At 64.9% G+C, this 456206-nt stretch carries 432 protein-coding genes, 12 tRNA genes, 1 other RNA gene, 1 pseudogene and 4 riboswitches (2 of these 450 only partly in view); of the genes and pseudogenes, 166 read left to right on the forward strand and 280 right to left on the reverse strand.

What is annotated here, in order from left to right:
- From C3E77_RS08970 to nirD, 4 genes are all read right to left on the reverse strand, one after another.
- Positions 1 to 323: the 5' portion of a hypothetical protein gene (locus tag C3E77_RS08970; RefSeq protein ID WP_146188058.1), read on the reverse strand. The gene continues 178 nt to the left of window position 1, outside the view; 323 of the gene's 501 nt are visible here — the first part of the coding sequence; its start codon is at positions 321 to 323; its stop codon lies beyond the left edge, outside the window.
- 56 nt (positions 324 to 379) lie between these two features.
- On the reverse strand, positions 380 to 1087 hold the full coding sequence (gene trmD, locus C3E77_RS08975) for a tRNA (guanosine(37)-N1)-methyltransferase TrmD (RefSeq protein ID WP_108391326.1): 708 nt from the start codon (positions 1085 to 1087) through the stop codon (positions 380 to 382).
- 93 nt (positions 1088 to 1180) lie between these two features.
- The gene (locus tag C3E77_RS08980; protein WP_108391327.1) at positions 1181 to 1930 is read right to left on the reverse strand and encodes a sirohydrochlorin chelatase; all 750 of its coding nucleotides are present in this window, start codon (positions 1928 to 1930) and stop codon (positions 1181 to 1183) included.
- Complete coding sequence (gene nirD, locus C3E77_RS08985; RefSeq protein ID WP_108391328.1) at positions 1927 to 2349, reverse strand: nitrite reductase small subunit NirD; 423 nt, start codon at positions 2347 to 2349, stop codon at positions 1927 to 1929. Before nirD ends, C3E77_RS08980 begins: the two co-directional genes overlap by 4 nt.
- 256 nt (positions 2350 to 2605) lie before the next feature.
- Between nirD and nirB the strand changes: the two genes are divergently transcribed.
- The 3 genes from nirB to C3E77_RS09000 are packed head-to-tail and all read left to right on the forward strand — an operon-like array spanning position 2606 to position 7121.
- Complete coding sequence (gene nirB / locus C3E77_RS08990) at positions 2606 to 5206, forward strand: nitrite reductase large subunit NirB (protein WP_418288076.1); 2601 nt, start codon at positions 2606 to 2608, stop codon at positions 5204 to 5206.
- Entirely contained in the window at positions 5206 to 5991 is a 786-nt protein-coding gene (gene cobA / locus C3E77_RS08995) for a uroporphyrinogen-III C-methyltransferase (protein WP_108391330.1), read from the forward strand. The genes nirB and cobA overlap by 1 nt, the downstream gene beginning before the upstream one ends.
- Positions 5988 to 7121 carry a uroporphyrinogen-III synthase gene (locus tag C3E77_RS09000; RefSeq protein ID WP_108391331.1) on the forward strand — a complete coding sequence of 378 codons (1134 nt, stop codon included), beginning with the start codon at positions 5988 to 5990 and terminating at the stop codon, positions 7119 to 7121. Before cobA ends, C3E77_RS09000 begins: the two co-directional genes overlap by 4 nt.
- 23 nt (positions 7122 to 7144) lie before the next feature.
- On the opposite strand, the gene rimM is transcribed toward C3E77_RS09000, so the two are convergent.
- The 4 genes from rimM to C3E77_RS09020 all read right to left on the reverse strand — a co-directional run bounded on the left by rimM (position 7145) and on the right by C3E77_RS09020 (position 9485).
- Positions 7145 to 7846, reverse strand: coding sequence for a ribosome maturation factor RimM (rimM, locus tag C3E77_RS09005; protein ID WP_234031170.1), 702 nt, complete (start codon positions 7844 to 7846; stop codon positions 7145 to 7147).
- A 16-nt stretch (positions 7847 to 7862) separates the two neighbouring features.
- Positions 7863 to 8099 (reverse strand): RNA-binding protein, encoded by a 237-nt coding sequence (locus tag C3E77_RS09010; RefSeq protein ID WP_090709355.1) that lies wholly within the window; start codon positions 8097 to 8099, stop codon positions 7863 to 7865.
- Between the two features lie 3 nt (positions 8100 to 8102).
- Positions 8103 to 8519, reverse strand: a complete 417-nt coding sequence (gene rpsP / locus C3E77_RS09015; protein ID WP_108391333.1) for a 30S ribosomal protein S16 — start codon at positions 8517 to 8519, stop codon at positions 8103 to 8105.
- 177 nt (positions 8520 to 8696) lie between these two features.
- Positions 8697 to 9485 (reverse strand): LLM class F420-dependent oxidoreductase, encoded by a 789-nt coding sequence (locus tag C3E77_RS09020; protein ID WP_108393208.1) that lies wholly within the window; start codon positions 9483 to 9485, stop codon positions 8697 to 8699.
- Between the two features lie 87 nt (positions 9486 to 9572).
- Here C3E77_RS09020 and C3E77_RS09025 point away from each other — a divergent pair, with 87 nt between their 5' ends.
- Positions 9573 to 10712 (forward strand): glutamate--cysteine ligase, encoded by a 1140-nt coding sequence (locus C3E77_RS09025; protein ID WP_108393210.1) that lies wholly within the window; start codon positions 9573 to 9575, stop codon positions 10710 to 10712.
- A 133-nt stretch (positions 10713 to 10845) separates the two neighbouring features.
- Here C3E77_RS09025 and ffh read toward each other — a convergent pair whose 3' ends face one another.
- From ffh to smc, 4 genes are read right to left on the reverse strand one after another with little or no spacing between them, the layout of a single operon-like run.
- Entirely contained in the window at positions 10846 to 12417 is a 1572-nt protein-coding gene (gene ffh / locus C3E77_RS09030; RefSeq protein WP_108391334.1) for a signal recognition particle protein, read from the reverse strand.
- Between the two features lie 57 nt (positions 12418 to 12474).
- Positions 12475 to 12975, reverse strand: a complete 501-nt coding sequence (locus C3E77_RS09035) for a DUF2004 domain-containing protein (RefSeq protein WP_108391335.1) — start codon at positions 12973 to 12975, stop codon at positions 12475 to 12477.
- A gap of 1 nt (position 12976) precedes the next feature.
- The gene (gene ftsY / locus C3E77_RS09040; RefSeq protein WP_108391336.1) at positions 12977 to 13852 is read right to left on the reverse strand and encodes a signal recognition particle-docking protein FtsY; all 876 of its coding nucleotides are present in this window, start codon (positions 13850 to 13852) and stop codon (positions 12977 to 12979) included.
- A gap of 20 nt (positions 13853 to 13872) precedes the next feature.
- A complete protein-coding gene (gene smc, locus C3E77_RS09045) occupies positions 13873 to 17409 on the reverse strand; it encodes a chromosome segregation protein SMC (protein WP_108391337.1) in 3537 nt (1178 codons plus the stop codon).
- A 187-nt stretch (positions 17410 to 17596) separates the two neighbouring features.
- Between smc and C3E77_RS09050 the strand changes: the two genes are divergently transcribed.
- A complete protein-coding gene (locus C3E77_RS09050; protein ID WP_108391338.1) occupies positions 17597 to 18685 on the forward strand; it encodes a GNAT family N-acetyltransferase in 1089 nt (362 codons plus the stop codon).
- A gap of 63 nt (positions 18686 to 18748) precedes the next feature.
- Here the strand turns inward: C3E77_RS09050 and C3E77_RS09055 are convergent, their stop codons facing one another.
- The 12 genes and pseudogenes from C3E77_RS09055 to C3E77_RS09110 form a co-directional block, all read right to left on the reverse strand.
- Positions 18749 to 19318, reverse strand: coding sequence for a histidine phosphatase family protein (locus tag C3E77_RS09055; protein ID WP_108391339.1), 570 nt, complete (start codon positions 19316 to 19318; stop codon positions 18749 to 18751).
- Positions 19319 to 19750: 432 nt separating this feature from the next.
- Positions 19751 to 19927, reverse strand: a pseudogene (locus C3E77_RS09060) (zinc finger domain-containing protein); the annotation flags it as partial.
- Between the two features lie 166 nt (positions 19928 to 20093).
- Positions 20094 to 21092: an HNH endonuclease gene (locus tag C3E77_RS09065; RefSeq protein WP_108391340.1), complete on the reverse strand. Its 999-nt coding sequence runs from the start codon at positions 21090 to 21092 to the stop codon at positions 20094 to 20096.
- Positions 21093 to 21204: 112 nt separating this feature from the next.
- Complete coding sequence (gene mutM, locus C3E77_RS09070) at positions 21205 to 22101, reverse strand: bifunctional DNA-formamidopyrimidine glycosylase/DNA-(apurinic or apyrimidinic site) lyase (RefSeq protein WP_108391341.1); 897 nt, start codon at positions 22099 to 22101, stop codon at positions 21205 to 21207.
- Positions 22085 to 22750 (reverse strand): ribonuclease III, encoded by a 666-nt coding sequence (gene rnc / locus C3E77_RS09075; RefSeq protein ID WP_416046383.1) that lies wholly within the window; start codon positions 22748 to 22750, stop codon positions 22085 to 22087. The genes mutM and rnc overlap by 17 nt, the downstream gene beginning before the upstream one ends.
- Before the next feature lie 74 nt (positions 22751 to 22824).
- Entirely contained in the window at positions 22825 to 23028 is a 204-nt protein-coding gene (gene rpmF / locus C3E77_RS09080) for a 50S ribosomal protein L32 (RefSeq protein WP_108391343.1), read from the reverse strand.
- Between the two features lie 3 nt (positions 23029 to 23031).
- Positions 23032 to 23592, reverse strand: a complete 561-nt coding sequence (locus C3E77_RS09085) for a YceD family protein (protein ID WP_416046374.1) — start codon at positions 23590 to 23592, stop codon at positions 23032 to 23034.
- 9 nt (positions 23593 to 23601) lie between these two features.
- Positions 23602 to 25920, reverse strand: coding sequence for a transglutaminase TgpA family protein (locus tag C3E77_RS09090; RefSeq protein WP_162924961.1), 2319 nt, complete (start codon positions 25918 to 25920; stop codon positions 23602 to 23604).
- A complete protein-coding gene (locus C3E77_RS09095; protein ID WP_162924962.1) occupies positions 25907 to 27187 on the reverse strand; it encodes a DUF58 domain-containing protein in 1281 nt (426 codons plus the stop codon). Before C3E77_RS09095 ends, C3E77_RS09090 begins: the two co-directional genes overlap by 14 nt.
- A 61-nt stretch (positions 27188 to 27248) precedes the next feature.
- The gene (locus C3E77_RS09100) at positions 27249 to 28283 is read right to left on the reverse strand and encodes an AAA family ATPase (RefSeq protein WP_108391346.1); all 1035 of its coding nucleotides are present in this window, start codon (positions 28281 to 28283) and stop codon (positions 27249 to 27251) included.
- Entirely contained in the window at positions 28280 to 28762 is a 483-nt protein-coding gene (gene coaD / locus C3E77_RS09105; RefSeq protein WP_108391347.1) for a pantetheine-phosphate adenylyltransferase, read from the reverse strand. The genes C3E77_RS09100 and coaD overlap by 4 nt, the downstream gene beginning before the upstream one ends.
- A gap of 86 nt (positions 28763 to 28848) precedes the next feature.
- Entirely contained in the window at positions 28849 to 31044 is a 2196-nt protein-coding gene (locus C3E77_RS09110) for an ATP-dependent DNA helicase RecG (protein ID WP_108391348.1), read from the reverse strand.
- Positions 31045 to 31097: 53 nt separating this feature from the next.
- Here C3E77_RS09110 and rsmD point away from each other — a divergent pair, with 53 nt between their 5' ends.
- A complete protein-coding gene (gene rsmD, locus C3E77_RS09115) occupies positions 31098 to 31658 on the forward strand; it encodes a 16S rRNA (guanine(966)-N(2))-methyltransferase RsmD (RefSeq protein WP_108391349.1) in 561 nt (186 codons plus the stop codon).
- Between the two features lie 3 nt (positions 31659 to 31661).
- Here rsmD and thiL read toward each other — a convergent pair whose 3' ends face one another.
- Entirely contained in the window at positions 31662 to 32672 is a 1011-nt protein-coding gene (gene thiL, locus C3E77_RS09120; protein ID WP_108391350.1) for a thiamine-phosphate kinase, read from the reverse strand.
- Between the two features lie 24 nt (positions 32673 to 32696).
- On the opposite strand from thiL, the gene C3E77_RS09125 reads away from it, so the two are divergent.
- Positions 32697 to 33197: a DUF3515 domain-containing protein gene (locus C3E77_RS09125; RefSeq protein WP_108391351.1), complete on the forward strand. Its 501-nt coding sequence runs from the start codon at positions 32697 to 32699 to the stop codon at positions 33195 to 33197.
- Here C3E77_RS09125 and C3E77_RS09130 read toward each other — a convergent pair.
- From C3E77_RS09130 to C3E77_RS09160, 7 genes are all read right to left on the reverse strand, one after another.
- Positions 33194 to 34300, reverse strand: coding sequence for a D-alanine--D-alanine ligase family protein (locus C3E77_RS09130; protein WP_108391352.1), 1107 nt, complete (start codon positions 34298 to 34300; stop codon positions 33194 to 33196). The genes C3E77_RS09125 and C3E77_RS09130 overlap by 4 nt on opposite strands.
- Positions 34203 to 35324, reverse strand: coding sequence for an NAD(P)H-dependent glycerol-3-phosphate dehydrogenase (locus tag C3E77_RS09135; RefSeq protein WP_232528810.1), 1122 nt, complete (start codon positions 35322 to 35324; stop codon positions 34203 to 34205). Before C3E77_RS09135 ends, C3E77_RS09130 begins: the two co-directional genes overlap by 98 nt.
- A complete protein-coding gene (locus C3E77_RS09140) occupies positions 35321 to 36085 on the reverse strand; it encodes a lysophospholipid acyltransferase family protein (RefSeq protein WP_232528811.1) in 765 nt (254 codons plus the stop codon). Before C3E77_RS09140 ends, C3E77_RS09135 begins: the two co-directional genes overlap by 4 nt.
- Positions 36086 to 36092: 7 nt before the next feature.
- Positions 36093 to 37418 (reverse strand): UDP-N-acetylglucosamine 1-carboxyvinyltransferase, encoded by a 1326-nt coding sequence (gene murA / locus C3E77_RS09145; protein WP_108391353.1) that lies wholly within the window; start codon positions 37416 to 37418, stop codon positions 36093 to 36095.
- A 64-nt stretch (positions 37419 to 37482) separates the two neighbouring features.
- Entirely contained in the window at positions 37483 to 38079 is a 597-nt protein-coding gene (gene leuD, locus C3E77_RS09150; RefSeq protein WP_108391354.1) for a 3-isopropylmalate dehydratase small subunit, read from the reverse strand.
- Positions 38080 to 38081: 2 nt separating this feature from the next.
- On the reverse strand, positions 38082 to 39572 hold the full coding sequence (leuC, locus tag C3E77_RS09155; protein WP_108391355.1) for a 3-isopropylmalate dehydratase large subunit: 1491 nt from the start codon (positions 39570 to 39572) through the stop codon (positions 38082 to 38084).
- Between the two features lie 120 nt (positions 39573 to 39692).
- Positions 39693 to 40703, reverse strand: coding sequence for a TerC family protein (locus tag C3E77_RS09160; protein ID WP_108391356.1), 1011 nt, complete (start codon positions 40701 to 40703; stop codon positions 39693 to 39695).
- Positions 40704 to 40983: 280 nt separating this feature from the next.
- Between C3E77_RS09160 and C3E77_RS09165 the strand changes: the two genes are divergently transcribed.
- The gene (locus C3E77_RS09165; protein ID WP_108391357.1) at positions 40984 to 41709 is read left to right on the forward strand and encodes a TIGR00645 family protein; all 726 of its coding nucleotides are present in this window, start codon (positions 40984 to 40986) and stop codon (positions 41707 to 41709) included.
- 78 nt (positions 41710 to 41787) lie between these two features.
- Positions 41788 to 43575, forward strand: a complete 1788-nt coding sequence (locus C3E77_RS09170) for a glycoside hydrolase family 15 protein (protein ID WP_108391358.1) — start codon at positions 41788 to 41790, stop codon at positions 43573 to 43575.
- A gap of 9 nt (positions 43576 to 43584) precedes the next feature.
- On the opposite strand, the gene C3E77_RS09175 is transcribed toward C3E77_RS09170, so the two are convergent.
- From C3E77_RS09175 to C3E77_RS09200, 6 genes are all read right to left on the reverse strand, one after another.
- On the reverse strand, positions 43585 to 44610 hold the full coding sequence (locus C3E77_RS09175) for a heparan-alpha-glucosaminide N-acetyltransferase domain-containing protein (protein ID WP_108391359.1): 1026 nt from the start codon (positions 44608 to 44610) through the stop codon (positions 43585 to 43587).
- 8 nt (positions 44611 to 44618) lie between these two features.
- Positions 44619 to 46304, reverse strand: a complete 1686-nt coding sequence (locus C3E77_RS09180; protein ID WP_108391360.1) for an ABC transporter ATP-binding protein — start codon at positions 46302 to 46304, stop codon at positions 44619 to 44621.
- Entirely contained in the window at positions 46301 to 47341 is a 1041-nt protein-coding gene (locus C3E77_RS09185; RefSeq protein ID WP_108391361.1) for an ABC transporter permease, read from the reverse strand. The genes C3E77_RS09180 and C3E77_RS09185 overlap by 4 nt, the downstream gene beginning before the upstream one ends.
- Before the next feature lies 1 nt (position 47342).
- Positions 47343 to 48434 carry an ABC transporter permease gene (locus C3E77_RS09190; protein WP_108393218.1) on the reverse strand — a complete coding sequence of 364 codons (1092 nt, stop codon included), beginning with the start codon at positions 48432 to 48434 and terminating at the stop codon, positions 47343 to 47345.
- A 104-nt stretch (positions 48435 to 48538) separates the two neighbouring features.
- Positions 48539 to 50167: an ABC transporter substrate-binding protein gene (locus C3E77_RS09195; RefSeq protein WP_108391362.1), complete on the reverse strand. Its 1629-nt coding sequence runs from the start codon at positions 50165 to 50167 to the stop codon at positions 48539 to 48541.
- Positions 50168 to 50449: 282 nt separating this feature from the next.
- A tRNA-Glu gene (locus C3E77_RS09200) sits at positions 50450 to 50522 on the reverse strand.
- Positions 50523 to 50676: 154 nt separating this feature from the next.
- Between C3E77_RS09200 and C3E77_RS09205 the strand changes: the two genes are divergently transcribed.
- Both C3E77_RS09205 and treS read left to right on the forward strand, forming a co-directional pair.
- Positions 50677 to 51315: an MBL fold metallo-hydrolase gene (locus C3E77_RS09205; RefSeq protein ID WP_108391363.1), complete on the forward strand. Its 639-nt coding sequence runs from the start codon at positions 50677 to 50679 to the stop codon at positions 51313 to 51315.
- 157 nt (positions 51316 to 51472) lie between these two features.
- A complete protein-coding gene (treS, locus tag C3E77_RS09210) occupies positions 51473 to 53722 on the forward strand; it encodes a maltose alpha-D-glucosyltransferase (protein WP_108391364.1) in 2250 nt (749 codons plus the stop codon).
- Between the two features lie 266 nt (positions 53723 to 53988).
- On the opposite strand, the gene C3E77_RS09215 is transcribed toward treS, so the two are convergent.
- The 6 genes from C3E77_RS09215 to C3E77_RS09235 form a co-directional block, all read right to left on the reverse strand.
- Positions 53989 to 54438, reverse strand: a complete 450-nt coding sequence (locus C3E77_RS09215) for an SRPBCC family protein (protein ID WP_108391365.1) — start codon at positions 54436 to 54438, stop codon at positions 53989 to 53991.
- Positions 54439 to 54522: 84 nt separating this feature from the next.
- Positions 54523 to 55923, reverse strand: coding sequence for an APC family permease (locus C3E77_RS09220; RefSeq protein WP_108391366.1), 1401 nt, complete (start codon positions 55921 to 55923; stop codon positions 54523 to 54525).
- Between the two features lie 147 nt (positions 55924 to 56070).
- The gene (locus C3E77_RS15415; RefSeq protein ID WP_162924964.1) at positions 56071 to 56247 is read right to left on the reverse strand and encodes a hypothetical protein; all 177 of its coding nucleotides are present in this window, start codon (positions 56245 to 56247) and stop codon (positions 56071 to 56073) included.
- A gap of 138 nt (positions 56248 to 56385) precedes the next feature.
- Complete coding sequence (locus tag C3E77_RS09225) at positions 56386 to 60141, reverse strand: SCO7613 C-terminal domain-containing membrane protein (protein WP_108391367.1); 3756 nt, start codon at positions 60139 to 60141, stop codon at positions 56386 to 56388.
- A complete protein-coding gene (locus tag C3E77_RS09230; RefSeq protein WP_108391368.1) occupies positions 60138 to 60398 on the reverse strand; it encodes a helix-turn-helix domain-containing protein in 261 nt (86 codons plus the stop codon). The genes C3E77_RS09225 and C3E77_RS09230 overlap by 4 nt, the downstream gene beginning before the upstream one ends.
- Complete coding sequence (locus C3E77_RS09235; protein WP_108391369.1) at positions 60398 to 60874, reverse strand: DUF2975 domain-containing protein; 477 nt, start codon at positions 60872 to 60874, stop codon at positions 60398 to 60400. The genes C3E77_RS09230 and C3E77_RS09235 overlap by 1 nt, the downstream gene beginning before the upstream one ends.
- Before the next feature lie 233 nt (positions 60875 to 61107).
- Here C3E77_RS09235 and C3E77_RS09240 point away from each other — a divergent pair, with 233 nt between their 5' ends.
- Entirely contained in the window at positions 61108 to 61836 is a 729-nt protein-coding gene (locus tag C3E77_RS09240; protein WP_418288077.1) for an NADPH-dependent F420 reductase, read from the forward strand.
- Positions 61837 to 61881: 45 nt separating this feature from the next.
- Here the strand turns inward: C3E77_RS09240 and C3E77_RS09245 are convergent, their stop codons facing one another.
- Both C3E77_RS09245 and C3E77_RS09250 read right to left on the reverse strand, forming a co-directional pair.
- Positions 61882 to 62361: a PPOX class F420-dependent oxidoreductase gene (locus C3E77_RS09245; protein ID WP_108391371.1), complete on the reverse strand. Its 480-nt coding sequence runs from the start codon at positions 62359 to 62361 to the stop codon at positions 61882 to 61884.
- Positions 62362 to 62368: 7 nt separating this feature from the next.
- Positions 62369 to 63247: a helix-turn-helix transcriptional regulator gene (locus tag C3E77_RS09250; RefSeq protein ID WP_108391372.1), complete on the reverse strand. Its 879-nt coding sequence runs from the start codon at positions 63245 to 63247 to the stop codon at positions 62369 to 62371.
- 101 nt (positions 63248 to 63348) lie between these two features.
- Between C3E77_RS09250 and C3E77_RS15420 the strand changes: the two genes are divergently transcribed.
- Together C3E77_RS15420 and C3E77_RS09255 are read left to right on the forward strand one after the other, a co-directional pair.
- A complete protein-coding gene (locus tag C3E77_RS15420; protein ID WP_162924965.1) occupies positions 63349 to 63495 on the forward strand; it encodes a hypothetical protein in 147 nt (48 codons plus the stop codon).
- 33 nt (positions 63496 to 63528) lie between these two features.
- The gene (locus C3E77_RS09255) at positions 63529 to 64770 is read left to right on the forward strand and encodes a multidrug effflux MFS transporter (protein WP_108391373.1); all 1242 of its coding nucleotides are present in this window, start codon (positions 63529 to 63531) and stop codon (positions 64768 to 64770) included.
- A gap of 109 nt (positions 64771 to 64879) precedes the next feature.
- Here the strand turns inward: C3E77_RS09255 and C3E77_RS09260 are convergent, their stop codons facing one another.
- The 3 genes from C3E77_RS09260 to C3E77_RS09270 all read right to left on the reverse strand — a co-directional run bounded on the left by C3E77_RS09260 (position 64880) and on the right by C3E77_RS09270 (position 66998).
- Positions 64880 to 65653: a carboxymuconolactone decarboxylase family protein gene (locus tag C3E77_RS09260; RefSeq protein ID WP_108391374.1), complete on the reverse strand. Its 774-nt coding sequence runs from the start codon at positions 65651 to 65653 to the stop codon at positions 64880 to 64882.
- 185 nt (positions 65654 to 65838) lie between these two features.
- The gene (locus C3E77_RS09265; protein ID WP_108393220.1) at positions 65839 to 66324 is read right to left on the reverse strand and encodes an NUDIX hydrolase; all 486 of its coding nucleotides are present in this window, start codon (positions 66322 to 66324) and stop codon (positions 65839 to 65841) included.
- 110 nt (positions 66325 to 66434) lie between these two features.
- On the reverse strand, positions 66435 to 66998 hold the full coding sequence (locus tag C3E77_RS09270) for a TetR/AcrR family transcriptional regulator (RefSeq protein ID WP_108391375.1): 564 nt from the start codon (positions 66996 to 66998) through the stop codon (positions 66435 to 66437).
- A gap of 57 nt (positions 66999 to 67055) precedes the next feature.
- Here C3E77_RS09270 and C3E77_RS09275 point away from each other — a divergent pair, with 57 nt between their 5' ends.
- Positions 67056 to 67697: an NAD(P)-dependent oxidoreductase gene (locus C3E77_RS09275; protein ID WP_108391376.1), complete on the forward strand. Its 642-nt coding sequence runs from the start codon at positions 67056 to 67058 to the stop codon at positions 67695 to 67697.
- A complete protein-coding gene (locus C3E77_RS09280) occupies positions 67694 to 68605 on the forward strand; it encodes an SDR family NAD(P)-dependent oxidoreductase (RefSeq protein WP_108391377.1) in 912 nt (303 codons plus the stop codon). The genes C3E77_RS09275 and C3E77_RS09280 overlap by 4 nt, the downstream gene beginning before the upstream one ends.
- Before the next feature lie 75 nt (positions 68606 to 68680).
- Here the strand turns inward: C3E77_RS09280 and C3E77_RS09285 are convergent, their stop codons facing one another.
- Both C3E77_RS09285 and C3E77_RS09290 read right to left on the reverse strand, forming a co-directional pair.
- A complete protein-coding gene (locus C3E77_RS09285) occupies positions 68681 to 68959 on the reverse strand; it encodes a peptide methionine sulfoxide reductase (RefSeq protein WP_108391378.1) in 279 nt (92 codons plus the stop codon).
- Positions 68960 to 69421: 462 nt separating this feature from the next.
- Entirely contained in the window at positions 69422 to 69898 is a 477-nt protein-coding gene (locus C3E77_RS09290; protein ID WP_162924966.1) for a hypothetical protein, read from the reverse strand.
- Between the two features lie 197 nt (positions 69899 to 70095).
- On the opposite strand from C3E77_RS09290, the gene C3E77_RS09295 reads away from it, so the two are divergent.
- The 3 genes from C3E77_RS09295 (at position 70096) to C3E77_RS09305 (ending at position 71366) form a co-directional block, all read left to right on the forward strand.
- Positions 70096 to 70572: a Rossmann-fold NAD(P)-binding domain-containing protein gene (locus C3E77_RS09295; protein WP_108391380.1), complete on the forward strand. Its 477-nt coding sequence runs from the start codon at positions 70096 to 70098 to the stop codon at positions 70570 to 70572.
- Positions 70573 to 70881: 309 nt separating this feature from the next.
- Positions 70882 to 71145: a hypothetical protein gene (locus C3E77_RS09300; RefSeq protein WP_234031171.1), complete on the forward strand. Its 264-nt coding sequence runs from the start codon at positions 70882 to 70884 to the stop codon at positions 71143 to 71145.
- Positions 71142 to 71366, forward strand: coding sequence for a CPBP family glutamic-type intramembrane protease (locus C3E77_RS09305; RefSeq protein ID WP_108391382.1), 225 nt, complete (start codon positions 71142 to 71144; stop codon positions 71364 to 71366). Before C3E77_RS09300 ends, C3E77_RS09305 begins: the two co-directional genes overlap by 4 nt.
- Before the next feature lie 206 nt (positions 71367 to 71572).
- Here C3E77_RS09305 and C3E77_RS09310 read toward each other — a convergent pair whose 3' ends face one another.
- The 8 genes from C3E77_RS09310 to C3E77_RS09345 form a co-directional block, all read right to left on the reverse strand.
- A complete protein-coding gene (locus tag C3E77_RS09310; RefSeq protein WP_162924967.1) occupies positions 71573 to 72268 on the reverse strand; it encodes a DUF1345 domain-containing protein in 696 nt (231 codons plus the stop codon).
- A 220-nt stretch (positions 72269 to 72488) separates the two neighbouring features.
- Positions 72489 to 72560: transfer RNA gene (locus C3E77_RS09315), tRNA-Gln, on the reverse strand.
- A 58-nt stretch (positions 72561 to 72618) separates the two neighbouring features.
- Positions 72619 to 73527 carry an NAD(P)/FAD-dependent oxidoreductase gene (locus tag C3E77_RS09320; protein ID WP_108391384.1) on the reverse strand — a complete coding sequence of 303 codons (909 nt, stop codon included), beginning with the start codon at positions 73525 to 73527 and terminating at the stop codon, positions 72619 to 72621.
- Positions 73524 to 75044, reverse strand: coding sequence for a glutamate--tRNA ligase (gene gltX, locus C3E77_RS09325; protein WP_108391385.1), 1521 nt, complete (start codon positions 75042 to 75044; stop codon positions 73524 to 73526). The genes C3E77_RS09320 and gltX overlap by 4 nt, the downstream gene beginning before the upstream one ends.
- A 44-nt stretch (positions 75045 to 75088) precedes the next feature.
- Complete coding sequence (locus tag C3E77_RS09330; RefSeq protein ID WP_108391386.1) at positions 75089 to 75847, reverse strand: fumarylacetoacetate hydrolase family protein; 759 nt, start codon at positions 75845 to 75847, stop codon at positions 75089 to 75091.
- A gap of 18 nt (positions 75848 to 75865) precedes the next feature.
- The gene (locus C3E77_RS09335; RefSeq protein WP_108391387.1) at positions 75866 to 76987 is read right to left on the reverse strand and encodes a branched-chain amino acid aminotransferase; all 1122 of its coding nucleotides are present in this window, start codon (positions 76985 to 76987) and stop codon (positions 75866 to 75868) included.
- 44 nt (positions 76988 to 77031) lie between these two features.
- Positions 77032 to 78087, reverse strand: coding sequence for a 3-isopropylmalate dehydrogenase (locus C3E77_RS09340; RefSeq protein ID WP_108391388.1), 1056 nt, complete (start codon positions 78085 to 78087; stop codon positions 77032 to 77034).
- A 45-nt stretch (positions 78088 to 78132) separates the two neighbouring features.
- On the reverse strand, positions 78133 to 79680 hold the full coding sequence (locus tag C3E77_RS09345; protein ID WP_108391389.1) for an MFS transporter: 1548 nt from the start codon (positions 79678 to 79680) through the stop codon (positions 78133 to 78135).
- 69 nt (positions 79681 to 79749) lie between these two features.
- On the opposite strand from C3E77_RS09345, the gene C3E77_RS09350 reads away from it, so the two are divergent.
- Both C3E77_RS09350 and C3E77_RS09355 read left to right on the forward strand, forming a co-directional pair.
- Complete coding sequence (locus C3E77_RS09350) at positions 79750 to 80334, forward strand: TetR/AcrR family transcriptional regulator (RefSeq protein WP_234031172.1); 585 nt, start codon at positions 79750 to 79752, stop codon at positions 80332 to 80334.
- A 72-nt stretch (positions 80335 to 80406) separates the two neighbouring features.
- Positions 80407 to 80655: a DUF6458 family protein gene (locus tag C3E77_RS09355; RefSeq protein ID WP_108391391.1), complete on the forward strand. Its 249-nt coding sequence runs from the start codon at positions 80407 to 80409 to the stop codon at positions 80653 to 80655.
- 89 nt (positions 80656 to 80744) lie between these two features.
- Here C3E77_RS09355 and serA read toward each other — a convergent pair whose 3' ends face one another.
- The 9 genes from serA to C3E77_RS09400 all read right to left on the reverse strand — a co-directional run bounded on the left by serA (position 80745) and on the right by C3E77_RS09400 (position 90884).
- The gene (serA, locus tag C3E77_RS09360) at positions 80745 to 82334 is read right to left on the reverse strand and encodes a phosphoglycerate dehydrogenase (protein ID WP_108391392.1); all 1590 of its coding nucleotides are present in this window, start codon (positions 82332 to 82334) and stop codon (positions 80745 to 80747) included.
- A gap of 112 nt (positions 82335 to 82446) precedes the next feature.
- On the reverse strand, positions 82447 to 82806 hold the full coding sequence (locus C3E77_RS09365) for a hypothetical protein (RefSeq protein ID WP_108391393.1): 360 nt from the start codon (positions 82804 to 82806) through the stop codon (positions 82447 to 82449).
- On the reverse strand, positions 82803 to 83291 hold the full coding sequence (locus tag C3E77_RS09370) for a hypothetical protein (protein WP_108391394.1): 489 nt from the start codon (positions 83289 to 83291) through the stop codon (positions 82803 to 82805). Before C3E77_RS09370 ends, C3E77_RS09365 begins: the two co-directional genes overlap by 4 nt.
- 98 nt (positions 83292 to 83389) lie before the next feature.
- Entirely contained in the window at positions 83390 to 84418 is a 1029-nt protein-coding gene (gene ilvC, locus C3E77_RS09375; protein ID WP_108391395.1) for a ketol-acid reductoisomerase, read from the reverse strand.
- A gap of 66 nt (positions 84419 to 84484) precedes the next feature.
- Positions 84485 to 84994, reverse strand: coding sequence for an acetolactate synthase small subunit (gene ilvN, locus C3E77_RS09380; protein WP_108391396.1), 510 nt, complete (start codon positions 84992 to 84994; stop codon positions 84485 to 84487).
- A 2-nt stretch (positions 84995 to 84996) separates the two neighbouring features.
- Positions 84997 to 86817 carry an acetolactate synthase large subunit gene (locus tag C3E77_RS09385; RefSeq protein ID WP_108391397.1) on the reverse strand — a complete coding sequence of 607 codons (1821 nt, stop codon included), beginning with the start codon at positions 86815 to 86817 and terminating at the stop codon, positions 84997 to 84999.
- Between the two features lie 46 nt (positions 86818 to 86863).
- Positions 86864 to 88558: a dihydroxy-acid dehydratase gene (gene ilvD / locus C3E77_RS09390; RefSeq protein WP_108391398.1), complete on the reverse strand. Its 1695-nt coding sequence runs from the start codon at positions 88556 to 88558 to the stop codon at positions 86864 to 86866.
- 35 nt (positions 88559 to 88593) lie between these two features.
- Positions 88594 to 89376 (reverse strand): trehalose-phosphatase, encoded by a 783-nt coding sequence (gene otsB / locus C3E77_RS09395; RefSeq protein WP_108391399.1) that lies wholly within the window; start codon positions 89374 to 89376, stop codon positions 88594 to 88596.
- A complete protein-coding gene (locus C3E77_RS09400; RefSeq protein WP_232528815.1) occupies positions 89373 to 90884 on the reverse strand; it encodes an alpha,alpha-trehalose-phosphate synthase (UDP-forming) in 1512 nt (503 codons plus the stop codon). Before C3E77_RS09400 ends, otsB begins: the two co-directional genes overlap by 4 nt.
- 198 nt (positions 90885 to 91082) lie before the next feature.
- Between C3E77_RS09400 and C3E77_RS09405 the strand changes: the two genes are divergently transcribed.
- Both C3E77_RS09405 and C3E77_RS09410 read left to right on the forward strand, forming a co-directional pair.
- The gene (locus C3E77_RS09405; protein WP_108391400.1) at positions 91083 to 91271 is read left to right on the forward strand and encodes a hypothetical protein; all 189 of its coding nucleotides are present in this window, start codon (positions 91083 to 91085) and stop codon (positions 91269 to 91271) included.
- 116 nt (positions 91272 to 91387) lie between these two features.
- Complete coding sequence (locus C3E77_RS09410; RefSeq protein ID WP_108391401.1) at positions 91388 to 91924, forward strand: hypothetical protein; 537 nt, start codon at positions 91388 to 91390, stop codon at positions 91922 to 91924.
- Positions 91925 to 91986: 62 nt separating this feature from the next.
- Here the strand turns inward: C3E77_RS09410 and C3E77_RS09415 are convergent, their stop codons facing one another.
- Together C3E77_RS09415 and C3E77_RS09420 are read right to left on the reverse strand one after the other, a co-directional pair.
- Positions 91987 to 92211, reverse strand: a complete 225-nt coding sequence (locus C3E77_RS09415) for a PLDc N-terminal domain-containing protein (RefSeq protein ID WP_108391402.1) — start codon at positions 92209 to 92211, stop codon at positions 91987 to 91989.
- 117 nt (positions 92212 to 92328) lie between these two features.
- Positions 92329 to 92404: transfer RNA gene (locus C3E77_RS09420), tRNA-Lys, on the reverse strand.
- Between the two features lie 111 nt (positions 92405 to 92515).
- On the opposite strand from C3E77_RS09420, the gene C3E77_RS09425 reads away from it, so the two are divergent.
- Genes C3E77_RS09425 through C3E77_RS09435 form a run of 3 tightly spaced genes read left to right on the forward strand, consistent with a single transcriptional unit; the run spans position 92516 to position 94859 of the window.
- Positions 92516 to 93310 (forward strand): inositol monophosphatase family protein, encoded by a 795-nt coding sequence (locus tag C3E77_RS09425; RefSeq protein ID WP_108391403.1) that lies wholly within the window; start codon positions 92516 to 92518, stop codon positions 93308 to 93310.
- Between the two features lie 38 nt (positions 93311 to 93348).
- The gene (locus C3E77_RS09430) at positions 93349 to 94122 is read left to right on the forward strand and encodes a lysophospholipid acyltransferase family protein (RefSeq protein WP_108391404.1); all 774 of its coding nucleotides are present in this window, start codon (positions 93349 to 93351) and stop codon (positions 94120 to 94122) included.
- 23 nt (positions 94123 to 94145) lie between these two features.
- Positions 94146 to 94859 carry an alpha/beta hydrolase gene (locus tag C3E77_RS09435; protein ID WP_232528816.1) on the forward strand — a complete coding sequence of 238 codons (714 nt, stop codon included), beginning with the start codon at positions 94146 to 94148 and terminating at the stop codon, positions 94857 to 94859.
- Positions 94860 to 94877: 18 nt separating this feature from the next.
- Here the strand turns inward: C3E77_RS09435 and C3E77_RS09440 are convergent, their stop codons facing one another.
- Both C3E77_RS09440 and ssrA read right to left on the reverse strand, forming a co-directional pair.
- A complete protein-coding gene (locus tag C3E77_RS09440) occupies positions 94878 to 95165 on the reverse strand; it encodes a hypothetical protein (RefSeq protein WP_108391406.1) in 288 nt (95 codons plus the stop codon).
- 103 nt (positions 95166 to 95268) lie between these two features.
- Positions 95269 to 95644: a transfer-messenger RNA gene (gene ssrA / locus C3E77_RS09445) on the reverse strand.
- A 176-nt stretch (positions 95645 to 95820) separates the two neighbouring features.
- On the opposite strand from ssrA, the gene C3E77_RS09450 reads away from it, so the two are divergent.
- Positions 95821 to 96510, forward strand: coding sequence for an SIMPL domain-containing protein (locus tag C3E77_RS09450; RefSeq protein WP_108391407.1), 690 nt, complete (start codon positions 95821 to 95823; stop codon positions 96508 to 96510).
- Here the strand turns inward: C3E77_RS09450 and C3E77_RS09455 are convergent.
- The 5 genes from C3E77_RS09455 to prfB all read right to left on the reverse strand — a co-directional run bounded on the left by C3E77_RS09455 (position 96507) and on the right by prfB (position 100972).
- A complete protein-coding gene (locus C3E77_RS09455) occupies positions 96507 to 97244 on the reverse strand; it encodes a tyrosine-protein phosphatase (RefSeq protein ID WP_108391408.1) in 738 nt (245 codons plus the stop codon). The two genes, C3E77_RS09450 and C3E77_RS09455, sit on opposite strands and share 4 nt — an antisense overlap.
- Positions 97244 to 97720, reverse strand: coding sequence for an SsrA-binding protein SmpB (gene smpB, locus C3E77_RS09460; protein ID WP_108391409.1), 477 nt, complete (start codon positions 97718 to 97720; stop codon positions 97244 to 97246). Before smpB ends, C3E77_RS09455 begins: the two co-directional genes overlap by 1 nt.
- A gap of 106 nt (positions 97721 to 97826) precedes the next feature.
- Positions 97827 to 98741: a permease-like cell division protein FtsX gene (ftsX, locus tag C3E77_RS09465; RefSeq protein WP_108391410.1), complete on the reverse strand. Its 915-nt coding sequence runs from the start codon at positions 98739 to 98741 to the stop codon at positions 97827 to 97829.
- A complete protein-coding gene (gene ftsE / locus C3E77_RS09470; protein ID WP_108391411.1) occupies positions 98738 to 99778 on the reverse strand; it encodes a cell division ATP-binding protein FtsE in 1041 nt (346 codons plus the stop codon). The genes ftsX and ftsE overlap by 4 nt, the downstream gene beginning before the upstream one ends.
- 84 nt (positions 99779 to 99862) lie before the next feature.
- Positions 99863 to 100972 (reverse strand): peptide chain release factor 2, encoded by a 1110-nt coding sequence (gene prfB, locus C3E77_RS09475; protein ID WP_108391412.1) that lies wholly within the window; start codon positions 100970 to 100972, stop codon positions 99863 to 99865.
- Positions 100973 to 101029: 57 nt separating this feature from the next.
- Between prfB and C3E77_RS09480 the strand changes: the two genes are divergently transcribed.
- Complete coding sequence (locus C3E77_RS09480) at positions 101030 to 102304, forward strand: MFS transporter (RefSeq protein WP_108391413.1); 1275 nt, start codon at positions 101030 to 101032, stop codon at positions 102302 to 102304.
- Positions 102305 to 102306: 2 nt separating this feature from the next.
- On the opposite strand, the gene C3E77_RS09485 is transcribed toward C3E77_RS09480, so the two are convergent.
- The 9 genes from C3E77_RS09485 to C3E77_RS09525 all read right to left on the reverse strand — a co-directional run bounded on the left by C3E77_RS09485 (position 102307) and on the right by C3E77_RS09525 (position 108143).
- Positions 102307 to 102648 (reverse strand): hypothetical protein, encoded by a 342-nt coding sequence (locus C3E77_RS09485; RefSeq protein ID WP_108391414.1) that lies wholly within the window; start codon positions 102646 to 102648, stop codon positions 102307 to 102309.
- Positions 102645 to 103451 (reverse strand): SDR family oxidoreductase, encoded by an 807-nt coding sequence (locus tag C3E77_RS09490; protein WP_108391415.1) that lies wholly within the window; start codon positions 103449 to 103451, stop codon positions 102645 to 102647. The genes C3E77_RS09485 and C3E77_RS09490 overlap by 4 nt, the downstream gene beginning before the upstream one ends.
- A gap of 135 nt (positions 103452 to 103586) precedes the next feature.
- The gene (locus tag C3E77_RS09495; RefSeq protein ID WP_108391416.1) at positions 103587 to 104033 is read right to left on the reverse strand and encodes a pilus assembly protein TadG-related protein; all 447 of its coding nucleotides are present in this window, start codon (positions 104031 to 104033) and stop codon (positions 103587 to 103589) included.
- Positions 104030 to 104464: a hypothetical protein gene (locus C3E77_RS09500; RefSeq protein WP_108391417.1), complete on the reverse strand. Its 435-nt coding sequence runs from the start codon at positions 104462 to 104464 to the stop codon at positions 104030 to 104032. Before C3E77_RS09500 ends, C3E77_RS09495 begins: the two co-directional genes overlap by 4 nt.
- Positions 104465 to 104489: 25 nt before the next feature.
- Complete coding sequence (locus C3E77_RS09505) at positions 104490 to 104894, reverse strand: TadE/TadG family type IV pilus assembly protein (protein ID WP_232528817.1); 405 nt, start codon at positions 104892 to 104894, stop codon at positions 104490 to 104492.
- A gap of 1 nt (position 104895) precedes the next feature.
- The gene (locus C3E77_RS09510) at positions 104896 to 105081 is read right to left on the reverse strand and encodes a hypothetical protein (protein ID WP_108391418.1); all 186 of its coding nucleotides are present in this window, start codon (positions 105079 to 105081) and stop codon (positions 104896 to 104898) included.
- A 34-nt stretch (positions 105082 to 105115) separates the two neighbouring features.
- Positions 105116 to 106054: a type II secretion system F family protein gene (locus tag C3E77_RS09515; RefSeq protein ID WP_198412134.1), complete on the reverse strand. Its 939-nt coding sequence runs from the start codon at positions 106052 to 106054 to the stop codon at positions 105116 to 105118.
- Positions 106051 to 106914, reverse strand: coding sequence for a type II secretion system F family protein (locus tag C3E77_RS09520; protein WP_108391419.1), 864 nt, complete (start codon positions 106912 to 106914; stop codon positions 106051 to 106053). The genes C3E77_RS09515 and C3E77_RS09520 overlap by 4 nt, the downstream gene beginning before the upstream one ends.
- Positions 106911 to 108143, reverse strand: coding sequence for a TadA family conjugal transfer-associated ATPase (locus tag C3E77_RS09525; protein WP_108391420.1), 1233 nt, complete (start codon positions 108141 to 108143; stop codon positions 106911 to 106913). The genes C3E77_RS09520 and C3E77_RS09525 overlap by 4 nt, the downstream gene beginning before the upstream one ends.
- Positions 108144 to 108279: 136 nt before the next feature.
- Between C3E77_RS09525 and C3E77_RS09530 the strand changes: the two genes are divergently transcribed.
- Together C3E77_RS09530 and C3E77_RS09535 are read left to right on the forward strand one after the other, a co-directional pair.
- Positions 108280 to 108361 (forward strand) — tRNA-Leu (locus C3E77_RS09530).
- Between the two features lie 63 nt (positions 108362 to 108424).
- On the forward strand, positions 108425 to 109186 hold the full coding sequence (locus tag C3E77_RS09535; RefSeq protein ID WP_108391421.1) for a DedA family protein: 762 nt from the start codon (positions 108425 to 108427) through the stop codon (positions 109184 to 109186).
- On the opposite strand, the gene C3E77_RS09540 is transcribed toward C3E77_RS09535, so the two are convergent.
- From C3E77_RS09540 to murI, 4 genes are all read right to left on the reverse strand, one after another.
- Positions 109183 to 110091 (reverse strand): cation diffusion facilitator family transporter, encoded by a 909-nt coding sequence (locus C3E77_RS09540; RefSeq protein WP_108391422.1) that lies wholly within the window; start codon positions 110089 to 110091, stop codon positions 109183 to 109185. The two genes, C3E77_RS09535 and C3E77_RS09540, sit on opposite strands and share 4 nt — an antisense overlap.
- A gap of 139 nt (positions 110092 to 110230) precedes the next feature.
- The gene (rdgB, locus tag C3E77_RS09545; protein ID WP_108391423.1) at positions 110231 to 110842 is read right to left on the reverse strand and encodes an RdgB/HAM1 family non-canonical purine NTP pyrophosphatase; all 612 of its coding nucleotides are present in this window, start codon (positions 110840 to 110842) and stop codon (positions 110231 to 110233) included.
- Positions 110839 to 111582: a ribonuclease PH gene (rph, locus tag C3E77_RS09550; RefSeq protein WP_108391424.1), complete on the reverse strand. Its 744-nt coding sequence runs from the start codon at positions 111580 to 111582 to the stop codon at positions 110839 to 110841. The genes rdgB and rph overlap by 4 nt, the downstream gene beginning before the upstream one ends.
- A 51-nt stretch (positions 111583 to 111633) precedes the next feature.
- Positions 111634 to 112470, reverse strand: a complete 837-nt coding sequence (murI, locus tag C3E77_RS09555) for a glutamate racemase (protein WP_108391425.1) — start codon at positions 112468 to 112470, stop codon at positions 111634 to 111636.
- An 87-nt stretch (positions 112471 to 112557) separates the two neighbouring features.
- Between murI and C3E77_RS09560 the strand changes: the two genes are divergently transcribed.
- A complete protein-coding gene (locus tag C3E77_RS09560) occupies positions 112558 to 113892 on the forward strand; it encodes a nicotinate phosphoribosyltransferase (protein WP_108391426.1) in 1335 nt (444 codons plus the stop codon).
- Between the two features lie 11 nt (positions 113893 to 113903).
- Here the strand turns inward: C3E77_RS09560 and C3E77_RS09565 are convergent, their stop codons facing one another.
- From C3E77_RS09565 to C3E77_RS15650, 3 genes are read right to left on the reverse strand one after another with little or no spacing between them, the layout of a single operon-like run.
- Positions 113904 to 114194, reverse strand: coding sequence for a DUF3039 domain-containing protein (locus tag C3E77_RS09565; RefSeq protein ID WP_108391427.1), 291 nt, complete (start codon positions 114192 to 114194; stop codon positions 113904 to 113906).
- A 27-nt stretch (positions 114195 to 114221) separates the two neighbouring features.
- Positions 114222 to 115805, reverse strand: coding sequence for a hypothetical protein (locus tag C3E77_RS09570; protein WP_108391428.1), 1584 nt, complete (start codon positions 115803 to 115805; stop codon positions 114222 to 114224).
- Positions 115781 to 118615 carry an ATP-binding cassette domain-containing protein gene (locus C3E77_RS15650; protein ID WP_234031173.1) on the reverse strand — a complete coding sequence of 945 codons (2835 nt, stop codon included), beginning with the start codon at positions 118613 to 118615 and terminating at the stop codon, positions 115781 to 115783. The genes C3E77_RS09570 and C3E77_RS15650 overlap by 25 nt, the downstream gene beginning before the upstream one ends.
- 259 nt (positions 118616 to 118874) lie before the next feature.
- Between C3E77_RS15650 and C3E77_RS09585 the strand changes: the two genes are divergently transcribed.
- From C3E77_RS09585 to C3E77_RS09600, 4 genes are all read left to right on the forward strand, one after another.
- Positions 118875 to 119567, forward strand: coding sequence for a phosphocholine cytidylyltransferase family protein (locus C3E77_RS09585; RefSeq protein ID WP_108391430.1), 693 nt, complete (start codon positions 118875 to 118877; stop codon positions 119565 to 119567).
- A gap of 71 nt (positions 119568 to 119638) precedes the next feature.
- Positions 119639 to 120445 carry an ABC transporter permease gene (locus C3E77_RS09590; protein ID WP_234031174.1) on the forward strand — a complete coding sequence of 269 codons (807 nt, stop codon included), beginning with the start codon at positions 119639 to 119641 and terminating at the stop codon, positions 120443 to 120445.
- Complete coding sequence (locus C3E77_RS09595; protein WP_108391432.1) at positions 120445 to 121188, forward strand: ABC transporter ATP-binding protein; 744 nt, start codon at positions 120445 to 120447, stop codon at positions 121186 to 121188. Before C3E77_RS09590 ends, C3E77_RS09595 begins: the two co-directional genes overlap by 1 nt.
- A gap of 83 nt (positions 121189 to 121271) precedes the next feature.
- Positions 121272 to 122126, forward strand: coding sequence for a hypothetical protein (locus C3E77_RS09600; RefSeq protein WP_108391433.1), 855 nt, complete (start codon positions 121272 to 121274; stop codon positions 122124 to 122126).
- A gap of 14 nt (positions 122127 to 122140) precedes the next feature.
- On the opposite strand, the gene C3E77_RS09605 is transcribed toward C3E77_RS09600, so the two are convergent.
- From C3E77_RS09605 to C3E77_RS09635, 7 genes are all read right to left on the reverse strand, one after another.
- Positions 122141 to 123475: a CDP-glycerol glycerophosphotransferase family protein gene (locus C3E77_RS09605; RefSeq protein WP_108391434.1), complete on the reverse strand. Its 1335-nt coding sequence runs from the start codon at positions 123473 to 123475 to the stop codon at positions 122141 to 122143.
- 18 nt (positions 123476 to 123493) lie between these two features.
- Positions 123494 to 124372, reverse strand: a complete 879-nt coding sequence (locus C3E77_RS09610) for a glycosyltransferase family 2 protein (protein ID WP_108391435.1) — start codon at positions 124370 to 124372, stop codon at positions 123494 to 123496.
- Entirely contained in the window at positions 124365 to 125180 is an 816-nt protein-coding gene (locus tag C3E77_RS09615) for a CDP-alcohol phosphatidyltransferase family protein (RefSeq protein ID WP_108391436.1), read from the reverse strand. The genes C3E77_RS09610 and C3E77_RS09615 overlap by 8 nt, the downstream gene beginning before the upstream one ends.
- Positions 125161 to 126249: a glycosyltransferase family 2 protein gene (locus C3E77_RS09620; protein ID WP_232528821.1), complete on the reverse strand. Its 1089-nt coding sequence runs from the start codon at positions 126247 to 126249 to the stop codon at positions 125161 to 125163. Before C3E77_RS09620 ends, C3E77_RS09615 begins: the two co-directional genes overlap by 20 nt.
- Before the next feature lie 143 nt (positions 126250 to 126392).
- Complete coding sequence (locus tag C3E77_RS09625) at positions 126393 to 128090, reverse strand: S1C family serine protease (protein ID WP_108391437.1); 1698 nt, start codon at positions 128088 to 128090, stop codon at positions 126393 to 126395.
- Between the two features lie 223 nt (positions 128091 to 128313).
- Complete coding sequence (locus C3E77_RS09630) at positions 128314 to 129033, reverse strand: PKD domain-containing protein (protein WP_162924968.1); 720 nt, start codon at positions 129031 to 129033, stop codon at positions 128314 to 128316.
- Between the two features lie 71 nt (positions 129034 to 129104).
- Positions 129105 to 129677 (reverse strand): hypothetical protein, encoded by a 573-nt coding sequence (locus C3E77_RS09635; RefSeq protein WP_162924969.1) that lies wholly within the window; start codon positions 129675 to 129677, stop codon positions 129105 to 129107.
- A gap of 143 nt (positions 129678 to 129820) precedes the next feature.
- On the opposite strand from C3E77_RS09635, the gene C3E77_RS09640 reads away from it, so the two are divergent.
- The gene (locus C3E77_RS09640; RefSeq protein ID WP_108391440.1) at positions 129821 to 131017 is read left to right on the forward strand and encodes an aminotransferase class I/II-fold pyridoxal phosphate-dependent enzyme; all 1197 of its coding nucleotides are present in this window, start codon (positions 129821 to 129823) and stop codon (positions 131015 to 131017) included.
- A 13-nt stretch (positions 131018 to 131030) separates the two neighbouring features.
- Here the strand turns inward: C3E77_RS09640 and C3E77_RS09645 are convergent, their stop codons facing one another.
- Positions 131031 to 131846, reverse strand: coding sequence for a carbon-nitrogen hydrolase family protein (locus C3E77_RS09645; protein ID WP_108391441.1), 816 nt, complete (start codon positions 131844 to 131846; stop codon positions 131031 to 131033).
- Positions 131847 to 131921: 75 nt separating this feature from the next.
- On the opposite strand from C3E77_RS09645, the gene C3E77_RS09650 reads away from it, so the two are divergent.
- Both C3E77_RS09650 and C3E77_RS09655 read left to right on the forward strand, forming a co-directional pair.
- Positions 131922 to 132254 (forward strand): DUF7882 family protein, encoded by a 333-nt coding sequence (locus C3E77_RS09650; protein ID WP_108391442.1) that lies wholly within the window; start codon positions 131922 to 131924, stop codon positions 132252 to 132254.
- 337 nt (positions 132255 to 132591) lie between these two features.
- Positions 132592 to 133965: a M23 family metallopeptidase gene (locus C3E77_RS09655; RefSeq protein ID WP_146188062.1), complete on the forward strand. Its 1374-nt coding sequence runs from the start codon at positions 132592 to 132594 to the stop codon at positions 133963 to 133965.
- 547 nt (positions 133966 to 134512) lie between these two features.
- On the opposite strand, the gene C3E77_RS09660 is transcribed toward C3E77_RS09655, so the two are convergent.
- The 4 genes from C3E77_RS09660 to C3E77_RS09675 all read right to left on the reverse strand — a co-directional run bounded on the left by C3E77_RS09660 (position 134513) and on the right by C3E77_RS09675 (position 139053).
- A tRNA-Met gene (locus tag C3E77_RS09660) sits at positions 134513 to 134586 on the reverse strand.
- A gap of 135 nt (positions 134587 to 134721) precedes the next feature.
- Positions 134722 to 134795, reverse strand: a tRNA-Met gene (locus C3E77_RS09665).
- Between the two features lie 133 nt (positions 134796 to 134928).
- On the reverse strand, positions 134929 to 137862 hold the full coding sequence (locus tag C3E77_RS09670) for a UPF0182 family membrane protein (protein ID WP_108391444.1): 2934 nt from the start codon (positions 137860 to 137862) through the stop codon (positions 134929 to 134931).
- Positions 137863 to 137946: 84 nt separating this feature from the next.
- Positions 137947 to 139053 carry a YlbL family protein gene (locus tag C3E77_RS09675; protein ID WP_108393232.1) on the reverse strand — a complete coding sequence of 369 codons (1107 nt, stop codon included), beginning with the start codon at positions 139051 to 139053 and terminating at the stop codon, positions 137947 to 137949.
- A 209-nt stretch (positions 139054 to 139262) separates the two neighbouring features.
- Here C3E77_RS09675 and C3E77_RS09680 point away from each other — a divergent pair, with 209 nt between their 5' ends.
- Entirely contained in the window at positions 139263 to 140591 is a 1329-nt protein-coding gene (locus C3E77_RS09680; RefSeq protein ID WP_108393234.1) for a zinc-dependent metalloprotease, read from the forward strand.
- A gap of 778 nt (positions 140592 to 141369) precedes the next feature.
- On the opposite strand, the gene C3E77_RS09685 is transcribed toward C3E77_RS09680, so the two are convergent.
- Together C3E77_RS09685 and nudC are read right to left on the reverse strand one after the other, a co-directional pair.
- Positions 141370 to 143118: an ATP-dependent helicase gene (locus tag C3E77_RS09685; RefSeq protein ID WP_108391445.1), complete on the reverse strand. Its 1749-nt coding sequence runs from the start codon at positions 143116 to 143118 to the stop codon at positions 141370 to 141372.
- The gene (gene nudC / locus C3E77_RS09690) at positions 143115 to 144083 is read right to left on the reverse strand and encodes an NAD(+) diphosphatase (protein ID WP_108391446.1); all 969 of its coding nucleotides are present in this window, start codon (positions 144081 to 144083) and stop codon (positions 143115 to 143117) included. The genes C3E77_RS09685 and nudC overlap by 4 nt, the downstream gene beginning before the upstream one ends.
- Positions 144084 to 144178: 95 nt before the next feature.
- On the opposite strand from nudC, the gene C3E77_RS09695 reads away from it, so the two are divergent.
- A complete protein-coding gene (locus tag C3E77_RS09695) occupies positions 144179 to 145540 on the forward strand; it encodes a phosphotransferase (RefSeq protein ID WP_234031175.1) in 1362 nt (453 codons plus the stop codon).
- On the opposite strand, the gene C3E77_RS09700 is transcribed toward C3E77_RS09695, so the two are convergent.
- Positions 145444 to 148752, reverse strand: a complete 3309-nt coding sequence (locus C3E77_RS09700) for an ATP-dependent helicase (RefSeq protein WP_234031176.1) — start codon at positions 148750 to 148752, stop codon at positions 145444 to 145446. The two genes, C3E77_RS09695 and C3E77_RS09700, sit on opposite strands and share 97 nt — an antisense overlap.
- Positions 148749 to 151904 (reverse strand): UrvD/REP family ATP-dependent DNA helicase, encoded by a 3156-nt coding sequence (locus C3E77_RS09705; protein ID WP_234031177.1) that lies wholly within the window; start codon positions 151902 to 151904, stop codon positions 148749 to 148751. The genes C3E77_RS09700 and C3E77_RS09705 overlap by 4 nt, the downstream gene beginning before the upstream one ends.
- 137 nt (positions 151905 to 152041) lie before the next feature.
- Between C3E77_RS09705 and C3E77_RS09710 the strand changes: the two genes are divergently transcribed.
- Together C3E77_RS09710 and C3E77_RS09715 are read left to right on the forward strand one after the other, a co-directional pair.
- Positions 152042 to 152266 (forward strand): DUF3107 domain-containing protein, encoded by a 225-nt coding sequence (locus C3E77_RS09710; protein ID WP_108391449.1) that lies wholly within the window; start codon positions 152042 to 152044, stop codon positions 152264 to 152266.
- Between the two features lie 6 nt (positions 152267 to 152272).
- On the forward strand, positions 152273 to 152560 hold the full coding sequence (locus C3E77_RS09715; RefSeq protein WP_108391450.1) for a hypothetical protein: 288 nt from the start codon (positions 152273 to 152275) through the stop codon (positions 152558 to 152560).
- A 132-nt stretch (positions 152561 to 152692) separates the two neighbouring features.
- On the opposite strand, the gene C3E77_RS09720 is transcribed toward C3E77_RS09715, so the two are convergent.
- A complete protein-coding gene (locus C3E77_RS09720) occupies positions 152693 to 153406 on the reverse strand; it encodes a ferritin-like fold-containing protein (protein ID WP_232528829.1) in 714 nt (237 codons plus the stop codon).
- 151 nt (positions 153407 to 153557) lie between these two features.
- Here C3E77_RS09720 and C3E77_RS09725 point away from each other — a divergent pair, with 151 nt between their 5' ends.
- Entirely contained in the window at positions 153558 to 154970 is a 1413-nt protein-coding gene (locus tag C3E77_RS09725) for a DEAD/DEAH box helicase (RefSeq protein WP_416046384.1), read from the forward strand.
- A 56-nt stretch (positions 154971 to 155026) separates the two neighbouring features.
- On the opposite strand, the gene C3E77_RS09730 is transcribed toward C3E77_RS09725, so the two are convergent.
- Positions 155027 to 155923, reverse strand: coding sequence for a PHP domain-containing protein (locus C3E77_RS09730; protein ID WP_108391452.1), 897 nt, complete (start codon positions 155921 to 155923; stop codon positions 155027 to 155029).
- 79 nt (positions 155924 to 156002) lie between these two features.
- Here C3E77_RS09730 and C3E77_RS09735 point away from each other — a divergent pair, with 79 nt between their 5' ends.
- On the forward strand, positions 156003 to 157022 hold the full coding sequence (locus C3E77_RS09735; RefSeq protein ID WP_108393240.1) for an endonuclease/exonuclease/phosphatase family protein: 1020 nt from the start codon (positions 156003 to 156005) through the stop codon (positions 157020 to 157022).
- 53 nt (positions 157023 to 157075) lie between these two features.
- Entirely contained in the window at positions 157076 to 158518 is a 1443-nt protein-coding gene (locus tag C3E77_RS09740; RefSeq protein ID WP_108391453.1) for an aminopeptidase P family protein, read from the forward strand.
- 115 nt (positions 158519 to 158633) lie between these two features.
- Here C3E77_RS09740 and C3E77_RS09745 read toward each other — a convergent pair whose 3' ends face one another.
- The gene (locus tag C3E77_RS09745; RefSeq protein WP_232528830.1) at positions 158634 to 159134 is read right to left on the reverse strand and encodes a YflT domain-containing protein; all 501 of its coding nucleotides are present in this window, start codon (positions 159132 to 159134) and stop codon (positions 158634 to 158636) included.
- 88 nt (positions 159135 to 159222) lie between these two features.
- Here C3E77_RS09745 and C3E77_RS09750 point away from each other — a divergent pair, with 88 nt between their 5' ends.
- Genes C3E77_RS09750 through C3E77_RS09765 form a run of 4 tightly spaced genes read left to right on the forward strand, consistent with a single transcriptional unit; the run spans position 159223 to position 163013 of the window.
- Positions 159223 to 160506: a magnesium transporter MgtE N-terminal domain-containing protein gene (locus C3E77_RS09750; RefSeq protein WP_108391454.1), complete on the forward strand. Its 1284-nt coding sequence runs from the start codon at positions 159223 to 159225 to the stop codon at positions 160504 to 160506.
- Complete coding sequence (locus C3E77_RS09755; RefSeq protein WP_108391455.1) at positions 160499 to 161011, forward strand: DUF1003 domain-containing protein; 513 nt, start codon at positions 160499 to 160501, stop codon at positions 161009 to 161011. The genes C3E77_RS09750 and C3E77_RS09755 overlap by 8 nt, the downstream gene beginning before the upstream one ends.
- Positions 160998 to 162170 (forward strand): Mrp/NBP35 family ATP-binding protein, encoded by a 1173-nt coding sequence (locus C3E77_RS09760; protein WP_108391456.1) that lies wholly within the window; start codon positions 160998 to 161000, stop codon positions 162168 to 162170. Before C3E77_RS09755 ends, C3E77_RS09760 begins: the two co-directional genes overlap by 14 nt.
- A 12-nt stretch (positions 162171 to 162182) precedes the next feature.
- On the forward strand, positions 162183 to 163013 hold the full coding sequence (locus tag C3E77_RS09765; protein WP_108391457.1) for a hypothetical protein: 831 nt from the start codon (positions 162183 to 162185) through the stop codon (positions 163011 to 163013).
- A 17-nt stretch (positions 163014 to 163030) separates the two neighbouring features.
- Here the strand turns inward: C3E77_RS09765 and C3E77_RS15655 are convergent, their stop codons facing one another.
- Positions 163031 to 163462 (reverse strand): twin-arginine translocase TatA/TatE family subunit, encoded by a 432-nt coding sequence (locus C3E77_RS15655; RefSeq protein ID WP_234031178.1) that lies wholly within the window; start codon positions 163460 to 163462, stop codon positions 163031 to 163033.
- An 82-nt stretch (positions 163463 to 163544) separates the two neighbouring features.
- On the opposite strand from C3E77_RS15655, the gene C3E77_RS09775 reads away from it, so the two are divergent.
- Positions 163545 to 164174 carry an O-methyltransferase gene (locus tag C3E77_RS09775; RefSeq protein ID WP_108391458.1) on the forward strand — a complete coding sequence of 210 codons (630 nt, stop codon included), beginning with the start codon at positions 163545 to 163547 and terminating at the stop codon, positions 164172 to 164174.
- Positions 164175 to 164303: 129 nt separating this feature from the next.
- On the opposite strand, the gene C3E77_RS09780 is transcribed toward C3E77_RS09775, so the two are convergent.
- The 3 genes from C3E77_RS09780 to dapE all read right to left on the reverse strand — a co-directional run bounded on the left by C3E77_RS09780 (position 164304) and on the right by dapE (position 166870).
- Entirely contained in the window at positions 164304 to 164477 is a 174-nt protein-coding gene (locus C3E77_RS09780) for a DUF3117 domain-containing protein (RefSeq protein WP_108391459.1), read from the reverse strand.
- Positions 164478 to 164574: 97 nt separating this feature from the next.
- Entirely contained in the window at positions 164575 to 165780 is a 1206-nt protein-coding gene (locus tag C3E77_RS09785; protein ID WP_234031179.1) for a putative hexosyltransferase, read from the reverse strand.
- Complete coding sequence (dapE, locus tag C3E77_RS09790) at positions 165767 to 166870, reverse strand: succinyl-diaminopimelate desuccinylase (RefSeq protein ID WP_108391460.1); 1104 nt, start codon at positions 166868 to 166870, stop codon at positions 165767 to 165769. Before dapE ends, C3E77_RS09785 begins: the two co-directional genes overlap by 14 nt.
- Positions 166871 to 166933: 63 nt before the next feature.
- Between dapE and dapD the strand changes: the two genes are divergently transcribed.
- Both dapD and C3E77_RS09800 read left to right on the forward strand, forming a co-directional pair.
- Entirely contained in the window at positions 166934 to 167899 is a 966-nt protein-coding gene (dapD, locus tag C3E77_RS09795) for a 2,3,4,5-tetrahydropyridine-2,6-dicarboxylate N-succinyltransferase (protein ID WP_108391461.1), read from the forward strand.
- Positions 167900 to 167990: 91 nt separating this feature from the next.
- A complete protein-coding gene (locus C3E77_RS09800) occupies positions 167991 to 170474 on the forward strand; it encodes a penicillin acylase family protein (RefSeq protein ID WP_108391462.1) in 2484 nt (827 codons plus the stop codon).
- 106 nt (positions 170475 to 170580) lie between these two features.
- Here C3E77_RS09800 and C3E77_RS09805 read toward each other — a convergent pair whose 3' ends face one another.
- From C3E77_RS09805 to C3E77_RS09855, 11 genes are all read right to left on the reverse strand, one after another.
- Positions 170581 to 171888 (reverse strand): citrate synthase, encoded by a 1308-nt coding sequence (locus C3E77_RS09805; RefSeq protein ID WP_416046377.1) that lies wholly within the window; start codon positions 171886 to 171888, stop codon positions 170581 to 170583.
- A 146-nt stretch (positions 171889 to 172034) separates the two neighbouring features.
- On the reverse strand, positions 172035 to 173153 hold the full coding sequence (gene dapC / locus C3E77_RS09810) for a succinyldiaminopimelate transaminase (RefSeq protein ID WP_108391463.1): 1119 nt from the start codon (positions 173151 to 173153) through the stop codon (positions 172035 to 172037).
- A 3-nt stretch (positions 173154 to 173156) separates the two neighbouring features.
- On the reverse strand, positions 173157 to 173480 hold the full coding sequence (gene fdxA / locus C3E77_RS09815) for a ferredoxin (RefSeq protein ID WP_108391464.1): 324 nt from the start codon (positions 173478 to 173480) through the stop codon (positions 173157 to 173159).
- A gap of 37 nt (positions 173481 to 173517) precedes the next feature.
- On the reverse strand, positions 173518 to 174069 hold the full coding sequence (locus C3E77_RS09820; RefSeq protein ID WP_198412135.1) for a DUF6113 family protein: 552 nt from the start codon (positions 174067 to 174069) through the stop codon (positions 173518 to 173520).
- A gap of 97 nt (positions 174070 to 174166) precedes the next feature.
- Positions 174167 to 174481: an AzlD domain-containing protein gene (locus tag C3E77_RS09825; protein WP_108391465.1), complete on the reverse strand. Its 315-nt coding sequence runs from the start codon at positions 174479 to 174481 to the stop codon at positions 174167 to 174169.
- On the reverse strand, positions 174478 to 175197 hold the full coding sequence (locus C3E77_RS09830) for an AzlC family ABC transporter permease (protein ID WP_108391466.1): 720 nt from the start codon (positions 175195 to 175197) through the stop codon (positions 174478 to 174480). The genes C3E77_RS09825 and C3E77_RS09830 overlap by 4 nt, the downstream gene beginning before the upstream one ends.
- Positions 175198 to 175342: 145 nt before the next feature.
- Positions 175343 to 177250, reverse strand: a complete 1908-nt coding sequence (gene typA, locus C3E77_RS09835; RefSeq protein ID WP_108391467.1) for a translational GTPase TypA — start codon at positions 177248 to 177250, stop codon at positions 175343 to 175345.
- Positions 177251 to 177469: 219 nt separating this feature from the next.
- Complete coding sequence (locus tag C3E77_RS09840) at positions 177470 to 179218, reverse strand: dipeptide ABC transporter ATP-binding protein (RefSeq protein WP_108391468.1); 1749 nt, start codon at positions 179216 to 179218, stop codon at positions 177470 to 177472.
- Positions 179215 to 180165, reverse strand: coding sequence for an ABC transporter permease (locus tag C3E77_RS09845; RefSeq protein ID WP_108391469.1), 951 nt, complete (start codon positions 180163 to 180165; stop codon positions 179215 to 179217). The genes C3E77_RS09840 and C3E77_RS09845 overlap by 4 nt, the downstream gene beginning before the upstream one ends.
- Positions 180155 to 181084, reverse strand: coding sequence for an ABC transporter permease (locus tag C3E77_RS09850; protein ID WP_108391470.1), 930 nt, complete (start codon positions 181082 to 181084; stop codon positions 180155 to 180157). The genes C3E77_RS09845 and C3E77_RS09850 overlap by 11 nt, the downstream gene beginning before the upstream one ends.
- A gap of 122 nt (positions 181085 to 181206) precedes the next feature.
- The gene (locus tag C3E77_RS09855; RefSeq protein WP_108391471.1) at positions 181207 to 182898 is read right to left on the reverse strand and encodes a peptide ABC transporter substrate-binding protein; all 1692 of its coding nucleotides are present in this window, start codon (positions 182896 to 182898) and stop codon (positions 181207 to 181209) included.
- 230 nt (positions 182899 to 183128) lie between these two features.
- On the opposite strand from C3E77_RS09855, the gene C3E77_RS09860 reads away from it, so the two are divergent.
- The 3 genes from C3E77_RS09860 (at position 183129) to C3E77_RS09870 (ending at position 185926) form a co-directional block, all read left to right on the forward strand.
- Positions 183129 to 183896 carry a CPBP family intramembrane glutamic endopeptidase gene (locus C3E77_RS09860; protein WP_108391472.1) on the forward strand — a complete coding sequence of 256 codons (768 nt, stop codon included), beginning with the start codon at positions 183129 to 183131 and terminating at the stop codon, positions 183894 to 183896.
- A 99-nt stretch (positions 183897 to 183995) separates the two neighbouring features.
- The gene (locus C3E77_RS09865) at positions 183996 to 184346 is read left to right on the forward strand and encodes a DUF485 domain-containing protein (RefSeq protein WP_108391473.1); all 351 of its coding nucleotides are present in this window, start codon (positions 183996 to 183998) and stop codon (positions 184344 to 184346) included.
- Positions 184343 to 185926: a monocarboxylic acid transporter gene (locus tag C3E77_RS09870; protein ID WP_108391474.1), complete on the forward strand. Its 1584-nt coding sequence runs from the start codon at positions 184343 to 184345 to the stop codon at positions 185924 to 185926. The genes C3E77_RS09865 and C3E77_RS09870 overlap by 4 nt, the downstream gene beginning before the upstream one ends.
- Positions 185927 to 186615: 689 nt before the next feature.
- Here the strand turns inward: C3E77_RS09870 and gcvP are convergent.
- From gcvP to gcvT, 3 genes are read right to left on the reverse strand one after another with little or no spacing between them, the layout of a single operon-like run.
- Positions 186616 to 189471 (reverse strand): aminomethyl-transferring glycine dehydrogenase, encoded by a 2856-nt coding sequence (gene gcvP, locus C3E77_RS09875; protein WP_108391475.1) that lies wholly within the window; start codon positions 189469 to 189471, stop codon positions 186616 to 186618.
- A complete protein-coding gene (gene gcvH / locus C3E77_RS09880; protein WP_108391476.1) occupies positions 189471 to 189845 on the reverse strand; it encodes a glycine cleavage system protein GcvH in 375 nt (124 codons plus the stop codon). The genes gcvP and gcvH overlap by 1 nt, the downstream gene beginning before the upstream one ends.
- 3 nt (positions 189846 to 189848) lie before the next feature.
- Positions 189849 to 190970 (reverse strand): glycine cleavage system aminomethyltransferase GcvT, encoded by a 1122-nt coding sequence (gene gcvT, locus C3E77_RS09885; protein ID WP_108391477.1) that lies wholly within the window; start codon positions 190968 to 190970, stop codon positions 189849 to 189851.
- A gap of 71 nt (positions 190971 to 191041) precedes the next feature.
- Positions 191042 to 191144: riboswitch (glycine riboswitch) on the reverse strand.
- A gap of 1 nt (position 191145) precedes the next feature.
- A riboswitch (glycine riboswitch) is annotated at positions 191146 to 191234 on the reverse strand.
- Between the two features lie 161 nt (positions 191235 to 191395).
- On the opposite strand from gcvT, the gene C3E77_RS09890 reads away from it, so the two are divergent.
- The 12 genes from C3E77_RS09890 to C3E77_RS09945 all read left to right on the forward strand — a co-directional run bounded on the left by C3E77_RS09890 (position 191396) and on the right by C3E77_RS09945 (position 200434).
- Entirely contained in the window at positions 191396 to 192091 is a 696-nt protein-coding gene (locus tag C3E77_RS09890) for an NUDIX hydrolase (RefSeq protein ID WP_108391478.1), read from the forward strand.
- On the forward strand, positions 192088 to 193386 hold the full coding sequence (gene nadA / locus C3E77_RS09895) for a quinolinate synthase NadA (protein WP_108391479.1): 1299 nt from the start codon (positions 192088 to 192090) through the stop codon (positions 193384 to 193386). The genes C3E77_RS09890 and nadA overlap by 4 nt, the downstream gene beginning before the upstream one ends.
- Positions 193387 to 193388: 2 nt before the next feature.
- Positions 193389 to 194963 carry an L-aspartate oxidase gene (gene nadB, locus C3E77_RS09900; RefSeq protein ID WP_108391480.1) on the forward strand — a complete coding sequence of 525 codons (1575 nt, stop codon included), beginning with the start codon at positions 193389 to 193391 and terminating at the stop codon, positions 194961 to 194963.
- A complete protein-coding gene (gene nadC / locus C3E77_RS09905) occupies positions 194957 to 195832 on the forward strand; it encodes a carboxylating nicotinate-nucleotide diphosphorylase (protein WP_108391481.1) in 876 nt (291 codons plus the stop codon). Before nadB ends, nadC begins: the two co-directional genes overlap by 7 nt.
- Positions 195816 to 196994, forward strand: coding sequence for a cysteine desulfurase family protein (locus tag C3E77_RS09910; RefSeq protein WP_108391482.1), 1179 nt, complete (start codon positions 195816 to 195818; stop codon positions 196992 to 196994). The genes nadC and C3E77_RS09910 overlap by 17 nt, the downstream gene beginning before the upstream one ends.
- 30 nt (positions 196995 to 197024) lie before the next feature.
- Positions 197025 to 197273: a hypothetical protein gene (locus tag C3E77_RS09915; RefSeq protein ID WP_108391483.1), complete on the forward strand. Its 249-nt coding sequence runs from the start codon at positions 197025 to 197027 to the stop codon at positions 197271 to 197273.
- A 72-nt stretch (positions 197274 to 197345) separates the two neighbouring features.
- Positions 197346 to 197855, forward strand: a complete 510-nt coding sequence (locus tag C3E77_RS09920) for a GNAT family N-acetyltransferase (protein ID WP_108391484.1) — start codon at positions 197346 to 197348, stop codon at positions 197853 to 197855.
- A 91-nt stretch (positions 197856 to 197946) separates the two neighbouring features.
- Positions 197947 to 198150, forward strand: a complete 204-nt coding sequence (locus tag C3E77_RS09925) for a hypothetical protein (protein ID WP_146188063.1) — start codon at positions 197947 to 197949, stop codon at positions 198148 to 198150.
- Between the two features lie 117 nt (positions 198151 to 198267).
- Positions 198268 to 198615: a LysR family transcriptional regulator gene (locus tag C3E77_RS09930; protein ID WP_108391486.1), complete on the forward strand. Its 348-nt coding sequence runs from the start codon at positions 198268 to 198270 to the stop codon at positions 198613 to 198615.
- A 120-nt stretch (positions 198616 to 198735) separates the two neighbouring features.
- Positions 198736 to 199206, forward strand: coding sequence for a DoxX family protein (locus C3E77_RS09935; RefSeq protein ID WP_108391487.1), 471 nt, complete (start codon positions 198736 to 198738; stop codon positions 199204 to 199206).
- A gap of 17 nt (positions 199207 to 199223) precedes the next feature.
- Entirely contained in the window at positions 199224 to 199874 is a 651-nt protein-coding gene (locus C3E77_RS09940; protein ID WP_108391488.1) for an alpha/beta hydrolase family protein, read from the forward strand.
- On the forward strand, positions 199871 to 200434 hold the full coding sequence (locus tag C3E77_RS09945) for a hypothetical protein (RefSeq protein WP_108391489.1): 564 nt from the start codon (positions 199871 to 199873) through the stop codon (positions 200432 to 200434). The genes C3E77_RS09940 and C3E77_RS09945 overlap by 4 nt, the downstream gene beginning before the upstream one ends.
- Positions 200435 to 200446: 12 nt before the next feature.
- Here the strand turns inward: C3E77_RS09945 and C3E77_RS09950 are convergent, their stop codons facing one another.
- Positions 200447 to 201022 (reverse strand): HhH-GPD-type base excision DNA repair protein, encoded by a 576-nt coding sequence (locus C3E77_RS09950; protein WP_108391490.1) that lies wholly within the window; start codon positions 201020 to 201022, stop codon positions 200447 to 200449.
- Between the two features lie 123 nt (positions 201023 to 201145).
- The gene (locus C3E77_RS09955; RefSeq protein WP_162924970.1) at positions 201146 to 201481 is read right to left on the reverse strand and encodes a hypothetical protein; all 336 of its coding nucleotides are present in this window, start codon (positions 201479 to 201481) and stop codon (positions 201146 to 201148) included.
- A 253-nt stretch (positions 201482 to 201734) separates the two neighbouring features.
- Between C3E77_RS09955 and C3E77_RS09960 the strand changes: the two genes are divergently transcribed.
- Entirely contained in the window at positions 201735 to 203147 is a 1413-nt protein-coding gene (locus C3E77_RS09960) for an HNH endonuclease signature motif containing protein (protein ID WP_162924971.1), read from the forward strand.
- A gap of 154 nt (positions 203148 to 203301) precedes the next feature.
- Here C3E77_RS09960 and C3E77_RS09965 read toward each other — a convergent pair whose 3' ends face one another.
- A complete protein-coding gene (locus C3E77_RS09965) occupies positions 203302 to 203817 on the reverse strand; it encodes a MarR family winged helix-turn-helix transcriptional regulator (protein ID WP_108391493.1) in 516 nt (171 codons plus the stop codon).
- Between the two features lie 39 nt (positions 203818 to 203856).
- Here C3E77_RS09965 and C3E77_RS09970 point away from each other — a divergent pair, with 39 nt between their 5' ends.
- Entirely contained in the window at positions 203857 to 204747 is an 891-nt protein-coding gene (locus C3E77_RS09970) for an EamA family transporter (protein WP_108391494.1), read from the forward strand.
- Positions 204748 to 204808: 61 nt separating this feature from the next.
- Here the strand turns inward: C3E77_RS09970 and C3E77_RS09975 are convergent, their stop codons facing one another.
- The 3 genes from C3E77_RS09975 to C3E77_RS09985 all read right to left on the reverse strand — a co-directional run bounded on the left by C3E77_RS09975 (position 204809) and on the right by C3E77_RS09985 (position 207478).
- On the reverse strand, positions 204809 to 205300 hold the full coding sequence (locus tag C3E77_RS09975; RefSeq protein WP_234031180.1) for a GIY-YIG nuclease family protein: 492 nt from the start codon (positions 205298 to 205300) through the stop codon (positions 204809 to 204811).
- Positions 205301 to 205474: 174 nt separating this feature from the next.
- A complete protein-coding gene (locus C3E77_RS09980; RefSeq protein WP_108391496.1) occupies positions 205475 to 207064 on the reverse strand; it encodes an ABC-F family ATP-binding cassette domain-containing protein in 1590 nt (529 codons plus the stop codon).
- Positions 207065 to 207154: 90 nt separating this feature from the next.
- Positions 207155 to 207478 (reverse strand): DMT family transporter, encoded by a 324-nt coding sequence (locus tag C3E77_RS09985; protein WP_108391497.1) that lies wholly within the window; start codon positions 207476 to 207478, stop codon positions 207155 to 207157.
- 11 nt (positions 207479 to 207489) lie between these two features.
- Positions 207490 to 207554, reverse strand: a riboswitch (guanidine-III (ykkC-III) riboswitch).
- Between the two features lie 196 nt (positions 207555 to 207750).
- On the opposite strand from C3E77_RS09985, the gene C3E77_RS09990 reads away from it, so the two are divergent.
- Together C3E77_RS09990 and C3E77_RS09995 are read left to right on the forward strand one after the other, a co-directional pair.
- A complete protein-coding gene (locus C3E77_RS09990) occupies positions 207751 to 208287 on the forward strand; it encodes a GNAT family N-acetyltransferase (RefSeq protein WP_234031354.1) in 537 nt (178 codons plus the stop codon).
- A gap of 253 nt (positions 208288 to 208540) precedes the next feature.
- Complete coding sequence (locus C3E77_RS09995; protein ID WP_108391499.1) at positions 208541 to 209080, forward strand: CarD family transcriptional regulator; 540 nt, start codon at positions 208541 to 208543, stop codon at positions 209078 to 209080.
- A 64-nt stretch (positions 209081 to 209144) separates the two neighbouring features.
- Here the strand turns inward: C3E77_RS09995 and C3E77_RS10000 are convergent, their stop codons facing one another.
- Together C3E77_RS10000 and C3E77_RS10005 are read right to left on the reverse strand one after the other, a co-directional pair.
- Positions 209145 to 210398 (reverse strand): endo-1,4-beta-xylanase, encoded by a 1254-nt coding sequence (locus tag C3E77_RS10000; protein WP_108391500.1) that lies wholly within the window; start codon positions 210396 to 210398, stop codon positions 209145 to 209147.
- Between the two features lie 122 nt (positions 210399 to 210520).
- A complete protein-coding gene (locus tag C3E77_RS10005; RefSeq protein WP_108391501.1) occupies positions 210521 to 210934 on the reverse strand; it encodes a PLD nuclease N-terminal domain-containing protein in 414 nt (137 codons plus the stop codon).
- A gap of 224 nt (positions 210935 to 211158) precedes the next feature.
- Between C3E77_RS10005 and C3E77_RS10010 the strand changes: the two genes are divergently transcribed.
- On the forward strand, positions 211159 to 211911 hold the full coding sequence (locus C3E77_RS10010) for a hypothetical protein (RefSeq protein WP_108391502.1): 753 nt from the start codon (positions 211159 to 211161) through the stop codon (positions 211909 to 211911).
- A gap of 54 nt (positions 211912 to 211965) precedes the next feature.
- Here the strand turns inward: C3E77_RS10010 and C3E77_RS10015 are convergent, their stop codons facing one another.
- Positions 211966 to 212346: a DoxX family protein gene (locus C3E77_RS10015; RefSeq protein ID WP_108391503.1), complete on the reverse strand. Its 381-nt coding sequence runs from the start codon at positions 212344 to 212346 to the stop codon at positions 211966 to 211968.
- 80 nt (positions 212347 to 212426) lie between these two features.
- On the opposite strand from C3E77_RS10015, the gene C3E77_RS10020 reads away from it, so the two are divergent.
- From C3E77_RS10020 to C3E77_RS10040, 5 genes are all read left to right on the forward strand, one after another.
- Positions 212427 to 213308, forward strand: a complete 882-nt coding sequence (locus C3E77_RS10020) for a sigma-70 family RNA polymerase sigma factor (protein WP_108391504.1) — start codon at positions 212427 to 212429, stop codon at positions 213306 to 213308.
- A 103-nt stretch (positions 213309 to 213411) separates the two neighbouring features.
- Entirely contained in the window at positions 213412 to 214902 is a 1491-nt protein-coding gene (locus C3E77_RS10025) for a peptidase M16 family protein (RefSeq protein WP_108391505.1), read from the forward strand.
- A 388-nt stretch (positions 214903 to 215290) separates the two neighbouring features.
- Entirely contained in the window at positions 215291 to 216520 is a 1230-nt protein-coding gene (gene ligD / locus C3E77_RS10030) for a non-homologous end-joining DNA ligase (RefSeq protein ID WP_108393248.1), read from the forward strand.
- A gap of 44 nt (positions 216521 to 216564) precedes the next feature.
- The gene (locus C3E77_RS10035) at positions 216565 to 217125 is read left to right on the forward strand and encodes a PadR family transcriptional regulator (RefSeq protein WP_234031181.1); all 561 of its coding nucleotides are present in this window, start codon (positions 216565 to 216567) and stop codon (positions 217123 to 217125) included.
- Entirely contained in the window at positions 217118 to 217921 is an 804-nt protein-coding gene (locus C3E77_RS10040; protein ID WP_108391507.1) for an alpha/beta fold hydrolase, read from the forward strand. The genes C3E77_RS10035 and C3E77_RS10040 overlap by 8 nt, the downstream gene beginning before the upstream one ends.
- Positions 217922 to 218308: 387 nt before the next feature.
- Here the strand turns inward: C3E77_RS10040 and C3E77_RS10045 are convergent, their stop codons facing one another.
- Entirely contained in the window at positions 218309 to 218740 is a 432-nt protein-coding gene (locus C3E77_RS10045; protein ID WP_108391508.1) for a hypothetical protein, read from the reverse strand.
- Positions 218741 to 218969: 229 nt separating this feature from the next.
- Here C3E77_RS10045 and C3E77_RS10050 point away from each other — a divergent pair, with 229 nt between their 5' ends.
- Positions 218970 to 219449: a mycothiol transferase gene (locus C3E77_RS10050; protein WP_108391509.1), complete on the forward strand. Its 480-nt coding sequence runs from the start codon at positions 218970 to 218972 to the stop codon at positions 219447 to 219449.
- A gap of 15 nt (positions 219450 to 219464) precedes the next feature.
- Here C3E77_RS10050 and C3E77_RS10055 read toward each other — a convergent pair whose 3' ends face one another.
- The 7 genes from C3E77_RS10055 to C3E77_RS10085 all read right to left on the reverse strand — a co-directional run bounded on the left by C3E77_RS10055 (position 219465) and on the right by C3E77_RS10085 (position 224833).
- On the reverse strand, positions 219465 to 220001 hold the full coding sequence (locus C3E77_RS10055; protein WP_162924972.1) for a leucine-rich repeat domain-containing protein: 537 nt from the start codon (positions 219999 to 220001) through the stop codon (positions 219465 to 219467).
- 289 nt (positions 220002 to 220290) lie between these two features.
- Positions 220291 to 220695 carry a VOC family protein gene (locus tag C3E77_RS10060; RefSeq protein WP_108391511.1) on the reverse strand — a complete coding sequence of 135 codons (405 nt, stop codon included), beginning with the start codon at positions 220693 to 220695 and terminating at the stop codon, positions 220291 to 220293.
- A gap of 8 nt (positions 220696 to 220703) precedes the next feature.
- The gene (locus C3E77_RS10065; RefSeq protein ID WP_108391512.1) at positions 220704 to 221312 is read right to left on the reverse strand and encodes a hypothetical protein; all 609 of its coding nucleotides are present in this window, start codon (positions 221310 to 221312) and stop codon (positions 220704 to 220706) included.
- Between the two features lie 183 nt (positions 221313 to 221495).
- Positions 221496 to 222113, reverse strand: a complete 618-nt coding sequence (locus C3E77_RS10070; protein ID WP_162924973.1) for a hypothetical protein — start codon at positions 222111 to 222113, stop codon at positions 221496 to 221498.
- Positions 222114 to 222218: 105 nt separating this feature from the next.
- Positions 222219 to 222674 (reverse strand): hypothetical protein, encoded by a 456-nt coding sequence (locus C3E77_RS10075; RefSeq protein WP_162924974.1) that lies wholly within the window; start codon positions 222672 to 222674, stop codon positions 222219 to 222221.
- 143 nt (positions 222675 to 222817) lie between these two features.
- The gene (gene ychF, locus C3E77_RS10080) at positions 222818 to 223891 is read right to left on the reverse strand and encodes a redox-regulated ATPase YchF (RefSeq protein ID WP_108391515.1); all 1074 of its coding nucleotides are present in this window, start codon (positions 223889 to 223891) and stop codon (positions 222818 to 222820) included.
- A 6-nt stretch (positions 223892 to 223897) separates the two neighbouring features.
- The gene (locus tag C3E77_RS10085; protein ID WP_108391516.1) at positions 223898 to 224833 is read right to left on the reverse strand and encodes a DMT family transporter; all 936 of its coding nucleotides are present in this window, start codon (positions 224831 to 224833) and stop codon (positions 223898 to 223900) included.
- A 68-nt stretch (positions 224834 to 224901) separates the two neighbouring features.
- Here C3E77_RS10085 and C3E77_RS10090 point away from each other — a divergent pair, with 68 nt between their 5' ends.
- Positions 224902 to 226260 (forward strand): DNA recombination protein RmuC, encoded by a 1359-nt coding sequence (locus C3E77_RS10090; RefSeq protein ID WP_108391517.1) that lies wholly within the window; start codon positions 224902 to 224904, stop codon positions 226258 to 226260.
- Positions 226261 to 226506: 246 nt separating this feature from the next.
- Here the strand turns inward: C3E77_RS10090 and glpX are convergent, their stop codons facing one another.
- Positions 226507 to 227499, reverse strand: coding sequence for a class II fructose-bisphosphatase (gene glpX, locus C3E77_RS10095; protein ID WP_108391518.1), 993 nt, complete (start codon positions 227497 to 227499; stop codon positions 226507 to 226509).
- A gap of 324 nt (positions 227500 to 227823) precedes the next feature.
- Between glpX and fbaA the strand changes: the two genes are divergently transcribed.
- Positions 227824 to 228849, forward strand: coding sequence for a class II fructose-bisphosphate aldolase (fbaA, locus tag C3E77_RS10100; RefSeq protein WP_108391519.1), 1026 nt, complete (start codon positions 227824 to 227826; stop codon positions 228847 to 228849).
- Between the two features lie 68 nt (positions 228850 to 228917).
- Here the strand turns inward: fbaA and C3E77_RS10105 are convergent, their stop codons facing one another.
- Both C3E77_RS10105 and C3E77_RS10110 read right to left on the reverse strand, forming a co-directional pair.
- Entirely contained in the window at positions 228918 to 229547 is a 630-nt protein-coding gene (locus C3E77_RS10105; RefSeq protein ID WP_108391520.1) for a DUF6264 family protein, read from the reverse strand.
- Positions 229544 to 230578 (reverse strand): 4-hydroxy-3-methylbut-2-enyl diphosphate reductase, encoded by a 1035-nt coding sequence (locus tag C3E77_RS10110; protein WP_108391521.1) that lies wholly within the window; start codon positions 230576 to 230578, stop codon positions 229544 to 229546. The genes C3E77_RS10105 and C3E77_RS10110 overlap by 4 nt, the downstream gene beginning before the upstream one ends.
- An 86-nt stretch (positions 230579 to 230664) precedes the next feature.
- Between C3E77_RS10110 and xseA the strand changes: the two genes are divergently transcribed.
- The 5 genes from xseA to C3E77_RS10135 are packed head-to-tail and all read left to right on the forward strand — an operon-like array spanning position 230665 to position 234866.
- Positions 230665 to 231900, forward strand: a complete 1236-nt coding sequence (gene xseA / locus C3E77_RS10115) for an exodeoxyribonuclease VII large subunit (RefSeq protein WP_108391522.1) — start codon at positions 230665 to 230667, stop codon at positions 231898 to 231900.
- 9 nt (positions 231901 to 231909) lie between these two features.
- Positions 231910 to 232140 carry an exodeoxyribonuclease VII small subunit gene (locus tag C3E77_RS10120; RefSeq protein ID WP_108391523.1) on the forward strand — a complete coding sequence of 77 codons (231 nt, stop codon included), beginning with the start codon at positions 231910 to 231912 and terminating at the stop codon, positions 232138 to 232140.
- Positions 232137 to 232790 carry a DUF4245 domain-containing protein gene (locus C3E77_RS10125; RefSeq protein ID WP_108391524.1) on the forward strand — a complete coding sequence of 218 codons (654 nt, stop codon included), beginning with the start codon at positions 232137 to 232139 and terminating at the stop codon, positions 232788 to 232790. Before C3E77_RS10120 ends, C3E77_RS10125 begins: the two co-directional genes overlap by 4 nt.
- Positions 232790 to 233443, forward strand: a complete 654-nt coding sequence (locus tag C3E77_RS10130) for a carbonic anhydrase (RefSeq protein WP_108391525.1) — start codon at positions 232790 to 232792, stop codon at positions 233441 to 233443. Before C3E77_RS10125 ends, C3E77_RS10130 begins: the two co-directional genes overlap by 1 nt.
- Before the next feature lie 25 nt (positions 233444 to 233468).
- Positions 233469 to 234866, forward strand: a complete 1398-nt coding sequence (locus C3E77_RS10135; RefSeq protein WP_108391526.1) for a class II fumarate hydratase — start codon at positions 233469 to 233471, stop codon at positions 234864 to 234866.
- Between the two features lie 87 nt (positions 234867 to 234953).
- Here the strand turns inward: C3E77_RS10135 and C3E77_RS10140 are convergent, their stop codons facing one another.
- The 5 genes from C3E77_RS10140 to C3E77_RS10160 all read right to left on the reverse strand — a co-directional run bounded on the left by C3E77_RS10140 (position 234954) and on the right by C3E77_RS10160 (position 240133).
- Positions 234954 to 235937 carry an aldo/keto reductase gene (locus C3E77_RS10140; protein ID WP_108391527.1) on the reverse strand — a complete coding sequence of 328 codons (984 nt, stop codon included), beginning with the start codon at positions 235935 to 235937 and terminating at the stop codon, positions 234954 to 234956.
- 43 nt (positions 235938 to 235980) lie between these two features.
- A complete protein-coding gene (locus C3E77_RS10145; RefSeq protein WP_108391528.1) occupies positions 235981 to 236574 on the reverse strand; it encodes a prepilin peptidase in 594 nt (197 codons plus the stop codon).
- 63 nt (positions 236575 to 236637) lie between these two features.
- A complete protein-coding gene (gene phoH2, locus C3E77_RS10150) occupies positions 236638 to 238011 on the reverse strand; it encodes an RNA 5'-3' helicase PhoH2 (protein ID WP_108391529.1) in 1374 nt (457 codons plus the stop codon).
- 205 nt (positions 238012 to 238216) lie between these two features.
- Positions 238217 to 239338, reverse strand: a complete 1122-nt coding sequence (locus C3E77_RS10155; protein ID WP_108391530.1) for an aminotransferase class V-fold PLP-dependent enzyme — start codon at positions 239336 to 239338, stop codon at positions 238217 to 238219.
- Between the two features lie 9 nt (positions 239339 to 239347).
- Complete coding sequence (locus C3E77_RS10160; RefSeq protein WP_108391531.1) at positions 239348 to 240133, reverse strand: isoprenyl transferase; 786 nt, start codon at positions 240131 to 240133, stop codon at positions 239348 to 239350.
- 61 nt (positions 240134 to 240194) lie between these two features.
- Here C3E77_RS10160 and trhA point away from each other — a divergent pair, with 61 nt between their 5' ends.
- Positions 240195 to 241001: a PAQR family membrane homeostasis protein TrhA gene (gene trhA / locus C3E77_RS10165; RefSeq protein ID WP_108391532.1), complete on the forward strand. Its 807-nt coding sequence runs from the start codon at positions 240195 to 240197 to the stop codon at positions 240999 to 241001.
- A 45-nt stretch (positions 241002 to 241046) separates the two neighbouring features.
- Here trhA and C3E77_RS15425 read toward each other — a convergent pair whose 3' ends face one another.
- The 3 genes from C3E77_RS15425 to mca all read right to left on the reverse strand — a co-directional run bounded on the left by C3E77_RS15425 (position 241047) and on the right by mca (position 242811).
- Positions 241047 to 241499, reverse strand: a complete 453-nt coding sequence (locus C3E77_RS15425; RefSeq protein WP_158270254.1) for a nitroreductase family deazaflavin-dependent oxidoreductase — start codon at positions 241497 to 241499, stop codon at positions 241047 to 241049.
- A gap of 113 nt (positions 241500 to 241612) precedes the next feature.
- The gene (locus tag C3E77_RS15530) at positions 241613 to 241948 is read right to left on the reverse strand and encodes a hypothetical protein (protein WP_198410413.1); all 336 of its coding nucleotides are present in this window, start codon (positions 241946 to 241948) and stop codon (positions 241613 to 241615) included.
- On the reverse strand, positions 241945 to 242811 hold the full coding sequence (mca, locus tag C3E77_RS10175) for a mycothiol conjugate amidase Mca (protein ID WP_108391534.1): 867 nt from the start codon (positions 242809 to 242811) through the stop codon (positions 241945 to 241947). Before mca ends, C3E77_RS15530 begins: the two co-directional genes overlap by 4 nt.
- Positions 242812 to 242950: 139 nt before the next feature.
- Here mca and C3E77_RS10180 point away from each other — a divergent pair, with 139 nt between their 5' ends.
- Positions 242951 to 243346: a DUF4307 domain-containing protein gene (locus tag C3E77_RS10180; RefSeq protein WP_158270255.1), complete on the forward strand. Its 396-nt coding sequence runs from the start codon at positions 242951 to 242953 to the stop codon at positions 243344 to 243346.
- 82 nt (positions 243347 to 243428) lie between these two features.
- A complete protein-coding gene (gene greA, locus C3E77_RS10185; protein WP_108391536.1) occupies positions 243429 to 243920 on the forward strand; it encodes a transcription elongation factor GreA in 492 nt (163 codons plus the stop codon).
- Between the two features lie 62 nt (positions 243921 to 243982).
- Here the strand turns inward: greA and ilvA are convergent, their stop codons facing one another.
- A complete protein-coding gene (gene ilvA, locus C3E77_RS10190) occupies positions 243983 to 245224 on the reverse strand; it encodes a threonine ammonia-lyase (RefSeq protein ID WP_108391537.1) in 1242 nt (413 codons plus the stop codon).
- Positions 245217 to 246608, reverse strand: coding sequence for an AI-2E family transporter (locus tag C3E77_RS10195; protein WP_234031183.1), 1392 nt, complete (start codon positions 246606 to 246608; stop codon positions 245217 to 245219). Before C3E77_RS10195 ends, ilvA begins: the two co-directional genes overlap by 8 nt.
- Positions 246609 to 246684: 76 nt before the next feature.
- Here C3E77_RS10195 and C3E77_RS10200 point away from each other — a divergent pair, with 76 nt between their 5' ends.
- The gene (locus C3E77_RS10200; protein ID WP_108393250.1) at positions 246685 to 247920 is read left to right on the forward strand and encodes a winged helix-turn-helix domain-containing protein; all 1236 of its coding nucleotides are present in this window, start codon (positions 246685 to 246687) and stop codon (positions 247918 to 247920) included.
- A 102-nt stretch (positions 247921 to 248022) separates the two neighbouring features.
- Positions 248023 to 249348 (forward strand): zinc ribbon domain-containing protein, encoded by a 1326-nt coding sequence (locus C3E77_RS10205; RefSeq protein ID WP_146188067.1) that lies wholly within the window; start codon positions 248023 to 248025, stop codon positions 249346 to 249348.
- Positions 249349 to 249414: 66 nt separating this feature from the next.
- On the opposite strand, the gene C3E77_RS10210 is transcribed toward C3E77_RS10205, so the two are convergent.
- The 4 genes from C3E77_RS10210 to C3E77_RS10225 form a co-directional block, all read right to left on the reverse strand.
- Positions 249415 to 250299 (reverse strand): M48 family metallopeptidase, encoded by an 885-nt coding sequence (locus C3E77_RS10210; protein WP_108391540.1) that lies wholly within the window; start codon positions 250297 to 250299, stop codon positions 249415 to 249417.
- A gap of 87 nt (positions 250300 to 250386) precedes the next feature.
- Complete coding sequence (locus C3E77_RS10215) at positions 250387 to 250953, reverse strand: LemA family protein (RefSeq protein WP_108391541.1); 567 nt, start codon at positions 250951 to 250953, stop codon at positions 250387 to 250389.
- Positions 250954 to 251076: 123 nt separating this feature from the next.
- Entirely contained in the window at positions 251077 to 252390 is a 1314-nt protein-coding gene (locus C3E77_RS10220; protein WP_108391542.1) for an FAD-linked oxidoreductase, L-gulonolactone oxidase family, read from the reverse strand.
- Complete coding sequence (locus C3E77_RS10225; RefSeq protein ID WP_108391543.1) at positions 252387 to 253637, reverse strand: amino acid deaminase/aldolase; 1251 nt, start codon at positions 253635 to 253637, stop codon at positions 252387 to 252389. Before C3E77_RS10225 ends, C3E77_RS10220 begins: the two co-directional genes overlap by 4 nt.
- Before the next feature lie 225 nt (positions 253638 to 253862).
- Between C3E77_RS10225 and C3E77_RS10230 the strand changes: the two genes are divergently transcribed.
- Together C3E77_RS10230 and C3E77_RS10235 are read left to right on the forward strand one after the other, a co-directional pair.
- Positions 253863 to 255917, forward strand: a complete 2055-nt coding sequence (locus tag C3E77_RS10230) for an Ig-like domain-containing protein (protein WP_108391544.1) — start codon at positions 253863 to 253865, stop codon at positions 255915 to 255917.
- A 65-nt stretch (positions 255918 to 255982) separates the two neighbouring features.
- Positions 255983 to 257680, forward strand: coding sequence for a bifunctional 3'-5' exonuclease/DNA polymerase (locus C3E77_RS10235; RefSeq protein WP_108391545.1), 1698 nt, complete (start codon positions 255983 to 255985; stop codon positions 257678 to 257680).
- A 7-nt stretch (positions 257681 to 257687) separates the two neighbouring features.
- Here C3E77_RS10235 and C3E77_RS10240 read toward each other — a convergent pair whose 3' ends face one another.
- Together C3E77_RS10240 and nhaA are read right to left on the reverse strand one after the other, a co-directional pair.
- Positions 257688 to 258527: a class I SAM-dependent methyltransferase gene (locus tag C3E77_RS10240; protein WP_162924975.1), complete on the reverse strand. Its 840-nt coding sequence runs from the start codon at positions 258525 to 258527 to the stop codon at positions 257688 to 257690.
- 97 nt (positions 258528 to 258624) lie between these two features.
- Positions 258625 to 260508, reverse strand: coding sequence for a Na+/H+ antiporter NhaA (gene nhaA / locus C3E77_RS10245; RefSeq protein ID WP_108393252.1), 1884 nt, complete (start codon positions 260506 to 260508; stop codon positions 258625 to 258627).
- 189 nt (positions 260509 to 260697) lie between these two features.
- On the opposite strand from nhaA, the gene C3E77_RS10250 reads away from it, so the two are divergent.
- Positions 260698 to 261603 carry a CPBP family intramembrane glutamic endopeptidase gene (locus C3E77_RS10250; protein ID WP_108391547.1) on the forward strand — a complete coding sequence of 302 codons (906 nt, stop codon included), beginning with the start codon at positions 260698 to 260700 and terminating at the stop codon, positions 261601 to 261603.
- On the opposite strand, the gene C3E77_RS15435 is transcribed toward C3E77_RS10250, so the two are convergent.
- Entirely contained in the window at positions 261591 to 261746 is a 156-nt protein-coding gene (locus C3E77_RS15435) for a hypothetical protein (protein ID WP_162924976.1), read from the reverse strand. The genes C3E77_RS10250 and C3E77_RS15435 overlap by 13 nt on opposite strands.
- A 39-nt stretch (positions 261747 to 261785) precedes the next feature.
- Positions 261786 to 262265, reverse strand: a complete 480-nt coding sequence (locus C3E77_RS10255; RefSeq protein WP_162924977.1) for a nucleotidyltransferase domain-containing protein — start codon at positions 262263 to 262265, stop codon at positions 261786 to 261788.
- A gap of 201 nt (positions 262266 to 262466) precedes the next feature.
- Between C3E77_RS10255 and C3E77_RS10260 the strand changes: the two genes are divergently transcribed.
- Positions 262467 to 263492: a zinc-dependent alcohol dehydrogenase family protein gene (locus C3E77_RS10260; protein ID WP_108391549.1), complete on the forward strand. Its 1026-nt coding sequence runs from the start codon at positions 262467 to 262469 to the stop codon at positions 263490 to 263492.
- On the opposite strand, the gene C3E77_RS10265 is transcribed toward C3E77_RS10260, so the two are convergent.
- The 11 genes from C3E77_RS10265 to eno all read right to left on the reverse strand — a co-directional run bounded on the left by C3E77_RS10265 (position 263482) and on the right by eno (position 271667).
- Positions 263482 to 263934 (reverse strand): hypothetical protein, encoded by a 453-nt coding sequence (locus C3E77_RS10265; RefSeq protein ID WP_162924978.1) that lies wholly within the window; start codon positions 263932 to 263934, stop codon positions 263482 to 263484. The two genes, C3E77_RS10260 and C3E77_RS10265, sit on opposite strands and share 11 nt — an antisense overlap.
- Positions 263935 to 263942: 8 nt before the next feature.
- Entirely contained in the window at positions 263943 to 264536 is a 594-nt protein-coding gene (locus C3E77_RS10270) for a dihydrofolate reductase family protein (protein WP_108391551.1), read from the reverse strand.
- A 155-nt stretch (positions 264537 to 264691) separates the two neighbouring features.
- Positions 264692 to 265054, reverse strand: coding sequence for a WDGH domain-containing protein (locus C3E77_RS10275; RefSeq protein WP_108391552.1), 363 nt, complete (start codon positions 265052 to 265054; stop codon positions 264692 to 264694).
- Positions 265055 to 265080: 26 nt separating this feature from the next.
- Complete coding sequence (locus C3E77_RS10280; RefSeq protein WP_108391553.1) at positions 265081 to 265644, reverse strand: GrpB family protein; 564 nt, start codon at positions 265642 to 265644, stop codon at positions 265081 to 265083.
- Positions 265645 to 265729: 85 nt separating this feature from the next.
- Positions 265730 to 266272, reverse strand: coding sequence for a GNAT family N-acetyltransferase (locus C3E77_RS10285; protein ID WP_108391554.1), 543 nt, complete (start codon positions 266270 to 266272; stop codon positions 265730 to 265732).
- Between the two features lie 71 nt (positions 266273 to 266343).
- Positions 266344 to 266416: transfer RNA gene (locus C3E77_RS10290), tRNA-Leu, on the reverse strand.
- Between the two features lie 98 nt (positions 266417 to 266514).
- A complete protein-coding gene (locus C3E77_RS10295; RefSeq protein WP_108391555.1) occupies positions 266515 to 267927 on the reverse strand; it encodes an NAD(P)/FAD-dependent oxidoreductase in 1413 nt (470 codons plus the stop codon).
- 45 nt (positions 267928 to 267972) lie between these two features.
- Positions 267973 to 269235, reverse strand: coding sequence for a S8 family serine peptidase (locus tag C3E77_RS10300; RefSeq protein ID WP_108391556.1), 1263 nt, complete (start codon positions 269233 to 269235; stop codon positions 267973 to 267975).
- A 4-nt stretch (positions 269236 to 269239) separates the two neighbouring features.
- Positions 269240 to 269770 carry a DUF501 domain-containing protein gene (locus C3E77_RS10305; RefSeq protein ID WP_108391557.1) on the reverse strand — a complete coding sequence of 177 codons (531 nt, stop codon included), beginning with the start codon at positions 269768 to 269770 and terminating at the stop codon, positions 269240 to 269242.
- A 7-nt stretch (positions 269771 to 269777) separates the two neighbouring features.
- Complete coding sequence (locus C3E77_RS10310) at positions 269778 to 270293, reverse strand: FtsB family cell division protein (protein WP_158270258.1); 516 nt, start codon at positions 270291 to 270293, stop codon at positions 269778 to 269780.
- A gap of 93 nt (positions 270294 to 270386) precedes the next feature.
- Positions 270387 to 271667 (reverse strand): phosphopyruvate hydratase, encoded by a 1281-nt coding sequence (gene eno / locus C3E77_RS10315; protein WP_108391559.1) that lies wholly within the window; start codon positions 271665 to 271667, stop codon positions 270387 to 270389.
- A gap of 464 nt (positions 271668 to 272131) precedes the next feature.
- Between eno and C3E77_RS10320 the strand changes: the two genes are divergently transcribed.
- Positions 272132 to 274084 (forward strand): YhgE/Pip domain-containing protein, encoded by a 1953-nt coding sequence (locus C3E77_RS10320; RefSeq protein WP_162924979.1) that lies wholly within the window; start codon positions 272132 to 272134, stop codon positions 274082 to 274084.
- A gap of 73 nt (positions 274085 to 274157) precedes the next feature.
- Here C3E77_RS10320 and hisS read toward each other — a convergent pair whose 3' ends face one another.
- From hisS to manD, 9 genes are all read right to left on the reverse strand, one after another.
- A complete protein-coding gene (gene hisS / locus C3E77_RS10325) occupies positions 274158 to 275474 on the reverse strand; it encodes a histidine--tRNA ligase (RefSeq protein WP_108391561.1) in 1317 nt (438 codons plus the stop codon).
- Positions 275475 to 275549: 75 nt separating this feature from the next.
- A complete protein-coding gene (locus C3E77_RS10330) occupies positions 275550 to 276311 on the reverse strand; it encodes a nucleoside triphosphate pyrophosphohydrolase (RefSeq protein ID WP_234031184.1) in 762 nt (253 codons plus the stop codon).
- Positions 276308 to 277732 carry an aldehyde dehydrogenase family protein gene (locus C3E77_RS10335; protein ID WP_234031357.1) on the reverse strand — a complete coding sequence of 475 codons (1425 nt, stop codon included), beginning with the start codon at positions 277730 to 277732 and terminating at the stop codon, positions 276308 to 276310. The genes C3E77_RS10330 and C3E77_RS10335 overlap by 4 nt, the downstream gene beginning before the upstream one ends.
- A 2-nt stretch (positions 277733 to 277734) precedes the next feature.
- Complete coding sequence (locus tag C3E77_RS10340; protein ID WP_108391563.1) at positions 277735 to 278610, reverse strand: SDR family NAD(P)-dependent oxidoreductase; 876 nt, start codon at positions 278608 to 278610, stop codon at positions 277735 to 277737.
- Between the two features lie 111 nt (positions 278611 to 278721).
- A complete protein-coding gene (gene mfd / locus C3E77_RS10345; protein WP_108391564.1) occupies positions 278722 to 282360 on the reverse strand; it encodes a transcription-repair coupling factor in 3639 nt (1212 codons plus the stop codon).
- A 50-nt stretch (positions 282361 to 282410) separates the two neighbouring features.
- Positions 282411 to 283025: an aminoacyl-tRNA hydrolase gene (pth, locus tag C3E77_RS10350; RefSeq protein WP_108391565.1), complete on the reverse strand. Its 615-nt coding sequence runs from the start codon at positions 283023 to 283025 to the stop codon at positions 282411 to 282413.
- 111 nt (positions 283026 to 283136) lie between these two features.
- Complete coding sequence (locus C3E77_RS10355) at positions 283137 to 283739, reverse strand: 50S ribosomal protein L25/general stress protein Ctc (protein WP_108391566.1); 603 nt, start codon at positions 283737 to 283739, stop codon at positions 283137 to 283139.
- A 257-nt stretch (positions 283740 to 283996) separates the two neighbouring features.
- Entirely contained in the window at positions 283997 to 284569 is a 573-nt protein-coding gene (locus C3E77_RS10360; RefSeq protein ID WP_108391567.1) for a gluconokinase, read from the reverse strand.
- 16 nt (positions 284570 to 284585) lie between these two features.
- Positions 284586 to 285824, reverse strand: coding sequence for a D-mannonate dehydratase ManD (gene manD / locus C3E77_RS10365; RefSeq protein WP_108391568.1), 1239 nt, complete (start codon positions 285822 to 285824; stop codon positions 284586 to 284588).
- Positions 285825 to 285994: 170 nt separating this feature from the next.
- Between manD and gnd the strand changes: the two genes are divergently transcribed.
- The 3 genes from gnd to C3E77_RS10380 all read left to right on the forward strand — a co-directional run bounded on the left by gnd (position 285995) and on the right by C3E77_RS10380 (position 288724).
- On the forward strand, positions 285995 to 287443 hold the full coding sequence (gene gnd / locus C3E77_RS10370; RefSeq protein ID WP_108391569.1) for an NADP-dependent phosphogluconate dehydrogenase: 1449 nt from the start codon (positions 285995 to 285997) through the stop codon (positions 287441 to 287443).
- A 141-nt stretch (positions 287444 to 287584) separates the two neighbouring features.
- On the forward strand, positions 287585 to 288412 hold the full coding sequence (locus tag C3E77_RS10375; RefSeq protein WP_108391570.1) for a CPBP family glutamic-type intramembrane protease: 828 nt from the start codon (positions 287585 to 287587) through the stop codon (positions 288410 to 288412).
- A gap of 63 nt (positions 288413 to 288475) precedes the next feature.
- A complete protein-coding gene (locus tag C3E77_RS10380) occupies positions 288476 to 288724 on the forward strand; it encodes a hypothetical protein (RefSeq protein WP_108391571.1) in 249 nt (82 codons plus the stop codon).
- Between the two features lie 300 nt (positions 288725 to 289024).
- On the opposite strand, the gene C3E77_RS10385 is transcribed toward C3E77_RS10380, so the two are convergent.
- The 3 genes from C3E77_RS10385 to C3E77_RS10395 all read right to left on the reverse strand — a co-directional run bounded on the left by C3E77_RS10385 (position 289025) and on the right by C3E77_RS10395 (position 291646).
- Positions 289025 to 290002, reverse strand: coding sequence for a ribose-phosphate diphosphokinase (locus tag C3E77_RS10385; protein WP_108391572.1), 978 nt, complete (start codon positions 290000 to 290002; stop codon positions 289025 to 289027).
- A 39-nt stretch (positions 290003 to 290041) separates the two neighbouring features.
- Positions 290042 to 291493, reverse strand: coding sequence for a bifunctional UDP-N-acetylglucosamine diphosphorylase/glucosamine-1-phosphate N-acetyltransferase GlmU (gene glmU, locus C3E77_RS10390; RefSeq protein ID WP_108391573.1), 1452 nt, complete (start codon positions 291491 to 291493; stop codon positions 290042 to 290044).
- Positions 291494 to 291574: 81 nt separating this feature from the next.
- Positions 291575 to 291646: transfer RNA gene (locus C3E77_RS10395), tRNA-Gln, on the reverse strand.
- Positions 291647 to 291731: 85 nt separating this feature from the next.
- Between C3E77_RS10395 and C3E77_RS10400 the strand changes: the two genes are divergently transcribed.
- Positions 291732 to 292250, forward strand: a complete 519-nt coding sequence (locus C3E77_RS10400; RefSeq protein WP_108391574.1) for a MarR family winged helix-turn-helix transcriptional regulator — start codon at positions 291732 to 291734, stop codon at positions 292248 to 292250.
- Here C3E77_RS10400 and C3E77_RS10405 read toward each other — a convergent pair.
- The 8 genes from C3E77_RS10405 to C3E77_RS10440 all read right to left on the reverse strand — a co-directional run bounded on the left by C3E77_RS10405 (position 292237) and on the right by C3E77_RS10440 (position 301238).
- A complete protein-coding gene (locus C3E77_RS10405) occupies positions 292237 to 292896 on the reverse strand; it encodes a methionine ABC transporter permease (RefSeq protein WP_108391575.1) in 660 nt (219 codons plus the stop codon). The genes C3E77_RS10400 and C3E77_RS10405 overlap by 14 nt on opposite strands.
- Before the next feature lie 2 nt (positions 292897 to 292898).
- On the reverse strand, positions 292899 to 293927 hold the full coding sequence (locus C3E77_RS10410; protein WP_198412136.1) for a methionine ABC transporter ATP-binding protein: 1029 nt from the start codon (positions 293925 to 293927) through the stop codon (positions 292899 to 292901).
- Between the two features lie 74 nt (positions 293928 to 294001).
- Positions 294002 to 294898, reverse strand: coding sequence for a MetQ/NlpA family ABC transporter substrate-binding protein (locus C3E77_RS10415; protein WP_234031185.1), 897 nt, complete (start codon positions 294896 to 294898; stop codon positions 294002 to 294004).
- Between the two features lie 285 nt (positions 294899 to 295183).
- On the reverse strand, positions 295184 to 296719 hold the full coding sequence (gene arfA / locus C3E77_RS10420; protein ID WP_108391576.1) for an arabinosylfuranosidase ArfA: 1536 nt from the start codon (positions 296717 to 296719) through the stop codon (positions 295184 to 295186).
- Between the two features lie 119 nt (positions 296720 to 296838).
- The gene (locus C3E77_RS10425; protein WP_108391577.1) at positions 296839 to 297741 is read right to left on the reverse strand and encodes a carbohydrate ABC transporter permease; all 903 of its coding nucleotides are present in this window, start codon (positions 297739 to 297741) and stop codon (positions 296839 to 296841) included.
- Positions 297738 to 298631: a carbohydrate ABC transporter permease gene (locus C3E77_RS10430; RefSeq protein ID WP_418288078.1), complete on the reverse strand. Its 894-nt coding sequence runs from the start codon at positions 298629 to 298631 to the stop codon at positions 297738 to 297740. The genes C3E77_RS10425 and C3E77_RS10430 overlap by 4 nt, the downstream gene beginning before the upstream one ends.
- Before the next feature lie 62 nt (positions 298632 to 298693).
- On the reverse strand, positions 298694 to 300037 hold the full coding sequence (locus C3E77_RS10435; RefSeq protein ID WP_108391578.1) for an extracellular solute-binding protein: 1344 nt from the start codon (positions 300035 to 300037) through the stop codon (positions 298694 to 298696).
- A 106-nt stretch (positions 300038 to 300143) separates the two neighbouring features.
- Entirely contained in the window at positions 300144 to 301238 is a 1095-nt protein-coding gene (locus C3E77_RS10440; protein WP_108391579.1) for a fatty acid desaturase family protein, read from the reverse strand.
- A gap of 331 nt (positions 301239 to 301569) precedes the next feature.
- Between C3E77_RS10440 and C3E77_RS10445 the strand changes: the two genes are divergently transcribed.
- Positions 301570 to 301773: a cold-shock protein gene (locus tag C3E77_RS10445; protein ID WP_090712708.1), complete on the forward strand. Its 204-nt coding sequence runs from the start codon at positions 301570 to 301572 to the stop codon at positions 301771 to 301773.
- A 180-nt stretch (positions 301774 to 301953) separates the two neighbouring features.
- On the opposite strand, the gene C3E77_RS10450 is transcribed toward C3E77_RS10445, so the two are convergent.
- From C3E77_RS10450 to rsmI, 6 genes are all read right to left on the reverse strand, one after another.
- Positions 301954 to 303768, reverse strand: coding sequence for an ABC-F family ATP-binding cassette domain-containing protein (locus tag C3E77_RS10450; RefSeq protein WP_108391580.1), 1815 nt, complete (start codon positions 303766 to 303768; stop codon positions 301954 to 301956).
- 32 nt (positions 303769 to 303800) lie between these two features.
- On the reverse strand, positions 303801 to 304739 hold the full coding sequence (locus tag C3E77_RS10455) for a 4-(cytidine 5'-diphospho)-2-C-methyl-D-erythritol kinase (protein ID WP_108391581.1): 939 nt from the start codon (positions 304737 to 304739) through the stop codon (positions 303801 to 303803).
- Between the two features lie 48 nt (positions 304740 to 304787).
- On the reverse strand, positions 304788 to 305648 hold the full coding sequence (rsmA, locus tag C3E77_RS10460; RefSeq protein ID WP_108391582.1) for a 16S rRNA (adenine(1518)-N(6)/adenine(1519)-N(6))-dimethyltransferase RsmA: 861 nt from the start codon (positions 305646 to 305648) through the stop codon (positions 304788 to 304790).
- Positions 305645 to 306571: a TatD family hydrolase gene (locus C3E77_RS10465; RefSeq protein ID WP_108391583.1), complete on the reverse strand. Its 927-nt coding sequence runs from the start codon at positions 306569 to 306571 to the stop codon at positions 305645 to 305647. Before C3E77_RS10465 ends, rsmA begins: the two co-directional genes overlap by 4 nt.
- A gap of 39 nt (positions 306572 to 306610) precedes the next feature.
- Positions 306611 to 308191: a methionine--tRNA ligase gene (metG, locus tag C3E77_RS10470; protein WP_108391584.1), complete on the reverse strand. Its 1581-nt coding sequence runs from the start codon at positions 308189 to 308191 to the stop codon at positions 306611 to 306613.
- Between the two features lie 109 nt (positions 308192 to 308300).
- Positions 308301 to 309119, reverse strand: a complete 819-nt coding sequence (rsmI, locus tag C3E77_RS10475) for a 16S rRNA (cytidine(1402)-2'-O)-methyltransferase (protein WP_108391585.1) — start codon at positions 309117 to 309119, stop codon at positions 308301 to 308303.
- Between the two features lie 168 nt (positions 309120 to 309287).
- On the opposite strand from rsmI, the gene C3E77_RS10480 reads away from it, so the two are divergent.
- From C3E77_RS10480 to C3E77_RS10500, 5 genes are all read left to right on the forward strand, one after another.
- The gene (locus tag C3E77_RS10480; protein ID WP_108391586.1) at positions 309288 to 310928 is read left to right on the forward strand and encodes a dolichyl-phosphate-mannose--protein mannosyltransferase; all 1641 of its coding nucleotides are present in this window, start codon (positions 309288 to 309290) and stop codon (positions 310926 to 310928) included.
- Between the two features lie 56 nt (positions 310929 to 310984).
- Positions 310985 to 311995, forward strand: coding sequence for a YeiH family protein (locus C3E77_RS10485; protein WP_418288041.1), 1011 nt, complete (start codon positions 310985 to 310987; stop codon positions 311993 to 311995).
- A 70-nt stretch (positions 311996 to 312065) separates the two neighbouring features.
- A complete protein-coding gene (locus C3E77_RS10490; RefSeq protein WP_108391587.1) occupies positions 312066 to 313355 on the forward strand; it encodes an O-acetylhomoserine aminocarboxypropyltransferase/cysteine synthase family protein in 1290 nt (429 codons plus the stop codon).
- Between the two features lie 3 nt (positions 313356 to 313358).
- Positions 313359 to 313925, forward strand: coding sequence for a CoA-binding protein (locus C3E77_RS10495; RefSeq protein ID WP_108391588.1), 567 nt, complete (start codon positions 313359 to 313361; stop codon positions 313923 to 313925).
- Between the two features lie 139 nt (positions 313926 to 314064).
- Positions 314065 to 315435, forward strand: a complete 1371-nt coding sequence (locus tag C3E77_RS10500; RefSeq protein WP_108391589.1) for an L-serine ammonia-lyase — start codon at positions 314065 to 314067, stop codon at positions 315433 to 315435.
- A 9-nt stretch (positions 315436 to 315444) separates the two neighbouring features.
- On the opposite strand, the gene C3E77_RS10505 is transcribed toward C3E77_RS10500, so the two are convergent.
- The 4 genes from C3E77_RS10505 to C3E77_RS10520 all read right to left on the reverse strand — a co-directional run bounded on the left by C3E77_RS10505 (position 315445) and on the right by C3E77_RS10520 (position 319626).
- Positions 315445 to 317271, reverse strand: coding sequence for a thioredoxin domain-containing protein (locus C3E77_RS10505; RefSeq protein WP_108391590.1), 1827 nt, complete (start codon positions 317269 to 317271; stop codon positions 315445 to 315447).
- A 25-nt stretch (positions 317272 to 317296) separates the two neighbouring features.
- On the reverse strand, positions 317297 to 317893 hold the full coding sequence (gene msuE, locus C3E77_RS10510) for an FMN reductase (RefSeq protein ID WP_108391591.1): 597 nt from the start codon (positions 317891 to 317893) through the stop codon (positions 317297 to 317299).
- A 63-nt stretch (positions 317894 to 317956) separates the two neighbouring features.
- Positions 317957 to 318772 carry a DUF1684 domain-containing protein gene (locus C3E77_RS10515; protein ID WP_108391592.1) on the reverse strand — a complete coding sequence of 272 codons (816 nt, stop codon included), beginning with the start codon at positions 318770 to 318772 and terminating at the stop codon, positions 317957 to 317959.
- A gap of 14 nt (positions 318773 to 318786) precedes the next feature.
- Positions 318787 to 319626 (reverse strand): aldo/keto reductase, encoded by an 840-nt coding sequence (locus C3E77_RS10520; protein WP_108391593.1) that lies wholly within the window; start codon positions 319624 to 319626, stop codon positions 318787 to 318789.
- 134 nt (positions 319627 to 319760) lie between these two features.
- Here C3E77_RS10520 and hrpA point away from each other — a divergent pair, with 134 nt between their 5' ends.
- Entirely contained in the window at positions 319761 to 323597 is a 3837-nt protein-coding gene (gene hrpA / locus C3E77_RS10525; RefSeq protein ID WP_108391594.1) for an ATP-dependent RNA helicase HrpA, read from the forward strand.
- Between the two features lie 37 nt (positions 323598 to 323634).
- Here the strand turns inward: hrpA and C3E77_RS10530 are convergent, their stop codons facing one another.
- Genes C3E77_RS10530 through C3E77_RS10540 form a run of 3 tightly spaced genes read right to left on the reverse strand, consistent with a single transcriptional unit; the run spans position 323635 to position 326251 of the window.
- Positions 323635 to 324402, reverse strand: a complete 768-nt coding sequence (locus C3E77_RS10530) for an amino acid ABC transporter ATP-binding protein (protein ID WP_108391595.1) — start codon at positions 324400 to 324402, stop codon at positions 323635 to 323637.
- Entirely contained in the window at positions 324399 to 325364 is a 966-nt protein-coding gene (locus tag C3E77_RS10535) for an amino acid ABC transporter permease (RefSeq protein WP_108391596.1), read from the reverse strand. Before C3E77_RS10535 ends, C3E77_RS10530 begins: the two co-directional genes overlap by 4 nt.
- A 5-nt stretch (positions 325365 to 325369) precedes the next feature.
- The gene (locus C3E77_RS10540; RefSeq protein ID WP_108391597.1) at positions 325370 to 326251 is read right to left on the reverse strand and encodes an ABC transporter substrate-binding protein; all 882 of its coding nucleotides are present in this window, start codon (positions 326249 to 326251) and stop codon (positions 325370 to 325372) included.
- A gap of 204 nt (positions 326252 to 326455) precedes the next feature.
- On the opposite strand from C3E77_RS10540, the gene C3E77_RS10545 reads away from it, so the two are divergent.
- Positions 326456 to 326833, forward strand: a complete 378-nt coding sequence (locus C3E77_RS10545) for a DUF2255 family protein (RefSeq protein ID WP_108391598.1) — start codon at positions 326456 to 326458, stop codon at positions 326831 to 326833.
- Between the two features lie 19 nt (positions 326834 to 326852).
- On the opposite strand, the gene C3E77_RS10550 is transcribed toward C3E77_RS10545, so the two are convergent.
- Positions 326853 to 328010, reverse strand: a complete 1158-nt coding sequence (locus C3E77_RS10550) for a M23 family metallopeptidase (protein ID WP_162924980.1) — start codon at positions 328008 to 328010, stop codon at positions 326853 to 326855.
- 331 nt (positions 328011 to 328341) lie between these two features.
- On the opposite strand from C3E77_RS10550, the gene C3E77_RS10555 reads away from it, so the two are divergent.
- Both C3E77_RS10555 and C3E77_RS10560 read left to right on the forward strand, forming a co-directional pair.
- Entirely contained in the window at positions 328342 to 329343 is a 1002-nt protein-coding gene (locus C3E77_RS10555) for a serine hydrolase domain-containing protein (RefSeq protein WP_234031186.1), read from the forward strand.
- Between the two features lie 86 nt (positions 329344 to 329429).
- The gene (locus tag C3E77_RS10560; protein ID WP_108391600.1) at positions 329430 to 329645 is read left to right on the forward strand and encodes a transcriptional regulator; all 216 of its coding nucleotides are present in this window, start codon (positions 329430 to 329432) and stop codon (positions 329643 to 329645) included.
- 164 nt (positions 329646 to 329809) lie between these two features.
- Here C3E77_RS10560 and nrdF read toward each other — a convergent pair whose 3' ends face one another.
- The 4 genes from nrdF to nrdH are packed head-to-tail and all read right to left on the reverse strand — an operon-like array spanning position 329810 to position 333619.
- The gene (gene nrdF / locus C3E77_RS10565) at positions 329810 to 330784 is read right to left on the reverse strand and encodes a class 1b ribonucleoside-diphosphate reductase subunit beta (RefSeq protein ID WP_108391601.1); all 975 of its coding nucleotides are present in this window, start codon (positions 330782 to 330784) and stop codon (positions 329810 to 329812) included.
- A gap of 29 nt (positions 330785 to 330813) precedes the next feature.
- Positions 330814 to 332919, reverse strand: a complete 2106-nt coding sequence (gene nrdE, locus C3E77_RS10570; RefSeq protein ID WP_234031187.1) for a class 1b ribonucleoside-diphosphate reductase subunit alpha — start codon at positions 332917 to 332919, stop codon at positions 330814 to 330816.
- A gap of 26 nt (positions 332920 to 332945) precedes the next feature.
- Positions 332946 to 333347 carry a class Ib ribonucleoside-diphosphate reductase assembly flavoprotein NrdI gene (nrdI, locus tag C3E77_RS10575; protein WP_108391603.1) on the reverse strand — a complete coding sequence of 134 codons (402 nt, stop codon included), beginning with the start codon at positions 333345 to 333347 and terminating at the stop codon, positions 332946 to 332948.
- A 38-nt stretch (positions 333348 to 333385) separates the two neighbouring features.
- On the reverse strand, positions 333386 to 333619 hold the full coding sequence (nrdH, locus tag C3E77_RS10580) for a glutaredoxin-like protein NrdH (protein ID WP_108391604.1): 234 nt from the start codon (positions 333617 to 333619) through the stop codon (positions 333386 to 333388).
- Positions 333620 to 334004: 385 nt separating this feature from the next.
- On the opposite strand from nrdH, the gene C3E77_RS10585 reads away from it, so the two are divergent.
- On the forward strand, positions 334005 to 335213 hold the full coding sequence (locus tag C3E77_RS10585; protein WP_108391605.1) for an MFS transporter: 1209 nt from the start codon (positions 334005 to 334007) through the stop codon (positions 335211 to 335213).
- 13 nt (positions 335214 to 335226) lie between these two features.
- Here the strand turns inward: C3E77_RS10585 and C3E77_RS10590 are convergent, their stop codons facing one another.
- Positions 335227 to 335817 carry an NADPH-dependent FMN reductase gene (locus C3E77_RS10590; protein ID WP_198412138.1) on the reverse strand — a complete coding sequence of 197 codons (591 nt, stop codon included), beginning with the start codon at positions 335815 to 335817 and terminating at the stop codon, positions 335227 to 335229.
- Between the two features lie 281 nt (positions 335818 to 336098).
- Between C3E77_RS10590 and C3E77_RS10595 the strand changes: the two genes are divergently transcribed.
- The 5 genes from C3E77_RS10595 (at position 336099) to C3E77_RS10615 (ending at position 342616) form a co-directional block, all read left to right on the forward strand.
- On the forward strand, positions 336099 to 337364 hold the full coding sequence (locus tag C3E77_RS10595; RefSeq protein ID WP_108391607.1) for a DUF445 domain-containing protein: 1266 nt from the start codon (positions 336099 to 336101) through the stop codon (positions 337362 to 337364).
- 195 nt (positions 337365 to 337559) lie between these two features.
- On the forward strand, positions 337560 to 337985 hold the full coding sequence (locus C3E77_RS10600) for a DUF1801 domain-containing protein (protein WP_108393266.1): 426 nt from the start codon (positions 337560 to 337562) through the stop codon (positions 337983 to 337985).
- 188 nt (positions 337986 to 338173) lie between these two features.
- Positions 338174 to 339862, forward strand: a complete 1689-nt coding sequence (locus C3E77_RS10605) for a glycosyltransferase family 2 protein (protein WP_108391608.1) — start codon at positions 338174 to 338176, stop codon at positions 339860 to 339862.
- Positions 339859 to 340590, forward strand: a complete 732-nt coding sequence (locus C3E77_RS10610) for an HlyD family secretion protein (RefSeq protein ID WP_158270260.1) — start codon at positions 339859 to 339861, stop codon at positions 340588 to 340590. Before C3E77_RS10605 ends, C3E77_RS10610 begins: the two co-directional genes overlap by 4 nt.
- A 1-nt stretch (position 340591) precedes the next feature.
- The gene (locus tag C3E77_RS10615) at positions 340592 to 342616 is read left to right on the forward strand and encodes a glycosyl hydrolase (RefSeq protein ID WP_108391610.1); all 2025 of its coding nucleotides are present in this window, start codon (positions 340592 to 340594) and stop codon (positions 342614 to 342616) included.
- Positions 342617 to 342675: 59 nt separating this feature from the next.
- On the opposite strand, the gene C3E77_RS10620 is transcribed toward C3E77_RS10615, so the two are convergent.
- The 5 genes from C3E77_RS10620 to galU all read right to left on the reverse strand — a co-directional run bounded on the left by C3E77_RS10620 (position 342676) and on the right by galU (position 345904).
- Complete coding sequence (locus tag C3E77_RS10620; protein ID WP_108391611.1) at positions 342676 to 343116, reverse strand: hypothetical protein; 441 nt, start codon at positions 343114 to 343116, stop codon at positions 342676 to 342678.
- A 58-nt stretch (positions 343117 to 343174) separates the two neighbouring features.
- Positions 343175 to 343247, reverse strand: a tRNA-Ala gene (locus C3E77_RS10625).
- Between the two features lie 42 nt (positions 343248 to 343289).
- Positions 343290 to 344237, reverse strand: a complete 948-nt coding sequence (locus tag C3E77_RS10630; RefSeq protein WP_108391612.1) for a large exoprotein — start codon at positions 344235 to 344237, stop codon at positions 343290 to 343292.
- A gap of 77 nt (positions 344238 to 344314) precedes the next feature.
- Positions 344315 to 344980, reverse strand: coding sequence for a GNAT family N-acetyltransferase (locus tag C3E77_RS10635; RefSeq protein WP_108391613.1), 666 nt, complete (start codon positions 344978 to 344980; stop codon positions 344315 to 344317).
- Between the two features lie 30 nt (positions 344981 to 345010).
- Positions 345011 to 345904: a UTP--glucose-1-phosphate uridylyltransferase GalU gene (galU, locus tag C3E77_RS10640; RefSeq protein ID WP_108390371.1), complete on the reverse strand. Its 894-nt coding sequence runs from the start codon at positions 345902 to 345904 to the stop codon at positions 345011 to 345013.
- 125 nt (positions 345905 to 346029) lie between these two features.
- On the opposite strand from galU, the gene C3E77_RS10645 reads away from it, so the two are divergent.
- The 3 genes from C3E77_RS10645 (at position 346030) to mscL (ending at position 347428) form a co-directional block, all read left to right on the forward strand.
- Positions 346030 to 346608 (forward strand): 5-formyltetrahydrofolate cyclo-ligase, encoded by a 579-nt coding sequence (locus C3E77_RS10645; protein WP_108391614.1) that lies wholly within the window; start codon positions 346030 to 346032, stop codon positions 346606 to 346608.
- 62 nt (positions 346609 to 346670) lie between these two features.
- Positions 346671 to 347009, forward strand: a complete 339-nt coding sequence (locus tag C3E77_RS10650) for an FmdB family zinc ribbon protein (RefSeq protein ID WP_108391615.1) — start codon at positions 346671 to 346673, stop codon at positions 347007 to 347009.
- Between the two features lie 2 nt (positions 347010 to 347011).
- The gene (mscL, locus tag C3E77_RS10655) at positions 347012 to 347428 is read left to right on the forward strand and encodes a large conductance mechanosensitive channel protein MscL (protein WP_234031188.1); all 417 of its coding nucleotides are present in this window, start codon (positions 347012 to 347014) and stop codon (positions 347426 to 347428) included.
- 120 nt (positions 347429 to 347548) lie between these two features.
- On the opposite strand, the gene C3E77_RS10660 is transcribed toward mscL, so the two are convergent.
- Together C3E77_RS10660 and C3E77_RS10665 are read right to left on the reverse strand one after the other, a co-directional pair.
- Entirely contained in the window at positions 347549 to 347824 is a 276-nt protein-coding gene (locus C3E77_RS10660) for a hypothetical protein (protein WP_108391616.1), read from the reverse strand.
- Positions 347825 to 347829: 5 nt separating this feature from the next.
- Positions 347830 to 351624, reverse strand: a complete 3795-nt coding sequence (locus tag C3E77_RS10665) for an AAA family ATPase (protein ID WP_234031189.1) — start codon at positions 351622 to 351624, stop codon at positions 347830 to 347832.
- 510 nt (positions 351625 to 352134) lie between these two features.
- Between C3E77_RS10665 and C3E77_RS15440 the strand changes: the two genes are divergently transcribed.
- Together C3E77_RS15440 and C3E77_RS10675 are read left to right on the forward strand one after the other, a co-directional pair.
- Positions 352135 to 352425 (forward strand): hypothetical protein, encoded by a 291-nt coding sequence (locus tag C3E77_RS15440; protein ID WP_162924981.1) that lies wholly within the window; start codon positions 352135 to 352137, stop codon positions 352423 to 352425.
- Between the two features lie 164 nt (positions 352426 to 352589).
- Positions 352590 to 353435, forward strand: a complete 846-nt coding sequence (locus C3E77_RS10675; protein ID WP_108391618.1) for a DUF1295 domain-containing protein — start codon at positions 352590 to 352592, stop codon at positions 353433 to 353435.
- Positions 353436 to 353480: 45 nt separating this feature from the next.
- Here C3E77_RS10675 and C3E77_RS10680 read toward each other — a convergent pair.
- The 4 genes from C3E77_RS10680 to C3E77_RS10700 form a co-directional block, all read right to left on the reverse strand.
- A tRNA-Arg gene (locus tag C3E77_RS10680) sits at positions 353481 to 353552 on the reverse strand.
- A gap of 71 nt (positions 353553 to 353623) precedes the next feature.
- Positions 353624 to 354124 (reverse strand): HNH endonuclease, encoded by a 501-nt coding sequence (locus tag C3E77_RS10685; RefSeq protein ID WP_108391619.1) that lies wholly within the window; start codon positions 354122 to 354124, stop codon positions 353624 to 353626.
- Between the two features lie 328 nt (positions 354125 to 354452).
- A complete protein-coding gene (locus tag C3E77_RS10690) occupies positions 354453 to 355319 on the reverse strand; it encodes a C40 family peptidase (RefSeq protein ID WP_146188099.1) in 867 nt (288 codons plus the stop codon).
- 274 nt (positions 355320 to 355593) lie between these two features.
- Positions 355594 to 356289: an iron-dependent transcriptional repressor DtxR gene (locus C3E77_RS10700; protein ID WP_108391622.1), complete on the reverse strand. Its 696-nt coding sequence runs from the start codon at positions 356287 to 356289 to the stop codon at positions 355594 to 355596.
- Between the two features lie 118 nt (positions 356290 to 356407).
- On the opposite strand from C3E77_RS10700, the gene serC reads away from it, so the two are divergent.
- Positions 356408 to 357520 carry a phosphoserine transaminase gene (gene serC, locus C3E77_RS10705; RefSeq protein WP_108391623.1) on the forward strand — a complete coding sequence of 371 codons (1113 nt, stop codon included), beginning with the start codon at positions 356408 to 356410 and terminating at the stop codon, positions 357518 to 357520.
- 76 nt (positions 357521 to 357596) lie between these two features.
- Here the strand turns inward: serC and C3E77_RS10710 are convergent, their stop codons facing one another.
- Both C3E77_RS10710 and C3E77_RS10715 read right to left on the reverse strand, forming a co-directional pair.
- The gene (locus tag C3E77_RS10710; protein WP_234031190.1) at positions 357597 to 358595 is read right to left on the reverse strand and encodes a DUF3027 domain-containing protein; all 999 of its coding nucleotides are present in this window, start codon (positions 358593 to 358595) and stop codon (positions 357597 to 357599) included.
- A 47-nt stretch (positions 358596 to 358642) separates the two neighbouring features.
- On the reverse strand, positions 358643 to 359026 hold the full coding sequence (locus C3E77_RS10715; RefSeq protein ID WP_108391624.1) for a cold-shock protein: 384 nt from the start codon (positions 359024 to 359026) through the stop codon (positions 358643 to 358645).
- Between the two features lie 166 nt (positions 359027 to 359192).
- Between C3E77_RS10715 and C3E77_RS10720 the strand changes: the two genes are divergently transcribed.
- Genes C3E77_RS10720 through C3E77_RS10730 form a run of 3 tightly spaced genes read left to right on the forward strand, consistent with a single transcriptional unit; the run spans position 359193 to position 363021 of the window.
- Complete coding sequence (locus tag C3E77_RS10720; protein WP_108391625.1) at positions 359193 to 359471, forward strand: multidrug ABC transporter ATPase; 279 nt, start codon at positions 359193 to 359195, stop codon at positions 359469 to 359471.
- A 15-nt stretch (positions 359472 to 359486) separates the two neighbouring features.
- A complete protein-coding gene (locus C3E77_RS10725; RefSeq protein ID WP_108391626.1) occupies positions 359487 to 361337 on the forward strand; it encodes a helicase-associated domain-containing protein in 1851 nt (616 codons plus the stop codon).
- A 43-nt stretch (positions 361338 to 361380) separates the two neighbouring features.
- On the forward strand, positions 361381 to 363021 hold the full coding sequence (locus C3E77_RS10730) for a DNA repair helicase XPB (RefSeq protein ID WP_108391627.1): 1641 nt from the start codon (positions 361381 to 361383) through the stop codon (positions 363019 to 363021).
- Between the two features lie 3 nt (positions 363022 to 363024).
- Here C3E77_RS10730 and C3E77_RS10735 read toward each other — a convergent pair whose 3' ends face one another.
- Both C3E77_RS10735 and folP read right to left on the reverse strand, forming a co-directional pair.
- On the reverse strand, positions 363025 to 363804 hold the full coding sequence (locus tag C3E77_RS10735) for a pyrimidine reductase family protein (protein WP_108391628.1): 780 nt from the start codon (positions 363802 to 363804) through the stop codon (positions 363025 to 363027).
- Positions 363797 to 364711 (reverse strand): dihydropteroate synthase, encoded by a 915-nt coding sequence (gene folP / locus C3E77_RS10740; RefSeq protein ID WP_108391629.1) that lies wholly within the window; start codon positions 364709 to 364711, stop codon positions 363797 to 363799. Before folP ends, C3E77_RS10735 begins: the two co-directional genes overlap by 8 nt.
- Before the next feature lie 113 nt (positions 364712 to 364824).
- Here folP and C3E77_RS10745 point away from each other — a divergent pair, with 113 nt between their 5' ends.
- The 3 genes from C3E77_RS10745 to C3E77_RS10755 all read left to right on the forward strand — a co-directional run bounded on the left by C3E77_RS10745 (position 364825) and on the right by C3E77_RS10755 (position 367690).
- Positions 364825 to 365514 carry a response regulator transcription factor gene (locus tag C3E77_RS10745; protein ID WP_108391630.1) on the forward strand — a complete coding sequence of 230 codons (690 nt, stop codon included), beginning with the start codon at positions 364825 to 364827 and terminating at the stop codon, positions 365512 to 365514.
- 12 nt (positions 365515 to 365526) lie between these two features.
- A complete protein-coding gene (locus C3E77_RS10750; RefSeq protein WP_108391631.1) occupies positions 365527 to 367257 on the forward strand; it encodes a sensor histidine kinase in 1731 nt (576 codons plus the stop codon).
- 139 nt (positions 367258 to 367396) lie between these two features.
- Positions 367397 to 367690 carry a WXG100 family type VII secretion target gene (locus C3E77_RS10755; RefSeq protein ID WP_108393272.1) on the forward strand — a complete coding sequence of 98 codons (294 nt, stop codon included), beginning with the start codon at positions 367397 to 367399 and terminating at the stop codon, positions 367688 to 367690.
- Positions 367691 to 367814: 124 nt separating this feature from the next.
- Here the strand turns inward: C3E77_RS10755 and groL are convergent, their stop codons facing one another.
- From groL to C3E77_RS10775, 4 genes are all read right to left on the reverse strand, one after another.
- Complete coding sequence (groL, locus tag C3E77_RS10760; protein ID WP_108391632.1) at positions 367815 to 369434, reverse strand: chaperonin GroEL; 1620 nt, start codon at positions 369432 to 369434, stop codon at positions 367815 to 367817.
- 224 nt (positions 369435 to 369658) lie between these two features.
- Positions 369659 to 369862, reverse strand: a complete 204-nt coding sequence (locus C3E77_RS10765; protein WP_108391633.1) for a cold-shock protein — start codon at positions 369860 to 369862, stop codon at positions 369659 to 369661.
- A gap of 252 nt (positions 369863 to 370114) precedes the next feature.
- Positions 370115 to 370684 (reverse strand): LytR C-terminal domain-containing protein, encoded by a 570-nt coding sequence (locus C3E77_RS10770; RefSeq protein WP_108391634.1) that lies wholly within the window; start codon positions 370682 to 370684, stop codon positions 370115 to 370117.
- A gap of 69 nt (positions 370685 to 370753) precedes the next feature.
- A complete protein-coding gene (locus tag C3E77_RS10775) occupies positions 370754 to 371032 on the reverse strand; it encodes a DUF3263 domain-containing protein (RefSeq protein ID WP_234031359.1) in 279 nt (92 codons plus the stop codon).
- 228 nt (positions 371033 to 371260) lie between these two features.
- Between C3E77_RS10775 and msrB the strand changes: the two genes are divergently transcribed.
- Both msrB and C3E77_RS10785 read left to right on the forward strand, forming a co-directional pair.
- The gene (gene msrB / locus C3E77_RS10780) at positions 371261 to 371662 is read left to right on the forward strand and encodes a peptide-methionine (R)-S-oxide reductase MsrB (protein WP_108393274.1); all 402 of its coding nucleotides are present in this window, start codon (positions 371261 to 371263) and stop codon (positions 371660 to 371662) included.
- A 2-nt stretch (positions 371663 to 371664) separates the two neighbouring features.
- Complete coding sequence (locus C3E77_RS10785) at positions 371665 to 372201, forward strand: nitroreductase family protein (protein WP_108391636.1); 537 nt, start codon at positions 371665 to 371667, stop codon at positions 372199 to 372201.
- On the opposite strand, the gene C3E77_RS10790 is transcribed toward C3E77_RS10785, so the two are convergent.
- Positions 372185 to 373156 carry a DMT family transporter gene (locus tag C3E77_RS10790; protein WP_234031191.1) on the reverse strand — a complete coding sequence of 324 codons (972 nt, stop codon included), beginning with the start codon at positions 373154 to 373156 and terminating at the stop codon, positions 372185 to 372187. The two genes, C3E77_RS10785 and C3E77_RS10790, sit on opposite strands and share 17 nt — an antisense overlap.
- 93 nt (positions 373157 to 373249) lie before the next feature.
- A tRNA-Thr gene (locus C3E77_RS10795) sits at positions 373250 to 373323 on the reverse strand.
- 146 nt (positions 373324 to 373469) lie between these two features.
- On the opposite strand from C3E77_RS10795, the gene C3E77_RS10800 reads away from it, so the two are divergent.
- Positions 373470 to 374810, forward strand: a complete 1341-nt coding sequence (locus C3E77_RS10800; RefSeq protein WP_108391637.1) for a threonine/serine exporter family protein — start codon at positions 373470 to 373472, stop codon at positions 374808 to 374810.
- On the opposite strand, the gene C3E77_RS10805 is transcribed toward C3E77_RS10800, so the two are convergent.
- Entirely contained in the window at positions 374807 to 375793 is a 987-nt protein-coding gene (locus C3E77_RS10805; RefSeq protein WP_108391638.1) for a DsbA family protein, read from the reverse strand. The genes C3E77_RS10800 and C3E77_RS10805 overlap by 4 nt on opposite strands.
- A gap of 282 nt (positions 375794 to 376075) precedes the next feature.
- Between C3E77_RS10805 and C3E77_RS10810 the strand changes: the two genes are divergently transcribed.
- Both C3E77_RS10810 and C3E77_RS10815 read left to right on the forward strand, forming a co-directional pair.
- Complete coding sequence (locus C3E77_RS10810) at positions 376076 to 377179, forward strand: ABC transporter ATP-binding protein (RefSeq protein ID WP_108391639.1); 1104 nt, start codon at positions 376076 to 376078, stop codon at positions 377177 to 377179.
- 60 nt (positions 377180 to 377239) lie between these two features.
- Complete coding sequence (locus C3E77_RS10815; RefSeq protein ID WP_108391640.1) at positions 377240 to 378547, forward strand: DUF4032 domain-containing protein; 1308 nt, start codon at positions 377240 to 377242, stop codon at positions 378545 to 378547.
- A 46-nt stretch (positions 378548 to 378593) separates the two neighbouring features.
- On the opposite strand, the gene rlmB is transcribed toward C3E77_RS10815, so the two are convergent.
- From rlmB to C3E77_RS10835, 4 genes are all read right to left on the reverse strand, one after another.
- Positions 378594 to 379622, reverse strand: coding sequence for a 23S rRNA (guanosine(2251)-2'-O)-methyltransferase RlmB (gene rlmB, locus C3E77_RS10820; RefSeq protein ID WP_108391641.1), 1029 nt, complete (start codon positions 379620 to 379622; stop codon positions 378594 to 378596).
- Positions 379609 to 381030: a cysteine--tRNA ligase gene (cysS, locus tag C3E77_RS10825; protein ID WP_108391642.1), complete on the reverse strand. Its 1422-nt coding sequence runs from the start codon at positions 381028 to 381030 to the stop codon at positions 379609 to 379611. The genes rlmB and cysS overlap by 14 nt, the downstream gene beginning before the upstream one ends.
- A 3-nt stretch (positions 381031 to 381033) precedes the next feature.
- On the reverse strand, positions 381034 to 382242 hold the full coding sequence (gene ispD, locus C3E77_RS10830) for a 2-C-methyl-D-erythritol 4-phosphate cytidylyltransferase (RefSeq protein WP_108391643.1): 1209 nt from the start codon (positions 382240 to 382242) through the stop codon (positions 381034 to 381036).
- A 70-nt stretch (positions 382243 to 382312) separates the two neighbouring features.
- Positions 382313 to 382795: a CarD family transcriptional regulator gene (locus C3E77_RS10835; RefSeq protein ID WP_108391644.1), complete on the reverse strand. Its 483-nt coding sequence runs from the start codon at positions 382793 to 382795 to the stop codon at positions 382313 to 382315.
- 164 nt (positions 382796 to 382959) lie between these two features.
- On the opposite strand from C3E77_RS10835, the gene C3E77_RS10840 reads away from it, so the two are divergent.
- Positions 382960 to 383433, forward strand: coding sequence for a hypothetical protein (locus tag C3E77_RS10840; protein ID WP_108391645.1), 474 nt, complete (start codon positions 382960 to 382962; stop codon positions 383431 to 383433).
- A gap of 9 nt (positions 383434 to 383442) precedes the next feature.
- Here C3E77_RS10840 and C3E77_RS10845 read toward each other — a convergent pair whose 3' ends face one another.
- Both C3E77_RS10845 and C3E77_RS10850 read right to left on the reverse strand, forming a co-directional pair.
- Complete coding sequence (locus C3E77_RS10845) at positions 383443 to 384126, reverse strand: response regulator (protein WP_108391646.1); 684 nt, start codon at positions 384124 to 384126, stop codon at positions 383443 to 383445.
- Entirely contained in the window at positions 384104 to 385321 is a 1218-nt protein-coding gene (locus C3E77_RS10850; protein ID WP_108391647.1) for a sensor histidine kinase, read from the reverse strand. Before C3E77_RS10850 ends, C3E77_RS10845 begins: the two co-directional genes overlap by 23 nt.
- A 198-nt stretch (positions 385322 to 385519) precedes the next feature.
- Here C3E77_RS10850 and phoU point away from each other — a divergent pair, with 198 nt between their 5' ends.
- Positions 385520 to 386179: a phosphate signaling complex protein PhoU gene (gene phoU / locus C3E77_RS10855; RefSeq protein WP_108393278.1), complete on the forward strand. Its 660-nt coding sequence runs from the start codon at positions 385520 to 385522 to the stop codon at positions 386177 to 386179.
- Between the two features lie 82 nt (positions 386180 to 386261).
- Here the strand turns inward: phoU and C3E77_RS10860 are convergent, their stop codons facing one another.
- A complete protein-coding gene (locus C3E77_RS10860) occupies positions 386262 to 387011 on the reverse strand; it encodes a phosphoglyceromutase (protein ID WP_108391648.1) in 750 nt (249 codons plus the stop codon).
- A gap of 110 nt (positions 387012 to 387121) precedes the next feature.
- Between C3E77_RS10860 and C3E77_RS10865 the strand changes: the two genes are divergently transcribed.
- Complete coding sequence (locus tag C3E77_RS10865; protein ID WP_108391649.1) at positions 387122 to 387931, forward strand: SAM-dependent methyltransferase; 810 nt, start codon at positions 387122 to 387124, stop codon at positions 387929 to 387931.
- Between the two features lie 17 nt (positions 387932 to 387948).
- Here C3E77_RS10865 and ygfZ read toward each other — a convergent pair whose 3' ends face one another.
- From ygfZ to C3E77_RS10880, 3 genes are all read right to left on the reverse strand, one after another.
- The gene (gene ygfZ / locus C3E77_RS10870) at positions 387949 to 389067 is read right to left on the reverse strand and encodes a CAF17-like 4Fe-4S cluster assembly/insertion protein YgfZ (RefSeq protein WP_108391650.1); all 1119 of its coding nucleotides are present in this window, start codon (positions 389065 to 389067) and stop codon (positions 387949 to 387951) included.
- Positions 389064 to 389663, reverse strand: coding sequence for a nitrobindin family protein (locus C3E77_RS10875; protein WP_108391651.1), 600 nt, complete (start codon positions 389661 to 389663; stop codon positions 389064 to 389066). Before C3E77_RS10875 ends, ygfZ begins: the two co-directional genes overlap by 4 nt.
- Positions 389664 to 389801: 138 nt before the next feature.
- Positions 389802 to 390092 carry a hypothetical protein gene (locus C3E77_RS10880; RefSeq protein WP_232528958.1) on the reverse strand — a complete coding sequence of 97 codons (291 nt, stop codon included), beginning with the start codon at positions 390090 to 390092 and terminating at the stop codon, positions 389802 to 389804.
- A gap of 107 nt (positions 390093 to 390199) precedes the next feature.
- On the opposite strand from C3E77_RS10880, the gene C3E77_RS10885 reads away from it, so the two are divergent.
- From C3E77_RS10885 to pstB, 8 genes are all read left to right on the forward strand, one after another.
- Positions 390200 to 390889, forward strand: coding sequence for a response regulator transcription factor (locus C3E77_RS10885; RefSeq protein ID WP_108391653.1), 690 nt, complete (start codon positions 390200 to 390202; stop codon positions 390887 to 390889).
- A complete protein-coding gene (gene mshD, locus C3E77_RS10890) occupies positions 390861 to 391754 on the forward strand; it encodes a mycothiol synthase (RefSeq protein WP_162924982.1) in 894 nt (297 codons plus the stop codon). Before C3E77_RS10885 ends, mshD begins: the two co-directional genes overlap by 29 nt.
- 74 nt (positions 391755 to 391828) lie before the next feature.
- On the forward strand, positions 391829 to 394003 hold the full coding sequence (locus C3E77_RS10895) for an RNA degradosome polyphosphate kinase (RefSeq protein WP_198410462.1): 2175 nt from the start codon (positions 391829 to 391831) through the stop codon (positions 394001 to 394003).
- Complete coding sequence (locus C3E77_RS10900) at positions 394000 to 394935, forward strand: NUDIX hydrolase (protein ID WP_108391655.1); 936 nt, start codon at positions 394000 to 394002, stop codon at positions 394933 to 394935. Before C3E77_RS10895 ends, C3E77_RS10900 begins: the two co-directional genes overlap by 4 nt.
- 129 nt (positions 394936 to 395064) lie before the next feature.
- Positions 395065 to 396153, forward strand: a complete 1089-nt coding sequence (gene pstS, locus C3E77_RS10905) for a phosphate ABC transporter substrate-binding protein PstS (protein WP_108391656.1) — start codon at positions 395065 to 395067, stop codon at positions 396151 to 396153.
- A gap of 77 nt (positions 396154 to 396230) precedes the next feature.
- Positions 396231 to 397226 carry a phosphate ABC transporter permease subunit PstC gene (gene pstC, locus C3E77_RS10910; RefSeq protein ID WP_108391657.1) on the forward strand — a complete coding sequence of 332 codons (996 nt, stop codon included), beginning with the start codon at positions 396231 to 396233 and terminating at the stop codon, positions 397224 to 397226.
- Entirely contained in the window at positions 397226 to 398284 is a 1059-nt protein-coding gene (pstA, locus tag C3E77_RS10915; RefSeq protein WP_108391658.1) for a phosphate ABC transporter permease PstA, read from the forward strand. Before pstC ends, pstA begins: the two co-directional genes overlap by 1 nt.
- 20 nt (positions 398285 to 398304) lie before the next feature.
- Positions 398305 to 399084 (forward strand): phosphate ABC transporter ATP-binding protein PstB, encoded by a 780-nt coding sequence (gene pstB / locus C3E77_RS10920; RefSeq protein ID WP_108391659.1) that lies wholly within the window; start codon positions 398305 to 398307, stop codon positions 399082 to 399084.
- 219 nt (positions 399085 to 399303) lie between these two features.
- Here the strand turns inward: pstB and C3E77_RS10925 are convergent, their stop codons facing one another.
- From C3E77_RS10925 to C3E77_RS10935, 3 genes are all read right to left on the reverse strand, one after another.
- Positions 399304 to 400200, reverse strand: coding sequence for an anti-sigma factor (locus C3E77_RS10925; RefSeq protein WP_108391660.1), 897 nt, complete (start codon positions 400198 to 400200; stop codon positions 399304 to 399306).
- On the reverse strand, positions 400197 to 400784 hold the full coding sequence (gene sigK / locus C3E77_RS10930; protein WP_234031192.1) for an ECF RNA polymerase sigma factor SigK: 588 nt from the start codon (positions 400782 to 400784) through the stop codon (positions 400197 to 400199). The genes C3E77_RS10925 and sigK overlap by 4 nt, the downstream gene beginning before the upstream one ends.
- A 127-nt stretch (positions 400785 to 400911) precedes the next feature.
- Positions 400912 to 402636 (reverse strand): cytochrome c biogenesis protein DipZ, encoded by a 1725-nt coding sequence (locus C3E77_RS10935; protein WP_108391662.1) that lies wholly within the window; start codon positions 402634 to 402636, stop codon positions 400912 to 400914.
- Positions 402637 to 402855: 219 nt separating this feature from the next.
- Between C3E77_RS10935 and C3E77_RS10940 the strand changes: the two genes are divergently transcribed.
- A complete protein-coding gene (locus C3E77_RS10940; protein WP_108391663.1) occupies positions 402856 to 403512 on the forward strand; it encodes a fasciclin domain-containing protein in 657 nt (218 codons plus the stop codon).
- A 122-nt stretch (positions 403513 to 403634) separates the two neighbouring features.
- On the opposite strand, the gene C3E77_RS10945 is transcribed toward C3E77_RS10940, so the two are convergent.
- Both C3E77_RS10945 and C3E77_RS10950 read right to left on the reverse strand, forming a co-directional pair.
- Complete coding sequence (locus C3E77_RS10945) at positions 403635 to 405197, reverse strand: bifunctional phosphatase PAP2/diacylglycerol kinase family protein (RefSeq protein ID WP_234031193.1); 1563 nt, start codon at positions 405195 to 405197, stop codon at positions 403635 to 403637.
- Positions 405198 to 405257: 60 nt separating this feature from the next.
- Positions 405258 to 405887, reverse strand: a complete 630-nt coding sequence (locus C3E77_RS10950; RefSeq protein ID WP_108393284.1) for a DNA-directed RNA polymerase subunit beta — start codon at positions 405885 to 405887, stop codon at positions 405258 to 405260.
- Positions 405888 to 405990: 103 nt separating this feature from the next.
- On the opposite strand from C3E77_RS10950, the gene C3E77_RS10955 reads away from it, so the two are divergent.
- Positions 405991 to 406063: transfer RNA gene (locus C3E77_RS10955), tRNA-Lys, on the forward strand.
- A gap of 291 nt (positions 406064 to 406354) precedes the next feature.
- On the opposite strand, the gene C3E77_RS15445 is transcribed toward C3E77_RS10955, so the two are convergent.
- Together C3E77_RS15445 and C3E77_RS10960 are read right to left on the reverse strand one after the other, a co-directional pair.
- Positions 406355 to 406513, reverse strand: a complete 159-nt coding sequence (locus C3E77_RS15445) for a hypothetical protein (RefSeq protein WP_162924983.1) — start codon at positions 406511 to 406513, stop codon at positions 406355 to 406357.
- A gap of 21 nt (positions 406514 to 406534) precedes the next feature.
- Entirely contained in the window at positions 406535 to 407467 is a 933-nt protein-coding gene (locus C3E77_RS10960; RefSeq protein ID WP_108391664.1) for a LysR family transcriptional regulator, read from the reverse strand.
- 73 nt (positions 407468 to 407540) lie between these two features.
- Here C3E77_RS10960 and C3E77_RS10965 point away from each other — a divergent pair, with 73 nt between their 5' ends.
- Positions 407541 to 408491 carry an EamA family transporter gene (locus tag C3E77_RS10965; RefSeq protein WP_198412139.1) on the forward strand — a complete coding sequence of 317 codons (951 nt, stop codon included), beginning with the start codon at positions 407541 to 407543 and terminating at the stop codon, positions 408489 to 408491.
- On the opposite strand, the gene C3E77_RS10970 is transcribed toward C3E77_RS10965, so the two are convergent.
- From C3E77_RS10970 to imuA', 3 genes are read right to left on the reverse strand one after another with little or no spacing between them, the layout of a single operon-like run.
- Positions 408405 to 411830, reverse strand: a complete 3426-nt coding sequence (locus C3E77_RS10970; protein ID WP_108391666.1) for an error-prone DNA polymerase — start codon at positions 411828 to 411830, stop codon at positions 408405 to 408407. The two genes, C3E77_RS10965 and C3E77_RS10970, sit on opposite strands and share 87 nt — an antisense overlap.
- Before the next feature lie 23 nt (positions 411831 to 411853).
- Positions 411854 to 413422, reverse strand: coding sequence for a DNA polymerase Y family protein (locus tag C3E77_RS10975; protein ID WP_108391667.1), 1569 nt, complete (start codon positions 413420 to 413422; stop codon positions 411854 to 411856).
- A complete protein-coding gene (gene imuA', locus C3E77_RS10980) occupies positions 413419 to 414156 on the reverse strand; it encodes a DnaE2-dependent mutagenesis accessory factor ImuA' (RefSeq protein ID WP_232528961.1) in 738 nt (245 codons plus the stop codon). Before imuA' ends, C3E77_RS10975 begins: the two co-directional genes overlap by 4 nt.
- Before the next feature lie 240 nt (positions 414157 to 414396).
- Between imuA' and C3E77_RS10985 the strand changes: the two genes are divergently transcribed.
- The 3 genes from C3E77_RS10985 (at position 414397) to map (ending at position 416943) form a co-directional block, all read left to right on the forward strand.
- Entirely contained in the window at positions 414397 to 415563 is a 1167-nt protein-coding gene (locus C3E77_RS10985; protein WP_234031194.1) for a methyltransferase, read from the forward strand.
- A 41-nt stretch (positions 415564 to 415604) separates the two neighbouring features.
- The gene (locus C3E77_RS10990; RefSeq protein WP_108391668.1) at positions 415605 to 416096 is read left to right on the forward strand and encodes an FBP domain-containing protein; all 492 of its coding nucleotides are present in this window, start codon (positions 415605 to 415607) and stop codon (positions 416094 to 416096) included.
- Between the two features lie 67 nt (positions 416097 to 416163).
- Positions 416164 to 416943, forward strand: coding sequence for a type I methionyl aminopeptidase (map, locus tag C3E77_RS10995; protein ID WP_108391669.1), 780 nt, complete (start codon positions 416164 to 416166; stop codon positions 416941 to 416943).
- Between the two features lie 19 nt (positions 416944 to 416962).
- Here map and C3E77_RS11000 read toward each other — a convergent pair whose 3' ends face one another.
- Positions 416963 to 417892: an aldose 1-epimerase family protein gene (locus tag C3E77_RS11000; RefSeq protein WP_108391670.1), complete on the reverse strand. Its 930-nt coding sequence runs from the start codon at positions 417890 to 417892 to the stop codon at positions 416963 to 416965.
- 56 nt (positions 417893 to 417948) lie between these two features.
- On the reverse strand, positions 417949 to 418758 hold the full coding sequence (locus C3E77_RS11005) for a DeoR/GlpR family DNA-binding transcription regulator (RefSeq protein ID WP_108391671.1): 810 nt from the start codon (positions 418756 to 418758) through the stop codon (positions 417949 to 417951).
- A gap of 102 nt (positions 418759 to 418860) precedes the next feature.
- On the opposite strand from C3E77_RS11005, the gene galT reads away from it, so the two are divergent.
- Both galT and galK read left to right on the forward strand, forming a co-directional pair.
- Positions 418861 to 419982, forward strand: a complete 1122-nt coding sequence (gene galT / locus C3E77_RS11010; RefSeq protein WP_108391672.1) for a galactose-1-phosphate uridylyltransferase — start codon at positions 418861 to 418863, stop codon at positions 419980 to 419982.
- A complete protein-coding gene (gene galK / locus C3E77_RS11015; protein ID WP_108391673.1) occupies positions 419979 to 421151 on the forward strand; it encodes a galactokinase in 1173 nt (390 codons plus the stop codon). The genes galT and galK overlap by 4 nt, the downstream gene beginning before the upstream one ends.
- A 137-nt stretch (positions 421152 to 421288) precedes the next feature.
- Here the strand turns inward: galK and C3E77_RS11020 are convergent, their stop codons facing one another.
- Both C3E77_RS11020 and glyA read right to left on the reverse strand, forming a co-directional pair.
- On the reverse strand, positions 421289 to 422170 hold the full coding sequence (locus C3E77_RS11020) for a bifunctional methylenetetrahydrofolate dehydrogenase/methenyltetrahydrofolate cyclohydrolase (protein WP_108391674.1): 882 nt from the start codon (positions 422168 to 422170) through the stop codon (positions 421289 to 421291).
- A 3-nt stretch (positions 422171 to 422173) separates the two neighbouring features.
- Positions 422174 to 423445 (reverse strand): serine hydroxymethyltransferase, encoded by a 1272-nt coding sequence (gene glyA / locus C3E77_RS11025; protein ID WP_108391675.1) that lies wholly within the window; start codon positions 423443 to 423445, stop codon positions 422174 to 422176.
- A 40-nt stretch (positions 423446 to 423485) separates the two neighbouring features.
- A riboswitch (ZMP/ZTP riboswitch) is annotated at positions 423486 to 423611 on the reverse strand.
- 133 nt (positions 423612 to 423744) lie between these two features.
- On the opposite strand from glyA, the gene C3E77_RS11030 reads away from it, so the two are divergent.
- The 9 genes from C3E77_RS11030 to C3E77_RS11070 all read left to right on the forward strand — a co-directional run bounded on the left by C3E77_RS11030 (position 423745) and on the right by C3E77_RS11070 (position 432573).
- Positions 423745 to 425295 (forward strand): beta-N-acetylhexosaminidase, encoded by a 1551-nt coding sequence (locus C3E77_RS11030; protein WP_162924984.1) that lies wholly within the window; start codon positions 423745 to 423747, stop codon positions 425293 to 425295.
- A gap of 102 nt (positions 425296 to 425397) precedes the next feature.
- Positions 425398 to 426294 carry an SIS domain-containing protein gene (locus tag C3E77_RS11035; protein ID WP_234031195.1) on the forward strand — a complete coding sequence of 299 codons (897 nt, stop codon included), beginning with the start codon at positions 425398 to 425400 and terminating at the stop codon, positions 426292 to 426294.
- Complete coding sequence (locus C3E77_RS11040) at positions 426291 to 427268, forward strand: ROK family protein (RefSeq protein ID WP_108391677.1); 978 nt, start codon at positions 426291 to 426293, stop codon at positions 427266 to 427268. The genes C3E77_RS11035 and C3E77_RS11040 overlap by 4 nt, the downstream gene beginning before the upstream one ends.
- Positions 427265 to 428227 (forward strand): 1-phosphofructokinase family hexose kinase, encoded by a 963-nt coding sequence (locus C3E77_RS11045; protein ID WP_108391678.1) that lies wholly within the window; start codon positions 427265 to 427267, stop codon positions 428225 to 428227. The genes C3E77_RS11040 and C3E77_RS11045 overlap by 4 nt, the downstream gene beginning before the upstream one ends.
- Positions 428224 to 429093: a class II fructose-bisphosphate aldolase gene (locus C3E77_RS11050; RefSeq protein ID WP_108391679.1), complete on the forward strand. Its 870-nt coding sequence runs from the start codon at positions 428224 to 428226 to the stop codon at positions 429091 to 429093. Before C3E77_RS11045 ends, C3E77_RS11050 begins: the two co-directional genes overlap by 4 nt.
- Positions 429080 to 429868: a DeoR/GlpR family DNA-binding transcription regulator gene (locus C3E77_RS11055; RefSeq protein ID WP_108391680.1), complete on the forward strand. Its 789-nt coding sequence runs from the start codon at positions 429080 to 429082 to the stop codon at positions 429866 to 429868. Before C3E77_RS11050 ends, C3E77_RS11055 begins: the two co-directional genes overlap by 14 nt.
- The gene (nagA, locus tag C3E77_RS11060; protein WP_418288079.1) at positions 429862 to 431031 is read left to right on the forward strand and encodes an N-acetylglucosamine-6-phosphate deacetylase; all 1170 of its coding nucleotides are present in this window, start codon (positions 429862 to 429864) and stop codon (positions 431029 to 431031) included. Before C3E77_RS11055 ends, nagA begins: the two co-directional genes overlap by 7 nt.
- Before the next feature lie 126 nt (positions 431032 to 431157).
- Positions 431158 to 431757, forward strand: coding sequence for a DinB family protein (locus tag C3E77_RS11065; protein ID WP_108391681.1), 600 nt, complete (start codon positions 431158 to 431160; stop codon positions 431755 to 431757).
- Between the two features lie 84 nt (positions 431758 to 431841).
- Entirely contained in the window at positions 431842 to 432573 is a 732-nt protein-coding gene (locus C3E77_RS11070) for a hypothetical protein (RefSeq protein WP_108391682.1), read from the forward strand.
- Between the two features lie 40 nt (positions 432574 to 432613).
- Here the strand turns inward: C3E77_RS11070 and mnhG are convergent, their stop codons facing one another.
- The 7 genes from mnhG to C3E77_RS11105 form a co-directional block, all read right to left on the reverse strand.
- A complete protein-coding gene (gene mnhG, locus C3E77_RS11075) occupies positions 432614 to 433042 on the reverse strand; it encodes a monovalent cation/H(+) antiporter subunit G (protein WP_108391683.1) in 429 nt (142 codons plus the stop codon).
- A complete protein-coding gene (locus tag C3E77_RS11080; RefSeq protein ID WP_108391684.1) occupies positions 433039 to 433302 on the reverse strand; it encodes an MrpF/PhaF family protein in 264 nt (87 codons plus the stop codon). The genes mnhG and C3E77_RS11080 overlap by 4 nt, the downstream gene beginning before the upstream one ends.
- Entirely contained in the window at positions 433302 to 433883 is a 582-nt protein-coding gene (locus C3E77_RS11085) for a Na+/H+ antiporter subunit E (protein ID WP_108391685.1), read from the reverse strand. Before C3E77_RS11085 ends, C3E77_RS11080 begins: the two co-directional genes overlap by 1 nt.
- A complete protein-coding gene (locus C3E77_RS11090; RefSeq protein WP_108391686.1) occupies positions 433880 to 435442 on the reverse strand; it encodes a Na+/H+ antiporter subunit D in 1563 nt (520 codons plus the stop codon). Before C3E77_RS11090 ends, C3E77_RS11085 begins: the two co-directional genes overlap by 4 nt.
- Positions 435439 to 435963: an NADH-quinone oxidoreductase subunit K gene (locus C3E77_RS11095; RefSeq protein WP_108391687.1), complete on the reverse strand. Its 525-nt coding sequence runs from the start codon at positions 435961 to 435963 to the stop codon at positions 435439 to 435441. Before C3E77_RS11095 ends, C3E77_RS11090 begins: the two co-directional genes overlap by 4 nt.
- Complete coding sequence (locus C3E77_RS11100) at positions 435960 to 438707, reverse strand: Na+/H+ antiporter subunit A (protein WP_335583244.1); 2748 nt, start codon at positions 438705 to 438707, stop codon at positions 435960 to 435962. The genes C3E77_RS11095 and C3E77_RS11100 overlap by 4 nt, the downstream gene beginning before the upstream one ends.
- Before the next feature lie 208 nt (positions 438708 to 438915).
- Complete coding sequence (locus tag C3E77_RS11105; RefSeq protein ID WP_108391688.1) at positions 438916 to 440172, reverse strand: MFS transporter; 1257 nt, start codon at positions 440170 to 440172, stop codon at positions 438916 to 438918.
- 226 nt (positions 440173 to 440398) lie between these two features.
- On the opposite strand from C3E77_RS11105, the gene purU reads away from it, so the two are divergent.
- The 3 genes from purU to C3E77_RS11125 are packed head-to-tail and all read left to right on the forward strand — an operon-like array spanning position 440399 to position 443025.
- Positions 440399 to 441271 (forward strand): formyltetrahydrofolate deformylase, encoded by an 873-nt coding sequence (gene purU / locus C3E77_RS11115; RefSeq protein WP_108393294.1) that lies wholly within the window; start codon positions 440399 to 440401, stop codon positions 441269 to 441271.
- A 51-nt stretch (positions 441272 to 441322) separates the two neighbouring features.
- On the forward strand, positions 441323 to 441676 hold the full coding sequence (locus C3E77_RS11120) for a YrdB family protein (protein ID WP_108391690.1): 354 nt from the start codon (positions 441323 to 441325) through the stop codon (positions 441674 to 441676).
- Positions 441673 to 443025: an FAD-binding oxidoreductase gene (locus tag C3E77_RS11125; protein WP_108391691.1), complete on the forward strand. Its 1353-nt coding sequence runs from the start codon at positions 441673 to 441675 to the stop codon at positions 443023 to 443025. Before C3E77_RS11120 ends, C3E77_RS11125 begins: the two co-directional genes overlap by 4 nt.
- 154 nt (positions 443026 to 443179) lie before the next feature.
- On the opposite strand, the gene C3E77_RS11130 is transcribed toward C3E77_RS11125, so the two are convergent.
- Together C3E77_RS11130 and nagB are read right to left on the reverse strand one after the other, a co-directional pair.
- Positions 443180 to 443986 (reverse strand): hypothetical protein, encoded by an 807-nt coding sequence (locus C3E77_RS11130; protein ID WP_162924985.1) that lies wholly within the window; start codon positions 443984 to 443986, stop codon positions 443180 to 443182.
- On the reverse strand, positions 443971 to 444750 hold the full coding sequence (gene nagB, locus C3E77_RS11135; RefSeq protein ID WP_108391693.1) for a glucosamine-6-phosphate deaminase: 780 nt from the start codon (positions 444748 to 444750) through the stop codon (positions 443971 to 443973). The genes C3E77_RS11130 and nagB overlap by 16 nt, the downstream gene beginning before the upstream one ends.
- Before the next feature lie 172 nt (positions 444751 to 444922).
- On the opposite strand from nagB, the gene C3E77_RS11140 reads away from it, so the two are divergent.
- A complete protein-coding gene (locus C3E77_RS11140; protein WP_108391694.1) occupies positions 444923 to 445342 on the forward strand; it encodes a hypothetical protein in 420 nt (139 codons plus the stop codon).
- Between the two features lie 65 nt (positions 445343 to 445407).
- Here the strand turns inward: C3E77_RS11140 and C3E77_RS11145 are convergent, their stop codons facing one another.
- Together C3E77_RS11145 and C3E77_RS11150 are read right to left on the reverse strand one after the other, a co-directional pair.
- Entirely contained in the window at positions 445408 to 446622 is a 1215-nt protein-coding gene (locus tag C3E77_RS11145) for an NADP-dependent isocitrate dehydrogenase (protein WP_108391695.1), read from the reverse strand.
- A gap of 97 nt (positions 446623 to 446719) precedes the next feature.
- Positions 446720 to 447904: a PucR family transcriptional regulator gene (locus C3E77_RS11150; protein ID WP_108391696.1), complete on the reverse strand. Its 1185-nt coding sequence runs from the start codon at positions 447902 to 447904 to the stop codon at positions 446720 to 446722.
- Positions 447905 to 448077: 173 nt separating this feature from the next.
- Here C3E77_RS11150 and C3E77_RS11155 point away from each other — a divergent pair, with 173 nt between their 5' ends.
- Positions 448078 to 448527, forward strand: coding sequence for a GNAT family N-acetyltransferase (locus C3E77_RS11155; protein ID WP_108391697.1), 450 nt, complete (start codon positions 448078 to 448080; stop codon positions 448525 to 448527).
- 3 nt (positions 448528 to 448530) lie between these two features.
- The gene (locus tag C3E77_RS11160) at positions 448531 to 448842 is read left to right on the forward strand and encodes an MGMT family protein (protein ID WP_108391698.1); all 312 of its coding nucleotides are present in this window, start codon (positions 448531 to 448533) and stop codon (positions 448840 to 448842) included.
- 73 nt (positions 448843 to 448915) lie between these two features.
- Here the strand turns inward: C3E77_RS11160 and C3E77_RS11165 are convergent, their stop codons facing one another.
- The 5 genes from C3E77_RS11165 to purN all read right to left on the reverse strand — a co-directional run.
- A complete protein-coding gene (locus C3E77_RS11165; protein WP_108391699.1) occupies positions 448916 to 450733 on the reverse strand; it encodes an ABC transporter ATP-binding protein in 1818 nt (605 codons plus the stop codon).
- On the reverse strand, positions 450730 to 452619 hold the full coding sequence (locus C3E77_RS11170; RefSeq protein ID WP_108391700.1) for an ABC transporter ATP-binding protein: 1890 nt from the start codon (positions 452617 to 452619) through the stop codon (positions 450730 to 450732). The genes C3E77_RS11165 and C3E77_RS11170 overlap by 4 nt, the downstream gene beginning before the upstream one ends.
- Before the next feature lie 352 nt (positions 452620 to 452971).
- Entirely contained in the window at positions 452972 to 454183 is a 1212-nt protein-coding gene (ddaH, locus tag C3E77_RS15765) for a dimethylargininase (protein WP_108391701.1), read from the reverse strand.
- A gap of 57 nt (positions 454184 to 454240) precedes the next feature.
- Complete coding sequence (purH, locus tag C3E77_RS11180; RefSeq protein ID WP_108391702.1) at positions 454241 to 455833, reverse strand: bifunctional phosphoribosylaminoimidazolecarboxamide formyltransferase/IMP cyclohydrolase; 1593 nt, start codon at positions 455831 to 455833, stop codon at positions 454241 to 454243.
- 51 nt (positions 455834 to 455884) lie between these two features.
- A protein-coding gene (gene purN, locus C3E77_RS11185; RefSeq protein WP_108391703.1) for a phosphoribosylglycinamide formyltransferase crosses the window boundary here: on the reverse strand, positions 455885 to 456206 show its 3' portion. The gene runs 260 nt beyond the window's last position; the window shows 322 of its 582 coding nt (coding positions 261-582); its start codon lies off the right edge, out of view; it ends in the stop codon at positions 455885 to 455887.

The raw sequence follows: 456206 nt of genomic DNA on the forward strand, positions 1-456206 counted from the left end.
GCGGCGATCCCCGCGAGTACTCCCAGCACGGCGAACGTGGTGGTGTTCTCACCGAACAGACCGAATCCGATAATGAACACGTGCCAGAGAGTGAGGACGAGGACGTCCCACCAGTTCACGGCTTTCTCGCGGCGCACCGTCGGGCGGGCGTAGATCAGCAGGGATACCGCGGCGAGGGCCAGGAAGAGAATCGGCATGGCGATGACGAGGCCGACGAACTCCCAGCCGCCACCGCCGAAGATCCCCCAGCCGATAAGCGGCCAGATGGGAAGGGCGACGGATGCGATGAGCATCCAGGTCCGATATACCCGGCGTACGATCATGCGCCAAGCCTAGGCCCGTGTGCTGGGAATGTCCCCCCGCGTGCCGGAACGATCGCTCAGGGCTGAAGCAGGTCGGGACGCACGCGTCTGGTGCGTTCGAGTTGCTGTTCGCGGCGCCACGCGGCGATCGCTGCGTGATTGCCGCTGAGCAGCACCGGAGGAACGTCGAGGCCGCGCCACGACGCCGGCTTGGTGTAGCTCGGTGCCTCGAGGAGTCCGTCTTCGTGTGACTCTTCGACGAGGGAATGCGGGTTGCCGACGACACCGGGAATCAGCCGCCCGATTGCTTCGATCATTGCCATCACAGCGACCTCTCCCCCGTTCAGGACATAGTCGCCGAGGCTGACGAGCCGAACCCGCGCCCGGGTTGCCGTGTCGTCGAACACGCGCTGGTCGATGCCCTCATAGCGACCACACCCGAAAACCAGGTGTTCCTCGGTGGAGAGCTCGCGGGCCATCGACTGCGTGAAGACCTCACCGGCCGGCGAGGGGAAGATGACGAGGGGCCCCTTCTCGTGGTCGGCGTCAGAACCGTCGGCGGAGAGGATGCCGTCGAGGGTTTTGCCCCACGGCTCAGGCTTCATCACCATTCCGGCACCGCCGCCATAGGGGGTGTCGTCGACGGTGCGGTGGCGGTCCGTTGTGGCATCACGGAGGTTGTGCACGCCCAGGTCGATGATTCCGGCCTGCCGCGCCTTGCCGAGGAGGGAGATATCGAGCACGTCGAAGAACTCGGGAAAGATCGTGACGATGTCGATACGCATATAAGAAGTTTAAGCGGCCGAGGCGATGCCCCGTGACCGTCACGTCCCGTCTCACCCGTCCCGAGGCAACGGGCAACGACGTGCGCGGAGGCGCTAAGAGGTTGCTGGCTCAGCCACGAGACCGTGGAACCGGTCGCACACCGTCTCTACCAGTTCAACCGGAACGGGCCCGACCGCGGTGAGCAGCGGCTCGGTCACGACGTCGGCGCCGCTCGCACGGGCGAGGTCGTAGAAGTAGCCGGGTGCGAGCAGGTACGTGCTGACCACAACGCGTCCCGAGCCGTGCGCGGCCCGAGCGGCCGAAACAGCACGGCTCAACGGTGGCGTCGCCGCCGAGATGAACCCAACGGTGACCGTCCGACCGAGGCGGGCAGACATCCGCCTCGCCATGTCGTGGCAGTCTTCCACGGCCCGCGCGTCGCTCGACCCTGCCGCACCGAGCACCACGCTGTCCATCGCGGCCAGGCCCGCCTCGGCGAGCCGTCTGATGAGCAGGTCGACGAGCCGATCGTCGGGGCCGAGTGCACCCGAGATGGCGGTCACCCGTCCGGAGTCCGCCGCCTCATTCACGAGATCGACGTGCACGTGGTACCCGGCCGAGAGCAGCAGGGGCACGATCGCGGCGGGCTGGTCAGGTGCAAGGGAATTGAGCGTCGCGGGAACATCGGGCTGCTGGACGTCGACGAAGCCCGCTTCGACGGTGATGAGTGGCAGGCGCGACGAGACCGCGTCGACGAGGCGGCCGACGGCGGCCTGCCCGGTGGGCGACGATGTGCCGTGTGAGATCGCGACGAGTGCCGTCCGTGTCGCCGTGCGCTCCGACGCTCGGACGCCTGTTGTCACGACAGCACCTCGACCTCGATCATCCCCCCGACGATGCGGGTCCTGAATGTCTCGAGCAGCAGGGAGGGATCGGTGAAGCACTCGCCGCTCCCGAGGTCATAGATCTCCTTGTGCAGCGGCGATGCGATCGTCGGCCGGTCTCCCCGTGACCCGACGATCCCCCTCGCCATCACGTTGGCATCGGTGTGAGGGTCCCTGTGACTCACGGCGTATACCTCAGAGGGCGAGAGCAGGAAGAGGGCGATCTGCCTCGCTTTGATCAGGGCAGCTTCGCCCCAGGACGGTTCGAGATCTGTGACGGGGCACGCGGGCACCCATTCGGCGGCGCTCTCGGAGCCGACGGCGCTTTCGGACGTACCGACGCTCCCCGACACGTCCCGGTCATCGGTGAGGGTCTTGTTGTCCAGAAGGAGTGTCATCGGTCTTCCCTTCGTCAGGCTCACGCGAACCGATAGGCCCGCCCGAGTCGATCTCCAGCACTGACGCTATGCGGGTCATGTTTCGACGGTGGTGGACATTGTGTTTCACCCGTGTGAAACCGACCTCACAGAGCAGGCTTCGGCCTGTGTGGGAACTGTGATCGGGGGTTACGTCGGCGACACGGCGGAGTAACCGGCGTTTCATACGCTCGGTATCGGGCAGCCGCACCAGCGCTGTACGGAAGGACCACGCATGATCCAGAATTCTGCCGAATCACGCCGCTCACGGCGGGAGGTCATCGTCCTCGGCGGCGGCCCGGCCGCACACCGCCTCGCCGACGCGCTCCATGCGCGCGACACCAACCGTGCGCTGCATGTCAGCGTCCTGTCCGAGGAGGCACACCTGCCGTATGACCGCGTCGCACTGAGCACGAGGCTGACCGGTGCCGTCGACCTCACGCTGAATCCGTCAGGTATCTGGGGCTCCGACCACGTCGTGCTGCACAGGAAGACGAGGGCGGATGCCGTCGACACCGTCGCGAAAACCGTCACGACGGCATCCGGAACCATCCACGCCTACGACGAACTCGTCTTCGCCACCGGCTCTTCGGCCCCGGTGCCTGACATCCCCGGTTCAGCACTCGCCCGGGTCTACCGCACGATCGACGATGTCGACTTCCTCGCCGCCGAGGTCGCGCGCCTGGCGGACGCTCACGGTCGCCCGGCGCGCGTCCTCGTTGCCGGGGGCGGCCTCCTCGGTCTTGAGGCTGCGGGCGGGCTGGCCAGGCTCGGCGCAGACGCGGCCATCGTGCACTCCGGCTCCTGGTTGATGTCGGCGCAACTCGACGAGGGTGCCGGCCAGGCGCTCGGCCGCATCATCGCCGGCCAGGGCATCACCCTCCATCTGGGCACGAGACCGCGGGCCATCCTCACGACGGACGACGGGGCATCCGTCACCGGGGTGAAGTTCAGCAACGGACAGTCGGTCGCCTCAGACCTCGTGGTCTTTGCTATCGGCATCCGCCCTCGAGACGAACTGGCGGCGGCAGCGGGGATCGCTCTCGGCCCGCGAGGCGGGATCGCGATCGGAACGGATTGCGCCAGCTCTGTCGAGTCTGTGTGGGCTATCGGCGAGGTGGCGTCATTCCAGGGCATGTGCACCGGCCTTGTGGCACCGGCGAACGCGATGGCCGAGGTCGTCGCCGACCGGTTGCTCGGCGGTGGCGCCGAATTCACCTCGATCGACGACGCGACAAAGCTCAAGCTGTCGGGGGTCGACGTCGCGAGCTTCGGCGACGCACTCGCCACAACGGAGAACGCGCTGGAGATCGTGTACGCCGACCCGGCACGCGGGCTGTACCAAAAGATCGTCACGACGAACGATGCGAAGATACTGCTCGGCGGAATCTTTGTCGGCGACGCCAGTCCGTATGCGTCGCTCCGGCCCCTGCTCGGCTCCGCCCTGTCGAGCGAGCCGGCGGCGTACCTCAGCGCAGCGGGTGCGGAGGCCCCCGGCGACGAGCTGCCGGACACGGCGCTGGTTTGCTCGTGCAACAACGTGAGTGTCGGTGCGGTGCGGGATGCCGTGCATGGCGTCGGCGGGGATGAGCCGTGCTCGACGCTGCCCGCTCTCAAGACCTGCTCGCGCGCCGGAACGCAGTGTGGGTCGTGCGTGCCGCTCGTGAAGAAGATCCTCGAGACGGAGCTTACGAAGACCGGGGCGACCATCTCCCGCGCACTCTGTGAACACTTCGCGTTGTCCCGACAGGAGCTGTTCGAGTCGGTCCGTGTCCTCGAGCTCCGGTCGTTCGACGACATCCTGTCGCGGTTCGGCACCGGGCGCGGCTGCGACGTCTGCAAGCCCGTGGTCGCCTCCATTCTCGCCAGCCAGACGGATGCCTACATCCTGGACGCAGGGCGAGGCGGGTTGCAGGACACCAACGACCGCGCCCTCGCGAACATGCAGAAGGACGGCACCTACTCGGTCGTCCCGCGCATTCCCGGGGGTGAAATCACCCCGCAGAAACTGGCGGTGATCGCACAGGTGGCCACTGACTTCGGGCTGTACACGAAGATCACCGGCGGGCAACGCATTGACATGTTCGGCGCGAGGCTCGACCAGCTGCCCGACATCTGGAGGATCCTCGTCGACGCCGGCTTTGAGTCGGGCCAGGCCTACGGAAAGGCCCTCCGCAACGTGAAGAGCTGCGTCGGCTCCACGTGGTGTCGGTTCGGTGTCCAGGACTCGGTGAGCATGGCGATCCGACTCGAACTGCGGTTCCGCGGACTTCGCGCTCCCCACAAGTTCAAGTTCGGCGTCTCGGGCTGCGCCCGCGAGTGCGCCGAGGCGCGGGGAAAGGACATCGGGGTCATCGCCACCGATATGGGCTGGAACCTCTATGTCGGTGGGAACGGCGGATTCCAGCCCACCCACGGACAGCTGCTCGCGACCGACCTCGACGACGAGACGCTCATCCGCTATATCGACAGGTACATGATGTACTACATCCGCACCGCCGACCGGCTCCAGCGCACCGCACGGTGGATGGAGGACCTTGACGGCGGTATCGATCACGTCCGCGCCGTCGTTGTGGAGGATTCACTCGGCCTCGCCGATGAACTTGAGCTGGCCATGGCCGCGCACGTCGACAACTACGAGGACGAGTGGGCGGCGACTCTCGCCGACCCGGAACGCCTGAAGCGGTTCCGCTCGTTCGTCAACGCACCGGACGCCGCCGACCCGAGTCTCGCCCGGGTTTCGGAACGCGGGCAGTTACGTCCCGCAACAATCGAGGAGCGAGCGAGCGGAAAGGCTATCCTGCTGTCGGGCACAACCATCCCGGTTCGGAGCGACTGATGAGCACAGCCAGCGAAGGATCCGTCACGCTTGTCGGCGGAGGACCCGGCGATGAGCGGCTCCTTACGGTCGCGGCGATCGATGCCCTCCTGACCGCGGACGTCGTGCTGTTCGATCGGCTGGCTCCCCACAGCAGACTTAGTGAGCTCGCACCGTCTGCCCGGCTCATCGATGTCGGCAAGACCCCTGGCCACCACCCGACCTCGCAGTCAGACATCGAGGCTCTGCTCGTTGAGCATGCGCTGGCAGGCTCCAGCGTGGTGAGGCTCAAAGGCGGTGACCCGTACGTGTTTGGCCGCGGTGCGGAAGAGGTGGCAGCGTGCCGCGCCGCCGGCGTACCCGTCACCGTCATCCCCGGAGTGACGAGCGCGATCGCGGTTCCCGCTGCTGCTGGCATCCCCGTAACTGCGCGCGGCGTGACCCACCTGTTCACCGTTGTCTCCGGCCATGCTCCCCTCTCCGACGACGAGCATCGCCACCTGGCCGGTCTCGGCGGAACCCTCATTGTCCTGATGGGCGTTGGGACGCTGCCGATGCTCACCGCTGGGCTGATGGCACACGGAGCGCCCGCGGATCTTCCTGTCGCCATGATCGAACGCGGCTACACGCCGACGCAGCGTACGACGATCGCCACACTGGCAACGTCAGTACAGGTCGCCTCATCGGCGGCGGTGCGCTCCCCCGCCGTGCTCGTCATCGGTGAGGTGGTCCGCTTTGCCGCCGACGGCGACGAGAGCGCCGCCAGGATCTTCGACACGGCTTCGGCACTCGCGGCGGCGGAATGACCGACCTGCAACCGACGACGGTCCCCGGTTTCCGTGCCGACCAACTCGAGGGGTTCCGTATCGGCGTGACGAGCGACAGGCGCGCGGAGGACCTCATCGACGCCCTCGAGCGCCGCGGCGCGACGGTCGTGCACGCCCCGACGCTCCGGATCGCACACTCGCAACACGACGACCAGTTGATCACCGATACGCGCGAGGTGATCGCCCGTCGACCCGACGTTCTGCTCGCAACGACGTCGTACGGCATCCGTCGCTGGTTCGAAGTGTCGGATGCCGCCGGGCTCGGTGAAGCCCTCGTCGATGCGCTCGGTGAGACGGCGATTCTCGTTCGCGGGCCCAAGGCGAGGGGCGCCATCCGAGCCGCCGGCCTCAATGATGTCGGGATGAGCGACGAAGAGACCACGGCATCGCTCGTTACCCGGGCGATCGCCCTTTTCCCTGAACCGAAGACCGTCGCGGTCCAGCTTCACGGCTATACGGACGAAAAACAGCTGCAGCGCCTTCGCCGTGCCGGACACACGGTGCTCACCGTCGCTCCATACCGATGGCTGAAGCCCGATGAGAACGACGAGCGCGTCCACCGGCTCCTCGATTTAATCGTCACGTCACAGCTCGACGCGGTGACATTCACGAGCGCACCGGCCGTCGACGCTCTCTTCGGTGCAGCGCAGTTCCTCGGGTGCTACGACGAGGTCATCGACGCGTTTCGGCACGAGGTTCTCGCTGCGGCGGTCGGACCGGTCACAGCGGCCCCACTGATCGCCGTCGGCATCGAACCGATCCAACCCGACCGGTACCGGATGGGTGCGTTGATCCGGCTGGTCTGCGAGCATCTCGAGACCCACGCGATCAGCACCGTCGACACCAGGCACGGGCGGGTCTCGCTTCGCGGCTGCGTCGTCGAACGTGACGGGTCACGAACGGCGCTCCCTCCGGCAGCGCTGGCACTCTTCCGCACGCTGATGGCCGCGAAGGGAGCCGTCGTTCCGCGCGCGAACCTCGCAGCAGGGCTGCCGGGGGCCGTCGACGACCACGCGCTCGAGGTAGCGCTCAGCCGGCTCCGCCAGTTGCTTGGGGTGCCCGGCCTGGTTCAGACGGTCATCAAACGCGGGTACCGCATCGACGTGTGATCGTCGGTCCCCGAAGGAGCGGGTCAGCGGTCCGAGTCGTCTGAATCTGAATCGGCGACGTCCGTAGCGGACTCGGCAGAGGCATCAGCTTCAACAGCGTCCGTTTCAGCAACGTCAGCTTCAGCAGCGTCAGCTTCAACAGCGTCAGCGGCATCCGCGTCGACCGGTGCGTCGGTCTCGTCATCGGGCTCGTCCGGCAACTCTTCGAAGAGGCCAGGCGGTGGCGTGATGGTGACGATCCCCGCGGCGATGTCGACGGCGGGAACGAGTGCCTTCACGAACGGAACCATGACCTCGCCCTGAGGCGTCTTCACGATGAGAAGGTCCTGGGCCGGGAAGTGCTCGACCCGGGCAACGGAGCCAATGGTCTGGCCATCACGAGAGACAGCGAGCCCGACCAGCTGGTGGTCGTACCACGCGTCTTCCTCCTGGGAAGGCTCAGCGGAGTCCTGTTCGATCCAGAGGATCGCTTTCACGAGGGTTTCCGCCTCGGAGCGATCGCTGACACCCTCAAAGAACCCGACGGCGTGGCCGTTGTACCAGCGCAGCTCGCTCAGAGTGAGCGTCTTGCCGTGCCAGGGCGATCCTGTCGGAACCTGGAGGGTGAAGACGGCGCCGGGGACAAAACGTCTGCCGGGGTCGTCGGTGAAGAGTTCGAGCTTGATGGCTCCCTTGAGCCCGTGGGCCTTCGTGAGCCGACCCACCCGGAGTTGGGTCTTCGGCATTTTGTCTGTGCTCACCTTAGGAATCGGTGTCGACGACGTCGACGCGGACGCGTCGGCCATCGGCGAGGGCTGAAACCAGTGTGCGCAGTGCCTTTGCCGTACGGCCTGATCGGCCGATCACACGGCCGAGGTCCTCGGGGTTCACGCGAACCTCGAGGACCTCACCGCGTGGTGAGCTCTGCGCTACGACGGTCACGTCGTCCGGATTGTCAACAATCCCCTTGACGAGGTGTTCGAGAGCAGGTGCGAGCAATTGTTACGCCTTGTCTTCTTCTGCAGCGGTCTCGTCAGCGGCGGGAGCCTCTTCCTTGACGGCCGGCTTCTCTGCCTTTGGCTTGAGGACCGGCTTCTTCTTCTCGTCAGCGACGAAGGGAACCTTGGGCTCCTTCACCTTGACGGTGGAGACGGCATCCTTGTCACCCTTGAACTTGCCCCAGTCGCCTGTGAGCTTGAGGAGGGCGGCAACCTGCTCGGTCGGCTGTGCGCCAACGGAGAGCCAGTACTGTGCGCGGTCGGACTTGACCTCGATGAACGAGGGGTTCTCGGTCGGGTGGTACTTGCCGATTTCCTCGATGACGCGGCCGTCGCGCTTGGTGCGCGAGTCAGCAACGACGATGCGGTAGTACGGTGCACGGATCTTACCCATGCGCTTCAAACGAATCTTGACAGACACAATTCTCCTGAATTAATTGTTGTGTGATTGTGCTCGTCACCGGGAGCGTGGGGGCACACTCGGTCCGAAAGCCTTCTAATGCTGTAGCGCCTGATTAGAGGGTCGGGCGAGTACAGACTCGACTAACCATTCTGTCAGATATTTCGGCATAGTGTGACCACGTTCCGTTGCCGGTCCTCAGCCGTTCATGCGGTCGCGCCAGCCCAGCCAGCGCTTGACCTTCGCGATGTCATAGTCAGGCCCGCTGAGACCGATCGTGAACATTGTGGTTCCGAGCTCAAACAGCTTCTCGGCGTTCTCCTCACTTGATCCCCGCACCTCGGTCGAGATTTCGATCTCGCTCACGTCACGCCCAACCGCTTCCCCGTGAGTGCGGAGAATCTCGAGCTTCTCGGCGAGCACCTCCGGCGAGCTGAAGCTGTGCCAGATGTCGGCGTGCTCTGCGACGATGCGCAGCGTCTTCTTTACGCCGCCTCCCCCGATCATGATGGGGATCTTCCGCACCGGCGGCGGGTTGAGTTTCGACCAGCGGTCCTCGATGACGGGCAGGTCCCTGGCCAGTGCGGCGATCCGGGAGCCCGGGGTGCCGAATTCATACCCGTACTCGTCGTAGTCACGCTCGAACCAGCCTGCACCGGTTCCGAAAATGAAACGACCGCCTGAGATGTGGTCGAGGGTTCTGGCCATGTCGGCCTGGAGGTTGGCATTCCGGTAGCTGTTGCAGTTCACGAGCGTGCCGAACTCGACCCGGCTCGTCTGCTCTGCCCAGGCGCCGAGCATCGTCCACGCCTCGAAGTGGAGTCCGTCAGGCTCGCCAGACAGCGGGAAGAAGTGATCCCAGTTGAACAGGATGTGGACGCCAGCGTCTTCGAGTTCGGATACTGCGTCACGGATGGTTCGGTACTGGGCGTGCTGTGGCGCCAGTTGCACACCGATGCGAACGGGTCGTTGTTCGTGAGTTGTCATCATGCATAGAGCCTAAGTCCGCAGCACCGCGGAGCGTGGAATGATGAAAGGGTGCTGCGCTCCCGCGCGGCGGATTCGGACAACGGTATGGGCATTGAGTTCACACGATCTGAACGGTCGACCGTCGGGATCGAGTGGGAACTCGCCCTCGTCGATCGCGACACCGGTGAACTCGTTTCCGCGGCAGACGAGGTTCTCCAGGACCTCGAGAGCCCGAAAGGCCAGCCCCACCCCCGCATCACCGGTGAGCTGCTCCTCAACACCATCGAGCTCGTGAGCTCCGTGCACCACCGGGTCTCCGATGCCGTCGCCGACCTCGACGCCCAGCTCACCGAGGTCCGACGAGTGACGGATCCCCGCGGCATCGAACTGATCGGAAGCGGCTCACACCCGTTCGGGCAGTGGTTCGATCAGCCCGTTGCGAACAAGGCGAGGTACCACAAGCTCATCGAGCGCACCCAGTGGTGGGGCCGCAACATGCTCATCTGGGGCATGCACGTGCACGTCGGTATTGAAGACCGCGACAAGGTCATTCCGATCCTCAACAGCATGCTCAGGTTCTTCCCGCACCTGCAGGGCCTGAGCGCGTCGAGCCCGTACTGGGGCGGAATCGACACCGGGTACGCGTCGAACCGTTCGCTGATGTTCCAGCAGCTTCCGACGGCCGGGCTGCCGTACCAGGTCGCGGACTGGGCCGAGTTCGAATCGTACGTCGAAGACATGACGGCGACCGGCACGATTGACGACTACACCGAGGTGCGCTGGGACATCCGCCCGTCGCCGCACTGGGGCACCATCGAGGTCAGGTTCTGCGACGGCGCCTCGACACACGCGGAGCTCGCCGCGGTCGCCTCCCTCATCCACTGCCTTGTTGAGCACCTTTCGACGCTCCTCGACGAGGGACACGAGTTGCCCACCCTGCCGCCGTGGTACGTGCGCGAGAACAAGTGGCGATCCGCCCGTTACGGCCTCGAAGCGACCATCATCACCGACAGGCACGGCACCGAACGGCCGGTGACGGACGACATCCGTGACCTCGTCGATTCTCTCGCCCCGATCGCCGAGCGGCTGGGCTGCGCGGACGAACTCGCCTCGATTCCCGATATCGTCGCGTCCGGCGGGAGCTACACCCGCCAGCAGGCGACGGCGGCCGAGAACGACGGCGACCTTACCGCCGTGGTGAAGGCGCTGATCGGCGAACTCAGGGCCGGCTCAGTCAGCCACTGATCCGGCAGCCCCCGATCGGTCGGCCCTGATCCGGCAGCCCTGGAACGAGAACACCCGTTCCGGTCGAGAACATCCGTTGTAACGGGTGTTCTCGACCGGAACGGGTGTGTTCGAATCGCGGAGTGACCGAGGGTCAGTTCCCGAGGAACTTCTGCAGTGTCGCGAGTTCTTCCTCGGTGGGAGCGGCCTGGCCCTGACCGGTCGCGCCGCCGAGGCCGAACCCGGTTCCACCGGGCGTCAGGGCAGCACCGGGCTTGGTTCCCGACGCGAGTGCCGCATTTTCCGTCGCCCGCTTGGCCGGGTTACCGCTCTTCGAGCCCTTTTTCTTGGGCTGCTGCTTCTTCGAACCGCCGCTGCGCGCGCCGGGGATCGGTCCCATGCCAGGGATCTGCGGCACGCCACCCTTGGCGACGGTCTTCATCATCTTCGCGGCCTGCTCGAACCGGTTCACGAGGGCGTTGACCTCGGTCACCGTCGAACCCGAACCGCGCGCGATGCGCAGGCGGCGCGAGCCGTTGAGCAGCTTCGAGTTCTGGCGTTCGGCGAGGGTCATCGACTGGATGATGGCCTCGGTGCGAACGATCTCGCGTTCGTCGAATGAGTCAAGCTGCTGCTTCATCTGGCCCATGCCGGGGAGCATGCCCATCATCTTCTTGATGGAGCCCATGTTGCGCAGCTGCTGCATCTGCTTGAGGAAGTCGTCGAGCGTGAAGGTCTCCGTGGAGAACTTCTCGGCCATGGCGAGAGCTTCTTCTTCATCGAACGCCGACTGCGCCTGCTCGATGAGGGTGAGGATGTCACCGAGGTCGAGGATCCGGCTCGCCATCCGGTCGGGGTGGAACGGCTCGAAGTCGTCGAGTCCTTCACCCGTTGACGCGAAGATGATTGGACGACCGGTGATGGATGCCACGCTCAGCGCGGCACCACCGCGGGCGTCGCCATCGAGCTTCGACAGCACGACGCCGGTGAAGTCGACGCCTTCCTGGAACGCCTGGGCCGTCTTGACGGCATCCTGACCGATCATGGCGTCGATGACGAAGAGCACCTCGTCGGGGTCGATGGCCTTGCGGATGTTCGATGCCTGCTTCATCAGCTCGGCGTCGACGCCGAGGCGACCGGCGGTGTCGACGATGACCGTGTCGAACTGCTTGGTTTTGGCGTAGGCGATGGAGTCCTTCGCGACCCGAACGGGGTCACCGACACCGTTGCCCGGCTCGGGAGCGTAGATCGCAACGCCAGCCTGCTCGGCGACCACAGTCAGCTGCGTCACAGCGTTGGGGCGCTGGAGGTCGGCGGCGACGAGGAGCGGCGTGTGGCCGTCCTTCGCGAGCCACTTGGCGAGCTTGCCCGCGAGTGTGGTCTTACCCGCACCCTGGAGACCGGCAAGCATGATGACCGTCGGCGGGTTCTTCGCGAACTCGAGGCGACGCTGCTGCCCACCGAGGATGGCGACGAGCTCGTCGTTGACGATCTGGACGACCTGCTGCGCCGGGTTGAGCGCCTTGTTGACCTCATCGCTGAGGGCGCGTTCACGAACCTTGCCGGTGAATTCCTTGACGACGTCGAGGGCGACGTCGGCGTCGAGCAGGGCGCGACGGATCTCGCGGACTGTGCCGTCGACATCCGATGCCGACAGCGAACCCTTCTTGCGGAGGTTCTTAAAAGTCTCGGAGAGCCGGTCTGAGAGGTTTCCAAAAGTAGCCATTTGAGATCCAGTTTACCGAGCCTCGGCGGTACCGCGTGACGTTCTGGCTGAGAGTGTCTACTCGAGCAGTTCGATGCCGACCGACTCGCCCCTGTTCGACAGCGAGACGACGAGCGCGAGGTCGGAGTTGTCTGGGTCGAATGCGAACTCGAAGGCCGCGAACGGCGCGCCCTCACCGGTCTGGTGGGGGTGGATCGCGACGCGGATGAGCTGGAGCGAACGGATGATGTCGACGTCGTTATCACCTGACCGGTCGACGAGCATCTCGGGCAGGTCCTCCCCCACCTCTTCGACCGTTGCTTCGATGAAGCTCGTCACGTCAGAGCTGCGGTTATCGACGTCGCTGAGCATCGCCTCACGGGCACGCAGGTCGAGCCCGTCGAGGGAGCTGACGAAGCCGGCAGCGGTGTCGAGGCCTTCAACGGTGACGGTCCGGTCGCCGGGAGAACTCACCGAGACGTCGACGGGCTGGTCGCCGACCTCGACGGTCTCCGACCAGTAGATTCCGCCGTGTTCGTCGCTTTCGAGCGCGCCGAAGAAGTCGTGTTCCGTTGTCATGTCAGCCAACCAGTTTCTGTGCGAAGACGTGTGGAGTAAAGCCGGTGAGATCGTGGATGCCCTCGCCCTGGCCAACGAGCTTGATCGGAATACCGGTCTTCTCCTGGACCGCGAGCACGAAGCCGCCCTTCGCGGATCCGTCCAGCTTGGTGAGGACGAGCCCTGTCACACCGGCGTGCTCAATGAACGCCTCCGCCTGCGCGAGCCCGTTCTGACCCGTCGTCGCGTCGAGCACGAGCAGCACCTCAGAGATCGGCGCCTGCTTCTCGACGACGCGGCGGATCTTGGAGAGTTCGTCCATCAGGCCGCCCTTGGTCTGCAGCCGTCCAGCGGTGTCGATGAGGACGATCTCGATGCCGTTCCTCTTGGCGAAGTCGACGGTCTGGAAAGCGACGGATGCCGGGTCCTGAGCGTGCTGCTGCGGGCGCACGATCTGCGCTCCCCCGCGTTCAGCCCAGGTGGCGAGCTGCTCGACGGCGGCGGCGCGGAAGGTGTCAGCCGCTCCGACGACGACAGTGCGTCCGTACGTGCCGAGGAACTTCGAGAACTTGCCGATCGTCGTGGTCTTGCCGACGCCGTTCACGCCGACGACGAGCACAACGGCGGGCCGTTCGGTGAGCTTCAACGTTGTGTCGTATTTCGAGAGACGCTCTTCGATCGATTCGCGGAGCATCCGCTGGAGGTCACGCGGGTCGGTGGTGCGGTACCTGTCGACCTTGGCGTGCAGGTCATCGATGACCGCCTCGGTGACATCCGGGCCGAAGTCAGCGGTGAGCAGCGCGTACTCGAGGTCTTCCCACGTGGTCTCGTCGATGGTGGGCTTGGAGAACATGCCCTTGAGTGCGCCCGACAGGGACCAGGACGAAGTTTGTGCCATGTACTAAGACTAACGAGTCGTCAGCTCGCCTTCTCCTCGTTTGCCACCCGCTGACCGACGACGGCAGACACTCCGTCCTGCCGCATGGAGACGCCGTAGAGGGCATCCGCGATCTCCATCGTGCGCTTCTGGTGCGTGATCACGATGAGCTGACTCGACCGCCGAAGGTCTTCGAAGATCGTGAGCAGTCGGCCGAGGTTCGCGTCATCGAGGGCTGCCTCGACCTCGTCCATGATGTAGAACGGGCTCGGCCTCGCCTTGAAAATAGCGATGAGCAGGGCGACTGCCGCCAGCGAGCGCTCCCCACCGGAGAGGAGCGACAGCCGTTCGATCTTTTTGCCCGCCGGCTTCACGGTGACCTCGATGCCCGTCGTGAGCAGGTCGTCGGGGTTGGTCAGCGAGATGCTGCCGGTACCGCCGGGGAACAGGACGGGGAAGACCTCACCGAACGCGGTGAGAGTGTCGTCGAAGGCGCTGGCGAAGATCGCCTGCATCTTGTCGTCGAGCTCCTCGATGATCGTCAGCAGGTCCTTGCGCGTGTTGGTGAGGTCGGTGAGCTGCTCGGTGAGGAACTTGTGTCGCTGTTCGAGCGCGGCGAACTCCTCGAGGGCGAGCGGGTTCACGCGCCCGAGCTGAGCGAGTTTGCGCTCCGCTTTCTCGAGCCGCTTCTGCTGTTGGGGACGAGAGAACGGCATGCCGTCGCTCTCGTTCTCGCCGTCGCCTTCGTTTGTCGCCTGCTCGGTGGGGATGAGCACATCGGGCCCGTACTCGGCAACGAGCACGTCCTCGACCAGTCCCAGCTCCGAAGCCGCCCGTTCGAGCAGGCTGGAGAGGTGCAGCTTCTTCTCATAGATCTGAAGTTCGAGTGCGTGCACGTTTTCGGTGATGACCTGAAGCCGTTCACGCAGGCCCTGCTCCTCGCGGCGCAAGCCGGTGAGCTCGGCATTCTGGCTCGCTCGTTCCTCCTCCGCCCTGGCCAGTACGAGCTTTGCCTCGGCAACGGACCCGTCCACCGAGTCGAGCACCGAGGGAAGGATGTTCGCGACGGCGGTTGCGGCGTCGATCTGGCGCCCACGGATCACGGCGCGACGCGCGGCTGCTTCCGCGGCGACGCGGTCGGATTCCATTTGAGTGAGCAGGTTCTTGACCCGCTGCTCCTCTGACCTGACGCGTTCCCTCGCCGTCTCGAGCTGCAGCCGGGACTCGATCTCACGTTCCCTGGCCTGCTCGAGTTCGACAAGCAGGGCTTCGCGTCCCGAAACGTCGAGAATTGGCCGGGGCCTTGAGCGCGCGGCATCCAGTTCGGCCCTGGCCTTGTTGGCTGCGGACTCCGCCTCGGCCACCGCACCAGCAGACTCCGCGAAAGCGGTCTGAAGCCTGTCGCTCTCCGCGGTCGACGCCTCGACCTGGACCCGTGCCCGGTTGAGTTTCTCCGCCTGCGCCGCCAGCTGCGCGTCGAACTCGCGCAGTGCGCCGAGTGCGGCACGCGAGAGTTCCTTCGCTCCGGCGAGCGCGGTCCGCTGCTCGTCGAGTTCGAACCTGACGTCCTCGAGCGCCGAGGTCACCTCGGTCAGCCGCTCAGCCGCGGCGTCGCGCTCGGCGATGAGTTCGATGCGGCCCTGCTTGGCGCCCGATCCTCCCCGGAGGACGAAGTCGGTGAGCACGTCTCCGGTGCGGGTGATCAGGGTGACGGGTCCACCGAGCGTGCCGAGTTGCGGTGCGGCGAGGCGTGCAGCGTCGACATCGTCGGCGATTCCAATGAAACTCAGGATGCCGAGCACACCGGCCGGAGCTGTGACCACACTCGTTGCGGGAACCACGCCCGCGATCGCCGGCCATTCGATCCGCCGCGCCGTGGCATCCGCCATCACGATTTCGACCCGGCCGAGGTCGTGATCCTTCGCGTGCGCGATGGCGCGCTCGGCGGCAGCCCTGTCGTCGGCGAGGAGCCCGTCCGCGAGCGTCCCGAGGGCCGATGCGACGGCGGCCTCGAATCCGGGCTTCACTGAGACCGCATCGGCGACAACGCCGCGGATGCCGTCGAGGCCGGCGGCGATGAGGTCGGCAGAGGCGTCCTTGATGTTGAGTGCCCGGGAAAGGGCGCTGGTCTGTGCGGCGAGCGCGTCACGCTCACGCTCGTGGCCGTGGAGCAGTTCGCGGAGGCGTTCGATCTCGGCCTCGGTCTCGAAGACCCTCCCCTGGGCGAGTTCGTACGCTTCGTCGAGCCCGTTCTCCCCCGCATCCACGTCTGCCGCGCTTTCCTCCACCTCGGCGAAGTGCTGCACGGCAGCATCCCTGCGTTCCGTCGCTGCCGCAAGGGCGTTCTCCTGACGGAGACGCTCACCACGCACCGCGGCCAGTCTCGACGACGCGGCGTCCGCCTGTCCGGTGAGCTTCGTGATCTCCAGGTCGTGCCGGGAGACGAGAGCGCTCTGGGCGGCAATTTCCATGTCGACGGCGTCGAGTCGCTCGCGGGAGGCGATGGTCGCCTGCTGTGCTGATCGCCAGGCGTCTTCCGCGGTGAGGATGGCCTGCTTCAACGCATCGACCTCGGCCCGCGCATCGTCGACCATGCTCCGCGTGACACTCGAGGATGCGTCGAATGACTCTGACTGCGCTCCGAGAAGAGCGAGCCGCTGGTTGGCAAGGGTGAAGAGGTTGCGGAGCCGCTCCTGCACGGACTCGAGCGCGAAGCTCGTGCGCCGTGCCGCATCGACGGCGTCGCCGACCTGAGCCTGCTCGATCCGCGCGATGCGCAGCTGTTTCTGCTCGAGCTGTTCCTGCAGCACGATGCGTTCGGTGTGCCGCTCGCTTTCGGTTCGGCCGTAACCGTCGAGCAGGGTCCTGAGTGTGACGACCTCGTCGGCGAGCAGCCTCGCCTTGGCATCACGAACGATGGAAGCGATGGTCTGCGCTTCCCGTGCGATCTCGGCCTGGTGTCCGAGCGGCTTGAGCTGCCTGCGGATCTCCCCCGCGAGGTCGCTCAGCCGCGTGAGATTGGTCTGCATGGCCTCGAGCTTGCGAAGCGTCTTCTCTTTGCGGCGGCGGTGTTTCAGGATGCCTGCGGCCTCCTCAATGAAGCCGCGGCGTTCCTCCGGGCTCGCCCTGAGCACCGCATCGAGCTGGCCCTGCCCCACGATGACGTGCATCTCGCGCCCAAGCCCCGAGTCGCTCAAGAGTTCCTGTACGTCGAGCAGCCTGCAGGTGTCGCCGTTGATCGCGTACTCGCTGCCCCCGTTCCTGAACAGCGTGCGGCTGATTGTCACCTCGGTGTATTCGATCGGGAGCGCACCGTCCGAGTTGTCGATGGTGAGGATCACCTGGGCGCGGCCGAGCGGCCCGCGCGTCGACGTGCCGGCAAAGATGACGTCGTCCATCTTGCCGCCGCGAAGTGTCTTCGCGCCCTGCTCGCCCATCACCCAGGCGAGAGCGTCCACGACGTTGGACTTCCCGGATCCGTTGGGGCCGACCACACAGGTCACACCGGGCTCGAATGCGAAGGTCGTCGGTTGCGCGAACGATTTGAAGCCCTTGAGGGTAAGGCTCTTCAAATACACGCTGTCTCCGGTCTCTTCGCGCTTATGCCACGCGAATTCTCAGCACTACCGTACCCAACGAACCGTCGTAAACCCCGACAGACCCGGGCATTCGCGCGAAATAGCCACCCTTTACAGCCTGATCGGCCGTGGCTAGGCTGATCCGCTGCCTGGCGGCACGCCGGCACAAGACAGGGAGGAACCGAACATGTTTACGCACCCGCTGATTGACGCGGTGTCGATCGACGAACTCGCCATTCCCGCCACCCTCGATTCGCCCGACGGCCGATCATTCATCGAGATGGTGGACCTGCGCAACAGGGTCGAGGAGGAAACGCTCGGCACAGACGACCTGACGCGGACGCCGAAGGAGTACTTTCCGGGCTGGCACGACCGCTTCGCTCCCAAGCGGCTCTTCCTCGCCCGTCTGGATGGCCGCATCGTCGGGTACGGAGTGTATGAGTGGCAACCGGAGGAGGGTGCTACTGCCGCGTTTCTCGAAATCGAGGTGGACCGAGACTTTCGCCGGAGAGGTATTGGTACAGCCCTGCTTCGAGTGCTCGAGGCTCTCGCCGACGGCAACGGCCTGCGGGTGCTCCAGCCGTTCAGCATGCACCGTCCGTCGGAGAGCAACGATGTCGTCGTGCCGCCCACCGGCTTTGGTGCCGTTGACCGTGACTCAACCGCCGCCCGGTTCGCCGAGGTCAACGGTTACCGCCTGGAGCAGGTGGCGCGGGTGTCACGAATCGACCTCCCTGTCGATCCGGAGGTTATCGCCGACAACCGACGTGTCGCCGAATCGCACGCGACGGGTTACCGGGTCGTTCAGTGGGTGGGCCGGTGCCCTGAGCAGTGGCTCGCCGACATCGCACGGTTGCACCAGAGAATGTCGACGGATGCCCCCGCCGCCGGTCTGGAATTCGCTGAAGAGCAGTGGGACGAAGCTCGCGTGGCCAATCTCGACGATCGCAACGAGGCCGGAGGGCGGACGAACCTGACCTCAGCGGCGCTGGACATCGCGTCGGGCCGGCTCGTCGGCTATACCGACATCGCGATTCCCGAAGCGGAGGGCAAGACGGCTATTCAGGAGGACACGCTCGTACTCCGGGAGCACCGTGGACACCGGCTGGGGATGCTGCTGAAGCTCGCAAACCTCGAGCAGCTCATGCGCGTCTCGCCCGGGACACCCGCCATCATCACGTTCAACGCCGAGGAGAACCGTCCGATGCTGAGCGTGAACGAAGCCGTCGGCTTTATCCCTGTGGCTTACGAAGCGTCATGGAAGAAGGTGGTGTGACCGGAACTACCGGTTGCAGCGTCACCTCAGTCACGAGTCGTGCCGGGGCTCCGGTACGGCCGCTCAGCCGACGGGCACCTCTTCGACCGGTTCGTCGTTGACGCTGAGCACCCGCCACCCTTCGCCCAGCCTGTCGAATGTCGCGACAGACGCGTTGCGAATCTGGTCGAACCGACGTCCGGCGAGCGACGACAGCGTGTACCGAATGATCGTGCCGTGGCACACGATGAGTGTGTTGCGGTCGCCGTAGTCGGCGTGTACCCGCTCGATTGCTGCCGTGCCGCGTGCGACGACTGACTCGAGTGATTCGAGACCAGGGAAGTCCCTGTCCGGCCAGCGCTCAGCGATGATCTCCGCGGTTGCACCCTCGGCTTCGCCGTAATTCCGCTCGACGAGCTCGTCGTATGCGGGGCCGAGTTCGATGCCGAGGCCCTCGGCGATGATCGACGCGGTCTCCCTGGCGCGGCGGAGAGGTGAGCTGACGATGACCTCCCAGTTGACTCCATCCAGCGTCGCGATCGCGTCACGCGCCTGCTGCCGACCCGTGTCGTTGAGGGGAATATCGGTGGAACCCTGGAGCCGGTTCTCAAAGTTCCATTCGGTCTGGCCGTGGCGGATGAAGGCGAGTGTCATACATCCATCTTCCCCTGCCCCGACGGTTCGGTGGTCGCGAACGCACGTCACGGAGCGTTATGGCGTGCGTTTGCGACAGTTGAACCCGACGGCGGCGCCGCCCCGGCGGTTCGGTGGTCGCAAACGCACGTAACGAAGCGGCATGGCGTGCGTTTGCGACAGTTGAAGCCGACGGCACCGGATGCCGGGACGCGGTGGTGTGCGGGCGGAGTCACGGTTCGGTGGTCGCAAATGCACGGAACGGAGCGTTATGACGTGCGTTTGCGACAGTTGAAGCCGGCGGCGCACGGATGCCGGGCGGTTTGGCGGTCGCAAATGCACGGGACGGATCGTATTAGCGTGCATCTGCGACAGTTGAAGCCGGCGGCGCACGGATGCCCTAGCGGGGTGGTGCGGGCGGGGGTGGCGGTTTCGGTTGTCGCGAACGCCTGCTCAGCGCCGACGCTGGCAGCGCGGACAGAAGTGCGATGACCGGTTCATGAATTCCTCCCGCCGCAGCGGTGTTCCACAGCGGGGATACGGCTGGCCCTGTCTCCCGTAAGCGTTGAGGCTGTGCGCGAAGTACCCGCTCCCCCCGTTCACGTTGACGTATTGCGCGTCGACGCTGGAGCGCAGGCAGACGTTCGATGACCCGTTCATGAACTTCTCACAGCGAACCGGAATCCGCTTGACTCGCAGACTCTGCCAATGAGCGCGGGCGTTGTGCTTAACGCAATGTTGCCCAAGCAAGGCGTGTCCAGCGCCTCGCCGCGCGTTAGAACCTGGGCAAATCCCTCTACGAGACTATCCTCGCGCCCTTCGAGCGGTTGCAACGCCAGCACAGCGTCTGAAGGTTTTCGGGCGTACTGAGGCCGCCCCTAGAAACGGGCATGATGTGGTCGACCTCGAGTAACAGGTGCGGCTCATCGACCAGCGAGACTCCGCACTGCAAACACGCGTACCGGTCGCGTTCCTTGATCTGTCCGCGAAGCCTCGCTGTCATGAGCGCGCGCTGGCCAGCAGCGGACTTCGCCCAGCGGATTCTCTCCACCAAAACCTCGGACAGCGCCTCCAACGTCGGAGTGTTCAGCTGAATGTTGGTCGCCTGCCCCGTATTGCCCCCCGCGGACGTGTACTGAAACTTGTAATGCGGGTATGGCACTTCGATGGGTGATAGGTGAACCCCCACCTGCTTCCAAAACTCCTCGCGGTAGTGTTTCAGAATGAACCCAGGCGGGTCGATTCGTGCCGTGATATCAGCTTCGCGTTCTCGGACGTTGGCCACAGCCTGTTCGAGCCGAGAGACGTCATCAGCGACCCGCTGAACATCGGAGAGGGTCGCCGGATCAGCCTTGATGCCGAAGTACTTCATTAGGTATTTGATTGGGTCGGCGCTCGCGTTGCGCACGACCTGCAGTGATGCGTTGTGGACGTGGGGTGCGTACTCAGCTACGTTTCGGTCGCGACGGTTGTTCCACGCAGACGTATTCTCGAACGACGCAAGGTGGGCATGCTGACCGGTTGAGGAGGCTCCCAGGTCGAACGCACCGTGCGATCGGATCTCCTGGACGTAATTCACCACGTCGTTGTGCTCGGCCACGACCGTCGCAATCTCAGTTTTCAGAGCCTGAAAGTGTTCGGATCCGAAATATCGGTTTTTGCGGATGGTGCGGATAACCGGGTTCGCGATGAGAACCAACGAGAGGGTGAGCACGAAGAAGAGACCGTCGCCTGTCGCTCCCCCAATGATGAACGGAAGCACGATTAGTAGCGTGATGAACAGCGGCTTAGGCATTCTCTGGTCCTTCAAATGGAGCGAGCGAAGTCAACATCGAGATTCTGGCACAAGCACGACATTTATCCCTTGCAAGCATGCTGAGCGGTCGCCCAGTGTCGCGAACGCGTACTCAGCGCCGTCGCTGGCAGCGCGGACAGAAGTGCGATGACCGGTTCATGAACTTCTCCCGCCGCAGTGGTGTTCCACAGCGGGGACACGGCTGGCCCTGTCGCCCGTAGGCATTGAGGCTGTGGGCGAAGTACCCGCTCGCCCCGTTCACGTTGACGTATTGCGCGTCGAAGCTGGTCCCGCCCTCGGCCAGTGCCTTCTCGAGCACGGCGCGAACCTCAGCGAGCAGGAGCCCGGCTCTCCGCTTCGACAGGGAAGACGCCGGCTGCTCGTAGTGGATCTTCGCAGCCCACAGCGCCTCGTCGGCGTAGATGTTGCCGATGCCAGAGATCAGGGTCTGGTCGAGAAGCGCGCGCTTGACCCCTGTGCCCTTGCGGCCAAGGCGTTCCAGGAACCCCGCGTCGTCGAAGGCCTCATCGAGCGGATCCCGTGCGATATGGGCCACCTGGCTTGGTACGCGCGCCGGCCCTTGGGCAGCACCGGAGAAACCACCGGGACGACCGTCCGGCGTAGGCAGCAGGGTGTCGACAGCCATCCCGCCGAAGATGCGCTGGTCGACGAAATTGACGAGGAGTTCACCGTGGTCTGGCGACTCGATGCCGATGCGAATACGTGTCAGCCGGTCGTCGGTCCCCGGCGAACGCAGCAGCATCTGCCCGCTCATGCCGAGATGGGTGACGAGCGCGGTGTCGTCATCGAGCGGAAACCACAGGAACTTGCCACGACGCGTCGCGGCGAGGATCCGCCGTCCCTCGAGCAGGTCGACGAAGACCCCGGATGCCGCCGGGTGGCGTTTGAGGCTCCTCGCGTCGAGAACGTCGACGCTCGTGATCAGCGCACGGGTGACGGCGGGCTCGAGGCCGGCTCGCACCACCTCGACCTCAGGAAGCTCGGGCACTCAGCTCGGTCCATGCGCTCAACGCTGCCGCCATTTCGGCGTGTTTCTTGCTCGAGCCCTCACCGACCGCGGTCGCGAGAGTGCCCACGGTCACCGTGGCGACGAACATCCGGTTGTGATCCGGCCCGGACGCTTCGATCTCGTAGACAGGGGCCGGAGCGTTGAGGCGTGCAGCGACTTCCTGCAGGCTCGTCTTCGGGTCCATCGCCGCGCCGAACCGTGCCGGGTCCTCCAGGAGCGGCTCGACCAGTCGCAGCACAAGTGCGGAGGCGGTCTCGAGGCCCTGGTCAAGGTACACGGCGCCGATGAGCGCTTCCATCGTGTCGGCCAGGATCGAGGCCTTGTCGCGGCCGCCCGTAAGTTCTTCGCCCCTGCCGAGCCGGAGATGGGGGCCGAGGCCGATGGTTCTCGCGATCTCAGCGAGCGCAACGGTGGAGACGACGCTCGCGCGCATCTTTGCGAGTGCGCCCTCGGGCAGCTCCGGGTTCTCCCGGTACAGCTTCTGGGTGACGCTCAGTCCGAGCACCGAATCGCCGAGGAACTCGAGGCGTTCGTTGTGCGGGATGCCGCCGTTTTCGTACGCAAAAGAGCGGTGTGTGAGCGCATGCTCCAACACCGCTTCGTTAAGCGACACACCGAGGGCCGCCAGTAGCGACCCTCGGTCTGTCGTGCTGTCTGTTACCGACACTTCTCAGCCTTCGGTCTCAGCGAGCGAAGGGCTGACTAAACGTCGGCGACCTTGCGGCCCTTGTATTCCATGAAGAGCGCGGTGCCGGCGGAGTCTTCGACGACCTTGGCACGGTGCGGAAGGCTGTACGTAACCTTGCCGTTCTCGACCGTCTTCACCAGGGTGGGGGCTTCAGCCTTCCACTGCGCACGGCGTGCACGGGTGGAGGCTCGTGACATTTTCCGCTTCGGAACAGCCATGACTTATCTCTCTTCTTTGCTTGGAGCATCCGAGTTGTCGGAGCTTGGGTCTTGGGAGAACCCGGCGAGCGCGGACCAGCGAGGATCCAGATGCTCTTGGGGTTTTCTATCCGGGTTATCTGCCAGTCGCTCGCCGGTCTCTGGGTCGAGTCCGGGGCAATCTGGCCGGCATACCGGCTGAAACGGCAGTGATAAAACCACTGCGTCTCTGATCAGAGGTTCAAGATCCACATGGTCATTGTGAACCTCTAGGTCAGAAGCTTCTTCACCAGAGTACGCGAAAAGCTCCTGAAACTCGACTTGGACGCTCTGGGAGATGTCAATCAGGCATCTTCCGCACTCTCCGGTCGCAACAGTTTCGGCTTCGGCAGTAACGAGGATCCCCTCGTGAACCGACTCAAGGCGGACTCGTTCGTAAACCGGGGTTCCCTGAGTGACGGCGATGAGGCCGGCGCCCCAGGTCTCCGGAGCGTCGACCGTGATGTCGCGTTCCTGCATTTCACCCGGTCGCCGTATGAGGTCGCGGACGTTCACCGCGAATGGCAGTTTGGTGTATTTGGTCACCGAGAAATTCTACAGTGACCTTGGCACGCCCGCTGAGCGTCTGCTGGGTGTTGGGTGCAGAACGGATGCCGGCGCAAGCGTCGCGCGTAACCGTACGGGCAGCGTCGACGCCGTGGCCATCGCCCTCGTGATCCGTTCGACATCGGCCGCGAGCGCCTCGCCCGCGCTCGGGTCGGCGCGAGCCGAGAATCTGAGCCGCTCGACGCTGCCGAGCAGGCGATCGAGCGCCTCGGCGTCTGATCCGGTGAGCGCGACTGACCGGGTGAGCTGCGCCGCGAATCCGCGTGGGGTCTCGGTGACATTCGCTCCGATGCCGAAATCGAGCGCCGTCTCGCTCACCTCCTGCCAGGCGTCGATGGGGCCGGCGCGTCCCGCTCTGAGCGCGCGGAACCGGCGGCGACGTCGCAGGCCTCTGGCCACGCCGGGGAACCCGACGATGGCGAGAATGACGGCGCCGAGGGCGGCGATGATTCCCACCGGCGGTGCGGAATCGGCCTGTGCCGAACCGGCGGGTGTTGTCGGCGCCTGCTCGACCGGGGCGCGCTCCTGCGCATTCCGGTTGCCGGAGTCGAGGTCATTGGGATTTGCCGTTGGGCTGCCCGTCGCCACCGACACTGCATAGTCCGGAACGAAACCCCGCCCCGGCGTCGGTTCGAACGGAACCCAGCCGATGCCGGTGAAATACAACTCTGGCCAGGAGTGCAGGTCATCGGTCGCGACTGCGTAGTTGCGCCGCTCCCCCACACTCCCCACCCTGTCGCCGGGCAGGTACCCGAGCGACACCCGTGCCGGAATGCCGAGCACCCGCGCCATGATGGCCATGGCAGAGGCGTAATGGACGCAATACCCGCTTTTCTTCTCGAGGAACCGGGCGATGACGTCGAAGCCGTCGCCGTCATAGCCATCGTCGACGGGGGCCTCAATGGAGTAGGTGAAGTCGGTACTCCGCAGGTATTGCTGGAGCGCAAACGCCCGGTCGAACCCGTTTGTCGACTGCCCTGCAATCTGGGCAGCGGTATCCGTAATGATCGGGGGGATGTCGTCAGGCAGTTCGAGGAACCGGCTGACGTTATCCGGGTAGTCACCGGGTGCGGCGATCAGTTGCTCCCGCGTCGGCTTGATCAGCACGCTCTCGGCGATGTAGGTCTGCCCGCTCGCACTCGACAGGCGGCTGGAGAGCGTGAGCCCATCCACGTCCCACGACCACCGCCCCGAGAGACCGGCGACGCGAACGCTGGGGAACGGAACGGGAACCCACGGCGCAACCATGGCGGCGACATCGACCGTCGTGGTCGTCGGCTCCGTCGCCACGTCACTGGACAGCCCTGGCACCTCGACCATGAGGTCTGGTTCGTTGACCACCCGTTCGCTCGAACGGCTCGACGACCACGTGGTCCCGTCGAACTGGTCGAGAGTGAGCAAGCGGAAGTACAGGGATTCATCTGTCGTCGTCGTGTAGGTGAACTGACGGGCGCCACCCGGGCGCCGGAGGTCTTTGCCGAGATCGACGAGCGGACTCACACCGCGACCGAATGTCGAACCCCCCGTCGCCTGGAAGAGGCTCTCACCGTTGTAGCCGGGGGCGACCGCTGCCGCGAGCAGTGCGCCGATGACCGCGAACGCTCCGATGCCGAGCATGCCTTTCGGATGCCGCGCTGCCGACTGGCGCACCCGCGTATCCGCCGCGAGGAGAACAAGATAGGCGGCGGCACACAGGGCGAGCGCGACAAGGTTGACCTCGCCGATAACGAAACCGGGAACCAGTGCAATGGCCACGACCGGAATTCCGACGAGCGCCGGCATCCGGCTGACGATCGCGAGCAGGTCGCTGAGTAAAGCGAATGCACCGGCTCCCACCGCGAGGACGAAGAGGATTCCGACGTCGGCGTTTGCCGGGGTGCCCTGTCGACTGATCGAGCGGAAGCCATCCGACGTCAGTTCACGGAAGGTCTCGACGGTGTCCCAGGTGGGGACCACGAGGGCGAGCGCGGTATCCGGAGCGAAAAAGAGGACCAGCATGGCGAGCCAGACCACAACGCCGACGAGCCACCCGATGCCCGTCCTGGCACCGAGCGCGCGAGCCGTTGCTGCTGAGCAGAGAATGACGACTCCGAGCATGGCGATACTCAGCCACCACGAAGCGCCGCTGAGGAGCGGGGACAGTGTGGAAATGGCGACGGTGTAGACCAGCAGGGTCGCAAGGCTCATCGGCCAGAGGTCGCCGCCCGTCCTCCGCCTGGCCGCCTGGCCGCGGCCCGGCTGGCGTCCGGTCGCCGTCGCCGGCTGCGGCGCCGCCGGACGCCGGGGCGCTGTCTTAGTTCCCGACACGGTCGCGACCCCCCTTGCCCGTCTGCCCTCCGGCCGCTCCGAACGCCACGAGAGACCAGGCCTCGACGACCGGAGTGCGCTCGGTCAACTGTGCGGTTCGCCACCCGGCGTCGCCGAGCACCTGGGCCTCGGTCGAGTCGGCGTTTCGCAGCTGGCGCTCGTCCTGAGTGATGAAAGCGACGGCTGGCGCTGCGTTGATCTTCATCGCGGCCAGCCGCCTGGCACCGGTGGGCGATACGTGCCCGAGAACCGCGAAGACGGGCATCACCTTTCCGGTTCTCCTGATCACCGTGCCGAGGCCGGCTGTGGCGTCGTAACCGTCCCGAACGGGATGGCGCTGTGTTTCAGCGAGGGTATCCAGCAGGGCGGGCGCAGCGCCTGGTTCGAACCGTGAGATCCGGTATGGCGAGGCCCCGTCGGCGTTCGAGACAGCATCCGTCGCCGATTCGATGAGCGAGAGCTGGTAGCCCGCATCGAGGAGATGTACGCCGAGCGATGCAGCCAGCTCGACCATGCGTTCGAAGTGGGCGTCGGAGGTGGCACCGTTCGCCTCTCCCCTGCCGGCGAGTGCGGTGTCGAGCACAATGGCCGCCTCCGGGTCCCCCTGGCGCTCCTCCTGCCTCACCATGAGTTCGCCCCTGCGGGCCGTTTGGCTCCAGTGCACGCGACGCAGCGAATCGCCCGTGCGGTACTCACGCGCGATGAGTTCGTCCGCGCGGTGGGCCGCGAAGTGATTCAGCTCGTGACGGACGCCATCACCGCTCGCGTTCGCGAGCCCCGCGTTGGCGAGGACACTGACGCGGGGAGTGATCGAAATCTCCCTCGAACCGGCGATCGCCCGTTCGGCCACAACGAGGCCGAACGGATCACCGTGGGTCACCCACAGTGGCCCGATCGGGTACCGTCCACGGCGCGACGACCTGAGTTCGTATTCGAGGTCGGCGGAATACCCTCGCCCGGGTTGCCACCTGCCGCGCGGCAGTTCGCCGGTCGGGGTGCGTCCGAACGCCGCTGGTACCTGCTCCGTCCAGACGGTCACAGTCTCCAGGTCCGTCTTCGATGTCACTCTCGTGTGCACCAGGGCCGGCTCGCCGACCATCACGCTCGGTGGCGAGAACGAGCGAACAGCGGTGAGCCTTGGCCTGTGACCGTGGACGTAAACAACGCTGCCCGCAAACAGCAGCACCAGGAACGCTGAAAGGTAGAGGCCTTCCCTCCTGTCGATGAGGGTCGCACCGACGAGGACAGCACCAGCGGTGAGAAGCACACTCCAGCCGCGCCTCGTGGGCCTGACGGCCCGCGAACTCCCACGGCTGGGCGTCGGCATGTCAGGTCCCGGTGTTGCGTGACGGTGGCACGGCCGTCTCGTCGACGATGCCGTCGATGATGTCGCGGATGAGTTCGTCGGTGTGCTGGTGGTTGCCGAGAGCCCTGCTCGTTGGCATCAGGCGATGGCCGAGCACAGCGTTCGCGAGCGCGTCGATGTCGTCGGGAAGAACGAAATCCCTGCCCTCGACGAGCGCGAAGCTCTTCGCGGCCCGCACGAGCTGGAGCGTGGCGCGCGGGCTCCCCCCGAGTCTGATGTCGGGGTGCTCACGGGTCGCCCGCAGGATCCGGACCGCGTACTCCTTGACGGCATCCGAGACATAGACCTCCCGAACGCTCGCCATCAGGCGCTGAACAGCGGCCGCCGAGACGACGGGTTCGAGATCGGCGAGCGGATTCGTGACGTTCCGCGAAGCGAGCATGCTGAGCTCGGCGGACTCGTCGGGGTAGCCCATGGAAATACGCGCCATGAACCTGTCCCGCTGGGCCTCCGGGAGTGCGTACGTTCCTTCCATCTCGATCGGGTTCTGTGTCGCGATCACGGTAAACGGCGTGGCCAGATGGTAGGTCGTCCCGTCCACGGTGACCTGGCGCTCCTCCATGCACTCGAGCAGGGCCGACTGTGTTTTTGGCGACGCCCTGTTGATCTCGTCGCCGATCACGATGTTCGCGAAGACCGCTCCCGGCTTGAACTCAAACCGCCGCTCGGCCTGGTTGTACACGGAGATTCCGGTCACGTCACTCGGCAGGAGATCCGGCGTGAACTGGATGCGGCTCACCGTCGCCGTGATCGACCTGGCGAGCGCTTTCGCCAGCATCGTCTTGCCGACGCCAGGTACATCCTCGATGAGCAGGTGCCCTTCGGCGAGGAGAACGGTGAGCGCTGTCCGCACTACCTGGTGCTTCCCATCGATGACCGACTCGACGTTGCGGATGATGTCGGAGGCGACGCGATGCGCCTCACCGATGTCGAAACCCGGGGTCTCTTCGACGGCCGTGGCCTGGCCGTCGGTCGCCGACGTCGGGAACGAAGTCATGATCGCTGGAGGAACCGTGTGACTGCCGCCGGCACGTACGGGCTGACATCCCCGCCGAGGGAGGACACCTGTCGAACGAGCGAGCTCGACACGTGGGCGTGGGCCGGGTCAGGCAGCATGAACACTGTCTCAACGCCGGCGAGGTGACGGTTGACGATGGCCATCGGCGTTTCGTAGGCCACGTCGACCTGTGAACGGATGCCTTTCACCAGGACCGAAGCGCCGACGTCCGTCGCGTAGTCCACGAGAAGGCCGACGCTCCACGACGCCACCACGATCTTTCCCGCTATCCCGGCGTCACGAATGGACTCCTCGAGGAGAGCGACGCGCTCCGAGATCGGGAGGAGGGCCACCTTCGACGGGTTGTGCACGACGAGCACGTGGAGTTCGTCGAACAGGCCGGCTGCCCTCTCGATCACATCGAGATGCCCCAGGGTGACGGGGTCAAACGAGCCTGGAACGACGGCGATCCTCTGCATGGGCTCAGCCTACCGGCACACACAAGAGTCACGGCCAGTCCCCCAGACAATCCGCAGTGACGAGCCCCGATTCGCCGCGACGGTTCTTAGTTCTTTGACAACGCCGCGCGCGCCGACGCGTCAACGCGCTGTTCAAGTGCGTGACGCAGCTCGACGTGCTCGTCGAGCCCCGGGTCGAGCTCGAGGACATGCTGCGCGTCTTCCCTGGCCATGGCAATGAGGTCGCCGTCTGAGGCCACACGCAGCAGCTTGAGCGAGGACCGTCCGCCGGACTGGGCGCTGCCGAGGACGTCACCCTCCTGGCGCAGCTCGAGGTCGGCCTGGGCGAGTTCGAAACCGTCGAGGGTGCCGGCAACCGCGTCGACGCGGGTCCTGGCGAGAGTGCCGGGAGCGGCGTTCGTCACGAGCAGGCACAACCCTGCCCACTCCCCCCTGCCGACCCGACCACGGAGCTGATGCAACTGGGAGACCCCGAACCGGTCTGCGTCGAGCACGACCATCGTCGATGCGTTCGGAACGTCCACACCGACCTCGATCACCGTTGTAGCGACGAGCACGTCGATCTCGTGGGCAGCGAAAGCACGCATGATGCGGTCTTTCTCATCGCCGGGCATGCGACCGTGGAGCGCCTCGATGCGAAGATTCTTTGTCGCGGGCAACTGGCGAAGTTCGGCGAGCGTCCCGACCACTGTTGAACGCGGCGGTCCCTGGTCCTTCTCGTCCTTCAGGTCCGGCAGCTGCGCATCGGGGTCGGTGGGGTCGAAATCAACGTCGTCGGGCTCGTTGACGTCGATCGCTGAGCAGACCACGAATGCCTGGCGGCCCGCAGCCACTTCCTCGCTGACCCGTTCCCAGACCCGGTGAATCCATCCCGGATGTTCGGCAAGACCGGCGACGAACGATTCGATTCCTGCCCGGCCCGCCGGAAGCTCACGAATCGTGCTGACCTCGAGGTCGCCGAAGACGGTCATGGCGACGGTGCGCGGGATGGGAGTCGCGGTCAGCACAAGCACGTGGGGCGGCTGATGCCCCTTCTGCCGAAGCGCTTCGCGCTGCTCGACCCCGAATCGGTGCTGTTCGTCGACGACGACGAGTCCGAGGTCGTAGAAGGTCACGCTCTCTCCGAGCAGGGCGTGGGTTCCGACGACGATTCGCGCCTGGCCGCTCACGATTCGCAGCAGCGCCTTGCGCCTCTCAGCGGTCGGCATCGTTCCGGTGAGCAGCGTCGGGAACAGTTGCGCGGACAGGTCAGGGCCGAGCGACTTCGCCAGCGACCTGAGGTGCTGGCCCGCGAGCACCTCGGTTGGCGCCAGCAACGCGGACTGTCCGCCCGAGTCGGCGGCAGCGAGCATTGCCCTGAGGGCGACGAGGGTCTTGCCGGAGCCCACCTCGCCCTGCACGAGCCGGTTCATCGGCACCGGCTCCGCCATGTCCCTGGCGATTTCAGCACCCACCCGGGTCTGATCGCCAGTGAGGGTGAAGCTCAGCTGCTTGTCGAACTGTTCGAGCAGGCCGCCCGGCACGGCCACGCGGGGGGTCGTTTCTTCCAGCCGGGCGATCTGCCGCTGCTGAAGCAGGGCCGCCTGGAGCAGGAACGCCTCACGGTACCGCAGGGTGTCCTGCGCGACGTGCCAATCGGCATCCGACGTCGGCCGGTGGATTTTCTCGATCGCCTGGCCGTAGGTCAGCAGGTTCTCGCGGGCCCTGACGTCAGCCGGAACCGGGTCCGGCAGTTCCGGCAGCGAGTCAAGGACAAGCGCCATCGCCTTGTGTACCTGCCAGCTCGCCACGGTGCTCGTCGCCGGGTAGATCGGGATGGGGGTCTCTGCCCACTTCCTGGCAGCATCCGGGCTGGTGTCCGCGTCGCTCGACTCGAAGAGTTCATAGTCGGGGTGGGCCAGCTGGAGTGCGCCCTTGTAGTCGCCGACCTTGCCGGCGAAGATCCCGCGCGCTCCGGGGCGAAGCTCTCGCGTCCGCCACGCCTGGTTGAAGAACGTGAGGCTCAGGATGCCTTTTCCGTCGGTGATGCGAACCTCGAGGATCGACCCCCTGCGGGCCTTCATGGTGCGCTCACGCACCTCGATCACCTCGGCGACGATCGTCACCGGTTCACCAACCGGCAGCTCACTCAGGGCCGTGAGCTCGCCCCTCCGCGCGTATCGTCTCGGGTAGTGCTCCAGCAGGTCGCCGACGGTGACGACGCCAAAGGCACGCTTGAACGCTGACGCCGTGCGACCACCGATGACGCTGTCAAGCTTGGCGGCCAGAGGCTGGGCGTTCATGCTCCGAGTCTATTCGGCCGCACCGACGTCGCGGCTCAGCGTACTGTGGGCTGGTGACAAGAATCGTTTCCGGATTTGCCGGTTCCCTGCCCCTGAAGGTCCCCAAATCCGGCACGCGGCCGACGAGCGACCAGGTTCGCGAGGCCATGTTCTCGGCACTCGACGCTCGCGATATTCTCGATGGTGCACAGGTGCTCGACCTCTATGCCGGATCCGGTGCCCTCGGCCTTGAAGCGGCGAGTCGTGGCGCGAGCGAGGTGGTTCTCGTTGAACGCTCGTCGCAGGCGGCAGCGGTGTGCCGGCTCAACGCAAAGGCCGTATCGAACGCAGCGCCGGGCACGGTGAAGATCGACGTGGCGTCACGGCCGGTGCAGAGCTACCTCGAGTCAGCGGTCGGTCCGTTCGACCTCGTGTTCCTCGACCCGCCGTACGACCTGCCCGAGGCGGAGCTGGCGTCGAACCTCGCGGCAGTCCTGAGGATCCTCGGCCCAGACTCGCTCGTCGTGGTCGAACGGAGCTCACGCTCCCCCGAGCCGGTCTGGCCAGCGGGTCTCGTGCAGGCGCGACGCAAGAAGTACGGCGAGACCACTGTGTGGTGGGCCGTCCCGGAATAGGCCCTAACCCGTGCCGCCGTTCCAGCCCTCGTATGGATCCCAGCCGAGCACACCGGCGACCGGTTCACCGTCGACGGTCACACCGTCGCCATCGGTCACACTGCCGATAACACGGAAGCCCTCCGGCAGCGCTCTGCCGGGTGGGAACGTCGCGAGCAGGGCGTGGTCCTCGCCTCCACGCAGTGCCGTGTCCGGGTCGTCGCCCAGGCTGGCTCGGTTCAGAGCGATTGCGACACCGGATGCTGAAGCAATCCTTCGCGCGTCGAGGGCAAGGCCGTCGGACACGTCGAGCATCGCTGTCGCGCCGGCGAGTGCTGCGGCGACGCCGGACGCGATGGGCGGACGCGGTGCCAGCTGGGCCCCGACGGCGCGGGGATGATCCTGTCTCAGCCGTTGAGCCCTCACGTGATCCGGCCTCCCGTCGTGCGTCACGGCATCCGAGAAGAGCAGTTTCAGGCCGGTCGCTGAGACGCCGGCATCGCCGCACAGCGCGAGGGTATCGCCGGGTCGCGCTCCCGAGCGCAGAACCGGCGCACGCCCCTCGAGGTCGCCGAATGCCGTGATGGCGAGGGTGAAGGTGTCTGACACCGAGAGGTCACCGCCAACGACGCCACAGCCAGGCGCGAGTTCAGCGCAGGCATCCCGAAGCCCTCTCGCGATGTCCTCGAGCAGCGTTACCGGGGTGTCGCGGGTCGCGGCGATGGCCACGACGAGTCCCGTCGGCCGTGCACCCATTGCGGCAACATCGGCGAGGTTTGATGCCGCTGCCTTCCAGCCGAGGTCGTGCCCGGTCGACCAGGCGAAGCGGAAATCGGGTCCGTGCACCATCATGTCAGTGGTCACGACGAACCTGCCGTCCGGCGCCGCCATCACCGCTGCGTCATCGCCTGGGCCGACCGTTGCCGCTGTGGCCGCAGGCAGAAGCGGGAAGATGCGTGACAGTACGGCAAGCTCGTGCACGCTGCCGACCGTGTCTGACCCGGCATCCGGGTGGGAGTTGTCAGGCTGCGTCATGCGTTCAACGGTAGCCTGAACCTGATGTCTCCTCGCGCTCTCCCCCTCCGTTCCCTCGCCGGCGGCGTACTCCTCGCCGCGCTCATCGGGCTCACCGGTTGCTCGTCTGCCGTGACCCTCGAACCGGCGGAAGACGCCAACAACCCGGCGTGCGCCGACGTGATCGTCCGGCTTCCAGACACGGTTGCCGACAAACCGAAGCGCGAGACGAACGCCCAGTCGACGGCCGCGTGGGGATCACCGGCCGCTGTCATCCTTCGCTGCGGAGTCGCTGTTCCCGGCCCGACGACCGATCCCTGCATCGCCCTCAACGGCATCGACTGGATCGCCGACGAGAGCGAGGCGGCGAACGACACCTACCGTTACACCACCTACGGGCGTGAGCCCGCCGTCGAGGTCATCATCAACGCGGATGCTGCAACCGGCGGCGTCTCGGGAACCACGGCGCTCATCGACCTCGGGAGCGCCGTGTCGGCGCTCCCGGCGACGACGGCCTGTGTCGGCCCCGAAGACGTCCTCGACTAGCTGTAGAGCGCCCCTGCGCGGCGCGCGTGGGCCACGTCGATGAGCTCGGTGATGAGGTCCGCGTAGCTGAGGCCGCTCGCGATCCAGCAGCTCGGGAACATCGAGATGGGCGTGAATCCCGGCATCGTGTTGACCTCATTGACGACGATGCCGTCTTCGGTGAGGAAGAAGTCGACGCGCGCGAGTCCCTCGGCGCCGATGGCGTCGAACGCACGGAGTGCGATCGACTGCAGCGCCGCGAGCGTGTCCGCGTCGATGTCTGCCGGGCAGACGAGTTCGATTCCCGGGGCGTCGAGATACTTCGCGTCGAAGTCGTAGAAGTCCCGACCGGTGATCATGATCTCACCGGCGACGGATGCCCGCGCTGGCTCGCCCGGACGGCCGCCGAGCACGGCGATTTCAACTTCGCGCCCAGGCATGCCCTTCTCGATGAGTACCTTGTCGTCCTCCGCGAACGCGGTGCGCATGGCACTGTCGAGCTGTTCCGGCGAGGTGACCTTGCTCACACCGACACTCGAGCCTGCCCTCGCCGGTTTGACGAACACGGGTGCACCGAGGGTGTTGAGCCCCTCGAATGCTGCCGAGTCGTCGACGTGGTAGTCGCGCTGCGAGACGGTCCGCCACGGCGCGACGGTGATGCCCGCGTGCTCGAGCACAGTCTTGGTGAAGTGCTTGTCCATCCCGAGGGCAGACGCGAGCACTCCACTGCCGACGTACGGCATGTCGATGAGTTCGAGCATGCCCTGGAGCGTCCCGTCTTCACCGAACGGCCCGTGCAGGATGGGAAAGACCATATCGACGTTGCCGAGCGACGTGGTGACGCCGTCGGCGGTGACGGTCAGCTCGCGGCTGGTCGCACTGTCAGGCCAGCGCACACGAGTGCCGTTGTCGACGACCTCGGGCAGGCGAGACTTGTCGAGCGCGAACCTGTCCGGGTCGTCCTGTTCGAGAACGAAGACACCATCGCGGGTGATCCCGACGGGAACGATGTCGAACAGCGAGCGATCAATTGCCCGCAGCACTCCGCCCGCCGTAGCGCAACTGATCGAATGCTCGCTTGACCGACCTCCAAACAACACCACCACCAGGCGCTTCTGCGTCATCATTTGTCCTTTCGCCCTGGGGCTCGTCGCTGTCTGTCGTGAGGTGAGGTGCAATGTCTTTGGGGTCGAGGGTACCGTCGAGCACCTGCTTGACCTGCTCGACGATCGGCATTTCGACGCCGATCGATCGCGCGAGTTCGAGAACAGGGGCGACGCTCGCGAGGCCCTCAGCGGTCTGCTGCATTTGCTTGACCACCGCGGGAAAACTGTAGCCCTGGCCGAGCAGCCGGCCCGCTGTGTTGTTGCGCGAGAGCGGCGACTGGCAGGTAGCGATGAGGTCGCCGAGCCCTGCGAGGCCGGACAGCGTCTCGGCCTTTGCACCCTGAGCGACGGCGAAGTCGGTCATCTCAACGAGTCCGCGGGTGATGATCGATGCCTTCGTGTTTTCGCCGTAACCGACGCCGTCGACGATGCCGATGGCAACGGCGATGAGGTTCTTCAGCACACCGCCGAACTCAGTGCCGATGACATCCGTGTTCACGAACGTCCGGAAGTACTTGTTGCGGGCGAGGAGCGCGACGGCCTGCGCGGTCTCGAGGCTCTGCGAGGAGATCACCGCTGCGGTCGGCTGTTCCCTGGCGATCTCGAGCGCGAGGTTCGGGCCAGAGGCGACAGCGATTCTCGACGGGTCGATGCCGAGGCCCTCGGCGATGACCTCGCTCATGCGAAGCCCTGTTCCGCGTTCGACGCCCTTCATGAGAGACACGACGATCGTCGTCGGTTCGATGTGGGGGCGGATCGCTGCCAGATTCTCGCGGAGCGACTGGCTGGGAACGGCGATGAAGACCTGCTGTGCGCCCTTGAGCGCATCCTGGAGGTTCGCTGTTGCCGTGAGGTTGGCGGGCAGCACGACGCCGGGGAGATAGTCGCTGTTGCGGTGGCTGCGGGAGATCTCTGCGGCGAGTTCCGGCCGGCGTGCCCACATGGTGACGTGGGAGCCGCCATCCGCGAGAATCTTGCCGAACGTTGTTCCCCAGCTGCCCGTTCCGAGCACGGCAACGCGCGCGGTTGTCTTACGGCTCAAAATCGGCCTGTGTCTTTCTGGTTGTGCTTACTCGGGTCCCACGGCTCATCCGGCGGCGTCTCACCGCGGATCTCGACGAGCAACGCCGTGATCGCTTCCATCACGACGGCGGTCGCCTCGGTGAGTGTCGCGGCGTCGAGCGGGCGGTCGGCGAACCGCGACAGGTCGACCGGGTCGCCGACGATGACGTCGATGCGCTTGGGCGGGAAAAAGCTTATCTTGCGCGAGTACCTCGCCATGACCTTGTCGGTGCCCCAGTGCGCCATCGGCGTGATCGGAATGCCGTGGGTGAGCGCAATTCTGACCGCACCGGTCTTGCCGCGCATCGGCCACAGGTCGGGGTCGCGGGTGAGCGACCCTTCCGGGTAGACAACGACCCCCCTGCCCTTGGCGACGAGCTCCCCGCCGGCCGCGACCGGGTCCTGGCCCCGGACCGAACCGGTCCGTTGCACAGGAACCTGGCCCGACTTGGTGAGCAGGTACCCGATCACCGGCACGCTGAACAAGCCGGCCTTTGCCATGAACCGCGGCGCACGGCCGAGCTTCCACACGGCCATGCCGACCACGATCGGATCGATCTCGCTGAAGTGGTTCGGCGCGAGGACGAACGGTCCGCTCCGAGGCAGCTTCTCACCGCCGGAGATGTTGAGCCGCATCATCAGGCTCGCCGGCGGTAAAGCAATCGACGCCAGGAGCCAGTAGATGGACGGTCGGGTTTTTTCCGGGCTCGCCCTGAGGCGCGCTGGTTTCGGTGAGGTCACCGCCCCATTATCCTTCGAGAACGAAGTCGGCTCCCAGTTGCTCGAGCTTGGTGATGAACTTCTCGTAGCCCCTGCTGATGATGCCGACGTTCGACACCGTCGAGGTTCCTTCGGCGCTCAGCGCGGCGATGAGGTGTGAGAACCCGCCACGAAGGTCGGGAACAACGATGTCTGCCCCGTGCAGCTTGGTCGGTCCGGAGATCACAGCGGAGTGGTTGAAGTTACGCTGCCCGAAGCGGCACGCCTGTCCGCCGAGGCATTCCTTGTGAACCTGGATTGTCGCGCCCATCTCGACGAGCGCGTCAACGAAGCCGAAGCGCTGCTCGTACACGGTCTCGTGCACGATGGAGACGCCCTTCGCCTTGGTCAGCGCGACGACGAGTGGCTGCTGCCAGTCGGTCATGAAGCCGGGGTGGACGTCGGTCTCGATGATCACCGGGTTGAGTTCGGTGCCGGGGTGGTAGAAACGGATGCCGTCATCGTGGATGTCGAACTTGCCGCCGACCTTGCGGTACACGTTGAGGAAGGTGAGCATCTCGGCCTGGCGCGCTCCACCGACGAAGATGTCTCCCTCTGTCGCGAGTGCCGCCGCTGCCCAGCTTGCAGCCTCGTTACGGTCAAAGAGGGCTGTGTGGCTGTAGCCCTCGAGCCGTTCGACGCCCTCGATGCGGATGACGCGGTCGGTGTCGACAGCGATGATCGCACCCATCTTCTGCAGGATGTTGATGAGGTCCATGATCTCGGGCTCGATCGCCGCGCCACGCAGCTCAGTGATGCCCTCTGCGCGAACGGCGGTCAGCAGGACCTGTTCGGTCGCGCCAACGCTCGGGTACGGCAGGTGAACCTTGGTGCCCTTGAGGCCGTTCGGTGCACTCATCCGGATGCCACTGGGCTGCTTCTCCACGACGGCACCGAACTGGCGAAGAACTTCCAGGTGGTAGTCGATCGGGCGGTCGCCGATGCGGCAGCCACCGAGGTCGGGAATGAACGCTTCGCCGAGACGGTGCAGCAGCGGGCCGCAGAACAGGATCGGAATACGGCTTGATCCCGCGTGAGCGTCGATGTCCGCCATGTGGGCGCTCTCAACGTTCGAGGGGTCGAGGGTGAGTACGCCGTCCTCGTCGCTTGTGACCTTGACGCCGTGGACGTCGAGCAAGCCACGAACCACTCGGACATCGCTGATGTCCGGCACATCGCGGAGTACGCTCGGCGTCTCACCGAGGATGGCGGCAACCATGGCCTTGGTGACCAGGTTCTTCGCCCCCTTCAGCTCGATTCGTCCGTTGAGCGGGCGTCCACCGTGGATGGTGATTTTGTCACCTGCGAGCCCCACGCTGGCTCCTGCCCGTGATGCGTCCTGAAGAAGTGAAGTCAAATGTTTTACCTGCGCAGCCTGATTACTTAATGGGAAGGGTCTTGGGGCGCCAGGATTCCCTGGCAGCCTCAAATTCAGTGATCCGCGCCTCGTCACGCAGGGTCAGGCCTATGTCGTCCAGGCCTTCAATCAATCGCCACCTAGTGTAATCATCGATCTCAAATGAAACCGTGAGGTCACCGATAGCGACTTCTTTCGCAACCAGATCGACTGTAATTTCTATTCCCGGCTGTCGATCGATTTCAGCCCAGATTTTTTTCGTGTCGTCTTCGGAGATCTCTGCGGCCAGGAGTCCCTGTTTGCCGGAGTTCCCACGGAAGATGTCGCCGAAGCGGGGGCTGAGGATGACCTTGAAGCCGAAGTCGCGCAACGCCCACACAGCGTGCTCGCGCGAGGAGCCCGTCCCGAAGTCCGGGCCGGCAACGAGAACCGTCGCTCCCTGGAACTCCGGGCGGTTGAGAACGAAGTTCTCGTCCTGGCGCCAGCCGGCGAAGAGTGCGTCCTCGAAGCCGGTCTTGGTGACGCGCTTGAGGTAGACGGCGGGGATGATCTGGTCGGTGTCGACATTCGAGCGCATCAGCGGCGCTGCGATACCGGTGACCGTGGTGAACTTGTCCATTGTCAGTTCGCTCCTTCGAGGTCTGCGGGACTCGACAGTGTGCCACGGATGGCTGTCGCTGCTGCCACGAGCGGCGACACGAGGTGGGTACGCCCACCCTTGCCCTGGCGGCCCTCGAAGTTGCGGTTACTCGTAGACGCACAACGCTCACCCGGCGCGAGCTGGTCAGGGTTCATGCCGAGGCACATCGAGCAGCCGGCGAACCGCCACTCGGCGCCGAAGTCCTTGATCACCTGGTCGAGGCCCTCGGCTTCCGCTTCGATCCGCACGCGGGCCGATCCGGGCACGACCATCACACGGACTCCGTCAGCCTTCTTCTTGCCGGCGATCACCGACGCGAAGGCGCGGAGGTCTTCGATCCGGCTGTTCGTGCACGAACCCATGAACACGGCGTCGACGGGAATCTCCTTCATCGGGGTGCCCGCGACGAGGTCCATGTACTCGAGCGCCCGCTCGGCGGCTGCGCGCTCGTTGGGGTCGACGATGGCTTCCGGGTGAGGCACAGCGTCGCTCAGCGAGACGCCCTGCCCCGGGTTGGTACCCCAGGTGACGAAGGGATCGAGAGTGTTGGCGTCGAGGAAGACCTCGGCGTCGAAGGTGGCGCCCTCATCGGTCGAAAGGGTGTTCCAGTAGGCGACGGCCTCGTCCCAGTCCGCGCCGCTCGGTGCGTGCGGCCTTCCCTTGAGGTACTCGTATGTCGTGTCGTCTGGAGCGACCATGCCCGCGCGGGCGCCTGCTTCGATCGACATATTGCAGATCGTCATCCGGCCCTCCATGGAGAGCGCGCGGATGGCCGAACCGCGGTACTCGAGCACGTAACCCTGCCCGCCGCCCGTCCCGATCTTCGCGATGACCGCGAGGATGATGTCCTTCGCGGTCACGCCGGGTCGCAGTGTTCCATCGACGTTGATCGCCATGGTCTTGAACGGTTTGAGCGGGAGGGTCTGCGTCGCCATGACGTGCTCGACCTCGCTCGTGCCGATGCCGAACGCCATGGCTCCGAATGCGCCGTGGGTCGAGGTGTGCGAGTCACCGCAGACCACGGTGATGCCGGGCATCGTGAGGCCAAGCTGCGGACCGACGACGTGCACGATCCCCTGCTCGATATCGCCGAGCGAATGCAGGCGGATGCCGAATTCCGCGGCGTTCTTGCGCAGCGTCTCGATCTGGGTCCGGCTGGTCAGGTCGGCAATGGGCTTGTCGATGCCGATCGTCGGCGTGTTGTGGTCCTCGGTGGCGATGGTGAGGTCGGGACGCCGTACCGGTCGACCGGCCAGCCGGAGACCGTCGAAGGCCTGTGGGCTGGTGACCTCGTGCACGAGGTGCAGGTCGATGTAGATCAGGTCGGGATTGCCGTCTTCGCCCTTGGCAACCAGATGGTCATCCCAGACCTTCTCGGCGAGCGTTCGCGGCGGCGCCGCTGGCGCCGCGTGCTTCGGGTGCCCGGTGCCTGTGGACGGCGTCGGTGCTGTGGACTCTGTTGTCTGCTGCATGCTGCATTCCTTGCGAAGAGTGATGGTTCAGGCAACGACGAACCCCGCGACGGGGCAGCCTGGTGACTAGGCCCCGTCGCGGCAGCTAAGAAGCATCCCGAACAGCACGCGCTCAGAATATCACTCGCTGGGAACTGATTCCTTCGGCTCAGCGCGTCGCGCGTCGCGGCCCGACTTGATGAGGCTCGCGATCGTGGCGACAGCCATCGATACGACGATCACGCCGAGCGATGTCCAGGTGTTGATCTCCGGTGCCCACTCGATGTGCTGTCCACCGTTGATGAACGGAAGTTCGTTCTCGTGCATGGCGTGGAGCACGAGCTTCACTCCGATGAACGCGAGGATGAACGCGATGCCGTACTTGAGGTAGTGCAGGCGCTCGAGCAGGCCGCCGAGCATGAAGTACAGCTGGCGGAGTCCCATCAGAGCGAAGATGTTCGCGGTGAACACGATGAACGGGCTCTGCGTGATTCCGAAGATTGCGGGGATCGAGTCGAGCGCGAACATCACGTCGGTGGTTCCGATGGCGATGAAGACGATGAGCATCGGCGTCCACACCTTCTTGCCGTCGATGACCGTGCGGAGCTTGGAGTCGTGGAAGTCGGGCGAAACGCTGATGTGGCGCTTCATGTAGGTGATGAGGGCGGTTTCGCCATCCTCAGCGTCGTCGTTGTGGCCGAACGCCTGCTTCCACGCGGTGTAGAGCAGGAAGGCGCCGAAGAGGTAGAACACCCAGCTGAAGCTCTCGATGAGCTGCGCACCGAGGAGGATGAAGACTCCGCGGAAGATGAGGGCGATGATGATGCCCACCATGAGGACTTCCTGCTGGAGCCGCTTGGGCACCGAGAACCTCGCCATGATGATGACGAAGACGAAGAGATTGTCGATCGACAGGCTGTATTCGGTGAGCCAGCCCGCGAGGAACTGCCCGGCGAACTCGCCGCCGGAGATGAGGAACATCAGGCCGGCGAAGACGAGCGCGAGTGTGACGTAGAAGACGACCCACAGGGTCGATTCCTTCATCGACGGAATGTGTGGACGTTTCACCACCAGGGCGAGGTCAGCGATCAGGATGAGGCCGAGTACGACGTATGAGCCGATTTCAAACCAGAGGGGCAATACCGGGTGCATCCGGGACCTTTCGGTGGAGGGTGTGACGGGGGTGGGTACGAGAAACGCCCGAAAGTCTCTCCCGCATCGGCCACAACAGGCCGTGCCACGGCGCCCGGGGTCTCAACGATGTGACCCGTGATGACGGATGCCGTGCAGAGGGATACTCCCCTTCGCGGTGTCCACTTTAGTCGACTTCGCGCGTCAGCCGCTCTCCGCCGGGAACTCGCAGCTTTCCCGCTCTAGGATTTATCCCGCGTATCCCTCGAGCGCCCCCTTCCGCCCTCTGCCCAGGAGCCCCATGTCTTCCGTCCCTCCCCCCGCCGGCCGCAGCCTCGCTGTCTCGAGCATCGGTTACATGATCTTCTTCAGCCGGTGGCTGCAGGCCCCGCTGTATCTGGGGCTCATCGCCGCCCAGATGATCTACGTGTGGGTCTTCGTCCAGGAGTTGTGGCACCTCGGCGACGACGTGATCAACCACTCCGCGGATGTGACGGAAGCGAGCGTCATGCTCGCCGTTCTCGGTCTGATCGACGTCGTGATGATCGCGAACCTCCTCATCATGGTCATCATCGGTGGCTACGAGACCTTCGTGTCGAAGATCAACCTCAATGGGCACCCCGACCAGCCCGAGTGGCTTTCGCACGTCAACGCCAACGTGCTCAAGGTCAAGCTCGCGATGGCCATCATCGGGATCTCGTCGATCCACCTGCTCAAGACGTTCATCGAAGTGGGCAACATGACGGATGCCGGAAGCGGCCAGGAGGTCACGGACGAGGCGTACACCTCCCTCGGCGTCTTCTGGCAGGTCGTCATCCACATGGTGTTCATCGTTTCAGCCCTTGCCCTCGCCGCGATCGACAGGATGTCGAAGTACACGCCTCCGCTGGGGCACGGCGCCCCCGGTGCTGCCACCGGAGTCGATCCAGCCGGGAGCGCGCAGTCGGAACACCGACTGACCGACGCCTATGTCGCCCCTGACGCTCTGTCCCGGGCCGCCGGGGAGCGCGAGATCTCGCGACTCTAGTCATTGTCAGCCACGCGGTGCCTCGCGGGCGCGAAACCAGGTGGTGACGAGGCGAAGTGACGGTGCCAGACTGAGCCAGTGGCATCCCGCATCGAAGACTACGCACTGATCAGTGACTGCTACACGGCGGCGCTCGTCGGTCGTGACGGAAGCATCGACTGGCTGTGTATGCCACGTTATGACTCTCCGTCGATGTTCGCTGCGCTCCTCGGTACCGAGGATCACGGTCGGTGGAAACTGGCGCCAACGGCTGCGACGGCGACGTCCCGTCGGCGTTACGACGGAGAGTCATTCACCCTCCTGACCACCTGGACCTCCCCAGACGGGGTAGCCGAAGTGACAGACGTCATGCCGAGAGCCGACCATCGCGCCGATCTCATTCGCCGGGTGCGCGGAGTTTCCGGACGGGTCGAGTTCGCCCAGGAGGTACGGTTCCGTTTCGGTTACGCAACGGCGATGCCCTGGGTCCGCAAGGTCAGGGACGACAACGGAACCGCGCTTCTCGCTGTCGCCGGCCCCGACGCCGTCGTCGTGCGCGGCCCGGAGCTGTTCGCGTCCGACAGGGAACACGCGAACAGGTTCACCGTGAGTCCCGGCGAGATCGTCGACATCACAATGACGTGGTATCCGTCACACCGTGAACCACCGGCGCCAATCGATGTCGACGAGAATCTGGCGCGAACTCACGATTGGTGGCGTGAGTGGTCTTCGACTCTCGAACAGCGCGGTCCATACGCTGACGAAACGGCCAGGTCGCTGTTGATCCTCAGGGCGCTGACCCACGAGGAGACGGGCGGAATCGTCGCTGCGGCAACCACGTCGCTTCCCGAAAACTTCGGCGGCAGCCGCAACTGGGATTACCGGTACGTCTGGCTCCGTGACGCCTCCCTCACCGTGACAGCTCTCCTCTCCTGCGGGGCCATCGAGGGGGTCGACCGCTGGCGGCTCTGGCTGTTGCGGGCAATCGCCGGTGACCCGAAAGATGTCCAGATCATGTATGGGCTCAGCGGTGAACGTGACCTGGCCGAGCGCGAGCTCACCGCACTGCCCGGATATCTGGGATCCCGGCCCGTTCGCATCGGTAACGCAGCAGCCCTGCAGCTTCAGTCAGACGTCATCGGCGAGGTCATGATCGCCCTGCACGACGCGCGTGTCGCCGGGGTGGAGGAGACGTCATACTCCTGGGCGCTCCAGCGCGCACTGGTGAGCTACATGGAGACTCACTGGCAGGCGGCTGACCAGGGCATCTGGGAAATCCGTGGCGCGCCCCAGCGATTCACCCACTCACGCGTAATGATGTGGGCGGCCTTTGACCGGGCGATTCGCGCGGTCACCGAGTTCGGTCTCGACGGCCCGGTGGACAGGTGGATCGAGCTGCGCGCTCTCATCCGCGAAGAAATCGAGACAGAGGGCTTCGACCCGGAACGCAACAGCTACACCCAGTTCTACGGAACGACCGAGGTCGACGCATCGTTGCTGCAACTTGTCGATGTCGGGTATTGCCATCCCCGCGATCCACGGATGCTCGGAACCGTCGCGGCCATCGAGACCGATCTTCTGCGTGACGGGTTACTGCGCCGCTATCGGACAGAGGCGGGCGTTGACGGGCTGCCCGGCGACGAGCATCCGTTTCTCGCCTGCTCATTCTGGCTCGTCTCGCAGTACGCGGCGAGCGGACGGCTCGCAGAGGCCAGGGCGCTGATGGACCGCCTCGTCCGCTTCGCCAACGACGTCGGCCTGATGTCAGAGCAATATGACGTCGGACGCGGCAGGCAGGCCGGTAACACGCCACAGGCGTTCTCCCACCTCGCCCTGGTGCTCGCGGTGAGGGCCATCCGCGCCGCGGAGCTTGGCGAGGATCGGTGATCTCCGCTCTCAACCCGAGCCGGAGGCGAGGGCGATCGCTCGCTCAAGCGGACCCTTGCCGAGGTACCGCTGCCACAGCCACGAGCCAATGAGGGAACCGATCACGAGACCGCCGAGGAGAGGCCAGCCCGGGTAGTCGACGAGCCCCGAGCTGTCCCGAACCTGCACGGCGATCGCGAGGATCAGGATTTGAACCGTATACACGCTCAGCGCCATCGCTCCAGCGGCCCCGACGGGAGCGAACACCGTTCGCACGACGCGACGAGCGGCCGCAGGCGCGGTCGTGGTTGCGGCAACCAGAATTCCGATAATCGCGAGAGCGACGCCCCCGGAGCCGAACACTTCCGCGGTCGTACCCGAGTGGGCCGCCGCCGTCACCCCCTGCAGGACAGCGGCAGCACCGTAGCCCGCCAGCGCTGCCCCGCTCCCGCAGCCGATCATGATGGCCTGGGTGCGGGGCCGGGCAAGCCCCGACCGAGCGGCGATCAACCCGGCAAAGACGAAGGGAAGCCAGATCAGCACCGGGTAGAAACCGGTGAGGAAGTACTCACGGAGAATCTCGGAGATCGACGGCGATCTGCTCACATCATCGGTGACGATGGAGGCGAGAAGGGGCGCGGCGAAGGCGAAGATCAGGAGGAGCACGCCCAGCCAGATCCGGGGCAGGAACAACACAGGCAGGGCGACGAGGAACATGATCGCGTAGTAGTCGAGAATGATCGCGATCTCACTGCCGAGCGAGGTGAGCACCACCCCGAGCAGAAAAATGGAGAGTGCCCTGATCACGATCCGGCGGTAGACGCCCGACCGTGATCCTCGCGGCTTCGGAGAGTCCTGCCCGGACAAGATGCCGAGTGACACCCCGGCCAGGGTGGCGAACAGGATCGAGGACCGGCCGTCGACAAGCAGTTCCCTGTCGCCGGGGTTTGGCATGGTGTGGGCGACGAACATGCCGATGATCGCCAGCCCTCGCGCGATGTCGACCCCGACGATCCGGGAAGAACCGAACCGGTCGGGGTCGACATCGCCGCTCATGGTGCGGCCTACACCGGCGAGGTCTGTGTCAGCGTCGCCAGGACGCGGCGACGCTCGGCCTGGGCGACAGGATCCGGCACCGGCAGAGAAGCGAGCAGCCTCTGGGTGTATGCCTCCCGAGGCGCGCCGAGCACCTCTGCGCCCGTCCCCTCTTCGACGAGCCTGCCGTGGTACAGGACAGCGATCCGGTCGGCGAGGATATCGACGACGGCGAGGTCGTGGCTGATGAACAGCGCGGCGAAGCCGAGCTCGGCCTGGAGCTCTGCGAAGAGTTCGAGCACCCGTGCCTGCACCGAGACGTCGAGCGCGCTCGTCGGTTCATCAGCGATCAGCAGTTTCGGGTCAAGCGCGAGTGCCCTCGCCAGGCTTGCACGCTGTCGCTGTCCTCCGCTCAATTCGTGCGGGTATCGCTCGCCGTACGACTTCGGAAGTTGAACGGCCTCGAGCAGCTCGCCGACCCTCTGCGTCACGGCGCGGAAATCGAGGTCCTTGCGGTGCACCCTCAGTGGCTCTGCAACGCACTCGGTGATGGTCAGCAGCGGGTTGAAACTCGAGGCTGGATCCTGGAAGACGAAGCCGATCGAACTTCGCTTCTTCCGGAACGACCGCTCCTTCATCCCGTTCATTTCGGAGTCGAGCACGCGGAGCGATCCGCCCGTCACTTTCGTGAGTCCGGCGATGGCACGGCCGATCGTGGTCTTGCCAGACCCCGACTCCCCCACGAGACCGAGAACCTCGCCCGGCGCGATGGTGAAACTGACACCGTCGACGGCGAGGAAACCCGGTTGTCCGAGGCGACCCGGGTATTCGATCCGCAGGTTGTCTGCGGCAACCACGGGGGGTGCGTCGCGGTTGATCGGCGCTTTGCGCTCGGCAGCCTCGATTCTCTGACCGATTCGCGGTACAGCGCCCAGGAGCTTTTTGGTGTACTCGTTCTGCGGGTTGGTGAAGAGACTGTGCACGTCGGCCTCTTCGACCACCGCGCCCTGATACATGACGACAACCCGGTCGGCCAGGTCTGCCACGACACCCATGTTGTGTGTGATGAGAACGATGCTCGAGCCGAACTCGTCCCGGCAACGCCGAAGCAGATCGAGGATCTCGGCCTGGACGGTCACGTCGAGCGCCGTCGTCGGCTCGTCGGCCACGATGAGCCCCGGGTTGAGAACGAGCGCCATGGCGATGACAACGCGCTGCTTCTGCCCACCGGAGAACTGGTGCGGGTAGTAGTCCACCCGGGTTTCGGGATCGGGGATCCCGACCTTTGTCAGGATTTCGATGGCGCGGGCCCTGGCGACCTTCCGGCTGAGTTTTGGATCGTGGGCGCGGAGGCCCTCCGCAATCTGCCAGCCGACGGTGTACACGGGGTTGAGGGCCGTTGATGGCTCCTGGAAGACCATGGAGACGTCACTGCCGCGGATGCGACGCAGCTGGTCCTTCGACACGGAGACAACGTCGTTCTCCCCCGTTCCGTCTTTGTGCCTCAGGATGACGGCGCCCGCCCGCGTCGCCGTCTCGGGCAGGAGCCCGAGAATCGTCTTCGCGGTTACGGTCTTGCCACTGCCAGACTCCCCCACTATCGCGACGACCTCACGAGGACCGACGCTGAGGCTGACATTGTCGACGGCCTTGACCGCACCGGCATCCGTCGCAAATGAGACGTCGAGGTTCCTGATCTGCAGTACGTCGGTCATGATCGTCCTTCGTTCTCGAGCCCGGCGAGTCCGCCCGGCCCGGCTGTGAGCGTTCCACCGGGGACCACTGACGTCTCGGCGACGGTACCTGAAGCGGCGCTGACCGCCCTGCGGCCGCGAAGCCTCGGGTCTGCGAGGTCGTTGAGGCTTTCGCCGACGAGGGTCACACCGAGAACGGTCAGCACGATGGCGAGCCCGGGTGGCACCGAGGTCCACCAGATGCCACTCGACACGTCAGAGAGCGCCTTGTTAAGGTCGAAACCCCATTCGCTCGCCGACGTCGGCTCGATGCCGAAGCCGAGGAACCCGAGCCCCGCCAGGGTCAGGATGGCCTCTGAGGCGTTGAGCGTGAAGATCAGCGGGAGCGTGCGGGTGGCGTTTCTGAGTACGTGCCTGAACATGATGCGCACGTTGCCGGTACCGACGACCTTGGCGCTCTCCACGTACGCCTCGCTCTTGATCCGGACTGTCTCGGCGCGGATGACACGGAAGTACTGCGGAATGAAGACGACGGTGATCGAGATCGCGGCGGCGAAGATTCCACCCCACAGGCTCGACTGTCCGCCGGAGATCGCGATCGACATGACGATCGCGAGCAGCAGCGTCGGGAAGGCGTAGATCGCATCGCAGACGACAACGAGAACGCGGTCGAGCCAGCCGCCGAAGTAGCCGGAGACCAGCCCGAGGGCCACTCCCGCGAAGATCGACAGCAGAACGGCGACGACCACAACGCTGAGCCCGGTCTGCGCGCCCCAGATGACGCGGGAGAGAACGTCGTACCCGCCCACCGTTGTGCCAAGAAGGTGCTCAGCGCTCGGTGGGCGCTGGGCCCCGAACGCGCCGGCGTCGTCGCGCAGCTGGTTGTAGCCGTACGGCGCCAGGATGGGCGCGAAAATCGCTGTCAGCACGAAGATCGCCGTCAGGACGAGGCCGGCAACAAGCATCCCTCGCTGAATTCCAACGCTCTGGGAGAGTTGGTGCACGACGGGCAGGCGGCGCCAGCGGCTGTGCCTGAACGAGGGTGTTTCGGTAACCATATCAGTACCTCACTCGCGGGTCGATGAGTGCCGCGATCACGTCGACGATGAAGTTGGTCAGTGCCACGATGACGGCGAGCAGCACGACGATCCCCTGCACGGCCACGAAGTCGCGGGCCTGCAGGTATTCGCTGAGCTGGAAGCCGAGGCCTTTCCACTCGAACGTGGTCTCGGTGAGGACCGCGCCGCCGAGCAGAAGGGCGATCTGCAGGCCGATGACGGTGATGATCGGGATGAGGGCCGGGCGGTAGGCGTGCTTGGTCACCAGGCGATACTCGCTGACTCCGCGGGACCGGCCGGCGTCGACGTAGTCGGTCGACAGCGTTCCGATGACGTTGGTTCGCACGAGCCGAAGGAAGATTCCCGCGGTGAGGAGTCCGAGGGTCAACCCGGGGAGCACGGCGTGTGCGAGCACATCTCCGATGATGCCCGGGTCTCCGATGCGAAGCGCGTCCCACAGGTAGATTCCCGTTTTGCCCTCGAGGAGCTGCATCTCGAGTTCGGTGTTCGTTGTTCCCCTGCCCGAGACCGGGAGCACCTTCAGCCAGACCGAGAAGATCAGTTTGAGGAGCATTCCCGCGAAGAACACGGGGGTCGCGTAAGCGAGGATCGCAAGAACCCGCAGGATGGCATCCGGAGTCTTGTCCCTGAAGTACGCGGCGACCATGCCGAGCGGGATGCCGACGATGAACGCGACGATGAGTGCGTAGAACGCGAGCTCGAGCGTGGCTGCACCGTAGGTGAGGAGGACCTCGAGAACCGGCCGGTTATCGCTCAGCGTCGTGCCGAAGTTTCCGGTGAAGATCTGGCCGAGGTATTCGAGGTACTGCACAAAGATGGGCCGGTCGTATCCGGCGGCGGCGACGCGTTCGGCGAGCTGATCGGCCGTGAGGCGGTCACCGAGGGCCGCCGTGATGGGGTCACCCGTCGTCCTCATCAGGACGAAGACGAGGGTCACGAGAATGAAGACGGTCGGAATGATGAGGAGGAATCGTACGACGAGATAGCGCCAGAATCCTCCGCCGGAGGTCTTCCGGGAATTCGTGGGCGCCGACGGAGGAACGGGAGTGGGTTTTCCGTTCGTCGCCGGGATGGTGAGGGAACTCAGGGGTCGACCTGCCAATCGAAAAGGGTGCAGGGCGACCGGACGGAACCGGTCGCCCTGCAGTGTGTGCCGAAGAAGACCTCGGCGGTGTGTTACTTGCTCAGTGGTGCGTAGCGGAACTTGAACGACGCGTCGAGCGTGACTCCGTCGACGTCAGAACCGGATACGGCCACCTGGGCGCCCTGAAGGTAGGGAACCGTTGACAGGTCAGCGCCTACCTTGGCCTGGATCTGCTCGAAGATCGCCGAGCGCTCGTCCGGGTCGACAGTCGTCGCCGACGAGAGGATCAGGTCGTTGACTTCCTGGTTGTCGTAGTGGTTGGCGAGGAAGTTCTCCTGGAGGAAGAACGGCGTCAGGTAGTTGTCACCGTCGGAGTAGTCCGGGAACCAGCCGAGCTGGTACGCCGGGTACACATCGGTCGTGCGGTCCTCCGAGTACTGCACCCACTCGGTGGTCTGCAGGTTGACCGTGAACAGGCCTGACGCCTCGAGCTGAGACTTGATCAGCGCGTACTCGTCACCGGACGACGGTCCGTAGTGGTCGTTCGAGTACTGCAGGTTCAGTTCGACCGGCGTTGTAATGCCGACAGCTTCGAGCCGCTCGGTGGCCTTCTCCTCAGAGGGAGCTCCGTTGCCGTCGCCGTAGAGATCCTTGAGGATCGTCGTCGCGCCCGTCAGGCCCTCCGGCATGAACGAGTACAGGGGCGTGTACGTGCCCTTGTAGACCTCTTCCGCGATCTCCTCGCGGTCGATGAGGTCAGCAACGGCCTGGCGAACAGCGAGTGCCTTTGCCGGGTCAGCCTCAGCGGTCGTTGCGCCGAACGGCTGCGTGTTGAAGTTGAAGACGATGTAGCGGATCTCACCACCGGGTCCCTGGTGGACCGTGACGTCGTCGTTGCCCTCGAGGTCTGCGGTGTCCGTTGCGCTGAGGCTGCGGAACGCCACGTCGATGTCACCCTCCTGGACGGCCAGTTTGAGGTTCGAGGACTCCGCGTAGTACTTGACGTTGACGGTCTCTGTCTCTGCGTCGCCGAGGAGACCCTGGTAGTCGGGGTTCGCCTTGTATGAGATCAGGTTGTTGAAGTCGTAGCTCGCGATCGTGTACTGGCCGGCAAACGCCTCACCGTCCACGATCTCGTCGTCTGGTGTCAGCGCGTCAGCGGCGAACACCTCTTCGTCGACGATCGGCCCTGCGGGGCTCGACAGGATCTGCGCGAAGACCTGGTCGTTCTCCTGCTTGAGGTTGAACACGGCGGTGAGCTCGTCAGGGGTCTCGACGCTGTCGAGGTTGTAGAGAAGCGACGACGGACCGTTGTCATCGGCGATGGCGAGCTGACGGTCGAACGAGAACTTGACGTCGGATGACGTGAGTTCGTTGCCGTTCGCCCAGGTGAGTCCCTCCTTCAGCGTCACCGTGTACTGGGTCGGCGACGTGAACTCCGCGGACTCCGCGATGTCCGGCTCGACATCCGGGCTGCCGTACGGGGTGTTCATGAGGAACGGGAACACCTGGTTCATGACGGCGAACGACCCGTTGTCGTATGAGCCTGCCGGGTCGAGGGTGGTCACCTTGTCGGTCGTACCGACGGTGATGGCGTCTCCCCCTGAGCCCGATGAGTTGTTGCCTGAGGTTCCTGCGCAACCGGAGATTGCGAGGGCAGTGACAGCGAATGCTGCTGTGGCTGTCGCGATTCGCTTGCCGTTGGTGGATGCGGATGCCATATCCGTCTCCCCTTCTGTGAATGTGCGGACACGACAGCGCAGACGGGTGTCTGCAGCGCCGCAGTGTTTGGTGTGATCCTTTACTAGCACAGGACGATGCAGGAGGTGAGGCAATGTCCTCTTCAGCACGATGGATTTACACAGTCGCAACATTGGGATGAAGATCCTGCGACGGATGCCCGGTGGTGGGCGATCCGTTCGAAAAATCATCCGTTCATCAGTTCGAGCGGTTAAACACAAAACCCCCGCAACAGTTACCTGTTACGAGGGTTTGGTGAGTTGTGACCCCAACGGGATTTGAACCCGTGCTGCCGCCGTGAGAGGGCGGTGTCCTAGGCCGCTAAACGATGGGGCCGGAAACAACGTGTTCGAGTATGGCACACGAATCACACACTTTCAAATTGAGCGGGGAACGAGCGCTTCGGCGCGCAATTGTATGCATCGCAGAGAATATTTCAAGCTCAGCCGGACTCTTGCCCCGGAGGGCTGAGACGGTATTAGCTCTGGGTATGAAACTGACAAAGCTGGAACACGCCGCCCTCGTTCTCGAAGAGTCAGGGAGGAAGCTGTTTGTCGATCCCGGGTCATTCACGACGCCGATTACGGACGGTGCGCAGGCGGATGCCATCGTCGTCACCCACGAACACGCGGACCACTGGACGCCGGAGCAGCTGGAGCGGATCCGCTCCAAGAGCCCCGATGTCCAGATCTTCGGTCCTGCCGGTTTTGCCAGTGCGGCGTCAGGATTCGACGTCCACGTGGTGAAAGAGGGCGACAGGGTCGAGGTTGGGCCGTTCGCGCTCGAGTTCTTCGGGTCCAAACACAACGAGATTCATTCTTCGATTCCGATCATCGACAACGTGGGAGTGCTCATCAACAACAGCGTTTACTACGCCGGTGATTCGTACACGATCCCCGAGGGCGTTGATGTCGACGTGATGGCGGTTCCCGCCGGTGCGCCGTGGCTGAAGATCGGCGAGGTGATGGATTTTGTTCTCGCGGTGAAGCCACGTCGAACGTTCCCTGCCCACGAGATGGTGCTCGCGAAAGCGGGCAAGGAAATGGCCAACGCACGGATCGAGTGGGCGACCACGCAAAACGGAGGGGCGTTCTTCCCCCTTGCCCCTGGCGACACGCTGGACATCTGACGATTCGCCGCCACGACGGCGCTCCATACACCACAGCGGTTCGCCACGCCACAGTGCCCCGCGCGTTACCACTCAGCTCTGAATGCGGGGCATACTCGTGCATAGCGGAACGGTCGAGCGCCGCTCCGCACGCACAGGGCTAGAGGAGCACGCAACGATGACAGACGAACCAGAGATCGAGCCGATCGAGATCACCTACGACGAGGATCGCTACCCGGCTCGCCCTCAACGGCTCCGTCCACGGTCCAACATGAGGACCAGCAGCATTCGCCGCTCATTCTCTGACCCCCGCTCCGCCGACGCATCGAACCCGTCGTACGTTGAGTGGCTGATTCGCCAGTCCATGCTCCGTGACGCCGAGGTGCTCGGGCGAGGCCTGTCCGGCCAGCCCAGCATGTGGCGGAACCCCTACGCACGTCCCGACGCGCGCCGAGCGATTCAGACGGCATCCGTCTGGTTCACCGCTTACCCGATTTCACTCATCACCGGACACCAGTCCTACCTTGCTGCGCTCGGGGATGACGCCCTGTGGGATGCCTTCGAGAAAATCGGCATCACAGCGGTCCACACCGGCCCGGTGAAGCAGGCCGGCGGAATCACCGGTTGGACATCGACGGCAAGCGTCGACGGCCACTTCGACAGGATCAGCACGCAGATCGACCCAGCCTTCGGCTCGGACGACGAGTTCAGGCAGCTCTCCGACGTCGCTGAGCACCACGGTGGAAGCGTCATCGACGACATCGTTCCTGGGCACACCGGCAAGGGCGCGGACTTCCGCCTCGCCGAAATGGGTTACAAGGACTACCCCGGGATCTACCACATGATCGAGATCCCGGAGGAAGACTGGCACGAACTTCCCGAGGTACCCGACCACCGCGATTCAGTGAACCTCGACCCGGCAACAGAAGCCCGGCTTGCCGAGCTCGGCTACATCATCGGCCAGCTGCAGCGGGTTATTTTCTACTCCCCGGGCACCAAGGAGACGAACTGGAGCGTCACCGCTCCTGTGCTCGGCCCGGACGGCCGGACCCGCCGCTGGGTGTACCTGCACTACTTCAAGCAGGGTCAGCCGTCGATCAACTGGCTCGACCCAACATTCGCCGGAATGCGCCTCGTGATCGGCGACGCGCTGCACTCGCTCGGCGACCTGGGTTCGAGTGCACTCCGCCTTGACGCCAACGGGTTCCTCGGTGTGGAGAAAAGCGCTGAGGGCTCCCCCGCCTGGTCCGAGGGGCACCCGCTCTCCGAAGCGGCCAACCACGTGATCGCGAGCATGGTCCGCAAGGTCGGCGGGTTCTCCTTCCAGGAGCTCAACCTCACGATGGAAGACATCCGCGACACCGGTCGGGTTGGCGCTGACCTGTCGTATGACTTCATCAACAGGCCTGCCTACCAGCACGCTCTGGCGATGGGCGACACCGAGTTCCTCCGACTGACCCTCCGGACCTCGCTGTCCACCGGTGTTGAGCCGGTCAGCCTTGTCCACGCCATGCAGAACCACGACGAGCTGACCTACGAGCTTGTCCACTGGGCAACCCTGCACCGCGCTGACCTGTACCCGTTCCGCGATGAAGAGATGACGGGCGCGCAGCTCGCAGAGACCATCAGGGCCGATCTCCTGGAGAAGCTCACCGGTGAGGCTGCCGACTACAACCTCGTCTTCACGACCAACGGAATCGCCTGCACCACGGCATCCGTCATCGCTGCGGCACAGGGCCTGCCCACGCTCGACTCGATCACCGATGACCACATCGATGACATCAGGCGTGCGCACCTGGTCCTCGTCATGTTCAACGCATGGCAGCCCGGCGTCTTCGCGCTCTCCGCGTGGGACCTCCTGGGAATGCTCCCCCTGCCGTCGAGCGAGGTCAAGGACCTCATCGCCGAGGGTGACACCCGCTGGGTGCACCGCGGTGCACACGACCTCATGGACGTCGAGCCGGATGCCACGGCATCGAGCTCGGGGATGCCGCGCGGCCGTTCGCTGTACGGCTCACTGCCGACACAGCTCGAGGACGAGAATTCCTTCGCCAGCCAGGTGTCGCAAATCCTCTCCGTCCGGTCATCGCTCGGAATCGACGTCGGCACCCAGCTCGACATTCCCGACGTGGCCCACCCCGGAATGCTCGTTATGGTCCACCGTCTCGACGGTGGCGACGCGACACTCGAAGATGCGCCTCTCCAGGTGACAGTGCTCAACTTCACCGGCGAGACGATCGAGGGCACCGTGCGGTCCGAGGCCTTCACTCCGCGTCACGTTGTGTACGACGCACAGACGCGGGAGGAGATCGGTAACGTCGACGACCTCCAGAGCTTCACCGTTCGCCTCGAGCCGTATGCGGGCCTCTGCCTCCTCGGCCGGGCGCCCGACGAGGAGCAGGTCGACCTCAGCGAGCTCGACGAGTAACTCTCCACTCCAGCCTCAGGGCACCCCGGCAGACACTGCCGGGGCGCCCTGAGCCGTTAACCGACGAAACGGCTGGACGCACTCGCCCCCGCGCCGTGCTCTGATCCCGCCTCTTGCTCAGTCAGAAACGGCTGGACGCTCTCGCCGCCCCCGTTGCTCGGCCAGAAATGGCGACGCAATCACGGCATTCGTGACCGTTATTGACCGAGCGAGGCGACGGCATCCGACCGGCGCGAAATCGGCAGACAGCTCGGGCCCGACCGGCGCTAGTGGTCGATGGCCGCGAGAAACGCGTTGCGCTGCTCGATCAGCCTTCGCATATACCTGGCGAGCACGGGCCTTTCGGCCAGGCGGCCAAGGACCCCAAGCGGCGCGGCGAACGAGACCCGGTCAACCATGACCGAGCCCGTTCCGTGCGGGCTGAACAGGTGCTCGTGCCGGAAGTACCGGAACGGGCCGCGAACCTGCTCGTCGGTGAACGAGTGCGGTGCGCTCATCGCGGTGATTCGACTCGTCATGCGAAGCGGCAGCCCGAAATGCCAGGCGCGCCACGTCACCTCCTCGGTGAGGCCGATGAGCCCGTCCGTCACACCGCCGACGGCTGTCTCCCGTGACCTCGACAGTGAGGCGGTGTGAGCTGTGATGTCGCGGGAGAGATCGAAGAGACGGTCAACGGACAGCACCGACTCCGTGGTGCATTCGAAGGAGACCGGCATGGCGCACAACCTACCAGCAGGCCGCGATCCTCGGGCTCGGAAGCGTCTCGGAGGCGTCGGTGTCTCGCCGACTCCCCCGCTACCTCACTGGCGGCTGCGTTTCCTGGCGGTGTAGATCCGCTCGACCACCCACAGCACAACACCGATGCCGAGGAGCGCGAGGGCGATCCCGTACTGCCCGCCAGGTCGGCCAGAGGTCCACGGAAGCACCAGGTAGAGGCACGTGATCGCACCGATGACCGGCAGAACCACAGGGGTACGGAAGGTCTTGTGCTCGACGGGCTGTCGCCGGAGTACCAGGACCGTGACGTTGACGACCGCGAACACGGTGAGCAGGAGGAGCGAGGTAGTGCCACCCAGAAGAGCGACGATGGAGCCCTCGGCATCGAGCGAAACGTAGACGATGAGGCCAGCCGCGAGCACGCTCGTGAAGAGGATCGCCGCCCACGGAGTGCGGCGTTTCGGCGCCACTTTTGCCAGGAAGGGCGGCAGAACATTCTGTCTGCTCATGCCGTAGAGCAACCGGCTCGCCATCATCATGTTGATGAGGGCGGTGTTGGCGACCGCGAACATCGAGATGAATGGCAGCAGGGCGTTGATCGGGAAGCCGGGAGCTGCGGCCTCGACCGCCGTCACGAGCGGTGTCTCGCTGCCGACGAGGTCTCCGATGGGTACGAGGGCAACAACGGTGATCGACACAAGCACGTAGATCACCGCCGCGATGCCGAGTCCGCCCAGCATCATCTTGGGGAAGATGCGGCTCGGATCTTTCGTCTCCTCTGCCATATTCACCGAGTCTTCGAACCCAACCATCGCGAAGAATGCCAGTGACGTCGCCGTGCTGACCGCGAGCACCACGTTCTTGTCTTCGGGAGTGTCGAAGGCGACAACTTGCGACCAGTCGGCGTTGCCGCCCGCAATCGCCCACATGCCGATGAGAATGACGAGGAGCAGACCAGACAACTCGACAAGGGTCAGGAGAACGTTGAGCCAGACGCTTTCGGTAACACCGCGAAGATTGACCACCATGATCAGCAGGATGAACCCGAGCGCGATGAACATGGTCATCACGGTCTCGTCGGGGAGGTTGAAGGCGACAGCGAGGTTGGCCGCGAACGCACGGGACGCCGTCGAGGCCGAGGTGATACCCGAACTCATCACGATGAAGCACACGATGAAGGTGAAGAAGTGGATGCCGAATGCCTTGTGTGTGTACAGCGCAGCACCGGCAGCCTGCGGGAACTTCGTCACGAGTTCCAGATACGAGAACGCGGTGACAGTGGCCACCGCGAACGCGAGGAGGAAAGGCAGCCACGCCGCGCCACCGACCTCAGCGGCAACCTGGCCGGTGAGCGCGTAGATCCCCGTACCGAGGATGTCGCCGACGATAAAGAGGAGCAGCAACCCCGGCCCGAGCACTCGCTTGAGTTCCGGTTGCTCCGGTGCGACAGTTTTGACGACTTGCGTCCAGGACGGATCACTCACGTTGTGCCTCCTTCGTCGGGCACCCAGCCGATCACATCGGGCGGTTTACATCAAGCCTTTTTCGTCGAGATGTCGCGAGGCACACCCGCAACCGGTCGATGTTCGAGCCGGTTGCGGGTGCGACTGCTGGCGACTATGTCCGTGCGCTCACGAGGTCTCTGCCGAATGATCGACCGCCTGGATCAGGGCGTCGACCGCGTTCAGCAGCTCGTGGATGGCCTGGCGTTCTATGGAGTCCTCACGCAGTTGTTGAACCGCGAAGGTGGCCGCGTTCGCGTATTTCCGAGCGTCAGCGATGAATGACTCTGATTCGAAGTCGGTCATGGCAGTCCTTTCGCCAGATGTCGTTGAAGAGGTGCACGAAAACGTCATCGGCGATGACGTTCGGCATCACTCTTTCAGCTTCGCGCGCTGGAACGTAAGGCCCTAGGACCCTGCCGCCCGGGCACCGATGTTCGTGGCTTAAGCCAGGTCGCGAAGCCGGTCGGTGACCGTGTTAGCGTCACCGGCGCGACGCTCGTAGGTGACGGCAATGATGAGAAGCACAGCGCCGACAACGGCAAGGGTTATCCACCACGGCATTGACTCGATCCCCCGGCCGATCTGTACCAGGAAGACGACCACGTTCTCGATCGGAAGCACGACGATGCCGAGCACGAAGGGAGCCGCGAGCTTCAGACTCGAACCGATGAGGATGGCAACGAGCGCGACGACGATCACGAAAATGGCGCGCCACGTTTGCGGGTCGGTGAAGGTGGCGGTGACGGATGCCGACAGCAGCGTCACGAGGCCTGGGGAAAGGAGCGCCCACGAACCGCCCCAGCCTGCGGGCCAGCTGTTGACGGTGGCGTCGGTCCTTCGATCAGCATCCGGATGCTCACGAGCGGCCAGGATGATCGCGCCGGCGGCGAGCAGGAAAAGCCCGAGGGGCACCGAGAACCACTCCACCCGCAGATCACGGGGGCTCCAGGCGACAATCGAGGTGACAAAGGCGATCCCGAAGATGAACCAGACCGGAGGCAGGCTCGACGCATGGGTGCGCACCCGCCACGCGATGACGAGAACGGTAATGAGGTAAGCGAGCATGAGCGACCACATCGCCCAGATCGTGAACCAGTCGCGCTCGATCGCGGTCCACGTTGCGACGGCGACGTAAAGCGCCGCTGGCGCATACAGCCAACGTGTGTGAGTCAGCAGCGATTTATCCACGGCCGCCGACCGAAGGGCCCGCGCAGCAGCGGCAGCAGGCAAAGCACCCGCCAGTCCGATCCCGAAACACAGCAGGACGAGCGGTATCCCTCCGGTGATGATCGGGTCAGCGCCGAGTCCGAACCTCACGCCCTGGATCGCACCGGCCGCCCCGGCAGCCATCGCGACACACAGGGTCGGCGTGCGGAGGGTGTGTAACAACCGCGCACGGGTTGACGAGCCGCGCCCGAGCACAGCGCCGAGCGCAAGCAACACCCAGGACGCAGCGACAAGGCCGTACCCCCGCCACGGCGCCAGGGCGAGATCGCCTGTGCCCGAAACCGCCAGGACGACCAGGACGGGTGCGACGGCCATGACCAGGCCCGTCGTGTAGAGAGGGCCGGCCCGGTGACCGCGCGCAGTGAGGATCATGCCGATCGTTGCGGCTGCGAGGCTCGGCGGAAGCAGGTACGGCTCGAGCACATCGATACCGGCGATGGCCCACAGGCACCAGAGTGCACCAGTGAACGCCGCCCCGGCTACCCACCAGCCGTAGCGACGGTCCGCCCAGACCGACGTGGCCGCTGCGCCGAATCCGAGGATCACGAGAACGATAAACGTGGTCGGCAATCCCGCCGCATCACGCACGAGCGCCAGTACAACCGCGATGACGGCGGTGAGTGCGGTGGACGCTTCGATCGCGATGCGCGCCGCCGTGGCATCCGGAGCCCCAATGCCACGCTTTTCGAGAACCGAGCCAATGAGACTCGTGCTCGGCAAGACGGTAGCCGCGATCGCGGCGATGACCGGCAGCGTCACGGGGGACGCGCTACCGAGGAGCACCTGGGCGCCGAGGCACACCACCACTACCGCGAGCGACGGAACGAGCAGGCCGGCAGCGATCGCACGGAGCACCACGCTGAGACCGGGACGACGCGAAACCAGGAGGGTGAGCGCGAGCAGGAAGATCAGGGAGGTGGAGAGCGCTGTCCAGCCGCTGCGCTCAAAGACGACCTGCAGGATCCCGATCAGGAACGGCACACTCGTCACAACGAGGATCGCGTGCCACGCCGCCGGCGTGACCCAGCGGATGAAGGTTGCGGCGATGGCGCCGATCGAGGCAACGGATGTGGTCAAACAGAGCAATGGGATGGTTTCGACGCCCTGTTCGGCGAGTGCAGTGGCGACGATGACCAGCGCATATGCGTAGCCTGCGCCGACATGGAGAAACCGCGCCCGGGTCGGCACTGTTCGACCGAGCACGGCGATGGTCACAACGACCGCGATGCCCGCGAGCACCGTCGCGCTGTCGTCGGTCCGCGAATAAACAATGGCAAGCAGCACAGCGAGATGGCTGCCGACGATGAGCGGCAGCCTCGTTGTCACCGCGGCATCCCTGATCCGTGGCACAGCAACGATCGCCAGGCTCACCGTCGCCGCCAGGCCCAGGGCGAGCGCGATGCGCGCCCACACCGGAAAGACACTCAGACAGGCGAAGGTGAGCCCGGCCAGGGCGAGAATCCAGAGGGCGAGGGTGCCGATGACCGACGCCAGTCGGACGGAGGCAGCTTCGGACAGCGTGTCATCAGCCCAGGCGGCACCACCGCGCCCCGTAATCGCCGAGAACGCTCCAAGCCCCGCCGCCGCGGCCGCGAGGCCGACAACAACAGCGATGATGCTGCCCGGCGGCACGGTCAGTATCCTGGCGTCGGCGGGATCGACGAGCGAGCTGAGAACCGTGGACGTCCCGATTTGCATGGCGATCAGAACGGGCGACACCACGCTCACACCAGCAACGACGAGCGCACCGCCCAGAAACGACCGCCGCCCCAGGGAAGGCACCGTTCGCGTGAGCGCGTTCAGTACGAGCACCGCGGCGACCCCCGCTGCGGGCAACAGCGCCTGATCCCACTCGCCGACCCCGTGGCTGGCGAGCGCAAGAGCGAGCGGGAGGCTGATGGCGGCGCCCACACCGGCGGCCCCGGCCGTCGCACTCCAGAAGGTCCTGGCAAACTGCCGTGTCGTGAGGACAGCGAGCACGGCGACGACGGCCAGGACAGCAGATATCGTCAGCCAGTACGCTGTGGTCGAGCGGGACCCGACGAACCACACCTGAGTGAGCACGATCGCTACCGCGAGGACCTGAAGTATCGCGAGCGCCGTGCGCTCCGGCTGTACCCGCTCGCCAAATGATCGCTCCAGCCGCGGCATCAGCCCCATCAGGGCGAGAGCTGCAAACGCCACTCCGAGGTGTCCAATCGTCGCCGACAGCGAGGTTCCACCACCCGCGTATCCCAGCATCGCGGGAACCAGTGCGACACCCAGGAGAGAGATCCAGAGCCAGCTGCGGATGCGCGCGCGAACCGACGCGACGACCATGACGGTGCCGCCGATCAGGGTCCCGGTGGCGGCGAACACCCACGGGCTGGCTCCGCCCGGCGCGAGTTCGGAGAAGGCGGAGATATCGAGGGCGAGGAAGAGCATCCCGAGGCCGCCGACGGCTTCGGCCGAGAACTGCAGCTTGCGGCGCGCAAGCAGCCAGGCTCCGCCGAGGAAGAGAATCGTGACCAGGCCGACGATGACGCTCCGGAGGGCGCGATCGGTGAGGTCGGGGTTGACGAAGGTGAAGACAAAAGCGGAGACGGCGAACAGTCCGGCACCGGCCACCGCGAGCACCGACTGCACCGTGGCGCTCGAGCGCGGTTCGGGGGGAACGACCGCTTCGGTGCTCGGCTGACGCGGTACTGACACGCGCGGGGGCGCCTGCACCCCCGGTTCTGTCGCTGTCCTGTCGGCAGGGGCGGGGCGAAGCACGCGTTCGAGCACTTCCTGGCGCGCCATGAGCGCCTCGGCGGCCGCCTTCGAGGCGGTCCACAGCTCGGCTGCCATGTCGTCTGACAGTTCAGCTCCGCAGTTGCGGCACCGTCGATCCACCAGCGCATCGACCTCGCAGACCGGGCACGACGTGCCGTCGAGGAGATGGTTGACAGCGACAGTGCTCCACGGGCGCAGGGTGCGCAGCGTGGTCACGCGTCCGCACCTTCCGTGCTGGCGCCGGTACCGGCATCCGCACCGCCCTCTTCATCAGGAACCCACACGAAGATGTCGCCCGGCTGGCATTCGAGCACGCGACAAATGGCGTCGAGAGTCGAGAAACGCACGGCCTTCGCGCGTCCGTTCTTCAAAACCGACACATTGGCCGGGGTGATGTCGATGGCGGCGGCGAAGTCGGCGACCGACATTTTCTTTTTCGCCAGCTCCACGTCGAGGTTGATCACGATGGGCATCAGACGACTTCCGCCAGGTCTTGCTCGAGCTGGGATGCCTTGCGCAGAAGCCCGCGCAGGACGACGATCAGCAAGCCAAATCCGGAACCGAGGACGATTCCGAGCGCACACAGGATGGTGACGGACGGCGAGGCGACACCGGCCAACGCGAGGGTGATGAACGATCCGGCGATGAGGAGGGTCGCAACGGCAACGGCGACCAGGATGATGTCGACCCACCTGAACGCATCGATGCTGAAGATGCTCGAGCCCCGGACCAGAGACACGAGTCGCCACACACAGAGGAGCGCGACCTGCACACAGACGAGGAACGCCACTGTGATGAGGATGCCCGGCCCTTCGAGGTAACGCAGTTCGGGCGACCTCTCCGCCATCTGGTCTGCAACGGCGGGAACCACAAACACCTGGCACACCAGCAACAGCGCGATCATCACGACGATGAGCGCTTTCAGGGCGACGATCGCTGTCCGGTCCAAGGTGACTCCTATCGATTATCGATTTCTATCTATCGAAAAACAATATAGTCACACTTCGACGGAAACGGCTAGACATTCTTACTTTCCGCTTCGGTTGCGCGAGTCGGGACTCATCCAACAGGAAGTGGAATGCATGGCCGCCGCAACTGGTTAGGACCAAGGAGCGTGATGGCTGTTGCACGGCTCCTCCGAGTACGCTGCACCCCAGGCGGACCACCACACGACACCGACTGATCGACATCAAGGAGAGCGACATGAAAGAAATCGGAATCATCGGCAGCGGAGCGATCGGATCCGCCATCGCTCGTCTCGCCGTCAAGGCCGACTTCACGGTCGTGATTGCGAACTCGCGCGGGCCAGAGTCGCTGACAGATCTTATCGACGAACTCGGACCCAATGCCCGGGCCGGCACGGTTCAGGATGCTGCGACCTTCGGAGACCTCGTCGTCCTGGCCGTTCCCCTGAGTTCATACTCCAACCTGCCGGTGGACAGCCTCGCTGGCAGAACGATTCTCTCGACCGGGAACTACTATCCGTACCGAGACGGGCGTATTGCACAGCTGGACGCCCTTGAGACCACGACGGCGGAGTACGAGCAGTCACTCCTCCCCCACACGCACATCGTCAAGGCGTTCAACAACATCGTTGCCCATCACATCCCACTTCTCGCTCACTCGGAGCCACGCACAGCTCTCCCGGTCGCCGGCGACGATGTCGCGGCGAAGAAGGACGTCTCGAGCGTCGTACATGCGGTGGGCTTCGACACCGTCGACGCCGGGACCCTGGCCGAGTCCTGGCGATTCGAGCCCGAGTCGGGCGCGTATACGGAGATCTACGCCGCGAACCAGGAGGGCTTCAGCAAGGACTTCCTCGCTGACCGCGGAGCTCCCGTCACCGCAGACCGCCTGCGTGAGCTGCTCGCCGCATCACATCGACCCGACGTCGCGGCCCGGCAGTTCTGACCGACGGGCGCCGGGGCTCTCAAAAGCACCGGTGAGGCGGGCGCGTCACTGAGCGTCGAGCCGCGCAGCAACCTCGGGTGGGAAGCCGCCGGTGGCAATCGGACCCCACCGGGTGGGCGTGATCCGGATCAACGACTTGTCCTGGACGGCCATGGCCTGGCGGTACTCATCCCAGTCCGGATGCTCCCCCGCGATGCACCGGAAGTAGTCCACCAGCCCGTCAGCCGCCTCAGGCATGTTCAGAACCTCGGCATCGCCGTCGATCTGCACCCACGGGCCGTCCCAGTCGTCTGAAAAGACCACGACCGAGGTGTGCGGATCGCGGGCGGCATTGCGGGCCTTGCTCCGCGCCGGGTAGGTGGAGATCACGATGCGGCCTTCGGCGTCGACTCCCCCGGTCACGGGAGACATCTGGGGCCGGCCGTCCGCACGCGTCGTTGCGAGAAGCATCCGGTGACGGGGGCGGATGAAATCGAGGACTTCGTCGCGGTCGACGGTGGTTGAGGTTGCGATCGTTCGAGCCATGCCCCGACTATATCGCCGCCGGCATGGTCGGGACCGGCATCACTGTGGTCCCGAGGAGCTGAAGGCCCTCGAAGTCGTGCGACCCGGGTTCCGCTGTCAGAACAGTGAGTTGCGCGGGCAGATCTCCGACAAGATCCAGGCCGTTGTAGTGCAAGGTCAGTTCGCCGACGACGGGGTGGTTGATCCTTTTCAGTCCCGTCGCGTGTTGCCATACGTCGTGGCGACTCCAGAGTTGCCGGAATTGGTCGCTACGGGTCGAAAGCTCACCGACGAGGTCGTGGAGTTCCTTGCTGTGGGGGTCGCGGCCAGCTTCGGTGCGCAGCTGCGCGACATTGGTCCCGGCCACGGCTTCCCAGTCGGGGTAAAAGCGTCGGGCAACCGGCTCGAGGAAGATGAATCTGGCAAAGTTCGGCGGCGATGTGGTCGAAGTCGAGATCATTTCGTTCATCAGCGCTCCGCCGAGCGGGTTCCACGCCAGCAGATCTGTCCGACCGTTCCCGACCAGCGCGGCAGCAGATTGCATTGAGTCGAGGAACCACTGGATGCTCGGCGATGGCCGCCAGTATCTCGCGGCCTTCGCCTTTGCGCGTGGGGCCGCGGCCCCTCTATCCGTCTGACGCGCGAGCCGGTACAGGTGCTCCCGCTCAGCGGCATCCATCAGCAGCGCCTGTGCCAGACCGTCAAGTACCGCGTCAGACGCGCCACCAATAGCGCCGCGTTCCAGGCGCGCGTAGTACTCCACACTGACACCCGCCAGCGCGGCGGCCTCGCCCCGACGCAGACCCGGTACCCGCCGGTCGCTGCCACGCGGAAGTCCGACCTGCTCGGGCTCGACCCGGGCCCTCCGCGTCATCAGGAAGTCGCGAACCTCCGCTTGGTGATCCATTACTGAAGTTTAGGTCGACACGGATCGCGGGTGGGATGCCCTGTCGGGGCACGTTAAGACGGGGACTCCCGCGCGCACGAATCACACGGTTTCCTGAGGTCATGCCAGTTCGATTCCTTGCCGCACCTGTGGCCGTCCTGCTGCTTGCGACCGTTACAGCGTTTGCCAGCACCGCGACCGCGCTGTTCAGCGACCGCGTGGGCACCGCTCAGGTCCCTGATCTGGCCCAGCCGCCTGCAGATGAGTGATCACCGGACGGACGCGCCGGGATGGAGAAACCGATGGATAACACCGCCCCCTCAACAAGTCGCGGGCACTACCTGCTCCGTCTCCGGTCCGCCCCGGTATGGATCGCGACGATTCTCGCAACCTTGACCGTGTTTGGTCCGTTGTCGATGGATCTCTACCTCCCGGTTCTCCCGAGCCTTGCGGACGACCTCAGCACCACGGTTTCCGCCGCGCAACTGACCATGACGACCTGCTTGTTTGGCCTCGCTTTTGGGCAAATCATCGCGGGTCCGCTTTCCGACCGGTATGGCCGTCGACGCCCCCTCGTTGCGGGCCTGATCATCTACACGATCGCGTCTCTGTTGTGCGCACTCAGCCCGTCCATTGCTGCGCTGGTCGCTTTTCGACTCGTGCAGGGACTCGCCGGAGGCGTCGGCCTCGTGATCGCGCAAGCCGTCGGCAAGGACATTTATCACGGACACAAACTGACGCGCTACTACAGTCGCATCATCGTCCTTTCCGGCCTTGCAGCAATCGTCGCTCCCGTGATCGGTGGGCTGATCGCCTCGATCATCGACTGGCGCGGTTTCTTCGTCATTCTGACGGTCGTGGGGGTACTCGTCACGGCAGCGGTCACAGCAGGATTCGGCGAGACCCTTCCCAGGGACGCACGGCTCGCTGGCGGGATGCGTCAAATGGCTGGCCACGTCGGTGTGCTGCTGCGGGACCGACTGTTCGTTGGTGCGACCATCTCCAGCTCGCTCACCTCGGCTGCCTACTTCGCCTATCTCGCTGGCTCCCCGTTCGTGCTCGAGAACATCTACGGGATGTCGCCCGCGCAATTCGCCCTCGTGTTTGGGGCAAATGCGGCCGGATTTGCCACATTCGGTTTCCTCGCCGGACGCGCGGCCGAGCGCTGGAGCGAACGCCGCGTCTTCGTGAGCGGACTTGTGCTGATGATTCTCGGTGGCGCGATCCTCACAGCCAACGTTCTGACTGGACTGCCACTTCCGCTCACGCTTGTTGCGCTCTTCCTTATCGCCGCCGGGGCGGCCACGGTTTCACCCCCCGCGACGACTCTGGCACTCGTCGACTACCCCCAGTACGCAGGCACCGCCGCGGCTATCCTCGGACTCGCGAGATTCGCCGCGGGAGGCATTGCAGCGCCGTTCGTTGGCCTGGCCGGCCCCCAAAGCATGGTGCCCATGGCGCTGGTCGTTCTGGGAACCGCCATAACCGCCACGGTCGTGTACCTGAGGCTCGTCCACCCGGCGCCCGTGAGAACGGAACCATGATCAGGGGCTCGCGCACGAAATCTGTTGCCTGACGGGCAACCCGGGCGCGGTGTGCCGCATCGGCCACCTCCACTACGGCGCCTCGCTTGCCGTCGTTCTCTTTGCAGCGTTAGCGAGGCGCCGGGGCGGCCGCCTCGATTTGTGCCAGCGCGTTGAGCGTGCGGGGATAGCCGATGTACGCGACCAAGGCGGTGAGTACGCCAACCAAGTCGGTGCGACTGTTACCAACGTTGAAGTTGGCCGTCACGTGGCTCTTCACCTGGCTGTCGGCGCCGCCCAGCGCCGCGAGCAGAGCGAACGTGATGAGTTCACGCTGTTTCAGGTCGAAACCGGTGCGGGTGTAGTAATCACCGAAGCAGTTCCCCGAGAGGAATTGCTGGAAGTGGAGACTGTCGGGTGATGAACGGGCGTAAAGTCCGTCGATGGCCTCTGGCCCGAAGATCTCCTTCTGCAGTGCCAGCCCGGCGGCCATCCGTGTATCGGGAGTCGTCGTCGCCTGACCGTCCACGGGAAGCGGGATGCCGCGCTCGGTGAAAATCTCGTTAGTGGCAACAATGGCGTCGAGGGCGCGCGCAATGCCGACGTACGCGACGGATTGATAAGTCAGCTCCTTCACCTGGATCGCTGTGACACCAACGTCGAGCGCTGCGCCAAGAAGGAGCCGGAACTCGCGCACAGCGCCAACGGCGATCGCTGCCGCGAGTTGATAGATAAGTCGGTCCCTGCGGTCCAGATCGACGTGTCGGAGGGTCTCGCCGAAAGCAAAATCCTGGTAGAGCGCAAAGAACTCAGGATCGGTCTCCGAAAGCGGCGGTCCCGAGGATACTCGTGCAGTGGGATGGACGATCTCACGTTCTCGCCGGGCTTCGTCGCGGATGGTCATCGTGTTCCTTTGCGCTGTTGCGTCGACAGCGAAGTCAGATGAAGTCGAGGACTTCGTCGCGGTCGACGGTGGTTGAGGTAGCGATTGTTCGAGCCATGCCCCGACTCTATCCGCGACGCCGCGAAACCGTGGAAGGACGACGTGTTTTCATTTCGTGGATGGGAGTGCGCTCCTGATGACCACCGCTAAGCGTCGAAACGACCCTCCGCGCGGAGCCTCTCCGTGAGGACATCCAGCACAGGCAGCTGCCCCTTGACCAGCTTCCCCCGTGCCTCTGTTAGCCCCACCCACCGCGCATCGTCGATTTCTGGGAACTCTTTCACGACCCCAGACCCCTTGGGCCACTCCAACTGGAACGTATTGCTCGCCACCCGATCGACGGCGAAGTCTGTCTCAGCGGCGAAAACGGTGACCACCTTGCCCGATGGCTGCCGGAATTCCCCCAGGCTGGTGTACCGCGCGTCAGGTGCCGGCGCACCGATCTCCTCCGTGAACTCGCGCCGTGCGGCTGCAAAGGGATCCTCGTCCGGCTCGTACTCCCCCTTCGGAATGGACCAGGCCGCCGTCTGCCTGCCCTCCCAGAACGGTCCGCCCATGTGGGCGATCCACACCTGCGGCTCACTTGCGTCCGTCAGCCGATACAGCAGGATGCCCGCACTGCGCACTACCATCAGCTCGCCACTCCGTTCCCCTTTCTCGCCCTCTTGACCCACCGATGACCTCGAGCTTAGGCGCCTCACGAGGTTCCAAGAGCTGCCACTGCAGCGGCGCCCGGCCGGTTCTACTGCCACTCACCCAGGCCGGCGATCGAGGCGTCAATCATGTCGTCGTCCGTGGCTTTGTGTTCGATGGTGCTGCGGTAGTAAATGGGGCCGATAACCTGGGCGGCTGCGAGCAACGGATCGGAGAGAAGGACGATCTCGCCGCGGTTCTGTGCATCGACGAGGCACGCCGCCAGACGTTTGGATAGCGTTTGGGCGAATCGGCTTCGACGGGCGTCCATGCCGTCGTCCCAGAGTGCGGTGCTGGCAAGCGTCGCGGCGACGACGCGCACATCATGGTGATCGAGTTGACGGGCCAGCGAGACGAGTTCCACGCGGAGCCACTCCCTGGTGGGAATCTTGGGACTATCGAAGAAGGGCATCGGAACGGTGGTCATCGCCTCCGCGAGCAGCTCAGCGCTGGTGGGCCAGTGCCGATAGACCGTCGCGCGTCCGATTCCCGCGTGTTCGGCGATCCGCGCGTGGGTCACCGCGCTTGGCCCCGCAGTTACAAGCAAGTGTCGCGCTGCGTCCAGGATCGCTTCCCTGCTCCGCTGGAATCTCGGGTCCGTTTCCTTCTTCATGCCTTAAGTCTATGAGACAGCTTGACTTGTAGCCGATACCCCATCAAGCTTTGTCCTATGACGCATAATGTCTCACAAAAGCTGAGAGTGGCGGTTCTCGGGGCGACAGGCGCCACGGGTCGCCACGTCGTTACCGCTGGTCTTCGTTCCGGCCACGACGTGGTCGCCCTCACGCGCACGCCACGCTCTTTCGAGCCTTCACGTGGGCTCACGGAGTTCGCGTGGCCCGACGTCACGGATCCCGGTCCGCTGACGGGTGCGTTGATGGGTGTGGACGCAGTTATCAGCACCATCGGCGGACCAGCCAAGGGGCCGACCACGGTGTGCACCGACGCGATTGATGGGGCCGTGCCGGCAATGATCGAGGCGGGGGTGTCGCGTCTGATCGTGGTCAGCGCTCATGGTGTTCTCGAGAGCCACGACCGGTCGCTTTATTCGATTCTGGCGTGGGCGGGGGTGGGCGAAAAGCTCAAGGACAAGGAGACGATGGAACCGCTGATCACGACTTCCGGGCTGGAGTGGACAATTGTTCGCCCGCCGACGCTGAAGAACGCTCCCCCGGCCGGGAACTATAAGGTCGGCGAGAATCTTCCCATTCGTCCGTGGCACGCCATCGGCCGAGCAGACCTCGCAGCATTCCTGATTCACGAGGCAGAGGTGGCCCGGTTTGTTCGTCAATACCCGAGGATCCACCGATGACGGCCCCTTACGAGCTCGAGGGGAAGGTCGCGGTGGTTACGGGGGCAACCGGGGGCATGGGGCAGGTCATCGCCCTCGAGCTGGCCCGGGCCGGCGCTCTTGTGATCGCCATTGCCAGGAACCCGCAGACTGCCGATTCCCTCGCTTCGCAGATCCGAAGTGAAAATGGCCCCGGCGGCTTCGAGGTCGTCATCGGCGATCTGTCCAAGCGAGACGGAATAATCGGTGCCGGTCGCGCCATCCTTGCGCAGCACACCTCCATCCATCTCCTGGTGAACAACGCCGGTGCCCATTTCCGCGAGCGCCGCGTCTCCCCCGATGGGCTGGAAATGCATGTCGCCGTGGACTACCTGGCCGCTTACGGTGTGACCACACTCCTTCTACCCGCCCTTCGGCGGGGACGGGCGCGAGTGGTCAACGTGGCATCCGACAGTCTCCGGGACACCCGACAGGTGAAGCTGCTCGGCAAACCTCGACCAGCGACGCTCGACACCAGTGACCTGGGCGACCTCACGAGGCTCAACCCCGAGACAGGTTTCGTGCCGTTCAAAGCGTATGCACGGGCGAAGCTGCTCACGGTGATGGCCGGATACGACCTCGCCCGCGCCGTTGCGGCAGACGGTGTCACCCTGAACGCGCTACACCCCGGAATCGTGGCGACCGAGATCATCGATGACCTCATTCCTGCCGTGCTCCGTCCGCTTGAGGGCGTGATCCGACGGTCCATGCTCACCCCGGCAAAGGGTGCGGCTGCAACGCTGCACCTGGCTACCACCGCTGGACTGAATGGGGTGACCGGGCGGTACTTCGTCCATGGCGCCGAGGCCCGCACCCCGACCATTTCGTATGACCTGATCGCACAAGCCCGGCTAAGAGACGCCAGCGATCGGTTTCTCGCCGGCGATTGATACGAAGCCGCGGCAGGCGATCTTCCCGTGATGCCCTCGGCATGCACCTATTCCCTCAGACGGGCCCGCGCTTACTCATGCCTCAAACGTTGCCGCGGCGTCACGCAGAATCTGCATGACCTTTTCCTCGGGCACCTCACACGGCCTGAGAACCGAGCCCTCAGACGTATTCCACACGTTCGCGCCGAGATACTCGTTGTTGCCAAGGTGTTCGGCGTCGAAGGAGATCGTCCTGCCGCCCGCACGCGTAGTGCGCGTGATCCCCCAGCCTTGACCAGCGATCTGAACACGGGTCCAGCCCTCCGGTATCGCCCCGATCAGCGCGTCGAGCTCCCGATCCGGTTCTTCAGTCATGTGTTCCATTCTCACCCGTGAGACAGACGATCACCATGTGAGATGCGCTCACCGTCAACACGCCGCTGGCCCCAAGATCTCGCGAGCAATCAGCAAACCCGGGCCACATGCCTCGTAAACCGCGCGTGGGCGACGAGGACGCCCCAACTGTTCGAGCCTCCTTGGACTACCGGCTACCGGACCGTCGTGTCGCTCCTTAACCCTGCCTTTCCGAGACAGTCGTCTCGACCTGAACAATCGGTCCCAAGGAAGCTTCTGTTCAGAGAAAGATGACAGCGATCGTCATGAATGCCCCTCTCGCCGCCAGGGTTTATCGAGACTTCAAAGGACCTGTCTAGAAGACTAGAGCTCATAGCTGCTTGCGCTAATCCAACCTGAACCCACCGACGGTTCAGCAGACGGCCGCCCGGGATGCCGCTAGCGGGATACAACGGAACCACCATGCGGGCTCTCGAAAGTGAGCTAATTCTCATGCGATAAGGGAACACCGACAGCGCGTGCGATCTCGGGTAGCACCGTTTTCGCCGCGGCGTTCGTCATCGCGGTCGCTGGAAAGTAGCGCTCTCGATCCCCGCTTTCGACGCCGAGCATCTTGACATGCCTTCCCAAAATATCCTCGTCTGCCCAATTGTTCAGATATCCCGAGTAGTAGCAGACGAGGATCTCTTCGATCAGATCGCATTCAATCTGGTAGGTGCGCCACCAGCTCACAACCTTCAAAGTCGATCCGTCGATGCTGACACCGATCAGTGGGGCGCGCGCAGCAAGGAGTACTCCGGGAAGTAACCATGCGACCGTGGAACACTGGACCAGTTCGACCGGCTCTGCGCCTGCGCCTATGGCGCCGAGAGGGAGGAGAAGGGTCCAGCCGATGCCAATGACGAGGCCGGTTACGCGGGAAACACGTCCCACTGCTCTAAGCGGCACCGCCGTAGTCACGGTTCGCACACTCAGGGATCGCTGATGGCTCACTTCGCTTCACCATGCAATACTCCGACCGCCACGGAACTTAATATAGGCCCCGGATCGCGACGAACCGTAAGTAGGACCGTTGACCACGCCGTTGACTGATCGGTTGATACCGCAGCCAACCTTGTGACCCACGGTCGTTGTGGAAAGGTTCGCCCCTTTGACGTATGCCAGTCAGCCGGTCCTTCCAGAAGCTGCTCGGCAAACCTCGACCAGCGACGCTCGACACCAGCGACCTGGGCGACCTCACGAGGCTCAACCCCGAGCCGGGTTTCGTGCCGTTCGAGGCGTATGCGCGGGCGAAGCTGCTCACGGTGATGGCCGGATACGACCTCGCCCGCGCCGTTGCGGCAGACGGTGTCACCCTGAACGCGCTACATCCCGGAATCGTGGCGACCGGGATCATCGATGACCTCATACCCGCCGTGCTCCGTCCGCTTGAGGGCGTGATCCGACGGTCCATGCTCACCCCGGCACAGGGTGCGTCGGCAACGCTGCACCTGGCTACCACCGCCGGACTGAACGGGGTGACCGGGCGGTACTTCGTCCATGGCACCGAGGCCCGCACCCCGCCCATTTCGTACGATCTGATCGCACAAGCCCGGCTAAGAGACGCCAGCGATCGGTTTCTCGCCGGAGATTGAGACGAAGCCGGCGCAAGCGACATTTGCGAGGCCTGCATATTGAATGACGCGCTGGCGCGATCGCTACGTGCGGGTTACGACGGCTACTCACACGGGAAATTGTGTTCCCAGAACGAGGTCAACCCAATTGCGAGTCGATCAGCCACGAACAGGTGCCTCTTGACTCGGTGGTTGGAACACGGTTTTGAATATGACCGTCTAACACCGAGAGCAAACGACATGGTCGTGGCTTCACGAGTGAGCCCCTCGGAGTGACGTAGAACCCAATCGTAAGGAGCAAAAAAAATGCGAGTCACCAGAACTGTGACCTTGGCCGTGATAATCGTCGCTTGGATTGTCGCGCTTGGAAGCCTCATCAACAGCTTTACCGATGTGGCCGCGTTCCCGGAGGTTGTGCGGAGTATTCTCGGGCTCTGGCCGGATCCCGACAGTTCGACGGGGACAGTGGTCCGGTTCGGAGCGGTGGCGGTGCTGATCGCCAGCATCCTCGGATACCGATTCCTCGGAAAAGCGATACAACGCAGTGAGCAGGACCCCGACCAGGCCGCCCGCATGGTCGGGTCTGGCAAGTGAGAACCGGGCGAGCACGCAGAGCCCTCGTCTGCTTCTTCCGTGTCTCCGAAGCCGCCCGCGGAGAAACCCTTCTCACCCTCCGCGGCGCATTCGTCGTCAGCATCGTCACCGCGCTGCTCTTCCGTAAAATGCAATCCGTCTGGCCCGGTGTCATGGTTCACGCGGTGAACAACGCTACTGCCATGACTGTCCCACTGCTGCTCTCCGCTGTCAGCGGATAGGTCGCCACGGGAGGGTATCAATCCCCAAAATAACGAGCGCCTCGCCCACCCGAGGAAGTAAGGAAAAGCAAATGAACGAATTCAAGATCGGTGACACCGTTCAGGCCACCGGATCCGTGACGACTCTGGATAGGGTGACCCACGAGCGGCGATTCTCCACCCATCGCGGTGAGCCGGTGGACCTTTCGTCTCGCGAGCGCGGGGAATTAGCCGAGAGCACCGCCGAACAGCAATGACACCATCATCGCGACAATCACGGTGTTGAAGGTGAAAGCGAAGAGGACGTTCACTCGGACGAGCGTCCATGCGCGTCGCGAGCGGATGTTCGCTGATACCGTCGCTGCCATGGTGGAAAGAAGAATGGCTAGTGTCAGGTAGTCGGTGAACTGCGGATCGCCGTCGACGTTCACCTCGATGAGGGCCCCGTCCTCGTCTTTCACCGATGCCAGACGCAGGTACTCCAGCGCAAAGGAGTACACCATGAGAGCCCACGAACTAGCCACCGTGAGCAGTCCGAGCAGAATGAAGACCCAATCGCCCTGGAACGCCGGGTTCTGTGCGACGACGATCGTCAGCGCAACGGCGACCAGAGCGCCCAGGAGTGCCCAGTTTGACGCACCGCCGTAGCCGAAGATTCGCACCCATACGCGTCGCAGGGACCGGGACTCCTGTCGTGCCACCACGGCCAGAGCGCGGGGGCCGCGTTGGGCATAGACAACATGCGTCCACACGAGATAAATCGCGACGAAAGCCGGCCATGCCGCGAGGTAAGCCGCGATCAGCACCGTCGACGCCTCGAGCTCATCGTTGCCGCCACGAGTGCTCACGAAAAATGCCGCCGATGCGAGTCCCGCGGCGCCGGAGATCAGCGAGCTCCAGTTGGCTCTCGCAAGATCACTCACATACCGGACGCCCACGCATCCATGCTCGCACACAGGTGCGTCATCCTCGCGTGTACGAATCGGAGCGATTTTTGCGCTGACCCTGACCATGTGCGCAGAACATGGGGTCGCACTCCGCCTCATCGCGGGGCGCTGATTGCCGCACAACCGCTGGCCAGCGCGAATCGGACTGAAATGACGGCAAACAAAAAACCCCCGCCGAAGCGAAGGTTTTCTACTGCTGGGGTACCTGGACTCGAACCAAGAACAAATGAACCAGAATCATCCGTGTTGCCAATTACACCATACCCCAATGGCCAAAAGTGTTACCCCCGGCCGAGAGTCAACTGTAGCCTAACCGCGACCCACTCTCAAATTGAGTCGCGAACGATGGCCGCCGAGACCTGCGCGCCAGCACCTGCGGCAACGATAAGCTGCTCCGGCCCCGGCGGGGTGATGTCTCCAGCGGCATATAAGCCCGGAACGCTCGTCCGCCCACCCGAGTCCACGAGAAGGAGCCCCAGGTCGTCGGTGAGCGGCTGAGGCCCGCTCAGGTAGGAGTGGGTCGCATGCCACAGCGGCCGAATGAAGCCAGCGGTTCGCTCGATCACGGTTCCGTCGACCAGTCGCAGCCCCGTGAGGACACCGCGCTCGCCCACGAACTCGGCAACCTCACGACGCTCGACGGGAATGTTCCGTTCCGCCAGCATGCGTTCATCGGCATCCGTTACCGTTCCGACCCCGTTGGTGAAGACCATGACGTCGCGTGACCACACCGTAGCGAGCAGCGCGTGCTGGGCGAGGTCATCACTCTCGCCGACAATGGCCAGCGGCTCCCCCGCCTTCTCGAAACCATCGCATTCGTAGCAGCTGTGCAGCGCAGTGCCGTAGTACGCACGGATGTTGCCGATCGACGGCAGCGTCTCGGTGAGCCCGGTCGCGACCAGGACCCGGCGGGCCAGCACGTCGCGATCCGCCGATCCGCGGATGCCATCGGCCTTCACCCGGAATCCCGCGTCGTCGGCGCTGACCTCGGTGACGGTGCCGAATTGCACCTCGGCATTGTCGTACCCGGCCACTTCCTCGCGACCGAGCTTCCGCAGTTCAAGCGGCGAGACACCGTCGCGGGTGAGGAAGCCGTGCGAGTTCAACGTCGCGGCATTTCTCGGCCGGTTGCCGTCGAGCAGCAGCACCCGCTGCCTGGCCCGCACGAGGTTCAGCGCGGCGGAGAGCCCGGCCGGCCCTCCCCCGATCACGACGACGTCGAACGTGTCGCTCACGACTCGAGGAACGCTTTCAGCCGCTCCAGGCGCGCCAGAGAGTCGGCCTTTCCGAGGATCTCCATGGACTCGAACAGCGGCGGGGACACCCGGCGGCCAGACACCGCGACACGAAGCGGCCCGTATGCGATTCGCGGCTTGAGCCCGAGTCCGTCGATGAGCGACGCAGCAAGCGCACCCTGGATGCTCTCCGCCTTCCAGGCGGCGTCATCGACGTCGCCCAGGGCTGCAAGGGCTGCGTCGAGCACCTCGACGGCGTTCTTGGGGAGGCTCTTCAGTGCGTCATCCTGATACTCGATGCCTGTGGCATCCGTGAAGAGGAATCCGAGCATGCCCGGCGCCTCGCCGAGCAGAGCGATGCGCTCCTGGACGAGCGGCGCGGCCTCAGCGAGGATCGCCCGCTCCTTCTCGGTGAGCGGTTCGGTCAGGATGCCGTCACGAACGAGATACGGAATCGTGCGCTCCGCAAAGTCATCGGCGGCAAGGAGACGGATGTGGTCGCCGTTGATCGACTCGGCCTTCTTGAGGTCGAACCGGGCCGGGCTCGGGTTGACGTTGACCACGTCGAAGGCCGCGACCATCTCGTCGAGCGAGAAGACGTCACGGTCGGCCGACAGGCCCCAGCCGAGGAGGGCGAGGTAGTTGACGAGTCCCTCGGGGATGAAGCCGCGGTCCTTGTGGTGGAACAGGTTCGACTCAGGGTCACGCTTTGAGAGCTTCTTGTTGCCATCGCCCATGACATAGGGCAGGTGGCCGAAGCGCGGAACGAACGTCGTCAGCCCGATGTCGATGAGTGCGTGGTAGAGCGCGATCTGGCGCGGCGTCGAGGGCAGCAGGTCTTCGCCGCGGAGCACGTGGGTGATGCCCATGAGCGCGTCATCGACGGGGTTCACGAACGGGTACAGCGGCTGCCCGTTGGGCCGAACGACGACGAAGTCGGTGAAGGACCCCGCCGGGAAGGTGATCTCGCCGCGGACGAGGTCGTCGAAGCTGAGGTCGGTGTCCGGTACCTTCAGGCGCAGCGCGGGCGAACGGCCCTCGGCCCTGAAGGCCGCCTTCTGCTCCTCGGTCAGGTCGCGGTCGAAGTTGTCGTAGCCGAACTGCTTCGGCCGGCCGGCGGCAGCGTTGCGCTCGTCGATCTCTTCAGCATTCGAGAAGCTCTCGTAGACGTGGCCGGCTTCCTTGAGTCGCTCGATGACGCCGGTGTAGATGTCGGCGCGCTGCGACTGGCGGTATGGTCCCTGGTCTCCGCCGACACCCTCGCCCTCGTCCCAGTCGAGCTTCAGCCAGGTGAGGGCGTCGATGATCTGCTGGTAGCTTTCTTCGCTATCCCTCGCGGCGTCCGTGTCTTCGATCCGGAAGATGAGCTTGCCGCCGGTGTGCCTCGCGTATGCCCAGTTGAAGAGGGCAGTACGGATGAGGCCCACGTGGGGCGTGCCCGTCGGAGAGGGGCAGAACCGGACGCGAACGTCGGTGCCGGTGGCGGTGGAAAACTGGGGTGTAGTTGCGCTTGACATCGAGCACAATCCTAGCCGCTCGTGCTCTCACACCCCGAGGGGGTTTAGACGGCGGAGTTCCTCAGGATGCCGAGCCCGCTGACCTCGACCTCGACGACGTCGCCCGAGACGATGGGTCCGACGCCGGCCGGTGTTCCGGTGAGGATGACGTCACCCGGCAGCAGCGTGAACACCGCAGAAGCGTACGCGATGATCTCGGCGACCGAGTGGATCATGTCTGACAGCGGCGCGTGCTGGCGAACGTCGCCGTTGACCCGCGTCTCGAGCGTCGCGCTCTCGAGGTCGAACTCGGTCTCGACGATCGGACCGAGCGGGCAGAAGGTATCAAAGCCCTTGGCCCGCGTCCACTGGCCGTCCGTGCGCTGGAGGTCACGGGCTGTGACGTCGTTGCCGATGGTGTAACCGAAGATCACACTGTCGGCGTCTTCGGCGCGAACGTTCTTAGCCACAGAACCGATGATGACGGCGAGTTCGCCCTCGTGCTCCACCTGCTGCGACAGCGACGGAAGAATGATGCGGTCGCTTGGCCCGATCACCGAGGTGTTCGGCTTGAGGAAGAGCAGAGGCTCGGCAGGAGCGTCCCCACCCATCTCCTTCGCGTGGTCGGCATAGTTCTTGCCGACGCAGACCACCTTGGACCGAGGGATGACCGGTGCGAGCAGAACAGCGTCGGCGAGCGGAACGCGCTCCCCCGTGGTCTCGAAGCCCTGGAACATCGGGTCACCCGCGAGAACGACAAAGTCGCCCTCGTCGAGGATTCCGAAGTTGATGGCGCCGTCGTGGCTGAAGCGTGCGATTTTCACAAAAGTCCTTAGGTTCGGTTAAGCGTCGAGCCGGTACAGCCAGCCGTGAACGTCTTCGCGGCGCCCGTGCTGGATGTCGGTCAGTTCGTCACGGATGCTCATGGTCAGTTCACCCGGTTCGGCGTCGGGAGTGCCGATGGAGAAGTCGGGGCCCTTGAGCTCACCGATCGGAGTGATGACGGCCGCCGTGCCGCAGGCGAACACCTCGGTGATGTCACCGGACTCGACGCCGTCACGCCACTCATCGATCGTCACCGCCCGCTCCTCGACCTCGAAGCCCCTGTCACGCGCCAGCTGGATGATGCTGTCGCGGGTGACGCCCTCGAGGATGCTTCCGGTCAGCTCTGGCGTGACAACCTTCTTGTCCTTGTGGACGAAGAAAATGTTCATGCCGCCGAGCTCCTCGATGCGATTTCCCGACTCAGAATCAAGGAAGAGCACCTGGGCGCAGCCGTTCTCCGCTGCTTCCTGCTGCGGGAGCAGCGACGCTGCGTAGTTGCCGCCGCACTTGGCGGCACCCGTTCCACCGCGGCTGGCGCGGCTGTAGGTCGTGGACAGCCAGATCGACACCGGCTTCACCCCGCCGGGGAAGTACGCGCCCGCCGGGCTGGCAATGACGTAGTAGCTGACCTTCTGCGCGGCCCGAACGCCGAGGAATGACTCGTTGGCGATCATGAACGGACGGAGGTAGAGGCTCGTGTCTTCGCCGTCGGGCACCCAGTTGATGTCGGCACGGACCAACTGCTTGAGCGATTCAAGGAAGTCCTCGGTCGAGAGCTCGGGAAGCGCGAGCCGGTGCGCTGAGCGTTGGAACCGCTCGGCGTTCTTCTCCGGCCGGAAGGTCCAGACCGAACCGTCGGCGTGACGGTAGGCCTTGAGTCCCTCGAAGATCTCCTGCGCGTAGTGCAGGACGGATGCCGCGGGGTCGAGCAGGAGCGGACCGTACGGCTGGACGCGAGCGTCATGCCAGCCCTCATCGAGCGTCCAGTCGATGGCGACCATGTGGTCGGTGAAGTGTTTTCCGAATCCAGGGTTGGCGAGGATGACCTCGCGCTCGACCTGGGCAACGACGCTGTCATTCGGCCGCTGCTCGAACGACAGCGGGAAGTACTCGGTCTCGATCTCTGATGCCAGTGCCATGATCTTCAATCCTTCAGTGAGCGGATGCTCGTTTCGCGATGTGTCTAGTGTGCGCCGAGAGCGTGCGCGATGGCATCCCCGATCTCGGAGGTTGTTCTCGCCTCTGGGCCACGGCTGGCGATATCCGCGGTGACGGCCGAGGTGACCGCCGCTGCTTCTTCGGTGAGGCCGAGGTGCTCGAGCAGGAGCGCGACGCTGAGGATTGCCGCGGTCGGATCCGCTTTCTGCTGCCCGGCAATGTCGGGAGCAGAACCGTGGACCGGCTCGAACATGCTCGGGAAGGCGCCATCCGGGTTGATGTTTCCCGAGGCCGCGAGCCCGATGCCGCCGCTGATTGCGCCGGCCAGGTCGGTGAGAATGTCGCCGAAGAGGTTGTCCGTGACGATGACGTCAAATCTAGCAGGGTCGGTGACGAGGAAGATCGTTGCGGCATCCACGTGGAGGTAATCGACGCTCACACCGGGGAACTCCGCGGCCACCTCGTTGACGATGCGCTGCCACATTCCGCCGGCAAACGTCAAAACGTTGGTCTTGTGCACGAGCGTGAGCTTGTTGCGGCGCTGGGCAGCCTGCGCGAAGGCGAAGCGCACAACCCGCTCAACCCCGAACGCTGTATTGACGGATACCTCGTTCGCCACCTCGTGCCCGGTGCCGCGGCGAATCGCACCGCCGTTTCCGACGTATGGTCCCTCCGTTCCCTCCCGGACAACGATGAAGTCGACATCGCCGGGGTTCGACAGGGGGCTGGGCACGCCGGGATAGACGTGCGTCGGCCGCAGGTTGACGTAGTGATCGAGCGCGAAGCGCAGCCCGAGGAGGAGTCCTCGTTCGATATTCGCGTCTTTCAGCCGTGGGTCTCCCGGCACTCCACCGACGGCGCCGAGCAGGATGGCGTCGTGCGCGGAGATGCTCGCGAGGTCAGCGTCGGTGAGCACATCACCGGTCTCGAGGAAGCGGGCAGCACCGAGCGAGAACCACGTCTTCTCGAACGTCGTCGCGCTCTGCGCCGTCACGGCATCCAGTACCTTGATCGCCTCAGCGACGACCTCAGGGCCGATCCCGTCGCCAGGAATGACAGCAAGCTTGACGGGACCTGGCATGAACGCTCCATGTGTGCGAGAAGGCGGGTGTGACTGCCATCCAGCCTACTGCGCCGTCTTGACGCCCTCCGGCACGTGGCGAAGCGACACCAGGGCGACGATTCCCGCAGCGACGATGAGTCCGAAGCCCACCCACGCGGCGAGGCCGACACCGCTGTCGAAGGCGACCCGCGCCGATTCGAGCAACGTGTCACCGGCCGAAGCGGGCAGTTGTCCCGCCACAGACACGGCTCCCCCGAGGGTCTCGGACGCGGCGTGCGACTGTTCGGCGGTGAGTCCGTCAGGGACGGCAACGGCATTCCGGTAGGAGGCGGTGAGGATCGTCCCGAGGATCGCGGTGCCAAGAACGGCACCGAGTTCGTACGCGGTCTCGGAGACCGCCGACGCGGCGCCTGCTTTGGCAGCGGGCGCATGAGCGAGAACCAGCTCGTTCGATACCGTTTCCGCTGCACCGATGCCGAGCCCAAGGGCCACGAAGCACGCCCCGATCCCGAACGCCGAGACGTCTCCACCGGTCAACGCGATCGCGCCGTAACCGCCAGCGGAGAAGAGGAGTGCAACCGGGACAACGATCGACGGCCGCACCCGCGCAGCGATGGGCACGACGACGAGGCCGGCGACGATCATCGTGACGAGTCCCGGCAGGAGGGTGAAGCCCGCCGTGAGCGGCGACAGCGCGAGCACCAGCTGCAGGTGCTGGGTGACGAAGAACAGCCCGCCAACGAGCGCGATGACGCTGAACAGGTTCACCACAATGGCACCGCTGAACTGCGGGATCCGGAACAGCGCCATGTCGATCATCGGGGTCTCGACCCGGAACTGACGGCGGACGAAGGCGACTCCGGATGCCACCGCGATCAGAATGCAGAGGATGGAAAGGACGTCGATTCCCTCGGTCGCCGCGTGCTTGATCCCATAGACGAGGGGAAACATCGTGACGAGCGAGAGCCCGATACTCACGACGTCGAGCCGGCCAGGGTGAGGGTCGCGCGACTCGGGGACGAGGAAGGGAGAGAGGATCAGCAGCGGCGCGAGGAAGGGCACCGCGATCAGGAAGACAGACCCCCACCAGAGGTGCTCGAGCAGAACCCCGCCGATGATCGGGCCGAGGGCGCTGCCAGCGGCAAAACCACTCGCCCAGACGGCCACCGCGAGCCGGCGCTGGTTCCGGTCCTGGAAGATGTTGCGCAGCAGCGAGAGCGTCGACGGCATGAGCATCGCACCGAAGAACCCGAGGATGGCGCGGGCGGTGATGAGTAACTCAATGGACGACGCGAACGCGGCGACGACCGAGACTACCCCGAATCCGGCCGAGCCGATGAGGAGGAGTTTCCGTCGCCCGATCCTGTCGCCCAGGCTGCCCATCGAGACGAGCAGGCCCGCGAGGACGAGCGGGTAGATATCGATCATCCACAGCAGCTGGGCGCCCGTCGGCGTGAGGTCTTCCGACACGGCGGGCAGCGCAAAATTCAGCACTGTGTTGTCGACGGAGACGAGCAGCACAGGAAGCATCAGCACGGCGAGGGCGACCCAGCCACGGATGCCGACACGTGCGTCGGTCGACTCGGTAACTGCCGGAACTGTGGTGCTCATGGGGTCACTTCCCTTCGGGGCTCAAAACTGGTCTCGACTAGTGTACCGGCTGGACGGTACAGTAATGCCATGACCAGTAACGCACAGGAACGGATGCCGGATACCGCTTCAACGCGCGACCGAATTCTCGTCGCCTATGAAGACCTGCTCATCGAGGCTGGCGAACGCGGCGCGACTCTCGACGCTGTCGCCGCGCGGGCCGGGGTGTCCAAGGGCGGCCTGCTCTACCACTTTGGTTCGAAGGATGCCCTGTCCGCCGGCCTCGTCGAGCGACTGCAGCACCTCACCGGCCTCGACGTCAGAAAGATGAGGGCGGCACCGGCCGGACCCGTCGATTACCTCATTCGCACATCGATCGATTCGGGAAGCGCCCTCGACCGGTCACTCGTTGCGACGTCGCGGCTGGCCCAAGCCGACGACCCCCGTGCGAGCGAGGCCCTCGCCGCCATCCGCGGCGAGTGGCTCGCGGTCATCACCGAGTCCATCGGAGACCCGGCCGTTGCCCGAGCCATCATGCTCGTCAGCGACGGCCTGTATTTCAACTCGGCCATGCTCGGCATGGGGACGCCGGACCCCGCCGATGTCTCGACCGCGGCAATCGACGGCCTTCTCACAGTTCTGTCGCGGCTCACTCCCCCTAGCGCCCACGATTGACAAGCCAGTAGTGTGACCTCGGATCGAACTCGATCTCACCGCACGATCCACCGAATTATGAGGAGTAACACGATGAGTATTGGCCTGGGAATTTTCCTGTTTGCGGTCGGAGCGATCCTGACATTCGCCGTGAACGTATCGGTGGAATGGGTGAACCTCGACCTGATCGGGTACATCCTCATGGGTGCCGGCCTCGTGGTCTTCATCGTCGGCCTCGCGCTCATGACACGCAAGCGTCACTCCGTCGTGACCAACCGCACAGCGGTTGACCCAACCACCGGAACCCGCGTCGAGACCGCGGAGCGCAACGACTCGCTCTAAGCGACAGGCGCACAAAAGAGGGAGGGCAACACTCGTTGCCCTCCCTCTTTTATGTCTCGACGGCTTGTATGTCTCGCCTGCGTGCGGCGCTACTCCGTGATGTCGATTTCGCGAAGCACTGTCGCGTCGATGTCGGCGCGGACGGCCTCGAGGATCTCGTCCGGCACCGGTGAGTCAACGGTGAGCACGCTGAGTGCCTGTCCCCCGGCCTCGCGGCGTGCGACCTGCATTCCCGCAATGTTGATGGCTGCCTCGCCGAAGCGCTGGCCGTAGACGGCGACGATTCCGGGTCGGTCGGTGTAGAGCATGACGATGTGGTGGCTCGAGATGGGAACCTCGACGTCGTAGCCGTTGATCTCAACGAGCTTCTCGATCTGCTTCGTGCCCGTCAGCGTGCCGGACACCGACACCTGGGAACCGTCGCTCAGCGCACCGCGCAGGGTGATGACGTTGCGGTATTCGTTGCTCTCGTCATCCGTGATCAACCGAACGACGATCCCACGCTGTTCGGCCAGCAGTGGTGCGTTGACGTACGACACGGTCTCGCTGACGATGTTGGTGAAGATGCCCTTGAGAGCGGCGAGCTTGAGCACGCTGACGTCGTATTCGCTGAGCTCACCGTGCACCTCGACGTCAATGCTCGTGAGCGGCGACGTGGTGAGGGCGGCAAAGATCTGCCCGAGCTTTTCAACCAGCGGGATGCCGGGGCGTACGTACGGGTCGATGACACCGCCGGCGACGTTCACGGCGTCCGGCACCAGTTCGCCTCCGAGCGCGAGCCGCACCGACTTGGCCACGGAGACACCGGCCTTCTCCTGCGCTTCGCCCGTCGATGCACCGAGGTGCGGGGTGACGATGATGTTCGGGAGGGAGAGGAGCTTGTCGTTCGTCGGCGGCTCGGAGACGAACACGTCGAGGCCGGCGCCGGCGATCTTTCCGTCGAGCAGCGCGTCGTACAGCGCGTCTTCGTCGATGAGCCCGCCGCGGGCGACGTTGACGATGTACGCCGTGGGCTTCATCATGGCGAACTGTTCAGCGCCGATCATGCCGGTGGTTTCGGGGGTCTTGGGCATGTGGATGGTGATGAAGTCCGACTGGGCAAGCAGCTCGTCGAGGGTGACGAGCTGGACGCCAAGCTGCTGCGCCCGTGCGCTCGTGACATAGGGGTCGTATGCGATGACGTTCGTTCCGAACGCCTGCATGCGAGCGGTGATCAGGGCGCCGATGCGGCCGAGGCCGATGATGCCGATGGTCTTCTCATACAGCTCGGTACCGGTGTACTTCGAGCGCTTCCACTGGGAACCGGCGAGGGCGTTGTGAGCCTGCGGGATGTGACGGGCGAGGCTGAGGATGTGACCGACCGTGAGTTCGGCCGCCGAGATGATGTTCGAGGTGGGCGCGTTCACGACCATGACGCCGGCGGTTGTCGCCGCCTTGATGTCGACGTTGTCGAGTCCGACACCCGCGCGGGCGATCACCTTGAGGTTCGGCGCAGCCGCAATGGCCTCCTCGTCAACCTTCGTCGCCGAGCGCACGAGCACAGCGTTGGCGTCGGCGAGTGCGGAGAGAAGCGCCTGGCGGTCGGTGCCGTCGACGGTGCGGACATCAAAGTCGGGCCCGAGGGCATCGACAGTTGCTGGGGAAAGTTCTTCGGCGATCAACACGACCGGTTTTGACACAGGTGGAATCCTTTGTTTGCAACGGGGGATGTCGGGCACTGCAGCCGTCGGAGCGCTCGTTCTCTCGACTTTAGTGGACGAGCCAGCGGTTGTACTCGACGAGTCGGCAGTGTTACGTCAGCAACTCGCCAGCGCCGAAGAGTGCGACGATCCCAAGGGACACCACAGCGACGACGCCAAGACCGGCGAGGTAGACGAGGACCTGAGCCAGAATGTCCCGCCCCCGACCGAGCCGAAGCGCGATAAGGAAGACGACGATCGGCACAGCGACGCCGATGCTGAGCACCACCCAGCCGAGCACGGAGATCGACGTGTCGAGACCGGATGCCAGTGTGCTGATGCCGACAACGTTGCCGACGGCCTCCCACACGTCGTAGGCGTAGAAGAGCCCGAACACAACGGCGAGCGTCGTGGCCAGCCAGCGAGGAAGGGCCCTGCGCGCGGGGGCAGTCCGGGTCGGTTCGGCGCTCATGCGGCACCCCCCAGGAGGAACGGCACAGGGGCAAGCACGATGGCGCCGACCGCGAGCGCAATCAGGCGCGCCCTGGACGTGACCGACGCCCGCGTGAGCCAGAGCGTGGCGCCAAACCAGAGCGCCGGGGCGAGCACGGCGAGCCACAGGCCGACGCCGTACATCGCACCTCCGATGATGTCGGAGGGTGCCGCGGTGTCGCGCTGCACGACGATAAGCCAGCCGATGCTGTAGAGCAGGTAGATTCCGGCGATAACCCCGTGCGCGACGAGAGCGACGGAACCTATCTGGCCCCTGGGCTGGTCGTTCCCGGGCCCGGCGGTTGTGCCAGGGTTCCCGACAACTTTCCAGCCCGGCGCTACGGTCGCATCGGCTGGCGCTGTCGCCGCGGGAGCGTCGCCTGGGGCGCTCACGGCCCGCTCGCTCAGAGCCGGCTCATCGTCACCGGCCCAGCTCAGGGCCTCATCATCACTGTCTCGGGGCATGGCATCCAGAATACCGCCGCACAAACAAACACCCGGTCCCCGCCCTGCCGCCGAAGCGGACAGGGCACGGACCGGGTGATCTGTCGGGGTCGAACGAACTAGCGTGCGACCGAACCGTCGGTGTAGTCGTCGTCGCTCGAGGCGTTCCATGCGAAGAGCTTGCGCAGCTCACGACCGGTCTCCTCGATCGAGTGTGCTTCGCCCTTGGCACGCAGCTCCAGGAACTCAGGGGCTCCCGCGTCCTGGTCGTCGATGAAGCGCTTCGCGAACGCGCCGGACTGGATGTCGGTGAGAACGGCCTTCATGTTGTCCTTGACACTCGGGTCGATGACGCGGGGGCCCGAGACGTAGTCGCCGTACTCGGCGGTGTCTGAGACGCTCCAGCGCTGCTTGGCGATGCCACCCTCCCACATGAGGTCGACGATGAGCTTGAGCTCGTGCAGCACCTCGAAGTAGGCAACCTGCGGCTGGTAGCCAGCCTCGGTGAGAACCTCGAAGCCGTACTGGACGAGCTGCGATGCGCCACCGCAGAGAACAGCCTGCTCACCGAACAGGTCGGTCTCGGTCTCTTCCGTGAACGTGGTCTTGATGCCACCGGCGCGGAGGCCACCGATCGCCTTGGCGTAGCTCAGGGTGAGCGGCCAGGCGTTGCCAGACGCGTCCTTTTCGACGGCGACGATGACGGGAACGCCACGGCCTGCCTCGTACTCGCGGCGGACTGTGTGTCCGGGTCCCTTCGGGGCGACCATGATCACGTCAACGCCCTCGGGCGCTTCGATGTATCCGAAACGGATGTTGAAGCCGTGACCGAAGACGAGGGCCTTGCCCTCGGTGAGCTGGTCCTTGATGGACTCAGCGTAGATCGTGCGCTGGAACTGGTCGGGAGCGAGGATGACGATGACGTCTGCCCAGGCGGCAGCATCCGAAACGCTCTTGACGACGAAGCCCTGCTCCTCGGCCTTTGCGATCGACTTCGACCCTTCCTTGAGCCCGATGACGACGTCGACACCCGAGTCACGGAGGTTCAGCGCGTGTGCGTGCCCCTGTGAGCCGTAACCGACGACGGCAACCTTCTTGCCCTGGATGATCGAGAGGTCGGCGTCAGCGTCGTAGAAAATCTCAGCCACTTGTTTATCTCCTTGTTGTTGAGGTTGGTGCGGTGCGTTGTGTCGCAGAGTGCGACGTCACGCTCGTTAGTTCTTGAATACGCGTTCGGTGATCGACTTGGAACCGCGGCCGATCGCAAGCTGCCCGGACTGCGCGAGTTCCTTGATGCCGAAGGGCTCGAGGACCTTCAGCAGCGCGTTGGTCTTGCCCGAGTCACCCGTGACCTCGATGACGAGGGCGTCAGTTGCAACGTCGACGACGCGGGCGCGGAACAGGTTGACGGCCTCGAGCACCTGTGAGCGTGTCGTGTTGTCGACCCGCACCTTGATGAGGAGGTGCTCGCGCTGGACGGACTGCGCCGGGTCGAGTTCGACGATCTTGATCACGTTGACGAGCTTGTTGAGCTGTTTGGTTATCTGCTCGAGCGGCAGGCCTTCGACGGTGACGACGACGGTGATGCGGCTCAGGCCGGGGACTTCACTCTTGCCGACGGCCAATGACTCGATGTTGAATCCGCGGCGGGCAAAGAGACCAGCGACACGGGTGAGCAGACCCGGTTTGTCTTCGACGAGCAGACTGAGAACGTGGGTAGTCATCTCTAGACCTCCTCATCGAATGACGGGCTGTGTTCCCTGGCGTACTGCACATAGCTGTTGCTGACGCCCTGGGGAACCATCGGCCACGCCATAGCGTCTGCGCTCACGACGAAGTCGATGACGACGGGCCGGTCGTTGGTCTCGAGCGCCAGCTGAATGGCGGCATCCACCTCGTCCATCGATGTCACGCGGATGCCGAGACATCCGTATGCCTCAGCGAGCTTCACGAAATCCGGAACCCGGATGGTGTCGTGGCCCGTGTTGAGATCGGTGTTCGAGTATCGGCCGTCGTAGAACAGTGTCTGCCACTGGCGAACCATTCCGAGCGACGAGTTGTTGATGATCGCGACCTTGATCGGGATCTTGTTGATCGCACAGGTGGCGAGTTCCTGATTGGTCATCTGGAAGCATCCGTCACCGTCGATCGCCCAGACCGTACGCTCAGGCTCGGCAACCTTGGCGCCCATAGCCGCCGGGACCGAGTAACCCATGGTTCCTGCGCCGCCGGAGTTGAGCCACGAGTTAGGCCGCTCGTACTTGATGAACTGGGCTGCCCACATCTGGTGCTGGCCGACGCCGGACGCGAAGATTCCTTCCGGCCCCGTGAGTTCGCCGATCCGCGAGATGACGTGCTGGGGCGCGAGCAGACCGTCGCTCGGGGTGGAGAACCCGAGCGGGAACTCCTCGCGCAGCCCATTGAGGTAGGTCCACCAGACCTCGATGTCGGGGACGGTGTCCCGACGGGCCGAGGTGATGGCCGCGGTGAGATCGGCGATGACATCCTTGGCATCGCCGACGATCGGGACGTCTGCTGTGCGGATCTTGGAGATCTCCGCGGGGTCGACGTCAACGTGGACAACTTTGGCGTTCGGCGCGAAGAGCGCCGTCTTTCCGGTCACCCGGTCGTCGAACCTGGCGCCGAGTGCGACGATCAGGTCAGACTCCTGCAGCGCGAGCACCGCGGGAACCGTCCCGTGCATCCCGGGCATGCCGAGGTGCTGCGGGTGGGAGTCCGGGAATGCACCGCGGGCCATCAGCGTCGTCACAACGGGAGCACCGCTGAGCTCAGCCAGCTCGAGCAATTCCGCCGAAGCGTGTGCCCGAATGACACCTCCACCGACATAGAGAACCGGCTTTTTGGCTTCCACCATCAGCTGCGCTGCGGCCTGGATCTGCTTGCCGTGCGCCTTCGTCACCGGGCGGTAGCCGGGGAGATCGATCTTCGGCGGCCAGATAAACGGCACGGTGTCTTGCTGCGCGTCCTTGGTGATGTCGACGAGCACCGGTCCCGGGCGGCCGGTCGACGCGATGTGGTACGCCGCGGCAATCGTCGCGGGGATGTCGGCGGCATCCGTGACCAGGAAGGAGTGCTTCGTGATCGGCATGGTGATGCCGACGATGTCGGCCTCCTGGAACGCGTCGGTCCCCATCAGGGTGGAGAACACCTGGCCGGTGATCGCGAGAAGCGGCACCGAGTCCATGTGGGCATCCATGATGGCGGTGACGAGGTTGGTCGCGCCAGGGCCGGACGTGGCGATGGCTACGCCGACTTTCCCGCTCGCCGCGGCATAGCCCTCGGCTGCGTGTCCGGCGCCCTGCTCGTGACGCACGAGGATGTGACGGATCTTCTTCGTGTCCATGAGCGGGTCATAGACAGGAAGGATCGCGCCGCCCGGCAGTCCGAACACGTCGGTGATACCGATCAGCTCGAGCGTACGGACGACGGCCTGGGCCCCGGTCAGGAGCTCTGGCGCCTCGGCGTCGGTGGTCTTGGCAGCCCTGAGGCTGGATGGCGATATGGCGGGAGAAGAATCCGCAGGCATCGTATGGGTTCCCTTGTGAGAGTGGAGATCTGAAGAGGACGTCCTGTTACCCGGTGATCGCGCCTTCTGCGGCGGAGTGCACGAGCTTGGAGTACTTTGCGAGGACGCCACGGGTATAGCGCGGGGGAAGCGGTGCCCAGCCGTTGCGGCGGGCTGCCAGCTCTTGTTCGTCGACAAGTAGGTCGAGCGACCGAGCTGCGATATCGACCCGTATCAGATCACCATCGCGCACGAAGGCAATGGGACCAGCGTCCACTGCTTCGGGTGCTATGTGGCCGATGCAGAGGCCGGTTGTGCCGCCTGAGAATCGACCGTCCGTCAATAGTAGTACATCTTTTCCGAGCCCTGCGCCCTTGATGGCGGCGGTGATGGCGAGCATCTCGCGCATGCCAGGCCCACCCTTCGGACCCTCGTACCTGATGACGATGACGTCGCCGGCGGAGATCTCCCCGTTGGTCAGTGCATCCATCGCGCCGCGCTCACGTTCGAAGACCCGGGCGGGCCCCTCGAAGACGTCTGCGTCGAAGCCGGCCGTCTTAACAACGGCTCCCTCGGGCGCGAACGAGCCGTGCAGCACGGTGATGCCGCCCGTCGCGTGAATCGGATTGTCGAGTGTGCGGATGACCTCGCCGTCGAGCGGCATGGGGTTGAGCTCAGCGAGGTTCTCGGCGAGGGTCTTGCCCGTTACCGTGAGCGCGTCGCCGTGGAGCAGCCCGGCATCGAGCAGCGCCTTCATCACGACGGGAACTCCGCCGTGACGGTCGACATCGTTCATGACGTACTTGCCGAACGGCTTGAGGTCGCCGATGTGGGGCACTTTGTCGCCGATGCGGTTGAAGTCGTCGAGCGTGAGGTCCACTTCGGCCTCGCGCGCAATGGCGAGCAGGTGCAGGACGACGTTGGTCGATCCGCCGAACGCCATTGCAACGGCGATCGCGTTCTCGAATGCCTTCTTGGTCAGGATGTCGCGGGCGGTGATTCCGAGCCGGAGCATGTTGACGACGGCCTCACCCGAGCGGTGCGCGAAGTAGTCGCGACGGCGGTCGGCCGACGGCGGCGCGGCAGAGCCCGGGAGGCTCATACCGAGTGCCTCGGCGACGGATGCCATGGTGTTGGCCGTGTACATGCCGCCACAGGCACCTTCACCTGGCGCGATGGCGCACTCGATGCGCTTGAGGTCTTCCTCGCTCATGGTGCCGGCCTTGCAGGCGCCGACCGCTTCGAAGGCGTCGATGATCGTGACGTCCTTCTCGGTTCCGTCACTGAGCTTCACCCAGCCGGGAGCGATCGATCCGGCGTAGAGAAAGACACTCGCGAGGTCGAGCCTGGCCGCGGCCATGAGCATCCCGGGCAGCGACTTGTCGCAGCCCGCGAGCAGGACAGTGCCGTCGAGGCGCTCCGCCATGACCACCGTCTCGACGGAGTCAGCGATGACCTCGCGGGACACCAGCGAGAAGTGCATGCCCTCGTGGCCCATCGAGATGCCGTCAGAAACCGAGATGGTTCCGAACTGCAGCGGGTATCCCCCACCGGAGTGAACGCCTTCCTTGGCGCCCTGCGCGAGCCGGTCAAGCGACAGGTTGCACGGCGTGATTTCGTTCCAGCTCGACGCGATTCCGATCTGGGGCTTGTCCCAGTCCGCGTCGCCCATGCCGACGGCGCGGAGCATCCCGCGCGATGTTGTTGCTTCGATTCCGTCTGTGACTGCTCTACTGCGAGGTTTCAGGTCGATCTCTGACATGCATCGAGTCTAGAACCTCGAACATGCCCGGGGAGTCATCGGCCGGTGGCAGCGCGGAGCTCGGCAAGCCGGGCGAGTACGTCGGCGACGTCGGCCGGTGTCGCAACGCGATACCTGGCGACGGAATCCCCCTCGCCGCACTTGAGCGAGAGGTCTCCATCGCCGAGCACGGCGAACGCGTCTTCGTCCGTCACGTCGTCGCCGGCATAGAGCACCGCGGTCGCCCCGGTGTAGTCGCGAAGGTGCCTGATGGCGTCGCCCTTCGTGACGCTCAACACCGAAAACTCGATGACGTTCTTGCCATCGCGCACCTTGGCTGGAACCCCTGCGGCCTCAGCGGCTGCGCGAGCTGCATCATTCGCCGCGTTCTCGGCATGACCGTCGAGGTGCCTCGTGTGCAGGGCGAATCCGGCGGGCTTCGCCTCAATCCAGGTGCCGGGGTGGGCGGCGCTGACCTCTTCGAGAGCGACAGAGAGGGTTGCGACACGGGCCAGGTCATCGTCCCCGAGCGGCGGGTGGGTGTCGACGCCGTCGAACCGGTATTCCGCCCCGTGTGAGCCGACGAGCAGGATGCCGTCTGGCGCCTGGGACGCTCGCTGCAGGCTGTCGACGGCGCGGCCGGAGACGAACGCCACTGTGGTGTGCGAGACGTCGAGGAGTCTCGCCACAGCCTCGGCGGCTTCCGGGATGGCGCGGGAATCGTCGGGATTGTCGACGAACGGCGCAAGGGTCCCGTCGAAATCGAGAGCGACAAGCAGGTGCTCTGCGTCGGCAAGACGCCCAAGCGCCGCATTGAGCTCGGCGGACAGCCCGGTCATCGCCGGTCGTCCGGGTGCTCGTGCGATACCGGGTGTTCCGTTGCCGACTGTGTGAGTTCCTCGAGGAACACGCGTGACCACTTGACGACGTCATTCTCGAGAACACGTTTGCGGAGGGCGCGCATACGCCTCCTCCGCTCAGCGACCGGCATCTCGACCGCCTTCAGAATGGCTTCCTTGACCCCCTCGATGTCATGGGGGTTGATCAGGATGGCCTGGCGGAGGTCATCGGATGCCCCGGCGAATTCGCTCAGGACGAGCACGCCTCCCAAATCGGCGCGGGTCGCGACATACTCCTTGGCAACGAGGTTCATGCCGTCCCTGAGCGCGGTGACGAGCATGACGTCGGCGGCGAGGTACAGGGCCACCATCTCCTCGCGGGGATAACCCTGGTGAAGGTAATTGATCGCGGAGTGCCCGATGGAACCGTAATCGCCGTTGATGCGCCCGACCGTGAGTTCGATTTCATCGCGGAGCTGCATGTAGCTCGCGACGCGCTCACGGCTCGGGCTCGCAACCTGCACGAGCGTCACATCGTGAGCGTCGAGGCGCCCCTCGGCGAGCAGCTCGCCGTACGCCTTGAGCCTGTGGCCGATTCCCTTGGTGTAGTCGAGCCTGTCGACGCCGAGCATGATCGTCCTGGGGTTGCCGAGCTCCTCGCGGATCTGACGCGCCCTGGCCTGGACGTCGGGGCGCTGTGCCAGCTCGACATAACTTGTCGCGTCGATGGAGATCGGGTACGCCCTGGCGATGACCCGGCGCATCGGCGCACCGCTCACGTGCGACCTGTCGCCCGTCGTCGCGTCCGAGGAGTCGCCGACGGGAACCCACACGCGAGTGCCCTTGGTTTCATACCCGAAGAGACGGCGAACCGCTCGCGTGAAGTTCCCGGCATCGGCGACGCGCTGGAAGCCGATGACGTCGGCGCCGAGAAGGCCCGAGATGATCTGCTGCCGCCACGGGAGCTGGGAAAAGATCCCGTATGCGGGGAAAGGAATGTGGTTGAAGAAACCGATTGTGAGGTCTGGACGCAACTCGCGGAGCATCCCGGGAACAAGCTGGAGCTGGTAGTCGTGAACCCAGACCGTCGCACCGACATCCGCGATCCGTGCTGTCGTTTCAGCAAATCGACGGTTCACCGCGACGTATGTCTCCCACCATTCACGGTGATAGCTCGGCTGAGCGATGACGTCGTGATACAGCGGCCAGAGAGTGTCGTTGGAGAAGCCCTCGTAGTAGCGCTCGATCTCTTCCGCGTTCAGTGCAACGGGGACCATGCGGATGTTCTCGTGCTCGAATGGCTCGAGGACGACGTCGGCAGCACCGGGCCAGCCGACCCAGGCGCCATCCGTGGTCTTCATCAGTGGTTCAAGGGCCGCGACAAGACCGCCAGGGGACATCCGCCACTGCTGGTTTCCGTTGCTGTCGGTGACGCTGTCGACCGGCAGCCGGTTCGCGACGACGATGAAATCGTAGGTATCCGGCCCGTCTTCGGTCTGCGATGCCACGCTGTTCCCCTTTATTGCCACTGATTCGTGGAGGCCAACGCTACCAGCCGGGCCCAATCACGACTCCGGGGAGGATTGGGGCGAACAATTATGGTAAGCGCCCGATCGGCCGGATATTGCACAGGGCGCCACGTTGTCAAGCGTGTCACCGGGGCAGGCAATAGTCGCTACCGTTGTCGCAAACGGAGGGAATCCCACATGCGTAAGTACGTCATGAACATCAGTGTCCTAAGCGCCATCGCCGGCGCGTTTTCACTCATCCGGACCTCGAAGAGCGCCCCGCGCGACTGGCGCCTGGTCTTGTTGTGGGTCGGCTGGCTCGTCACGGTTGCCAACGCTGTGGCAATGGTGAGCGAAAAGTCGGACCAGAAGAAGCTGAAGGCCTAGCCCAGAGGCTCTCTTTACCCCGGCATCCGGGGCGTGTCGGCGTGTCAGGCGGGCGACTGGGGCGGGTCAGGTCCACACTGGAGCTATCACTCGCACCAGTACCAGGGAGACCGCACATGTTTGGTCGACGCCGACACCGCGCTCGCGCACAGGTTGCCCTTCCGACGCCCGTCGAGGCGCCGACTCCCACCCCTCAGCTCTCCGAGGAGCAGCTGTTCGACGTGGTGCGGGATCGCCTCGACGAGTTTTTGGGCGCCCAGGGTGAATGGACCCTCGTACGGCGTTCCGCGGGCGATACAGACGAGTTCTTCCAGAGCATGACTGCGTTCTCCGTCGCTCGCGACGTCACATCGTCGATTCTTGCGACGGCACGCGGCGAACTCGCAGGGGCAAAGACGGCCGAACAGGCCTCGACAGTGACGCTCTCCGACTTTGTCGGCTTTGGAGCATCGGCTCTCCAGCCCGCTACGGTCAGCTCCACCGACAGCGACGAGTTCGTGACTCGTCCGGTCGCCGACCAGGTCACCTTCGAGCTCAACGCCATCGCCGTGTGGGCCGACCCGCAGCGCCACGATCCCGGCCATGTCAGCCCGGATCTCGTGACCCCGCCAGCCGCTTCGATCGCTTCGGCCTCACAAACCCACGCTTCCTGACCGTCTGGTTCGACTCCACCGCGTGTGCGGCTGGCAGGCTGGCAATGGAACCAGACAGCTGATTAACCGTCCTGACGACGGCCACGCACGAAATACGCGATGGGTCCAATCCAGTTCACAGCGATCACGGCTGCCCAGAGTGGCTTCGGTCCGTTGATCTCTGCCGCGGGCCGCTTGGCGAGATCTGCCCAGGCCGCCGCCGCCAGCGCGACCTGAACCGATCCCCCGACGACCACAGCGATCTTCCGCCCGAGGCTGAGGCTGCTGAACTTCAGATCTTTTTTCATCGCGGTTCTCCTCTTTGACCATGACGGAAACTCCGTCGCTCCAGCTTGACGGCATCCGTACGTCGACACAATCGCGCGCACAAAAAACCCCGACCATGTGTCATGATCGGGGCTATCTGGTGCACCCCCCGGGACTTGAACCCGGAACCCACTGATTAAGAGTCAGTTGCTCTGCCAATTGAGCTAGAGGTGCGTTTCTCGTTCGAAACTCGCGCTTCGAACCGTGGAAAACAATAGCACGCGTTGAGCCCCCGAGCGAATCGAGGGGGCCTCAGCATTTCGGGCCGCCGGTATCGTAGGTGCCATGACGACTCCCCCGATCTCGCTCGCAGACGACCTCGCCCTGGCTCTCCGCCTTGCGGATGCCGCTGATGCCATCTCCCTGTCACGTTTTCGTTCCGCAAACCTCGAGATTTCAACAAAACGGGATGCAACACACGTGACGGATGCTGACCTTGCCGTCGAGCGAGCTCTCCGTGACATTCTGGCGGCCGAACGCCCCGACGACGGCATCCTCGGTGAGGAGTACGGTACAGCGGGCTCCACCGCGCGGCAGTGGATCATCGACCCCATCGACGGCACAGCAAACTTTCTCCGTGGCGTGCCCAACTGGGCGACCCTCATCAGCCTCGCCGTCGACGGGGTTCCGGTCGTCGGCGTCGCGAGCGCTCCGGCGTTCCGCAAGCGCTGGTGGGCGCAGGAAGGCGCAGGAGCGTGGCTCGCCGAGGACGGCACCGAACCCCGGCGGCTCTGGGTCTCCGGGGTTGAGAAACTCGAAGACGCGTCACTGAGCTTCCAGAGCCTCAGTCAGTGGGATGAGGCGGGTTACCTCGACCAGCTCGTCTCGCTGACGCGTCAGGTCTGGCGGGACCGGGCATACGGCGATATGTGGTCGTACGGACTGCTGGCCGAAGGGCTCATCGACATCGTGGGCGAGTTCGACGTCAAGGAGTACGACATCGCTCCGTTCGCGATCCTCATCCGCGAGGCTGGCGGTCGGTTCAGCGCCATCAACGGGGAGAACTCGATCGCCGCACGCAGTTCGCTCGCGACCAACGGCATACTGCACGACGAGGTCCTGCGCAACCTCGGACACTGAGCAGGCTGGTTAACAACACCTGCCTCTACTATTCCTGTATGAGAACGCTCCCCAGTGAACCCGTCTACAGCACAGCCGTCGCGGTCGGCAAGACCATTTTCGGCGGCTTGGGCCTGAAGCGCATTGTCACCGGGGCCGAGAACATTCCGGCTACCGGGGGCGCGATTCTCGCGATCACCCACTTCGGGTACATGGATTTCGCACTCACCGAGTGGATGGTGTGGGATCGCACTCGGAGGCGCGTTCGCTTCATGGCAAAGAAGGGCGCTTTCGACAAGCCCGTGGTCGGCTGGCTGTTGCGGGGCATGAAGCACATCTCGGTTGACATGTCGGCGGGAGCCGAGGCGTACTCCAAGGCGATCGGCGCACTGAAGGCCGGCGAGATGATCGGCGTGTTTCCCGAGGCAGGCGTCAACACCTCGTTCACCGTGCGCGAGTTGAAGACCGGCACGGTACGCATGGCCGCCGAGGCCGGGGTGCCCGTCATTCCGATCGCTGTCTGGGGCGGCCATCGCCTTCTCACCAAGGGCAGGAAGCCCACGCTCCGCGAAGCGTTCCGCACCCCCATCAGATACACCGTCGGTGAACCGATCCACGTGGATGCCTCGTCCGATGTCCGCGAAAGCACGCTGGCTCTTCGGGTGACCATGCAGGCCCTGCTCGACGAGGCTCAGGCTTCATACCCGGCCGACGGCAACGGTGCGTGGTGGCAGCCCGCCCACCTGGGCGGAACCGCGCCCACCCCTGAGGAAGCCGCGATCGCCGAGGCCGAGCGACAGAAGCGCAAAGCAGCCGAGGCCGCGCGCAAGTGACGTCGGCGAGGCGACTGGGGCGGGTGGCACTCTGGGTGCTTGCCGCCATCGTGCTCGCCGGAGTGATCGGAGCGGTGTGGCTCCACCAGGTGATGGCCGGAGACCGGGATCGAGCGCTCGAGGCCTGGCAGAACGACGCCATCGAGATCACCGACACCGAAACGGGAATCGTCATGGAGCCAGCCTCGGGGGCCACCTCCACGGGACTGGTCTTCGTGCCGGGGGCGAAAGTCGATCCGTACGCCTACCTCTACAAGCTGTCGGGAATCGTCGAGAACGGCACCACAGTGGTGATTACGAAACCGACACTCAACCTCGCCTTTGCCGACCTCAGGCCCCTCGACGCATTCACCACCAACGCCCCGCGGATCGACGAGTGGTTCGTTGGTGGACATTCCCTCGGCGGGGTCAAGTCCTGCCAGTATGCATCCGACACTTCCGTCGCGGGTCTCGTGTTCTTCGGCAGTTACTGTGCGACCGACCTCTCAGGCACGGATCTCCCGGTTCTGAGCTACGTCGCGCAGAACGACGGACTCAGCACGCCGCAGAACATCGAGGATGCCGCTGGCTTGCTCCCCGCGGACACGATCACCGTTGAACTCCCCGGTGCGAACCACGCGGACTTCGGCGACTACGGTGTCCAGCCGGGTGACGGCGAGTCCACCGTTGACGACTCCGACGTCAGGGATGCCATCACCGATGAGTTCCAGGCCTGGCTGGACGCGCTGGAGCCCTGACGCCCACCGCGCGAATTCTCAGCGCCGAACGGATGCCAGTCTTCCCGATCCGAAGAACAGCGGTGGCGCCCAATAGTGCACCGGCTCCGGCGACTCGGCATCGATGACCGTTGTGGCGTGCCCGAACTTCCACAGCCGGTTGAACAGGAAGACCGTCACCTCCGTTGGGCCCTCCTCCGACAGCTGCCAGGTACCCGTTCCCCACTGCGCCGGCTGCCCGCGGCCGTTGAAGACCACGGTCGGCCTCGGGAACCAGCCCACCCTGGGCTTGTGAAGCGTGAGTTCAAGTCGTCGGGTCTCGGCCATCCTCCCAGCTAACCACGAATATCCCGCTGGCGATTCCGGGGCACAAAAAAGGGCCACCAGCCGGTGGCCCTTCTGTGTTCAGCAACGCGTGATAGCAATTCGATGGTGGAGATGCGGGGAATTGAACCCCGGTCCACTGCTGTGGTCGTGTGCCTTCTACGGGTGTATCCAGTGAAGACGTTCTACTCGGCTCCGGAATTTGCCACTGGCACCTACTCCGACAAGCCCAGCCTCAGTTTGAGTCCCTCTACGCCCTGAGACGAAACGTAGAAGCAATCTCTCTAAATGGCGCCAGGATCCGGGTAGAGAGCATTCCCGGTCTGACGGACTTCTTTAGTGCGCTCGCTTAGGCAGCGAGGGCGAAGTCAGTGCGCTTTGAATTGGCACTTATTGTTTTCCAGAGATCGTTAACGAGATAACCCTGGATCCTCGACCCGCTTCTCACAGTTGCGCAGGCAGTGTCGAAACCGATCATCCCCATGCGAATCGTGTGCTTCGCCCTGCGTGCAGAACGAGCCTCGAAGTGAATCACTATCACGCGCTGTTGAGTTGTAAAACCGGGAGACCCGGCGCTTGCTGCATCTTCCGATCCAGCTTTCCAGTATACCTCGCGAACGAGCACGCCGGAAATGATTTCGGCTTGTATTCTCGCAGCATGAGCACAGAAGCGCACAACACCGCCGACCCGACAGTGATCGCCGTTCGAGGCGAAGCCTGGATCGAGGTGCCACCGGAGCGTGCCAGGGTCAACATCGTGATCGAGGTGGACGGAGCTGACAAGACCGATGTCGAACGCCGCGCGTCCGACGCGCGAAACGTGTGTATCGACGCCGCTCAGGCTGGCCATGACCCGGTAAACGGACCGATCACCGACTGGGCCGCCGGCCAGCTTCAGGTCTGGAGCCAGCGGCCATGGAACGCCGATGGCGTCCAGCTCCCGCTGGTATTCCATTCACGGTCGACGCTGTCAGCCACGTTCTCCGATCTCGAGGCGGTCGGCCCCTGGATCGACGCGGCGACTCACGATGGCGCGGTCGCTCTCGCGGGAATCGACTGGAGCATCACCGACAGCACGCGGCGCGAACTCGAGGAAGGGTGCCAGCGGGACGCCGTCCGGAACGCCGTCTCAAAGGCATCCGTTTATGCCTCATCGCTCGGACTCGGGAGCGTGCGTCCCACCGAGATCGCCGAACCTGTGGTGCTCGGCTCGCCAGACGCAGAGTTCGGTGCCGTGAGCAGGATGGCGCTTGCCTCTGCCCCGGGGACTCCGACCGGCTTCGCGCCAGAGCCGATACGCATCCACGTGGCGGTCAACGCCAGGTTCGAAGCGCGACCGGCGGATTAATCCTGCTCGACGAGAGCGCTTCGCAGTCGGCCGAGTTCGTTGAGGGTGAACCCTGCGCCGAGCAAATACTGGCGAACCGAGCCATGTTCGGCTTCGAGCTCATCCAGGACTTCGTCGAGCACCTCGCCGGGGCTTCCGCCCATGAGAACACGGAGCTCGGGCGTCTCGGTGCCCCCGTGCTCAACGATGATCGAGATCATGTTCTCGAGCCACTCACCGCTCAGGTTCTCTTCCGATCGGGCGTAGTCCTCGACCACGAGACGCCGGTCGACACCGACAGCGAGCAGGGCGAGTGCGACGACAACGCCCGTGCGGTCCTTGCCCGCCGTGCAGTGGATCAGAACCGGATGCTCCTCCATCGCCAACAGCTCGCGAAGAGCCCTGGCCACAACGCCCGAGTGCTGGGTGAGAATACGGCGGTAGAGCGTCGCCAGGCTCACGGCCGCTTCACCCTGCGACGCACCGGATCCCTCGAATAACGGCAGATGCACCCTGCGGACATCGAGCCCGTCGAGGTCGTCGGGCATGACCCTGACCTCGAAGTCGTCGCGCAGGTCGATGACCACGCCGACTCCGAGATCACGAACGTCCTGTTTGCCGTCGTCGCCGAGCCGGTAGAGGCCGTCGGAGCGAAGCAGGCGGCCGTATCTCACCCGCCCGTCCAGGGTCGGATAACCGCCGACGTCGCGAAAGTTGTACGTGCCGTTCACCGTCAACTTCGGTGCGATCGTCACTACTCCCCCAGGTGGTTCTTTGCCGCGATTGCCCTGGCTGCCTCGCGCGTTGCTTCACGCTCACGCAGCGTCTGGCGCTTGTCGTATTCCTTCTTACCCTTGGCGATGGCTATTTCAACCTTCGCCTTGCCATCGCTGAAGTACAGCTTGAGCGGGATGATCGTGTATCCGCCCGGTGCAACCTTGTGGCTGATCTTCAGGATCTGCGCCTTGTGCAGCAGCAGCTTTCGCTTGCGCCGCGGCGGGTGGTTGTTCCAGGTGCCGCCGGTGTACTCGGGGATGTGGACAGCGTCGAGCCAGGCTTCGCCGCCCTCGATGAAGGCGTACCCGTCGACGAGCGACGCGCGACCGGCGCGCAGTGACTTCACCTCGGTACCGGTGAGCACCAGCCCGGCCTCATAGGTGTCTTCGATGAGGTAGTCATGGCGCGCCTTGCGATTGGTGGCCACAACGTTTTGACCACGTTCCCTGGGCACGAGCTACTCCGTTGTTTGTTGTGAGCGGATGCTATGCCCCGCGTGAAACCGCCGAACCTGTTGCCCGGCAGCCCATCAGTCTAACAACACGATCTGCCCGTGCACGCTAGATCTTCAGATACCGCTTGATCGCAAAGTTGGCCGAGAGCGCGGCCAGCACCATTCCGACGACGAGCAGGAGCGGCACAACAACGATGGCGTCGGAGATGCCCACGAAGTTGACGAACGGCATCATCGGCGCAAGATAGCCGTCGATGAAGAAGTACACGATGGCGATGACCGCTCCCCCGGCCAGTACCGAGCCGATCACCGCGGAGAAAACTCCCTCGAGGATGAACGGGGTCTGGATGAACCGGTTCGACGCACCAACCAGGCGCATGATCCCGATCTCCTTGCGGCGAGAGTATGCCGATAGCCGGATCGTGGTTGCGATGAGCAGCACGGCGGCGACGAGCATGAGCGCCGCGATGCCGATCGCCGTGTAACTGGCGACGTTGAGCACCCGGAAGATGGCGTCGAGGTACTGGCGCTGGTCTGTCACTTCCTCAACACCCGGGGTCCCCGAGAACGCTTCGACGAGCACCTCGGACTGCGACGGGTCCTTGAGGTTGACCCAGTAGGTCTCGTTGAGCTGCTCGGGCGACACCAGCTGTGCGAGCTGGTTGCCCTCGAACTGCTTCTGGAAGTTGTCGTATGCCTGCTGGTGGTCTTCGAAGTAGTTCTTGTCGATGAACGGAGAGAGGGTCTCAGACTCGAGCTGGCCGAGAACCCCAGCCTTCTGCTCGTCGTTGGCGGCGCCAGCCGTGCAGGTCTCGGCCTGCGAATCGCCGGTGCAGAGGTAGATGGCGACCTGCGCCCGGTCGTACCAGTAGTTCTTCATCTGGCCGATCTGCATCTGCAGCAGCACGGCGGTTCCCACGAAGGTGAGCGAGATAAAGGTGACGAGGATGACAGAAATCACCATCGAGACGTTGCGGCGGAGCCCGGTTGTTGCCTCCTGCCAGATGAGCGAGAGCCTCATTTGACCGGACCCACGTTCTGTTCGTCGCCTGTCTCCGGGTCGACGGTACCCCGAAGTCCCAGCCGCTCCGCGAGGGAGAGGTGCTCGGTGAGGTCGCTCGTCGTTTCCTGACGGGGCAGTGCGATGGCGCCTGTCGCGTTCGCGCCGGCTCCGGCGTCGGCGGTATCGCTGACGGGTGCAGGTGCGGAGCGGGATGGAGCTGGGCCGGTCGCCACGGCATCCGGTGTTGAAATCAAAATCTGGTGGGCTTTCGTTTCTGCGTCGGCTTCTGCGGCGGCTTCGCGCACTTCCTGACGGGCTTTCTTGGCCGACTGCCCCTTGGCGACGGCGGGCCTGAGCTCAGGCACGACTCCGGTGGTGCCGTAACCGCCCTCACGTTCGTCGCGGACGATGACGCCGTCGACGAGTTCGATCACGCGGCGCTGCATCTTGTCGACGATGCCCGCCTCGTGGGTTGCCATCAGCACTGTCGTACCGCCGGCGTTGATGCGCTCGAGAATCTGCATAATGCCCGCGCTCGTAGCCGGGTCGAGGTTTCCCGTCGGCTCGTCGGCGAGCAGGATCTGCGGCTTGTTGACCACGGCGCGCGCGATCGCGACGCGCTGCTGCTCACCACCCGAGAGCTCGTGCGGCAGCCGGTCGGCCTTGGTCTCAAGTCCGACCATCTTGAGCACGTCGGGAACGGCCTCCTGCACATAGCCGCGCGACTTGCCGATCACCTGAAGCGTGAACGCGACGTTCTGGAACACCGTCTTGTTCGGCAGCAGGCGGAAGTCCTGGAACACCACTCCGAGGTTCCGACGGAAGTATGGGATCTTCCGGCTCGAGATCGACCCGAGGTCGTTGCCGAGGACGAAGATCGACCCGTCCGTCGGCTTTTCCTCTTTGAGGATCAACCGCAGGCAACTCGACTTTCCTGAACCGGACGCACCGACGAGGAAGACGAATTCTCCCTTGGCGATTTCCAGGTCCATGCTGTCGATTGCCGGACGCTTGGTACCGGAGTATTTCTTCGTAACGTTCTCAAACCGAATCATGACCTCTTGAGCCTAGGCAGCGATCCGGGCATTGCCGGCATGACACGCCTGCCGGGCAGGACTCGGCTCCGAGGCCGGGTCCGGCTAGCTGTCGACGGGCTGCTTGCGCCAGCGGATGCCCGCGGCGATGAAACCGTCGAGGTCACCGTCGAAGACGTTCTGCGGGTTGTTCACCTCGAAGTCGGTGCGGAGGTCCTTGACCATTTGGTACGGCGCGAGCACGTAGGAGCGCATCTGGTCGCCCCAGCTCGCCGTGATGTTGCCGGCGAGTTCCTTCTTCTTCGCGTTTTCCTGTTCACGCTGCACGAGGAGAAGGCGCGACTTGAGCACGCGCATGGCTGCGGCGCGGTTCTGGATCTGGCTCTTCTCGTTCTGGCAGCTCACGACGATTCCGGTCGGCAGGTGAGTGATGCGCACAGCGGAGTCCGTGGTGTTGACGGACTGACCACCGGGGCCTGACGAACGGAACACGTCGACGCGGATGTCGTTGTCGGGGATGTCGACCTCTTCGGTCTCGGCCATCAACGGAACGACTTCGACGGCAGCGAAGCTGGTCTGGCGCTTCCCCGCCGAGTTGAACGGGCTCATCCGCACGAGACGGTGTGTGCCCGCCTCAACGCTGAGCGTTCCAAAGGCATACGGCGCGTCGATCTCGAACGTTGCGCTCTTGATTCCCGCTTCTTCGGCGTAGCTCGTGTCGAGCACTGTCGCCTTGTACTTGTGCTGCTCAGCCCAGCGCAGGTACATCCGGAACAGCATGTCAGCGAAGTCAGCAGCATCGACTCCGCCGGCTCCCGCACGGATGGTGACGACCGCCGGCAGCGGGTCGTACTCACCGTTGAGCAACGTCTGCACCTCGAGGTTGCCGATCTGCTTCTGCAGGTCGGCGAGTTCAGTGCGCGCTTCGGCGGCAGAGTCTTCATCGCCCTCTGCATTGGCCAGTTCGATGAGCACCTCGAGGTCGTCGAGTTGCTGCTCGATCGCGACGATCCGGGCGAGCTCCGACTGTCGGTGGCTGAGCGCGCTGGTGATCTCCTGCGCTTTCTCGGTGTCGTCCCACAGGTCGGGAACACCGGCCTGTGCACTGAGGTCGGCGATCTCGGCGCGCAACCCGTCGAGGTCGACAACCTCACGGATGTCGTTGAAGGTCGCGCGGATGGAGGCGATTTGGGCACTCAGGTCTAGATCTAACATGTCAAGCCCAGCCTACCTTCGGCACGGCATCCGTTCGCGGGCATACACTGAAAAGTGATGACAGAGAAGAAGACCGACGAGTTCTCGTTCCGCGGTGTCGCTGTCGTCGTCTTCCTCCCCACCCTGTTGTTTTCCATCGGTGAGGGCGCGCTGATCCCGCTGATTCCCGCGGCGGCAACCAACCTCGGCGCGAGCCTCGCGATAGCCGGCGTGATCTCCGGCATGGTGATGATCGGTGAACTCGTCGGTGACATCCCGAGCGGCTGGCTCGTTCACAAGATCGGGGAACGCGTCGCCATGATCGGCGCAGCGGCCGTCTCGGTCCTCGCGGTACTCGGAGCCGTCCTCGCACCGAACGCATGGATCCTTGCCGCATCCATCTTCGTACTCGGGCTTTCCACCGCCGTGTTTGCCCTCGCCCGGCACGCGTTCATGACGAGCTATGTCCCGATCCAGTACCGCGCTCGGGCTCTGTCGACCCTCGGCGGCGTCTTCAGGGCCGGCCTCTTCATCGGCCCCCTTCTCGCGGCCCCCGTGATTCACTTCACCGGCGGTACACAGGGCGCGTTCTGGATCATGGTGATCTCGTGCCTCGCCGCCGTCGTGATCCTCATCCTGCTTCCTGACCCCGAGTCGATGTTCGGTCACGCCCGCCGCTCCCCCTCGGCCGACGGGATCGACGAGACCGCGGCTGATGAGACGGCAGCACCGCAGAACCCTGGCCTGTTCACCACCATCTGGACCTTCCGCGGGGTTTTGCTCCGCATGGGCTCCGGCGCGGCCATGATCTCGGCAATGCGCGCCGCCCGCACTGTCATCCTTCCGCTGTGGGCAGTCAGCCTCGGCGTGAGCGAGGTGAACACCGCGCTCATCATCGGCATCGCCGGTGCCGTCGATTTCGCCCTGTTCTATGCGAGCGGGCAGATCATGGATCGATTCGGCCGCATGTTCAGCGCCATTCCCTCGATGACCGGACTCGGCCTGGGGATGCTCGTGCTCGCGTTCACCCACGACGCACCAAACGCCGTTGCGTGGTTCATCGCTGCGGCCGGCATCCTGTCCGTTGCGAACGGCATTGGCAGCGGCATCCTCATGACGCTCGGTGCCGACCTTGCCCCCGTTGGCCGGCCCGCGCCGTTCCTCGGCGCCTGGCGCTTCACTGGAGACGTCGGTGCGGCCGCCGCGCCGCTCGTGGTCGGTGGACTCACGGCCGCGGTCTCCGTGTCATTCGCCTCCGGCCTGATCGGGGTGGTCGGCATCCTGGGCGCGGTTCGGCTGGCGAGGATCATGCCTCGATACCTCAAGCCGCGCCCTGGACGCCGATTTCCCTGATCTCAGCGGAGCGATTCGGCCTGGATGCTGCTCACGAGAAAGACCGCGAGCAGGCCGACCACGGCGATCCCCACGAAGAGCGACGCCATCATGGCGAGCCGTGCGCGCCCGGCTCCGATGCGGAATCGCGCGACCAGCAACCCAAGAAACAGCAGTACCACGAGTCCGATGCCCACTCCGGCGATCATCGCATTGAGCGCGAGCATCGGTACGAGTACGGCGATGACGACGGCGCTCATGATCGCGCCGGTCACGATCCAGATCGCGCCGGTCGAGGTTTGAAGGGCGGGCTGGTTGCGGACCCGCGTCGGGTCGTCCTCCGGTCGGTTACGTGGATCTGTCACTGTGAGTCCGCATCCCGCCAGGTGTCGTTCTCCAAGTGCGAACCGGCCTGCGGACCCATCTGCAGCATGCCGCCGTCGACGACCCATGACGCGCCGGTGACATAGGCCGATGCCGGAGACGCCAGGAAAGCGATAACCGAAGCCACCTCACGAGCGTCGCCTGGCCGGCCGAGCGGAATGCCCGGGCGGGACGTACCCCGTGGGTCCTCATCGGTTTGCCCGGTCATCGGCGTCGCGATCTCACCGGGAGCGACAGCGTTGGCCGTAATGCCGTACTGCCCAAGCTCGAGCGCAACAGTCTTGATCAGCCCGCCGAGCCCGTGCTTCGCGGCGTCGTACGCGGCGGAACCGACACGCGGCTGGTGTTCGTGCACGCTCGTCACACCGATGATCCGGCCACCGTTGCCAGCGGCGACCATCCGACGCGCGGCACGCTGGATGCAGACGAATGCTCCGTCGAGGTCGGCGGCCATGGTGTGCCTCCAGTCCTCGAGCGGCATCTCCAGAAACGGTCCGTTGTCGCCGGTGCCTGCGTTGTTCACGAAAACGTCAAGCCCGCCGAGTTTGTCGGCGAGCGCGTCGACGGCGTCGCCGACCCCATCGAGGTCTGTCGTGTCCAACCGGGCCGTGATGGCCTCCCGCCCGAGGTTCCGCACCTCGCGCGCGGTCTCCTCCGCGCCTTCTTCGTCACTGTGCCAGGTCACCCCGACGTCCATCCCCGCTTCGGCGAGCGCGACAGCCGTCGCGCGGCCGATTCCTGAGTCGGCTCCCGTAACAATCGCGAATCGTGGCTCAAAGCTCATCAAGCTGCTCCTTCGGTCGGGCACGCACGCCGAGTGCGTGCGGGGTCGACCTCTACGCAACACCGCCCGTCCGCGCGGCTCAACCCCTTGACACTTCTCTGAGGCCTGCATGAGTGCCCCCGCCCGCCGCGACGGTCAGCCGAAGACACTCCGCGCCACACTGGTGACGTCGAGACGGATGCCGTCAGGCACGAAGGCAGTGATCACCGGCGGTCTCCAGTACGACGAGAGCGTCACGGTTGCGCTCTTCCCGTCTACGCTCACCGCCTGCTCCAGCCGCAGCTCCTCGAACTTTCCGCTGGGGTGCCCGTCGAGGAAGTCCTCGACCGCGGCGTGAACATCCCCGGATGACAATTCGACGCTTGGCACCCCATCCGCGAGTGACACCGTCGACAGGTCGAATGCCTCAGCGCCGACGAGTGCAGCGGAGTCGGCCAGGCTGAACAGCCGTTTACGTTCCAGATACAGCGACGTTGCTGCCGAAACCACAAGGATCAGAATCAGTGCGAGCATTCCGTAGAAGATCACCAGGATCAGAGTCGAACCCTCCTCCCCACCAACCCGCCGCCGGAACACGATCATTGTCCGGTCCAGAACCGTGACACGCGCTGGGTCGCGGTCGACTCAACGGGAACACTCGCTCCCGTTGAGAGGTCGAGCACGTCAGGTACGAGCGGGAGCGGAATTGCCACCCTGACCGTCACGGTCACCGTCGCGTTGCGGGCGGGACAGGCAGGGGCGCCGGTGCAGTGGACCGCGACCGTGGCCGCGGACGAGTCGACGCCATAATCGGCCAGGCCAAACTCAACGGCACGCCCCGCCCGGATCGCTGCCTCCTCCTGGTTCGGCGCCTGCACGTAGACCCTGGCCGCCTGACGTGCGGCGCCTTCCACCGCGAGCGTCCCGGCCTGGAGTGCGGCGAGCGCGAGAACGAGGTAGACGAGGGGCACAAGAAGGATGAGACCGACCGTGATGAATTCGAGGGATGCCGTCCCTCTCTCTCCGCGGAACATCCGGCGCAAGGACCGGCACCTGCGCCTAAGCGTTGTCGTCGAGCGTTTCCACGGCGGCATGCGCGGTCACCTCCAACCCGCTGCCAGGCCCGAGCAGGCCGATGAGCGGCAGCGTCGTCACCACGCGGACCTCCGCGCTCGGGTGACCACGGTACGTGCCGTAGCTCGCGGTGACGTCGTCGGCGTAGTCCGGCCCTACTGCTGCCGCGATCAACTGCCGTGTTCTCTCGACCCCCTCGGCCAGGCCGTTGTCCGCGAGCGCTGCATACCGCGCACCCTCCGCTGCAGCGTCGGTGACGGTGTTGCGAACGTGGAGCGCAAGGCCGAGCTGCATCACCGAAACGGTGAGCAGTGTCAGCAGAACGGTGACAAGCGTGAACTCGACGACGGCGGAACCGTCGTCGCTTCGCCAGTCGGGCTGCCTGATCACCTCACAGCCCGGAGACCCTGCTGATCGCCTGCTCGAAGATTTGGCTCAGAGCGGGGCCGGCAAGCCCCCAAATGACGATCACGAGGCCAGCCGTCATCAGGGTGATAAGTACCCAGCCCGGCACATCACCCGCATCGTCGGCGAGTTGCCCTGTGGCTGATCGGTGAAGGCGCCGCAGTGTTTTCATGAGGTTCCTCTCTCGTTGTGGTGGTGCGCGTGTGTTAGAAGCCGGCTTGAAGGACGAAGATGCCAGGGAAGATCGCGAAGAGAATCGACAGCGGGAGGATGAGGAAGACGAGGGGCACAAGCATGGCCACCTCTTTCTTCCCCGCCACCTCGAGCAGCGCTCTTTTCGCCTCGTCTCGAGCGTCTTGCGCCTGGGCACGGAGCACCTCGGCGAGGGGCGATCCGCGTTCGAGCGCAGCGACGATCTGCTCAATGCAGCGTGTGAGCGAGGGGACGTCGGCGCGGCGTGAGACATCCGTCAGGGCGGTGGCCAGCGGAATCCCGGTATTGACCGCTGTGACGACCGCACGAAACTCCTGGCTCAGTTCGCCCGAGCCGATTGCACCCATCCGCCGGAGTGCATCGAGGATCCCCTCCCCCGCTGACAGGCTCAAACTCAGGAACTCGAGAACTGTCGGCAACTCAGCTGAGATACGGGCAACCCGGGCAGTCGCCTGCCGAGTGAGAATGGTGTCACGGAGGACGAGCCCGACGATGCCGCACGCTGGTGGAAGCGCGACAACGAGCGGAAGAGGCAGGAGCTGGTTGCTGCCTCCGATGCCGGCGCAGATCACACCGACACCGGTCCCCGCAAGAAACCACAGCACCTGTTCCATCCGGAACCGCTGCACATCCCCGTCGGAGCCGGCACGGTCGAGGTTGCGCCGCACGGTGGCGTTACCCCCGAGCGCCGCAGTGAGAACCGCCGTAAGGCGATGCACGACAGGACTGAACAACCGCCCGAGTATCGGCAGCGGGTCGGTAAACCGCTTCTCGCTGTATTTGCGCGCCCCCTCGGATACATCGACGAGATACGGGGCAACCCGGTCCGCCAGCGTTGGACCGCCGAACCTCGGCAGCATCGCCACGATCGACCAGAGCCCAAGTCCGAGTGTCACACCGAACACGAGTCCCCACGCCACAGCCGTGGTCACGTGAACCACCGTCTCTCCTGCGGGAGCCGACCAAGCGCCAGCATCAACCGATATGCCACCACCGACACCGCCGCTCCAACCACGATGAGCACAGACCCGCCCGCTGAGTTGTACGCGAGCGATGCCTCCGGCCTGGTCGACAGCAAAAGCAGGATCAACCACGGCGCAGCGACACCGAGCTTGGCTGCACTCTTGATCCAGGACTGCCGGGCTTCCACCTCGGAGCGGATCGCGTTGTCTGACCTGAGATAGCTGGAGAGGCTCCGCAGGACCGTGGTGAGGTCAGCTCCGCCAACCTCTCGAGCCATCCGCAGCGTCTCGATGATGCGATCAGGAACCGGATCAGCCAGTGCATCCTTCAAACGATCGAGGCTGCCACCGAACGATCCCGTGCTGCGGTAGTCGCGCTCGAACGAAACGAACTCTCCACGCAGCGCTTCCGGCCCTGTGTGTGCGAGGGACGCGACGGCATCGGGCAGCGCGAGTCCTGACCTGACGGAACCAATCAGGTGATCGACGACGTCCGGCCAGAGTGCACGGTGCGCCGCACGTTTCACGCGCGCGCGCCACCGCACGAGCAGCACAGGAATCGCGCCACCGAGAACCGCGGCGCTCACGGCGAGGGCGACAACGCCAGTGACGGCGAACGCGACGGCGGCGAACAAGACACCGGTGAGCACGGAGAGGGCCAGGAAAACACCGACGGGAACTGCGCCGAACCCGGCTGCAGACAGCGTGGTCGTGAGTCTCCCTGTCCGCCGTAGCCGGGGCTCTGGCCGGGGTGCTCGCGGGGGAAAGAGCCACGGCGATGCGGTCAGCACCACGCCGGCGGCGAGCAGGCAACCCAGCAGCAGCGTCACCCGAGTCCCCTCCGCAGGATGGGCAGAGGATCGATACCGGCCGCCTCGAATTTTCCGGTCCGTGTCGGGTAACTCCCGCTCGGCTCGAGAAGTCCGTCACGCACCGCGAACAACCGGCTTGTCTCAATTACGGGGCCGGTGACGACACCCGTGACAGCGAGGATCTCATTGACGCGTCGGAGCCCACGTCGGTCAATATCGAGGTGCACCACCAGGTCGATGCAGGAGGCCACCGTGGGCTGGACGAAAGACGAATCGATGTTGCGGCCGGCGAGGAGCGGAAGGGTGGCCAGCTTGACCAGGGCGTCTCGCCCCGAATTGGCGTGAATCGAGCACATCCCTGGCAGTCCGCTGTTGAGCGCGATGAGCAGGTCAAGGCTCTCCGCCTCACGCACCTCACCGACGATGAGTCGGTCGGGCCGCATTCGGAGCGCCTCCTTGATGAGCCGCCGCAGGGTGATCTCGCCGGAGCCCTCGAGGTTTGCCTGCCGACACTGCATCGCAACGACATCCTGTGCGGACAAATCAAGCTCGAATGTTTCCTCGACGGTGACGATGCGCTCCCGCGCCGGCGCGGTTCCGAGCAGAGCGCCGAGGAGCGTGGTCTTTCCTGCCTGGGTCGCCCCCGACACCAGGATGTTCAGGCCCGCGCCCACCGACGCCCGCAGGAATTCCGCCGCCTGCGCACTCAGCGACCCGAGGGCCACCAGCTGCGCCAGGTCACGGACGCTGCGCCGGAACTTCCGGATATTGACGGACATGTGTTTTCGAGTCACGTCGGGGATAACGACGTGCAGGCGAGAGCCGTCAGGGAGTGATGCGTCGACGAACGGAGAACTGAGGTCGACGCGGCGGCCCGTGGATTGCAGCATCCGTTCCACGAGGTCCCGCACCCCAGCCTCGGTGAGAACCGTGTTCGTCAGTTCAGAGACACCATCGCGTGCGATGAAGATCCTGGTCGGTGAGTTGATCCAGATCTCCTCGACGCTCGGGTCGTCGAGGTACTCCTGGAGCGGCCCGAGGCCGGTGAGTGAGGCCACAACCTCACGCTCTGTCGCAGCCTCGTCGTCGATGAGCGGATGGGCTCCGGCCAGCGCTCTCTCGCTGTATCGCCGCACCTCGTCACGAACATAAGTCTGGGCCAGTCCTGTCGACGTCGAGAGATCAGCACCATCTCGACGCACGCGCTCACGAACACGGTCCGTGATGATCTGCGCCGCCGACGACATGGACGAATTCTGCACGAAGCGGAAAGCTCCCGTGTGAGTTATCCACAGGCCCCGCTGCGGGTCCGGAGATCGAAGCATCCGTGACCCTGCGAATCCGGTTCGCGAACGCCCGCTTCCCCCTAGACTTGTTGCGCCAGCGGGAGTGGTGAAATTGGCAGACACGCAGGATTTAGGTTCCTGTGCTTTCGAGCGTGTGGGTTCAAGTCCCACCTTCCGCACGGAACCGGTGGCGTAAGCCGCTCTGACCATCCACGAGCACGACCTACGGAGTAGTAGCCGCCATGATTTCGACAGGCCTCATTCCCTGGCTGGACCCTGAGAGCATCATCAGCGCGGCCGGACCATGGGCGCTCGTCGTTGTGTGCTTCATCGTTTTCGCCGAGACCGGATTGCTGATCGGATTCCTCCTTCCCGGAGATACGCTCCTCGTCATCACCGGGCTGCTCACGTTCCACGGCATGCACTCGGCCACGACTGCCGGCCTCGAGCTCGACATCTGGTGGGTGGCGCTCGCCATTGGGTTTGCCGCGTTCCTCGGCGGTGAGGTCGGCTATCTGATCGGCCATAAGGCAGGCCCCCGGATATTCGAGCGCAAGGAATCAGGGCTCTTCAGTGTGAAGAACGTCCAGCGCACCAACGCGTTCTTCACCCGATTCGGCGGCCTCGCCGTGATTCTCGCCCGCTTCGTGCCGATCGTTCGCACCTTCGCCCCCGTCGCTGCGGGCGTCGGCCACATGGACTACAAGAAGTACTCGTTCTACAACTTCGTCGGCGCCATCATCTGGGGTGTCGGACTCACCTACTTCGGTTACCTTCTTGGCTACATCCCGCCGGTCGCCACCTTCGTCCAGGAGTACATCGACGTCATCCTGATCGGCGCCGTCGTGATCACCCTGATTCCGACGGTCTGGCACTACGTACAGTCGAGCCGCAAGGCGAAGCGCGAGATGGCCGCGGGACCCGATGGCCTCACCGACGCTGAAGAAGCCGCCCGGCTCGTGCTTGACCCGGAGACCTTCAACAAGAAGCCTGATCTTCCCTAGGGGTGCTGCGGATGCTCGTGGCCGGCGTGTTTCGCCGGCTCGAGCTGGAACGTGGAGTGCTCAACGTCGAAGTGGCCGCTCAGGCACTCGGACAGCGTGTCGAGCATTTCTCCGGTTCTCCCCTCGCTGAACACCTCGGAATCGACGACCACGTGGGCGGTGAACACCGGTTCGCCCGACGTGATCGACCAGACGTGGACGTCATGCACATCGACGACGCCTGGCGCGCGCCTGATGTGGTCGCGAATCTGCTGCACATCGGTGTCTGACGGAGACGATTCGTTGAGCACCCGCCACACGTCCCGGAGCAGGACCCACGCGCGGGGAAGGATGCCAGCGGCGATCAGCAGCGACGCTATGGCATCCACCTGGACCAGGCCGGTGAACAGGATGATGATTCCGGCGATGAGAACGCCAACCGACCCGAGCAGGTCGCCGAGCACCTCGAGGTAGGCACCGCGCATGTTGAGGGATTCTTTGGCGCCACTGCGCAGGACCATCATCGATACCGCGTTCGCGACGAGACCGATGGCTGCGACGACGAGCATGGGCGCGGCGAGGATCTCGATCCCGCTCGGGTCGATCAGGCGCTGGATGCCCTGGAACGCGATTCCGACGGCGACCACGACGAGCAGCAGCCCGTTGAGCAGCGCGCCGAGCACCTCGGTGCGGCGGTAGCCATAGGTATGCCGTTCGCTCGCCGGCCGGGCAGCGATGATCAGAGCGACGAGGGCGATGACCAGCCCGGTGAGGTCACTGAGCATGTGTCCGGCGTCGGCGAGCAGGGCAAGCGATCCGGTCAGGATGCCGCCGACAACCTCCGCGACGAGCACGACAGAGACGATCGCGATGACGATGAGCAGCCGCGAGCGGTTGACGTCGTGTGGGGCGTGGTCATGGGCCATACCTCAACGCTAGGCCGAGCGGGACCCATCCGCCACACGGCAACGCTTGATGCTAACGATGGCCATTCTCATTCCGGTGCGCCCGATCGGCCAGCGCAACTGCTGGCCGCACTGGCTCGTGTGATGAGGGTTCGGTGATTCAGGCGGATGCGACGGATTGCAGGGTCGGGATGAGATCGGCGAAAGCCCTCGCTCGATGGCTGATTTCGTTCTTCGTCTCGGGTGGCAGCTCGGCCGACGATACGTCGTACCCCGATGGGATGAAGATCGGGTCGTAGCCAAAGCCGTTTTCGCCCCTGGCCTCTGTTGCGAGCGTCCCTGGCCACACTCCGACCGAAACGTGCTCGAATCCCTCTCGGTCCTGATTTCCAGGAACCACGAGCGCGATGTGGCAGTGGAACTCTGCCCCGCGGTGCTCGGGGGCGATGTCAGACAGCTGCGCGAGCAAGAGATTCAGGTTGTCTCTGTCGTCGTGCCCCGGGCCTGACCACCGCGCCGAGAAGATCCCCGGCGCGCCGCCAAGAACGTCGACGGAGATACCGCTGTCGTCGGCCATGGCGATGCGACCGGTGTGCGCGGCGGCTGTGCGCGCCTTGATCAGCGCATTTTCGCTGAAGGTCACGCCGTCTTCGACGGGTTCAGGGCCGTCGTAGGCGAGAACGGTGATCTCCGGCATGGCCGCGCTGAGGATCCGCTGGAACTCCTGGACCTTGTGCTGGTTATGGGTTGCCAGCACGACCTCGATCGTCACTCTGCGCTCCGAGCGAGAGACTTCACCTGGAGCGCGGTGAGGTCCGCGGCGCCACCGACGGCAAGGTCAAGCAGTGCGTCGAGCTCCCGGCGATCGAACGGTGCGCCCTCCGCGGTGCCCTGGACCTCAACAAAGAGACCGCGACCGGTCACAACGACGTTCATGTCGGTTTCGGCGCGGACGTCCTCGACGTATGCGAGATCCAGCATCGGCTCTCCGTCGATGATGCCAACCGATACTGCAGCGACGCTGTCGATGAGTGGAGTTGCCTTCTGCCCGATGAACTTCTTCTCCCGCGCCCACTCGATCGCGTCAGCGAGAGCGACGTACGCACCGGTGATCGCTGCTGTGCGCGTTCCGCCGTCAGCCTGAAGCACGTCGCAGTCGATGACAATGGTGTTCTCGCCGAGGGCTTTCGTGTCGATGACCGCACGAAGGCTGCGCCCGATCAGGCGGGAGATTTCGTGGGTGCGGCCACCGATCCTGCCCTTGACCGATTCCCGGTCCATGCGGCTGTTCGTCGACCGTGGAAGCATCGAGTACTCAGCGGTCACCCATCCCTTGCCCTTGCCTGCGAGCCAGCGGGGTACGCCGTTGGTGAAGGATGCCGTGCAGAGAACCTTCGTCTTTCCGAACGAGATGAGCGCACTGCCTTCGGCCTGGTCGCTCCATCCGCGCTCAATGGTCACCTCCCGCAGCTGGGTGTTGGTGCGGCCGTCTTTGCGGATGGTGTCTGTCACGGGTACTCCTGAGAAAAGCGCCGACGATCGGCGGATGTGGAAAAAGACTGGCTAAGAACCGTATGCCCTGAGCGCCGCGAGATCGATGACACCTGTCTGGACCAGGTCGACGTGGGATATCTCCCGACCGATCAGACGGTGGGCGAGTTCGAGGAACTCAGCCTCGCTGGGTCCGGTCGCCTCGTAGTGGTGCGCCGGCGGCCTGGGGCTCGTACGTTCCATATCCCCGGAGACCAGCACACGGTACACATCGTTTGCGGTCTCGGTGTCGCTCGAGACGAGCGTCACCCCTGGGCCCATGACGTACGAAATCGCACCCTTGAGGAACGGATAGTGGGTGCATCCGAGAACAACGGTGTCGACATCAGCGGATACGAGCGGACGGAGATACTCCTGAGCGGTTGCCAGCACCTCGGGTCCCGTGGTGATCCCCGCCTCAACGAATTCGACGAACCGCGGGCATGCTGCCGTGAACAGCTGCAGTTCCGGCGCAGCGGCGAACGCGTCTTCATAAGCTCGGGAGTTGATGGTCCCCTCGGTGCCGATGACACCGACGCGCCCATTCCTGGTGCTCGCCACAGCGCGGCGCACAGCGGGCTGGATCACTTCGATCACCGGGACGGAGTAACGCTCCCGCGCGTCCCTGAGCATGGCGGCGGACGCCGTGTTGCAGGCAATGACGATCATCTTGACACCCTGTGCCACGAGGTCGTCCAGCACCTCGAGCGAGAACCGCCTGACGTCAGCGATGGGCTTCGGGCCGTATGGCGAGTGCGCGGTATCGCCGACGTAGAGGATTTCTTCGTTGGGCAGCTGGTCCTGAATCGCACGAGCGACTGTCAGCCCGCCGACTCCGGAGTCAAAGATTCCGATTGGCGCATCATTCACGCGTTCCAGCCTACCGGCTCCATACGGCCGCAACCCGGCACGCGCAAGCGGGCACCGGATGCCTGACGCCATCGATAGGCTGGCGGGGTGAGCCACTCGACGTCATCGGAAACCTCAACAGCCCTCTTTACCGACCGTTATGAACTGACGATGGTCGATGCTGCGCTCGCGCACGGCACCGCCGACACGGAGTGCATCTTTGAGGTGTTCGGGCGCCGGCTGCCCGGTGCCAGGCGCTACGGCATTGTCGCGGGCACCGGTCGCCTCCTCGAGCTGATCCGCGACTTCCGTTTCGGCGACCCGGAACTCAGCTGGTTGCGGGAGAACAACGTGGTGTCGGCACGCACTCTCGACTGGCTGAGCAATTACAGGTTCTCCGGAGACATCTGGGGGTATCGCGAGGGTGAGGCATACTTCCCGAACTCTCCCGTGCTCACCGTTGAGTCGACGTTCGCGGAGGGGGTCCTCCTCGAAACCCTCATCCTCAGCGTCCTCAACTACGACACCGCGGTCGCGAACGCGGCAACGCGCATGGTGACGGCGGCCCACGGCAGGCCGGTTGCCGAAATGGGCTCCCGACGTGCAAACGAGCACTCGGCGGTGGCGGCCGCACGTGCCGCGTACATCGCCGGGTTCGACGCGACGAGCAACCTGGAAGCCGGCCGTACCTGGGGCATCCCGACGATGGGGACGGCTGCGCACGCCTTCTCCCTGCTGCACGAAACCGAGGAGGAAGCGTTCCGTGCACAGATCGCTGCGTCCGGGCCGGAGACAACGCTCCTCGTCGACACCTACGACGTGGAGCAGGGCATCACGACGGCGGTGAAAGTGGCGGGTCCCGAACTCGGCGCGGTCCGGCTGGACTCGGGCGACCTGCCCACCCTCGTCCTCGAGGTTCGCGAACAACTCGATTCGCTCGGTGCGACCCAGACAAAGATCACCGTCACCAACGACCTCGACGAGCATGCCATCGCCGCCCTCGCGGCAGTGCCGGTTGATTCCTACGGGGTAGGGACGTCAGTCGTCACCGGGTCTGGATCGCCCGCCGCTGGCATGGTCTACAAGCTCGTCGCCCGAAAGGACAACGACGGCGGCTGGGTGGCCGTCGCCAAAACGTCTGAGGGCAAGGTCGGGGTCGGCGGACGCAAGTTCCCGGTGCGCCGGCTGAATGGCTCCCGCGTGGCTGTGGAGGAACTCATCTACGTCGGTGACGGACCCGAGACGACGTCCGCAAGGAGTGAACTCGAACGCCCCCTGCTCGTGCAACTGGTGAGCGGCGGCAGGGTTGACGAACGGTACACCGGCCCCGCTGGCACGGCACTCGCTCGAGAGCATCGCGCGCACATCCTCACAGAACTTCCTGCGGATTCCGCCCGGCTGGGTCGCGGGGACCCCGCCTTGCCGACGCGGTTCGCGAAGTAAGGCGCCGGCGTCTACTCGGACTTCATCTTTTCGTAGATGTCCTTGCAGGTCGGGCACACGGGAAACTTCTCCGGGTCACGTCCTGGCGTCCACTTCTTGCCGCAGAGCGCCTTGACGGGCTTGCCGCTGATGGCCGACTGAAGGATTTTGTCCTTCTTCACGTAGTGGGAGAACCGCTCGTGATCGCCGGGCTCAACGCCCTCGCTGTTGAGAAGTTCTTCAAGTTCACGGTCGAGGACTGAGGTGCCACCGGCATCCGGCCGGGATCCGGGATCTGCGATGCTCACGCGTGCGTCAATCATGATCCAATTGTACGCCGTGGCCGTTACCTAATGGCTGACGGCAAACGCGACGATCTCGGGGCCGCGGCGGTCGAAGACGCGTCCGCCTGCCCAAACGCCGAGAACCAGCGTGAACACACCAAGGCCCACTCCCGCCCAGAGGGCGAGCACGTGCCATGACGCATCGTCGGTGAACCCCAGCCAGGCGAGCACACCCGCGGGGGTCGCGACGAGAACGGATGCGAGGAGCCCTGCCGCCTGCGACACGCCGCCGGAGGCGCCACTGGACTGCGGCTGCTGGAACGGGCTGTCTCCCGGCAACGCTACCGGATAGGGAAAGCGCGCAGAGATGAAGCTGGACAGTCCGAGGCCACCGAGGAACAGTGCAGAGGAAACCCCGATCATCGAGGGCAGAACGACCCAGTCGCCGTAGAACTGAATGCTGATCATGGAGCCGACGACCACAAGCGGAACGCCGATCAGGGCCACCGGGAAGAGACGGCCAAGTCGGTCAGCGTAGCCCCGCACTCCCGAGGCGAAATGCAGCCACACGGCGGTCGAGTCAAAGGCGAGGTCGTTGTGCACCGACCAGCCGAGGAAGATCGCCATCACCGGAAGCGGCAGGAGTGCGAGCGGTTCGATCGGCACCCCGACAACGAGGAACGGCACCATCATCACAAACGGCACGATCGGGATGATCACGACCGACATGAGATAACGGGGGTCGCGGGCCCAGTAGGTCATGCTTCGAGCTGCCACGGCTGCGCCTGGCCGCGCGGGCATCAGGTCGAACCAACCCATTCCCGCGCTGGAGGTGGTCACCACATCGCGTCCGGGATTAACGAGCATGTACGCAACGAGGCGGTCCCAGACAAACCAGAGACCTGCGACTGTTGCCGCGGCGATCAGGAATTTGAGGATGGCGGCGCCGCCATCGCCGATGGCCACATCGCCGGGGAATGACCAGACCGCGCCGAACGGTGTCCAGCTGATGACGTCAGCAGCGCTCCCGAGCACTGCCGCACCGTCTCTGCCCCAGTTCACGCTCGACAGCAGGATGACCGCGGGTGCCAGCAGCACGAGAACGGCAATACCGATGAGGCCCGTGAGTTCCTTCGACCGGCGGGAAGCGAGCAGTAGTGAGGCCGCGGCGGTGGCGATACGGGCCGCGATTACGCAGGTGGCAACAGCGAGCACGGCAGAAAGAAGCGCGAGCATCACGGGCAGGAACCCGCGTGAACCGCTGACCGCGGTTGTGAGGCTCAGGACCAGAACGATCAACACGAGAATGAGCGACGGCACACTCACGAGTGCGGCCACGAGCAGACCGGTGGAGAGCGAGCGGTCGCGCACCCCGAACAGTGCAAACGAGCGCGGGTCAAGGTCGTCCTCGACCCCGAAGATCAAGGGGATGAGAATGAAGCCGAGGATGACGAACGACCCGAGCAAGACAAGAGTGTTCCTCGTGAGTTCGTCTGGAGCGGACCGCAACGCGGCGAGCGTGGCACCGAACAGGTAGAGGAGCGCAAACCCTGCGGCAGCGATCACGACCGCGCCTATCACCCGCCTGGGGCTCTGTCGGAACAGGTTGCCGAGGAACTGAAGCCTCAGTCGGAGAAGCTGTGCAACCATTCCATTCCTTCTGCGGCCTTGCGCCCGCCAGCCAGCTCGACGAAGCGCTCTTCGAGCGTTCCGTCACGCCTGACATCGTCAACAGCACCCGCGTCGAGCACCTCGCCGTTCACGATGATGGCGACGTGGTCGCACACCCTCTGAATCAGGTCCATTCCGTGGCTTGACAGCACGACGGTGCCGCCATTGGCCACATAGTCCTGAAGAATCTCAATCACATTCGCAGCGGAGACCGGGTCCACCGACTCGAACGGCTCATCGAGAACGAGCAGGCGCGGAGAGTGAATCAGGGCGGATGCCAGGGCGACCTTCTTGGTCATTCCCGCTGAGTAGTCGGCAACCAGGCGGTTGAGGGCGTCTTCGAGACCGAACGCGGATGCGAGGTCCTTCACCCGCGCCCGTACCGTCCGGCCGTCAAGGCCGCGGAGGACTCCCGAGTAGTAGAGCAGCTGTGCGCCAGTGAGCCGGTCGAAGAGGCGCAGTCGGTCAGGGAGCACGCCAATCGTTTTCTTGGCCTTCGCCGGGTCTTTCCACACGTCGAGCCCGTTCACGCTGATGGTCCCGGAGTCTGGCCTGAGCAGCCCGGTGACCATCGACAGCGTCGTGGTCTTGCCCGCGCCGTTAGGGCCGACGATCCCGTAGAACGAGCCGCGGCGTACGTCGAGATCGATGCCGTTGACCGCGACCGTGTCACCGAAGCTGCGCGAGAGATTCCGGATGCTCAGGACGACGGGCGACTCGTCAGGTACTGTGTCCCCCGCGAGCGCCGGACTCTCGGCACGACCAACAGGTTCGCCGGCTTCGACACCTTCGACAGCAGACGGAACAGGCTCAACGTTGTCCAGCGGCCGGGGCATCACCTCGGTTGCGGAGTCCGCAACCGGAAGAACAACCGTCGACGCCTCTGTGGCGAAAACTTCGGTCTCAGCGTCGTCGTTCGCCAGGAGTTCGATGGTGACGTCGTCGCCGATGGGGTCGTGGGAGGCCGGCACCTCGGAATCGGCCCACGCGGTGCCGTCCCATGCCGTCTCAGTCCACGCGGCATCCGCCCACTCGGGATCGGCCGATCCAGCGGCGGCCTCATCGGCCGGGTGGTCATCGACGGCCAAAGGCTGTTCGTCCGCAGCGGTGAAGCGCGGTTCGGCGGCCGCTCCGATGTCGGGAACGACCGTGCCGTCGATCGCGGCGTCGCCGGCAACGGGATCGGGCGTGAACGGATCCCGGGGCTCATCCTCGACCGCGATGGCGCGTTCGTCGCGATCACCGTTGTCGGTATCGAAAACAGACCAGTCGTCCGCCGTCGGCTCTGCACGGCCGCCGAGGTCACCCTCTGCGGTGCCAGCGTCGCCCTCTGCGGTGCCAGGCGTTGCGCGAGCCTCCGGCTCGTCGACTTCGGACCCCGCTGCGGTGGCCGGAACGAGCGTGAGGAACGGCCAGCGTTTACTCCAGACGAACTTGAGCGGCTCGTGCTCCTCGAGGCCCGTCGCTTGCTCCGCGGCATCCGGCATCGTTTCGAAGCGGAGGGCGGCTTCTTCCGCGGACATCGGAGGAAGCGGGGGCAGATCGTCGGTTACCCGGGGCGTCACGACGGTCTCGTCGACGAGCCGTGCGCTCTCAGCCACCGGCGAATCGCCAGCCGCATGGGAGGGAGCGCCCTCGGGTGCTGCGCCCGTCAGTGCATCGACAGCTTCGTCACTCCCCTGGCCATCGGCGGCGACCGGAGAGACCGCCTCTGCCGGGAGCGGTGGCACGGGAGGAACGACGGGAAGAGGCGGCGCGGGGGGAATATCCAACTGAGCCGGAGCGACGTGCCCAGCGATACCGGAGGGCGACTTCGCCACCGCGGCAGCGGCCTGCGCGCGAGGGGTCCCGGTTTTCGATCCGGCAGCCTTATTCGTGCGCGCTGACGCTGCCACCTTCTTCGTCGCGGGTTTTTTCTTCGGCACCGTCGGAGTCGCTTCGGCGGGAGCGGGGGTACCGCTGTCGTCGAACGCAGTGGTTCCGCCGGAGGGTGGCTGAGTTTGCGATTCGGATGCCGGGGTCGTCGCCGGCGCCTCCACTGAGGCGCTGTCGTTTGAGGCGCTGTCGTTTGAGGCGCTGTCGTTTGAGGCGCTGTCGTTCGCGAACGACGGGTCAACTGCCGCTGACGCCGTTGCTGCCGTCTTCGCCGTGCTCCGCCCGGGAGTCGTGGCCGGCTTTGTCCTTGGTGGCGTCTTTGCCGGTTCGCTCCCGGCCTCAGTCCCGGTACCGGCAGCGGGGGCGTCGGTCTGCTTCCTGGCGGCGGTCGACCGGGTCGTCTTCTTTGCAGTCGTGGGCGTCGGCGCAGAGGCCGGAACCGCAGCCCCTGAGGAGGCGTCAGAGCCTTCCGCGACCGGAGAGCCAGCGGGAGCCGATGTCCCGGCCTTCGTGCTTGGCGCCCGTGGCGCCCTGGGCTTCGTTGTGCGTGGGGCAGCCTTCTTTACAGAGGGACGCGCTTCATCGGGCTGACCGCTCTCGCCGTCGCCCGCTCCAGCGGCTGTCGCCTCTGCCTCCGCAGGCGAGACCGTCTCCGGAGCGCGCTTAACAGGTGTTTTCCTCGGCGCCGAAGCAGTCCGGGGCTTGGCAGGCGTTTTGGGCTTGGCAGGCGTCGCGGGCTTGCCGGCTGACGTGCCAGTGGTGTCCTTGACCAGCCCGGTTTCCACGTCGAGGCTGTCGCCGGATACAGGACTTGTCCGGGTCTCGTGCGCATCGCTCAGCGAACTGTCGGGACGTGAACCGTTCTCGGGGTCTTCTGGTGTGTCGTCGGGGAAAGCGCGCGGCACAATAGTCACTGATCCAACCTACCCCTTTGGCCCTGCCTGATTCGAGGCCGATGCAATTTTTCCGTTACAACCGAACCTGTCAATACGCCGAGTGCCTTATTACGATACGGCAACAACGACCGCCCTGATGCTGACCCCACTACAGGTGCCGCGCTAACGTAGGCGAAGGCATAACGGGGTGTCGTTTCATCTACTTTCAGGTTAACTCCGCGTAAATTCCGCCACAGCAGGCGGCCGGACAACGTGAATCAATCTTGAGGAGAATCTCGTGACCACCCAGGTTGTAATTCTGGCAGCAGGTATGGGAAGCCGACTCGGCCGTTCACTGCCAAAGCCACTCACCGAGTTGAGCGACGGCCGCACCATCATGCAGCAGCAGTTCGACAACATCCACCACGCGTTCGGCAAGAACGTCAAGGTGACGATCGTCGTCGGCTACAAGCTCGAGCACATCATCGAAGCCTTCCCCGAAGCATCGTTCGTTTACAACGAGCAGTACGACCAGACCAACACTTCGAAGAGCCTCATGCGCGCCCTGAACTCGTCGCAGCCCGGTGGCGTGCTGTGGATGAACGGCGACGTGGTGTTCGACCCCGCAGTTCTCGATCGCGCCGCAGTAATGATGGCGCGCGACCAGTCGTTCGTCACCGTCAACACGTCGAAGGTGTCTGACGAAGAGGTCAAGTACACGACAAGTGCCGAGGGCTACATTCAGGAACTCTCCAAAACCGTCAAGGGCGGACTCGGCGAGGCTGTCGGCATCAACTACGTATCCCGCGACGACAAGGCCAACCTGCTCCGCCAGCTGGCTCGTGTCGACGACCAGGACTACTTCGAGCGCGGTATCGAGCTCGCAATCGCCCAGGACCGGATGCTCGTTGAGCCTGTCGACATCTCCGACCTGTACGCCGTCGAAGTCGACTTCGCAGAAGACCTCGAGCGAGCGAACCTTTACGTTTGATCCTCATCGTTCGAACGACCGGCACGCGTCACTGACCGTGCCGGTCTTCGTTTGCGGATATGTTTGAGCCTGTGAGTTTTGATCCCGGCGCGCACCGCAGACAGCGGTCGTACCTCACCCGATATCGCAATGCTCTCTGGCTTCTGACGAAGCGGGATCTCCGCGTGCGTTACTCGACGAGCGCGCTCGGCTACGTGTGGTCCATCCTCGACCCGCTGGTCATGGCGTTCATTTACTACTTCGTTTTCGTTGTGGTGTTCGGGCGTGGCGGCTCGGTGGGCGAAGACCCGTACATCGTCTTCCTTCTCGCCGGACTCCTCCCCTGGATGTGGTTCAACGGCGCCGTGTCTGACAGCACGCGCGCGTTCATTCGCGAGGCTAAGCTCGTCCGCTCCACGTCGATCCCCCGCACGATCTGGGTCAACCGGCTCGTACTGTCCAAGGGGATCGAATACGTCGCAGCTCTTCCCGTCCTCGCTGCGTTCGCGATCTTCACGGGGGCATCCGTCAGCTGGGACGTGCTCCTCTTCCCGCTCGCGATCCTGATACAGGCGACGCTCACGGTGGGGATCTGCCTCATCGTCGCCCCACTGGTTGTGTTCTTCAGGGATCTCGAACGCGCCGTGAAGCTCGTCCTCCGGTTCCTCTTCTACGCGTCCCCGATCGTCTACGGTTTCAGCGATCTCCCCGCCGAACTTCAGCCGTTCGCCGCCTTCAATCCCCTCGGCGGCATCTTCTCGCTGTACCGGTCCGCCTTCTTCCCGCAGCAACTCGACTGGTACCCCGTTATCGTCTCCGCGATCATGAGCATCCTCTTCCTGCTGGTTGGCCTGTGGGTATTCAAGCGTTCCGAGCGCACCGTCCTGAAGGAGCTGTGATGTCAGGACAAGCCCCGGTCATCAGCGTCGTCGACGCCGGCATCCGCTTCCGCCGCAACCGCGGCGGTCGGCGCAATTTCAAGGACCTGTTCTCCGGCAGTACTCGTCGGTCGCGCCCAGGGGAATTCTGGGCGTTCCGGAACGTGAGTTTCGACGTCTCGCCCGGTGAAGCGATCGGCGTGGTCGGCCGGAACGGTCAGGGCAAATCAACTCTGCTGAAGCTCGTCGCCGGCGTCGTCCTTCCCGACGAGGGCCAGGTCACGGTAGCGGGCGGCGTCGCTCCCCTCATCGAGATCACCGGTGGCTTCGTCAATGACCTCACCGTTCGCGACAACGTGTTCCTGACTGCCGGCCTGCACGGTATGACCAGGCGTGAGATCGAAGCGCGATTCGACGACATCATCGAGTTCGCCGAGATCAGTGACTTCATCGACACCCCGTACAAGCACCTGTCGAGCGGGATGAAGGTGCGAATCGCCTTCAGCGTCATCTCGATGCTGGAAGAGCCGATCATTCTCGTCGACGAGGTCCTGGCGGTCGGCGACCGTGGGTTCCGCGAAAAGTGCTACAAGCGCATTGAAGAACTGCTCGCCGGCGGACGCACGCTGTTCTTCGTTTCCCACAACGAAAAGGACCTGCGCCGCTTTTGCACACGCGGTCTGTACCTCGACAAGGGCAAGCTCGTCCTGGACGGCCCGATCAACGAGGTCCTTGACCGGTACAACGCCGAGTACCACAGCTGACGGAGACCGCTGTCAAGCCCGACAGTCTCTCAGCGTACGAACCTAAGCTTGAAGTCCTGCGCCACGCGTCATTGGGGAGTTCCATGAGTACACAGTCCGAACAGGTCCGGATCGTCGACGACGCATTCACCGCAACGCCGCCGATGGACGCCGCCAGGGGCCCGCTCTGGCTTCGCGGCATCGACAAGACCCTCTCCGTGCAGCGGCCCGTGGTTGTTGCGCACGTTCGCGCCGTCCGCCGCCAGTACCCGGGAGCCACTCCCGAGCAGCTCATCCGCGTTCTGGAAAAGCGGTATCTGGCCGCCATCACGTCGGGCGGTGCCGCTGTCGGCGCGACCGCGATGGTACCGGGGTTCGGGACAGGAATCACTATCGCGCTTTCCGGTGCTGAGACGGTCGGGTTCCTCGAAACCACAGCCCTCTTCGCACAGTCGATCGCCGAGGTGCACGGTATCGCGCTGGACGACCCGGTGCGTTCCCGCGCGCTCGTCATGACGCTCATGCTCGGCAAATCCGGCACAGACCTCGTGAAACAGTTCACAGGGCAGGCGTTGAGAGGTGGACCGCCGCGCACGAAGTACTGGGGCCAGCTGGTGGCCTCGAACGTGCCGCAGGCCGTCATGGGTCCCGTCGCAGACGAGCTGAAGCGGCGCTTTCTCAAGCACTTCGCACGGAACCAGGGCTCCTCACTCGTCGGCAAGGCGATGCCGTTCGGTATCGGCGCGGCGATTGGCGGCATCGGAAACCATCTGGCAGGCAAACAGGTGATCGAAGCATCGAGAAGCGCCTTCGGGCCTGCTCCGCTCGTGCTGCCGCTCGAGTTGGAAGCCAGGCAGGGACCGGGACGCGTGTCGACTACCGTTCGTGCGTTGCGCGAGCGGATGCCGACACGGTCACGTCAGGCGAAGGCCAGCCGCTCTACCGAGCGCCCCGACTGACCGAAGCCGCTCGCTCACACCTCGTCGTCGTCCTCGCCCGTTCCACCGGGGGGAACGTCGCTCTGCACGGCCCTGGTCGCAGCGACCGAAACCTGCGGCGCCGAGATCTGCTGCTCCTCATCCGGGGAGTGAAGTTCAGCGAAGTAGTCCCAGCGGTCCATGAGCTGCTGCACTGCCGCGTGGAAACGGGCGGTGGCCGCCCCGGGAGTTGTGTCTCCGAAGTATCTCTCAACCCACTCCGCCAGGCGTCCGACGGCATCCGGATCATGGAGGAGCCTGTCGGTGTGGCGGACAATATTCGGGGCCTCGTCTGCGTCCAGCCACTCGCACGCCGAGAGATAGCCGCCGAGGTCGATCTTCGCTTCCGGGTCGACCGGACGTGTGATCATGAGCGGTTTGCCGCTCGCAAGCCGGTCATAGACCATGGCGGAGATGTCGACGATTGCGACATCCGCCGAAGCGAGCTGCCAGCCGAGCTCTGAGCCGGTGTCGTGCACGTGCCCTGCAGCCGGGTCTGAGGCATTCGCCGCGGCAATCATACTGATGATCTCGCGGTTGGCGGCACCGTATGTGTGCTCGACGACACCGCTCCGCGGGTGCGGTCGGTAGATGACGCGGTGTTTACCCGTCGCGAGAAGCGCACGGACCAGCGCGACACCATGGCTTGCGATCGACCCGTACGCGGCCGATCGGCGGTCGCCCTCCCAGGTCGGTGCGTAGAGCACCACTGTGCGTTCGTCGGGGGTGTACGGGAGCACCCCGGAATAGTGGTCGGCCTGAGGGCGCCCAATCTTGATCGCGCGCTTGTCGAAGTCGTAATCCCAGAGCACCTTTTCGAGGCGTGCAAGCGCAGCGTCACCGGCGACGAAGCTGTAGTCATACGCCTTGAACTGGTTGGTGGTCATGTACATCTTGTCGCTCTCACCGTGGTTGATGAAAACGTGCCACCGCTGTCCGTAGCGGAACATCTGGAAATTCTTGGTGTTCTGGTTGACGTAGAACACGATGCGGATGTCCTGTTCCGCCAGTGTCTGCTCGAGCGACGCGACGGTCCGAACGTAAGCGACCGGCAACGGCGACTCCTCGAAGAGCCGCGTGGCCGCTGTCGCTCCCCTGCTCAGCACGACGACGGGCCAGGTACGAGCCAGTTCTGCCAGCGGTTTGTACCACTGGCGGATCTGGTACATGTTCACCTCGCCGTCGGCGAAATAGACAGCGATCTTGTACTTGCCCGGCTGAAGCGGAGGCAGCTTCGCGAGCCGCTGCGACAGTTCACCCCTGGCACGTCTGTTGGCCAGAAGGTTCCTGCCCATCTTGACGGCTTTGCGCGCGTCGCCGAGTACACCCATGCCTTCAAGGGTACCGAACTAGATGACGGGCGGCCGCCCAGCGCGGGCCATCCGCACAACTGTGCGCCACTTCATCGGCCGCCGTTCGCCGGGGTACACGCGCCACCCTTCGCGCCAACCGGCGAACCATGCTTTCAGTACGGCGGGGTTCCTCCACCAGCGCAGTAACTGGATCCCGGTCCACGTCGCAACGTAGATCGGAACGAGCACGACCGGCAGATTGCGTCGCGCAAGCCACACCCTGTTGCGCGCGTTGAGCCGGTAGTAGTCAGCGTGACGCGTTGGCTGGACCACCGGGTGGTTCGCCTCCAGGTCTCCCGCGTACCAGACGCGCTTTCCCTGGTCCCACACCCGCCAGGCGAGCTCAATGCCCTCATGCGCGTAGAAGAACTCGTCCGCCCACCCTCCGGTGGCATCGAAAACGGACCTCGGCAGGAAGACAGCGGCTTCGAGACAGGAAAACACGTTGCTCGGATGCCGCGGGTCTCCTTTTCGGATCCGGGGAACCCAGCGCAGGGGCGGGGTGATGCCCGTCGGGTCATCGAGCCTCGGCTGCACCAGGCCAATGTCAGGCTGCTGCGTCACAAGGTCGATGCACGCGGTAAGGAATCCGGCATCCGGGATCGAGGCGTCGTCGTCGAGGAAGAAGATGTATTCACCGCTGACCACGGCGGCTCCGCGATTGCGGCCGGCCGGAATCCCGAGGTTCTCAGCGAGACCGAGAGCCCTGACGCCGTCGGGAAGTCCCGTCGGCTGCCATCCGTTGCCCACAACAACGATGTCGAGATCGACAGCATCCTGTGCCTGAACACTGCGGATGCCGCGGGCGAGGTCGTCGGGACGGGTTCCCTGGGTGAGGATCACCACGCCGACAGTGGGGCGGCGGGAGTCAGGCACGAACGCGCCTCGACGCCATGATCGCAACGAAGTGGCCAAACAGCGTAACGATACCGAGGGCGAGCAGAATCACAAGGACCCAGCGCATGGCGAGGACCTCGCCGACGAACAAACCGACAACCGCTGCAACGAAAATCACCATGGTCAGTTCGACCGAGTGGAAAATGCGGTGGAACGGCAGGAACCTGGCGACGCGTCTGGCGACAGCCAGTATCCCGGGGCTCGGGGCTGACTCGCTCTCGCTATAGGTGAGCTTCGCCGCGCCGTAGTTCGCCCGCGCCACCCTGACCATGTCGTTGAGCGCCTTGTTGAGCACGATGACAAGCGCAAGCAACGCGCCGAGGGTCGTGTAGAGATAATCGGCAGGCGCCTCGAACGGATACCCGGCCGCCCGGATCGCGAGAGCCAGCGGGATGAGCGACTCTGTTGAGTAGTGCCCGACCGCGTCGAGGAACGCACCGGCCGGCGACGACGTCCGCCGCCACCTGGCGACTTCACCGTCACTGCAGTCGACGAGCATCTGCAGCTGGCCGAGGACCAGACCGAGAAGCGCGCCCCAGATTCCGGGGATGAGCAGCGCTCCGGCGACACTCCACCCGGTGAGAATCATGAGACCGGTGACTCCGTTCGCGGTAATCCGCGTTCGGAGCAGCAGCCAGGTCAGGTATGGCGAGATATCGCGCAGGTAGAGCGATGCAGTCCAGTGCTCTGCGTTGCGCCTGCTCCGGACCTCCGGCGGCTGGGCAACATCCCGCAGTTCTGAAATCGAGCGTGGTTTGAGGGGGCGTTCAGCCGACGCTTCCGACACTCGAACCTCCGGTTCTTTCGTTCTTCAACGCTGAGATGTTGCTGGCCAGCGAGAGGAAGCCGAGCACAAAGCCGACTCCCCAGCAGAAATGAATACAGGGCAACACTACGAGAAACCAGAGCTGCGTTCTGACGCCGTCATGCCGCGCCACGGTGAACGTGGCTCCGATGACGAGCAGAAGATAGAGGGCGGGGATCGCCCAGCCCAGGGTCAGAATTGCGGTACCGCCCAGCGCCGCCTGAACCAGTCCGATGATTCCCAACACCACACCGATGGCCACGCCCAGCACCATGACGGGTGGCGCGAAGTACCGAAGCGTGTTTTTGCTCGGGAACCGCCGCGTCAGTTCGCCGCGCCACATTCCCGTCGAGAAGAATTGCCGGGCCAGTGCCGACAGTCGCGGTCGCGGCCGATAGGTGACCCTGAGCTCGGGGGTGAACCAGACCACGCCTCCCGCAGCACGCAGGCGGCGATTGAGTTCCCAGTCCTGGCCACGTTTGATGCGCTCATCGAACATGCCCACCCGTTCGAGAGGCTCCCGGCGAAACACACCGAGATAGACCGTGTCGGCAGGCCCTTCGGCCCCGCCGACATGGTGGGGCGTACCGCCGAGCCCGACCTTGCTGCCATACGCACGTGCAACGGCGCGCTCGAACGGCGTCGTCCCCTGCGCATCCATGATGCCGCCAACGTTGGCCGCTCCGGTGCGAGCGATCGCATCCACCGCGAGCCGGGCGTAGTCGGATGGAAGTACTGAGTGAGCGTCGACCCTGACCACGACGGGGTACGTCGTCGCACGGATGGCGATGTTCAGTCCGGCGGGAGTCGACCCGACCGGGTTCTGGATCACACGGATCCGAGGGTCTGCGCGGGAAAGCTCGTCGACCAGCTCGTTCGTACCGTCGATACTCGGCCCGACGGCAATGGCAATCTCGAACGGCCCCTGGTAATCCTGCTCAAGCAGGCTGGTCACCGCTGCCTTGACGTGGGTGACATCGTTGAGAACCGGCATGACATATGAAACACCGACAAGTTCGGCGGTTCCGCCAACTGATGAGTTCTCAGTCATGGTCTCCACTCGCTGAATTGGTCGGCTAGAGCCTACCAGTGAGGATTTGAGCGTCTCCTGCGAGACACACGCCCCGACGGCGCGGAGCGCTCACGACCAAGCGCCCGCGGGCAGATGCCCACGGACGCTTGAATTCGATGTCGCTAGAGAACGAGCTGCCCCAGCGTGACCGTTGCGGTCCTGGTGTCGCCGTCGCGCACGTACGTAACTTCTGCTTCGTCGCCGGCCGCGAGAGCCCGCACCTGTGCGGTCAGGTCGGTCGCCCCCGTGATCGGGTACCCGTTGAAGTTGGTGACGATGTCTCCTGACCTGAGCCCGGCCTCTTCGGCCGCGCCACCGGGCGTGACTTCATTGATCAACGCACCGACGACAGGGCTTCCCTCTGCGCTGGCCGCATCTCCGACCGTTGCACCAAGGAGCCCGTGAGTCGCTTCGCCGTCTTCGATGATCTCCTCGGCGACGCGCTTCGCGACGTTCGACGGGATCGCAAACCCGACGCCGATGCTGCCGCCCTGGCTCGAATCGGAGCCAGCGGTCGCAATCGCGACATTGACACCGATGAGCTTCGCCTCAGCATCAACGAGCGCACCACCGGAGTTACCGGGGTTGATTGCGGCATCCGTCTGGATGACCGACAGTGAGATGACGGCCTGCTCACTCGGGGTCGTCTCCGGCGTCTGACCGGGGATGTCGAAGCCCCACACGTCGTACGGGTCCTGTTCGGTGTCGTCTCCGTTGGAGCCCTCTTCAGGAACCGCGGACGAAGCCACGGTGATGCTTCGGTTCAGGGCGCTGATGATGCCGTCGGTGACGGAACCCGCGAGACCGAGCGGCGCACCGATCGCAACCGCGAGGTCACCCACGTTGAGCTTGTTTGAGTCGGCGAATTCAATCGGGGTGAGCCCCGATGCGTCTTCGAGCTGGATGACGGCCAGGTCGTACGCGGGGTCAGTGCCGACAACTGTGGCGTCGTAGAGCTTGCCGTCGTTGCTGGTCACCCGGATCGCGGGATCTCTGAGCTGCCCATCGAGGGTAACGACGTGGTTGTTGGTCAGAACGTAGCCGTCATCGCTCAGGATGATTCCGGAGCCACTCCCCGCGCTCTCGCTGCCCTCAACGGACAGCGTGACAACACTGGGCGACGCCTTGGCTGCGATGGCGGACACGAGCGAGACATCCGACGTGTCGTTGATCGTGATGTTCTCGGAACCGGTGGCGTTCGGACTGACGGTGCCAGACTCATTGGACATGATCAGGGCGGACGTTCCCGCGCCGGCAGCCCCACCGACGAGCGCGCCAACGGCGAGACCGGCGATCAACAGTCCCACGTTTGACCTACGCTTTTCGCGAGGGGCCGGTGGCTGCGGGTGCGACCCTGGCGCGTAGCCGGTTGAGTCATACCCGGTGTTCGCCGACGCTCCCTGTGCCGGATAGGCGTTGCCCGCAAAGTGGGAGGTGCCGTCATAACCGTTTGCCGTTGGGGCGCCCGGGTACTGGTGAGTCGGGTACTGGGCAGCCGTTGGCACCGTCGGGTCGTGCCGCGGTGAGTGTTGCGCAGACGGCGTTCCCAACTGGTGACCAGCGGGTGTGGGAGCACCGTCCGCCGCGCGTGCCCGGTCAGCGCTGCCGTGAACAGCCGGCCCGCTTTCACTCGATCCCTGCCCGGCGGCCGCCTGCGGCAGATTCGGAGCGGGGGGCGCGCTCTCCTGTGCCTGAGTACCGGCGCTGGGCTCGCCGGACGACGCGGGGCCCGTTTCGGGCGACACGGCGGCATCAGGGTTCTGCGCAGAGGGAACCTGAGGGCTTCCCTCTGGACTGGAATCCTTCGAGTGATCGGTCATGGTGGCGCTCCTTCCAAAGCACAATCAGCATCCCGTTCGGAGCTGTGCGTTTCATTCACGCTGCCTGTGAGCGGGCCAAGTGTCGACTGAGACGTCAAAGCCGCTCGAAGAAACCGGCGTGGAGCGGGATCTCACATCATCAAAGACTACCTACTCTGCCCTAATCGAGCCCGGGACCTTCGTCCTGTCACGGGTTCGACTGCTCCGGAGATACGCGCAGGTGTCAGCAGCCTGGACCCCGCGGATTTCTGGTGCACTCTTTGTCTACGAGGACCGTCCTGGCGTCGCCCGCGAGTGCCGCGATGGTGACCGCGGGTGACGAAAGAGTGCCATCGATCGTTATCCAGGATGCGCCAGCCGCTCGGTATTCCACGGCGAACGCGACGGTCACCGTGACGGCGTAAACGCCCGTGTCCGCATAAATGTGGCTGGTCGCGGTTGGTGAGAACTCGGGCAGCCCGAGCTCGGCCCACGTCGCGCCCGGAACTGTGGTCCGGGAGCGCGAACCATCTCCCCACGACCAGTGATAGCTCACCGGTGTGAAGCGAACCTCGATAGGTACGTCGAAGAGAACACCCGGTTGAACATGACGGCTCGTATCCGCGATGAAATTTGCCGGAAGGCCGGTTACGAGCCAGCCGTCAGGCTCCATCGTGAGCGTCGGAGCGGTCGGGCTGAAGCGCGCGAGGTCGCTCAGCGTCACTACATCGGGAAGACAGAGCGTGCCCGAGACACACTGCAGGCTGCGGTCGATTCCTCCCGGCCCGTCGGAACCATCCGCGTTGCCATTGTCACCAGTTCCGCCATCGTCGTCGCCGCCGTCGTCGCCGCCGTTCTGACCGCCGCCACCCCCTCCGCCGCCGTTGTCCTGATCACCACGGATGATGGCCTCGCCGTTCTCGAGACTGCCGCCGGTGCAGAATCCATTCAGCTTGTCCACCACGTCGCAATTAGCGGCCTCCGCGACCTCTGCCCCGGGCATAAGTGCCACTGCTGCTGCGAACACCAGCGCAGTCAACAGGCGACGTCTTCGGTCCACGATTCGACTTTCGATACAAGTAGCTTTCTCGGATCCTCATTCGCTGAAGTCAGCGTGACCGAGAGCGGGAGAACACTCGAACGCTCCACAGGCGTTACGTCTGAACCATCGGCTGCAACGATTCTCACTTGGGAGACATCGCGACAGAGGTTCAATATGACCTCGGCTCGCTCTCCCTCCTGCTTGAAGCGATCGATACTGGCGGGGGTGAACGTTGAGATGCCTGTTGTGTGCCATCCGTTCTCTTGAAGAACTCCAGGTACGCCCAAGTCCATGAGGTGCGCATCCGTCACGTAGGGAGCCACGGACGACATGTCCTTCCCGCCGAGCGAGTTGCTCAGGTCGTAGGCCGCAGAGTACTTCGCGTACGTGTCCGTCGCTGCAGCGAGCGCCTCGTCCTCGCTCGCGAAGATGGCCGTCGGCGTTGGAGTGGGTTGTGCGGACGGCTGCGCACAGGCGAAGAGGGACACCGCCCCGCCAGCGATCGCGAGACCGGCCACGACAGCGCGCAACAGCGTCGGCATCCGGTGTCGCGCGCCGCGTTCCATGCAGTCACGCTAGAGCAGGTCAGCCTGATCCCGCAGAAGTTATCCACAGACCGAGATCCGTCTGCCAGGCGCCGGCGCCATACTCCGCCGGATAGCCTAGGAATGCGACAGACAACGAACGTCTGCCCGCGAAAGGATTACGCATGACTGTGCACGGCTCCTGGCAGCGGACAGCGGAAGGTGCCGGGCTCCTCCGGCCCGATGGCTCCATCGCCGCCACCATCTTCGCTGAAATGAGTGCACTGGCTTCCTCAACCGGAGCCATTAACCTCGGACAGGGGTTCCCGGACGAGGACGGTCCGCGCGAGGTCCTGGATGAAGCGCACCGTGCAATCAGCGATGGGATGAACCAGTACCCTCCTGGCCGCGGCACACCCGAGCTCCGCGCGGCGATCTCCGAGCATCAGCAGCGTTTCTACGGCATCCCCTCCAACCCTGACACCGACGTTCTCGTCACAGCGGGTGCCACCGAGGCGCTGGCGGCGACGATCCTCGCCCTCACCGACGCCGGCGACGAAGTGCTCACCCTCGAGCCTTTCTACGACGCGTACGGCGGTCTCATCGCGCTGGGCCGCGCCAGGCACACCACTGTGCAGTTGCGCTGGCCCGATTTTCAGCCAGACCATGATGAACTGCGCCGGGCGGTCACTGACCGAACCCGGATCATTCTCATCAACAACCCGCACAACCCAACGGGCTCAGTGCTCTCCCGCGAAACGCTGGAACTTCTCGTGGAACTGGCGCATCAGCACGACGCGATACTGGTCACCGACGAGGTCTACGAACACCTCACCTTCGGCGTCGAGCACGTGCCGGTCGCCAGTCTGCCCGGCGCGTGGGACCGAACGGTCACGATCTCTTCCGGTGGCAAGACGTTCAACACGACGGGGTGGAAAATCGGCTGGGCCGTTGGACCGGCCGCGCTCATCACCGCGATTACCACCGTCAAGCAGTTCCTTACCTATGTGAACGGCGCACCGTTCCAGCCAGCCATTGCGGCGGGACTCAGGCTGGGTGATGACTACTTCGCCGAGGTCGCCGACGGCCTCCAGCACAAACGCGATCTTCTGGCATCCGGACTCGATGCAGCCGGATTCGCCCTGTCCAGGCCCGACGGCTCGTATTTCATCGTCGCGGATGCCGCAGCGCTCGGCTTCCACGATGCAACCGAATTCTGCCGTCGCCTCCCAGACCTCGCCGGTGTCGTCGCTGTTCCACTCGCGGCGTTCGTGAGCGCGGAGCACCTCGCCGACTATGCGTCGCTCGCCAGGTTCGCATTCTGCAAGAAGGTCGATGTGCTCCAACGGGCTGCGGCTCAATTGGCTCGACTCGGTCGCTGACCGTGTGCCCCGCTCAGGTTCGAGGGACGACCTGGAACCGCCGTAACTCGAGAGCGGGGTTGGACTCACGGACCTCAGCGACCCGGTTCGCTGAGGCGAAAGCCACGGCAACATCGATCTCCACGCCGATACCGGCTACTTGAACGCCCGCGGGATCCACGATCATGCTGTTGCCGACGCCGATGGGCGGTGTGTGGTCCGCGCCAGCAACATAGACGGCGTTCTCTATCGCTCGTGCGGTGATGAGCGTCTTCCAGTGGTGCTCCTTGAGCGGACCGCGCACCCACTCAGCCGGAACCAGCACGACCTCCGCACCGGCGTCGACGATGCGACGGGTCACCTCGGGGAATCGGATGTCGTAACAGGTCTGGATCCCCATTCGCAGCCCGCCGACGGTGAAGGTCTCGGGATCCGACAGGTCACCGGCGACAACGTAGTCACTCTCGGTCTGCCCGAAAGCGTCGTAGAGATGTTGCTTGCGGTAGCTGGCCACGAGCTCAGCCTGCGGGGAAACAGCAATGATCGTGTTGGAAAAGCGGCTGCTGTCCCCCGTGCGCTCCACCATGCCAGCGACGAGATGGATTCCCAGGTCCTGCGCCATACCGGCCAGACTCTCCACGAACACACCATCAAGCGGCTCTGCCCGCGCGACCAATTCCGGCCCAAGGGGATTGATAAAGGCGCTGGAGTACTCCGGGAACACGACGACATCCGCCCCACGGTCGGCCGCGCGCTCAGCGAGTACCCGAATGTCCAGGAGATTCGCCTCCACATCAGCGTCAGGGGCGAACTGGGCAACGGCAATACCTATCGGAGCATGCTCGGTCATGCGCCCAGCATAGACACCGGGAGGCGTTTCGGCCCAGATGCGGACAATGCATGCCCTGTCGTGCAGAATGATCCCATGGGATACCTCGTCTACGGCGACGGCACGGAATACGAAATCGATGACCGCGCCCTTGCTCACCTCAAAATCGTTATCGGCTCGAAGCTCCGCCGTCAGGAGGGGTTTTTCGTCAGCTGGGAGCACCGTCCCGAAGACGGATCCGGTCGCGTCTCGGTTTGGGTATCCCCCGCTATCCCTCTTCAGTTCCGGTTCGTGGGAAGCAAACCGCCACAGCTCAACCGTCACTGGCTTGAAGTCCTCGCTGATTCATCGTTCGGACCGCGCGGCCTGCACCTCGTGAGTGAAGCGGAAGCGGACAAGATGCCGCCCGTTCGCTCGAACGGAGCCTAAGCCCAGCTGAACCTCGGATTCAGTTTCCTGAGTCCGAGGTTCGTCATCCGCAGGATACTGTGCGCTATTCGCCGATCCCACACAGGTTCTTGCCGTTTTCCGCGTCGTAAACGTGTTATTTGCGAATTGTTCACGTTATAAACCTGTTATAAATCTGCCATTTAAGATGCAATGCCCAGTGATTTAGCGTAGCCTTGGGCACGTCCACCGGCCTCTTCAGCGCCAACGGATGCCAGGTGAGGCGCCTCGAGTCGTCTCCTCAGCTGGAGAAACCCGAACTACCGTGAATGACGACGCAATAGCCCGTAATTGTCCCTGAGGCCCGGAGAAAAACACTTTGGCGAATACTGCTGCCCCCCAGCCATCGAACGTCCAGTCGACCCCTCGAGGCACCGAGCAGCAGTCCCCTACCCTCACCACCGGTGAGCAGCTCCCCAGCCGCCGCAGCCGCAGAATGCAGGCAGCGCTTGAGGCAGAAGCAGCACTCCTCGCCGAACAGGCCGTCGCCACCGCGCTCGCACACTCGGAAGCCGTGGCCGCTGCGGTCGCCCAGCCGGAAGAGGCGCCGCTTCTTCGCCGCCGCCGCAACCGCACGCCCGCGCCGCTCGTGGAGCGCACCGCACCGGCCACCGAGGCCGAGTCGACCACTGTCTTCCCTCCCGCCGTTGCACCGGATGCTGAACCCCAGCCCGTCGAGATCGACGAGATAGTCCTGCCGACACCGGCGTGGACCGAAACTCCAGAGGTCGTAGCGGCTGCCCCCGCTTTCAGCCAGGAGGCCAAGCCTGAGCAGAGCGTCGAACCCCCCGTGCTCGCCAACGACACCTCGGCATTCCTCGCCGCAGCATTCATTGCGCCGCCCACCTCCGCACACGCTCCCCGCGCCACCGCTCGCCGGCTCTCCGCCGATGCTGCCATCAGCTCGACCGTTCCGGCCTCCTCGGTCGCACGCGACACCGAGAGCCTGCTACCGGGCGAACGCAAGAGCCGCTGGAACTCCCTGCGCTCGACGAGCATCGTAGCTCTCGCCATTCCCGGCCTCCTCGCAACCGTTGCCCTTCCGGCATACGCTTTTGCCCCCTCTGACGGCGCTGTCGCAGATGCCAACGCCCAGATCATGAGCAGCGCGGTGAAGGGCCAGTCACTCACCGTGAGCGGCGACGTCACACTCGCAGAGCTCGAACGGGACGGCTACTCAGCAACCAGCGAGGAAGAACTCGACGCCGCGTACGCGTCGAGCACGTACATCTTCGACAACGCGACCGCGCTCGCTGCGTACCTCGCCCCATCGGCAAGCGGCTGGTGGCGTCCGCTTCCGGGTGTCATCACGTCGAAGTACGGGCCGCGCGGTCTCATTTGCAACAGCGTCGGATGCTCCAACTCCTTCCACGAAGGAATGGACTTCGCCGGCGCCTGCGGAACACCGATCAAGGCAACCGCCGCCGGTCGCGTGACCTTCGTCGGCAATGCCGGCGCGTACGGCAACCGCGTCATCATCGACCACGGTGATGGCACTGAGACCATCTACGGCCACCTGCTGAGCGGTTCATACTCGGTTGCGGTTGGCGACACGGTTGCCGGTGGCGACGTTATCGCCGAGGTCGGAGCCACGGGCGTTGTGAGCGGATGCCACCTCGACCTCAAGGTAAACGTCGACGGCGAGCACACGAACCCGGCTCCGTTCCTCCGCGAAAAGGGCGTCGTGGTCTAAGCACACTGCCCGGGCACACTGCCTGGGCACACCGCTCGGGCGCTCCGTCAGGCATGCCCTCGCGGCGTGCCACCATCGCCGTGACGTCCTGTCTTTCTCCCAGCTCAATGGGACCGCGGACACGCCGACAATCGATGTTGAATCGCGGGGTTGCACCGTTAGGCCGGATGCCCCGTCCGGACACAGCTCCGACCCATGCCGGTCGGATGCCCTGCGCTCTTCAGCGCTGCACCAGCTCCCCAGAAACGGGTCAGGCGGCCAGCCACCGCGGCGCTGCGATCCTGCCGGCCTGGGGGCACTTCTCACGCCCCGAGGGCGCTGCGCAGGCCTCCCGCGTCGCTCCTTCCGCGTGACGCCGCACTCCCCCGCCTGACCCGCACACGGGCGCTCTGACGCACACACGTAGCCTCGCCTTGCACGCGGCGTCTGGCCTTGCACGCGGCGAGCCTGGCCTGCGTACAGCGTTACAGCAGCGCACAGCGCACAGCGCACAGCGCACAGCGCCAAAGCAAAAGGCCCGGAATCTTTCGATTCCGGGCCTTTATTGTTGCGGGGGCAGGATTTGAACCTACGACCTCTGGGTTATGAGCCCAGCGAGCTACCGAACTGCTCCACCCCGCGGCACAAGAAACAACTCTAGCATGGGACCGAAGCACCCCCTGACCGAGGGCCGGAGCCGAAACCGGGACCGCCTTGTCAGATCCGCAAGAGGGCAAAGCAAAAGGCCCGGAATCTTCCGATTCCGGGCCTTTATTGTTGCGGGGGCAGGATTTGAACCTACGACCTCTGGGTTATGAGCCCAGCGAGCTACCGAACTGCTCCACCCCGCGGCACAAGAAATTACTCTATCACGGCGCTCACTGACGCGCGAATCGAGGGCAGCAGAGATGGGAGTCGCCAGCGCCGTTAACTGAAGATGGGGTGATGACCACTCTCGGTCACCACCCCACACGTCAGACTTCGCTAGCCGATCAGCGTGATCGCCCGTGCGAGGGCTTCAGAGAGCCGCTTGTCGGCTTCACCGTACGCGGTCCAGTCGCCGGCCTGGAGGGCCGCATCGCGCTCTGCCATCGCGGTCCTGGCCTCTTCCAGCGCGGCCTTGATCTCGGCGTCTGTCGCGGGGTCGCCGGTCTCGGTTCCACCGGTACCGCCGTCACCCGCCTCAGTATCAGGATCCGCCTCGCCACCGGCATCCGTTTCAGGAACGATCGGATCGTCGGTCGGCGGCGTATTCGTGTCACCGGCGGTTGCGCCGGAGTCACCACCGAACAGCGAGTCGAGCGCCTCATCGAGCGTGTTCTCAAATGCGATCTGGTCACCGAAGGCAACGAGAACCTTCTGGAGCAGCGGATAGCTTGTCTCACCGGTCGACTGCACATACACCGGCTGCACGTAGAGCAGTCCGCCTCCGACAGGAAGAGTCAGCAGGTTACCGTTGAGGACCTTCGACTGTCCCTGCTTGAGCAGGTTGATGAGCGACGACACTTCGGGGTCGGTGTTGAACGCGTTCTGCACCTGGCCCGGGCCCGGAACCGTCACTTCCTTCGGAAGCGTCAGCAGTCTCATCTTGCCGTAGTCGTCGCCGATCGTTCCGTCCTCGGCTCCAGCGTCAGCGTCAACGGCCAGGTAACCGGTCAGGACGCTCGACGCGCTGTCACCCGTTCCTCGCGGAACGAAGGTCGAGTAGAGCGAGAAGGTCGGAGCTTCCTGTCCCGGCATCTGCAGGGTCAGGTAGTACGGCGGCTGGAGCAGGTTCTCGGCGGCCTCCGACTGCGGGTCAGCCGGGGTCGACCATGCGTCGGTCTTGGAGTAGAACTTGCCGGCGTCGGTCACGTGGTACTGGCCGAGGATGGACCGCTGGACCTTGAACAGGTCTGCCGGGTAACGCACGTGACTCATCAGGTCGCCGCTCATCTCGGAGATCGGCTGGAGTGACGACGGGTAGATCTTCTGCCAGGTCTTGAGGATCGGGTCCTCGGTGTCCCAGGCGTAGAGAGTGACCGAACCGTCATAGGCGTCGACAGTCGCCTTCACCGAGTTACGAATGTAGTTGATGTTGTCGAGCGCGAACCGCTGGTCGTTGTCCTCGCTGTCAGCGATGGCTGTCGACAGTCCCACGGTTCGTGAGTACGGGTACGCATCTGACGTGGTGTAACCGTCAACGATCCAGACCACTCGACCGTCAACGACGCTCGGGTACGGGTCGGAATCGAGCGTCAGGTACGGGGCGACCTTCTGCACTCGCGTCGACGGGTCACGGTCGTACATGATCTGCGACTCGTTGGTGACGGCATCCGACAGGAAGATCTGTTCCGACTGGAACTTCAGCGCGTAGACCAGCTTGTTCAGCACGCTGTCGAGCTTCGGCCCACCGTCACCCTCGAAGGTGTTGTAGGTTTCCGAGTTGCCCTCTTCACCTGACGGGTAGTCGAGCTCAACGGGGGTTGAGTCTTTGGGTGCACCGACGATCGAGTACTCAGGAGAGGCCTCGCCGAAGTAGATCCGCGGCTCGAAGTCACCGAGTGCGCCTGTGGTCGGGATACCCGACTCGAGGAACACCGGCTGGCCGTCGACGGAACGCTGGTTTCCGTACGCGGCAACAAGACCGTAACCGTGGGTGTAGACGAGAGTGTTGTTGACCCAGTTGTCCTCGGCGTCCTGCCTGAGTTCACGGAGGGCGATGACCGTGTCCTGGCTCTCACCGTTGATGGAGTAGCGGTCGACGTCGAGGTCTTCGGAGAACGCGTAGTAGTTCTTGAACCGCTCGAGCTGCGAAATCGACGGGCTGACGAGCGCCGGGTCGATGATCCGGATGGATGCCGTTGTCTCGGCATCTTCGCGGAGCGCACCGGCGGTGGTGTCGGTCTTCGCGTTGAAGGGGATCTCCTCGACGTCCTTGACGTCGTAGGCCTCACGGGTCAGGTCGATGTTGCGCTGAATGTAGGGCTGCTCGAGGCTCTTGGCGTTCGGGTCGACCTGGAAGCGCTGCACCACCCACGGGTAGGCCGTTCCGATAAGGAGTCCTGCCACGAGCAGAAGCGCGGTTCCGACAACCGGCAGGCGCCAGCGTCCGATGAAGGCAGTGACGAAGAAGAAGAGGGCGACGAGCGCAGCGATTCCGGCGAGGATGACACGTCCGGGGATCGTCGCGTTGTCATCGGTGTAGTTTGCGCCGGTGATGAGGTCGCCGGTCTGGTTGAGCGTCGCGTACTGGTCGAGCCAGATGGAAACGGCCTGGAGGGCGAGGTACAGCCCGGCGAGAACCGCGATCTGGATTCGCGCAGCTTTGGAGATGCGCAGTTCGCGCCCCGAGGCGTGGATCGAACCGTAGAGGTAGCAGACGGCGACGGTGAGGAGCGTCGCGATGAGGACGACGGCCGAGGCAAATCCGACGAGGCCACGGTAGAACGGCAACTCGAACATGTAGAACGACACGTCGAGACCGAACTGCGGGTCAACGGTTCCTGCCGGCGTGCGGTTGAACCAGACCCACACGGTCTCCCACCGAGTGGCTGCGGAGAAACCGGCGAAGAGGCCGAGCAGCGCGGGGATGCCGTAGGTCGCGGCGCGGCGAAGCGGCTCAACGAGCTCCTGGTACCTGTCGAGCTGGCTGGAGAGCTTGGCGTAGCCGGGGCGGAGGCGGTATGCGAGCTGAATCGCAACGTAGACCGGCACTGCCATGCCCAGGAAGCCGATGACGAACATGATCGCGGAGGCGTACCACTGGGTGGTCAGCACGTTGGTGAATCCAACCTGCTGGAACCACAGGAAATCAGAGTACAGACCCGCGAAGATGAAGAACGCCACCACGAGGGCGCCGACAACAGCAGCGGTAATCGCCAGCGGTGCTCGAGTCTTGTTCGGTGCTGTGGAACTTGCGGATGTAGCGGAAGTCAATTTTGGCCTCTGTCAATACTCGGACGGACTTTCATTCTATTGGGGAGATCAGCCGCTCTGGCCCTGTGGCCCAGCGGTCACCGCTCACTCACAGGTAGCGAGCATCTCAAGTCCAGATTCGTCGGCGATCGCCTCAAGAACGGTGACGGCGTCATCGAGGGTCGCGACGCTGAAGACGCTCAGTCCATCGGGCACGTGGCCGACAACTTCGTTGCAGTTGGCCTCGGGAGCGAGGAAGTATTCGGCCCCCGCGTCTTTCGCGCCGAACAGTTTCTGGCGGATGCCCCCGATGGCGCCGACAGCACCCTCGGCGTCGATGGTCCCTGTGCCAGCGACATCCGCTCCTCCGTTGAGTTCACCCTCGGTGAGCTTGTCGACGATTCCCAAGGCGAACATCATGCCAGCGCTCGGGCCGCCGACATTATCGAGCTGGATAGTCACGTCGATCGGGAAGTCGTAGACCATCTTGGTTGCGATTCCGATCACCCCGGTTTCTGTGCCGTCGGCCGCCGTTGCCGGCGTCGGGGTGATCGAGATCGTCATCGGGACGCCGGCACGCACGATGTCGAACGCGGCGGGTTGCTCTGTGCCGTTGTCGGCAATGGCCTCACGGAGCGAGGCGAGGTCTGTCACCGGCACGCCATTCACGCCCATGATTTCGTCCTCGACCTTGAGCTCCCCCTCCGCCGGGGCGCCGTCAGCAATCTGGCCGACCGTCAGCTGTGCGGGAAACTCGTAACCGAGTTCGGTGAGCGCAGCAGCGACGGCATCCTGCTGCGAATCGACCATCAGCGCGGCGTTCTGCGCATCGCGTTGCTCGGTCGTCTCGCCCACCGGGAAGACCGATTCGAGGGGAACAACGGTTTTGCTCGGGTTGAACCACGCGAGGGTGATTTCGAACCAGTTGGGTCGCTGCTCAGGATTACCGACGGCCTGAACCGTCAGCATGTCGAGGGCACCGCTCGTCTCGAACGTCTCTGCGCCTTCGACGGTGATCATCGGCACCTTTTTGTCGTCGATCTCGACGGTTCCGAGGGTGTTGAACACCGGGCCGGGCTGCTGGATCACATACGAGCTCGGCCAGAGCGCGAGCGCGAGCAGGATGACGAACGACAGCCCGAGCGCCAGCCAGCCACGCTGCGACCGTTTCTGGGCGCGTTCCAGGCGTGCGAGGTCGGCATCCGTCGCCAGATACTGCTCGTCCGGTTCAGGCGTCGAGGGGAGATAGAGGGTCACTGCGGCCTTTCGTGCTGTTCGCGGCGGGCGGACACCGGCAAGCCGAAGCCACGCGAAACTCAGAGGTTCACGCACTAGCGTAGATCGAGCAACCGCACGATGTCTGAAAGGTGGCCTCAGTGCCCGACGTACCTGACAACAATCCTGAAGACGAATTCCGCGACATGCTCCGGGATTTCCTGTCGGGAAAGGGCGGAGTCGACCCGAGCCAACTCGCCGGTGCTGCTGGCCTGCCGTCGGATCCAGCGAGCATCCAGGCCATGCTCGCCCAGCTGCAGAACGCCATGCGCGGTGCGTCTGATGGTGGCATCAACTGGCAGGTGGCAACGGACCAGGCGGTGAAGATCGCTACGGCGAGCGCCGTACCCACCTCACCCGAGCAAAGGGCCCAGCTCGACCAGGCCTTTCACATTGCGGCCCTGTGGCTCGACGACGTGACCCAGATCACCGAGCTGACCAACGTTCCAGGTCTCATGACGCGCGGGGAATGGGTCCGGGCGACGATGCCGGTGTGGACCCAGCTCGCTGAGCCGGTAGCGACAAGCATCTCCGACGCGCTGACGCGGGTCCTGAGCGAACAGGCGCCGGAGGAAATGCAGGGCATGGTGCAGGGCGCGAGCAGCCTGCTCCGAAGCATCGGAGGAGCGCTCTTCGCCATGCAACTGGGCCAGGTCGTCGGCCAGCTCTCAACCGAGGTGGTGTCAGGCGGAGATATCGGCATCCCTCTCCTCGACGACAACCAGGCCGCACTGCTCCCCCAGAGCGTTTCAGCGTTCGGTGAGGGCCTCGACATCCCCGACGACCAGGTCCAGATCTACCTGGCTGTCCGCGAACTCGCGCACGCTCGCCTGTTCCGGCACGCGCGGTGGCTGCGCCTGCACCTCATCACCTCGATCACGGAGTTCGCTCGCGGCATCCGGATCGACACAGACCGACTCGAGGGCCTTGCAGACAGCTTTGACCCCGCGAACCCTGAGGAACTCAGGCAGGCGATGGTCGACGGTTCGCTCATCCCGCCGAAGACGGACGCCCAACTGGTCACCCTTGCCAGGCTCGAGACGATTCTCGCCCTCGTGGAGGGCTGGGTCGACGTCGTCACCGGTGCCGCAACAGCCCGGCTCCCCAAGTCCGATGCCGTCGCTGAGACCGTGAAACGCCGTCGTGCGACCGGGGGTCCGGCCGAATCCGCCTTCTCGACCCTGGTCGGACTCGAGCTGAGGCCCCGCCGGCTGCGCGAGGCCGCCGCGATGTGGCAGAAGATCACGGATGCCGTCGGCAACGAGCAGCGCGATTCGCTCTGGTCCCACCCCGACCTCATCCCAACCGCCGAAGACATCGACGACCCGACCGCCCTCATCCAGCGGCTCGAAGCCAGCGCGCGTGGCGAAGCGCCCGAACCCGACGAGTTCGACACGGCGCTCCAGGACCTCCTGCGCGGCGAGGAAGACGGAACCGGCACGACAACAGACGGCGAAACCCCGCCGAACGTCTGAGTCCGCGCGATCACGTCTGAGCCCGGCCCGCTCTGTGGATAACTTCCCGGAGCTCGTACCGGCTCGGGCAAGATGGCGTGCATGGTGCTCAGACTCGACCCGCGATATCCGCTCGTCTGGCGCGACCCGCTGTCTCTCCAGATCGGCGCAGAGACACCCGTCGTCACCCTCGAGCAGGTGAGCGGACCGGTCGAACGGCTGATCGGTGCCCTGATGGCCGGCATCAGCCGGGCGGAACTCGACAGGCTGGCTGCCCGACTCGGCATCGAGGAGAACGAGGTGTCCCGTCTGGTCAGCCAGGTCGGGCCCGCGCTTCTTCCCGAACCTGGCCCACCGCCTGACGCGAGCTGGATCGTCGAGGGATCGGGACCGACGGCCGCACGACTTGCGTCCCTGCTGACGGCGACCGGGATTCCTGGCCGTGAACCCGACGACCCGCGAAGCCCCGGTCTCGCCATCATCATCGCCCACCACGTCATCGACCCGCGCCGCTATGTCCGCTGGCTGAGTCGCGACATCCCCCACCTCGCCCTCGTCTACACGGATACCGGCGTGCGCGTCGGCCCCCTCGTCGAGCCAGGAACGGGGCCGTGCCTGCACTGTCTCGCCAGAGACACGGCGGAACGCGATCCGGCATGGCCGGCCATCGCCTCGCAACTGCTCGGACAGGAAACGTCGTCCGAGCGCGAGCCCCTCATCAGCGTCGTTGCCGGTCTCGCCGCCCGGGTCAGCGAGTCACGGCTGATCGGCGGAGTGAACGACCTCGCGTCGGCGACGCTCAGCTTTGACGCGCGCTCGCAGTCGGGGCGCCGCGCCTGGCACCGGCAACACCCGCACTGCGGATGCCGATCTCTGTCAGGAATCGAGACCGCTCACGTGGCTGTGAGCCACGACCGGGCTGTTCTCCCCACGACAGAAAGAGCCGCGAGCGGGCTCGGGTGATCCCGACGTAGAGCAGCCGGCGTTCCTCGTCGATCTGCTCGAACGTTTTCGCATAGCTGATCGGGACGAGGCCCTCGCTGAGGCCGGGCAGGTAGACGACATCCCACTCGAGCCCCTTCGCGGAGTGCAGCGTTGCCAGGGTCACCGCAGACACCGTCGGTTCGTGCTGCCCTGCCTGCCGCTCGAGCAGTTCATCGGTGAATTCGCGGAAGGTGGTTCCGGGCGGCATCGTGTCGACGAGGCCCATGATCGCGTTGAGTGACTCCCACTTGTCGCGGACCGCTCCGGCGGTCTCCGGCGCCTTCTGGGTCCAGCCGAGGGAGCGCAGCACATCGGACACCGATTTGAACAGCGGTTCGCCGGTGACCGAGACCGACGCTCCACGCAGGGTCAGGATCGCCTGGCGCACCTCGGGCAGGTCGAAGAAGCGTTTGCTTCCCCGCAGCAGGTACGGCACTCCGACATCACCGAGAGCTGTTTCGATCGCGGCGGACTGCACGTTGATCCGATAGAGGATCGCGATGTTCTCAGGTTTCACGCCGGAGGCGATCTGCTGCAGCACCGACTGGGCGATCGCGCGTGCTTCCGCGTGGTCGTGCGGGTACGCCGTCACCTCGGGCGCCGGCTGGGCGTCGCCCGATCGGTCGGCCTGCAGGGTGAGCGCTCCGGTCCTCCCCCGCATCAGCCGGTTGGCGGTGTCGACGATCTGCGGGGTCGACCGATAGTTGTGCTCAAGGCGCACGACGGTGGCATCCGCGTGCCGTGAGGGGAAGTCGAGGAGGTAATCACTCTTTGCCCCCGCGAACGAGTAGATGGTCTGGCTCGCGTCGCCGACGACACACACATCGTTGCGGTTTCCGATCCAGAGGTCGAGCAGTTGTTGCTGGAGTGGCGAGACATCCTGGTACTCGTCAACGACGAAGAACCGATACTGCTCGTGCACCTGCATCGCGACGGCTGGTTCGGTTTCGATCATGCCGGCGCAGGCGAGCAGGACGTCCTCGAAGTCGAGTTGCTTGCGTTCGTCCTTGAGGTCCTCGTACGCCTGCTGCATGTCTGCAACCTGCTCGACGGTGAGCGCCTGCGGCGTCGGTCGGCCGGCCGCGGCGTACTGCTCGATACTCAAACCGGATACCTTGCGCCACTCGACCTCTGCGGCAATGTCACGAAGGGTGGCCGTGTCGAGCTTGAGCCGAAGTCGCTCAGCGGCGTGACCGAGCATGCGGCCCTTGCTGTTGATGAGGGCGGGCATCGTGCCCCCGACCGTGTGCGGCCAGAAGTAGTTGAGCTGGCTGAGCGCGGCAGCGTGGAAAGTACGGGCGTGCACGGACCCGGCGCCGAGGTTGCGAAGCCTCCCCCGAAGTTCCGCCGCGGCACGGTTGGTGAAGGTCAGCGCCATCACCCGGTTCGCCGCGTAGGTTCCCGTCGCGACGCCGTAGGCGATCCGGTGCGTGATGGCTCGCGTCTTTCCCGTTCCCGCACCCGCCAGGATGCACACGGGTCCCCTGAGGGCCTCGGCCGCGACCCGCTGGTCATCGTCGAGTCCGGCGAGTAATGCCGCTGGTTCTGTAACGGATGCCGTCATCGCGCGCTCTTCGCTGCCTCGTCGAGGCTCGGTCCGCCATCTGCGGCAAGCCAGTGCTCGATGAGGGCGCGTGCGATGGACGTGGAGCCGGGGAGCAACAGGGTTCCGGCTTCGGCGCGGAGCTCGGCGCGGCTCAACCAGCGCAGGTCGACGATCTCGAGTCCGTCTGGTTCAATTCCGGCAGGGTTTTGCCCCGGTGCGACCCGAGCCGAAAAGCCCAACATGATCGAGCGCGGGAACGGCCAGGCCTGCGAGCCGAGGTACTGCGGGCTGTCAACACGGACCCCCGCCTCCTCGAAGATTTCCCGGACGACGGCCTGCTCAAGCGACTCGCCCGCTTCGACGAACCCGGCGAGCAGCGAGTACCGCCCCTCCGGCCAGAGAATGTTCGAGCCGAGCAGGAGCCGGTCGTCATCGTCGAGCACGAGAACGATGACGGCGGGGTCTGTGCGAGGGAAGATCTGGTTGTTGCACGCCACACAGCGCCGGGCCCACCCGGCGCTTTCGGGCTCGGTCGCCGACCCGCAGCGGGGGCAGAACGCCGAGCTGAGGTGCCAGTTCGACAATGCAGCAGCCTCGATCATGAGGCTCGAGTACGGCTCACCGACCAGCGGTGCCGCCGAGCGGAAACTGACCCACTTCTCCTCGTCCGGCTCGATCGCGAGAGCCACGTCGTCGGTGGCGATCACCAGCACCACCCGGGTCCCGGCCGACAGCGAAGGAGAATCGGCGATAGTCCTGCCCAGATAGACGAGCGTGGACTGCCCGGTGGCGATGTCGGCCGGGCTGAGTCGCACGGCATCACCGTCGAGAACCAGGCGGCCGCGCCACAGAACCAGCGTCCGCGTCGCCGGGTCTGCCGCGAGGTCCGTGAAAATCTCGGACAGCTCTCGCGCGTCAGCGTCGCGGTCGACAGCGCTTGGCGCCAGGAGCAGATTAGCTAGCGCGCCAGGAATCAACGACATACACTCCGGTTCAGAAGGGCGTGGCGTGTGGCTGCCATCCCGTTTGGCGACCTAACCTAGATGCCATGGCCAGATCGCATCTAACTCTAGCCGCGTTGGCAACTTCAGCTGTCGCGGACCTGCAGCTCGTCGGCAGCGGCCCGTTCGGTCACGGCCAGACCGGCGACTTCGACTCCGCGCTCCTTCGCACGAGCGACGACAGGGAACTTGTCGTCCGGGTGCCCGCCAACGATCAGTCTGCGAGTGACCAGTCGGTCGAACTCATCGCGCTCCAGGCCATGACCGCCGGGATCCGCAGCCGCCTGCCGTTCGTGGTCCCCACCATCGTCGGCCAGACATCCGTCCGCGGAACACGCGCTGTCGTCTATGACTACCTGCCCGGGTACGGTGTTCCCGCTGAGCACATCCCGGCCGGCGATGGAGTCGCGACGTCCATCGGCGCTGCGATCGCCGCCATCCACTCTCTCCCTGGCTCGTTTGTGGCCGAGGTCGGTCTGCCGTCGCTGACCGCAGCCGACTGCCGCACCGAAGCCCGCAATGTCATCGAGCGCGCCGCGGCAACCCGGCTGCTCCCCGCAGCGGTCAAGCAGCGCTGGACGGACGCCGCCGCTGACGAGTCGCTGTGGCAGTTCCAGCCGACGGTCATCAATGGCTCCCTGAGCGCTGAATCGTTCGTCGTCACCGATCACAATGTTGGCCCGATCGTCACCGGAATCATCGGCTGGGGTTCGCTGCGCGTTGGCGACCCGGCACGCGACCTGCACTGGCTGAGCGGAGCGGGTGAGGCCGCCGACAGCGTCCTCGCCGCCTACCGGTTGAGCGCTGCACGGCACCCGGATCGGCTCATCAGTCAGCGATCGATGCTGCACGCCGAGCTCGAGCTCGCGCGCTGGCTGCTGCACGGCGTCGACACGAAGGACCAGCAGGTCATTGACGATGCTGTGGCGCTCCTCGACGGTCTGGTCGATCACGTGCTCGGTGACCTGATGCACCCGCTGTCACCCCAGACCGGCCCGATCATGGCCGTTGCAGATGTCGAAGAGATGCTCTCACGCACCCCGCAGACCGCGGCGGCCGCGCAGGCGCACGGCTTCGCCATGGAGACCGACAGCTACGACCGGTCCCAGTTCGAGGCGGCGCTGGCCGAGGACGACGCTGAAGGAACGCGCGACGAGAACGACGGCACACACAATACGGATGCCATCGAGACCGGTCCGATCGACCTTGCCGCCGTCGAGAAAGCCCGCGCGGCCGCTGCCGACGCGAACGATGCCGCGCGCGACCAGCCAGCATCCGGCTCACCCGCAACCGGCGCAACCGACGCAACCGGCACTCCAACAACCGGCACAACCGGCGACGGCTACACCGCCGAGCTGGACTTCGCTGCGCTCGAGGCTGCGGAATCGGGCGAGATCACTCCGCTGACCCAGCGGCGACCGAGTTCCTCCGCCGAGTAGAGGTTCTCCGGCCTGAGGACGAGGTCGTCAGCGACGTAGTAGAACACGGCGTCGATGAGTTCGGGGTCGACGCCTTTCCACTCGGCATAGGCCTGCCGGTACAGCGCGAGCTGGAACTGGCGGTCGTCGAGCTCGGCGGCCGTCTTCGGCGCGCGACCCGTCTTCCAGTCGACGATCTGGAACCTGCCGTCGCGCTCATACACCGCGTCGAGCTTGCAGATGATGATCTGGCCCTCGAGCACGAAGTTGATCTCGCGTTCCACGTCGATCGGAGCGAGGTCTGCCCACTCCGACCTCTCGAAGGTGCGCTGAAGCACGTCGAGCGCCTCCCGTTCCTGCTGCTCGATCGGCATCAGAGTGCCCTCCCCCGACCCGAGGATTGCGTCGGGGTCGAGGTCCATCTGGAACGGATCCGAATCGAGACTCTCCTGGCCGCCCGCGATACCTGACCGCTGCTCGACCCAGCTGTGGAAGAGGGTTCCGAGCCGGGTCTGGCGGTACGGCTTTTCGGGGAGCGGGCGGCGCATGCGAGCGGCGAGACCGGAAGCATCCGTCACGTAGTCCTTGAAGCGCGACGCAGGAACGCGATCGGGGATCGGCACGAACTCCTCGGCGTGCATCCGGCGGTTTCGTTCGGCGAGCAGCAGGTCGATGTCTCCCGACCAGACGGTGTCTGCCGCGGAGTTTGCTTCGGCGACGGATGCTGCGGCAGCGTGGACGGCATCGGCGCGGGTACCGAGCGGATTCAGCGGCCAGACCTCGAACTTGTCGTCGGCCGCAAGCGGGTTCTCCTCGGCCTGTGGGCTCTCCGGGAGGTCGTCACAGCTCGACGGGACGGCGCCGACGATCTCACGGAGGAAAGATCCTGGACCACGGGGCTGCTTCTGGGTTGCCCAGAAAGACCCGGTGACGAGGAGTGCGTCCTTCGCCCGAGTGACGGCGACGTACGCCAGTCGTCGTTGCTCGGCGTCGTTTCGGGCCTCGAGTTCTTCGCCGAACCGCACGTACGCGTCGTCGACATCCGCCTGGGTGACGGCTCCACGCCAGGCGAAGACCGGAAGCTCGTGCCGATCGCCCCGGAATTCGAACGGAAGCTCTCCGAAAGCCGTCCAGCCGCGCTTGCTCCGAAGCGGCGATGGCAACTCGCCGTGGACCATGCGCGGCACGACAACACTGTCCCACTCGAGTCCTTTTGAACCGTGAATGGTGAGGATCTGCACGGTCCCCGGTTCGGGATCCTCAGCGCGGGGGCTGAGGTTCTCGCGCTGCTCGGCGTCGGCGAGCCACGACAGGAACGACCCGAGCGAGCCGTTCTCGTCGACCGAGAGGTACGACGAGATCTGGTCGGTGAACTCGTCGAGGCTCGGCTGGCCCAGAGGCGCGTGCGCATTGGCGGCCACCTCGACGTCGAGCAGGAACTCCTGCACGACGAGATTGACAAGGTCGTAGAGGTCGAGTCCCGAGCGACGGCGAAGCGCCGTCAGCTGGCGGGAAGCCGCTCGCATCCGTTCAAGACCGGTCTCGCTGAACTGCTGAAGAGCCTTGTGGCCGGCCGGGGCGTTCTGCAAAAAGTCGAGTGCGTCGACGATCGACTTGCCGTCGTCAGATGCTGCGGATTCGAACAGCTTCTGCTTGACCTCGGCAGGGATGGGCTGCTGCGACAGATCGCGATCGGCGAGCCAGCGGGCCAGCGAGCTGAGCGCCTGGATGTCGCGGGCACCGATCCGCCAGCGCGCACCGGTGAGCAGGCGAATCAGCTCGCTGCCCGCCGTCGGGTCGTGGAGAACGCGGAGAGCGCAGACCAGGTCGACGATGACCGGCTGCTCGAGCAGGCCCGCGACTCCGAGGATGTGGAACGGGACCTTGTGACGGGCGAGCGCCTCGGTGAACACCGCGACGTTTTTGAGCGAGCGGCAGAGGAGAGCAGCGGTGCGGCGAGATCCGTTGGCCGCAGGCCGGGACAGCTCGGTGGCGAGCCAGCCAGCGACGACATCGGCTTCGTCTGTGACGGTCTCGGGAAAGACGACCCGGACGTCGCCGTCGCCAGCCCAGGGCGGAGAGGTGAGCCGCGAGACGGGGACCGATGCCGAGACCGGAAGCGGAGCCACAATGGCGTTCGCAGCGTCAAGCACGCGGGCTGAGTTCCGCCAGCTCGTCGACAGCGCAAACGTGCCCGCCCCATCGCTGCCGCCGAAGTCCTCGGCAAAACGGGCGAGGTTCGCGCTCGACGCACCCCGCCAGCCGTAGATCGACTGGTTCGGGTCGCCGACCGCCATGACGGGGTGCCCGGAGAACAGCAGCGCGAGCAGGTCGGTCTGCACGACGGCGGTGTCCTGGTACTCGTCGAGGATCACGACCTTGAACCGCGAGCGGTACTCGTCGATCACGCGGGGCACGCGGCGGCAGATCTCCAGGGCGAGCGCCACCTGGTCACTGAACTCCATGAAGCCCCTGCGCTCCTTCTCGTCGGCGAACCTGCCGGCCAGCTCGAGCAGGACACCCAGGGCGTCCACGTCTCGGACGGCATCGACGACCGACGTGAACGGAGTCTTCTTGGATCGACTGCCGTCGTGGATGTCGAGGGTGACGAGATCGTGGAATTCTTCGGAGAACCGCCGAACGGCATCCGCTTCGCCCGCTGCATCGTTGTCGCTCAGCGCATGGCTCAGAGAAATAACCGCTGCGGTGAGCTGGTCGACGCTCTTCTCGATGGCCGGGAGGCGGTCGTCGGTGCTCGCGACGACGAGACCGCGAGCGAGGCGCCACGCCGAGGCCTCGGTGATGACCGTCTGGTCGGGTTCGCGGCCGATGAGGCGCGCGTACTCACGAAACAGGCTGCTGGCGAACGAGTTGTATGTCGCGATCGACGGCGCCTCGAGGACGTCGATGTCCTGGGCGTTCTCGTCATCGGCGATGGCATCCTGGAGCTGCCCGATCCGCTCCCGGACGCGTGTCGCCAGTTCGCCCGCGGCCTTGCGCGTGAACGTGAGACCGAGGATTTCGGGGACCCTCAGGTAGCCATTGGCGAGAAGCCAGACGATGCGGTTGGCCATGGTCTCGGTTTTGCCGCTGCCTGCACCGGCGACGACGAGGGCTGGTGTGAGCGGGGCTTCGATGACGGCGACCTGCTCGTCTGTGGGCTGCGGCAGCCCCAGCAGGGTCGCGATGTCGCGCGCCGAGTAACGGGGTTCGGCCATCGGCAGGTCACTCACGCTGACACCGCCGCAACGAGGTGGATGCGGTACATGAATCCTGCTTTCGGGTCGCGTTCGTCAAGGTCGTGCACGCCGAGGAACTCGGCTGCCGCCATACCCCGACCGGCCTCGACCACTCGCTCGGCGAACTCCCTGCGTTGTTCGTCGGTCATTGCTTCCTGACTCAGCACCTTGTAGTTCTTGCCCCGTGCTCCACCCGAGACGTACAGCAGCGCAGCGCCGCCGGAGGAATCTTCAGCGGTCGTGCCGTCAATGGCGTTTGCCGCGAGGGCGAGCTGGTAGCCACCGAGTTGCGGATTGAGCGCCACCTGGGCCTTGGTCGGCGCTGTCTTGCCGGTCTTGAGGTCGACGATGACGACGTCGCCGTTCGGCATCCGTTCGACCCGGTCGATCTTGCCGGACAGCGTGACCTGGCCCAGCTCGACGGCGAACGTTCCCTCGGCGCTCACGGTCTCACTGCCGGCGGCAATGAAGTCGGTGAGGTACTGGCTGAGTCCCTCGACGAGCTTGTGGGTGGCGCGCCGTTGTCGTTCGGCGAGCCACGGCGACTCGAAATACAGCTCGGACCAGTGGGCGTCGATCTGTTCCCAGAGCGCGTCGACCGTGACGTCGGCCGGGGTGAGTTCGGCGGTGGGAATGTGGCCAGCGTGTTCCATGGCAGCGTGCACGACAGTGCCGATGCCTGCGGCGAGGCCCGATGGTGCTGCAGCCATGGTGTCGATGAACCACGCGAGTGGCGACTTCTCGAACGTCTCCAGCTTGGACGGCGACACCGAGACACGGGCGTCCGGGTCGCTGAGGTCGACCAGCGGCTCGGTCGTCGATGGGTCGAGCAGTCCGTACCACTGGGTGGGGTCGGCGCCGGGGACCCCCTCGGCGGCCAGCCGTGCGAGAGCCGCAGCAGCCCCCGGGTCTCCTGTGGTCACGAGACGCCTGCGCAAAACGCCCACCATGCCGCGAAGCGATAACGGATGCCGCTGGTCGGCGGCGTTCCGCAACTCGGCGTTCCGGATCGCGGGGAACCGCAGGAACGGTGACGGTTGTTCGTCGTCGTTCACCGTCGCGCTGAAGACGACCTGGTGGCGTGCCCGAGAGACCGCGAGGGCAAACATACGGAGTTCGTCTGAGAGCACCTCGGCACGCGCGTCGAGGTCTGCGACCGGGAGTCCAGCGACGACCTGGCTGAGCTGCTGCGGGTAGAGCAGGGTTCCCCTGACCTGCGGGTTCGGCCATGCGCCGTCCTGCAAACCGGCGAGCACGACGATGTCGAACTCAGCACCGACGACGCCGCTCGGCGTGCCGACGAAGACCGCGTCGCTCGCCGCCTGTGGCGTGAGCGAATCCTCCGGCACTTCGGACGCGAGTACCTCATCGATGAACCGACCGGCGGGCTCTGTCGGGTTGCGCTCCACGAACCGCTTTGCGGCGGTGAAGAGAGCCATCACGCTGTCGAGGTGGCGGTTTGCCTCGTCGGCGGCAAAGCCAGATCCGAGGGCCTGCGCCGACCATCCTGATGCCAGTCCGCTTCTCTCCCAGAACATCCAGAGGAGCTCTTCGACGCTTGCTCCCGCTGCGCCCGCCGCTGTCGCCTCGGCGAGAGTCGTCGCGAAGCGACCGACCTGCCGCGCGGCGGCCGAGTCGATCGTCGCGAACCGTCCGGGCTCCGCGAGGGCGTCGAGGAGAAGCTCATCACCTGACCGGTTGCCGCCTCCGGCGATCTCCTCGTGGCGCAGTGCGAGTCGTACCCGTCGCAGTGCCACGGGGTCGAGGCCGCAGAGCGGCCCGGTGATGAGCCGGGTCAGAAGCTCGATGGCGGGCTCCATACGACCGACCGCAAGGGCCACAGCATCAATGAGCTGGCCGGAGGCGAACTCCGAGCGAATGTTCCTGCCGCCGGCCGGCGTCGTCGTCGGCACCTCGGCGAGCGCGAGCGAACGGGACAGTTGCGCGATCGACGCGCCAGATCGCACGATGATCGCCATCCTCTTCCAGGGGATGTCGCCGAACAGGTGATGCTCCCTGAGAACTCGAGCGATCGCCTGGTGTTCTGTAGCCGGCGACGTGGCTTCGATCCGGAGCACAGGAGTGATGACAGCCTCGTCGACATCGGACCCCTCGGTCACTGCCGCGCTGGCCGCCCGGTGACCGACGGTCCCCGCAGCTCCGACGCGACCGGTGATCTGCTGCACCACAGTGCGAAGCGCGCCCCCGTGGCGGTAGACGGTTCCGAGCCGAAGCGGCGCGACGGGCACACCGAGCGTGCGGCCAAGTGACCCGAGTGCCGCTGGGTCCGAACCGCGGAACGTCGTCGCCGCGACATCCGGATCACCGAACGCAATAATCGACACGCCACGTCGCGCGAGCACCCCGAGGAACGCGAGAGCGGCAGACCCCTGCTCCTGAAGGTCGTCGACGACAACGAGCCGAACGCCGTCGAGCCCGAACCCGCCGTCGAGTTCTGCCGTCGCCTGGGCAACGAGCTCTGACGAGTCGAGGTACCCGGTACCGAAACTGTCGACGACGCGTTCGTATTCGTCGATGAATCTTGCCGCCGCCGACCACTCCGGGCGGTCATGTTTCGCTCCGAGTACGTCGAGATCGCGAGGGCGGAGCCCTCCCTCGACGCTCCGCATCATGAGCTCACGCAACTCTGTGCGAAAACCCTTGAGCCTGCGAACCTCGGCGACGAGCGGATCGGGCCACAGCGGACCGGTCGCGTCGAGTTCATGTCCGGCGAGCAGTTCGGCGATCACCGTGTCTTGCTCGGCACCGGTGAGCAGTCGAGGCGGCTCGCTCCCCTCGAGAGCGGCTCGAGCCCCGACGATCTGGAAAGCGATCGAGTTCAGGGTGCGTGCGAGAGGGCCGGGGGTCGGCACTCCGATCCGCAGGGCAAGGCGGTCGCGCAGCCGCGCGGCTGCACGACGGTTCGGTGCGAGGACGAGTACCTCGGCCGGAGCGTAGTTCCGGTTGAGGATTCGGTCGGCCACGAGCTCGACGACGACGGTGGTCTTGCCGCTCCCTGGTGCACCCGAAACCGCCGCGCATGTGGCATCGCCCAGCGCCAGGATGGCCCGCTGCGTCGCGTCGAGCGAGAGATCCGCGCTCTCGCTGCGCTCAGCGCGCTCGATCTGGAATCCTCTGATGGCCACGAAAACCACGCTATAACCGACCCCCGACATCCCCCGGAGGGAGCGCCGTACTGTTCGCTCTCGGCGAGTGCGCCACGGCCCGGGCAGCTGATCAACTGCCGTAATGTTGGGCGTAACGCAACGAAAGGGTCTGCCAAGTGGAAATCCGTATCGGTATCACCAACAGCGGTCGCGAGCTCAGCTTTGAGTCGTCCCAGTCAACAGCCGAGATCGAGAAGCTCATCGCCGATGCGCTCGACTCGAGCAAGAGCTTCTTCACCATCAGCGACGACAAGGGCAAGATGTACATCGTGCCCACCGCTGGCCTCGCCTATGTCGAAATCGGCAGCGAGGAAACCCGCCGCATCGGTTTCGTCGGATAACCGGTCATGGAGCTTCTCTTTGTGATGCTCTTCGGCATCGCCATCGGGATCGGAGCGCGGTATGTCATGCCGCAGCGTGACACGCATGGTGTCGCACTCATCCCTGCGATCGGCGGCATCACCGCTGGAGTGGTCTGGGTCGGACTGACCTGGCTCGGCTGGGCGTGGGACGGCGGATGGATCTGGGTCGCGACCCTCTTCGTCGCTGCCATCGTCTCCGTCGCATCCGCGTTCATGATCGGGCGTGTTCGCGCCGAATCAGACCGGAAGCGCCTCGTGGCGCTCGGCGGCTGACACCGACGAACAACATTCACTGGCCGGGCGCGCAAGCGTCCGGCCATTGTTCGTTCTGACGCCAGCGAGGGTGGCGTTCCCGCGCGGGTAACGGGACGCGGGAGATCCCGCTCGCCTCGATCGACGACCTTCTCAGGCTGTAAGGCCGAGTGCGTCCATCCTGCGGGTGTGCGTTGCGATGAGCTCGGTGAAGACGGGCTCGATGCGAGCCTCCTCCGACTCGCTGTGTCCCTCAAGAACGAGGGCGGACTGAGCGAGCAGGAGGGTGTCACCCAGCAGCCGCCTGCCGCACATTGCAAGGAAGTGCGCCCGCTTCGGATCAACGGTGATGGCATCCGTCAGCAACGACACAATCCCGGATGTCCCGGAGTCTGCGCCGAGAAGGCTGGCATACCTCGCCCCGACATCGTGCGGCAGCCCATCGGAGAGACTGATGAAGAAATCGTCGAGGAAACCCTGTGTGATGTAGATGCTCAGCAGATTCTCATTGACGGATGCCCCGCGCGTCAGGAGGAGGAAGTCATCAACCCGCGAGACGTACGGCGCCATGACCTCTGTCGGGTCTTCGCCGCGTCGACGGATCTCGGCAACGAGCCCCTGGTGCTTGGAGAGGGCGAAACCTGCAGCCGTTGACAAGGTCTCCTTGGCCGCCAGCTCGCTGATCGCCGAGACCATGGAGATCGACTGGAAGAACCCGAGCTGGAGGTAGGCAACGAGACCGAGGTAGCCGGAGGTGTCTGGCGCGAGTTCCGCGAAGTCCACTTTCGTCTTCACAACATGGCTCGTGCGGGACCGCAGACGGGGCAGCGGTGCACGCGGCCGGGAGTATCGAAACCTTGAAACCACGGCTCCAGTGTAGGTGCTCCGGTAGGCTGGGATTGTCCCGGCACCGGATCGGGACCCTACGCCTGGGTCAACATGCAGGGCGTAGACCGCTTTTATGCATGAACAGGCAACTATAAACGTGAACTTTACTGATCTCGGCGTCGAGCAGGACATGGCAGACGCCCTCGCGGCGAAGGGCATTCTCGAGCCATTCCCCATCCAGGAACAGACCATCCCCCTCGCACTCGACGGCCAGGACATCATTGGCCAGGCGAAGACGGGAACAGGCAAGACCTTCGGCTTCGGCCTCCCGCTCCTCCAGCGCATCGGCAATGACCCCGCACCGGGCGTCGTAGCTCTCATCGTCGTCCCTACCCGTGAACTCTGCGTGCAGGTGACCGAAGACATCGAGCTCGCGGCCGCTAACCGCCCGACGAAGATCGTCTCGATTTACGGCGGCAAGGCGTACGAGGGTCAGATCGAGCAGCTCAAGGCCGGAGCGCAGGTCGTCGTCGGCACACCGGGTCGGCTCATCGACCTCAACAACCAGCGCCTCCTCGACCTCTCGAACGTCCGCGAAATGGTGCTCGACGAAGCAGACAAGATGCTCGACCTCGGCTTTCTCGCCGACATCGAGAAGCTTTTCTCCAAGACACCGCCGACGCGTCACACCATGCTCTTCTCGGCGACGATGCCAGGTCCGATCGTGGCCCTCGCCCGCCGCTTCATGTCGAAGCCGATCCACATCCGCGCTTCCGACCCCGATGAGGGCCTCACGCAGGCCAACATCAAGCACCTCGTCTACCGTGCCCACAACATGGACAAGGACGAAGTCATCGCCCGCATCCTGCAGGCCGAGGGTCGCGGCAAGACCGTGATCTTCACCCGCACCAAGCGCGCGGCCGCCAAGCTCGTCGAAGAACTCAACGACCGCGGCTTCAACGCCGCCGCCGTGCACGGTGACCTTGGCCAGGAGCAGCGCGAACGCGCCATGGCCGCGTTCAAGGCCGGCAAGAAGGACGTCCTCATCGCAACGGATGTTGCTGCTCGCGGAATCGACGTCAACGACGTCACCCACGTGATCAACCACACCATCCCCGAAGACGAGAAGACCTACCTCCACCGCGTCGGTCGCACCGGCCGCGCCGGGAAGACCGGTATCGCCGTAACCTTCGTCGACTGGGACGACCTGCACAAGTGGGCGCTCATCAACAAGGCGCTGGACTTCGGCCAGCCCGAGCCGACGGAGACCTACTCGTCGAGCCCGCACCTGTTCGAAGACCTCGACATCCCGGCCGGAACCAAGGGCCGCCTGCGTCCGTCGACGCTCGTTGCGGCACCGCCGCGTGGCCCGCGTGAAACCGGTTCGCGTGACTCGTCGAATCGTGCTCCGCGCGAGGGCGGTTCGCGGGATTCCTCGCGTGGCGGACGGGGACGCACCAAGGCTGCCGCTCCCGCTGCTGCCGGTGACGCTCCCGTTGTCGCCGCTGGCACCCACGACGGCCAGGGCCACGAGCACCACGACGGCAACAGCGCACCACGCCGCCGCACACGCACGCGTCGCCGCACCAACCGTCCGGAGTAGCGCTACTCCCCCACAAAGGCCCGTCCGACTGATGTCGGGCGGGCCTTTGTGCGCGCTCAGCCGGAGAGTTTCTCGTCGCTTGCGACCGGGTAGACGGGCTGTGACCCGGTGCCCTCATCGATGATCGCCTGCACGACGGCATCCGGTGTCGTGTTTTCACCGAGCCGATTGGGTTTTCCCGCACCGTGGTAGTCGCTCGAGCCCGTGAGCACGAGTCCGAACGTGTCGGCGAGTTCCCGCAACCGGACCTTGCCGTCAGCGGTGTTCTCCCGGTGCTCCAGTTCGAGCCCGAACAAACCGGCGTCGACGAGTTTGCGGAGGCTCTCTTCGTCGACCATGGCATCACGCCCCCGGGTGGCGGGGTGGGCAATCACCGGCACTCCTCCCGCACTCCGCACGAGCGAAACGGCGCGGAGCGGATCGGGCGCGTAGTGGGGCATGTAATAGCCGTTGCGCGGGTGAAGGATGCCGGTAAACGCGTCACTGCGGGTCGGCACGTGGCCGCGCGCCACGAGCGCGTCTGCGATGTGCGGTCGTCCGACCGTCGCCCCTGGCGTCGTCTGGGCGAGCACGTCGTCCCAGTCCAGCGCGTAGTCGGCGCCGATGCGGCGGACAATGGACTCCGCCCGCTTGAGCCTCGACTCACGGATCCGCGCGGTCTCTGCAACGAGTTCTGCCGAGGTCGGGTCGAAGAGGTAGGCGAGCAGGTGAACGCTCTTATAGCCAACCCGGGTGCTGAATTCCATGCCGGGGATGAACGTGATGTTCTGCTTCTGCGCCTCGCCCGCCGCTTCATGCCACCCGGCGGTTGAGTCGTGGTCGGTGAGGGCGACAGCGCCGAGGCCGGAAGCCGCTGCCTCGCGCACGAGCTGGGACGGCGATTCGGTACCGTCCGACACCCGCGAGTGGGTGTGCAGGTCACTCGGCCCGCGGAACAACATATCCCCTGACATAGTCCCAGCTTATGGCTCGGGAGAACACGCCACGGACGCAGAGTCCACTCACAGTCCGATGTGGGTAATGTGGCTGGAAATGCTCAAGTTTCTCGGCGCGATTCTGACCATCGCGATAGCTGTTCTCCTGCTCGTTGTGACCTGGCCTGAACTGTTCGACCTTCAGACCACCTGGATCCTCGCCCAGGTGACGAGCATGCGCTCACTCGTGACCGCCCTGTCTGTTGTGGCGATTGTCGTGTTCGCCCTTCTTACGCTGGCGAAGTCCATCCGCGCATTCGCGGGGACCATCGCCGTTCTCCTCGTCCTGTTCGTTGCGGCCAATGGCGTCATCCTCTCCGATCGCGGCTTCGGAAACACGGACTTCGCTGAAAAGACTCCTGAATCGATTACCGTGCTCAGCTGGAACACGCTCGGCGATGCTCCTGGCTCCGCCGCGGTCGCGCGTCTGGCCGTCGAATCCAACGCCGACGTGATCTCGCTGCCCGAGACGACACAGGAAACGGGTATCGAGATCGCCGAGGCCATGCGTGAGGCGGGCCGGCCGATGTGGGTGCATACCGAGTGGTTCGACCAGATTTCGCCCGCACGATCGACAACGGTGCTCGTCAGCCCCGACCTCGGCGACTATATGAAGGTCACGAGCAACTCGGAGCGCAGCGAGAACACGAAGGTACTGCCGACGGTCATTGTCGAACCGATCGACGGCAACGGCCCGACGATTGTCGCTGCGCACGCCGTCGCACCCATTGAGGGCCAGATGGACAACTGGCGCGACGATCTGAACTGGCTCGCCGACCAGTGCGCCTCGGGCAACGTGATCATGGCCGGCGACTTCAACGCCACGATCGACAACATGGCCGGTCTCGGCACGGCTGAAGTCGCCGCACTGGGCAACTGTATCGACGCGGGCACGCAGTCGGGTAACGGGGCGGTCGGTACCTGGCCAAGCAGCATCCCCGCCCTCCTCGGCGCTCCGATCGACCACGTCATGGCGACACCCGACTGGAGCGTCACAGGAATGCGGGTTGCCACAGAGGCCGACGGTACGGGCAGCGACCACCGGCCCATCATCGTTCAACTCAGCCCGCGCGGCTGATCCGGCACCGCTGGTTACTCGTTCCTCCCAGCGAACGGGTAGACAATAGAGGGATGCAGAACGCAACAGAAACGATCCAGTCCGCCACCGGTGTTGCCCCGGCAAGCGAAGAGACCACGAGCGAAGAGCCTCGAGGCACCTCCAACCGCTCCACAACGCCGGCATCAACCGAATTCCAGGACTACATCGGATCCAACTGGGCCGACCGCGTCGATGTCCTCCCTGAGCCGCGTGCACAGGCACCGTTCGCAGCACAGCGCCGGGAGCGCGTCTCGGCTGCCTTCGTTGGCAAGCGCGTCGTTGTGCCGGCCGGCTCGCTCAAACAGCGCTCAAACGACACCGACTATCCGTTCCGCGCCCACTCCGCCTTTGTGCATCTCACCGGATGGGGTGCCGACAGCGAACCGGACTCCGTGCTGGTCCTCGAACCCGCAGGGAGCGGCCACGAGGCCACACTGTACTTCCGCGAACGTGCCGACCGCTCGTCGAACGAGTTCTACGCAAACCCCGCCATCGGTGAATTCTGGATCGGCCCACGTCCGTCGCTCGCGCAGGTCGCCGCTGATCTCGGCATCGCCACCGCCCCCATCGACAGCTTCCAGCCGACGGATGCCGACCTCACGGTCGAACAGGACGAGGAACTGACCACTTTCCTGTCCGAACTGCGCCTCGTCAAAGACTCATTCGAGATCGAGCAGATCAGGCTCGCCGTCGACGCGACGGCCCGCGGCTTCAGCGACGTGATCGCTGACTTCCCGAGAATCACCGCGTCGGAGCGCGGTGAGAGGGTCGTCGAGGGCGTGTTCTACACGCGGGCTCGACTCGACGGAAACGCCGTCGGTTACGACACGATTGCGGCATCTGGACCTCACGCCTGCATTCTGCACTGGACGCGCAATGACGGCCCGGTGGTTCCAGGGGACCTCATGCTCGTCGACGCCGGCGTGGAGGTCGACACGCTCTACACCGCCGACATCACCCGCACCCTCCCGTCCAGCGGCCGGTTCACCGACGTGCAGCGCGCGGTCTACGAAGCCGTCCGCGAAGCCGCAGACGCCGCGTTCGCCATCGTGCGCCCCGGCATCGTGTTTCGGGATGTCCACGCCGAAGCCATGAAAGTCATCGCGAAGCACACCGCGGCGTGGGGCATGCTCCCCGGTACCGCCGAAGAATCCCTCGAGGTGACCAAACAGTTCCACCGCCGCTACATGGTGCACGGCACGAGCCACCACCTGGGTCTCGACGTTCACGACTGTGCTGCCGCACGCCGTGAGATGTACCACGACGGTGAGCTCAAGGAGGGCATGGTCTTCACGATCGAGCCTGGACTTTACTTCCAGCCGGACGACCTCACTGTTCCCGAGGAGTTCCGCGGAATCGGAGTGCGGATCGAAGACGACATCCTCGTCACGGCGACGGGCGCGGAGAACCTCTCAGCGGCGATCCCTCGCACCGCGGACGAGGTCGAGGACTGGATCGCCGGTCTCAACGCCTGAGACACCGAGCTGACGTGACCCGGCTTACGGTCCGGTCACGAACGTAAAAGCCCCGCCTCATTGAGGCGGGGCTTTCTCGTTCGGTCCTGTCGGACGCAGAAGCTGGAGCGTCAGGCTACTGCTTGGTCGGAGCGCTCTCGAGCAGGTTGCGTGCGCGGTTCGCCAGTTCGGGATCCACGGTCACCGTGTAGCTCGTCGCGATGACCTGCATGATCGAGGTGAAATCACGGCGCCTCCTGTTGAGCGCGTACGACACAACCGAGAACATCATGCCGAACGCCGCACCGATGAGCACGGCGGCACCGACAAAACTGAGGTTGGCGGCGGGATTGATGATGATGAGCAGGAGCCCGAAGAACAGGCCGAGCCATGCGCCGCTCAGGGCGCCGGCGCCCGCGGTACGGCCGTAGCTGAGACGGCCGGTCACCCGCTCGACGCTCTTGAGCCCGTCACCGACGATCGACACCTGCTTGACGGGGAAATCCGCCTGGGCGAGAACGTCGACCGCGTTTTGCGCTTCCCTGTAGCTCTCGAAACTGGCGACGGTTTCGCCGCGCGGAATCATCGACTCGAACGGGTACCGGTCTGCGCCTCGGCGCTGCTGCTGATTGCTCACCCCTCCATTCTCACACCGGCGCCCGCGAACCGCAGCCCCGAACGTTGGCCCCCCTCCCCCATACAGGGAACGGCACTAAGTTAGAGGGGTGAGTGGATCGAGAGTTTTCGTCGCCCGGCTTGCCGGCTGCACAGTCTTCGACCCGGCGGGCGACCGCGTGGGCAAAGTGCGCGATGTGCTCGTCGTGTACCGCAAGAGCGACCCGCCACGTGTTGTCGGGCTCATCGTCGAGATCCCCGGCAAACGACGCGTCTTTGTGTCGATCGGCCGCGTCACCTCGATCGCCGCCGGCCAGATCATCACAACGGGTCTCATCAACGTGCGACGGTTCGAACAGCGCGGCGGCGAGGTGCGCGTGATCGCCGAGCTCCTCGGCCGGAAGGTCGAATTCGTCGACGGATCCGGTGAAGCGACCATCGAAGATATCGCCATCGAAGAGGTCGGCCCGGGCGCGTGGGCGGTCAGCCAGTACTTCGTTCGGCGGCCCAAGCTGTCACCCTCTCCCTTTGCCAAGGGCACGACGACGTTCGCGACCTGGCGGGAAATCCGGGAGAAGCAGTCCGGGCCTGAGGGGCAGTCCGCCGAGCAGCTCATCGCCACATACTCAGACCTCAAGCCGGCTGACCTCGCGAATACCCTGCTCGACCTGCCGCAGGACCGGATGATCGAAGTCGTCGAGGAACTTCCGGACGACCGCCTCGCCGACGCGCTCGAGGAGATGCCGGAGACCGACCAGGTCGCCATCCTCACCGAGCTCGGCGACGGCCGCGCGGCCCACGTGCTCGATCAGATGCAGCCGGACGATGCGGCCGACCTCATCGCACAGCTTCCCCTCGACCGCGGCGAACACCTGCTCGAGCTGATGGAGCCCGAAGAGGCCGAGGACGTGCGCATGCTCCTCGCGTTTGCGCCTGACACCGCCGGTGGCCTCATGACCACGGAACCGGTCATCCTGTCCGCCGATTCCACGGTCGCCGAGGCCCTCGCGCTCATCCGGCGCCCCGAACTCCCGCCGGCACTCGGCGCAGCGGTCTGCGTGACCCTCCCGCCGTACGAGCCGCCGACCGGCAGGTACCTCGGCATCGTGCACTTCCAGCGGATGCTGCGTTACCCGCCGCACGAACGGCTCGGCACGATCATGGACCAGAGCCTCGACCCGGTGACGGCGAAGGCTTCGGCGGCCGAAGTCTCCCGGATCCTGGCCAGCTATGACCTCGTGTCGGTTCCCGTCGTCGATGACACGCACAGACTCGTCGGGGTGGTGACAATTGACGATGTCCTCGACTACCTGTTGCCCGAAGACTGGCGAAGTCAGAACGACGAACCGGTGATCACGCACAAACCACAGGGAAGGAGGGCGACTCATGGCTAAGATCCGCAGGAACGACGTGCGCCTTGACGCCCCCAAGGGCCTCCGTCCGTCCATGCTCCCCGGCCGGGGACGCGAGTCGAGCGACAGATTCGGTCGGTTCACCGAGTGGGTGGCCCGCGCCATGGGTACCCCGGCGTTCCTCGCTGGCCTCACCGTGTTCTGTCTCGCCTGGATTGCGTACAACACCTGGGGCCCCGAGGACTTCCGCTTCGACTCGGCAGCCCTCGGCTTCACCGCGCTGACGCTCATCCTCTCCCTCCAGGCCTCGTACGCTGCCCCGCTGATCCTCCTCGCCCAGAACCGCCAGGACGACCGTGACCGGGTGCAGATCGAACAGGATCGCCAGCGCGCCGAACGCAACCTCAACGACACCGAGTACCTCGCCCGTGAGGTCGTGGCCCTGCGACTCGCGATGAAGGACATGGCATCGAAGGACTTCATCCGCCAGGAACTCCGGTCGCTTCTCGAAGAGCTCGAGAAGGACAAGGACGATGCCAGGAACTGACCTCGAACGCCGCATTGCCGACGAACTCGCCACGGTGATCGACCCTGAGATTCGCAGGCCGATCACCGAACTGGGCATGGTTGGCGACATTGCGGTCGCCGCGGATGGGGCGGCATCCGTCGCCATCAAACTGACGATCGTCGGTTGCCCCGCTGCCACGGCGATTGAACGCGATGTCACGGCAGCGGTGTCCCGGGTGCCGGGCGTCACGAGCGCGAACATCGCCGTCGGCGTGATGACGCCGGAGGAACGGCGCGCGCTCACCGAGTCGCTCCGCGGCCCGAAGGCCGCGAGGGTGATGCCGTTCGGGCCTGGCACGCTCACCAAGGTTTACGCCGTAACGAGCGGGAAGGGCGGCGTCGGTAAGTCGACGGTCACCGCGAACCTCGCAGCAGAACTCGCCGCGAGGGGCCTGAGCGTCGGCATCGTCGACGCTGACGTCCACGGTTTCTCGATCCCAGGCCTCCTGGGTTTGACGGATGCCACGGCTGACGAGACGTCGCTCAGAACGCCGACGCAGGTAGGCGACATGATCCTGCCTCCCATCGGGTACGGCGTGAAGGTGATTTCGATCGGCATGTTCCTCGGCAAGGCAGACGGACAAGCGACACAGGCCGTTGCCTGGCGCGGCCCGATGCTGCACCGCACGATCAGCCAGTTCCTCACCGACGTGTACTTCGGCGACCTCGATGTCCTCCTCCTCGACCTGCCGCCGGGAACGGGCGACGTCGCGATCTCGCTCGGCCAGCTGTTGCCGAACGCCGAGGTCCTCGTCGTCACCACCCCGCGGCCGGCAGCGGCCGACGTCGCCGAGCGCAGTGGAATCGTGGCCAGGCAGACCGGTCAGAAGGTGATCGGGGTGATCGAGAACATGGCGGGGCTCGTGCAGCCGGACGGCAGCGTCCTCTCGCTCTTCGGCTCCGGCGGCGGCGCTGAACTCGCCCGCCGGCTGAGCGCAACGCCCGACGCCCCCGAGGTCCCGCTGCTCGCGAGTGTTCCCCTGAGCGTCCCGCTCCGGTCGGGAGGCGACACCGGGGTGCCCGTTGTCCTGTCGCACCCGGATGACCCGGCGAGCGTCGCCATCCGTTCGGTCGCCGACCAGTTGCTCGCCCGTGGACGCGGCCTCGCCGGCCGTCGGCTCGGACTGGCCCCGGCCTGATCGGCGGATGCTGTGCGGCGGGGTATCCTTGCGGGACTCGCCGCTTCGCTCGTGCTTCTGGCGGGCTGTTCAGCCCCGCCGGCGAACCCGGCTGACGACCTCAGCTTTGAGGTGATGCAGGGCCGAACCGATTATGCGAGCGGCACCCTCGTCCTCCGCGTCGTCAACGGCGGCACCGAGAGCATCACTGTCGACGACGCCGTCCTTACCTGGGAGGGGTTCGCCGAACCGGCGCACTGGTCGGGAACCACGATCACGGCGGGCCGCACGGTTGACCTCCGCACGGCGGCGCCAGGCGCGAAATGTACGACAGGAAAGGCAGACCCACCGGCCCCGTCGCTCGCTGTGGAATTCGGCACGGGCCCTGCCGTCGTCACGACCCCCCTCGATCCTCTCGACACGCTCCAGCGGCTGCATCAGACCGGGTGCGTGTCCGCCGCCGTTGAGCGGGTCGCCACGGTCTCTGTCGACGGCCCTCTCGTTATCGACGGAACAGGACCGGATGCTGTCGCCAGGCTCACACTGCTGTTTACACCGACGCGCGGGGAGGGAACTGTGCAGTTCTCGTCGGTCGCCTCGACGCCGCTGCTCGCACCGGCGGACGGCTCTGAAGGCTGGCCGCTCTCACTGGCTCTCGCCGGAGCATCCGCCCCTCAGTCCGCGGTGCTGTCGATCCGGCCGGCACGCTGCGACCCACACGCCGTCGCCGAAGACAAAATCGGAACGGTGCTGGTCGTGACGGTCAGCGTCGACGGCGCCGATGGACGCTACAGCTTCCCGGTCGACGACGCGACCCGCGATGCCCTCTACGGTTTCGTGAGATCTGCGTGTGGCATGCCGTGACCGGCCGATGCTTCGCGTCAGGTGGCTTCGAGGTCGAACGGTGGCGCCGCCACGGCGTTGCCCTCGAGGATCTGCCGCTGCCGATCTGACGCGCGGCTTGTTCGAGGCTTTTGCCACACAACATCATCATCATCGGTGGGAACGGCAGCGGTCTTGTCGAAACTCGGCGGGGCGATGACCGGTTCGGGCGGAGAATCATCGAGCAGCGCCTCACGGATGATCCGGCGCGGGTCGTACTGACGCGGGTCGAGTTTCTTCCAGTCGACCTCGTCGAACTCGGGCCCCATCTCCTCGCGCATGCGTTCCTTGGCCCCCTGGGCCATGTCACGGAGCGATCGGATGAGCCTCGCAAGCTGTGCTGCGTACGTCGGCAGGCGCTCGGGTCCGAGCAGGAAGACAGCGATCACCCCGATGATGAGGAGCTTCTCGAAAGTGAGGCCGAAGAACACGAGTTCAGACTATCGCGCCGCGCCTGACAAAACGCACGACACGGCTCCGCTACTCTTGGGCGAACCACCACCGGGAGCTGAAGTGTCAGAACAAGATTCGAACTGGAAATACGCCGACTACATCGTCACCGAGTCCGATTCGATCCAGAAGGCCCGTGCACAGTCTCTTGAGCTCGGCATCGAACCGATCTCGCCGGCCATGGGAGCGCAGGCCGCTGTTATCGCCGCGACCACTGCTGCCGTCAACGTGGTCGAAATCGGCACCGGTTCCGGCGTCTCCGGGCTGTGGCTGCTGTCACCGTCGAAGCGGAGCGTCCTCACGACCATCGATTCAGAGGCCGAGCACCAGGGTTACGCACGGCAGACCTTTGCCGACGCCAGGGTCGCACCCAACCGCGTTCGCCTGATCACCGGCAGGTCCCTCGACGTGCTCACGCGGATGAACGAGAACTCCTACGACATCGTCTTCGTTGACGCCGACCCCACGCAGGTGATCGAGAACGTCGAGCACGGGCTTCGCCTTGCTCGGGCCGGCGGCACCGTCCTGGTCCCCCACGCCCTCTGGAAGGGCAGGGTCGCTGACCCGGCCCAGCGCGACGACGTCACCAGCGCGTTCCGCACCCTCGTGCAGGAGATCGCGTCGTCGAGCGCCGTTGTGAGTGCGCTCTCGCCCGTCGGCGACGGCCTGCTCCAGATCACCAAGCTCGCCTAGGCATTCGCCAGAAACGGCGCTCTGGCCGGAGTGCTCCGCGTCCTGAGCGGGCATGCCCTTTAACAGGACAAGGCGCGGATGCTGGTGGTCAGCGACCACAGACATCCGCGCCTTGTTGTTAAAACCGGTCTAGCTGACTGCTACTACCCCAGCCAGCGCGTCGTGAAGTTCCCTGGCTTCGGCGTCGTTGACTGACACAACCAGGCGCCCACCGCCTTCGAGCGGAACCCGCACGATGATCAGCCGACCCTCCTTCACGGCCTCCATTGGTCCGTCGCCAGTCCTCGGCTTCATCGCTGCCATTCGGCTCCCCTTTCGTTGCTTTGTCCTCCTATTATCCGCTACCCGCTGTGAACGAACGAAATCGGCCCGCAGACTCACCCAAACTGGGGACACCCGATCACGGTGGCGTCCAGTCGTAACCGTCGACGCGCCACGCGATGAGCACCCATCCGATCTGCCCAGCGATCGACGCGATTACAAGACACACCCGGTACACGCGCGACCGAGGAACGGCGAATGCGCCGGCGGCCGGGAACAGCGGAACGAGAAGCCTGAAAGTGCTCGACTGCGGGAAGAACACGGCGAAAAGGTAGATGAGGTAGCTCGCGAGCCACAACCGGAGGTCGACGCCGAGCTTGCGCGCGGGCGAAGAGAGGAGCCCGAGTACCGCTAACAGGGCGAGCACGGCGACACCCAGAATCCCCCACCACGGCGAGTCCGGAAGACCGAGTCCGTTGGCCGCCCACCAGTCGAGTCCCTGAAACCACGGCGCAAACGGAACCAGGTGGCCGTGGCCGATGTACGCGCTCCGCCAGGCGAGCTCGGTGTCAGTGTATGCGGTGATCGACCCGGTGACCGCCCACGCGATCGCAGGCCAGGCGAGGCCGAGAACTCCGCTCAGCACGGCGAGCGCGGCCGGCGGGACCAGGTCTCGGAGGCTCTCCCCCGGTGCGCGACGCCGGAACCAGCGCACCAGGACATGAAGAACGAGGAAGAGCGAGAACGCGAGCCCTGACGGGCGTGTGAAACACATCACGGCGATCACCCCCGCCGCTGGGAGATAACGACGGGTGAGCACGAGGTAGAGCGCGGCAGCGAGCAGCAGCACGTGCAACGATTCCGCGTAGGCAACCTGAAGAATGGGCGACAGCGGCGCGACCGAGAACAGCACGACACTGAACAGGGCCGTCGACTCGTCGAGAACGAGTCGCATCAGCTTGTAGAAGACGAGCGTCGCACCAAGGGTCGCAAGCACAGACACGACCACTGCGGCTGGCGCCCAGCCGAGTCCGGTGAGTCCCATGACGAGCCGCACGACCGCCGGATACACGGGCATGAACGCCCACGCGTTCTCCGCGACGTGACCGTCGGCATCGACCGGCAACTCGGCCGGATAACCGGAGAGTGCCACGATGTGGTACCAACGGCCGTCCCAGAGCGAGGCGAAGTCGGCGTACGCGGGTGACGGGCCCGTCCAGGCGTTGGCCGGCTGGCGCTGTGCGAACCAGACGAGGATCGCCGTCGAGATCAGCCGCCCTGCGGCCGCGATGACGAGGACCCGGCCCCACCAGCGCAGCCGGCGCCAGAGGTCAGACGGCCGCACCGGTCAGCCACGTGCGCAGCCCGTTCTCGCACGCGATGATCTCGTCGAGTGCGACACGTTCGTCATCGGCGTGCGCGGTGAGCGGGTCGCCAGGGCCATAGTTCACGGCGGGGATGCCGAGGGCGGAGAAGCGGGCAACGTCGGTCCAGCCGTATTTCGGAAGAGCGGTTCCGCCGACGGCCCTCGTGAACTCCTGCGCGAGCGGCGCATCGAGGCCCGGCCGCGCACCATCAGCGGCGTCGATGACCTCGACCTCGAACCCACCGAACAGGCGACGGAGGTAACTGACCGCTTCGGCCGCCGACTGGTTCGGGGCGAAACGGTAGTTGATGTGCACCCGGCACTCGTCGGGGATGACGTTCCCGGCGATACCGCCCGAAATCCCGACGGCGTTGAGTCCCTCGCGGTAGACGAGGCCATCGACCTCGACGGATGCCGGCAAATACGCGGCGAGGATGTTCAGTACCTGCGCGGCCCGGTGGATCGCGTTCTCCCCCACCCAGCTCCTCGCTGAGTGTGCTCGGCGTCCGCGCGTTACGACGTCGATACGCGCCGTGCCGTTGCATCCGCCCTCGATGTCGCTCCGCGTCGGCTCACCGAGGATGGCAAAGTCGCCCTCGAAAAGATCAGGGCGAGACGCCGCGAGGATGCCGAGGCCATTTTTATCGCTCTCGACCTCTTCGCCGTCGTACCACATCCAGGTCACGTCGATGGCGGGATCCGTCAGCTCGGCCGCGAGCTTCAGCTGGACGGCGACACCGCTCTTCATGTCCGCGGTGCCGCGACCCCACAGGTAGTCCCTGCCGTCGATCGTCTCGAACCGGGTCGGGAGGTTGGCGTTGACCGGCACCGTATCAATGTGGCCAGCGATGATCGCGCGCTTCGACTTGCCCCCGGTCGTCCGCGCGACAATTGTGTTGCCCACCCTCGTGACCTCGAGGTGGTCGCAGTCGGCCAGCGCGCGCTCGATGGCATCCGCGAGCGGCGCTTCGTTGCCGGAAACCGACTCGATGTCGCAGATTGTTCGGGTGATATCGACGCTCGACGCGGAGAGATCGAGGGCAGGAGATGGCACTGGCGAGTCCGGCATGCGATCAGTCTACGGTCGCGTCACACGGCGTCAGGAAACCCGGCGGTTCGCTAGCCTTGAGGCATGACGGACTCCGCACTCACCGCAACGCACGCCTGGGGCTACGGCCTCGCCACTGTGGCCGCCGACGGCACCGTTCTGGACACCTGGTATCCAGAACCTCAGCTCGGTCCGATCCCCGCCAACCGGGAACGCTGGATCGTCCCGGCGCAGATCGAGGCCCTGGCCGGCACCGACGAGCGCCGGCGCGTACGCATCGACATCGTGACCGTCCAGATCGACCTCGAGGCTGCGCCACAGGACACCTCGGATGCTTACCTCCGGCTGCACCTGCTGTCCCACCTTCTGGTGGCACCGAACTCGATCAACCTCGACGGAATCTTCGGCCACCTTCCGATCGTGGTCTGGACCAACGCTGGTCCGGTGAACCCCGAAGACTTCGACGAGATCCGGCCGGCGCTCTCCCGCGCGGGTATTTCGGCAACCGGCATCGACAAGTTCCCGCGCATGCTGGACTACGTCACCCCGCCCAAGGTGCGGATCGCGGATGCATCGCGGGTCCGCCTCGGAGCGCACCTCGCGCCGGGAACAACGGTCATGCACGAGGGCTTCGTCAACTTCAACGCCGGGACCCTTGGGGCATCGATGGTCGAGGGGCGGATCTCGCAGGGGGTCGTCGTTGGCAACGGTTCAGACATCGGCGGTGGCGCGTCGATCATGGGCACGCTGTCTGGCGGCGGGACACAGCGGGTATCGATCGGTGAGCGTGCTCTCCTCGGCGCCAACTCGGGAATCGGCATCTCCATCGGAGATGACTCGGTCGTCGAAGCCGGACTCTATGTCACGGCGGGAACGAAGGTCGCCGTTGTCGGAGACAAAAACACCGACGACGCACCGGTCGTTGTGAAGGCTGTCGAACTCTCCGGCATGCCAAACTTGCTCTTCAGACGCAACTCCCTCACGGGGGCCGTCGAGGTGTTGAACCGCACAGGAGCGGGAATCCAACTCAACGACGCGTTGCACGCCTGACACCGGGCGGCAGACCCCCGCAGTTTCACGAAGGAGTGACGTGGTTCCCAGGACGCCAAGAAGCCGACGATCGCGCTTGTTTACAGTTCTCATGAGTGTCGTCGGCGGTCTCGTCGTCCTGGTCCTCGTCGCCGGCGGGCTCGTGGTCCTCACCGTGCAGCGCTCGTTCCCCCAGCTCGACGGCGAGCTTTCCGTCGAGGGACTTGACGCGAACGTCACCGTGTACCGCGACGACGCCGGGATCCCCGTCATCGAAGCGGAGAGTGCGACGGACCTGTTCGCAGCGCAGGGTTTCGTGCACGCGCAGGACAGGTTTTGGGAGATGGACTTCCGGCGGCACGTCACGAGCGGTCGTCTTGCCGAACTGTTCGGTGAGGCACAGGTCGAAACCGACACCTTCGTCCGAACTCTCGGCTGGCGCGCTGTGGCCGAACAGGAGGTCGAACTGCTCGACCCGCTCACCCTCAGCTGGTATCAGGCCTACGCCGATGGAGTGAACGCCTACCTGGCCGAGCGTGAGGGTGCATCGCTCTCCCTGGAGTACGCCGTCCTTGGGCTGCAGAACCCGGGGTACGAGCCTGAGAAGTGGACGCCGGCCGACTCGGTTGCCTGGCTGAAAGCCATGGCGTGGGACCTCCGCTCCAATCTGGAGGATGAGATCGACAGGGCGATCCTCGCCACGAGCGTCTCACCTGAGCAGCTGTCCACTCTGTACCCCACTTACCCCTACGAGACGAACCCGACGGTGCTCTCCGCGATGGCGACGCCGTTCGGCGAAGCTGCCGAGGATGCCCCCGCCGAGCAGCAGGCATCCGTCGACTCACTCCTCGCGCTCCGCGACGTCGTTGAGGGGATGCCGGCACTGCTTGGCAGGGCAGGCAGCGACATCGGATCGAACTCGTGGGTCGTCGCCGGAAGCCTGACCGAGTCAGGCAAACCATTGCTCGCGAACGACCCGCACCTCGGCCCTTCGCTTCCTTCGGTCTGGTATCAGATGGGCCTGCGCTGCTCAGTGGTCTCGGCCGAGTGCCCGTTCGACGTTGCCGGATTCAGCTTCTCAGGCATGCCGGGGATCATCATCGGCCACAACGCGAGGGTTGCGTGGGGATTCACGAACCTCGGCCCTGACACCGCCGACCTCTATATCGAGAAGGTCGCGGAAGCGAACTATGAGCTCGACGGCGTCCTCCGCCCGCTCACCGTCCGCGAAGAGGTGGTGAAGGTCGCCGGAGGGGAAGACGTTCCGATTACGATCCGCTCCACCGAACGCGGCCCGCTCGTGACGGGGGTCACGGGTGATTTTTCGAGCATCGCCGCTGACTATCCCGCGTCGAGCGGCCTGCCGGAGGAGTCATACGAGCTCTCCCTGCAGTGGACGGCGCTGACGCCCGGCCAGACTCCGCGGGCTATTTTCGCCGTGAACCAGGCGACCGACTGGGCGAGCTTCCGCGAGGGGGCGAGGCTGTTCGAAGTGCCGTCGCAGAACCTTGTGTACGCCGACGTCGATGGCAACATCGGATACCAGGCACCGGGACTGATCCCGGTCCGCTCAGCGGGTGACGGCACTGTGCCGCAGCCAGGGTGGACGAGCGCATCGGGCTGGAAGAGCTACATTCCATTCGAGGCCCTGCCCAGCCAGTACAACCCCGAGTCCGGGTACATCGTCACCGCCAACAACGCGGTGGTGAACTCCACCTACCCGTACCTCATCACCAGGGACTGGGATGCCGGGTACCGGGCAGACCGCATCACCGACCGCATCCGCACGGACGTCGACGCTGGCACGAAGTTTACCGCGGCAACGATGAGCGAGATCCAGGCGGACAACCACAACGCGATCGGCGAGGCGTTTGCCCCGTATCTCGCCGACCTGACCCCGTCGGGTAACGCCAAAAAGGGTGCGACGCTGCTCGCCGACTGGGACTTCGCCGATGACGCAGACAGCGCCGAGAGCGCCTACTTCAACATCTTCTGGCGCACACTGCTCAACGACAGCTTCTCCCCCAAACTGCCCGAGGCGATTCCGGCGTCCGGCGGCGGCCAGTGGTTCCAGATCGTGAGCGGACTCCTCGACGACCCGGCGTCGTCCTGGTGGGTGTCGGCGGACGACAACGTCACCGGGCGCGACGAGGCGATTACTCACGCTCTCGGCGCCGCGTGGACCGAGGCCGAGGACCTGATGGGCGACAACCCGGAAGACTGGACCTGGGGTGAACTCCACACGCTGACAATCCGCAACGCGAGCTTCGGCGAATCGGGCATCGCGCCGATCGAGTGGCTGTTCAACCGCGGGCCGTACGAGCTCGCCGGTGGCTCCTCAGTGGTGAACGCTGTCGGCTGGTACGCGCCAGACGGCTACACCGTCGACTGGGTGCCGTCCATGCGCCAGGTAGTCGACCTCGCCGATTTCGACGGATCAACGTGGATCAACCTTGGCGGGGCATCCGGGCACGCCTTCGCACCGACCTACGTCGACCAGACCGTGCTGTGGCAGGAGAACAAGACTCGGGCCTGGGCATACACCCCGGATGCCGTGGACAGCGCGGCGACCGACGTTCTGACGCTCACCCCGTAGACCGAGCGTCTGCCGGCACGGAAAAGCCCCACCGACTCAGTGTCGGTGGGGCTTTTCTGTGCCAGCGGGTCTGTGCCAGCGGGGCTGTGCCTGCAGGTGGCCTCGGCTAACGCTGCGGGAGGTCGCGAGCGGCCGAACCCGTGTACAGCTGCTGTGGGCGACCAATCTTGGTCTGCGGGTCCTCGTTCATCTCACGCCAGTGAGCCACCCAGCCGGGAAGGCGGCCGATGGCGAACAGTACGGTGAACATCCGGGTCGGGAAGCCCATCGCCTTGTAGATGACGCCGGTGTAGAAGTCGACGTTCGGGTACAGGCGACGTTCCTTGAAGTAGTCGTCCTCGAGCGCAATCTGCTCAAGTTCCTTCGCGAGGTCGAGCAGCGGGTCGCTGACGCCGAGCTGCGCGAGCACCTCGTCTGCGCTTTCCTTGACGATCTTCGCGCGCGGGTCGTAGTTCTTGTAGACGCGGTGTCCAAAGCCCATGAGCTTGACACCCTCTTCTTTGTTCTTGACCCGCTCGACGAACTTCGAAACGCCCTCGCCCGAATCGCGAATGCGGCCGAGCATCTCGAGGACTGCTTCGTTCGCGCCACCGTGCAGGGGTCCCGACAGTGCGTTGATGCCGGCTGACACCGACGCGTAGAGGTTGGCACCGGTCGAACCGACGAGGCGCACCGTCGACGTCGACGCGTTCTGCTCGTGGTCGGCGTGGAGGATGAGCAGGCGGTCGAGTGCCTTCGAGAGCACGGGGTCGATCTCGTACGGCTCGGCCATGTTGCCGAAGTTGAGCCGAAGGAAATTGTCGACGAAGCTCAGGCTGTTGTCCGGGTAGAGGAACGCCTGACCGGTCGCCTTCTTGTGTGCGTAGCCCGCGATGACGGGGAGCTTCGCGAGCAGGCGGATGGTGGTCAGCTCGACCTGTTCGGGGTCGCTGGGGTCCGCCGCTGACTCGTAGTACGTGGAGAGAGCGGAGAGGGCGCTGGAGATGACGGCCATCGGGTGCGCCGTGTGCGGCAGAGCCGAGAAGAAGTGCTTGAGGTCTTCGTGCAGCAGCGTGTGGCGACGGATCTTCTCGTCGAATTCGCCGAGCTGGTCGGCCGTCGGCATCTCGCCGTAGATGAGAAGCCACGCGACCTCGAGGTACGTCGACGACGCAGCGAGCTGTTCGATCGGGTAGCCGCGGTAGCGCAGGATTCCCTGGTCGCCGTCGATGTAGGTGATCGACGACTTCGTCGCTGCCGTGTTCACGAACCCGTAGTCGAGCGCTGTGAGCCCCGACTGGCGTGTCAGCGTTGAGACGTCAAGGCTCGATGCGCCCTGACTCGATTTCAGGATCGGAAACTCTGCGGTTCCGCCCGGGTAGGTCAGGGTAGCTTTCTCTGTCACTGCGCTTGACTCCTGCTCGACGTCGCCCACGGCGCCTCCTTGTACTGGTTGTTCCAGGTGATTGTGCGGCGTTCCTGCCCCGCGAATGTGTGGCCGCGGCGACGGGTCCGGATACAGCCTAATCGGCTGACCGGCCAACTACCGCATCCGCCAACGACCGGCCGGACTCATTGGAGCTATGCTCCAACGCCGTCGCGGGAAAGCCGCAGCGCCGCAGCCGCAATCCTCTCGTCGGTCGCCGTCAGCGACAACCTGACGTGCTCGGGAAAGAAGTCGCCGTAAAACGTTCCGGGCCCGGCGAGGATACCGCGGTCAGCGAGCCAGCCAATGGACTCCCAGGCATCCCTGCCCCTGGTCATCCACAGGTACAGCCCGGCTTCCGAACGGTCGAGACGGAACCCGGCGCCCTCGAGCGCTGGCAGGATCTCGGCCCGCCTGGCGGCGTAGCGCGCCTTCTGCTCGGCAACGTGCTCGTCGTCGCCCAGGGCGGCGATCATCGCCTCCTGCAGCGGCGCTGGCACCATCAGTCCCGCGTGTTTGCGCACCGTCGTCAACCGAGCGATCGTCGCCGCACAGCCCCCGGCGAATGCAGCGCGGTACCCGGCCATGTTCGACTGTTTGCTGAGTGAGTAAATGGCGAGGATGCCGTCGACGTTCCCTCCGGTGACCCGCGGGTCGAGGATGGACGGAACCGGCGCGGTGGCCCACTGGCCGCTCCAGCCGAGTTCTGCGTAGCACTCGTCGTTCACGATGAGTGCGCCGAGTTCGCGAGCCCTGGCCACGGCAACGCGGAGAAAGTCGACGTCGAGCACGTTCCCGTCGGGGTTGCCAGGCGAGTTGAGCCAGATCAGCTTCGTGCCTTCCGGCCATTGGGCCGGATCATCGGATGCCACAGCGCTGGCTCCACACATCGCCGCTCCGATGGCATAGGTGGGGTAAGCGGCCCGGGGGTGCACGATCGTGTCGCCCTCACCGATACCGAGCATGAACGGCAGGAGCGCGACGAGTTCCTTCGAACCGATGGTCGGCAGCACGTTGGACGGGAGAAGGCCGGGGACCGACCGCCGCCTGGCGAACCATCCGACGATGGCCTCGGCGAGGGCCGGTGTGCCGGCCGTTGTCGGGTACGCGTGTGCGTCTGTCGCTTCGGACAGCGCGACACGCACCACCTCTGGAGTGGGGTCGACGGGAGAACCTATGGAGAGGTCGACGATTCCGTCAGGGTGCTGCCTGGCGCGGGCAGCGAACGGCACCATGGCATCCCACGGGTAATCGGGAAGCGGTGAGAGCGCCACGCCTCAGACGCCGGCCTGCGGCGGCAGGGCAGAAATGACCGGGTGGTCGTACTTGATGACTCCGACCTTTGCTGCTCCGCCGGGCGAACCGACCTCGGTGAAGAATTCGACGTTCGCCTTGTAGTAGTCGGCCCATTCCTCGGGAAGGTCATCCTCGTAGTAGATGGCCTCGACGGGGCATACCGGCTCACAGGCTCCACAGTCGACGCACTCGTCGGGGTGGATATACAGCGAACGCTCACCCTCGTAGATGCAGTCAACGGGGCACTCATCGATGCACGCTCGGTCTTTGACATCCACGCACGGGAGGGCGATGACATAGGTCACAGTTGGTCAGTCCCTTCGAAAGACGGCTCAGTCAAGTCTACGCCTCACCCATCGTGGCGGATGGCGTCCGGGGCCGTTCAGGCAGCCGCGGCCACGCAACGACGACCGTCGCGATGAGGACCGGCCCAATGGTCCACACCAGCCCGGCGAGACCCTGCGGGATCAGCACGGAGCCGCCGGGGCTCTGCACCGAGAGAAGCGCGATCACACCAACGACACCGACCGCAGCCAGGAGAACAACGAGGCGATCGCCGATAAGCAGGCGCAGGCCGATGAGGAGGGCAAGTACGCCGACGAGCGAGAGGATCAGGCCGAGGGGAAAGCTGAATGAACCGAGGGTGAGTGTCGTCTGGTGCTGGACGGTGCCTACAGCGCCGAATACCGCTCCGACGACGAACCCGAGTACGCAGCTGACAGCCCGGTTACGCCCGCCGGAAGGCTCAGCCCCCGTCGCCGGTACGGAGGTCTCACGGGTGGCCTGGACGCCGGGCCATGCGCCCGTCTGATCAGCCCCGGCAGGGCTATGACTCGTTGGCCCGTTGCCCGCCGGTTCGTTGTTACTGCCCAGTCCGCCGTTGTATCCACTCACCGGGCAAGTGTACCCAGCCCACATGGGTGGCCCGTGTCGGTGGCAGGACGCGGCCGTGCCCATCCGCAGCCTCGACCGACAGGCCAAGCCCCGACGGTCAGGCCAGGCCGGCCACGGCCCGCAACAGTGCCGCAACTGCCGCGGCAGCGATCACGACGATAAGAAACGGCACCCGGAGCGCATAGAGCGCCGCAGCAACACCGAGGGCTGGTACGCGGGCGTCAAGCACAACGCCGACTCCGTCACCAATGGTCTGCACGACGATGAGAGCGGCCAAAAGGGCGACCGTGAGAAGTTCGGCGATCCTCGACGGCACCGGTTTCTCCAGCCAGTGTGCCGGCACAGCGTAACCGGCGAGTTTCAAGGCGACGCAGGCGATCGACGCGAGCAGTATGACGTTCCAGAGGGTCACGAGACAGCCGCCCCATCCCGGGTCCCGAACCAGTTGGTGACACCGACCAGGACGGCGACCAGCGCGGCGGCGATGACGGGCACGCCGCTCGGAGCGAACGGGAGGAGGACCGCGGCAACCACCATCGCTCCCCCGGCGACGACGAGTGCCTGCTTCCTTCGGAGGCGAGGCCACAGCAAACCGAGGAACGCCGCAGCAGCCGCGGCATCGAGTCCGTACGCGCGGGTGTCTCCGAGCAGGTCACCGATGAGGGCACCGGCGAAGGTGGTGAGGTTCCAGCCGATGTAAACGACAAGTCCGGTTACCCAGAACCCCGTGCGACTCGCGGTGGCGGTTTTCTGCGCAAGGGCAACCGCCACCGACTCGTCGATGGTCAACCACGCCGCGGCGACGTCACGGGGCCAGCCACGGCCGACCACCGGTTTCATCCGCATGCCGTACGCCGTGTTCCGGGAGCCCAGCAGCACGGCACTGGCGATGGCGGCGGGAGCTGATGCAATTCCGCCCGACGCGAGGACGCCGACGAGGGCGAACTGGGATCCGCCGGTGAACATGAAGAGGCTGAGCACGCATGCCTGCCAGATGTCGAGACCTGCTGCAACCGCCAGCGCACCGAAGGAGACACCGTATGCAGCCGTGGCAACACCGACAGCAACGCCCTGGCGCGCGGCGAGCTGCTCCGGCGTTCGGGGCGTTCGGGGGGCTTGCCGGCTCATCCGTGTGACTGACCGGTGACAACCGGCCCGTGGCCGACCCGGGAAGCCGGCAATCGGGTACAGGACATGGGATCCAGAGTAGCGGGACGAACGAAGCGCCCGGGGTCTCTCGATCCCGGGCGCTTCGAAGGTGTGCGTAAGAGTGTTACTCGTTCTGCTTCTTCAGGCGGCTCGTGTTGCGCGCGCGGGCGTTGGCGTCGAGCTCGACCTTGCGGATGCGGACGATGGCCGGTGTGACCTCGACGCACTCGTCTTCGCGGGCGAACTCGAGGCACTCCTCGAGCGACAGCTGGCGTGACGGCGTCATCGACTCGAACGTGTCCGAGGTCGACTGACGCATGTTTGTCAGCTTCTTTTCCTTGGTGATGTTGACGTCCATGTCGTCGTTGCGCGAGTTCTCGCCGATGACCATGCCCTCGTAGACCTCTTCGGTCGGGTTGACGAAGAACGTCATCCGCTCCTGGAGGGCGATGATGGCGAACGGCGTGACAACACCCGAACGGTCGGCAACGATCGAACCGTTGTTACGGGTGACGATGGGGCCGGCCCACTCGTCGTAGCCGTGCGAGATCGCGTTGGCGATTCCGGTGCCGCGGGTGAGCGTCATGAACTCGGTGCGGAAGCCGATGAGACCACGCGACGGAACGATGAATTCCATACGAACCCATCCGGTTCCGTGGTTCGCCATGTTGTCCATGCGGCCCTTGCGCGCAGCGAGGAGCTGGGTGATGGCACCGAGGTATTCCTCGGGGACGTCGATGGTGAGGTGCTCGTACGGCTCGTGAGTCTTGCCGTTGACCTTCTTGGTGACGACCTGCGGCTTGCCGACGGTGAGTTCGAAGCCTTCACGACGCATCTGCTCGACGAGGATCGACAGGGCGAGTTCGCCTCGGCCCTGCACCTCCCACTTGTCCGGAGCGCCGATGTCGAGCACGCGAAGCGAGACGTTACCGACGAGTTCGCGGTCGAGACGGTCCTTCACCATGCGTGCGGTGAGCTTGTGTCCCTTGACCTTGCCGACGAGCGGCGAGGTGTTGGTACCGATGGTCATCGAGATGGCCGGCTCGTCGACGGTGATCGTCGGGAGCGGGCGGACATCGTTGGGGTCGGCGAGCGTCTCACCGATGGTGATGTCGGGGAATCCGGCGACAACGACGATGTCCCCAGGGCCAGCGCTTTCGGCGGGGTAACGGTCGAGCGCCTTGGTGATGAAGAGCTCGGTGACGCGCACGTTGTGGATGGATCCGTCGTACTTGACCCAGGCGACGGTCTCGCCCTTCTTGATCGTGCCCTGGAAGATGCGCAGCAGAGCGAGACGACCGAGGAACGGGGACGCGTCAAGGTTGGTGACGTGAGCCTGAAGGGGGTGCTCGTCGTCGTAGACGGGAGCCGGGATGTGCTTGATGATGGCGTCGAACAGCGGCTCGAGGTCATCGTTGTCCGGCAGGGTGCCGTTCTCGGGCTTGTTCCAGCTCGCAGCGCCATTGCGGCCTGATGCGTAGACAACGGGCACGTCGAGGACGGCGTCGAGGTCGAGGTCAGGAACGTCGTCGGCCATGTCGCTCGCGAGGCCGAGGAGGAGGTCCTGGCTCTCGGCTACGACCTCGTCGATACGCGCGTCGGGGCGGTCGGTCTTGTTGACCAGGAGGATGACGGGAAGCTTGGCCTCGAGTGCCTTACGGAGCACGAAGCGGGTCTGCGGCAGCGGGCCCTCACTCGCGTCGACGAGCAGGACGACACCGTCGACCATGGACAGGCCGCGCTCGACCTCTCCACCGAAGTCGGCGTGGCCGGGGGTGTCGATCACGTTGATCGTGATCGGACCGTTGGCGGCGTGCTTGCCCTTGTAGGACACCGCGGTGTTCTTCGCGAGGATCGTGATGCCCTTTTCGCGCTCGAGCTCGTTCGAGTCCATGGCGCGCTCTTCGAGGTGCGCGTGTTCGGCGAATGAGTCCGTCTGACGGAGCATGGCGTCAACCAGCGTCGTCTTGCCGTGGTCAACGTGAGCGACAATGGCTACGTTTCGGAGGTCGTCGCGCGAAGCAAGCGCCATGAAGAAATTCCTTACAAGAAGAGATGTCGCGAGAGTATGAGCGCGACGGGAAATGTACAGATGCGGGCCAGAATCCGACCCAACAGATTATCTTACTGCACTCTGCCCTCGGCTCGCTGGGACGGATCTCAGGTTCACGCAAAGAAGCACCGGAGCGACAGGTCCGCCAACCGTAGTTGCCGTGTCTGTCGCACCGGTGCTTCTTGTGAACAGTTCGCCTTAGCGACCGAACTCGAAGTTGCCTCCGGGGATCGCCGCCAGCAGTTCCTGCGTGTATACCTCGCGTGGGTTGTCGAAGACCTCATCGGTCGTCGCCGACTCGATGATCTGTCCCTTCCTCATCACGCACACGTTGTCAGCAACGAGCCGCACGACCGCGAGGTCGTGCGTGATGAAGAGGTAGGTCAGGCCAAGCTCGGTCTGCAGCTCGGTGAGGAGGTTGAGGATCTGGCCCTGGACGAGAACGTCGAGCGCCGACACCGCCTCGTCGAGCACCAGAACGTCGGGCTTGAGCGCGAGTGCACGCGCGATCGCGATGCGCTGCCGCTGGCCGCCCGAGAGTTCACTCGGGTAGCGGTAGCGGGTCGACGACGGAAGCGACACCTGGTCGAGCAGCTCGAGCACGCGCGACTGACGCTCGCGCGCCGAACCGACCTTGTGAGCGAGAAGCGGCTCGGCGATGGTGTTCCCGACGCTGTACTGCGGGTCGAGCGAACCGTACGGGTCCTGGAAGACCGGCTGAACGCGGCGGCGGAACTTCAGAAGCTCTGCACCACGGAGGCCGGCGACATCCTGACCGTCGAATTCGATCTCACCACTCGTGATCGACTCGAGCTGGAGCAGGAGCTTGGCGACGGTCGACTTACCCGACCCCGACTCGCCGACCAGCGCTGTCGTCGTGCCCTTCTGGACACCGAAGGACACGTCGTTGACGGCTTTCAGTTCGTCGTGACGGAACCCCTGCTTACGGATCCGGTACACCTTCGATACGTTGCGAAGGGAGATGAGGTCCCTGGCCGGCGCCGCGTTCTCACGCTCGGCCGCGCGCTCGAGGAGCGTCGTGTCGATGGCGCCCTCCGAGAAGATCTCGGTCTCGGCTTCTTCGTGCTGTTTGACAGCCTGGATGCGCCGGGACGCGAGGCTCGGAGCCGCTGCAACGAGACGCTGCGTGTACGGGTGCTGCGGGTTCGCGAGGATCTCCTGCGACGGCCCGGACTCGACAACCTTGCCCTGGTACATCACGACGAGCTGCTCGGCACGTTCGGCTGCCAGGCCGAGGTCGTGGGTGATGAACAGTACGCTCGTGCCATAGTCACGCGTGAGGGTTCCGAGGTGATCGAGGATCTGACGCTGCACTGTGACGTCGAGCGCGCTCGTCGGCTCGTCGGCAATGAGCAGCTTCGGACGGCTGGAGAGGCCGATTCCGATCAGCACGCGCTGACGCATGCCGCCGGAGAACTGGTGCGGGAACTGCTTGAGGCGGTCACCCGCGTCGCTCAGCCCGGCCTCCTGGAGGACCTGGATGGTGCGCAGGCGCGCTTCCTTGCCCTGGGCAATGTTGTTCGCCTTGATGGCCTCTTCGACCTGGAATCCGATGCTCCACACCGGGTTGAGGTTCGACATCGGGTCCTGTGGGACGTAACCGATCAGGTTTCCCCGAACGTCCTGGATCTCGCGGGGCGAGAGCGTTGTCAGGTCGCGACCCTCGAACAGGATCTGTCCGCCGGTAACCTTTCCGGTTCCCGGGAGCAGGTCGATGATCGACTGCGCGGTCGTCGACTTGCCGGAACCGGACTCCCCCACGATGGCGAGCGTCTGCCCGGCGTAGAGAGTGAGATCGACGCCACGCACGGCGGGGACGATGCCTCGCTGCGTCTGGAATCCGACCTCGAGGTCACGGATCTGGAGAAGCGGTTCGGTGGATGAATCGCGCGGCGACGCCACGGCATCCGTTACTGGCTGGCTCATCGACGTGCCCTCGCCTTCGGGTCGAGTGCATCACGGACGACATCGCCGAGCATGAGGAACGAGAGCACGGTGAGTGAAAGCGCTGCTGCCGGGTAGAGCAGCGTTTGCGGGCTGGTGCGGACCGATGTCCGCGCCTGGCCGATGTCGTTACCCCACGACATGACGCTCGGTGGGAGGCCGATGCCGAGGAAGGACAGGGTGGACTCAGCAACAATGAACGTTCCGAGTGACACCGTCGCGATGACGATGACGGGCGCTATCGCGTTCGGGATGACGTGACGCAGGAGAATCTTGAACTTCGATACCCCGAGCGCGATCGACGCCATCACGTAGTCCGAGTTCTTTGCGCTGAGCACAGCACCGCGCATGATGCGGGCGACCTGTGGCCAGGCGAAGATCGCGAGAACGAGCGCGACAGTGATCGGCGTGCGGTCAGGCAGGACGCTCATGAGAACGATCGCACCGAGGACGGTCGGGATGGCGAAGAAGATGTCGCCGACGCGCGAGACGAGTGCGTCGAGGAATCCGCCGTAGAACCCGGCGAGCGAACCGATAACGATGCCGACGAGGGTGACGAGGGCGGTTGCGAGAAGTCCGACGGTCACCGAGGCCTGGGTTCCGAAGAGGACCCGGGAGTAGACGTCACAGCCCTGGCGGGTGAACCCGAACGGGTGTCCTGCCTCAGGGCTGCCGTTGCTGTTGGCGAGCAGGCAGTTCGAGTTCGGTGCGACCGAGGTGAACAGGCCGGGGAACAGCGCGACGACCGCGATGATGAAGATCAGAACCGCCGAGATCCAGAACGTCGGTCGACGACGCATCGACTCCCAGGCATCCGCCCACGTGCTGCGTGCTTTCTGGGACTCGTCCAGTTTGTCGATCGCTGCAACGGGAGTTTCCTCGAGCGGCGCGACGTAATGACCCTGTGAAGCGTATTTCTTATTTTGCATAGCGAATCCTTGGGTCAAGTGCCGCGTAGAGCAGGTCGACGAGCAGGTTGGCGACCACGAAGATGATCACCATCACGGCGATGAACGACACGACGGTCGGACCCTCGCCGAGGGTGATCGCCCGGTAGACGGTTCCACCGACACCGTTGATGTTGAAGATGCCCTCTGTGACGATCGCACCGACCATGAGCGAACCGAGGTCAACACCGAGGTAGGTGACGACGGGAACGAGCGAGTTGCGCAGCACGTGCACTGTGACAACCCGACGGCGCGAGAGGCCCTTCGCGGTGGCCGTTCGGACGAAGTCGGCGTTGAGGTTGTCTGCCACGCTCGCGCGGGTAAGCCGGACGATGTAGGCGAACGACACCGATGCGAGTACGAGCGCGGGGAGAACGAGTTCACTCCAGGGCGCGTCGCCCGAGACCGTGGGCCGGAACCAGCCCAGCTGGATTCCGAAGACATACTGCGCAACGAAGCCGATGACGAAGGTCGGCACGGAGATGAGCAGGAGGCTCACGACGAGTGCGCTGGTGTCGAACCACTTGCCCTTGCGCAGGCCGGCGATGAGGCCGACGAGGATTCCGGCGAACGCTTCGAAGACGAGCGCGAGGAGCGCGAGGCGTGCGGTGACGGGGAAAGCGGATGCCATCACATCGGCGACGGGGCGGCCGGAGTATGTGGTTCCGAGGTCACCCTGGAAGAGCCCGGCGATGTACAGGAAGTACTGCACGATGAAGGGCTTGTCGAGGTTGTACTCGGCCCGGATCTGCGCGATGACGCTCGGCGCGGGAGGCCGGTCACCGAACAGCGCGGCAATGGGGTCCCCTGGCAGGGAGAACACCATGAAGTAGATGAGGAAGGTGGCCCCGAAAAAAACGGGGATCATCTGAAGAATGCGTTTACCTGTGTACCAGAGCATCAGGTTATTTCGCCGGGTCGAACGTACATGGTTGTCACAATCACTGGTTGATTCTAGTCAATGAAATGTCCGGGGCGAATTCGCCCCGGACATTTCACTTGTGCGGTCTGGGCTGGGTGAGCCTAGCCCTTGGTGATCTCGTGGTACAGCGGGACGGAGTCCCAACCGAACACCACGTTGTCGACGGTGTCAGCCGAGACACCGGTCACGTTGGAGTACCACAGCGGGATGGCCGGGAGGTCCTTGAGCAGGACTTCCTGTGCTTCCTGGTACTTCGCGGTTGCGTCTTCGACGTTGGACGCGCTTGCGCCTTCCTCGAGGAGTGCTTCGAACTCTTCGCTCGAGTAGTCCTCGTAGTTCGATCCGGCGCCTGTGACGTACAGCGGAGCGAGGAAGTTGTACAGCGACGGGTAGTCAGCCTGCCATCCGGCGCGCGTTCCACCGGTCAGCTTGTCGTTGTCGCGGTCGTCGATCGCTGCTGCGAACGTCGGGTACGGCTTGCCCTGTGCGGTGATGCCGAGGGTGTTCGCGATGCTGTTGGTCACAGCGTCGACCCAGCCCTGGTGGCCACCGTCAGAGTTGTACGCGATGTCGAAGACGGTGTCGCCGTATGGTGCGATGGCGTCAGCCTCTGCCCACAGCTTCTTGGCTTCGTCGGGGTTGTATTCGAGTACTTCAGCGCCCTCGAGGTCGTCGGTCCAGCCGTCGATCACCGGCGAGGTGAAGTCGGTTGCCGGGGTGCGAGTTCCCTGGAAGATCACGTCGGTGATCTCTTCGCGGTTGATTGCCATCGAGATGGCGGCACGACGGAGCTTGCCTTCTTCGCCGCTCCAGTGCTCGAGGTAGTACGGCATGTTGAAGCCCTGGAAGATCGCGGCAGCCTGGTTCACTGCACGGTCGCCGAAGTCGCTCTCGTAGGTCTCGAATGCCGAGTCCGGGATAGCGTCGAGAACATCGAGGTTACCCGCGAGGACGTCCGCGTACGCGGCATCCTGCGTGGCGTAGAAGATGATCTCAAGGCCGCCGTTGACGGGCTTGCGAACGCCTTCGTAGTCCGGGTTGGTGACGAGGTTGATCTTTTCCTCGTGAACCCAGGCGCCTTCGCCGTCGAGCATGTACGGACCGTTGCCGATCGGGTTCTCGCCGAAGGCTTCCATGTCTTCGAACGCTGCGCTCGGCAGCGGCATGAATGCCGTGTAGCCGAGACGAAGCGGCCAGTCAGCCTCAGGAACCGAGAGTTCGACGGTGAACGTCTTGTCGTCGACAACCTTCAGTCCCGACATCTCCTCAGCGAGCGGGTCGCCGACCTGAATCGGGTTTCCCTCTTCGTCAACGGCGCCGCTGGGGTCGTCCTTCGAGTTCTGCAGGTCGGAGAATCCGACGATGTTGTCGAAGAAGTACGAGCCACCCTGAGCGTTGTCGTACAGCACCGCATAGTTCCATGCGTCGACGAACGACTCCGATGTGACTTCTTCGTCGTTGGTGAACTTCCAGCCATCTTTGAGAGTGACGGTCCAGTTGGTGGCGTCGTCAGACTCGATGGACTCGGCAACTTCGTTCTCGATGGCGCCTTCGGCGTCGTACGAGACGAGTCCGGCGAAGATCGAGGTCATGATCTTCCCGCCACCGGTTTCGGTGGTGTTGGCGGGGAGCAGAGACATCTGCGGCTCGCTGCCGTTCGTGGTGATGATTGCGTCAGTGTCAGCCCCGGACGACTTCTCAGTCGAGCCACCGCTGCTGCTGCAGCCCGTGAGCGCCAGGGCGCCGACAGACAACAGCGCGACGGCGCTAAGGCCTACGCGTGATCTTTTCAATTTTCCTCCTGTGCGAGTGCGCACGGCAGACAGTTTTATGCCCCGACTGCGGTGCTGGATACAAGAACCATAGGTAGCGCTTCACCCCAACTGCAAATTTGTCGGGTGAATCGTTACTTACTGGAAACGTGATGTGCGAAATATTGGCTAATTCGCACATTTTCTGCTCAGAAGGCTCGTTCGGCGCAATTCTTCGGCAAGGATGGCCTCAGAGACGGTACGGAGGTGCAATGGTGATAACCCCGGCCAGGCGCGCGTGGTGGGAAATCGCCATCGTTCTCGGTCTCTCCGTCGGCGCATCCGCCGTCTACTCGCTTGTGTCGCTGACCGACCGATTGACGTCAGGTGTTCCCCTTTCCGACCAGAGCGCGAGTCTCAATCAGTCGCGCAGTGAGCGGGAGTGGCTGGACTTCACGTACCAGTTCCTCGGGATCTTTTTCGAACTCTTCGTCGTTGCGCTCGCGCTGTATCTGCTCTGGACCGCGTCCGCGAGTGGTGCGGCGCGAATCGGCCTCACCTTTGCCGAACCCGGTCGTGACGTTCGACGCGGCGTCGTCCTCTTTCTCGCCATCGGCATCCCCGGCATAGCGTTCTATCTCATCGGCCGGCTCGTGGGAATCACCGTGGGGATAGAGACCTCGCCCCTCGACACCCACTGGTGGACCGTACCGATCCTGATCTTCTCCGCCCTTCGCGCCGCGCTCGTCGAAGAGGTCATTGTGATCGGCTACCTGTTCACCCGGCTGAGAGAGCGGGGCTGGTCGGACTGGACCATCATCCTGTCGACCGCACTCCTCCGAGGCAGCTATCACCTCTATCAGGGCATCGGGCCGTTCTTCGGCAACGTCGCGATGGGCATTGTGTTCGGCTGGTGCTACCGAAGGTGGGGCAGGGTGATGCCCCTCGTCATCGCGCACCTGTTGCTCGATGTCGTGTCGTTTGTGGGTTATCCGCTGGCGGTCGGGTTGTTCCCCGAGTTTTTCGCGGTGCCCCGGTAGGCGATCCCACCTCTTGTTTGGCAACGCAACAAACCATTAGTGTTGCCCCAGCGCACAGGGTGGTGCGCCGCGCGACGCCGCGCGAACTTGAGGAGGACCATGCCACACGACGACACGGGTACCCACACCCCAGGAACGGCTATCGACTACATCGCGATAGAAGAGTCACCGGACTTCATCGCTCACAAACGCACACACAGGAGCTTTGTCTTCCCGCTGGCCGTTGCGTTCCTGCTCTGGTATTTCGCCTACGTTCTGCTGGCGGACTACGCGCACGAATTCATGGCGACAAAGGTCATCGGCAACATCAACATCGGCCTCATCCTCGGACTCAGCCAGTTCGTGACCACATTCGCGATCACCACCTGGTATGTCTCGTTTGCCAACCGCAAACTCGACCCGGCCGCAGAGAAATTCCGCAACGAGCTCGAGGAGGCTGAGCGAGCATGAAAACTGTTGGTGATCCCGTCCTGAACATCTCCATCTTCGCGGCGTTCGTCGTCGTGACGCTCATCATCGTTATCCGGGCATCGCGCTCGAACAAGACGGCGAACGACTTCTATGCTGCCGGCCGCTCATTCAGCGGCGGACAAAACGGAACCGCAATCGCGGGCGACTACCTGTCTGCCGCGTCATTCCTCGGTATCTGCGGCGCCATCGCGGTGAACGGATACGACGGCTTCCTCTATTCCATCGGCTTCCTGGTGGCGTGGCTCGTTGCACTCCTTCTCGTCGCTGAACTGCTTCGGAACACGGGCAAGTTCACGATGGCGGATGTCCTCTCCTTCCGCCTGAAGGAACGCCCGGTCCGCCTCGCGGCCGCGACCGCAACCCTCGCGGTGTGCTTCTTCTACCTGCTCGCGCAGATGGCGGGCGCCGGTGGACTCGTGTCGCTGCTCCTCGGAGTCAACGATCGGGTCGGCCAGTCCGTTGTCATCGCCGTCGTGGGCATCATCATGATCGCCTACGTACTCATCGGCGGTATGAAGGGCACCACCTGGGTGCAGATCATCAAGGCTGTGCTCCTCATCGCGGGCGCTGGAGTGATGACCGTCTGGGTACTCGCTCTCAACGGCTTCAACCTGTCGGCCCTTCTCGGCCAGGCGGTCGCCGTCGCTGGCGAGGACATCCTCAACCCGGGTGCGCAGTACGGAGCAACGGGTACGTCACGCCTCGACTTCGTGTCGCTTGCGCTCGCGCTCGTGCTCGGAACTGCCGGTCTCCCCCACGTACTCATGCGGTTCTACACGGTGCCGACCGCGAAGGAAGCCCGACGCAGCGTGGTGTGGGCCATCTGGCTCATCGGCCTGTTCTACCTGTTCACCCTGGTGCTCGGCTACGGCGCCGCGTACCTCGTCGGCGCGGAGCGGATCCTCGCCGCACCCGGTGGAGTGAACTCGGCTGCCCCACTGCTCGCGTTCGAGCTGGGTGGGTCGATTCTGCTCGGCATCATTTCCGCCGTTGCTTTCGCGACGATCCTCGCGGTTGTTGCGGGTCTCACCATCACCGCGGCAACCTCCTTCGCTCACGACGTGTACGCGAACGTGATCAAGAAGGGTGCCGTTCCCCCGAACGGCGAGGTGAAGGTGGCGCGGATCACCGTCGTGGCGATCGGCTTGCTGGCTATCGCCGGCGGAATCGGCGTTCAGGGACAGAACATCGCGTTCCTCGTCGCCCTCGCGTTCGCCATCGCGGCGAGCGCGAACCTGCCGACCATCCTGTACTCGCTGTTCTGGCGCAAGTTCACCACCCGTGGTGCGCTGTGGAGCATGTACGGCGGGCTCGCATCGGCATTGATCCTGATCATCTTCTCGCCGGTCATTTCCGGCGCGGAGACCTCGATGTTCAAGGACGTGGACTTCTCCTGGTTCCCGCTCAACAACCCGGGTATCGTGTCGATTCCGCTCGGCTTCCTGCTGGGCTGGCTCGGGACCGTCACCTCGAAGGTCAAGGAAGACCCGCGGATCGCAGCCGAGATGGAGGTGCGCTCTCTCACCGGACACGGTGCGGAGAAGGCATCGTCGCACTAGGTCGGTAGCCCGGTTCGGGTGCCCGACCGGGTGCCCGACTCGGGTACGGGCGGGGAGGACGTTTTCTCCTCAGCTCCGTGAGGCGAAGCCTCACGAACGGCGGCAGCCCTTACCAAGGAAATCTCTCAACGAAACGGCGACCCGCAACCATCTCTGTGGTTGCGGGTTCGCTCGTCTTGGCGTGAAGGGCCGGGCAGTCCGGGGGCGTTCGTCGTCATAACTCGCACCCCGAAAACATCCTCCCCGCCCAGACTTCCTCCCCGCCCGAGATAAGGAAACAGGGTCCAGCTAAGGACCAAAGCTGAGGCTTGATCCTTGTCTGGGGCATTTGTCCTTATCTGGGCGGGCGGGGTGAGCGTTTTCGGGGTGCCGAGTTATGGGAGGAAGGAGCGGGGCAAGAACGCGGTGTCTATCCGAGCCGCACCCGGTGCCCCGCGCCTTCCTCCCATTGTTTGAGCTGAGGAGAAAATGCTCACCCCGTCCGCGGCCCGGGGCGAGACGCTGAGATAAGGAAAACGGGCCGAGATAACGAAAAAAGTGGCGATATGGTCCTTGCCTGGCGCTGTTTTCCTTTTCTCAGGGTGGTCGGAGTGGCCAGCGTGGTCGGGTTAACAGGCAATCGCACGAATATCAGGCGAGAACTCGAGAGATCGTCCTGCTAACCGTGCGATTGCCTGTGTTGGGTGCCGCTACTCGAACGCCTCGGGCGGCGGGCACGCACACACGAGGTTGCGGTCACCATACGCGTTGTCGACGCGACGCACGGGCGGCCAGTACTTGGTCCGCACGAGCGACTTCACCGGATAAACGGCCTGCTCACGGGTGTACGCGTGCTCCCACTCCCCCTCGATGACCGCCTGCGCCGTGTGCGGCGCGTGCACGAGCGGGTTGTCGTTTGCCGGCCACGTTCCCGCGCCGACGGCATCCGCTTCGGCCTTGATCGCGATCATCGCGTCGATGAACCGGTCGATCTCGGTGAGGTCTTCGCTCTCGGTCGGCTCGACCATGAGGGTGCCGGCGACCGGGAACGACATCGTCGGTGCGTGGAACCCGTAGTCGATGAGCCGCTTGGCGACGTCGTCGACGGTCACGCCGGTCGCCTCGCGCAGCGGACGCAGGTCGAGGATGCACTCGTGTGCGACCAGTCCGTTGTCTCCGGTGTAGAGCACAGGGAAGTGATCGCGGAGACGCACGGCGATGTAGTTCGCCGCCAGAACGGCAGCGCCCGTTGCCTGCTTGAGTCCCTCTGCCCCCATCATGCGCACGTACGCCCACGAGATCGGAAGGATACTCGGGCTGCCGTACGGCGCCGCCGACACCGGTCCGCCGGCGTGGGTGTACGCACCGTGGTCGTCGCGCTGCGCCATCGGGTGGCCGGGCAGGAACGGCGCGAGGTGCGCCTTCGCCGCGACGGGACCGACACCGGGGCCGCCCCCACCGTGCGGGATGCAGAACGTCTTGTGCAGGTTGAGGTGCGAGACGTCTCCACCGAAGTCGCCGAACCGGGCGTACCCGAGCAGCGCGTTGAGGTTGGCGCCATCGACGTAGACCTGTCCACCGGCGTCGTGCACGGCCTGCGTGATCGCGGTGATCTCGTGCTCGTAGACGCCGTGCGTCGACGGGTACGTGATCATGAGCGCGGCGAGGTCAGAAGCGTGCTCCTCGACCTTCGCTCGCAGGTCGTCGAGGTCGACGTTGCCCATGTCGTCGCAGGCAACGACGACGACCTTCATGCCGGCAAGCACCGCGGATGCCGCGTTGGTACCGTGCGCGCTGGAGGGAATCAGGCAGGTGGTGCGGTTCAGATCACCGTTCGCCCGGTGGTATCCGCGGATGGCAAGGAGACCGGCAAGCTCGCCCTGGCTGCCCGCGTTCGGCTGGAGCGACACCGAGTCGTACCCGGTAACCTCGGCCAGCCAGCTCTCGAGCTGTTCGATCAGCCCGAGGTAGCCGAGCACATCAGCCTCGGGAGCGTAGGGGTGCAGCCCGGCGAACTCGGGCCAGGTGATCGCCTCCATCTCGGTCGCGGCGTTGAGCTTCATCGTGCACGAACCGAGCGGGATCATGCCGCGGTCGAGCGCGTAGTCGCGGTCGGCCAACTGCTTGAGGTACCGCATCATGGCGGTCTCGGAGTGGTGCGTGTTGAACACCGGATGCGTGAGGTACTCGCTCGTACGCCACAGGTCCTCCGGCAACCGCGCGGACTCAGCCCCGTCACCGATGGTCTCATCGCGAGAGAACCCGAAGGCGACCACGACAGCCCGCAGGTCGGCATCCGTCGTCGTCTCATCCACGGAGATCCCGACGGTTGCATCGTCGACGAGGTGCAGGTTGATGCCGAGTTCACGAGCGCGCTCGATGATCGTTGCGGCCTCGCCGGGGACGTGCACACGCAGAGTGTCGAAGAACGACTCGCTCGCGAGCGTGAGGCCGTAGCTCGTCAGAACCGTGGCGAGGGCATCCGCCCGACGAGCGGTCTCGGTGGCGATCCGACGGATGCCGACCGGTCCGTGATAGACGGCGTACATCGAGGCCATCACGGCGAGGAGCACCTGTGCCGTGCAGATGTTCGACGTCGCCTTCTCGCGGCGGATGTGCTGTTCGCGCGTCTGCAGCGTGAGTCGGTAGGCCGGGTGACCGGCGGCATCCTGACTGACCCCGACGAGCCGACCGGGCAGCTGCCGTTCGAGTCCCTTGCGCACAGCCATGTAGCCAGCGTGCGGCCCGCCGAAGCCCATCGGCACGCCGAAGCGCTGGCTCGTCCCGACCGCGATGTCCGCACCGAGTTCACCGGGAGAGGTGAGCAGCGCGAGGGCGAGCAGGTCGGCCGCGACCACGGAGAGGCCGCCCTTCTCCCTGATCGATGCGAGAACGGATGCCGGGTTCCAGACACGTCCTGAAGCCCCCGGGTACTGCACGAAGACACCGAAACAGGCCTCGGGCAGCTCTGCGCCACCGGCAAGGTCGAGCTCGACGAGGTCGATGCCGACCGCCTCGGCGCGGCTCGCGAGGAGAGCCTTGGTCTGCGGGAAGGCATCGGTGTCGACGACGAACACCGTCGAGGTGAGCTTCGACGCCCGACGCGCGAGAAGCATGCCCTCGACGACAGCGGTGCCCTCGTCGAGCATCGACGCGTTGGCGGTGTCGAGGCCGGTGAGGTCGGTGACCATGGTCTGGAAGTTGATGAGCGCTTCGAGGCGGCCTTGCGAGATCTCCGGCTGGTACGGCGTGTACGCGGTGTACCAGGACGGGTTCTCGAGCACGTTGCGCTTGATCACGGCCGGGGTGAGGGTGCCGTAGTAACCGAGCCCGATCATCGAGGTCCGTATCGTGTTCGCGTCTGCGAGCTCGCGCAATTCGGCGAGCGCTTCGCGTTCCGTGGCCGCGGCAGGAATCGACGAACTCGCCAGATCGGCGACGTGGATGGACTCCGGCAGTGCAGCCTCAACGAGCGCGTCGACGGTGTCGTAGCCGACGGATGCCAGCATGCTCGCCTGCGCAACGGCATCCGTTCCGATGTGACGCTCAGAGAACAGCTCGCGCATCACTCACCGACCAGTGCTGAGTACTCGTCCCAGCTGAGCAGGTTCGACGGCAGTTCGGTGAACCGCACCTTGATCAACCAGCCATCGCCGAACGGGTCGCTGTTGACGAGGGCGGAGTCATCGACGACGGCGGCGTTCGCCTCGACCACCGAGCCGTTGACCGGCGCGAAGAGTTCGCCGACCGACTTGGTCGACTCGATCTCGCCGACGACCGTTCCCGACGCGAGTTCGCTGTCGACAGCGGGGAGTTCGACGAAGACGACATCGCCGAGCTTGTCGGCGGCGTAGTCCGTGATCCCCACGGTCGCAATGTCACCGTCGATCTCGAGCCATTCGTGTTCCGGGGTGTACTTCAGTGTGGTCTTGTCCGACATGGCTTACTTCTCTCTCCGATAGAACGGCAGTGTGGTGACTGTTGCGGGAATTCGAGTGCCTCGAACGTCGACGGCAAGTTCGGTGCCGGGCGTCGAGGCGGCGGGGTCCACGTACGCCATCATGATCGGATGCCCCAGCGTCGGTGACAGCGCACCGCTCGTTACGGTCCCGACCTCTGCATCGCCGGACATCACCGGGTAGCCCGCTCGGCCGGCACGCCTGCCCTCAGCGGTCAGCCCGACGAGCACGCGAGCGTCGTCCGCCGGCCCGGCCTCAACGGCCGCCCGGCCGACGAAGTCACCCTCCTTGGAGAGTGCGACCACCCGGCCGAGAGCGGCCTGCACGGGGAACGTCTCGGTGCCGAGTTCGTGGCCGTAGAGCGGCATCCCCGCTTCGAGGCGCAACGTGTCGCGGCTCGCGAGCCCGGCGGGGACGAGCCCGTGTGCTTCGCCCGCTTCTTCGAGAGCGCGCCACAGCAGCACGGCCGCGTCGGCCCTGAGGTAGAGCTCGAATCCGTCTTCGCCGGTGTAGCCGGTCCGCGCGATGATGAGGGGCACACCATTGAAAAACCCGTCGGTTGCCCGGTAGTAGCGCAGTTCGTCGAGAGGGACGCTGAGCTCGCTGAAACCCGTCGTCTGCTCGAGGATAATCCGTGAGTTCGGGCCCTGAACGGCGATGAGGGCGTAGTCGTCGCTCTGGTCGTCGACGGTGACCTCGAACCCGGCGGCCCGCTCAGACAACGCGGCGGCAGCGGCATCCCGGTTACCCGCGTTAGCGACGACGAGGTACGTCGTGTCACCGAGCCGGTAAACCACGACGTCGTCGAGGATGCCGCCCGCCTCGGTGAGCAGGAGGCTGTACTTCGCCTGCAGGACGTCGATCGATGACAGCCGTCCGGCGAGAGCGAAATCGAGGAATCGGCCGGCATCCCGCCCGTACACGAGGATCTCGGCCATGTGAGAGAGATCGAAGATGCCTGCGGCGCTCCGCACCGCCGCGTGCTCCGCGAGGTCGCTGGTGTAGCGCACGGGCATCTGCCAGCCGGCGAAATCGGTGAAGCTCGCTCCGAGCTCGGAATGGACCGCGGCGAGCGGGCTGGTGCGTTCTGGTACGGGATCTGACACGAGTTCTCCAGGTGTCGCACGTCGGCGACGATCGCAAAAAGCGGCTGCGGCACTCGAGGTGCCTGAGGAACTCCCTCTCTGTCATGGGCCTGAGAGTTTCGCTCGCACAGCCGTCGATCACGGCTGGCGGCTTTCACCGTCGGCGGAACGCCAGGCGTTCACTTTCCAGAGTGGCCAGTTCGATGCGGTACAGAGACCTGAGAGATTGGCAGGGAGGCTTGCTCCTTCGGTGCCGGGCAAGCCCGGCTCTCCCGCATCGCGTGTGCGGCCCGATATTCGATTTTCGCCCAGCCTACAGTGAGGCGCGCTCAGAGTGCTCGGCATCCCAGAGAAAATCGGCGGGATATTTTTCTTCAGTTCGGGTCACATTGACACTAAGATAAGTCTAGTTATAGTCATGGTGACTTTAACTGGAAGGATTTGTGATGGCCGCACACGCAGCGCCGGTCCATGTCGCCGTTTCGACGGTGATCTTTGCGCTTCGGCCGTCACCGGTCGATGGCCGCATGACCGTGTGGCTCCCCCTCGTGCGGCGCATCCGTGATCCGTTCGTCAACATGTGGGCTCTCCCCGGCGGACCTCTCGAACCCGACGAGGATCTGGCGGAGTCCGCTGCGCGCACCCTCGCTGAGACGACGCTGCTGACGCCGCAGTACCTCGAGCAGCTCTACGCGTTCGGCAACACCGACCGCTCCCCCGGCGAGCGCGTCGTTTCGATCGTCTACTGGGCCCTGGTCCGTTCCGATGAGGCCGATATTGCGGTCGAGTCCGAGAACGTTCGCTGGTTCGAGGCTGATTCGGTGCCTGAGCTCGCCTTCGACCACAGTCTGATCGTGGAGTATGCACTGTGGCGGCTCCGCAACAAGCTCGAGTACAGCCACATCGCCTCCGCGTTCCTCGGCGACACCTTCACCCTGTCCGAACTGCGCGAGGTCCACGAGGCCGTGCTGCAGAAGCCACTCGACCCGGCCAACTTCCGCCGTCAGATCGAAGGCTCCGGGCAGGTCGTGCCGACCGAGCAGCTTCGGACAGGAGGTAGGCATCGCCCTGCCCGCCTCTATCGGTACGCGGCAACAGTGGAGACCAACGGGCCCCTCGGCCGCACTGAAGGAGCATCATGACCCTCACCGCCTCCGTCGACAGCACGCTCATCGAGATCGCCGCCGGCACTGCGCCCGGCGCCGCGTGCAGCCCCGACCTCGTCCAGAAGCCCTGGCTGTTCGACTCCCGGCCGCCGGGATATGGCCCCGGGTCATCGATGGGTGACCTGATCCCCGTCGGTTCTCCACGGCAGGGCGAACTTCCTGCGTTCTACCGCGAGGCATCCGCCGAGGAGCTGGACCGTCGCATCCGTTCGGCCAAAGAGACGCTGGGGTCGAAGCTCGTCATTCTCGGCCACTTCTACCAGCGGGACGAGGTCGTGGCATACGCCGACTACGTTGGCGACTCATTCCAGCTCGCGAACGCGGCGAAGGCCCGCACGGATGCAGAGGCGATCATCTTCTGCGGCGTGCACTTCATGGCCGAGACGGCAGACCTGCTGTCGACCCCGGCCCAGTCGGTCATCCTGCCCAACCTCGCCGCCGGCTGCTCGATGGCCGACATGGCCAACATCGACCAGGTGGAGGAATGCTGGGAGCAGCTCACCGAGCTGTACGGCACCGAACCGGATGCCTCGGGGCGAGTCCCCGTGATCCCGGTCACCTACATGAACTCCTCGGCGGCGCTCAAGGGATTCTGTGGGCGCAACGGCGGTATCGTCTGCACGTCCTCCAACGCCGAGACGGTACTCGAGTGGGCATTCGAGCGCGGGCAGCGCGTGCTGTTCTTCCCCGACCAGCACCTCGGCAGGAACACGGCAAAGGCAATGGGCGTTCCGCTCGAGCGGATGCCGATGTGGAACCCGAACAAGCCGTTCGGCGGCAATGACGCGCTCGCGCTCCAGGCCGCGCAGGTGATCCTCTGGCACGGCTTCTGCTCGGTGCACAAGCGCTTCACCGTCGAGCAGATCGAGCGGGCGCGCGTCGAGCACCCCGGCGTGCGCGTGATCGTGCACCCGGAATGCCCGATGCCCGTCGTCGACGCAGCCGACGAATACGGCTCGACCGACTACATCCGCAAGGCGATCGAGGCGGCACCGGCAGGCACGACGTTCGCGATCGGCACCGAGATCAACCTCGTCCAGCGGCTCGCCGCGGAGCACCCCGAGCACACGATCTTCTGCCTCGACCCCGTGGTCTGCCCCTGCTCGACGATGTACCGCATCCACCCGGGTTACCTCGCGTGGGTTCTCGACTCCCTCCTCGACGGTGTCGTGCTCAACCGGATCACCGTGTCGGACGATGTCGCCGAACCCGCTCGACTCGCTCTCGAGCGGATGCTCGCGGCGAAACCTCCAGTGCACACGGGAGGCTGATCGTGAAGCGGGTGATCGTCGTCGGGTCCGGAATCGCCGGCCTGACTGCCGCGCTCACGGCGAGCGCCGAACACTCCGTCACCCTGATCACCAAGGGTGCTCTGGGGATGAGCAACACCCGCTTCGCCCAGGGCGGCATCGCGGGCGTGATGTTCGACGACGACAGCGTGAACGCACACATTTCCGACACCCTGGCCGCGGGAGCGGGGCTGTGCGACGCGGAAGCCGTCGCCGTGCTCTGCTCGGAAGGCCCTGCCAGCATTCGAGAGCTCGTCGAGCTCGGGGTGGCATTCGACAGCCACGAGGGTGATTTCGCGAAGGGCCGCGAGGCCGCCCACTCCTACCCGAGGGTTCTGCACGCCGGCGGTGACGCCACGGGTGCCGTGATCGAAGCGGCGCTCGTCGAGCGCCTTCGGGCCAGCTCCGTCACCGTGTATGAGCGCACGTTCCTCCGCGACCTCGTGTTGCACGGCGGCCGGATCAGCGGCGTCGACCTGCAGGATGCCGATGGCGTCCGGTTCCGGCTCGACGCCGATGCCGTGCTCCTCGCGACGGGCGGCGCCGGCCAGCTCTACCCGTACACGACCAACCCGTCGGGTGCCACGGGTGACGGCGCGGCAGCCGCGCTTCGGGCCGGCGCCGTGCTCGCGGACCTCGAGTTCTACCAGTTCCACCCGACAGCCCTCGTCACGACGGGCAATTTCCTCATCTCGGAGGCGGTGCGCGGCGACGGTGCTGTACTCCGCGATGCGACAGGAACCCGGTTCATGCCGGACCTCCACCCCGCCGCCGAACTCGCCCCGCGTGATGTCGTCGCTCGGGGCATCGCCGCGACGATGGCACGGCAGGAAGGGCGACCGGTCGAGCTCGACGCGACGGCGCTCGGTGCCGACTATCTGGCGGCACGGTTCCCCGGGATCGACGCCGCCGTTCGCGCCGCCGGCATCGACTGGTCGCGTGAGGGCGTGCCCGTCGCGCCCGCCGCCCACTATTGGATGGGCGGGATCGCGACGGACCTTGACGGACGCACCTCGATCCCCGGGCTCTTCGCCATCGGCGAGGTCGCCCGCACTGGTGTACACGGCGCCAACCGGCTGGCCTCGAACTCGCTGCTCGAGGGCGCCGTTTTCGGTCGCCGTGCGGCGATGGCGATTGCCGGTGACCTGTGGCGACCCGCTCACTTCGAGGGTGCCCTCGTGGCGTCGGAGCTGCGGCCGCTCGGTACCACCGCCGACCTCCCGCCGTTTTCGCGGAGCGCCCTGCAGCAGCTGCTGTGGGCGAGCGCCGGCCTGTCCCGGTCCGCCGACACCCTCACCTCGGTGTCGCGCATCCTCGACGGCTGGAGCGCCCTCGACCTGCCTGGTGAGACCGTCGACAACCTCGAGGATCGTAACCTGCTCGCCCTCGGTCGGGCCCTGGTCACCGCTGCCCTGGCACGCACCGAATCGCGCGGCGCCCACACCCGCACCGATTATCCGGCCACCGATCCCGGACGGGCCGCACCGATTCTGCTCACCGACGACAGGGCGGTCCGACCGCTCGACTCCACCTTCTCCCGAGAGGCCCTCCCGTGCTGACCCCGCAACACATCGACCGTGTCGTTTCCCTCGCCCTCGAGGAGGACGCCCCGTGGGGCGACCTCACGAGCGAGACGCTCATCCCCGCGACGGCGACGGCAACAGCGCGTCTCGTCGCCCGTGAGTCCGGCGTGTTCAGCGGCGGGGCCGTGTTTGCCGCCGCGTTTACCCTCACCGACTCCGCCATCAGCGTCGACCTGCTGGTGGCAGACGGTGAGGCGTTCGAGACCGGCGACGAACTGGCATCCGTTACCGGTCCCGCCCGCGGCGTTTTGCAGGCGGAGCGAATTGGCCTCAACTTCGTGCAGCGGATGTCGGGCATCGCCACCCAGACAGCGCGGTACGTCGAACGGGTTGCCGGCACGAAGGCGCGCATCGTCGACACGAGGAAGACGACGCCGGGACTGCGTGCATTCGAACGCCACGCCGTTCGGTCCGGCGGCGGATTCAACCACCGCTTCTCGCTGTCCGACGCCGTGATGGCGAAGGACAACCACCTCGCGGTCCTCACGGCCGGCGGCATCTCCGTCACCGATGCCCTCCTCGAGGTCCGTTCACGGCTGTCGCACACCACCCACCTCGAGGTGGAGGTCGATCGTCTCGACCAGATCGAATCGGTGCTCGCGGCCGGGGTCGACACGATCATGCTCGACAACTTCAGCCTTGACGAGCTGCGGGAGGGCGTCGCACTCGTTGCAGGTCGCGCGATCATCGAGGCGTCGGGCAACGTCACGCTCGACACCGTTGGCGCGATCGCCCGCACCGGTGTCGACGTCATTTCGTCAGGCGCGCTGACCCACAGCATCCGCTCGCTCGATCTTGGCCTCGACGTCGCGCTCTCGGCGGATCCCGATGCTGTACCTCGATAACGCAGCGACGACGCCGGTGCGCCGGGAGGTACTCGAGGCCATGTGGCCATACCTCACCGCCGAGTTTGGTAACCCGTCCAGTGTGCACACCGTCGGCGAGCGCGCGGCAATCGCGCTCGCGGATGCCAGGGGCCGGATCGCCACGGTTCTCGGCGTCCGCGCGAGCGAGGTCGTCTTCACCTCTGGCGGCACCGAGTCCGATAACCTCGCGATCAAAGGCATAGCGCTGGGCAACCCGCGCAGCCGGCATCTCGTCACGACGGCGATCGAACATGAGGCCGTCCTCGAATCGATGGATTACCTCCGGCGGTTGCACGGCTTCACTGTGTCATTCGCGCCGCTCTCCCCCGACGGCATCCTGACCCCCGAGGCGCTCGAGAGCGTCCTCCGCGACGACACGACACTCATCTCGGTGATGTACGCCAACAACGAGATCGGCACGATCCAGGACATCCCCGCGCTCAGTGCCATCGCCGCGACCCGTGGCATCCCCTTCCACACCGATGCGGTTCAGGCTGCCGGCTGGCTCGACCTGTCAGTCCGCGCGCTCGGCGTGGATGCGCTGTCGCTCTCCGGTCACAAAATTGGCGCACCGAAAGGCGTCGGCGTAGTGACCCTGCGTGGCCGGCTGCCCATCGAGGCTCTCGTCCACGGCGGTGGTCAGGAGCGGTCGAGGCGCTCGGGCACCGAGAATGTGGCGGGTGCCGTCGGGCTGGCGACAGCTCTCGAACTGGCCGAGAGCGAGAGAACGGATGCTGCAGCGCGGCTGACGGCAATGCGCACGGAGTTCACGTCCCGCGTTCGCGCACTCGTCCCCACTGCTGTGCCGACGGGGCACCCCGAGCGACGACTGCCCGGCCACGCGTCGTTCTGCTTCCCCGGCACCAGCGGAGAGGCGGTGCTTCTCGAGCTGGAAAGGCGCGGGTTCGTGTCATCGAGTGGTTCGGCGTGTGCCGCGGGCAGCGACGAACCGTCACACGTCCTCACAGCGCTCGGAGTGTCGGCAGAGGTCGCGCACACCGCCGTTCGCTTCACGTTTCCGGCGTCCATCACCGCCGGGCAGCTCGAGGAGGTGGCGCTCGCTGTGGCGGCATCCGTTCGATCGCTCACTCGGATCGGGGGCACCCCGGCGACGGCAGTGGGTTCGCCGAGGGTCTCTTGACAAGGTTCGGCCTGAGCGTACGGTGAGGCCATGGAGAAGCCACAGGAGCCGGGTCGGAGATTCGGCAAAAAGAAGGCTCGTCCGGTCGACGAGAACTACGACCTCAGCAACGAGGAGATCGTGGCTCCCGAGCTTGCCATCCTCAAAAACTGGCTGCCGGCAGCAAGCCCGACGGATGGTCAGCCGTACCGTGAAACCCAGGCACAGCGCTCGGCACCGAAGAAACCACCGGGGCGCATCTACCCGAAGGCCATCGACTCGGAGTCCGGCGACTTCTAGTTCGGCCCTTAGTCGAGCCGCCCACTGCTCCAACGGCGTGCGCCGCCGTTGGAGCAGTGGGACACTGAGCGGGTGCTCGCGAAACTTTCTCTCCCCGCCACCCTTGACACCGCTCTGCCCGTGACCCTTCGCCGCGCGACGCGGCACGACCTGGGTGCATTGATGACGCTCCTCGCTGACGATCCGATCAGCGCGGGACGCGGAGATCGAGCCGAAGATGCGGACGCCGCTGCCTACGCTGGAGCACTCGGCGAGTTGATCGACGATTCCTCGAACGAGATCATCGTTGCCGTCGATCCTGACGACACCGTCATCGCGACGATGCAACTCACCAGGGTCCCCGGCATGGCCAGGCGCGGTGCAACCCGGTTACTGGTCGAGGCGGTGCGGGTGGGAAGCGAGTCACGCTCGAGCGGTGTTGGCGGCGCCATGATGCGGTGGGTGACCGGTACCGCCGCTCCCGCACTCGGCGCAGGGCTGGTTCAGCTCACCTCCGACAACGCGAGGACCGACGCTCACCGGTTCTACGAACGGCTAGGGTTCGTCGGGTCTCATCGCGGTTTCAAATACCAGGTCGACTGAGCCGGCTGATCCGATCGCGCATCGGAGCTACGGATGCTGCCGCAAATGCAAGCCCTTGAGCGTCATCGATCGGGCCGCATACCGTGAAGGGATGACTACAGACAACACTGGTACGACAGGCAACCCTGACGACGAGCTGACGGCGAAAAAGAGTTCAGAACCATCGTCGGCAACGAGCAGCCGCGATGAGGAACCAACCACTCTGACCGGCGAACGCTCGGCGAGCGCCGAGACCGGGACCGACAACATCCTTCCGACGCCGGAGCCCACCGAGGGTGGCGCGCCCGCGCCGTAGCCCTCGCGGGGTGCCGGTCGCTGGGCCGGCACCCGAGCTCCGATGAGGCTGGAGCAGGTGAACACGCGTACCCTTGGCATCTGGGCGTGTTTCTCACGTCCGACAAGAATTGAGAACATGGATACCATTGCGCTCCGCCGTTTTGTGGCCGCTGCCGAAGAACTTCACTTCGCGCACGCGGCGAAGCACCTCAACATTCCGCGGTCGACGCTGATCGCTTCGGTGCGCGAACTGGAGAACGAACTGGGTACTCCCCTCTTCGACATGAACGCGTCGACCACGACGCTCACTCCCGCTGGTGCCGAGCTCCTCGCCGACCAGCAGAAGAAGCTCGCGGCGACGGCGGCATCGGTGCAGAACAAACCCCAGCCCGCCGGCGGCAAGGCAAAGGCATCCAAGGGCAAGGGTCGCGCGCCCGCTGTTAAGGGCCAGCCCCGTCCGGGCAAGCGACGCCAGTCCCGCTGAGTCTCGCCGGGAAACCGCTGAGCGACCCCGCAGCCCTTGGCGAGGCCCGCTGGCCCGCGATAATGTCTCCGATCGCAAATTCATGCAGAGCCTGCACGTATCCGGGGTTAGGCTGAAGAGATGACTCACCCGGAAACACCCACAGCTGCCCGACGCACGTCGCTCGCAGCGACCATCGCGCAGGTCGTTCTGGGCCTGTTCCTGCTGACCGCCGGGATTGGCCACCTCACCGTCGCGAGGGATGCCTTCCGGGCGCAGGTCCCCACCTGGCTGCCCATTGACGTCGACTTCGTGGTCGTGGCATCCGGCATCGTCGAAATCGTGCTGGGGCTGTCTCTTCTCCTGCTGTGGCGCTGGCGGGTGCCCGTCGGCTGGATCGTGGCGGCGTTCTTTGTCGCGATCTTCCCCGGAAACATCTCGCAGTTCACGACGGGCACCGACTCGTTCGGGCTCAACGACGATCTCAGCCGCGGCATCCGACTGCTGTTCCAGCCGCTGCTCGTGATCTGGGCTCTGTGGTCGACCGGCGCATGGCGTGCGTGGCGGAGCCGTCGCGGTGCGGCGAAGCAGAAGAATTCTGTTTCGGCATAGATCTGACGGAGTCCCCCATGATCATCGACGTCCCCACCTCGCTCGGTTCGGGCAGACTGACGGTCAGTGAGGCAGCGCAGCCTCGAGCCGTTGTCTGGCTGGGTCACGGAGCCGGCGGCGGAATCGGAGCCCTCGATCTCACCGCGTTGGCCGACCACCTGCCTGAGCACGGCTTCACCGTCGCGCGCTACGAGCAGCCATGGCGTGTTGCCGGAAAGAAACTCGCCCCGCGCCCGGCGACGCTCGATATCGCGTGGAGGGAGACCGCCAACGCCGTCGCCGAGCTTGCCGACGGGCTTCCGCTGGTGGTTGGCGGGCGAAGCGCCGGAGCGCGCGTGGCCTGCCGGACCGCCGACGACCTGGGCGCCGCTGCGGTCATGTGCCTGGCCTTCCCGTTGCATCCGCCGGGAAAGCCGGAGAAAACGCGACTGGACGAGCTGCTGCTGCCGTCGGCCCCGACAGTGGTGCTGCAGGGCGACCGCGACACGTTCGGTACGGCGAGCGACGTGGAGCGTGAGATCGGTAGCCGCGACTCGATTCGGGTCGTGCCGATTCCCGGCGCAGACCACAGCATGAAAGTTCTCGCCTCGTCGCCGCTGAAGGCGCAGGATGTTGCCGCGTTGGTGACGGCATCCGTTGCTGACTTTCTCGAGGGAGTACTCGCATGATTCGGTCACGCGCGCTTGCCAGAGCGGATGTCGCCGATGCGCCGGTTGCTGTGCTGCTGCCTGGGGTGGGCTACACGATCCAGGGGCCGCTGCTGTACTGGTGTGCGCAGATGCTCGCCGAGCGCGGCTGGCATGTGCAGGGTGTCGAGTGGAGCGTCGATGCGGCGGCGGACCCTGTGTCATTCGTGGAGGAGGCGGTGACCACGGCGTTCAACGCAGCGCCGCCAGCCTCGCGGCGGCTCATTGTCGCAAAGTCATTCGGCAGTTTCGCGCTGCCGTGGGCTCTCGGGGAGGGAGTTCCCGGCGTCTGGTTGACGCCGGTTCTCACCAGCGAGGTGGTTCGGGATGCGCTTACCGGGGCGCCGGAGTCGCACCTGGCGATCGGTGGCGACGCGGATGAGATGTGGTTGCCGGATACTGTTGCCGGCGGTCGAGCGGCTCTCGTCACGGTTTCCGGAGCGAACCACTCCCTCGCTGTGAAGGCCGGCTGGCGTGCATCGCTCGACGCGCAGTCCCGGGTCTTTGACACGATCTCAACCCACGTGGAGTCTCTGGCGTAGCGACCGCTCGCGCTATTTCCGCTTCGCCGCGGCCTTCGCCAGGCGTTTCGTTTCGCGGACCTTCGTGAGCGAGTCGGCATCCACGATGTCTGCCACCGACCGGGTGCTGCCATCCTCGCCATATGCACCGGCGGCCTCGCGCCACCCCTCGCCGTCGAACCCATATTGCTTGCCGAGGAGGGCGACGAAGATCCGTGCCTTCTGGTCGCCGAATCCTGGCAATGCTTTGAGCCGCCGGTAGACCTCGGCACCGGTCGGAGAGTCTTTTGTCCAGATTGATGACGCGTCACCATCCCAGTCGTCGATGATGGCCTGGCACAGCGCCTGAACCCGGGTGGCCATGCTGGCGGGATAGCGGTGGACGGCGGGAGGCGTCTTGAACAGCTCGCTGAAGGCATCCGGGTCGGCACCGGCAATGGATGCCGCGTCGAAGGAGCCGAGTCGCTCGCTGATCTTGAGGGGTCCGGCGAAAGCGCTCTCCATGGGGACCTGCTGGTCGAGAAGCATCCCGATCAGGAGCGCGAGCGGGTCGTTCGAGAGGAGGGCGTCGGCGTTGGCGTCGCCGGTGATGGTGAGAGTGCCGGTCATGTCTCTATTCTCGCAGCGACGCGGTGGGGGTGCCAGCCGGGGGCAGGGGTGCAGCAGCAATGGAGGGAACAGAATTGGCAACGTGCCAGCCGAACCCACGCGGGGAACCAGGCACCCCGAAACCTATTGTGCTCCGCCTGATGCCGCAGCCAGCGCCTTGAGTTCGGTGAGCATCATCGTCAGTGGTTGGGTGTGTATTGAGTCGTGAACATCCGGTTCACCCGCCCGATCCGCACCGTTACGGTGCTGCGTGCGGATGCCTGCAGTGGCCCACGCGGTACGCCATTTGCCCTGGGTTCCAATGTCAGTGGTTGGTTGTGTACTGAAGTCATGAACAGCCCCGTCGACAGCCCGATTCGCCACCGTTCCGGTGCTGCGTTCGGATGCCTGCAAAGGCTGGATCGTGGTCCCGCCGGTGCCGGACTTCAATGTCAGTGGTTGGGTGTGTACTGAAGTCATGAACATCCCGGTCAGCGCTCTCATCCGCACCCGTTCCGGTGTTGCGTTCGGATGCCTGCAAAGGCTGGATCGTGGTCCCGCCGGTGCCGGACTTCAGTGTCAGTGGTTGGGTGTGTACTGAAGTTATGAACATCCCGGTCAGTAGCCCGATTCGCCACCGTTCTGGTGTAGCGAAGTCGGGTGTGGCCGAGCCTTGTGTCCTTGACTCGGATGGCCCGGCTGGTGGGGGTGTGCGGGTGCTATGAGCCTCGCGGTGAGCGACTTTCCGCCGGCATCGGTGCCGGAGGGTGAGAGTGCGCTCACAGGGCTGCTCACGCACCTGGGCCAGGTGGTCGATGTTCTCGACCTGGATCATCTCGATCGGTTGACCGGCGAACAGTTGCTGACACAGCTGGGTCAGGTTGCCGGGGTGGTGCGAGCCGGCGAGGCGGTCCTCGCGGCGTTCAGCGCCGAGGTCGCCGACCGGTCAGACCCGGCCCGCGGGAACGAGGGGTTGGCGGTGAAGCATAACTACCAGCGTCCGTCGCACCTGATCGAGGTAATCACGGGAGTGTCCTCTGCTGCAGCGTCGCGGTTGATCCGGGTGGGGCAGCGGACCTGTCGCCGCGTCAGCGATGCCGGGTTCCCGTTGCCACCGTTGTTCCCGGTAGTCGGGGAGGCGTTCCGGCAGGGTTTGATCGGGGTGGAAACCGCCGAGGCGATCACGCGTGAACTGTCGTTGGCCGCACCCCGCGCAGAAGTCGAGCACCTGACTATCGCGGAGCGCACCCTGGTCAGCGAGGCGGTCGGTGCGGGCTGGCGTGACGGATTACCCATGTCGGCCGATCTGGTCGGTATTCAGGCTCGGCAGTGGCGTGACCGGTTGGACGAAGACGGGATCGAACCCCGCACCGACAAAGCATTCCAGAAACGGGACTTTTGGATCGCCCGTGCCGCGAAGGACGGGTTGGTGAAGTTCGGAGGCCAGGTCACCGTCGACGTCGGAGCGAAACTCCACGCGCTATTGGATGCGGTGCTGAGTCCCAAGACCGCGGACCGATACGAGACGACCGACCCCGCCGGAGCGGACGGTGAGATTACCGAGGGCAGTGAGGCGGCGGATGAACCCATCCGGGCCCGGCGTACGGCGGGACAGCAGCGTGCTGACGTGTTCGCGTCGATGATCGACGCCCTCGCCCGCTCCGCCGACGCACCATCGGTCACCGGCGCCGCACCCACCGTCGTGGTCACCGTCAACGCGGACGTCATCGACTCGAAGTCCGGTACCGGGCAAATCGTGGGAGTGAACGCACCGGTCGCGGCGTCGACGATCACGCAGATTCTCTGCGACGCGAGCATCATCCCGGTATTCATCGACCCCGACGGCACCGTCGTCGCCCTCGGAAACGACCAGCGCGGGTTCAACCGGACGCAACGAATGGGCATGATCGCCCGCGACGGACCCACCTGTGCCATGCCGGACTGTCAGATCCCGGCGACCGGCTGCGAAGCGCACCACATCGTTCCGCACTCCGAGGGCGGGCCGACCCATATCGATAATGGTGTGTTGTTCTGCTGGTTCCACCACCGGATGGTCGATACCGGAGTGTTCACGGTCACGATGGTCAACGGCAAACCCAAGGTCACCATCGCCGAATGGATCCGCCGCAAACCATACTTCCAGTAGGCATATGGCACGCGGAGATGGCGAAACGAACCTCTCGAACCGGGCACATCGAACGACTCGGTGAGGCGGCGCGAATTCCCGCACACGCAACATCCCGCACACGCAACATCCCGCACACCTAGCATCCGCCCACCCCGCATCCGCATTGACGCGGTCAGCTGCCGCTCGAATCCCCCGACTCGAATTCACGCAACCACTTCGCCAACACACCCCGCAACAGGTCCTGCTCCTGCTTCGTCAGCGACTCGAGCAGGCGATGCTCATTCGCCACGTGATCCGTGAACGCCTCGTCGATGAGCCGCCGACCTTTATCGGTGAGCGCCACAACTCGACCTCGCCCATCCACGTCACTCTTGCGCCTGGTCACGAGCCCAGCATCCGCCAGCCGATCAATTCGCTTGGTCATCGCCCCGGTCGTAACCATCGTCGACGCAGACAACTCCCCCGGCGTCCGCTCGAACGGCTCACCCGCCCGTCGCAAGGTAGCCAACACATCGAAGTCGCCTTCACCCAAACCGTGCCTGCGATAGACCCCAACGAGTTCATCCGTGAGAAAGCTGCCGAGCCTGTGCAGTCGCCCAATCACTCCCAGCGGCGACACGTCAAGATCCGGACGCGACCGTCGCCATTCCGCCTGAATGTTGTCGACGTGGTCCGGGTGATCGCTCATCTCTTCACTATATCTTCCTCGTAAGATACATTGTCTTCCATGGAAGGTAATCTGAGGTGGGTTCTCATCGCAGCGATTGCGCCTGTGGCGTGGGGCTCAACCTACGTCGTCACGCAGCACCTGCTGCCCGCCGAATCGCCACTGTTCGGCGCCGTCCTTCGTGCTTTTCCCGCCGGCATCCTCCTGCTTCTTCTCACTCGCACCCTGCCCACAGGGTTGTGGTGGTGGAAATCGCTCGTTCTTGGCACCCTTAACATCGGCGCGTTTTTCGCGCTGATCTACGCGGCCGCGCAGCTGCTGCCGTCAGGGATCGCGTCGACGCTGATGGCGACATCCCCCGCCGTCATGATGCTGCTCGCCTGGCCGATGCTGTCCGAACGCCCACGCGCACTCGCGCTCCTCGGCGCCAGCATAGGAATCGGTGGCGTTTTCCTCATGCTGGGCACGGGTGAGGCCTCCCCCGATGCCGCAGGCATCCTCGCCTCTGTGTCCGCGATGGTGCTGTCATCGGTCGGCTTCATCCTCACCAAGAAGTGGAGCGCAGGCGTCAACATCCTGTCGCTCACGGCCTGGCAGCTCATCGCTGGCGGTCTCGTGATCCTCCCGCTCGCCGTCATCGTCGAGGGCGGCCCTCCGCAGCTCGATCCGCCGGCGATCCTCGGCTTTCTCTACCTCACCCTTGTCGCCACGGCACTCGCTTACGTAGCGTGGTTCAGCGGCCTTCGCCACCTCAGCGCCGGAACCGTCGGTCTGATCGGACTGCTCAACCCCGTCACCGGAGTGCTGCTCGGCGCATCACTCGGCGCCGAAGTCTTCGCGCTGCCGCAGCTGATCGGCATCGTCCTCGTCTTCGCCGGCATCGTCATCGGCCAACCCGCCGCAGCACGGCTATTCGCGACGATGCGACGCACCCGCCGCCGACCTCGATGACGGATGCCGCGAGCAATGAACGCCGCAAACACACCGACGCGGGCGTCCAGCGCAGTAGCGGCTACCCGTGCAGCGCGACCTGCTCGCTCACCCAGCGCTTGTAGGTCTGCCAGGGATCGTCGACCCCGGTATTGACGATACGGATGTGACGCAGCAACGCCTCGTGCACACTGAACCACTCACTACGGTGCAACCGATGGCTCGCGAACTGCGCGTGCCTCGCCTGCTCGAGCTGGCGACCACCCGGCTCGAACGCGAGCAGTTCGTCGTGAACGATGTTCGCCAGCCGACCCCGCGGGTTCGACGAGGTGCCGATCTTGATGCGGTCACCGAAACGCAGGTAGTAGACAACGTCCACCCGTGCCCTCACGACATCCGAGTCAGGGATCTCTCCGACCTTCCACTCGCAGACAGCGCAGAGCCAGCCGGAGGGATAACGGACGCCCAGCCGCGAGCCGCACGCGAGGCACGGTGACTCCAGAGTGTCGGTCACTCCCACGTCGCGAGCGACCCAGTCGTACGCCACGAGAAGGTGATGCGCGCAGAGATTCACCGGGGCACCCGAGTCAACAGCCGCGCCACACACCACTCCGGGCGCAACCGTGACCGCACAGTGCGAGACCAACGGGTTCATCTCGCTCAACACCGCACCCCGACGCCTGTCACCATGAAGAAACCGTACCTCCGGCCGCAGACGCCGTCATCCCGAACTCCCCCGAGGGTCGACCTACGCCGCGCGGACCTCAAGCTCGCCCGCCTCGGCACCCTCACTGCCGAACATGATCTTGCGGTTGGCGACCTTGTCGCTGAAGAAACGGTCGTGGCTGACGACGATGACCGCACCCGGGAAGTGCACGAGGGCACGTTCCATGACCTGTGTGCTTGCCATGTCGAGGTGGTTTGTCGGCTCGTCGAGAATCAGCACCGACGCACCGGACAACAGGCACTGCGCCATCGCCACGCGAGCCCGCTGGCCACCGGAGAGGTTTCCGATGCGCTGCTTGAGATCGGCCTCGGAGAACTGGAACATCGCGAGAAAACGACCCACCGACTTCCGGGTCGCGGCGAACGCGAGACTCCCCGGAGTGGCATTGACAGCGTGGGTAATCGTGTCATCATCGTCGAGATCGGCGAGCATCTGGTTGTAGGAGACAACACCGGCGCCCTTCGCCCACACAGCCTCACCCGAATCGGCCTTTTCTTCACCGGTGAGCACGCGCAGAAGCGTCGACTTGCCGCTACCGTTCGAGCCGTGGACGACCACCCGGTTGCCGCGCCTCAACTCGAACGTGAGATCGCTGAAGAGGACCTTGTCGCCGTAAGACTTCGAGAGCCCGGTTACGCGGCACAGTACGTCTTTCACGTGCAGCCCACCGTAGATCTCGGTGATGATCTGGTCGACTGGCCGCGGCGCACGGGATTTCTTGATCCCTGAGAGCTTTTTGTCGAGGCCCCTGCTCGCTGCCTTCGCGGCCTCGCGTCGATCGGCGATGCCCTCGGCTTCGAACGCAAGCAACTCGGATTCGTGCACGAACTGCGCCTCGAGGGTCTTCAACCGGAACTGCTTCTGCACCACGTACTCGGCGAAGTTGCCCGGGTACTCGTGCAGGTGGAAGTTCTCGAGCTCGACGATCCGGGTGACAACCGAGTCAAGGAATTTGCGGTCGTGCGACACGATGATCGCGGCGCCCTTGAAGTCTCGGAACCACGCCTCGAGCCACTCCACTCCGGCAACGTCGAGGAAGTTGGTCGGTTCGTCGAGAAGCAGCACGTCGGGCCGCTCGAGAATGAGCTTGGCGAGCGCCGCGCGGTTGCGCCATCCGCCGGAGAGGCTGTCGATCGGGCACACCCGGTGTGCGTCCTCGAATCCGAGCCGGGTCAGTGCCTCGTCGATTCGCCGGGTGTAATCCCACCCGTCGAGGCGGTCCATCTCCTCGAATAGTTCACCCTGGCGTGAGATCAGCGGATCCAGGTCAGCGGTGGGATCGGCTGCGATCGCCGCATCGATCGACGCAAGCTCGGCTTCCACCGCGCGAATGTTGGCGAAGACATCGTTGAGCACCTCGGTGATCGTCGCGCTTCCGTCGAGTTCGGAGAACTGCGAGAAATATCCAAAACGGATGCCGTCTTCGACAGCGACCGTTCCGGCATCCGCTGACACCTGACCGAGCACCAGCTTGATCAGGGTCGATTTTCCCGAACCGTTGCGGCCGATCAGGCCGACGCGATCACCGGCTTCAAGACGGAAGAACGCCTCGCGCAGCACCTGCATCTGGTCAAAGCGGACCGTGACGTCGTTCAGTCGAATGAGGCTCATGCCTGCGTTCCTTCCGGGTGAAATATCGCACAAGGCCCACCCGGCATTGAACGCATGTGTTCTCCTACCGTAGCCGAGGAGAACCGGCGGCTAATGTGTGTCGTCCACCAGCTTGAGACCGACGACACAGCCGATAAGTCCGACCAGCAGCGCGATCTTGATCCACGAGATGCTGGTGTCGCCGGTGATCATCGACCAGGCCACGGTGAGCGCCGCGCCGATACCCACCCAGACCGCGTACGCGGTACCGATGGGGATGCCGCGCATCGACCAGGCGAGTCCCGCCATGCTGAGCGCGAGAGCCGCACCAAAGATGACGGTCGGCCAGAGCTTCGTGAAGCCCTCCGACTTGCCGAGGGCGGTTGCCCAGACGGCTTCGAGGACACCGGACAGGATGAGTACTACCCACAACATGACTGTTCGTTTCTGGCCAGTCTTGTCGCGTTCCGGGTACTGATCCCTCGTCCGGGGCCGTGTTGGCGGCCTGTGTCGAGGTTACCAAAGCAGTGTGATCAATGGCTGTGCATCCTGCCATCGGGCCCGGTGCCCCTTCCGGCGGCACCGGCCCGATGCCACGATGGACCCACGGGGCAACTCACGCGGAGGTGATGGTCGTGGCGGACAAGACAGCGAACGCCGCTCATCTGGACGACATCACTGTGAAGCCGGCACACGCGTTTGACGACATGGCGACGATGCTCGGTCCGAAGAATCCCTCGTCGTCCGTGTGCTGGTGCCTCTCCTGGCGATTGCCGTCCGCTGAGAACCGCACGCTGCTCGGCGCCGATCGAGCCGACAAAGTCCGCGAACTCTGCGCTCGCGATCACGCACCCGGTGTGCTTGCCTACCTTGGCGACGACGTCGTCGGATGGGCAGGCATCGCCCCACGGACCGAGCTGCATCCGATCGAACACTCCCGCAGGATTCCCCACGTCGACGAGTTGCCCGTGTGGTCGCTCTGGTGCATGCGGGTGCGCCCCGGCTACCGAAAGAGAGGCATCACCGCCGCCCTCATCGAGGGTGCCGTCGACTATGCCCACGATCAGGGCGCGCCAGCTGTCGAGGGGTATCCGGTCGACAACCGCGGCGAGCGCGTCGATCAGACCATGGCGTTCGTGGGCACCAGGGCCATGTTCGAACGGGCGGGGTTTTCCTGGGTCGCTGACACCCGGTCCGTCTCGGGCGGAATCCCCCGGATCGTCATGCGACGGATGCTTCGCTGACGTCGCCAGGACGTCTGCGAGCCCCGCTCACTCAGGTAGATGTCGGGGCCCTGTGAGATAATTGACTCAGCCAAGCTCGCGGTGCCAGACATATCCGCCCCTGTGGAATTGCCTGCCCGCGCGCCCATGGAATCCGGCGAACGACTGCATCGCCCGCCGGGAATTGGGTCGACTCTCGGGTGTCGCACGAACTTCAGTTCTTGCCTCGCGCGAGGTTGAGTAAGGCGCTCATGCGCACCCGGAGGTAAATCCCATGCAGTTTTCTGAAGGCCAGATCGTCGTCTACCCGCACCACGGTCCCGCCACAATCACCTCGATATTCTCCAGGACCGTCAAGGGCAACGAGATTCAATACCTCAAGCTCGAGGTCCACGACTCCAAGCTGTCCGTGAGCGTTCCCGTCGCGAGCGCCGAACAGGTCGGTATTCGTGCGGTTCTGAGCCCTGACGAGACGAAGGCCCTGTTCGACGTCCTCCGGGCACCGACGACCGACGAGGAAGACAAGTGGTCGCGCCGGATGAAAGACAACCAGGAAAAGCTCAAGGCCGGTGACATCCTGACCATCGCCGGAGTCGTCCGTGACCTGACCAGGCGCAGCGACGACCGCGGCCTCTCACTCGCTGAGCGCGAGCTCCTGCGCCACGCGCAGGGCCCGCTCGTCACCGAGATCGCACTCTCGCTTGAGATCGGCGTCGAAGAAGCAGAGGCAGCGCTGCACAAGGCCCTCGCGCCAGATTCCGCAGCCGAACCGAGCACCCCCGGTGCAACCGATGAGGCTACTGCGCTCGCCTAACCGCCTGGCGCCGGCCGCTGTGGCGAGCACGGTGGCAGTCCAGCCGGTGGCAGGCCAGCCGTAGTCAGGCCAGCCGTACCACTGCCTCGTCAACGCCTGAAGCCAGCGAGACAGTCGTGGTCTTGCCCTTCGCCTGCACCGTGTAGTCGCCGAAGAATCCCGACAGCGGCACGGTTCCGTCACTGTCCGTCCGAACCTCGGTTCTCGGCAGCCACCACTCCCCCTTGATGAGCGACTTGAGCGCATCGTACGAGGGCTTCGGCGTACCGTCCGATCGGACCAGCCCAGCGGGCGCCCCGAGCCAGGCACCGTCGTCGGTGATCCCCCAGTAGGTGATTGCCTGAACCGCCGGGTGCCCGACCAGGGAACGATAGTGCCGCTCGATCTCGTCGGCCTGACGGGCCTCACCCTCCGGCGTGGATGGCCAGGACGGGATCTGGTAATCGTTGAGGTCGACGATCTCCGGCGGCATGGTGTGACCAGAGACGAGGGTGGTTTCGGTCAGGTGCAGCGGCAGCCCGAAGCGGGCAAACCGGTCGACCATCCTGAGCATGGTCTCTTCTCCCCAATAGCCCTGGTGCATGTGCGTCTGGAGCCCGATCGCGTCGACTCGGATGCCGGCATCCAGCACATCTTCAATGAGGTGCTCATAGGCGGGCGAGAGATCGAAGTCGTTGAGGATCAAGGTTGCCGACGGGTTGGTCTGTCGTGCCTCCTCGAAAGCGAGCCGGACGATGGGCACCCTTCCGATCTTCTTCGCGAGCCGTGAGATGCCGTTTTGCTCCGCGGTGAACTCGGGCATGATCACCACCTCGTTGATGGCATCCCACGTATCGATGAGTCCTGCGAAGTCGGCGACATCCCGTCGGATGCGCCCTCGCTGGAGCGCCTCGATCTCGTCCTCTGCCTTGTCTCCGAGCCATTCCGGTGCGAGCGTGTGCCAGGTGAGCGGATGCCCCTTCACGGTAACGCCGCGTTCGGCGAACCAGGCTGCGGCTGCGCGGAGTCGCTTCGTGTCCGGCGCTCCCTCGACCGGCTCGAAGATTCGCCAGTAAAACGGAAGCGTCGCCGTGTTGAAGACGTCGAGCCAGAGGTCGGCCAATCCGGCGAGTCCCTCGGTGGACGCGCTTGCGAACCCATCGCGACGGGAGGGGGTTTCGTTCTCGCCGTTGGCCAGCGGGATGAAGTCAAACCCGATGTTGCCGAACGCGAACTGGTGGCTGCGTTGCTCCAGCGCGACGTCCGTGTCCCTGAGCGGCGAGCCATCGACGTCGAGGACCGTGAGTCTGGTGGTCGCCCGCCGGTGGTCGAAGCTCATTTGTCGCACCTCACAGTCGCGACAGCAGTCGCTGGGAGACGCTCTTCAATATTCAGGACGGATGCCACGTGGTCACGTTCGTACATTTGCATGACACTAGCGCCACCGAACGCCTGCCCGCATCACGCTGGGGTTCCGCTTGCACCGTCGGGCTCACGGCGGCGCTCGACCTCTGCCTTCAGCTGGTGAAGGCGCGCCTGCTTCTCGTGGAACTCGATCTCGCGCTCGAGGTCCGCGAGCTGCTCCTCCGTCGTCCGTGGACGCGCACTGTACCCGGGCGCTTGGACATCACTCGGCGAATGTGACGCTTGCAGCGGTCGCGCGCGCCGGGCAGGGCGGTCGATGGTGTTCTCACTCCCGTCGTATTCACGGCCGATGAGAAACCACAGGACGCTGCCGATCAGCGGCAGGAAGAGGACGAGCAACATCCAGACCATCTTGGGCATGTGCTTCACCTGCCAGTCCTGTCGCGTGATGATGTCGACGAGGGCAGCGACCACGAGCAGGAACGTGAGGGCCGAGAGCACGATGTACATGCCGCAGATCCTATTGATCAGCAGCAGTTGTGCGCCACACTTTTTCCTCGCAGTGAGCAGATCGAACCGGATGCCGCGGGGCACGCAGCCACCCGGCCGACGGCATCCTGACCCGCGAATTGGCTACATCCCGGCGGCACAATGTTTCACCGTTACGTGCTTTCCGGCGACATCTCGCGCTAGCTTGAGCGATAAGCCCCGCCGCGGTGGCCGATTGGGGAGACATGCAGCGATCAAAGGCCGTCTCGGGTTTGCTGGCGGCGCTTGCCATCACCGCGCTTGCGTCGGTCGTGGGATGCTCCGCTTCTGAGCCGCCGGGTGGCATTGCGGCCACGTCAGAGGGTGCGATCGCGGTCGAAAAAAGCTGGCCCGGCGTCGAATTCGGGGGCACCGGGCCGTCGAGCGAGTCGATTACTGTGCCCAAGGGAGCGAAATCCATTGTGATCGACTTCGTCTGCACCGGCGGGATCTTCACCCTCGGCATGGGCGGGCAGATGGAGGAAGACCGGTCAGGATCGTGTGGAGGGACGCGGTCGTACCGTCTGCCGCTGACGGGCTCCCGCACACTCGTCGTTTCGGTCTTCCTCGCTGACGATGTGTCGTTCGGCCTGACCAGTGTGTTCTCGGCATCCATGGCTGAACCCGACCCCGCAATCGCCGCGGACTGCGAGCAACTGTCATCGATCACGAGTTCTCTGCACAATGCGAGACAGGGTGTTGCCTTGGGAGAAGTGACGCTGGACGAGTGGACGGCATCCGTCGAACAGGCCGACGCAGACCTCGTGGCACTGGCAGAAACGGCAGTCGGAATCATCGGACAACAGGCATCCGCCCTGTCAGCAGTGATCGCCGAAGGGCACGCTCACCCGGACGCATTCTTCGCGCGCCCCCAGTATCTCGCCGCCTCGACTCTGGCGTCGCAGGTCTGCGAAGACAACGGCACGCCCCTCACCATTCTGGATGAGTACGGGGGCTGACGCGCACCAACCCACAGGCTTATGGTGAGCCGGTGACACACGCCACATCGCCCATCATCCAAAAGACTCGGGACCGAATCGGCCCCAAGCGACGAACAGTGCCATCGCGAGGTAAATCAGATTCAACAGGGCGTGCAACGTCTCCCCTCGGCGAAAGCTCACGACCGCTGCGCCGGCCATGATGATCGCCAGTCCGACGGCCGCCAGCGGCACCAGAACTGGTGCGATGCCGACCGACGCCGGCAGAACCAAGCCGATGGCACCGAGGATCTCCACAGTTCCAAGCCCCTTGACGAACCGGACGCTGAAGTCGTTGACCCATCCCGCTCCGGGCGCCCTGGCCAGCTTCTCGTACGGGATGAACACCTTGTTGGCGCCTGCGATGAGGAAAACAGCGGCAAGTAACCCAGCGGTGATCCACAGAGCGAGATCCATGATTTTTCTCCCTGTCGTTACATCGACCCGTCGCGGGCCGTCATTACCTATGACGGCACTCGAGCGAGGAAGGTAACACCATGGCGGCATCCGATTCTGACGACGTCATTGCACAGGCATTCGACGAACAGCGCGGCCGCCTGGTTGCGGTCGCCTCTCGGATGCTCGGTTCGCGAGCAGATGCCGAGGACGCGGTCCAGGAGGCATGGCTGAAACTGTCCCGCCAGGACGCGACAACGATCGACAACCTCGCCGGCTGGCTCACCACAGTGGTCGGCCGGGTATGTATCGACATACTCCGCTCACGCAAGGCCAGGCGCGAGGTCGCGTATGACGATCGGGTGCCGGAGTTGCTCATCACAGACGACAGCCACGGCACTCCCGAGGACGAAACGGCGCTCGCGGAATCGGTGGGGCTGGCGCTGATGGTCGTGCTCGATACCCTCAGCCCTGCCGAGCGACTGGCGTTTGTGCTGCACGACATGTTCGCTGTGACATTCGAGGAGATCGGTCCGATCATTGGAAAGTCCGCGAACGCGAGCAAGATGCTCGCCAGCCGGGCTCGCCAGAAAGTACAGGCTTCACCTCGCCCAGCCGAGCAAAGACGGCACGAGCGGTCGGTGGTCGACGCATTCCTCGCGGCGGCCAGGGACGGGGACTTCGAGGGGTTGCTGCGCGTGCTCGATCCGGGTGTGACCTGGCGCACGCACACGGCGCATGGCGTGGAGGTGCTCGTGGGAGCGCCCGCCGTGGCGACGGATGCACAGCGCAGAGCGCGTGTCAGAGGACAGGCGCATCGTGTCCTGGTCAACGGCGAGCCTGGCATCGTCGCGTGGAGCACAACCGGCATACCGATCGGCGTCATGGGATGCACCGTTGTCGGGGATCGCATCGTCGAGATTCTTTCGCTGCGTGACCCGGAGCGCCTCGCGGCGATGAACCTTCCCGGGCATCCCGACTAGCCGGAACCGTTGCCGCACGTCACATCCGCTGGCCCCATAACTCGGGACACGCGCCACGTGACTCTCAGCTCCATCGTGGCGATTGCTCTGCCAGACTCCCCCTATGCCACGCGCGACCACGACGTTCCACAACGGAATACGCACCTACACGCTCGAACGTCCGGGTACCGAGACAGGAACGCTGACCTTCGGAGTCGGAATGAGAGATGAACCTCCGACGATGGCCGGGGTCACCCATCTCGTGGAACACGTCATTCTTCGGCTGACCCACCCGGTGCCCGATGTCCACGGAGGCACCGTGAAAGAGGACTCGGTCGAGTTCTTCGCGACAGGCACAGCGGATGCCGTCGCGTACTTCCTCACTACAGTGGCATCGGTGATCTCGAACCTCCAGCGTGTCACAGCCGAGGATCTCCAGCTCGAGAAGGACATCATTGAGGCGGAGTGGTCGAACGCATTTCGTTTCATCTCGCCGGGCTTGCTGGCGAACCGGTTCGGAGCGCGGGGCCTCGGGGCCGCCGCTCTGGGGGCACCAACAACCGAGGCGCTGTCGAGAACCGAGGTGATCGCGTGGGCGCAACACTGGCTCACCGTGGAAAACGCTGCCCTGTCGTTCACCGGCGAAGTGCCTGCCGCCCTTGACGTCCGACTTCCGTCGGGGCCAGCGGTAGTCCACGCACCGGTGCCGTCGGCACGTGAGACACCACGACTGGTGACCTCGGGCAAAGCGGGTGTGGCGTTCTCGCTCATCGTGCCGATCGAGCTGCAAGCGTTTGTCGGTGCGGCATTGAACGATGAATTGCTGACCCGGCTCCGTCATGCCGAGGGCCTGATTTACTCCGTGAACCATTTCACAACCCGAATCGACGACGAATCCTCGCAGTTGGACCTCGTTCTGGACCCTCTCGACCGGAACCTCGTTGCCGCGCTTCGTGCGGGCGTGCGCGCAATAAAGGACGTGGCCGAGAGCGGCTTCAGTGCGGAGGCAACGAACTCAGCCCGCTCGATCGTTGCCTCCAGCGTCGGCGCTGACCCAGCGGGTGGGAGCCTGTATTTGGACGATCTGGCGATCGACGGTCTCTTGCTCCGCCGCACTGTCACGCCCGCGGAGACGCTCACCATCGGCGAAACGCTGACCGCCGGAATGTTGACCCAGGCACTGCAAAAGAGCATCCCGACCCTTCTTGTTGCAGTCCATGAAGACGCGCACCTTCCCGCGAAGCTGCGCAGAGAGCTGAACCTGCCGGTTGACCGCCAGAGGATCTGGACCAGGCACAAGGACCGCGAGAGCGTGCAGCGCCACCGGGCGTTGCGGGCGGGGCATGAGCCCTGGCGTGCGAAGGCGTCGAAGGACAGACTGTGGGTCACCGACACGCATGTCCTCCGGCGTGAAGGAAACCGACTGGCATCGATCGAACACGCCGACATCGTTCTGGTCGGGCATCGAGAGTGTGGCTGTGTGGTGCTCCTTGACCGTTGGGGACGAAGTACCGAGTATGACCCAACCGAGTGGAAGAGGGGCAAGAAGCTGAGCAGGCAGCTCGTCGCGGCATTCTCGCCGGAGATTGTGCGCGGGTTTCCGCCCCATGAGTGAGCCGCTATCCGACACGAGCGCGCACTCCTGATGCCACTCCTCCCTTGGTTCCGGGTGCCGAAGCCCGTACGCGCCTGGCTGGAGCAACGACGGGCGATCAAACGCGACAGGGTCAGCTTCTACGGAACCTGCCCGGTGTGCCACCACGACTGGCGCGAACATTCGGGAGGAGCATTCGGCGCAACCCCGACTGATGGTTGCGGCGAATGCCACTACGAAGTGGAACACGATCAGCGATTCGACGAGCCGCCAATTTGTTATATGGCGGCAGAGCCTCCGCTAGTTCCCTGACGGGTCGAGTCCGGCGGAATCACACACGGATTTTGACATGCTCGCGTCGGCACTCGAGGGGCAGACGCGCACCGAACCGCAGGTTTATGGTGTTCCGATGAGCGCACAGGCGAGCCAGGCAGAGGTGCTGGAGATCGACGGACGCGAGGTGCATGTTTCGCACCCCGACAAGATGGTTTTTCCCGAGCCGGGCATCACCAAACTCGAGCTGGTGAAGTACTACCTCGCGGTCGCCGACGGGGCGCTTCGCGGTGTCGCCGGGCGGCCCATGATTCTCAAACGCTTCGTGAAGGGCATCGACCAGGAGGCGTTCTTCCAGAAGCGCGCTCCGGAGAAACGCCCCGAGTGGATCGAAACCGCCACCCTGCAGTACGCATCGGGCAACTCGGCCGAAGAAGTTGTCGTTCGGGATGCCGCTGCACTCGCCTGGGTGGTGAACCTCGGCTGCATCGACCTCAATCCGCACCCGGTTCGTGCCGAGGATCTGGATCATCCCGACGAACTGCGGGTCGACCTTGACCCCATGCCCGGGGTGGACTGGCGACAGATCGTCGACGTGGCGATGATCGCGAGGGAGGTGCTGAGCGACTACGGCCTTGTTGGGTGGCCGAAGACATCCGGTTCCCGGGGCATCCATATCTACGCCCGAATCGAACCGCGGTGGGACTACCGCCAGGTACGGCTCGCCGCTGAAACCCTGGCGCGCGAGGTGGAGCGACGCGCGCCGGGACTCGCAACAGCGAAGTGGTGGAAGGAAGAGCGCGGCGAGAGCGTGTTCGTCGACTTCAACCAGAACGCGAAGGACCGTACGGTCGCGTCGGCGTACTCGGTCCGGGCTCTGCCGGATGCCCGCGTGTCAACACCACTGGACTGGGACGAAGTGCCCGGATGTCGGCCGGAGGACTTCACGGTGCGCTCGGTGCTGGAGCGGTTCGCGGACCGTGGCGATGCGGCATCCGGAATCGATGACGCCGCCGGCAGTCTCGACGGCCTGCTCGCCCTGGCCAAAGAACTGGGCCCGGCCGAGAAGCCACCGAAAGCGTCGGACGGATCGGGCCGGCGCACCTCAACGATGCCCCTCGTGGAGGTCGCCCGTGCCAAGACGAAGCCGGAGGCTCTGGAGGGACTCGAGCGATGGAAGTCGAAGCATCCTGAGGTCGTGAAGCTCCTCGAACCGGCCGATGTGCTCGTCGACGGGATGCGCGGTTCGAGCTCGCTCTGGTATCGGATTCGGGTGAACCTGCAGCACGTGCCTGAGAGTGCACGCCCCGAACAGGCCGAGCTCGAAGTCGATTACGACCCGTGGTCGGGAAAGCGCCCTGAGTAGCGGCGTGGCGCCATTAGTCTGATTCATACTTGTAAAGTCCTATATTGGATGATTACATTATTGCCGTGAAACTGAGATACGCGGTGCTCGGGCTCCTGTCACTCGAGCCGCAGAGCGGCTACGACCTGGGACGGGCATTTGCGGGATCGGTCGCCCATTTCTGGTACGCCGACCAGTCACAGATCTATCGCCTGCTCGACGATCTGGACGCCGAGGGCGCGATCACTACCGAGGTCATCCGACAGAAAGGTCGCCCCGACCGCCGCGTTCACTCCCTGACGGATACCGGCAGGAAGGAACTCGACGCCTGGCAACGCTCTCCGCTTGACCCCCAGCGCCCCAAGAACTCGTTTCTCGCACGCCTGTTCTTCGCCGGGGCTCTCGGTCCCGAGCACGTTCGACGACTCCTCGACGAAGCCGAGAAGCTCGTGACCGAGTCACACGAACGGCTGCTCGCGATCGAGCATTCTGCCTCCACCCTCGACGAGGTCGTTCAGAACGCGACTCTGCGGTCAGGCATTAGCCATGCCGAGTCGACCATCGCGTGGATTGCGGAAACCCGGGAAGCGGTGGCGGCATTCGAGAGAGGAACACCCGATGAGTGAATCAATCACCGCGCGGCTGGAACACGGCCCCAGGCGCGGCGAGACCATCATCATGCTGCATGGCAACAACGCTGGGTCGTGGATGTGGGAACCACAGACGGAACGATTCCAGGACCGTCACATCCTCACTCCTGACCTGCCTGCTCTCGGCGAGCGCTACCGCGAACCGTGGCCAGGTATGGGCGGAGCGGCCGACGATATCGCGGGAATCATCCGCGCGCACGCACTGGGCGGCACCGCACACGTTGTCGGGCTGTCGCTCGGCGGTGTTGTGGCGATTCACCTGGCGCAACGGCATCCGGAACTCGTCCGCAGCTGCATGGTCACCGGTGCCCCGATCGCCGGGCTGACGCGTCTCGAACGCCTCCTCATCCCCCCGCAGCTGCCCCTGTGGCGGCAGCGCTGGTACTGGCAAGCGCAGGCCATGACCTTCGGCATCCCCGCTGACGCGCGAGACATCTTCGTCGACTCCGCTGTGCGCGTCGCTCCGGAGACGAACCGTGAGACCTACCGCGAGGTGGCCGCCGGCATCCCGGAGGAGCCGATCGCGTATGCCGGTCCGCTCCTCGCGATCGCGGGCGAGAAGGAACAGCATTCCGTGAAGGATGCCTTCCCCACGTTGCGACGGCGAGCACCCCAGTTACAATCGTGGATCGCACCGGGAATGCACCATCCCTGGAACGTTGAGGATCCTGATTTGTTCACCAACGTCATCCGTGAATTTGTGGATACCGGCGTGTGGTCGCTGGCAGATCGGGGCCCCGAAGTGACAGGGACTTCGCGCACGCATAGTTGAGGGTCTGGCCTCAGGTCGGACCGCAACAGCGCCGACCGTCAGTAGTTGGGGGCGACTGATCGGCATCACGCCGCGCGGATCGCCCGCGACGCGGGCTGGCTTTGAGAGCGGACGCCACCGTGCTGGTGCGCTCGACGGGACGGATCCGCGTGAATCTGCAGCATGTGCCTAAGGGTGCACGCCCCGAACAGGCAGAACTCGAGATCGACTACGACCCGTGGGCGGGGAAGAGCGCGGCTTCCTGAGGGCCAGTGCCTGATCTTGCATGCAAAGCAGACAAAGCAGCGAATGGGATCACCAGGAGGAGAGGGACAACGGCGTTCAGCACACGCGTGATGCCAAGCGGACGGAGGACAATGACTTTTTCGGGCGCAGGACCTTTCCTGCTCACTGTGTCAGTTCCGCTGTTGCCTCACCGTCGGGATCATCCCAAAATTCCACTCGCGTCCACTTCAACGGTGCGGTGGCCAGAATCGGTTCGAGAACAGCCCACATCTCATCGTGGTCGTACCCGATGAAATAGAGGTCATAAGATCCCTGCCCGAATTCATTGCCGTCTATCCAGCCCAGGCCGTCTGCGACGAGCGCCTCGTCGGCCGCCAGCTCCGTGTCCAAAAGAGCATCCATGGCAGCCATCGCCTCGTCGTCGGAGCCGGATTCGTAGAATACGATCACCCAGTCTTCCGGTTCGCCGGCGGGGATTTGGGGTTCCCGAATCTCAGGCGCAGATTCCGATTCGCTGGGCAGGAACAGCGTGACACACCCGGTCAGCGCGGCAGCCACCGCGGCGGCGATGGCAACGAGCAGGAGCCGCTTCACAGCATCCCTCCGGCGGACAGCCGCAGGCGGACTCGACCGGCGCTCGTTCCTTCGAGCACAACAAGAAATCGGGGCATAGGGTGATCGTATTGGCGCCCAAGCCGCGTCCGGTGGAACTGCCCCGAACTGGGTGCGGCCTTCACCTCACCCTGTTGGACGATGAGTGGCGTGGATATGCTGGCGGCGTGACGGCTCCTCTTCTCAAACCTTCCTTCCCCACCCAAAAGCAGTGAGCGACGCACAGCTGATCGCTCAGCTCGAGGGTGAACGGGACCACGTTCTCCGGGCCGTCAGCGGCCTGACCGAGGACGAGATGCATCGCTCGGTTGTTCCCTCAGGCTGGACGATCACCCGACTTCTCAATCACCTCACTTTCGACGATGAGATGTTCTGGATATCGGCGGTACTGGGTGGCAACCGGCGAGCCATTGAGGATTTGCACGACGGCTGGGCGTCCGACCCGATGACCGGCGCAGAGGCGATCGACATCTATAAACGGCAGATCGCTCGAAGCGACGAGGTCCTCGCACGCATCGACCTCGATGCCCCTCCGGCGTGGACGCCGCCGACCAGCGTCTTCGATGCTCCGGGGATGCCGGATGGTCGCGCGGTGGTATTCCGCGTGCTCAACGAGACGTCAGTGCACGCCGGTCACCTCGACATCGTGCGCGAACTCATCGACGGGCACCAGAACCTCGTATTTCCGTAGTTCGTCTCACACGGGTTAGCCAGTTCGCATCTCGTCATATTCGTCGTAAGCGCGCGCGAGCCCCGCAAAGGCCTTGCTGCGGGAGGCGAACTCGAAGACCTGCTTCTTGTAGGCCCGCCTCAGTGGAAGGTTGAGTTGTGACAGGTTGGGCAGTGTCAACAGGTCCGACAGGTCCGTCCCGGAGAGCCTCGATCCCGGCATCTGCAGCGTTCGCAGATCTGCCATGGGCCGAATCCAGACAAAGTCCCGTACCTCCACGGTCTTATCGGAACCGAGAGAGCAGTTCCCGTAGACCAGTTCCCGGAGGGTTCCGAGCGAACTCAGTGGGGTCAGGTCCGTGACGAGGAAGGCACCGTCCACCACGAGCGTCCGGAGTTTCGAAAGCGATGCGAGCGGCCTCAGGTCGGTGACCGATCGCGCGCCCCCGAGCGTCAAAACCCTCAAATTTGGCAGGCTCGTCACTGCGTTGAGGTCCGAGTAGCTGCCCCACTTGACGTCCAGCGCTTCCAGTTGTGGCTGGCCGGCCAGAGAGTCCAAAAGGGGCTGCGGCACTCGCGAACTCAGGCTGAGTCGTCGTATCCGCGTTCGTTCGTTCGCGAAGAAATCAATCCAGTCCTGCAAGACGCGACGTTGCGCCGACGGAGTTAGCCCTCGATCCGCGAGCTGGGTTGCAACAACGTCCAACGACCTCTGGCCGCGGTACTGGTCGGGCTGCCACACCGAGGCGGGTGATCTGTCGGCGAACCTCGTCATGTGCAACGTGTCTCAGGGGTGTTGAACCGGAACCCATCACGCTTACTCCCCAGCGATCCATCCCCTGGGAATGCCATCGCGGAGGCCATCAGTCGCTCTCGCGCGGCGGGTTGTGCATGAACTCGATCCGGATGCCGTTGTCGTCCTCGAGAAAAGAGGCGTAGTAGCGGTCGGTGAAGCGAGGGTATTCCTTCGGCTCCCGCACGACCGTCCATCCGGCATCCGTGGCGATCCGATGCATGCGGTCAACGTCCCCGCGTGAGCCGACCGCGAATGCCAGGTGCTGCCAGCCGACCCGCCCGTGGCGATGCGGCCCCGTGCCGGGATCCCGAGCCGGCATCACAATGAACTCCGTCTCGCCGTCGGCGTACCAGGACACAGATTCGTCAGCGTCGGTCCGGGCGAAACCGAGCGCCGACAGGATGGGATCGAACTGCGCCACCGCACGAGGCACGTCGCTAACCGTGACGCCTAGATGATCGAAAATGGGCATCTCGCTGCTCAGGCCCCGACGTTTTCGCGTGCGTCGCGACCCTGCAACATCGTCGGCAATCCGTCGACCTGCGCCAGGACGAGCTGACGATCGCCGAGTGCGACACGCACGTGGTAGTCGATGTCTCCGCGGACCTCTGCTGAGACTTCCCCTGTCGCTGCTGAAGCGACCGCAGCGTTAGCTCGATTTCGCAAGGTTATGAGCATCGGCTTGCTCTGCATCTCCCGGTCGACCCAGTGCGGACGATCGAACACCTGCCCCATCTGGACTGTGCCGTCGTTGAGGTAGGAGGCCGCGTACACGACCCCAGCACCGAGGGCGGCCTGTGCGCCCAGGTCTCCGTCCAGCTTGGTCTCGAAGTATGCACGAATTTCGCGCTGGAGATAGTCCGCGACCGGTTGGACGGCATCCACGTCAGCGTCGCTTACCGCGGCGTTTTCACTCGAACGCTGTAACGCACCACCAACAAGGTCGAGCCGGGACGTCAGCTCTTCCCTCAGCTGTGAATCGATTTCCCTGCCTTCACTGACCGCGATGGCATTGTGAAAAACCATGAGGCGCTGGAGGTTGGCGAACATCAGGACGAGAGCATTGAAGCGGTGTTCCTCTGGTGTCATGGCGCAAACATACCGAACGCATCAGGTGTTCGAAAATCGCCAGGGCCACACGCTCGCGGATGCCACTACCCCGCTACGCGACCTCCGCGGGCCGTGGCACCCACTGAGTCCGGCCGTCCCACGCGCCGTGCTCGGACAGCGGGCGAAAGCGGGCTTTGTACGAGATCGCGGCTGCCGCCTTCCTTACGAGTATCTCTCCGCAAAACGGTCGGCGTATTCAAGGTAGGTTTTCGACGCCATATCCGGCTTATCGACCACTTCGAGAGCGTGTTTTCGCACGAAGTCCAAGGCCTCCGACCTGCGGCCGGTCAGTACCAAAGCAAGAGGGTACGTCTTCCATGGGACGGCCGGGTTGGGGTTGAATTTTGAGGGCGGCCGCAGCAGATCAGCAACTACCTCGGGGTGGCACAGTGACTCCATAAAGGGAATCCCCCAATGCACGGTAGCGTCAAGCAGCTGGTCCAGCTGGAACGGTTCACCGCTCCCCTCCCGCACCCGCCACTCCGCCCGATTACGCGGTCCTTCAACTAATTTGTACAGCGGTTGCGACACAGTTGGGGACATGCTCTTTGGCAGCTGGGGATTCAGTTCCTGATACGCCTGGGCGAGCGGCTTCCAATGAACTCCCACGATAGGCAACACGTCCACCGCGCCAGCATTGTTACGCGTGCCCGTGTTGAGTCCGAGCCACCCGAACCAGTCCTCTCCTATGGGCAACGCATCTCTACCGCGGTATTTGCGGAACCCGTACTCTTTGATCCGTTCGCCCCAAGCTGCGTCCAGCTCTTTTTTCGCCGTCATGGGCATGAACCTCGCATCACAGCTCGTTTGTACCTATCGTCGCGTATCTCTATGGGCTCGATTACATCCAAACTCCACCACGTTCTGTAGCTGAGCAGGATGGCATTACTGGCCGGGGTGCCTAAATGGGTCGGGCCACCACCAGCGACGTCGCGATCCACGCTCCGCCTCGCGCTCAGCCCTGCGGCGGGCCGCGTCACGATAGTCGTTAAGCGCCGCATCATAGAGCGCCTGAGGCAGAGTCAGCGGTGCACGGCTCAACTGGCGTCCTGCCAGGAGATCTCTGATTGCCCCGGGAATCATACGCATCCCCTGGGCACCTTTCACGGACCGCCTGAGCAGTCCGCCCTGCTCCGTGAGTTGCATCCCCCACGATGAGTCGACCTCAGCAAGGCCGGAACCGACCAGGATCGATGCTGCCGTCTCTATCTGTTCCCGTGAAGGGACGTCGGCCTGCAGCATGTCCCACCCCGACAGCAGCCTGCGGACCGACGAGGGGCGCTTCCTACGACGCAGCAGGGTCATGAGCGTCGCCGCGTCATCCATGTCTCTGCGTTCCATGCCGCTCAGGCTAGCCCACCTCGGGCCCCCGCCGAGGCGGGAGAAATCACCGTCACGGAAGAACCCTCGGTCAAGTCTGCAAAGAAAGAAAGGCCCGGGATGCCATAAGCGCCCCGGCTCTTCCTTTAGCAATCGATTGAAACCTAGACGTTGAAGCGGAACTCCACCACGTCGCCATCGGCCATGACGTAGTCCTTGCCTTCCATGCGGGCCTTGCCCTTGGCGCGAGCCTCCGCAACAGAACCAGCGGCAACGAGATCATCGAACGAAATGACCTCAGCCTTGATGAAGCCACGCTCGAAGTCCGTGTGAATAACGCCCGCCGCCTGGGGTGCCTTCGCACCCTTGGGGATGGTCCACGCACGGGACTCTTTCGGACCAGCCGTGAGGTAGGTCTGCAGTCCGAGGGTGTCGAAGCCGATGCGCGCGAGCTGGTTGAGGCCCGACTCGGTCTGTCCGGTCGACGCAAGCAACTCTGCAGCGTCTTCAGGATCGAGGTCGATGAGCTCAGACTCAAGCTTGGCGTCGAGGAAGATTGCCTTGGCGGGAGCCACCAGTGCGGCGAGCTCGTCGAGCTTCGCCTGGTCCTGCAGCACAGCTTCGTCGACGTTGAAGACGTAGATGAACGGCTTCGAGGTGAGCAGGCCGAGGTCCTTGATCGGCTCCAGGTCGAGGCCTGAGCTCGACAGCGGCTTGCCGGTGTCGAGGTACTCCCTGGCGGCCTTCGCCGTGGTCAGCACGATCGGGTCGAGCTTCTTGCCCTTGACCTCTTTCTCGAACCGCGACTGCGCCTTTTCGAGCGTCTCGAGGTCGGCGAGGATGAGTTCGGTGTTGATGGTCTCCATGTCACCGGCGGGGTTCACCGCGCCGTCGACGTGCACCACATCTTCATCGGAGAATGCGCGAATGACCTGCGCGATGGCATCCGCTTCTCGGATGTTGGCGAGGAACTTGTTGCCGAGCCCCTCCCCCTCACTTGCGCCGCGAACGATGCCGGCGATGTCGACGAACGACACGGCTGCGGGCAGGATGCGCTCGCTGCCGAAGATCTCGGCGAGCACGTCGAGACGCGAGTCGGGCAGGTTCACCACTCCGACGTTCGGCTCGATCGTGGCAAACGGGTAGTTTGCCGCGAGAACCGCGTTCTTGGTGAGAGCGTTGAAAAGGGTTGACTTGCCGACGTTAGGGAGACCGACGATACCGATAGTTAGAGCCACGAGGGTCTATCGTACCGGGCCAGCCTCCGAGGCACCTGCGTCGGCATCTGCTGCCGGTTCCTGGCTGCGACGAATCGAGCGCGCTGGGCGGCTGGTCAGCCACACACCGCCGATGACGAGGGCGCCGCCGAGCACCTGAACGAGCGTGATCGGCGTGCCCATCGCGAGCGCCATCAGCGCGGTGAACACCGGCATCAGGTTGAGGTAGATCCCTGCCCGGCCCGCTCCGATCTTCTTGACCGAGATGTTCCACAACATGAGGCTCAGCACCGACGGGAACACGCCGATATACAGCACACCCCACCATCCGGCACTGTCGAGCGCGATCGGCCCGCCCACGCTGAGCGCGATCGGAGCGAGCGCGATTGCGGCGATGACCGATTGAAGGGCTGCGGATGTCACTGGCGCGGTTGTCAGCGTCCGCCCGATAATCGTGTACGCGGTCCACACAGCCACAGCGCCGAGCATGTACAGTCCGCCGACGTTGTACTCGGTCGTGAAGACCTCGAACAGGTTGCCGTGGGTGAGAATCAACAGAACACCGAGCAGGGAGGTGACCAGTCCGAGGATGCTTGCGCCGCGCATCCGTTCGCGAACAAGCAGCGCGGCGACGACCGCGATCAGCACGGGATTGGTTGCACCGACGAGGGCGGCGTTGAGAGCTGTGGTGTGTGCGAGCGCTTCGTAGCTGAACAGGCAGAAGGCGACGAGGCCGAGGGCGGCCTGCAGCAGGTGCATCGGCCATTCACGAAGTGCGGCACGCCAGTTCGGTTTCTCGATCAGGATGGCGAACACGACCAGGAGCGGTGCGGCGATCGCCCAGCGGATCGCGGTGAGCTGCAGCGGGCTGATGCCGTCGGCGAGCAGATGACCGACAACGTAGTTGCCCGACCAGAACAGGTTCGCGAGCACGAGGAACAGATACACGCGCCACGAAGCCATTGTCCGATCGTATCGACATCCCGGCGGGCGTTGCCGGCCATGTCGGCGGCCGCTGTCACACTGAAGCCATGGACCCCATCGCGACCCTTCTGCTCGGACTTTTACTGGGCGCGGTGCTCGGCGCGCTTGCCACGCTCGTTGTCGTCCGCCGCCGCAAGCCAGGGGCGACGATCGACCCGGTGACCCAGGCGCGGCACGAGTCAGAACTGGCCCGTGTCCACGCGTCAGAGGCTGAGCGTCACGCCCAGCTTGCCGAGTTGCTTGCCCGTGCTGAGACACGCGCGACCGCCCTGCAGGAGCGGATCGATGCCCAGCGCGAGCAGTACCAGGATCTCGTGGAGCGCCACCGTCGCGAGCGTGAAGAGGATGCCGAGCGGGCACGGACCGAAAGCCGGGTGCTGCAGGCACTTGCGCCGGTTCGTGAGAGCCTCCAGGAGATGCAGCACAAGGTCACCGAACTCGAGGCGCAGCGCAGCAGGCAGCACGGCGAGCTGGCGCAACAGTTGCGGAGCGCCACCGAGTCCGAGGAGCGGCTCCGTTCGACCGCCGAGTCGCTGGCATCGGCGCTCAACAACAATTCGACCCGCGGAGTTTGGGGCGAAACCCAGCTGCGCAGTGTGGTTGAGGCGGCGGGTTTGCTTGAGCGCGTCGACTTCGATGTGCAGTCGAGCATCACGTCCGACAGCGGTGCCGGCCGGCCCGACATGGTTGTCTACCTCCCCGGCGGCAAGAGCATCGCCGTGGATGCGAAGGTTCCGTTCAGCTCATATATCGAAGCGAGCGCTATTCCGCTGACGGCATCCGAACCGGAACTCGCGCGTCGCGCCTCACTGATGCGGGCGCACGTGAAGGCGGTGCGCGACCACATCGTCACGCTCGGCAGCAAGACCTACTGGAACGGACTCGACGCGAGCCCCGAGATGGTCATCGCGTTTATCCCGAGTGAATCGCTCGTGTCGAGTGCGCTCGAGGCCGACCCCACGATCATGGAGTTCGCGTTCAGCAAGCGGGTGGCGCTCTCCTCCCCCGTCACGCTCTGGTCGGTGCTCAAGACGGTGGCCTTCAGCTGGCAGCAGGATGTCGTCTCGCAGGAGGCGAAGACGCTCTTCGATCTCAGCCGCGAGCTGTATGGCCGACTCGCGACGATGGCCGGTCACATCGACAAGCTCGGCCGGTCGGTGAAGGCGACGGTGAACGACTACAACCGGTTCGTCGGCTCGCTTGAGCGCCAGGTGCTGCCGTCGGCGCGCAAGCTCAACGTGCTCGATGAGTCGAAGACCATCCCGCCACTCGCCGAGGTGGAAGACGCCGCGCGCGACCTCAGTGCATTCGAGCTGATCGGCGAGCTTGAGCAGGGCCGGATCACGCAGGACATTCGCGACCGGGCTGCCGACGCACCGCTCACCGAGGCGCCCGACCGCCCGTAGGCGCGGCGGTTCTTCGTTCCCGCCCCGCGGCATCCGGTCGTACGTCACAGAATGCGGCATACGCCCGCGGAATGTTCATCCGTCGCCAATGCCGACTTCCGCACCACAAACCGGACATTCGTGACGGACGAACGCCAGCGCCGAATGCGGAGCCGCGCTCATCCGTCGTCGCGCCCGCAGCATCCGCTCGTTTTCGTGACCGATGAAGCGGGTTATGCGCCGGGAACCCCGGCACGCTGAAAGGGTCTACTCCTCGAGCCACTTCGCCGCGAGGTGGTCTGCGGTGATCCGCCGGATCGTGCCTGACTTCGACCGCAGCACCACGCTGTGGGTCCGGATGATCGGTCCCATCCGCCGCACGCCCTCGACCAGTCCACCGTCGGTGACTCCCGTGGCCACGAAGAACGTGTTGTCGCTGTTCACGAGTTCGTGCGCTTCGTACACGTAATCCATCTTGAGGCCGGCGTCGATGCCCTTCTGACGCTCGACGTCGTCCTTCGGCGCCATGATCCCCTGGATCAGTCCACCGAGCGCACGCACCGCACACGCCGTGACGATGCCTTCAGGGCTCCCGCCGATCCCGACACACATGTCGATGCGGGTCTCGTACCGTGCAGCGTTGATTCCGCCGGCGACATCGCCGTCGAGCATGAGCCGGGTTCCGGCTCCCGCCGCGCGGATCTCGTCGATGAGCTGTGCGTGGCGCGGCCGGTCAAGCACGGCGACGGTCATGTCGCCGACGTCCTTGCCCTTTGCCTTCGCGAGGGCGCGCAGGTTCTCGCCGATGGGCTTGCGAATGTCGACGACACCGATGCCCTCGGGCCCTGTCACGATCTTGTCCATGTAGAACACGCTCGACGCGTCGAGCATGGTGCCTCGGTCGGAAACCGCGATGACCGACAGCGCGTTCTGTCGACCGGCGGCGGTCAGGCTCGTGCCGTCGATGGGATCAACGGCGATGTCGCAGGCGGGTCCCTGGCCGTTGCCGACGTGCTCTCCGTTGAAGAGCATCGGCGCTTCATCCTTCTCGCCCTCTCCGATGACGACGACACCGTCGAAGTTCACGGTTCCGAGGAACGCGCGCATGGCGTCAACGGCGGCTCCATCAGCGGCAAGCTTGTCGCCACGGCCGATGAAAGGCACAGCACGGATGGCCGCTGCCTCGGTCGCGCGAACCAGCTCGAGGGCGAGGTTCCGGTCGGGGTGGTGGAAGAGAGGGGCGGTGTCTGACTCGGTCACATTGGTCCTTTATCGAAAACGACGGCGGTTGCGATGGCGGGCTCGCTGTGTACCCTTCCAGCCTAACCGGGTGGGCTGGCATCGGCACGGTACCGGTGCACAGCCGCGCAAACGTGCAGCGATGGCGCCCCCGAGCGCCTTATTCGGACGGAACTCGCGGCAACACTCCTGCGCGGACAGAAACGGCGAGAGTTCGTCGCCTGGAGCGACCGTTTTCGGCCAGGCAGCGCGGCGAAACTCCCGCGACGATGGCCCGGCCCTGCCGCGACCCCCGCGCCCTCAGTAAGCTAGCCACGAAGACAACCCCTCTCTCAAGGAGCAGTTATGCCCGTCGCAACCCCAGAGCAGTACGCCGAGATGCTCGACACCGCCAAGGCGAAAGGCTTCGCCTTTCCCGCGTTCAACGTGTCCAGCTCGCAGACCATCAACGCCGTACTGCAGGGCCTGACCGAAGCCGGCTCTGACGGCATCATCCAGGTCACCACAGGTGGAGCCGACTATTTCGCCGGCCACACGGTCAAGAACCGCGCCGCCGGCGCCATCGCCTTCGCGAAGTTCGCCACTGAGGTGGCGAAGAACTACCCCATCACCGTCGCACTGCACACGGACCACTGCCCGAAGGATGCACTCGACGGATTCGTCCTGCCGCTCATCGAGGCATCCGAGGAAGAAGTGAAGGCGGGCAACAACCCCCTCTTCCAGTCGCACATGTGGGACGGCTCCGCTGTTCCGCTCACCGAGAACCTCGAGATCGCCAAGGACATGATCAAGCGCACCCGCGCGATCAACGCCATCCTCGAGGTCGAGATCGGAGTCGTCGGCGGTGAAGAAGACGGCGTCAGCCACGACATCAACGAGCACCTCTACACGACACTCGACGACGCCATCGCGACCGTCGAAGCGCTCGGCCTCGGCGACAAGGGCCGGTACATGGCCGCCCTCACGTTCGGCAACGTGCACGGCGTCTACAAGCCAGGCAACGTAAAGCTCAAGCCGGAACTCCTCAAGGAGATCCAGGACGGCCTCGCCGCGAAGTACGGCACCGCCGCGAAGCCGCTCGACCTCGTCTTCCACGGTGGATCCGGATCCACGGATGCCGAAATTGCGGAAGCCGTCGCCAACGGTGTCGTCAAGATGAACATCGACACCGACACCCAGTACGCGTTCACCCGCTCGATCGCTGACTACATGTTCAAGAACTACGACGGCGTCCTCAAGATCGACGGCGAAGTGGGCAACAAGAAGCTCTACGACCCGCGCGCCTGGGGCAAGGTCGCCGAAAGCGGCATGGCTGCCCGCGTGGTCGAGGCCACCCGCCAGCTCGGCTCAGCCGGACACGCGATCCGCTAAACAGCGTTTAACAGACGGATGCCCCGACCACCTGGTCGGGGCATCCGTCAGTTAACGACACACGTGCGTCAGCCGGCGGCACTCATCTGGTCGACGTACTCCATGAATGCCGGGTCGGCGCTCATCGCCACAGCGATCGCCGCAATGACGACAATGTTCGCGATCACTCCAGCGACGAGAGGAATCCACCACGCGAGCTTTCCGCGACGGAGGGTGCGTACCGACAGCCAAAGCGCGAGTCCCCAGACAACGACCTGGGTGATGAGCGCACCCCAGCCCAGGGAGAACGCGAGGTCATCTGTGGTGAAGTCACCGATCCCGAGTTGCGTGAAGGCTGGGCCGATGGCCGCCGGCAGGTTCATCAGCGCCGGCAGGGTCATGAAGGCGGTGATCAGGCCGAGGCCGAGCAACGCGATTGTCGCGAACCTGTCGCCAGCGGACGGGACAACCCGTCCGCCTTCCTTGAGCCGGGTGTCGTCTCGCCCGGCGCCGCGTGGGGTAGCGTCCGGGGACCCGGCGTTCTGGCGGGACGTGTCAGGACGCTGCACGCCCTGAACCGTAATGTGGCTCGACGGAGACTCCTGCGATTGGACGGGGACCGACTCGACGTCATCGAGCGGCACCTTGATCGCGTTCCGCTGTGCCTCCGGCGTGGCGTACTCGCCGAACTGCGGCCGTGGCCGTTGCGGGTCGCTCATGGTCGTGTCCGTCCGCCGAGTGCACGGTTTTCGCGCGCACCCTTCAGGTTGGTCCGAAGTTCCTTGGGCAGCGAGAACATCAGGTCTTCTTCGGCTGTCTTCACTTCTTCGACGTCACGGTATCCGGCACCGGACAGGTCGCGGAGCACCTCGTCGACGAGCACCTCGGGAACAGACGCACCGCTGGTCACGCCGACCGTCTCGACACCGTCGAGCCACTCCTGGCGGATCTCGCTCGCGTAATCGACCCGGTACGCCGCCTTGGCACCGTACTCGAGGGCAACCTCGACGAGCCGCACCGAGTTCGATGAGTTGGCTGAACCGACGACGATCACGAGGTCGGCGTTCTCGGCAACCTTCTTGATCGCGACCTGGCGGTTCTGTGTCGCGTAGCAAATGTCGTCGCTGGGCGGATCCTGCAGGTTCGGGAACCGGGCACGGAGGCGGCGGACCGTCTCCATCGTCTCATCGACGCTCAGCGTGGTCTGTGACAGCCAGACAACCCTGTCGGGGTCGCGCACCTGGACGGTGTCTGCCTCATCGGGGCTGCCGACGAGGGTCGTGTGCTCGGGTGCCTCACCCGCTGTGCCCTCGACTTCCTCATGGCCTTCGTGGCCGATAAGCAGAATCTCGAAATCGTCGCGGGCAAACCGAACGGCTTCCCTGTGCACCTTCGTCACGAGCGGGCAGGTGGCGTCAATGGCCTGAAGGCCGCGGTCAGCCGCTGCGTTCACGACGGCAGGTGAGACGCCGTGCGCACTGAAGACAATGTGGGCTCCAGCGGGTACTTCGTCCACTTCCTCGACGAAGATCGCACCCTGCTCCTCGAGCGTTGACACAACGTGGACGTTGTGGACGATCTGCTTGCGGACGTAGACCGGAGCGCCGTAATGCTCGATCGCCTTTTCGACAGCGATGACTGCCCGGTCGACACCGGCGCAGTACCCGCGTGGAGCAGCGAGCAACACCCTCTTGTGTCCGACGACCGGGGTATCCTTGAGCCTCGAACGCACGCCGGGGATCCTCGGCATGGGCAGGCTGACAGTTACGTTACTCACGTATCGATTCTAGGCCGCTCGCACTGTGCAGAGGCTGGATGAGGCTGAGGAGCGAATAGATGTCGACGGAACCGGCGACGGCAGAGAAACCGTGGCCGGTGGGGCTGCTCAGTTCCAAGATCCGTGACTACATCGACAGGCTCGGCACCGTCTGGGTCGAGGGCGAGATTTCCCAGTGGGGTATTTCGGGCGGGAACATCTACGGCAAGCTCAAAGACGTCGACGGTGACGCGACGGTGAGCTTCACGATCTGGTCATCGGTGCGTGCCAAGCTGCCCGACGACCTGAAGCACGGCGACCGCGTCATCGCACTGATCAAGCCCAACTACTGGATCAAGGGCGGCAGCCTCACGATGCAGGTCTTCCAGATGAAGCACGTCGGCCTCGGCGACATGCTCGAACGCCTGGAACGGCTTCGACGACAGCTGGCGAGCGAGGGACTCTTCGACGCCGCCCGCAAGAAGCGCCTTCCCTTCCTGCCCCACTGCATCGGACTGATCACGGGCAAGGACTCCGACGCCGAGAAAGACGTCATCCGCAACGCTCAGTTGCGCTGGCCCGCGGTGGACTTTCGGGTGGTCCACGCCGCCGTGCAGGGAGACCGCACGGTCCCCGAGGTGGTCTCGGCGCTGAAGACGCTCGATGCAGACCCGAGAGTCGACGTCATCATCGTGGCTCGCGGTGGCGGTGACTTCCAGAACCTCCTCGGTTTCAGCGACGAACGCGTCATCCGCGCCGCTGCGGCGTGTGCAACGCCGATCGTCAGCGCCATCGGCCACGAGGCCGACCGTCCCCTGTTCGACGACGTCGCCGACCTGAGGGCATCGACCCCGACGGATGCCGCCAAGCGCGTGGTCCCCGACGTCACTGAAGAGCTGTCCAGGGTCCAGCAGGCCCGAACCCGCCTGACCATGAGGCTGACCGGGTTCCTCAGCAATGAAACAGCCAGGGTGGACGCCATCCGCTCACGTCCGGCGCTGTCGTCATCATCGTGGATCATCGACGCGCGCGCGCAGGAACTGACCAGGTACGTGGCACGGGGTACCGAGCTCATCGAGCGCGCCCTCGACCACGAATCGCGGACGACGGCAGAACTCAAGGCGCACCTCAAGGCGTTATCGCCGCAGCGCACCCTCGATCGTGGCTACGCGATCGCCCAGGACCCTGATGGCCATGTCATACGATCGGCGGCCGACGCACCGGCAGGAACCAGGTTCACCCTCACACTCGCCGACGGAGCCATCGCGGCGTCGAGCGAAGGTGCCCTCGAATCGCGCAGTCCAGCCCGCGGTTAGGATGGACTCATGCCAGAAAACCCCGAGGTTTCCAGCCTCAGCTATGAGCAGGCGCGCGACGAACTGATGCGCGTCGTCGCCGAACTCGAACAGGGTTCATCGACCCTCGAGCAGTCGCTCGCCCTCTGGGAGCGCGGTGAAGCCCTCGCCCAGCGCTGCGAAGACTGGCTGATCGGCGCCAAGGCGCGCCTCGACGCAGCACGGGCTGCCGCAAGCACTGCGGGGCACCCCTCAGAATGAGCCGCCAGCGTCCCCCTCGGGTCGTCGCCGAACTTGGCAGACCCGAAACCCCGGAGGAAACCGCAGCACGCAAAGCGGAGAACTCCCGTAAGTACCGCGGTGCCAAGACGGTCAACAACCTCGTCTATTCGCTTCTCGTCACCGTCGGGCTCGTCGTGGTCATTGTGCTCGCCGTCCCCCGGTCCGACACGCCCGTGTACGAGAGCGTCGACTACAACTCGGTCGCCGAGGAAGCACAGAACTCATATCCCCAGCCGCTCGCAAATCCCGACCTGCCCGACTCCTGGACGTCAAACCGCGCTGACGTCGGCAAGACCGGCGGGGTGCGCAGCTGGAATATCGGGCTGATCTCACCGTCCGACCAGTTCATCGGGATCACCCAGGGTTTTGACGCCAACGAGACCTGGGTCGCCCAACAGCTCAAACAGTCCCTCGCGTCATCGACAGAGTCGATCGCCGGCATCGAGTGGACCGTTTACGACAACCGCGACGACACCGATGGTTACGGCAACGTGCACTACGCCCTGACCACCGTCGCGGGCGACAGTACCTTCCTCATCTTCGGCACGGGATCGGAGCCTGAGTTCCGGGCCGTCGCCGAAGCAATCTCCGGTGATGTCACCGCCAACCTCGAGTCAGGAGACCGCTGATGCCCACAACGCGACCTACGAAAGCCTGGGAAGTCATGATGCGCGGCAACGCGCGCTTCGTTGCCGGTGAGCCCCAGCATCCGCGCCAGGATGTCGAACGCCGCGAGTCCCTCGCACACGCCCAGACACCGGACGTCGTGCTCTTCGGCTGCTCTGACTCCCGCCTGGCCGCAGAGATCATCTTCGACAAGGGCCTCGGTGACCTCTTCGTCGTCCGCAACGCCGGGCAGGTCATCTCTGACTCGGTCGTCGGCTCCATCGAGTACGCCGTCGGCGTGCTCGGCGTTCCGCTCATCGTGGTCCTCGGACACGACGAGTGCGGTGCCGTTCGCGCCGCCATCGACTCGATAGCTTCGGACGCACCGCCGCTCCCCCACCACATCTACAACCTGATCCGCCAGATTGTGCCCGCTGTGAAGCGCGTCACGGGCGGCAACGGAGTGAACCCCGCCGAGGTCGACGCGAGTGAAGTAGGCCGCGAACACCTCAGGGACACCGTTGCCGAGCTGCTCGAGCGCTCTGAGATGATTAGTGACGCGGTCGCCAGTGGCGTTCTCGGCATCGTCGGCGCGAACTACAAACTGCTCGAGGGCACTGCCGTTCCCGACATCATCATCGGCAACATCTCAACCACCGACATCGACGCAAAGTAGCGTCTCAACCACGAGGAGACTGACCGTGTCAGATACCACCGAGTACCGCATCGAACACGACACGATGGGTGAGGTTCGCGTACCTCGATCTGCGCTGTACGGTGCACAGACCCAGCGCGCCGTCGAGAACTTCCCGATCTCGGGTTCCGGCCTGGAGTCGGCGCAGATCGCTGCCCTCGCCCGGATCAAAAAGGCGGCTGCGGCAGCCAACGCGCGACTCGGCGTTCTCGATTCCGCCATCGCGGATGCCATCGGCAGCGCCGCTGACGAGGTCATCGCCGGCACCCACGACGACCAGTTCCCGATCGACGTCTACCAGACGGGCTCCGGCACCTCGTCGAACATGAACATGAACGAGGTGCTCGCGAGCCTGGCAACGGCCCGCCTCGGTGCGCCGGTTCACCCCAACGACCACGTGAACTGCTCGCAGTCGTCGAACGACGTCTTCCCGACCTCGGTCCACATCGCCGTCACAAGCGCTCTCATCGATGACCTCATCCCCGCGCTCGACCACCTCGCCGTTGCCCTCGAAGCGAAGGCCGAGCTGTGGAAGAGCGCGGTCAAGTCCGGCCGCACGCACCTCATGGACGCAACACCGGTCACCCTCGGCCAGGAGTTCGGCGGCTACGCCCGTCAGGTCCGGCTCGGCATCGAGCGTATCCGCACCGCGCTCCCCCGGGTCGCTGAAGTTCCCCTCGGCGGCACGGCGGTCGGCACCGGAATCAACACGCCCGCCGGGTTCCCGCAGCTCGTCATCCAGTTGCTCGTCGACGACACCGAGCTGCCGATCACCGAAGCAGCCGACCACTTCGAAGCGCAGGCGAACCGCGACGGCCTCGTCGAGGCATCCGGCGCCCTTCGCACCATCGCCGTGAGCATCACCAAGATCTGCAACGACCTGCGCTGGATGGGCTCCGGCCCCAACACCGGTCTCGGCGAACTCAACATCCCCGACCTCCAGCCGGGCTCGTCGATCATGCCGGGCAAGGTCAACCCGGTGATCCCCGAGGCCGTGCTCATGGTCGCATCGCGGGTCATCGGAAACGACGCAACCATCGCGTGGAGCGGCGCTTCGGGTTCATTCGAGCTCAACGTGCAGATCCCCGTGATGGGAACAGCGCTGCTCGAGTCGATCCGCCTGCTCACCAACGCGAGCCGTGTGCTCGCAGACAAGACCATCGACGGTCTCGAGGCAAACATCGAGCGGGCCGCCGAACTCGCGGGAATGTCGCCGTCGATCGTCACGCCACTCAACAAGATCATCGGCTACGAAAAGGCCGCGAAGATCGCCAAGTACTCCGTCGCCGAGGGCGTCACTGTACGTGAGGCCGTCGTCGCCCTCGGCTTTGTCGAGCGTGGAGACATCACCGAGGAGCAGCTGGACTCAGCCCTCGACCTGTTGTCGATGACTCACCCGGGCTAATTTTGGAACAGAAAAGCCGGCCGGAGGGATACCCTCGGCCGGCTTTTCTGTTGTGACGCGGCTGGTTGTGACGCAGCTGGCCGCGCGCTACCAGCGGTCGTGGATGGCCGCGCGGAAGTCAGCGTCGTAGATGGAGCGCACCGCGTCGAGGTACTCCTGCGGCAGTGGTCCGGTCGTGCCTGCCTTCGCATTCGACGTCGCCTGGGCAATCGACCTGGCGCCGGGGATCACCGTCGAAACTCCGTCCTGCTGCGTGACCCACGCGATTGCCGCCTGTGCGGGCGTCAACCCTTCGGGGACGAACGCCGACAGCTCGGTCGCCGCGCGCACACCGGTGGCGAAATCAACACCGGAGAACGTCTCGCCGACATCGAACGCACTGCCGTCGCGGTTGTAGTTGCGGTGGTCGCTCTCGGCGAACTGGGTTTCTGCCGTGTACCTGCCGCTCAGCAGGCCGGAAGCCAGCGGCACACGGGCGATGATGCCGACACCGGCCTCGCGAGCCGCCGGAAGCACGCGGTCAAGCGGCTTGAGACGGAAGGCGTTGAGAATGATCTGAACGGATGCCGTTCCGGGGCGCGCGATCGCTGCGAGGGCTTCGTCGGTGGTTTCAACGCTCACGCCGTAGTTGGCGATGACGCCGTCCTCGACGAGCGTGTCGAGAGCGTCGTACACGGCATCGGTCGAGAGAACAACCGACGGCGGGCAGTGCAGCTGCACGAGATCGAGCCGGTCGACACCGAGGTTCTTGCGCGAACGGTCCGTCCACTCCCGGAACTTCGCCAGCGTGAAGTTTGCGGGGTCCTGTTCCTCCCGCCGGCCCATCTTGGTAGCCACAGTGACACCGACACCCGGGTTCGCCGCGAGGAATCGGCCGATAACCGTCTCACTCCTGCCGTCGCCGTAGACGTCAGCGGTGTCGAAGAACGTCACTCCCGCCTCGACAGATGCGTCCAGCACGGCGAGCGCGTCGCTCTCCGACACCTCGCCCCAGTCGGATCCGAGTTGCCAGGTGCCGAGGCCGACGATCGAGACGGGGCGGCCGGTTCGTCCGAGAATGCGTTGTTCCATTTCTCCAGACTAGGTCCAGGAGCAACCGCGGGTCTGGGGTTGACTATCCACCGCTCGCTTCGCCCACCAGCCCGGAAGCGACGACAGCCAGCCAGAACCCGGCGAGGAGAAACGGACCGAACGCCACCCGCCGGCGCGCCCGGAGCCCCGCTGGGCCAGACGAAGGAGCCAGCAGCGCAGCCGCCCCACCGATCGCGCCGAACAGGAACGCGCACACGAGTCCGACGGCTACCCAGTGCACACCGAGGGCGCCGAGACACAGGCCGAGAACACCACCGAGTTTCACATCCCCCATGCCCATCCCGCCGGCGATCGAGAGAAGGAGAAGAAACACGAACACCCCGGCGCCCGAGGCGAGCGCGGGCAGCGGCGCGGTTCCTCCGGCCGCCCACTCGGCGGCAAGCGCCAGGAGGACCACCGGGTACAGCGGGAGCACGATCCGGTTGGGCAATCGATGCTCGGCCACATCGATCCGCACCAGCTCACCGGTGACGACGGCGAGCGCCAGCACGCCGATACAGAGCGGGCGGATGCCGACAGCCAGCACCGTGAGCATCGCAAGGAGGACGACGACGGGCGCTCGGGCCACCCACTCGCGGGCCGGCGGTTGAAGGCCCCGGATCCTGGCCAGACTCATGGCGCAACGCTAGCCGAGCTGCGGCATCCCCCTGAGGATTATCCACAGCCCGGCTGCCTGCGGTCAGGCCAGTTCGTTGCCCTCCAGCAATTCGGTCACGAGGGCGGCGATGGAGCTGCGCTCGGACCTCGTGAGCGTGATGTGCGCGAACAGGTCGTGGCCCTTGAGCGCCTCGATCACCGATGCGACGCCGTCGTGGCGACCGACCCTCAGGTTGTCGCGTTGCGCAACATCGTGGGTCAGGATCACGCGCGAGTTCTGTCCGATCCGGGAGAGTACGGTCAGGAGCACGTTGCGCTCGAGGGACTGCGCCTCGTCAACGATCACATACGCGTCGTGCAGAGACCGGCCACGGATGTGGGTGAGCGGGAGCACCTCGAGGAGGTCGCGCTCGATCACCTCGTCCAGCACGTTTTGCGACACCACCGAACCGAGGGTGTCGTAGACGGCCTGGCCCCACGGGCTCATCTTGTCGCCCTGGTCGCCCGGCAGGTAGCCCAGCTCCTGCCCGCCGACGGCGTACAGCGGACGGAACACCATGATCTTCCGGTGCTGCTGACGCTCGAGCACAGCCTCAAGACCCGCACAGAGGGCGAGAGCGGACTTCCCCGTCCCGGCTCGACCTCCGAGCGACACAATGCCGACCTCCGGATCGAGGAGCATGTCGATGGCGAGTCTCTGCTCCGCGCTCCTCCCGTGAAGACCGAAGACATCCCTGTCGCCACGGACGAGCTTGAACTCTCGCTTCCCGGTGACCCTCCCGAGCGCTGAGCCGCGGTCGGAGTGGATGACGAGCCCGGTGTTGAGCGGAAGCCCCTCGACGGCGGCAGACGTTCCAACCTCTTTCTCGTAGAGGTCGCTCATCGCCTCCGCCGAGATCCGGACGTCTGCCATCCCCGTCCAGCCGGAGTCGACGGCCTGCTCCGCGAGGTACTCCTCGGCGCTGAGGCCGATGGAGGCGGCCTTCACCCGGAGCGGGAGGTCCTTCGACACCACGGTGACCGCGAGCCCGTCATTGGCCAGGTTGAGCGCCACCGCGAGGATCCGGGAGTCGTTGTCGCCGAGCTGCAGCCCGCTCGGCAGAACACCCTGGTTCGAGTGGTTGAGTTCCACCCGAAGCGATCCGCCCTCGCCGACCGGAACCGGGAAGTCGAGCCGCTCGTGTTCGATCCGCAGCTCGTCGAGGATCCGGAGGGCCTGCCTGGCGAAGTACCCGATCTCGGGGTCGTGTCGCTTTCCCTCGAGCTCGGAGATCACCACGACGGGAATCACGACGGCGTGCTCGGCAAAGCGGAAGAACGCCTTCGGATCAGACAACAAAACCGAGGTATCCAGGACATAGGTACGCTCGGTCTGTGAGGTGGAATCGTGTGGACGTGTGCTCGGGTCTTCTCTTTCCTGTCGCTGTGATGGTGCTGAGGTTCGTGTCGCGGTCATAGCCACTCCCAGCCGGACATCGAGTCCGGTTCTCTCAGACGAGCAGCCACAACAGGTTTCGAGTCGAACTTATGTGGCCGTCTCGATCAGGTGCGGTACCTGATAACTGAGACGTTACGACTGCCCGACTGCCCTGAACACCGCGACACGCACGACGCAGATTGCGGGCAGGTAAACAATTCCCCCAGTTCGGGATGCCCCTGGCTCAGTACGCGACAGCCGTTTGATACGAGACGAGCGAGTCCCGCAGCATTCCGAGGGTGTCATCGCTCGTCCCGGCGTGGATCGACAGCCTGATCCGGTTCTGGCGAGCCGTCGCCGTCACGCCGTGATTGTGCAGGGAAGCGACGAGAAGACTCACCTGGTCATCGGGAGGGTCGAGGACGACGATGCCCGCGCGTTCGTTCTCGGCTCGCGACGACGCGATGGCGATCCCGAACTCATCGGCGATCTCGATCACCTCGCTGACCCGCTGCGCCACGGCATCCGAGATTGCGGAGATGCCAACGGATGCCACCTGCTCGAGAGAAGCGGCGAACCGCGCCTGCGCGGCCGGGTCCGGGTTGGTCACCGAGTAAGCGCATGCGCCGGAGCTCGGCGGCGGCACGGAGTCCCACGGCAGGTCTTCGTCCGTGCCGGTGTATCCGCTCATCACGGGAACGAGGTGCTCGAGTGCGCTGTCGCTGAGCGCGAGGAAGCCGGTGCCCCACCCGGCCCTCGCCCATTTCTGCCCACCGGACACCACAACGTCGGCAACCTCGAACGGAGCGTCGACAACGGTGAATCCCTGGATGGCATCCACCACAAGAAGGCGGTCACCGATCACCTGGCGGATGCCGTCGATATCCGCGAGGTAGCCGGTACGCGGGTCAACGAGGCTCACCGCGACAGCCGTGATGCTCGGCGTCAGCTGTTCCTTGATCGCGTGCGGCGTCACGCGGCCACCGTCGGTCTCGAGCCACGTCGGCGTGAGGACGTGCATCGATTCCGCGGCGCGAACCGCGGCGAAGGTCACGCTGGGGAAGTCTGCCGGCGAGACCAGCACACCGCCGGTCATACCGAACATCGTGTGCATGAGACCCATGCTGGTGTTCGGCTGCGCAACGATGTGGGACGGCTCGAATCCGGTCAGGGCGGCGACGGCGTTGCGCATGCGTTCGTCCTGCGCACCGAACGCGTCGAGACCGCCAAACCTCGCGCGCGCGAGCGCGTCGATCGAGATCCGTTGTTCGGCCTGAACCACGCGAGCGAGCGGTCCAAGCCTCGCGTAGTCGAGATAGCCGGGTTCCGAGTCGAAGCCGTCGAGAAAATCAGTGAGGGGCGCCACGAGCGGTCCTTACCCGCCGTACCGGCGTTGGCGTCGGGAGTAGTCGCGAACCGCGCGAAGGAAGTCGACCTCCCGGAGGTCGGGTCCGAGGGCCTCGACGAAGTAGAACTCGCTGTGTGCGCTCTGCCAGAGCATGAAATCGCTGAGTCGCTGCTCCCCCGACGTGCGGATGACGAGGTCGGGATCCGGCTGCCCACCGGTGTACAGGTGCTGGCCGATCAGGTCGGGAGTCAACAGCTCCGCCAGAGTCTCGAGGTTGCCGCCCTTACGTGAATGCGCCTCAACGATGCTTCGCATGGCATCCACGATCTCGGTGCGGCCACCGTACCCGACGGCCAGGTTGATGTGCAGCCCACCCTTCTTGGCGGTGCGGGCTTCGGCGGCGCTCAGGGTCGCGACGAGCGGCTCGGGAAGCCCCTCGGTGGATCCGACGTGCTTGACCCGCCAGTCCCGGTAGTGCGAGAGTTCCTCGGCCAGGTCCGCGATGATCTCCACGAGATCGTGCAGTTCGTCCGTCGACCGCGACGTGAGGTTGTCGCTCGACAGCAGGTACAGGGTCACCATCTCGACCCCGAGGTCATCGCACCACTCGAGGAACTCGCGCATCTTCGCCGCGCCGGCCCTGTGCCCGTGCGCTGCGGTCTCGTAACCGAGCTGCTTGGCCCAGCGCCGGTTGCCGTCGATGATCATCGCCACGTGGTGCGGCAGCACCGCACCGTTCAAACCGCGGCGCAGCCGCTTCTGGTACAGGTTGTAAAGAAAGCCGGAACCAGGCTTCGTCCCACTCTTCGTCACACAGTTACGTTAGTGCACTTTGCGTCACAGGCCGATCTCACTGACTTGTATCCTGTGTTCTATGTCCGACAAAGAGGCCGCGCGCCCCGACGGTGTCTCCGACACGGCGGACGCGCTTCGGCACCCACACACAGCGTCAGATGCCGCGGTCAGCGCCGACGAAAGCCGCGGGCCTGACCTGCCAAATATCCCGGTCATCGATGCCTCGGTTCCCGCGGACGCCGACGTCAAACCAACGTGGCGCGGCTGGATCCACGCGGCAACGACGCCGATCACCGTCATCGCCGGCATCCTGCTCGTGACACTCGCGCACGGCACGCCGGCCAAACTGAGCACAGCGGTGTTTGCGTTGACGTCGTTCCTGCTCTTCGGCATCAGCGCCCTGTATCACCGGCTCAACTGGTCGCCCCGCGCCCGTATCCTGCTCAAGCGCATGGACCACGCGAACATCTTCCTGCTCATCGCCGGCAGCTACACACCGATTGCGACACTCGCGCTTCCACCGGAGAAGGGCAATCTTCTCCTGGTCCTGGTGTGGTCGGGGGCGCTCGTCGGCATCGGGTTCCGGGTCTTCTGGATCCACGCGCCGCGCTGGCTGTACGTCATGCTCTACATCGCGCTGGGCTGGGCCGCCGTGATGTTCCTCGTCGACATCTTCGAGGCGAACCCGGTAACGATGACTCTCATCATCGTCGGTGGACTCCTGTACACGGGCGGCGCCGTCGTTTACGCCCTCAAGAAGCCGAACCCGGTACCCGGGCATTTCGGTTTCCACGAGGTCTTCCACGTCTGCACGGTGCTGGCATTCCTCTGCCACTGGACGGGCATCATGCTGCTCGCGGTAAACCCCGTCTACAACGCCGGCTGACGCCAGGGGGTCCGGCGCGGAGGGTCCGGCGCAGAGGGTTCGGCGTCAGGAAGCGGTGTCGTCGGTCATTCGCTCGAGCACGAAAACCGGGATCTCCCTGTCGGTCTTTTCCTGGTAGCCGGCGTAGTTCGGAAAGGCCTCAACGGCTCGTTCCCACCACACGCGCTTTTCCTCGCCGGTGACCTCACGGGCGAGGTAGTCGTGCTTCTGGGGACCGTCCTGCAGTTCCACGTGTGGCTGGGCAAGGATGTTGAAGTACCAGACCGGATGCTTCGGCGCACCGCCGAGGGAAGCGACGACCGCGTAGTCGCCATCGTGCTCCACCCGCATGAGCGCCGTTTTCCGGAGCTTTCCTGAGCGAGCGCCGACGGTGGTCAGAATCACAACAGGTCGCCCGTGGAGCATCGTGCCCTCGGTCCCGCCCGACTGCTCGTAGACCTCGGCCTGATTGCGGGCAAAGTCGGACGTCGATGGTGCGTATTCTCCGGTGAGTGGCATGTCTTCTCCGTTGCGCTGAGTGGACGCTCGTGCGCCCGGCCACAGCTTAGCCACGGAGTCTGGCAGCAGCCCCGGTTGTGCCTCACTGCCGTCCGGCGCGGACAGCGGTTGGCCTAGCGAGGCGTCGTGTCGCCCGTCGTGTCGTCGGGCTCGCTCCGGCCGTCCTGCGGTCGCGGTGTCGCTGGCTGTCCTGGCGCGGACTGCTGGCCGGACTGTGCTGCGAGTTCCTCCTGCAGCCTTTCGTCGATCTCCGCCTTGTAGTTGACCCGGCGCACACGGCGCTGCATGTCGAAGATGAGAGCCACGACCGCGGCAGCGATGACGAACGTGACAACGAACCCCCACACGCCGGGGGTGACATCGTTCGCGTCGACCCCTGACGGCGACGGTGATGGCGTTGTGGCCAGGCGCCACGCGGCATCCGTCATTACGTTCAGAACTGCAGTCATTCGGTGTCCTCGATTCCGGCGAACAGGTCGCTCTCGTTGTCGTCGGTCGGCACGGTGCTCCGGGCCAGCTCGAAGTCTTCATACGGCCAGGAACGCCTCTGCAGGTCATTCGACCAGAAGAAGAAACTCGAATCCGGCGCCACCTGGCTTGCATGCGCTCGAAGCGCCGCATCCCGCACCTCGAAGAACTCACCAGCAGGAACGTGCGTCGTGGCGCGGTCCGGCCTGTCCTTCCGCCACGACAGCATCTCCTCGAGCTGAGCGGTGAGCGGCGACTCGGGGTCTTCGGCGAGGAGCGTGTCTGCGTTGGCTTTCAACCGCTGGTAGTTGAAGACCTGGTCGTAGTAGAGCTTTGATACCTGCCAGGGCTCACCGGCGTCGGGGTATGCCTCGCTGTCAGACGCGGCTTCGAACGCCGCGACGGCGATCTGGTGGCTGCGAATGTGGTCGGGATGCGGGTAACCGCCGTTTTCGTCGTAGGTCACCATGACGTGCGGCTTGAAGCGCCGCACGATCCTCACGAGGGCTTCGGCCGAGATCTCGAGCGGCACGGAGGCGAACGAATTCAGCGGCAGGCTTCCGTCGTCGTTGGGCATCCCCGAGTCGACGTAGCCGAGCCAGCGATGCTTGACGTCGAGGATTCGGGCGGCCTCGGCCATCTCGCGCCGGCGGAGTCCGGCGATGTCGCGTTCGGCATGCGGGCGGTCCGGGAGAGCATCGTTGAGAATGTCTCCACGCTCGCCGCCTGTGCAGCTGACTACGAGGACGTCAACGCCGCGGGAGCGATAGTACGCGGTCGTCGCGGCACCCTTGCTGGACTCGTCGTCCGGGTGGGCATGGACCGACAGGAGCCGGAGAGTCACTGTGTCGCCTGCTTCTTATAGGAGGTGGGGTGGTGGCAAGGTCCGCGCCCGGTCGCTCGGCTCGCGGGAGAGGATATCCTTATACCTACAGACTAAACGGTTGTGCAGATGAGGATTGATGGTTTCGGACAGTTCACGAGTGCCCGACGTCCTCGCGGAACGATACGGCCGATCACCCGGCACCCACCGGCGCGAGAAGAGACTCGGCATCATTGTCGCCGCGGCGTTCGCCGTCGTCCTCGTCGCCTGGGTCACGTGGGCGAGCCTCGACGCGGCGGGTTCGTCGCTGGAAACGAGGGACGTCGCGCACGCCATCGTCTCTGACACCTCGGTCGAGGTGACGTTCCAGCTGACAGTTGAGCCGGAATCAACGACATACTGCGCTGTCCAGGCCCTCAATGAGCGGTTCGCCGTCGTCGGCTGGAAGATCATCGAAGTGCCTCCGTCTGAGATGCGAACCAGAACCCTCACCGAGGGGCTGAGAACCACGGAGCTGGCGAATACGGGTTTGATTTATCGTTGTTGGCTGGCCTAAGCTCTCCTGATACCCGCAACGCGGGTGGATGATTCGCCCTGACTCCCACGTCAGGGCGTCCGTTTTTAGTGAGGAGTTTCCCATGGCTGCAGAGACGACGCAGGTCACCTTCCTGACCCAGGAAGCTTACGATCGACTCGCCGCTGAACTCGCAGAGTTGTCGTCGGTCGGACGCGAAGAGATCGCCAAGAAGATCGAATCGGCTCGCGAAGAAGGCGACCTCAAGGAAAACGGCGGCTACCACGCCGCGAAGGATGAGCAGGGCAAGCAGGAGGCACGAATCCGCACCCTGACCCAGCTGCTGCGCGACGCCACAGTGTCAGAAGCACCGACGAGCCACGGTGTCGTCGAATCAGGAACGGTCATCACGGCGACCGTCGCCGGCGGCGAAGAGGTCTTCCTCCTCGGCAACCGCGAGATCGCCGCAGACTCCGATGTCGACGTCTACAGCGAGCAGAGCCCGCTGGGCAGCGCGATCCTCGGCATGAAGATCGGTGAATCGACCACGTACGCCGCACCGAACGGCAAGGAAATCTCCGTCACCATCCTCAAGGTTGAGACCTACACCGGCTGATCCAGCCGCCAGCGACATAACAACGCACCCGGCCGATTCTTCGGCCGGGTGCGTTGTGCGTTTCAGTCCTCGACGATGTGCGGGTCGTACCCAGCGGCGCGGAGCGTCTCCACGACGAGGTCGCGGTGCTCAGGGCCCCTGGTCTCGACGCTGAGTTCGAGTTCAACCTCGCCGATCTTCAGCCCGTGGCCGTGGCGGGTGTGCAGAACCTCGATGACGTTTGCATTGGCCTGTGCAACCAGTTCGGAGGTGCGCGCGAGCTGGCCGGGACGGTCAGGCAGCGGGATCCGAAGCGTCAGGTAGCGATCGGATGCCGCGAGGCCGTGGCTGATGACGCTCTGCATCAGCAGTGGGTCGATGTTGCCGCCGGAGAGCACGACGACGGTGGGGCCCTCCGGTGCCACCTTTCCGGCGAGGATGGCCGCGACCCCCGCTGCACCAGCCGGCTCGACAACGAGCTTGGCCCGCTCGAGGAGCACAAGCAGGGCCTTCGCCATGTCATCTTCGCTGACCGTCACGATCTCATCGACGAGTTCGCGGATCAGGTCGAAGTTGAGGATGCCGGGTCTGCCGACGGCGATACCGTCAGCGATGGTCGGCGTGATCGCCACGTCGACGGGGTAGCCCGCCTCGAGCGAAGCGGGATAGGCCGAGGCGTTGGCTGCCTGCACGCCGATCACCCGGACGGTCCTGCCCTCGGCTGCAGCACGCTGCTTGACCGCAGCGGCGACCCCGGAGATGAGCCCGCCCCCTCCGATCGGAACGATCACCGTCTGCACGTCGGGGGTTTCGTCGTAGATCTCGAGTCCGAGCGTGCCCTGCCCGGTGATGACATCGATGTGGTCGTACGGCGGGATGAAGACCGCGCCGGTTTCGACAGCGTATTCGGCTGCGGCGAGCAGCGGTTCCGCGACGGTGTGGCCACGGAGGACGACCTCGGCGCCGTAGCTCTTGGTCGCCTGCAACTTGGGCAGCGGAACCCCGACCGGCATGAAGATCGTCGCCGCGATCCCGAGTTCGCGTGCGGCGAAGGCGACGCCCTGCGCGTGGTTGCCCGCGGAAGCCGCGACCACTCCCCTGGCCTTCTCCTCATCGGAAAGCTGCGCCATCCGGTTATACGCTCCCCGGATCTTGTACGAACCGGTCCTCTGGAGGTTCTCACACTTGAGATAGACCGGAGCCCCGAGCAATTCAGCGAGGTAGCGGGAACTCTCCATCGGTGTCTGGTCGGCGACCCGGCTGACGAGCCGTCTGGCCGTCTCCAGCTGTTCGAGTGTTGGACCAGCGAGGGAGGTTTCAGGCATCCGGGTCGACCTTGTCTGTCGTTTTGTGCTGCGAAGGGGCGGGAGAGAGCGAGACACGGCCGGCGCGCGGTTTCCGGATCCGGCGGGCAGCCGGAACCGTCTGCCAGAGCACATCGCTGAAGACCAGTGGCGTGCCAGAGGTGATTCGCCACGCCCCCGAGGAGATGTATCGCGTCATCACATTGATCATGGCGGCCAGCGGAACCGCGAAAAGGGCACCGGGGATACCGGCAAGGAAACTGCCGGCGGCGACGACGAGGACGACACCGAGCGGGTGGACCTTGACAGCGGCGCCCATGAGAAGCGGCTGGAGCACGTGCCCCTCGAGCTGCTGCACCAGCAGGACGACGCCGATCATGATCAGCGCGACCACCCAGCCGTTGTAGACGAGCGCGATGAACGCGGCGATCGTCCCCGTGATGACGGCACCAACGATCGGGACGAACGACCCAAGGAAGACCAGTACGGCGATGGGGATGGCGAGGGGCACACCGAGGATCGCTGCGCCGAGACCGATTCCGAACGCGTCGATCGATGCCACGAGGATCTGCGTGCGCGCGTAGTTCGTGAGGGTGGACCACCCCGCCCTGCCCGCGCCGTCGATCGCCGGCCTGGCCTTCTTCGGCCCGAGCCGCACAATCCAGCGCCAGATGCCGTCGCCGTCGATGAGTACGAAGAGCAGGCAGAACAGCGCGAGGAACAACCCCGCGACGCCGTGTCCGAGCGTTGTACCGATCGAAAGCGCGCCACTCCACAGAGCACTGCCATCCTCCTGCACGCTTCGCGTGACATCCGAGATCAGATCGTTGAGCTGCGTCTCGGTGATGCCGAAGGGAGACTGAAGGAGAGCCGTTCGCAGGTCGTTGAACGACTCGACAGTGCGGGTGCGTACCTCGCGGAAATCCCTCGTGATCTGCCAGATTGCCAGCCAGAGCAGACCGCCGACAACGGCTATCGCGCCGAGGATCGCCGTCGCGATCGCGAGGCCGCGTGGCCACCGGTGGCGAACGAGCAATGTGATGAGCGGACTGAGCAGTGCCGCGACGATGACCGCGATGAAAAGCGGAATGACGATGAGCCGCAGCTGGATGACGACGAGAACCACCACAGCGATAGCCGCGGCGATTACGAGGAACCGCCACGCCCATGCGGCCGCTATCCGGACCGGGCGAGGGACGTCGTTATCGTCGGTATTGTCTGCCTCGAGCTCGTCCGCCAGGACCAGCGATGTTTCGTCCTGCGGGGCAGCTGCCTGCGCGCTGGCGGGGCTATCGGCAGAGTCCGCAACGGGCTCGGCCACCGCCTCTGCCGCGCTCCCCGCTGGCACTGCGGATACCCGTGAGAACACTCGTCCCCACCACGATTCCTCCGTCGACTTTGCCACCGGATCAGTCTATGCCGCTCGGCTTTCCGTGGGAGGAATGCGACAGCTGTCTGTGCTAACCGCTAACCTCATGCCGATGACGAACTCGCTCTCACCTTCGCTAGCCCGCCGGATCGCTCTCGCCGCCCAGGGGTTCGGTCGCCCGCGGCCCGCAGTCGTCGGCACGCGCCAGCTCAACGCGGCGATCGAGCGCGCTGAGGTTCTCCAGATCGACTCCGTCAACGTCTTCGAACGCAGCCACTACCTTCCGCTGTTCGCGCGGCTCGGCGCGTACGACAAACAAGCGCTCGATCGGCTCACCTTTCGGCCAGGGCGCTACATCGAGTACTGGGGCCACGAGGCGACGGTGATGCCCGTGGAATCCTGGCCGCTGTTCCGCTGGCGGATGGACGCCTTTCGGGCTCGGAGCCTGACAGATCCCGACAGCTGGGCAAACGCCAACGGGCCGTTCCTCGACTGGCTCCGCTGCGAGCTGGCGGACAAGGGGCCGCTCGCGGCGAGCGAGATTGAGCACGACGCGAACCGGCGAACCGGACCGTGGTGGGGCTGGTCTGACGTGAAAATCGGGCTCGAAACACTGTTCCGCTGGGGCGAAATCGTCTCGGCCGGTCGTTCCGGCTTCGAGCGAAGGTACGCGCTTGCGACACAGATCCTGCCCCAGAGCATCCTCGACCGTGACGTCAGCCGCGGCGACGCCATCCGTGAGCTCGTGCGGAAGGGTGCCGCCGCCCACGGTGTCGGAACCCTGGACGATATCGCCGACTATTTCCGGCTGCCTCTCGCCGATGCGAAGACTGCGGTCGCCGAACTCGAGGACGCGGGCGATCTGGTTCCCGTCACCGTCCCTGGCTGGATGCGCGGAACACAGCCGCGCCAGGCCTGGCTCGCGAGTACGGCACGCCGCCCGAGGTCGATCACAGCGGATGCCCTGCTCTCCCCGTTCGACCCGGTGGTCTGGGCACGGCCGCGGGCAGAGCGACTGTTCGGGTTCCACTACCGGATCGAGATCTACACCCCGAAACACAAGCGCGTCCACGGCTATTACGTGCTCCCTGTCCTCCTCGACGACACCATCGCCGCGCGAGTCGACCTCAAGAACGACCGCCAGGCGAAGACGCTTCGCGTTCAGGCGGCCTGGCTCGAGCCCGGCGCGCCGACCGATACGGCAGACCGGCTGGCCGCCCTGATCACCGAAACTGCCCGCTGGCAGGGTGCCGATCAGGTCACCGTCGCCGACCGTGGCACCCTATCTGGGGGTCTCGCGAGCGCACTCCGCGTAGCTGTCAGGCCAGATGGGGACAACTCCCCATAAAATCGCGTGTTTTCGCGCTCAAACCGGCCATTGGACCACTCGCACTGGTGTTAGGTTTGCTTCGATCACACTCCGACGAAAGGCAGCACTTTCCCAATGGTCATGGACGACAAGACACCAGATTCTCACGGGGGCGACAGCTCGGTGCCGAATGGGAACACCCCAAACGCACCACAGCAGCCGACGGACGGCACCGCGGCCAACCCCTCGAACCAGGCGTACACCGAAGGCCAGACCTACGCCCAGAACGCGTACGGCCAGGCGCCGGGACAGCCAGCGGCCGCATCCGCAGCGCCCACACCGCCGTACGGCCAGGGCGACCCGAACGCGTCCGCACCGCAGCAGCCCTATGGACAGGGCACTGGCCAGGGCGGGTTCCCCCAGCCCGGTGCGTACGGCGGACAGGGTGGAGGCTCCTTCCCCCCGAGCAGCCCTCGTCCACCGGCAGACCCCAAGAAGAAGAAGAAGATCATCCTCTTCAGCGCCATCGCTGCTGGACTGGTTCTCCTGCTCATCATCGCGATCGTTGTGATCAACATGGTCAACAAGAACCAGTACGGTCCAGAGGCGACCGTCAAGAGCTACCTGACCGCGATCAGCCAGGGCAAGGCCTCGACGGCCAATAAGCTCGTCGACCCGGGAGTCAAGAAGGACGCAGCAGCCCTTCTCTCCGACGACGTTCTCAAGGAGTCGAAGGCTCTGATGAAGAACCCCAAGGTCGTTGATGTCAGCACCCGTGGGGACTCCGCGGACGTGGAGATCAGCTACAGCATCGATGGAACCGCATATGACGGCGTCGTGCAGCTCAGCAAGGACGGCAAGCAGGGCGTCTTCTTCGACAAGTGGACGATCGACAAGCCGCTGCTCGCCTCGGTCTACGTCTACACCAACGAGGGCGAAATGGTCTCGGTCAACGGTACCGACGTCAACTTCGGTAAGAAGTACGAACTTCTCGCCTACCCGGCGGCGTACGAGATCGGCGCACCGGAGAGCAGCTTCTTCGAAGCTGAGGCACAGACGTTCGTCGCAGCCACCGGCTCGAAGGCATCCTACGACTCGATCGACCTCGAACTGAAGCCGACCGAGGAGCTGAACGCGGCGGTCCAGGAGAAGGTCAACGAGTACCTCGACACCTGCGCAACGCAGACTGTTCCCGATCCGGAAAACTGCAACCTGCGCAGCCTGTACTACTTCGACTTCAGCGGTGAGCCGACCTTCTCGTACAAGGTCGACAAGTACCCGGTGGTCACGGTCGATGAGTCCGGCGCGTACTTCACCGCCAAGGAAGGCAAGGTCACCGGAACCGCAACGGGCGAGCTCGCTTACCCGGGCGGCCAGGGAACCTTCATCTACCCGTGGGAAGACTGGGCGATCAACGGCAGCATCGTCATCGATGGAGACGAAATCACCATCGAGGACCTCTACTAGTCACCAGCACCAAGAAACAACCGGGGCGAGCCGAAAGGCTCGCCCCGGTTTTTTGTGCGGGTGGCGCTAGAACCCGCCGCCGATCTCGCGGAGCCTGGCGACACGGTCCGCAATCGGCGGATGCGTCGAGAACAGACGCTCGACCCTGCTCGGCTTCGCCGGGTCGGCGATCCACAGGTGTGCCATTGACGTGTTTTGACGCCTCATCGGCCGGCCGTACGCCTCAAGTTTCTGAAGAGCGCTCGCGAGGGCATCCGGATGCCGCGTCGTCAGCGCCGCTGTCGCGTCGGCGAGGTACTCGCGCTGGCGCGAGACAGCGAGCTGGACAAGGCTCGCCAGCAACGGAGCCACGATCATGGCGACGAGACCGAAGATCAGCACTATCGGGTTACCGCCCGAGTTGTTGTTTCGGTTGCCGCCACCGAACCAGGCGAGACGCAGGAACATATCGGCGATGAAGCCAACAGCAACGACGAGACCGAAGACGATCATCGACACCCTGATGTCGTAGTTGCGCACGTGCCCGAGCTCGTGGGCCATGACGCCCTCGAGTTCTGAATCGGTCAGAATCTCGAGCAGCCCCGTCGTCGCGGCCACCGACGCGTGTTCCGGGTCGCGCCCGGTGGCAAAGGCATTCGGTGCCGGGTCGTCGATGAGATAGACCTTCGGCATCGGTGACCCCGTCGTGATCGCGAGGTTCTCCACGATTCGGTAAAGCCGCGGGTTGTCCCTCTTCTCGATCTCGCGGCCCCCGCTCATGGCGATGGTCTGACTCGCCGCGAAGAAGTACTGGAAGACGGCATACAGCGTCGCACCGACGAGCGTCATTACCGTGATGCTCGGGCTGTTGTACACATACCCGGCCAGGGCTCCGAGTCCGCCGATGATCAGCAGGAAGAACAGGATGATGAGCACGGTGTTCACCTTGTTCTTACGGATGGCCCTGTACATTCAGTGTCCTTTCAACGGATACAACAAAGGCTCGAGCGCGCAGCTAGTGCCGCGCCCGAGCCCCTGTGAGGATAAAGTCTTGCTTCGCTAGAACTGCACGCGCGGCGGCTCGGCGATCGCTGCGTTGTCCGTGACCTCGAAGAACTCGCGTTCGCTGAATCCGAGGTTCTTTGCGATGAGGTTGTTCGGGAAGACCTTGATCTTCGTGTTAAGTTCGCGAACGCCACCGTTGTAGAACCGGCGCGATGCCTGGATCTTGTCTTCGGTGTCGACGAGCTCGCCCTGGAGCTGCAGGTAGTTCTGGCTGGCCTGCAACTGCGGGTAGGCCTCTGCCACGGCAAAGATCGACTTGAGCGCCTGCTGCATGTGGTTCTCAGCGGCGGACGCGTCGTGCGGACCCTGCGCAGACAGCGTCTCGGCCCTCGCGCGCGTCACGTTCTCGAAGACAGCCTTCTCGTGTGCCGCGTACCCCTTGACCGATTCGATCAGGTTGGGGATGAGGTCGGCACGGCGCTTGAGCTGGACGGTGATGTCGCTCCACGCCTCGTCAACGCGTACGTTCAGAGACACCAGTGAGTTGTAGGTGACCCAAAAGTAGATGCCGACGATAACCGCCAGCGCGACGATGATGAGTACAGGAATGAGCCATTCCATGCGTGTGCTCCTAAGGGGTTGCTAGCGGTTCGAAACTCGACGTGTCCTTCTATTCTACGGGTGAGCACCGCTGGTGATCCCGATGATTATCCCTGTTTCAGGGCAAACGCTCGGCAGGGACGTTCAGATGCCGAGCACCCTCTCCAGATACTGGTTGCTGAACAAGCGACGCGGGTCAAGCCGATCACGCGCCGCAAGAAAGTCACCGAAGTGCGGATAGATCTCAGCGAGATCCGCGGCATCCTGCGTATGGATCTTTCCCCAGTGCGGTCGTCCACCGTATCCGCGGAGGATCGACTCGACCGCGGAAAAATAGGCCGACGACCGCTCGCGATAGTACTTATGCACGGCGATGTAGCCCGTCGCCCTGCCGTATGCCGTCGACAACCACAGGTCGTCTGCCGCAGCAAAGCGCACCTCGAGAGGAAAGCTGATCCGCCAACCCTTCTGTTCAATGAGCGCCTCGATGTCGCGGACCGCCGCTGGGACGAGCTCCGCGGGGATGCCGTATTCCATTTCGCGAAACTTGACGGTCCGCCTGGTCGTGAACACACGGTGCGAAACGTCGGTGAATGTCCGGTTACCGGTGAGCTTGTCAGCGAGAAGATTCACGCGAGGGATGATGGCTGGCACGACGACGGCCGTCGCGCAGGTCACGCGATAGACACCGTTTGCCAATACTGTGTCGTCCACGAACCGCGATACGCGGCCGAGCGGCTTGGGCTTCGTCCCGAATGGCAGGCGGGTGTTGGTTTTGGTCAGAGCCGTCCGGGTGTGCGGAAACCAGTAAAACTCGAAGTGGTCGGCGGCCGCCGCCCGGTCGAGCACGGTGTCGAGCACGTCGTCGAGCGGCTCAGGCTGCTCCACCGCGTGCAGCACGAAGCGCGGGACACACTGGATCGTGACCTCGGCGATGATGCCGAGAGCGCCGAGACCGAGCGCGACGCCGGGCAACAGGTCAGCGTGAGATTCGCGACTGATCTCGAGCAGGTCGCCCGATGCCGTCACCATCACCACACCGCGCACCTGGCCGGCAATGCCGCCGAATCCCGCGCCGGTGCCGTGCGTGCCGGTGGAGATGGCACCGCTGATGCTCTGCGCGGCGATGTCGCCGAGGTTCTCCATCGCCAGTCCGTACGGCGCGAGCAGCCTCGGGATGTCATGCAGCCGCGTCCCCGCGAAGAGGGTGACGAGCCCGTCGGCCGTCGGCTCTCCGCTCAGCCCGCTGAGGTCCTCGAGTTCGAGCTGGATGCCGGGAGCGACGGCTATTCCTGTGAAGGAATGCCCCGCTCCGATCGCCTTGATCCGAATCCCGCTCCCGGCGGCAGCTCTCACAGCGCGCTGCAGCGCGGCGGTCGTGCGCGGCCTCTCTACTCGCAGTGGCATGACCTTCTCGGTGCGTGCCCAGTTGTGCCACATGGCTCCGGTTGCTGTCACAGGAAGGCCTTCCCTTCGCCCCGGTAGGTGGGCAGCGTGTCGATGATCGCTCCGCCGTCGACGACGGAGAAGGCGTTGAGATGTTCGCTCAGCTCCCCCGATTTGGTGTGTCGGAACCACACCCGGTCGCCGGGGCGCAGCGCTGCCGCGTGGCGCCCGACCAACGGCGTCTGGACCTCACCCGCCATCTCGCGCGGAACCATGGTGAGCCCCTCGGGCCAGACAGGCCGCGGGAGGCGGTCGCGCCCTGGTGGCCCTGAGGCGACCCATCCCCCTCCGAGCAGGGTTGCTGTGTCTTCCCTCGGTTTCCGCACGACGGACAGCGCAAAGCTCGCGGCGGGCGCTGGATTGAAGTTCCGGTAGTCGTCGAAGAGGTGACCGCCGAACAGCCCGGATCCTGCCGCGATCTCCGTGACCGAGTCGTCGGCGCTCGTCGATTCAAGCGAGCCGGTCCCTCCCCCATTGACGAACTCGAGGTCGGCAACGCGTCGAACCGCCGCGACCGCCTCGGCACGACGTTCGGTGAGCTCGCTGATCGACCGTCGCTTCAGCCACCGCATTCCGGCTGAGCGGGCATTCCGCGATGGCACACTGTCGACGAGTCCGGCGATCTGAGCTTCGTACGCCATCATGCCGACGAGCTCGAAGCCCGGCCGGCTGACGATGACGCGCGCGAAGCGCTCAGCATCCGCCGCGGTGTAAATCGGCGAGCGCAAGACCCCGACGGTGCCGAGCGGGCCCTCCGTCCGCCACGCGACATCGAACTCGAGGCACACCCGGATACGAGCACGCGCGTTCGGGGGAAGGCAGGCATCGATGAAATCCAGCTGTTCAACGGAGTCCACCATGAGCGTGATCCGTTCGGCGAGCCTCTCATCCGATGCGAGCAACCTGAGAGCCTGCCTGTCCATCGTCGGATACCCGACAACGACGTCGTCAATGTCATCGGCGAGCCAGATCGCCTCTGGGAGGGTGAAGGCGAGCACACCGCGATACCCCTCGGTCGCGAGGAGTGAATCAATGACCGAACGGACGCGAACGGACTTGGTGGCCACCCTGATCGGCTTTCCGCCTGCGCGACGGATCATGTCGTGTGCGTTAAACCGCAGCGCACCGAGGTGGAGCGCACCAAGCGGCGTCTCGACCGATGTCGTCGCAGCGTCGAGTTCAGGCCAGAACAGGTCGGGGGTGAGCCAGGGAGCGGGCGAACTCTCTGCTCGCCCGTTGGCAGAGAGTGTTATCGCCATCTGTATCCTCCACGTCATACCCAGTATGACGACCCCGGCAAACCGAAGGCGGCAGAATCTGAGAAAGGCCCTCCAATTGGGTGTGGCGCGGTTGACTTGTCGTCGCAACCGGCTTCAAATGGGACGAAGGTGGGGATCTTTTCAGCAACACAGCAATCGGGGGGCTCGTCGGCGTTGTCGACAGGGCTGCCTCGGCGATCCCGACGCGCTGGGCCCGGACGACTCGTGGCAACAATCGTCGCGTCGCTCACCCTGTCGCTCTTCGCCGCGCTCAGCCCGTCGTCCGCCTTCGCGGAGCCGGCACCGCCCGCTCCCTCACCGCCGGCCGAAGCCGCCCCGGTCACACTCATCTCCCCGGTTGACGGTCAGTTCATTGATTCTGTCCCGTTCACCGTGACCGGCACCAAAGCTGCTGGGTCGAGCATCCAGCTTCACACCGGTGACAGCGGTAACCCCGTCTGCATCGTTCGCGCAGACGACTTGACTACCTTCTCCTGCACCGTTGCCTCGATCCCGCAGGGACCAGGGGTACGGCTGACCGCGGTCCAGCTGATGACCGGGTTCGAACCATCGTCAGCGAGCGCCCCCGTCCGGGTGCTGCTGCCCCCGACGATCGACTCACGCAGCCCGGAAGTCTCGAGTGGGTTGCTCCAGGGTTCGGGTTACCCTGGCGCGACAGTGACCGTCCGCACTCCGGATGGACGAAGCTGGACGGCGCCGGTGTCGAGCGGAGGAAGCTGGGCATACATGCTTCCGGCCGAGATCCCGAGCGGTGTGCTGCGACTGAGCGCTACCCAGTCGGCCCAGTTCAACGGCTCCGTCGAGTCCGCGCCCAGCGATTCCCTCAGAGTCACGCTGGATCGCGACGCGCCCCCAGCTCCCGTAATAACCACGCCGGCCGCTGGCGCGAGCCTCCCGACCGGAGCGACTGCGTACGCGGGTACCGGCGAAACGGGAGCGACGGTCACGGTATTCGCCGTGACGGCATCCGGAACCGACGTCGTGCTCTGCGCCGACGTCCTCGTCTCTGCCGGGCAGTGGAGCTGCACCGGCGCCGCGCTGCCGGACGGCAGCGCAACGATCACGGCGTACCAGCGCGATGCCGCATCGAACACGGGCGCCGGGTCTCCTCCGCTGACGGTGTCGTTCGGGCAGGCGGCGTCGACGCCCTCGCATTCGCGGCCACCGGCAAGCGCGCCAGCGGAGAGCCCCACCCCCGCGCCGGTCGCACCAGTGCCGTCTACCGCGCCGACTGAATCCAGCGCAATACCCGACCGGGCACCAGCCCCCGAAGGGCTGTGGGCAGACCAGACGCCATTCACTACGGCGGTGAGAGGCGCGATCGGCCCCGGAACCGACCTCACCTGGCTCCGCGCCGTCCTTCTCGCCATCCTGGCCATCGGCCTCCTGCTGATTCCCGCGCGCATGCTCGCGACGACGCTGACGAGGGGGCGCTCGCACGGGAACGAGAGCACCGCGGCTCGCGGTCCGCTCACCGGACGAAACCGTACGCCGACCGACGATGACCCCGATCCCCTCCTGCGGTCGCCGGGGGCCCGAGCCAGGACCATCGTCGCCCTCAGCGTTGCCGGCGCGATCGTGCTCTTCGCCCGCCCCGTCGACGGGCAACCGGTCTACCTGCGCGTGTTCGTGGCATCCGTCCTGGCACTGGTCATCGTCAACGCGGCTGCCACCTGGGTCCCCGTACGATTCGCGGCCTGGCGACAACTCGGCAGTCCCTCCCAGCGCCTGTCGCTTCTCGCCTTTCCCGTCATCGCCGCGCTCGCGCTGGTTTCCAGAGTGGCCGAGCTTCAGCCAGCGTTCCTGTTCGGCCTCTTGTTCGTCGTCGGGTTGCAGAACGGAAGCCAGCGGGACCGCGGGCAACTGGGCCTCGCCCGGATCGCTGCGGTCTTCGCGACGGGCCTCGTGGCCTGGCTGGCAACAACGCTGATCGGCACACCCGTTGGTTTCGCGGGGTCATTCGCGGCAGAACTCGTCAATATCGTTGCGATGACCGCGCTCGGTTCGGCGGCGATCATGATGGTTCCGCTTGGCGACCTGAGTGGTCGAGCCGTCCTCAACTGGTCGCGTCCGGCCTGGTTCGCGAGTGCGCTCGTTGTCTTCACCGTGCTGTTCGCGTTCCTCAGTCCGACGCTCGATGCGTGGCAGGAGCAGGTCGCTGCGATCGCTGTCGTCGTGGTCCTCCTCACCTTCGGGGCCGTCGGCATTTCGCTCTGGCTGTGGCGACGGGTCGTCACACCCAACCTCTCCGCCAGCTGACCCCTCCTCGTGCGGTTGCACACCCTGCGACGGTCCACGTCAGCGGTTACCGGCAGAATGAGATCATGTTCATCGTGCTCGGCGGGTCCCCCACCGGTCGGGTGACCCTCACCGAACTCGATTCCTCGGGCACGAGGGTGAGCGCGGTGTCACTGTCTCGCGACGAGTTCATCCCCGAAGTTATGCGGCGAGAAAAGAGCCGCCCCCGCTGGGTGTGGGAAGACACCGCGCTCTGGTATCCGGTGCTGCTGAACGCGGGCATCACCGTCGAGCGCTGTCACGATCTCCGGTTGTGTCACGGAATCCTTCGCCGAGCTGAGGCGGCGCGTGAGACCGACCTCGCCCGCGGGCCGTCGAATGCCTGGGACGAGTCACCGGCCGAACAGGTCGTCCTGGGCACGACGCTCTTCGACGACATGACCGACCTCGCCGATGCATCAGACGAGCCCGGCGATTCAACGGGTCGTAACGCGCTGGCGGAGTTCGCACTGCAGCGTGCGGCCCTCGACGCAATAGCCGAAACCGAACCGCCGGCCGCGGCCAGACTGCAACTCCTTCTCGCCGCAGAATCGAGCGGAGCGCTGATTGCAGAGGAGATGAGGGAACGGGGGTTGCCCTGGCGCACCGATGTTCACGACCGGGCGCTGACGGAACTTCTCGGTCCCCGACCTCTGTTTGGTGGGCGCCCCGAGAAGCTTGAGACCCTCTCCGACACCATCCGCACGCTCCTGGAGTCCCCCAGCCTCAACCCCGACTCGCAACAGGACCTTCTGCGCGCCCTCAAACGCGCGGGTCTTTCGGTCACGAGCACGAGCAAGTGGGAACTTCGCTCGCAGAAGCATCCGGTGGTGGAACCACTGCTCGAATACAAGAAGCTCTCACGGTTGAACTCCGCCAACGGATGGGCGTGGATGGACGCCTGGGTACGAAACGGGCGATTCCACCCCGAATACGTGGTCGGCGGTGTCGTCACCGGCCGCTGGGCGACCCGGGGCGGCGGCGCTCTGCAGCTACCGGCACAGGTCCGGGGCGCGGTGATGGCCGACGATGGATGGACCCTCGTGGTTGCGGATGCCGCGCAGCTCGAACCACGAATCATCGCCGCGATGTCACGCGACGAGAAGATGGCCGCGGCTGGCCGCCAGGGCGACCTCTACCAGGGACTCGTCGACGCCGGGGTCGTCGACACGAGGGCCAATGCGAAGCTCGCGATGCTCGGTGCGCTCTACGGCGCAACCACGGGCGAGAGCGCACGGTTGATGCCGAGGCTCATGCGAGCGTACCCGCTGGCGATCGGACTGGTGGAACACGCCGCCCGATCCGGTGAACGCGGCGACCAGGTGAGTACCTGGCTCGGCCGCAGTTCGCCGCACCCCGGTGCCGACTGGCAGGCCGCGCAGCGCGCAGCGACCGAGAGCGAGTCCGGCGCGGCCGATGAGCGGCGCGCCCGGCAGCTGGCGAGAGACTGGGGCAGGTTCACCCGCAACTTCGTCGCACAGGGCACGGCCGCGGAGTGGGCGCTCTGCTGGATTGCGGGACTTCGCATCCGTCTTCGCGCACTGGCCGACGAACGCGGCGAACCTCACCTCGCATTCTTCCTCCACGACGAAGTAATCGTGCACAGCCCGGCACACCTGGCCGACGCGGTTGCGGATGCCATCACCTCCGCTGCGGAAGACTCCGGCCGCCTGCTCTTCGGCAGCTTTCCGGTGAACTTCGCCCTGACCGTAATCGCAGTCTCGAGCTACGACCAGGCGAAGTAGCCGTCGTTCACGACTTCGTGAACAGGATCTCCATCGGCGCGAGCACACCAGCCTGCATCGCGGTAAGCAAGTTTCCCACCCGCCTCCCGGCATCCGGTCCGAGCACGAGCGGGAGCCCGAGCCGGGGCGGCCCCGGTGCGTCCACGCCCTGTGCTGCGGCCCTCTGCATCTTCGTCAGAAACTCGATGCCGAGCGCACGCCGATCCCGTCTGGCACCCACACCGAAGCCGGCGGCCTGCCCCAATTCGCTGTACGACTCCGGTGCCGCGAGGAACGAGATGGCGGCATCCGACGCCCAGGGCTGCGGATAGGTCACATCACCCTCGCTCGTGCGCATGACATCGAAGACAGCGAGCACGCCCCCGCGCTTCAGCACACGGAACGCCTCGGCGAAGAGCTGGCCCTTATCGTCGATGTTCATCCCGACGTGAAGAAGCGTGGCCCGGTCGAAGACCTCCACCTCGAACGGAAGGGCGAGCGCGCTTGCCCTCAGGAACGTCACCTCGTCGCCGAGCCCGCAGCGCGCGGTCAACGAGATCGCTGTTCGAACGAATTCCTCGGTGACATCCACCCCGACGACCTCCGCCCCGAACTGCGAGGCGAAGAGCCGAGCCGGCCCGCCGATGCCGCACCCGACATCGAGCACACTCATCCCTCGGGCGACACCGGCGGCCTCTGCAAGCTCATGTGCCGCTACGGCGCCCCCGACGTGCAACTCGTCAACCGAAGACAGGTCACCAGGTTCTAAGCGGTCGGGATCGAAGCCAGCTTCACGCAGAGCCTCGAGGATGACGTCTTCGAGCCGGCCCGAACTGTAGTGCCCCACTACCGCCGCTTCGATGTCCACGCTCGCCTCCTCGCGATCTGGTGCGCGTGAGTCTACGCCGGGCACCGCGTGTGCGCACGGGGCGCACATGCCCGGTTCTGAAGAGGCACGGATCCGGCTAAGCCGAGGGACCAGGCTGCGGTTCCTGAGCGTTTTGCTCGAGAGCCCGGATGAGTGATTGCGCGTCGTACGGGCCTGTGTGGCGGCGACCGTTGACGAAGAATGTGGGAACCGCGGTGATGTCCATCGCCTCGGCGTCGAGCATGTCGTCACGAACCCGAGCGGCGACCGCCGGGGACCGCAGGTCCCGTTCGAACCGCTCGACATCGAGGCCGAGCTCCTGGGCACGCCGGATGATGTGTGACGGAAGCTGGTGCTCCTGGTCGCTGAACAGGCTCCGCTCAAACTCGAAGAACTTCCCCTGCCGCCCGGCCGCCTCGGCCGCTTCCGCCGCGGCAAGCGCGTTGGGGTGGAAGCGAGTCAACGGAGCGTGACGCCATACGTAGCGAAGGCGGCCTCCAAGTTCGCGATGCACCTCCTCAACAGAGCCCGTGGCCTTGAGGCAGAACCCGCACTGGAAATCACCGTATTCGACCAGAGTGAAGGGCGCGTCGACGGGCCCGAAGATGTGGTCACGCGTGGGATCGACCGGTCGCAGCAGCGTGCGGCCGATCTCCTCCGACGGATGGAGGCGATCAGAGATCCGGAAAATCACCGCGCCGAGAAGAAACGCGATAACGGAGGCGATAAGGACGCCAACGCGAGCCTCATTCTGAACGGCCCCGTCGTCGATCGCGAGGGCAACGATGAAGAGAGAGATGGTAAAACCGATCCCGCTGAGGGCGCCTCCTCCCGCCAGACGGTCGAGGGTCAGGCCCGGGCCGAACTCGCCGACCCGAAGAAGACGCATGAGCGCGGTCGAGCCGAAGACGCCGACCATCTTCCCCACCACAAGCCCGACGATGATGCCCCACGTCACTTGCGACCTGGCAGCTGACGCAAGGATCTCCGCGTTCAGCTGCACACCGGCGTTCGCCAACGCAAAGAGCGGAAGGACGACGTACGCGATGTACGGCGCGGTACTCGACTGCAGCCTTTCATTGATCGAGATCGACTCCCGCAGACTGTTTGCGGCGGCCCGCGCATACTCGGAACTCGGAGACTGCCGGAAGGTACGCGCAAGTTCAAGGGCATGCTCCACCTCGCGCCGCTCCGGCCGATACACCGGAACGAGCAGCGCAATGGCGACGCCGGCCAGGGTGGGGTGCACACCCGAAGCCAGGAACGCCAACCACACCACAACGGCGAGCGAACCGTAGACGAGGCCGCGCGCACTCTGCAGGTATCGCGTGAAGTAAACCGCCGTGAGACCCACCGCGGCGATCAGGAGCGGCGCCGGATTGAAGTTATCGGTGTAGACAATCGCGATGATACTGAGCGCTCCGATGTCGTCGACGACCGCCAGCGCCAGCAGGAAGACCCTCAGCCGTCCCGGCGCCTTCGGACCGATCAAAGCGAGCGCACCGACGAGGAATGCGGTGTCAGTGGAGATGACAATTCCCCACGCCTGCTCATACCCCGATCCGGCGCTGACCAGCACGAACAAGAGCGCCGGCAGCGTCAACCCCGCGAGCGCTGCCACCACGGGCACAACCGCACGCGACCACGTCGTCAATTCGCCGATCGTGAATTCCCGCCGCACTTCGAGGCCAACGGAGAAGAAGAAAATCGCCATCAGGGCGTCGTTCACGAGAGCGTGCAGCGTGAAGTCCAGCTGAAGATCTCCGACGCTCAACGTCAGGTGCGTATCCCAGAAACCGTCGTAAGATCCGTGTGCGAAGTTGGCCCACGCGAGAGCCGCAAGCGTCGCGCCGAGGAGCAGGAAGGCACCGGCCCGCACCTGTCCCATCGAGCGGAGCCGGTCCGCTACCGAATGCCGCCGCCCGTCACGTTTGCTTTCTTCGGGATCCGGAGACTGTTCGATGAGTGTCAAGTTCGACATTGCCATATCCCTTCCAAGAAGACGGGCTGGGTGCGACTTTCGCGACGATGTGCCCAGTTATAGACCGACTGAACGGGACGCGCAACTGGCGCAGACCGCGGTCGTGCGGTGCTGATCGCCGGAAAGATCCCCCTTCCGCGGTCGCCGCCGCTCAGCCATGCTGGTCGCAACGACGAAGGATGCAGGAATATGCCCACCGGACCCGCGCCAGATCTGCCCGGCCATGCCGCGGAGGGCAATGCCAGGCCTCCCGTGCTGACACCGAGGCCATGGTGGGCACGGATTGCCGCGGGGTTCCTGCTGGCGTGCCTGGCCTGGTTGCTGGTCGGTGTGGCCGCTGACTCACTGTTCGGGCCGGAGTACTCGTTGATCTCGCACGCCGTTCGCGCGGGACTCACTCTCATCCTTGTCCTCGCCGGGCTCGCCGCACTGCTCCGATGGGAGGGAACACGGGCCTCGGATTACGGGCTGGTCTACCGCAAAGGAACACTGTGGGCACTGTTGGTCGGGGCTCTCAGCTATCTCGTCCCCTTCGCCCTCGCCGCATCCGTCGTTTTCGGCTTAGGCCTCGCCCAACTCCAGGTAACCGGAGAACCCCTCATGGTGCTCGCGCAGGGGCTTGTCGTTCTGGCCCTCGTGGTCCTCTACGAAGCGCTACCCGAAGAGCTGATTTTTCGCGGATACCTGTTCCGCGTGCTGTCCGAGCGCCTGCCGATCTCACTGACGATTGTCGTTCAGGCCGTGCTCTTCTGTGGAGCCGGGATCATCGTCGGTGCGGCGCCGACGCTCGACCGCGTGCTGCTGTTCTTTGTCTTCTCACTGACGCTGGGCTACCTGCGCCACGTCGCGGGGACTGTGTTCGTCACCATCGGGTTCCACGCGATGTTCCAATTGTGTGCCCAGTGGGCGCTCGGCGAGCAGTGGGCCACGCTCACCGTCACCGACGCCAGCGGCTGGTTCGCGATCGCAGCGCTCGGCGTCGTCCCATTCGCGTTGGCCCCGGTTGTCGCGGGGATACTGGATCGGTTGCGCAGAGGGCGCACCGGTGACGGGCTCTCGGCACCGACACCAGACCACGACCCTCAGGGACGCTGATCAGCCCTTCGAAGCTCCGACAGCAGCGTCTCCACATCCGTTGCCGTCTTCTCCGTCGCGTCCGCTATCCGTCGCAGGGCACCGGTGACACTGATCGCCGTGCCGACGATGACCAGCACGATCGCAATGAAAATGATCTCCATGTGCTCAATGTAACCGTCGCGTGTAATTCGCGGAGCGATTCAGCGCTCAGATTTGAAGTCATTCAGGATCCTGATGTCATGCACGTCGACCTGTCTCGGCGGGTACCCGTCACGGAACCGCAGCTGCTGCTCGACGGAGAGACACGGCACCGTGAACCCTTCGACGATTCCGGTCGTGAACCCATCCGCGGTGTAAACAAAACTTGTGTCGGCGAGCCCCCTCTGGATCCCGCTGCCGTCGGGCGCGAACTCGACAGGATGCAGATCCACTCGTCGGCCGTCGGCTGCGGTGAGTTCGAGCCGCGAGGGTAACCAATCCACGGTCGTGGCGAAGCCATCGCCGGTGAGGAGCGCGAGAAGCGTGGGAAGGTGGCGGGCATCCACAGCGAGGTCCAGATCGCCGTGTTCTCGGGTCTGCCGCCCCACTGCCGCATCGACTGCCCAACCCCCTGCAGCCCACGCGCTGATCCCCGCCCGCGCGAACGACCGGAAGAGTGCGACGACGTCGTTACCGCGCACTATCTCGCCCCATCCGTCGACACTCCTGCCACAGGTCTACCGGTAAAGGCTCCGGAAGGCGAGAGCGGCGCCGCGCAGCGGCTGCACGCGAGGAGGGTCGGCTGCCGAGCTCCGCTCCCGCCGGCCTCACGATGGACCCTTCCGCAACCACGGATCGCTCTCTTTACTGGGGCCTCGACTCGTTGAAACAGAGGAGACGCGATGCGCGGCGTAATGATGTATGGACCAGGAGATGTTCGAACCGAAGAGCGAGAGCCACCCGGGATCATTGAGCCAACCGACGCAGTCATCCGGTTGTCCGCCACGTGCATCTGCGGTTCCGACCTGTGGCCGTACCGCGGCGAGGAGCCCCTTTTTACGACTCCGCAAGCGATGGGGCACGAATACGTTGGCGTCGTCGAGCAGATCGGATCGGACGTGAAAAACGTCACGGTCGGTGACTTCGTCGTCGGCTCCTTCGTGGCATCCGACAACACCTGCGATATCTGCCTGGCAGGGTATCAGTCGAGATGCAGGCACAACGTGATGATGGGGTCAATCGGCACCCAGGCCGAACTCGCTCGCATTCCGCTTGCTGACGGCACCCTGGTCGTCACCCCCGGCCAGCCGGACCGCGACCTCATCCCGTCGCTGCTCGCCGCGTCGGACGTGCTCGGCACGGGTTGGTATGCCGCGACCGCGGCGGGCGCCGGACCGGGCAGGAGCATTGCCGTGGTCGGTGACGGTGCGGTTGGCCTTTCGGCAATCCTCGCGGCGAAACTGCTCGGAGCGGAGCGGATCATCGCGTTCAGCCGTCATCCCGACCGTCAGAACCTGGCCAGCGCATTCGGCGCAACCGACATCGTGGAGGAACGGGGCGACGCCGGTGCAGCCAGGGTCAAGGAACTCACCGAAGGTTATGGCGCTTATGGCACGGCAGAGGCAGTCGGGACCCAGGAGTCGATGTGGCAGGCGATTCATAGCACGCGCCCTGGAGGCTACGTCGGGTTCGTCGGCGTCTCGCACGGGGTCGAGCTCGACGGTTTACAACTCTTCTTCAGCAGTGTTCATCTCCACGGTGGGCCGGCTCCGGTTCGCCACTACCTTCCCGAACTCATCCAGCTGATCTGGGATCGCAGCATCGATCCCGGGAAAGTGTTCGATCTCACGCTCCCGATTGAAAATGCGGCCGAGGGCTACCGAGCAATGGACGAACGCCGCGCGACCAAGGTCCTTCTCACCTTCTGATGGCTCCGGATGGCGCGACCCGGTCGGTCTCGACGGCACGGGCACGCCGATGGCGAACCGATGGCGAGAGCCAGGCAAACCCGGCCGCGGAAACGGCCGCGATCCACACACTGATGCCCGAGGCGCCGCGGCTGAACAGACTGGGAAACGCCAGCGCTGTCGGGTGCGAAAATGACGCAGCAGCGTCGTTGAGCACGATTCCCAGCAGCGCGAACAACAGCAATCCGCACACGACCCCGGTTCCCAACGACCACGTGGAGCGGGCGATCACGAACAGGAAAATGCAGCTGACAGCCGTGGCCAGGAGTACGGGTGGAAACGCCCCCAATGCGTCGCCGCGAATCAGCGCATCAGCCCGTGCGCCCTCGGCGAATGACAAGACGAGGAACCAAACGAACCCGGCGGCCGTGCCGCCCACCAGCTTCACACTGTGCGTCGTCACGGCATCCATCACTCTCCCCCAGACAAATCGCGTCGAGCCGGTGACTCGCGGGGCCTGTACCGCAGGGCGACCGCCCCCGAGCGGAACTCGTGGCGATCCACCAACTCGAGCTGGATGTGCTCGCGCAGACCGGCGAGCAACGTCGGGCCGTGTCCGGCAAGGACCGGTTGCACCAGGAACTCGTACTCGTCAATCAACCCCAGATCGGCCAACGCCAGGGGAAGCGTCACGCCGCCGACCCACAGGCCCTCACCTGGCTCCTGTTTCAGCCGCTGAATCTCTTGTGCCAGGTCGCCTTGCACCAGCTCCGCATTCCAATCGACCCCGCTCAGCGTGCTCGACACGACGTACTTCTTCGCCCGGTCGATGGTCTCAGCGAACGGCTTCTCCCAGTCATCCATCCAGTCAGGCCACAGGCCCGTGGCCGGCCTCCGCCACGCCGACTCCATCATTTCGTAGGTCACCCGGCCGAACAGCAGGGCATCGGCGCGCTCCATCTCGGCAGTCCAGTGGCGCATCGACTCCTCGTCCGGCGGGAGCCCTGCCTCGTGATGGCAGCAGCCGTCGAGTGTGACGTTGATCGAGTATCGAAGCGGTCTCATCTGCTTGCTCTCCCTTGATGCGCGCACGCAATCTCTCCGGACCGACGGTCGGTCAGCCCAGATTTCGCTTGAGTTGCTCGTGCCGAGAATAATCGACACCGCCGTTGAGCGGCAATGTCAGCGCATTAATCGGGTGGGGCCACGGGCCCGCCGGACTAACTGGGGACGTCGCTCGAACCCTCGAGATTGGTGCGCAATCGGTGGAGGACGTCGCCGACGCTGTGGCCGTCCCACAGAGGAGCCGTTGGGGTCTCCGGGACGCCGTCAAACATCGACCGGCAGGTCGTGCGGTAGTGGTTGCTCACCTGTCCGCTCGGCAGTTCCGCGACGACGATGAACCATCCTCCGCCAAAACACTCTTCACCGTTGTCGTGTCGCCACGAACGGACGACCCGGATGCCTTGCTGCAGCCAGAGGCGTACTGCGTGCGCGTGGTAGAGCAGCCGAAACTCGTAGAGCTCAGCGAAGGTGTGGAAGCCGTCGGAGAGCAATGCAGTATCGGCATCGTCCGCTGACACGGGTGAGATCAAAGTGGCGGGTTGGCTCACGCTCGCGCAGCCCTCGCGCGATCCTTGATCGCCGCGATCACGTCGGTCTTCGCCGCGGCGTAGTCGTTCGAATCGTTCCACCGCCGGGTCATCAGGCTCTGCTTGACGTCGGCGTACAGGGCTCGATCCTCAGCGTCTGACCGGAGGTGATCGCGCAGAAGTAGATATTCAGATACCGCGACGGCACCCCGTTCGTAGATGTGCACGTGCACGTCACGCCCAGGGGTGCGGACGAGGCGATGGCCTGGCTCCCGGGTGCGCAACTCGTAGCCCGCCGCGACCAGTTGGTCGAGATAGTCCTCTTCGGCGGTGATGTCGGCGACCACGACGACGATGTCGATGATGGGCTTCGCTGCGAGGCCAGGGACCGACGTTGACCCAATGTGCTCGACGCCGATGCTTTCCCCTGCCAGCGCTTGAAGGATGTTTGCACGATGCGTGAGAAAGTCCGAAGCCCACTGCGGGTCGTAGTCGCGCAGCTCCACGTGGAGTGGTTCAGGGCCGCCGACGAGTTCCAGGGACGTGACGTCATCCCGGATTGACTTCTTCTCGCTCTTCATCAAGTTTTTCTCCCGGGCTCGGGTGTGCCGCTTCGGTCGAAGTGGGCAGCCCGCAAACATAACCCAGTGCAACGACCAGTGCAATTCACCCAGCCGAGACCTCGAAGATGATCTCCAGTCCGTCTTCCTCGTCCCACTGCTCCCCCGTCTCAACGAACCCGTAGCTGCTGACAAGGGCTCGCGAGGCAGTGTTCTCCGGACTGATGCTGGCCCGAACCGTGCGCACGTCAGGATGCCCCTGCGCGACAGCAAGCAGTGTTTCCAGCGAACGCCTCGCATAGCCTCGTCGACGCAGTAGAGGGTCGACTCGATACCCGACCTCCACCATGCCCGTGTCGTCAGGGGCACCGTGGAAACCGGCCACACCTACCGGCGCTGTGACTCGTGGGTCGACCATCAACCGCGTAATCCACGGGGCATCCGTAGGAGTGTCCACTATCTGCCCGCTCCGCATACGCCACAGGCTCAGGCACTCGGGACCTGCCAGGTACGGCGACACGAAGCGGGGAACGAACGAGGCGGATTCACCTGCTGCCAAGGCGTGAAGCACGTTCTCGGGTACGACGTCGAGGTGGAGTTGTGACTGGCTGGGCTCGGGGTGCACCCAGGGTGAACTTGTGATCGTCATTGCCAGCAGTCTGTCATGGAACGACGAGCCAAAAAGCCGAGGATGCTCGAATGTGAACGGCGTTGAAGAAGTACCCCCGGTGGGACTCGAACCCACACTGGAGCGATTTTAAGTCGCCTGTCTCTGCCATTGGACTACGGGGGCGTACCCATCCAGCTTATGGGGATCGCGGGGGCGCCGAGAACAGGGGTTAACCGCGAAGAGCCCGATCCAGACACGGATCGGGCTCTTCGACAGAGAACTTACTTGGTCGCCGCTACGGCTTCCTGCTCAGGCTTCGCAGCCGCAGGTGCAGCGGGAGCGACAACAGGAGCCTCATCTGCAGGCTTCGCCGCCGGCTTCGGACGGGAAGCGAACTCCTCGAACGCCGCCCGCGGCTGCTCGACAGCGGAGATACCCACGATGTCGCGGCCGAGGAAGAGGTTGGCGACCCAGCCGCCGACGACGCGGAGCTTGCGCTCCCAGCTCGGCATTGCCAGTCCGTGGTATCCACGGTGGGCAACCCAGGCAGGAAGGCCCTTGATCGCGATCTTGCCCGACTGGAAGACACCGATTCCGATGCCGAGACCGGCAACCGCTCCGAGGTTCTTGTGCAGGTATTCCTTGGGCTCTTCTCCGCGGAGAACCGCGACGATGTTCTTGGCCATGAGCTTGCCCTGACGCACAGCGTGCTGGGCGTTCGGCACACAGAAGCCACCGACACCGCCACCGGAAAGGTCTGGAACCGCGCTGATGTCACCGGCTCCCCAGGCGTCGGGGATGATCTCGTCTGCGGTGCCGACGCGGAGGTCGGGACGAACGACGAGACGACCGCGCTCTTCAATCGGAAGGTCCGTGTTGCGGACGATCTGCGGGTTTGCCATGACACCGGCGGTCCAGACGATGAGGTCGGACTCGAAGGTCTCGCCCGTGGAGAGCTGGATCTTCCCGTCGACAGCCGACTGCAGCTGGGTGTCGAGGTGGACGAGTGCGCCCCGCTCGGCGAGGTTCTTCAGGACCCAGTGGCTGGTCTTGAGGCTGACCTCGGGCATGATGCGGCCCATCGCCTCGATGAGGTGGAACTCAACATCGTCAAACGACAGCTGCGGGTAGAACTTCAACAGCGAGCTGGCGAACGAACGCAGTTCGGCGAAGACCTCGATACCGGCGAAACCGCCGCCGACGACGACGAAGTTGAGCAGTCGCGCCCGCTCCGGTCCGGCTGGGAGGCTCGCGGCCTTGTCAAAGTTGGCGAGGACGCGGTCACGGATCGCGACGGCTTCTTCGATGGTCTTGAGGCCGATGGCCTGGTCGGCCACTCCGGGGATCGGGAAGGTACGGGAAACAGCGCCACCGGTGACGACAACGACGTCGTAGTCGAATTCCCAGGCATCGCCGACGGCCGGCGTGATGGTCGCCTTCTTCTCGGCGTGGTTGATGTTCGTCACCTTCGCGGTGATGACCGTTGTCTTCTTGAGGTGACGACGCTGCGCAACAACCGCGTGCCGAGCCTCGATCGAACCAGCGGCAACCTCGGGAAGGAACGGCTGGTAGGTCATGTACGGAAGCGGGTCGACGACCGTGACCTCTGCTTCGCCGCGGCGAAGCCACTTCTCGAGCTTCCACGCTGTATAGAAACCGGCGTAGCCGCCGCCGACGATAAGGATTTTTGGCACGGTGAGAATTCTCCTACTGAGGGTCGCAAGGACTCAAACAGGCTACTACCTGCGAGCCACCCGCTTGAATTGCCGGGTGGCGCCTATGGCACCGAGCACTACTAGGGTAGCAGTTCCGAGGAAGACGGCGAGCGGAATACTCACGTACAACAGGGATTCGGTGGTCGGCAGGAACGGATTGTGCACGTTCGCCGTCTTCTCGATCGGGGGCAGCGCAGGCACGCTTCCTTTGTCCGTGGGGATCTCGGGTGGCGCGGCTTCAGCCTTTCGGTGCTGCGTAATCCACGCCGCGAGATCGCCCATCGGGTTCGCGTCCACCGTTTGCACGTCCGCTGTGACGGCTCGCGCCGCGTTGACATATCCATAGCCGTAGATCGGGCTGGGCACGTCGCCCTGGTCTGCCGCTGGCGTCGCTGTGGCGATCAGCCGCTGGATGACGTTGGCAGCATCCATATCCGGGAACCTGGAACGCACGAGAGCGGCAATGCCGGCAACGATGGGCGATGCCCCACTGGTTCCCGCCCAGGACACGTACGACCCGTCTGGCGAAACACCAACGAGTTCTTCACTGGGCGCCGCCACAGCGAGCGTGATTCCCTGGCTTGACGCATTCCAACTCGCAGCGCCGGACGGATCGACGCCAGCGACCACGAGGACACCCGGGATGGTCGCGGGTGCACCGATCTGCTCGGTCCCACTCCCCCGGTTGCCGGCCGCCGCAACGACCACAACATTGTTCTCGTTGGCGTAGCTGAATGCGTCGTCCCAGCTCTCGGGCCAGTCGAGGGTGTTCGTTGTCAATGACATGTTGATGACGTCAGCGCCATTGTCGACAGCGAATCGAACGGCATCCGCAATCTGGTCCGCGAACGGGACTGTCGAGCCGCTCGACTGGAAGCCGACCGAGATCGAAATGAGGTTGGCCTCCGGCGCAGTGCCGATGACTCCGTTGCCCTCTCCGTTGCCGCGGCCGGCGGCGAGGGATGCGACCCAGCTGCCGTGTGGGTTCTCGTCAGCACCACCGACGGGGGTGCGGCCGTCAGGGCTGCCAACTCCCGAAGCATCATGCCCGGCAACAACAGCGCCATTGAACTCCGCAGGGCCATTCGCGATTCCCGTGTCGATCACCGCGATGGTGGTGCCGGCGCCACGCGTCGTGTTCCACGCTTCGGTGACCCCGTAGTTCGCGAGCCAGTACTCGGCGTCTCGAACCGGATCGGCGTGAGCAGGCGTCACCCCCGCCGTGACTGAGCCGAACACGAACACCGCCGCGAGCGCGGCGGGCAGAACACGGTTCTTCGACGGCACAGCGTTACCTTCCGGTTGCAACCTCGACGGAGTAGTCGACGCACTGGCACACGTCAGGACTCCACTCCGCACGGTCAAGAGCACGATCGCCTATCGGGTTTACCCCGGGCCCCGCAGCGAGCGCATGCCCGACGAGTGCGTGCAGACACTTCACCCGCACCGGCATCCCGCCCGCGGAGATCCCGGCGATTTCGGGAACAACAGCGATGCTCTCCCGATCGGCGATGTAGGCCTCATGGGCAGCGGCGTACTCTTCGCGGACGCCCTCGTCCGATGCGAGCAGCTCGTTGTACTCACCCATCACCTGCGTTGCCTCGAGGGTCGACACTGCAGCCGTCGCCGCCGGGTGGCTGAGGTAGTAGAAAGTGGGGAACGGCGTGCCGTCGTCGAGTCGCGGCGCGGTCGAAACGACGGTGGGAGCACCGCACACGCACCGCGCGGCGATACCGACGACGTTCCGCGCCTGGCGCCCGAGCTGTGCAGAAACGATTCGGATATCTTCGTCCGAAACGGGCCCGAATGGCGGAGTAGTCATCTGTCCATTATCCCTGTCCGGAACCGGAGACAACGTCCGCATACCCGGCACTCACGAGCGAGCTCAACATGGACTGGGCCCAGTCGATCTTGGTCTCGGTGAGGCTGTCGGTCACTTGCGGTTCGTCGTCACCGAACAGGCCGGCATCGACATCGTTGATCACGATGAAACTGATCTCACCCGGGTTGACGTAGTACAGGCGGTCCCGCGCCTGGGTCATTACGTAGGTGCTGTCGTTCCAGCGCTCGCGCTCGTCGCGGACCTCTGCGATCTCGGCGGCGCTCTGGTCGACGGATTCCTGCAGCGCCGCGATCTGCTGGCGTTGCTCGATGTAGGCCTTGAGGTTGGGCCCGACGACGATGACGCCGAGAACAACGAGCCCCATCATCAGAAGGGAGAACCCTGAAAAACGGATGCCGCGAAGCCAGTTCCCTGCTTCGCTCTGTGGCACTGGTACACCGGGTTGTGGTGTGCGGGCCGCACCACCGGCACGACCGCCGGTCGGGTTGGGACGCTTTGCCACTGTTCCGGTCCCTCTCATGCGCGTTGTCATACTGTTGCTGCTGAAAAAACGAGCACTCCCGGCAGCGCACCGCGCCACCGGGAGTGCCGGAAATTACGCCGTGAAGCGCGGGAAGGCGCTGCGGCCTGCGTAGACCGCCGACTCGCCCAGCTCTTCTTCGATCCTCAGCAACTGATTGTACTTAGCAACGCGCTCCGAACGGGCAGGCGCACCGGTCTTGATCTGACCCGCGTTCGTCGCGACAGCGAGGTCCGCGATCGTCGTGTCTTCGGTCTCACCCGAGCGGTGAGACAGGATCGCCGTGTAGCTCGAGCGCTGCGCGAGGGCAACGGCGTCGAGCGTCTCGGTGAGGGTACCGATCTGGTTGACCTTGACCAGGATCGAGTTACCGACCTTGAGGTCGATGCCCTTGCCGAGTCGGGTCGGGTTGGTGACGAAGAGGTCGTCTCCGACGATCTGTACCTTGTCACCGAGCTCGGCGGTCAGGTGCTGGTAGCCTTCCCAGTCCTCTTCCTCCAGCGGGTCTTCGATGGAGACGAGCGGGTAAGCGGCGACGAGCTCCGAGTAGTACGCGCTCAGTTCCTGGGCAGAAAGCTTCTTGCCTTCGAACGTGTACGAGCCGTCCTTGAAGAACTCGGTGGCTGCGACGTCGAGCGCAAGCGCGATGTCCTTACCCGGCGTGTAGCCGGCGTTGGTGATCGCTTCGACGATGAGGTCGAGCGCTGCACGGTTGCTCGGCAGGTTGGGAGCGAAGCCACCCTCGTCGCCGAGGCCGGTTGCGAGTCCCTTTGACTTGAGCAGCGCCTTGAGCGCGTGGTAGGTCTCGACACCCCAGCGGAGACCCTCGGAGAAGCTCTCGGCGCCGAGCGGCACGATCATGAATTCCTGGATGTCAACGTCGTTGTCGGCGTGCGAGCCACCGTTGATGATGTTGAGCAGCGGCACGGGAAGAACGTGCGCGTTTGGCCCACCGAGGTAGCGGTACAGCGGAAGGTCAGCGGCATCCGCTGCAGCCTTCGCGACGGCCAGACTGACACCGAGGATCGCGTTCGCGCCGATGCGCTCCTTGTTGTCGGTGCCGTCAAGCTCGATCAGGATCTTGTCGAGGAGTCGCTGGTCATCTGCTTCGAGACCTTCGACGGCCGGGCTGATCTCGTCGAGGACAGCGTCGACGGCCTTGAGCACGCCCTTGCCCTGGTAACGGTCTGCATCACCGTCACGCAACTCGTACGCTTCGAATGCTCCGGTGGATGCGCCGGACGGGACAGCCGCCCTCTGGACGGTTCCGTCATCAAGCAGAACTTCGACCTCGACGGTCGGGTTACCCCGGGAGTCAAGAATTTCGCGAGCGCCTACAGCCTCAATGAGTGCCACAGTGTTTCTCCTGTTCAAGGTGGTGCCAGTGGATTGTGTGGAGCGACGTTGACCCGCTGCCAGTCTAGCCATGCGCGTTCATCTGCGGCGCGGGCTGTTGCTGCCGATCAGCGGATACATCAGCGAAATAATTGCAGGCGGTGCACAACTTACGACCGCGCACTGTCACAAGCTTTGTAGAGTTCCTCAACAAATACTCCCCATCATGTACGGGCCCCGATAACACTGTTAGCTTCGGCCCTGCTGCCAGGGCCACGTCCTCGGGCGCGCATCATTGTCGATGCGGGTCGAACGAGAGCCGGTCACAAACCATGCCTGGCAGTGCGTAACCCTTGCCCAGCCCCCCGCCGGTTCTACCGGCACCCGAACTGACGGTACGTCAACGAAGACAGCTCGAGTTCCGCCCTACGTACGGGAACCCTGTCCGATGCCTTCGAGGCGCGCCCGCAGACAGGAGTTCCTTCGTGAGCAGAACAACCCCGTCAGGTGAAGCACCAGTGCTTGCCTGGAAGATTTCGACTGCGGTCCTTGCCGCCCTGATGCTTGCCGCCCTCGTTTTCTTCTTTTACTTCACGCAGAAGATCACCGACGGAGCCGCGCAACTGACAGCAGGAGCTTCCAAGGCAGCGGATGGCGCGACGCAGGTTTCGGACGGCGCTGGCGACCTCGACGACGGAGCGACGACGCTCGCGACGGGTGCGCAGAGCGCCGCTGATGGTGCTGTCACGCTGGAAACCGGGGCCCAGACCGCTGCCGATGGAGCTGCGAAACTGGCGACAGGGGCCCAGAGCGCCGCCGATGGCGCCGTGACCCTGTCGAATGGCGCGACGACCGCGGCTGACGGTGCCGCGAAGCTCTCGACCGGAGCAACCAAGGCTGCAGACGGTGGAAAGACACTGGCCGCAGGAACGGCAACCGCATCGGGCGGTGCCAGCCAGGTCGCCGATGGCTCAACATCACTGAACGCCGGCGCCCAGGCCCTCTACAACGGCCTGTCCACCAAGGTAGCCCCTGGCGCGACCCAGCTCTCCGCGGGCGCTGCGAAGATCAAGGCTGCGATCGAGACGCAGCTCTACCCGGGGGCAGTTGAAGTCGCCACGGGAGCCGGCGGGATCAAGGCGGCCATCGAGACGAAGCTGCACCCCGGAGCGGTGGACGTAGCCGCTGGCGTCTCTTCGGTGAAAACGGGCGTCCAGACCGCAAGCAAAGGTGCCGACGATCTTAAGTCCGGCACGGCCCAACTTGCACCCGCAGCCGCTGCATTGAACGGGAATCTGCCGCGTCTAACGCTGGGAGCCGGCGCAGTAAAGGCTGGTGCACAGTCGGTTGAATCGAACCTCAACGACGTCATCACGACTTTGAAAGCAACAGAAGGCGCAGATCCGACGCTCATTCTTTCTCTGGAGACGGTCGCAAAGGAGGCTGCTGACGTCGTCACCGCAGCCACGTCAGTCTCGGACAACCTCACCACCCTTGCGCCCGCTGCAGCTGCCATGGCCCAGTTCCCCGCGGTCAACGCCGGCGCTATCAGCATCGCTGCCGGGCTCGGCGCGACGCCACCGGGCGTGTCAGCAGCGCTTCCAAACGGTGGGCTCCTGTACGTGGACAACCTGCCGACACTGGCTGCTGGTTCAGCTCAGATCGCCGCTGGCCTCAGTAACACGGCACCGACGCAGCTCCCCGACGGCTCGACCGACCCGGGCGGGTTGCTGTACGGAGCGAACGCACTCGCAACGGGCGCTGGCCAGATCGCAGCCGGGCTCGGAACAACAACTCCATCGGATGAGCTCAAGTCCGGCGGCTTGCTCTACGCCAGCAACCTCCCGGCTCTGACCGCGGGCGCTGATGTACTCAACGCGGGTATCAACAACGACGTCCTCCCCGGAATGGCCAAGCTTCGCGACGGAAGCGTCTCGCTCTCTGCGGGGGCGGCCTCGCTCTCCACCGGCGTGAACAAGCTGTTCACCGGCGCAACCACCCTCAACGCCGGACTCGCGGCTCTGCAGACCGGCGCATCCACGCTCTCCGCGGGCAACGACAAGCTGGCAACAGGCGCTGCGACGCTGTCGACGGGCACCGACGCTCTCGCCGCGGGTTCTGCCACGCTCAACACCGGCCTCGCGGCACTCTCAGCGGGTTCCACCAGCCTCGCCGACGGCACCTCGAAACTGGCGGACGGGGCCGTGACGCTCAACGACGGCACGGGAACGCTCGCCGATGGAGCAGCATCCCTCGCCGCAGGCAACACGCAGATCGACGAGGGCAGCACCGAACTGCACAGCGGGGCGGCGGCATTCAGCCTCGCCAGCCTCATGGGTTCACCGATCATCTGGATCGTGCTTCTTTCGATCCTCGCCCTCGGTGCCGCGGCGCTCATCATTCGTCGCATGATCGCGGACAACCGCCAGGAGGCATAAGCCTCACGACGAGAGGCCGCCGGAACGGGATACACCCGGGCCGGCGGCCTCTTCGTCGTTTCTACCCTCGGTGTCAGCCCAGCGGCTTGATCTCCAGATCGCTGGCGGATGCCGTCTGCTCGGTAACGAAGGCAAAGGACCTGAACCCATCGGTCTCGACCCGGGCGAGCAACGCCTTGAGGTTCTTGACGCGCGGCTCAAGCCGGACACGACGCCCCTCGGCCACCAGTTCGGCCTTCAACGAGACGAGCCGCACCGGCGGAACCGACTTGTCGTAGACGAGGACGAGCGAATCGGCGGCGGATGCCTCGGGCAGGTCAATGAGGTCAACGATCCGCTCGAAACCGATGGAGAACCCGGTAGCCGGAACGTCGGAGCCGAGGAACCGGCCAATCATGCCGTCGTAGCGTCCTCCTCCACCGAGTGAGTAGCCGAGCTCAGGGTGCTCGATCTCGAAGATCGGCCCGGTGTAGTACCCCATGCCGCGCACAAGGAACGGGTCGAAGACGACGAACGGTGCATCGCCAGCCTCGCGTCCGGTCGCGGCCGCGTCGGCCTGCTCCGCTGCGACACCGATGGACGCCAGCTCAGCGATGACCGCGTCGTCGATACCGTCTGGCAGCTGCGCACGGATCTGTGCTTCGCCGAATGGCCCGGGGTTCTCGGGCACAACGCGGGTGAGAAAAAGCTCGAGTGCGTCGACGGCGGCGGATGTCGCGCCACGGGTTCGCAGCTCCTCGAGCACTCCCCCGACGCCGACCTTATCGAGCTTGTCGATGGTGATGAGCACCTGTGAGCGCTCGTCGGGCTCGAAGCCGAACACATCGAGCATGCCGGTGAGCAGTCGCCTGTCGTTGATGCGCACGCGGCAGCCGGTCAGGCCGAGCTCACGGAGCGCTCCGGCGGTCGCCGTGAGCAGCTCGATCTCGGCGAGCGGACCGGCTTCACCGATGATGTCGATGTCGCACTGAACGAACTGGCGGTACCTGCCCTTCTGCGGGCGTTCGGCCCGCCACACGGGAGCGATCTGGATCGACCGGAACACGGGCGGCAAGTCGCCGCGGTGCGTCGCGTAGAACCGAGCCAGCGGAACGGTGAGGTCGAAGCGGAGGCCGAGGTCCGTCAACGATGACAGGTCTCCCGTGTTCACGGCCCGGCCCAGGTCGTCGGGCGTCAGGCCTCGCTTCTGCACGTTGAAGGCCAGTTTCTCGTTGTCGCCGCCGAGCCCGGAGTGCAGCCGCGCATAGTCTTCGACAACCGGCGTCTCGATCTCGTCGAAACCGAAGTTCGAATATACCCGGCGGATGACGCCGAGTGCGTGTTCGCGCCGCGCCTTCTCTGCCGGGAGGAAATCCCTCATGCCACGGGGAGGAGTTACGCCAGGAGCCATGCCTCAATTCTGGCACGCAGCGGAGCAGTGCACCGCCGCCGCACGGCGAGGCAGGGTCCAGGGAGCTAGTCGGCGTCAGGCGTCTCGCGTCTCGCCATCGCGCGTGTCCATCGTGGCGGATACCCCGACCTCAGCCTGCCGAAGATCATCCTGCACGTCACGCAGGGTTGCGCGCAGGGCCCGCTCAGCGTCGAGGCCCTGCTCCTGCGCACGCGACGCTATCGCCAACAGCAGCTCACCGAGTTCCCGTTCGTCGTCGAAATCGGGCGATTCGACGGCATCCGTTTGCCGAGGGCGCAGTCCGGCGTGCTTCGCGCGCCCGAGCACCTTCTCCGCGAGCGCGAGCGCCGGCATCGACTGGGGTATGCCCTCCAGGATGCTCGTCCGCGTCGCCTTCTCGCGCGCCTTCGCTGCACGCCAGACCCGGTAGACGTCATCAACGGTGAGGGCGACTTCGTCGCCGAAGACGTGCGGATGCCTGCGCACCATTTTCTCGTTCGCGACTCGGGCGACGTCATCGAGGCTGAATCCCTCCCCGGGGGTGCGACGCGCGATCTCCGCGTGGAAGACCACCTGGAGGAGGACGTCGCCAAGCTCTTCGAGCAGAGCGTCCCTGTCGCCGGCCTCGACGGCGTCGATGAGTTCGTAACTCTCCTCCACGAGGTAGGTCACGAGCGACTCGTGGGTCATCGACTGGCTCCACACACACCGGTCGAGCACCGTGCTCATCGATGCGGCGAGCGCGGCCATCTGCGCCACAGAACCATCCGCGCCAGACTCCCTCGTGCCAGGAACCTCCGGTGTATGGCCAACCGGTACCTCGTTGCCGGCGGTCACCGGCGGGAGCGTCCGGTTCGCGCGACCACGGTGCGGACCAGCAGATCGCGCAGGTCGGTGAACGGTGGGTAGATGAGCCTGAGGGTGTCCGGCTTCAACGGCTTCGAGAGCACGGCCTTCTGGTGGCTGAATGTGTCGATCGAGTACTTGCCGTGGTAGCGCCCGCTGCCACTCGGGCCGACACCACCGAACGGAAGCCGCGGAACGAGCAGGTGCGCGGCGGGGATGTTCAGACCGACAGCACCAGAGGAGGTCTCCCTGAGGAACCTGCGTTCCACAGCCTTGCGCCCGGTGAAGACGTACAGTGCGAGCGGTTTGTCGCGCCCGTTGATGAAGGAGATCGCCTCGCTGACCCCGGAGACATGGACGATCGGGAGGATCGGGCCGAAAATCTCGTCGGTCATCAGCGCATCATCCGCCGTGACACCGTCGACAACCGTTGGCGCTATGTACCGCGACTGAGTGTCCATGTCACCACCGATGGCGATCGGACGGTCCGCGATCAAAGCGGCGAGGCGCTCGAAGTGGCGGCCGTTGATAATTCGGCCGAGGTCGACGCTCTCCTCGGGCCGTGCGCCATAGAACTCGGTGATCGCGTTCTTCAGGTGGGGCAGAAGCGCGGCAGCCGTTGCCTTCGTTGCCAGCAGATAGTCGGGCGCGACGCAGGTCTGGCCGGCGTTGAGCATCTTGCCGTAGACGATCCGTCGCGCCGCTCCGGCAAGGTCTGCGTCGTCGTCGACGAACACCGGCGATTTACCGCCGAGTTCGAGGGTGACCGGTGTGAGGTGCTCTGCGGCGGCGCGCGCCACGATGCGCCCGACCTGCCCGTTTCCGGTGTAGAAGATGTGGTCGAACTTCTCCCTGAGCAGTTCGGTGGTCTCGTCCACCCCGCCCTGAACGACCCGGACAGCGGACGGATCGACATACTGCGGAAGAAGTTCAGCCAGCAGCGCCGACGTCGCCGGAGCGAGTTCGCTCGGCTTCACGAGTACGGCGTTGCCAGCGGCGAGTGCGCCGATCAGCGGCACGAGTGTGAGCTGTACGGGATAGTTCCATGGTCCGATGACGAGAACGACGCCGAGGGGCTCCCGAATCACCTTCGCGAACGCCGGGGCGACACTCACCGGAACGGTCACCCGTGATGGCCGAAGCCATGACCGCAGGTGACGGAGGGTGTAATCGATCTCACCGATCACGAGCCCGAGCTCGGCCAGCTGGGCCTCGGTCGGGTTCTTGGCCAGGTCGGTGCCGAGTGCGTCCTCGAGCTCTGTCCCCCGCTCGACGAGCATGCGGCGAAGCGCGCGGAGTTGCCGCACGCGCCAGGCCAGCGGCTTCGTTGCGCCGCTGTCGAAGGTTCGGCGGAGATCGCCGACGGTCGTCTGGATCCCTGTGCGGTCAACGGATGCAGTGGCTTCGGTCAGCGTCACGCCCTCGGCTCCTTCGCTGTCGTGGTGGCGGTCGCCGCAGTCGCGGCGTGACCGGTGAATGCGTCCATGCTCGAGTACACGTGGAATACCCGGTCGGCGACCTGGTCCCAGACCACGGTCGGAAGCACTCCCTTGAGGCCGCGCGCGAGCGATACCGTCCACGGCGTCAGCCGGAACGGCTTGCCGGAGAGCATCGCCTGCCAGGCACGGGAGACCGCGACGTCCGGCAGCAGGACCGGCGTCATCAGGGGGCCGCGCGCTCCCTCGAACATGCCGGTCGCCACGTAGGACGGGCAGAAGGTCGTGATCTTGACGTGGCGGTTTCCGGAGCGCTCGAGTTCGAGACGCACGGAGTCGCTCCAGCCGATCAGCGCCCACTTCGAGGCCGCGTACACGCTCATCCGCGGATTGGACAGTGTTCCCGCAGCGGATGCGACGTTGAGAATGCGCTTCTCACGCGTGGTCTCGGTGATCATCGCCGGGAGGAACTCCCGCGCAACGTGCATCGGGGCGAGCGCGTTGATGCGCATCGTCGCTTCCGTGTCACGTTCAGGGTCGGTGTTCCAGAAATAGTCGTTTCCCCGCACGATTCCGGCGTTGTTGATCAGCACGTCAGGAACCCGGCCTGCCCCCAGTTCGTGACGGGCGGCATCCCGGACATCGTCGAGCTTCGAGACGTCGACCACCCTGGTGTGCACGAGCGTGCCGTAGCCGGAAAGCTCGCTCGCGGTCGTGTCGAGAGCGAGCGCATCGATGTCCCAGAGGGTGACCGATCCGGCACCCTCACGGATGGCTCGCTCCGCGTACAGCCTGCCCATTCCCGACGCACCGCCGGTGACCAGGACTCTCGCGTTCGCGACTGAAAATGCCATGTAGAACCTCCGTTGGCTACTCAAAGCCAGACTACAGATCGAAGCCGGACTACTGATCGATGCGGGCTACTGATCGATGCCTGGCATCGCTGGTTTTCTGACCGAGGCGGATCAGGCTGTCGCCGCGGCATCCTGTGTCACCGCGGAATCCTTCGGTGCATCGGCAACGGGGAAGAGCGCGTCGAGGAACTGCGTGACCCACGCGATCAGGTCGGCGTCGCCGAGCTTCTCGCCGTGCTTGTCTGGCATCGGCACGATCAGGGCATTGGCCTGGGCAAGGTACTTGCCGCCCGGGTACATCCGCCTGAGACGCGCCTGCAGCGAATCGGGCAGGTTCGCCGGCGCCGCCCGAAGGTTCGATCCCATCGCGACGAGCTCACTGAGTCCGGCGCGCTGGGCACGCTGGCGCAGCCGCGACACGGCGATGAGGTTTTGTACCTGCGCCGGCGGTTCGCCGTACCGGTCGGTCAGTTCGTCGATGACGAGGGCGATCTGGTCGTCCCCCGCGGCGGGCGCGCTCGCGGCTGACAGCTTCTGGTATGCCTCGAGCCGTAACCGCTCGCTGTCGACGTAGTCCTCGGGAATGTGGGCGTCAACGGGCAGCTCGAGCCGAAGCTCGGTTTGCCCTTCGGCGACGTCGCCGCGGAACTCGCTCACGGCCTCCCCGATCATCCGGAGATACAGGTCGAACCCGACGCCCGCGATGTGCCCCGCCTGCTCGCCGCCGAGCAGGTTGCCCGCTCCGCGAATCTCGAGGTCTTTCATGGCGACCTGGATTCCGCTGCCGAGTTCGTTGTTCGCAGCGATGGTCGAGAGGCGGTCGAGAGCGGTTTCCGACAGCGGCTTGTTCTCGTCATAGAGGAAGTAGGCATATGCACGCTCTCGCCCACGACCGACCCGGCCACGAAGCTGGTGCAGCTGGCTGAGTCCGTACTTGTCGGCACGGTCGATGATGATGGTGTTGGCGTTCTGGATGTCGAGGCCGGTCTCGATGATGGTCGTGCAGACGAGCACATCGAACTTGCGCTCCCAGAAGTCGACGACGACACGCTCGAGCGTTGCCTCTGACAACTGGCCGTGAGCGACGGCGATGCGGGCTTCCGGCACGATCTCGGCGAGTTGAGCCGCGATCCGGTTGATGCTCGATACCCGGTTGTGCACGAAGAAGACCTGGCCTTCCCGCAGCAGCTCCCGGCGGATGGCGGCCCCGACCTGCTTGTCGCTGTACGGACCGACAAAGCTGAGAATCGGATGCCGTTCCTCCGGCGGCGTCGCGAGCGTCGACATTTCGCGGATGCCGGTGACCGCCATTTCGAGGGTGCGTGGAATCGGGGTCGCGCTCATCGCGAGGATGTCGACGTTCTTCTTGAGCTTCTTGAGGGCGTCTTTGTGCTCGACTCCGAACCGCTGCTCCTCATCGATGATGACGAGGCCAAGATCTTTGAACTTCATGCCCTCGCTGAGCAACCGGTGGGTGCCAATGACGACGTCGACGGTTCCACGCTCAAGACCATCGCGGGTTTCCTTGGCTTCCTTGGCCGTCTGGAACCGGCTGAGCGCCCGCAGGTGTACGGGGAACCCGGCGAATCGCTCGGAGAACGTCTCGAAGTGCTGCTTGACGAGCAGGGTCGTCGGCACGAGCATCGCAACCTGCTTGCCGTCCTGGACCGCCTTGAACGCCGCGCGAATCGCAACCTCGGTCTTTCCGAAGCCGACGTCGCCCGACAGCAACCGGTCCATCGGGATGGGCCGTTCCATGTCGGCCTTGACCTCGTCGATGGTGGTCAGCTGATCGGGGGTCTCCGCGAACGGGAACGCCTCCTCGAGTTCGCGCTGCCACGGGGTGTCCGGGCTGAACGCGAATCCCTTCGAGGCCATGCGCGCCGAGTAGAGCTTGACGAGGTCGACGGCGATGTCGCGGACCGCCTTGCGGGCACGTCCCTTCGCCTGGGACCAGTCGCTTCCGCCCATCTTCGAGAGCTGAGGCGCCTCACCGCCGACGTATCGGCTCAGCAGGTCGAGCTGGTCCGTAGGAACGAGCAGTTTGTCGCCGGGGTATCCGCGCTTGGACGGCGCGTACTCGATGGTCAGGTATTCGCGGCGGGTCTTCGTCGCGTTGCGCCCGCCACTTGACACCTCACGCTGGGTGAGTTCGACGAACTTGCCGATGCCGTGGGTCTGGTGGACGACGTAGTCCCCCGCTTTGAGCTGGAGGGGGTCGACCACGTTCTTGCGTCTGGACGCGAGCTTCTTGACCTGGCGCGAGTCGTAGCCGATGGTGCGGCCGTAGAACTCGTTCTCGCCGAGCAGAGCGAGCTTGGTCTCGGGAAGCTCGAAGCCGGACTCGGTCGTCGCCTGCAGGAGATAGGCAACCCCGGGTTCGGGCGACTCGGGGAACTCGTCCACCCGGCGTGCGGCGACCTCGTGCTCGGCGAGCACATCGACGGCGCGCTCGACCAACCCGACTCCCCGCGCCGTGATGGCGACGGTCCAGCCATCGCGCAGCCGCTCGGCCACGTGGGCGATTGCGCCGTCCACGTTTCCGGAGAAGTTGGGGACGGGCTCGGCGTCGAGCCGAACGGTGAGCAGTTCGTCCATCTCGCGCTCTTCGGGCAGCACATCGCCAGGGCCCTGCTGGAACGTGCTGAACGTCCACCAGGGGTGGTCGGATGCCGGCTCGCCTGGCCTCGTGAACTTCGTCGCGTCCCTGAGGTCGCCGAGGGTAATGAACTCACCGCTCTCGAGGTCGATGGGCGCCTGTGCTCCCGCGGTTGCGGCGCTCCACGCGGCGGCGAGGAACTCCCGGTTGGTCTCGGCCAGGCTGATCGCACGGGTTGCGACGCGTTCGGGCGAGATCACCGCGACGGCGGTGCCTGCGGGGAAATAGTGGCTGACGGGAACGAGCCTGTCGAGAAGGGCGGGTGCCAGCGACTCCATCCCTTCGACCGGGATGCCATTCGCGATCTTCTCGAGCATCCCTGACATGCTCGGGAACTCGTGCTGCATCTCCCTGGCGCGCTGGCGAACGCCATCGGAGAGAAGCAGTTCGCGGCTCGGTGGCAGCTCGATGTTCGTGATGACGTCCGGAGTCGACCGCTGGTCAGCGACCGAGAATTCTCGGATCTGCTCGACTTCGTCGCCGAAGAACTCCACCCGGTACGGGTGCTGCGCTGTCGCGGGGAACACGTCGAGGATGCCACCGCGCACCGCGAATTCACCCCGGCGGGAGACCATGTCGACCCTGACGTATGCGAGATCGACCAGCTGAACAGCGAGAGCGGCCAGATCGTGACCGCGCGAACCCGCGGTCAGCTCGATCGGTGCGATGTCTGTGAGGTTGTCGGCGACGGGCTGCAGAGCCGCCCGGACCGACGCGACGACGATGAGTGGGGTGTCCCCCCGCCACAGCTTCATGGTGCGCAACGCAGCGAGTCGTTTACCGACGATCTCGGCGCTGGGGCTCAAGCGCTCGTGCGGGAGCGTCTCCCACGCCGGAAAGTCGACGATCGTGGCATCCGGAACCACATCGCCGATGGCCGCCCGGAGCAACTCCGAGTCACGACCGGTGGGGGTGACGACAAACAGGGAGGCAGGTCGCTCGGACTTTCGCCTCGCGTCGATGAGGCCGGCGAGCAGAGGCGCGCGTAACCCGTCGGTGACCGAGAAATCGGCGTCACGGGTCGCGTAGGAAAATGCGTTGTCAAAAGTGGAGGCGCGCGAAAGCGCTGCGATTAAGCCCGAGAGGATCACCGGTCCAGTCTACGCGCGCTCACTGACAGCGCGCCGAGCGGTGGGGCGCCTCAGGCCGGTGAGTGCACCTTCAGCTGGGCTGCGGCGAGGCCGTCCGTGGCGATGAGTTCGACGGCGTCTGCGGCGTCGGACAGGAGATTGGGCAGCGCAGCGCGTTCAGTCGGCCCGAAATCCTTGAGCACGAAGTCCGCAGGGTCCTGGCGGCCCGGTGGCCGCCCGATGCCAACCCGAACACGGATGAAGTCGGGGGTGCCTGCGGCCTTGGCGATGTCGCGGAGACCGTTGTGACCGCCGTGCCCGCCGCCGGACTTGAGCTTGAGGGCGTCAAACGGGATGTCGAGTTCGTCGTGGACGACGATGAGCCTCGACGGGTCGAGGGAATAGAACTTGAGGAGAGCGGCGACAGGGCCGCCGGAGAGGTTCATGTAGCTGTTGGGCTTGGCGAGGATGAGCTTCGGCCCGCCAGGGGCGAGGAAACCTTCGGCGACGACCGCCGGCGTCTTGTGCCTGGTGAAGTTCGCGCCGATCCTCCTGGCCAATTCGTCGACGACCATCTGTCCGACGTTGTGGCGGTTGCCGGCGTAGGCCGGGCCTGGGTTGCCGAGTCCGACGACCAGCCAGGTGTTCTCAGCCACGTTCGGCTCCTTCTTCCTGTTCCACCACATGGATGAACCCTTCCTTCGACAGCGAGCCTGTGCCCTCGTTAAGGCGACGAACCTGCCGGTCCACAATTCGAAAATCGCGCACCGGCAGGCTCGTCAGGCTATCGACCGAGATTACTCGGCGGCGGACTCGCCTTCGGCTTCAGCTTCAGCGGCAGCCTCGGCCTCTTCTTCGGTCTCTTCAGGCTCTGCGATGGCGACGACGAGCAGGTCGGGGTCGCTGAGCAGGCTGGAACCGTTCGGCAGCGTGACGTCCTTCGCGAGGATCTGAGCGCCGACCTCGAGGCCCTCGATCGACACGACGAGGAACTCGGGGATGTGCGTCGCCTCAGCCTCGATCGACAGGGTGGTCGCGTCGCGGTTGATAGCGGAGCCCGGTGCAGGCTCGCCTTCGATGTGGACGGGGATGTCAACGACAACCTTCTCGCCCTTGATGACGACGATGAGGTCGAGGTGCTCGATGATGCGGAGCACGGGGTCCTTCTGGACGTCCTTGACGAGGGCCAGGCTCTCGACGCCGTCGATGTCGAGCTCGAGGAGCGCGTTCGACTTGCGGATGATGAGGCCGATCTGGTGCGCCGGGAGGGCCAGGTGCTTGGGCTCGGTGCCGCGACCGAACATGACGGCGGGGATCTTGCCTGAAGCGCGGAGCTTGCGGGCAGCACCCTTGCCGAACTTGGTGCGGGTTTCTGCGACTACTTTGTTGTCGTCAGCCATGGTGATTCTCCTTTGGTGAGCCTTACAGCTCTTCGCTTACCGGAGCTATGCTCCGTGGGTCTGGTGCGAGGACGGCGGACCGGCCTCGGTTCAACTCGAACGCATGTCAGCGTGAGGAAAAGCCAGTTCTTGGGTAAGAAAAGTAAGTGCCTTGCCCACCGCGTCGATAACGGATGCCGCAGTGCCCGTGAGCGCACAGCATCCCTCGCCGAAGTTCAGTCGCCCAGTCTACAGCATCCGTCGGGCGCCCCGCTGCGTCAGGCGCCGGCCACACCTTCGTCCGCCCGGGCATCCTCGCCCTCTCGAATGCCCTCTCCCGCCCGGATCCTCGCGACGGCGTCATCGACGATGGCCGCGACCGGCCGGTCGATGTCGACGACGATGCCCGGCTCGTCGCGAGCAAGCGGCTCCAGGGTCGCGAACTGCGAATCAAGCAGACTCGGCGGCATGAAATGACCGCTCCTGCCCTCGAGCCGGGAGGCGAGCACGTCGCGGCTGCCGTCAAGGTGGACAAATCTGGCGTGTGGAGCGCTCTCGAGGATCGCCTCGCGATACGCACGCCGCAGCGCGGAACACGCGATGACCATGCCACCCGCTCCGTCGGCATCCGCCAGCGTTCGGCCGACCAGCGCCAGCCAGGGCCAGCGATCTGCATCCTCGAGGGGATGCCCACCGGCCATCTTCTCGATGTTGGACCGGGGATGCAGCGCATCTCCATCGACGAACGGCACCCCGAGGGCACCGGCGATGAGTGCGCCGATCGTGCTCTTTCCCGAGCCGGACACCCCCATCACAATGATCTGCGTGTGGGCCGTGGTCTGCTGTGACATTTGCCGAATCTACCGTCTACCAGTCGTGAACTGTACCGTCGGCGAGCCGGTTGTACGGCAGGTACGCGGTTTCGTACGGATATTTGCCCGCCTCATCGACGTTGAGTTCGACCCCGATGCCCGGTTTGTTGCCCGGGTGCAGCATGCCGTCGTTCCAGGTGAACGACTGCTCGAAGACACTGTTGGTCTTCTCACCGTGCTGCATGTACTCCTGGATCCCGAAGTTGTGGATCGACAGGCCCAGGTGCATCGCAGCGGCCATCCCCACCGGTGAGATGTCGGTCGGCCCGTGCATCCCCGACTTGATCTGGTACTGCGCCGCGTAGTCGAGCACTTTCCTGAGGTGCGAGATTCCACCGGTGTGAGTGACAGCGCTCCGCACGTAGTCGATGAACTGTTCGCGGATGATCTGCTGGTAGTCCCAGACCGTGTTGAAGATCTCACCGATCGCGAGCGGCGTCGTGGTGTGCTGGCGCACGAGCCGAAGAGCCTCGGGGTTCTCGGCCGGCGTGCAGTCCTCGAGCCAGTAGAGGTCGTACGGCTCGAGCGACTTACCGAGCTTCGCGGCCTGGATGGGCGTCATGCGGTGGTGTCCGTCGTGGAGCAGCGGGATTTCAGCACCGAACTCGTTGCGCACGGCCTCGAATACGGTGGGGACGTGGCGAAGGTAGCTGCGGGTGTCCCAGTCCTCCTCGTTGGGCAGGGCGCCTCGCTGGGCAGGCTCATGGTCGTAGCGGACGCCCTTGTTCGCCTCGAAGGTCGCGTTCGACGCGATGCCGTAGATCGACTTCAGGCCCGGAACGCCGGTCTGGATCCTGATTGATTTGTAGCCCTGCTCCTGGTGCTCGCGCACGCTGTCGAAGAGTTCGGGGAGGGTCTTGCCCGAAGCGTGCCCGTATGCCATCAGTCCTGTGCGCGATGCGCCGCCGAGGAGCTGGTACAGCGGCATCCCCGCAACCTTTGCCTTGATGTCCCAGAGTGCGACATCGACGGCGGCGATGGCGGCCATGGTGACCGGGCCTCTGCGCCAGTACGCGCTGCGGTAGAGGAACTGCCACGTGTCTTCGATGTTGTGTGCCTCGCGGCCGATGAGCAGCGGCACGACGTGCTCGGTGAGGTAGGAGACGACGGCGAGTTCGCGGCCATTGAGCGTGGCGTCGCCCAGGCCGGTGACGCCGTCCTCTGTCGTGAGCTTGAGCGTGACGAAGTTGCGGTCAGGACTTGTGACGATGACGTCGGCTTTTTCGATCTTCATTGATTTCCTTCGGACGGCGACGGCGAATGGGTCATGACGAGCGTATGGGGATCGATTCGCGAGGGACAGCATTTGCTAGCGTTGAGCGGTAGAGGCACCGCGCTGCAGCTCACGAGTTTCTTCCGGCGACCCGGTTTTTTCACACTGCACGACAACCAGAGGAGAGCCCCATGGCCAACGCACAGGCAAACATCGGCGTGATCGGGATGGCGGTGATGGGATCGAACCTCGCTCGAAACCTTGCGAGCCGCGAGGGCAACACTGTCGCGATCTACAACAGGTCCCCCGAGAAGACGCGGGCGGTCGTGGCCGAGTTCCCCGAGGCCGGTTTTGTCGCATCGGAGTCCATCGAGGAATTTGCGGCGTCGCTCTCGAAGCCGCGCACGGCCATCATCATGGTGAAGGCTGGCGCCGGCACCGACGCCGTCATCAACCAGCTGACCGAAGTGTTCGAACCGGGCGACATCATCGTCGACGGCGGCAACGCACTCTTTACCGACACGATCCGCCGTGAGAAGGCCGTTCGCGAGACCGGCATCAACTTCGTGGGTGCCGGGATCTCCGGCGGCGAGGAAGGCGCGCTCAAGGGACCGAGCATCATGCCGGGCGGATCAGCTGAAGCGTGGGAGACCCTCGGACCGATCCTGAAGTCGATCGCCGCTGTCGCGGAGGGCGAACCGTGTGTCACCCACGTCGGCACCGACGGCGCCGGCCACTTCGTCAAGATGATCCACAACGGCATCGAGTACGCCGACATGCAGCTCATCGCGGAGGCATACGACCTCATCCGCCGTGGCACGGGCAAGTCCCCCGCCGAGATCGCCGACATCTTCACCGAGTGGAACAAGGGCGAACTCGAGAGCTACCTCATCGAGATCACCGCCGAGGTGCTGCGCCAGGTCGACGCCACAACCGGACAGCCCCTCGTCGATGTCATCGTCGACCAGGCAGGCGCCAAGGGAACCGGAGCGTGGACCGTCCAGACGGCGCTCGACCTCGGCATCCCCGTTTCCGGAATCGCCGAAGCGGTGTTCGCACGGTCGCTGTCATCCAAGCCGGACCAGCGCCAGGCCGCGGCCCACCTTCCTGGACCATCGACGCAGTGGACGGTCGACGACGCGGATGCGTTCGTCGAAGATGTTCGGCAGGCGCTCTACGCGTCGAAGATCATCGCGTACAGCCAGGGCTTCGACGAGATCGTCGCCGGGGCCGAGCAGTACAACTGGGACATCAAAAAGGGCGACATCGCCAAGATCTGGCGCGGCGGCTGCATCATCCGCGCCCAGTTCCTGAACCGCATCACCGAGGCATACGACCAGGACCCGGGTCTGGTCGCGCTCGTGACCGCACCGTACTTCACCGACGCCGTTTCACGCACACAAGACGCCTGGCGCCGGGTCGTCGTTGCGGCAGCGCAGGCCGGCATCCCGTCCCCCGCCTTTGCGTCGTCGCTGTCGTACTACGACGGGCTTCGCGCCGACCGACTGCCCGCCGCGCTCATCCAGGGTCAGCGGGACTTCTTCGGCGCACACACCTACCGCCGCGTTGACGCCGAGGGCACCTTCCACACGCTCTGGTCGGGCGACCGCTCAGAGATCGAAGCGGCGGACACCCACTGAGGTTCGCCTGACGAATTCACCGGTGACGGGCTCCTCGCACAGCGAGGGGCCCGTTGTCTGTCACGCGCGGCATACCAGCGGGCGGCCCACGGATCCCTGTACGCTCGAGATTCACAGCCCGGCTCACCGAGGATCCCCGACATGACCAACACCCCCACGCTTGCCGCGACAGAAACCCGACCGGCGGTGAGCTGGAAGCTCCTGCCAGGCATCCTGCTCGCACTGTCGGGATTCCTGCTCTTCGGACTTGACGAGCGCCCGGCCGGCTACATCACCCTCGCCGTCACACTGGTCGCGGCCGTGATCGTTGACCGTCGACTCGCCCGCGACGTCGTGCTCGTCGCCGTCGGGCTCCTTGCCCTCAGCCTCGTTCCCATCAACACCAACATCGAGTGGGAGCACATGCTCCTGATGGGCGCAGCGCTCGCCGCGGCGGTTCTCATCCCGTACCTCGTGTCCAGGTTCATCTACCGCGACCATGCGATTAAGTTCCCTGTCCTGACCGGAAAACGCTGGACCCGGATCGAGTTCGGTTATCTCATCGCCGTCGTTATCCTCGGCTGGTTCCTGTTGCCGATCTACATGATTCCCACTGGCGTCTACGAGAACTGGCCGGCGGCATCTGACCCCGGAAGCATCGCGCGACTGTTCCTCGGGACAAACGTTCTGGGGATCTGGGACGAGCTGTTCTTCATCTGCACCACATTTACACTGCTTCGGCGGCACTTCCCCGACTGGCAGGCGAACCTGCTGCAGGCCGTTCTCTTCACGTCGTTCCTGTGGGAGCTGGGGTTCCACGCGTGGGGCCCCTTCATCATCTATCCGTTTGCGGTCCTGCAGGGGTGGATCTTCCGCCAGACCAAGTCACTGAGTTACATCGTCAGCGTCCACCTGCTCTTCGACTTCATCTTGTTCCTCGTCCTGCTCCACGCCCACAACTTGGACTGGCTGGCAATCTTCCTTTACTAGCCGGCGGACGGTTGGGTCGGGGCTCTGGCTGAGTACAGAATGGGAACAACACCAGGAGGCCACATGTCGGATTCAGAAATCGCACGGGACACAACAGCGCCGGTGCAGGACCAGCACCCGCAGCCGATCGACGAGAAGATCGCCGGCATCCTCATCCAGGAGGAAGCTGACCTTGCCGGGCACGACGAGGCAGAGGTTCTCGAAGCGCTCCGCGAGCGGTTCTCCGACGCGGGCATCGCCATCGCAGAGGACGACCTCCTTGAGAGCGCCGCCCGCATCGCCCGGTCGGATCTTCACGGCTTCTCAGGCTAGACGGCGCTCGCGCCGGTGACGACGTCGACCTGTCGAACTCGCGCGCCGTTCACGGTGGCGACGACAGATCTTCGGGCGGGAAGCGTCAGGCCCTTCCATTCCGGCCCAGGATTACTTACCATCTCGGTATAAGATCCTCCCCGAAACTGGACCGCTTAGGTGCTAGTGAGAGCACCCGGACGCCGGACCATGATCGAGGGTCTTGGAGGACGGGGTAATCGGGATACCCCGTCCTCTACCCTGTGTGGCACCGGCGGTCCGGCGCCACTCAGCCAGGGTTCGCTCAGCCAGGTTTTGGGGCTACGCCGCCCCGTCGAACATGCTCGTCACTGAACCGTCTTCGAAGACCTCGTGAATGGCACGGGCCAGAAGCGGCGCGATAGGCAGGACTGTCAAACGTTCGAACCGCTTCTCGTCGGGGATGGGGAGCGTGTCGGTCACCACGACCGAGTCGATGAAGTCGCTCTGCAGGATCTCGGTCGCCGGATCGCTGAAGACCGCGTGGGTGGCCGCGACGACAACGCCGATCGCACCGGCTGCCTTGAGTGCTTCCGCTGCCCGAACGATGGTCCGGCCGGTGTCGATGAGGTCATCGACGAGGAGGCAGACCCTGCCCTCGACCTGCCCGACGATCTCGTGCACCGAGACCTGGTTGGGAACCAGCGGATCGCGGCGCTTGTGGATGATGGCGAGCGGCACTCCGAGCTTGTCGCTCCAGATGTCTGCAACGCGCACGCGGCCCATGTCGGGCGAAACCACGGTGAGTGTTTCGGGATCGAGCTTCTCGCGGAAGTGGTTGAGCAACACCGGCATCGCGAACAGGTGGTCGACAGGACCGTCGAAGAAACCCTGGATCTGAGCGGCGTGCAGGTCGACAGACATGATCCGGTCTGCCCCGGCGACCTTGAACAGGTCAGCGACGAGACGGGCAGAGATCGGCTCGCGTCCACGGCCCTTCTTGTCCTGGCGTGCATAGGGATAGAACGGTGCCACCACTGTGATGCGCTTCGCCGAAGCACGCTTGAGCGCGTCGACCATGATGAGCTGCTCCATCAACCACTCGTTGATGGGAGCAGTGTGCGACTGGATCACAAAGGCATCAGACCCGCGGACGCTCTCGTCGAAGCGTGCGTAGAGCTCACCGTTGGCGAACGTGCGTGCGTCGGTCGGAACGAGTTCGGAGCCGAGTTCGGCTGCAATGTCGACAGCCAGTTGGGGGTGAGCACGACCCGATACGAGGACGAGTCGCTTCTCTCCGCTCATTTTGATGCCAGACACATGGCCCGCTTCCTGCCGGCCGAGCCGGCGTTGTACCGCTTAGTTTTCTTCGTGGGGGTTTGTGGTCTGTCCGGACGCCGCCGCAGCTGCGGTGGCGGCCGCTGTGCCGGCCCGATGGGTTTCGACCCAGCCCGCCATGTTGCGCTGCGGAGCTACGTTGATCGCGAGCGCCCCTGCGGGCACGTCCTTGCGGACGACGGTGCCTGCACCTGTGTACGCGCCGTCTCCAATTGTAACCGGCGCCACGAACACGCCGTGCGAGCCGGTCCGCACGTGTGAGCCGACGACAGACGAGTGCTTCTTCACTCCGTCATAGTTGGCGAAGATGCTGCCGGCGCCGATGTTCGACTGCTCCCCGATCTCGGCGTCACCGACATAGGAGAGGTGGGGCACCTTGCTGCCGGTGCCGATCTTCGCGTTCTTCGTCTCAACGAACGCCCCGATCTTGCCGTCAGCGCCGAGGACGGTGCCGGGCCGGAGGAAGGAGAACGGACCAACGGATGCTCCCGCACCGATCACGGCGAGGGTCGCGTCTGTGCGCTTCACCTCAGCGTTCGCACCGACCTCGCAGTCGACGAGCGTCGTGTCGGGGCCGATGATGGCGCCGGTGGCGACATCGGTTGCCCTGAGCAGCTGGGTCCCCGGCTTGACCGTGACGTCGGGTGCGAGGGTCACCTGCACATCGATCCACGTGGATGACGGGTCCTGGATGGTGACGCCGGAGAGCTGCCAGCCCCTGATGATCATTGCGTTGAGCCGTGCGGCCTGTGCGCTCAGCTGGGCGCGATCGTTCACTCCCTCGACGAGCCAGGGTTCAGCGACGGGGATGGCCGAGACGTCGAGTCCGTCCGCGCGGAGCAGACCGACGACATCCGTCAGGTATTTCTCCCCCTGCGCGTTGTTCGTCGTGAGCTTTGCGAGCTCGGTGCGGAGCAGTGACAGAGAGAACACGTAGACACCCGCGTTGATCTCGGAGACCGCGCGCTCCGCCTCGGTAGCGTCCTTCTGCTCGACGATGTAGTCGACGGCACCGTCGGTCGTGCGGATGATGCGTCCGTACCCCGTCGCGTCGGCGAGAACCGCCGACAGCAGCGTCGCAGCGGCGCCATCCGCCCTGTGCCGCGAGACCAGGGAGGTGAGGGTGTCGGCGTCGAGAAGCGGAACGTCGCCGTTGATGACGAGAACGTCCCCGTCAAAGGCGTCGGGAAGAGCGGCAACGGCCTGCTCGACCGCGCGCCCTGTTCCGGGCACCTCGTCCTGGTCGACAATGATGCTTTCGGGCAGTTCAGCGGTGATGACCTCAACGAGGCGGTCGCGCTCGTGCCTCACCACGGCCACAACGTGTGCGGCGTCGAGCGCTCGTGCGGTCGCAAGAACATGGCTGACCATGGGCACTCCCGCGAGGGGGTGCAGGAGTTTCGGGGTGGCTGACTTCATTCGCGTGCCCTGACCGGCGGCCAGGATGACGATTGCAAGTTTGGTGTCTGCCACAGGTATTTCCCCCGAAGTGTCGATTGGGCCAGGTTCCAGGTGGACCGTAGCTGTCGTGCCGGCTGGGAGCCGCTCATTCCGCTCCGCCTCCAGGACTCGAACCTGGACCGAACAACTCCAAAGGTTGCCGTGCTGCCATTACACTAAGGCGGACCGCGCACGCCGGAGCCTACGCAAGAGTCAAGTCTGCCAGATAATGGCCGCCGACCCGGCCGGTCAGAGGCACGATAATGGAGAAATGGCCGAAACGAGTGACGAAGTCGACAGGATCGTCGAGGCGTGGGAGCGCGAGCGGCCCGACCTGAACTTCGCTCCCCTTCAGGTGCTCTCGCGGGTAGCCAGGCTCACCAGGCATCTCGATCGCGCAAGGCGCACAGCGTTCGCGCGCTCGAAGCTCGAGTCGTGGGAGTTCGACGTGCTGAGCGCCCTTCGTCGCGCGGGTCGCCCGTACACGCTCAGTCCCAAGCAACTGCTCCAGCAGACCCTGGTCTCGAGCGGCACCATGACCAACCGGATCGACAGGCTCGTAGCATCCGGTCTCGTCGAACGCAAGGCAGACCCCGGAGACGGCCGCGGCATCCTCGTTGTGATGACCCCGACCGGACTGACCCGCGTCGACGCGGCCATCACGAGACTCGTCGATGCCGAGGCAGACATCCTGGCATCACTGTCGCCAGCGGACCAGCACAAGCTGGCAGGGCTGCTGCGCAAATTGAGCCTCGACTTCGACGCGGCCTCCCCCGCTAACGACGCATGATTTTGCGCGCGAGCGCGTTGCCGAAGAACTGGATGAGCTGAACGAAGAGGATCACCACGAGCACGGCCGCCCAGGTAACGAGGGGGTTGAACTGCCGGTAGCCGTACTGGATGGCGAAGTTTCCGATGCCGCCACCGCCGATGTACCCGCCGACCGCGCTCATGTCGACGAGCACGATGAAGACAAAGGTGTAGCCGAGGATGAGCGGCCCCAGAGCTTCAGGAATCAGCACGGTCCGGATGATGTACAGCGGGCTGGCCCCTGCAGCACGCGCGGCCTCAATGACGCCGGGTGACACCGTGAGCAGGTTCTGTTCGACAATGCGGCTGATACCGAATGCCGCACCGATGGAAATGGCGAAGATCAGCGCCCCGTTGCCGATACCTGTACCGAGCACGAGCCGCGCGAGCGGCTGGATGGCCGCAATGAAGATGATGAACGGGATGGGCCGGAAAATGTTGACGAGGACGTTGATCACCGTGAACGCGACCCGGTTCTCGAGAATCGAGCCCGCACGCGTGACGTAGAGGCCGAGTCCGATCACGAGGCCGGCGATACCGCCGAACACCAAGCTCGCGGCGACGATGTAGAGCGTCTCCCATGCCGCCTCGCCAAGCTGGGGCAGAAGATCAATCAGTTTGTCCATGCTCAGCGCACCTCCGTTACTTCAGAGTGGGTTTCAATCTGCGCCAGGGCCGCGTCAAGCGCGGCGTCATCACCCTGGAGGGCGAGCGTCAGGTGGCCGAACGCCCGGCCACGGATGTCGTTTATCCCGCCGTAGACGAGTTCGAAGCGGATGCCGGCTGCCGCGAGGTCGAGGAAGACCTGCGCTTGTGAGTCGTTGCCGTCACGGAACGAGAAGGTGACGATCCGTCCGTCGTGGCGAGCGCGGAGTGTCGCGACCTCGACCGGTGACGGGATGCCCTGCACGACCGTGGACACAAACCGAGCTGATGCGGCGTTCTGTGGCGAGGAGAAGACGTCGAAGACATCTCCCCGCTCCACGATCCGGCCTCCGTCCATCACGGCCACCTTGGTGGCGAGCGAGCGGATGACGTCCATCTCGTGGGTGATGAGGATGATCGTGACGCCGAGTTCGCGGTTGACCCGGTCGAGGAGCGAGAGGACTTCGCTCGTCGTCTCCGGGTCGAGCGCGCTCGTCGCTTCGTCGGCCAGCAGTAACGACGGCGAGGTCGCGAGAGCGCGCGCAATACCGACGCGCTGCTTCTGGCCTCCGGACAGCTGGTCAGGGTAATTCTTCGCCTTGTCACTCAAGCCGACAAACCGAAGCATCTCCGCCACGCGTTCGGTGATCTCGGCCGACGGGCGGCCAGCAACCTCGAGCGGGTACGCCACGTTCTTTGCGACGGTCTTGGAGTTGAAGAGGTTGAACTGCTGGAAGATCATTCCGATGTCGCCGCGAACCGCCCGCATTGAGCGCTCTTTGAGCGAGGTGATCTCGGTCCCGTTGACGACGATGCTTCCTGACGTCGCCTTCTCGAGCCCGTTCACGAGCCGGACCAGCGTGGACTTCCCCGCTCCCGAGTAGCCGATGATCCCGTAGACGTCGCCCGGTTCGACCTCGATACTCACGCCGTCGATGGCGACGACGGGCGCGCCGCCCTTCTGGGCCGGCGGATAAGACTTGACGACATCCGTCATGCTGACGATGCTCACTGGTGTTCCTCTCGATGACGCGAACAGGCGCCGGAGTCACAAACTCCGGCGCCTCAGGCTCGTTCGTGGTGCTTTTAGCCCTGCTCGGCAATCTGTTTCTGGACGCTCTCCAGCGACTCGACGAGTTCGTCGACCGGGGTCTTCACCATCACAGCGGTCCCTCCGGAGTTCTCGACCACGCCGTCGGTGACGGCCTTCGTGTCCTGGTAGATCTCGACGAGCTTCTGGTACGTCTCGTTGTCCTTGTCTTCGGCGCGGGCGGCGAAGATGTTGACGTACGGGAGTGCGTTCGGGTCGGACGGGTCATCCTGCGCAATGGCGTCGGTTGCTTCGAGCCCGCTGTCGACGATGAAGTCGTTGTTGATGATCGCGGCGGCAACGTCGGGAAGCGACGTCGCCGTCAGCGTCGGGTCGAGCTCGGTGACCGTGACGCGTGACTTGTCCTCGTCGATGTCAGAGAGGGTCGAGTAGATGCTGCCGCCATCGGAGAGGGTGATGAGGTCGGCCGACTGCAGCACGAGGAGCGCTCGCGAGAGATTGCTCGGGTCGTTCGGAACGGCGACTGTCGCGTCGTCCGGGATGTCCTCCACTGAGTCGTACTGCGACGAGTACAGGCCGAGCGGGTAGATCGCCGTCGCGCCGACGGGAACGAGGTCCTGTCCGTTCGCTTCGTTGTAGTCGGCGAGGTAGATGATGTGCTGGAACTGGTTGAGGTCGACCTCGCCCTCGGCGAGCGCCGGGTTGGGCTGGTTGTAGTCGGAGAAATCGACGAGTTCGACAGTGATTCCCTCGTCAGCTGCTGCGTCGACGTAGGTTTCCCAATACGGGTCGCTCGCGCCGACGACACCGATCTTCACTGTCTCGCTGCCGCCGTCCGCCGAGCCGGCGTTTCCGGCGCAGCCAGCGAGCAGCGCGGCGATGGGCAGAACGGCCAGGGTTGCGAGTGCGCTCTTCAGGGGTGATTTCTTCACTGTGTTTCCTCTTCACTGTGTGGTGCGTCCTCCGCGAGTACGCGGGCACAGAAACCGACGCCCCGCGGTGCGAAGCGTTCTGAGAGAGAGATTCTGCGCTCCCAACTCCGGGGCACAGCGTTTAAGTTAGCTGTGTTTTCTGCCGAACGCGAGACGAAGCGTCACCGTTCGTAACAGAAAATCCAACAGAAACCTCTCATGCGGAATTTTCTTCAAACTCACGGCTCACCCCGACAAGATCGGGGTGCCCGCTCGCTGCAAGATCGACTTTGCGTGAAATTGCGCTCAGGCCTTCGCGACGGTCACCTCGACCACGGCCCAGCTCAGGGCAGGCAGCGTGAGGGTGAGCCCGCCGTCGGTGATCGACACCCCGGGAAGCGGTCGCAGAACGACCCGTTCATCGGCAGCGGTGTTCGAGACATGGCGATCGGCGCCGTCGGGCGCCTCGAGGACCTCAGCCCGCACAATCCGGTCTCCACGGAAACCGTGGAGTGCCACCTCGACCGCTGCCGCGTCGTCGAGGCTGCGGTTGGCCAGGAAGAGAGCGACCCGCGAGATCTCTTCATCCCACGTCGCACTCACGTCGACGATGTCTGCGTCTGAGTACTGGGTCGTCTCGACCCTGTCGCTCGTCACGCTCGCTCGAAGAATGCGTCCCCTCGCGAGCGCCGCCATCCGGGCGAACGGCCAGAAGATGGCCTGCCGCCACGCTGGTCCGTTTTCCTCCGTTCGGATCGGCGCGATGACGTTGACCAGTTGGGCCTGGTTCGCGATGTGCACCCGGTCTCCGTGCCGGAGAAGGGAGTTGAGGAACGTGCCGACGACGACGGCATCCGTCATCGTGTATTCGTCCTCGATCAGGCGCGGGTGTTCTCGCCAGCCGGACTCCTTGACCCGGTGCTCCTGGTCCTCGGTGTCTTTGCCGCGCTGGTACCAGACGTTCCACTCGTCAAATGAGAGGTTGATGTGCTTTTTGTGCCTGCCCCTGGCCCGCACGGCATCCGCGGTCGCGATCACCGATTCGATGAAGTGATCCATATCAAGCGCCGACGCGAGGAAACTCGCGGCATCGCCGTCGTGCTCCTGGTAGTACGCGTGCAGCGAGATGTAGTCGACCTCGTCGTAGACGTGGCTGAGCACCGTGTGTTCCCACTCACCGAAGGTGGGCATGCCCGAGTTGGAGCTGCCAACCGCGACGAGTTCGATTGTGGGATCGACGTACCGCATCGCCTTGGCCGCCTCCTTGGCAAGCCGCCCGTACTCTGTCGGCGTCTTGTGTCCGATTTGCCAGGGACCGTCGAGTTCGTTGCCGAGGCACCACAGTCGGATATCGAATGGTTCCTCTGCGCCGTTCTTCCTGCGCAGGTCGGACAGGTACGTACCTCCCGGATGGTTGGCATACTCGACGAGCTCCCGCGCTGCGTCCACTCCCCTGGTCCCGAGGTTGATCGCCTGCATCACCTCGACGTTCGCGAGCCTCGACCAGTCCATGAACTCATGAAGACCGAACTGGTTCGTTTCCAGCGTGTGCCACGCGCCGTCGAGCCTCCGCGGTCGTTGATCGACCGGACCGACGCCGTCCTCCCAGTTGTAGCCGGAGACGAAATTTCCACCCGGGTATCTCACGACCGTCGGGCCGAGTTCGCGGACGAGGTCGAGCACGTCGGTGCGGAACCCCGACTCATTCGCCGTCGGATGGCCCGGTTCGAAGATCCCCGTGTATACGCACCTGCCCATGTGTTCCACGAACGATCCGAAAAGCCGGTGTGGCACGTCTCCGACTGTGAAATCGCGGTCGAGGGTGATGCGAGCCGAGGTCATGAGTGCCTTTCTCTGGTGCCTTTTCTCTGGTGCCTTTTCTCTGGTGCCTTTTCTCTGGTGCCTTTTCTCTGGTGCCTTTTCTCTGGTGCCTTTTCTCTGGTGCCTGTTCTCTGCAGCGGCTACTGTCCGCCGAACCCTGTCGTTGCGATCCCCTTGATGATCTGGCGCTGGAAGAAGAGGAAGATCACGATGAGCGGGAGGGCCGCGAGAAGCGCCATCGCCATGTTCTGCGCGTACTGGACCCCGTATGCGCTCTTCACCGTTTGCAGGCCCACCGGAAGGGTCATCAGAGACGTGTCATTGATGACGATGAACGGCCAGAGGAAGTTGTTCCACGCCGCGATGAACACGAAGATCGAGACGGCCGCGAGGATCGGACGCGATAACGGCAACACGATCGACCAGAAGAGCCTGAGGCGGGTCGCTCCGTCGACCCGTGCGGCGTCTTCGAGTTCGATCGGGATCTGGTCGAAGAACTTCTTGAGGATGTACACCATCGGTGGAGCGACGACCTGCGGCAGGATGAGGCCCCAGTAGGTGTCGACCATGTTGAACGCGAGCATCTCGTAGAACAGCGGGATGATGAGCACCTGCGGCGGAATGATGATCGACGCGATGACCACGAAGAAGAGCCACTTGCGGCCGGTGAAGTCGAGCCGGGAGAACGCGTACGCCGCGAGTGCGCTCGTTGCCACGGTCAGCAGGGTGATGATCGCCGAACTGAGCAGGCTGTTGATCGCCCAGACCGGGATGTTTCCTTCCTCGAGCACGCTCGCGTACGCCTCGAGGGTGAATCCGTTGGGCGCGAGCCAGCTGACCGGCGTCGCACCGGCATCCGCTTCTGTCTTCAGTGAGGTGACGAGGGCCCACGCAAAGGGAAGGAGCCATGAGATGGCCATGAGAATAAGGATGACGAGGGCAACGATCCGGCCAACACCAAAGGGCTTCTCGCCGGGGCGACGCGGCGCCTTGGGCCGCGGGTCTGCGACTCTGGCCTCCTTGGGCAGTTCAAGAGTGGTCATGACCGCGCTCCCTTTCGAGACGTGATTCTCAGCTGGACCAGCGACACCAGGATGATCACAGCGAAGAAGATGAAGGACACAGCGGCGGAGTATCCGAACCGGTAGCCCGTGAAGCCGAGGTCAAAGATGTAGACGACCGCCGAGCGGGTCGTGCCTGCGGGGCCACCCTGGGTCATCTGGAAGATCTGATCGAACACCTTCAGCGACGCGAGGACCTGGAGGATGACGATGAGTCCTGTTGTCGGCGCGAGTTGCGGGATGGTGATGGAGAAGAGCTGCCTCCACTTCCCCGCCCCGTCAAGCGCTGCCGCCTCGTATTGCTGCTCGGGAATGTTCTGCAGGGCGGCGAGGTACAGCAGGAAGTTGAAGCCGACGGTCCACCAGACCGTGGCGATCACCACCCCGAGCATCGCCCACTGCGGATCCTGAAGCCAGGCAATCGGCTCGACACCGAACGGCTTCAGCATTTCATTGATCAGCCCGAGCTGAGGGTTGAAGAGCCAGATCCAGATCAACGAGACGACGGTCGACGCGAGGAGGAACGGCATGAAGAAGGAGAGCCGCCACAACCACTGGCCCGGCAGGCCGAGGTCAACGAGCAGCGCCATGACGAGCGCGACGAGGACAAGCGGAATCGTGGAGAGGACGGTGAACCACAGCGTGTTGAGCATGGCGCGCCACATGTCACGGTCAGCAAGCGCCTCAGCGTAATTGGCGAATCCGACGAACTCACCGCCGGCACCGGTGAGGGTGGTTCCGGTGAAACTGAGGTAGAGGCCGTAGATGATCGGCCAGACGAGGAAGAGAACGAAGAACACTCCGAACGGGGCGATGAACGCCCACCCGGCAAGATTGTCTTTACGCCTTCGCGCATTCTTCGTGTCGCCCAGCGCCACGGTCGCGGCCTGTGCGCGGTTGCTTACTGCCGATGTCGTCACGTCGGGTTCCTCTCTCAGGACCCGGCGACCGGGTTGGGCTTGGCGAGCAGCGTATTCAATCGGCGGGCAAACCCTCGGATTCCCTCGGCCGGGTCACCGCCGGAGAGGAACACGCCCTGGACGTTCTCCGCGAAGTAGGTCTGGAAATCCGACCCGGAGCCTGTGAACCACGCTGGGGGGTCATAGTTGAGCACCTCGGCCGCAGCGGCGTAATGCGCCTGCGGCATGAGATCCGCGTACTCGGCACTGTCAATCACCGGCAGGTAGCCGGGGATGTGGCCGGCGCCTGCCCAGTCGATCGATCCCTTGAACAGCTCCGAGACAAAGCGGTAGACCTCGCGCCGCTTGTTTTCATCCGGTGTCGACTGGTGAGGGAGCACGAAGGCGTGGGAGTCGGCGTAGGCGGCCGGCGTCCCGAACAGCGTCGGAATGGGCTGGGCGTCGAAAGCGAAACCCGCGTTCTGCGCCGTCGGCAACTCCCACACTCCGGTGAAGAACATGCCGCTCTCGCCGTTGACGAACTCCGCGACAGCGCTGGCGTAGTCGCCACTCTTCGTGGCGATGGTTCCATCGAGCAGCTGCTGGATGAACGAGAGCGATGTGACGGCCGCTTCTTCGTCGATCTGGGCTTCCTGGCCGTTCTCGAGGACCATGTCAGCGCCGAGCTGCTTATAGAACGTGTAGAAGAGCCGCCACATCTGGGCTCCGTCGCCGAGGTAACCGTATGACAACCCGTGTTTACCTGTGACCGCCTGCATGGCCCTCGCGACTTCGAGGAATTGCTCGGGCGAGGTGATCTCGACCAGCTGCCCGTCCGGGCCGAGCGCCCCCGCCTGCTCGGCAATCTCCGTGTTGTACATGAGGATGAAGGGGTGTGCGTCGAGGGCGACCGAGTACAGCTTGCCGTCGATGATCCCCTTCTCCCACACGCGCGGCGGGAAGTTGTCCTCGGTCACTCCGAACTCGGCGAGAAGCTCGGTGTCCCACGGGTCCAACAAACCGCCGGGGGCGTATCCCGGAAGCCGGGACGCGTGCATGATGGCGACGTCCGGTGCCCTGCCGCCGACGGATGCCATGGCGAGCTTGGTGTAGTACGGCGTCCCCCAGGCGAGCACGGTCTGGGCCGCGTAGAACTCGGGGTTGGCCCCGTTGGCCGCATCGACGAGTCCGGCCATGACGATTCCGTCGCCGCCCGAGAGCAGATGCCAGAACTTCAGCGGGTAACTCTCTGCGCCGCCCGCTGGAGCACACCCTGAGAGCCCGGGTAGAAGAGCGGCGCCGCCGAGAGCGGCCGCACCGCCAAGCAGGACCGACCGGCGGGAGAGAGAGGGAATCGATGGAAATTCGTTGCCTGGCATCCAACACTCCTTTGTGAGGGATTACAGCTTTACATCGATGTAGAGATAGAGCAATACCCCCGCGGATCACGATCACCCGCGAGGGTATTGGGCAGTTCCGAGCTAATTACGGGCGGCGGAACTGGTTGACCATGGGGCAGTCGAACGGGTCGCGTGCCGAGAGTCCAACCCGGTTCAGGTAGTCGATGACTATCGCGTACGAGCGCACGAGCGACGTCTCGGTGTACGGAACGCCGAGGTTCCTGCAGTGCTCGATCACGATCTCCCGCGCGCGCTTGAGGTGCGGCCTCGGCATGCTCGGGAAGAGGTGGTGTTCGATCTGGTAGTTGAGGCCGCCCATGAAGTAGCTCATGCCAAACCCACGGATGTTGCGGCTGGTGAGAACCTGCTTCGACAGGAAGTCAACCTTCGCGCCTTCCTGGATCAGCGGCATCCCCTTGTGGTTGGGGGCGAACGATGCACCCATGTACACGCCGAAGACCGCCATCTGGACCCCGAAGAAGGCGAAGGCCATTCCGACGGGAAGGAAGATGAAGAGGATCGCGATGTAGATGCTGAGACGCAGGGCGATGAGCGACAGTTCGAGCCAGCGCTTGTCGACCTTCTCCGCGGTGAACAGCGTCACGATGGAGCGGAAGTGGAGGTTGAGGCCCTCGAAGGTCAACAGCGGGAAAAAGAGGTATCCCTGCCTGCGAGTGATGAAGCCGAGCACGCCCTTCGCCTTGGCGGCGTCTTCCTCGATGAACGAGATCGTGTCGATCTCGATGTCCGGGTCCTTGCCAACAGTGTTGGGGTTCGCGTGGTGGCGCGTGTGCTTGTTCATCCACCAGGCGTAGCTGATGCCGACAACGGCGTCGGCGAGGATCCGGCCGAGGCGGTCGTTGGCCGGCCCGGACTCGAATACCTGGCGATGCGACGCCTCGTGCGCCACGAAGGCGAACTGGGTCAGCACAATGCCGAGTCCGGCTGCGATGAGCAGCTGGTACCAGGAGTCGCCGAGAAGAACGAAGCCGACACCGAGTCCGATGAGGGCGACGGTGAGAATGGCGAGGTTAGCGATGTAGAAACCGCGCCGGCGCTGAAGCAGCCCGGCTTCGCGAACCGTCTTCAGCAATGAAGAGAACGTATTGGTGGGATTCTCCATCCCATCGATGCGCGTGGTCGTGCGACGAACAGGGCCAAGGGTAGCGGGAGCAGTCATGGCGCCTCCAAAGAAAATTGAGCCCAGACTTCCCAGTCGTGGTGTATGAAGTTCGGGCGTATGCCCGGGATGTCCATGAGACTACGGGAGGGTGCATGCCGCTAACGGAAAATAAGGCGAGTTTCGGTATATACACAGTCCCGGAGAAGTTTGTGTTGCATTCGGGCGGACCATCGGCTACGGTTGTAAACGCAGTAGTAGTGTTACGCAGTGATTGATTTACGGCGGTTCCTTCATCTGAAGAGCCGCCGTTTCTTGTAGGAGCGGACAGGTACGCCGCATTTGGGGTGACGACAGTCGTCACTCACGCAAGACTCCTAAGGAGATCATCATGGCAACAGGAACCGTCAAGTGGTTTAACGCAGAAAAAGGCTTCGGATTCATCGCTCCCGATGACGGAAGCGCCGACGTGTTCGCGCACTTCTCGGCCATCGCTTCCAGCGGCTTCCGCTCGCTCGAAGAGAACCAGAAGGTTGAATTCGAAACCGCAACGGGCCCCAAGGGCCTGCAGGCTGAGAACATTCGCCCGCTCTAACTAAAACTATTGCGACAGCGACCGTAAGGCCGCCACCGTAATTCTTTGATCACCGGCTCCGCCGGACCACCTGAAAAGGTTAGGTCTGACGGAGCCGGTGATTTTTTTGTGCCACCACGCATCCCGCGCACAGCACAACGCCCTCCCCGGAAGCCGGGGAGGGCGTTGTCGTGGTGTGTGCTACTCGAGCAGCTCGGACAGTTCGAGCCAGCGGGTCTCGAGATCGACGATCGTCGTCTCGAGCGCACTGACCGTATCGGTCAGTTCCCCCAGCGCCGTGTAGGCGGTCTGGTCGGCGTTCGCCAGAAGCTCGTGGGTATCGACGACCTTCTGCCTGGCCTTCTGGAGTTTGCGCTCGATCGATGCGATCTCCTTTTGCGCGTTCCTGAGGTCTGCTCCCCCGAGTTTGGGCGCCCCGCCGGCCGCTGCAGCCGCGTCACCGGCGAGCGGCGCGATCAGCGGTGCCGCCGCCTGCCCTGACCTGAGCGCGAGGTACTCGTCGACGCCGCCCGGCAGGTGCCGGAGGTGTCCGTTGAGAACGGCGTATTGCTGGTCGGTGACCCGCTCAAGCAGGTACCTGTCGTGAGAGACGACAAGAAGCGTCCCCGGCCACGAGTCGAGGAGGTCCTCGATCGCGGCGAGCATGTCGGTGTCCAGGTCGTTCGTCGGCTCATCGAGGATCAGAACGTTCGGTTCGTCGAGGAGGATCAGCAGCAGCTGGAGCCGGCGGCGCTGGCCGCCCGAGAGGTCCTTGACCGGTGTGGAGAGCTGCGCGCTCGTGAATCCCATCCGTTCGAGCAACTGGCCGGGCGTGAGTTCCTTATCGCCGGCGACATATGCCGCCTTCTGCATACCAACGACCGTCGAGACCCGTTCGTGCTCGATTTCCTTCAGTTCATCGAGCTGCTGGGTGAGGCTCGCAATACGTACCGTCTTGCCCCGCTTCACGGTTCCCGACGTCGGTTTCACATCGCCGGTGACGAGTCCGAGCAGGGTCGACTTGCCCGCTCCATTGACACCGAGGATGCCGGTGCGCTCCCCCGGTGCGATCCGCCACTCGATGTCCTTGAGCACGGTCCTCCAGCCGGATTCCGACTCGGGGTCCGGATAGACGACGCCGGCGTCGATCAGGTCGACGACGTCCTTGCCGAGACGCGACGTGGCGAGCTGGGTGAGCGCGACGGTATTGCGGGGCGGTGGCTCATCGGCGATCAGGTCGGCGGCGGCATCCATCCGGAACTTGGGCTTCGTGGTCCGGGCGGGAGCACCGCGGCGCAGCCAGGCCAGTTCCTTCCGCATGAGGTTCTGCCTGCGTGATTCGGATGCCGCCGCCATGCGGTCACGCTCGACGCGCTGGAGGATGTACGCGGCGTAACCGCCCTCGAAGGGTTCGATGATCTGGTCGTGCACCTCCCACGTCTGGGTGCACACCTCATCGAGAAACCACCGGTCGTGGGTGACGACGATGAGGCCGCCGGCATTTGCCGCCCACCGCTTCTTGAGGTGTCCGGCAAGCCAGGCGATTCCCTCGACATCGAGGTGGTTCGTGGGCTCATCGAGGAAGATAACGTCCCAGTCACCGACGAGGAGGGCAGCGAGTGCGACGCGGCGGCGCTGTCCGCCCGACAACGACCCGATCGTGGCGTGCCAGGGGATGTCCTGGACGAGCCCGGCGATCACGTCGCGGACCCGGGAGGAACCGGCCCACTCGTGTTCCTCGATCGTGCCAACGATTGCAGCGGAGACGGTGAGATCGTCGGGTTGCTCGTCGCGCTGATCGAGGACGCCGACGGTGATTCCCCTGCGACGCGTCACTCGTCCGCCGTCGGGCTCGAGGCGTCCGGCGAGAAGCGAGAGCAGGGTCGACTTGCCGTCGCCGTTGCGTCCGACAACGCCGATCCTGTCGCCTTCGTTCACCCCGGCAGTGACGGAGTCGAAGATCACGCGGGTTGGGTATTCAAGGTGGAGCTGTTCAGCTCCGAGTAGATGGGCCACCTCTCAAGACTATGCGCCGGAAGGAAGGACGATCACCACTCCTGCACGAGTCGGGCACCGTGCACCGGGCCGGTCACCCGAAGCGCGTGCAACCCCGACGCGCTGAGCTCCACCTGCAGTTCAAGGGCGCTGTCGGCATCCGGAACGAGAAATGCGAGGGTCGGACCCGATCCGGAGACGATACCGGCGAGTGCGCCCACCCTTTCTCCCAGTTCCAGGATGCTCCCCAGGCCGGGTGCGAGGCCGAGAGCCGGGGCCTGCAGGTCGTTGCGAAGTGCCTCGGCGAGCTGTCGCGGGTCACCGGCGCGGAGGGCCTGAAGGACATCGGCGTCGACGGTGGGCTGCAGCGACGCCGGGAAGATGTCCTGCGCATGTTTTTCCCGGTGGCGGTCGAGCGCCGTGTAGACGTCGGGCGTCGACATGCCGAACTCGGCAAGGGCGAGCACCCAGTGAAAGCGGCCCTTGGCGAGTGCGGGGCTGAGCTGGTCGCCACGGCCAGTGCCGATCGCGGTTCCGCCGGTGAGGGCAAAGGGAACGTCGGCTCCGAGCTTCGCTGCCATGGCCACGAGTTCTTCACGCGACGCTTCGGTACCCCACAGCGCATCGCACGCGACAAGGGTGGCTGCTGCGTCTGCTGAGCCTCCACCCATCCCGCCTGCGATCGGAACGTTCTTCTCGACCTCAAGCCGAACGCCGCCGGTGTACCCGGTTTTGCGTGCCAGAAGGCGGGCAGCCTTGATCGCCAGGTTGGATCCGTCGGTCGAGAGCCCCGTCGTATCCACAGTGCCCGTGAACGAGACGGAGAAGTCGTCAGCCGGGTATGCCCGCACTTCTTCATAGAGCGAAACCGCCTGGAATGCCGTCGCGAGTTCGTGGTATCCGTCGTCCTGCAGCTGGCCGACCTTCAGGAAAAGGTTGATCTTTCCCGGTGCCCGTGCGTGAGCGAAGTGGAGGCCTGCCGGATCCGTCATATCTCCAACCTAATCCCTTGCCGGGGCAGTCCCGCGCGCCAAAGGTCCCTAGTGAGCTGCCCAGTCGGGAGCGTCGGTGCGCACATTCCGCGCGATCGCGAGGAAATCGTGAACGGTGAGTTCTTCGCCGCGTGCCGTCGGCGCGATGCCGGCGGCCACCATGGCGTCCGTTGCGGCCTGCGAACCGCCGAGCACCTGGCCGAGCGACTGGCGAAGCATCTTGCGCCTCTGCTGGAAGGCGGCGTCGACGAGCTGGAAGGTCGTGAGTCGTTCTTCTTCGGTGCCGATGGCATCCGTTCGCCGCTCGAAGGCAACGAGCACCGAGTCGACGTTGGGCACTGGCCAGAAGACCTGGCGAGACACGTTGCCCGCCGTACGCCAGTGGCCGTACCAGGATGCCTTGACGCTCGGGCTGCCGTACACCTTCGAGCCGGGCTCAGCGGCGAGCCGGTGACCGACCTCAGCCTGGACCATAACGACACCAGCGGTGATCGACGGGAAGTGCTCGAGCAGGTGCAGCAGCACCGGGACCGAGATGTTGTACGGCAGGTTGGCAACGAGCCGGGTCGGGTCTCCGGGCAGCTCGGTGATCCGCATGGCGTCTGCACTGATAACCGTGAGATCGGCGTCGGGCTGCATCAGCTCGACGGTCCGCGGCAACTGCCCGGCGAGGCGGGAATCGATCTCCACGGCGACGACGCTCGCCCCGACCTCGAGGAGGCCAAGCGTGAGCGATCCGAGACCTGGGCCGACCTCGACGACGTGCTCCCCCGCTGCCACCTTCGCGACTTTGACGATGCGGCGGACGGTGTTGGCATCGACGACGAAGTTCTGGCCGAGCTTCTTGGTGGGCTGAACATCGAGAAGTTCAGCGAGGTCGCGGATCTCGGCGGGGCCAAGAAGCGTCATGCGGGTACATCCTCATAGGGGTGTGGCGGGGAGACGACGGGTTCGTCGTCCCAGTGGCCGTACACGTATTCCGTGTTCGACGAAATCTGCGCTGCGAGCATCGACGGGTCGGTGCCGAGCGTCTCAGCGATGGATCGCAGCGTGTGCGGGATCAGGTACGGCGCGTTCGGCCGGCCGCGATACGGCATCGGTGTCAGGTAGGGGGCATCCGTCTCAATGAGCAGCAGGCTGCGCGGAGCGACCTCGAGGGCATCCCTCAGGTTCGCGGCGTTCTTGAATGTCGCCGTCCCGGCAAACGACATGTGCCAGCCGTTCTCGGTGCAGATCTCGGCGAGTTCGCGGTCGCCGGAGAAGCAATGGAAGACCGTGCGCTCGGGCGCTCCAACGCGCTTGAGGGTGGCGATCACTTCGGCGTGTGCGTCCCGGTCGTGAATCTGGAGCGCGAGGTCGTTGTCCTTCGCCATCTGGATGTGCGCCTCGAATGACGCGTACTGGGCCGCACGTCCGTCGTCCGCGGTTCGATAGAAATCGAGTCCGGTCTCACCGATCGCCCTGACCCGCGGACGGGTCGCCAGCTCGGCAATCGTTGCGAGAGCGTCGTCGAGCGTGCCAGCCCGCTCGAGCACCGGAGCCTCATTGGGGTGAATGGCGACGGCGGCGAGCATGCGAGGCTCGATCGCCGCGGTTTCGGCGCTCCAGATCGACGTCGCGACATCCGTACCGACCTGCACGACTCCGCGCACGCCGACGCTCGAGGCGCGGTCGAGCTGTTCCCGGTAATCGAGCGCGACATCACCGTCGGCGATTTCGAGATGGGTGTGGTTGTCGTAGACCCCGACCGCGAGGCTCTCCGGAAGCGGTGGGTAGCTTCGGTCTCGCCGCTCACCGGCGTCGCGCGTACGTACGTGGACGGGATCGGTCATATCTCGACGGTACCCCACCCCGCGCTCACGCGCTCCCGGCTACGCGACGGCCGGTTCAATGCGAGGGAACAGCGCCTGGAGCGCCGAGACAGTGCTGCCAGCGGGCAACTGGCCGAAGCGGCCCGCATCGCGAATGGGCTGGTCGACGAGCGCGCCGAGCGCCTCCGCCGCGCCAAGCGCCTCCCACAGCTTGTGCGTCGCCTGCGGCAACACGGGCGAGAGCAGGACGGCAAGAGCACGCAAGCCGTCGACAGCCGTGTACAGCACGGTGCCGAGGCGCGCGGCGTTCGCCGGGTCCTTGGCGAGGGCCCACGGCTCCGAGTCGGTGATGTATCCGTTGAGCTCATCGACGATCGTCCAGATCGACGCGAGCGCGTCGTGGATCGCGAGGGCGTCGATCGAGCTGTCGGCATCGTCGGCTGCCTTCTTCACTACCGCCTGGATAGCCAGGTCGACGTCGGTGTACTCGGCCGGGGCAGGCACGACTCCGTCGAAGTACTTGGTGACCATCGCGACGACCCGCGATGCGAGGTTCCCGAATCCGTTGGCCAGCTCGGCCTGGTACCTGGCGGACAGGTCTTCCCAGCTGAACGAGCCGTCCTGGCCGAAGGCGATGGCGCGAAGGAAGTAGTACCGGAAGGCATCCGAACCGAAGGTGTCGGTGATCTCCGTCGGCGCGATGCCCGTCAGCTTCGACTTGGACATCTTTTCGCCACCGACGAGCAGCCAGCCGTGGCCGAAGATCTGTTTCGGGACCTCGAGTCCGGCGGCCATGAGCATCGCAGGCCAGATCACCGCGTGGAAGCGGAGGATGTCTTTACCAACGATGTGTGTCGCGGGCCAGCGCCGGTCGAAGTTTGCTTCGTCCTGCCCGTAGCCGACCGCGGTGATGTAGTTGAGCAGCGCATCGAACCAGACGTAGACGACGTGGCTGTCGTCCCACGGGACTTTGACGCCCCAGTCGAAGCTCGAGCGGGAGATCGACAGGTCGCTCAGTCCCTGGCGGACGAACTGGATGACCTCGTTGCGCGCCGACTCGGGCTGGACGAAGTCGGGGCGCTCCTCGTAGAGGGCGAGCAGGCGCTCGGTGAAGTCGCTCATCCGGAAGAAGTAGTTCTTCTCCTTGAGCAGCTCGAGGGGCTTCGAGTGGATCGCACACACCTTCTGGCCTTCGAACGGGCCGGTGCCGTTGACGATCTCGGACTGCGGCTTGAACTCCTCGCAGCCGACGCAGTAGAGCGCCTCATACTCGCCCGAGTAGATGTAACCGTCGTCGTAGAGCCGCTGCAGGAAGAGCTGCACGCTCGACTCGTGGCGTTCCTCCGTGGTGCGGATGAAGTCGTCGTTCTGGATGTCGATCGTCTCGAGCAGCGGCTTCCATGCTTCCGTGACGAGCTTGTCCGCCCACTTCTGAGGTGTCGTGCCGTTTGCGGTGGCCGTGCGGAGGATCTTCTCGCCGTGCTCATCGGTTCCGGTCAGCGACCAGGTGTCGTCGCCGGCCTGCCTGTGCCAGCGCGCGACCACGTCAGCGGCCACCTCGGTGTATGCGTGCCCGATGTGGGGCGCATCGTTCACATAGAAGATGGGCGTTGTGATGTAGAAGGAATTACCGCTGGCCATGCTGTCAATCTTATGGCCGACACGGCTCCCTTCCAGCCGCGTTACGCGTGGGGGTGCGACGAGCGTGCCGTCGACTCGGCTTCGCGTGCTGCTCCCGTTGCCCAGGAGATCAGTTCTTCACGGCGAGCGCCGCCTGGTACAGCTCGCGCTTGCTGAGCCCTGTCGCCTCGGACACCGAGCCTGCGGCATCCTTCAACCGCTCCCCCGGGCTCACGCGCTCGGGCACCTCGACGACACCGTCGTGCAGGCTGAACTCGCGCTTTTCGGCCCCGGCGATCACGATGCAGATCTCGCCCCGGACCCCGGCCGTTGCCCACTCGGCAAGCTCAGCGGCTGTTCCGCGCTTGACCTCCTCGAACATCTTCGTGAGTTCGCGGCAGACAACCGTGCGCCGGTCAGCGCCGAAAACGGATGCCACGTCGGCGAGCGAGGCCGCCAGCCGGTTCGGTGACTCAAAGAACACCATGGTGCGGCGCTCGTGTTCGAGCGCCCGCAGTGTCGTCAGCCGGTCACCCTGCTTGCGCGGGAGGAAACCCTCGAAGCTGAACCGGTCCGTCGGCAGCCCCGAGACGGCGAGCGCCGTGATGACGGCACTCGGCCCGGGAATCACGGTGACGCCGACCCCGGCGTCGACGGCCGCGACGACGAGGTGGTAGCCGGGATCCGACACCGTCGGCATTCCGGCGTCGCTGAGCACCAGAAGGTCAGCGTTGCGGGCGGACTCGACGAGTTCAGCGGACTTCTCGCGTTCGTTGTGCTCGTGCAGGCTGACCAGACGCGGCTTGTGGGCGATGCCGAGGCCCTTGAGGAGCTTGATGGTCGTGCGTGTGTCTTCGGCGGCCACGACCTCCGCCGTGCTGAGCGCGTCGACGAGCCGTTTGGACGCGTCCCCGAGGTTTCCGATCGGGGTCGCAGCGAGGATGATCATGGCTCAAGTCTCCCATCCCCGATGGAGTGTGCCCTCTCCGCGTGCCACCGAGATCACCCGTTCCGGTCGAGATCACCCGGCACGACGGATGATCTCGGCCGGGGTGAGTGAACTCGCGGTCGACAGCGCGCTCCCGGCGGGCGTCGCGAACCGTGTCGCTACCATTGCATGGTGTCCGTCCCGTCCCGCGAGTCCTTCACCCACCTGGTGAACGGTGGGACTACGGGAGACCCTGACGCTGTCGAGCCACGCGGATCCCGCCTCGATGACTGGTGGGGACGCCTCCTGTCCACGCCAGGCCGACGACGGTTGTGGTACTGGGGCGGGCCGATCCTGGTCACTCTTCTCGCCGCGGTCCTCCGACTGTGGAACCTCGGCACACCGCACGCCCTGGTCTTCGACGAGACCTTCTACGTGAAGGACGCCTGGACTCTGCTCCACCACGGCTACGAGTCAGCGTGGCCGCCCGAGGCCGATACCGATTTCAACGCGGGCAGGGTGGACGGGTTCCTCACCGACCCGTCATATGTCGTGCACCCCCCGCTCGGGAAGTGGATCATCGCCCTCGGTCTCGCCGTGTTCGGGGCGGCAGACAGCGTCGGCTGGCGCATCTCGACCGCTCTCCTCGGCACGCTCGCCGTTCTCCTGCTCACCCTCGTCGCGCGGAAACTGCTCGCATCCACGTTCCTCGCCGTAGTCGCTGGCTTCCTCTTTGCGATCGACGGGCACGCGATCGTCATGTCGCGGGTAGCGATCCTCGACAACTCGCTGATGTTCTTCGCGCTGCTCGGCTTCGGCTTTGTCCTCGCGGATCGCGGCTGGCATGAGTCCCGGCTCACCGCACGCACAGCCGAGCGACGTTCGGCCGGGGCCGCACCCGAGTGGGGACCGGTGATCTGGTGGCGACCCTGGCTCGTCGCCGCCGGCGTCGCGTTCGGCCTCGCGGCCGGTGTGAAGTGGTCAGGCTTTTACTTCCTCGCCGCATTCGGCCTCTACCTCATCGTCGTCGACGCGCTCGCGCGCCGCCGGCTCGGACTGCCCGCGTGGTTTTCGGCATCCGTGCTCACCCAGGGACCAGTGACATTCCTGCTGCTCGTGCCGATTTCGCTGCTGACCTACCTCTCCAGCTGGATCGGCTGGTTCGTCACTGACAACGGGTACTACCGGCACTGGGCCGAGCAGCCTGGGAACGCCTGGACCGGCCCATTCTCCTGGGTGCCGTCGGTCTGGCAGAGCTTCCTCTTCTACCAGCAGTCGATCTACAATTTCCATGTCGGCCTTGCCGCCCCGCATCCGTACTCCGCGAATCCCCTCGGCTGGCTCGCCATGATCCGCCCGACGAGCATGTGGTACGCCTCGCCAGCGACCGGGGACGACGGCTGCCAGTTCGCCCCGTGCTCGCAGGCCATCACGTCGATCGCCAACCCGCTGATCTGGTGGGCGGCCGTGGCCGCCACGCTGTACCTCGTCTACCGGCTGATCCGACGCAGGGAGTGGACGGTTGGCCTCATCCTCACCGGCGCCGCCGCGGGATACCTGCCGTGGCTCATGTACACCCAGCGCACGGTGTTCCAGTTCTACACGATCGCGTTCGAGCCATACCTCATCCTCGCCCTCACCTTCGTGATCGGGCTCATCATCGGGAGAAGGAACGATCCGCAGTATGAGCGCACCAGGGGCCTCGGCGTGACCGGGGTGTTCCTCGCGCTCGCCGCGCTCCTCAGCGCCTTCTGGTACCCGCTCTGGTCCGCGACCACTGTGCCGTTCTGGTTCTGGCAACTTCACTCCTGGCTTCCGACATGGGTGTGACGACGTGGCTGTGACGATATGGGTGTGACGGCAATGGAGACACGGGGCAGAACGACATGGCGATGACGACCACCGAAAAACGACCGGTATGGCTCCCGGGGCTGGCTGTGGCCGCACTTGCCGCTGTCATTGCGTGGACCCTGTCGACGCTCATTCCCGCGGTACCGCTCCTGACCGCCGCGGTCGTGCTCGGGATCCTCGTCGCCCAGGTGCCCGCCGCGAAGCCGCTGGTCCGCGGCACGCTCGCGCCAGGACTCGCCCTGTCCGCCAGACGGCTCATGCGCATCGGCGTTGTGCTGCTCGGCCTCAAGCTCAGCCTCTTCGATGTCGCGTCACTCGGCTGGGGCGTGTTCCTGTCGACCGTAGCCATCGTGCTGATCACGTTCGGCGGCACCTGGCTGCTCGGTCGCGCCTTCAGGCTGCCCGGGCACGAGCCCCTGCTCATCGCGACAGGCTTCGCCATCTGCGGGGCGAGCGCGATCGGGGCCATGTCCGGCGTCGTGAGGGCGAAGACCTCAGAGCAGGCGCAGCCCGTCGCGCTCGTCACCCTCTGCGGAACCCTCGCCATCGCCGTCCTGCCCGCCCTGTGGCATCCGCTCGGCCTCGATAACCTGCAGTTCGGGCACTGGGTCGGGGCCAGCGTGCACGACGTCGGCCAGGTCGTCGCGACGGCCCAGGTCGCCGGCGGTGGCGCGCTCGCCGTCGCGCTCGTCGTCAAACTCACTCGCGTGGTGATGCTCGCGCCGATCGTCGCCGTTGCCGGCGTTGTGGAACGCCGCCGCTTTCGGGCGAACCCTGAGTCGTCCAGGCCGCCACTCGTCCCCCTGTTCGTCGTCGGGTTCATCGCCGCGATTCTCGCTCGCACCTTCCTCGACATCCCCGACGTCGTGCTCGCTACCGCCGACACCGTACAGACCGCACTTCTCGCCATGGCGCTCTTCGGCCTCGGTGCCGCTGTCGACGTGAAGAAACTGGTCACGACCGGGTGGCGCACCCTCGTCGTCGGCCTGCTCTCCTGGGCACTCATTGCGGCCCTCGCGCTCGCCGCAATACACCTCTTCTCCTGATCGGTGGGGTTCGTGTCGCTCTGTTACGGCGACAGCCAGGCGGCGGCCCTGCCTCGGGTAGCGTGTGCCCATGGCAGATCGCGAGTATGGCTTCCGCACGCGTGCAATTCACGCTGGCAACATCCCTGACCCGGTGACAGGGGCGCGCGCGCTTCCGATCTACCAGTCCACAGCGTTCGTCTTCGACGACACATCGGATGCCGCTGCCCGCTTCGCACTGCAGAAGTACGGCAACATCTATTCGAGGCTGGCCAACCCGACTGTCGCGAGCTTCGAGGAGAGGGTGGCGAGCCTCGAGGGCGGACTCGGCGCCGTCGCGACGGCATCCGGCCTCTCCGCGCAGTACATCACCTTCGCGAGCCTGGTCGGCGCCGGAGACCACATCGTCGCGTCAGCCAACCTGTACGGCGGGTCGATCACCCAGCTCGACGTCACGCTCCGGCGATTCGGTGTGGAGACCACCTTTGTGCAGTCGTCGAACCCGGCCGACTACGCCGCCGCCATTACGGACAAAACGAAGCTCATCTTCGCCGAGACCATCGCCAACCCGTCGGGCGAGATCGCCGACATCGAGGGTCTCGCCGATGTCGCGCACGCCCACGGCATCCCGCTCGTCATCGATTCGACCATCGCCACCCCGTACCTCAACCGCCCGATCGAGTGGGGCGCAGACATCGTCACCCACTCGGCGACGAAGTTCCTCGGTGGGCACGGCACGACGCTCGGCGGAGTCGTCGTCGAGAGTGGCCGCTTCGACTGGCACAGCGACAAGTTCCCGCTGTTCGGCCAGAAGGTGCCGAGTTATGGCGGCCTCGAATGGTCGGGCAATTTCGGCGAATACGCGTTCCTCACCAGGCTCCGCGCCGAGCAACTGCGCGACATCGGACCAGCACTCTCGGCAACCTCGGCCGCCACTCTCGCCCAGGGCATCGAAACGCTGTCGTACCGGATGCAGGCGCACGTGGACAACGCGAGGACCGTGGCGACCTGGCTCGAGCAGGACCCGCGGATCGAGGCCGTCTATTGGGCGGGCCTTGAGTCGCACCCTCACCACGCTCGCGCCGAGAAGTACCTGCCGAAGGGCGCGGGCAGCGTGTTCAGCTTCGTGGTCAAGGGCGGACGCGCGGTCGGTCAGAAACTGATCGAATCCGTGGAACTCGCGAGCCACGTCGCCAACATCGGTGACACCAAAACGCTCATCATCCACCCCGCGTCAACGACGCACGCCCAGCTGACTGAGCAGCAGCTCATCGACGCCGGTGTGCTCCCCGGCGTCCTCAGGCTCAGCGTGGGTATCGAGGATGCCGACGACATAATTTATGATCTTGACCAGGCGCTCACGCGCGCCGTGGAGGCATAAGCCATGTCGGATCTCGTTACCACCCAATTGCAGAACGGTCTCACCTGCTCGCTTCCCTCGGCCTCGCCGCTCGCGAAGCTGCTGAAGTCCCAGCGCACGTGGGTTGGCCCGGACGCGAAGGAGCGGCTCAGCATCCTCCGCACCGCGAAATCGGTTGCGATCGTCGGTGCGTCGGCGAACCCGACACGGGCCAGTTACTTCGTTGGCACCTACCTGCTCCAGTCGAGCAACTACCGCGTGTACTTCGTGAACCCGAACGCCGGGGAGATCCTCGGCCACCAGGCTTACCCCGACCTCGCTTCTCTGCCGGAGGTGCCCGACATCGTCGACGTCTTCCGCAAGGCGAGCGACATCCCCGAGGTCATGAACGATGTACTCGCCGTCGGAGCGAAGACCGTGTGGGTTCAGCTGGGGATCTGGAACGAGGAAGCCGCCCGCTACGGCGAGGAGAAAGGTCTTACCGTGGTCATGGACCGGTGCATCAAGGTCGAACACGCGCGGTTCCACGGCGGCCTCAACCTCTTCGGCTTCGACACGGGCCAGATCTCCTCGCGCAAGCAGCTCACCTGAGTTTTTCCCGCAGTTAACCTGCTCCGGCCGGGAGATTTCGCACGAACGTTGCGGCGCGGTCCGCCGATCCGCGGCGCCCGCCCGTGCGCACGCTCGGTCTGCCTATAGTGGCAGGACAGCACTTCTGCGAGGAGCACTCATGACGGCCTACGTTTCGGCGTTCGAGCTCTTTTCGATCGGTATCGGCCCGTCGAGTTCGCACACCGTCGGCCCGATGCGCGCGGCTCTCGATTTTGCGTCCCGCCTCACCGCCGCCGGCCTCCTCGGTGCGGTCGACCGGGTCACCTGCACGCTGTTCGGCTCACTCGGCTCGACAGGCATCGGTCATGGAACTCCGGATGCCGTCGTGGCTGGTCTCGCCGGACTGCGACCGGACACCTGCGACCCGGCCGTCGTCCGCGGCGCGTGGTCTGGCCTCCGCCCCGGTTCGACGCTCGCGCTTGCAGGGGAGCGCCCGATCGCGTTCGAGCAGGGCGACATCACGTTCGAGCCGCGGACCCGGCTTCCTGGACATCCCAATGCGCTGACCCTGACCGCCTGGAGCGCCGGTGCCGCTGTTCCGTTGGTGACCGACACCTACTATTCGGTTGGCGGGGGTTTCATCCGCCGCGACGGCGACGGCGACTCTGATCGTCCCGTCGCCCGGTACCCCCTGCCGTTCCCGACCGCCGCCGTGTTGCTTGACCTGTGCGCGAGCGAAGGGCTCAGGATCGACGAGGTTGGCCGGCGCAACGAGGAGGCCGTGCGCAGCCCGGACGACGTGAACCGCGGCCTCGACGCCATCTGGGCGGCGATGGCCGAGTCTGTCGCGAACGGGCTCGCTACGCCCGGAGTTCTGCCGGGCGGCCTTCAGGTCAAGCGCCGCGCGGCAGCGGTCAGGGAGCACCTCGAAATCGCCGAGGCTGAGGGCGGTCGTGAACTGCCGACCGAGTGGCTGCACTCGTTCGCGCTCGCGGTCAATGAGGAGAACGCGGCTGGCGGGCGCGTCGTGACCGCTCCGACCAATGGTGCCGCCGGCATCATCCCCGCGGTTGCGTCGTACTACCTGCGGTTCGTCCCTGGCGCGTCAGCCGACGGCATCCGGCGCTTTCTTCTGACGGCGACGGCGATCGGTTCACTGTTCAAGGCGAACGCCTCGATTTCCGGGGCGGTAGGTGGCTGCCAGGCCGAAGTCGGTTCGGCCTGCGCCATGGCCGCTGGGGCGCTCTGCAGCGTGCTCGGAGGCACGCCGACGCAGGTTGAAAACGCCGCAGAGATCGCGATGGAGCACCACCTCGGGCTCACGTGCGATCCGGTGGGTGGCCTGGTGCAGGTCCCGTGCATCGAACGGAATGCCATAGCGTCGTCGACGGCGGTGAGCGCCGCGCGACTTGCCCTCCACGGCGACGGCAGCCACCTCGTCTCGCTCGACGCCGTCATCGAAACCATGCGGCAGACCGGAGTCGACATGTCGAGCAAGTACAAGGAAACGAGCGAGGGCGGACTCGCCGTCAACGTCGTCGAGTGCTGAGTCCCCGCGTCACACGGGCGTCGGCATCCGGCACGTGAACGCTTCGCAGGCGTACGCGACACGGCGTCCGTTGACCGGAAGCCTCGCCTCGAACAGCTCGAAGCCAGCGGCCGCGAGCTCTCGCGCCTGCTGTTCGGTCACTACCCCAACCACGTCGGCGGAGTCGTGGCGCACGGCCTCCGGCAGCGGTTCGTTGTCGCCGTCGGGACTGACGACCACGAGCTGTTTTGGCCCGACGGCCATCGCCGCCATGAGCTCGAGCGAGGCGCCGAACGAAATCGGGTTAGCAACGGCGACATCGCCGAGGGGCGCCATCGCCGACTGGGCAGCGTCGGCGTAGCGCCGATCGGCGGTGACGAGGTACAGCTTCCACGCCGCCGTCGCCGTCGCGCTGATGCCGGACGGGTACGCACCCTCGGACGGGTCTCCCGCGAGCGCGATCCCCTTGGCGGCGAGGACAGGATCCCCTCCGCCTGGCTCGCCGAACACCAGGTCGGGCGTTCCCGCCGCGAGGGTCTGGTCGATCAGCGACCTGGCCGCCTGCGCGTACGGCAGCTCACCGGTCGCGAGGGACAGCTCCAGAAGTGCGCCGGCGAGCATCCCATAATCTTCAAGTGTCGCTCGCGCGGTCGACCGACGCTCGGCGACGGATGCCCGAACCAGCGTGTCGTCGGCATTCCTGTGGTTTTCGAGCAGGTAGTCGGCGGCCCACCGCGCCGACTCCAGAAAGTCCGCGCGATCGAATACCACGCTGGCACGCGTCAGAGCCTCGATCGCCAGCCCATTCCAGCCGGTGAGCACCTTCTCATCGAGGGCGGGAGGGGTCAGCCCGGCACGATTATCGGCGTCGCGCAGGTAGTACCCGCCCTCCGACCGCTCACCGTCGATCATCGACTCCGAATCCTGCCCGCTCGCGAATCCCCCGGTCGGCAGCTGGAGTGTGCCCAGAAGGAATTGCGCGATGCCCTCCGCCGCAGTTTTCGCCCACGTGCGGGAGGTGTCCTGGCTGTACGCGCGACTGTACGCATCGAGGAGAAGCGCGTTGTCGTACAGCATCCGCTCGTAGTGCGGTTCGCTCCAGTCCCGCTTGGTCGCGTAACGGAAGTAACCGCCGTCGACAGCGTCACGAAGCGGGGAAGTGACGAGCGCCTGGAGTGTGCGCGTCGCGAGCGGGATTCCGCTCGGTCGCGAGAGCAGGAAACGGAGAACGGGAGCCACCGGGAACTTGGGTGCTCCGCCGAACCCGCCGTACTCACGGTCCTCGTGAGCTTCGAGCGTCGACACAGCTGCATCGATCCGTTCAGTGTCCGGCAGCCCGGCGGCCGGGTCCTGGACCGCCGTCGCCGCGATCGCGGCGGCGAGCGCTGTGGAGTTCGCGGTGACGGCCTCGCGTCGATTGGTCCAGGCATCCGTCACGGCATGCAGGACCTGGAGAAACGACGGATGCCCCGAGATCGGCACCGGCGGAAAGTAGGTTCCGGCAAAGAACGCGGCCCCATCGGGAGTGGCGAACACGCTGAGCGGCCAGCCGAGCTGTGACGTGAACGCACTGGCCTGGGCCAGGTAACTGGCGTCGACGGCCGGGTGCTCCTCGCGGTCGACCTTGATGCTCACCATGTGCTCGTTGAGATACTCGGCGATGGCCGGATCGCTGAACGACTCTCGAGCCATGACGTGACACCAGTGGCAGGTGGCATAGCCGATCGAGATGAAGACGGGAACGTCGCGCGCCGCGGCCTCATCGAAAGCGTCCTGGCCCCATTCCCGCCAGTCGACGGGATTGTCGCGGTGTGAACGAAGGTACGGACTCATGGCGGAAGCGAGGCGATTGACCATACTTCAGCCTACGCTCAGCAGTGATCTACCAGGCCCCCACGTAGTCGGAGACGGAGCCGGCGTCCCTCACGCGGCTGCGGACGAACGGCAGCCCGCGTTGCACCGCGAGGTCGATCCGCTCCTGGACAGCGGGACTCGTGAGCGCGTAGTCGGTGAAGTCCGAATTTGAGGCGTAGACGCCGATCGGCAGGGTCAGTGCCTGGAAGAATCCGAACAGCGGCCGGAACTGGTGCTCGAGGATGAGCGCGTGCCGGTCGCCGCCACCCGTCGCGGCGACGAGGACCGGTTTGTCGACAAGAGAGTACTGGCCGACGAAGTCGAACAGGTGCTTGAACAACCCGGTGAACGAACCGCGGTACACCGGGCTGGCCACGATCAACAGGTCGGCATTCTCGATCCTCACCAGCTCGCGCTCGACACTCGGAGGCAGTTGCTCGCGCGTGAGCGCACCGGCGAATTCGGGACCGATCGCCGTGAGCTCGATGATGTGGGCATCGATCGGTTGCTCCTTGGCAACGCGGTCGAGGATGGCGTCGAGAAGCGCGCTCGTTTTCGAGGGGATGTGCAGGCTCCCCGACACGGCGACGACCCTGAGTGGCTGTTGTGCTGCGATCTCGACCATGCTGCGACGCTACGCCGATTCGCTGCTCGAGCGGGCGCACGCCGCAACACGGCGTAACGGGGGTTACTGCTCGAGTCTGACGTTCTTTTCTCCAGCGCGGATCGGACGGCCGAGCCGGTTGCCAGCAGGGGGCAGCGGGCACACGTAGAAGTCGGCGAATGCACACGGGGGAAGGTACGCGCGGTTGAAGTCCACGGTGACGTGGCCATCGGCATCCGGCGCCGGCATGTCGATGAACCGGAACCCGTAGGTTTCGGTGCCGTTGGTTTCATCGCCGAAGACGGCGTGGAGGCCGCCTCGCTCGGCGACGACGGTCAACGTCTCGATAGCGCCGTCCGGGAACGGAACGGCGATGACACCGGCGGGCAGGTCTTCGGAGACATGCCCATCGATGGCTGTGATCTCCAATCGGGAATTGGGCGCGGAGGGGCTGAAGCTCCCCTCGAGCACGAGGGCGGGGTCAGGCTCGAACACCTCGATGCCGCGAAGCTTCGTCCTCGTCGGCGCTTCGGGGTCGAGCACCCGAAGGGCGAGCGCGCCATCGCGTTCGAAGAACCGCAACCGGCGGTCGCCCCACTCGATGTCCTGGCCACTCATCAGCGTCACAGTGTTGTCCGTGACGGCCCCGACCGGACGGCCACCCTGGAGGATGGTCAGCCCGTTGAGCTCAGAGCCCTCACCGACGATTCCGTCGAGTCCTGCGTGCCACAGTCCCGGTACCGAGTCCAGCTGTTCCGGCACCGCGGTCAGCCAGTGGGTCGCGGCGAGCGCGGCGAGACCGAACGGCGACGACGTCGACCGCTCTCGCGCCTCGTGCCAGGTAGCCCAGTCTGACGACACACTGTCTGTGCTCGAGGCGAAGGTGTCTGGTGATGCCATGGCGGCGTCCTCGCTCAGTTGACGTCGTTCGGGTGGGCGCCGACGCGGCCGTCCCGTTCGAGCGCGGAAATCGCGGCCATCTCGGCCTCCGTCAGTTCGAAATCGAAGAGATCGAGGTTCTCGGCGATCCGCTCGCGACTGTTCGACTTCGGGAAGACGATGAACCCGTTCTGCAGGTGCCACCGAAGCACCACCTGAGCCGGGGTCTTCCCGTGCGCCGCGGCAGCGTCGGCGACGCTGGACTCTTCGAAGAGCGGGTACTTGCCCTGCCCGAGAGGGCCCCAGGCCTCGATCTGGATGCCGTGTTCGCGGGAGAACTCGACGACCTCACGCTGCTGCAGCGCCGGGTGGAGTTCGATCTGGTTGACGGACGGCACAGCTCCACCGTCGGCGAGGAGGTTCTCGAGGTGTTCCACCAGGAAGTTCGAGACACCGATCGAGGTTGCTTTGCCGTCGGCCTGGATCTGCTGCAGCGCCTTCCAGCTCTCCCGGTACAGGCCACGCTGTGGTGTCGGCCAGTGAATCAGGTAGAGGTCAACCGCGTCGAGACCGAGCTTCTCGAGGCTCCGGTCGATCGCGTCGAACGCGGACTGGGTTCCCTGGTCGTCGTTCCACAGCTTCGTGGTGATGAAGAGATCCTCGCGCGGGATGCCGCTTTTCGCGATCGCGCGCCCCACGCCTTCCTCGTTGCCGTAGATGGCGGCGGTGTCGATGTGGCGGTAGCCGAGTTCGAGTGCATCCGTCACAATGCGTTCGGTCTCGGCGGGGTCGACCTTGAACACGCCGAAGCCCAGCTGCGGGATGGTTGCGCCTGAATTGAGGGGAAGTACCGGACCGGTCCACGTTGTCGTCATCGCACCAGCTAACCACCCGAGCCCAGCGACGACCAACCTTCGGGGCTGCCTCTTCGCCGTCAGCGGAATCGATCGTCCCGGTCACCGTGCGAATCCCGCTCGTTCACGTGTCGTCCGTCGTACGATGGATGGCTATGTCTTTTACGATCTCCTTCCCTCCCGAGCTGCCGGTCAGCCAGATGCGGGGCGAGATCGCCGACGCCATCCGCGATTCGCAGGTCGTCATCGTCGCCGGAGCCACTGGGTCGGGCAAAACCACCCAGCTGCCGAAGATTCTCCTCGAGCTCGGCCGCGAGTCGATCGCCCACACCCAGCCGAGGCGGCTGGCGGCCCGCACGATCGCCGAGCGGATCTCCGAGGAACTCGGCGTCGACCTCGGCGGACTCGTGGGATACCAGGTGCGGTTCACCGACCAGGCCGGCCCGGAGACCAGGGTCAAACTGATGACCGATGGCATCCTGCTGAACGCGATCCACCGCGATCGGATGCTGCGGGCATACGACACGATCATCATCGACGAGGCACACGAACGCAGCCTCAACATCGACTTCCTGCTCGGCTACCTCAAGCAGTTACTGCCGAAGCGCCCCGACCTCAAGGTCATCATTACGTCGGCGACCATCGATCCGCAGAGTTTTTCGCGACACTTCGACGACGCACCGATCATCGAGGTCTCCGGACGCACGTTCCCGGTCGAGATCAGGTACCGGCCGCTCGTCGCAGACAAGACGACCGATGACACCGATGCTGACGACGAGCCCGACGAGCCGGACCTCGACCCGATCGACGGCATCACCGCGGCGCTCGACGAACTGGCGGGTGAGTCGATGGGCGACGTTCTCGTCTTCCTCAGCGGTGAGACCGAGATCCGGGACACCGCCGACGCGCTCAACGCCCGCTACTCGCAGGGCGGCGCCGGTGTCACCGAGGTTCTCCCCCTGTACGGCCGCCTCAGCTCGGCCGACCAGCACAAGGTGTTCCAGCCGAGTGCGAAGGCCGGGGTTCGCCGACGGATCGTCCTCGCGACCAACGTCGCAGAGACCAGCCTCACGGTTCCGGGTATCAAGTACGTCATCGACGCTGGAACCGCCCGTATCTCGCGGTACAGCGTGCGCTCCAAAGTGCAGCGGCTGCCGATCGAGGCCATCTCACAGGCCTCTGCCAACCAGCGTTCCGGTCGATCGGGCCGCACGAGCGACGGCATTGCCATTCGCCTGTACTCGGAAGAGGATTTCCTCGCCAGGCCCGAATACACCGAGCCGGAGATTCTGCGCACGAATCTCGCCGCGGTCATCCTGCAGATGGTCTCGCTCGGCCTCGGCGACATCCAGGCGTTCCCGTTCCTGCAGCCGCCGGATTCCCGCGGGATCAAGGATGGCCTCGACCTGCTGAGCGAACTCGGAGCGATCGACAGCAAGGCGACGGGTACTCCGCGACTGACGCGTGTGGGGCGCGACCTCGCCCGGCTCCCGATCGATCCCCGGTTCGCGCGGATGGTCGTCGAGTCGAAGAAGCACAACGTCTCGCGGGAGGTCATGGCGATCGTCGCCGCACTCACCATCCAGGACCCGCGCGAGCGGCCGCTCGAGAAACGCCAGCAGGCCGATGAGAAGCACGCGCGGTTCACCGACCCGACGAGCGATTTCCTCTCACTGCTCAACCTCTGGAACTACATCGAGGAGAAGCAGAAGGAACTGGGCTCGAGCGCCTTCCGCCGGTTGTGCAAGAACGAGTTTCTCAACTACCTGCGCGTACGCGAGTGGCAGGACGTTTTCCGCCAGCTTCGCCAGCTGTCGAAGCCGCTCGGCCTCACGATGGCCGACCGAACGACCAACCCCGACGGCATCCACAAGTCGCTGCTCGCCGGACTGCTCTCGCACATCGGACTGAAGGATGCCGCGGCAGCGGCGGCGAACTCCGCGCGCGGCAAGCAGCCGGGGCGCCCCGGTCCGGCGAAGAAGGGCGACTACATCGGCGCTCGGCAGTCGCGGTTCGTCATCTTCCCCGGGTCGGCTCTCGCGAAGAAGCAGCCGAACGCCATCATGGCGGCCGAGCTGGTTGAGACCTCGCGCCTGTTCGCGCGCACCAACGCGGCCATCGACCCCGCCTGGGCGGAGGCGATCGCCGGTGACCTCGTCAAGCGCTCCTACTCGGAACCGCACTGGGAGAAGCAGCAGGGCGCCGTCGTTGCGTGGGAGAAGGTCATGCTCTACGGGCTCGCCATCATCCCGAGGCGTCGGGTGCAGTACTCGAAGATCGACCCCGAGCTGTCCCGCGAACTCTTCATTCGGCACGCCCTCGTCGAGGGCGAGTGGGATTCGCCCCAGGCATTCGATCGCGCCAACCGGAAGCTTCGGAAAGAGCTCGCCGAACTCGAGGAACGCACGCGTCGACGCGACATCCTCTTCGACGACGAAGCAGTCTTCGACTTCTACAATTCGCGGATTCCCGCCGACGTCTTCTCCACGAGGACGTTCGAGGGCTGGTGGCGTACGGCAAAGCAGAAGACGCCTGACCTGCTCACGATCAAGCAGGAAGACCTGCTTCCCGACGATGCTCCCGACGTGGACGAGGCCGAGTTCCCGCCGATCTGGCGCCAGGGCGACCAGAAACTGAGCCTGCGCTATCGGTTCGAACCGGGTTCAGACGACGACGGGGTCACCGTGCAGGTGCCGCTTGCTCTCCTCGCCCGGCTCTCCCCCGCCGGTTTCGACTGGCAGGTTCCCGGACTGAGGCACGAGCTGGTCACAGCACTGATCAAATCCCTGCCCAAAGCGATTCGGCGCAACATCGTGCCGGCCGCCGACTGGGCGAGGCGCCTCATGGCTGAATTGCCCGCCGGGCCGCCCGAGCCGGAATCGACCAACGCCGACACTCTGACGGCGCACCTCGCGATGGCGATCAAACGGCTGTCGTACATGCAGATCGAACCGGGCGATTTTGACCTCTCGCGTGTGCCGGATCACCTCAAGGTCACGTTCCGCGTCGTCGACGAGAAGGGCCGCCCGGTCGCGAGCGGCAAGGACCTCGTCGAGCTGCAGGAACGGCTCAAGGCGCGGACCCGCCAGAGCGTCGCGCAGATCGCGGAGGCGACACCCAACGCGCTCGAGCGTTCGGGGATCACCCGCTGGGACTTCGACGAGTTGCCGCGGTTCGTCGACACCCGGCAGGGCGGCAACATGATCCGGGGGTATCCCGCCCTCGTCGATGAGGGCAGCTCCGTCTCCATCCGAATCATGGCGACCGAAAAGGACCAGGCCCAGTCGATGCCGGATGGCGTTCGCCGACTGCTCCTCCTCGCTCTGCCCTCCCCCGTGTCCTACGTGCAGCAGCACCTCACCGGTGCCGAGAAGCTCTCCCTGGCCACGAGCCCGTATCCATCGACGCAGGCCTTGTTCGACGACTGCCTCGCCGCGTGCGTCGACGACGTGCTGTACCGGGTCAAGCCCGACGGTGCGATCTTCATGCGCGCCGAGTTTGAGACAGTGCGCGACCGCATCTCCGGGGCGATGATGAACACCATGTTCGACACCGTCTCGCTCGTTGCGAAGGTGCTGACGGCATCCCGCACCGCCGACAAGGCGCTCAAGAAGGCGACAAGCCTCGCGCTTCTGCCCGCGCTGAGCGATGCTACGCAGCAGCTGTCCGCACTGATCTACCCGGGCTTCGTCTCGAGGACCGGCATGCTCCGACTCGCGCAGGTGCCCCGGTACCTCGCTGGCATCACCCACCGGATCGAGAAACTCGCCGACAACCCCAACCGGGACCGTGTGTGGATGAACGAGGTACAGGCGGCGATCGAGCTGTACGAGGCCGCCGGTGGAACGCTGCCGCCAGCCCGGTTCGCACCACCACACATCGTCAAGGCGCGCTGGATGATCGAAGAGCTGAGGCTCAGCCTGTTCGCCCAGAACATCGGCGCAAACGAGACAGTCTCGCTGCAGCGCATCCGGAAGGTCCTCGCCGGGTAGTCGCCGTCACAACGGCGACTCCGGCGGATGCTGTCGGCTAGAGGACCTTGGACAGGAACGACTGGGTGCGCTCGTGCTTCGGGTTGGCGAGCACCTCGCGCGGGTCGCCTGACTCGACGATCACGCCTTCGTCCATGAAGAACAGCGAATCCCCGACCTCGCGGGCGAAGCCGATCTCGTGCGTCACGACGATCATGGTCATGCCGGAGTTCGCGAGCTCCTTCATCACATCGAGCACCTCGCCGACGAGCTCAGGGTCGAGCGCACTGGTCGGCTCGTCGAACAGCATCAGCTTCGGACTCATTGCAAGGGCCCTCGCTATCGCGACGCGCTGCTGCTGCCCGCCGGAGAGGTGCGCAGGATAAGCCTTGGCCTTCTGGGCGAGACCGACGCGATCGAGGAGCTCATAGGCCGTTGCGACGGCATCCGCTTTCTTGACGCCCTTCACGCGCGTCGGTGCCTCGATGATGTTCTCGAGCACGGTCATGTGCGGGAACAGGTTGAACGACTGGAACACCATGCCGATGTCGGCGCGCTGCTTCGATACCTCGGCCGGCGACATCTCGTAGAGCTTGTCTCCGCGCTGGCGGTAGCCCATGAGCTCGCCGTCGACCCAGAGGCGCCCACCGTTGATGGACTCCAGGTGGTTGATGCAGCGCAGGAAGGTCGACTTACCCGATCCGCTCGGGCCGATGAGGCACGCGACCTCACCACGGTTGACGGTGACCGAGATATCTTTGAGGACCTCGTGCGAGCCGAAGCTCTTGACGATGTGATCCGCCTGGACCATGGGGAGGTCGGTCATAGGTGTTCTCTCTTCGGTGGCGGAACTTGGTCGGCATTCGCCCGCCCATCGACGGCGTCGTCCGGACCCGGACCAGCTGAGGCGTCAGGATCGGTCGGATCCGCATCCTGGGCGCGTTGCGGCGCGACACCCCTGCCGTAGTACTTCTCCAGGTAGTGCTGGCCAACCATGAGGATGCTCGTCACGAGCAGGTACCAGATGCTCGCAACGATGAGCAGCGGAACCGTCGCATAGATCTGTGCCGAGATGGCGCGGGTGCGAGCGTACAGCTCGAGCGAGAACCCGAGCGCTGTCACGAGCGAGGTCGTCTTCAGCATCGAGATCACCTCGTTGCCCGTCGGCGGGATGATGACACGCATCGACTGCGGGACGACGATCCTGAGCATGGTCTGACGCCAGCTCATTCCGAGCGCTCGCGCCGCCTCGTCCTGGCCGCGAGGGACGCTCAGGATGCCGCCGCGCACGATTTCGGCCATGTACGCGGCTTCGTTGAAGGCGAGGCCGAGAACGGCGAGCCAGAACAGGTCGATCGCCGAGAACGGGGAAACGGTGAAGAACTCGATGTCGGTGAAGGGGACCCCGATGGTCACCGATCGGTAAATGGTGCCGAGCAGTCCCCAGAACACGAGCTGCACGTAGACCGGGGTACCGCGGAACAGCCACAGGTAGACCCAGGAGACGGCCTTGAGCACGGGGTTCTCGCTCAACCGCATGACGGCGAGGACGAGTCCCATCACGATCGCGAGGATCATCGAGAGGATGGTCAGGGCGAGCGTGATGAGCGCAGCCTGGCTGATGCGGCGATCAAACAGGTACTGCCCGACGAGCGGCCACTGGTAGGCCTCCCGGTTCGCGGCATCCCAGATGAACGCAGCGAGCAACAGCAGGATCAGGACGGCGAACGTCGTCCGAATCGGGTGGCGAAGCTTGACCGCTTTGATTGGTTCGGTATCAGAATCCATGGGCATCAGCCTGCGTTGATCGTTGCCTCGGAGATGGCGCCGTCTTCGACGCCCCACTCGGTGAGGATCTCGAGGTAGGTGCCGTCATCCATGAGCGACTGCATCGCGGCCTGGATCGGCTCGACGAGGTCGCCGCCCTTTTCGATGACGACGCCGTATGGGGCAGCGTCGAAGACGTCTCCGCTCAGCACGAGCTTGTCGTCCGACTGCGCAACACCGTACTGCACGATCGGTGAGTCACCGAGGAGGTAGTCGGCCCGACCGAGGACAGCGTTGTTGGTCGCCTCGTCCTGGTTGTCGGACTTCAGCATGTCAACGGGTTCCTTACCGTCGGCGACGCACGCGTCGCTGGCATCCTGGAGGAACTGCTCCGATGTCGTCGAGGCCTGGATGGCGACGGTGACGCCGCAGAATTCGGTGACGTCAGCGGCATCCGGAGTCTTCGCGAACTGGAGGCCCGCGTTGTAGTAGTCGACGAAGTCGACCTGTGCCTGGCGCTCGGCATTGTCGGTGAAGCTTGACCAGCCGAGATCGAGCGTGCCGCCGGCGACCTTGGGCAGGATGGCGTCGAAGAGGGACTTCTCCCACTCGACCTCGAGGCCAAGCTTTGCCGCGACTGCTTCGGCCAGCTGGGCGTCCCAGCCGGTGACCGACCCGTCGTCTGCTTCGAATTCGTTGGGCGCGTAGCTGGCGTCAACGCCGATGGTCAGGACTCCCGCGGAGGCAATATCCTCGGGCACGAGAGCGACGAGCGCTTCATCGGCGGTGACGGAACTGCCGGCGGTCGACTCACCGCTCGGCGCTTCTTCGTTATTCACGCAACCGGTGAGCACGAGCGCGACGGATGCCGCGAGTGCCAGGGGTGCGACAAGGGATTGAGTGCGCATGGTGATTTCCTTAAATTCGCTTCGTCGACCGGGACGACATATCGAGACTACTTCACCGGCGCTTCGGCACTGGAATCGCTCGCGCAGCAGAAACCGGTTGAAACGTCGCCGCCCGGGCGAGCCTCCGGGCCGCGGGCACACGGTGCCTCCCCATTTGCGAGAGTCAGGCGTAGCGTTGAATCCCGTCGAGAAAGGGCGATAGCGATGACTGCATGGACCGCTGACGAATTGTCCACGCTGGCGACTGCTGACGAACTTCAGATCACGTCGAGGCGCGCTGACGGCACTCTCCGACCGTACGTGACGATCTGGGTGGTTCGAGCCGGCGACGGCGTCTACGTCCGTTCGGCCTATGGCGCCACAAATCCCTGGTACGTGCGGGCGAAGGCGAGCGGTTCCGGTCGGATCCGCGCCGGCGAACTGGAGAAGGATGTTCGCTTCGAGCCTGCCGACCGGTCTGTCGCCCCTGACGTTGATGCCGCCTACCACGCCAAGTACGACAGGTACGGGCCACGCATCGTAAACACCGTCGTGGGCCCTGAGGCTCCCGAGACCACGCTCGAGGTGCTGCCCGCTGGCTGAGCGGCGCCCGGATCCGTGATTACACAGTCACTCCGCGCGCAGCGAGATAAGCCACGGGCGAACCGTATTCACCCTCGACCCGGATCTTGAGGTCGAGGTGGCAACCGGAGACGACCCCGGTCACTCCCACCTCCGCGACAACAGTGCCAGCCTCGATGAGGTCACCCACCTCCACCGCGAACGACCCGCCACTGAGGTGTCCGTAGATCGACTCGATGCCACCGCCGTGGTCGACGATAACCCGGTTCCCATACGCGCCGGCGTCGCCGACAAAGACCACCCGTCCGGCCGAAACCGCCTCCACCGGGGTTCCGCAGCCCGCACCGAAGTCAACACCGTCGTGAAAGGAGTTGGAACACCCAGCGGCGTTGCAGATGATGTGACGGGGCCCATACGGCGAAGACACCGGCGCCTCGACGGGTCGCACCCAAGTACCCGACCTGCCGAGGAGAAACTCTGTCAATTCGCTGTCGTCGAGGTCGAAGTACGTGTCCGAGTCGGTCGGGCGTGACTTCGCGCCGGGCGAATCAGCGTCCGCGTTGTACTCATCCCGCGCCTCGAGCGCTGCGAGTGCCGCCGCTTCAGCCTCCGCTGCCTCAGCTTCTGCTTCGGCCGCGGCAAGCACAGCCGCTGCGGCCGCGCGTGCCGCGGTCAGTTCCTCCATGCTCGTGGCCGAGTAGAGATCGCGCTCGATGTCCGGCCGCGTCCCGGCGGAAACGGTGAAGGACTGCAGCCCGGTGTCGTTCAGGCCGTCGGTTCCACCCGCTGCGGCTGGCGAAGCCCCCTGGTACGGGAGAGCGGCGGTCAAGAAGAGACCGGGCAGGGCGAGCATCACGGCGAACGCCGTTCGGAGTCCGCCGCCGTGCGCTCTCGCCGGCCTGGCGTGCCGAGCGTCGCCGCGGTTCTGCAACCGACGCGCCTGCTGCTCGCGCGCCCGAGGCAGGGCGTGGGCCGCCCGGTGTGAGTGCGACCTGAAGATGGACCGGTGGCGCTCCGCTTCAGGGAGCGACGCTCTCGCTCCCTGGTCCTGGTCCGCGCTCATCACGCGACCGGCCCGCCTGCTCATCCGCGCTGCGCTCGCATCGTCGACACCCCGCCTGCCGGGCAGGTCGTCAGTCTCACGCCCGCGGGGTCGCGCCCCGGGGATCGCCCGTGAACGAGGAACTTCCTCCACCATGCACTGACGTGTCCAGCTGTCCTGAGACTATGTCAACTTTTCTGCAACGTCACCCCTCTGCCGTGATCTCAGCAGGTATTCACATTTTCAGCGCCAGAAACGCGTCCGAGTGCGAAAAGAGACGGCGGGCACCAGGCCCATCGCCTCTATGCCTGGCCGCCTGGCGGGCCCCCGATCATGCAGATTTGTGTCAACAATTATTGACGCTTTCGGTTCTCGTCACCTAGAGTTGGCCGAAGACGCCGTCAGCGAGTGTTGACGTATCCGACCCCTTGAATCGCATCTTGTGGGCAATCGCAGGCGGTCAGGAGATTGAGAGAGGAGATCAATCGTGACCACGAAATGGACGGGGGATGCCGAGCTTGTGGACGCTGTGGATGGAGCATTTCGCTCCTCTGCGGCAGCCGTGGCGGTTGTTGCCCCTCATCGCGAGATGATCGCGACGGTGGGCTCCGACCTTTACTCGTCCTTCGAGATTGGCTCGATCTCCAAGGCGCTCACGGGCATGCTGTACCGGGATGCGACAGAGTCAGGCCTTATTTCGCCGTCGACAGTCCTGCGTGATCTGCTGCCACTCGATGGCCACGGAGAAGTCGGCTCCGTAACGCTCAGCTCCCTGGCCATTCACCGCTCCGGCCTTCCTGGCTTGCCTCCAGGGATGCATCCCCTTCGCCGAAATATGAGATTTCTCACCCGCGGAGACAACCCTTACGGCGATTCGCTAACGGAGTTGCTCGAGCAGACCCGCGACGTGCGCCTTGGCACCCCTCGGACCAGATACTCGAACCTCGGTTTCCAGTTGCTCGGGCACGCTGTGGCGAACGCAGCCGGAGGTACCTACGGACGACTTCTGCGCGACGTCATGGGTGCTGGGTTCTCCACTCCAGCAAACGCCGACGACCTGGGACCCATGGACCTGAGGGGATCCAGCCGATTCGGACGCCCCGTGCCCGCATGGGTGGGTGAAGCCCTCGCTCCCGCGGGTGGCATCCGCGCCAGCATAACCACCATGCGGGACTTTCTTCGCGCGGTCCTCGACGGGACAACTCGGGGTCTCACCGCACTCGACCCGGTCGCGGAATTCACGCCCCGCGTCAGTATTGGCGCGGGGTGGATCACGCTCAGGTACAAGGACCGCGACATCACGTGGCACAACGGCAGCACCGGCGGGTTTAGCAGCTGGATAGGGGTCGACCGAGACGCCGGCACCGGAGTCGTTGTGCTCTCAGCGGCTCACAGCTCCGTGGACAGACAGGGGTTTCGGCTGCTTACGGAGTTCACAACACCCGGAACGGCGCCCCCGCCACCCGCGATCACGGGCGGATCAGCATGATGATCGGGCGTATCCCCAGCGGCATTCGCGGACTCCGAAGATTGCAGTGCCTACCGGCGACGTCGCTCGTCAACTACCCTTGACGGATGGAGACCGAGAGGATGAAGACCCTTGTTGGATCAATGGACGGCAAGGGGCCAGTCGAGGCCTTGCGAGTCGTCGCTGAGCTGCATCGGGAAGTAGCTCGCACAGAGGCAGGCCTGGTCCGAAGCGCTCGCCAGGCCGGGTTATCGTGGGAGGCCATTGCCCAGGGGCTCGGCGTGAGCAAGCAGGCGGTCCACCGGAAGTACGGCAAACGATAGCGGACGGGCGCTCGACGCTCTGCCTGGCGGCGATCTCGCGCCACGGCTCGACGCATCGGATTCCGGTTGTCCAACGAGAGCAGGCACAAAAGAGGCCCGGACCCGCAGAATCCTGCGGGTCCGGGCCTTTGAGCTGCCCTTACGGGCCGGCATCATCTGGGGCGCTAGAAGTCCCAGTCCTCGTCTTCGGTGACAACTGCCTTGCCGATGACGTACGACGAGCCCGACCCCGAGAAGAAGTCGTGGTTCTCGTCGGCGTTCGGTGAGAGCGCCGAGAGGATCGCCGGGTTCACGTCGGTGACGGTCTTCGGGAACATCGGCTCGTAGCCGAGGTTCATGAGGGCCTTGTTGGCGTTGTAGTGCAGGAACTTCTTGACGTCTTCGGTCAGGCCGACTCCGTCGTAGAGGTCCTGCGTGTACTGCACCTCGTTGTCGTAGAGCTCGAACAGGAGGTTGAACGTGTAGTCCTTGATCTCCTGGCGGCGCTCCTCGGTCTCCTTCTCGAGACCCTTCTGGAACTTGTAGCCGATGTAGTAACCGTGCACTGCCTCGTCACGGATGATGAGGCGGATCAGGTCTGCCGTGTTGGTGAGCTTTGCACGCGATGACCAGTACATCGGCAGGTAGAACCCCCAGTAGAACAGGAACGACTCGAGCAGCGTCGAGGCGACCTTGCGCTTCAGGGGGTCGTCACCGGTGTAGTAGTCCATGACGATCGCGGCCTTCTTCTGAAGGTTCTCGTTCTCGACCGACCACCGGAACGCTTCGTCGATTTCCTTCGTCGAGCACAGCGTCGAGAAGATCGACGAGTAGCTCTTGGCGTGCACCGACTCCATGAACGCGATATTGGTGTACACCGCTTCTTCGTGCGGCGTGACGGCATCCGGAATCAAGGAAACAGCGCCGACGGTGCCCTGAATGGTGTCAAGAAGCGTGAGCCCCGTGAACACGCGCATCGTGAGCTGCTGCTCCTCAGGGGTGAGCGTGTTCCACGACTGGATGTCGTTCGACAGCGGTACCTTCTCCGGCAGCCAGAAGTTGTTGACGAGCCGGTTCCAGACCTCGACATCCTTCTCGTCTTCGATCTTGTTCCAGTTGATCGCCTGGACATGGTCGACCAGCTTGAGCTTCTCAATCATTGTTGTTCCTTAGTAGTCGAAGATCGAGATCAGAGCATGCAGCTGACGCAGCCGTCAACCTCGGTGCCCTCGAGCGCAAGCTGGCGCAGGCGGATGTAGTAGATCGTCTTGATGCCCTTGCGCCATGCGTAGATCTGCGCCTTGTTGATGTCGCGGGTCGTCGCGGTGTCCTTGAAGAAGAGCGTGAGCGACAGGCCCTGGTCGACGTGCTGGGTCGCAGCGGCGTAGGTGTCGATGATCTTCTCCGCGCCGATCTCGTACGCATCCTGGTAGTAGTCCAGGTTGTCGTTCGTCATGAACGGCGCCGGGTAGTAGACGCGGCCGAGCTTGCCTTCCTTGCGGATCTCGATCTTCGACGCGATCGGGTGGATCGACGACGTTGAGTTGTTGATGTACGAGATCGAGCCGGTCGGCGGGACAGCCTGCAGGTTCTGGTTGTAGATACCGAATTCCATGACGGATGCCTTCAGCGCGGCCCAGTCGGCCTGCGTCGGGATCGCTACGGCCGAGTTCGCAAACAGGTCGGCGACGCGGGCCGTTGCCGGCTCCCACACCTGGTCGGTGTACTTGTTGAAGAACTCACCGGAGGCGTAGGTCGAGTCAGCGAATCCGTCGAATGCGATTCCACGCTCGATCGCGATCCGGTTGGATGCACGCAGCGCGTGGTAGAGCACCGTGTAGAAGTAGATGTTCGTGAAGTCGATGCCCTCTTCGGAGCCGTAGTAGATGCGCTCACGAGCGAGGTACCCGTGCAGGTTCATCTGGCCGAGGCCGATCGCGTGGGACTTGTCGTTGCCGTCTTCGATCGAACGCACCGACTCGATGTGGCTCTGGTCCGAGACGGAGCTGAGGCCGCGGATAGCGGTCTCAACGGTCTTGCCGAAGTCGGGCGAGTCCATCGACAGTGCGATGTTCATCGAACCGAGGTTGCAGGAGATGTCTTTGCCGATCACGTCGTACGACAGGTCGGCGTTGTACGTGGTCGGTGTGTTGACCTGGAGGATCTCCGAGCACAGGTTCGACATGTTGATGCGACCCTTGATCGGGTTCGCCTTGTTCACCGTGTCTTCAAACATGATGTACGGGTAACCGGACTCGAACTGGATCTCGGCGAGGGTCTGGAAGAAGTCACGCGCCTTGATCTTGGTCTTCTTGATCCGCGCGTCGTCGACCATCTCGTAGTACTTCTCGGTGATCGAGATGTCGGCGAACGGCACTCCATACACCTTCTCGACGTCGTACGGCGAGAACAGGTACATGTCCTCGCCCTTCTTGGCGAGATCGAAGGTGATGTCGGGAACAACGACACCGAGGGACAGCGTCTTGATGCGGATCTTCTCGTCGGCGTTCTCACGCTTGGTGTCGAGGAACCGCATGATGTCCGGGTGGTGCGCCTGCAGGTAGACGGCGCCCGCACCCTGGCGGGCACCGAGCTGGTTGGCGTAGCTGAAGGAGTCTTCGAGGAGCTTCATCACGGGGATGATTCCGCTCGACTGGTTCTCGATCTGCTTGATCGGCGCTCCGGCTTCACGAATGTTCGAGAGGAGGAGGGCAACGCCGCCGCCACGCTTGGAGAGCTGCAGCGACGAGTTGATGCCGCGGGAGATCGATTCCATGTTGTCTTCGATGCGAAGCAGGAAGCAGGACACGAGTTCGCCGCGCTGGGCCTTGCCCGAGTTGAGGAAGGTGGGCGTCGCGGGCTGGAACCGGCCGGCGATGATCTCTTCGACCAGCGCAACGGCGAGCTTCTCGTCGCCCTGAGCGAGTCCGAGAGCCGTCATGACGACACGGTCTTCGAAACGCTCGAGGTACCGCTTGCCGTCGAACGTCTTCAGCGTGTACGACGTGTAGTACTTGAACGCACCGAGGAAGGTCTGGAAGCGGAACTTCTTCGAGTACGCGAGGTCGTTGAGGCTCTGGACGAAGTCGAACGAGTACGCGTCGATGACGGCAGCCTCGTAGTACTCCTTCTCGACGAGGTAGTCGAGGCGCTCGCGCAGCGAGTGGAAGAACACGGTGTTCTGGTTGACGTGCTGCAGGAAGAACTCCCGCGCCGCCTCACGGTCCTTGTCGAACTGGATCTCGCCGTTCGGGCCGTACAGGTTGAGCATCGCGTTGAGCGAGTGGTAATCCATGCCGGTGTCCATCGGCACCTCTGTTACTACTGTTCCAGCCAAAATGATTCCAATCCATCGTGGACGACGCGCACGTCATCCGGTGTTCCGAATACTTCAAATCGATAAAGGTGCGGCACCTTGCACTTGGCGGAGATGACATCCCCCGCAAGCCCGTAGGCGGCACCGAAGTTGGTATTGCCAGCCGCAATGACCCCCCGAAGCAGGCCGCGGTTGTTCTCATCATTGAGAAACCTGATCACCTGCTTGGGCACCGCTCCATTGCCGTCGCCCCCGCCATAGGTCGGGGTGACGAGAATGTACGGAGAGCTCACGGCGAGGTGCGGATCTTTCGCGTGCAGCGGGATCCGTTTGGCGGGGACACCGAGCTTCGAAATGAATCGCTGGGTGTTACCGGAGACGCTGGAGAAATACACCAGCTTGGCCATCTTCTGCCCCGCCAGGTCGAAATCGTGGTGTGACGGGATCAGGACAGGCGTGATGCCAGCTCGTTGATCTTGTCGGGGCGGAATCCGGACCAGTGGTCTTCGTCGGTGATGACGACAGGCGCCTGAAGGTAGCCGAGCGCCTTGACAGCCTCGAGCGCATTCTCGTCTTCAGAAAGGTCGAGAATGTTGTACTCGATGCCCTTGTTGTCGAGGGCGCGGTAGGTCGCAGTGCACTGCACGCATGAAGGCTTTGTGTAGACCGTAATTGTCATCTGACTCTGGCCCCTTTCTGGAAAAAATCCTGATCTTTTCGGCAGTGCCTGCCGGTGGTCCAATACTACATATAGTTGGTCGCTTTGGGGAGCACCCCTAGAGCTAGTAGTTACACGCCTGTAGTTATCAACAAGCGATTCCACCGTTTTCTTCCGTTATCCACCATTTATCCACCGCTCTCTCCACACCCGCCAACGGTCAGGAATGCCGTAATTCTGCGAGCGTCGGACCCTGAACGCACCGTTCTCCACAGTTGCAACGCTACGGGCAGCCACCGACATTTAATCTGTCCCCAATTCGGGCCATCGGCGTGTCGCGAACTCCGGCCCTCGTCACCGATGGTGGGCAGCAGGAGACGGGCTTCGCTGTCAATAGACTTGACACATGAGCGCATATTCCAGCCTTTTGAAAACAACGGGCGTCGCTCGAATCATCCTCGCCCAGCTGGTCGCCCGATTCCCGTTCGGGATGCTGTCGCTCGCGTTCCTCCTGCACGTCGAGCAGGTCACCGGTTCGTACGCCGCCGCTGGCATCGTCCTCGCGGCGTCGAGCGTCGGCCAGGCCCTCGCCGGCCCGCTGACGAGCAGATGGATGGGCACATGGGGAATGCGCCCCGTCCTCGTGCTGACCGTCATCGTGTGCGGAGTGACAGTGACGGCGGTCGCGCTCATCGAGATGAGCGTCCCGTGGTACATGGCCCTCTCCTTCCTGGCCGGACTGTCAACGCCTCCCGTCCAGCCGGCGGTTCGCACCATCTACCCCAAGATGGTCAACTCCAAGCAGCTCACGCCGCTGTTTTCGCTCGACGCGAGCGCGCAGGAGATCATTTGGGTCCTCGGCCCGGTCATCACGACATTCATTTCGACCCAGGCCGGCACCGAGTGGGGCATCCTCACCGCCGTTGGCATCCTCGCGGTTGGCGGGACCTGGTTCATCGCCTCCCCGGAAGTCGGGCGAGTTCGAATCCCCCGCAGCAAGCGAAAGATCGGCCAGGTCCTCAAACGGCCTCCCGTCCTCCTGGCGACCGTGGTCGGATTCCTCCTCATCGGCGCCTGCTCCGCGCTCGAAGTCGGCGTCGTCGCCGTGTTCGGACACGACGGCCTTGAAGCCGGAATCGTGCTCGGCATCCTTTCCCTCGGCAGCCTCACCGGCGGGCTGGCGCTGGGGCACATCGCCATTGGGCCATGGGCTCTCGCGCGGCGGATGTTCATCGTCTTCGCCGGCATCGCCCTGTCCACGCTGTTCGACGGCATCGTCGCACTGTCGATCGTGCTGTTCGTGGCTGGCATCGGCATCGCCCCTGCGCTCACCGTGCTCTTCGCCATGGTGTCGTCAAGCGTCAAGTTCAGCGACACCGCCGAAGCATACGGCTGGATGGGAACAGGGCAGCTCATCGGAGCGGCACTCGGCTCCGCCGTCGCCGGCATTCTCATCGACTCAAACGGAGCGATCGGTGCCTTCTGGGCTGCGACCGCCCTCGCGTTCCTCGGCTTCATGGTGCCGCTTCTCGGCAAACGCTGGCACCCCGACCTCCGCGGCCGGGATGCGAGCCCGATCCCGGATACCGAGCCCATCCTGATCCAGACCTCCTGAGCCGCGGCGACAGTCAGGCGGTGAGGAGGGTTGCACCTCTCACGCTGCGGAGTGCCGGTGAAAGCCGACCCAGCTCGTCGAGCATGAGCGTGAGTTTGTCGGCCTGCCTGTCCGTCGGCTCAAAGAACCCGTCGTCGATCTGCCGGGCAACGTAGGGGATCTCGACATTCGACTCGGTACCGACCATGGCGAGCGCGGAAAGCACAGGTCGAAGCGCTGTCACACCGCGCGTGCCTCCGGCCAGGTCGCCGTAGCTGACCAGCCCGACCGGCTTGCCCTGCCACTCGTGGTGCAGATAATCGAGTGCGTTCTTGAGCGCCGGCGAGTAACTGTGGTTGTACTCGGGGGCCACGAAGAGGAATGCGTCCGCAGCATCGACGCGCTCTCCCCACGCGATCGTGTGCTTGTGGCGGTACTCCCGGTGCTTCGGGTGCTTCGGCTCGTTCATGAAGGGAAGATCGAGTTCGGCGAGGTCGACAAAGTCGACGTCAAAGCCGCCGAACTTCGCCACGGACTCATGGACCCAGAGCGCAACGGCCAGCCCTAAGCGGCCGGGCCGCACGCTTCCGATGACAACCATGAGCCTGATCGGGGGTCGGCTCACTGGGACTGCAACACGTTCTTCGAGGATCATTGGGCTAACTCCTGCAACGGCGAACAACTGGGGGCAGCAGTCCTCGCGAGGGTCGGGGCCACGAGCGGCGGGGCAGTCCGCTTTGTGTGTAACCAAGCTTGGCTCTGTCACCCGAGAGTACAAGCCCCCCAAGCGGGGACCATGTGTCCGGATCCGACAGGTGCAGCGGTGCGGTGGCGGATCCGTCAGGCAATTTCAGCCGGGGCGCAACCGCCTGACGACAGGCTGGCCACCCGACGTACGATTGCGGAATGACGATCCCCCTCCTCACCCCGCAGGACCTCGAACGACGCAGGGGCCTCGTATCGATGAAGCGCACCGCGACCGGTCTGCTCATCCTGATGGCCGTGATTTTCTGTATCTCTTTCGCGTTGCAGGATGAGATCCCCTGGCTCGGCTGGGTCCGCGCTGCAAGCGAGGGCGGCATGGTCGGTGCTCTCGCCGACTGGTTTGCCGTGACGGCGCTGTTCCGGCATCCCCTTGGATTGCCTATCCCGCACACGGCGATCATCCCCCGCCGCAAAGACGAGATCGGGGCAAGCCTGGGCGACTTCGTCGAGTCGAACTTCCTCTCAGAACCCGTCGTTCGCCACAAGCTGGAGTCGACGCACATCGGCCAGAAACTCGGCGACTGGCTCGCACGCCCGGAGAACGCCACGAGGCTGGCAGACGAAATTTCCGTCGGGGCCAAGGGGATGCTCTCGTTGCTCGACGACGACGACGTGCGCGACGTACTGGAGAAGCTTGCACGTACGCACCTCATCGAACAGCCGTGGAGTGAGTCGCTCGGCGCGTGGGGCGAGGGCGTCGTTGCCGCTGGCGGGCACCATGCCGCCGTCGGCCTCGTCCTCGACGGAATCGAGGAGTGGCTGGAGAACAACCCAGAAGCGTTCGCGAGGCTCGTGTCTTCACGGCTGCCATCGTGGGTTCCGTCATTCCTCGACCGCGTCGTCGACGATCGTCTGTATCGCGAAGCTCTCGGGTTCGTCCGCCGGATGAAGGACGACGAATTTGATCCGGCCCGCCGCGCCGTCGACAACTACCTCCTGACGCTCACGGACAACCTGCAGAATGACCCGCTCATGATCGCCAGGTTTGAGCACGCGAAATCCGAACTCTTCGACAGCCCACGGGTTCGCGAGCTCGCCTCAGCGACCTGGAACACCACGAAGTCGGCCCTCATCGAGTCCCTTGACGACCCGGCGAGCGGATTGCGCGTGCAGCTGGCTCGCACGGTCAACGACCTCGGCAGCCGCATCTCCACCGATTCGCGCCTGAGCACCAAGCTCGATCTCTGGGTGACGGATGCAGCGGTGTACCTCGTCAACACCTACCGTCACGAGATCGCCAGCGTGATCACCGACACCGTCGAGCGCTGGGACCCCCGTGAAATGAGCGAGAAAGTCGAGCTCCAGGTCGGCAGGGACCTCCAGTTCATCCGCATCAACGGCACAGTGGTAGGCGCCCTGGCCGGGCTCGCGATCTTCACGGTCGCCACACTCGTCTTCGGCGGCTGACCCGCCGCCGGCCGCCGTGGTACCGGCCGCACGACTGCCGCGCTGCTCGGCCACAAACGGTTGTGCAACCCGACACAGTCGAGCCCTTTCCGCCCGAGCAACACCCCGTCGTGCCCTTTTTGCCCCGGACCGCGCTCAGGCGGGAGGAGCCCAAAGGCCGTTGACCGTGGCCAACGACGGTGCCACCATGTGACCGTGACAGCCCTGAAGACCGCGCCACGTGACCGAGATCCCCAGGCGCTCATCGAGACGATCGAGGATGAGCGCAAACGCGCAGACGCCGCACGCCTCATCCACCTGATGGCGGATGCAACGGGTGAGCAACCACAGCTCTGGGGCCCGTCGATCGTCGGTTTCGGCTCGTTTCACTACCGCTACGCCACCGGGCGCGAGGGTGACACGATGAAGGTCGGGTTCGCCCCGCGGAAGAACGCACTCACCCTGTACGGACTCCAGGGTCACGCGCAGAGCAACCAGCTTCTGGCATCGCTGGGAAAGTTCACCCTCGGCAAGGGCTGTGTCTACATCAAACGACTCGACGACATCGACCTCTATGTGCTGCGGGAACTCATCGCCCACGCGTACGCGGAAGCGGATGGTTCGCTCGATTCAGAGCCATAAGGAGGCGAACCGAGCGCGGGGGCTGGCTCCTCTCAGACAGTGTTTACACGACGGAAATCCTGAGGATCTCTCGCGTTTACCTCGCGGTCGTACGGTTGCACCGCGGGTTCGGAGTATCAGATCGGTCACCGCCGGGTGCCGAGGGTGTTGCTCGAACTCCTTTGCTCTTCTCCCGAAAAGAGTTCGCCATGACAACACTCGAGCATCGTTCCCGTCCGTCGAGGACACTGGTCACCGAACCCGTGCTGCCGCCACGGTCGACCGAGAGCACCAAGCCGCAGTCCCCCTCCCTGGTTCTGCTGGTTCTCATCGCGACGATCGGCATCCTTGCGTACGCGGGTTTCCTCCTGAATCCGGCAAGCCGTGGCGACTGGCTGCCGTACCTGATGGTCGTCACTGCCGAATCAATACTGATCATGCAGGCACTCTTCTCCATGTGGACCATCCTGTCGGCGGCGCACGATCCCCGGGACTTCGCCTTCCACCAGGCGCACGGCTCCCTCTTCCGGCCGCGGGACATCAGGCGGGACGGTTTCGGCGGATCGCCGGAGCACTGGGTGATGTACCTGTCGGACACACCTGTATCCGTGGACGTGTTCATCACGACATACGGAGAAGACCTCAACACGATCCGACGCACGGTGAACGCCGCAATCGCCATGACCGGAGCACACCTCACCTGGGTTCTCGACGATGGCAGGTCGGACGAGGTGAAATCACTGGCTGCCGAACTCGGGGCACGATACGTGCGCCGACTCAGCTCCGGCGGCGCGAAGGCGGGCAACGTCAACCACGCCCTCTCGCTGACCAAGGGCGACTTCTTCATGATCCTCGATGCTGACTTTGTCCCGAACGAGAATTTCCTCGTCGAAACCGTGCCCTTCTTCGCTGATGAGAAGGTGGCTTTCGTCCAGACGCCGCAGAGCTACGGCAACCTGCACAACGTCATCTCGCGCGGCGCCGGATACATGCAGTCGGTCTTCTATCGCTTCATCCAGCCGGGACGCAACAGGTTCAATGCGGCGTTCTGCGTCGGCACCAACGTCATCTTCCGCCGCGCGGCCGTCGCCGACATCGGGGGCCTGTACACCGACTCGAAGTCGGAAGACGTCTGGACCTCCCTCATGCTTCACGAGCGGGAGTGGCGAACCGTCTACATCCCCCTCGTCCTCGCCGTCGGTGATGCGCCGGACACCATCGAGGCCTATACGAAGCAGCAACTGCGATGGGCGACGGGCGGATTCGAGATCCTTCTTCGACACAAACTGTTCAGCCGACGGAGCAGGCTGACCCTGGACCAGAGACTGCAATACCTCGTCACCGGCTCTTTCTACCTCACCGGGATTTCACCGCTGCTGCTGTTGCTGGTGCCTCCGCTGGAAATCTACTTCGACCTTCGCCCTGTGCATATGTCCACGACGGTCGGTACCTGGGTCCTGTATTACGCCGGCTTCTACGTTTTACAGATCGTCCTGGCGTTCTACACGATGGGCTCATTTCGCTGGGAGACGCTGATGCTCGCCACGGCATCCTTTCCGATCTATACCACCGCCCTGTTCAACGTCCTCGTGGGGAGGGAGCAGCGGTGGACTGCAACGGGCAATCGGGATCACCAGAGTTCACCGTTCAACGTGATCGTGCCCCAGGTGCTGTTTTTCACCTTCCTCCTGCTCACCTCGATGGTCGCTGTCTGGCGTGACACCGACAACGCCATGTTGACCCTAGCGACGGCCTGGAATGTCACGAATACGCTCATCCTCGGCGGATTCGTCGTAACAGCTCTCCGGGAACATGCAACGGTCTCGAAGCCTGCCCGCACCCGGGCGCTTTCCGCAGAGCCCGCGGCATCCGTTACGGCAGTGACGGTGGCGTCGTGACCTGGCGGAGCCGGCTGCGGCTCATCTCAGGGCTGGTGGTTGTTCTCGGGATCGTCGCCGTTCTCACGCTCGTTTTCACCCAGCGACAATCACAGGTGGCGAGCGACAGCGCCTCGATCGAGGCCGAGCGATTCCCGATCGGCATCGACTACGGCGGAACCGTCGTGGAACGCCTCGTGGACGAGGGAGACCTGGTGGCCCAGGGCGACCCGCTCTTCGTTGTCCTCAGCACGAGCCTCCAGGCGGATCTCGCCGACGGCCTTCTGAAGCCGGAAACCATCGCATACGCGGTGACCGCAGATGGCACCATCACCCTCACGGCCGCCGTGGCCGGAACGGTGCGCGACGTGACGACCGAGCGGGGATCGTTCGTCCAGGCGGGACAGGTACTCGCTACGGTCGACCGCGCCGGTTCGCTCTTCGTCACCGCTGAGTATGAACTCACAAGCCGCGACTACGGCCGCATCGAGAACGGCGCGGAGGTCACGCTGCTGCTTCCTGACGACCAGCGGATAGCCGGAACCGTGACGTCGGTTCAGGTGTCGACGAGTGAGGGAATCGCCCAAACGGTGGTCCTCGTTCACAGCGACGAGCTTTCCGATGGCGGGCATAACGGCCTCATGGCGCGAGGCACTCCCGTCACGGCGACCCTGCAATTGCGCAACGACGGCGTTCTCGCCGGCGTGAGCGACGGGCTCTTCGATTTCTTCCGGAAGATCGGGGTGTGACGTGCGCGAACGACTGTCACGACTTCTGGGCGCGACGCTGATCGGCGCGATCGTGGTGTCGCTCGGTGGCTGCGCCTGGGCAGAAAGGGCCGCGAACGAGCCGGCCCTGACGTCGGCAACGACACCCATCTACGCGACGGACGAAATCGCCGCGTCCGTCGACGCCGTTCCTCAGCGAACCGTCAAGCCGCTCCCGGCATCCCGGCTGGCGTCCGGCCTCATCCCGCCAACCAACCGGTGGTTCTCCGGCCTCGTCTTTGGCGAACCGTCGATGCCGGTTTTCCCACTCCCGCTCTCGTTCCAGCTGACCGACGATGGCATGGACTTTGGGCTTCCCACGATCTCCACGTCGCCGGCGGCGATCATGGGAGGGTTCTCGGCTGCGGTGTCGGTCGATGTGGGTGCCCAGGAGCACGAAGTCATCGCTTACGACACGGCAACCGTCACGGTGGCCCAGCTCTCCGGGGGCGCGGAGATCGGCCGTACGGTGATCGCGCGGGGTTCACCATTTGTCACCTTCAGTGCATCGCGTGACACCACAGTGCGGTTCGGCTCCGCGTTCAGCCCGGTCGAGGATTCAGTGGCCTTCGCAACAGTCGATAGTGTCGAGTACGGACTCGTGTCAGATGCCCCACTGGCGACCGACAGCGGGTCCGTCACCCTCAGCGGGGGCGAGAGCGCGACATGGTTCGCTGTCCCTCAGGGCGGCAACCGCGACGAGCTCGCCACTGCGGCGGGTAACCGCCTCACCGGGACAAGCGTCAGCTATGCCCTTGCCGACGGCACCGCGAGCACGGCCCTGACCTACAACCTGGAAGCAGCAGGACCGACACTGGTGGCCGTGATGCCGCACCAGTCGTCGACGGACGCCGATTGCACGCACGGCACCTACGAGAGCATCTACGGCGAGCTGCAGCTGTGCCGGGCGGAAACACTCAGCTGGACGGTTCCCCGCCTGGAGCCGTCGGGCACTCTCGCCCTCGACTCGCTGGAATCCGAGGACCGCGAGCGACTGCTCAGGCAGCTCGAGGCCGATGCGCTCAGCACACCGGCATTTCCCGCGGACACCTACTTCGGCGGCAAAGCGCTCTACCGGTCAGCGAACCTCCTCAGCATTGCCCGCGAGCTTGGAGCGGACGACGTCGCTGCGAGTCTCGAGGACCGCCTCATCCGTGAAATCAACTCGTGGATGGAGCCGGACGGCTGCGAAACCCGAGATGCCCGGTGCTTCGTCTACGATCGTGACGCGCGCGGTCTTGTCGGCCTCCAGCCCTCCTTCGGCTCCGACGAGTTCAATGACCACCACTTCCACTACGGCTACCTGTTGTACGCGGCCGCCGTCGTCGCGGCCGGCCGCGACGAGGTGACCGAGAAATGGGCGCCGGTGATGAACCTCGTGGCCGCAGACCTCGCCACCAGCGGGTCAAGCGAGTACTTTCCGGAGCGCCGGGTGTTCGACGCGTACGCCGGGCACTCCTGGGCGAGCGGCACCGCCCCGTTCCGTGACGGAAACAACCAGGAATCGAGCTCAGAAGCAGTGACGGCCTGGAACGGACTGGCGCTGTGGGCCGAGGTGAGCGACCAGCCCGCGTTGCTCACCGAAGCGACGTGGATGCTGTCCGCCGAGGCGGCATCCGCACGGGAATACTGGACCGACTTCCCGCTGGACTCCCCCGTGTACTCCGGCTTCGACCACACCGTCACCTCTCTCGTGTGGGGAGGCAAACGCGACTACGCCACGTGGTTCAGCGCGGAGCCGAGTGCGATGCTGGGGATTCTTGTCCTGCCGATGAGCCCGGTTTCCGGCTACCTTGCCGGAGACTCCGATCGGATACAGGCGAATGTCGCTGAGGCTGCTCCCGCCGGATTCGATGTTCTCTTCGGCGACTACCTGCTCATGTACTCGGCACTCGCCGGAGCGGATGCCGCCGCAGCGGCGCGCGACGCTGTACCCGCGCTGCCCGAGTCACGCATCGACGACGGCAACAGCCGAACCTACCTGCTGGCGTGGATCCTGTCGCGCTGACCCAGCAGCTCGATCGACGTCGTGCCGCGGCCACTCGGGCCGAAAGTGTCTGCGGGTCGTCAGAGAACGCGAGAGCCGTGAGCGTCAAGAAAGGTGACGTCCGGCATCCTGCGGGCGATGATCAGGAGCGCAGCGTACCCGTCGGGGGTGGTCGGGGGCCAGGTCCACGTCGTCACGTTCGGCGCCGACGGCAACGCGGCTTCGAACAGGTCGACCTCAACGCCGGTTCGGCGGTGTTTGGCCGGAACCACAATTTCGACCACGCGACCGCGGGTGTGAAGCGACACGAACTGAAGTCTGGAGCCGGTCTGATCGTCACGCACGATGAACTCACGGGTCTCGGGGTCATCGGGCGGAATCTCGGTGGTCTCGAACCTGTCGGCTTCTTTCGTGGAGAAAGCACCGCCGAGACGCTTACCGAACAGCGCGAGCACCACGATGATGGCTACGATCGCGAAGATGCCGAAGATCCACTGACCGCCGGGGATGCTGTCGAACATGTCTTGGACCTCGGGGCGAATTCTCGCTGGGGGGTTCGTACGTGGAACAGGGATGGTGTGGACCTAAGGAGATTCGAACTCCTGACCTCCTCGATGCGAACGAGGCGCGCTACCAACTGCGCCATAGGCCCTGATACGAAAAGATTATCACGCCGGGGAGGGCGATGAATCCATCAGCTTGCGGCTCGACGGCCCTCGAGCAGTGCCGTCAGGCTGGTCGGGGCGATCTCGGACTCGGTCACGACGCCCATTCCCGCAAACCGGCTTGCTGGTTCGACCGCTGGCGCGTCAGGAGCCGTGGCGACGGGGACCAGCGGCGTGACCGTCGGAGCGAGCTCGACGGCACGCTCCGCCATGACCTGCGCGAGAGCGGCACGGCGCAACGCTGCATGGGCGTCAGCCTGGGCAATGGTGCCGGCCGCGCTCGATCCCTGCGACAGGTGCAGGGGACGGGGAAGCGGCGTCGGCGTCCAGGTGCTCGGCGCCAAAACTGTCTCTTCAAAGGTCACCGGCTCGAAGGCCTGGGCGACGGGGGCCGCTTGAGCCACGGGCGCGATCACCCGGGTCCGACCGGAGACGCGAGCCATGCGAACGAGGACGGCGATACTGCTGACGGATGCCGTCACTCCGGCGGCGAGAACCAGCGCTGATCCGCCGGTTGCCAGCAACGATCCACCGACACCGACAGCGGCGAGCGATGCCGCGAGCACAACCGTCGCCGCGAGTCGCGCGCGCCGCCGTGCTCTCCTGACCCTGACCCGAGCCGCGGCCAGAGCAGTAGCTCGCCGGACTTCCTCTGTCTGCCTGGCCCTCTCGGCCTCGCGCTGCGCCTCGACAACAGCGAGGGCTTCGAGCCTCGCCCGTTCGAGCGCCTCGGCCTCGTACTTCTTGAGAATCTTCTGCTGCTCGGCAACGCTCCGCGCCGTCGTCTCCACCCGGACTTCGTCGGGTGTTTCCGCTGCTTCGGCAAGAATCCGCAGTGTTTGCTGCAGGCGGATCGCGTTGCGCTCGGTGGCAAGGAACTCGTTCCTCCTGAGCCAGGTCGGCATCAGGTAGACGATCCACAGCGCGGCGGCGATCGCGAAAACGATCCCGCCACTCAAGAGTCCACTGCCAGCCATGGCTCCAAGGTACGAGGCAACTGGCAGGACACGCCGCATTGGCGAGGGTGTGTCACCCCGAAGTTGAGGTTGAAGGTTTAAAAGAGGGCAGCCGGGGGCACGATCGGCGTCTGGGCGGCGAGCCTGTCGGACTCAGGAACCGTCGCTGCATCCTGAGGGACCTGCCCGTCCTTCCACCGGCGGAGCACACCTCCCGGCACTTCCTCACGGACGAGACCGAAGCAAAAGTGGTCGCGCCAGTCCCCGTTGATGTGGATGTACCGTCTCCGGAGTCCCTCGTACCGGAAACCCAGCTTCTCGACGACCCTCAGGCTCGGCGCATTCTCTGGGCGAATGCAGATCTCCACCCGGTGCAGACCCAGCTGCGAGAAACAGTGGTCGGTGGCAAGAGCAACCGATGTCGGGGTGACGCTCTTGCCGGCGAACCTTTCGGACACCCAGTAGCCCAGCGTCGCGGACGACAGCGAACCGTAGGTGATTCCCGACACGTTGAGCTGGCCGGCGAGTTCGCCGTCGTACTCCATCACGAGAGGCAGGCCCGTGCCCGCCCTGGCGCTGGAGAGCAGCGAACGGATGCTCGCGCGCATGTCAAAGGACCGCGGCGCGTACGGGCTCGTCGCCTCCCACTGACGCAGCCAGGATCGGTTGCTGAGGAGTTCACGCTCCATCGCCCGTGCGTCGCGCAACCGGACCAAGCGCACGGTGATGGGGCCCTCGGTCAGAACGGGGACGGGAAGAGCCAACCCGGGTCTCCTTCGATAAAAAACGTCGAACTAGTCGAGTTTGCTGGCGAATTCCTTGATCCAGGGCTTGAGGTCGGCCCCGAGGTCGTCGCGGTCTGAGGCGAGCTGGATGATGGCCTTGATGTAATCGAGGCGGTCTCCGGTGTCGTAGCGTCGGCCACGGAAGATGACGCCGTAAACACCGCCGGCGATCGAGTCGTCCGCCGCGAGGACCTGCATGGCATCCGTCAGCTGGATCTCGCCACCCTTGCCAGGTGCCGTGGTCTCGAGAACGTCGAAGATCTCCGGGCGCAGGACATACCGGCCGATGATCGCGAGGTTCGACGGTGCGTCTTCCGGCGCCGGTTTCTCGACCAGGCCGGTGATCTTCACCACGTCAGGATTGTCCGTCGCCTCGACCGCGGCGCACCCATACATCTGGATCGTTGCCGGGTCGACCTCCATCAGGGCGATGATCGTCGCCTGACGGCTTTCCTGCTCCTCGATCATCGTCGTGAGCAACGGGTCGCGGGCATCGATCAGGTCATCGCCGAGCAGAACCGCGAACGGTTCGTCACCGACGTGCCTGCGCGCGCGAAGCACCGCGTGGCCAAGACCCTTCGGGTCACCCTGGCGCAGGAAGTGGATATCAGCCAGCTCGCTCGACTCCACGACCCGATTCAGCCGCTTCTCGTCGCCCTTCTCCTCAAGCGCCAGTTCGAGTTCGGTGACCCGGTCGAAGTGGTTCGCGAGCGCGTTCTTGTTGCGGCCGATGATCATCAGGACATCATTGAGCCCGGCACTGACGGCCTCCTCGACGACATACTGGATCGCTGGCTTATCGACGACGGGAAGCATCTCTTTCGGGAGCGCTTTCGTTGCCGGCAGGAACCGGGTACCGAGTCCCGCTGCGGGAATAACAACTTTGCGTACTGGCTGAGGCATCTACCAACAGTAGCGGGATGCTGCCATCTGCGTGTGGATCCGGTACCGCGGGGCGCGGCAGCGGCACCCGAAGAAGCTGTGCACCACGGATGCCCGCGTTCAGGCGCGCCGCCTAGAATGGGGCTATGCCAACCCAGGTGGACCATCAGAAACGTGCCCTCCGTGCCGAGCTGCGGGAGCGGCGACAGAACCTGACGACGTCAGAGCGCGAGAACGCGTCCACCGGATTCACCGACAACCTCATTGCGCTGGCCACACGCCGGGGCGCGACGAGCATCGCCTGCTACCTGTCGGCGCCGAATGAGCCGAACACCCGTCCCTTCGTGAACTGGGCACTCGCCAACGGCATCCGCGTCCTGTTCCCCATCAGCCGCGAAGACGGCCTGCTGGACTGGACCGTCGGTGAAACCGGTTCAGAGGTTGAGGGTCTTTATGGAATGCCCGAGCCTGTCGGTGAACTCCTCGGCCCCATTGCGATCAATGAGGTCGACTTGATCCTTGTGCCCGCTGCGGCTGTGAGCCCTGACGGGATGCGAATGGGATGGGGCCGCGGATACTTCGACAAGACCCTCGGCTCGATGGAGAAATGCCCACCCGTCTACGCGATCGTCTTCGACAGTGAGGTGCGGGCCGACGTGCCATTCGAGAAGCACGACGAACGGGTCGACGGGGTCGTCACGCCGTCACGCATTCTCGACTTTTAACCTCACACCCGACCCCATTGGCGCCATCGGCGCCACCGCCGCGACCATTTCAGGAAACCCGAATGCCCACATATTCATACAAGTGCACTGTCTGTGACACCGCCTTTGACATCCAGCAGTCATTCACCGACGATTCGCTCACTGAGTGCCCGGAATGCGCTGGCAGGCTGCGCAAGCTGTACAGCGCGGTCGGGGTATCGTTCACCGGTTCAGGGTTCTATCGCAACGATTCCCGCGCTTCGGGGTCCAGGGAGTCGTCCGGGTCGAGCTCGTCCAGCGGAAAAAAGGACGGTGCTGGCTCGAAGGACTCTGCCGGTGCCACGAAGGAAAAGGTATCGTCGTCGCCTGCCAGCGGTTCCGCCGGATCGTCGAACGCCGGTAGCGCCGCCACCGCTTCGTGAACATGGGGGATAAATTGCTCAAGGGATTCAAAGACTTCATCATGCGGGGCAATGTCATCGACCTTGCCGTCGCCGTCGTCATCGGAGCCGCGTTCACCGCTGTCGTCAACTCGATCGTCGAGCGCATCTTCAACCCGCTGATCGGGGCTCTGTTCCAGGCCGACAGCCTCGACAACGCGCTCATCGTCTCGGTTGGCGATGCGAAGCTGCAATTCGGCGCGGTTATCGGCGCAATTATCAGCTTCCTGATCATCGCGGCCGTGGTGTACTTCGTCTTCGTGCTGCCGATCAACACCATGAAGGAACGCGCCGAGGCCAAGCGCAAGGCCGGCATCGTCGAAGAGAAGGCCCCGGTCACAGAGATCGACGTCCTCACCGAGATTCGCGACCTGCTGGCCAGGAGCAACCTCAAGGAGTAGCGGTCGCGGCGGCTGCTCACCACCACGCGTCCGACCACCGGATCACGGATCCGTCGGTCCCGAACCACCGATCGGTGAACGTCCGGTCAGCCCTGGTGCGGGGTCAACCCCAGTGCGCGGTTAACCCCAGTGCGGCGGGACGTCCTGGAGCAGCTGTGCGTCGTTCGGACCGGCCGCGGGCGGCCGCGCTGCAGACGGCCCACCCCAGGATCGGTCGCTGTCTTCGGCGGCGAGAACGGCCTCCCGGGTGGCCTGCGGCGTCGGGTCCGTTCCTGGCATCGGCGGAAGCACCGCCCGGCGTGAACCGGGAACACGGCGTACTCGCTCTGCATCCGGTGTCCTGACATCGCCCGGTTGGGGCGATTCAGGGGCTTCGGGTCCAGACTGGTTCGACACGTCGATCAGTGTACGCGCTCCTGCTGGCCGTGCTCAGGGACGTCCGCGACGTCGCTGGCGGCATCCGATTCGTGACTGCTCCCGGCGTCGGCGCCCCGCGACGGAACACCGAGCATCGTCAGAATCTTTCGCGTCACCCCGTCGGGGTCGCTGAAGAGGTCGAAGCTGTGTACCCGGAGGTAGTGCCAGCCGAGGCGGCGCAACACGTCCGGGCGCAGGCGCAACGACTCCCGCAGCGAGTCGCTGCTCACTTCGGGATCGGACTCCACGGCGATCGCCTTGCCCTCGTACGCCGCGACCAGGGCGAGCTTGCCCCGATAGCCGACCTCGACCGACAAACCGTGGCGGTACAACCGCTCGGCGAGGTCGATGAGCATGGGCTCAGCACCGTCTGTCGCGGGAGGCGCCGGGACGTGCTGTACCGGCTGCTTGAGGATCTCTGCGAGTGCTCCGATGCCGTGCTGCATCCGATCGGTGTCGATGTCTTCGGGACGGATGCACGACACGATCACCATGGATCGCCTCGCCCTCGTCATTCCGACCGCGAGCAGGCGATCCCCACCCGGCCGGGCAAGGGCGCCGAAGTTCGAGAGCACACGACCGTGCGGGGTCACGCCGTAACCGAGCGAGAAAATAACCCGGTCGCGACTCTCCGCCACTGACTGCTCGAGAGTGAGCACCGAGAACGGCTCTGGTCGTTCCTTGAGGATGAAATCAGAGAGGTCGCTGCGCATGGCAAACGCTGAGATGACGGCCTGGTGCACACGGGTGGCGTGCTTCTCGCTCGCGGTGACGACCATGAGCGATTCACGCGGGCGGTTGATGGCGTGCTCGAGCACGAGGTTGACCACGCGGGCGACCTCGGCGTCGACACTCTCCACTCCCCCGGTTTCCGGGTCCGGCATGCCATGGCCGTTGGGAACGTAGTCGAGCGTGAGGCTGCCGTGGCCCAGGAACGACCCTGCCCAGGGCAGTGACTCGATCTCGCCACCGTAGAACCTGTGGTTAACCAGCTCGGCCAGATCCTCACCACCGGCGCGGTAACTGCGCGTCAGGGTCAGGGTCGGCAGCAGGCCGGACAGTCGTGCGAGAGCGGAGTCGGCGTGCCTGGCGTCGACATCGTCAGCGCCGGCAGCCGGCGTCGGCACCCCAATGGCGACGGTGAACGGCGTCGGGCTTTGCGTGACGGGGTCGCCGACGGCAACGACCTGGCGTGCGCGTCGGATGGCTCCGGCGTTCTCAGCGAGGGTGGTTGCCCCGGCGTCGACGAGGAACACCGTGTCGAACCGGACACTCTCGGGGATGAGGTGGGCTTCGTACACCGATGTAAGCCACACCGGGGAGAGCACGCGAGAGAGGTGAGGTGCCGTGCTCTCGAGCTTCGACGGGGTTGCACCCTCGGTGCGGAGAAGCTTCTTGAGTGCGGTGGCCTCATCCGGGTAATCGACGAGGCCGATCTTCCAGTTCTCGGAGAGCAGGGCGCCGAGCAGCGCGCCGGTCGAGGAGGCATGCGCTTCGTCGACGAGGCGGAAGTCTGCTTCGAGCCTGTCGATGACACTGGTGTTCGCACCAAGCAGCGCACGGTCCGTCGTGAGCATGTGCTCGAGCACCGACTGCCACCAGGCGAGTTCAAGCTCATTTGCAACCTTGGCCTCGGGGACATGGCGCACCGAGAGGTCTGTGATGAGTGGGGCAAGGCCCTTCTCACGGAGCTCAGCAATGAGCGTCGTCCGCTCCTGGAGGTTCTCCATCACCGCGGAGTCTGCTGCCAGTCCCGACATGAGCCTGACGAGCTCCTTGACGGGCATCGACAGCAGCGACTGGGCCTTGGCCGTGCGGCTGAGTGGCGCGTCGAGCTGGGCAAGATCCTCAACAACGCGCTGGTACGCAACCTGCACGTCGGCGATACCGAGGGGAACCTCGGGATTCACGCCCGCCGCAACATACCGCTGCCAGAGCGTGCGCTGCTGCTGGATGCGTCGCAACGCTGCATTGATGTCCGTGACGTGCACTCCGGGGCGCACATACTCACGAGCGAGCTTCTTCAGCCTACGGCGGTTGGCGCTCGTCATGCTCGGAGCGTCTCGCCTCGCGCTTGTCGCGGCGATTAGTTCCCCTAGTGACCTGTCAAAGACGCTCGGCTGGAACTTGTCCAGGGTCTCGCGAATGTCGAGCAGCAGCCGGAGGTAGATGCCGAGTTCTTCGATCGACTCGAAGGCACGCATCCGCGTCTGGCCGATCAGCTCGTATCCACGCTCGAGCAGTCGGGGCAGCTCTGTCCTGTGCAGCTTCTTGGCGAGGGCGTGCGTCGCCTTCGCCTGCTTCGTGCTCGCAAACTGCGCACCGTACCAGGGTGAGTCGTCAGGACCGTACTGGAATTCGCCGAGCTGAGCAGCGGTCGCGAGCTTGCGCGCGATGATGTCGCGGTTGCCAGCGAGCTTCTCGAGAGAAGCGAGGTCAAGCCTCGCGGTCGTCGTGGGCTGATCCTGAAGGTTGCCGAGGCGGGTGAGCGCCTGGAGCGCGTCGATGACGCTGACACCGAGTCCGCTGTCGATCCGCCCGAGGGACCCGCGATAGTCGAGGAGCACTTTGCGCAGGCGGACAAGCGCGTCATCGACATCGGCGACCTTCGGCGCAACAGCCTTCTCGTTGCGTGAAATCGCCTGGATCAGGTCGCGGCGGATGCTCGCGGGGGTCACGGTGATGCCGGGGAGACCGACCTTCGCGAAACGGTGACGGATGCCATCGAGGCTGGAGCGCCTGGCGCTCACGACGAGAACACGCTTGTGCTGGGAAACGAGGCTGCCAATGGCGTTGACCACGGTCTGCGTCCCACCGGTTCCGGGGAGGGTGGTGACCACAATGGAGTGGCCGGCCGCGATCTGAGCGATCACGTTCTCCTGCTCGGTGTCTGCGTCGAGCAGGAGCGTGTCGGTTGTCGGCGGTCGATCGTCCTGACCGATGGCATCCACCGGTCGGAACAAACCTTCAACGAGCCTGCGGGCACCGGGGTTTCCGGCGAGCGCGTTGAGCACCGGGTGGTCAAGATCCCTGGCGTCGCGAACGAGCGCCGTTCCGACCTCGGCGAAGCTCGACACAACGAGCCTCGGCTGGACGCTGAACCACTCGAGGTGCTGGGTGAGTCCGCGCAGCCGGTCGATGACAGGTTGCGGTTTGAATGCGCCATTGGTGACGGCGAGCGCCTCAAACGCCTCGGCGTCGAGAGTGATCTGGAACTGCTCGTGCAGTGCCCTGGCGAGTTCGGGGTTGAGGAAGGGCATTCCCTTGAGCTTCAGCTCGAAGTCGCGGCCGTAGCGCCGAATGGCGACGGGACGCAGGAGAACGGGCGCGGAGAACTCTTCTTCTCCGTGGCGCCACTCGGCGAGCCCGATCGCGAGGTGCACCGATTCGATGCCGCGAACGGTCCGCAGTTCGACGCCCTTGACGGTGATCTGGTCGGCGGCCGCTTTCGCTCCGCGGAGCGCAAGTTCGTCACGAATGAGGTTCGACAGCAGGGTGGAATGCCCGGTGATGAACTGAGGCAGCCCACCGGGGTGCGTTGAACTCAGCTCGATGCGATTGCGCGGGTCATCCACGAAGTGCAAGAGCGGAGACCGCCCGCCCACGGAAGCAAGGTGCTCTCGCCACCGTTTCCTGGTCTCATCCGCCACGTTTCCCACGGTGAAATTCGGATCCCCGACGCTCAAACCAGTGGGACTGGTGACCGAACGCGCAAGGGAAGTATCGACGTCAGCGATATCGGAATCGTGAGTCTCTGGTTTCTTGTCTAGCCGCCACACATCCACACCCTAAGCTCTGTCGGGCCCAATCGCCGGTAGCACCACCGGATATTCGCCGAGTTGGGGTCATTCCGCCCGAGTTATTACCCCCAGGGGCAGTCACTGACAAGACGGAGCCACCCGTATCTGCGGGCGATGGCTGGCTATGACATTGCGGAAAAGTTCTTGCGCTTCACGGTTGGCCTCCGCTACCGTGATGCCTACGCCCAATTGACGAAAGGAGTCCAGCGTGTTCTCAATGATTATTGCAATCGCATCACCCACAGCTGGCTTCGTCGGCGTCTTCACTGCCTGACCAGTAGAACACCCACCGGTTCAGACGGTGGTGACGGTTTCGAAGCCAGGCCAGGCGGCATCCGCAGACTTCTGCACCCTGCCAACAGGCTTATCACCCCGTATGTGACGAGCACCTCGTCGCACTCTGCCCGCACCAGCGGGTTCCCACTCTTCGGCGATCCCGAGCACTCTCTTCGGCGTGCCTGGATCCCACTCTTAAAGGACATATCTCCCATGAATACCCAATTCGCGAGCGCTCCCGCTCGCCAGGAACACCCGCCCCAACCCAGCGTTCCCGTCCGCGACGCGCGAGAAGTTCGCCGTGTCGGACTGCTCGACCGAGCGGCGCTCCACCTCGGGGTTGCCCTCGTCACGTGGAGCCGTCGCCCCCGCAAAGCCAAACCGGGTGCGCGACAGCGCCTCATGCCGGTACCCGATGACGCTGGTCGGCGGGAAGTCGAGGAGACTCAACGGCAGCGCGAGCAATTGCGTGATCAGTTCCTGGCCATGCAACTGTTCAGGTAACGGATGAATCCCACAGCTCGGGGCCGGCATCGGACTCTCCCCTGCCGGTCCCGAGCGCTGTCTCCGACAGCAGCTACCTACCACGTTGCCGTCCCTTTTCGTCGGCCGCCTGGGCTTGCACCGCGGTCCTACCCCTTGCACTTTCCCGTCCGTATGCTGTGCGCATGAACCCGCTCACTCTCGTACTCATCGTGTTCGCCGTCACGTGCGCGTTCTGCTGGATCGCGTCCCTGATCACGAAAGATACGTCGTGGGTCGACCGGCTGTGGTCGGTCGTTCCTGCGGTCTACGTCTGGATATTCGCGATCTCGGGCACAGCGGCCGCGGAGGATGCCGGTCGGCTCACGCTGATGGCTGTTCTCGTCACGGCATGGGCCGTGCGTCTGACCTTCAACTTCGCGCGGAGGGGCGGATACACCGGGATGGAGGACTACCGCTGGGCCATCCTCCGCGCACGGATGAAACCGTGGCAGTTCCAGCTCTTCAACCTCTTCTTTATCGTGCTGTACCAGAACGCGCTCCTGGTGCTGATCACGCTGCCCGCTCTCGTGGCGTGGCAGGACCCCACTCCGCTGAACGGGTGGGACGGCGTGTTCGCCGTACTGTTCGTCGCGTTCCTGATTGGCGAGTTCACCGCGGACCAGGAACAGTGGAACTTCCACGAGGCAAAGAAGCGCAGGGCGGGAGACCTCGGTCCGGGCTTCCTCACCTCGGGTCTCTTCAGATTCAGCCGGCACCCCAATTACTTCTTTGAGCAGGCACAGTGGTGGACGTTCTACGCGATCGGGGCGACAGCAGCGGTCTCGGCGGGAAACGGCCTGTGGGGTGGGGTCATCAACTGGACGATCATCGGCCCGGTGTTGCTGACCCTGCTCTTTATCGGCTCAACGATCTTCACCGAGTCCATCAGTGCGTCGAAATACCCCGCGTACGCCGATTACCGGCGGTCAACATCGATGCTCATTCCCTGGCCGCCCAAGCAGAGGCAGGGAGAGCCGCATCTGGTTTGACACCACCGGAGCCGGATCGACCGGCCGACTGGCGATGAGCATGTGTGCCCCTGGAGGGATTCGAACCCCCAACCAACTCCTTAGGACGGAGGTGCTCTTCCGTTGAGCTACAGAGGCTGACTCCAGAAGTTTAGCGGAGTGAACACCGCTCGCGTGAACGACCGACCGCTCGTGCCCCGAACCTTCGGCTAGGCAGCGGCGGGCGTGAGGTATTGGTCCCAGGCCGGCATCGCTTTTTCGGCCCCGCGCACAGCCCACGTCGGACCGTGCGGCATCCGTGGCTTGATCCTGAGGGACCAGCCCATTTCAGCCGGCGTGCGGTTGCTCTTTGCGTTGTTGCACCGCAGGCAACAGGCCACCAGATTCTCCCAGGAGTCCTCGCCGCCACGTGACCGGGGAATAACGTGGTCGATGGTCGCGGCGAGTTTGCCGCAGTATCCGCACCGGTTGGCATCCCGCCGAAGGACGCCCCGACGAGTCACGGGAACGCGACGCGAAGCGGGAATGCGCACATACCGGTTGAGGACGATCACCGCAGGCCTTTCATGGGCACCATCCGATCCCCACACGGGATTCGCGGCATCGACCTCGATGATCGCCGCTTTCTCGTTCATCACCAGCACCAGCGCCCGGCGGAACGACACTATGGCAAGGGGTTCGTATCCGGCATTCAACACGAGTGTGCGCATGTCACGTTTCCTCTCAAACGGCCGCGACGGCTTCGCGGTTATTCGGTGTTCCGACCTGAGGCCGAGGAGAGGATCCGGGCAAACAAAAAGGCGCAGTCTGTGCAGACTGCGCCTAATCCCAACCACCATCGTGGCGGAGACATGCTGTACCGAAATGCTCACGTCCCGGGCAAACGCACGCATCCGTGGTGTGGATACCGGCTTGTCGAGTCATGAGCGTCCTGCTTCTTCTTCCTGAGGTCAGGGCTTTAATGTAACGCACAAATGGCGTGCTTCCCGAGAGAAGCACGCCATTCGCAGCGGAATATCATTCCGGCAGGTTGAGACCTTAGATTCCGATCCGGACGATCCACCAGTTGTCTGCGTAGATCGGACCGATGCGGAGCGGGGTGCCCGGCCGTGAGGCGTGGAGAATCTTGTTGTCTCCGGCGTAGAAGCCGATGTGTCCTGCGCTGACGACGAGGTCGCCGGGAACGGCGTCGGCAACCGGAATCCGGGTACCCATGTTGCCCTGGGCGGTCGAGGAGTGCGGCATGTCAATGCCGAACTGCGCGTAGACGTACTTGACGAATCCCGAGCAGTCAAAGCCGGCGGGAGTCGCTCCGCCGTAGACGTATGGGACGCCCTGGTACTGCAGGGCGACGTTGAAGACCTGATCGAGGCTGAGGTTCGAGGGGTGGGCGGGACTGGCCAGGTGATCGGATGCCGTCGGCCCGGTAAACGAGGTCTGCTGGGTTGCGAATTCGGCGCGGCGGGTCTCCGCCTCTGCCGCTTCTGCGACGGCTCGCGCATTGGCGAGTTCTGCCGCTGTCGTTGCCGAGTACCCATCCCGCACCACGGTGGCAGCGGTCACGCCTTCGTCGACGGAGAGCGACTGCGCCCCGGACTCCTTGAGAGTCTGGAGGGTGGACGAGGCTGCTGCGTCGTCGGTTGCGGTCGGTGAGAATGCGTACGCGGGAAGCGCGACAGTGCCGAAAAGCCCGGGGACCACGATCGCCATAATGGCTGTCGACCGGAACTTACGCCATACGCTCTCTTTGGGAGCGGGCTTCGCGGTCCGTGTTGCCGGGGCTACGGGGGTCACTGCGCTGCGCTGGCTGCGAACCGGACGGGGTGAGCGCAGGGCCACCCGGTGGGACGCTGACGGGTCGATCTTCTCCGACTCGCCGTCGAACGGGTTGCTGTTTACGGCCAAAGCGTGAACCTCCGGCGCCTCGAACACCACACTAGGGATGGAGTCTCGTCTGCAAAAATATTCGGGTCCCGCGGCCGAGGAGACGAGCGGGTGAGGCGCCTCGGTACGGGTTCCTGCGGTCAGTTCTGACCTTCGGACGTGTTCGAGCGTACGGGACCGTTACCAATTTGTCACCTTTGTCGCCCTAAATTTAACGAATGGGTAACGGAAGGCGAATGGCTCTGGTGCCAGAAGCCATGCCCGAAGCGAGAGAACGCCGCGGTGATCCTTGGTTTTACGGGGTTTCGACGAAGATGTGCCCGGCAACCTCGTTGGGAAGTTCCAGCCCTTCGCCGAAACCGTCAACCTGAACCAGAACGTAAGACCCGGCCGGGGAGAAGACCCCGACGGACCCTGGCATGATCCCGCCCTGCTTGAGCTGGAGAAGAAGCTCCGGGTCGACCTGCGCTGGCTCCCCCAGGCGTCGGATCGTCGCGGTGACCGGCTCGCTGCGGCCGCGAACCAGCTCCACAAGATTTGTCACGCCGTGTGCAAACGCGCCGGCAGGCGTATCGCCCAGTTCGTCGAGGCCAGGAATCGGGTTCCCGTACGGCGATTCGGTGGGGTGATTGAGCATCGCGAGCAGTTTCCGCTCGACCTGCTCGCTCATGACGTGCTCCCAGCGACAGGCTTCTTCGTGGACGTACTCCCACTCGAGCCCGATGACGTCGCTGAGCAGTCGTTCGGCAAGTCGGTGCTTGCGCATGACGTGCACGGCTTTGCTGCGTCCGGTCGGAGTGAGTTCAAGGTGGCGGTCGCCGGAGACCACCACGAGTCCATCACGTTCCATACGACCGACGGTCTGTGACACTGTCGGTCCCGAGTGACTCAGCCGCTCGGAGATCCGCGCGCGGAGAGGCACAATGTTCTCTTCCTCGAGTTCGAGGATGGTACGAAGGTACATTTCGGTGGTGTCAATCAGATCAGTCATTGACGTCTCCCATGGTTCAGCGCGATACTACCCAGCCTACTGTGCGCTGGACCCCGCTTTGGCGCGACAGGGCCGTCACAGAACTCGCAGACCCACGGCTGGCTTCTAGAATCGGAGCATGCCTGACATTGTGATTCCCAATGACCTCAAGCCAGCAGACGGGCGATTCGGCTGCGGCCCGTCCAAGATCCGAACCGAGCAGGTGGCGGCGCTGATGGAAGCCGCCGAGTCGCTGCTCGGCACCTCACACCGCCAGGCCCCGGTGAAGAATCTGGTCGGTGGCGTTCGCGAGGGCCTGAGCGCGCTGTATTCACTCCCGGACGGATACGAAGTTGTGCTCGGCAACGGAGGGTCGACCGCGTTCTGGGATGCCGCGTCCTTCGGCCTGATCGAACGCCGCAGCCAGAATCTCACGTTCGGCGAGTTCGGTTCGAAGTTCGCCGCTGCTGCTGCGGCGCCGTGGCTCGAGGCACCCGACGTCCGAAAGGCGCCCGCCGGGTCACGGTCGACGGCTGAACCCGTTGAGGGAGTCGACGTTTACGCCTGGACCCACAACGAGACATCCACGGGCGTCATGGCCCCGGTCACGCGAGTGACTGCCGACCCGGGCGCGCTCACGGTGATCGACGCGACGAGTGCAGCGGGTGGCGTCATGATCGACGCCGCCGAGGCTGACGTGTACTACTTTGCGCCACAGAAGAACTTCGCATCGGATGGCGGCCTGTGGTTCGCGCTGTTCTCGCCTGCCGCCATTGAGCGCGTCGAACGAATCGCATCGTCCGGTCGGTACATTCCGGAATTCCTCAGCCTGAAGAACGCTGTGGACAACAGCCGCCTGAATCAGACCCTCAACACCCCGGCTCTGGCTACCCTCGTCATGCTCGACAACCAGGTGTCGTGGATCCGAGAGAATGGCGGCCTCGCTTGGGCCGACTCCCGGACCGGGGAATCCTCGTCACACCTGTATGACTGGGCGGAGAAGACCTCCTACACCACACCGTTCGTCACCGATCCTGCAGACCGGTCGCAGGTCGTCGTGACAATCGATTTCGATGACGCTGTTGATGCGGGCGCTGTCGCGAAGGCACTTCGGGCAAACGGGATCGTTGACACGGAGCCCTACCGGAAGCTCGGTCGCAACCAGCTCCGCGTCGCAACGTTCACCGCGATCGAGCCGGAGGACATCCGTCAGCTCACCCGCAGCATCGAGTTCGTCGTCGACGCACTCTAGACCACGCGCTGTAGAACACACAGACCACGCAATAACGCCCGCCACTGCGAAGTGGCGGGCGTTATGTGTTGGCGGTTCAGTAGCTGCGTTCGGCCTCGTCATCGTCGGACTCGTCATCCGGTTCGGCGTCATCCGACTCGTCGACCGATTCATCGTCATCGTCCGACTCGTCATCATCCGACTCGTCATCATCCGACTCGTCATCGTCCGACTCGTCATCGTCCGACTCGTCATCGTCCGACTCGTCATCATCGTCCGACTCATCATCGTCCGACTCATCGGAGTCATCGATTTCGTCGACGTCGACGCCATCGACATCGCCGGCGTGAAGGATGCTGAACCCGTCATCGTCGTCGTCTTCGTCGTCCTCCAGCTCAGCGGCTGCCTCCGCGAGAAGACGTGCCTCCTGCTCGGCGGCCTCCTGCGACGCGTGATAGTCCGCGAGACGTTCGGACCACGGCACCCACACCGGCGCGAGCAACGCGGACTCCCCCGGCAGCAGTTCGGTCTCAAGGACGGTGGGCGCATCGTCGCCAACACGTGCGAGCGTCACCGTCCAGTTCCACCCGGGGTAACCGGGAAGAGTCGAGGCAAACAAAAGGGAGAGCACGTTGTCGTCTTCGACGATGTGTCCGGTCGGTTCGCCGATCGTCGAAGCGGGCGTCACCTTCAGCAGCGCCTCGCGAGCCACGTCGACCGAGGCGAGGAGAACATCGTCGGCGACGGGCGCGGGCTTCGGCATGTCCGAAACCGTCGACGCGGGCTCGTGCCCGGTCGGCTCCGACTCGGCAGCCTCGGGAACGGCGGGCTGGGGCGCATCCGGCTGTTCGGCAGCGACCTCCTGCTGCGCGGGCGTCTCTGTCGTCTCCTGGACCGCATCCGATGGTGCGTGGCTCTCCGCCGAGTCGACAGACGTGTCGTCCGGGTCGGCGTCAGGGGTGACGGTGTCGTTCACCCTCTCGACCGGCTCGACCGAGGTCGATTCGGCGTTGAAACCTGAATCGGCGTCGGCAGCGGGAGCTGTTTGATCGTGTTCGAGTGGCTGGTCCGTCGTGGAGTTCTCGGCGGGATTCATCTGAGTGCTCCTTGGGAAAAGACGGCGGGCCCAACGTGGCGCAGCGATCACGCGTCCAGTTCGTCGGCTACCCGGCGCAGCAATAGTGCGACCTTGCGGCTGTGTGCATTGTCGGGATAGCGGCCCTTGCGCAGGTCACCGCCGAGTCCGTCGAGCAGCTTCACGAGGTCTTCGACAATGATCGCCATGTCGTCAGCGGGCTTGCGCTTGAGTTTGACCAGGCTCGGGGGCGCGTCGAGCACGCGAACCGAGAGCGCTTGAACTCCACGCTTTCCGTCCGCGATCCCGAACTCGAGTCGGGTACCGGCCTTGACCGAGGTCACGCCGGCGGGCAGAGCCGATGCGTGCAGGAAAACTTCCTGGCCGTCATCGCTCGAGATAAAGCCGAAGCCTTTCTCGTCGTCGTAGAACTTAACCTTGCCGGTGGGCATGGACTCAACCTCGCAGTAATAGACACGCCGGCACGCCGGCGAGTGGTGCAATCGTCGCGGCAGGAGCCGTGCGACGAGCGGGCGTTCTGGTCCCGCATCTCAAGCTTAGAGCGTCGCGCATCAGACCAGTTCTGCCGGATTCAGCCCGGAGCGATATCCTGAGCATGTGACCGACAATAATCCGCAGAACATCAGCCGTTTTGAGCGAGTCCTCGCCTTCATGCTGCTCGGGCTTGTCATCCTCTCCGTCGGAACGTTCCTCGCCATCATCATCGGCACCTGGCAGGGAATGGGGTCAAGCGATTTCGCCAGCGGTATCTGGCCTGTGGTCGTGATGGTGCCGTACATCGGCCCCCCCCTGGCATTCATCCTTCTGATCACGCTGATGATCACGAGCGTGGTCCGGCGCTCCCGCGACAACAAGCGCACGCTCACGCAGCGCTGACACGGCCTGCTGCTCATGACGGACATTATGACCCTCGCAGGCAGCCTTCGCGTGCGGGACGACGCATCACTCGAACGCCTCCTGACGCTCCGTCCACCCGCGCCGCGGGGACGTGTCAAAGACTTCTTCGACCTCGCGGAAAGCCTCCTCGAGGTCGCCGGCATCCGTTCAGCGCTCCAACGCCTCGACAGGCACACCCTCGCGGTCCTGTCCGCGGCGACGGCCGATTCGCTCACCGCCGCTGAGCTGGCAGACCGGATCGGAACCATGAGTCCCGATCAGGTGGAAGACCGCGCCGCCCTCGCTGTCGAAAGTGCGCTGCTCATCAGGACGGAGACCGGGTTCTCCGCACTCGGCCCCGTGTCGGCACTTCTCGCCGAGTGGCCGAAAACCGGCTTTCCCGACCTCGCCGAGCTGGCAACATCCCCGCCACCCCCGGCCGGAGCGAGGCCAAGCGCGGCATCCGCACGGTCGACAGATCTCAGTGCCGCCGACCACGCCTTCCAGTCGACGATGGCCACCGCTGAACTCGTGGTCGAGCTTCTGTCGCAGCCGGTCCGTGAACTCGGCAAGGGTGGTCCGGCGCTTCCTGAACGGCGCCGACTCGCGCGGGCGATGCAGGTGGAAGAGCCTGCGGTCGACAGCTATCTCGATCTCGCCGTACGCAGCAACCTGGCATCGCACGAAACCGGCGGATGGCATCCGACCGAAACCGGTGAGAAGTGGCTGTCTGCGTCCACCGCTGATCGCTGGGCCGTCCTTGCGCGCGCATGGGTGGAGGCAATCCCCGGCGAAGTGAGGTCGGTGCTCGGCGCCCGGACCGAGTGGGGCGAATCGCTCCACTCATACGCGCGCTGGCTCTACCCGGCCGGCGGCGAGTGGCTTCACGGAGAAGTGGACCGGGTCGCAGCCCACGCGGAACTGCTCGGAGTGACGAGTGGCCCCTCTCCGGCAGGCCAGGTACTTAGCACGCCGGGCGCTGCGCTTCTCACAGCGGATGCCGACGCAGCCGCGGCAGCGATGGCTCACCTCTTCCCCGCCCAGGTCAGTCAGGTATACCTCCAGCACGACCTGTCGATCATCGCCCCCGGTCCACTTCAACCCGACCTCGACCAGACGCTTCGCGGCTTTGCCGACCTCGAGAACCGCGCACAGGCGTTCAGTTACCGACTCTCACAGGCGAGCATCAACCGGGCACTGTCTTCGGGAGTCACTGCCCGCAACATGCTGGCATTTCTCGAGAGCATCTCCCTCACCGGAATCCCGCAGCCCGTTCACTACCTCATTTCGCAGGCCGCCGGGCGGTTCGGGACCATCCGGGTGGGAACGATTCCGTCAAGCGCAAGCGAGCCGGAGGCACACAGCTACGTGCGCTCGAGCGACAGCGCGCTGATCGGCCTGCTCCAGGTTGACCAGGCCCTGACCTCGCTTGGTTTGAAGCGCTCAGGGGAAAACCGCCTGGTGAGCCGCTTCGAGTTCGAGGTGGTGTTCTGGGCGCTCAGTGATGCGCGGTACCCGGTTGCCGCCGAGACACCGGACGGCGCACTCATCAGCCTGCGGCGACAGCGAACAACGCATGCGCCTGTCGCCCCAACGGCTCCAGACCACTCGGCGCTCATCGCCAGTCTTCGTTCAGCGCAGTTCGGTTCCCCGGAGGATTCACGACAGGCCTGGGTCGCGCGCCTGCTCGATGCCGCGATCCGCGCAAAACAGACGGTCACGGTCACCGTCCAGGTGCCAAACTCAGGTCCGCTCGAGTTCGTTCTCGAGCCGACAGGGGTGTCCGGCGGTCGACTGCGCGGTCGCGACAAACGATCCGATATCGAGCGCACTCTCCCGCTGTCAAGCATCCTTGAACTGAAGTAGATCCCGGCACCGTTCCCAGCGTTCGGCTATAGGGTAGCTACTTATGTCTGATGGCCCACTGATCGTCCAGAGCGACCGCACGGTTCTCCTCGAGGTTGCCCACCCGCTCGCCGAGGATGCACGTCACGACCTGGCGGTCTTTGCAGAACTCGAACGCGCCCCAGAGCACATCCACACCTACCGGATCACCCGGTTGGGGCTGTGGAACGCCCGCGCCGCCGGGCATGACTCGTCGGACATGCTCGCGACTCTCGAAAAGTACTCGAAATTCGCCATTCCCCAGACCGTATCGCTCGATATCGCCGAGACCGTGTCGCGCTACGGACGGCTCATCATCGAGCGCAACGACGACAAGCAACTGGTGCTTCGCTCGACGGACGAGGCGGTTCTGACTGAGATCGCCGGCGCGAAACGGATCGCACCGCTGCTCATCGGGCATCCGTCTCCCGATACGTATCTCGTCGACGCCTGGGCACGTGGCCAACTCAAGCAGGAGTTGGTAAAGCTCGGCTGGCCCGCCGAAGACCTCGCGGGGTACACCCCCGGCACACCCCACCGGATCGACCTCCGCGAGGAGGACTGGCACCTCCGCGGGTACCAGCAGAAGGCCATCGATAATTTCTTCGAGGGCGGCTCCGGAGTCGTCGTGCTCCCGTGCGGCGCAGGAAAGACACTGGTCGGTGCCGGTGCCATGGCAACCGCTAAGACGAACACCCTCATCCTCGTGACGAACACGGTATCTGCGCGGCAGTGGAGGGACGAACTCCTCCGGCGCACAAGCCTGACCGAAGAGGAGATCGGCGAGTACTCAGGCCAGGTTAAAGAGGTCAAACCGGTGACGATCGCCACGTACCAGATCCTCACCGCCAAGCGAAAGGGTGAGTACGCCCACCTCGCGCTCCTCGATGCCATGGACTGGGGACTCGTCGTCTACGACGAGGTCCATCTCCTGCCCGCCCCGGTGTTCAAGCTCACCGCCGAACTCCAGGCGCGCCGCCGACTCGGCCTCACGGCGACGCTGGTTCGAGAGGACGGCAGGGAAGGCGACGTGTTCAGCCTCATCGGTCCCAAGCGGTTCGATGCGCCCTGGAAGGAGATCGAAGCCCAGGGCTACATCTCGCCGGCGAGCTGCTACGAGGTTCGGATCGACCTCCCCCAGTCCGAGCGACTGACGTACGCCGCTGCGGCCGACGACGACCGGTACCGTCTCGCTGCGACGGCACCGGCAAAACTCGACGTCGTCCGTGATCTCGTCGCGCGACACGAGGGGGAACGCATCCTCGTCATCGGCCAGTACCTCGACCAGATCGACGAACTTGCCGAGGAGCTTGGCGCCCCCAAACTGACCGGGTCAACACCGGTCGACGAACGCGAGCGGCTGTTCCAGGCGTTCCGCACAGGAGAAATAACCGTTCTCGTGGTGTCGAAGGTGGCCAACTTCTCTGTTGACCTCCCCGAAGCGACCGTAGCGATCCAGGTGTCGGGATCATTCGGGTCGCGGCAGGAAGAAGCCCAGCGGCTCGGCCGGCTTCTCCGCCCCAAGGAATCGGGGCTTTCGGCCAATTTCTACACGCTCGTCGCGCGCGACACGGTGGACCAGGACTTCGCACAGAACCGGCAGCGGTTCCTCGCCGAGCAGGGATACAGCTACACGATTCTCGACGCTGGCACCCTCGCTGCCTGATCCTCAGCTGACGTTTTCCGCCCCGTCCTGCGGTTGCCTTCGGACGTACCTGAGGAGCAGGTTCCCGTCAGCACTCAGGACGTGCACCAGCTCAAGAGCCCGCTGCACGTGACCGGCGACTCCCGCGGCGATGCGCGATGCGCCGGCACCCTCGAGAACCGGTGAGATCGTCAGGCACAACTCGTCGACCGCGTCATCGCCGATGAGGTCCCCGAGCAGGTGCGGACCGCCCTCGCAGTGCACCTGCCGAAGGCCCCGCGCAGCGAGGAGCGCAAGCATCCGTGCCGTGTCCACCCTCAAGCGCCCCGCAACAAGCACGTCGGCGACCGCAGACAACGCCTCGACTCTCTCGACCGGCGCATCCTCGACGGTGACAAGAACCGGCCGCACGGGAGCATCTGTGAAGATCCGTGACGACGGATCAAGCCTCAGGCTGGCAGAGACGATCGCGAAGACCGGATGCTCCGACAGTCCGTTGGCGACGCGCCACGCGGCCGCGTCCGGCGGCAGGCGCATCGGTCCATAGCCCTCGGCCCGCACGGTTCCCGCTGCAACGACCACAACATCGGAGAGCCGTCGCAACAGGTCGAACACGCGATGATCCGCAGCGGAGCCGAGACCGGCCGACAGCCCGGCTGAGGTGGCGGCACCGTCAACGCTCGACACGAAGTTCACCCGCAGCCACGACGCTGCCCTGTCGCGCACCGCGTAGAGCGCCAGGATCTCGTCGTCACTGAGATCGCCGTCTGCACCCTGGAGGAGCGCGATCCGTGGTTCAGTCATTGGTCTCGCCCATGTTGTGGCGCAGATATGCCGGTTCCCGGAGCCCGAGGATCGCTTCGGTCATCCTGGCCGCGTCGACAGCCGGTCGGACGTTGTGCATCCTGATGACCCTGGCCCCGTTCATGATGGCGACGACAGCGGCGGCGAGCGAACCGGCTACCCGATCGTCGCGGTCCCTGCCGAGCGTCTCTCCAACGAAGTCCTTATTCGAGACGGCGGCGAGGGCGGGATACCCCAGAGCGGCGATCTCGCCGAAACGACGCGTGAGTTCGAGCGAATGGAGAGTGTTCTTATTGAGGTCGTGGCCCGGGTCGACGATGATGCGGTCGGCCGCAATCCCAGCGGACCGCGCGAACTCAGCCCGTGCGGCCAGGAACGCGACGACCTCGGCCACAACGTCGCTGTACATCGGCCGGGGAAACGCGGTCCTCGGTGCAGCGAGGCTGTGCGTGACGATAACTCCGGCGCCACCTTCGGCGATGACGGCCGCCAGCTCAGGGTTGCGGAGTCCTGTCGTGTCGTTGATGAGGTCAGCTCCGGCAGCGATGCTGCGCTTCGCGACCTCCGGTTGAAAGGTATCGACGGAGATCATCACATCGGATGCCGCGCGAATGGCGGCAACGACAGGCTCGACGCGGGCAAGTTCGACGGCAACCGGGATGTCCGGCCCCGGGGCGAATGGGGCGCCCCCGACATCAACGATGTCAGCGCCATCGTCGACCGCGGCGAGAGCGGCAGCGACGGCCGCGTCGAGCGCGAAGGTGCTCCCACGGTCATAGAACGAATCAGGGGTGCGGTTGACCACCGCCATCACCGCGACGTGGCGTGAGAGGTCGAGTGCCCGGCCGGCCATCCGGCGTCCGGGCTGGTGCCGGGGAGGCGAAACGTCAGGGACGGAGTCGGTCATATCTCCCATCGTGCCCCACGGCGCGTCAACTTATCCACGTGACCGGAACTCGGCGGTATCGCCATATCCGAAACGTTCAGAAACAATTCAGGGAACACGCAGATACTGAGAATATGACTGGACCACGAATTCTCATCGTCGATGACGAACCGAACATCCGCGACCTGCTCACCACGAGCCTCCGCTTTGCCGGCTTCGCCGTGCGGGCGGTTGGAAATGGCGCCCAGGCGATCTCCGCAGTCCTGGAAGAAGAGCCGGACCTCATCATCCTCGACGTCATGCTTCCCGACATGAACGGCTTTGGAGTCACGAAGCGCCTGCGCTCCGCCGGGTATACCGCCCCCATCCTCTTCCTCACCGCGAAAGACGACACCGAAGACAAGATCATGGGCCTCACGGTCGGTGGCGACGACTACGTGACGAAGCCGTTCAGCCTCGACGAGATCGTCGCCCGCATCAAGGCAATCCTCAGGCGAACGATGCATGCTGATGAGGATGCCGTCATTCGCGCCGGCGAGCTCACCATGGATCAGGACACCCATGAGGTTCTCGTCGGTGAGACACCGATCGAACTCAGTCCCACCGAGTTCAAGCTGCTGCGTTACCTCATGCTCAACCCGAACCGCGTGTTGAGCAAGGCGCAGATCCTTGATCACGTCTGGGAATACGATTTCAACGGTGATGCCGGCATCGTCGAGAGCTACATCTCCTACCTCCGCAGGAAGCTGGACCAGTTCTCGACTGAGCCCCTCATCCAGACCAAACGCGGGTTCGGCTACATGCTGAAAACAGCGAAGGCATAATCGAACGGTGTAATGCACGATTCAGCAGCCGAGTGGTGGAACGCGATTTCACTGCGGACGAAGATCACCGGCGTGACGGTACTCGTGCTTGCCTTCGGGCTCGTCGTCGCGGGCGTCGGCACCATGACCATGCTTCGCCCTGCCCTCGAGGGCAAGGTGAACGCCGACCTGCTCGCCGCCGCGCAGGCTCCGACACCGCCAGGCTTCCTCGATCTTGACTCCGGTGCCGCTGAGGATGCCGGCGACATGGTTCAGGATGCTGTCTCCTCCGACTATTACACCGCTGTGTACGACGCTGACGGCCGCCTTCGTGCCGCAACCTGGCAGAACCGCGACAGGGAGAACCTGCCGAAAGTTCCAACGACGGTCACTCTTGCCGCAGCGCTTGAGCAAGGCGAGAGCATTTTCGAACTCCGCACGGCGGACAAGAAGGAACTGTTCCACGCGGTCATCGTTCCGTACCAGTGGAACCACCAGGGTGACATGGGTGTCGTGCTCGTCGCAGTGTCGATGCGTGAAACCGACACCATCATCGCGACGCTCTTCACCATATTCTTCGGGTTCGGGCTCGGCGTGATCATCCTCGGGGCGTTGCTGACTCGGGTGCTCGTCACGAGCACCTTTCATCCGCTTCGCGAAGTGGAACACACGGCCGCCGCGATCGCGGACGGCGACTTCAGCCAGCGACTCTCGGTGTCAACGCCGAACACCGAGGTCGGCCGACTGAACCGCTCACTCAACACCATGCTCAACCGCATCGACAAGGCGTTCTCCGACCGGGCGCGAACCATCGATCAGATGCGGCGCTTTGTCGGCGACGCCAGCCACGAACTGCGGACACCGCTGGTCAGCGTTCGGGGGTACGCGGAGCTCTATCGCATGGGTGCCCTTCAGACACCGGAGGACATCGCGAAGGCGATGGACCGGATCGAGAAGGAAGCCATCCGCATGGGCGGACTGGTCGAAGACCTCCTCGAACTTGCGCGCCTCGACGAGACAAAGCCCATGGTGTTCGAGCCGGTCGACCTCTCCCCCATCGCCCGCGATGCGGCGCTCGACGCGAGTGCGTCGGCGCCTGACCGGGTCATCCGCGCCGTTGTCGACACCCCGCCGAGCGAGCCCGCCGCCGTTGCCGATGAGAAGCCAGACGTTTCGGGACCGGTCACGAAAGCGCCGGCAACCGCTGAATCCTCGGGAACAGGACCCATCGCATTCGCCGGAGCGACCTTTGCCCGCCTGCGCCGGCGACCGCGAAAGTCCGAGGGGACCGACCCGCAGCTCACCGGTGATCTTCCACCGATCCAGAATTCCCCACTGCCGGCGGTCCCTGCCGTCGTGCTCGGCGAGGAGAATAAGCTCCGACAGGTGATCACGAACCTCATCGGAAACGCGATTCGATTCACCCCGGTCGGCAGCCCCCTCGAGATCGCGGTCTCCGCGAATCCCATCACGAAAACCGCGACGATCGCGGTGATCGACCACGGTGAAGGCGTTCCGCCACAGATCCGGGAGAAGATCTTCCAGCGCTTCTGGCGTGCCGACTCCTCGCGGGCACGCGAAACAGGTGGCTCTGGCCTCGGTCTGGCTATCGTCTCGTCCATCGTGCACGCCCACAAGGGATCAGTGAGCGTGACCGACACCCCCGGCGGCGGCGCTACCTTCCGAGTGACCCTTCCGCTGTACACGCCAGCTCCCGCGGCGGATGCCGAGGCGAACGCCAGCGACGCAACTGCGACTACGTAGTCCGCCCCTCACAGTTCCCCTTCCAAGCGCCGTAGTCCCCATCGTGCCGAGCCGGCGTTCCATGCCGGCATGTCCGCGTACGGTCGGTCTTTCGGTCGAATCGCGACCGAGGTTCGACAACGGCATCGAGGAGGACACAGTGACCAGGTACCAGGTAGACAGCGACATCGTGATGGGGACGACGGCAAGGGTCCGCGGCACCATCGACACAATCCAGAGCGAGGTCGCGGGCCTCATGAACCAGCTCACTGAGCTGCAAAGCACGTGGACGGGCGAGGCGTCGGCTGCCTTCCAGGGGGTGGTCACCGACTGGCGTGCAACCCAGCAGCGGGTCGAAGAGAGTATCTCGACGATCAACCAGGCTCTTGGACGGGCCGGGGCGCAGTACCAGGAGGTCGAGCGCGGGAACGCTGATCTGTTCCGCATCGGCTGAGCGACGCCACCGCCGGTAGTTCCGGCAGGAGCCCGATCACTGACCAGCTGAGCCGAATCCGTTGGTTAAAACACAACTGGGCGCCTCCGTGAGGAGACGCCCAGTTGCTGTTGAACTATTCGGACTAGAAGTCCATGCCACCGGTCGGGTCGCCGACGGGAGCCGGGTTCTTCTCCGGCTTGTCAGCAACGACGGCCTCTGTGGTGAGGAACAGGCCTGCAATCGACGCTGCGTTGAGCAGTGCCGAGCGGGTGACCTTCACCGGGTCGTTGATGCCTGCAGCGAGCATGTCAACGTACTCACCGGTCGCGGCGTTGAGGCCGTGTCCGACGGGCAGGTTGCGCACCTTGTCAGCGACAACGCCAGGCTCGAGGCCGGCGTTGAGGGCGATCTGCTTGAGCGGAGCGTCGATGGCAACGCGAACGATGTTCGCACCCGTTGCCTCGTCGCCCGTGAGTTCGAGCTTCTCGAATGCGGTCTTGCCAGCCTGGATAAGGGCAACACCACCACCGGCGACGATGCCTTCTTCAACGGCAGCCTTCGCGTTACGGACGGCGTCTTCGATGCGGTGCTTGCGCTCCTTGAGCTCGACCTCGGTCGCGGCTCCGGCCTTGATGACGGCAACGCCACCGGCGAGCTTCGCCAGGCGTTCCTGCAGCTTCTCGCGGTCGTAGTCGCTGTCGGTGTTGTCGATCTCCTTGCGGATCTGGGCAACGCGGCCCGCGATCTGCTCGGCGTCGCCGGCACCATCGACGATGGTGGTCTCGTCCTTGGTGATGACGACCTTGCGTGCGCGACCGAGGAGGTCGAGCGTTGCGTTCTCGAGCTTGAGGCCGACCTCTTCAGAGATGACCTGACCACCGGTGAGGATGGCGATGTCCTGAAGCTGTGCCTTGCGGCGGTCGCCGAAGCCGGGAGCCTTGACGGCAACCGACTTGAAGATGCCACGGATCTTGTTCACAACGAGGGTTGCGAGAGCTTCTCCGTCGACGTCCTCAGCAATGATGAGGAGCTGCTTGCCCGACTGGATGACCTGGTCAACAACGGGGAGCAGGTCCTTGATGTTGGAGATCTTCGAGTTGGCGATGAGGATGTACGGGTCTTCGAACACCGTTTCCTGGCGGTCGGGGTCCGTGACGAAGTACGCCGACAGGAAGCCCTTGTCGAAGCGCATTCCCTCGGTGAGCTCGAGCTCGGTGCCGAACGTGTTCGACTCCTCGACGGTGACAACACCTTCCTTGCCGACCTTGTCGATTGCCTCTGCGATGATGGCGCCGAGTTCGGGGTCGCCGGCCGAGATGGAAGCAGTAGCTGCGATCTCTTCCTTCGACTCGACCTCTTTGGCGTTGGTGACGAGTTCTGCGATGACAGCAGCGGTTGCCTTTTCGATGCCGCGCTTGAGCGAGATCGGGTCGGCGCCGGCTGCGACGTTCCGCAGGCCTTCGCGAACGAGAGCCTGAGCGAGCACGGTGGCGGTGGTGGTTCCGTCGCCGGCGACGTCGTCAGTCTTCTTGGCGACCTCCTTGACGAGCTCGGCACCGATCTTCTCGTACGGGTCGTCGAGTTCGATTTCCTTGGCGATGGATACACCATCGTTGGTGATTGTGGGGGCGCCCCACTTCTTCTCAAGGACAACGTTGCGACCGCGTGGGCCGAGCGTGACCTTCACGGTGTCGGCCAGAATGTTCAGGCCGCGCTCGAGGCCGCGGCGGGCTTCCTCGTCAAAAGCAATGATTTTTGCCATGTGGTTTTTCGTCCCTCCCGGACGTGATGAACGTAGTTAGCACTCAATGATTGCGAGTGCTAACTCGATTCTGGCACTCTCCACCTGCGAGTGCAAGCCAGTACGGAAAGGACAAGCATGGCAGCCTGAGGCAGCGTGCTGCGTCGCGGAATACGTCGCTCACGGACGCAGCAATGCCGCCCACTCCGTGGACGGCATTGTGTTTTCGAGGACGACCGACCGGCTCAGACCGGGCGGACCGCCTCAGCCTGCGGGCCTTTTGCCCCTGTGCCTACTTCGAAAACGACCTTCTGGCCTTCTTCGAGGACTTTGTAGCCCCCCATGTCGATCGCGGAGTAGTGGACAAATACGTCCTGCCCCTCCCCGTCATCGGTGATGAAGCCGTAGCCCTTTTCAGCGTTGAACCACTTCACGGTTCCACTCGCCATTGTCACTCCCAGTTGCTGTGTTCCTCCACCCAGGCCTGCGCTGGCTGGGGTCTGCCGCCGTACGGCCATTGTGCTGACCCCTGCTCCGCCTGATGGAGGCGCGGATCCTGGAGCAAAATGTTCGACCAGTTCCAGATACTAATGAACGGGCAATAACTTGCAACAGGTTTTTTTGCAAATCACGCGGATGGTTACCTGGCGCGAACTCCCGCGAAACGCGAACGAAACACGCCCGACGGACCCTGCGACGGCTCAGTCTTCCGGGGCGAAGTCAGACCCGAGAACGACGGTGAGCTGAAAGACCGGCTCCTCCCCCTCCTCGACGGGAATCTGGAACTGCGTTGACAACTGGATGTTGGAAACACCGAGCGCTTCGGCAAGCCCACGGGCAGCGCCTTCCTGCGAAGGATCTTCGTAGTAGACGGCGGTGGTTGTCACGTCGGTCGCGCTTGCGTTGCCCGGGGTGATGTTCTGCGTCCAGCCAGCCTCGTTCAGCTGCGCGATCGCCCGGGTGGCAAGGCCCTTCGTCGTCGTTCCGTTGAGTACCGTGACCATTGCCTCCGGGTCGATGGTCGCGACGGCGACCGGCGTCTCAGTCGGTTCAGGGGCGGCAGTGGAGGTCGTTGTGTCGGTGAAATTGACCCGGTCGCTCAGAACGAACAATCCGAGGATTCCCGCGACGACGAGGACAACGGTCGCCAGCGCTGCCCAGAGGAAGATGACCCAGCCCCGGCCCGGCTTAGGCGGTGCACGGTGAGCACCAACGCGTTTCAGATCGTCCGGAATCTCGTCGAACCTGTCCTTGGCGTAGTGTTCGGCCATGTCGTTCTCGTGTGGTCCTCTGGGTCGGCCCGCGAAGGCGGTGTGGTGGTGGAGCTGTGGCCACCGGGGCTAATTCTGGCTCGCGCCCCTGGCTCGCGCCCGCCGGGTCGCCTGCCTCGCGTCCCGCAGTCGATGGAGACGCTTCACAAGCATCGGATCGTGCCGCAGCGCCGCCGGGTTGTCGATCACCGCGCCCAGCAACTGATAGTAGCGGGTGGGCGAAAGCTGAAACGTCTCGCGGATGGCTTCTTCCTTCTGGCCAGCGTGCTGCGACCACAGGTTTTCAAAATCCAGAATGGCGAGGTCGCGCTCCGAGAGTGAGGGGTCGAGCGGTACGGAACCGGGCAGTGTCGTCGGAAGGGGGACGTCGTTCTCGCTCACTCGTCTTCTGCCTTCCCGCGCACCGGCCCGCGCGTCGATCGCAATACTAACGCGGTGCAGTTGTGCGTTTGGCGATGGCACACGGCAAAGGGTCGAACCGGATGTTCAGCCTTTGCCCAGCATTCCGTCACACGGGAACATCCCAGCCGTATGGCGGGTTTAATGGAGGACGAAGACTTTCCGAAGGAGAAAACCATGACCGACCAGGTTCAGAAGAGCAACGACCAGTGGCGTGAGGAGCTCACCGATGAGCAGTACGCAGTCCTTCGTGAGGCTGCAACCGAGCGCCCGTGGACCGGCGAATTGCTCGACGAGTCGCGAGCCGGCGTCTACACCTGCGGTGCGTGCGGCGCTGAGTTGTTCCAAAGCGGGACGAAGTTCGACTCCGGATGCGGATGGCCGAGCTTTTACGAATCGGTCCGGCCCGAAGCGGTCACGCTCATCGAGGACAAGAGCCTCGGGATGGTGCGGACCGAGGTTCGTTGCGCGAACTGCGACTCCCACCTCGGCCACGTGTTCGACGACGGTTTCGGCACACCGACCGGAGACCGTTACTGCATGAACTCGATTGCGCTGAACTTCACCGCACAAGACTAGGCGTGTCAGCTCTGCTCACGGCCGTCGAGAACCGGCGGTCGTATTCCCGTGTCACCGACGTTGCGCCGACGCACGACGAGCTGCTCCCGCTCGTCGCTGCATCCGCCCGCGTCGCCGACCACAGTGCGCTCAAGCCGTGGCGCCTGATTGAGCTGCGCGGAGACGACAGGGTCAGGCTCGGTGCCGCTATCGCGAAGGCCGAGCACGACGACACACCATCGCGGAAGCCGCTGCGGGCGCCGTTGCTGCTCGCCATAGTCGTGTGCGAGAAGAAGAGCGACAAGGTCCCGGCATGGGAGCAGGAGGCCGTGGCATCCGGAGTCGCTCACACGCTCAGCCTGCTCCTCGCGGACGCGGGCTGGGGCGTGATTTGGCGAACCGGTCACTACACGCGGTCGAAAGCCGTACGCAAGATGCACAAGCTGAAGAAGAACGAGCAGTTGCTCGGCTGGTTGTACGTCGGTGGCATACCGGAGGGCGCCAAGGTCGGCTACCGCAAACCCATCGACGCCGAGGAGTTCCTCAGCCGACTCCCGTAACGCCAGCAGCCCTCGGTCGCACCCTGATCGTTGCGATACCGACGGCAGCCAGCGCCAGAGCTGCGCCGATCACCGTCGGTGCACCGAGGGGATTATCGCCAGGGGCTATCGCGTCGATCGCGATCGAGGCGAAGAGCTGGCCGGCCACGGTGCCGAGTCCCAGCAGAAGAACCCCCGTGTGTGCAACGAGGAACGCGTTGACCCCGATGAAAACGCAGCCGATGACCCCACCGAGGTACAGGGCAGGGTCCGTCGGCAGACTGGTGGGCCAGCCCGCCAGCGAATTACGGATGACCGTCACGGCGAGCAACGCTGTCGTCCCGACGAGAAAATTAATGAATGTCGCTGTCAGCGCGCTCCCCGACCGCACGCGCAGGCGCCCGTTGACCGCACTCTGCCATCCGCTGCCGAAGCCAGCGATGACCGGCATCAGCAGCATCCACAGGGGGAACTCTCTCGACAGTTGCGCGGACATGGACCAGGTAACGGCGATGACCGCGAGCGCCGCCCCCGTGAGCCGTGGCCAGGTGAACCCGGATCGCCCGTGAGGGCCGAACCCGACGCGGTCGAGGACAAGGCCGGAGATGGTCTGCCCGGCGACGAGTGCGACGCTGAACAGGGCAACACCGATGACAGCGCCGGTGATCCCCTGCGACAGCACGAAGAATGCTCCGGCTACTCCCCCGAGCACGCTCCAGATCGGCGCGCTGCCGCTCCTGATGTCGGAGGCGACGATCCTGAGTCCGGTTCGCCCCCGCGGCACACAAGCCATCACGACGAGGAGAATCAGCAGGCCGGAGCCGAACGAGATGGTCCCCGCCGTAAATCCGTCGCCGATCGCGACGCCGAGCGCACCATTGATGCGGGTCTGCACGGCCATACCGGCACCGCAGGCCGCCGCGAGTGTGATCGCGAGCCACGAGGGAACATGGCCGGACCGAGAAGGTGTCTCCACCGGAGCGCCTCATCTCCTGACAGCGGGCGAGGCCGGGAGCACCCCGGCTCATGCAATCGACAACATCGCCGGTGCAATCGACAACATCGAGAGAGCCGCCTGTCGGATTCGAACCGACGACCTGCGCATTACAAGTGCGCTGCTCTGGCCAACTGAGCTAAGGCGGCGTGGACCTGTCAATCATAACGAACGCGGAGACCGATTCGAGCCAGCTCGAGTCGGTGCCGCCGGGCACGGCTCCTTCGAATGCCACCGGGACGCGACGGGCCCGCGGCCATGGCATCCTTGAAGTAACAAAGTTTTGAGGATTTTCATGGCACCTGCGTTTTCCGCGCCCGCCGGCGGAGCAAACGCCAGCCGATCTATTCTTGACCTCGCCATCCGGTGTGGCGAGGTCATCTTCGCTTCGGGAGCGAGTGCGGAGGACGCAACAGCCTCGATGCTGGCCGTCACCCGCGCCTACGGGCTCCGCGGGTGCGAAGCGGATGTCACGCACACGGTGATTACGCTGACGTACGATGACTCCGACTCCGGTGACTCGATCTCGAAGAGCCGCAACGTCAGGTACCGCACACTCGACTACACCCGCCTGACCAATACCTCCACCCTGATCGGCGAGTTGCTCCACAGCCCTGTCGCTGTGACCGACGCCAGATCACGCGTAGACGCGATCATCAGGGCGCGGCCCATCTACCCGACCGCCGTCCGACGCGTCGGCTGGAGCCTCGTCGGGGCCGGTGCCGCGCTGCTGCTCGGCGGTGGCCCCCTCGTGGTGATCGCAGCGTTCATCGCCACGTTCTTCGTCGACCTGCTGACGAGCGTGCTCGCGCGAACGCGGATCTCAGTGTTTTACCAGACGCTCGCGGGCGGCGCCGTCGGCCCGATCGTCGCGGCCGTGGTCCACGTCATCGACCCCGCCGCGAGTTCGTCGCTTGTCGTCGTCGCGACGATCATCATGCTTCTGGCCGGCGTCACCTCGTTCGGTGCGGTGCAGGACGTGCTTTCGGGCTTCTACGTGACAGGAACGGCCCGGGTTCTCGAGGCGCTGCTCATCACCGGTGGGCTCGTTGCCGGTGTTGCCGGGACCAACATGCTGCTGTCACGGTTCGGCATCCTGCTCGATATCGAGCCGTACGTCGCTCCAACGCTCGAGGGGATCAGCGCGCAATTGATCGGCAGTGTCATTGTGGTCATCGGCTTCGCCCTCGGTGTCGAGGTGCCGGCCAGGGCCATCTGGGCCGTCATCGTGCTTGGCGTCCTCGGCTACCTGGTATTCGCAGCGGCTCACACCTGGGACATCGGTGACGCCTGGAGCGCCGCATTCGCCGCTGTCGCTGTCGGCGTTCTCTCGGCGTTCGCATCGAGAGCGGTGCGGGTCCCACCCCTGCCCCTCGTCGTCACGGCTCTCGTACCCCTTGTGCCTGGACTCATTCTGTTCCGGGGGCTCCTCGAGCTCAGTGCCGGCTCGATCGACGGCCTGCTGAGCATGATTGAAGCGGCGAGCGTCGCTGTCGCTCTTGCCGCGGGAGCGCTGCTCGGGCAGTACGTCGTTCAGAGCCTGCTCGGCCCTGCTCGCCGAATTCAGCGTCGATTCGTCGGCCCGCTCATGGGCGTGCAGGTTCGACTCAGCAGGAAGCAGGACGAGACGATTTAGCTCGCGGGAGTCTCGCTCGGTGCGGGAGTCTCACTCGGTGCGGGAGTCTCGCTCGGTGCGGGGGTCTCGCTCGGTGCGGGGGTCGACGACTTCTCGGCATAGGTCTCGCTCGCGACGGACAGCACGAAGGCCTGGAACTCCTTCGGGTCAGTGATCGACCCTGTGTACTGCTTGTCGTTGACGAGCACGGTCGGCGTTCCCTTGACCTTCTCGAGGCTCGAGTTCGGGATCGGCTCCGTGGTTGCCCTGTCAGTAGCTTCCTGCACCCAGCTGGTGAAGGTTCCGTCCTCGATGCAGCTCGAGATCGACGACAGTGCCGATCCGTCCGCCGTCTCATCCGCGGACGCGAGGGCGGTCTTGGCGACGTCAGCGAGTTCGTCGTCGCTGAGTCCTTCGGTGCCCTCGGCTGGCTGGTCGTCGAAGAGCAGGGTGCTGAAGACAAAGAAGGAGTCAGGGGCGTAGTTTGCGACACACGCTGCAGCATTGGCAGCGCGCAGCGAGTACTGGGTACCGGCAGAGCGGCCGGTCAGGATGGCGATGGGGTGGTACTCAACGGTGGCTGTTCCGTTTTCGGCCCACGTGGCGAGCTGCTCGGAGTTCGCCTTCTCGAACTGGCCACACGCCGGGCACAGGTAGTCGACGTAGACCCTGATGTTCGGCACGTTGGCGTTGATCTGGGTTGCAACGGGCTTGGCTCCGGCCGCGATCGCCGGCGTTGTCACTGCCTTGAGCCCCTGGCCGATAACAATCCCGTCAGAGGCCATGTTCTTCGGCCCGGGTGCGGGCGGGCGGATCGTGCTGGCGATCACAAACGCAATGCCGGCGATGATGGCAACGACAACGAGCACGAGCCCGCCCTGGAGGAAGATCCGGTTACGAAGGTCCCGCTTGCGCTGCGCATCACGAAGCTCCTTCGCCTTCTCGCGGGTTGCTTCACGACGCTGGTTCTTCGTCGGACTGGACTCAGGTCCGCCGTTCGTCATGGATCCTCGCTTCGTGTAGTCGGGTGGGCACCGTAGAGGCGCCAAACACGAATCGATCGTAGTTGCCCTCACTGGGAAATACCCAAACGGATGCTGCACGCACGTGATGAAGCGGCTGGAAACCGATCTCCCGCACGAAGGACCCACCCGACTCTGCTATCTGTCATACTGATGATCTCTCGGGTTGCCGCAAGGCTCCCGGGAGCATGCAATGCAGCATGCGGAGCATGAATCCTCACTCGGATCGTCCGGCACGTACCTGCCGGTGAAGGAGCAGTACCCATGTCATCAGTAACTTTCGACAACGCCACACGCCTGTACCCGGGTGGTACACGCGCCGCCGTTGACAAGCTCAGCCTCGAGGTCGCCGACGGCGAATTCCTCGTCCTGGTCGGGCCGTCCGGTTGTGGTAAGTCCACATCACTGCGCATGCTCGCCGGCCTCGAAGAGGTCAACGACGGCCGCATCCTCATCGGTGACCGCGACGTCACCGATGTGCCGCCGAAGGACCGCGACATCGCGATGGTGTTCCAGAACTACGCGCTGTACCCGCACATGACGGTCGCCGAGAACATGGGCTTCGCCCTGAAGATCGCCGGCGTCAACAAGGACGAGCGTGCCGCTCGCGTCCTCGAAGCAGCCAAGCTGCTCGACCTCGAGGAGTACCTCACCCGCAAGCCGAAGGCGCTCTCCGGTGGACAGCGTCAGCGTGTTGCCATGGGCCGTGCGATCGTCCGTCAGCCCCAGGTCTTCCTCATGGACGAGCCGCTGTCGAACCTCGACGCCAAGCTTCGCGTCCAGACCCGGACACAGATCGCGTCGCTCCAGCGCCGCCTCGGTGTCACAACGGTGTACGTCACGCACGACCAGACCGAGGCGCTGACCATGGGTGACCGCATCGCGGTCCTCAAGGACGGCATCCTGCAGCAGGTCGGAACCCCGCGCGACCTGTACGAGAAGCCGCAGAACGTCTTCGTCGCCGGCTTCATCGGCTCCCCCGCCATGAACCTGCTCACCGCGGACGTCGCCGACGGCGGCATCCAGTTCGGTGCACGGGTTGTCCCGGTCGACCGCGACATCATCGGTGAGACCAGCGCTCGTCAGGTCACCGTTGGTGTCCGCCCCGAGGACATCGAAGTGTCGACGGAGCCGGGCAACGGCCTCGAGGTACAGGTCGACCTGGTCGAGGAGCTCGGCGCAGACGGCTACCTCTACGGCCACGCAGACGTCAACGGCAAGCGCACCGACCTGGTCGCCCGTGTCGATGGCCGCACCCACGCGCACGCCGGCGAGAAGGTCTTCCTGATCCCCGCAGCGCACCACGTCCACGTCTTCGACGTCGAGTCCGGCCTCCGCCTCGGCAACAAGGCAGTCGTCGCCAACTAGCAGCACAGCGCCGGCTGGCGGGTCATCCGACCCGCCAGCCGGCGCTACTGTTTAACCACCATGAGCGCGTCACTGAACATCACAGCAGCCACCGTCGATCCCGCCCTGCTCGACCTTCCGTGGGATCTTCCGCTGGAGAGCTGGCCGAGCGACACCATCGCGTCGCTGCCCAAGGGGATTTCCCGCCACCTCGTTCGTTTCGCCTACCTGTCCGGTTACGTCGTCGCCGTCAAGGAGACCACCACCGAAATGGCCAGGGGCGAGTATGACATGCTGCGCAACCTGCAGCGGCTCGACATTCCGTGCGTTGACCCCGTCGCGGTCATTACCGGCCGATCCGAAAGTTCAGGGGCATCCCTCCCGAGCGTGCTCGTCACCCGGCACCTCAAGTTTTCGCTTCCGTATCGCGCCCTGTTCTCGCAGACGCTCCGCCCGGACACCGCAAACCGTCTTGTCGATGCCCTCGCCGTCCTGCTGGTCCGCCTCCACATCGCCGGCTTCTTCTGGGGTGACGTTTCGCTCTCGAACACCCTGTTCCGCCGCGACGCTGGCGCATTCGCCGCGTACCTCGTCGACGCCGAAACCGGGCAGCTCTACGACGGCGGCCTGTCGAACGGCCAGCGGGAGAACGACCTGGAAATCGCCAGGGTCAACATCGCCGGCGAGCTGATGGACCTTGAAGCCGGCGGCCGGGTAGACGACGAACTCGACCCGATCAGCGTGTCAGACGGCATCGTCGCCGCGTACCGCTCACTGTGGCGCGAGCTCACCGGGTCCGAATCCTTCTCCTCAGACGAGCGCTGGCGCATCAGCGAACGGGTCCAGCGCCTGAACTCGCTTGGCTTCGACATCGAGGAACTGGCGATTCGAACGGATGAGAACGGGACCACCGTCCGTATCCAGCCGAAGGTTGTCGATGCGGGGCACCACCAGCGCCGGCTCCTCAGGCTCACCGGCCTCGACGCGGGCGAGAACCAGGCCAGACGCCTGCTCAACGACCTCGACTCATACGCGGCAACACACGGCAAGAGCGACCTCGACGAAGAAATGGTTGCCCACGAGTGGGTCAGCCGCGTGTTCGAACCCGTGATCAAGTCGATCCCCCGCGAACTCAGGGGCAAGCTCGAGCCGGCGGAGATCTTCCACCAGCTGCTCGAGCATCGCTGGTTCATGTCTCAGAACGAAGAGCGGAGCATCCCGCTCGCGGAGGCACTCACCTCGTACATCAACACGGTGCTTCGCCACCGTCGCGACGAGGCGACGGTGATTGTTCCTGTCACCGAGTCGATCACCCTCCCGATGCAGGCCGTCGGCGCCGACGAGGCTGATGAGGCTGACGCAGAAACGAACTGGCGCGACCGGGTCTAAACCCCATCGCGCCAGTTCGTGGTGCCACGTCGTGCTGTTCGGTGACCTACTTCTTCTTCTTCTTCGTCGCTTTCGCCGCCTGGCGAAGCTTCGAGACCTCGTAGAGAGTCACCGATGCAGCGATACCGGCGTTGAGCGACTCGGTCGCCGAGCTGATCGGGATCGAGACGATGGCGTCGCAGGTGTCGGTCACGAGGCGGGACAGGCCCTTGCCCTCGCTGCCGACGACGATGACGACGGGCCGGTCAGCGAGTTCAAGACCGGGGAGCTCGGTGTCTCCACCGCCGTCGAGGCCGATGACAAAGACGCCGGCGGCCTTGAACGCCTTGAGCGTCTGGGTCAGGTTCGGCGCCATCGCCACGGGAGTGCGCGCAGCAGCGCCGGCGCTGGTCTTCCAGGCGGATGCCGTGAGACCGACGGAACGACGCTGAGGAACGATGACGCCATGGCCGCCGAACGCTGCAGTCGACCTGATGATCGCTCCGAGGTTCCTTGGGTCGGTGATGCCGTCGAGCGCGACGAAAAGGGGGGTCTGGCCGCGTGAGATGACCGTCTCGAGGAGGTCGTTGGGGTGCGCGTACTCGTACGGCGGGACCTTGAGCGCGAGGCCCTGGTGCACCGAGTCGAAACCGGCGAGGCGGTCGAGCTCCGGCCGCATGACCTCGAGGATCGGGATGCCACGAGCCGTTGCGAGCGCGAGGACTTCCTTCACCCTGTCGTCGAATTCGATCCTGGTCGCCATGTAGAGCGCCGTTGCGGGGATCTTCGCCCGGAGTGCTTCGAGCACCGAGTTACGACCGGTGACGACCTCGAAGTCGTCCGACTGCTTCGGCTTGGGCTTGCGGATTGCCGGGCCGGTCGATGCCGGGCGTCCGCCGCCGGTCTTCGCCTGGGTCGCTGCGAGGCGGTCCTTCGCGAGCTTGCGCTTGCCCGCTGCGTGGTACGTGCGGTCCTCGGCCTTCGGCGTCGGACCCTTGCCCTCGAGCGAGCGTCGCCCGAGTCCACCGGTGCCCTTGGCTGGACCCTTCTTGGCCTTGCGGAGCGCCCCGGGGCGGTTCTGCTTACTGGCTGCCATCAATACTCCAATGTGCACCCTGTTGGGTGTCTTCAATTGTGATGCCCGCGTGAGCGAGATCGTCACGGATCTGGTCGGCTGCCGCGAAGTCCCGCGAAGCCCTCTTCTGCTGGCGGCGTTCGAGCAACTGATCGACGAGCGCTGTCAGTGCGGCGTGCACCGACACATCCTGTGTTTTGGACCATTCCGGCGAGAGCGGATTGATTCCGAGGACCTCTGTCATGGCCAGAACCTGGCCTTGAGCACTCGCAGCGAGCGCGAGGTCTTCCCCGTCCAGCCAGGAGTTCCCCTGCCTTATTGTGTCATGTAATACGGCGAGTGCCTGCGGGACCGACAAATCGTCGTTCATCGCATCCGCGAACGCTTCCGGAATCTCGACAACTCCGGTGCCGGCGAACCGGGTTCCGACGAGCCTGCGGCCCACCCGTTCGAGGAAGCTCTCGATCCGATCGAGCGCAGCTTCCGCCTCGGTCAGTGCGCCGTCGTGGAAGTCGATCGTCGACCGGTAGTGGGCCTGGCCGAGGTAATACCGCACAACGATGGGCCGTGCGGCCCCGAGGAGATCTGCCGCGTAGACGGAGTTGCCGAGAGACTTGGACATCTTTTGCCCGTTGATGTGGACCAGGCCGTTGTGGACCCAGTAGTTGGCGAAGTCGTGGCCGGCGGCCGTCGACTGGGCCAGTTCGTTCTCATGGTGCGGGAAGCGCAGGTCGAGTCCACCACCGTGGATGTCGAAGTTGGTGCCGAGGTAGCGCGAGGCCATGGCTGAGCACTCGATGTGCCAGCCCGGCCGCCCGTCGCCCCACGGGCTCGGCCAGGTCGCGGACGCCGGCTCATCGGCCTTGTGCCCCTTCCAGAGTGCGAAGTCGCGCGGATCCTTCTTGCCCCGCGGGTCGGCATCCGCCGCGGCTTCCATACTGTCGATCGACTGGCGGGTCAGCGCACCGTACGCCGGCCAGCTCCGAACGTCGAAGTAGACGTCGCCCGAGCCATCGTCAGCGGGGTACGCGTGGCCGGACTCGATGAGCGTCGCAATGAGCCGGTGCATTTCCTGGACGCTCGCCGTTGCTCGCGGTTCGTACGTCGGCGCCTGGATGCCGAGGGCGCGGTACCCCGCGGTGAATTCCAGTTCCATCCGGTAGGCGAGCGCCCACCATTCCTCCGTCGAGGTCGCGTTGGCGAGCACCTTGTCATCGATGTCCGTGACGTTACGGACGAGCGTGACGTCGAATCCCGAGTAGTTGAGCCAGCGTCGGAGCTGGTCATAGACGAGCGCAGACCGCAGGTGTCCAATGTGCGGCGACGATTGCACCGTCGGCCCGCACACGTACATTCCCACAGCGCCTGGGACGATCGGGACGAAGTCGCGGAGGGCCTGTGCCCGGGAATCGTAGAGTTGAAATGCCACGGCTTAAGAGTACTGGCGGGAAACGATAGCCGTTGCAATCGCGCAGATACCCTCGCCCCGTCCGGTGAATCCCAGTCCGTCGGTCGTGGTCGCCGAAACACTGACCGGAGCGGACAGGATGCCGGTGAGCAGCCGCTCTGCCTCCCTGCGGCGCGGCGAGAAACGGGGACTGTTGCCGATGATCTGCACCGAGACGTTCGAGATGGCGAATCCCGCTTCCGTCAGCTTCTGCGCGGTCGCCCGGAGGAAGACGTCGCCGTGCGCGCCCGCGAACTCCGGGTCGGAGGTACCGAACACCGAGCCGATGTCGCCGAGACCGGCCGCGGAAAGGAGCGCGTCGGTGATGGCGTGGCACACGGGGTCACCGTCACTGTGCCCTGACAGCCCCCGCTCCCCCGGCCAGTGGAGCCCGGCGAGCCACAATTCGGCGGCGTCGTCGAACGCGTGCACGTCTGTGCCGATGCCGGTGCGAAGTCCCGTGCTGCCCGCTGACGATTCGAGTGCTTCCGCCCTGCGGAGATCCCAGGGAGTGGTGATCTTGAACGACAACTGGTCGCCCTCGACGATCGACACGGTATTCCCGGCGGCGGCGAACAGGGCAGCGTCATCGGTGTGCTCCCGCTCGGCGTCAGCGTACGCCGCCGCGAGAGCGGCTCGGGGAAACGCCTGCGGGGTCTGGACGGCGCGCAATTCAGCCCGGTCGACCGTCTCGACAACGACCTCGTCGTCGTCGACGCGCTTGATGGTATCCGTGACCGGGACTCCCGGCACGATGCCCGCCGCGGTCTGCGCCACTCCGGTGACGACAGCGTCGAACACGCTTGTTGGTGTGAGAGCCCGCGCTGCGTCGTGCACCAGCACGATCCGTACCGAGTCACCGAGAGCATCGAGGCCGCGGGCCACTGACTGCTGCCGCGTGGCTCCTCCGGCCACAACGCTCGCGTACTGAGCGGCAGGGCCGGCAGCATCCGTCACGATCGACCGCGCTTCGTCGACCAGCTCGGCGGGAGCGACGACAACGACCTGGGCCTCGCGCTGCATGCTGAAGATCGGGTCGAGTGAGCGCGCCAGTATGGTCCGGCTGCCGAGCGGGGCGAAAGCTTTAGGGCGGGCAGCGCCCAGCCTCGTGCCGCTGCCTGCCGCGACCACGATGACACCAACGATCGGCGACCGGTCACGGCCGACCTTCGGACTCGACGCGTTCGAACTCATAGTGTTCGAGCGTAGAGCACCTGCCGACCGTCCGCTCGGGGCGGGGCTGGTGAAACCGGCGCCCTGCGGCTCAGGAGGCCAGGACCTCGTCGAGAACCGTCGACGCGCTGTCTTCGTCGGTCTTTTCGGCGAGGGCAAGTTCGGAGATGAGGATCTGCCGCGCCTTCGCGAGCATCCGCTTCTCCCCCGCGCTCAGGCCGCGATCCTGATCACGGCGCCACAGGTCGCGAACCACCTCGCTGACCTTGATCACGTCGCCGGATGCCAGCTTTTCGAGGTTCGCCTTGTACCGGCGCGACCAGTTGGTCGGTTCCTCGGTGAACGGGGCACGCAACACGTCGAAGACGCGCTCGAGACCCTCCTGGCCGATGACGTCGCGGACACCGACGAGGTCGACGTTCTCCGCGGGAACCTCGATGACGAGGTCACCCTGGGTGACACGGAGCTTGAGGTAGAGCTTCTCTTCGCCCTTCACCATCCGGGTCTTCACTTCGGCGATCGTCGCCGCTCCATGGTGGGGATATACGACAGTTTCGCCGACCTCAAAAAGCATGAATGCCCGTCCCTTCAGCGCCGATCAGTTTATCACAGCGGCTATGCACTATGCTTCGCTCCCGACCGTGCCCGAGCCGGTCGGGCGGCTACGCTAAACTCAAGAAGTACCCCCGCACGCGAGCGCTTTCGCCCGCCTGCCCTGAAGTTTTTCCTGGAGGACCTGTGAAGGCGCGATTGATCGCATCCGTAGCGTTGGCGGCAACAGTCGTGTTCGGCACGACCGGGTGCAACCTGGTCTCCCCCCAGTCGACGACCAAGGAATACGACCCGAGCGACGGCGTCAGCGTCAATGTCGGCGACCTCCGACTTCGCAACCTCATCGTCCTGACGGACGACGGCATCGACGGCAACCTCATCGTCACCGTGGTGAACACCGGCGGGCCTCACTCGCTGTCGCTGCAGTACGGCGAGGACGACACGACGGTCAGTACCATCGTCGACGGCAACGTCAGCACGGTGTTCGGCGGAGAGAGCGCGCCGCTCGTCCTCCCGGACATCGACGCAGAGCCCGGTTCGTTCATGCCGATGTTCGTGCAGTACGGCAACGAAACGGGCAAGGAAGTCCTCGTGCCAGTGCTCGACGGCACGATCGCCCCATACGACGAGTTCATCACCGAGGCATCGACCGACGAGTAACCCGGGCGCCTAAGCCTCGAAGCGGTACCCGAGGCCGCGCACGGTCAGGAGCATCCTCGGCTCTGACGGGCTCTCTTCGATGCGCGACCTGATCCGCTTGATGTGAACGTCGAGCGTCTTCGTGTCTCCGACGTAGTCGCTGCCCCAGACGCGATCGATGAGCTGACCGCGCGTGAGTACCCTGCCCGCATTCCTGAGCAGCAGCTCGAGGAGTTCGAATTCCTTGAGTGGCATGGCGGTCTCGGTCCCCCTGACCTCGACGGTGTGGCGCTCGACGTCCATCCTCACCGAGCCCGCTTCGAGGACGGCTTCATCGACCCCGGCGTCCTCGGTCACTCTGCGACGCGTGACCGCGCGGATCCGGGCGAGCAGCTCGCGGCTCGAGTACGGTTTGGTGACGTAGTCGTCCGCTCCGAGCTCGAGCCCGACCACGATGTCCACTTCCGAATCCTTCGCGGTGAGCATGATGATGGGCGTCTGTGACACCGCCCGGATTTGCCGGCAGACCTCGGTCCCGGGAATCCCCGGAAGCATGAGGTCGAGGAGGACGAGATCCGGTGCTGTTTCGTGGAACGCCCTGACGGCGGCATGGCCGTCAGCAGCGACCGCCACGTCGTATCCCTCACGTTCCAGCAGGTACGTCAGCGGTTCGCTGAGCGCCTCTTCGTCTTCAACGAGCAGGATGCGTGTCATGCGGCGTGTCCTTACTGTGGGAACCGGCGGGTCCTGATGTGCCCGTTATCGGAATCGATTCGGTGGCAGGTGTCCTGGCCGCCTCCGGCAAGCGGATGGTGAACGTGGAGCCGCGACCGAGCTTCGACCACACCCGGACTTCACCCCCGTGGTTCTGCACCGCGTGCTTCACGATGGACAGGCCGAGACCAGTACCGCCCGTGTTGCGCGACCTGGCCTGGTCGACGCGGAAGAATCGCTCAAAAACACGGTCGCGATCTTCCTCGGGGATGCCCACCCCCTGGTCGGTCACGGCGATGGAGACGACGCCCGCGGTGCGGTTCACCCCGACACCCACCCGGCCCCCTGGCGGCGAATAGTTGATCGCGTTCGAGATCAGGTTCTGCACGGCGACCACGAGGAGTGCTTCGTCGCCGTACACCTGGACGCGCTTGTCTCCGCCGGCGGAGAGTGTCACGCCCATCGCCTCGGCGGCAACGCGGCTCTGGTCGACAGCCTGCGCAACGACGCTGTCGATGTCGAGCAGTTCAGGCGAAGCAAGAGCATCAGCCGCCTGCAGCCGTGACAGGTCGATGATCTCGCGGGTGATGCGAGCGAGCCTCTCGGCTTCGGTGCTCAGTCGGGCGGCGAATTTCCTGACCTGCGCCGGATCATCCGCGGCCGGTTCGAGCGCTTCGGCGAGGAGGCTGACCGCGCCAATCGGCGTCTTGAGCTCGTGTGAAATATTGGCGATGAAGTCACGCCGCACCTCATCAAGCCTCTGCGCCTCGGTGTGATCCTGCGCGAGCAGGAGCACAAAGCGCGTGCCCAGCCGGGCACAGCGAACGTTGAGGCGCAGGCTCGTACCGCCGAACGGTCCCCTGCTGATGTCAAAGTCCCGGGTAACCGGGTCACCGTTGTCGCGGACCTCGTTCGCGAGCTGCCTGAGCTCGTCGTTCACGAGCAGTCCGTCGCGGACCAGTCCGAGCGCGAGCGCGCCCGGCGATGCCTTGACCACGTTGCCGGACGGATCGACCACGATTCCCGCGCTCTCCAGGGCCTCGAGCACCTGGGAGACACCATCGGGAACGCGGGGCGTCACAACGCTCGCAACGCGCTGGCCGCGTCTCGCGGCGACGGAGAGCACGAGGGTGAATCCGGCACCGACGATCAGACCGAGTGCCAGTGCCGCGAGCACCAACCAGGCGGAGTACATAGGACTAGATTAGATGCACCACACCAGCCCACTTGCCGCCGGCGCCGCTCGATCAGGGGATTTTGACGAGCGTTCAACTGAGTGCCCCCAACTGTTAACCTGCGCGAGGCAAGGTTGCATCCGGGCGCCGTGGCATCCCTGCGTTGATCTATGACGAACCATGACCCGAACGACGCACCTGAACTGAACGGAGAGCACATGCGCGATGTATTCCAACAGGAACTGGCCGAGGTCCAGGAACGGCTGATCGCCATTTCGGAACTCGTCGTCATTTCCATCGAGAATGCGGTGCGCGCCTTCAACGAATCCGACGTGAGCGTCGCCGAAGAGGTGATCGAGAACGATGTGCGCATCGACGAGCTCACTGTCACCCTCGATGAACTCGCCATCAACATCCTCGCGAGGCAGCAGCCCGTCGCGAGGGATCTCCGCATCGTGGTCAGCGCACTTCGGATCAGCTCCTCGCTGGAGCGGATGGGCGACATGGCCGAGCACATGGCCCAGCTGGCGCGGTACCGCTTCCCCGAACGCGCGGTTCCCAAGGGACTCCGCTCGACCTTCGCCGAGATGGGCAGACTCGACGTCGAGATCGCCAGGAAGCTCACGGAACTTCTCCGGACCCAGGACGTTCGGCTCGCCGAGGAGATCCGCAACGAGGACGACAAGATCGACGATCTGCACGTGAGCGTCTTCGACAAGGTTCTCGGAGAGACCTGGAAGGGCAAACCGCTCGCGACCGTCGACGCTACGCTGGCGTCGCGGTACCACGAGCGGTTCGCGGACCACGCGGTCTCCATCGCCAAGAAGGTCCAGTACCTCGCGACCGGTGAGTGGATTCCGGATCCCGACCTGCGCTGAGCGCCACGACAGCGCAACGACAAAGGCTGCGCATCACTCTCGGGGGAGAGTGATGCGCAGCCTTTTCTGTGGGGTGACGCCCCTACTTCTTGCCCTGGGCGGCAACGGCTGCAGCACCGGCGGCGGCGGCCTCGGGGTCGAGGTATTCCGCGGGCTGAGTCGGCCTGAAGTTCTCGTCGAGCTTGTAGACGAGAGGGATACCCGTCGGGATGTTCAGCGACGCGATGTCATCGTCTGAGATGTCGTCGAGGTGCTTGACCAGGGCGCGCAGCGAGTTGCCGTGGGCTGTGACAAGTACGGTCTTGCCGGCAGCCAGGTCGCCGGTGATGTCCGATTCCCAGTAGGGAAGCATCCGGTCGATGACGTCCTTGAGGCATTCCGTCTTCGGGACCTCTCCGTCGATGCCGACGTACCGCGGGTCGTTCGCCTGCGAGTACTCGTTGTCATCGTCGATCGGGGGCGGCGGAACGTCGAACGAACGACGCCATACCTGGAACTGCTCTGCGCCGTATTCGGCGAGGGTCTGCGCCTTGTCCTTGCCCTGCAGCGCACCGTAGTGACGCTCATTCAGGCGCCAGCTGCGCTTGACCGGGATCCACGCGCGGTCGGCAACGTCGAGGGCGATGTTCGCCGTCTGGATGGCGCGGGTGAGAACAGACGTGTACAGGACATCGGGGGTGAGCTGGGACTCGGTGAGCAGTTCGCCGGCTCGAGTGGCTTCGGCGACGCCCTGGTCGCTCAGGCGAACGTCGACCCAGCCGGTGAACAGATTCTTCTGGTTCCAGTCGCTGTTTCCGTGGCGAAGCAGGATGAGGGTGTATGGCAGAGACATGCTCCCACTCTATCGACAGGGGGCGATTGCCTCCATCGGTACGGTCAGACACAGACAGCGGGTGGGGGGCATCGGCGAACGGTCAGGGGCGCTCCTGAGAGAATGATCTAATGCCCATTGGAACCATCACCCGAGGGACGACGAACACGAATCGCCTTCGACGGGTCGACCGATTCCTGCAGACTCTCCCCGTTGTGCGCACCGCAGCCGACCCCCTCGTCGTCGATCTCGGCTACGGTGCGAGCGCTGTCACGAGTCTCGAGCTGCACGCGCGTCTTCGCAAGATCCGGCCGGATGTTGAGGTGCTCGGCCTCGAGATCGACAAGGACAGGGTACAGCGGGCAACCAGCCAGCTGGAGTCGGTGCGACGCGGCGAAACGGGTTTCCCCGCCGACGCGCGCGTGAGTTTTGCCCGGGGCGGGTTCGAGGTCCCGGTGCACGACGGGCGACGCCCCGCCGTCATCCGCGCCTTCAATGTGCTGCGGCAATACGACGAGGACCAGGTGGCGGATGCCTGGGGACTGATGGTCTCCCGGCTCCAGCCGCACGGCGTCCTGGTCGAGGGAACCTGCGATGAGATCGGACGGATCTCGAGCTGGGTGTCTGTGACCGCGGACGGACCACGGTCCCTGACGATTTCGCTGCGCCTCGACGAGCTCGACCGGCCGTCCATCGTCGCCGAACGCCTGCCGAAGGCCCTGATCCACCGCAACGTTTCCGGGGAGCGGATCGCTCTTCTCATGACGGAACTCGACCGGCAGTGGCAGTACAGCGCACCACTGGCGCCATACGGGCCTGTCCAGCGCTGGATCGCCACGGTCACAGGCCTGGCCACCGCCGGCTGGCCCGTGTTCGGCACGCGGGCGAGGTGGCGGCTCGGCGAACTCACTGTCCCGTGGGACAGCGTCGCACCGAACTGAACCGGCGCACGGGCACGTCAGGGACGGCGGACCGCGCCGAGTCTCGGCAATCGCGGTACATCGGCAACGGCACCGGCGTCGGCCGGAACGATGACCTGCTGCGCCGCCGCAATGAGCTGGCCGTCTTCGTCGACGCTGAGCACGGCATCCGGTTTCACCGAGCGCTTGATCACCGCGAGCGCTATCGGCCCAAGCTCGTGATGTATCGCCGCAGTTGTGATGCGCCCGACGTCGACCTGCTCCCCCGCCCGCTCCGCACGAACCGGCGCTCCATGTGTGGGGAGCACCGAGTCTGACCCGTCGAGGTGAAGCATGACGAGCCTGCGTGGCGGGTGGCCGAGGTTGTGAACCTTCGCGACCGTCTCCTGCCCGCGGTAGCAGCCCTTGGCGAGATGGACGGCACTCCGGAGCCAGTCGAGTTCGTGCGGGATCGTCTTCTCGTCGACCTCAGTGGCGAAGCGCGGGCGCCAGGCGGCAACACGAAGCGCCTCGGCGGCGAGAGTACCTGCCGCCGGGTGCGTACTCGCGACGTCGCCTAGCGCCGTCCTGGCGACGAGCGCTTCCTTCCAGTTCCAGTCGGCGCCGGGATGCTGGCCATTTGCGTACTGGTGTCCGCCGGCAACGACCGATGCCCACGGATCGCGCCAGACCAGCGGGATCCCCGACCCGGAGGCGACAGGAACGGTGGCGGGAACCTCGTCAGAGAGGAACCCGATCCGGGCAAATTCAGGAGTGCGGTCGGCGATCTCCACCCTGAGCATGAACTTCATGCGGTTGAGCCAGGCGACGAGCGGCTCTACTGCTTGCGGGTCGACGAGCAGCCACGTGGTCTCACCATCGTCGAGGACGCCCGCAGCGTATTCGATGTGCCCCTGCGGGTCCAGAAACAGTGTCTCGCTCGATTCGCCCGGCTGAACGAACCTGAGTTCCGCCGACGTGATGGAGTTGAGCCAGGTCAGCCGGTCAGGACCGGTGACGGAGATAACGCCGCGATTCGAGAGATCGACGACAGCCGCGCCGCCCGCGAGCCGCCGCTGCTCGATGTTCGGGTTTCCGTAGTGAGAAGGAACTCCCGCGTCGATCGCACCAGGAACCTCAACGGCACCCGCGATGCCGAAGAACGGCGACGCCGTCACGAATCCGCCTTGCCCAGCCGCGCGGACGCGTGTGTCCTCAGGTCCTGCCCGAGAGCGGCGATGTCCCACGCCCAGAGCAGGTGGTTATCGACCATGCCGTACATTCTGGTCGCCGCCGCGTATTCCTTCGCTCCAGCGGTGCGCATCACGGCGTCGGTTGCAAGATCGATTCGCGGACCTCTCACCTCGCCGAGGTAGAGCTCGCTCACTCCGCCCGGGTGAACCACAGCGGCTTCGATGTCGAACCCGCCGTCAGCGTTGCGGAGCGTTTCGACGGATTCAGCGTTCGGATACGGCCGCTCACCGATTCCGGGGAGCATTGCCGGCCCGGGGTCGCCCGGCTGCTGCTTGCGGTGCAGGCGCCAGTACCCCGACTCGGCAACGAGCGGCGTCTGCTCATCGTCGAGCAACCAGGTGTACGAGTTGTAGTTGAGGTACGGCAAACCGTCGTGGCTGAAGCTCACACGCTGGCCGAACTCGTGACTGATCGACTCCTCGCCCACCGTGTAATCGATGACGCCTGAGCCTTCCCAGACTCCGATTAACCACGAGAGCGGGACGAGTTCAGCGGGGAGATCCAGGTTCAGTTCGATCATGATCGGGTCAGAGCGTTACCGCTGGCCCCGAAACAGGTTCCACAGCACAACGACAGACGTGAACGCGATACCCAGGCTTGCTGCGGCGAGAAGGCCGACAAAGAATAGTTCGAGCGCGACGAGATCCATGCCGACAGTCTATCCCCCGGAGACGACGGCGACGCTGAGAGCAACGGCGGTGCCGCCGATGATGACGAGCGAGCCCGCGAGGCTCGCCCCAAGGCGATCGATGAACCCCACCTTTCGATGGGTAGAGAGCTGGATAGCGAAGGCGACGAGCATGCTCGCGGCGAGCGCCAGCCAGAGCCACGAAAGCCGGTAGCTCTCCGAGGGCAGGAGGGCGACAGCCACAGCTGCGACCAGTGCGACGAGCCATACGGCGGCGATGCCGCCCCACGTGCGCGCTGGTGTCATTGGAGTATCGGTCACATCTCCATTGTGCCCGATACGGCGAGCGGATGCCCCTCCGAGGAGGTGATCACGCCGCGAGTTGCGCTATCGCTAGTATTGACCCAGCTAATCACTGGAGGTCCTGCGTGGCGCAACTGTTGATTCTGACCTCACGGGTCGACAATGACGTGCTTCCCTCCCTCGGCCTGCTCTCTCACCGGGTTCGTCAGATACCGGCTCAGCCGGCTCAACTCGTCAACGCGCCCGCGAGTGACCTGATCATGATCGACGCGCGAACCGACCTCGCCGGTGCCAAGTCGCTGTGCAAGATCCTCCGGACGACCGGCCTCACCGTGCCGCTCCTTATCGTTCTTACCGAGGGCGGACTCAGCGCGGTGAGCGCGGACTGGGGCGTCGACGATGTTCTCGTTGAGAACGCTGGTCCCGCCGAGGTCGATGCCCGAATCAGGCTGGCCATCGGCAAACAGGCCCTCGAGCAGACCTCGACCAAGATCCAGACCTCCGGCGTCGTCATCGACGAGGCCAGCTACTCGGCGAAGGTCCAGGGTAAACCGCTCGACCTGACCTATAAGGAGTTCGAACTCCTCAGGTTCCTGGCGACGCATCCGTCACGGGTCTTCACCCGCGAGCAGCTGCTCAGCGAAGTGTGGGGCTATGACTACTTCGGCGGCACCCGGACGGTCGACGTGCACGTCCGGCGCTTGCGCGCAAAGCTGGGCGATCTCGAGCAACTCATCGGCACGGTCCGTAACGTTGGTTACCGCTTCAACGTCTATGAGGAGGACAGTGCGCCCGCCGGCTCTTCGCACGCGTAGCCTCTCCACCCCTGGCGCTCGTGCCGCGTTCGACCGCCTTGTTCGGGTGGCCGCAGCTGTCGACGGCCAGGCGCCGTTCAACGACCAGGCGCTCGTGGATGCCGAGAAAGGGACCAGGAAGCTGGTCTTCATCGTTGAGCCGCAGGAGTCGCCCAGCGCCGCCGAGCACCTGGTCGGGGCCGCCATCCTCGGTGAGGATGAACTGGAGCTTGTGGTCGACCCTGAGTGGCGCGGGTCCGGGTACGGCAGCGCTGCCGTCGCCGAACTGCTCTCCGACGCCCCCGCCGGCCTGAAGGCCTGGTCACACGGCGACCACCCGGCAGCGCGCGCACTGGCCAGGCGGTTCGGGTTCACCCCGGTCAGAACCTTGTTGCAGCTGCGGATGCCGCTTGAGCAGTCAGCGACGACCGGCACAGCGTTCGAGAGCTTCCGCCCAGGCGTCGACGAAGACGAGTGGGTAGCGCTCAACGCAAGGATCTTCGCCGACCATCCCGAGCAGGGCAGCATCACGGTGGACGACCTCCATGCCAGGGAAGCCGAAGAATGGTTCGACCCAGGCGACTTCCTCATCGCTCGCGACGAGGCCGGGACGATGATCGGCTACAACTGGCTCAAGATCGAGAATGACCTCGGTGAGGTCTACGTCGTCGGCGTGGACGCACCCGGCCGCGGCCTCGGCAGGTCTCTCATGCTGGCGGGACTCGAACGGATGCGACAGCGGGGCTGTACGACGGCGGCGCTCTACGTCGAGGCAGACAACACTCCGGCCGTGGCCCTGTACCGCTCGCTCGGCTTTTCCGACCATACGGTCGACGTGCAGTACGTGCTTGGCGAACCGCCCGCGGCCCGTCACGCTGAATCCTGACCGACTGAACGCCCTGGCGACCGCCGCTGCCTGGCAATGTGCGCGGTGGTTGCTCAAGGTGACAAGATATTGCAATGGCATCAGACAGCATGGCCCAGGACTCCGGCCTCGGCTGGGACGACGACGACTTCGACCCCGCATTCGAGCGTGACGACCCTGCCCTTCCCGAGGGCCGATACCTCGACAGGGAGATCAGCTGGCTCGCCTTCAACCAAAGGGTGCTGGAACTCGCCGAGGACCGCTCGGTGCCCGCGCTCGAGCGGGCCAACTTCCTCGCCATCTTCGCATCGAACCTCGATGAGTTCTTCATGGTGAGGGTCGCCGGGCTCAAGCGTCGCGTTCTCACCGGCCTCGCTGTGCCCACCAACATCGGCCGTGCGCCCGCCGACGTACTCGAGGACATCTCGGAGAAGGCCCACGAACTCCAGTTGCGCCACGCTCGCGTCTGGAGCGATCAGGTCAAGCCGGATCTCACCGCAGCCGGCGTCAGCGTCGTGAGTTGGGACGCGCTCAATCGCGAGGACAAGGCGCGACTCAGCGACTACTTCTCGCAGCAGATCTTTCCGGTGCTCATGCCCCTCGCGGTCGACCCTGTGCACCCGTTCCCCTACATTTCGGGGCTCTCGCTCAACCTCGCCGTCCGGGTAAGGAACACAAAGACCGGACGGCAGGAGTTCGCGAGGCTGAAAGTGCCTCAGATGCTGCCCCGTTTCGTGCGGGTGGACCCCTCCGCCACGCTCGACGACGTTCAGTTCGTTTCACTCGAAGACCTCATCGCGAACCACCTCGGCGACCTGTTCCCCGGGATGGAGATCGTTGAGCACCACGTGTTCCGCGTCACACGCAACGAGGACGTGGAAATCGAGGAGGACGAAACCGAGAACCTCATCCAGGCCCTCGAGAAGGAACTGCTCCGCCGTCGCTTCGGACCGCCCATCCGCCTCGAGATCACCGAGGACATGGACGACGTCACACTCGACCTGCTTGTGCGCGAGCTCGACGTGACCGAGCAGGAGGTCTACCGGCTGCCTGCGCCCCTCGACCTCGGCGGCCTGTTCAGCCTGTCGGGGATCGATCGTCCCGACCTGAGATACCCGCCGCGCGTTCCGACCACTGCACTTGAATTCCAGCCGGCCGAGCCGAACGGAAAAGCAGACATCTTCGGCGCGATCTCCCGCGGCGACGTTCTCGTACACCACCCGTACGAGTCATTCGCCACGAGCGTCCAGGCCTTCCTCGAGCAGGCCGCTGCTGACCCGCATGTCCTCGCCATCAAACAGACCCTGTACCGCACCTCGGGCGACTCCCCCATCGTCGAGGCCCTCATCGATGCCGCCGAGGCTGGAAAGCAGGTTCTCGCGCTCGTCGAGATCAAGGCTCGCTTCGACGAACAAGCCAACATCTCCTGGGCCCGGAAGCTCGAGAAGGCTGGAGTGCACGTGGTCTATGGCCTCGTCGGGCTCAAGACGCACTGCAAACTTGCCCTCGTCATCCGTGAAGAAAAAGGGACGCTCAAGCACTACAGCCACATCGGCACGGGAAACTACAACCCGAAGACCAGCCGGATCTATGAGGACCTCGGTCTGTTCACCGCAGACGCGCAGGTGGGCAAGGACCTCACCCGCCTGTTCAATGAGCTGTCCGGCTACGCCATCGAGAAGAAGTTCAAGAGGCTGCTTGTCGCTCCCCTGCACCTGCGCAAGGGCCTGCTCAAGCACATCGAGACCGAGCGAAGGAACGCTGAGGCCGGCAAGCCGAGCGGGATCAGGATCAAGGTCAACTCGATCGTCGATGAGGCCATCATCGATGGGCTCTACCGGGCGAGCCAGGCCGGAGTTCCCGTCGATATCTGGGTGCGGGGCATTTGCAGCCTCCGGCCGGGCTACCCGGGCATGAGCGAGAACATGCGTGTTCGCTCAATCCTGGGCCGGTTCCTCGAGCACTCCCGCATCTTCTCGTTCGTCAACGACGGCGATCCCCACGTCTTCATCGGCAGCGCCGACATGATGCACCGCAACCTCGACCGTCGCGTCGAGGCGCTGGTACGCCTGACGTCTCCGGCGCACCTCGCGGAGATCGAGGGACTGTTCGACGTCGCCATGGATGACAAGACCTCGTCGTGGCACCTCGACTCCGACGGTGAGTGGGAGCGCCACAGCGTCGGCGAGAACGGCGAGGCACTCGTCGACCTGCAGGACAGGCTGATGTTGAAGACCAGCCTGCGTCGCCGGCAGAGGAGCCGCAGGTGACGAGCGCCGTCTACGCCGCCGGGGCCGTGTGCTGGCGGCTCATCGACGGCAGAATCCACATTCTCGTGATTCACCGAACGAAGTACGCCGACGTGACCCTGCCCAAGGGCAAGGTCGACCCCGGCGAGTCGCTGCCCCAGACCGCGGTACGGGAGATCCGCGAGGAGACCGGTCTCGCCGTCACCCTCGGCGTCCCCCTCGGCGTCTCCGCGTACACGCTCGCAAGCGGCAAGGAAAAAGTCGTCCATTACTGGGCGAGCGAGGTGACGGATGCCGCGGTTCTCGCGTCGACCTTCGTCCCGAACGGCGAGGTCGCCGCGCTCGAGTGGGTCACCATCAGGCGGGCCAGGAACTACCTGAGTTACGACCGTGACGTAGAGATCATCGACACCTTTGCGACACTCGTCGACGAGGGCGTTACCTCGACCTTCGCGCTGATCGCCCTCCGGCACGGCAAAGCTGTATCGCCGTCCTCCTGGGACGGACCGGATGCGAGCCGCCCCCTCACCGCTCGTGGTGTTGAGCAGGCCAACGAGATCGTCGGAACGCTTGAGGCCTTTGGTGTGCGCCGTATCGTCTCGAGCACCGCGGTTCGCTGCGCAACGACAGTAGCTCCCCTCGCGGCGGCAACCGGGATCGAAGTGCGACGCACCGACCTGATCAGCCAGGACGCCTACGAGTCGGGAACGTCCGACGTCCGCAAGGTCGTGGGCAAGCGGGTTCGTTCGGGAAAGACCGCCGTGCTCTGCAGCCACGGGCCCGTGCTCCCCGACATCCTCCGCGAAATCGCCCTGGCGACCGGAAGCATCACCGGCTCGTATCTCTCGAGCGCCGCCGGGCTCTCCACCGGCGCTTTCAGCGTCGTGCATCTCTCGGCGAGTAACCCGAGTTCGGGAATCATCTCGATCGAGACCCACGAACCCCGCGCATGAGCGCCCGGTTGGAAACCGGTCGTTAACCTTCCGTTCACCGCGATGAGGGACGCTCGTAAGGCCACACACCTAACGTCACCTGTGGGCCCGACGGGCCCGTCCCGTAATCACTATGAATGGACACATTTCGTGAAGTTCTCGAAGGTCGGCCGCATCGCGGTCATCGCAGCAGTGGCAACTCTCACCCTTTCATCCTGTGCGGCCAATGAAAAGGCCGACAGCACAGGCAGTTCAGACAGCACCCTCTCCGGCGAACTCGTCGGCATCGGCGCTTCCAGCCAGGGAAGCGCCCAGGAAGCTTGGATCGCGGGTTTCCAGACCGCGAACCCTGAGGTCACGGTCAACTACGACCCGCAGGGATCCGGCGCGGGCCGGGAGAACTTCATCTCCGGCGCAGCCGCCTTCGCCGGGTCTGACTCGCTCCTGAGCGACGAGGAGCTCGAGGGAGATTTCGAGAGCTGCGCTCCCGGAACGAAGGCCATCGACCTCCCCGTCTACATCTCCCCCATCGCCGTGATCTTCAACGTCGACGGAGTGGACGAGCTCAACCTCGATTCAGACACACTCGCGAAAATCTTCTCCGGAGAAATCACCAGCTGGGATGACCCGGCAATCGCCGCGCTGAACCCGGATGCGACGCTTCCGTCCGCGCCGATCACAGCGGTGCACCGTTCGGACGACTCCGGAACGACGAAGAACTTCGCCGACTACCTCAACAAGACGGCGCCAGAGGCATGGACCGCCGAGCCGAGCGACACCTTCCCGTTCAAGACCGGTGAGGGCGCGCAGGGGACATCGGGTGTTGTCGACGCCGTCTCAAACGGATCGAACACCATCGGGTACGCGGACGCGTCGAAGGCGGGCGACCTGGACACCGCGAAGATCAAGGTCGGCGAGGAGTTCGTTGAGTACACAGCGGATGCCGCCGCAGCGGTCGTCGAAGGATCCCCGATGGTCGAGGGCCGTGAGGCAAACGACATCGCAATTGAGCTCGACCGGGAGACGACTGACCCGAGCCACTACCCGCTCGTCCTCGTCAGCTACGCGATCGCCTGCCAGGAGTACGCTGACCCCGACGACGCTGAACTCGTCAAGGAGTACCTCACGTACATCGCCGGAGAAGACGGCCAGCAGGTCGCCGTCGAGGCCGCCGGCGCTGCACCGCTCTCGAGCGAGCTGAGCGACAAGGTCAAGACGGCCATCGAATCCATCAAGTAAACAGCTCTCTGATCTGTCCGCCATGCCCGCTGACCCGGGCATGGCGGACAGGCCGGGCAAGGTAAAGACGAAGGCACATGACCACTACAGCGCAGCCACCGAAAACACCGGTGCAGCCAGCCAGTCCCGGTGAGCCCGAGGCCCCGGTCCGTCCGCCGAAGCCCGTCCAGCGGCGGGGCGACCGGATCTTCAGCGGCTCGACACTCACGGCAGGAATCGTCATTCTTGTCACGCTCGCGGCCGTCGCGATCTTCCTTGTCGCTCAGAGCCTCCCCGCGTTCACCGCGGGCGAAGAAGACATCAAGGGCGACGCCACAAACTTCCTGTCCTACGTCTGGCCGCTCGTCTTCGGCACCGTCTGGGCCGCGTTCCTCGCGCTCGTCATCGCGGTACCGCTGTCGATCATGGTCGCGTTGTTCATTACCCATTACGCTCCTCGCCGGCTTGCGCAGAGCCTCGGCTACGTCATCGACCTGCTCGCCGCGGTGCCGAGCGTCGTCTACGGCCTGTGGGGCATCGGGGTCCTCGCCCCGGCGGTGCAGCCGGTCTACAGCTGGCTCGTGACCAACATGGGCTGGTTCCCACTCTTCGCCGGGCCCGTCTCAGGCACAGGTCGCACAATCCTCACCGTTGGGATCGTCCTCGCCGTCATGATCCTCCCGATCATCACCTCACTGTCCAGGGAAATCTTCCTCCAGACGCCGAAACTCCACGAGGAAGCCGCACTCGCACTCGGTGCGACACGGTGGGAGATGATCACCATCGCCGTCCTCCCCTTCGGGCGGCCAGGCATCGTCTCGGCGTCCATGCTCGGCCTCGGGCGAGCGCTCGGGGAGACCATGGCCGTTGCGATGGTCCTGTCCCCCAGCCTCATCATCAGTCTCGTCCTCCTGCAGTCTCAGAACCCGACAACGATCGCCGCGAACATCGCCCTCAACTTCCCCGAAGCCCACGGCGTCGGCGTGAACATCCTCATCGCGAGCGGGCTGATCCTCTTCGCGATCACGTTCGTCGTCAACTTCATCTCGCGCGCGATCGTTGATCGCCGCAAGGCATTCTCCGGAGCGAACTGATGGCCATCACACAGGCGCCGATGTCGAGCGCTCTCAAGGCGGGCAAACTCAACAGGTTCACGCCGCTGTACGTCATCCTCGGTGCACTCGGGGTCTCCGTCGCGGCGTTCGCAATCCTCGGCGCGCCAAACATCGCCGGCATCCTCATCGTCACCGCGGTGATCTTCGTCGTGACCTACTGGCTGCTCTCGCTGTTCGTCGAAGGCTCGAGGAAGGCAACGGACAGGCTGATGACCAGCCTCGTCGTCATCGCCTTCCTGATCGCGCTCATCCCCCTGATCTCGGTCGCCGTCACCACGGTGACCAACGGTTCGGCCCGCTTCGACCTCGACTTCTTCACGATGTCGATGCGTAACGTCGTCGGCGAAGGCGGCGGCGCGCTGCACGCGATCGTCGGCACCCTTCTGATCACGCTCGCCACGAGCATCATCTCGGTTCCCATCGGCATCCTCACCGCCATCTACCTCGTTGAGTACGGCCGTGGAAAACTCGCCAGGTGGATCACCTTCCTCGTCGACGTGATGACCGGCATCCCCTCGATCGTCGCCGGCCTCTTCGCCTACGCCCTCCTGGTCATCTTCTTCGGTGAGGGCGTGCGGCTCGGCATCGGCGGCGCGATCGCACTGAGCGTGCTGATGATCCCGGTCATCGTGCGATCGACCGAAGAGATGCTGAAGCTCGTGCCCAACGAGCTCCGTGAGGCGTCGTACGCGCTCGGTGTGCCCAAGTACCTCACGATCCTCAAGGTGGTCCTCCCCACCTCCCTCGCGGGAATCGTCACGGGCGTCATGCTCTCGGTCGCCCGCGTGATCGGCGAGACGGCGCCGCTGCTCATCATCGCCGGTTACACGCAGAGCATGAACTACAACCTCTTCGACGGCCGAATGATGGCGCTTCCGACATTCGTCTACAACTCGTACGCCCAGCAGGGCACCGACGCGCAGGCCTACATCGACAGGGCATGGACCGGCGCACTCACGCTCATCCTGATCGTGATGGCGCTCAACCTCATCGCGCGACTCGTCGCGAACATCTTCTCGCCCAAACTGGGCCGCTAGCCTCAACCCGAAGGAATACAGTGTCAAAGCGCATCGAGGTCAAGGACCTCAAGGTCTACTACTCCAGCTTCCTGGCGGTCGAAGACATCTCACTGACGATCGAACCGCGCACCGTGACGGCGTTCATCGGCCCGAGCGGTTGCGGGAAGTCGACCTTCCTGCGAACCCTCAACCGCATGCACGAGGTGATCCCCGGCGCACGCGTCGAGGGCGAGGTCCTCATCGACGGTGACAACCTCTACGCACCGGGCGTCGACCCCGTACTGGTCCGCCGCCAGGTCGGCATGGTCTTCCAGCGGCCCAACCCGTTCCCGACGATGTCGATTCGCGACAACGTCCTCGCCGGTGTGAAGCTCAACAACCGGAAGATCTCCAAGTCGGATGCCGACGACCTCGTTGAGAAGTCACTGCGCGGTGCGAACCTGTGGAACGAGGTCAAGGACCGGCTGGAGAAGCCAGGGTCGAGCATCTCGGGCGGTCAGCAGCAGCGGTTGTGCATTGCCCGCGCCATCGCCGTGTCTCCTGACGTGCTGCTGATGGACGAGCCGTGCTCTGCGCTCGACCCGATCTCGACCCTCGCCATCGAGGACCTGATCGAGGAGCTCAAGAACGAGTACACGATCGTCATCGTCACTCACAACATGCAGCAGGCATCCCGGGTCTCCGACCGCACGGCGTTCTTCAACATTGCGGGTACCGGCAAGCCGGGCAAGCTCATCGAGTACGACGACACCAACACGATCTTCACCCAGCCGAGCGTCCAGGCCACCGAGGACTACGTCTCCGGCCGGTTCGGCTAAACCGCCTTCGGCCCGGACAAGCCGGGGACCGCGAGAGCTGCACTTCCATGCCCGCGCTGCAGATGCTTCTGCAGCGCGGGCATGGATCTGTAGCGGGTGGCGCGGGAGCCTGTGCGCGTGCGGGAGCCTTGCGGATGCCGGCAGCGCGGGAGCCCGTACGGATGCGCCTGCCATGCGGATGCCAGCAGCGCGGGTGCGGCTGCGTCCGCAGCGCTCGGATCAGGTGGTGTGGATGACGATGAGCGGGTCAGTGGTGGGCTGCTCCGAGCCACCAGCAGGTTCGACCGTCACGCCGACGGCATCCCCTGCGGCCATAGAGCCCTCGAGGACACGCCAGCTCTCGCCGGCACGATGGGTGTTGAAGACACCAGCGGAGATGGGGCCGTCTTCACCGATGTACCAGAGTTCGTAGGTCTTGTCCTCGGGCAAACTTGCGAGCCCGTCGACGATGAACACTGACTCAGCGAGGGCGCCAGACCACACGAGAGTCGCAGTGACCTGCTTCTCGTCGGTGATGTTCGTAAGCCTGATCGTCTCGCGCGCCACATCGGGCTGCGCCTCGATGTGTGCGAGCCTGAGCGCTTCCGTGAGTCCGTTGCCATTGTTGAGAGCGCTCGTGAGGGCGTTCGCGCCGAGGAACACCGCGACGAGAGCAGCGGCAGCTGCGAGAGCGGCAGCGGGTCGTGAGTACCAGCGCGCTCGCGCTTTGTGCTCTGCCTTCGAGACACGGGCGGACTGACCGGCCGGGGAGCCTGTGCTCGGCGCAGGCGTCGACGCCTGCCGCTGAACCGGTTCGTCCGTATCGACCGCGCGCGGAGACGCTGTCTTCACCGCTGGGGTTTCAGCCTCAGCGGGCAACTGCGGCAGGGTCGCGATACTGGCCATGATGCTTGCCTTGAGCGAGGCAGGAGGTTCGACTCCCGTCGAGAGGAGGTCAGCTGTCGCCTCGAACCCCACGACGTCAGCCTGCGCGTCGGTCGACGAAGCAAGGTGCTCCTCGAACCGGGCCGTATCGTCGACGTCGAGCGCGCCAAGGGCGTAAAGCGCCGCGAGCGAGGAGGCGTCGGACGGCTCGCCGACGGTGAGGTCGTCGTTGTTCGTCGTGTCGTCGTTCACAGTGCCACCCCCAATTCCTCTCGCAGCTTGATCATCCCATCCCGTATCCGTGTTTTCACGGTTCCCAGCGGAATACCGAGCCGCTCGGCCACTTCGGCCTGGGACAGGCCTCCGTGGTAGGCCAGGCTGATCGCCTGGCGCTGAATGTCGCTCAGCGTCTGCAATGCACGATCAACCCGCTCGGATTCGAGTTTCAGTTCAACATCCTCTGAGACGCTGTCGTAGTCAACCTTCTGATCCCGGATGCCGATTCGGACATCCCGGTCCCGACCAGCCTGCGACGCACGCACACGGTCGACAGCCCTGCGGTGCGCCATGGTCAGGATCCAACCGCGTGCTCCACCTTTATTCGGAGCGAAACGGGTTGCGGTTTGCCAGATCTCGAGAAAAATCTCCTGGGTGACTTCCTCGGCCTGGGCGCGATCCACCAGGATCCGCTGGACGAGGCCGAATACCCGAGGCGCGTACAGATCGTAGAGCTGAGAGAACGCGTCCTGGCTTCCGCCGGCGACGCGGGTGAGAAGAAGCGTCGACCGATCATCGCCGGAGATCTCCGTCGATACCACTTCCGCTTCTTCTGGCACGTTTCCAAGCTTCTCACATGGGCTGTCACATGACAGCGACCGGGCCGCAGAACGCCTCTCGGCGTGAGGCCGCTCAGAGCGGCGAATATTGGAGCCCGGGGTTACTGCGGCCCGGCCATTCACCAGTCTACCCAAAGGTGAATGAAAACGCCTCGACACCGGCGCCGACCTTGACATCGAGGGTTCCGGCCTCTATGCCTTTCGTCTCCACCAGCAGATATGAGGTCGGCGTACCGGTGACCTCGATGACCTTTGTCTTGCCGTTCACATCAAGCGTCACACTGCCTTCGCCCGCGAGAACCATCCGCACCTCACTCGCCGTGTAGTTCAGTCGAACAGAGGCGTCGGCCCCGGTGGGGGTGACAGCCTGCGTTCCGACATCCCATTCACCAGACAACGCGAAGGCGTCCTTCGGGAGCTTGTCCGGGAATCGATACTCCCGTTGTCCCTTCGTGTACTTCTCCTCGCCGGCGAAGTTCACTTTCTTCGTCGACCCCAGGTAGGTCTCGGGCGTCGTTGCGCCGCTGTCCGGGGTGTCATCAGCGACATCGGTTGCCGTCGGCAGGGTGACATCCGGGTCAGCCTTTGTGAGCAACTCCCTGATGTGCTTCTCTGTCGTCTCATACCCGCCCTCGCCCAGCTTGATGTGGCGAACCGTGCCGTCGGCATCGATGAGATAGGAGGCGGGCCAATAGCGGTTGCGGTAGTTCGTCCACGTCGAGAGGTTGTTGTCGATGGCGACCGGGTAATCGATGCCGAAGTTCTTCGCCCCAGCCTGAACGTTATTGACCTCTTTTTCGAAGGCGTACTCGGGCGCATGAACGCCGATGACCTCGAGCCCGGCATCGCGGTATGCGTCGTACCACGCCGTGACGTGGGGCAGCGAGCGCTGGCAGTTGATGCAGGAGTATGCCCAGAAGTCGACGAGGACCACCTTGCCCCTCAACTGGTCGAGGGAGACTGCCGCGTTGTCCGTTGTATTGAACCACTCGGTGATTCCGGTGAGCTCGGGGGCAGTGCCGCAGCTCTCGAGTTCGGCGCCGCCGTTCGAGCACTTATCGAGGTCGCGGTTCTCGTCGGTCACGATGCCGCCGAGGTTGAGGGCCTCCTGGACCTCATCCGACTCGTTGATCTGGTTCTGGATGGCGCTCGTGTAGTCGGGAACGAGACGCTGAAGCAGCTGCGGAACGTTGAACACGAGCCCGATGGCCAGGGCGATCATGACGATACCGCCGGTGAGACGAATGGCGGACTGGTGCTTGCGGAAAGTCTTGACCCGCTCACCGACCCGACGGCCGGCGAGTGCGAAGACGAGGAGCGGGATGGCGGCACCGATCGCGAACGAGAGGGTGAGGACGACGGTGTCAGCACCGATTTGCCCGGTTGATCCTGCGACGGTGATGGCGGCGAGCACCGGGCCGGCGCACGGCACGTAAACGGCGCCAAGGGCGATGCCGAGGCCAAACCCGGAGCGATCGGTTCCGACATTCTTCTGCGGGATCTTCGAGAACGGCTTCTCGAGAATGTGCTGGAACTTCGGCACGATGAGGCCGACGCCGATGAGCACGAGGACGACAATTCCCGCCCAGCGAAGGAAGTCCTGCGGAAGGTTGAGGAGCGCGAGCAGGAGCGATCCGAGCAACGTGAAGAGGCTGAAACTGACAACGAGTCCCGCGATGACCAGGTAGGGACGGAGGGACTGTGCCCGCGCGAGAACCTTTCCTTTCTCGTCGGTCGGTCTGGCGCCCTGGACGCCGCCAGACAAGAAGATGACCGGCAGGACGGGAAGGATGCAGGGTGAAATACCCGTGATCAATCCGCCGAGCAGGCCGATGAGGGCGAGCGTGAACATGGTGCCTCCGTAAGTGGTTGAAGGCTCTTCGGAGCGGGGGTCGAATCCGATTGGAGTGGGGGACGACACCGCGATAATCGGGCCGAAACGGTGCGGCCCCGAACTTTTTTGGAAATCTTCCAAACCTTTGGGCATCCGGCTCCGAATGAACCTTCACAGCCGCACAGCACGTGGCATGGGGGTCGGGACACTCGGCCACAACTGAAGGAGAACCAGCTCATGAAAACCAAGCGCAACACACTCGCAGCACTGTCGCTGTTGGCCATCACGGCCTTCGGACTGACCGCCTGTTCCTCAAGCATGGAGCAGGAGCCGGCCACCGACTCTGGCGGATCAGAGTCGAGCGAGTCGGCCGAGCCGATGGAGGAAATGGACCCGGCCGCGAACCTCGTCGGCGCCGGATGTGCCGACTACGCAGAAATGGTTCCGGAGGGCGCAGGCTCTGTCGTCGGCATGAGCCAGGACCCCGTCGCGGTCGCAGCCGGAAACAACCCGCTGCTCACCACCCTCACCGCGGCCGTATCCGGCCAGCTCAACCCGGACGTAAACCTTGTCGACACGCTCAACGGCGACGAGTTCACGGTCTTCGCTCCGGTGGATGACGCCTTTGCGATGATCGACCCGGCAACCATCGAGACGCTCAAGACCGACTCGGAGATGCTCACCTCCATCCTGACCTACCACGTCGTTCCCGGCCAGGTCGCTCCCGACGAGATCGCGGGCGAGTGGGAAACCGTACAGGGCGGAATGGTTGAGGTCACCGGCGAGGGCGACGAGCTCATGGTCAATGACGCATCAGTCATCTGCGGTGGAGTTCAGACCGCCAACGCGACCGTGTACCTCATCGACACGGTCCTGATGCCGCCGACCGAGTAGACACTCGCGGTCTCCTGACCGCACCACAGACGAAAGACCCGCTGCTCACCCGAGGCAGCGGGTCTTTCCTGTGTTAGGCGGTAACGGCGCCCGCCTGTGTCGGATGCCGGCGAGCTCGTTGGTCAGGCTGCCGGCGGGCAGTACACGTCGAGCGCCCCCTCGACCAGCCTGACCGTTGACCGGAAATCACGAGTCGCGGCATCCGGATCCACGTCCTCCGCCTCGCCGTCGTGCGCAAAGCCCGCGGTCTGGCCGGGTTTGGGCCACACGGTCACCGAGAGCGATTCCGTGGTGAACGACTCCACCCCGCCAGGCCGAATCACGCCGACCGCCCGAAGAACCGCGCTCGACCTGCGCCCGAATGCCAGCGATGCCACGGCCTGCACGCGAGATCCAGCCGGCAGGATTCGAACGTCGAGCACCCCGTCGTCCAGTCGTTTGCGGGACAGCGGAGCGGGGACATCCGGCTCGTTGCGGTTGACGCCCGCGAACACCGACCACACGTCGCGTCGCTCCCCGTCGATCTCAAGAGTGACGGGCTCCTCCCGGCGGATCACCCTGATGGCGGCGACAACCGCCGAGAGCCACTTACCGAGCCTGTGTTCGAGTCCTTCCCGCTCCAGCACGAACTCGGGATAAATCCCGATCGATGCCACGTTGAGCACGGTGATCGGTGCACCGTCGTCGAGCCGTAATTCAGCCACGTCGACGCGGGCCCCTGCCCCCGACGCGACGGCGTCGAGGGCGTCGTCGACCGAATCGACTCCCACCGCGCGGGCAAAGTGATTGAACGTACCGCCCGGGATCACCACGAGCGGAAGCCCCGCCTTTCTGGCAGTGTCAGCGGTCGCCGAGACAGTTCCGTCGCCTCCGCACACCCCGAGGATGCGTGGCGGATGGGCGGATGCCAGTGCCTCGGTGATCACCGCATCCGGCGTATCGTCGTCGGCCAGGATGTGTACGCGCGCGTGGGGCATCCGTTCGCCGATGCGCGTGAGGGGATCCGTCCGGCCAACGACATCTTTACCCGACGACGGATTCGCCACGATGAAAACTCCGTCACCCGACGGCGCGGCGGGGAGCGCGATGTCGATGCCGCCCTCGCGGACGACCCTGGGCACTGGCGCGGGGACGAGCGCTTTGCCCGCCGCTGCAACGCCCACGCCGATCGCCACGCCGCCGAGAACGTCGGAGAACCAGTGCGCACCGGTGTGCACCCGCGAATACGCCACGGCGCCGGCGACCGGTGCGACGGCGAGGCCGAGCGCCGGGTGCTCGAGGGCGACCCCCGTGGCGAACGCAGCCGCGCTGGCTGCGTGGCCCGAGGGGAACGAGGGGGATTCGGGCGAACGGTGAAGGCGACGACCGATCGGGATGTCCTTCGTCAGCGGCCGGTCGCCGCCGAACAGCTTCTTGCCGACGAGATTGGCCACAGCACTCGCGACGGTCAGCGAGAGCAGACCCCTGAGCGCCGCCCGGCGCTGGCCCATGGCCAGAAGTCCTCCCCCGATGGCGAACCAGAGCACGCTCCGATCGGCGGATCTGGAGAGATGACGGAGGGCCGAGTCGACAGCCTGCGGCGCACCGCGGGCGTTGATGCGTCGTCCCGCCCTGGCATCGCCCTTGCGAACCCATGCGGGAAACAGCATCATTCGCCGCCACCGTGCGGCTGGAGTTGAACTCATTCGTCCAGAGTAATGAGTGGAACGCGTTTTCAGCCGCGATCGGGAGTTCTTATCGCCCGGTCAGTCCAGAGATTCCTGGCGCCAGAGGCGTGCGCAGCTCGTCAGGTCCTGGGCGAGTGTCGAGAGCCGGAGGGCACGCGTCGTGAGGTCAAGCGACCTGACCGGTTCGGCAGCGTCAGCGTCGTCGGCGACGCTCGCGCATCCGGCAGCCGACACCCGGCAGAATGCCGCAGCGCGTTCGAGCGCAACGGCGAAGTCGCCCTCGAACAACCCGCGAAGAATCTGATCAGCCAGTGTGACGATCTCCGTAGGACCCGTTGGGATGGATGCACCGGCAACAACCGGGTCGATGGTCTGCATCACTTCGGTCCCCCGTGTGAAGAGGAAACTGGCCGAGTGCGGGTCTTCGCGGATCATGAGCTGCAGCAGGTAGATGCGCCAGAGTGCGCCTGGCAGGCTGCGGGGCGTTGCGTGCGACCACAGTTCGGCGATCGCATCGATGCCGTTTTCTTCCGTGTACGCGACGAGCCGGTCGATGACGCCTGGATCGGGATCGTCCCGCACCCGGGACAACAGCGCCACCGCGGTCTCATGCGCGATCCGGCTCGACTCCGCAGGATCGATACCACCGACGAACGATTCGAAAACCCGCCCGGGGAACTTGGTTGGCTTGTGGAAATCTTCAGCCATCTGCATCCGCCTCTCTCATCGCAAGGTTCAACGTTACTCCGCGGAAAGTATGCCCAAGTGGTCAAATCACTCAGCGGGAACCGGTAGATTAGAGGGGTTGTTGGGGCCTCTAGCTCAGTTGGTAGAGCATCGGACTTTTAATCCGCGGGTCGCCGGTTCGAGCCCGGCGGGGCCCACCCTCGCGAAATGCTCGCGGCATTGCCGCGATTCACCCGGCGCTGGCGTCGCCCAGTTGGCCTTGGCGACTGAACGCATCGCAGCACGACGGTTCCCGTTACGACGACGCCCGGTTAACAGGAGATCGCACGCCTTTAAGGATCAAATCGTCGATTTCATCCTGCTAATCGCACTATTTCCTGCGATGCAGGCGAGCGGATGCCACGGCGCACGTCGTCAACAACGCAAAGGCCGATGGACTGTCACCGGCGCCGTCGCGCGCCGCACTGTGGCGACGCAAGTGGGACGTTCTATCGCTTGGCGAGAACGTGGGCCGGGATCGCGAATGCAATCGAGACAACAATGATGCCGGCGAAGAAGATGATGGCCTGGAAGCTCGTCACCGTGAACGCCAGAGCGAAGAGGTAGATGCCGACGAGGAACAGCACGATAGAGAACGCGAAAGCCATGTGCCCAGTGTAACCACCTTCTCAACCCTCGCGCGGCACGTCCTGGCCTGCTCCCCCGCGGGCAACGAGGGCCTCGAGTTCGCGACGCACGAGCTGCAAACCGGGATTCGCGGTCGTCGAGCGGCGCCACGCCAGTTCGACCTGACGGTACGGCACCGGGTCGACGATCGGAACGGCGACGACGGTCGGCGGAAGGAGGTCGCGTCCGAGCCTCGGCACGAGTGCGACGGCCGCCTGTTGCTCCACGAACGCGACGTGGGTGGAGAAGTCACCGTCGTAGTAGGCGATCTTTGCGCGGTGTCCGGCGCCGGCGAACAGCTGGGTGAGTCCCTCGTGGCAGATCGTGCCGACCGGGGTCGAGACCCAGGTCTCCTCGGCGATGTCGGCGGGCGTGACCGCGTCCCGGGACGCGAGCGGATGCTCAGCGTGGAGCAGGACGTCGACCCGGTCAACGCACAGCGCCGTCGCGGTCAACGACGCAGGCACGTCGAGGGCGACGGTGCTCCAGTTGTGCACGAGGGCCAGTTCGGCGCCGCCTCTTTCGACGAGGGCGAGGCTGTCCCACGGGTCCAGTTCGATGAGCGTGAGCGCGAGATGGGGCGCGATCCGGCTGAGTCGGCCGAGGAGCGGTGCGATGAGCCCGCGGTTTGCAGTGGAGAACGAGGCGATCCGCAGGGTGCCGTGAATGGGCGCATCGGGCAGCTGGGCGAGGCTTTCCAGTTCCTCGAGGTCGGCGAGCAGCGCGACCCCTTTTTCCGCCAGCAGTCGCCCGTGCTCAGTGAGCAAAACGCTGCGGCCGACCCGCTCCAGGAGTTTCGCGTTGATCTGCCCCTCGAGCCGCTTCACCTGCTGGGAGACAGCGGACGGAGTAAAGCCCAATGACTCGGATGCCGCGACAACGGTCCCGTGATCGCGGACAGCGATGAGCGCACGCAGGTTCTCCAGATCGATCATAAAGCGATGCTACGTGGTCAGCGGAAGAAAGCATTGCTTGTTGCACGTGGTCCGTAACGGAACGATGGGAACCGTGACCCTCAAACACAGCCTGCTCGCCTTGCTCGTCGCCCTGATCTGGGGACTCAACTTCGTCGTCATCGATGAAGGGCTCGACGGGATGCCTCCGCTGCTGTTCGTCGCGCTGCGCTTCGTGCTCGTCGCCATTCCCGCCGTGTTCTTCATCCGGCCGCCTCAGATCGGCTGGAGGAACATCCTGGCCATCGGCTCCTTCCTGAGCTTCGGGCAGTTCGCGCTGCTCTACCTGGCCCTTCACCTCGGCATGCCGGCCGGCCTCGCCTCGCTGCTCCTCCAGACCCAGGTCATCCTCACCGTCCTGATCGCGGCCGGTGTCCTCGGCGAACGCCCGACGCCACGCCAGTTGATCGGCGTAGTGGTCGGAACTCTCGGGCTCGGGATCGTTGTCGTCGGGCACAGCATCGTCGCTCCCTGGGTGCCGCTCGTCATCACGTTGGGCGCCGCTCTGTCGTGGGCGATCGGTAACGTGCTCAGCCGCCGCGCGAAGGTGGCATCCGGGCTCTCGCTCGTCGTCTGGTCAGCGCTGGTCGTCCCGCTGCCGAGCGCCGCGCTCGCGGTTCTGCTCGATGGGCCGGATGCCGTTGGGTACGCACTCACTCACCTGTCACTGGTCTCCATACTGAGCACGCTGTACACGGCGGTCGCCGCATCACTGGTCGGGTACGGCATCTGGAACTCGCTGATGGCGCGGTATCCGACCAGTGCCGTTGTTCCGTTCACTCTTCTCGTGCCCGTCATCGGTATCGCTGCGGCGTGGCTGGTGCAGGGCGAAGTGCCCACCCTGACCGAGATTCTCGGCGGTGCTGTCATGCTCGCCGGCCTCGCCACCGCGGTGATCACCACGGGCAAGGGCTCCGGATCACTGAAAGTCCCGCGACCGGGTGCTCGCACTGAGCGGAAGCTGTTCAATCCGGTCGGCAAGCAGGTTGACGATGCCCTCGGGTGAGCGTTCGAGGATTCCGCGCACGATCATCGCCGGTGCCTCGCGCGCCGTTCGCCGGTAGCGTCCCCAGACGCCGACGCTGCAGATCACGTTGACGAGGCCCGTCTCGTCTTCGAGATTCATGAAGGTGATGCCGCTCGCCGTCGCCGGTCGCTGCCGATGGGTGACGACACCGCCGACCTCGACCCTGCGTCCGGACTCCGCCGTCTGCAACTGCCCGGCGCTCAACACACCGCGCTCGGCGAGCGCCGAACGCACGTGTCGGATCGGGTGATCATCGGGAGTGACCCCGGTTGACCAGAGGTCGTTGACCACCTGCTCCTCATCGGTGAGCATGGCGAACAGTGGAGGCTGGACGGCGATGTGGCTGCCGTCGAGCTGGTCGGGTCGTTCCTGCGAGGCCTGGGCGGAATCCCACAACGCGCCGCGTCGAGAGAGTCCCATGCTGTCGAACGCTCCGGCCGCTGAGAGCGCCTCGAGCTGGGCAGAGTTGAGCCCCACCCGCCGTGCGAGGTCACGCATGTCGCGGTATGGCCCGCCTCGTTCGCGCTCGGTGACGATCTGTTTCGCCTTGCGCTTTCCGATCGAGGTGACCTCGGCGAGTCCGAGGCGCACGACGTATGCGCCGTCCCTGCGGTGATCGCCCGGGTCGAACGGCGCATCCCTGTCGAACGGCTGCACAGTGGGCTGTTCGGTCTCGATGCACGGATCGAGGCCGGTGGTCCGAACGACGCCGCGAACACCGTCGAGGGGTTCGAGTTCCGCCTCGACACCGGAAAGCTGGATATCGGGCCGCCGGGTCTCGACACCGTGACGGCGAGCATCCGCAACGAGGGACTGGGGTGAATAGAACCCCATCGGCTGCGCGCGGAGCAGTGCGGCGAGAAACGCCGCCGGGTAGTGCAGGCGCATCCACGCGCTCGCGTACACGAGCAGCGCAAAACTGATCGAGTGGCTTTCGGCGAAACCGAAGCTCGCGAAAGCCTGGATCTTTGAGTAGATCGTGTCTGCGTCAGCGCCCGTGATGTTGTTCTCTGCCATGCCCGCGTACAACTTCTCCTTGAGTGAACCGATCTTTTCCTGCCCACGCTTCGATCCCATGGCCCGTCGAAGCAGGTCGGCGTCTTCGCCCGTGCACCCGCCGACGACCATGGCCATCTGCATCAACTGCTCCTGGAAGAGCGGAACACCGAGGGTGCGCTCGAGCACCGGCTCAAGGTTGGGGTGAAGGTAAGTCACCTCTTCCACTCCCGTTCGCCTCCGGATGTACGGGTGCACGGCACCACCCTGAATCGGGCCGGGCCTGACCATCGCGATCTGGATCACGAGGTCGTAGAAGCTCCTCGGTTTCAGCCGCGGCAGCATGCCCATCTGCGCGCGGCTCTCCACCTGGAACACCCCGACGCTGTCTGCTCGGCAGAGCTGGTCGTAGACACCCTGCTCTTCCTTCGGCATCGACTGGAGGTCCCACCGTTCACCGCAGTGTTCATCGACGAGATCGAAGGAGTACTGCAGCGCGGCGAGCATGCCGAGACCGAGCAGGTCGAACTTGACCAGCCCCATCCAGGCGCAGTCGTCTTTGTCCCACTGCAGAACTGTCCTGCCGTCCATCCGCGCGTGCTCGATCGGGCAGACCTCTCCGACGGGCCGGTCGGTGAGCACCATTCCCCCTGAGTGGATGCCGAGATGGCGGGGGAAGGTCAGCACCTGGGAGGCCAGGTCGATGACGGGCGCCGGAATGTCGTGGTCGTCGCTCGAGGTGAGCGCGCCCCACCGTTCCACCTGTTTCGACCAGGCATCCTGCTGGCCGGGGCTGTGGCCGAGCGCCTTGGCCATGTCGCGCACGGCGAACTTCGGCCGGTAGGTGATCACGTTCGCTACCTGGGCGGCGTTGAACCTGCCGTATTTCTCGTAGACGTGCTGGATCACCTCCTCACGGCGATCCGAATCGAAGTCGACGTCGATGTCGGGTTCTTCCTCGCGCATGCTGGAGAGGAACCGCTCGAACGGCAGGCCGTACTTGATCGAGTCGACGGCGGTGATGTCGAGCAGGTAACAGACAGCGGAGTTCGCGGCGGATCCGCGCCCCTGGCACAGAATGCCGCGACCGCGGGCGAACTGAACGATCTCGTAGACGATGAGAAAGTAACCGGGAAAGTCTTTTTGCTCGATCACGTCGAGCTCGCGTGCGATCCGGTCGGTGACCGCGGCGTCGGCGTTCGGGTACCGCCTGGCCGCACCCTGCCAGGTCAGTTCTCGCAGCCAGCTCATCGGGGTGTGTCCGTCGGGAACCTCCTGGAGCGGAAGCCCCGGCTTCACACTCCGCAGCCGGAACGCGAGCTGGTCGGCGATCTCAACGGTGCGCGCAACCGCGCCAGGGTACCGGGCGAACCGCCGGGCCATCTCGGCACCGCTCCGCAGATGGTGCGAGCCGGATGCCGGCAGCCAGCCATCGAGGTCGTCAAGGCTCCTGCGGGCGCGCACGGCGGCGAGGGCTGAGGCGAGGTGATGCTGGGCGGGGGTGGCATAGTGCGCGGCCATCGTCGCGACCACGGGCAGGTCGAGTTCCTCGGCGAGCGCAGCGAGGACGTCGTTGTGCGCGGTGTCGAGCGGGTTGCCATGGTCGAAGAGCTCGACGACGACGTTCCCCGCACCGAACAGCCTGACCAGTTCGTCGAGTTCGCGGCGCGCGCCGGCTTCGCCCTCGGCAATGAGGGCTCGCCGAACGGCGCCCTTGCGGCATCCGCTCAGCACAAGCCACGTGCCGTCTGCCGCTGAGGCGAGGTCCTCGATGTCGTAGCTCGGCTTGCCCTTCTCGGCGCCCGCGGCAAGCTGCGCCGAGGTGATCGCGCCGGCGAGCCGGTGGTAGCCCTCTTCCTTTCGGGCGAGGACGACGAGGTGGGTCCCCTCCGGGTCGGCTTCGCCGTTCTGTGGCTTGCTCAGGCCGAGCGAGAGTTCGGCACCGAAGATCGTCTTGAGCTCGGGATGTGCCTCCGCCGCTTCGGCGAGGTGCACGATGCCGTAGAGACCGTCATGGTCGGTGAGGGCGAGCCCGTGCAGACCCAGTCGAACGGCTTCCTCGACCAGGTGCTCGGGTGAGGATGCCCCGTCGAGAAAACTGAAATTGGAGTGGCTGTGCAACTCGGCGTAGCCGACGACCGTCTCAGCGGGCGGCGCTTCAACGGGAACAGGGACGTATGGCAACCGTTTCCGTGACCAGGCAGGACTGTCACCGCCGTCGGCACCAACCGGCGGTGCATCCGGCGATGTATCCGGCCCTGACAGGTCGCTCAGCGAGCGTTCGAACTCCGACCAGGAGATCGGGGGGTTATGCCAGCCCATGACAACCGTCCTCCCTGAACTGTTCAGTCATAGCGGGCCTCCGCCCACCAGCCGGAGTCGTCGAGCACGAGCAGCCACGCCGCCCCGGTGTCATCGACGAGCTGGAAGCGGTTCAGCCGGGTTCCGCCACCGTCCCACCAGCGTTCAGCGACCGGCCACGGGCCCGTCCACGCACTGACAGCGACCGCGGCCTGTCCGTGCGGAGCAAAGCCGACGGGGACGGCAGACAATTCACCACGCTCATCGACACCGATGTCGTGCCCATCTGCGGCCTGCACGACAACCCGCTGCCGTTCCGGAAATACTGTGGCGGGCGGCGGGCCTGGCAGCTTGCCAGGCCACGGCAGCTCCTGCGACGCCCGGACCGATGCTTCTCCCCCTGGTGGAAGGTCACCCCACGGAACGAGGACCCGGCGATCGGAGGGCTGGCGACCACCGGCAATTCGAGCGGTGAGCACACCGGCGTGCCCGACCATGCCCTGCACACGGGACAGCCCCGAGTGGATGCGTTCATCTGTAGCGCCGCCGTACAGGCCGGCTTCGTGGTTGCCGGCCGGATCGACACTCTCCGCTTCGACCCGGAGCGATGAGATAGCGCTGCTCAGCCCGCTGTCGGCCATCCCCGCACCCTGCAACTGCCAGCGGACGCGGTCGAGCACATCACCGGCGGTGAACCATCGAGGGTGCAACCAGGTACGCGAACGCACGTCGCCGCCCTCGGTGCGCACCTCGATACGGATGGCCGTTGCCACGAGCGAGGACACCTGCAGTCGTGACACAAACTCTTCAGCTGCCGCACGAAAAGCGAAGGCGACCTGGTCGACCCGGTCAAGCGGCGGCTCGAATTCGACGACGCTCGAGTGATCGGCCGGTGGCACCCTGGCGTCGACGTCGCTCGGGTCGAAACCTGACGCGAGCCGGTGGGCAAGAATCCCGTCTGGACCGAAGCGGTCACGCACCTGCATGGCGTCGAGGGCGGCGAAGTCACCGAGCGTCCGAATGCCCAGCCGCTGGAGCAGGACGGCAAGCTCAGGTCGTTCGAGAATGTCGACACCGAACGCGGCAAGGAACTCGGGTGAGCGCCCAGCGGGAACTATGCGGATGGCATCCGTTTCTCTCGATGATGGGAGCTTCGCTGCCTGCCCCGCGGCGAAGGGCCCGTCGGCGATGCCGACCCGCGCGTCACGCACTCCGACGGCGTTGAGGGTATCGAGCAACGCCTGTGCCGCCTGTCGTTCGCCGCCGTAGTAGCGACTCGGCCCGCGTGCACGCATGACGCAGGTACCGGGGCGGGAGAGCTGGACCCCTGGCACGATCTGTTCGACGGCGGCAATGACCGGCTCGAACGCCCGGTGATCGAGCACGGGATCGTACGGCAGCGCGATCAGCCCCGTGCTCCGCGACTGCGCTTCGCGCACCCGCAGGCCGCGACGGACCCCTTCGCTGCGAGCCGCTGCCGAGCAGGCGAAAACTTCGCCACGATCGATCAGGGCGAGCGGAACATCTGCACCGAACCCATGTTCGATAGCTGCCGCGTTTGTCGGCCAGTCAGGGCACCACAGCAGGATGGTGCGGATGGGAGCCGCGGTCATGATGCCGCCGCTTCGTGATGCGACTGACGGACCGCTGGAACCCCGGCGAGGCCCGCCGACCGGATCGACTGCTCACTGTCGGGAAGCCACATCTGCTTGCGGCGCGGTTTGCCGGCGAGCGTGCGCCCGGTCACAGCGACGGTCACCCTGCGAGCGGCGAGATAACCGTGGCCGTCGCCGAGTCCCATCCAGCGATCGTCGGTCACCCGCAGCGTTGCCTCGCTCTGTGGCCAGTCGCCGAGCGCGACGAGCGTTGATCCACGCTGGCGCAGCCGCGAACCCAGACGTGACACTTCTGCGGCAGAGACGGATGCCGGTGGGCGCGCGAGGACAACAGTGACAACGTCTGCGAGCGCCGCCGTGACCTGCAGCCACTGGTCTCCCGGCTCAGGAACGAGAACAAGCCGGTCAAGATCGATGCCCGCTGCCGCGGCCGCTTCGACACCGAGCGACGGCACACCGACGACACCGCACCACGCGCCGGCGGCACTGGGACCGGCGAGGAGGGCAAGGGCGAGCGTCGTCGATTCGAGCACCGAGTATGCCGTGCCGGCACGAAGCACTCCGCCGGGCAGAAGTTCGGCGACACCGGGCGATGTCGGGAGTCCGTGCGAATCTATCCGGGTAGTTTGCATCCCCCGGATGCGCGCCTGCAGCTCGGCAACCTGGCTCGCCACAGCGTTCGATCCCGCGGCGAATGCCGGGGGTCGAACAGGAGCAACAGCGAGGGACATGGGTTAATAGTCGAACAGATATTCGATAAAGTCAATCGGGGAATCCCGCCCGGGAGAGTCGGAATTCCAGGGCACACACGCCCGCTGGGCGACGCACAAAAACGGCAATGAAGAAGCCTTCGACGAGCGCTTTCAGCCGCGTCGAAAGGCCACGCTTCTCGTCCCGTCCGCTTCCCCACAGCTCCCCCTGTCATACTGAAATTCAAGCTCCGACAGGCATGATGCCGCGAATTGAGACAGATGCCCGAACGGACGAACGACCCAATGACCGGTGACGCCGTCGAACCCCCACCTCTCAGGTGGCTCGACCACGGCATCGAACACTCAGCTCTGTGGCGCTCCGAGAGCGGCTGGCCAGCACCGGCATCCGTCGTGACCGGAGACGACTCGATGACGGCCGAGACCGCCCTGCGGCTCGCATCCACCGGCACGGCCATCCTCTGGACCGGCGATTTCCACAACGCCAAACAGTTGCTCGCCGCAATGGGCAAGCGCCTGGGCACACCAGTCCCACCCAGGAACGACGACATCACCGCCGCCTTCCAGCGCTCGCGCGTCGACGCACTGCGGCGTTCGACGCTGCTCGGGATGCTGCTCGTTCCGGTGTCAGCGGACGGCACGATTCCGCTGCGCCGCTCCCCCGACATCCGCCAGGCCATCGCTCACGCCTGGGGTCCCGCCATCGAGGCATCCGTCGTCTCCCTCCGTGAACTGCTCGGCGTCATCGGCGCCGAGGAATGGCGCACCCGGGGCATCGACGTTCCAGCGCTCGGCGCGAAGATCCACCCGCACTACGGGGTCTTCTCCCCCGTGCGCGGTGAGTACCTCGACCTGGTGGCGAACGCGCCCCTCCCGCCGAACGCGTCGACAGCTTTCGATATCGGAACAGGCACCGGCGTACTCGCGGCGCTGCTCGCGCACCGAGGCATCCGTCACATCGTCGCCACCGACCAGGACCCGCGGGCTCTTGCCTGCGCGACAGAGAACCTCGACCGGCTTGGCTTCGGACCCGCCGTCACCGTCGAGAAGACCGATCTCTTTCCCGACGGCCGCGCCGACATCGTCGTCTGTAACCCACCGTGGATCCCGGCCACCCCGAAGGTTGCAACGGACTATGCCGTCTACGACGAGGGCGGGCGGATGCTGGCGGGCTTCCTTTCCGGTCTTGCCGAGCACCTGACCCCGGATGGCGAGGGCTGGCTCGTGATTTCGGATATCGCCGAACGCCTCGGCCTGCGTTCGCGCGGAGACCTGCTCGATGCCATCGAGGACGCCGGCCTCGCCGTGATTGCCCGGATGGACACCCGTCCGACACACTCACGCGCAACCGACAGGACTGACCCGCTCAACGCCGCGCGTGCCGCCGAGGTCACGTCGCTCTGGCGCCTCAGGGCGGATCGACCCTAGCGCGCTCCACTGCCTCCGGCTCTCAACTCCCAGGACAGAACATGCTTCCCCTCACCCACAAAGACATCACCACCTCATTCATCAACGCGTCACGCAGCCAGGTCAGTGACCTCACCCTGCCCGAAGATTTCGAGTCGCTCGACTGGGACAACCTCGACTTCCTCGGCTGGCGCGACCGCAAACTCCCGCGCCGGGGCTATGTGATCGTGCAGCGCGACAACGGACCGGTCGGCATCCTGCTGCAGCGGGCAGAGGCCAAACCGCGGGCGCGGGCGCAGTGCTCGTGGTGCCAGGACATCACCCTCGAGGACGACGTCGTGTTTTACGCCGCACGTCGCGCGGGTAAGGCCGGACGCAACGGCAACACGATAGGCACACTCGTCTGCGCCGACTTCGGGTGCTCCCGCAACGCGCGCAAGCTGCCGTCCGTCGCCTACCTGGGTTTCGACGTCGAGGCGGCACGCGACAAACAGATCAACACCCTGCGCGAGCGGGTGCAGGGTTTCGTCGCCGAGGTCGGTGCGGACGAGTAACCCTCTCGCGCTGCTCGTGCAGGTGGGAAGCATATTATGGCGAGGACAGTCATTGAGAGGGCGCCGCATGATCGAGATTCTGAATCCCACCGAACTGACCAGGGCGAGGGTCACGGGCACCCTGGTCGCTGACATCCTGTACGGGCTGAAAGACCGGGTAACGGTCGGGACGAATCTTCTGGACATCGACCGCTGGGCCCAGAAGATGATCATCGATGCCGGAGCAGAATCCTGCTACGTCGACTACGCCCCATCCTTTGGACGCGGCCCGTTCGGCCACTACATCTGCACCGCCGTCAACGACGCCGTGCTGCACGGTCTCCCCCACGATTACCGGCTCGCCGACGGTGACCTGCTGACGCTCGACCTCGCCGTCCTGAAGGATGGCGTCGCTGCGGATTCCGCCATCAGCTTTATCGTGGGCGACTCGAAGCCCGCTGAGAGCGTCGCGTTGATCACCGCGACCGAACGGGCGCTGGTCGCGGGAATTGCCGCGGCAGGCCCAGGAGCACGGATCGGCGACATCTCCGCCGCGATCGGCGCAGTGCTCACCGAGGCCGGCTACCCGGTCAACACCGAGTTCGGTGGCCACGGCATCGGCTCGACCATGCACCAGGACCCACACGTGCCCAACATGGGTCGTGCCGGACGCGGCTACACGCTGCGCCCGGGCCTCCTGCTCGCTCTCGAGCCCTGGGTAATGGCAGACACCGACAAACTCGTCACAGACGCCGACGGGTGGACGCTCAAGAGCGCGACCGGATGCCGGACGGCACACAGCGAGCACACGATAGCCATCACCGATGACGGGGCCGAGATCCTCACGCTGCCGACGGTGCGACGGTAGCGCCAGGCGCTGCACGACGCTAGACCGGCGCGAACCCGTCGGCCCGCACTCCCCAGCTGGCTTCCCAGGTTTCACCCGGCGCGAGCCAGCGGATGCCACGGCCCGAGTTGAAGGCATCGACCGGCGCCGTCATCGGTTCGATTGCGACGGCCTTCGACTGACCGGGGTAGAGCTCCGTGGTGAACACCTGCCAGTACCGGAAGTTCTCGTCGCCCCACACCGTGACCGAACGACCATCGGGTGCCGTGATCGAGTGTTCGGATACTCCGTCGGTGATCACGGGGTCCGCAAATCCCGCATCGAGGTCGAGGTCGCCCAGCCGAACGCCACCGCGAAGGTCGAACGGCGTTCCATCGACGGGCGTCTCTCCCGTCGGCAGGGACCGGTCATCGACATCGATGTGGGTGGCCGCGTGAAGGGTGACCGTGAGATCCTCCGGCTCCACGTCTCCGATGGTGAAGAACGGGTGGGTACCGACCGCGACGGGAGCCGCGGCATCCGTCCGGTTGGTGATCGTGTGGGTGACCTCGATACCAGCGTCGACCAGCCGATAGGTGACGGCGGTATCGAGCAGGAACGGATAGCCGGACTGCGGGAAGACCCGCGCCTCGAGCCTCAGCGTCGATTCGGTGCGCGCCGCAACCGAATACGGGCTGAATCGCAGCAGACCATGACTCGCGTTGTTCTTCTTCGGCTCGGTCAGGGCGAGTTGCTGCTCGGCGCCGTCGAGGAGCCAGCGACCGTCACGGATGCGATTGGGCCAGGGCACGAGGACGATGCCGCTGGCCAGCGGCCGCTGCACTCCCGCGTCGTACGGCGGCACGATGTCGACACCGTGAACGCTCAGTCGGCGGATGCCCGCGGCCACCTGGGTGATCGTCGCTCTGACGTTTCCACCCGATGGGGTGTCAAGACTCAGGTCGAACTGCTCACCGGTGACTGCGGTCATGGACCCACGCTCCTCGTTGTTGTGTGCAAAAAGCGTAGCGCCAGACCACCGAAGGGTCACGCGGTGAGAACCTCGACACCGGCTGCGCTGAGATCTGCCAGCACCGCGGCATCCGCCCCGTCGCTCGTCACGAGAACGTCGACGGCGTCGATTCCGGCGACGGCGCCGAGGCTGACCTGGCCGAGCTTGGAGGCGTCGGCAAGCACGACAACGCGGTCGGCCGACGACACCATCAGCTGCTTCACCTCGGCCTCGGGGAGGTTGACGTTCGTCACTCCCGCGACGGGATCGACCCCGTTGCAACCGATGAAGGCGATGTCGGCGTGCACCTGCTCGAGCACCGTGCGCGCGAGCGGGTGCACGAGGGAATGCTGAAGCGGCCGCAGCGCTCCCCCGGTGACGATGACCGTAAAACGGGGAATCTGGGCCTCGAGCTCGAGCGCGATATTGAGCCCGTTGGTGATCACCACGAGATCCTCGAGGTCGTCGCGCTCGGCGAGCGCCTTCGCCGTGGCGAGCGCCGTGGTGCCCACATCGAGAAGTACGCTCTGGCCACTCGAGACGAGTGCAGCGGCACGGCGGCCGATGCTCTGCTTGGCGAGTGCGGATGCTTCGAGCGACGTTTCGAAACTCGCTTCGCGTGCGCGCTGGCCGCGGGGCACCGCTCCTCCGTGAACGCGCCGGATCGCGTGACCGTCGTCGAGCGCGGCGAGGTCGCTGCGCACGGTGACCTCGCTCACCCCGAACGTCTCGCTGAGGTCGGACACCCGGAGGAAGCCGCTCGTGGCGATCAGCTCGGCCATCCGTTCGCGCCGAACGAGAGCGGGAACGGTGTCGCTGGCACCGCGAGCGGTCGAATCGGTCATGCGCTCATCTTCAGTTAGTTTCGTTTAGTTGTCAATGATGGGCCCGAAGCTTAGAATTGCTTCCACTTGTGAAAGCCCGGCGTGCGGAAGGCAGCCAGAACCATGACTTCGATTACCTCCACCTCCGACGTCCTCGCGGACGGGCGCGAGATCATCTACTTCGATGATGCCGACACGACCCTCGGCCCCGACCGCGCGCCTGACGCGCGCGACCTGCCTGATCGACCTGCCACCGCGAGCATGCGGCAGGATCCGCTGACCGGCGAATGGGTGTCGATCGCGTCAGCACGCCAAAGCAGGGTCTTCCTGCCCCCAGCGCACCTCGACCCGCTGGCCCCGCAGACCGAGACCAACCCGTCCGAGGTGCCGAGCAACTACGACGTCGCCGTCTTCGAGAACCGCTCACCGTCGTTCGGCCCGCTACTCGAGGACGAGAATGCCCCGCGTGGGCTCGACGACCTCACCGAGATCGGCATCGGCCGCATCCGCACGTCAGTCGGTCGCTGCGAAGTCGTCTGCTTCAGCCCGGAGCACGAGGGATCGTTCGGTTCACTGAGCCGCTCGCGTGCCCGTACGGTGATCGAGGCCTGGGCGTCCCGCACCGCGGCGCTCAGCGCCCTGCCCGGCATCGAGCAGGTGTTCCCGTTCGAGAACCGGGGAATCGAGATCGGTGTGACGCTGCGTCACCCGCACGGCCAGATCTATTCGTACCCGTACGTGACCCCGCGCACCCAGCGGCTGATGGCATCCGTCGAGAGTTACGGCCCGACCCTGTTCGCCGACATCCTCGCGAGTGAGCAGGCCGGTGAGCGCGTCGTTCTCCAGGGCGAGCACTGGACGGCGTTCGTTCCGTTCGCCGCACGGTGGCCGATCGAGGTACACATGCTGCCGCACCGCCACGTCGCCGACTTCGCTGGCACCACCGACGAGGAACGCGATGAGCTTGCCGTACTGTACCTGCGGCTGCTGCGTGGCATCGACGCACTCTACGAGACCCAGACCCCGTACATCGCTGCGTGGCACCAGGCGCCGGTGAACGTCGGCCGTGACAACATCCGTCTGATGCTGCAACTGACATCGCCGCGTCGCGCAGCCGACAAACTCAAGTACCTCGCCGGATCAGAGGCTGCCATGGGAGCCTGGATCGGCGACATCCCGCCCGAACAGACAGCGCAACGAGTACGTGAGGCGATTGCTCTCGCCGACAAGGAGACCCCCGTATGACGAACATCACCGAACTGGCCGAACGCGCAACTGCCGGGTTCGCCTCCCGCTTCGATGGCGCGACTCCGGCCGGTGTCTGGCAGGCTCCCGGCCGGGTGAATCTCATCGGCGAGCACACGGACTACAACGACGGGTTCGTGTTCCCGTTCGCGATCGATCGGTCGACGGTCGTTGCTCTCGCCCCGCGCGCTGACCGCACAGTGCGGGTCACGTCGGCATTCAGCGACGAGGTCGTGACCGTCGAGCTCGATGCCATCACCCCCGATGCCCTCTCCGACTGGTCGGCGTACCCGCTCGGTGTCGTCTGGGCGCTCGGCGAATTCGGTGCGGACCTCACCGGGGTCACCGGGTTCGACGCGTTCATCGACTCGGACGTGCCGATCGGCGCAGGCCTCTCGTCGTCTGCAGCGATCGAGTGCGCCATCGCCGTTGCCCTCAATGACACCTGGCAGCTGGAGTTGAACCGCGAGACCCTCGCGAAGGTCGGCCAGCTCGCCGAGAACAAGGCTGTCGGAGCACCGACCGGCATCATGGACCAATCAGCCTCGCTGCTCGGCAAGAAGGACGCCGCGGTGTTCCTCGACTGCCGCAGCCTCGATGCTGAAGTCATCAACCTCGGTTTCGAAGCTGCCGATCTCGTGCTGCTCGTGATGAACACCCGGGTGTCACACGCGCACGCAACGGGCGGTTACGCCGCTCGACGCTCTTCCTGCGAACGCGGGGCCGCCGAGATGGGCGTCTCCTCGCTGCGCGACCTTGACGTGGATGACCTGCCGCGGGCAACCGAGGTGCTCGATGACGAGACACTGCGCCGGGTGCGCCACATCCTCACGGAGAACCGTCGCGTGCTCGACACGGTGCGCACGCTGCGCCTCGAGGGGCCGACGGCGATCGGTGACCTGCTCGTGGCATCCCACGTCTCCATGCGTGACGACTTCGAGATCTCGGTCCCGGAACTCGACCTCGCCGTCGAGACAGCTCTCGCGTCTGGCGCGATCGGCGCTCGCATGACCGGTGGCGGCTTCGGTGGCGCGGCAATCGCGCTCGTCCGCACCGCTGACCTTTCGTCGGTGTCGGATGCCGTCATGCGCGCGTTCTCGGACGCCGCGTTCACGGAACCGGAACTCTTCACCGTCACCGCGGCGGATGGCGCGAGCCGGGTGAGCTGAGCCGCAGCTGCCCCGATTGCGGGTTAGCGCGCCGACCGCGGTAGTTCCCGTGCCCGCGCTGCAGAAACATCTGCAGCGCGGGCACGGAACTGTAGCGCTCGCGGGTCCTCCGCGAACATCGAGGCGCGCTTGGGTGGCTACGGGTTGAGGCGCTCAGCGGTGTCGACGACGTTGGTGAGCAGCTGCACACGTGTCATCGGCCCGATGCCACCCGGGTTCGGCGAGATCCATGACGCCACCTCAGCAGCGGCAGGGTCGACGTCGCCGACGACACGGCTCTTGCCGGTCTCCGGGTCAGTCTCACGACTCACGCCGACGTCGAGCACGATGGCGCCCGGCTTGACGGCCGAGGCCTTGACGATCCCGGGAACCCCTGCCGCGGCGACGATCACGTCCGCCGTGCGCAGCAGATCGTCGAGCCCGACGGTGCCGGTGTGGGTGAGGGTGACCGTCGCGTTGTACTCACGACGAGTGAGCAGCGGACCGATGGCACGACCGACCGTGACGCCCCGACCCACGACGACGACGTGCTTGCCCGCGAGGTCGATTCCGTGCCGCTGCATGAGCTCGATGGCACCGCGCGGCGTGCACGGCAGCGGCGTCAAGATCGGCCGGTTGACGTTGAGTACCAGCCGGCCAAGGTTCGTCGGGTGCAGCCCGTCTGCATCCTTCTCCGGGTCGACCCGTTCGAGGATCGCGTCGGTGTCGAGGTGCGGAGGCAGAGGGAGCTGAACGATGTAACCGGTGCAGCTCGGGTCGGCGTTGAGCTCGTCGAGCACAGCCTCGAGTTCTTCCTGGCTGATCGACTCGGGCAGGTCACGGCGGATCGACTCGATGCCGACCTCGGCGCAGTCTTTGTGCTTGCCCGCGACGTACCACTGCGATCCGGGGTCTGACCCGACGAGGACGGTGCCGAGGCCGGGCACGACCCCTCGTTCGCGGAGTGCTGTGACGCGCTCCTTCAGCTCGGACTTGATGACCGATGCGACGGCCTTACCGTCGAGGATCTGCGCCGTCATCGACTACTGAACCAGGCCGGGGTAGAGCGGGAACGCCTCGGTGAGTGTCGCAACGCGCGCGCGAAGCGACTCAATGTCGGCGCCGGGCTGAAGCGCGGTGGCGATGACGTCGGACACCTCGGTGAACTCGGCGTCGCCGAAACCGCGGGTGGCGAGCGCCGGCGTACCGATGCGGAGTCCCGATGTGACCATCGGCGGGCGCGGATCGAACGGAACAGAGTTTCGGTTGACGGTGATCCCGACCTCGTGGAGGGCATCCTCTGCCTGCTGGCCGTTGGTCTCAGAGTTACGGAGGTCGGCGAGCACGAGGTGCACGTCGGTGCCACCGGTGAGGACATCGACGCCCGCTGCGCGCGAGTCATCCGCTGTCAGGCGCTCGGCAAGAATCCGAGCGCCGCTGAGGGTGCGCACCTGGCGGTCCTTGAACTCGGGCTGCGCGGCGAGGAGGAACGCCGTGGCCTTGGCGGCGATGACGTGCATGAGCGGTCCGCCCTGCTGGCCGGGGAAGACGTTTGAGTTCAGCTTCTTGGCGAGCTCCATGTCGCGACTGAGGATGAAACCGGAGCGGGGACCAGCGAGGGTCTTGTGCACGGTCGACGACACAACGTCCGCGAACGGAACCGGGGACGGGTGAAGGCCCGCGGCAACAAGTCCAGCGAAGTGGGCCATGTCGACCCAGAGCTTGGCACCGACCTCATCAGCGATGGCACGGAAGGCGGCGAAGTCGAGCTGACGCGGATACGCGGACCAGCCGGCGATGATGACCTGCGGCTTGTGCTCGAGGGCCTTCTCGCGAACGACGTTCATGTCTACGAGGAAGGTCTCAGGGTCAACACCGTACGAGACGGCGTTGTAGAGCTTGCCGGAGAAGTTGAGCTTCATGCCGTGGGTGAGGTGACCACCGTGGGCGAGCTCGAGGCCGAGAATGGTGTCGCCTGGCGTCGCGATCGCCGAGAGCACTGCCGCGTTGGCGCTAGCGCCCGAGTGGGGCTGAACGTTGGCGAACTCGGCACCGAACAGGCTCTTCGCACGCTCGATGGCGAGCGACTCAGCGACGTCGACGTACTCACAGCCGCCGTAGTAGCGGCGTCCGGGGTAGCCCTCGGCGTACTTGTTGGTGAGCACACTGCCCTGGGACTGCAGGACCGAGACGGGAACGAAGTTCTCGCTCGCGATCATCTCGAGGTAGTTGCGCTGGCGGCCGAGCTCGTTCTCGAGAACGGCGGCGATTTCAGGATCGACCTCGGAGAGAGGTGCGTTGAATGTTGAAGACAAAACTGGCTCCTTAAGACAGCGGCGGACAGAAGAGGTAATCCGTATCGACCCAGGCGTTCGGCCGAATCCGTGTCAGTCGCTCCCCGATGGTGACCATCCAGGCGCCGGACCCATAATCCGTTGGACGGTCAGGGCCAGGACCTTTACGCCAGTCGCGACACGGCAATGGTATCAGGATGCCGCAATGATCTGGACTGGCACCAAGCGCTGGCTACAGTGGACGGATGCCGTTGCCGGCTGCCCGTGAGGCGGACGGTGCGCAGCAGCATGAACACCGCAGTTCACTGATTGGATCCCAGATGAGACACCTTCCCGGCAGCATCGTTCCAGAACCCGTCACCCAGGTGACTCCGCCGGGTGCCGCGCCGTTTGTCCTCACCACGGCGTCCCGGATTGTGGCCACGACCGCGGCGGCACCGGTCGCAGACTACCTCGCGGCACTCCTGCGCCCGTCGACCGGGTTTCCACTGCCAATCATCGCGCCGATCGAAAGAGGCCCCGCCGGTGCCGATCGCGCCCCGACACACGACATCGTCCTGCACCTCGATGTCGCCGACACGCGGAATCTCGGAGCGGAAGGATACGCGCTCGAGACGTCAGCTGTCGGAGTGTTCGTCACCGCAGCCACTCCCGCCGGCCTTTTCTACGGCATCCAGTCGCTGCGGCAGCTCTTCCCGAGCCAGATCGAAGCCCGATCGGTCCAGTCGGCCGCGTGGGAAGCACCCGCGACCACGGTGACCGACCACCCGCGATTCTCCTACCGGGGGGCGATGCTCGACGTTGTCCGGCACTTTTTCGGCGTCGACGAGGTGTGCCGGTTCATCGACGTCATCGCGCTCTTCAAGATCAACGTCCTTCACCTCCACCTCACCGACGACCAGGGCTGGCGCATCACCATCGACTCGCACCCCGAACTCACGAGCATCGGCGGTGCCACAGAGGTTGACGGTGGCCCCGGCGGTTTCTACAGCAAGGATGACTTCGCCCGTATCGTCGAGCACGCTGCGCAGAGGTTCGTCACGATAGTGCCCGAGATCGATGTGCCAGGGCACACGAACGCGGCGCTCTCGTCGCTGCCGGAGCTCAACCCCGATGGGAACCCGGTGACCCCGTACACCGGCACCGAGGTGGGTTTCTCAACCCTCGACACGACGAGCGACGCCACCTGGGCCTTCCTCGACGACGTCTTCCGTGAGGTTGCCGAGCAGACGCCAGGCCCCTGGCTCCACTTCGGTGGTGACGAATCGCACGTCACACCCCACGACGCCTACCGGGAGTTCGTCGGCAAGGCGAGCCGGCTGGTCGCGTCGCACGGAAAGATCCCGATCGCCTGGCACGAGGCCGGGGCAGGCACCGACCTCGCACCGGGTACCGTCGGGCAGTACTGGAGCTCCCTCTCGCCCAACGAGATCGCCGTCGATCGAGCGCGCTCCTTCGTCCGGCAGGGTGGCTCGCTGATCCTCTCCCCCTCCGACGTGGCGTACCTCGACATGTCGTACGACGAATCGAGTCCCATCGGACTGTCGTGGGCGGATGGCCCGACGTCGGTGCGGGCGTCGTACGAGTGGGAGCCGACAGAGATTCTTCCGGACGCGTCAACTGCCATCCTCGGGATCGAAGCACCACTGTGGACGGAGACCGTGCGCTCGAGGGCTGACATCGATTACCTCGTGTTTCCCCGGCTCATCGCGGTCGCTGAAATCGCCTGGTCGGCACCTGCCACCGAGTCGCCCCGCCGCGTCTGGCCTGATTTCGCGGCACGGCTTGAGGCCCTCGAGCCGCACCTCACGGCGGCGGGCATCACGCCAGGCAAACAGGTGCGCGGCCACGACGTCGGCCAGGCGGTCTGATCACCTCGCCGAGCTTGCGCCGGGAGAGCTGTGCGATCGATAATGATTGTAAAGCGATAAATCAATCACTACCAATCACCGATACACGGAAACGGACGAATCGTGAACACTCAGACCGCCGGCGCGCACATGGCCGAAGAACTCCAGAGCCAGCCCGCGGTGTGGGCACAAGCCGTCGACCTGGTCGCTGAGCCGAAGCTTCTTCCCCGGGCGGGTGCGAAGGTCGCGGTCGTCGGTTGCGGCACCTCCTGGTTCATGGCGCAGTCCTACGCGGCCCTGCGGGAGAACGCCGGCCTCGGAGTGACCGACGCCTTCGCGGCGTCCGAAGCATTCGTCGACCGCGACTACGACGCCGTTGTCGCGATCACGCGTTCAGGAACAACGTCGGAAGTCCTCGAACTGCTCGGCGGCATCCGCGGCAAGGTTCGCACCATCGGAATCGTCGGTGACACGTCAAGCCCGCTCGTCGACGCAGCTGACGACGTAATCGCGTTGCCCTTCGCCGATGAGAAGAGTGTCGTTCAGACCCGGTTTGCGACCACGGCGCTGACCTTCCTCAGGGCGTCGACGGGCGCCGACGTCTCGCGGTCCATCGCTGACGCCGAAACCGCACTCACCGAAGAACTGCCAGAGGAACTCGTCGCCGCAGAACAGGTGACCTACCTCGGGCGGGGCTGGACCGTTGGGCTCGCCCACGAGGCGGCGCTCAAGATGCGCGAGTCGTCGCAGGCGTGGACCGAGTCATACCCGGCGATGGAATACCGCCACGGCCCGCTCGCCATCGCCGCTCCCGGCCGCGCCGTCTGGCTGTTCGGCGAGTTGCCGGCCGGGCTGGACGCCGACGTCGCTGCGACGGGCGCTCACTTCGAGCATTCATCACTTGACCCGCTCGCCGACCTCGTCCGTGCGCACCGGGTCGCGCTGGAGCGTTCGCTCGCCGCCGGCCTCAACCCCGACCTCCCGCGCAACCTCACCCGATCCGTCATTCTCGGCGCATGATCGAGACCGCTCCACCCGGCCAACTGGGCACCGGTCCCGCTGTCCTCGCGTTCGATGTGGGCGGAACCGACACCAAAGCAACACTGGTTGGCACTGACGGCAACCTGGTCGACACGGTCCGGGTACCGACACCGTACTCCGTCGACGGCACAGGGGACGCTGTGCTGGCCCAGGTCGAGACCCTGGCTGCCCGGTTCCGTGCCGCGCACCCGGACACGGACATCCGCGCGGCTGGGCTCATCGTGCCCGGCCTCGTCGACGACGAACGCGGAGTCGGTGTGTTCTCGGAGAACATCGGCTGGCGGGATGTGCCGTTCCGCTCGCTCACCGCCGAACGACTCGGCGTACCCGTGTACTTCACCCACGACGTCAGGGCAGCGGGGGCTGCTGAGTACCAGCTCGGGAGCGCCGGCCAGTATTCGAACGTGCTCGTCGTCGTGATCGGGACCGGCATCGCCGGCGCGGTCTTCGTCGACGGGAAACCGTACTCAGCTCACGGCTATGCGGGTGAAATCGGGCACTCAGTGGTCAGCCCCGGCGGGACCCCGTGCGCCTGCGGCGGTCGCGGCTGCCTCGAGGCGATCGGGTCGGCGGGGGCGATCAGCCGGCTGTATCGCGCTGGTCAGCCCGCAGGCGATCACGTCGACGGCCCTCTCGGCGCTCGCGAGGTCCTCCAACGGGCACAGTCGGGTGACCTCCTCGCGCAGCGGGTGTGGTCGGACGCGACGGATGCCATCGGCCTGGCGCTCGCCCAGAGTGTCGCACTGCTCGCTCCAGAGGCCATCGTGCTCGGCGGCGGACTCGCCCAGGCGGGCGATGCCCTCTTCGAACCGGTCGCCGAACGGATGAACTCCTTCCTCACCTTCCACAGGCGGCCGGTCCTCCTCCCGGCGACGGTCGGCGAAAATGCGGGGCTTGTCGGTGCTGCCCTCGGCGCCCGCGGCATCCTCGACCCATCGGCCCTGGCCCCGTGATCGTCACGGTCACGCCGAACCCGGCCGTGGATATCACCCTCACGGTCGGCCACCTGGACCCCGGGCATACCCACCGGGTTGCACCGGGCATCCGTCGGGCAGGCGGCAAGGGTCTCAACGTGGCGAGGGTCCTGACGCGGATGGGTTCACAAGCACTCGTCGTTGCGCCGGTCGGGCACAATGACCTGGACTGGTTCGGCTCGGATCTCGGGCGCATTCCGTTCAGCCTCGTCGAGGTTCCCGGAAACGTGAGGCAGTCGACCGCCATCGTCGAACCGGACAGGACGACGATCATCAACGAGACGGGCGTTGGCGTCGATGCGGAATTCTGGGCCGAGCTTCTCGCCGCCGTCACCGGTCGGCTGACCGACGCGACCTGCCTCGTCGTCTCCGGAAGCGTCCCGCCCGGATGCCCTGACACCCTCTACGGTGACCTCGTCGCCGCCGGCCGGGCCGCGGACATTCCCGTCATCGCGGATGCCACGGGCACGCAGCTGCGCAACGCAGCCGTTGCCGGGGCGACGGTTCTCAAACCCAACGCGAGTGAACTCCTCGACACCACAGGTGAATCGGATCCGGTCGCCGGCGCACGCGCACTCCAGTCGATGGGCGCAGGCCTCGTGCTCGTGTCACTGGGCGAAGCCGGCATGATCGCTGTTCCCGCGGACCCGGCGGAACCCGTGCTCGCGGCGAGGCTCGGCCGCATCCTCACCGGCAACCCGACGGGTGCTGGTGACGCGGGCGTCGCCGGAGTGGCAGCGCTCCTCGCCCTGAACCCCCGCGCACACCTCGACACACGGGCGATCCTCGCGAGGGCGACAGCGTGGTCGGCCGCGGCCGTACTCGAACCCATCGCCGGCGAGATCGACCCGGCACGAATCGCCGACCTCGAACGAGAGATCACCATCTCCGCATACGAGGGCCAGGCCACGACAGACACGCAAAAGAGAGAGTCATGACACTCGAGACAACGAGAACCCTGATCGACGACGCCTACCGAAACGGGACGGGCATCGGCGCGTTCAACGTGGTGTCGCTTGAGACGGCCGAGGGTCTCGTGTCGGCGAGTGAGCGCGCCGGTCTCGGTGTCATCCTGCAGATCTCGGAGAACTGCGCCCGCTACCACGGCTCGCTCGGACCGATCGCGCGTGCGACGCTCGCCCTCGCCGAGGCCGCGTCGACGCCGGTCTCCGTCCACCTCGACCACGCGGAGGATGAGTCGCTCGCACGGGAGGCCATCGACCTCGGTTTCAGTTCGGTGATGTACGACGGGGCGAAGCTCGAGTACGCCGACAACGTCGCGGCGACCCGGAGGGTGGTCGAGGCTGCCCACGACGCCGGCGTCTACGTCGAGGCCGAGCTGGGCAAGGTCGGCGGCAAGGACGGGGCACACGCCCCAGGCGTCCGCACCGATCCCGTCGAAGCCGTCGCCTTCGTCGCCGATACCGGGGTCGACGCACTCGCGGTCGCGGTTGGCTCCTCACACGCGATGATCGACCGCGTGGCATCCGTCGATCTCGACCTGATCGCGGCGCTACGGTCGGCGCTGACCGTGCCTCTCGTGCTGCACGGCTCGTCGGGGGTCGCCGACGCCAACATCGTTGCGGCCATAGGCTCCGGGATGACCAAGATCAACGTATCGACCCACCTCAACGGCTTCTACACCCGCGCCGCGCGCGCGGTGCTCGACAATGACGACGCTATCGTCGATCCTCGCAAGTACCTCACTCCGGCGCGAGAGAGCCTGAGCCAGGAGGCGCAACGGCTCCTGACACTCTTCGCGCGCGGGATGGCCACGACGGGAGCACTCCATGAACCGCGATGAGCGACTGCGCGCTGTACTCGACCTGCTCGCTGAAAACGGCCAGGTGGAGGTCGATGACCTGACCGCGTCACTCGGGGTCTCCCCCGCGACGGCTCGCCGCGACCTCGACACCCTCGCGCGGCAGCAGTTGCTCACGCGCACCAGGGGTGGCGCCGTCGGTAATTCCGTTGCGTACGACCTGCCGATCAGGTATCGGAACGAATCGAACGCCGAAGCCAAGCAGCTGATCGCACACGCGGCGAGCGCCCTGGTTCACCGCGGCAGCGTCGTCGGTTTGTGCGGGGGTACAACGGCGACTGCGATAGCGACGGTACTGTCGACGCGATCCGACCTCTCGGAACCGTCACCGGAGCCGAGCCTCACGATCGTGACCAACGCCGTGAACATCGCAGCCCAGCTCGCTATGCGCCCGCAGTTCAAGGTGGTCGTCACCGGCGGAGTGGTGCACCCGAGATCGTACGAACTCGTCGGACCGTACAGTGACATGGTTCTCGAGGGAGTCGCGCTCGACCTGGCGTTCATCGGGGTCAATGGCGTCGCTCCGGAGCACGGCGCCTCGGTCAACGACGAGTCGGAGGCACACATCAACCGGCTGATGGCGTCGCGGGCTGCCCGCGCGTTCATGGTGGCAGACTCCACCAAGATCGGCGTTCGGTCGTTCGCGACGGTTGGCGGGGCCGAACTGTTCGGCGGATTCATCACCGACGAGGGAATCACCTCCGAGCAGCGAAGCGCATTCACGGCCGACGGCATCGACGTTATCGTTGCATCGTGACCGAACTCGCTCCAGCGCCCATCGACCTCGTCATTCACTCAGCACGGCTCGTCACCGGTGGGCAGGTCACGACAGACGCATTCGTGGCGTTTTCCGGTGACGTCATCGCCGCCGTCGGCACCGGCCAGGAGTGGGCGGCCCTCAACGCGGCCGAGACCGTGAACGCGGATGGCCTCACCCTCACTCCCGGCTTCATCGACATCCACGGGCACGGTGGCAATGCGCGGTCATTCGATGACGGCGCCGACAGCATCCGCTCGGCCCTCGAGGTTCACCGCAGCCACGGTACGACCCGATCCGTTCTGTCTCTCGTGACAGCAACGGTCGACGACCTCGTCGATCGTGTCGGCACGATCGCTGATCTCGCCGAGGCCGATCCGACGATTCTCGGCTCTCACCTCGAGGGGCCTTTCCTCGACGTCGCCAGGCAGGGTGCCCACAACGCTGAGCTGCTCCGCGCGCCGGATCCCGAGAGCATCGAACGCCTCGTGACAGCGGCTCGAGGCACGCTCAGGCAGGTAACTCTCGCCCCCGAGCTGCCGGGAGGCCTCGACGCCATCCGGCAATTCGCCGAAGCGGGCGTCACGGTCGCTGTCGGGCACACCAGCGTCGACTTCGAGGGCGCCCTCGAGGCGTTCGAGGCGGGTGCGAGCATCCTCACCCACGCGTTCAACGCGATGAACGGCATCCATCACCGGGCACCGGGACCGGTCGCGGCCGCGACCTCCTCGCCGTCGGTGACGCTCGAGATCATCAACGACGGGGTGCACGTGCACCCCGAGGTGGTGCGGATGGCATTTGCCGCTGCTCCCGGCCGGATCGCACTCATCACGGATGCCATGGCCGCCGCCGGGTCGGACGACGGCGTCTACCAGCTCGGTTCGCTGTCGGTCACGGTGACCGACGGGGTCGCCCGGCTCACCGACGGGAACTCGATCGCCGGATCGACACTCATGCTCGATGAGGCACTGCGGCGCGCGGTGTCCGACGTCGGCATCGAGCTCACGGATGCCGTCAGAGCGCTCACGACGACGCCTGCCCGCGCGATCGGACGTTCCAGCGACCTCGGGCAGCTCGCGCCTGGCTTTGTCGCTGACGCCGTACTTCTCGACGATGACCTCGCCGTCGTCGGCGTGTGGGCAGCGGGCGACCGGGTCGCCTAGCGCCGAGACCATCGGTTCCGGTCGAGAACACGCCGCGCACCTGATGCGCTCGCCCGAAAGTGATGCGCTCGCCCGCCGGGCCCATCGCCCGTGCAGTGACGATGCCCGCTGTGCAAGGCTGTCGTCATGCCGCTCACCGACCCCAAGGATGACCTCGCCATCTACCTGCAGCGCGCCAGGGAGGCGCTCCTCTGGAAACTCGATGGTGTGTCAGAGTACGACGTTCGCCGCCCGCTGGTTCCGACAGGTACGAACCTGCTCGGCCTGATCAAGCACATTGCCGGCGTCGAGGCGGGATACCTCGGCGAGACCTTCGGGCGCCCGTTCCCCGAACCGCTGCCGTGGATGGACGACGATGCCGAACCGAATGCCGATATGTGGGCAACGGCAGACGAATCGCGTGAATCGATCATCGCGTTGTACCGGCGTGTGTGGAAACACTCGGATGCCACCGTCGCGGCCCTCGAACTGAGCGCGGTCGGGCGGGTTCCCTGGTGGCCCCCGGAGAAGAACGAGACCACCCTGCACCGGATCCTCGTGCACCTCGTCGAGGAAACCAACCGGCACGCGGGCCACGCGGATATCGTCCGTGAACTCATCGACGGGTCCGCGGGACTCAGGGCGGGCACATCGAACCTGCCGGAGGAAGACGAGAGCTGGTGGGCTGGCTACGTCAACCGGCTCGAGCAGACCGCGAGGGCCGCAGCCGATCGCGCGGCGAACTGACGCGCCAGCCGGTCCGGATCCGGCCCGGCAAGGCGCCCTCCCACGACGCCGGCGGCCGGTAGCGTACCGGGAACGGAGGTGAAAATGCAGGCTCCTGACCCGATCGTACCGGCGGCAGACGTCCCTGACGTTCCCGTGATCGTGCTCCTGGCGAGCGCGCTCCTCGGTCCTGCCGCCTGGGAACCGGTCGAGCGCGAATTGCGCTCACGGGGATACGACGTGGGCATTGCTCCGCCCTCCGACGAGGCAGACCCCGTCACTCCGACCGATGCAGCCCTGAGCTACGCGACCGCGGTGCCCGCCGACCGCCGGGTCATCCTCGTCCCGCATTCCAACGCGGGCAACTTCGTCGCGACGCTGATCGACATCCGGGTCGTGGCCTGCGTAGTCTTCGTCGACGCGGTCATTCCTGTGGAATCGGGTATCCAGCCGCTCGCGCCGCCCACCCTGCTCGACCGGGTCGAACCGCTCGTCGACGACGACGGCCTTCTTCCCGTGTGGACTGACTGGTTCGACGAGGAAGACATCGCCCGGCTCTTCCCAGACCCGGCCACGCGGTTCCACATTGAAGCGCAGCAACCGCAGCTTCCCCTCAAGTTCCTGCGCGGCGCACTCAGGATCGACCCGGGCTGGGACACGACGCCGGCCGGCTACCTCGCCTTCGGCTCGACCTACGCCGATGACGTTGCCCGAGCCCGTTCCCGCGGGTGGCCGGTCATCGAACTGGACGGCCGCCATCTCCACATGCTCGTTGACCCTGTCGGGGTCACCGACGCGATCCTCGAGCTCGTCAGTCGTACTGCGCCAGAGCCCTGAGACCGCCACCGCCTGCGCATGCCGTCGGCGCGCGTCCCGTCTACCTGTCCGATTCGCCAGCGGTCCTGTCAGCAGACTCGTCGGCGGCCCCGGCGTCGGGATCCGCCGCCGTCCTCGCCCGCTCGATCCGCTCGACCCGGTCGGCGAGTTCATCCCGGATCAGCAGGTCGCGCCGCAGGTGATTAGACCGGTACGCGGCCCGCGCGACCATGTGCGCGGTGATCGGTGCTGTCAGCCCCTGGAAGATGATGATGGCCGTGAGGAGAGCGAAGGTCGCTATCCGCGGGTCGTTCACGGCGACACCGGCGCACGCGCACATGAGGCCGAGGATCTGCGGCTTGGTCGCGGCGTGAAGCCGGGAGAGCACGTCGGGGAACCGGAAGAGACCGATGCCCGCTGCCGCACACATCAGCGCGGAAACCATGACGAGCGTGATGGTGATGATGTCGCGAACGCTGTCCCAGATCATGTCTCGTCCTGTTTCGCCATGAATCGAGCGAAGCTCACCGATCCGAGAAACGCGAATGCCGCGAGAACGAGGATGACGGGGAGCGTCTCGGTGTGCTGGTTGAAAGCCATCTCGCTCCCGAGCACACACATGACCGTCGCGACGAAGACATCCGAGGCGATGACACGGTCGAGCAGGCTCGGCCCCTTGATCACGCGGTAGAGGGCGGCGACGGCGCCAATACTGAAGAGCACACCGGCGATGATGATCGCAATCTGCATCAGGAGCTTCCTCCCGTGTTGAATCGGGTCAGGTGGTTGGGCTGGCGCACCCGCCAGACGTCATCCTTCGACCCGATAGCCATGACCAGTCGTTTCTCCGTGGCGAAAACCTCGTTGCGGAACTCCTCGAGGTCCTCCTCGGTGCGCACGTTGATGACGTGGACGTAAAGCACGGACTCCTGACGGTCGACGTCGACAACGATCGAACCGGGCACGAGCGAGATGGCTTCGGCGGTGAAGGTCATGATCAGGTCAGACCGGGTGTCGAGCGGAATCGCGATAACGGCGCTCGACGGCTTGTACCTCGGGTTGATGACCAGCCAGGCCACGTCGATCGACGCCCGCGCGATGTCGATGATGAGCCGGACGAAGAACACCAGGAGATACCAGACATTGACCCGCCCGCTGAGATCGATCGCCGGCAGGTAGAACATCAGCGAAATGACAACGGCCAGGATCACGCCGGTCACGACCGTGAGCACCGTCACCTGTCCCCACATGAGGCACCAGAGGACGACAAGCCCCCCGAGCAGCACGAACTGGCTGACGGCCCTGATGTGGTGTCCTGAGTCTGAACTCATCGCACACCCCCGGGGAACACGGCCTCAACGTAGGTGGAAGAGACCTCGAAATCGGATGCTGTGCGCTCGGCGAAGTCGAAGAGCGGACCGGCGAAGAGGGTGAGAGACACGGTAAGAGCAACCATTCCGGTGGTTGCACTGAGCATCAGGGCGGGGACGCGCTTTGACATCACGGTGACGCCCCGGTCCTCCGGGCCCTCCGCCAGCGACGTCAGCAACGGGGACGAGTAGCCCTCGACCTCACTCTCCGACCGCCAGAACGCCATGTTCCAGACTCTCGCGAGCGCGTACAGCGTGAGCAGGGAGGTGAGCGCTCCCGCGGCGATGAGCACGTATGACAACGGCGTACCCAGCTCGACGCCGGCCTCGAACAGGCCGATCTTGCCGAGGAATCCCGAGAATGGCGGGATGCCGCCGAGGTTCATCGCTCCGATGAAGAACAGCACAGACACGAATGGGGACGCCTTGAGGATGCCGCCGAGCCGGTTGATCGAGGTCGTCCCGCCGATCCGTTCCACGAGTCCCGTCGCGAGGAACAGGGTCGTCTGGACGATGATGTGGTGGATGATGTAGAAAATCGTCGCCGCCAGTGCGGCCTGGCTCCCGATGGCGATGCCGAAGATCATGTAGCCGATGTGGCTGACGAGGGTGAATGACAGCAGCCGCTTGATGTCCGCCTGCGCCAGGGCGCCGAGTATCCCGATGAGCAGTGTGAGGAGGGCGATGATCATGAGCGGAACGTCGATATCGACGTCGGTGAACATCACGGTGTCGGTCCGGATGATGGCGTAGACGCCGACCTTGGTCAGCAAACCGGCAAACACGGCCGTTACGGGCGCCGGTGCTGTTGGATACGAGTCAGGGAGCCAGAACGACATGGGGAACACTGCCGCCTTGACGCAGAACGCGACGAGGAGCGAGATGCACAGGATGAGCTGCACATCCATGGGCAGGTCGCGGACCCGCTCGGCGATGAGTGCGATGGTGACCGTGCCGGTGGCCGCGTAGATGAAGGCGATCGACGCAAGGAAGATGATCGACGACGTGAGACTGATGATGATGTACGTCACGCCGGCGCGGATGCGCGCACCGGTTCCGCCGAGCGTCAGGAGCACATAGCTCGCCGAGAGCAGCATCTCGAACCCGACATACAGGTTGAACAGGTCGCCGGCGACGAAGGCATCGAACAACCCGGCCGACAGCACGAGGTAGGTGGGATGGAAGATCGTGACCGGTGTGTCCCGGTCACCATCGGCGATGCCCTGTCCTGCGGCGAAGACGAGCACGCCGAGAAGCATGAGCGCGGAGATCAGCACCATGATCACGGCGAGCCTGTCGGCAACGAGGACGATACCGAACGGGGCATCCCACGCACCGACATCGACGACGACAGCGCCGTGCCTGTCGACGTGGACGAGCAGGATCGTCGCCAGCACGGAGACAGCGCTGAGCGCGACGATACTGACCGCGACCTGCACGCGGCGGTAGGCGCTGAGAACCAGCGCGAGGGCGGCCGCGAAGAGGGGGATCAGGACGATGAGGGGCAGGATCGCGGTCATGTGCGTTTCCCCTCGTCGTTCGTGCCTGTGTTTGTCGAGCGATCCGAGCCGGATGGATCATCCGGGTCCCCAGGGCCGTCGGGATGTTCATCGCTCGCCGCGAGGAGTTGCTGAACCGCGGCATCGTCGAGGTCGACGGCGTCGAACGTCGCCTCCGTCAGCGCCTGGGTGTCCTCGGTGTGCTGGTCGGGTACGACGTCGCCCTGGTCGCCGAGCTGCGCGAGCCACCACGACCGATAGATGAGGGCAAGCACGAACGCCGTGATTCCGAAGTTGATCACGATGGCAGTCAGCATGAGAACCTGCGGCACCGGGTCGACCATCGACTCGTCGGCGGCCGTACCGGTAACGATCGGCGCGGTACCGCTCGGCCCGCTGACGAGCAGGATGAGAAGGTTGGTGGCGTTGCCGACGAGCATGAAGCCGATGAGCACCCGCGTCAGCGAACGCTCCAGCATGACGGTGATCCCGACCGCGTAGAGAATGGCCATGAGGATGATGAGTGTCAAGGACGCGGTCATCGCACTGCCTCGCTCTCGGAGAAGTCGTCCTGCGCTTCGCCCGAGAGGTCTGCGTCTTCCTGCTGGCGGTCGATCTCAGCGCCGAGGCTGCGGAGGATGTCGAGCGTGAGGCCGACGACCACGAGGTACACGCCGAAGTCGAAGATGGTCGACGAACCGAACGACAGGTGCCCGAGAATCGGCACGTCCGCCTCGAGGTAGACCGACTGCAGTGCCGCGCCGCCGAAGAACATCGAACCGATCGCCGTTCCAACGACGAGAGCGAGACCGAGTCCGAGGATCTTGCCGGCGTCGACGGGGATCGCCTCGGCGAGCTCGTACCGGCCCCCGGCAAGGTAACGGGCGACGAGCGCGAGCCCGGCGAGCAGTCCACCGGCGAACCCACCACCCGGCGCGTTGTGCCCGGCAAAGAGGAGGTACACCGACACCACGATTGCCGGGTGGAAGAGCAAACGGATGAGGACCTCGAGCAGGACTGACCTGTGGTCGCGGGCGAGCGTCCGGCCGGCGAGCAACCAGCTCATGCGGTTCGAGCTGGCCTCGGGGCCCGGTGCGAGCGGGTCGACGACCACGCGGCGGCGATTGCGTCCTCGGCGCTGCTGCCTGGAGCCGGAGAGGCGCGGAATCGGCCCCGTCCTGCCCGTGACAAACAGGAGGCTCGCGATTCCCGTCGCGACGACGACGAGTACCGCGATCTCCCCCATGGTGTCCCACGCGCGAATGTCGACGAGGACGACGTTGATGATGTTGAAACCGTGAGCGCCTTCGACAGCGAGCCTCGGCCATTCGGTACCGATGCTCTCGGCCTGCCGCGCACCGAGCGCGATGAGCGCAACGACAGCCATGGTGAGTCCGACGGCGATACCGATCGCCGCACGGAGAATCCTCCCCACCGGCTTGTTCCGCTGGGCGATTTTGGTCGGCAGCCTGCGCAGGACCAGGACGAACACAACGAGGGTCACCATCTCGACGAGGGCCTGCGTGAGCGCGAGATCGGGTGCGCCGTGCAGCGCAAACAGGGCGACCATTCCGAAACCTGTGGTTCCGACCAGCAGCACCGCACTCATCCGCTGCTTCGCCCTGCCTGCCATCACGGCCGCCGTCGCAATGGCAACAGCAATAAGGACCTGCTCCGGGTAATCCCACCAACGGATGCTGTCTGGCCAGGTCCGGTTCATGGCGGACGCAACCCCGAGGGTCAGCACGTAGACGACAAGGATCGTGCCGAGGTACTGGGGCAGCCCGCCGCGCTGGGCGAAGATCGTCGTGCGAGCAGACAACCGATCGATGAACTGGACGATGAGCCAGTAGCCGCGTGAGCTGTCGAACATGGGCGACACGGCATCCTGGGCCCTGGCCACCCACTTGCGCCGGATGAACAGGACGACACCGAGCAGCACCACGACCGCCGACACAGCGAGTGCGGGTTCGAAGCCGTGCCACAGCGCGAGGTGGTACTCCCCGTGACCCGGCATGGTGTCGGCGTATGGCTGGAGGAAAGGGTCGACGGCGGATGCACCGAGACCGAGGGCGATCGTCGCAGCCGCGAGGATCGCGGGAGCGGTGAGAATGCCCCAGCCGTCAGAGTGCAGGACGGTCGGCGCGCGATCCGGCCGAGTGCCGAACGCGCCCCAGAAGAAACGGATGCTGTATGCGACGGTCAGCACGGAGCCGACGGCGGTCCCGACGAGCGCGACCCAACCCCAGACGTCGCCCGCTCGACCGGCTTCGAGGAACGCCGTGAAAACAGCTTCCTTCGCCACGAAACCGAAGAGGGGCGGGATTCCGGCCATCGATGCAACAGCGATGAGGCTGATTGCCGCGAGCATCTTTGATTGCCTGCCGATGCCGGAGAGTTTGCGCCAGTCGCGCGTGCCTGCCCTGTGGTCGATGATGCCGACGACGAGGAAGAGCGCTGCCTTGTAGATGGCGTGGGCGACGAGCAGCGCGGCACCGGCTATGGCCGCGTCGTATCCGCCGAAGCCGACGATGACCATGAGGAAGCCGAGCTGGCTCACCGTGCCGTAGGCGAGGACGAGCTTGAGGTCGTACTGGCGGAGCGACCGCCAGGCGCCGACGAGCATCGCCAGCACTCCGAGCGAAACGAGCACCTCGACCCAGCCAGGGGTATCCGAGTAACCGGGAGCCAGGCGCGCAACCAGGTAGATACCGGCCTTCACCATCGCGGCGGCGTGGAGGTATGCGCTCACCGGCGTTGGCGCTGCCATCGCGGCTGGGAGCCAGAAGTGGAACGGGACGATCGCCGACTTGGAGAGCGCTCCGACGAGGATCAGGAGGATCGCGACGGTCGTCGCCGGCGACCTGAGGCCCTGGTCGACGATCGAGGCGATGGATGTCGTTCCGGCCTGAACACTGATCATCACGACGCCGATGAGCATCACGAGTCCGCCGAACGTGGTGACGAGGAGCGCCTGGAGCGCGGCACCTCTGCTCTCCTTGCGATCGACGTAGTGCCCGATGAGCAGGTAGCTCAGCACGCTCGTGATCTCCCAGAACATGAACATCACGATGATGTCGTCGGCGGTCACCAGGCCGTACATCGTGCCGGCGAACGCGAGCAGGAGAGCCGCGAACCGGCCAAGGCCCGGTTCGTCGCTCGAGAAGTACCTGGCGCAATAGACGAGGACCAGCCCACCCACGCCGGTCACGATGAGAGCGAGCAGCCAGGCGAGGGTGTCGACCCGGAATGACAAAGCAATGCCGAGCTGAGGGATCCAGGGGATGGTCTCGACGACGGAACCGCCAGCGAGAACCGTTTGGCGTCTGGGTCAGGGTGTAGGCGAACGCGCCGAACGGAAGCAGCGAGATGACGTAGAAGACCCGTGTCGACAACCACTTGGTGAGGATGTTCGTGGCGCACGAAACCGCGAAGAAGGCCAGCAGGAGAAGCGCCATGGAGGTCTCTCGGGTTTGGATCGATTGGTCTTCAGTTTAACCGACGGAAGAGGACTCCCCGACCGGTCGTTCGTCCCGCTGCCGTGACCGGCGCCTGGTGAGCTGGATGGTGAGGACAATAATCACGAGCCCAAGCAGGGTCAGCGCGACGTTCGCAACCGGAAGGAATCCGACACCCTTCCAGTCAAGCAGGACGGCACCGACAAGCGCTCCGCCGCCGATCCCGGCGTTGAACGCGGTCGTGTAGAAGGCACTCGCGGTATCCCGGATCCGAGGGCTTGCCGTGTGCAGCATCCTCGTCTGCAGGAGCGGGGCGATCAGGCCGAACGCGAGCCCCCAGACCAGCAATGCGAGTCCCGACAGCCACAGCGTTGACGTCGACAGCGCCATCACCGTGACGGCGATGGCCGTTGCGCCCAGCGCAGTAATAAGGCCGAGCGATGTCCGTTTGGCGAAAACCGTGCTCGTGAGCACGAGTCCGACCGCGCCCGCTCCCCCGTAGATGAAGAGGGCTGCGCTGAGGTGCTCCGGCGCGAGGCCCATGCTGTCGGTGACGAACGGCGCGATGAAGGTGTAGAGCGCGTAGTGGCCGATCATGACAATCGCGACCGTGACACAGATCGCCGCGACCGGAAGAACCGTCGGGTCCCGGCGCGGTTCCGAATCGAGCCGGGGGACCACGGGCTCCCGTTCCACCTTCGGCAGCCAGCGCAGCACGGCGAGGGCGCCGAGACCGAGGGCGATGGCGATCGCCGCGAAGGCCCAGCGCCACCCGATCGACTGGCCGAGAACCGTGCCGAGTGGAACACCGAGAACGAACGCGAGGGTTCCACCGCCGAGCGTGATCGACACGGCTCTGGCGATCTGTTCCTTGGGCACCAGGTGTGCGGCGTACGCGGGCACGAGCGCCCAGAACAGGCCGTGCGCGAGGCCACCGAGTATCCGGGATGCGACGACGAGTTCGTAGGTGGGCGAAATCGCCGTGAGCAGGTTGCTGAGACCGAGCACGGTGAGGATGCCGACCATGAGCGCGTGTCGCGGCAGGCGAACCGTCGCCGCGGTGAGAGGTGCGCTCGAGATCACGACGGTGAAGGCGAAGAAGGTCACGAGCAGGCCGACCTGCGACGGCGTGACACCGAGGGAGCGGCTCATCTCGGGCAGAAGCCCGGTCGGGATCATCTCGCTCGAGACCGAGAGGAAGACTGTTGCGGCGAGCGCGATCAGGCCGACCCAGGGGAATGGGCCGGCGGCAGGCGCGGCGGCGCGCGGATGTGAAACGGAAGATGTGGTCATCGGGGGTGTCCAATGATGGCGTTCACTCGATCGGCTCAGCGGCAGGATCCGAGTTCGTCTACGCGCTGATGTGCGCGCCCAGGGCCGACGGGAATGCGCCGACCACGATCGAGTCTACCCGAGAGCGCAATCGCGCAACCCTGCAGGCTGCCGCAATGTACGGCGTCCGTCACACAGCGCGACAACGCACGGTGCAGCATCCGTCACGCGTTAACCTTGAGGAGTGATCACAGCTTCCGCACACCACGAACCTCAGAACCACTGGGTCCTCACCTTTGTCTGCAGCGACCAGCCCGGCATCGTTCACGCGATCAGCGGGGCCGTCGTCGCCGCCAGGGGCAACATCACCGAGAGCCAGCAGTTCTCGAGCGCGGACACCGGGCGGTTCTTCATGCGCCTGCAGGTGGAATCACCGGGCAGCCGCGAGGACTTCGAGGCAGCGATAACCCCCGTCACCGAGCACTACGACATGACCTGGCGCCTCGACGTCGTTGGGCGGCCCCTTCGCACGCTCGTACTCGCGTCGACAGCGGCGCACTGTGTCAACGACCTGCTGTTCCGCCAGCGGGCTGGACAGCTTCCCGTCGAGATTCCGCTCGTGCTGTCAAACCACGGCACCCTGCGCGACCTCGCTTCCTTCTACGGCGTTCCGTTCGAATCGATCCCGGTGACGGATGCCGCGTCCAAAGCGGCCTTCGAGAAGCGCATTCTCGACGCGGTCGACGAGTTCGACATCGAACTCGTCGTCCTGGCGAGGTACATGCAGATCATCTCCCCCGAACTCTGCGAGCGCCTCGCGGGCCGGGCCATCAACATCCACCACTCCTTCCTCCCCGGATTCAAGGGAGCGAACCCGTACCGCCAGGCCCACGCCCGCGGCGTGAAGCTCATCGGCGCAACAGCCCACTTCGTGACGAGCGACCTCGACGAGGGACCGATCATCGAGCAAAACGTTGTTCGGGTCGATCACTCGCGGAGCGCGTCTGAGCTCGTCGCGATCGGCCAGGACGAGGAGAGCCGCACGCTCACCCAGGCGGTCAAGTGGTTCGCTGAAGACCGGGTGCTGCTCGACGGCGCTCGCACCATCATCTTCAAGTAGTCACGCGGCCGACCTGCGGCCCGACGCCATGGCCCCGCCTAAACTGGAGGGGTGTCAGATACCTCGCAGCCCTCAGTAACGCCCAACGACATCCTCAGGCTCTTCCTCGAACTCTTTGCGATAGTGTCTCTCGGCATCTGGGGCTTCCTGGCCTGGTCGCTGCCATGGAACTTCGTCATCGGGATCGGCGCTCCGGTGATCGCCATCCTGCTGTGGGGACTCTTCCGTTCCCCCCAGGCGGTCTTCCACATCGACCCGTACGGCAAGGCACTCATCGAACTCGCCGTCATGGGCGCGGCCGCACTCGCGTGGTGGGACCTGGGAGTCCCGTTCGTTGCCCTCGTCTTCGGCGTCGTCGCTGTCATCAGCGGCGTGGTGAACGGCCGGCGCGAGTTCAGCCGATGAACGTCGTCGGCCAGCTGGTCGCCGCGCTTGGCACCGCCGTTGTGACGGATGCCGCTGCGCTGGCGCTCACGCAGGCCGACAGGTCCGGCCACGTGTCGGCATCCGCCCCTCTCGCCGTGGTTCATGCGATGTCGGTGGCCGACATCGCCACAACGCTGCGCATCGCCAACGCGACGGGAACGCCCGTGGTCACGCGTGGCGCTGGCACCGGCCTCGCCGGTGGGGCCATCGCGTCCGGCGGCGAGATTGTGCTCTCGACGCTCGCCATGGACCGCGTGCTCGAGATCAACCCGGCCGACCAGCTCGCGGTGATCGAACCGGGCATCCTCAACGGTCGTTTCAACGAGATCCTCGCTGAGCACGGATTCTGGTTCGCACCGGACCCCGCGTCAAAGGCGATCTCCACCGTCGGCGGGAACATCGCGACCAACGCGGGTGGCCTGCTCTGCGCCAAGTACGGCGTCACGCGCGACGCGGTGCTTGGCCTTACCGTTGTCCTCGCCGACGGCGAGGTACTCGAGCTCGGTCACCGCAGCGTCAAGGGCGTCACCGGCCTCGACCTCACCGCCCTTTTCGTGGGGTCGGAGGGGCTGCTCGGTGTCATTGCCGGCGCGACAGTGCGCATCCGGCCACTCGTCGCCGGTGTCGTCGCGACGATCGCCGCCTATTTCCCGACGGTGACGGATGCCGCTGCCGCGTCCGCTGGCATCACCGCCGCCGGAATCCAACCAGCGGTAATGGAGATCATGGACGCGGCGTCGCTCGAGGCCACGGCTACCCTGCTTGCCCTCCCCTCCGTCTCCACCGGCGAGGCACACCTCGTCGTGCAGACCGACGGACCGGCCGCTGCGGCGGAAGCGGAGGAAGCGCTTGGCATCATCCTCGCGATGGGCGGGCGGGCGGAACTGTCGACGGATCCCGTCGTCGGCGAGCAGCTCCTCGCCGTTCGCCGGGCCATGCACCCCGCGATGGCGCGGCTCGGAACCACCCTGATCGAAGACGTCTCAGTCCCCCGGAGCGCACTGCCGGCGATGTTCGCGGAGATCGTGCGGATCGAGCAGGCGTACGGCATCCGGATTCCCACCGTCGCCCACGCCGGGGACGGCAACCTTCACCCCAACTTCATCTTTGACGGCCCTGAGGTTCCCGACCTGATCTGGCGCGCGGCCGACGAACTCTTCGGAGCAGCGCTGAAGCTCGGCGGCACCCTGACCGGTGAACACGGCATCGGGATCCTCAAGAAACGCTGGCTGGGCGATGAGCTGGGCGAGACCCAGCTTGAACTTCAACGGCGCATCAAGGCGGTTTTTGACCCGAACGGCATCCTCAATCCAGGCAAGGTCTTCTAGCGCGCCACCTTCCGCCGCCACGCTGCGCCCGCACTCCCTCGAGAACATCAGTTCCGGTCGAGCGCATCGGTTGCGCCGGGTGTTTTCGACCGGAACTGATGTTTTCGGCCTCGGCCGCCCCGACGGGCACCGGCTCCGGTTCCGCGCGAGTCGGCTAGCGCGCCACTTCCCAGGCCACGAGCTGCTCGACACTCTCCGGGGTTGTGTCACCGATGAGGATGCCTCCGGGCGCGGACAACGGCGCGAACCCCGCTGCGGTGGCGACTTTCGGGTGGGCGTCGAGAATCACAAAGCGCCCCTCTGACGCCGTGTTGAGCGCGGCAGCGACGATCCCAAGCAGGTGAGCGTCGAGCTCTTCCCACATCAGCGCTTCACCGGGCTGAGCCAGTTGTCCATCTGGCCCGACCGCGTTGTCCTGCATCGCCCAGGTGAGCACGCCATGAACCGGACCGCTGATGGTGGCGGTCATCGGCTCATCGCCGTCGACATCCCAGATAACGCCCGACTCCCGGCCGGATTCGTACCGGGTGAGGTAGCGGATCATTTGGGGGTCGAGAACGCCACGCTCGACGCTGAACGGCAGGATCACCAGCTGGTCGATGACGCGCGGGTCTCCTGCCATCGCGAGCTCGAGAAGGGAGACCTCACCGCGCTGGTAGCGCTCAGCGGTGCGCTGGCCATCGACATCGCCAGGCTCAAGCGCGAAGACGCGGGAGTCGGTGAACAGGACCACCGTGTCGACGTTGAGGGCAGAGCGCGCCACCAGGAGCGGCCCGGCGAGAGCGTCGAGGGTGGGCAGCGCGAAAGCGAAGACCTGGCGGCCACCGCTCCAGCCCTCGATGAGAATCGACCAGTCCGACTGGGAGTCGCCGATCGCTCGTTCGCGGCGCATCCGGGCGCGCGCAGCCAGTTGCCCAGGCGAGAGCAGGTCGACCACGATGTCGCTCAAATCCCCTGCCACTCTGGCTTGTTGTCGAACGTGTACCTGTAGTAATCGGCGAGCCTGAGTTTCGACGCAGCCGCTTCGTCGACGACGACCGTCGTGTGCGGGTGCAGCTGGATCGCCGAACCGGGAAGCATCGAACTCAGCGGTCCCTCGACCGCTGCGGCGACAGCATCCGCTTTGCCCTCGCCGAACGCGAGCAGCACGAGGTGCCTTGCCCGCAGGATGGTGCCGAGGCCCTGCGTAATGCAGTGCATGGGGACCTGGTCAGGAGAGTCGAAGAACCTGGCGTTGTCTGAACGGGTGCGCTCGGTGAGCGTCTTTACCCGGGTGAGGGAGGCGAACGACGATCCCGGCTCGTTGAAGCCGATGTGACCGTCGGAACCGATGCCGAGGATCTGCAGGTCGACCCCGCCAGCCTCGTGGATCGCTCGCTCGTAGTCCGCACCGGCGGACCGGATGGTTTCGGTCGCTCCGTTGGGAACGTGAATCCGCTCCGGCACCAGTCCGAGCGGTTCAACGACCTCGCGGTTGATCACTGATGTGTAGCTTTCGGGGTGGGACGCCGGCAGCCCGACGTACTCGTCAAGGGCGAAGGCTGACACCTTGCCGAGGTCGATATCTCCGACTCGCGCCGCAAGCGCCTCGTACACCGGCAGCGGTGTCGACCCTGTGGCGAGGCCGAGAACCGCATCGGGCTTCGACGCGATCAGCGACAGGATGGCATCGGCCACCAGATCGCCAGCGGCGCGGGAATTTTCGACGATAACAACTTCAGCCATGGACTCACATTCTTCTTTGGTGTGCGGGTATAACTGCTCACAGTCTGCCATGCGGCGCGGTATCGCTTCTGCGGAGAAGCCAGTGGCAGCACGAGTTCTCCCATACTCACGCTGATACAGTCGAGTCGATCACTCATCGCTCTCACCCAGCACTTTCTTTCAGGGGGAACTTGTGTCCAGGAACCGAACAACCAGCGCGGCAACGATCGGCATCATTGCCGTAGCGGGCCTTTTCCTCACCGGGTGCGCTGGTGGGCAGTCGAAGGCGGAGGCCTGCTCGATCGTGCAGACAACACTCGAGGATGCACAGACCGAACTCACCGACAGTGTTTCATCGTTCGGGAACGACCCGGTCGCCGGCGCTGAAGCCGTGACCGAGCTCTCGGAGACCTTCTCGGAGGCGAACGACAAGATCACCAACGAAGACGTCAAGCCGGAAAGCACCAAGGCCACAGAGGCGCTCAGCGGTTTCGCGGAGCAAATGGAAATCGCGGCCGCCGACCCCGATAACGCGGACCAGACGGCGCTCACCGATGCCATTACCGAGGTCCAGACCACGTTCGGCGACCTGCAGACCGTCTGCCAGGGCTAACACCCGCAGCACAACGAAAACGCTCCCCGATCCTGTGGATCGGGGAGCGTTTTCGTGTTGGGGGTTTAGCCCAGGCGGGTCTTGAGGTTCGCCGTGATCTCAGCGAGGAATTCCTCGGTGGTCTGGTACGGCTGCTCCGGGCCGACGAGGAGCGCGAGGTCCTTCGTCATCTTGCCCGACTCGACGGTCTTGATGACGACGTCCTCGAGGGTCGACGCGAACTCGATCAGCGCGTCGTTGCCGTCGAGCTTGCCGCGGTGCGAGAGCCCGCGGGTCCAGGCGAAGATCGACGCGATCGGGTTGGTCGACGTCGGCTTGCCCTGCTGGTGCATGCGGTAGTGACGCGTCACGGTTCCGTGTGCAGCCTCGGCCTCGACGACCTTTCCGTCCGGGGTCGCGAGAACGCTGGTCATGAGACCGAGCGATCCGAAGCCCTGCGCGACGGTGTCTGACTGGACGTCGCCGTCGTAGTTCTTGCAGGCCCAGACGTATCCGCCCTCCCACTTCATGGCGGATGCCACCATGTCGTCGATGAGGCGGTGCTCGTAGGTCAGTCCAGCGGCCTCGAACTGCTCCTTGAACTCGGCGTCGAAGATCTCCTGGAAGATGTCCTTGAACCGGCCGTCGTATGCCTTGAGGATGGTGTTCTTCGTGGAGAGGTACACCGGGTAGTTACGGGTGAGACCGTAGTTGAGGCTCGCACGCGCGAAGTCGCGGATGGACGCATCGAGGTTGTACTGAACCTGAGCGATGCCGTCGCTCGGCGACTGGTAGACCTCGAACTTCTGCGGCTCTGATCCGTCCTCGGGCGTGAACTCGACCGTGAGTGTTCCCTTGCCCTTGAAGAGGAAGTCGGTGGCGCGGTACTGGTCACCGAAAGCGTGACGACCGATGATGATCGGCTTGTTCCAGCCCGGCACGAGACGCGGGATGTTGGAGATGATGATCGGCTCACGGAAGATCACGCCGCCGAGGATGTTACGGATCGTTCCGTTGGGGCTCTTCCACATCTTCTTGAGGCCGAATTCCTCAACGCGAGCCTCATCGGGGGTGATCGTCGCGCACTGGACGCCGACGCCGTGCTTCTGGATGGCGTGAGCAGCATCGATGGTGATCTGGTCATCCGTCTCGTCACGCTTCTGGATGCCGAGGTCGTAGTACTCGAGGTTCACATCGAGGTACGGGTGAATCAGGGTGTCCTTGATGGACTGCCAGATGATGCGGGTCATCTCGTCGCCATCGAGTTCGACGACAGTGCCTTCAACCTTAATTTTTGACAATAGAAAGCTCCTAGCTTGTGGGGCCTTACCGACCGTCGTCCAGCTTACCTGAGAGCCGCAACTATCTTGATATCGAGAGATTTCCGGATGCCGGCGATCAGCTCGCAAGGCGCAGCGCGCACTGCACGGTGAACGCGTTCCGTGGGGCAGTGACGTCGAAGCCCAGCACCTCGGACACCCGGGCCAGCCGGTACCTGATCGTGTTGGCGTGCACGTCGAGCGCTCGGGCGCAGCCCTCGATCGAACGGCCACTGTCGAGGTAGATGGCGATGGTCTCGAGCCAGTCGCTCGCGCCGTCCTGCAGCGGGACCAGGACACGCTGCAGGAGCGCCGTACGGGCGTCTGAATCGCCGTTGAGTACGCGCTCCGGCAGGAGCTGGTCAGCGCCGACGATCGTCGGCACCTGCAGCCAGGTGTGAACGACCCGCGCACCGGAGACCGCGGCCCGCGCGCTCGTCGCCGCGTCGGCCATCGAACCAACCACATCCCCGAGAACCGTGGTCTCCGACAGCGTCGCCGCGACGATGTCCCTGGCTATCTGCTGAACGCGGCCGATGGCATCCGTGTCATCGCTCTGCGCCTCGTTCGCCTCGTGCCCGCCCGCCGCCGCGACCGGCAACGACAGGACGAGGATAAAGCGCTCGTTGCGCATACCGGCAAGAGCATCGGCACCGGCCGCCCAGACCGCGCGGCGAAGCCGGTCTTCATCGACGGTGTCGCCGACGGCGCCGACCACGACGACGCTCGCTCCGCCCCCGCGCCAGCCGACAGCACCGAGCCGGTCGGCGAGATCGGCGACCCCTCGCCCGGAGAGAACCGAATCAATGGCCAGCTGCTCGAGTCGCGGGTCCCACAATCCTGGCGACGCACGGGAGACCGCGTAGATCTCGGCGGCTTCGAACGCCAGCTGACGAGAGAAGTCGAGGCTGGCTTCGCGATACGCGGCAGCTTCTGGGCCGACCAGGCTGTCTTCGACAACGGCGACGGACACCCGGATCAGCTGCAGGGTCTGCTCGAGGCTGATCGAACGGACAAGCTCGGCCGGCGCTTCGCCGAACACGCGCGGGACAGCAGAGGGATCCGGGTGCGAGCAGTAGGAGACGAATGCCTCGACGAGCGACCTGGTGATTTCTTCGATCGCTGCCCGCCTGGCGGCCGGGAGCACCTGGAACCAGGGCAGTTGGCTGTCCATCCGTGCCAGGACCCGCGCCAGCAGTTCGCGACCGGTGAGCGTTTGACCCCCGGTCTCCGATGGACTCGAGTGCGATGACACTGACGACATTTCCCACCTCCGCAGTCGATGGTACGCGCCGAACAGGTCGCGGAGGCACCGGGGTCGACGCGGGATTGCAGCTCGGGCGGTGGGTGAAATACCCGGGTTAACGGTTCCTGAACTTAACGCTCAGTGACGTTCCCGGCTACCCGAGACCTGACGGTTCCGGCTAGCCTTGCAGCATGCCTGAACTGAGACTCGTCGAACTGTCCGCCTCTACGATCGTCGCTGTCAACACGCTGACTCTCAAGCCGGGACAGGAACAATTTGTTGCTCCGGTCTCCTATTCCGTCGCCGCCGCCGTGCTCGATCCGGCCACAACCTGGCAGCGGGTCATCCTCGACGGTGACGAGGTCGTTGGCTTTGTCCAGGCCAACTTCGACCCCGATGGCGAAGACGAATTCCGCTCCATCCTCTGGCGAATCAACGTCGATGCTGATGACCAGGGTCGCGGCGTCGGCACCTTCGCTGTCGAGGCGCTCAGCGCCGAGGCCGCGAAGCGCGGATTCGATCACGTCAACGTGATCTACGAACCCGGCGAGCTCGGACCTGAGGCATTCTTCCGCCACGTCGGATTCGAACCGGTCAGCGAGACCCAGTACGGCGAGACAGTCGGCGTCCGCAAGCTCTAGAACATGGCAGGCGCACGGCCAGAAGTACGGGACGAGGTCGCGATAGTCCTCGACATCGTCGAGTCCATCCCGCCCGGTCGCGTCATGAGTTACGGGCAGGTCGCCGCGACGTTCGGTTCGCGTTCCGCCCGCGGCGTCGGTCGCATCATGGCCATGTACGGCAGCGATGTCCCGTGGTGGCGTGTCGTCCGCGCGGGCGGCCTTCCACCCCAGGCGCACGAGGAAGAGGCACTCGTTCACTACGAGGCCGAGGGAACCCCGCTGCAGACGCGCGCGAACGGCGGCTACCGCGTCGCGGCATCCGCGTTCGTCTGAGAACAGCGGATGCTGTCGCCAGGCTCACAGGACATCCAGCCACGCGGCTAAACCAGCGAGTCCGGCGACGCGGCTAAACCAGCGACTCCCGCCACGCCGCGTGCAACTGGGCAAACCGGCCGGTGCCCGAGATCAGCTCAGAGGGGCTGCCGTCCTCCACGATCTTCCCGTGCTCCATCACGAGCACGCGGTCCGCGATCGCCACCGTCGACAGGCGGTGAGCGATGATCACCGCTGTGCGGTCGGCGAGCAGCGTTTGCAGCGCCTCCTGCACGAGGCGCTCGCTCGGAATGTCGAGGGATGCCGTCGCCTCGTCGAGGATGAGCACAGAGGGGTCGGCGAGGAACGCCCGCGCGAACGAAATCAACTGGCGCTGCCCGGCAGACACCCGGCCCCCGCGCTTGTTGACGTCGGTGTCGTACCCGTTCGGAAGGGACTCGATGAAGGTGTCAGCCCCGACGGCTCTGGCGGCAGCCTTGATCTCATCCCGGCTGGCCTCCGGCTTCCCGATCGCGATGTTGTCGGCGACGGAACCCGAGAACAGGTACGCCTCCTGGGTGACCATGACGATCGCCCGGCGCAGGTCCTTGGGGTGCAGCATCCGCAAATCGACGCCGTCCAGAGTCACGGTGCCCTCTGTCGGATCGTAGAACCGCGAGATCAGCTTGGCGAGAGTGGACTTTCCCGCTCCGGTCGAACCGACGAGCGCGATCGTCTGGCCAGCGGGCAGGTCGAGAGTGAAGTCGGGCAGCACGACGTTGTCGTCCTTGTACGCGAACCGCACACCGTCGAAGTGCACGTGTCCGCGCGCCTTCCACAGGTCGATGGGGTGCACCGGGTCAGGAACCGTCGGTTTCTCCTCGAGGACACCCGAGATCTTCTCGAGCGCGGCCGCGGCTGACTGGTAGGAGTTGTAGAACATCGCCATCTCCTCCATCGGGTCGTAGAAGCGACGCGTGTACAGCACAACGGCGAGAAGGGCGCCGATCGCAAGCGAACCATCGATGACGCGGAAGCCGCCCACGAGGAGCACGATCGCGACAGTGACGTTTCCGATGAAGACGAGACCGGGGTCGAAGACACCGAACAGCTGGATGACCCGCGCGTTGACGCTCCGGTAGTCCTCGACGAGTTCACCGAAGTGCTCCGCGTTGCGCCTCTCCTTGCGGAACGCCTTCACGGCACGGATGCCGGTCATCGTCTCGACGAACTGCACGATGACCTTCGCGGATGCCACGCGCGACTGGCGGAACAGCGCCTGAGACCGCTTCTGGAACCAGCGGGTGAGGAAGTAGAGCGGCACGAGAGAGCCAAGCAGAACCAGTCCGCTGATGCCGTCGAGCAGGAACAGCGCCACTCCAGTGAAGAGCATGTACAGGACGCCGGAGACGAGCTGGTTGATGCCCGAATCGAGGAGTTCGCGAATCGCGTCGAGGTCGCTGGTCTGCCTCGAGATGATGCGTCCGGACGTGTAGCTCTCGTGGAACTCGAGGCTGAGCTTCTGAGTCTGGAGGAACACCCGCTTGCGAAGGTCGATCAGGATCGCCTGCCCGACCCTGGCACTCAGCACGGTGTACCAGGCCATCAGGATCGCGCCGATCACACCGGTGAACAGGTACAGACCGACGATGACGAACGCGGGCATCCAGTCGTTCGACTCGAGAACAGCCGGAAGACCCCTGTCGATGCCGAACGCGATGAGCGCGGGGCCGGCGACCTGGGCCGCGACCGAGACGACGACAACGAGCATCGTCAGCACAAGGCGCAGCTTGAGCGGCGCGAGCAGCGAGCCGAGCAGCCTCAGCGACCTCCGCCGGATCTGCGCGCTCTCCTTCTTCGTGAAGTCGTCGCGTTCTTCACCCTCGACGCCGTCCACTGTTGCGGTGCTCACTTGCTCACCTCTTCCTGTTCCCGAACGTCCTCTGCGAGGGCGCGGTCGATCTGTTCGGCTGCCTCGCGTTTCTCTTCGTCCTCGAGGCTCGAGATCACGAACTTGTAGTGCTCGTTGGTCCTGATCAGCTCGCTGTGTCGTCCGACAGCGGTGATCCTGCCGTCCTGGAGCAGGGCGACCCTGTCGGCCAGCATGACCGTCGACGGCCGGTGGGCGACGACGAGCGCCGTCGTCGAGGCGAGGACGCGCCGGAGGGCTGCCTCCACGAGAGCCTCGGTGTCCACGTCGAGCGCGGAGAGCGGGTCATCGAGCACGAGGACCGACGGGTTCGCCGCGACCGCCCTGGCGAGAGCCAGGCGCTGTCGTTGTCCACCGGAGAGGCTGAGTCCCTCTTCGCCGACCTTCGTGTCGACTCCGTCGGGCAGGTCGCGCACGAAGCCCGCCTGCGCGATGTCGAGGGCCTCGTTCATGACGGCATCCGCTTCACGGCTGGCCGGATCGAGGTCCGCCCGTCCGAGCAGAACGTTGTCGCGAACGGATGCCGAGAACAGCGTCGCATCCTCGAAGGCCATCGCGATGTGGGTGCGGAGCTCCTCACGCCTGAGGTCCCTCACGTCGATTCCATCCAGCGTCACCCGTCCACCGGTCACGTCGTACAGACGGGCAGGCAGCGCCGTCAGTGTCGACTTTCCCGAGCCGGTCAGGCCGACGAGGGCCATGGTCTCCCCCGGTTCGAGGCTGAGGTCGACGCCGTCGATCAGGTCGGGCACGTCGGCGGGCGAATCCGGGTACCGGAAGTGGACGTCCTCGAACACGAGTCGACCTTCCGGCGCGAGGATCGTCTTCGGGTTCTCCGGGTCGGTGATCGTGTTCGCTGTGTCAAGGACCTCGAAGAACCTGTCGGTTGCCGTCCTGGTGTCGAACGTCATCGACAGCAGGAACCCGATGGATTCGATCGGGAACCGCAGCACCGTTGCGGTCGCGAAGAACGCGAACAACTGGCCGACGGTGATTTCTCCGGTCGACGCCAGCCAGATCCCGGTGAACAGGCACAGCGCAAATGCGATGTCCGGCAGCAGGAGCAGCCACAGCCAGATGCCGGCGATCGCCTTGGCCTTCTCGATCTCCGTCCCCCGCAGACTTTCCGCCTGCGACTCGAAGTTGCGGAGCGCGTACTTTCCCCGCCCGAACGCCTTCAGTACACGGATGCCGTGCACGGACTCCTCGACGGCCGTTGCGAGGTCGCCGGCCTGGTCCTGGCTTCTCCGCGCAATGATCGAGTACTTCTTCTCGAACACGAAGCCGTAGATCCACACAGGAATCGCGAGGGTGAGGAAGATGGTGCCGAGAAGCCAGTGCCAGTAGAACAGGACGGCGGCCCCGATCACGATCGTGACCATGTTGACCACGAGCAGTACGAGCCCGAACGACAGCCAGCGGCGGATGAGGTTGAGGTCGCTGATCGCGCGGGAGAGCAACTGTCCCGACTGCCAGCGGTCGTGGAACGCAACCGGCAGGTCCTGCAGCCGGGTGTACAGCGAGTTGCGCATTGCCGCCTCGACGTGGGTCCCTGGGGTCAGTACGAACCAGCGCCGCAGGGCGATGAAGACCGCCTCGAGGATTCCGAGTCCGAGCACTCCAGCAGCCGCCCACCAGAGCTGGGACGTGTCCCTCGTGGCGAGTGGGCCGTCGACGAGAGCCTCGAGCACCAGTGGGATCCCGAGGGCAACGAGGCCGGCGCCGAGGGCCGCACCCATACCGAGGTAGATCCGTGGCAACGCGGACTTGGCATAGGGGTAGATCCGCAGCAGTGAGCGGAACGTGCTCAGTGTCGAGGTGTGGTTCGATACTGGCTGGGTTTTACTGGCGTCGGTGTGACGAGCCATAGCGAGAGACTTCTCTTCCATGAAAGAGCCCGACCGGCGGGCAGAGGGAAAACATGATGTTCCCGAGAAACGAAGGTGAGAGACGGCAGATTCCCTGGCGGGACAACTGCAACGGGTCCGTCGGCCGCGACGGAAGGCTCGGCGGCGTCAGGACGTCGGATACAGAATTCGGGCCGGGACGCGCGAGCGGCGGACTCGCGAAACGCGCACCCGTGTGGCCGCCGGGCTCTGAGCCAGCGCCTTAATCGGGTACATCGTCTTAGTCGAGTACATCATCACGTCCTCCTTGCCGCAGTACAGCCCTTCAGCCTAGAACGCGTGCGCTGGCCCCGCAAGAAGTTTTTTTCCGGGCTTAGCCGACGCGCACCGACAGGCAGGTCACCGAGCCCTCGAGCTTCTCGAACTCGCTGATGTCGACGCTGACAACCGTGTAGCCCAGATCCTCGACGAGCTTCGCCGTCTTCGGCGCTGACGCTGACATCAGCACCGTGTCAGCGGACAGCGCGATCACGTTGGCGCCGGCTCTCTCCGGGACCGCCAGGAAGTGCGGGAAGAAGGCAGCGTCATCGACGAGGTCGGGGTGACCGATGATGGTGCCGTCCGGGAGCGCCGTCATCGCCGTCTTGAGGTGAAGCGCCTTCGTGACCCGGACCGCCGTGACCGTGAAACCTTCGCGGGTCGCGATCTCGCGCAACTGGCTGATGCCTTCCGCGTTGGTCCGTCCACCGCGACCGACGTAGATCCGGTCGCCGACGATGAGGACGTCGCCGCCGTCGAGCGTGCCAGGACTCATGATGCGTTCGATCCGGAGGCCCAGCGACTCAGCAGCTTCCTCGGCGGCCTCGGCCTCGTCACGGCGGCTGCTGACTCCCGAGCGCGTCACGATTGCCACCGGCCCAACAACAACCAGGGTGTCCTCAACGAAGACGGAGTCGGCGAGCTTGTCCGCGAAGGTGACCTCGCGGGTGGTCCAGCCGTTGCTTTCCAGGGCCTTCGTGTATGCGTCCCACTGCGTGTCTGCAAGCTCGGTGTCGACGGGCGTGCGCTCAATGTGGGTGACGGTGCCCTTGGCGAGGTTCGACGCGGGCATCCTGACCAGTGCGACCCGCGAGCCGGCCTTCTCCGCCGATGCATTCCACTCGATCGCCCTGTTGTAGACGGCGCGGCCGATCGTCGGTGCGATGATCGTGGCAACCACAACGTAGACGCCGTTGATGCTGACCAGAGTTCCGAAGAGGTACTCGATCACCTCACCGTTCAGGTCGAACCCGCCGGCGAGCGTCGTGATGCCCGTACCGATCAGCGCGCCGACGAGCCCGGCGAAGAGGCCGACAAGAAGCGCCGTCCACCACTGCCTCAGGGCGCCGACGATGCCGAAGACAAAGACGAGCAGGAACGCGAAGATGCTGCCGAGGAAGTAATAGTCGCTGACCTGCGTGAGCACGGCCGACTGGTACTGCTGCGAGACGAAGAACACGAACACGCTGGCAGCGTGCGTCACCACGACCGTCGTCAGTGCGGCGAGGAAGGATGAAACGAGCCTGCGGCCCCACGAAACAGTCATGGCATGAGCCTAGTGGCTCACCATGACTCCCCCTGTTCCCTGAGAAGGACCGGTCTTCTAGTGGAAGAAGTGGCGCTCTCCGGTGAAGTACATCGTGATGCCGGCAGCCTTGGCAGCCTGGATGACCTCTTCATCCCGAACCGAGCCGCCGGGTTGCACGACGGCCCGGACACCGGCATCGAGAAGCACCTGGAGTCCGTCGGCGAACGGGAAGAAGGCGTCGGATGCCGCAACCGAGCCAGCGGCCCTGTCGCCGGCGCGCGTGACCGCGAGGTGGCACGAGTCGACACGGTTGACCTGCCCCATCCCCACACCGACAGACGCACCATTCTTCGCGAGGAGTATCGCGTTCGACTTCACCGAACGGCACGCCGTCCACGCGAACGCGAGATCGGCGAGGGTCTCATCGTCGGCGGGATCGCCGGCGGCGAGGCTCCACGTGTCGGTCACGCTTCCCTCGGTCGGGAACCGGTCTGCCTGCTGCACGAGGATGCCGCCAGAGACCTGCTTCGCCTCGAGAGGTTCCGGCGCGAAGTCCGCTGGCAGCTCGAGAATGCGGAGGTTCTTCTTGGTGCGAAGCACGTCAAGTGCGTCTTCGTCGAACCCGGGCGCGACGATGACCTCCGTGAAGATCTCCTTGATGGTCTCCGCCATCTTGAGGGTCACCATCCGGTTCGCCGCGATGACGCCGCCGAACGCAGAGACCGGGTCGCACGCGTGAGCACGGGCGTGTGCAGACGCTATGGCATCCGGTGCCTTTGGCGACGCCACGGCGATTCCGCACGGGTTCGCGTGCTTGATGATGGCCACGGCAGGGACGGTGAAATCGTACGCGGCGCGCACGGCGGCATCCGCGTCGACGAAGTTGTTGTAGCTCATCTCCTTGCCGCCGAGCTGCGTCGCCTGGGCGATGCCGTGGCCACCGGCGCGCAGGTACAGCGCCGCTTCCTGGTGCGAATTTTCGCCGTAGCGGAGGACGTGGGCAAGCTCGGCCTGGATCGTCAGTGATGCACCGAAACCCTCAGCCGTGTCGGTGAACCAGCCGGCGACCGCTGTGTCGTACGCCGCCGTGTGCGAGAAGGCTCGTGCGGCGAGCTCACGACGCTGGGCAAGGGTCGTACCGCCCTTTGCGACGGCCTCAATGATCTCGCCGTAGCTGGCCGGCGACACGACGATCGCGACGTTCGGGTGGTTCTTTGCGGCGGCGCGCACCATCGCGGGTCCGCCGATGTCGATCTGCTCGACGACATCGTCGCCGACGGCCCCACTCGCAACGGTCTCAACGAACGGGTAGAGATTCACGACGACGAGTTCGAACGGTTCGACACCGAGGTCGCCGAGCTGCTGCTCGTGCGACTCGAGGCGGAGGTCGGCAAGGAGACCGGCGTGCACCGATGGGTGGAGGGTCTTCACCCGGCCGTCGAGCGACTCGGGGAACCCAGTGACAGTCGCGACATCGGTGACCGCGTAGCCGGCGTCCCTGATGGCCTGGGCTGTCGACCCTGTCGACACCATTTCGACACCGGCCTCCGCGAGCGCGCGGGCCAGGTCGATGAGGCCGGTCTTGTCGCTGACCGAGATGAGGGCGCGTGTGATGGGCACGACGTCACGGTCGCGGTACAGGCTCTTGTCGTGTGTTGGGCCGGCCATTGTGTGCTCCTTGTGGATGCCGAGTGAACGGGGGTTGAGAGGCCGGTCGCGCTAGAGGGAAGCGAGATCGAGACCGTTGGCGATGTCGAGAACCGTCTGCACGAGCAGGCGGCGTTCGACCGGTTTGATTCTGTCGTGCAGTTCCTGCTCGGTGTCGCCCGGCAGCACAGGAACGCGTTCCTGCACGATGACGGGACCCTGGTCGACGCCATTATCGACAACGATGATGGATGCCCCTGTCTCGTCGACTCCGGCGGCAAGGGCGTCGCGGACCCCGTGTGCACCCGGGAACTCGGGGAGATAGGCCGGGTGCGTGTTGATGAGGTGCGGTGCGAGCGCGTCGACGACGGTCCGCGGCAGAAGTCGCATGAAC

This window comes from Mycetocola zhujimingii (genome assembly GCF_003065425.1).
GTDB lineage: Bacteria > Actinomycetota > Actinomycetes > Actinomycetales > Microbacteriaceae > Mycetocola_A > Mycetocola_A zhujimingii.

What these genes read in the sequence shown, in the direction of transcription:
- C3E77_RS09995 (WP_108391499.1), top strand. Translation starts at nt 208,541, where the DNA reads ATGCAGTTTTCTGAAGGCCAGATCGTCGTCTACCCGCACCACGGTCCC.
- map (WP_108391669.1), top strand. Translation starts at nt 416,164, where the DNA reads ATGATCGAGATTCTGAATCCCACCGAACTGACCAGGGCGAGGGTCACG.
- C3E77_RS10895 (WP_198410462.1), top strand. Translation starts at nt 391,829, where the DNA reads ATGGCATCAGACAGCATGGCCCAGGACTCCGGCCTCGGCTGGGACGAC.
- C3E77_RS11000 (WP_108391670.1), bottom strand. Translation starts at nt 417,892, where the DNA reads ATGACCGCAGTCACCGGTGAGCAGTTCGACCTGAGTCTTGACACCCCA.
- C3E77_RS09940 (WP_108391488.1), top strand. Translation starts at nt 199,224, where the DNA reads ATGATCATCGACGTCCCCACCTCGCTCGGTTCGGGCAGACTGACGGTC.
- C3E77_RS10040 (WP_108391507.1), top strand. Translation starts at nt 217,118, where the DNA reads ATGAGTGAATCAATCACCGCGCGGCTGGAACACGGCCCCAGGCGCGGC.
- ftsE (WP_108391411.1), bottom strand. Translation starts at nt 99,778, where the DNA reads ATGATTCGGTTTGAGAACGTTACGAAGAAATACTCCGGTACCAAGCGT.
- C3E77_RS09850 (WP_108391470.1), bottom strand. Translation starts at nt 181,084, where the DNA reads ATGCTCTGGTACACAGGTAAACGCATTCTTCAGATGATCCCCGTTTTT.
- C3E77_RS09250 (WP_108391372.1), bottom strand. Translation starts at nt 63,247, where the DNA reads ATGGATCACCAAGCGGAGGTTCGCGACTTCCTGATGACGCGGAGGGCC.
- C3E77_RS09020 (WP_108393208.1), bottom strand. Translation starts at nt 9,485, where the DNA reads ATGACAACTCACGAACAACGACCCGTTCGCATCGGTGTGCAACTGGCG.
- nudC (WP_108391446.1), bottom strand. Translation starts at nt 144,083, where the DNA reads ATGTCGTTGATTCCTGGCGCGCTAGCTAATCTGCTCCTGGCGCCAAGC.
- C3E77_RS10305 (WP_108391557.1), bottom strand. Translation starts at nt 269,770, where the DNA reads ATGACTACTCCGCCATTCGGGCCCGTTTCGGACGAAGATATCCGAATC.
- C3E77_RS09840 (WP_108391468.1), bottom strand. Translation starts at nt 179,218, where the DNA reads ATGAGCCAGCCAGTAACGGATGCCGTGGCGTCGCCGCGCGATTCATCC.
- C3E77_RS10710 (WP_234031190.1), bottom strand. Translation starts at nt 358,595, where the DNA reads ATGAATCCCGCCGAGAACTCCACGACGGACCAGCCACTCGAACACGAT.
- C3E77_RS09830 (WP_108391466.1), bottom strand. Translation starts at nt 175,197, where the DNA reads ATGAGCCGGCAAGCCCCCCGAACGCCCCGAACGCCGGAGCAGCTCGCC.
- rpmF (WP_108391343.1), bottom strand. Translation starts at nt 23,028, where the DNA reads ATGGCTGTTCCGAAGCGGAAAATGTCACGAGCCTCCACCCGTGCACGC.
- phoU (WP_108393278.1), top strand. Translation starts at nt 385,520, where the DNA reads ATGCGCGATGTATTCCAACAGGAACTGGCCGAGGTCCAGGAACGGCTG.
- C3E77_RS09640 (WP_108391440.1), top strand. Translation starts at nt 129,821, where the DNA reads ATGACTGTGCACGGCTCCTGGCAGCGGACAGCGGAAGGTGCCGGGCTC.
- C3E77_RS09110 (WP_108391348.1), bottom strand. Translation starts at nt 31,044, where the DNA reads ATGAACGCCCAGCCTCTGGCCGCCAAGCTTGACAGCGTCATCGGTGGT.
- C3E77_RS09160 (WP_108391356.1), bottom strand. Translation starts at nt 40,703, where the DNA reads ATGCACCCGGTATTGCCCCTCTGGTTTGAAATCGGCTCATACGTCGTA.
- C3E77_RS10110 (WP_108391521.1), bottom strand. Translation starts at nt 230,578, where the DNA reads ATGCCGAGGATCCCCGGCGTGCGTTCGAGGCTCAAGGATACCCCGGTC.
- C3E77_RS09285 (WP_108391378.1), bottom strand. Translation starts at nt 68,959, where the DNA reads ATGACTGAAGAACCGGATCGGGAGCTCGACGCGCTGATCGGGGCGATA.
- C3E77_RS09910 (WP_108391482.1), top strand. Translation starts at nt 195,816, where the DNA reads ATGCTGTACCTCGATAACGCAGCGACGACGCCGGTGCGCCGGGAGGTA.
- C3E77_RS10375 (WP_108391570.1), top strand. Translation starts at nt 287,585, where the DNA reads ATGACCAACACCCCCACGCTTGCCGCGACAGAAACCCGACCGGCGGTG.
- msuE (WP_108391591.1), bottom strand. Translation starts at nt 317,893, where the DNA reads ATGGTCGAGATCGCAGCACAACAGCCACTCAGGGTCGTCGCCGTGTCG.
- C3E77_RS10285 (WP_108391554.1), bottom strand. Translation starts at nt 266,272, where the DNA reads ATGACGATCACAAGTTCACCCTGGGTGCACCCCGAGCCCAGCCAGTCA.
- C3E77_RS09860 (WP_108391472.1), top strand. Translation starts at nt 183,129, where the DNA reads ATGGTGATAACCCCGGCCAGGCGCGCGTGGTGGGAAATCGCCATCGTT.
- C3E77_RS09990 (WP_234031354.1), top strand. Translation starts at nt 207,751, where the DNA reads ATGGCGACGATGCTCGGTCCGAAGAATCCCTCGTCGTCCGTGTGCTGG.
- nrdE (WP_234031187.1), bottom strand. Translation starts at nt 332,919, where the DNA reads ATGGATTACCACTCGCTCAACGCGATGCTCAACCTGTACGGCCCGAAC.
- ftsY (WP_108391336.1), bottom strand. Translation starts at nt 13,852, where the DNA reads ATGGCACAAACTTCGTCCTGGTCCCTGTCGGGCGCACTCAAGGGCATG.
- C3E77_RS11055 (WP_108391680.1), top strand. Translation starts at nt 429,080, where the DNA reads ATGAACCGCGATGAGCGACTGCGCGCTGTACTCGACCTGCTCGCTGAA.
- C3E77_RS09730 (WP_108391452.1), bottom strand. Translation starts at nt 155,923, where the DNA reads ATGTCAGGGGATATGTTGTTCCGCGGGCCGAGTGACCTGCACACCCAC.
- ilvN (WP_108391396.1), bottom strand. Translation starts at nt 84,994, where the DNA reads ATGACTACCCACGTTCTCAGTCTGCTCGTCGAAGACAAACCGGGTCTG.
- C3E77_RS09000 (WP_108391331.1), top strand. Translation starts at nt 5,988, where the DNA reads ATGACCGACCTGCAACCGACGACGGTCCCCGGTTTCCGTGCCGACCAA.
- C3E77_RS10975 (WP_108391667.1), bottom strand. Translation starts at nt 413,422, where the DNA reads ATGACCGCGGCTCCCATCCGCACCATCCTGCTGTGGTGCCCTGACTGG.
- C3E77_RS10280 (WP_108391553.1), bottom strand. Translation starts at nt 265,644, where the DNA reads ATGAAGAGCGAGAAGAAGTCAATCCGGGATGACGTCACGTCCCTGGAA.
- C3E77_RS10495 (WP_108391588.1), top strand. Translation starts at nt 313,359, where the DNA reads ATGTCGGATCTCGTTACCACCCAATTGCAGAACGGTCTCACCTGCTCG.
- C3E77_RS10355 (WP_108391566.1), bottom strand. Translation starts at nt 283,739, where the DNA reads ATGGCTGACGACAACAAAGTAGTCGCAGAAACCCGCACCAAGTTCGGC.
- C3E77_RS10485 (WP_418288041.1), top strand. Translation starts at nt 310,985, where the DNA reads ATGGCGATGACGACCACCGAAAAACGACCGGTATGGCTCCCGGGGCTG.
- C3E77_RS10130 (WP_108391525.1), top strand. Translation starts at nt 232,790, where the DNA reads ATGCCCACAACGCGACCTACGAAAGCCTGGGAAGTCATGATGCGCGGC.
- C3E77_RS09035 (WP_108391335.1), bottom strand. Translation starts at nt 12,975, where the DNA reads ATGACAACGGAACACGACTTCTTCGGCGCGCTCGAAAGCGACGAACAC.
- C3E77_RS09450 (WP_108391407.1), top strand. Translation starts at nt 95,821, where the DNA reads ATGAGCACAGAAGCGCACAACACCGCCGACCCGACAGTGATCGCCGTT.
- C3E77_RS09965 (WP_108391493.1), bottom strand. Translation starts at nt 203,817, where the DNA reads ATGAGCGATCACCCGGACCACGTCGACAACATTCAGGCGGAATGGCGA.
- nhaA (WP_108393252.1), bottom strand. Translation starts at nt 260,508, where the DNA reads ATGTCGAACTTGACACTCATCGAACAGTCTCCGGATCCCGAAGAAAGC.
- C3E77_RS10950 (WP_108393284.1), bottom strand. Translation starts at nt 405,887, where the DNA reads ATGGCTGAAGATTTCCACAAGCCAACCAAGTTCCCCGGGCGGGTTTTC.
- C3E77_RS09130 (WP_108391352.1), bottom strand. Translation starts at nt 34,300, where the DNA reads ATGACGCAGAAGCGCCTGGTGGTGGTGTTGTTTGGAGGTCGGTCAAGC.
- C3E77_RS09915 (WP_108391483.1), top strand. Translation starts at nt 197,025, where the DNA reads ATGGAGAAGCCACAGGAGCCGGGTCGGAGATTCGGCAAAAAGAAGGCT.
- C3E77_RS10260 (WP_108391549.1), top strand. Translation starts at nt 262,467, where the DNA reads ATGCGCGGCGTAATGATGTATGGACCAGGAGATGTTCGAACCGAAGAG.
- C3E77_RS09350 (WP_234031172.1), top strand. Translation starts at nt 79,750, where the DNA reads ATGACCAGTAACGCACAGGAACGGATGCCGGATACCGCTTCAACGCGC.
- C3E77_RS09605 (WP_108391434.1), bottom strand. Translation starts at nt 123,475, where the DNA reads ATGGGTGTACTCGGCGACGCGCGCAAAGCCGTCAAGATGGGCAGGAAC.
- C3E77_RS10105 (WP_108391520.1), bottom strand. Translation starts at nt 229,547, where the DNA reads ATGAGCGACCCGCAACGGCCACGGCCGCAGTTCGGCGAGTACGCCACG.
- C3E77_RS09185 (WP_108391361.1), bottom strand. Translation starts at nt 47,341, where the DNA reads ATGGTTACCGAAACACCCTCGTTCAGGCACAGCCGCTGGCGCCGCCTG.
- gcvH (WP_108391476.1), bottom strand. Translation starts at nt 189,845, where the DNA reads ATGTCGGACAAGACCACACTGAAGTACACCCCGGAACACGAATGGCTC.
- coaD (WP_108391347.1), bottom strand. Translation starts at nt 28,762, where the DNA reads ATGCAGAGGATCGCCGTCGTTCCAGGCTCGTTTGACCCCGTCACCCTG.
- greA (WP_108391536.1), top strand. Translation starts at nt 243,429, where the DNA reads ATGGCTGCAGAGACGACGCAGGTCACCTTCCTGACCCAGGAAGCTTAC.
- C3E77_RS09800 (WP_108391462.1), top strand. Translation starts at nt 167,991, where the DNA reads ATGAGTGTCGTCGGCGGTCTCGTCGTCCTGGTCCTCGTCGCCGGCGGG.
- C3E77_RS10605 (WP_108391608.1), top strand. Translation starts at nt 338,174, where the DNA reads ATGACAACACTCGAGCATCGTTCCCGTCCGTCGAGGACACTGGTCACC.
- C3E77_RS09495 (WP_108391416.1), bottom strand. Translation starts at nt 104,033, where the DNA reads ATGATCGTGTTCCGGCGGCGGGTTGGTGGGGAGGAGGGTTCGACTCTG.
- C3E77_RS11095 (WP_108391687.1), bottom strand. Translation starts at nt 435,963, where the DNA reads ATGACCGCGTCCTTGACACTCATCATCCTCATGGCCATTCTCTACGCG.
- C3E77_RS09065 (WP_108391340.1), bottom strand. Translation starts at nt 21,092, where the DNA reads ATGCCTAAGCCGCTGTTCATCACGCTACTAATCGTGCTTCCGTTCATC.
- C3E77_RS15440 (WP_162924981.1), top strand. Translation starts at nt 352,135, where the DNA reads ATGAATACCCAATTCGCGAGCGCTCCCGCTCGCCAGGAACACCCGCCC.
- C3E77_RS10700 (WP_108391622.1), bottom strand. Translation starts at nt 356,289, where the DNA reads ATGACTGATCTGATTGACACCACCGAAATGTACCTTCGTACCATCCTC.
- C3E77_RS09740 (WP_108391453.1), top strand. Translation starts at nt 157,076, where the DNA reads ATGCAGAACGCAACAGAAACGATCCAGTCCGCCACCGGTGTTGCCCCG.
- C3E77_RS09540 (WP_108391422.1), bottom strand. Translation starts at nt 110,091, where the DNA reads ATGGCCCATGACCACGCCCCACACGACGTCAACCGCTCGCGGCTGCTC.
- C3E77_RS10815 (WP_108391640.1), top strand. Translation starts at nt 377,240, where the DNA reads ATGAGCGCGTCACTGAACATCACAGCAGCCACCGTCGATCCCGCCCTG.
- C3E77_RS09525 (WP_108391420.1), bottom strand. Translation starts at nt 108,143, where the DNA reads ATGTCGTCGGCGGCGCAGATCATCACGGACCGTGTTCGTGAGCGCGTG.
- C3E77_RS10075 (WP_162924974.1), bottom strand. Translation starts at nt 222,674, where the DNA reads ATGGAACGCAGAGACATGGATGACGCGGCGACGCTCATGACCCTGCTG.
- C3E77_RS10630 (WP_108391612.1), bottom strand. Translation starts at nt 344,237, where the DNA reads ATGGCTGGCAGTGGACTCTTGAGTGGCGGGATCGTTTTCGCGATCGCC.
- C3E77_RS11105 (WP_108391688.1), bottom strand. Translation starts at nt 440,172, where the DNA reads ATGACCACATCTTCCGTTTCACATCCGCGCGCCGCCGCGCCTGCCGCC.
- C3E77_RS09985 (WP_108391497.1), bottom strand. Translation starts at nt 207,478, where the DNA reads ATGTTGTGGGTAGTACTCATCCTGTCCGGTGTCCTCGAAGCCGTCTGG.
- C3E77_RS09510 (WP_108391418.1), bottom strand. Translation starts at nt 105,081, where the DNA reads ATGAAAACACTGCGGCGCCTTCACCGATCAGCCACAGGGCAACTCGCC.
- C3E77_RS11085 (WP_108391685.1), bottom strand. Translation starts at nt 433,883, where the DNA reads ATGAGTTCAGACTCAGGACACCACATCAGGGCCGTCAGCCAGTTCGTG.
- C3E77_RS09345 (WP_108391389.1), bottom strand. Translation starts at nt 79,680, where the DNA reads ATGAGCACCACAGTTCCGGCAGTTACCGAGTCGACCGACGCACGTGTC.
- C3E77_RS10585 (WP_108391605.1), top strand. Translation starts at nt 334,005, where the DNA reads ATGAGCGCATATTCCAGCCTTTTGAAAACAACGGGCGTCGCTCGAATC.
- C3E77_RS10715 (WP_108391624.1), bottom strand. Translation starts at nt 359,026, where the DNA reads ATGCCCACCGGCAAGGTTAAGTTCTACGACGACGAGAAAGGCTTCGGC.
- C3E77_RS10140 (WP_108391527.1), bottom strand. Translation starts at nt 235,937, where the DNA reads ATGGAACAACGCATTCTCGGACGAACCGGCCGCCCCGTCTCGATCGTC.
- nrdH (WP_108391604.1), bottom strand. Translation starts at nt 333,619, where the DNA reads ATGACAATTACGGTCTACACAAAGCCTTCATGCGTGCAGTGCACTGCG.
- rimM (WP_234031170.1), bottom strand. Translation starts at nt 7,846, where the DNA reads ATGCCGAAGACCCAACTCCGGGTGGGTCGGCTCACGAAGGCCCACGGG.
- pstC (WP_108391657.1), top strand. Translation starts at nt 396,231, where the DNA reads ATGACCACTACAGCGCAGCCACCGAAAACACCGGTGCAGCCAGCCAGT.
- C3E77_RS09270 (WP_108391375.1), bottom strand. Translation starts at nt 66,998, where the DNA reads ATGAAGAAGGAAACGGACCCGAGATTCCAGCGGAGCAGGGAAGCGATC.
- xseA (WP_108391522.1), top strand. Translation starts at nt 230,665, where the DNA reads ATGTCGACGGAACCGGCGACGGCAGAGAAACCGTGGCCGGTGGGGCTG.
- C3E77_RS10745 (WP_108391630.1), top strand. Translation starts at nt 364,825, where the DNA reads ATGACTGGACCACGAATTCTCATCGTCGATGACGAACCGAACATCCGC.
- ilvD (WP_108391398.1), bottom strand. Translation starts at nt 88,558, where the DNA reads ATGTCAGAGATCGACCTGAAACCTCGCAGTAGAGCAGTCACAGACGGA.
- gltX (WP_108391385.1), bottom strand. Translation starts at nt 75,044, where the DNA reads ATGTCAAGCGCAACTACACCCCAGTTTTCCACCGCCACCGGCACCGAC.
- C3E77_RS15530 (WP_198410413.1), bottom strand. Translation starts at nt 241,948, where the DNA reads ATGACTGCAGTTCTGAACGTAATGACGGATGCCGCGTGGCGCCTGGCC.
- C3E77_RS09255 (WP_108391373.1), top strand. Translation starts at nt 63,529, where the DNA reads ATGGATAACACCGCCCCCTCAACAAGTCGCGGGCACTACCTGCTCCGT.
- C3E77_RS09415 (WP_108391402.1), bottom strand. Translation starts at nt 92,211, where the DNA reads ATGAAAAAAGATCTGAAGTTCAGCAGCCTCAGCCTCGGGCGGAAGATC.
- C3E77_RS10205 (WP_146188067.1), top strand. Translation starts at nt 248,023, where the DNA reads ATGGACGACAAGACACCAGATTCTCACGGGGGCGACAGCTCGGTGCCG.
- C3E77_RS09100 (WP_108391346.1), bottom strand. Translation starts at nt 28,283, where the DNA reads ATGACTTCGTTCCCGACGTCGGCGACCGACGGCCAGGCCACGGCCGTC.
- C3E77_RS09480 (WP_108391413.1), top strand. Translation starts at nt 101,030, where the DNA reads ATGACAGAGAAGAAGACCGACGAGTTCTCGTTCCGCGGTGTCGCTGTC.
- C3E77_RS10865 (WP_108391649.1), top strand. Translation starts at nt 387,122, where the DNA reads ATGCCCATTGGAACCATCACCCGAGGGACGACGAACACGAATCGCCTT.
- fbaA (WP_108391519.1), top strand. Translation starts at nt 227,824, where the DNA reads ATGCCCGTCGCAACCCCAGAGCAGTACGCCGAGATGCTCGACACCGCC.
- galK (WP_108391673.1), top strand. Translation starts at nt 419,979, where the DNA reads ATGACGAACATCACCGAACTGGCCGAACGCGCAACTGCCGGGTTCGCC.
- C3E77_RS10650 (WP_108391615.1), top strand. Translation starts at nt 346,671, where the DNA reads ATGCCCACATATTCATACAAGTGCACTGTCTGTGACACCGCCTTTGAC.
- C3E77_RS09245 (WP_108391371.1), bottom strand. Translation starts at nt 62,361, where the DNA reads ATGGCTCGAACGATCGCAACCTCAACCACCGTCGACCGCGACGAAGTC.
- C3E77_RS11020 (WP_108391674.1), bottom strand. Translation starts at nt 422,170, where the DNA reads ATGACGGCGCAGATCCTCGACGGTAAGGCCGTCGCATCGGTCATCAAG.
- C3E77_RS09175 (WP_108391359.1), bottom strand. Translation starts at nt 44,610, where the DNA reads ATGAGCGGCGATGTCGACCCCGACCGGTTCGGTTCTTCCCGGATCGTC.
- nadA (WP_108391479.1), top strand. Translation starts at nt 192,088, where the DNA reads ATGACCCTCACCGCCTCCGTCGACAGCACGCTCATCGAGATCGCCGCC.
- otsB (WP_108391399.1), bottom strand. Translation starts at nt 89,376, where the DNA reads ATGACCGGGCTGTCCGCCGAGCTCAATGCGGCGCTTGGGCGTCTTGCC.
- ftsX (WP_108391410.1), bottom strand. Translation starts at nt 98,741, where the DNA reads ATGAGGCTCTCGCTCATCTGGCAGGAGGCAACAACCGGGCTCCGCCGC.
- cobA (WP_108391330.1), top strand. Translation starts at nt 5,206, where the DNA reads ATGAGCACAGCCAGCGAAGGATCCGTCACGCTTGTCGGCGGAGGACCC.
- C3E77_RS09595 (WP_108391432.1), top strand. Translation starts at nt 120,445, where the DNA reads ATGTCAGGACAAGCCCCGGTCATCAGCGTCGTCGACGCCGGCATCCGC.
- C3E77_RS11170 (WP_108391700.1), bottom strand. Translation starts at nt 452,619, where the DNA reads ATGGCTCGTCACACCGACGCCAGTAAAACCCAGCCAGTATCGAACCAC.
- nrdF (WP_108391601.1), bottom strand. Translation starts at nt 330,784, where the DNA reads ATGATTGAGAAGCTCAAGCTGGTCGACCATGTCCAGGCGATCAACTGG.
- C3E77_RS10445 (WP_090712708.1), top strand. Translation starts at nt 301,570, where the DNA reads ATGGCAACAGGAACCGTCAAGTGGTTTAACGCAGAAAAAGGCTTCGGA.
- mnhG (WP_108391683.1), bottom strand. Translation starts at nt 433,042, where the DNA reads ATGATCTGGGACAGCGTTCGCGACATCATCACCATCACGCTCGTCATG.
- C3E77_RS15420 (WP_162924965.1), top strand. Translation starts at nt 63,349, where the DNA reads ATGCCAGTTCGATTCCTTGCCGCACCTGTGGCCGTCCTGCTGCTTGCG.
- folP (WP_108391629.1), bottom strand. Translation starts at nt 364,711, where the DNA reads ATGACCGACTCCGTCCCTGACGTTTCGCCTCCCCGGCACCAGCCCGGA.
- msrB (WP_108393274.1), top strand. Translation starts at nt 371,261, where the DNA reads ATGACCGACCAGGTTCAGAAGAGCAACGACCAGTGGCGTGAGGAGCTC.
- C3E77_RS11090 (WP_108391686.1), bottom strand. Translation starts at nt 435,442, where the DNA reads ATGACCGCGATCCTGCCCCTCATCGTCCTGATCCCCCTCTTCGCGGCC.
- C3E77_RS10065 (WP_108391512.1), bottom strand. Translation starts at nt 221,312, where the DNA reads ATGACACCAGAGGAACACCGCTTCAATGCTCTCGTCCTGATGTTCGCC.
- C3E77_RS09870 (WP_108391474.1), top strand. Translation starts at nt 184,343, where the DNA reads ATGAAAACTGTTGGTGATCCCGTCCTGAACATCTCCATCTTCGCGGCG.
- phoH2 (WP_108391529.1), bottom strand. Translation starts at nt 238,011, where the DNA reads ATGACCGCGACACGAACCTCAGCACCATCACAGCGACAGGAAAGAGAA.
- dapE (WP_108391460.1), bottom strand. Translation starts at nt 166,870, where the DNA reads ATGCCGGACTCGCCAGTGCCATCTCCTGCCCTCGATCTCTCCGCGTCG.
- C3E77_RS15425 (WP_158270254.1), bottom strand. Translation starts at nt 241,499, where the DNA reads ATGCCACTCACCGGAGAATACGCACCATCGACGTCCGACTTTGCCCGC.
- C3E77_RS09410 (WP_108391401.1), top strand. Translation starts at nt 91,388, where the DNA reads ATGTTTGGTCGACGCCGACACCGCGCTCGCGCACAGGTTGCCCTTCCG.
- C3E77_RS09025 (WP_108393210.1), top strand. Translation starts at nt 9,573, where the DNA reads ATGGGCATTGAGTTCACACGATCTGAACGGTCGACCGTCGGGATCGAG.
- C3E77_RS10725 (WP_108391626.1), top strand. Translation starts at nt 359,487, where the DNA reads ATGACGGACATTATGACCCTCGCAGGCAGCCTTCGCGTGCGGGACGAC.
- C3E77_RS10835 (WP_108391644.1), bottom strand. Translation starts at nt 382,795, where the DNA reads ATGCTTTTTGAGGTCGGCGAAACTGTCGTATATCCCCACCATGGAGCG.
- C3E77_RS10225 (WP_108391543.1), bottom strand. Translation starts at nt 253,637, where the DNA reads ATGGCGATAACACTCTCTGCCAACGGGCGAGCAGAGAGTTCGCCCGCT.
- C3E77_RS10455 (WP_108391581.1), bottom strand. Translation starts at nt 304,739, where the DNA reads ATGACGGATCCGGCAGGCCTCCACTTCGCTCACGCACGGGCACCGGGA.
- C3E77_RS10800 (WP_108391637.1), top strand. Translation starts at nt 373,470, where the DNA reads ATGGCACCTGCGTTTTCCGCGCCCGCCGGCGGAGCAAACGCCAGCCGA.
- purH (WP_108391702.1), bottom strand. Translation starts at nt 455,833, where the DNA reads ATGGCCGGCCCAACACACGACAAGAGCCTGTACCGCGACCGTGACGTC.
- nrdI (WP_108391603.1), bottom strand. Translation starts at nt 333,347, where the DNA reads ATGGCCAAGCTGGTGTATTTCTCCAGCGTCTCCGGTAACACCCAGCGA.
- C3E77_RS09635 (WP_162924969.1), bottom strand. Translation starts at nt 129,677, where the DNA reads ATGGAACGCGGCGCGCGACACCGGATGCCGACGCTGTTGCGCGCTGTC.
- C3E77_RS10845 (WP_108391646.1), bottom strand. Translation starts at nt 384,126, where the DNA reads ATGACACGCATCCTGCTCGTTGAAGACGAAGAGGCGCTCAGCGAACCG.
- imuA' (WP_232528961.1), bottom strand. Translation starts at nt 414,156, where the DNA reads ATGTCCCTCGCTGTTGCTCCTGTTCGACCCCCGGCATTCGCCGCGGGA.
- C3E77_RS10400 (WP_108391574.1), top strand. Translation starts at nt 291,732, where the DNA reads ATGGCCGAAACGAGTGACGAAGTCGACAGGATCGTCGAGGCGTGGGAG.
- C3E77_RS09425 (WP_108391403.1), top strand. Translation starts at nt 92,516, where the DNA reads ATGACGACTCCCCCGATCTCGCTCGCAGACGACCTCGCCCTGGCTCTC.
- C3E77_RS09755 (WP_108391455.1), top strand. Translation starts at nt 160,499, where the DNA reads ATGGCTAAGATCCGCAGGAACGACGTGCGCCTTGACGCCCCCAAGGGC.
- C3E77_RS09355 (WP_108391391.1), top strand. Translation starts at nt 80,407, where the DNA reads ATGAGTATTGGCCTGGGAATTTTCCTGTTTGCGGTCGGAGCGATCCTG.
- C3E77_RS10560 (WP_108391600.1), top strand. Translation starts at nt 329,430, where the DNA reads ATGGAGACCGAGAGGATGAAGACCCTTGTTGGATCAATGGACGGCAAG.
- pstA (WP_108391658.1), top strand. Translation starts at nt 397,226, where the DNA reads ATGGCCATCACACAGGCGCCGATGTCGAGCGCTCTCAAGGCGGGCAAA.
- C3E77_RS09385 (WP_108391397.1), bottom strand. Translation starts at nt 86,817, where the DNA reads ATGCCTGCGGATTCTTCTCCCGCCATATCGCCATCCAGCCTCAGGGCT.
- C3E77_RS11050 (WP_108391679.1), top strand. Translation starts at nt 428,224, where the DNA reads ATGACACTCGAGACAACGAGAACCCTGATCGACGACGCCTACCGAAAC.
- C3E77_RS10380 (WP_108391571.1), top strand. Translation starts at nt 288,476, where the DNA reads ATGTCGGATTCAGAAATCGCACGGGACACAACAGCGCCGGTGCAGGAC.
- C3E77_RS09935 (WP_108391487.1), top strand. Translation starts at nt 198,736, where the DNA reads ATGACTCACCCGGAAACACCCACAGCTGCCCGACGCACGTCGCTCGCA.
- C3E77_RS15415 (WP_162924964.1), bottom strand. Translation starts at nt 56,247, where the DNA reads ATGACCGACTTCGAATCAGAGTCATTCATCGCTGACGCTCGGAAATAC.
- C3E77_RS10985 (WP_234031194.1), top strand. Translation starts at nt 414,397, where the DNA reads ATGCCCGAACGGACGAACGACCCAATGACCGGTGACGCCGTCGAACCC.
- C3E77_RS10085 (WP_108391516.1), bottom strand. Translation starts at nt 224,833, where the DNA reads ATGGCTTCGTGGCGCGTGTATCTGTTCCTCGTGCTCGCGAACCTGTTC.
- C3E77_RS11080 (WP_108391684.1), bottom strand. Translation starts at nt 433,302, where the DNA reads ATGCAGATTGCGATCATCATCGCCGGTGTGCTCTTCAGTATTGGCGCC.
- mscL (WP_234031188.1), top strand. Translation starts at nt 347,012, where the DNA reads ATGGGGGATAAATTGCTCAAGGGATTCAAAGACTTCATCATGCGGGGC.
- hisS (WP_108391561.1), bottom strand. Translation starts at nt 275,474, where the DNA reads ATGGCTCCTGGCGTAACTCCTCCCCGTGGCATGAGGGATTTCCTCCCG.
- C3E77_RS10530 (WP_108391595.1), bottom strand. Translation starts at nt 324,402, where the DNA reads ATGACCGACCTCCCCATGGTCCAGGCGGATCACATCGTCAAGAGCTTC.
- C3E77_RS10000 (WP_108391500.1), bottom strand. Translation starts at nt 210,398, where the DNA reads ATGAGCTTCGACCACCGGCGGGCGACCACCAGACTCACGGTCCTCGAC.
- C3E77_RS10735 (WP_108391628.1), bottom strand. Translation starts at nt 363,804, where the DNA reads ATGACTGAACCACGGATCGCGCTCCTCCAGGGTGCAGACGGCGATCTC.
- C3E77_RS10810 (WP_108391639.1), top strand. Translation starts at nt 376,076, where the DNA reads ATGTCATCAGTAACTTTCGACAACGCCACACGCCTGTACCCGGGTGGT.
- groL (WP_108391632.1), bottom strand. Translation starts at nt 369,434, where the DNA reads ATGGCAAAAATCATTGCTTTTGACGAGGAAGCCCGCCGCGGCCTCGAG.
- C3E77_RS10435 (WP_108391578.1), bottom strand. Translation starts at nt 300,037, where the DNA reads ATGCCAGGCAACGAATTTCCATCGATTCCCTCTCTCTCCCGCCGGTCG.
- C3E77_RS09405 (WP_108391400.1), top strand. Translation starts at nt 91,083, where the DNA reads ATGCGTAAGTACGTCATGAACATCAGTGTCCTAAGCGCCATCGCCGGC.
- C3E77_RS09890 (WP_108391478.1), top strand. Translation starts at nt 191,396, where the DNA reads ATGGCCGCACACGCAGCGCCGGTCCATGTCGCCGTTTCGACGGTGATC.
- C3E77_RS10765 (WP_108391633.1), bottom strand. Translation starts at nt 369,862, where the DNA reads ATGGCGAGTGGAACCGTGAAGTGGTTCAACGCTGAAAAGGGCTACGGC.
- C3E77_RS09620 (WP_232528821.1), bottom strand. Translation starts at nt 126,249, where the DNA reads ATGACTGAGAACTCATCAGTTGGCGGAACCGCCGAACTTGTCGGTGTT.
- C3E77_RS09180 (WP_108391360.1), bottom strand. Translation starts at nt 46,304, where the DNA reads ATGACCGACGTACTGCAGATCAGGAACCTCGACGTCTCATTTGCGACG.
- serC (WP_108391623.1), top strand. Translation starts at nt 356,408, where the DNA reads ATGCCTGACATTGTGATTCCCAATGACCTCAAGCCAGCAGACGGGCGA.
- manD (WP_108391568.1), bottom strand. Translation starts at nt 285,824, where the DNA reads ATGAAGATCGAAAAAGCCGACGTCATCGTCACAAGTCCTGACCGCAAC.
- C3E77_RS09295 (WP_108391380.1), top strand. Translation starts at nt 70,096, where the DNA reads ATGCCAGTCAGCCGGTCCTTCCAGAAGCTGCTCGGCAAACCTCGACCA.
- C3E77_RS09230 (WP_108391368.1), bottom strand. Translation starts at nt 60,398, where the DNA reads ATGCCCATCGTGATCAACCTCGACGTGGAGCTGGCGAAAAAGAAAATG.
- galU (WP_108390371.1), bottom strand. Translation starts at nt 345,904, where the DNA reads ATGCCTCAGCCAGTACGCAAAGTTGTTATTCCCGCAGCGGGACTCGGT.
- C3E77_RS10425 (WP_108391577.1), bottom strand. Translation starts at nt 297,741, where the DNA reads ATGACCACTCTTGAACTGCCCAAGGAGGCCAGAGTCGCAGACCCGCGG.
- C3E77_RS10960 (WP_108391664.1), bottom strand. Translation starts at nt 407,467, where the DNA reads ATGATCGATCTGGAGAACCTGCGTGCGCTCATCGCTGTCCGCGATCAC.
- C3E77_RS10550 (WP_162924980.1), bottom strand. Translation starts at nt 328,010, where the DNA reads ATGGTGGAGGAAGTTCCTCGTTCACGGGCGATCCCCGGGGCGCGACCC.
- C3E77_RS09260 (WP_108391374.1), bottom strand. Translation starts at nt 65,653, where the DNA reads ATGACCATCCGCGACGAAGCCCGGCGAGAACGTGAGATCGTCCATCCC.
- ispD (WP_108391643.1), bottom strand. Translation starts at nt 382,242, where the DNA reads ATGAGTTCGAACGCGTCGAGTCCGAAGGTCGGCCGTGACCGGTCGCCG.
- C3E77_RS09565 (WP_108391427.1), bottom strand. Translation starts at nt 114,194, where the DNA reads ATGATTGACGCACGCGTGAGCATCGCAGATCCCGGATCCCGGCCGGAT.
- C3E77_RS09735 (WP_108393240.1), top strand. Translation starts at nt 156,003, where the DNA reads ATGCTCAAGTTTCTCGGCGCGATTCTGACCATCGCGATAGCTGTTCTC.
- C3E77_RS10520 (WP_108391593.1), bottom strand. Translation starts at nt 319,626, where the DNA reads ATGACGACAACGTGGACCGGTCCGGTACTTCCCCTCAATTCAGGCGCA.
- gnd (WP_108391569.1), top strand. Translation starts at nt 285,995, where the DNA reads ATGGCCAACGCACAGGCAAACATCGGCGTGATCGGGATGGCGGTGATG.
- C3E77_RS10005 (WP_108391501.1), bottom strand. Translation starts at nt 210,934, where the DNA reads ATGTACATCGTGCTCTCGGCCCTCACGTTCCTGCTCGTGGTCGCTGCC.
- C3E77_RS10270 (WP_108391551.1), bottom strand. Translation starts at nt 264,536, where the DNA reads ATGAGACCGCTTCGATACTCGATCAACGTCACACTCGACGGCTGCTGC.
- C3E77_RS10465 (WP_108391583.1), bottom strand. Translation starts at nt 306,571, where the DNA reads ATGACCGATCCCGTCCACGTACGTACGCGCGACGCCGGTGAGCGGCGA.
- C3E77_RS11040 (WP_108391677.1), top strand. Translation starts at nt 426,291, where the DNA reads ATGATCGAGACCGCTCCACCCGGCCAACTGGGCACCGGTCCCGCTGTC.
- C3E77_RS09195 (WP_108391362.1), bottom strand. Translation starts at nt 50,167, where the DNA reads ATGGCATCCGCATCCACCAACGGCAAGCGAATCGCGACAGCCACAGCA.
- trmD (WP_108391326.1), bottom strand. Translation starts at nt 1,087, where the DNA reads ATGCGTATCGACATCGTCACGATCTTTCCCGAGTTCTTCGACGTGCTC.
- C3E77_RS09625 (WP_108391437.1), bottom strand. Translation starts at nt 128,090, where the DNA reads ATGACCGATCACTCGAAGGATTCCAGTCCAGAGGGAAGCCCTCAGGTT.
- C3E77_RS09865 (WP_108391473.1), top strand. Translation starts at nt 183,996, where the DNA reads ATGCCACACGACGACACGGGTACCCACACCCCAGGAACGGCTATCGAC.
- C3E77_RS09760 (WP_108391456.1), top strand. Translation starts at nt 160,998, where the DNA reads ATGCCAGGAACTGACCTCGAACGCCGCATTGCCGACGAACTCGCCACG.
- C3E77_RS09215 (WP_108391365.1), bottom strand. Translation starts at nt 54,438, where the DNA reads ATGCCGGTCTCCTTCGAATGCACCACGGAGTCGGTGCTGTCCGTTGAC.
- C3E77_RS10545 (WP_108391598.1), top strand. Translation starts at nt 326,456, where the DNA reads ATGACTGCATGGACCGCTGACGAATTGTCCACGCTGGCGACTGCTGAC.
- C3E77_RS09055 (WP_108391339.1), bottom strand. Translation starts at nt 19,318, where the DNA reads ATGACACTCGCCTTCATCCGCCACGGCCAGACCGAATGGAACTTTGAG.
- C3E77_RS10875 (WP_108391651.1), bottom strand. Translation starts at nt 389,663, where the DNA reads ATGATCGAACTGAACCTGGATCTCCCCGCTGAACTCGTCCCGCTCTCG.
- C3E77_RS09925 (WP_146188063.1), top strand. Translation starts at nt 197,947, where the DNA reads ATGACTACAGACAACACTGGTACGACAGGCAACCCTGACGACGAGCTG.
- C3E77_RS11155 (WP_108391697.1), top strand. Translation starts at nt 448,078, where the DNA reads ATGCCTGAACTGAGACTCGTCGAACTGTCCGCCTCTACGATCGTCGCT.
- C3E77_RS09205 (WP_108391363.1), top strand. Translation starts at nt 50,677, where the DNA reads ATGAAACTGACAAAGCTGGAACACGCCGCCCTCGTTCTCGAAGAGTCA.
- C3E77_RS11160 (WP_108391698.1), top strand. Translation starts at nt 448,531, where the DNA reads ATGGCAGGCGCACGGCCAGAAGTACGGGACGAGGTCGCGATAGTCCTC.
- ffh (WP_108391334.1), bottom strand. Translation starts at nt 12,417, where the DNA reads ATGGCTACTTTTGGAAACCTCTCAGACCGGCTCTCCGAGACTTTTAAG.
- C3E77_RS09365 (WP_108391393.1), bottom strand. Translation starts at nt 82,806, where the DNA reads ATGAGCGCCGAACCGACCCGGACTGCCCCCGCGCGCAGGGCCCTTCCT.
- C3E77_RS09570 (WP_108391428.1), bottom strand. Translation starts at nt 115,805, where the DNA reads ATGGTTGCACAGCTTCTCCGACTGAGGCTTCAGTTCCTCGGCAACCTG.
- C3E77_RS09340 (WP_108391388.1), bottom strand. Translation starts at nt 78,087, where the DNA reads ATGCCAGGTCCCGTCAAGCTTGCTGTCATTCCTGGCGACGGGATCGGC.
- C3E77_RS10145 (WP_108391528.1), bottom strand. Translation starts at nt 236,574, where the DNA reads ATGAGTCTGGCCAGGATCCGGGGCCTTCAACCGCCGGCCCGCGAGTGG.
- C3E77_RS09440 (WP_108391406.1), bottom strand. Translation starts at nt 95,165, where the DNA reads ATGGCCGAGACCCGACGACTTGAACTCACGCTTCACAAGCCCAGGGTG.
- C3E77_RS10770 (WP_108391634.1), bottom strand. Translation starts at nt 370,684, where the DNA reads ATGGCCGAACACTACGCCAAGGACAGGTTCGACGAGATTCCGGACGAT.
- hrpA (WP_108391594.1), top strand. Translation starts at nt 319,761, where the DNA reads ATGTCTTTTACGATCTCCTTCCCTCCCGAGCTGCCGGTCAGCCAGATG.
- C3E77_RS09715 (WP_108391450.1), top strand. Translation starts at nt 152,273, where the DNA reads ATGGAGCTTCTCTTTGTGATGCTCTTCGGCATCGCCATCGGGATCGGA.
- C3E77_RS10060 (WP_108391511.1), bottom strand. Translation starts at nt 220,695, where the DNA reads ATGCCCATTTTCGATCATCTAGGCGTCACGGTTAGCGACGTGCCTCGT.
- C3E77_RS09490 (WP_108391415.1), bottom strand. Translation starts at nt 103,451, where the DNA reads ATGAGCTTTGAGCCACGATTCGCGATTGTTACGGGAGCCGACTCAGGA.
- nirD (WP_108391328.1), bottom strand. Translation starts at nt 2,349, where the DNA reads ATGACACTCCTTCTGGACAACAAGACCCTCACCGATGACCGGGACGTG.
- C3E77_RS10210 (WP_108391540.1), bottom strand. Translation starts at nt 250,299, where the DNA reads ATGTACAGGGCCATCCGTAAGAACAAGGTGAACACCGTGCTCATCATC.
- galT (WP_108391672.1), top strand. Translation starts at nt 418,861, where the DNA reads ATGACTTCGATTACCTCCACCTCCGACGTCCTCGCGGACGGGCGCGAG.
- treS (WP_108391364.1), top strand. Translation starts at nt 51,473, where the DNA reads ATGACAGACGAACCAGAGATCGAGCCGATCGAGATCACCTACGACGAG.
- arfA (WP_108391576.1), bottom strand. Translation starts at nt 296,719, where the DNA reads ATGACCTCGGCTCGCATCACCCTCGACCGCGATTTCACAGTCGGAGAC.
- C3E77_RS10480 (WP_108391586.1), top strand. Translation starts at nt 309,288, where the DNA reads ATGGTGTCCGTCCCGTCCCGCGAGTCCTTCACCCACCTGGTGAACGGT.
- gcvP (WP_108391475.1), bottom strand. Translation starts at nt 189,471, where the DNA reads ATGCGCGAGCTGTTCTCTGAGCGTCACATCGGAACGGATGCCGTTGCG.
- C3E77_RS10090 (WP_108391517.1), top strand. Translation starts at nt 224,902, where the DNA reads ATGGACCCCATCGCGACCCTTCTGCTCGGACTTTTACTGGGCGCGGTG.
- C3E77_RS10940 (WP_108391663.1), top strand. Translation starts at nt 402,856, where the DNA reads ATGAAAACCAAGCGCAACACACTCGCAGCACTGTCGCTGTTGGCCATC.
- C3E77_RS10935 (WP_108391662.1), bottom strand. Translation starts at nt 402,636, where the DNA reads ATGTTCACGCTCGCCCTCATCGGCCTGCTCGGCGGATTGATCACGGGT.
- metG (WP_108391584.1), bottom strand. Translation starts at nt 308,191, where the DNA reads ATGGCCAGCGGTAATTCCTTCTACATCACAACGCCCATCTTCTATGTG.
- C3E77_RS10860 (WP_108391648.1), bottom strand. Translation starts at nt 387,011, where the DNA reads ATGTCTCTGCCATACACCCTCATCCTGCTTCGCCACGGAAACAGCGAC.
- C3E77_RS09980 (WP_108391496.1), bottom strand. Translation starts at nt 207,064, where the DNA reads ATGAGCCTCATTCGACTGAACGACGTCACGGTCCGCTTTGACCAGATG.
- C3E77_RS10970 (WP_108391666.1), bottom strand. Translation starts at nt 411,830, where the DNA reads ATGGGCTGGCATAACCCCCCGATCTCCTGGTCGGAGTTCGAACGCTCG.
- C3E77_RS15435 (WP_162924976.1), bottom strand. Translation starts at nt 261,746, where the DNA reads ATGGAGATCATTTTCATTGCGATCGTGCTGGTCATCGTCGGCACGGCG.
- C3E77_RS10850 (WP_108391647.1), bottom strand. Translation starts at nt 385,321, where the DNA reads ATGTACTCCGCCTGGTTGGTGCTCGCGGCACTGGCACTCGGTCTGATC.
- C3E77_RS10645 (WP_108391614.1), top strand. Translation starts at nt 346,030, where the DNA reads ATGCCAACCCAGGTGGACCATCAGAAACGTGCCCTCCGTGCCGAGCTG.
- C3E77_RS10990 (WP_108391668.1), top strand. Translation starts at nt 415,605, where the DNA reads ATGCTTCCCCTCACCCACAAAGACATCACCACCTCATTCATCAACGCG.
- leuD (WP_108391354.1), bottom strand. Translation starts at nt 38,079, where the DNA reads ATGGACAAGTTCACCACGGTCACCGGTATCGCAGCGCCGCTGATGCGC.
- C3E77_RS09685 (WP_108391445.1), bottom strand. Translation starts at nt 143,118, where the DNA reads ATGACGGCATCCGTTACAGAACCAGCGGCATTACTCGCCGGACTCGAC.
- C3E77_RS11070 (WP_108391682.1), top strand. Translation starts at nt 431,842, where the DNA reads ATGCAGGCTCCTGACCCGATCGTACCGGCGGCAGACGTCCCTGACGTT.
- C3E77_RS10440 (WP_108391579.1), bottom strand. Translation starts at nt 301,238, where the DNA reads ATGACTGCTCCCGCTACCCTTGGCCCTGTTCGTCGCACGACCACGCGC.
- C3E77_RS10505 (WP_108391590.1), bottom strand. Translation starts at nt 317,271, where the DNA reads ATGGTCAATCGCCTCGCTTCCGCCATGAGTCCGTACCTTCGTTCACAC.
- C3E77_RS10685 (WP_108391619.1), bottom strand. Translation starts at nt 354,124, where the DNA reads ATGCGCACACTCGTGTTGAATGCCGGATACGAACCCCTTGCCATAGTG.
- ligD (WP_108393248.1), top strand. Translation starts at nt 215,291, where the DNA reads ATGAGCGCACAGGCGAGCCAGGCAGAGGTGCTGGAGATCGACGGACGC.
- C3E77_RS10025 (WP_108391505.1), top strand. Translation starts at nt 213,412, where the DNA reads ATGCCACGCGCGACCACGACGTTCCACAACGGAATACGCACCTACACG.
- dapD (WP_108391461.1), top strand. Translation starts at nt 166,934, where the DNA reads ATGACGGACTCCGCACTCACCGCAACGCACGCCTGGGGCTACGGCCTC.
- C3E77_RS11030 (WP_162924984.1), top strand. Translation starts at nt 423,745, where the DNA reads ATGAGACACCTTCCCGGCAGCATCGTTCCAGAACCCGTCACCCAGGTG.
- C3E77_RS10620 (WP_108391611.1), bottom strand. Translation starts at nt 343,116, where the DNA reads ATGTTCGACAGCATCCCCGGCGGTCAGTGGATCTTCGGCATCTTCGCG.
- C3E77_RS09725 (WP_416046384.1), top strand. Translation starts at nt 153,558, where the DNA reads ATGGCAGACGCCCTCGCGGCGAAGGGCATTCTCGAGCCATTCCCCATC.
- thiL (WP_108391350.1), bottom strand. Translation starts at nt 32,672, where the DNA reads ATGACGCAGCCTGACAACTCCCACCCGGATGCCGGGTCAGACACGGTC.
- C3E77_RS10235 (WP_108391545.1), top strand. Translation starts at nt 255,983, where the DNA reads ATGTTCATCGTGCTCGGCGGGTCCCCCACCGGTCGGGTGACCCTCACC.
- C3E77_RS10250 (WP_108391547.1), top strand. Translation starts at nt 260,698, where the DNA reads ATGCCCACCGGACCCGCGCCAGATCTGCCCGGCCATGCCGCGGAGGGC.
- prfB (WP_108391412.1), bottom strand. Translation starts at nt 100,972, where the DNA reads ATGTTAGATCTAGACCTGAGTGCCCAAATCGCCTCCATCCGCGCGACC.
- C3E77_RS09950 (WP_108391490.1), bottom strand. Translation starts at nt 201,022, where the DNA reads ATGACCGGCACTCTCACCATCACCGGCGACGCCAACGCCGACGCCCTC.
- rsmA (WP_108391582.1), bottom strand. Translation starts at nt 305,648, where the DNA reads ATGACGCTTCTTGGCCCCGCCGAGATCCGCGACCTCGCTGAACTTCTC.
- leuC (WP_108391355.1), bottom strand. Translation starts at nt 39,572, where the DNA reads ATGCAGCAGACAACAGAGTCCACAGCACCGACGCCGTCCACAGGCACC.
- C3E77_RS10340 (WP_108391563.1), bottom strand. Translation starts at nt 278,610, where the DNA reads ATGGCATTTTCAGTCGCGAACGCGAGAGTCCTGGTCACCGGCGGTGCG.
- C3E77_RS09370 (WP_108391394.1), bottom strand. Translation starts at nt 83,291, where the DNA reads ATGCCCCGAGACAGTGATGATGAGGCCCTGAGCTGGGCCGGTGACGAT.
- C3E77_RS10215 (WP_108391541.1), bottom strand. Translation starts at nt 250,953, where the DNA reads ATGGAATGGCTCATTCCTGTACTCATCATCGTCGCGCTGGCGGTTATC.
- C3E77_RS10500 (WP_108391589.1), top strand. Translation starts at nt 314,065, where the DNA reads ATGACGGCCTACGTTTCGGCGTTCGAGCTCTTTTCGATCGGTATCGGC.
- C3E77_RS09165 (WP_108391357.1), top strand. Translation starts at nt 40,984, where the DNA reads ATGTCTTCCGTCCCTCCCCCCGCCGGCCGCAGCCTCGCTGTCTCGAGC.
- C3E77_RS09050 (WP_108391338.1), top strand. Translation starts at nt 17,597, where the DNA reads ATGTTTACGCACCCGCTGATTGACGCGGTGTCGATCGACGAACTCGCC.
- trhA (WP_108391532.1), top strand. Translation starts at nt 240,195, where the DNA reads ATGTCCGACAAAGAGGCCGCGCGCCCCGACGGTGTCTCCGACACGGCG.
- C3E77_RS09430 (WP_108391404.1), top strand. Translation starts at nt 93,349, where the DNA reads ATGAGAACGCTCCCCAGTGAACCCGTCTACAGCACAGCCGTCGCGGTC.
- rlmB (WP_108391641.1), bottom strand. Translation starts at nt 379,622, where the DNA reads ATGGCAGCCAGTAAGCAGAACCGCCCCGGGGCGCTCCGCAAGGCCAAG.
- C3E77_RS09275 (WP_108391376.1), top strand. Translation starts at nt 67,056, where the DNA reads ATGACGCATAATGTCTCACAAAAGCTGAGAGTGGCGGTTCTCGGGGCG.
- C3E77_RS10010 (WP_108391502.1), top strand. Translation starts at nt 211,159, where the DNA reads ATGCAGCGATCAAAGGCCGTCTCGGGTTTGCTGGCGGCGCTTGCCATC.
- C3E77_RS10360 (WP_108391567.1), bottom strand. Translation starts at nt 284,569, where the DNA reads ATGTCACAGCAGACCACGGCCCACACGCAGATCATTGTGATGGGGGTG.
- C3E77_RS11125 (WP_108391691.1), top strand. Translation starts at nt 441,673, where the DNA reads ATGAACGTCGTCGGCCAGCTGGTCGCCGCGCTTGGCACCGCCGTTGTG.
- C3E77_RS09780 (WP_108391459.1), bottom strand. Translation starts at nt 164,477, where the DNA reads ATGGCAGCGATGAAGCCGAGGACTGGCGACGGACCAATGGAGGCCGTG.
- C3E77_RS10070 (WP_162924973.1), bottom strand. Translation starts at nt 222,113, where the DNA reads ATGACGGCGAAAAAAGAGCTGGACGCAGCTTGGGGCGAACGGATCAAA.
- C3E77_RS10535 (WP_108391596.1), bottom strand. Translation starts at nt 325,364, where the DNA reads ATGGATTCTGATACCGAACCAATCAAAGCGGTCAAGCTTCGCCACCCG.
- C3E77_RS09970 (WP_108391494.1), top strand. Translation starts at nt 203,857, where the DNA reads ATGGAAGGTAATCTGAGGTGGGTTCTCATCGCAGCGATTGCGCCTGTG.
- C3E77_RS10945 (WP_234031193.1), bottom strand. Translation starts at nt 405,197, where the DNA reads ATGAGTTCAACTCCAGCCGCACGGTGGCGGCGAATGATGCTGTTTCCC.
- ddaH (WP_108391701.1), bottom strand. Translation starts at nt 454,183, where the DNA reads ATGACTGTTTCGTGGGGCCGCAGGCTCGTTTCATCCTTCCTCGCCGCA.
- C3E77_RS09650 (WP_108391442.1), top strand. Translation starts at nt 131,922, where the DNA reads ATGGGATACCTCGTCTACGGCGACGGCACGGAATACGAAATCGATGAC.
- C3E77_RS10405 (WP_108391575.1), bottom strand. Translation starts at nt 292,896, where the DNA reads ATGGACAAACTGATTGATCTTCTGCCCCAGCTTGGCGAGGCGGCATGG.
- rsmI (WP_108391585.1), bottom strand. Translation starts at nt 309,119, where the DNA reads ATGATCATCCTCGCTGCGACCCCGATCGGAAACCTCGGGGACGCGTCC.
- C3E77_RS10015 (WP_108391503.1), bottom strand. Translation starts at nt 212,346, where the DNA reads ATGGATCTCGCTCTGTGGATCACCGCTGGGTTACTTGCCGCTGTTTTC.
- C3E77_RS10490 (WP_108391587.1), top strand. Translation starts at nt 312,066, where the DNA reads ATGGCAGATCGCGAGTATGGCTTCCGCACGCGTGCAATTCACGCTGGC.
- C3E77_RS09845 (WP_108391469.1), bottom strand. Translation starts at nt 180,165, where the DNA reads ATGCAAAATAAGAAATACGCTTCACAGGGTCATTACGTCGCGCCGCTC.
- C3E77_RS10595 (WP_108391607.1), top strand. Translation starts at nt 336,099, where the DNA reads ATGACGATCCCCCTCCTCACCCCGCAGGACCTCGAACGACGCAGGGGC.
- C3E77_RS11150 (WP_108391696.1), bottom strand. Translation starts at nt 447,904, where the DNA reads ATGTCGTCAGTGTCATCGCACTCGAGTCCATCGGAGACCGGGGGTCAA.
- C3E77_RS09680 (WP_108393234.1), top strand. Translation starts at nt 139,263, where the DNA reads ATGCTCCGGGATTTCCTGTCGGGAAAGGGCGGAGTCGACCCGAGCCAA.
- C3E77_RS09535 (WP_108391421.1), top strand. Translation starts at nt 108,425, where the DNA reads ATGATTTCGACAGGCCTCATTCCCTGGCTGGACCCTGAGAGCATCATC.
- C3E77_RS09500 (WP_108391417.1), bottom strand. Translation starts at nt 104,464, where the DNA reads ATGTTCCGCGGAGAGAGAGGGACGGCATCCCTCGAATTCATCACGGTC.
- C3E77_RS09945 (WP_108391489.1), top strand. Translation starts at nt 199,871, where the DNA reads ATGATTCGGTCACGCGCGCTTGCCAGAGCGGATGTCGCCGATGCGCCG.
- C3E77_RS09265 (WP_108393220.1), bottom strand. Translation starts at nt 66,324, where the DNA reads ATGGTAGTGCGCAGTGCGGGCATCCTGCTGTATCGGCTGACGGACGCA.
- ilvA (WP_108391537.1), bottom strand. Translation starts at nt 245,224, where the DNA reads ATGCCTGAAACCTCCCTCGCTGGTCCAACACTCGAACAGCTGGAGACG.
- typA (WP_108391467.1), bottom strand. Translation starts at nt 177,250, where the DNA reads ATGGCGCTTGCTTCGCGCGACGACCTCCGAAACGTAGCCATTGTCGCT.
- C3E77_RS10120 (WP_108391523.1), top strand. Translation starts at nt 231,910, where the DNA reads ATGCCAGAAAACCCCGAGGTTTCCAGCCTCAGCTATGAGCAGGCGCGC.
- C3E77_RS09335 (WP_108391387.1), bottom strand. Translation starts at nt 76,987, where the DNA reads ATGGCACTGGCATCAGAGATCGAGACCGAGTACTTCCCGCTGTCGTTC.
- C3E77_RS11065 (WP_108391681.1), top strand. Translation starts at nt 431,158, where the DNA reads ATGCCGCTCACCGACCCCAAGGATGACCTCGCCATCTACCTGCAGCGC.
- C3E77_RS15445 (WP_162924983.1), bottom strand. Translation starts at nt 406,513, where the DNA reads ATGGCTTTCGCGTTCTCTATCGTGCTGTTCCTCGTCGGCATCTACCTC.
- C3E77_RS10805 (WP_108391638.1), bottom strand. Translation starts at nt 375,793, where the DNA reads ATGACGAACGGCGGACCTGAGTCCAGTCCGACGAAGAACCAGCGTCGT.
- C3E77_RS10020 (WP_108391504.1), top strand. Translation starts at nt 212,427, where the DNA reads ATGGCGGCATCCGATTCTGACGACGTCATTGCACAGGCATTCGACGAA.
- C3E77_RS09280 (WP_108391377.1), top strand. Translation starts at nt 67,694, where the DNA reads ATGACGGCCCCTTACGAGCTCGAGGGGAAGGTCGCGGTGGTTACGGGG.
- C3E77_RS09955 (WP_162924970.1), bottom strand. Translation starts at nt 201,481, where the DNA reads ATGACTTCAGTACACACCCAACCACTGACATTGAAGTCCGGCACCGGC.
- C3E77_RS10125 (WP_108391524.1), top strand. Translation starts at nt 232,137, where the DNA reads ATGAGCCGCCAGCGTCCCCCTCGGGTCGTCGCCGAACTTGGCAGACCC.
- C3E77_RS10540 (WP_108391597.1), bottom strand. Translation starts at nt 326,251, where the DNA reads ATGCGCACTCAATCCCTTGTCGCACCCCTGGCACTCGCGGCATCCGTC.
- C3E77_RS10675 (WP_108391618.1), top strand. Translation starts at nt 352,590, where the DNA reads ATGAACCCGCTCACTCTCGTACTCATCGTGTTCGCCGTCACGTGCGCG.
- C3E77_RS09125 (WP_108391351.1), top strand. Translation starts at nt 32,697, where the DNA reads ATGTCTCCTCGCGCTCTCCCCCTCCGTTCCCTCGCCGGCGGCGTACTC.
- nagB (WP_108391693.1), bottom strand. Translation starts at nt 444,750, where the DNA reads ATGGCTGAAGTTGTTATCGTCGAAAATTCCCGCGCCGCTGGCGATCTG.
- C3E77_RS09645 (WP_108391441.1), bottom strand. Translation starts at nt 131,846, where the DNA reads ATGACCGAGCATGCTCCGATAGGTATTGCCGTTGCCCAGTTCGCCCCT.
- C3E77_RS09600 (WP_108391433.1), top strand. Translation starts at nt 121,272, where the DNA reads ATGAGTACACAGTCCGAACAGGTCCGGATCGTCGACGACGCATTCACC.
- C3E77_RS09930 (WP_108391486.1), top strand. Translation starts at nt 198,268, where the DNA reads ATGGATACCATTGCGCTCCGCCGTTTTGTGGCCGCTGCCGAAGAACTT.
- C3E77_RS11005 (WP_108391671.1), bottom strand. Translation starts at nt 418,758, where the DNA reads ATGACCGATTCGACCGCTCGCGGTGCCAGCGACACCGTTCCCGCTCTC.
- C3E77_RS10515 (WP_108391592.1), bottom strand. Translation starts at nt 318,772, where the DNA reads ATGGCATCACCAGACACCTTCGCCTCGAGCACAGACAGTGTGTCGTCA.
- C3E77_RS10200 (WP_108393250.1), top strand. Translation starts at nt 246,685, where the DNA reads ATGACGAACTCGCTCTCACCTTCGCTAGCCCGCCGGATCGCTCTCGCC.
- pth (WP_108391565.1), bottom strand. Translation starts at nt 283,025, where the DNA reads ATGTGGTGGAACAGGAAGAAGGAGCCGAACGTGGCTGAGAACACCTGG.
- C3E77_RS10750 (WP_108391631.1), top strand. Translation starts at nt 365,527, where the DNA reads ATGCACGATTCAGCAGCCGAGTGGTGGAACGCGATTTCACTGCGGACG.
- C3E77_RS10730 (WP_108391627.1), top strand. Translation starts at nt 361,381, where the DNA reads ATGTCTGATGGCCCACTGATCGTCCAGAGCGACCGCACGGTTCTCCTC.